Origin of the sequence: Echinicola marina, from assembly GCF_020463795.1 — a bacterium.
Lineage (GTDB): Bacteria > Bacteroidota > Bacteroidia > Cytophagales > Cyclobacteriaceae > Echinicola > Echinicola marina.
Genome location: NZ_CP080025.1, coordinates 468,701 through 930,073, shown reverse-complemented (window position 1 = coordinate 930,073; position 461,373 = coordinate 468,701). Strand labels below are relative to the sequence as shown.

Here is a 461,373-nt window from a genome sequence, read left to right as displayed (position 1 = left end):
TTTTTCCCTCATTGATCAGGCTTTGCAAGAACTGGCTGTGATGGATCACTTCATATTCTCCACCAAGGGCGGGATATTCGTTTTTGATGGTGTTAAAGCAATGGGGACATGCCGTGACCACTTTTTTGACATTGTACCCATTCATCACTTGGATATTGGCTACAGCTTGCATTTGGAAAAGGAATTCATTCCCCGCTCTTCTTGCAGGATCTCCAGTACATGTTTCTTCAGGTCCGAGAACTGCAAAACTCACCCCAACTTTGTTTAGGATTTTTACAAATGCTTGGGTGACGGCTTTGTATCTATCATCAAAAGACCCCGCACAACCTACCCAAAAAAGGATTTCAGGCGATTCACCTGAGGCAGCCATCTCGGCCATGGTGGGAACTTTATAATTTGACATATTTCTGTGTTTTAAAATTCAATTGATAAATTGTGGGAAATGGATGTTCCCTTATTTCATTTCTTCGTCCTTTACACTCTCAGCCCAATTAAATCGATCAGATGGGGGGAATTTCCATGGCGAAAAACTGGTCTCCATATTCTGGAACATCGCATTCCACTGGGCTGGAGAGCCACTCTCTTCCATGGCTACATAGCGGCGCATCTGAAGAATGATGGATAGTGGGTCTATGTTTACCGGGCAGGCTTCCACGCAGGCATTGCAGCTGGTGCAGGCATTGATCTCTTCTTTGCTAATATAGTCACCCAAGAGTGATTTCCCATCTTCCAATCCCTTCCCTCCGGCATCAATGCTTTTTCCTACTTCTTCAGCACGGTCTCTGACATCCATCATGATTTTTCTCGGCGAAAGTTTTTTGCCTGTGATATTGGCAGGGCATTCTGATGTACATCTACCACACTCCGTACAGGAATAGGCATTCATAACATTGATCCAGCTAAGGTCGTTGATGTCTTTGGCACCAAAGCGCGCGATTTCTGTAGGTGCTTCGCTGCCTCCTTCAGTTGGGATACCTAACATCATGTTGACCTCATTGGTGACCTCTGGCATATTGGCGATTTCTCCTTTGGGCTTAAGATTAGAGTACCAAGTATTTGGGAAAGCAAGGAAAATATGCAGGTGCTTCGAGTAGGTGACATAAATGGCAAAGCCTAATATCCCGATGATATGAAACCACCAGGCGAAACGCTCTACAAATGTTAGGGTTCCTTCACCCATGTTCATAAACAATGGTTTGATCAAGCCGCTGAAGAAAAGTGGGCCTAAGGCTATATAATGCTCTGTCCCTCTTTCTGCCAGTAGCTGGTCTGTGGCATTCATGGTCAGTATGGCTGCCATCAAGATGATCTCAATGACCAAGATCAGGTTGGCGTCTAAAGCCGGCCAGCCCTTAAGTTCTGGCATGACCAGTCGAGGGACCTTAGTGATATTTCTTCTGATAAGGAATACTAGGCAAGAAGCCATTACGCCTACTGCCAGTAGTTCGAAGAAATTCATGGCAAAGGTATAAGCTCCTCCGAGCAGGGGAGCAAAAATCCGGTGTTGACCAAAAATTCCATCAATGATAAATTCAGCCACTTCCAAATTGATGACAATAAAACCTACATAAACTAATAGGTGGAGAAAAGCAGGAAGTACTCTTTTGAACATTTTCTGTTGGCCAAATGCCACCAATGCCATGGTCTTCCATCTCTCTGATGATTGGTCATTTCTGGTTTCTGATTTACCTAAAAGAATGTTCCTTTTTAGGAAAGAGATTCTTTTGTAAAGCAGGTATCCTGCAGCAGCAAAAACCAGAATAAAAACTACCTGAGGTAAGATGTTCATATTGAAATGGTTAATGATTTTTGTTTAAAATTCTTTAATTTTTTTGTCTTTAGGGTTTGCATGGAAGATATGTTTGATTACCTTTGCATCACTTTACAACGGTGATGTAGCTCAGTTGGTAGAGCATCGGACTGAAAATCCGTGAGTCGGTGGTTCGAGCCCACTCATCACCACAAGCCTTGAAGCAGTTCAAGGCTTTTTTTATGCCCTTTTCCCAATGTCTTGTTTTTGATATAGTTAGGTGGAGATTCATGTGTTTTTACTGACTTTTTGAATTGGCATGATTGATATGCCACTATACTATTTGGTTTAGGACTATAAAATTAATCTATTTTGACGGAATGGTGGTTATGTTGTCTGGATGAATTTGCTACGGGTTGAAACTGAGATGATTTTGGGCCAAACCGAAAAACTGGGGAAAAACAGCCTGTTTTAGCTTTGATATACGCTATTTATTAAATGCCGTTTATTTATGGATCCAGATTGCAAATCTGGACCAGAAAGGGAATTTATGAACAAAAAAGAGAGCTTAACCCAGCTTTGCCCCAGCTTTACCTCAGCTTTGATACAGCTTTGCCCCAGCTTTGGTATTACTTTGGTATTAGTTTGGGCTAAGGTTGGACGAAGCCGAATAGCCGGGGAAAAACAGTCTATTTCAGCTTTGTTATGCGCTATTTATTAACCACAGATGGATAAAGATGAACATGGATATTTATTGAATACATCTGTTTTTCCTTTTACGCAATTGACTGTCTAGGCAGGTCTGTGACTTGAACTACACTTAATCTGACAAGGGTAGACAAAATTTAAGTTTGAAATTATTCACCCCCAGAAATATCGCTTGACCGATGATTTTTCAAAAGTAATATGGGTAGTAATGATTTTTTGTTTAGTGGACGTTTCAGCAACTTTGTAAAATATTTTTTTAAAACTGTAACATTTGAAAGACAGAATCATTATCTATTTGAATGAAGACATTTTTTGAGGCGTATATATGGTCCTTGCGTGGCAAACTTTACCGCATGGCTTATCTCTGGTTAAAGGACAGAGCTGAGGCAGAGGATGTGGTTCAGGAGGTTTTTGAAAAAGCCTGGGCCAATAGGGCTGCCCTTCAAAAAATGGAAAATTCGGTCGGCTGGATGGTCAGGGTTGTTAAAAACCAAAGCTTACAGCGGCTCAGAGAACGCCAAAAATGGGTGGTTGTAGATGGACAAGAAGAGATGCCGGAGGTTTCCCTTGATAGCTCAGAGGATGTTTCTCCAGCCGTCAAGATGGTGTTTAGGTTTCTTAAAGAACTTCCCGAAAAACAAAGGGAAGTGTTTCAGTTAAGAGAAGTGGAAGGCTTGACCTATGAAGAGATTGCTGAGTATATGGAGATATCTGTAGCGCAAGTAAAGGTGAACCTTTTCAGGGCAAGAAAGAAGTTGCGCTCGTTTATGTTAAACCAAAAGAAATGATGAAAGAGCAATTAGAAAGTTTACTGGATAAATACTATGAAGGGGAAACTTCCTTGGAGGAAGAAGTCCAGTTAAAGGATTTGCTAAAGAGCTCAGAAGGTTTTGAAGAAGAAAAAATGTTTTTCTTCGGACTGAAAGAGCTCAGGTCGGAAGCGCCAAGTAAAAGGCCTGTGCCCAATGAGGGGAGGAACTTGGCCAATTGGCAACGGTATGCGGCAGTTTTTGTGGCAGTACTTTCTATTAGCTGGCTTTTTTATCGGGAATACGAGGAGCAAAAAGAGGAACGGGCCTATCAGCAAGTGTTACATGCATTGTCCATGATTCAGGATAATATGCAAAAAGGTACTTCCTCATTGAAGATAATGGATGATATGAAGCATTTAAATAAGACCAATGAGATATTTAAGATTGAAGAAATAAAGGAGGAGCAGCAATGAAGAAATTGATAAGTGTATTGATCATGGTGCTGGTGTTTGGTGCAGCGCATGCGCAGGATGATGCCATAGTTAAGTTCTTTTCCAAGTATATGGAGGACGATGCCTTTTCTAGGGTGTATATCAGTCCTAAAATGATGCAGATGGCTGGTGGGTTTTTGAAGTCCAATGCCACCGAGGAAGGTGATAAAGACGCCCAAGAAATGGGGGAGCTTATATCAAAAGTAAAAGGAATTCGGATTCTTAGTGCCGAGAAAGTAGATGGAGTGCAGTTATATGAGGAAGCTATGAGTACCCTAAATAAAAATAAATATGAAGATCTGATGGATGTGCAGGACAAAAGCAGCAGCTTGAAATTTATGGTAAGAGAAGAAGATGGGATGGTTGCGGAGTTGCTAATGATTTCTGGTTCAGAGGCCGAATTTACTTTATTGAGCATGTTGGGTAGATTTACCTATGCCGACCTGAATATGCTTGCCGAGAAAACAGATTTACCGGGGATGAATGAATACAGTTCGGGTAAAAAGAATAAATAAGGAACCTAACATTAAAATAATTGAAAATGAAAAAGTTATTCTTGATCCTAGCAATTATGAGTGTGGGGATTTTAGCCCAAGCTCAAAGTAAAAGTGTAGCCTCTTTATATGAAAAATACAAAGGTGGCGAAGAGTTCTTCCATTTGGATTTGGCGGGGAGTTTTTTTGATTTTGCCGATGGATTTAATATTGATTTGGATGATGAAGGAATGGAAGCTATTGCAAAGTCAGTGGAAAGGATGAAATTGTTCAAGCTGCCTGTTTCGGGTGATGAGGCCAAGGCCGACTTTAAAGCACTTCAAAAAGGACTGAAAAAGGAAAGGTATGATGTGCTGATGGAAATGTCCGAAAAGGGCAGTGATATAGTATTTTATTCCAAGGGGGGCAATGTTATCAGTGATTTGGTTTTGTTGATTGGGGGGAGTGGTGATGATAGCCATCTTGTTATTGAGTTGGAAGGAGCTTTTGAAAGTAGAAAATTGGCCAAGGCTTTTCCATAAGCATTATAGCGTATTCATTGGTGAGCTTTAAAACTGAAAGGAGCTACTTCCTTAACGAAGTAGCTCCTTTTGTTCTTTGATTGCGGTTTATCTACCTGTACAACTGTGGGTTTTAATGGGGGCTTAATTATAAACCACCTAATATGCTTGATAAAAGTTCGATAATAGTGGCAAGTAAGTTTGAAATAAGATCCATGTTTTTAATTTTTAAAATTGTTTTTTGTCTACTCTGAAAAATTGGTTTTCGACATCCCCTATAAATTTGTATTTCACTAGTGATTTACATTATGACACTAATATAGCAACATTGAGAGGTGTTTTTTTGTCTATGAAAAATATTGTAAAAACGTAGAATAGTTTAATTTTTAGTTTGAAAATAAGGTAATTGTAGTTCAAACCTGATAGGTTGTCGTTGAATAAAAATGTAAGGTGGGGAAGATTAATTTACAGGGAAATAGATGTAATTTACCTGAATAAAAATGTAATGGAAAATTAAAGGCATACTGTCAAAGATCAAAAGAGTGAACTTGCAGAATTACTAAAGTCGAGGGAGTCCACAAAAAAAAGAGCGATGTAAAATGAATTACTCGCTCTATATTAGTTGTGCTGATATTGTTTCTTATTGCTTGAAGAATTTTAGGTTAATTACCTCTTTTTCAGTCAAGAATCTCCAGGTTCCCCTAGAAAGGTCTTTTTTGGTGAGACCGGCATACATTACCCTGTCCAAGGCAACTACTTCATAGCCAAGGTGGGCAAAGATTCTTCTTACGATTCTGTTTTTACCTACATGTATTTCAATGCCCAAAATTGTCCTGTCCTTTGATAAGACCTGTAAATCGTCTACATGAACCAGACCGTCTTCTAGTGTTAGGTCTTCAAGTATTTCGTCTACATGGGTTTTGGAAATTGGCTTATCTAAGGTCACCTGATAAATCTTTTTGATTTTTTCAGATGGATGGGAAAGTTTGGATGCCAGATCACCGTCATTAGTGAAAAGTAAAAGGCCTGTGGTGTTTCTATCCAGCCTACCTACTGGGAAGATTCTTTCATCACAAGCTGAACTCACCAAATGCATAACCGTTTTACGGTTCATTGGATCGTCTGTGGTTGTGATAAAATCCTTAGGCTTGTTGAGCAATACATATACAGGTTTCTCAGGATTGATCAACTTGCCTTTATAGATTACCTTATCAGTGATTTGAACTCTGTGACCAAGTTCAGTTATTACCTCGCCATTTACCTTGATTTCACCTGCTTCTATTAATTTGTCCGCATCCCTTCTTGAGCAGATTCCTGCATTGGCGATATATTTGTTTAGTCTTAGCTCCCTGTCAGGGGATTTGCCCATTTTTTTCTCCACCTTTTTTAAGTTGTATTCAGGTTGTTCTTCCTGATTAGCTTGGGCGGTTTTGAAAAAGCGATTGTTTTTGAATTTGGAGACTCTTTTTCCTCCTTTTTCTTCAATTTTTTCTGTTCCGAATACAGGTCTTTGGTCTTTGCCTCTGCCTTTATAGACGGTTTTGAATTTGCCTTCTTGCTCTTTTTTAGGAGCTTCCCTGTTAAATTCTCCAGGGTCTTTTCTATATTTTTTTAATGGAGAAAAGCTGCTTTTTTCTTCTTTTTCAGTGTTTTTGCCATGAAGTTTTTGTCCCGGTTTAAAACGGTCTGACCTGCCCTCATTCCTGTTTTTGTTGCCATAAGGCCTTTTTCCTGCTTTGTTATTAGGCCCTGAAAACCCTGATTTTTCTCCTCTTTGCCCTTCTTTGTTATTTCTATTGTGTTTTTTCATAGTGTTGCAACATCTCTGCTGTATATTTAAGTATTAAATCGCTGTTCTAAATTCTTAAAAATGAGCGTGTTGTGTTTTTAAGAATCAGGCTGCAAAGATACGTACTAAATAATAGATTACAGGCATCACAAGAGAAATATTCTTTGATGAGTGATGTCCTTGGCTAGTTTAGCTATTCTTGTTCGTTTCCAATTTGGTTTTCTTCTTGGCTGAAATCTTTAGGCTGAGGCAGGTCCTTTAGACTGTTTATGCCAAAATACTCCATGAATTTCTCACTGGTTCCATATAATAATGGACGGCCAATGCTGTCGGATTTCCCCTTGATGGTGACGAGTTCCTTTTCTAAAAGCTTTTGAACAGAATAATCACAATTTACTCCTCTGATCTGTTCCACTTCTGATTTGGTTACAGGTTGTTTGTAAGCAATGATGGAAAGGGTTTCCATTTGTGCAGTGGAAAGTCTCTTGGTGGATTGTTGTTTTAAAAGTATTGAAATACTGGTTTGGTAAGCTGGTTTTGTCAAGAATTGGTAGCCATTTCCCATTTTTTCCAGGGCAAAGGAAAAATCATCCTGCTGATATTTTTCTTGCAGTGTCCCTATTGCTTCTTCGATATGTTCCTGTGGTACTTCTGTTTCAAACATCTCCGTCAGACATTTTTGGATTTCGACCAAGCCTAACGGAGATGGAGAACAGAATATTAAAGCTTCAATATGTCTGTGTAAAAATTCCAAATTTTACTTTTTTGCAAGTTTGGCTTCAATTGAATGCATGGTATGTGGAACTGCTTTCAATCTTTCTTTAGAGATTAATTTTCCAGTGTCCACGCAAACTCCATAAGTGCCATTTTTAATTCTTATCAAAGCATTTTCCAAGTTGATGATAAATTTTTGCTGTCTCGATGCAAGCTGGCTTAGGCTTTCCCTTTCCAAGGTGTCTGCACCATCCTCTAGCAATTTGGAGGTAGAGGCGGTAAAGTCTGTTCCACTGTCATTTTTCTTGCTAAGTGTCTCTTTCAAAGAATGAAGTTCTGTTTTAGCGACAGCTAACTTGTTGTTGATCAATTCCTCAAACTCCTTAAGTTCTTCTCTGGAATAGGATGTTTTCTCTTCTTGGCTCATAGTTTCGGCGTTTAGTGTTTAGGTGATTTTGATTTTTGATCGTCAAAAAATTTCTCTAAAATAAGTTAGAGTTTTGAGAATCAAAAATATGGTAAGTAATATCTAATCCGCATTTGTTCACCATTTCTATATATTTGTCTTTATTAAGTTAATACGTTAAAACTTTAGCATTTGGTTTAAATTTATTTACTATGGGGTTAAAAGCGAACTATTTATTTGCGGTATTATTTTTGGTCATTCTAGCTTGTTCCGAGCGAAAATATGAAAAATCTGAATTAAGTGAAGAATTTTCTTCAGAGAATGGTCTGCAACCCATTGCACTGGCGATTCATGGTGGAGCCGGAACGATCAAACGTGAAAATATGAGTCCCGAGCGTGAAAAGGCTTATCGAGAAAAGCTTAGAGAATCTTTGAATGCGGGCTATACCGTTTTGGAAGATGGTGGTACTTCTGTCGATGCGGTAATTGCCGCGATTAAGGTGATGGAGGATTCTCCCCTTTTTAATGCGGGAAGGGGAGCTGTTTTTACCCATGATGGTAGAAATGAAATGGATGCAGCAATCATGGATGGCAAAAGTCGAAATGCGGGGGCTGTTGCGGGAATAACCACGGTTAAGAATCCAGTGACTGCTGCTTATGAAGTGATGACTAATTCGCCGCATGTTTTTATGGTGGGAAGGGGCGCGGAACAGTTTGCTGAAGAAAGGGGGCTTGAATTGGTAGATCCAAGTTATTTTAGAACAGAGAAAAGGTATGAGCAATTATTGAAAATAATAGATTCAGAACGCCAACAATTGGATCATGCTTCGATTAGAGAGATGGAGCTTCAAGATCCTTTTTTCAAGGACAGGAAATTTGGGACGGTCGGAGCAGTGGCAGTAGATGCCAAGGGAAATGTGGCTGCAGCTACTTCAACAGGAGGAATGACCAATAAGCGCTATGGAAGAGTGGGGGATGTGCCTGTCATTGGTGCTGGGACTTATGCTGACAATGCGACTTGCGCGGTTTCTGCTACAGGGCATGGTGAATTTTTTATCCGTAATGTGGTAGGACATGAAATTGCCTCTATCATGAGATATGGTCATAAGTCACTGGACGAGGCGGCCAATGAAGTAGTGATGGGTCAATTGGTGAAAATGGAAGGTAGCGGTGGCGTTATTTCAATTGATGCCAAAGGGAATATCAGCATGCCATTTAATTCTGCAGGTATGTACCGAGGTTATATCAAAGAAGAAGGACAGGCAAAAACTTTTATCTATGATGATGAAGAGGAAGGTTTATAGGAGGTGGTTAGGCCTAGCTGATTTTAAGCTGGGCAACTCTTTTTTGAAGGATTTTCTCTTCAATGTTTAGGCGGTATTTTATCCTTAGGAATCGCTGGATTAATTTCAGGTTTTTTTCTGTTCGGATAAAATAGGCCCTAAGGGTAACGTTGATCAAGTCGTCATTCATTGCTGGGAAATTTGCTGGTAACATTAAAATAAGCAAAAATCAGTTTTGATCATAGTTTGGGCGGTATATTCTTGGTTAGAATTTACTTCCTACCACCACTGTTTTTTTTATTTGGATCATGCTGCCATTGAGTTTGAGCATTTCTGCTAAGATGATATAATAGCCTGGCCTGACTTTAATTCCGTTTTGGTTGGTGCCATTCCAAGTATAAAAACCAGAAATTCCCCATATTTCATTTTCACATAGGCTTTTGATCAATGTTCCATTTGTGCCAAAAATTCGAATGGTTCCTACAAATCCAGGTTCTTCCAGCTGATAGGAAATGGTGGTGAAGGGTTGTTCGCCGGTGGCCTCAGGTAAGAAAATTTTGGGATTTACATCTAGTCCAATACCTGATTGGATCTGTTCATAGCTTTGTGAGTTTTTGTAGCCTGGAGTGGCATAGCCATGACTAGCTGCAGCAGAGTGCCAGTTTTCAGGGTTGTTGCTTTCATGTTCGGGGGAAAATCGCTCTAAAGATACCCCTTTGGTGTTTTGTATCATTTCATGATGGAATTTGTCCGAGTAATCAAGTCGCTCGATCAAGCCTTCATCGGGATTTAATAGAATGACGGTTCCTTCTGCGATCGGATAACTGGGCAAGTTGCTTATCTGAATCCACTTTTCTTTTTTTCCTTTAGGATATTCTCGATAGAGCATTTCTATGTCTTCTGTGATTAGCCTGTAGTCGAATGGGGAAATAATGTCAGTTTCCTCCGAAAAGGTTTTTCTATTACTGATGATCTCGTTTTGGAAATTGGCGAGTTTCCATTTGGATAGATCGATAAATTTGCTGGAGTGGTTATAAATTTCTACGAATTTTGGTGTGCCAGACCTTGGGTTGAAAAGGACCTCATTGAGGATTATTTCTCCCTTTTCTGCAATGGAGGGAATTTGGAAGTTTGTTTGGTTGTCGTTGGTGTCAAGGAGATTTCCCGAACAGTCCCTTAATCCTTCTACTTTGACTTGGTAGGCGATTTCTTCTGTCAAGTTTTCTTCAAAGATGATGGAGATCGTGTTTGCGCTATTTTGGTGGAATTCTATGGCTTTGATTTCTAAACTGGGCGTAAATTCCCATTGTGCATGTCCCAAGTCTGGTGAAAGGGCTTCGTCAAATTCCAAAATTAGGTTGTTAGGAGTTTTGACCATGGCTTTGATCAGTTTAGGTTTTATCTGGTCTGGACTTGCGTCAAAAACTGAATTTTCTTTGCCTGGTGTCCCAAGAAGGGGGCTTTCTGATGGTCTCAGCAGGGGTGTTTGGTCACAGGTATAAAAAGGGTTTACTACTTCTAGACTGTAGCCAGCATTGGCTTTGGTGGAGCTCCCGTAGCTTGCGCTGGAGTATGAAAGGCTGTCTAAAGGTCTTCCCTCCGAATCTATTAATATTACTTTGTCTTCACCATTTACAAATCTTGGCCATGTGGCTAAGCCTATGGTATTATTCAGTTGATCAAAAAGTTCCTGTTCGTCTTCATGGACCAATAATACATATTCGTCAGGCGCAAGGCTATACTCAGGTAGTATGGCTTCTCTACTTTTGTTGGCTAGGGTAAATCCTCCCAGTTCCCATGTTTGGTCAGAGGCATTGAACAATTCAATATATTCTGCATAGGGGAGCGGATTGTTGTATTTTGGGGCAGCCATAATTTCATTGATAATGATATCCTTAAAATTGGCTTGGGCATTTTTGTTGGAAGAAAAGTAGTATTTATTGGATTTGATTTTATTTCCCCATTGGTCAATTACATTGTTGATTTCCAGCAAATTCTCATCATTAAGATTGACCGGTAATCCCATTTTTAGCAGTATTTGATGGGGCCTATTGCCCCAGGCCAGAGCTTTCGGTTGTTTGCCATTTAGACGATAGTAGTCTGGGATAATTACAAAAGTCGAATCCATGGGCTTTGAAAAATGAACAATAAATTCGGAGGAGGATTTTTGGCTGATATGTAGGATTTTGGGTGGAATGGTGTCTTTTGCGATATTTTTTTCAATTTTCGAATTGGTTTCATTTGTAGTTTTAGGCCTTTTGATTGGTCCGGTTTTAAGTGTGTTTGTGCTTATTTGAAATTTATGAATCGGTTTATAATCGCTTGAAATAGGGGAGAATTGATGTGCTAAAGCTAAACTTGGGAGATTTGTTTTGTGATTGTGGGATATTTTGAGATTTTCTATGTTGTTAGTGAATGATTTTCCGTAACTTGCGCCTCGAAAAATTAGGGACTGGGGTTGTGCAACTAGCTGCTGCATAACTTCATCTGTGAGGGGGATATTGACCAAATATAGGATAATAAGTATCCAAGTTGATTTGCCCCATGTTTTCAAAAAGTACTTCATGGTCGAAAATATTTACGCGACTGTGCCGAATGAAAAGAAGTAAAATGGTCTTTTGCTTTTACAGTCAGTTAAAAATACATGCTGTTTGATTCCCATCAGCAGTCATAAAAGTGCTTTAGAGACAATGGAAATCAAGTGTTATTCTTGGTTTAGGATAGAAAAATAATATAAAAATCAATTAATAGAAAGTTTTCAACAATGAAATTAGCTGTTGTAGGAGCTACCGGTTTGGTAGGCTCAGAAATTCTTGAAGTGCTAGCTGAGCACAATTTCCCTTTTGATGAATTGCTCTTGGTGGCCAGTGAAAGGTCCGCGGGAAAGAAGATTACTTTCAAGGATAAGGAATACACAGTGATAGGTCTTGCACAAGCAGTGGCAGAAAAGCCAGATGTAGCCATTTTCTCTGCTGGAGGTGATACTTCCAAAGAATGGGCCCCTAAATTTGCTGAAGTAGGTACTATCGTGGTGGACAATTCTTCTGCTTGGAGAATGGATCCTACCAAGAAGCTGGTTGTTCCTGAAATCAACGCTAAGGCATTGAAAATTGATGACAGGATTATTGCAAACCCTAATTGTTCTACCATTCAAATGGTATTGGCCTTGGCACCATTGCGTGAGCGATATGGCATCAAAAGAGTGGTGGTTTCCACTTACCAATCAGTAACTGGTAGTGGCATCAAAGCGGTGAATCAGTTGATGGACGAGCGTGATGGAAAAGAAGGAGAGAAAGCTTATCCTCACAAAATCGATTTGAACGTATTGCCTCATATTGATGTATTCCAAGAAAATGGTTATACCAAAGAGGAAATGAAAATGATCAATGAAACGAAGAAGATTTTCGATGATCAAGATATTCAGGTTACAGCGACCACTGTAAGAATCCCAGTAATGGGCGGTCATTCTGAGTCTGTGAATGTTGAGTTCAAAGAAGATTTTGATTTGGAAGAAGTGAAGCAATTGTTGGCGGCAACTCCCGGGGTAATTGTGGAGGATGATGTGGCTAATAACGTTTATCCTATGCCTATGAATGCCCATAAGCGTGATGAGGTATTTGTGGGTAGATTGAGAAGAGATGAATCCCAACCAAATACTTTGAACATGTGGATTGTAGCAGATAACTTGAGAAAAGGAGCTGCGACCAATGCTGTTCAGATAGCAAAATACTTGGTGGAACATAGCTTGGTGTAAGTTTGGAAGCTTCCAAAATATACACTGATAAATTATTTCAATTTGTGCAGGATCATCTTCATGAAGATCCTGCACAATTGCTTTTAAAGCACCACCAGATTAAAGATCTGGATATTAAAGAGGCTGTTCAGCAGATTTCTGCTCGAAAAAAGGCCAAGGATAAGTTACCTTCCTTGGTAGCTAATCCTCATATTATTTTTCCTTCCTCCATTTCCCTGGAGCAGTGTTCTTCAGAGCAGACAGCCAATTTCAAAGCTCACTTTGTAAAAGGGCAAAGCTTGGTTGATTTGACGGGAGGCTTTGGAGTAGATACTTATTTTCTTGGACAGCAGTTTGAAAAGGTAGTATACTTGGAAAGACAAGGAAAGCTTGCAGAAATAGTTGCACTTAACTTTTCGAAATTGGGTGATAGGCCAGAGAAATTCCAAGTGCTTTCTCAAGATTCCATTGATTTTTTAAAGCGTAGATCCCAAACTTTTGATTGGATATATGTGGATCCCGCTAGGAGGGGAGGGCATAATCAAAAATTATACAAATTGGCCGATTGTGAGCCTGATATAGTAGCGAATTGGGAGATGATGAGACAAAAGGCCGATAATATAATGGTAAAAGCGTCCCCCATGCTTGATATCAAGGAGGCTTTAAAAGAATTGCCTGCTGTCCAGGAGGTTCATGTTATAGCAGTCAAAAATGAGGTCAAGGAAATTCTATTAATCTGGAAGAAGGAGCTTAAGGAGGATGAGCCTCAAATTAAGGCATGGAACTTATCCATGTCAGAAGAGCCAGCTTTTGAATTTACTTATACTGAAGAAGAACACGTACCTGTTTTTTTTAGTCCTGTAGAGAAGTATTTGATCATGCCTTCAGCTGCAATTTTGAAGACAGGTGCGTTTAAGTCATTTGCCCATCAATATGGAATAAAAAAACTCCATTACAATACACATTTATATACAGCTGGAAAATTGCCTGAAAAGATTCAGGGCAGGGCTTTTGAGATTCTTGAAGAGATTAAATTGGACAAAAAGAAGATCAAGCAATTGTTCCCCTCGGGAAAAGTAAATGTCTTGTCCAGAAACCATCCTCTTAAAGCTGAGGCCATCAAAAAGAAGTTTAAATTAAAAGATGGTGGAGAGGAGTTTTTATTGGCTTGCACAACGTCAGATGGCCTGCCCAAAGCTTTTTATTGTAGAAGGGTAGTCTGATCTAGTGTATTGACAAGCAGGCTAAATTATCTTAAATTGATTTTGACAGTAGTTGAATGAAGATGTCAAGAACTTTTAAAGATATCGAACTGATTAACCGGCAAGGTGATATCACCAAACAGCCCGATATAGCTGTAATAGTAAATGCAGCCAATGCACAGTTACGTGCGGGAGGTGGAGTAGCCGGGGCTATCCACAGGGCAGCAGGAGCTGAATTGGAGAGGGAAGCAGTCCCTCATGGTCCCATTTCTCCAGGGGAAGCTGTTATTACCAAAGCTTATAATTTACCCAATCAGTTTGTAATTCATTGTCTCGGCCCTGTATATGGTCGTGATAAGCCAGAAGAAATGTATTTGGCTAACTGCTATAGAAATGCACTAAAATTGGCAGATAAGTATGAGTTGGATTCAATTGCTTTTCCTGCTATTTCTACGGGGATTTTTGGATATCCAGTAAAAGAAGCTGCCAGTGTGGCCTATCAAGCGATTTTGGAAACTTTAGATGACTTAAAAACAGTTAAGAAGGTGTGTTTTGTGCTATTTGGGGAGGATGATTTTAAGGTTCATGAGGAGGTTCTGTCACGACTTAAGCCATAGTTTTTTATCTACACTATAAAAAAAGAAAGGAGTCCATCACATAGTACAAGACAAAAAACAGCAGGGCCAAAGTTCCATATATTTTCAGAACCAAGAGTCTATTGCATCTGTCCATAAACCAAAGGACATAAACAGGGCGAATAAAACCCACCACAATGCTTAATAAAGAAGCATATCCCAATGTCTTTATAAATAATATGATGGCAATCAACATATGGTGTATTTATTGGTAAAGTAAAAGAAAAAGGACAGTTAAAAAACTGTCCTTTCGACTTTAAGCGTGTGTATTTAGTTGAATTATTTCTTCCTCTTAACTTCTCGCATCTCGTATCCTTCAATGGTGTCATCAATTTTGATGTCATTATAGCCTTTGATGGAAATACCGCATTCATATCCAGCTTTCACTTCAGATACATCGTCTTTGAAACGCTTCAACTGATCGATTTCTCCATCATGGATTACAATACCATCCCTGATGATTCTGATCTTGTTCTTTCTGGTTACAAATCCATCAGTTACATAACATCCTGCTACTGTACCCACTTTAGAGATCTTGAAGACTTCTCTTACCTGGATATTACCAGTGATCACCTCTTCAAATTCAGGTTCTAGCATACCTTCGATAGCGTCCTTAATTTGGTTGATGGCATCGTAGATGATAGAGTAATGTCTGATTTCAATTTCTTCCTGCTCGGCAAGTCGCTTCGCACTTGAAGAAGGTCTAACTTGGAATCCTAAGATGATCGCGTCAGAAGCTGATGCCAATAGTACATCAGATTCAGAAATCTGACCTACTCCTTTATGGATGATATTGACACTTACCTCATCTTTAGAAAGTTTCAGTAAGGAATCAGAAAGGGCTTCCACAGAACCGTCCACGTCACCCTTGATGATGATATTAAGTTCCTTGAAGCTGCCGATGGCCAAACGTCTACCGATTTCATCCAAGGTAATGTGCTTCTTGGTACGCATGCTCTGCTCTCTATTGATTTGCTCACGAGAGTTGGCGATTTCTCTAGCCTCACGCTCTGTGTCGTAAACCTTAAGAATATCACCTGCTTGAGGAGCGCCACTAAGCCCCAAGACCTGAACAGGAGTAGAAGGTTCTGCTTCTTTTACTTTTTTACCAGTATGGTCAAACATGGCTTTTACTCTGCCATAGTGCTGGCCGGCAAGCATGATGTCTCCAATTCTCAAGGTACCTGATTGTATCATTACAGTAGAAACATAACCTCTTCCTTTATCCAAGGAAGCTTCTACTACCGTACCCGTAGCATTTCTATCTGGATTGGCTGTCAATTCAAGAATTTCAGCCTCAAGCAATACTTTTTCTAGTAACTCATCCACACCCTGACCTGTTTTTGCAGAGATTTCTTGAGACTGGTATTTACCGCCCCATTCTTCCACTAGCAAATTCATATTGGCCAGTTCTTCTTTGATTTTATGAGGATTGGCATTTGGCTTATCCACCTTGTTGATCGCAAAGATCATCGGAACACCAGCTACTTGCGCGTGGTTGATGGCTTCTTTGGTCTGCGGCATGATGCTATCGTCAGCAGCGATTACAATAATAGCCACATCAGTGATTTTGGCACCACGGGCCCTCATGGCCGTAAAGGCTTCGTGACCTGGAGTATCCAAGAAGGCGATTTTTTCGCCATTGTCCGTTTTTACATCATATGCACCAATGTGCTGGGTGATACCACCTGCTTCACCGCTGGTAACCTTTGCACTCCTAATATAATCTAGTAAGGACGTTTTACCGTGGTCGACGTGTCCCATGATAGTGACGATAGGAGCTCTTGGCTTCAAGTCTTCAGGGCTATCCACTTCTTCCACTTCATCTTCTTCCTCGTCAGTCTTGGTAAATTCTACCTCATATCCAAATTCATCAGCAATGATGGTGATGGCTTCTGCATCTAGTCTTTGGTTGATCGAAACAAACATGCCCAATGACATACATACAGAGATGATTTCGTTTACTGAAACATCCAATAGAGATGCAAGGTCATTTGCAGAAATAAATTCTGTTACTCTTAGGATCTTAGTTTCCTCCTGGCCTTCGACATTGTGGTCTTTGGTCCTTTCAGAACGCTTGTCCCTACGGCTCTTGCTTTTACTACCTCCAGATTTTCCACCGCCTTGTAGACGGGCAAGGGTCTGTTTGATTTGATCTTGAATCTCTTTTTGGGTAGGCTCAACTTTTTGGAATCTGTTTCCTTTTTGTTGGTTGCCTCCTCCAGGTCTTTTGCGATTGCCTTGTTGGTTTCTGTTTCCGCCTTGGCCACCGCCAGGACGATTTCCACCTGGACCACCGCCTGGGCGGTTTCCTCCCTGTCCTCCAGGGCCTCCGCCTTGGCCAGGGGTTCCTGGCTTATCGATACGCTTACGCGGTCTTTTCTTTTTGTCTTTTCCTCTTTCATCTGAGGAGGCCACAGGTTTAGCTTTCTTCTTAGGCTTGTCTTTTGGAAGTTCAATTTTTCCAAGAACAGTAAGGCCCTTAAGTGCGTCAGCTTTAGCAGAAATTACAGCGTCGCCTTTTTCCTTTTCAGGTTGTGCTTCTTCAGGTTTTTTGACTTGTTCTGCTGGTTTTTCAGAAGTAGGAGCTGCGGGCTTCTCAGCTTGCGGCTTTGATGCTGTAGGTTTGTCAGATTTCTGTTCCTTCCCAGGTTCAGAAGTAGTTTTTGGTTTTGCGTCTTCTTTCTCCTGAGGCTTCTCAGCCTTAGTGGTTTCTTGTGGTTTTTGAACTTTTGGTTCTTCTTGTTTTTGAGGTGCTTCAGGAGCTTTTGCTACTGGCTTCTCCTCTATAGGCTTTTCTTGAGGTTTGTTTTCTGCCTTTTTAGGCTCCTCTTTTTTGGCCACTGGTCTATCCTCTTTTTTAGGCTTGTTTTTCTTAGGTTGACCTTGTGCACCAAGGTCGATTTTACCCAATACTTTTATGCCCTGAAGCTTAGGAGCTTCTGGAGACACTTTGTCATCCTCTTCTTTTTTTACTTCTGGTTTGACCTCTGGCTCCTTTTTCTCCTCTTTAGGTGGAGTAGGAGTAGCTTGGGTCGCTTCCTCTTTTTTTACTTCTTCGGGCACGGTTTCTGATTCAGCTTTGATGGTAAAGGTCTCATTGTGACGTTTACCTATGGAAAGGTGGGACGCTTCCTCCTTTTCCTGTGCAGAGGACTTAAACTCCTTAGCCAGCATATTGAATTGATCCTGACTGATCTTGGAGTTAGGGTTGCTCTCTACATCAAAGCCTTTCTTAGCCATAGACTCAACTATCGTGGAAATCCCCACGTTGAGCTTTCTGGCTACCTGGCCTAATCGCATCATTTTTTCTTCTGACATACGCTAAAACCTGTTGCTAATTTTTTTTACTGATGTAAATATGCTTGAGCTGAACATTTCTGATCAGCCCCATTTATTTACTGTTCAAATTCCTGTTTTAAAATTCTGAAGATCTCTTCGATGGTTTCTTCCTCGAGTTCAGTTCTTCTGGTTAGGTCTTCCTTAGTTAATGCCAATACACTCTTGGCAGTATCTAGACCTGTTTTTTTCAACTCCTCTATAATCCAACCTTCAATTTCGTCAGAAAATTCGGTTAGATCGACATCTTCTTCTTCCTCATAATCAGAAAGTTCGCGGAAGACATCAATTTCATAGCCCACCAAACGGCTGGCAAGACGGATATTGTATCCTCCTTTACCAATTGCCAAAGATACTTGATCAGGCTTTAAAAATACAGAAAGTCGCTTTTCTTCTTCGTTTGCTTGGATAGAACTTACCTTGGCCGGGCTAAGTGCACGGGATACATAAAGCTCCAAATTATCGGTATAATTGATTACATCGATATTCTCATTCTGTAATTCACGAACTACTGCATGGATCCTGCTACCTTTCATACCTACACAAGCACCTACTGGATCGATACGGTCATCATAAGATTCCACGGCTACTTTTGCTCTTTCGCCTGGCTCTCTTACTATTTTTTTGATGGTGATTAGACCATCATATACTTCAGGTACTTCATTTTCAAACAATCTCTCCAAGAAAATTGGGGAGGTTCTTGAAAGGATGATTCTAGGATTGCCGTTAACCATTTCCACTTTGTGGACGATGGATCTTACAGCATCTCCTTTGCGGAAGCGGTCCTTAGGGATTTGTTCCCCTTTTGGAAGGATCAGCTCGTTGCCTTCACTGTCCATCAAAAGCATCTCTCTTCCCAAAATCTGGTATACTTCTGCGGTTATGATTTCGCCTACTAGCTCTTCATATTGTTGGAAAAGCAAGTCTTTTTCTAAATCCTTGATCTTTTGGATCAAAGTCTGTCTGGCCATCATTACAGCCCTTCTGCCAAAGTCTTCTAACTCAATTCTTTCATAAGTCTCTTCACCGATCTCAAAATCAGGTTCAATTTTACGGGCCTCGGTAAAGCTGATTTTATCGTGATCCCAGATGTCTTCTGAGTTGTCGTCAACAATCTCACGGATCCTCCAGATCTCCAAGTCACCTTTGTCTGCATTGATGATCACATCAAAATTCTCATCTGTTTCGTACTTTTTACGAATCATTGCTCTAAACACATCTTCTAAGATGCGGATCATGGTAGGGCGATCCACATTTTTTGATCTTGCAAATTCTGCAAACGATTCTATAAGAACTTTAGCATCCATTTTTTTTATTTAAAAGAGACTAATACAATTGATTTCTTAATTTGCTCCAAGGCGATGTTTTGCTCCACCTCAATAGCTTTTTTGCCTTTTTCCTTTTGCTTCACCAGCAGGGTGATTGATGTAGCATCTACTGCTAGAAGCTTACCTTCCACTTTATTGCCTTCTTCTAAGGAGACTTGCAGTTTCCTGCCTATATTTTTTTGGTATTGCCTTTTTCCTGAAAGCGGGTAGTCAAGACCCGGGGAGGATACTTCCAAAACATAAGCACCTTCCAAAAGTTCTTTGGCTTCTATTTCTTCTCCTACAGCTCTGCTGAGCAGGGCACATGTATCTATATTTAAGCCCTGGTCTGCATCAATTAAAATACTTACCTTTTTTTTTGGGCCGTTTTCACTTATGGATACATCCACCACAAAATGCGATTCATCGGGTAAATGCTTGTTGACAATTTCCTCGATGGTCTGCTTTATACTCATACTTCAAACACCTATAATGAAAGAGGGGACTGTGTGTCCCCTCCATTAACGACTAAATACGGTACAAATGTAATAAAATTTTTTTCAGAAAAAAAGGAAGATTCTGTAGGATAAATTTTATTAAGCTGTTTATTCTGGACTCTAGCAGATTTAAATGAGGTGAGGCGAGGTCATTTTGATGAAAAGTTGGCTTTTCTGAAGTTTTCTATTGGATGATTTTTTAAGCTGGATTTCATTTGGGCATGATAAAAAAAGAGTTTTTCAACTACAATATTGTTTTATTCTCGTTTAGAGAGGGGAATTTGGATTTTAAAAGATAGTTTTGTGCCCTAGGCAACTGTAGAAATTCCTTAGGGTTTAATTAAATTTGTTTTATGATTTCAAAAGAACTTAAGATATATAATACGCTTTCCCGAAAAAAAGAACTTTTTGAACCTATAAAGCCTCCATTTGTAGGAATGTATGTGTGTGGTCCTACTGTTTATGGAGATGCACACCTTGGCCATTCTAGACCTGCAGTAACTTTCGATACGGTGTATAGGTATTTAAGCCATTTGGGGTATAAAGTACGCTATGTCCGTAATATTACTGATGTGGGACATTTGCAAGGAGATGCCGATGATGGTGAAGATAAAATTGCAAAAAAAGCAAAGTTGGAACAGTTGGAGCCAATGGAAGTGGCGCAGCATTATACGGATACCTACCATAGAGACATGGATCTGCTGAATACCAACAAACCGAATATTGAACCGAGGGCTACTGGTCATATCCCTGAACAAATTAAGCTGGTACAGGATATTTTAGATGCTGGCTTTGCTTATGAGGTTAATGGTAGTGTGTATTTTGATGTGGTTAAATACAATGCTGAAAAGCCTTATGGTAAACTTTCAGGTAGAGTGGTGGAAGAGTTGATGAGTGGAAGCAGGGAGCTGGACGGTCAGGATGAAAAGCGGAATCCTATAGACTTTGCATTGTGGAAAAACGCCTCTCCTGAGCATTTGATGAAATGGGAATCACCTTGGGGGTTGGGCTTTCCTGGTTGGCATTTGGAGTGTACGGCCATGAGCTCCAAGTACCTTGGAAACCAATTTGACATTCACGGTGGAGGGATGGATTTGATGTTCCCACATCATGAATGCGAGATCGCACAGGGCAATGCCGGACATGGATCAGATCCGGCGAGGTATTGGATGCACAATAATATGATTACCATCAATGGTCAAAAAATGGGCAAGTCTTTGGGGAATTTTATTACCCTTCAGGAGCTGTTCTCTGGTAAGCATGAGTTATTGGAACAGGCTTATAGTCCCATGACCATTAGGTATTTTATATTAACGGCCCATTACAGGTCTACCCTGGATTTCTCCAATGATGCCCTTCAGGCAGCTCAAAAAGGCTATAAGAAGATCATCAATGGGTTGAGAATTGCAAAAAGTTTGGTATATCAAACAGAGGAGGGGGGACAATTAGATGAAAAACAGATCGATCAGGTAAAGAAAAGTATAGAAAATGCTTATAGGGCCATGAATGATGATTTCAATACAGCCCAAGCCATTGGCCACCTGTTTAATTTATTGAAAAAAATCAATAGCCTTTATACTGGGCAATTAAAAGCTGCTAGTTTAGGGAAGGAGGTTTTCAATGAGCTGATCAAAACTTTCACAGTTTTTGTGGTGGATATTTTAGGTTTGGTGGAAGAGAAATCAGATAAGCAACAGGAGTTATTGGAAATACTCTTGAAAGTTTATCAAGAAGCCAAATTGGCCAAGAACTATGATAAGGTGGATGAGATCAGGAATTCCTTAAAGGCAATTGGTGTCGTGGTAAAAGATATGAAAGATAAAGTAGACTGGGCATATGAAGAATAATTGGATTTGGGTTCTCTCTTTAGTATTGACCTTTTCGGCCTGTGGAGATGGAAAAGTGGAGGAAGCCAGCGAATCTCCAACAGTAAGTATGGCAACGAAGGCGGTGCCAGAATTTAATGCAGATTCGGCCTTTCAATATATTCAAAAACAAGTGGATTTTGGTCCTAGGGTTCCCAATACGGAAGAGCATAAAAAAGCGGGGGCTTGGCTTGAGAAGAAAATGGCTTCTTTTGGTTTGGATGTCAATACACAAGAATTTACCGCAGAAGCCTATGATGGCAAAAAGCTGGAGTTGACCAATATTATTGCCTCTTTTCGGCCGGAAGCTAAAAAGCGGGTTTTATTGGCGGCACATTGGGATACCAGAAGGGTGGCTGATAAGGACACCGAAAGAATAAATGAACCTATAGACGGCGCCAATGATGGTGGTAGTGGAGTAGGCGTTTTATTGGAAATTGCGCGTGTAATTTCTTCTGATAGCCTTAAGCCTCATGTGGGGATTGATTTTATCCTCTTTGATGGTGAGGATGATGGGAAGCCAGAGTCGGCCAAAGGAGGTACAGATGATGCTAGATGGTGGTGTTTGGGCTCACAGCATTGGGCAAGAAATCCTCATGAAAGGGGGTATTCTGCTTATTATGGTATATTAGTGGACATGGTAGGCGCCAAAGGAGCTAGATTTTATAAAGAAGGTGTTTCTTTGCAGTATGCCAAAGGGATCGTAGATAAGGTCTGGTCCTACGCGCACCAGATAGGCCACAGCGACTTTTTCCAGATGAGAGGGTCTCATGCGATTACCGATGATCATATTCCTGTAAACGAGGTGGCCAAGATTCCAATGATTGATATCATTGATTATTCACCTGATTTTGGTTTTGGTAGGTATCACCATAAGCATTCAGATAATATGGATGTGATAGACAAGCGGACGTTGAAGGCTGTGGGCGAAACAGTATTATTTACCATTTATCAAGAATAGAAACTTCCTCTGGGACTAAAAGGATAGGTCTTGTCTAACAAAAAATGTATATTCATTTTTTGACTAAGCAATTAAATCATGAAAAAGGGACAAGTTACCATTAGGGACATAGCCTTAAAGCTTAAAATCAGTATTTCCACGGTTTCTCGAGCATTGCGCAATTCACCAGAAATAAAACTGGAAACCCGGCAAAAGGTCATGGCCATGGCTGAAGAGCTCAATTATACCCCTAATGTGGTAGCGCAGAGCCTTAGGGTAAACCGGACAAAGACTTTAGGGATTGTGGTGCCGCAGTTAGCCTCCCATTTTTTTGCCTCCAATATCAGTGGTATTCAGGATACCGCTTACAAAAGAGGCTATAATGTAATGATCTGTCAGTCGAATGAAAATTTCGAGCAGGAAAAGTCCGATATCAGAACTTTGATTTCCACAAGAGTAGATGGTCTTTTGATCTCTCTATCTAGGGAGACAGAAAGTTATGAGCACCTTCAAAATCTAATCGACAGAGAAATTCCCTTTGTACTTTTTGATAGGATTACAGAAGGTTTTCCGGTGTCTACTGTAACAGTGGATGATACTTTAGGAGCTTATAAAGTCACCAAGCATTTATTGGAACAGGGTTGTCAGCGCATAGCATTTATTTCTGGTCCTGAAGGTATGTATATCTGTAAAAAGCGGATGGCAGGCTATGTGCAGGCTTTGACAGAGAGTGGTAAAAGCATAGAGAAGGATTTGATCGTTTACAGTGATCTTACAGAAGAAACGAATAAGCGGCTTACAGGACAATTATTGAATCTGAAGGAAAGACCAGACGCCATTTTTGCCATCAATGATCCAGTGGCCATAGATGTGATGAAGTACCTGAAAAGCAAAAATATTAATATCCCCCAGGATATTGCACTGGTTGGTTTTACCAATATGCCGATTTCTGATGCTTTGGAGCCTTCTTTAAGTACAGTAGACCAGCCCGCTTATGAGATGGGGAAGATTGCTGCTACTAATTTGTTGGATCAGTTGACGGATCCAGCATCATTTGAGCCAATGGATCTTGTCTTAGACACAGAGTTAGTTGTTAGAAGCTCTTCTCAAAAGTAAATATGTCTTGAGAACGTTTTCGGAAACGTTTTCTTACAAAATATCCCTGACAAAGCCTGTATAACATTTTTTTATCCATTAATTTGGTGTGAAAATTCAAATTGATGTCAAACCAACCCGGGATAACCAACTATTTAACTTCCTATGAATTCAATTAAAACAGAAAAGACCTTGTTTGGTCAAACTTCCTCAGGTAAAGAAATATGGTTATTTACCCTGAGCAACAAAAATGGAATGAAAGCAAGTATCACCAATTATGGGGTGACACTTACCCATCTAATCGTTCCAGATCGTAATGGTAAGGATACGGATGTTGTTTTGGGCTTTGATACATTTGAAGGATATCAAAGCGAAGGGTATATGAAGGCCTATTCTTATATGGGAGCTACAGTAGGGAGAGTTTGTAACAGGATAGATGGAGGGAAGTTTAAGTTGAGGGGGGAAAACTACGAGGTGGATAACTCTAAGGGAGGCCATCACCTGCATGGGGGAAAGGAAGGGTTTGACAAGAAAATTTGGACTGCAGAGGAAATTCCAAGTGGTGTAAAGTTCTCTTATTTGAGTCCTGATGGAGAAGAAAATTATCCCGGTAATTTAAAGGTAGAGGTGACTTTTACCTTAGGTGATGATAACAGACTTCTGATCAGTTATGCCGCTGAAACGGATAAAGCTACAGTCGTTAATCTTACCAATCACAGTTATTTTAATTTGTCTGGGGATTTTTCAAAGACCATATTGGAGCATGATCTGAAAGTCAATGCGCCTTTTTATGTTTCAGTCAGGGAAGGCAGTATTCCAACGGGAGAGATTTTGTCTGTAAAAAATACTCCATTTGATTTTCTCAAAACAAGAAAAGTAAAAGAAGGAGTGTTTTCAGATCATCCACAAACACTTATTGGAAATGGGCTGGATCAGACTGTGGTTTTTGATAAAGAACAGCCCAGCTTGGAGCTTTCTGAGCAAGGCTCAGGAATTAAATTGGAACTGGAGAGTTCAGAGCCGGGGATTCAGCTTTATACCGCCAACTATTTTGATGGCACGGTAAAAGGAAAGGGAGTGTATTATCCTCAATATGGGGGGATTGCTCTAGAAACTCAACATTTCCCGGATTCTCCCAATCACGCACACTTTCCAAGTGTGGAATTGCAGCCTGGGGAGAAATTTGCCAGTTACACTTCCCTAAAGTTTTCAGTAATAAAATAATCAATTAAGGATATTAATTTATGAACCCTAAAATCATTGCGTCAAAGTTCACTGAACTTTTTGACAAGGAAGCTATTGTCGTAAAATCTCCGGGAAGGATCAATCTGATCGGAGAACATACAGATTATAACGAGGGATTTGTATTGCCTGCGGCCATCGACAAGGAGATTGTCATTGCAGTGGCGAAGAACGATTCCAGAGAGTGCCATTTGTTTTCTTATGATTTCCAGGAGTCATTGAGCTTCGATTTGGATGATTTTGAACGAATGCAAGGTGGCTGGGGCAACTATGTGATGGGTGTTGTGGCCCAGTTACAACAAGCTGGATATGAACTGGAGGGTTTTGACTTGGTGTTTGGTGGGGATGTTCCGGTAGGTGCCGGTCTGTCTTCATCTGCAGCAGTAGAAAATGGTGTCTGCCTTGCCCTTTCAGAACTATTTGGTTTGAACCTGGAACGCATGGACATGTTGAAGTTTGCCCAGAAGGCAGAGCATGAATTTGCTGGTGTTCAATGTGGTATAATGGATCAGTTTGCTTCTATGATGGGCAAGGATAACCATGCTATCCGCTTGGATTGTAGGTCATTAGAGTACAGTTATTTTCCAATCGACTTAGGCGATTATCAAATCATCCTTTGCGATACCCAAGTAAAACATTCGCTAGCAGATTCAGCCTATAATGATCGTAGAAGAGAATGTCAGGAAGGTGTTGAGGCTGTGCAAAAGCACCATGCAGAGGTGAATAGCTTGCGAGATGTGAGTTTGGATATGCTTGATGAAGCCAAGGAAGATATGAGTGAGCTGGTATATACGCGCAGTAAATATGTTATTGAGGAGAATGAGCGCTTGCTGAAAGGTTGCGAGCTGTTGGAGAAGGGGGATATCAAAGGTTTTGGCCAGCAAATGTATGGTTCCCATGATGGACTTTCCAAAATGTATGAGGTAAGCTGTAAGGAATTAGATTTTCTGGCAGGCTTTTCAAAATCAAGTAAAAGTGTGGCTGGTGCCAGAATGATGGGAGGTGGTTTTGGAGGCTGTACCATTAATTTGGTAGAGAAGTCTGAGAAGGAGGTTTTTGAGAAAGAGATAGCTACAGCTTATCAGGAGGCTTTTGGCAAAGAATTGAAAATCTACGAGGTCAATGTTACTGATGGAACCCGTGTAGTGGCTAATGCCTAATGTTTGGCATATAAAGTTTTACATTAATTGCTAAAGAAAAACTATCAAACCTATTAATACCTAAAACAAATTATGTCTGATTTTAATTTTGAAGACCACAGTCACAGAAGATATAATCCATTTACTGGAGATTGGCTACAGGTTTCACCACACCGAGGAAAACGCCCTTGGCAGGGGCAGGAGGAGAGTACCGCTGAAGACCAGAAATTAAGTTATGATGAGAGCTGTTACCTTTGTCCTACCAATACCAGGGTGAATGGAGAACAAAACCCTAACTATAAGGGTAGCTTTGTTTTTCAGAATGATTTTGGTGCTTTGACGGCTGATATACCTGAGGGAGAAATGTCCGAAGGAGAGTTCTTTAAGGCCAAAAGTGAGAAAGGGATTTGTAAAGTAATTTGTTTTTCCCCTCGCCATGACTTGACCATTCCTGAATTGGATGTGGATGCCATTACCAAAGTGGTAGAACTTTGGAAAAAGGAGTATGAGGAGCTAGGAGAAAAGGACTTTATCAATTATGTGCAGATTTTTGAAAATAAAGGTTCTGTGATGGGCTGCTCCAATCCTCACCCACATGGTCAGATTTGGGCTCAGGAATCAATACCAGTCGAACCATCTAAAAAGCAGCATAAATTTGCCGAGTATTATGGGAAATACGGCAAGAGTATGGTCGTAGATTATATTCAGGAAGAACTGAAAAAGGGTGAACGTATTCTTTTTGAAAATGAATATTTTGTGGGAATGGTGCCATTCTGGGCGGTTTGGCCCTTTGAAGCGATGATTGCACCAAAATCCCATATTGCCTCTTTGGCAGAGATGAATGCTTCCCAAAGAGAAGCGTTGGCAGATGCTTATAGGCAATTGACCATCATGTATGATAATGTATTTAAGGTGTCTTTCCCTTATTCTGCTGGAATCCATCAAGCACCAACCGATGGTAAAGAGCATCCAGAATGGGATTTACATATGGTTTTCTATCCACCTTTATTGCGTTCAGCGACCGTAAAGAAATTTATGGTGGGCTATGAAATGCTGGCTAATCCTCAGAGAGATATCACGGCAGAATCAGCAGTGAAAATCTTGAAGAGCCAGCCTAAGGAGCATTATAAGTTAAGTTAATTATAATTATTGAACCCGCATTCTGCATTAGCCTATCTATTACGACCTGAAACTACTTTAAAATCAGCCGCTTCGCTGCTGTTTTCGATTTCACCATAGCGATGCTATGATTCAATCTCCAAACAGCCTGATTTTCTTGTAGTTTCAGTTCTCATAACGATTCCAAATGCATAAAGCGGGTTGAACCTATTTTACCAAGAAAAATCCAGTGGATTGCCCACTGGATTTTTTTATATATAATATAAGTACTCTAAAACAATCGGTAGTTTTTGACTTGGTCTATAAAATGCACAGCACTGCTGGGGGATAGAATGAGGATAAAGGCAATACCAAACAAGGCCCCATAAAGGTGGGCATCATGGTTAATGCTGTCATTATCCTGTTTGCTTTTAATATAAGAATAGGCCAAGAATATACCGCCTAGGATAAAGCCTGGTAAGCATAAGATGCCAAAAATGCAAATGTCTGACATGGGCACAAGCACGATACTGGCAAAAACTGCCGCTGCAGTTCCGCCCGAAGCGCCTAAAGCTTGATAATGGGGATTGTTTTTCTGTTTCAGGTAGGTAGGAATATCAGCTATAGCAATGGCAGCCAAGTAGAATAACGCAAAAATCATGATACCAGTCATAAGGCCAAATCTATAAGTCAGGTATTGTTCCACCAGACCTCCAAAATAAAAGAAGGTGATCATATTGAATAATAGGTGGATGCCATCTTTATGGATAAATCCTGAGAAAAGGAAACGGTCAAATTGCTTACTTTGACTTATTAGGTAAGGATTGAACATGCTTCTACTAAGAAAAGCAGGTTTTTTCCATGCGTAATAAGAAATCAAGACAGTTATTATGATGATGAATATAGTGGCAGACAATTCCATTATAATATGATTAAGGACAAAAATAAGATCGGGATTTATTGTTCCCGATCTATAAGGTCTTGGGTAAGGCCTTTTAAGGCCGCCAACATTTCCTTATTTGAAATATTAAGATCATCTAATTGGGCGAAGCCTAGGTCAAAATAGGAGGTCATTTTAGTCTCGGCTATAGCTTTGATTCCCAATTTGTCATAGAGTGCAGTTACTTCTTTTACCTTTTGTTCTTTTTCAAAAACTGTTTTAGAAAGCCATTCGTCCAGCCGCTTTTTATCGTCTCCCTGAGCCAATTCTTTGGCTTTGATCAAAAGGAAGGTTTTCTTATTGGCAATGATATCTCCTCCCACTTGCTTACCAAATTTAGCTTTGTCCGCATAGACGTCCAGCAAGTCGTCCTTGAGTTGGAATCCAATGCCAATATTCACACCAAAATCATAGAGGTGCTGGCCGTCTTCTTTGGACGCACCGGCCAGTATGGCTCCAAATTGTAAAGCAAAGCCCAAAAGTACCGCGGTTTTTTGACGGATCATTTCAAGGTATGCTGCTTCGGCCACTTCATCCATGGTTTCAAAGTTCATGTCTCGCTGCTGACCTTCACAAACTTCTCTAGCGGTTTTGTTGAACAGCCTAAGACATTCTCCCAACTTATCTGCAGGTACATCCGCTAAGATTTCATAGGCTTTTACCAGCATGACATCACCTGAAAGAATGGCGGTATTGGTGTTCCATTTTTCATGAACAGTGGTCTTGCCTCTTCTAATAGGGGCTTCGTCCATGATGTCATCGTGCATTAAGGTGAAGTTGTGAAATACTTCCACCGCCATGGCAGGAGTTAAGGCATTTTCATAGTCTTCTTTATATAGGGAATAAGCAAGTAAAGCCAATAAAGGTCTGATACGTTTTCCCCCTAAGCCCATAATATAGGTGATAGGTTCATAAAGCTCTTTAGGGGAGGCTCCATAGGAAAAAGCCTGTAAATGTTCTTCCAGTTTTACCAGTATCTCTTTAGTCAAATCGGTTTTAATCGTTGTCATCTGCAAATTCCAAATCTATGGTTCTTCTATCAATATCCGTGTTGGTGACACGGACCTTCACTTGGTCTCCCAAAGTGATCATTTTTTTGTTTTTTGAGCCGATAAGACGCATGTTCTTCTCATCAAATTCATAATAATCATCACGCAAATCTTGCAGACGAATCATGCCCTCACACTTGGTCTCGGTAATTTCCACAAAGATACCCCATTCTGTGACTCCTGAAATAATTCCCCCATAAGCTTTGTCTTCGGCCAGGGACATAAACTCTACTTGCTTGTATTTAATAGAGGCCCTTTCGGCATCTGAAGCCCTTTTTTCCCTTTCAGAGGAATGGATACATTTGTTTTCCCATTCTTCATGGTCTGGTGACTTTCCACCATCCAGATAGTGCTGTAATAAGCGATGTACCATCATGTCAGGATATCTCCTGATAGGGGAGGTGAAATGGGTATAATGCATAAAGGCCAATCCAAAGTGGCCTTTGGGTTCAGTAGTGTACCTGGCTTTTGCCATGCTTCTGATGGCCAATTGCTCTAAAAGGTTTTGTTCAGGCTTTCCTTCGATTTCCTTCATCAGCTTGTTCAATGTCGAAGAAACATTGCTTTCATCTCCAATGGTAAGTTGATGACCAAATTTTTTGGCAAAATTGGCGAAGGTCTCCAAACGCTCCAGATCAGGGTGGTCGTGAGTACGGTAAACGAAGGTGTCTTTGCCTTTGTTCTTTTTGAAAATAAATTCTGCTACTGCCTTATTGGCCAGGAGCATGTATTCCTCGATCATCTTGTGGATGTCCTTTCGTTCTTTGATGATAAGTCCCAGAGGAGTTCCTTTCTCATCCAGGTTGAATTTTACTTCTACTGTCTCAAAGTTTATAGCGCCATGGGTAAAACGCCTTTTTCTAACCTTTTTGGCAATATTGTTCAAAAGGGTGAGCTCTTCAAAGAAATCTCCGGACTGTTTGTCAATGTTTTCCTGGGCTTCTTCATAGGCGAATCTCCTATCAGAATGAATAATGGTTCTTCCAATCCATTGATCAAGAATATCACCGTTTTGGTTGATTTCAAAAACACAGGAAAAGGTCAGTTTATCTTCATTTGGTCTAAGGGAACAAAGTCCATTGCTCAGTCTTTCAGGTAGCATGGGGATGGTCCTGTCTACCAAGTAAACAGAAGTGGCCCTGTCATAAGCTTCTTTTTCCAAAAGTGTCTTTGGTTTTACATAGTGAGTGACGTCTGCTATGTGCACTCCCAGCTCAATGTTTCCATTTTCCAAAGGCCTGTAGGAGATGGCATCATCAAAATCTTTGGCATCCACTGGGTCAATGGTAAAGGTGGTTACCTCCCTAAAGTCCTTTCTAAGCTTGATCTCAGATTTGGAGATGTTTTCAGGGATGGCTTCTGCTGCAGCTTCCACTTCCTCGGGGTATTCAAATGGAAGACCAAACTCAGCCATAATGGAGTGGATTTCCACTTCATGGTCCCCCGCTTTTCCCAGTACTTGTGTGACAATACCTGTTGGGTTTTTGTCTTCTTCCCTCCATTCAGTCATTTTTACCACTACCTTTTGGTTGTGCTCAGCACCGTTGAGGTCACTTTTCTTGATGAAGATATCATGGTGCATCTTCTTGAAATCGGGCACTACAAAAGCAAATCTTGGAGAGATTTCCACTTTTCCCACAAACTCTTCACGCGCCCTTTTTACGATTTCCAGTACTTTGCCCTCACGTTTTTGGCCATGGCGTTTATTCGGGTAAACCATTACCCTCACCTTATCATCATCCAAGGCATTTTTCATGTCTCCGGCTTTCACTAAGATGTCCTCTTCGTGCTCCCCTTTATTGTCAGGAACGATGAAAGCAAAACGGGGATTGACATAATCCACGGTACCTTCAATAAAATCGGGTTCCTTTGTGGAGGAGTAGTGATTCCTTGGGTTCTTAGAAACAGAACCTCCTGCAACTAATTTATTCAACACGGGCTCTACGCCACCTTTGGTGACGGCATCCCTGATGGCTAGTTTCTTAATGATCTGCTTTGAGGAATATTCTTCTCCATAATGGTTGTCCAAAAAGTTCAGGATACGTTCTGCCAATTGGGCAGAATTCATTTGCTTGCTTCCTTGCTTTTTTCCTCGTGAATGTTTTTTTGATCTTTTGCTCATAAAAATTTAATGTTTTCTGTTGCAGCCTGCGTGCTGCTGATTTTTTTAAAATGTGTGGGTTTTGGGTGATTGGTTTTCATGCTTTTGTCAGGCTAGCCGCAGTTTCTTTAATAATACTATTAAAAAACTGAAAGGGTTTACAAAGTAACTCAAAACTTATCAATTGATTTTCTGATTTTCATCCAAGTTGATGATTTTTATATCCATTTGACTTGGTAAGCCTTGGTATGCTAAATATATTCTTGCGGTAACCTCTACATCTTTTAAGCAATATTTTCTGATACTTGACAGGTCGTCATGGTGATAATAATACATATTGACTTCAGCTCCATTGATATCGTCTTTAGAGCTTGGTATGTCAAATAGCGTAGCTAATAGTTCTAAGCGGGTGTAGTGTTTGTAATCTCCGAATTTCCAAAGTTCCAAGGTGTCCAGGTGATGTATCTCCCAAGGCTTTTTACCGGCCATTTGAAGAACATCAGGAAGGGGGATTCGGTTCACCAGCATTCTCCTGCAAAGGTAAGGAAAGTCAAACTCCTTGCCATTGTGAGCGCATAAGGTCCACTGCTTTTTTTCCAGGATTTCCCTAAAGTTCAGTAGTGTATCATGCTCAAGCTCCTCCGCAATGGACTTGGTTCTGAATTGAAGTTGTTCTTGTTCAGGATCATACAGGAAATAGCCCATGCCTATACAGGCAACTTTACCAAATTCTGCATAAATCCCTGCTTTTTCGAAGTAGCATTTTTCAGAAGTCATATCTTCCTTTGTTTCCAGAAAAGAAGATTTTTTCAGCCATTCTTCTTTTAGTCTGTCTGGAAGTTCCTGTAAGGAAGCTGTTCCGGACACGGTTTCTATGTCCAAAAAAAGGATGTCTCTAATATCACTCAAAAAATCTGCCATAGGCCGTCAAGGATGTAAAACGCCCTCGAGATCCAGGTCAGGAATGTATTGAATATTGTTTTTGTCCATGCTGCCCTCTACGAAGACGAATTTTTTGTCAAATATCTGATCTAAGATATAATAACTTACCCAGAATTCATTGTTGAGGGAGAACAAATTTGGGTCGATGGGTTCAACTTTTGCGATACTTTGGGGGCCAAGTTCCTCGATCATATGTCTCAATGTAGAGGTTTTTTTTTCTTCTCCACCGATCGTGCCATAACCTTTGGAAGTAATCATCAGGTTTTTTAATTCGATCATGTTCAGATTGATGATATATACGCCCCATTCCGTTTGGCCATTTACTTCCTCTTTGGCTATTGCGAGCTTCACTCCCGTTACTGGGTGAAATTTGATGTCTTTTTTCATTTTATGTTCTCTTAATCCTCATTTAAAAGGCTCGGGCTATCAATTTTCCCATTCCATTTCAAAAAGTTCTGCAATGTGATTTTTTACTTTTTCCTTCACCTCGGCTTCATCCACGGCTTTTCCCAGTTCCAGGTGCATGGAAGTTACGGCCTTGTCAGAGATGCCGCATGGGACAATATTGTTAAAGTAGGACAGATCTGCATTTACATTAAAGGCAAAACCATGCATGGTAACCCAGCGGCTGGATTTTACGCCCAAAGCACATATTTTTCTTGGGTTTTCCTGTCTTTCATGATCGAGCCATACACCGGTTAAACCTTCTATCCTTCCAGCGGAGATGCCATAATCGGCAAGGGTCAAAATAATGGCTTCTTCTAAATATCGAAGGTATTTATGAATATCTGTAAAGAAATTGTCCAAATCTAGTAGAGGGTAACCCACCAACTGTCCAGGGCCGTGATAAGTGATGTCTCCCCCCCTGTTGATTTTGTAAAAGGTAGCCTTTTTATCAGCCAGTGCCTGTTCATCCAATAGCAAATGAGAAAGCTCACCGCTTTTCCCTAAGGTGTACACATGAGGGTGCTCTACAAATAGGAGGTAGTTGGGAGTGACCTGCTGCTGTCCAGGGCCATTTTTACGGTTTTGGATTTTTAAGGCCACTGTATCCGCAAAAAGTTCCTCCTGATAATCCCAGGTTTCTTTATAATCTTTTTGGCCCAGGTCTATAAATTTTACTTTTTTATTGATAATTTGATTCACTGTCAATCTTTTAGGTGTTGGTCCTAGGTAACACCGATGATGGTGTTTGGGTTCTTTTTTGATGGTGAGGTGCTCTTTTCCATCATTATTTCACCGAGGAGGAAAATTTTTGTCAAAATTAATAAATTATTTGGTCATGGCACAGCATAATGACACAGGTAGGGAAGCTGAAAAGTTGGCGGCTGATTTTTTGGTATCCAAAGGCTATACGGTCAAAGAACGTAATTACCGGCACAAGTACGCTGAAATAGATTTAATCATGGAATATGGGGGCTTACTTATTTTTGTAGAGGTGAAATTCCGAAGTGGCACTGGCTATGGTTATGCAGAGGAATTTGTGGATTATCGTAAGCGGCAATTGATCTTAAGGGCGGCAGATCATTATATCTATGAAATTGATTGGAAGCAGGACATCCGTTTTGACATTGTAGGGGTGTACCGAGATAAGGAGGGTGTTTTTCGATATAAGCTGTTTGAGGATGCATTTTATTGACCGTTAAGCCTAATTGCTACAGACTTCTTGGGTTTTTGAAAATTAGAGATCCATTTTGGTCCCATTCAGATTTAATGAAAGGTTTAAAACCTTTGGTAAAAGGTTCTTCTTGGTATTGGATTTCCCTTTTGCGGATGGTTTTGCCTCCTTGTGTATTCCAGAATTCTGTCCAAAGTCCTACTTTTTCACCATAGTGGTATTCTCCCTTTACGGCTAATTGTCCATTTTCATAGAAATGAAAGAAGTTACCTTCTTTCAGCTCATACTCGATGGGGATGACTTTTTCCAGCTTCTGTTCTTGTTGGTTATAGTAGCTTACCCTGGAGTCTTTTGGCCAGCCTTCATAATAATGGGATTTATTGGTGAGGATGTTCTTGGTGTTAAAGCTCATCCATCGGCCATGTTTCGTGCCAAAATAATACATGCCTTTTTCTACCACTTGGTCATCAATTCGTTTTTCATAGGGGCCGTGCAGTAAGTATCCCCTGTTTGGGTCAAAACCTGAAGTCCGGATGACTTTATCATCTGTGTCCAACCAATATACATCTCTGATATATGGATCTACTTCCTTGTTGCGGAGGGTATAATTAAATAATTGATATTGTGTTTGTCCTTTGATCTCCGTTCTCAAGAAAGATTTTCTGGTTTTTTCACCAAAGTACACGTTTTTATTTCTTTTCTTTTTCTCTTCCTTCCTTTCTTCTTTTCTTTTGGTATCATCAAAAAGCAAGATAGGGGCATTTGTAGGTAATAGCTCATTTACCACCACTCCTGAAGTGTCCTTTGGAGTAATGGTAGTAAGTGAATCAAAGCTTTGCGCCTTGGTGATTCCTGCAAAGGCTAAAAACCCTATGGCCAATATTATCTTTTTCATAGCTTAATCAGGACAAACTAATGAAGATTTTCTGTCAAAACGAATTTATCTCAAGAATATGTGCTCTAAATAATCGAAAGGTTTAGAATTAACAAGCATAATCCTTAATTTTGCCCAGTTATTGTTGAAGACGCGCTCCAAATGTGATGTTGGAATGGCCAAGAGGCGTTTGTTGGGTGTTTTCGATTTAAATCTGTGACCATAGAATAAACAATTATAAAGCAATGAGCAGTATCTTATCAGACCGTATTAACAATATGGAAGAGTCAGCTACGCTGGCAATGGCCAAAAAAGCCCGTGAGCTTAAAGGTCAAGGAATTGACATCATCAGTTTGAGCTTGGGAGAGCCTGATTTTAAAACGCCACAGCATGTTCAGGATGCTGCTAAGGCCGCTATCGATGAGGGGAAATACTTTTCATATCCTCCCGTAGCAGGGTATCAGGACTTAAGGGAAGCTATTGCCAAAAAGCTGCAAGTTGAGAATAAAATCACAGAAGCGAAGGCAGAGAATATTGTGCTTTCAACTGGTGCCAAGCATTCCATTGCCAATATATTTATGTGTTTGTTGAATGAAGGTGATGAGGTCGTGATTTTCTCTCCATACTGGGTAAGTTATGCTGAAATCATCAAGTTGGCCGGGGGTGTGCCTGTGCTGATTGAAGGTACGCTAGAAAATAACTTCAAAGCTACTGCAGCACAGTTGGAGGAAGCTATTACAGATAAAACGAAAGCAGTTATCTATTCTTCTCCTTGTAATCCTACAGGTTCTGTATTCAGTAAGGAAGAATTGGAGGCCATTGCAGAGGTAGTGAAGAAGCATGATGATGTTTATGTGATTGCTGATGAAATTTACGAATTGATTAACTTCACTGGTCAGCATGCCAGTATGGCAGCCCTTGATGGTATGTATGATAGAACCATTACTGTAAACGGATTCTCTAAAGGTTATGCGATGACCGGATGGAGAGTAGGGTATATCTGTGCTCCTCTTTTCATTGCCAAGGCATGTGAGAAAATCCAAGGTCAGTTTACTTCAGGTGGTACTGGTATCGCTCAGCGAGCTGCTTTGGCGGCAATCACGGGTGATCAGACACCATCTAAGGAAATGGAAAAGGCATATCATGACAGAAGAGCCCTTGTATTGGAATTGTTAAGAGATATACCGGGAATCAAGACGCATGTGCCTGAAGGTGCATTCTATTTCTTCCCTGATGTCACTGCTTTCTTCGGAAAATCAGTGGGGGATCAAAAGATTGAAAATGCAGATGATTTCTGCTTGTACATCCTGAATGAAGCCCACGTATCTTTGGTTACTGGTGCTGCTTTTGGAGCGCCAAATTGTGTGAGACTTTCTTATGCTGCCTCTGAGGCCGAATTGAAGGAGGCTTTGAAGCGGATCAAAGAAGCTGTAGCTAAATTAAGCTAATTCATTAATAGATAAGAAAGGAGCTTGTTTGGGGATCTGTATCCCTGGCAAGCTCTTTTTTCTTTAATTCAACAGAAATATGGCTCAAGTACTTGTTATCACTCCTGTCAAAAACTCCATTGAAACTACGCTGGAAACGGCCAAGGCCATTCAGTCTTCAACGGTTACTGTGGAATATAAGATTTTTAATGATTTCAGTACTGCTGAAACCAAGGCCGAGCTGGATAAATATGCTCCTGAAATGGGGTATAAGGTATTGCATTTGGAGGAGGTGACTGACACGCCATCGCCCAATTACAAGCTGGTACTTCAATTGGCCCAAAAAGAGGCCATAGAGAAAGGTTTGCCCCTGTTGGTAGTAGAGTCTGATGTTACTGTGGAACAGGATACAATAGCCAAAATGTTGGATTTTTACCAACAAAATAAAGCCATTGGACTTATTGGAGCAATTACCGTTGGTAATGATAAAAAGGTAAATTTTCCTTATTTAAAATTCAAAGATGTCAAGGATGAGGTGATAGCTACCAAAAGGAGTTTGAGTTTTTGCTGTACTTTGTTTACAAAAGAGTTTTTGGCCGCATATGATTTTATGGAGTTGGATGATACCAAAGATTGGTACGATACTTTTATTTCCAAAAAGGCGATAGAGCTGGGCTTTAAAAACTATGTTTTGATGACTGCTCCTGTATTACATCAACCACATGGAAGCCGACCTTGGAAGCAGCTCAAATACAAAAATCCCCTGAAATATTATTTCCTGAAATTCTGGAAGGGGCTGGATAAGATTTAATTTTTGTTAAAGAATTTGTCAAATTTCCCTAATGGTTCTTTTAGGGCTAAAGTATCTCTACCAAAGTTTTGGGTTTTATAGCCGTTTTGATGTAATAGGTCGAAGCAGAAATTTAAATCATTTTCTGGCAGATTTTCGTTTTCAAAAATAATTGCATTTGGTTTTGTTTTAGAAATATCAAAAATTTTAATTACTTCAAGATCGAACCCTTCAGCGTCAATTTGTAGGAGGTCAATTTTTGATATATCATACTTTCGAATAAGTGTCTCAGGAGAAATTACAGAAACTTTTTCTGCTACAATTTGCTTATCAGGATCTTCAGGGATTTCAATTCCCAGCTTATTACACCTTTTTTCAACGACTCCTTCAGTGAATTTTTCTCTCACATTTTCATAATTGAAAGAGGCCAATCCTGTTGCCCATCTCATGTTGCAAAATCCAATTTTATATAAGTTCTGCTCACCATCTTCATACCCAATAGCAGCACAAAGTGGGTGTATTTTGGCGTCTTTTTGATATATTTTTGTTAAAAAATCTCTGTAAACATCCGGTTGAGGTTCTAATAAAACACCTGCCCAACGGTCTCTTTTAATGAATTTATGAATTGGGTCATGGGTAATGCCATCATTTGCACCTATTTGTATGACAAAAAAATCGTTGATTTTTGATCTGGAATACAAATCAAGAAAATCAGATAAACTACCGTTTTTGGGGTTGTAAAAATATTTATAGAACCCAATAAATAAAGGGTTGTTTGAAGAACTAAGATAAAATCGAAATGATTTCCAATATTTTTTAAATAAAGGCTTAATTTTGGATTTAAACATCTTTGGGGTTAGTGTGTTAAATGGGCTGCTTCCTATATTATATAACTTCCAAAACTAAATAAATTATTGAGACTATATTGAGTGAGAAATTATTTTTTGTTAAAAATTTAAATTAGTCTTCTATTTGTCGATTTGGAGAATTGTATGAGTAAAAAATTATTGTATACAGTCGTAACAAATAATTATGATAATCTTAAGCCTGTAAAAAAATACAAAGGTTTTGATTTTTGGGTATATACCGATGATGCGAATTTGAATGTTGAAGGATGGGAGACCAAGCTGTTGCCGGTATCCAATGATCCAATTAAGCAGCAGAGGTTGATTAAAATTAATAGTTTTAAGTATTCGGAAGGATATGATTTGTCTATTTATGTAGATGCCAATATTGAGCTTGTTCAAGATCCAAATAATTTTGTCAATGAGCAATTTGAAAAAGGAATGCTTACGAGTATTCATCCTAAAAGGTCTTCGGTAAGAGAAGAGAGCAAGGAGATTTTAAAGAAGCATAAGGATACTTTTGAAAGTGTTCAAGAGACCATAGAATTTGCGAAAAATTTAGGCTTTGATGATCGCATTGGACTTTTTGAAACGATGATCATAATAAGGGATAAATCGGATCAAGTTCAAGTTTTAGAAAAGAAGTGGGCAGAAATTCTAGCTGCATATTCTCATAGGGATCAAATTTCTTTGCCTATAGCGTGCTTTTTAACTGGTGTGAAAATCCACTCCATTCCAAGAAAAACAACTTTTAAGTATATGAAGAGGAATAGGGGGCATAATGTCTCTTTGAAGTTCAAGGATGGGGGAGTAAGGTATATTACAGTTTTTTCGAATTTCAAGAATAGTTTAAAAAAGAAAGTCAAGTTTTTTTTTGGTAAACATTAAGGCGTCAAGGACCGAATTGACTGTTGGTTTTGGTGAATTCCTTGGTGCTAAAAGGGGATGACTATGCTTACTTTTTGATTTAAATTCCTCCATAAAGATTACCAGTGACTGCGGTTTTATTGGTGATAAATATGGAAAGGTCTAAATTAAAGATGGGCTGAGAAAGCATTTTAATCGTTAATTTTTTCTTGCAAAGGAGGAGGTTTTTAAACTGCTCCATCGAAATGTTTACAGATTATTTTAAAATTATTTATTCGCGGTTTCATAAGGGTATAATTGGTTGAATTGGCTTTTTATTGGCAAAAAGTATTGGTTTCTATGTTTAATTGTTAATATTCCGTTAATAAATCAAATAATTCCATGATAATAAGCTTGCTTTATCTGAAAAAATAATTGTACATTTGTTTTGGGTGATTAAGCAACTTTTTCTACTTATGACTTTTAGTGTGTGTAATTGAGTTGGAGGTAATTTTATGGATTACTTTTTATTAGCCTCCGTAATATGAAACTATGGTTTAAAAACAAATACCATCTTGGGGGTTCAGGATGGTATTTATCTTTGGTGGCCAAATTATTCTCTATATGGTTTTTTTAGGATCAACCAATATTTCTGGGGGGATGTGGTTTCAAACTTAAATTTTGTCTACCCTTGTCAGATCAAGCGTAGTTTAAGTAATCAACCTGCCTAGACAGTCAATCGCGTTAAAGGGTAAACAAAGATGTATTAAAAATAAGCATATCCGTGTTCATCTTTATCCATCTGTGGTTATAAATAGCGCAAATCAAAGCTAAAATAGACTGTTTTCTCCCAGCTTTTCGGCTTGGTCCTTTTTTTACAGTTGCATAGTGTAGGTGTATTATAAGTCAAAATGAAAATTATTCATTGCTTGTTTGCTCTTACTTCTTTGTTAACAATAAGTTAATTTTGAGCTTAGCGGAAATGTTTTCGAATTGGTTAAATTGTATTTTGATTTAAAATACGAAGTATCAATGCTCCAATTTATAGCTAGTGGAATCTTTATCTTTTTGATTTATATGCTGGGAATAATGTCTTTTTTCGATTATTCCCAAAAGATGAAAATGATTATGGTCAAAGCATATGTGTGGTCTGGAACCTTGGCCTTAGTAATTACTTTTTTGTACATGCATTTTTTTATACAGTAAGTAAATTGTTTATTCACGGGCAATAAGCTTTCTTTCAAGTAATTTCTGTAGATATCTATGCCCAAATTGTTTTCGTTCAGAAAAGAGGCCTTGTGCTTATTGATTTTTATTATTGCTTTTCAGATTAAGGGAAAGGAAGTATTTGGGCAATCAAAAATTGTGCATGATTCAAACGGTTATGTTATGAAATTTCCAGGATTAATTACTGGAAGGCTTTATACTTCAAGGAAATTTACGGGAGTTAAAATATATGATAAATTAGGGCAGGTTCCTTTTCTACATTATTCACCCAATACCACCCTAAATTTGGGTGTTGGGGCGAGTTATGATGGATTGAATTTGAATTTGGCTTATGGTTTTGGCTTTTTGAATCCAGATATTGGAGAAGGAGAGACTAAGTATTTAGACGCTCAATTACATATGAATCCCAAGGGTTGGGTGGTAGATGGCTACCTTCAGTTTTACAAGGGTTTCCACTTGAGGCCAGAAGGGACCTTTGCTGGAGATGGTCAGGTTTTTTATTATAGGCCAGATATGAAAGTACGGGAAATAGGTGCTTCAGTACAATATTTACTGAATAAAGAAAAGTTTTCGTATAAAGCAGCTTTTTATCAAACGGAGTGGCAACAGAAATCTGCAGGCAGTCCACTTTTGGGTTTGGAAATGTACGGAGGGACCGTGCGAGGGGATAGTTCGTTGATACCTCATCCAGAACTGCTTGATGCAGAAAGGGATTTTTCCAGGGTGAACTTCTTTGAATTTGGACCGAATGTAGGCTATGCTTATACCTTGGTGATCGTCAAACACTTTTTTATCATGGGCTATGCTTCAGCCAGTCCTAGTTTTGGCTTTACACAAATGAAAGGGGATGGAAGGACCATGGCTTGGAGTTTGAATCCCAATTATCTTTTAAAAGGGAGCATAGGATATAATACAAAAAGATGGGCTGTCAATGCTAATTTCATCTATGAGAATGTTAAGTTGGCCAAAGCTAAGGGGTTTAGTACAGAGGTGTTTACAGGTAATGTTAGGGCCAACTTTATTTATCGATTTATTCCTGGGCCAAAAACCAAATCCCTATTAAAGTCTATTCAGCCTGTGTGGTGAATAGTTAGCAAAAAACATTTTTTAGCCGCTGTGCAAATGATTTAAATTTTCTCAACCACTGAAAACTGTCATTTGCCTTCCATGTTTTATTTGCAGCTAGTAAATATATTATTGATTTACTTTGTTAAGTAAGCATAGAGGTGGGCTAAAGGATAGTTGACCTAGATTAGAAGGATTTTCTATAAACTACTAATGAAAAAGCAGACAAAAATCGTTTTGATTTTGGCCATAGGCCTGGTGATTGCCATTATATTTTTATATCCAAGGATGAATTGGGACAATAGCGCACGTGTACCCTCCAGCATTGAGGCAAAAGCAAATGGGACCTCCTTAGGAGATCTCTTGCCTGTGGATGTTATGGAGATTAAGACAGCGCGCTTAGAGAATAATTTGAAAGTTACCGGAAATGTCCTTCCAAATGAGTCTGTGGAATTGAGACCTGAAATCAGTGGATTGGTCGAGTCGATTAATTTTGATGAGGGACAGTTCGTAAAGAAAGGTACTCCGCTTGTTTATTTAAATGATGATGAGTTGAGTGCTCAATTGGATAAATTGGAGTTTACCAAGAAGCTTTATGAAGGGCAAGAAAACCGTCAGAAGCAGCTGTTAGAGCGAGAAGCCATCAGTCAGGAAGAGTATGATGTGATTTTGAACCAATATAATACCACATTGGCGGATATCCGTCTTGTCAAGGCCCAACTGGACAAAATGGTAATTCGGGCGCCATTTGATGGGGTTTTAGGTTTGAGGAGGATTTCGGTAGGGTCTGTCATTGGTAGTGCAGATGTCATTGCTAATATTGTCAATATTGACCCCATAAAGATTGAATTTTCTATTCCGGAACGGTATGCTAACCAAGTAACAATTGGTTCTACCATTCAGTTTTCGAATAATGAATCCCAAGGAATGGAAAGTGGAAAGGTATATGCTTATGAGCCGATTATTGATGCCAATACCAGGACCTTAAAGTTAAGGGCGATAAGTCCCAATAAGGAACGAAAGTTTTTGCCCGGGATGTTTGTGGGAATTCAGTTTAACTTAGATGTAGAAGAAGAAGCTATTTTGGTGCCTTCCGAGGCTTTGATTCCAGAATTGGAAGGGTATAAGCTCTATTTGGCCAACAAGGACGGGGTTGTAATGGAGCGCAAGGTCTCCATAGGCATGAGGACAGAAAGAAATGTACAGATCACTGAAGGCCTTGAGCCCGGTGAATTGGTATTGACTACTGGAGTTTTGCAGGTAAAAGATGGTATGAAGGTGAAGATGAATAAAATAAACTGAAATGTCTAGTTTATCTACAGTTAGTATCAGGAGGCCAGTTTTGGCCATTGTGTTTTCCCTGACGATTCTTCTTTTCGGAATTATCGGCATGAGTTTTTTGGGGGTGAGGGAATACCCCAGTGTGGATCCGCCAGTGATCAGTGTAAGGACGACTTATGTAGGCGCGAATGCGGATGTCATAGAAGCCCAGATTACAGAGCCTTTAGAGGAGTCTATTAATGGTATATCAGGTATTAAATCCCTGACTTCCACCAGTAATGACGGTACGAGTAATATCACTGTTGAATTTGAGGTAGGTGCAGATATGGAGGCCGCAGCCAATGATGTAAGGGATAAGGTGGCCAGGGCCCAAAGAAACCTTCCTCCAGATGCAGAGCCTCCTGTAGTTTCAAAGGCTGATGCTGATTCGAGTCCAATTGTGTTTTTAAATGTTCAGAGCAATGAAAAAAGCTTGCTAGAGCTTTCGGAGATTGCAGACAATGTTTTTAAGGAGCGATTACAGACCATTCCAGGAGTAAGTGAAGTGCGGATTTGGGGGGAAAAGGAATATGCCATGCGTTTGAGGATGGACCCTATCCGAATGGCATCCTATGGGGTAACTCCTTTGGATGTACTCAATAAAGTACAGAGTGAAAATGTGGAATTGCCTTCAGGAAGAATAGAAGGTTCCACTATCGAATTATCCGTAAGGACGAAGAGTAGACTCACTACGCCGGATGAGTTCAACATGTTGATCATCAAAGAGGATAATAACAATATTGTACGGTTTCAGGATGTGGGAGTGGCGGAACTGGCCCCTCTAAATGAAAGGACTGTATTGAAAAGAGATGGTGTTCCCATGGTGGGCGTGGTATTGGTGCCATTGCCGGGTTCCAATAGTATAGAGATTGCAGATGAGTTCTACAAAAGGCTAGAGTTCATCAAAAAAGACCTGCCGGATGATGTGATGCTCGGGATTGGTTTTGATACTACCAAGTATATCCGTAGCTCGATCAGTGAGGTGCAAGAAACCATAGTGTTGGCCTTCTTGTTGGTGGTAGGCATTATATTTTTGTTTTTGCGGGACTGGCGGACTACTTTTATTCCGGTCCTTACCATTCCTATTTCACTGATAGGTGTCTTTTTTATCATGTACCTGATGGACTTCTCTATCAATGTATTGACCTTATTGGGGATAGTGCTGTCCATCGGTTTAGTAGTGGATGATGCGATTGTAGTACTGGAGAATATCTATTCCAAAATCGAGAAGGGGCAAAATCCGGATACCGCTGCAGAGCAGGGAGCTGAGGAGATTTTCTTTGCAGTAATTGCCACCACCATAGCTTTGGCGGCAGTATTCTTACCCGTAATATTTTTGTCCGGTACGACGGGGAGGTTATTCCGGGAGTTCGGAATTGTGGTAGCTGGAGCTGTTATAATTTCCTCTTTTGTTGCCTTGACCATGACTCCTATGCTGAGTGCCAAATTGCTCAAGAAGAGGGAAAGTCATAATTGGTTTTATAATGTGACGGAGCCCATTTTTGTTTGGTTGACAGAAAAGTATGAGATTGTCTTGCGGGCATTTATGAAATTCAGGTGGACTTCATTTTTGATCATTGCCGCTATGGGTTTTGGGATTTACTTTTTGTTTATCTCTATTCCATCTGAATTGGCGCCTATGGAGGATAGGGGCGAGTTTAGGATCAATATGAGTGGCCCTGAGGGTGCTACTTTTGATTATATGGACAGGGTCATAGATGAGTTGTTGGTAGAGATCATGGAGGTAGTTCCAGAGGAGTATAGGAGCAGCTTGATTTCAGTGACTTCACCTGGTTTTGGTACGGCCAGTACCAATTCCGGTATGGTCATCGCCAGATTGGTAGATGCTGGGGAGCGAGACCAAAGTCAACAGCAAATATTTGAGACCGTTTCTGAAGTGATCAAAAACAAAACTGAGGTGAGGGCCTTTGCCTCCCAGCCGCAATCCATAGGTGATCGCAGGGGAGGTTTGCCTATCCAGTACGTTTTGCAGGCACCGAGTATTGATAAACTGAAGGAGGTAATCCCAACTTTTATGGACCGGGTAAACCAAAGTGATATTTTCGCCTTTTCTGATATCAACTTGAAGTTTACCAAGCCGGAAATTGAGGTAGAAATTGACCGTGATAAAGCGAGGAATATTGGTGTTTCCGTGCAGGAAATAGCCAGGACCTTGCAGCTTTCCTATTCTGGACAGCGTTTCGATTATTTTATCATGAAAGGAAAGCAATATCAGGTGGTAGGAGAGATGCAGCTGGAGGACAGAAATGAACCTATTAACCTGAGGATGCTGTATGTAAGGGCGGAGAATGGCCAATTGGTACAGTTGGATAATTTGGTGACCATTAAGGAAAAGAGCACACCACCACAGCTCTATCGGTATAATCGTTTTGTCAGTGCAACTGTATCGGCGGGTTTGGCAGGGAAATATACCATTGGGGATGGATTGGATGAGATGGATAGGATAGCCGATGAAGTACTGGATGATAGTTATACTACTGATGTGGCCGGGGTTTCCAAAGAATACCGACAAAGTTCCAATAGTTTGGTGTTTGCTTTCTTGTTTGCCCTGATTCTTATTTATTTGGTCTTGTCTGCACAGTTTGAAAGCTTCAAGGATCCTTTGACCATTATGTTTACCGTGCCTCTTGCATTATGTGGTGCCTTGCTATCACTTTGGCTGTTTGATTTTACCCTGAATATCTTCAGCCAGATCGGTATCATTATGTTGATAGGTTTGGTGACTAAAAACGGTATTTTGATAGTGGAATTTGCCAATCAAAGAAAGGCGCATGGCCATGATATTGATGATGCGATTATCGGTGCAGCCTCAGCAAGGTTTAGACCTATATTGATGACCAGTTTGTCTACCATTTTGGGGATCCTCCCGATTGCATTGGCTTTGGGAGCAGGAGCAGAAAGTAGGATGCCAATGGGGGTAGCTGTCATTGGCGGGCTGGTATTCTCCACGATTTTGACCCTATTTGTGATCCCTGCCATATACACTTATTTGACATCTAAATCCGGAAGATTAGCGAGAGTATGATGAAGTATTGTTTAATTGTTTTAATGGCTGTAACTGTCTCCAGCCAGGTATTTGCACAAGAAGAACTTTCCTTTGAGAAAGCGGTGATGATGGGTTTGGAGAATAACTATGATGTCAAAATAGCCCTTAAGGAAAAGGAAGTTACCGAGATAGACAAGAAGATAGGTTTGGGTGCATTGCTTCCCAGTCTGGACGCCAGCTATGGCCGGACAAAGAGTGTGGAGGATGTGGAGCAGCAATTTGTCAGTGAAAATGAGCCTAGGCTTATTGATGGCGCTAATTCTACGGGTGAAAACTTTAATTTGGATGCTATTTATGGCTTTAGGTATGATGCCGTAGTGGCTATGAAGAGGCTGGGGAAATTGAATGAAATCGGAGAGCTTCAGGCTAAAGTTGTCATAGAAAATACCGTAGCCGCGATCTCTACTGGTTATTACCGTTTAGTGTTGGAGCTTGAGCGTAATGATCTGCTAAAGGAAACCCTTGAGTTATCCAAGCAGCGACTTGATATTGTAAAGGCACAGTATGAATTAGGCGGAACTTCAAAACGGGAATATTTGGCTGCTCAGGTGGATTATAATACTGACATGTCCCAATTGATTTCCCAAGAGCAGGTGATCAGAAATGCAAGGATCAATTTAAATGAGCTTCTGGCGATAGATTCAGATACTGAATTTGTCATTAATGATTCTATTCAGATTAAAGAGGATCTTAAACTTGGGCCATTATTGGACAAGGCCTTAGATGATAATAAAATGCTTTTGGTGAATAGGAGAGAGCAAAATGTGGCTTATTTGGAGATGAGGGAACTTCAGGCACAAAGGTTACCCACCTTGAGCCTGAGTGGCAATTATCGCGAATCTGTATCCAAGTCAGATGCAGGGTTTTTGATCCAAAATAAGCGTAACGGTTTTAACCTTGGAGCGACTTTGGGGATCAATCTTTTTAATGGCTTTATCCTGAACAGGCAGGTGCAAAGGGCTAAAATCAGACAGGAAACCCAAGCCTATGTGCTTGAGCAATATGAAACCCAGCTGAATGCTGATATTTATAGGGCATTTAACGTTTATGAAAACAGTAAACGCAGGCTGGAAATTGAAAAGGATAATTTTTTGGTGGTGGGTGAAAATACCGATATCGCATTTGACCGATTCAAGTCAGGTCTGACCAGCTTCTTAGAATTTCGTGATGCACAGGTAAACAGACTTGAAGCTGAGACCAGGTTGATAGAGGCTGTTTACTCTATCAAAGTGGCTGAAGTGGAGTTGTTGAGGTTAGCTGGGGCCATTTATTATGACAGTAACTCCAGCCCTATTTTGAATTAATTTACCTTTATATAGGGAGCAATGGTAATATATCCTTGCTCCCAACTTAATGTTTAGTGCATTTTTCAATTTATTTCCTGATATTAAAGGTCTAATTTATATGGCTTTATGAAGGTGGGTAAATTGATAAAATACTTTTTGGTGTTAAATGTAAATTTAGCGTTCGGCTACATATGTATGCTGTTTTTTTCTTTTGCGCCCTTTTTTGCTTTAATCGCTGCAGATGATTTTACTCAGGATAATCGTTCTGATTCCAGTTTTGTAGATAAGGCTGGGGCGATTGAAAATGCAATTCAACTTTCCCGAAAGATCCATCAAGAAAGTCATGATGATGAATTGGAATATGCAGAAGCCGAGAAAGCTTTGAACTTATCCCTGGAATTGGGAGATAGCCTTTTATATGCTAAATCCTTGGATAATATGGGGCTACTGTACCGGTATCATCAGCGTTATTCGGAAGCGACTGCCTTGCATGCCAAGGCGTATGAATTGATAGCAGAAGTGGATTCCGCTTTTTTGTCCAAAATGATTTTTGCGAACAATGCGGGTGTTTCCAGTCGATATGGAGAGGATTTTGACAATGCTGTATTTTACTATTTGGAGGCGCTAAAAATAGCCGAAGCCCAAGAGGATCTCCGGAATATAGCTATTTCCTGCAATGGTCTGGGCAATACTTTATTGCATATTCCTGGCAGGGAGGAAGATGCCTTGAGGTATTTTGAGCGCTCTTTGGATGCTGAAAGGGAGAGAGGAAATACATTGGGGATTGCCATGAATTACTTATCCATTGGGGATTATTTCACGGAAAAGGGAGATTATAAAAGAGGCCGTACTTATCTGGACAAATTGCTTGAGATCAATCAAAAAAGAAATGATGACTATGGTTTGGGCATTACTTATGAATATTTTGGGCATAATTATATAAAAGAGGGTCTTGCCTTGGGACAGGCAGCGGATTATTATAAAAAATCATTGGCTATATTTTCTAGGCTAAATGATACGCATAAGCAAGCAGATCTATTGAAGGCATTGGCAGATGTGTATCGGTTGAATAATCAATATGATCTGGCCATAGATTATTATCATAGGACTTGGAATTTGGCCATAAATATTCCCAATAAAAGTCTGATTCAGGCATCTGCCGCCCAATTGTCCTCCATTTATGAATTGCAAGCAAAGCCAAGTTTGGCATTGAAGTATTATAAAATTTCCGATCAATATAAGGATAGCGTCAATCTGATCAATCAGGAGACGGAAATTGCTGCGATTGAAAAGCGCTATGCATTGGAGAAAAAGGAATCACAGATAGCCTTATTAGAAAAGGACAAGTCACTGCAACAAGTGCAGTTGGACAGTCATGTGGAGGCCCTTAAGAGCCAGCGGATCATTTTGGTGCTTTTATTGATGTTTTTAGTGGCTATAGCAGTCATTGCACTTATGCAATTCAAAAATATCAAGTCCAAGAAAATGGCCAATTTGATGCTAATGAGACAAAATAGGCAGATAAGTGAGCAGAAAAACCAAATTGAAAGCGTCAATGAACAATTGGAGGCGACTTTTAAGGAATTGATGACGGAGCAGAAAAATAATGAAGAGAAACGGGTAAAACTGTTGGAGAGTAAGTTTGAGAACCGTATCCAAAACTTGGCATTGCAGTCACTGGAGTCTCAAATGAATCCACATTTTTTGTTTAACGGCATGAATGCTGTGCGATGGTTGGTCATGAAGAATAAAAATGCTGAGGCCAAAGAATACATAGATACTTTTGCACAGCTTTTAAGACTTAGTTTGACGAATAATCGAAAGAATTCTATTTGCTTGGCAGAAGAATTAAAAGCAACGGAGCTTTACTTGAAAATTGAGAAGTTAAGGTTTGATGGTGGTTTTAATTTTGAAATTGCTATTTCACCAGAGGTGAATCCCCATCATGTAAAAGTACCTCCAAAGATACTTCAGCCTTTAGTTGAAAATGCGATCAAACATGGGCTTTTGCCCAGTAGGAAAAGGGAGAAGGTTTTGGATATAAAGGTATTTGAGCAAAATGAAGTTTTGGTCATTGAGGTTTTGGATAATGGTGTAGGCTATAAGCAGCCATCGAATAAAAAAGAAGCAAGTAATATATATGGGACACATTTGGGTTTGAAACTGATTGAAGAGCGCTTGGCAATTTATAATCAGCAAAGCCATAATAGGGTGGATTTTGATATTCAGGCTAGGCAAGATAGCGATAAAGGGATCATAGGAACCAAGGCAAAAATCAGTATTATGATGGAAGAAGCTATTGATTCTGTGGGATAATTAGTTTTTGAAGTCGTTTAGGAAATAATTCTGGCCCAGCAATTTGTTTGTTTTCTGTATGGACATAGCTATTTGTTCCACTTAATTTTGCCGTGATAAATAGTTCTTCATCAATTCTTATACGAATTTTTATGGCCTTGGGGTCCGTTGCATTTCCTATGCAAAAATAAGAAGTATTATAGTCCAATAATTGGTAATTTGATTCGCCATTTACAAAAACTTGATATCCGCTTGTTTTGATAGTGTGACTAATTATTGTTTTTATCTTGAACACTTGTTCCTTTTTGTCTGGGGTTAAAAGTACTTTGCCAATTGTGACTTCATCCTGATGTTCTGGCTGGTGTTCGTTATTTGTCGTAACGATAAGATTGTAGGTGATTTGGTTTTCAGAGTATTGAGTTTTACTTAATGGATTATTGCAACCTACTAATAGGATGAAAAAGCAACAGATATTTAATTGACAGTAAGGTCTCATTGTTCCAAAATTTTATCTAAACTTGGATGAAAATTGGAAGGTATTTTCCTTTATTTTTCCAAGTAGCTCACCAATAGAGGGAAGCATTGATCAATGTTCTAAAAATAGACTTAAAAGTCAGTTTGAATTTTGAATTAAGATAGATAATAATTTGATCTGATTCCAGAGCAAAATAGCAAGTTTACTTTTTAGATGAGCGTGTTGATATTTTTAATTATTATTTGTATCTGTCTGAATTTAGGATGGTTGTGAGTTTTTGTTTTGGCATATAAGGATGTTTGTTATCTTTAATATTAGTTTGGTTGCGATAAATGGAAGGGATATGAAAGTAGGCATTATAGACGATGAACTTCATTGCATCGAAAGTTTAAGTTATGAATTGGAAGAATTGGATTTACCTATCGAAATCGTTTTCCAGTCTTCTAGGGTGGATGAAGTAATAGAGGTTCTTAAAGTGCATGAAATAGATTTATTGTTTTTGGATGTGGAAATGCCCCGAATCAATGGATTTGAACTGCTCGATTTGTTGGGAGACTTTGATTTTGAAGTGGTATTTACCACAGCATATAGCCAGTATGCAGTTAGGGCTTTTCAATATAAGGCCTTTCACTATTTGCTCAAGCCTGTTGGCAAGGATGATTTAAAGGAAGTGATAGAGAAGTTCTCCCAAAGGAAAGGAGTGGGCGGCCACAATTCCGGCAGTGAGGTTTCAGCATTGATAGACCTGCTCAAGAAAGAAAATATTATCAAATCAAAGATTGCTGTTCCTGTAAGCGATGGTCTTGAGTTTATAAAGGTGGATGATATACTTTATGGACAAAGCCAAAACAATTATACCTTATTATACTTGTCAGATAATACTAAATTACTTTTTAGTAAAACGCTCAAAGAAGTGGAAAAGGCGCTGAAAAAGTATTTTTTTCTGAGGATCCACCAGTCATATCTGATCAATCCCAATTATATGAAGAAGTATCTAAGAAATGACGGAGGCAGTGTACTCATGGAAAATGGAGAACAATTGCCCATCAGTCAAAGGAAGAAGGAAGAGGTGGTCACTTTATTTGAAGCGATAGTAAAAAGTAAATCTATGTAAATGAAAATATAGGGCAGAAATCGGAGGTCCAGTGGCATTTTTGGTTTCAGTTGGACAATTGGTATAATTATACTAATATTGACCGGAACCATTGCGCATTTGCGTACTAATAGCCCATGAAGGGAAGAAATTTCATTTTAATCCTTATTAGTTTTTGTTTCTTGGCAATTTCTTGCAATCAAGGAACCGAGCGCAGAGAAAAGCAGGAGCCATTCTGGCAAAACCCGGTTCAGTTTGATTTGAGAGCAATTAAAAAAAGAGGCTTTATCAGGGCAGTGGTTGATAATTCTTCGACCAGTTATTATATCTACCGGGGGAGACGAATGGGCTATGAATATGAGCTACTGCGGAACCTGGCTAGGAGGCTGGATGTGCAACTCAGGTTGATTGTAGATGCTGATATCATGAGGGCATATAAAATGCTGAATAGTGGAGAGGCAGATATTATAGCGATTAATCTTTTTAATAATGAGGAGAGGGAGAAATATGGAGCATTTACAGCACCGTTGAATTCTTTTTCGTCCGTGTTGGTACAGCGTGATGATGGGCCTATCATAAAGGATCATTCGGAATTGGATGGAAAATCCATATACGTCCGCAAGTCTACTGTTTACAGTGCCCAGTTAGAGGCCATTCGGGATAGTCTTGGCATTAAGATGGAGATCGTTGAACGAGACAGAAACTCAGATGCTCTGGTGGAAGATGTTGTTCGGGAGGAAATCGATTATACTGTAGTCGACAAAGATGTGGCCTTGGTCAATTCTACCTATTATGATAATCTTGACATAGATCTGGAGATAGGGCCAGCAGCAGATGTGGCTTGGGCAGTAAGGAAGAATGCACCTAATTTAAAAAAGGAAATAAATGATTGGATCAGTAGGGGCAAAAGGTCCACGTATTTTGCGATCTTATATGGCAAATATTTTTTGAATAAGAAGAACAGTTATTTTAGAAATAAGAGTCCTTTTTCCTCTATTTCTGGAGACCGGATTTCTGTATATGATGATATTATCAAAAGAGGATCCACACTGATTGGTTGGGATTGGCGTTTGTTGGCTTCATTGGTTTATAAGGAGTCCCGGTTTGACACTGTAGCAACAAGTTATGCCGGTGCGAAGGGATTATTACAGTTAATGCCGGTTACCTTGGAGCGGTTTGGTGTTGAGAACCCTAATGACCCCTCGGAAAGTTTGATAGGAGGTGTGAAGTATTTGAAATACCTTGATAAGTTTTGGCTTGAGCGGGTACCAGAAGTCAATGAAAGGATTAAGTTTATTTTGGCCTCTTATAATGTAGGCCATGGCCATGTGAATGATGCATGGAGGTTGGCCCTTAAATTTGGTATGGATACCCAAAATTGGGATAGTGTCGCCTATTATTTGGAGCGGAAATCGCAACCAGAGATTTACCGTGACCCAGTAGTGAAGAGTGGCTATGCAAAGGGGCATTTGGCAGTGGCCTATGTTGAGGATATTTTGAGTATTTATGAATCATACCGGATTTTAGTATCTCCGTAGATGTTGTTTGTTTATGTAAAATAGTATTTTAAATACTAAATAAAGTCGTACGTGTTGTTTTCATGGTTTTTATCTTATATATTTGATAAAAAACATTTTAAACATTATGAAACAACTATTTATGAGTATGCCCCACTTCAAGGAATTAGGGGTGTTGATGATTGCACTGCTTTTTTCCTGCAATCAAATAGAAACTTTTGAAATACAACAGGAATCAGATGAAGTTTTTTCCGTGATGGCCGGGGACAATTTAGGGAACTGCGAATCGGATTGCATTGATTTATCGGCGGAAGATGTCCGGTATTATCCCATTTCAGGAACACAAAGCCAAAGTACTGGCAATGGTGGAGGAAACCCCAATAAGGCAAGTGCCAATGAGAATGGCAATACAAATACCAAAGAAGTAAGCTTTTCTGCATATAATACCGAAAATGAATTTATTGTTGCGGTGACCTATAATATTACTGAAGGTAACTCCAAGGCTAAGGCTACCATTACTATTAATATAGCAGGTGATGAAGTGGAGTTAGATGAGGTTGCTTCAGGAAGTACGGTTATGCATAGTATTGCTCTGCCTGATGGATGGGAAGCCTGTGATGTTATTGATTTTTCTATTATCCAAGAAGGGCTGGGATCGATAATTACCTTTAATGAATCCTATAATTTGATAGGAGTATGTCCTGATGAATGTGAAATCAGAACAGCCTCCGCCTATGCAGGAAATAAAGAGGGTGAGAATAATGGAGAACCTTCAAAGGGTTTTAATAACGCATGGTGGTACGTTTTTGATATTGAAGCTGGTACCCAAGATGTATTTGCCAACCAGGATGAGGTTATTGGTACGGTAAGCTATGATGAGTTGGAAGGAACGATCACCATTGATCTAGGCGACTGGAGCTTGCAGGAAGGTGAAGAAAGTGTGAAATGGTATAGCTATGCGGAAGGTGAGCTTCCTGATGCAGGAAGGCCTATCCCTGGACAGGCTCCTAACAAATCCAATTCATTGGTAATTGATACAGTAGAGGGGGGCAGGTATTATGCCATTCACTTGGATGTAGAGATTTGTGAATGATAAAAAATGACCATAAAAAAGAGCGTCCAGAAAATTTTCTGGACGCTCTTTTTTTACAGCAGATTTTATGAATTAAATCTGCTCAAATATATTTTTAAAGCTTGTTGCCTCGGCAAGTTTGCCATGAAGCTCATCGATATGTACACGTTCCTGCTCAGTGGTGTCCCTATGGCGAATCGTAACGGTATTGTCCTCCAAAGTTTGATGGTCCACAGCAATACAGAAAGGCGTTCCAATCAAATCCTGACGGGTATAACGCTTTCCAATGGATGCCGCTTCCTCATATATGATGTTAAAATCATATTTTAATTTATCGACGATTTCCTTACCCTTGTCCGGTAAACCGTCTTTTTTGGTCAAAGGAAGGATAGCCGCTTTGACTGGTGCAATGGCCGGATGGAATTTCAGGTAAGTTCTGGTTTTGCCTTCTTTTTCCTCTTCAGTGTAGGCATTGCAAAGTGTCATTAGGAACAATCTATCCGCTCCGATGGAGGTTTCGATCACATAAGGGATATAATTCTGGTTGATCTCAGGATCAAAGTACTGCTGTTTCTTCTTAGAGAATTCCTGATGGCTTTTCAGGTCAAAGTCAGTTCTGGAGTGAATCCCCTCTACTTCTTTGAAACCAAATGGGAAGTCAAATTCAATATCCATGGCTGCATTGGCGTAGTGGGCCAATTTATCATGGTCATGGGTTCTTAGTTTTTCCTGTGGAACACCTAAGGCTTTGTGCCATTTTAGTCTGGTTTCAGCCCAAGTTTTGTACCAGTCCAACTCAGATCCAGGACGAACGAAATATTGCATTTCCATTTGTTCAAATTCCCTCATTCGGAAAATGAACTGTCGGGCTACAATTTCGTTTCTGAAAGCTTTACCAATTTGGGCAATACCAAATGGGACTTTCATCCTGGCCGTTTTTTGCACATTAAGGAAGTTGACAAAAATTCCTTGGGCAGTTTCCGGTCTAAGGTAGATTGTAGAAGCATCTTCTGCCACAGAGCCCACTTGAGTAGAGAACATCAGGTTAAACTGTCTTACATCGGTCCAGTTGCTCGTGCCGCTAACAGGACAAGTGATTTCCTCATTGATGATAAGGTCTCTTACTCCATCAAGGTCTTCTGCCTCCAGTAATTTTCCCATTGCTGCCAAAAGGCTTTTAGCCTCTTCAAGCTTGCCCTCTTTTTCCAAAACAGCTGCTTTCTCTTCAATAAGCACATCAGCACGGTAGCGTTTTTTGCTGTCCTTATTGTCAATCATTGGGTCGTTAAAGCTGTCTACGTGACCTGAAGCTTTCCAAGTGGTAGGATGCATGAAGATAGCTGCATCAATGCCCACGATATTGTCATTTAATCGGGTCATTGATTCCCACCAAAGTCGCTTAAGGTTGTTTTTAAGCTCTACTCCATAAGCACCATAATCATATACTGCCTGTAGTCCATCATATATTTCTGAGGAAGGATATACAAAACCATACTCTTTGGCATGTGAGATGATATCTTTCAGTTGTGCGTTTTCAGTTACTTGTTCTGTCTTTGCCATAGCCGCAAAAATAGGGAAATCTATTTAAATTTGAGAATGAAAAAATGGTTTAGTTTTCATGGTCAGCCCATTATCTGCAGACAAGTATGGAAGTGTTTGTAATGATAAGCGCGGATGTTTTAATTATGAATTCAAGACTTGGATTTTATTCTGAACAAAAGAAAGCCTAAAATGGCTGTGCTGAGAAAGAAAATCAGTGTGGTCCACTCGTAAGTCCTTTTGCTATTGGCTTCTGCCACTATTTCTTCGTCTTTTTGTTTAAGGGCACGCTTGAGCTTGTTGATGTCCTGCTCCTGTTTTTGGGCGATAAATTTGTAATCATCCTTTTCGTATTTGATTTCAGTGGTTTCGATGTTTTTCAACATCTCCAATTCATCCATGATGAGGTTGTCCTTGAGGATGATCCTTTCCATCCAATCATTGGTGGCGATCATGTCTTTTTTTGTTCTATTGCCAAAGATGCCAGACTTTTTGGATTCAGAAGCTTTCCAACGACGGTGGAGGTCCTGTCTTTCATCGACTAGCTTTTCTAATTTCTCCTGAGAAAAGGCATTTGAAGCTAGGGAAAACAGAAAAGCAATGAGTAAAATGTTTTTCATGATTTTTGGTTTTGTCCAAAAAGCTCAAATAATGTGCCGTTTAAACAAATGCTTATAATTTGTACTTTTTTTCTTTGCGCCGCTTAAATTGGCCTTTCCTCCGCTTATTATTGGTATAAAAATTATAGAGGAAATTAACGGCCAATGCCGTAATGGTCAAGGGGACAAATAAGCCAGGAAGCATTCGTTTGATTCCCAAAAGGATGAGGAAAGTAGCAATCATACCAATTTTGAAGCTGGTGTGGCTTTCTGGATAGCTTTTGCCAATTAAAATCAAACTGAAAATCTCTATGATCACCAGAAAAAGTATAAGGTAGGTCATTAGTTTCTGGCTGCTTAGGTCTCCGGAAAAAACAGCCCATGCGGCCATGCCTCCTACAGCAATTAGACTTAAAGAATGTAAGGATGTGTTTAGTCTTTCTTTCATGGAAATTTTGGGTTGAGTACTGAACAATATAACTGCTTTTGCCTTAAAAATCAATGTGTGACTTGATGACAAAATAAAAGGCCTTGGGAAAAAAACACTATTCTCTCCCAAGGCCTCTCAAAATTATCTTATGAACTTATTTCTTACAGTTTTCTTTTGATAAAATCAGTCATCAGGTTATAAAGGTGCCAAGTGGTATTGCCACCGTAAATACCGTGGTTTCTATTTGGATAATAGAAAGTTTCGAATTGCTTGTCTGCGCTGATCAAAGCATTGACCAAATCTACTGAATTTTGGAAATGGACATTATCATCACCTGTTCCATGGATCAATAAGTAGTTACCTTCCAATTTGCTCACATGGCTGATTGGACTGAAATCATCATAACCGCTAGCGTTTTGCTGTGGCGTTTGTAAATACCTTTCAGTATAAATAGTGTCATAGTATCTCCAGGTAGTCACTGGAGCTACTGCAATGGCCGTTTTGAATACATCATGGCCTAACATTAAAGAAAGTGAAGACATATAACCACCATATGACCAGCCCCAAATGCCGATTCTGCTGGCGTCCACATATGGGAGACCTCCTAAATATTTTGCTCCGGCGATTTGATCCTGCGTTTCAAGATTGCCTAATTGTGCATAAGTGGCATGTTTGAAGTCACGCCCTCTGGCGCCAGTTCCTCTGTTGTCTACACAAACAATGATATATCCTTCAGCAGCCAACTGATGGTGCCAGAAATCGCGGGTTCCACCCCATGAGTTTTTAACGTTTTGGGAACCTGGGCCACCATATACGTACATTAAAACAGGGTATTGTTTACTTTGGTCAAAATCAGCCGGCTTAATCATATAAGCATTTAACGGAGTACCATCTACAGTTGGGAATTCGAAGAACTCTTTTTCGCTTAATGCATACTCACCTAATCTTTCTACCAATTCACTATTGTCTTCCAATACTTTGATGGTTTTGCCTTTTGAAGTATTCAAGGTAATGTGTAGGGGGCTGTTCGCAGTAGAGAAATAATCAATATAGTATTTGAAATCTGGGCTCATATTGATGGCGTGGGTGCCTTGGGTGGGTGTGAGCTCGGATTTGCCTTTACCATTCAATTTGATAGCATACAGATTTCTTTCTAATGGTGACTTCTCGGTAGAGATATAGTAGATCTTTTTTGACTTTTCGTCTACGCCCACCATTTCAGTTACTTCCCAATTTCCCTCAGTAATTTGTTGGATCAATTTACCGTTCATATCATGGTGGTAAATATGTTTATGACCATCTTGTTCGGAAGTTCTAATAAATCCTTTACCATCGGATAGGTACAATAGGTTGTCATTATAGTCCATATCCACATAGGTTTCCGAGGTCTCAGTCAAAATAATCTTGCTTTTACCGGTGGTGGCATCAGCATGGAACAAATCCAGCTGGTTTTGAAGTCTATTTAGCCTGATAAAGGCCAGTGTATTATTTTCACCACCAGTCCAGTAAATACGAGGGAGATAGATATCTTTTTCTTGTCCTGATTCGATAGTTACAGTTTCTTCTTGGTCCAAGTCATATACATGAATACTTACCTCAGAATTTTTCTCACCTGCTTTCGGATATTTGAACTTATAATCCTTAGGATAAAGCGGTCCCCAAAGCTGCATATTGTATTCAGGTACTTCTGATTCATCAAATCGGATAAAGGCGATCTTCTTTCCGTCAGGAGACCATTTAAACGCTTGCGCCATGGAGAATTCTTCTTCATAGACCCAGTCAGCTGAGCCATTGATAATATGGTTCCACTTTCCATCACGGGTGATCTGGTGTACAGTATTGTCCTCTAGACTGATATAGTAAAGGTTATTGTCCTTTACAAAGGCGACCTTGCTATTGTCAGGAGAGAGTGTGGCATAAGAAATTTTTTCTCCATTCATCAATTTTTGGCTAGCACCTGTAGCTAGGTCAATTACATAAAAAATGCCTTTGGTAGATCTTCTATAGATACTTTCTACTTCAGTGGCTACTAGTGCTTTGGTTTCATCATTATTGAAGGAATAGCTGGTGAAGTTGATGCCCAGTTTTTCACCGTTGATCAATACGGCTTCTTCTTCTCCGGTGGAAACGTTGATTTTTACCACTTGAGGGGCTCCATGTTCTCTTTTGAGGGAGCTATAATATTGACCATCTTTCATCCAGTTGATTCCACCAACTGATTTTTGTGCAAAAACACCTTCTTTGAAAATGGATTCTAGGGAGACCTTTTTTTGTTGTGCAAGGCCTTGATAGCACATACCCATCACTATAGCCATAATGGCAAATAATTTTACTTGGTTCATAATTATATTCAGGATTTTTATTCTGCGGGCTAAATATAATGAAAAAGGCATGAAGAATAAGTTTGGGCTGGATAATTGGCTGTATTCAAAAATGTTAGCCTCTGAATGAATCATGGAAAAAATTGGAATATACGGAATATTCTTTTTAACAAGAGCAGCCATTAGTTATACCATTTTTCAAAACTTACATTTAACTTTACTGTTATGATGAAGAAGAAAATTGCATTGGTAACTGGTGGGTTTACCGGTGAAGCAGTGGTTTCTCTGAAAAGTGCCGCTGTAGTTGAAAAAAATATTGATTTGGATAAATATGATGTCTACAAGATCATCATTGAAAAGGGGCGCTGGTACCATGAGGGAGAGACTGGAGGTCGAGTTCCTGTGGATTTAAATGATTTTTCCATTAGCCCTAATGGTGAGAAAATCACGTTCGATGGGATTTTTAATATTCTTCATGGTTCACCCGGAGAAGATGGTAAATTGGCAGGTTATTTTGATATGCTAGGGTTGCCCTATACCACCTGTGATGCGATTACTTCATCCATTACCATGAACAAGGGATATACCAAGGCTATCGTTCAGGATATAGAAGATTTGAACGTGGCCAAGTCTTTACAATTGTTTAAAAATAGTCCAAAGAATACCCAAAGAGTAATAGAGGAACTGAGGCTACCATATTTTGTGAAACCCAACAGTGGAGGAAGTAGCATAGGCATGAGCAAGGTGAAAAAGCTGGATGAGGTTCAGGAAGCTTTGGATAAAGCTTTTGCAGAAGACAGCCAAGTGTTGGTGGAGGAATTTGTGTCTGGGAGGGAGTTTTCTATAGGAATCTATATGGTGGATGGGAAGGTGATAGTATTACCTGCAACGGAGATCGTGAGTTCCAAGGAGTTTTTTGATTTTGAGGCAAAGTACACTGCAGGGGTGACTGAAGAAATTACGCCTGGAAGAATGAGTGAAGAAGAAGTGGAACGGGTGAAAAAGGTGGCGGAAAAAGTATACCTCAAGCTGAACTGTAAAGGTGCGGTGAGGATGGATTATTTCATAGAGCATGAAACTGGAAAGATATTCTTTATCGAAATCAATACCGTTCCCGGGCAAACAGAGACCAGCTTGATTTCCCAACAGGTAAGGGCAATCGGAAAATCCGTGAAGGAGTTTTATACGGAGATCATTGAGGAGATGTTCAAGGAATGATGGGCTGTGCTATCTATAAAGGTATAGGCTAAAAAAAATCCAGATTTATGGAATTGGGGATAAAAAAAGCGGCCCTCGAGCCGCTTTTTAAAATTATAACTTAAATGCTTTTTTGATCGTATCTACAAAATCCAATTTCTCCCAAGTGAAGAGTTCCACGTCCAATGTGATGGAAGTCCCATCAGGAGACACAAAGGTCTTTCTCACTACTTCATTGGTTCTGCCCATATGGCCGTATGCGGCAGTTTCTTCATAGATGGGGTTTCTTAGTCTCAGCCTTTGCTCAATGGCATAAGGTCTCATGTCAAATATTTGCTCAATAAGCTTGGCAATTTCTCCATCTGTCATATCGACTTTGGCTGTGCCATAAGTATTGATATAGATGCCCATTGGTTCAGCGACACCGATAGCATATGAAACTTGCACCAATACCTCGTCAGCTATGCCTGCAGCGACCATGTTTTTGGCAATATGTCTGGTAGCATAAGCCGCAGAGCGGTCTACTTTGGAAGGGTCTTTTCCTGAGAATGCTCCACCACCGTGAGCACCTTTACCTCCATAAGTGTCCACAATGATCTTTCTTCCTGTCAGCCCAGCATCACCATGAGGTCCACCAATCACAAATTTCCCCGTTGGATTAATGTGGTAGGTGATGTCATCGGTAAACAAAGTCTGTATTTCAGGAATCAGTTGTGCTTTTACCCTAGGTACCAAAATATTGATCAAGTCTTCCTTGATTTTGGCAAGCATGGTTGGCTCATCGGCGAAATCGTCATGTTGGGTAGAAATAACAATGGCCTTGATTTTTTGGGGAACATTGTCATCACTGTATTCTATGGTTACCTGAGCTTTGGCATCTGGCCTCAGGTATTTGATTTCTTGGTTTTCTCTTCTGAGTTTGGCCAGCTCCTTCAACAGCCTGTGGGATAGGTCCAATGCCAAAGGCATATAGTTCTCGGTCTCATTGGTGGCATAGCCAAACATCATTCCTTGATCACCTGCACCTTGCTCTTCAGGACTGGTCCTGTCCACGCCTTGGTTGATGTCTGGAGACTGTTCATGAATAGCGGAAAGCACTCCACAGGAATTACCGTCAAACATGTACTCTCCTTTGGTGTAGCCGATTCTATTGATCACATCCCTGGCAATTTTTTGAACATCCAGGTAGGTGTCAGACTTAACTTCACCTGCCAATACTACCTGCCCGGTAGTGACCAATGTTTCACAGGCAACCTTGGACTTTGGATCAAAAGCTAAAAAGTTATCAATGAGCGCATCAGAAATCTGGTCAGATATTTTATCAGGATGTCCTTCTGATACAGACTCCGAAGTGAATAGATATGGCATATATTGATGTATTTAATAATTACTAAGTATAAATGGCGTGTAAAATTACAGGATAAGCAGGAAATAAAAAACTTTGGATTGTGATAAAATACAAGTCATCATTACACTGGCTCCTAGAGGGTTTACAAGGGGGCTGTTTTATTCCGAAGTCCTAGAAATTAGTGTCCAGAACAAATACTGTTGGAATTTTGTGCAAGTCCAATTTGGTCTTTCTCCATTCAGCAATGGTCTTGGTGACGATCAATTCATCTTTTCCGCTGATGTTCTTGGCTACGCACAGCTTGGTATTGGGGTTTAAGTGTTGTTTGAGGTCATCCATCAGATGGTTGTTTCTGAAAGGGGTTTCCATGAAAATTTGCGTTCTTCTAAACTTGCCGGAATCAGCTTCCAATTGTTTGATGGCATCTATTCGTGCTTTTTTGTCGATGGGGATATAGCCCACAAAAGCGAAAGATTGCCCATTGAATCCAGATCCCATCAAAGCCATAAACATGGAGGATGGACCGGATAAAGGTATGACCTGTATGCCCTTTTGATGCGCATAGGCTACAGCCACTGCTCCTGGATCAGCAATGCCAGGACAACCTGCCTCAGAGATTACCCCCATATCATGTCCTTCAAAAATTGGTTTGAGGAGTTGTGCCACCTTGGTGTCCTTGGTCTTTTTGTCCAAGATTTCAAACTGTAATTCCTCGATGGTAAGTCCTAATCTCAAACTAGAAATATACCTACGAGCGGTACGAAGATTCTCGGCCAAGTAATGTTTTGTGTGTTTGATCACATCCTTTACCTGCGGGCTGATGATTTCCTGGGCGGTTCCTTCTGCCAAGACATTGGGGATAAGGTATAGTTTTCCTTTTTTCATATGGTCAATCTGAATAATTGCTTTCCTAGCCTAAAAATGCCTTGATGGTTTCAATTACGGCTGAAGGTTGTTCTGCATGGAGCCAGTGTCCGGCATTTTTAATGCTGATCAACTTGTACTCAGGGAAGAATTTTTCCAGGTCTTCCTTGTCGCTGTCTTGAATATATTTTGAATTGGCACCGCGCATAAAGAGGGTAGGGCCTTCAAATGATTTATTGCCAGAGAGTGCCTCTCCCACATTGTCGATTTTTTCTGTGATCACGGGCAAGTTTACCTTCCATATAAATTTCCTTTCCTCATTTCTTCCGAGGCTCTTCAAAAGGAATTGGCGAATACCCATTTCATCGATGTACTTTGCCAAGGTATCATCTGCTTCCTTTCGTGACTTTAGTTCCTCCATATTGATGGCGTTCAGGCCTTGAAGGATTTGCTGATGGTGAGGAGGGTAATACCTCGGAGCAATATCAGCAATGATCAATTTATTGACCTTACTGGGGTATTTGAGTGCAAAGTTCATGGCTGTCTTTCCTCCCATGGAGTGTCCCATGATATCTGCAGATTCCAAACCTTGAGCGCTCATAAAAGCTGCCAGATCATCTACCATGGCCTTGTAGTCCCAGTCATCACTCTTAGGAGAATCTCCGTGGTTCCGTTGGTCTACCAGGTACATGGTATAGTGATGTTCAAGTTCCTTGGCAATGCTCAGCCAGTTGTCCGCAGATCCAAAAAGCCCATGTAATATGATCAATGGTTTTCCTTCTCCGACTTTCTTAAAATTCAATTTCATCCTAAGGTATTGATAACTGTAATAGATTTTGATGGATATGGGGTCAATCTTCCTCTAGTTGTCTTCTGTACATTTGGATGGTGTTTTCCAGTCCAAAATAGAGGGCATCGCAGATAAGTGCATGTCCGATGGATACCTCATCCAAGAAAGGAATACTTTGTTTGAGGAATTTCAGGTTGTCCAAATCAAGGTCATGGCCGGCGTTTAGTCCCAAGCCTAAGTCTTTGGCCAATTTTGCTACTTCTACATAAGGTTTGACCGCAGTATGTTTGTTTTTATGATAATTGGTTGCGTAAGGTTCAGTGTAGAGTTCCACCCTGTCAGTTCCAGTCAGCTTTGCCGGTTCGAAGTATTTTGGTTCGGGGTTGATGAAGATGGAAGTCCGGGTGCCATATTCATGCAGCTCAGCGATAATGTCCTTGAGTTCTTCCTGGTGGGCAATGGTATCCCAGCCTGTATTGGAAGTCAGCACATTTGGGGGGTCAGGCACCAAGGTCGCCTGGGCTGGCTTGGCGATTCGGATGATTTCCATGAACCGTTTGTCAGGATAGCCTTCTATATTGAATTCTGTGGTCACCACATCCTTGAGTTTCATGACGTCATCATAAGTAATATGTCGCTCATCAGGCCTTGGGTGAACAGTGATGCCTTGTGATCCGAATTTTTCTGCATCCATTGCCACCTTTACGACATCTGGATTATTGCCTCCCCTGGCATTCCTCAAGGTAGCAATCTTGTTAATATTTACGCTGAGTTTGGTCATTTTAATAAATTATACTCTTAATTTTGTTCAAAATTACACCTTAATTAACATAAACATAAAGATAATGAGTTTAAAGCAAAGTATAGAAAGCGAAATTAAAAAGGCCATGTTGGCCAAGGATAAGGATAGGCTGAGAGCTTTGCGGTCAATTAAGTCACTGATTATGTTGGAGGAGACTAAGGGTGGTGAAAAAGATATGACAGAAGAGGATGAGCTTAAACTCTTGACCAAAGCAGCCAAACAAAGAAAGGATTCTGTGGAGATTTACCAGCAGCAAAACCGTGAGGACCTCGCAGCCACTGAATTGGCAGAATTGGAGATCATCAATGAGTTTTTGCCTAAGCAGCTTAGTGAAGAGGAATTGGAAGCTGTTTTGCAGGAGATTATTGCTGAACTTGGGGCTGAAGGACCTAAGGATATGGGCAAGGTGATGGGCGTAGCCACGAAGAAGTTAGCTGGAAAGGCTGATGGGAAGATGATTTCCCAAAGAGTTAAAGGACTATTGGCATAAGGATTTTTGGGCGCGATAGATATTGTCATACTGATATTACTGGGTATAGGTGCTTATAGCGGCTATAAACAGGGCCTGTTTATTGGTATTTTATCTATCGTGGCCTTTATATTCGGAATTGTTTTTGCTTTCAAGTTTATGCACTGGGGGGCAGAGATGTTGGCAGAAAGGGTAGAAAGTTTGACTTTTATGTTGCCTTTTGTGTCATTTTTAATCATTTTTTTCATCGTGACATTGACGATTAGATTATTGGCCTATTTGGTTAAAAAGACCCTTGACCTTACTCTCTTGGGTACATTTGACAATTTTGCCGGAGCTGTCTTAGGGATATTGAAATGGGCCTTTATGATCAGTTTGTTGATATGGGCGGCCAATTCATTTGGAATTGAGTTTCCTGAGGAGGACCTGAAAGCATCGAGATTTTATAATATACTGGAGCCCTTTGCACCTTTTGTGATCAATATCATTGGCAGTATCACCCCAATCATAAAGGAAGCCGTAGATAGGATCAATGAACTGGTAAATAGGAGTCAGGATGTTATTGTTAATTGATAATTTCGATTCTTTCTCCCATATACTGGCTGACTATTTTCTTCAGACCAATATGGAATTGAAGATAGTGAGAAATGATACTCCTCTTGCCTTACTTAAGGAAGACAAGTATGAGGCAGTGGTGCTTTCACCTGGTCCTGAAACTCCAGACAAGGCGGGCAATCTAAAGGAAATACTGGCTTACTATTATGATAAATTGCCGGTTTTGGGCGTTTGTCTGGGACATCAATGTATTGGTGAATTTTTTGGTGCAAAACTGGTGAAGGGAGAAAAGCCAGTACACGGAAAAGTGTATAAGATAAATAAGGTGGCAGATCATCCCGTTTTGAAAGGACTTCCTGACAGCTTTATGGTTACCCGTTACCATTCATTGGAGCTTAAGAATTTGCCCAAAGACTTGGAGGTAGTATTGGAAACTGACAAGGGAGAAATCATGGCGATGGCCCACAGGGATCTGCCTATTTTTGGTATACAGTTTCATCCAGAAGCTTATTTGACGGAGTTTGGCCTGGAACTTATCCAACAATGGGTGGATTTTTATTGTAGGCGAACAAACCTTGAAAGAGACAAAGCTTAAAGGTGATTTTTTTATTAATGCCCGGATTCAATGATATAATTTCAAAAGGCAAACTTGTTTATAGAAGGATTCGTTTTAAATATTACCTACAATTTAATATCTTTAAAACATGCAGGCGTACGAATTTATCAATAATATGATCCCACCTTTGAAATTGACAGACAAGGTCAAGATGGCACTGTCATGGATGGAGGAAATTCGTACAGATGTTTTGCCGGTGGTGGAGCAGGGAATGTTCAAAGGCTTTGTGACCGATGAGATGATTTATAATTTCAACAGGGAAGATATTTTGATTGCTGATTTGCCATTGGAAGCTGAAGGCTGTTTTGTTTCAAAGGAAAAGCATATTTATGATGTGTTGAGAGTAGCTTCAGAATACCAGACCAATATGGTGGCAGTGGTGGACAAGGAAAATATATATCATGGGGTGGTGACTTTGGAAGATGCCATTGCTGCTTTTGCGGATTCCATGGCTATACAGGCTCAAGGAGGTGTTTTGGTTTTGTCCATGTTTATGACGGATTATAGCCTGTTCGAAATTGCCCGGGTAATTGAATCCGAAAACGCTAAGATACTGAGTAGCTTTCTCACCAGTGATCCTTTGGATGACAGCAAAATAAAAGTCATCCTTAAGATTGATAAAACAGAATTGAGGCATGTCAAGGCCACCTTGGAAAGGTTTGGCTATAAGGTTATCGACCATTATCAAGAAGAAATGACCCAAAGTGGGGAGCAAGACCGACTGGATAACCTGCTTAGATTTTTGAATATTTAAATGGACCCCTTTCAATGAATATAACCATTCATGGGATCAAATTTCAGCGGGAATTTGTCCCATATATTGAACAGCTTATCAATGCGCTTCATCAGCATAACGCCAATATTTTCCTTACAGCCGCTTTTCAGAAAAACTTGAAAAAATCCGGGGCCAAGGCTACCGGATTCACTTTATTGCCCAACAGGGAAAAACTGGAAGAAATGGATTTTGTGATTTCAGTGGGAGGAGATGGAACCCTCTTGGATACGGTGTCCATGGTAGGGGAGTATGAAGTGCCTATTCTGGGAATCAATACCGGAAGGATGGGCTTTCTGGCGACTATCGCCAAGGAAGATGTAGAAAAAGCGGTGGAAGTACTTTATGATGGGAAGTTTACTATACAGGACAGGGCGTTGATCAATCTGGAGGCTGATCAGCCATTATTTAATGGTGTTCCTTATGGTTTGAATGAATTTACCATTCATAAACGGGATACTTCTTCCATGATTACGGTGCATACTTATATTGATGGAGAGTACCTGAACAGTTACTGGGCTGATGGCCTTATTATCGCCACGCCTACCGGATCCACAGGGTATTCCCTGAGCTGCGGAGGTCCTTTGATCTCTCCATTGGCCAAGAATTTTGTGATCACTCCGGTAAGTCCGCACAATCTCAATGTAAGGCCCATGATTGTTTCGGATGAAAGCGAGATTACTTTTACTATTGAGGGAAGAAGTGAGAAGTTTTTGATTTCGTTGGATTCCAGATCAACGGCCGTGGATGCCTCCGTGAAATTGACCGTGAAAAAGGAAAAATTTGTCGCAAAGTTGGTTAAGTTCCACGATTACAGTTTCTTTGATACTTTAAGGAAAAAGCTGAATTGGGGCTTTGATATGAGGAATTAGTTTTAACATAAATTAACCCTGAGAATACCTTAGAGGGTTTTTTATTCGTTAGGTACTTTATAAATTGCAGCGTCTTGAAAAAAGTCAAATTTGAAAAATTGTGCTTGATCTTAGTCCTTGGGCTCTTCTTGAGTATTCCCATTGTACCATTGCAAGCGCAGCAAAACGAATATGGCTTGGGCCTGGGAGTAGCCACCTATTCTGGTGATATCATCAGGAGATTGGACCCGGAACAAATTGGCCTTCAAGGAACGTTTTTTGGCAGACGAAATTTTGACAATGTTTGGAGCCTTCGCTTTGGATTTTCCATTGCAGGTTTAAATGCGGCAGATAGTGTGCGTCCATTGGATGCGATGGCCCAGTCCCGGAATGCTTATTTTAAAGGATTGCTGGTAGAGGGACATGCATTGATGGAATACCACTTTCTGGATTATCTGGCACCACATTCTACCTTCAGGTTCTCTCCTTATGGTTTCTTTGGATTTGGCTATAGCTTTTTCTCTGGAAAAGGCCAGGCCTATCAGGGAGAAATTCCTCCTGATGATGAAGGGAAGTATTCCCTTTCCACACCGGTCATCCCTTTTGGTTTAGGCGTAAAGTACAAACTAAAAGAAAGACTGTTTCTGGCTGTGGAGTTTGGTTTCCGGCCAACGGTGACGGATTTTCTGGATAAGATAGAATATAACGAAAATTATATATCGCGGTTCCCTGACCCTGATTATGTTCCCGATCCCAACGATCCCAATGATATCCCACCAGTTTATGGACTCAACTATGGGAATAAGTCTGATAAAGACTGGTACTATTTTTTAGGTGTAACCCTTAGTTATTCATTTCACCAAGTAGAATGCTTTAATTATTAATTAATTGGAGCTTGGGATAGATTATTAAAAAAGAAATAGCATTTTTGTACCTCCAAAAAATTAAGTTCGGATAATACTGGAATGAAGGAAGTGATTCACAAGGAGAACATACCCACGCATATAGCCATTATTATGGATGGAAATGGTCGATGGGCGCAGGGCAAGGGGGCCAAACGAGTTTTTGGACACAGGAATGCCATTACTGCGGTGAGAGAGACGCTCACTGGAGCAAATGATTTGGGCGTGAAATACCTTACGCTGTACACCTTTTCTACAGAAAACTGGTCTAGACCGAAGTTTGAGGTCAATGCAATCATGGAACTTCTCATGAACACCATGACCAGTCAGCTCCCCGAATTGATGAAAAACAATGTGAAATTGACCTATGTGGGAGATTTCGAGAGTCTTTCGGAGCGTTTTCAGAAAAAGCTTAACGATGTAATGGAAGCCACTGCGGCAAACACAGGGATGACCTTGATTCTGGCCTTAAGTTATAGCGGAAGGTGGGAACTGACCAAGGCGGTGAAAAATATTGCCAAAAAAGTAGCTGACAAAGAAATTGATTTGGAAGCAGTGACAGAAGAGTACATCTCTTCAGCTTTGCTGACCAAAGATATACCTGATCCGGAATTGCTGATCAGGACAAGTGGAGAATTACGGATAAGTAATTTTCTGCTTTGGCAACTGGCCTATACCGAACTGTATTTTACAGATGTGTTATGGCCAGACTTTAGAAAAGAGCACTTGCATGAAGCCATAGTTGATTACCAGAACAGGGAAAGACGATTTGGGAAAACAGGTGCACAGATTAAATCATGAGATTAATGAGAAAAAGCTTACTAATAATTTGTTTACTTCTTTTTGCCGGTATCAGCCAAGCGCAAATTAGGCTAGGCCAAAGCAGGTACTCGGTCCAAAAACCAGTGGACATTCTTGAGCTGAATTACGTTCAGCCAAAGAATTTTAAAATTGCCGAAATCAAGGCGGTTGGATTGTCGACCTTGGATGAAACGGCCATTATTTCTTTGTCTGGGCTTAAGGTTGGGGATGAGATAAGCGTGCCTGGTGATGCGATTTCAAATGCCCTGAAGAAGCTATGGGGCCAGGGGATTATAGGGGATGTGAAGATATTGGTGACCAAGATCGAAGGGGATGAAATTTACCTTTTATTGGACCTAACAGAAAGACCAAGGTTCAGTGTGGTCGAATTTAGCGGAGTGACCAGGACACAAGAAAGTGAGCTAAAAGATAAAGTACAAATCAGAGGAAGGGTGGTACGTGATGATGTGCTGAATACTTCCAAAAGAAATATCACACAGTATTTTGTTGAAAAGGGATACCTTAATACAGATGTGAAAATCATCCAAGAAAGGGATACCACTTTTCCCAATAGCGTAAAGCTAAGATTTGATGTGGACAAGAAGTCCAAAATCAAAATCAATGAGATCGCCATTTCAGGAAATGATAATATCTCCGATGGTAAGATCAAAAAGAAAATGAAAAAGACCAACGAGCATGCCCGTGTTCGTATTTTTAAGGATGTTTTCCAAAGATTGAAAAATGCCAATGGGGAGAATATCAGCAATGCCATTAAATATAGGAATCCTGTTTCTGATGAAGAGGTAAAGACTTATATCAATAAAAACTTCAAGCTAAACTTCTTCGCTTCTTCAAAATTCAATAAGAAAGAATATAGGAACGATAAGGATAATGTGATCAGCTTTTACCAAAACAAAGGATACAGGGATGTGGAAATCATCCGTGATTCCATTTATAATTTTGATGAAAGAACGATTAATATAGAACTCGATCTAGTAGAAGGCAAACAGTATTACTATAGGAATATCACTTTTACGGGGAATTATATCCATGATGATGAAGAGCTATTGCAAAAGCTTGGAATCCAAAAAGGGGATATCTATAATAAGGAAAGACTGGACAAAAGGTTAAATTATGATCCTTCTCGAGGGGACGACATAAGTTCTTTGTACCAAGATGATGGTTATCTTTTCTTTAATATAGATCCGGTAGAGGTCAATGTGGTGGGGGATTCGATCGATATGGAAATGAGAATACTTGAGGGGCCCCAGGTGACCGTAAATTCAGTGTCCATTGAAGGGAATGAAAGAACTTCCGATCATGTGGTGATGCGTGAGATCAGGATATTGCCTGGTCAGAAGTTCAACAGGGCTTTGTTGGTAAGGACCATCAGGGAACTTTCCCAGATCGGATATTTTGATCCTGAAACCATTAATCCTGATCTAAGGCCAAATTTTGAAGATGCGACAGTAGATATCGTTTTCCAACTGGAAGAGCGGCCAAATGACCAGATAGAATTGTCTGGGGGTTGGGGTGGATTCTATGGATTCGTAGGTACCGTCGGACTGGTGTTTAATAACTTTTCGGTAAAAAATATTGGTGATTTCTCTAAGTGGAGACCGCTTCCTGTGGGTGATGGTCAGAAATTATCTCTAAGGGTGCAGGCCAATGGTAAAAGCTTCCAGAACTATAGTTTCTCTTTTACGGAACCATGGTTTGGAGGGAAAAAACCAAATGCATTGAGTGTGAGCTTTAACCATTCTGTCCAAAGACAGATTGATATTTATAACCAAAACAATTTCGGTGAGGAGCTGGGCTTCTTTAAAATTACCGGTGTGACTTTGGGCTTGGCCAAAAGGGTTACCTGGCCGGATGATTATTTCAGTATAAGTAATTCTCTTCAATTCCAGATTTATGAATTTGATGAATATGGTAGAAGCTTCGGTTTGAGTTACGCTACAGGTAAATCAAATAGTTTGACTTATAATATTACGGTAAGTAGGTCCAATGTCGATCAGCAGATCTATCCTAGGGTAGGTTCGAATATTTCCTTAAGTGCCAACTTTACTCCTCCCTATTCGGCTTTGAATAAATCAATCACTGCTGAAACGCCTGATGAGGAAAAGTATAAATGGTTAGAATATCATAAATGGATGTTTGATGCAAAATTCTATACGCCTATATTTGGCTCCAGTAAATTTGTGATCAACGCCAGGACGCACCTTGGATTCTTGGGCTCTTATGGAAGTAAGATAGGGATTATTCCTCTTGAGCGATTTGTGATGGGTGGTGATGGTATGACCTTTAATAACTTCTCATTGGGACAGGATATCATTGGTCTAAGAGGCTATGAAAACCAAGTAATTACTCCTGGAAGATTAACTAGAGGACAGGAAGGTGCCGATCCATTCGGTGGTGTGGTTTATAATAAACAAGTGATGGAACTGAGGTTTTTGGTTTCTCCAAACCCTTCTGCAACCATTTATCTGCTTGGATTTGCTGAGGCAGGAAACAACTGGGGAAGCTATGCGGAGTTCAACCCATATGACTTGAAGAAATCTGCAGGTTTTGGTGCTAGGATTTTTATGCCAGCTTTTGGCTTGCTAGGTATAGACTGGGGTTATGGCTTTGATCCAGCTCCAGGTGCAATAGAGCCAAGTGGTGGAATGTTCCACTTCACAATTGGTCAACAATTCAGGTAATACATGAAAAAGTGTCTGAAATTAGTACTTTTACTATTTTTGTTCAGTCCCGCCGTCATGGCGCAGAAGATAGGCTATGTGGATTCTGAATACGTGCTGAATAAGCATCCTGATTATAAGGTGGTTCAGAAGGAATTGAAGAGTTTAGGAGATACTTGGAAAAAAGAGGCACAGAATTTGGAGAATGAGATCAAGGAAATGTACAGTGCGCTCAAAGCGGAAGAAGTCCTGCTGACAGAGGAAATGTACCAAGAGCGGCTCGATGAAATCAAAGGAAAGGAAAAAAATGCCACAGCATTTAATACCCGGGTTTTTGGACCCAATGGGCAATTTTTCCAGAAACAGTCCGAATTGATGCAGCCCTTGCAATCCAAGATATTTGATGCCATTGATAAGGTAGCTAAACGTAATGGCATAGCCATCATGTTTGATAAAGCGGCTGATTTATCGATGATTTATACAGATCCGGTACATGATTATTCGGATTTTGTGATAGAAGAATTAGGAATAGAAGAAAACAAATAACTTAATTAAACTAAAATTATGAAAGTAAGAATTATCCTTTCAGCCATTGCAATGTTCGGTTTATGCCTTGTAGCACAAGCCCAAGATGTCAAAATTGGCTATACCAATGTAGAGGTGTTGATGAGCTTGATGCCGGAAATGCAGCAGATCGATGCTGATATGAAGGATTATGGTACACAGTTACAAACAAGTGCCCAGACCAAAGAGCAAAATTTACAAAGAGAATTTCAATCATATCAGCAAGCTGCCCAGACGATGACAGATGAAGCTAGAGCAGCTAAGCAACAGGAATTGCAAAAACTTCAAGAAGAATTTCAAAAATATCAACAAGATGCCCAGGTTTCTTATCAAAGGAAATTAGGCGAATTGTTGGAGCCTGTTCAGACCAAGGTTTTCAATGCCATTAATTCAGTAGCCGCTGAGCATAATTATACGCATATCTTCTCTGAAACTGCGGGCCAATCTCCAGTATTGCTTTACACTAAGGAAGCAGACAAGTTTACTGAATTAGTAGCTGCCAAACTAGGAATTGAGCTTCCTGAGCAAATGCCAGAGAATGCTGAATTGCCTCAGTAATTATTGAATAAGATCATTTGAAGCCCGGCCATCAGCCGGGCTTTTTGTTTTATATATATGTTTGATTATCCTAAATCATTTCAATATGGCTAAGAAAAAGATCAAGGACATTATCAGGCAGTCCAATGAGGCGGTGTTGGTAGATTTTTATGCAGATTGGTGCGGGCCATGCCAGACCATGGATCCTGTTCTAGAAGAAGTGATAGATGAGCTTTCAGGAAAAGTCAAGCTATTAAAAGTTAATATCGATAAGAACAATCAGCTGGCCCTAAATTTTGCCGTCAGGTCAATCCCCCATTATATCTTGTTTAAAAAAGGAAAGATCCTGTGGCGCAAAGGCGGTATAATCACCAAAAGAGACTTGCTCAAACAACTTAAGGGAGTAGTCTAAAGCATATTGTTTATTTTTTCATGTTTATAGATTAAACTATCTATAATTGGCTTTATCTCATAGGATTTTGTGCAAAACCATAACTAAATGAATTCTTTTATGGTAAAAACCTGAATAATTTGTAACTTAAAAAAATAACGATTACTAAATTAATAGACCTTTTATGAAAAAAATTAATCTATTATCTATAGCTTCTGTATTCGCTTTTCTGTTCTTTGCTTTACAAGGAACTGCTTTTGCTCAAGGAGCGACTAAAGACAATAATTTTACCGATGAGGACTATGAGAAGTTTGTAGATATCAATGTAGCTATTATTCCAGTTCAACAAGAAATGCAGGGCAAAATGGTAAAAGCCATAGAAGATGAAGGCCTAGAAATTAATAGATTTCAGGAATTGGCCAGGGCGCAGCAATCCGGTAATATCCAGGATGCATCAGATGACCCCGCTGAATTGGCCAAATTCAACCAAGCTGGACAAAAAGTAATGGAAATGCAAAAGGATGTTCAGGTCAAAGTGCAGGAAATGATCGAAGAGGAAGCGCTTAGTGTGCAGAAATTTCAACAAATATCCATGGCTTATAATCAAGATCAAAAAGTGAAAGAAAAAATAGATGCCTTAATGCAGGAAAAAATGAACAAAGAATGACTTGCTTAAAATGTAGGTTGAATAAAGCGGGCTGAGAGGTCCGCTTTTTATTTTGTAATGAATTTGAAATATCAGTCTTTTTATTTGATGGGAAAGATTGATCCAATAGTGCTGATTTGGACGTACTTTTATTGTTTCATAGTTTTTGTCAATCTTCAGTTGATTTAATCACTTAGCAATTTATAACAATAGGTTGTAATTTTGGTTCTCTTTAAAAGCAATGCGATTTATGAATAATAAGGCGAAAATTGGAGTGCTGTTGGTGAATTTGGGAACTCCAGACAGTACTGCAGTAGCAGATGTAAGGAAGTACCTGAGAGAATTTTTGATGGATGAGCGGGTAATAGACATTCCCTTTATGTCCAGGTGGTTTCTGGTGAATGGTATTATTGCACCTTTTAGGGCACCTAAGTCTGCTGTAGAATATAAAAAATTATGGACGGAAAGAGGTTCTCCATTGTTATTTCATACCGAAGACTTGAAGGCCAAGCTTGTCCAACAGTTGGATGCAAAGAAATATCATGTGGAAATGGCCATGCGGTATCAAAGTCCCAGTATAGAAGAAGGACTTAGGGCCTTGCAAGAGGCTAAGGTCCAAAAGATCATTGTACTGCCTTTATTTCCCCAATATGCTTCTGCTACCAATGGTTCAGTAATCCATAAGGTCATGGAGGTCGTAAAAGATTGGCAAGTGGTCCCCGCCATCAATTATGTAGCAAGATTTTTGGACCATCCATTATTTTTAGAAGCTTGGAAGGAAATTGCTGATGAAAAGATGCAGGGACAGGAATACGATGCTTATTTGTTTTCCTATCACGGGCTACCGGAGAGACAGATTAAGAAAGCTTCTTGTAATGGTTTCTGTCAGCTGAATGATAAATGCTGTGCTGTACAGACTCCTTCGAATCAGTATTGTTACAGGGCACAGTGTTTTTATACTACCCGACTATTGGCGGAGAAATTGGGATTGCCCAAGGATAAGGTGCATACAGCTTTTCAGTCCAGATTAGGGAAGGACCCATGGGTACAGCCTTATACGGAAGATAAGATCAATGAATTGGCCGGGGATGGGGCAAAGAAGGTTTTGGCGTTTTCTCCAGCCTTTGTGGCAGATTGTTTGGAAACCACTGTTGAGGTGGGAGAGGAGTATAAGGAAGTATTTGAAGCAGCGGGTGGTGAACATTGGGACTTGGTGCCCAGTTTAAATTCAAATGATACCTGGGTGGATTGTGTAAAAGACATAGTACTTCAAAATTCCTGAGGCTCCGTAAGGGCTGCCAAGAAAAGTTTGAGATGGGCTGTATGCATTAAATAGATGTTGTTCTTTTTAATTTTAGATAGCAGATATTGTAGAGGAAATGCATAAGCAGGAAACTACCAACCTATACATATGAATAGTCAAGAAGACAAAATGGCCAAATGGTTTTTGGTGTTGGGAATAGTATTGGTGTCATTTTGTCTAAGACCTTCTTTGACTTCTATTGGGCCGTTGATACCTATGATCAGGGAGGATTTAGGCTTGTCCAATGGTTGGTCTGGATTTTTGACCACACTTCCCTTATTGATATTTGCAGTATTTTCCTTGTTTGCCAGTAGGATTGGGGCTTATTTGGGCAATATAAGGGCGATTCTGTATGCACTGGTGATACTGGCTTTGGGGATTTTTATTAGGGTGCAGAGTGGGGTTTTTATACTGTATTTTGGGACTGCTTTAACGGGAGTGGGGATAATACTATGTAATGTTCTATTGATTCCCTTGATCAAGCTGAAGTTGCCCGGTAAAATGGGGATTATGACGAGTGTATATACCACAGGAATGTCGCTTTTTGCAGCGATAGGATCAGGTCTTAGTGTTCCATTTGCGATTGGGATGGATTTGGGATGGAGAGGAGCCTTATTGGTTTGGTTGCTGCTGATTGTATTGGCCATTATGGTTTGGATTCCTCAGGTAAAGAAACATAAGGTCCAAGCTCCTGATGAAAGTGCCTCATTTGGAAATAATGTCTGGAAGTCCAGGTTGGCCTGGGAAGTCAGTATTTATATGGGCTTGCAGTCATTAATGTTTTTTACCCTGGTGGCATGGCTTCCTGATTTGTTGATCAGTAAAGGTTTTTCTGTAGGTAAAGCAGGGTTTGTGCTGAGTTTGATGCAGGTGATTGGATTGATAGGTTCATTTTTGGCGCCTTTAATAGCTGTGAAATACAAATCGCAAATAGGGATATCGGTTTTGATAGGCTTGGTATTTTTCTTGGGCTACAGCTTTTTCTTTGCCAAAAGTTTGGCCTTGCTTTATATTGGTTTGACGATTGTTGGACTTTGTTTGGGGGCCAGCATTAGTTTGATTTATACTTTGATTGGTTTGAGGACGGAGGGAGAAACTACGGGCAAGCTTTCCGGTATGGCCCAGTCTGTGGGATATTTTTTAGCTGCTTTAGGACCACTTCTAGTAGGTCTTTTATTAGATTTGTTTCAGAACTGGAACATGTTTATTGGCATATTATTGGTATGTTCAGTTGTTCTGGCTTATTTGGGGAGTAGGATAGGTAGGGATGTGAAAGTATAAGACTATAGGCATAATAAAAAGGTTTTACCATGCAGGATTTCTTTAATACATTGGGCTTTGATGACAATTTATTTACCTATGTCATCATGCCGATTTTGATATTCTTCGCTAGGGTGGGGGATGTTACCATTAATACCCTCCGAATTATGTTTGTGCTAAATGGCAAGAAGAATATAGCGCCCATTTTGGGGTTTTTTGAGGCCTTGATCTGGTTGCTGGCCATTGGGCAGATATTCCAAAATATTGACAATCCCCTGTCTTATATCGCTTATGCGGGAGGCTTTGCTGCCGGCACCTATATGGGGATGGTGGTGGAAGAGAAATTGGCCTTAGGAAGGGTGTTGGTTAGGGTGATTACCAAAGAGCCCATGCCGGAGTTGATAGAATTTATGAAGGAAAAAGATTATCGGTTTACAAGTGTCGGAGCTGAAGGGAGGTATGGCAAAGTGAATTTACTTTTTACGGTCATGAAAAGGGATGCCCTAAAGGAATTTGTGGATAAGGTGAAGCGATGCAATGATAAGGCATTTTATACCATAGAGAGTGTTAAGAAGATCAGTGAAGATGATTTTAATGTAATGGAAGATCGTCCGAGGTTTACCACTAGACTTTTTAATAGGGAAAGAAAATAATAGTAGGTGATCACATTATAGCGTTTCACCAAAAGACTGTCAAATAGTGTTTTGTCTTTGATTAGTCGTTGGCCGTTATTTGGGTTTTGGTAATTTTTTGATTCGGTTTATCGACTCCCACAAGCATAGGTCAAGTGAGCTCAAGTTCCCAAGTTAGGGAGACAATAACAGATTGTTTTGTTACGGCTTCTTTATAGTTTTATGTATATCCGCTTTTGTTCTGGTCGTCAAATAGTAATGCATCTATTAAAGCCCAATGCTGCAATTTGACCATGTGAGGATAGAGGCCTAAGAGTTTGTAGAAATCTGGTACAAGAAAGAAAATCATATCTGAACTATCCTATCCCCTATGCATTCTAAAAATCAAATTAGCCACTCAGCTCCTTTACACAATAGTAGAGGAAATGTTGGCTTATCGAGATGAAAGAAAGCAGGGTTCTTAAGCTTCTTATAGTAAGGATATTTAAAGGTATGTCCCCATATACCTCTAGAGTTTAAGGTGGGGGCAAGTCCAAGATGTCTCTAAGATATCCCTGGGACAAGCCTAAGTTTCTGATAAAAGAAACACGGCTAAAACACGGGGTAAACACGGCTTAACTAGGGGTTAAACATGGGTTAAAGCAAGGACGTTAAAAATGTTAAATTCATTAATATAGGATCATTTTTACTTCAGTTATCTGATTTCCCAAAGCCTGCCCAGCCAGTGTCGGGGATTTTCTAGTTCTTGCTGGTGATGGGCTAGTTCAATCAATTATTTCTGGGGGATCAATGCTGTCTTTGAGAGCGTGTTTTGAAGCGTAAAATATACTGGTGCCAAAGTGGATATGTGGAATAGTCTTTTGTTTTTTTTAGCAAGGCTAGATAAAACCGATGGTTAATTTATCAGTCCTCAGGAAATATAGATGGCCCATTAAATTTCAAATATCAGGTCATTAATGTTCTAAACTTAGAATGAAATTTAACCATGGATTTGTGGTGGGTATTTTTGAAACAGCCTATTCTGGGCGTAATAGAGCGCATGCCTAGGCCGTATACAGAGAGCGTCAGATAGGTGTGGGTGCAAGTACTTTGCTTGGCCTGCTTGTGCAGGGCGGTCTTGGCGTGCCTAAAGAGATTCGTTGTGCCGTTGGTTGAATCCTTCTATACCTTGTAGCCCGCCAGAATGGATAAGCATGATCTTACTGCCAGAAGGGAAATAGCCTTTTTGAATCAAGTCAAATACCCCATAGAATAGTTTTCCAGTGTAAATGGGATCAAGAGGGATTTGATATTGGTTGTTGAAGGCTTTAATAAAGTTAAGGAGCTCAGGTTTATGTTTGGCATAACCACCAAAATGGTATTCGGTAAATATTTCATAAGCACATTTTGGCTGAACCCCATACTTTGCCAAAAGGTGGTCGATTTCATTGAGAATAAAGTGGCCTTTTAGAGAGGAGAAGCCCAGGACTTTTTGTCTTTCAGAAGCTGCTCCCAATAAACCAGTAATAGTTCCCCCAGTGCCTATGCTAGCGCAGATAAAGTCCATTTGTCGGTCTTTTTCATTGATGATTTCCTTGCAGCCTTTTATGGCCAGTTCATTGGTGCCGCCTTCTGGAATAAGGAAGAATTTGCCAAACTGCTGATGAAGGGCTTCGATAGTCTCTTTAAGGTCTTTTTTACGGTAGCTTTCCCTGTCCATATAGGAGAGCAGCATACCGTTTTCTTCCGCGGTTGCCAAAGTAGGGTTGAGTATTTTTTGTTTTTCTCCCCTGATGATTCCTATGGCTTTTAGCTGGGCAGCTTTGGCAGCTGCGGCACTTGCCTGTATGTGGTTGGAATAAGCTCCTCCAAAAGTTAGCAGGGTGTCATGCCCTCTGTGGACTGCCTCTATTAAGTTGTATTTAAGTTTAAAGAATTTGTTTCCACTTATCAGGGGATGGATCAGGTCCAGTCTTTTTACAATAATTTCCAGATTTTGGGAGTGGCTTTCTGGGCTAATGATCTTTTGATGAGGGTATGGATAAGGACTTATCAAGGGCGGGTATTTTTTATTTCATTCAAAATTATCAAAAACTTTATGATTAGTCCTGTATTTTTGCATTATGAGAGAAGAATTGGAAGACGAAATTTTTGAAAATGATGAGGCAGGTCTTTTTGAACACTTGAGGATAGAAGTGGATAAAGGGCAAACAGCCATACGTATTGATAAATTTTTAACCGATAAGGTGGCAAATGCTACCCGAAACAAGGTACAACAATCTATAGATGATGGTTTTGTCAAGGTGAATGACAAAACCTGTAAATCCAATTATAAGATAAAACCTGGAGATGTCATCACTTTGAGTTTGGCTGCTGAGTCGAAGGAAACGGAGGTCATACCAGAAAAGATTGACTTGGACATCGTCTATGAAGATGATCATCTCTTGGTAGTGAATAAACCGGCAGGAATGGTGGTTCACCCTGCTCACGGTAATTGGACGGGGACCTTGGTGAATGGCTTGGTTTACTATTTTAACCAACTGCCGGAGTTGCCAGGTAATACAGGACGTCCTGGCTTGGTACATAGGATAGACAAAGATACCAGCGGACTTCTTGTGATCGCCAAATCAGAAAAAGTGATGACGGATCTGGCCAAACAGTTTTTTGACCACAGCATTGAGCGGACTTATATTGCTTTGGTATGGGGTGAGCCCGAAGCTGAGGAAGGAACCATCAATGCGCATGTTGGAAGGAGTACGAAGGATCGCAAGGTCATGAGTACTTATCCCGAGGGAGAATCGGGTAAGCATGCCATTACACATTGGAAGGTCTTAAAACGTCTTCGGTACGTTTCTTTGCTGCAATGTAATTTGGAAACTGGCCGTACACACCAGATACGAGCGCATATGAAATTTATGGGGAACCCTTTGTTCAATGATCAGATGTACGGAGGGGATAAGATCAGGAAGGGAACCCAGTTCTCTAAGTACAAGACCTTTATCCAGAATTGTTTTAAGGAGTTGCCAAGACAAGCTTTACATGCAAAATCTTTGGGCTTTGTTCATCCTATCAGTAGGGAGTTAATGCAGTTTTCTACCGATTTGCCAAAGGACATGCAAGTGGTGGTGGAGAGATGGGAGAATTATGTGAAATTTGATATTTAAGAGGTTTATTTGAAAAATCTGTAATACTTAAACTTTATTGTTGATTATACGTTAGTTTTCTAAGAGTAGATTGAAAAATTGGATATTGGAAACTCAAAATTGATTATTGAGTTTTCAACAAACAGCTTAAATTAAGGCTTGTAAAGGCTTGAATGATAATGCTTAGCCTTGTTTGTTGAAAAAAATGTAAAAATATGTTAAAACTTTTATAAAATTTTAGGTTTAAGAAATCTTAGCGTATCTTTGTAGAATATTAAAGGAGAGGAAAAGCTTCTCTACATATTATAAATTGTAAGGTGAAAAAATCACGAAAGGAGGTACATAAGTACTTGAAAGGTTCGAATCCTTTTCTTACAACAGGTTATTTTGGGTTTATTGTTAATTGACTAAAGCTATGAGATTCTATTTCATAGCTTTTTTTGTTGTAGTATGGTAATGAAAGGTTTGGTTTTGGATCAGTCCTAAAAGTTGGGGGACAAGTAATATTTCTGGGGGTGAATAATTTCACACTTAAATTTTGTTTTCCCTTATTAGATTAAGCCTAGTTTAAGTCACAGACCCGCCGAGACAGTCAATTGCGTAAAAGGATGAACACAGATGTATTATAAATAAATATTCGTGTTCATCTTTGTCCATTTATGGTTAATAAATAGCGCATATCAAAGCCAAAATAGACTGTTTTTCCCCGGCTTTTCGGCTTGGTCCTTGGTTTTCTGCTGAAGTGAATAGACATGGCTTGGTTATCAGTTTTTACCATAATTACATCCTGAAATTTTGATAGCTCGATTAACTTGTATTGGATGCATGATCGACTACTATTGGTTTATTCTTAATCTCGCAAGCTTACCTGTAATATTAATTAATGAATAGTTAGTTATCGAGTGGTTTTGTTGAAAAATATGCAATAATAAATAATTTTTGTTGTAGTATTTGTATTTTATTGTACGGTGTGTTACCTTTGTATCATAAGGAAGAGATAAAAGGTCTTTTCATCTATACTGTAGGGTGTTGAAATTGGCAGACAAGCCCTCCTGTCTCGGGGGTGGAGAAGCTGGGATAAAGCAAATAGCGAGCTCGTATTTTGCCTAACTACTCCGTGGAGGTTCGAGTCCTTCTCCTACAGCAGGTTATTTTGGGTTTATTGTTAATTGACTAAAGCTATGGAATGCTATTTCATAGTTTTTTTTATGTCATAAGTTTTTTGTTTTTCATATGGCTCTTTCCAAATAAAAATATTTGTGTTGGTTTAAGCTGGCTTTTTGGTTTGGCAAATTTGCAAATTATAGCTATAAAACCTGCTTCGTTATTAAAATGATAAAATTTTAGTTTAAAACACATGTTTGATTAAGTAAATGTTAATTTGAGTCGGTGATTAGTGGTAAATGTGTAAATATTGATATAATAAATTGTTTATATTTTAAAATTTAAAGGACTTTATTACCTTTGAGGCATCAAATAAGTCAAACGCGGCTTTTATACTGTAGGGTGTTGAAATTGGCAGACAAGCCCTCCTGTCTCGGGGGTGGAGATTCTGGGATAAAGCACACATAGAGCTCTTGTGTTGCCTAACTTCTCCGTGGAGGTTCGAGTCCTTCTCCTACAGCCAAGTGTTAAATTAATTAAAAGAGAATGCTTTTATGACAAGGAGAATGGGAGACCATCATGCATAGAAGCCTTCTCTTTTTTGTTTTTATCAGATGGGTAATTTTATCATTTGCGGCTTCTTTTTGAGATGAATTAATTATAATTTGCTATCTATACGGTAGTATATGGCAGAAAAGAAAAAAGATAAGAAAAAGCTGAAACGGTCTCATAAGCGAATTATTCGCATTTTTTCCATTACGCTTTTTGTACTAAGCATGCTTCATGTGGTGGTGTATTTTGGATCAGACCTCCTGCTAAGAAATTATGTTCAGCATAAGGTGGAAGAAGTCTCAGGGGGACTTTATGAGATCAGTTTTGACCGCTTTCATCTCTCGATATTTGAAAGAGGTTTTTACTTTTCAGGCTTTGTACTTTCCCCTACCGATGTGGCAATGGATTCAATGGGCAAAAAACCTATTTATAAGATCCAGGCCCCAGAAATTGCGGTGAAGTCCATAGGTTATGATTTTTCCAAGAAGGTATTGGGTATTGGAGAAATCCATTTTGTAGCACCATCCGTCCAATCCAAGCAAGATTTGGAGTTTATTGATGAGCTTTCTACAGAGTCAAGATTGGAACAATTACTGGTTGAAATCAAGCGCTCTGTTGAAAATGTAAGGTTAACGGAAATCATTATTGAGCACCTATATGTGGAAAAGGCGGATTTGCTGATTGAAAATTTTGTGAGTCAAAAGTCGATCAAAGCTGAGAATACCAATATCCACATTAAGGATATATTAATGCTTACCCCAAGATCAAAGCCTACACCTTTTAATGCGGCTGGCTTCAATTTTACCCTGGAGAATTTTGAGATGTTGCTGGCAGATAGTGTTCATAACCTCCAGGCTAGTGAAATACAGGTCTCTTCGCTAGATAATTATATCCAAGCCAAAAGCGTCATCCTAAGTCCTGACCTGAGCAAGGAAAGGGAGGTCTATTACAGTATGGTACTGGATAACCTGGAGTTGACCGATGCCGATATCAATCAGGTATTTTATACTACAGATGTTAAGGTGGGAAAAATGACCTTGAGAAACCCCAGTTTTTTAATGTACTCTGAGCTTTCTCCGCAGTCTGATAAGGTCCTACAAGATTATAGTTTGTATCCTCTGATCAAGGATATTTTGGCTTCTATCAGTATTGATGATTTGACCATCAAGGACGGTGTGTATCTCCAAAGGGGTGTGAACGATGAATATAAGAACCGAATTGAGGCTGATAGAATAGATTTTCAGATGAAGAACGTCTATATAGGGCAGGAAGAGGAGACCGATCACGAAAAGTTTTTTTATGCAGATGATGCAGCCTTGGAATTGTCCAGTGTTAAGGTAGTGTTGGCAGATGGTGTTCACTGGATTACCGGTGATAAGGTTAGAATTTCTTCTTTTGAGGATAGGGTGGATGTTGAGGGGGCGAAAGTGGAGCCTTTCCGGGATGCGGGAAAAGATGTTACTTTATTTGAGGTGGACATCCCTCATTTCAGCTTGGAGGAAGCCAATTTAAAAAAGGTGTACAATGAAAGTGTTTTGGATATAGAACAACTTTTGATCAGCCAGCCTTTTGTGAAGTTTGTCAATATCCAAAAGAAAGAAGATAAATTCCAAGCAAATACCATTAAGGAGCTGAGTAAGGATTACCTCAGGGCCATCTATATTCAGAAACTGGAGCTACAGGATGGAGAAATGGTCCTGGATAATAAAATGGATATCAACAAGGACAGCATTTCTTTTAGAAAGGTCAGTTTTGTGATGGAAAACTTTGCCGTGGATGAAAGCACAGAAAAGGACAGTACGACCAGGTTTTTTATGGCGGAGGCTTTGCAATTGGAATTGGATGATTACGCCATGAAACTCACGGATGATATTCACCTCTTCAAAGCGGATAAGATTTTCATTGATACCAAAGCCCAAAGTTTGCATGTAAAGGGACTTGGCTTTGAACCATTGCATCCAGAAAATGTCCAAGAAAACCTCAGAAGGGTCAACAAAAAGTCTGTGTTGGACCTCGCTATTCCAGATATTTACCTTCATGGAGTGGATATAAGAAAGGCCTATTTTGATGAGAAATTAGAGGTGGAGCAAATCGAGGTTAACAATCCCAATATCAAGCTGAGCCGCTTTTTGGCAAGACAGGAAGAAAATGAGAAAGAGAGGATTTATGATATTTATGATTTAGCTACTAGTTATTTCTCTCATATCATTGTGGACTCAGTCAGCTTGATCAACGGATCCATTGCTTATGATAATTATGTAAGGGACCGGATTAAGACCTTCGCTGAGAACGATGTATTTATCCATATCAAGAATTTCCATTTGGATAAGGATGTGTCGCCTAGGATGGCCGGATCATTGTTTGCAGAGGAACTGGATATAAGCTTAAATAATTATGTTTTTAATGTGGCCAATGGCAAATACAGCATGAGTGCTGACAGAATTAGCTATAATTCTTCAAAGGATGAATTGGTAACGGCCAATGTCAGGCTGAGCCCAAACCGAAATTTGGGTATGAAGCTGGCACTTAGCGCAAATATCCCCAGTCTAAGCTTTAAGGGGGTGGACATGGAGGCCTTTCTCTTTGAAAATTCCTTGTCCCTGTCCAAAGTGAAAATGGCTGATGCCCAAGTCAATTTATTTATTGATAAACAGGCGGAACTGGACAGTGCTAAGACGAGAGATCCAGGCGTGAAGAGCAGGAAGTTGCCCAAAAAGATTGATTTAATAAGCATAGATACCGTGGAAGCTTCTAATGCCCATTTCAATGCTTTCTACAGCAGTGAAGGAGGGGAAAGGGAGCTGATCAATACCGGGGTAAACCTGTCTTTTCATGGATTGCTGCTGGATTCTGCTAAATTACAGGAGGGAGATATTGTGAGTTTCTTTGAGAATATGTCCATGGAAATTGATGATTTTTCCTTGACCCTGAAGGATAGTGTGCATACCATTAATTTCAGCAGTGTGGGATTGGATACTAAAAGTGATGAGATTACCTTTCAGGATTTTAGGGTAAATCCCTTGGAACTGAATGGCGGTTTTAAGGGGCCTATAGTGGATGCTTATATTCCGAGGGTAAGAATAAAAACATCCTCACTGACGAGTTTTCAGGAAACGGGACGGCTTGATATTGACGACCTGGAATTGGACCAGCCTGATATCCATTTGTACTTGGACAAAAAATCAACTCGGGACAAAGAAAACAAAAAAGCAGAAAAAGCCATCCAGGATGTGATCAAACAGTTGGAGATTGATGATTTTAGGCTTAATGGAGGTGTGTTAAGCATCAGGGAAAAGGATACGACCGGGAAGGTGCAGAATTATTCCGGTATCAATATGGTCCTGAGCGATCTTTCCTTTGATCTTAGTAATAGCAAGGGGTTTGATAAAAATATGGTGTTGAACAAAGACTTTTTGATTGAATTGCCAAATTATATCCTGAAACTCCCGGATTCTTTGAATGTCTTGGAAGTGGGACTGGTACTGCTTTCAAATGAGCGGATGGTATTGAAGGATGTGGAGCTGAAGCCTCGCTATGGAGATTACGAGTATTTGGATAAGGTAAAGTACCAGACAGATGTGATCCATGCCAAATTGCCAGAAGTGGTTTTTGACAGTGTTGATGTAAAAGGGATCCTTGAATCCAAGGATATCAGTGCAGTAAGTATGACGATCAATAGACCTGTGATCAATGTCTTTAGGGATAAGAGAATGCCTTTTGATTCCACGCTCGTACGACCGATGCCGCAAGAACTGATGAAATCATCCGGCATAAAGATGGAGTTGGATACCATTAAGGTGTTGAATGGCAAAGTTGTTTATAAGGAATTTCCTGAAAAAGGAATGGTGCCTGGAAGTATTGCCTTTGATTCTTTAACGGTGACCATCAGTCCCTTTTATTTAAATAGGGCCCTAGAAGATCCTTATCCAGTATCCTTAAGTGAATTGAAAGCTTTTGCATTGATAAATGGTGTGGGAGCTGTCAATATGAATGCAAAATTGCATTTCGATGATCCATATCGGATGGATGTAGCGGTGAATTTGGGTGAGTTTCAGCTAAATACCATCAATTCTATTTTGGCTCCCAATGCTTTTGTAAGGGTGCTTGAAGGTGTAGTAAGACCTTCTGATTGGACTTTCCAAGCCAATAAACATGAGGCATTTGGAACCATGAATTTCAGGTATAATCAGCTAAAGGTAATGTTGCTCAATGAGCGGACTTTGAAAAAAGCCAGGGGAAGAACGGGCATGCTGAACTTTGTGCTCAATGCATTTGCGCTCAGGGGCAATAATCCTAGAAAGTTTTTTAACAATATGGTGCAGGCACCTATTTATTTGGAAAGGGATGTCAGCCGCTTTATTTTCAATTATTGGTGGAAGCTGAGCCTTTCAGGATTAAAGGGCAGTATGGGCTTGGGGGCAGCAAAAAAAGAAGATGAAGAGGAGTAATTTGGATACTTACCCCATTCAGACAAAAGCAATCGGATATTTATGTGCACATTAATTGATAATATTTTAGATTTGCATTCCTAAAACAGAAAGTATTTATGCATCAGGATAAAATCGAAGCATTAAAAATAGAAATTGCGCAAGCAGATGCTAAAAATCCAGAGGAGCTGGAGGCATACAGAATGCGTTATATCAGTAAAAAGAGTGTGGTTGGTGAGCTTTTTGCCGCAATGAAGGACATTCCCAATGAGGAAAAGAAAGCTTATGGGCAACTGGTCAATGGGGTGAAAGTAGCTGCAGAAGATAAGTTTAAGGAGCTTATCGATAAAGTGAATTCAAATAGTGGTTCATCCAAAGCCTCGGATATTGATCTTACTTTGCCTGCTACCAATATCCCTGTGGGCGGGATTCATCCCTTGACATCCACCAAGCAACGCATCATAGAGATATTTGAAAGGATTGGTTTTAACCTTTCTGAGGGTCCAGAGATTGAGGATGACTGGCACAATTTTACTGCCCTTAATTTTCCTGAAAACCACCCAGCCAGGGAGATGCAGGATACCTTCTTTATCGAAAAGAATCCGGATATTGCTTTGAGAACGCATACTTCATCTGTGCAGGTGAGGGTGATGGAAAATGAAAAACCACCTATCAGGACTTTGTCCCCGGGTAGGGTTTTTAGGAATGAAGCCATTTCCGCTAGGGCACACTGTATCTTTCATCAGGTGGAAGGTTTATATGTGGATGAAAATGTAGGTTTTGCTGACCTGAAACAAACACTTTATCACTTCGCCAAGGAAATGTTTGGCAAAGAAACCAAAGTAAGGTTTAGGCCTTCTTATTTTCCGTTTACCGAGCCAAGCGCAGAAATTGACATCTCTTGTTTACTGTGTGGAGGGGATGGCTGTAATGTATGTAAAGGTACGGGCTGGGTAGAAATCGGTGGCTCGGGAATGGTCGACCCCAATGTCTTGGAGAATTGTGGAATTGATTCGGAAAAATATACCGGCTTTGCCTTTGGGATGGGCATTGAGAGGATCGCGATGTTGAAGTACCAGATCAAAGATCTAAGGTTGTTTACAGAAAATGATATCAGGTTCTTAAAACAGTTTAAACCCTTGTTATAGGAAGTCTTTTGTTCATTTTGAAAGCAATAAAAAAGGGAAGTTGACCATATCAACTTCCCTTTTTTATTGACCAGCATTAGTTGGTTAGTCTTCTTCTTTAAGGGCATTGCAGCGGTCATAGGCTGGATCAATGTCTATAAAGACTTCTTCTTTGGCAATTTTGAACCATTTTTCCAGAGCCTCGGCTTCTTTCTGTTTTTTGGTGGCCGCTTTTAGCTTTTCATAATCATCCTCTAAATTGGCCCTGTGGGCGGGGTATTTTTCTTTAAAATAAAGGAGTCTTACGGCTTTTTCCGCATCGCCGGTTCTTTGGTTTTGTTCTTCATAGCGTAATGGCTCGCTCAAGGTGCCAACTTTCATGGTGTCAATGGTAAAATAGAGGATGGGGTCTTCAAGTGTTCTTAGCGTAAGTCTGTTGGCTCCTGTGCTAGGGTCTGAGAAGAAACCGCCATTATCTGAGGTGCTTCTGTCGTCAGAGAATTCCTTGGCTGCTTTAGCAAAGCTCATCGTGTCTAGTTGGATGAGATTTCTCAAACTATCCAATTCCCTTTCTGCTGCTTCAATGTCCTTTTCTGAAGGTTTGGGCTTGATGAGTATATGACGGGTATTAAAAGAATCACTTCTTTTTTCTAGCAATTGAATCAGGTGAAAACCGAACTGTGATTCCACTGGCTCCCCAATCTCGCCTTGTCTAAGACTCAGTGCCATCGCCTCATATTCTGGAGCCAATTCCCCCCTTCCGAAGAAGCCTAAATCGCCTCCTTGGACTTTCGATCCGGGGTCTTCGGAGTACTTCCTAGCCATACTGGCAAAGTCTACTTCACCATCCATGATTTTTTGTTTGATATCTTTTAGCTGCTGAATGACTTTGTCCTTTTCTTTTCTTCCTGGCTCAGGTTTTTTGACGATTTGTCCCACTGATACCTCAGCGGAGAAAAATGGTAGGGAATCACTTGGGATCTGGTTATAGAACTTTCTCACCTCGGCAGGTGAAACCTGTAGGTCCTGCACAATATTTGCCCTCATTTTTCCAATGATCTTTTGCTCTTTAATCATATCGTGAATTTCAGACTTTAGCTGCTCAGATGTCTTTCCGTAGGCTTTAACAAGTGTTTCTTCGTCTCCACCAAATTGCTGCATCACCATGTTGAACCTTTGATCTGTCTCCAAAATTACTTCGGCATCCGTTACAATAATGGAGTCAATAGCTGCCTTGGCCACCATCAATTTGTTGATCAGTAATGACTCAAAAATATCACATCTGGAAGGTGCTTCAAAGCCCTCCTGCGATTGGGAGACAGCCTCGAGATAGGCTTTTTGAAGATCAGATTCAAGAATAATATTATTGTCGACTTTAGCGATGATTTTGTCCAAGATCTGCCCGGAAGGCTTGGCTTTGGTACTGTCCGCATCTTGGGCTTGTAAGTGAAATGAAATCACTGTCATTAGGCCTGCAGCCAGCATTTTTGTAAACTTACTCATATATCTTAAACTCATTGTTTTCTTGTGCTCGTTTATAAACGTTGTTTTGTAATGTTTCCGCAAGGTTTACTTTCCTTTTATTGACAATAATCCTGGAAATTTCATCTTTTACAAATTCAACAGGGGGGATTTGATCCTGAAGTTTATATTCCAGAATGTTAAAATAGTAGTTAAATTCCTCATCTTCTACTTTGATCAAATTATTTGACCTGTTGAGCAATTGAACTTTATTATTGTGGTTGCTCAAAGGTGTGTTGAGGATGATGTCTTCAAATTTAATCCATGTGGAATCTTCCAAGAAATAGTTGCTGGCAGATTTTATGGCCAATTCCCTTAAGGTTTCTTTGTCTTCAGGCTTATTCTGTTTAAGGAGCTTTTCCACTTTTGAATTCTGGGAGAGGTTCTTTTCCATTTTGATGAAATTGGTCCTGACGATGATTTCTTTTAAGATAAAATTGTCTTGGTTTTCATCATAATACTGCTGGATCTCCTCATCAGTAACCTCTTTGCTCAGGTGTTCTTCTATATATTGTTTCTCGTATTCGTAAACGATCAGGGCGTACCGATAATCCAATAATTTTTTGTCAAGTTCTGCTTGGCTCAAGGTAATGTTCTTGCCAGCTTCTTTGATCATGAGCTGTTTTTTTACCCACGATTGTACGTATCTGGTAGCGAGACTGCTACTGTCTTCCTTAGTGGAGGTCTCCTTGGTGATAAAGGCCAAGTCCGCTTTCCGAAGAAAGTTATTGTCCACAGCGGCCACCACCGGATTATCTTTTTCTTCCTCTTCTGTGTTTTTTATCTTAAACAGATCGCAGCTGCCTAAAAGCAAACAGAATAGGGAAATGACAAAGCGGTTAATTATGTGCAACGACGATATTTGCAATTTTCTTTTTCTCATCCTCATTTATCTGGATGATATAGTTATTTCTTAATAAACTAATTAAATCAGTGTTCAGTGATTCTTGATAGTCCTGTATGACCTTTCCTTTGGTTTCATTGAAGGTTTTGGGCATTTCAGGGTAGGTTTTTCCTATGATTACCAAGTGTGTTTTGCCTTCATATTTCAGCTTTTGTAGGTTTTTGTCCTGAATGTTTACATCCTTCAGTACGGGGTGATGCTCATATTCGAAAGTTCCTTGCTGTAGCTTATAGGATATAGGAGATGCATCTATGAATCTGGCTGTAATGTATTCATTCAAGTCCTCACTATAAGGTTTGCTTTTTAGCAACTTTTCGGCAGGACTGATCAATTCACTTTGGTTGAGCCTTAGTATCAATGCATCAGCGCGTTTGGCCCATCTATATTCTTCCTGATGTTTTTTAAAATAAGCTTCTTGACCAATAGTATCAAGCAATGCTTTTTGCCATACCATTTGGTTCATCAGGTCAAAGAGCAGAATGCCATCCCTATATTCTTTGATCAGTAACCTGTATTCTTCATTATTGGCTATCAGGTCATCTTCTTCAGTAGATGTTAGGGAAGTTTCTATATACTTGTTTAACCAAGGTTGAAAGAAGTTTCTGGGCTTAATATTGACCACTTCACCACTGCTTTCCATGAAGCTGATCAGGTCACTGACTTTTCTAGGTTCAGATTGTATGATAAACAATGTGCTGTCCATCATTCCTTTGTCTTCAAGTAAACTTTTGATGGTATTGATCTCATAAACCTGATCACTTAATAAGGTCTTGGTTTTACTGATGTTCTCTGTGTTTTCTTGGTAATGGTATTTGGATTTTTGTATGGCTTGGGCTTGGGATTTGATCAGTGTTGATCTGCTGTCTCTAAGGATTTTTGATTTTAAGCTTTCTTCCATCTCCTCATAGGAAGGAATGGGCTTGGTATCGATCAGCTTTATGATATGATAGCCATAGGCCGTGCTGATCGGTCTGGAGATTTCTCCGATTTCATTTAAGGAAAATGCAGCTTGCTCAAAATCCTTTATAAATGAACCAATACCGAACCAAGGTAGCTCTCCTTCCTTATTTTTAGTATCCTTGTCCTCGGAATAAGCTTGGCAGACTTCTGCCCAAGTACTCCCTTCTTTTTGGAGTTCGGTATAGATATCTGCAATTTTTCTTCTAGATCTGTCCGCAGACAGTGGGTCCTCAGCATCAGTTCTCACTAAGATATGGGCGACCTTTATTTGGCCGGGGTTGGGCTTTCTGTCTACCAGTTTGATGATATGATAGCCGAAATTGGTCAGTACAGGATCTGATATGGTGCCTTCTTGCAGGTTATATACGGCGTCCTCAAAGGCATAGACCATTTGTAATGAAGTGAAATAGCCCAAGTCTCCTTTATTAGTGCTTACGGATGGATCTTGGGAATACGCTATCGCCAGCTCTTCAAAATTTTCTCCGGTTTCTGCTTTTTCTTTGATCTTTTGGGCCATACGGAACACGGCTATAGAATCTTCTTTGCTGGCATTGCGGGGAAACCTCAAAAGGATATGTTTGGCATGTACTACTTCTTGCATTCGGGCATAAGCTTTTCTAAGCTCTCCCTCCTGAAGGCTGTTTTCAAGTAGGTATGGTTTTTTTAGGTCTTCTTTGAAAGCATTGAACTCTCTCTTGAATTCTTCTGATTCATGCAGGCCCAAAGCTTCAGCTTCTTTGACCTTTAATTTATAATTAATGAATAATTCCAGGTTTTCCTCAAATTCTTCCGGACTAAGTTTGTCCTCCGGTGATTCGAAGTCGCGGTTTTTTGATAGCATGTATAAAAATTCGGCAGACTGAATCGGCTCATTACCTACTTTAAGTAAGTATGGGCTTTCTTCACTGCTCGGAGTATTTTGACTCAATTGGCCAGAAGGAGTACAAGCTATGATAGTGCCCAATGCGAAAAGGCACAGATATGTATATTTCATCGTCGTTTGCATGCCAAAAACAATAGTGCAATGTTACAAATTTTAATGAAGAATGTGTGGTTTCCTCCTTGATAAGTAGCAATAATTAACAATTATTTGGAATTCAATTGTTTGATCAGGCGGCAGATATTATGGGAGTTTTTGCTTTCAATTTCTATGGTATCCATGATCGTCTTTACCAATTTGATGCCAAGTCCACCTTTTCTTTTGTCCTTTATGACATCTTTTAGGCGGGGTTCTTCATAGGTCAACATGTCAAAAGCCTCTCCTGAGTCAATGATTTCAAAAATTATACGTTGATGAAGTTTCTTTACTTTGATACGGAGATGATTGGAGGGGTTGCAGCCATGGGAATGGATGATGCGATTGGCACAGACCTCTTCCACTGCCAAAATCAATTCGTTTTTGACCACATCAGTTAAACCGGAAGTGCTAAGCTCCTTATCAAGAAAAGTCCTCAGCTCGGCTAATTTGTTCTTTTCGCAGTATAGGGTTAGCTCATGCTTCATGGATAGTCTGCAATGCCTCTTCTTTGTTTGCCTTAATGGTAATGAGCTGGTCCAAGCCAAGAATATGGAATACATTGATCACTTTCTCGGAAAGACCATAAATTAGAAATTGGACTCCTTGTTCTTCAAAATCCTCCAAATAGGACATGAAAACACCAAGTCCGGCTGACGAAATGTATTCTAGTCTGCTTCCATCTACTAAGATCTTTTTATGGTTCTTATTTAGTAATTCACCAATTGCTTCATCAAGCTCAACCGAGTTACTCGCATCGACCTGCCCCCTTAATATTAAGATTGTCTGATCTTTTTCGGTTTGTTTGTTGATTTCTAACATATGTGATTATACGCTTAGATTTATCTAATGTTTACTTGTCAAATTTAACTACCAATAAGGAGTAATCGTCGTCAGTTAGGCATGATGCTCCAACGAAACTATACACCTCATCGATGATTTTTTCTTTTATCTCATTGGGCGTCTTTTTATGGGAAATGTCCAGTATTTGCCTTAATCTATCATAACCAAATTCTTCCCCGTCTTGGTTTTTTGCCTCAATAATGCCATCGGTATACATGACCAATACATCACCTTTTTGATAGTTGATGGTTTTTTCTTTCAGATATTTTCCAAATTTTTCACTCCTTACGATTCCCAGTCCAAGGCCTTCTACTTTTAGGTAGGTAGATTTTCCTTGTTCAGACTTATAATATAATGTAGGACAGTGACCAGCCCTGGAAAAGGTGATTTCATGCTTGTCAGTGTCCAATATATAGTAGGTAGTGGTGATAAAATGGTTCTTGGCAAGGCATTTACTCAGGGCACTATTGGCGCGTGTCAGAAATTCTTTAGGACTAAGGTCTAGTTGGGCTAGGCTATGAAAGATGCCTTTCATTTGGGCCATGTTAAAGGCAGCGGAAGTTCCCTTTCCTGAAACATCTCCAATAATCAGTGCAAAGCGATGCTGGTTGAACTGATAAGTTTCGTAATAATCTCCTCCGACTTCGTCAGCAGCCTCTGAAAAACCCACGATATTGAAACTTTCATTATGGTGAAGCTCAGATGGGAGAAGGCTGCGCTGTACCCTCTGGGCAATTTTAAGTTCTTCTTTGTACCGTTCGTTCCTGATAGCTTCGTTCAGCAATCTGTGGTTTTCCACGGAAATGCTGGCCTGGCCGACAAATGTTGAAATGATATTCAACATTTCTTTGTTGAAGCCATTTTTGACCTCTTTCAACAGAAAAATATTGCCTAATAGTTCCTTATTGGCACGGATGGGGATGATAAGGACTGAATTGAATATCTCATGGTCCAAAGGGCCATGGATATGTTCCAGATCGATCTGTTGATTGTCCTTTAGATAATCAGAAAAAGGCTTGTTCTTTTCAAGCATTTCTTTGATATCCTTCCGGTCTTTATTGGTAATGAACCTTTGGTGTAGCGTTTGGAAATGATTGTTTTCATCCTTTACTTCCAACCAAGCAGCATCCACATAGGCTGCACTCATACAGCTGTCCATCAAGATATCCAGTACCTGGCTTTCACTTTGCCCAGGTTGAATGGATTGGCTGAGCTTTTGGAAGTTGATGGCCTCAGTGAGTTTTTGTTCAAAAACCGAAGATGTAGGAAGGTTAAAGAGTGTTACCAAGAAGCTGAATAGCGCGTAAATAAATACAAATCCAAACAGTCCTAGCAAGAAAAGGTTGTCGGTCAGGTTGACCAAAATAAATCCTTTCTCACTATAAGAAAGCATTTGGAGAAATAAGCCAAGACAGCTGATGATAATGATGGCAAAGAACAAAATGGATTTCCACTTGTCCTTAAAAGTTAGGTAGGGGATCCATTTTAGGTTTACCGAAATGATGATACTGAATATCAATAAGAAGAGCAAACCAAAAAGAAAAGTGAAGTCAAAGCTGTTTTGGTTAAAATAAATGAAAAACATGCTGACTGTGAGCATGACTTCATATATTTGCCACTGTTGGACCACATTTTTGTTTTTCTGGTATAAAATGAGGTGTTTCCATAATAAAGTACAAGAAATCAGAAATATGGTGGTCATGCCAAAATTGACATGATAGAAGAAATTGGCCAATAAAGGGTCTCTTGACAGCCTGGTGTTATTTAGGGAATAATAGAAAAGTTGGATCAATAAACCTGTGCCCAAGGCCATTAAGCCGGTGGAGGCCCCCCTCCAAATCAATTGAATGAAATTGTTGTTTTCATTTTGGGCCAAGGACCGGCTGATGAAAATATATATCAAGATGAAAAACATGATTTCCAAAGACCAAGTGATTTCAGGGGCAATGCCCAGATTCATTTGGTTAATGGTTCCGAAAAGCCTTAAAAGGTCCACAAAAAGCATCCCTAACCAAGTGAGTATGGTCACGAGGAGAGTGATCTTTCCGATATTTATATTGGGGAGTTTAAACATTGATCAAAAAACATTACAATAATACATAATGTCATTCAATTATCAAGATGCATTTATAAAGCATATCATATAACCTTTAGTTTAGAAATGAGAATTATTAGTAAAATTTTTGGAGTCTTGTCCACTTTTATCTTGATCAGCTGTACAGCTTCTGAGGTAAATAAGTTTATCCAAGGTGCCAGTGAGGCTACTTTATCTGAAGCAGATGTAAGTGCTGGACTGAAAGAAGCCTTGGTGCAGGGCATTTCGGAAGGCGTGGAAAGTGCTTCATCTACAGATGGTTTCTTGGCCAATGATTTGATTCGCATCGCCTTGCCGGAAGATGTCCAAAAAGTAGAGTCCACACTCAGGAGGTTTGGTTTGGGAAATGAGGTAGATAAGGTGATCACGACCATTAACCGTGGAGCAGAAAATGCAGCCAAAGAGGCAAAGCCTATTTTTATCAGTGCCATTAAGCAATTGACGATTCAGGATGCTTGGGACATTCTCAAGGGAGGGGATGATGCTGCTACGCAATATCTGAAAAGGGCCACTTCTGATCAACTGACCCAGCTCTTCAAACCTCATGTCCAGGAATCATTGGATCAGGTGGGCGCGACAAAGCATTACAGTGAATTGGTCAACGCATATAATAGGGTGCCGACCACACAAAATAAATTGGATCCGGACTTGAACAGTTATGTTACCAATATGGCAATTGAAGGGCTTTTTAAATTGGTAGCTGAGGAAGAAAAAGCGATTAGGGAAGATCCTTTGGAGAGAAGTAGCGTGTTGTTGAAGCGGGTGTTTGCAGTGCAGGATTAAATAAAAGAGGTAGGGGATATCACAAAAAAGTAATGTCCTCTATCGCTCCCTTGCCAAATTTGTCTTCTATGATCTGAAGGACCTTAGATTTGTTCATCATCAATTCTTTTTTGATGGGGCCAGAACTTAGTTTGACAAAAAGCTTTTTGTCCTTGGCATAAACACTGGTTGTTCTGCTCGCAATGGATTTGCCCATAAGCTCTCCCCAAGATCCAGCAATTTTCTTTTCATTGAATCTGTCTTTAAGTCTATAGGCCTGTAATAGTTCTTCAAAGGCCTCTTTGAGTGGTGTGATTTCTTTTTTGCGTGGATTGTAATCCTGATACTTCTTCATGGTCATAAAGGTACTAAGTATTGCTCACAGAAATAACTTTCCGGCGATATAGTCTGCCAAAAGTTTTCCCTCTTTGGTCAAAACCAAATATTGATCTTTGAGTGTAATTAATCCGTCTTCTTGGAAATCATGAATGGCTGATTTTTGTAGGTCCAATAGAGATACATCAAATTGATTTTCCAGTTTTTGAAGGTCTGTTCCCCAAATAGTTCTTAAGGAAGTCAATATGTATTCATTGATCAGGTCTTCTCTAGAAAGCAGGTCTTTTTCGAAATTGATCGATCCGTTTTCCAATGATTTGATGTATTGGGCATTGTTGGCAATATTATGCTGTCTGTTTTTGCCGTCAAATGAATGGGCGCTTGGCCCAATCCCCAAATAGGGGATACCCTTCCAGTAATTGGTATTATGAACAGCAAAAGCATGGGCTTTGCCAAAATTAGAGATTTCATACTGAATGTATCCGGCTCGTTCCAAGTACGCTTGCATGATTTCAAATTGGTCGGCGCTAAAGTCTTCGGAGGCAGGGAGGAATTTACCCTTTTGTGTCCAGTTGCCCAAGGCGGTTCCTGGTTCTATGGTAAGGCAATAACTGCTAATATGTCCGGGGTCAAGGGTGATGGCTGTTTGAAGGTCTTTTTTCCAAAGCTCGTGGTTGGCCTGAGGAAAGCCATACATCAGGTCTATGGACAGCTTTTCAAAACCGGCCTTTCGCGCATTTTCGATTACCTTAAGGGATTCTTTGGCATCATGGCTTCTGTTGTAGAACTGAAGTACCTCGTCGTGGAAACTTTGGATACCGATGCTCAGGCGGTCGAATTGGAGCGATTTAAGCTCTTGTAGTTTGGCAGGGGAAAGGTTATCAGGATTGGCTTCGATGGTCAATTCTTCAAGGTCTAAATTATAGTGAAGGCTTATGGTCTGGAGAATGGCCGAAATTTCCTCCTTGTTCAATAGCGATGGTGTCCCGCCGCCAAAATAGATCGTTTTGATCCTGCAATCTTTGCCCAGATAGTCTTTTTGGAGTACCAATTCCTTACAGATCATCTCCACCATTTTTGATTTTAGATCAGTCTGTGTGCTGAAGTGAAAATCACAATAGTGACATGCCTGCTTACAAAAGGGGATATGAATGTATATTCCTGCCAAAATCATTACTTTTATACACACAAAGGTAAGTAATTTCAACGTCTGGCTATTTGAAAAAGGGAATCATTACATTATTAATATTGCTGGGGGCTGTTTTTCGAGTGACTTTTGGTCAGGACAGCCTCTCTCTTAAAATGATCGTCAGGGGGGGGATTAATCATACTGAGTTGAAGGGTTTTTCTACAGAAGCAGCCCAAGCGTTTTTTTTGAAACAATATCTGGTTTCATTGGGAAATAATGGCTTTTTGATGGCTGATACAGTGTCTGTGACGAAGAGGGGAAATGTTAAAGAGGTACTGGTTGAAACAGGTCAGCGATATGAGTGGCTTTACCTTTCAGAAGGCAATATTCCCTTATCAATTCTAAGCAGACTGGGCTTCAACAGCAAGAATTTTGATCATCGCCCTGTCAATTTTGAAGCGTTACGGGTATTGATCGATAAAATTATTGGACATTATGAAAACCACGGCTATCCCTTTGCCACGGTAAGGTTAGATAGCATTGCTCAGGAAGGAAAGTCATTTTCGGCAAATCTTCATCTGAGTCAGGGCCCTCTGATCAGTTTTGATAGTTTGAGAGTGGTGGGCAGTTCCGACGTGAATGAAGCCTACTTGGGCAGGTATTTGGGGATTGGCCCAGGAAAAGTATATGTACAAAATAAGGTGGATGAAGTGGTTCGGCGTTTGAAACTCCAGAAGGCATTTATGATTTCTGACAATCCCCAAGTAAGTTTTCAAAATAGTGAGGCTACGGTCTATATCCCTCTGAAGGATAGGAAAGTAAATACTATTGATGGGATCATAGGTCTATTGCCCAACGAGACAGAAAAAAGCAAGATGCTTGTTACAGGTCAGTTTGACCTAGAGCTTTTCAATGTGAGTGGCAGAGGGAGAAATTATGGACTTCACTGGCAAAGGCTCAGTCAATATTCCCAAAATCTGCGAATCAATGCAGAAGAGCCTATGATTTTAGGATCGGGCATAGATGTAAAAGCTTCTTTTTACTTATTGAAGGAGGACACTACTTTTATCAATAGGAATTTCAGAATTGATCTTGGCCATCAATTAAGTTCTTCATTTTATATCAATTTTTTTTCCATGCGGCAATCTGGGGATTTGTTGTCAGTCTCAGTGGAGCAGGATGAAAGCAGTACTTTACCGGAAGTTTTGGACTTTAGGTTCAATAGCTATGGTGCCCAATTGAGCTTTTTTGCTTTGGATAATATTTATAATCCCAGACGGGGCTGGCAGGCCAGCTTTGAGTCTGCGGTTGGAAACAAGAAAATACTGATGAATACAGCGATTCCTGAGAGCCTTTATGAGGGGATTGATTTAGCTGCTTTACAATATTATGGGGAGTTTTCGGTTGAGAATTATTGGAGATGGACTTCGATGTTAACGGCTATGATCAGGTTGAGGGCAGGAAAGATTGCAGGAAATAATGTTTTGAAGAATGACATGTTCCGGTTGGGAGGTTTAAGAAGTATAAGAGGTTTTAATGAGAATTTCTTTTTCGCAAATCAGTATGTTTATGCTAATTTTGAGCCAAGGTTTTACTTCGAGAATGGGTCCTACTTTATGGGCTTTGTGGATGTAGCGGTGTTGGTGGAGGATGGATTGATAGGAGAGCGGAGCATAGATAGGCCGATTTCATTTGGAGGTGGTTTAAGTTTGGATACAGGTCAAGGGGCATTTCAGTTTATTCTTGGAGTGGGAAGATCAAATGAGCAGCAGTTAGGCATGAACTATGCGAAAGTACATTTTGGATATACAGGGAGGTTTTAAGTAATGATGATAAAAACAGTGGTAAGGATAGTTTTAGGGGCATTTTTGTTTTTGTTTTTTCTCAAAACTAATGCACAGGTGTTGGAGAATTACAATCCCCATATCACTACTGTAAAAAAGCATGAGTTTTCATTAAGCCCCATCATGGCTTCGGTTTCCATTGATGTAGAGGGGTATCCGAAATCTACTTTTGAGATGAAATTTCCCACCTCTTCTGCGGTATTTGTAGCTAATCAATTGTGGTTTTATACCAAAAGTGATACTTCTTTTTTGCTGCCCTTGCCAGCCTTCAAAAGGCAATTTCCTGAATTATCGGGGAAAGTAGATATAGAAGTTTACCGGTCGGGTATCCGGGAGGAAGATATTTCGATTAAAAAAGGAGTTTTTAGGACAGGAATTGAGATAGATGGGGGCGAGGGTGCAACTGGGCCGAAATATAGGATCAAGGACTATGTCAGGGATTTTTTGATTTTGGCATTGGTGATCATTTTGGCTTTAATAGCCTTGTTCAAAGTGACCTATCCCCTGATGTTTAAAACCGCCTTGCGTCCCGTTTCTATTTTTTCCGAAGATTTTTCCGAACCTGGGACAGGAGGGAAAGTTTTTTCATCGGATATGATATTTAATATTTTGGTTTTTAGTATGCTAGTGACTTTGTTCATCATGTCTGGTATACATTTTACCGAAGTGCCTTTTTTGGAAAAATACTTGAAGGGGGATATTAATTTTTTGTTTCTTGTCTGGCTGTCAGGTACAGCGGTGTTTATGATATTGTCTGTCTTTAAATATTTGTGGATCAAGCTTTTTGCTTCTGTTTATCAGATTGAACGTTGGGATTTTAGGCAGTTTTTTTATTTGATGCGGGGATTAGTTATCCTCATGTTATTATGTTTTGTGGTGATTATTGTCTTCTATATTCAGGGGTTCACGGAAATGGATTTGGTGTTGAATTATGCCGTGTCTTTATTTTTTTTAGTGTATTTATTGGGCATATTTCGACTTTTTTACATCATGTTAAAAAAAGTCCCATTTAAAAGTTACCATTTATTTTCTTACATTTGCAGCTCTGAATTGGTTCCCTTCTTGGTGATGGCCAAGATAGTCTTGGGCTGATTCCTGGAAAAAAAGATTAGAGAAAACAAAAGTAGAAAACAGACAAAATGACTAAATCTACAAAAGACAGATTTCGGCCGGTTAAGAGTATTTTGGTTTCTCAACCTAAACCTTCGGACACAAAGTCTCCTTATTTCCAGCTCGCTGAGAAATACAATCTAAAGATTGATTTCAGACCTTTTATTCAAGTCGAGCCCGTTGGTATCAGAGACTTTAGAAAGCAAAAGATTGATATTTTGAAGCATACTGCCGTAATTTTTACAAGCAGAAATGCTATTGATCACTTTTTTAAGATCTGCCAGGAACTGAAGATTGAAATGCCTGCGGACATGAAGTATTTCTGTATTTCTGAGCAAACTGCCCATTATTTGCAGAAATATATTGTCATCAGGAAGAGAAAGCTTTTCGTGGGGGTAAGAACAGCTGCTGATCTTTTTGATTATTTCAAAAAACACAAGGGAGAGAAATACCTGTTCCCATGTTCCGATATCAGAAAGAACGATATTCCGGATTTTCTTGAGAAAAACAATATCGAGTTTACCGAGGCTATCATTTACCACACAGTGGCTGCAGATCTTTCAGATTTAAAAGATATCAAATACGATATTTTGGCTTTTTACAGTCCATCAGGTATCAAGTCATTGATCCAGAATTTTCCGGATTTTGAACAAGGGTTTACCAGAATTGCAGCTTTTGGTCCTACAACTTCCAAGAGTGTGAGGGACCAAGACTTGATCTTGGACATTGAAGCACCTATGCCAAATGCGCCTAGCATGACCGGTGCCTTGGAGCTTTATATTAAAAAGGTGAACAATGTCTAAAAAAAGTTAACATTTATAGGGTAAATTCGATTATAATTGTGTAGACTAGTTATATTAAGCATAATGTACTTTTGATGCACATGAAAAATAGAATTTACCTTTATTTTGTTATTTTTTCCAGCTTAAGCATAATACTGTTTAGTGGACAAACTGCACATGCACAGCAGGATGCTCAATTTTCCCAGTATATGTATAACCGACTATTTTATAACCCCGCATTTTCAGGTTTGCAGGGAGGTTATCAATTTTCAGCTCTCCACAGGAGTCAGTGGTTAGGCTATACTACTTCTACGGGGCAAGGTGGCGCGCCCACTACCCAATTGCTGACGGCGACAGGAAGGTTTTCCAATAAACCCTTTGGTTGGGGATTGTCATTTGTCAATGACGATATAGGTCCTACCACCAGTCAAGATGTGAACATTTCTTTGGCTTATCATAAAAATATCAGAAAGGGAACTTTGAGTTTGGGGCTGTTTGGTGGCGTGTTCTCCAATACCATCAAATATGGAGAGTTGGATTTGGTGAACCCAGATCCCAATGTGCCGGTATCTGGTGATGAAAGTCAGATGAGCTTTAATTTTGGAGCAGGTATACTGTATAAAACAGCCAATTATTATCTGAGTTTAAGTAGTAGGAATATCAATGAGCCTAGTTTTGATTTTGGAGATGGTACCTTTGACAATACGTTGAAAAACCACAGTTACTTAATGGCCGGCTACGAATTTAAAACCTTTGCGCAAATACGATTTAAGCCAAGTTTATTAGTTAAAACTGTTGGCTTGAATAATTTTTCTTATGATATTAGCGTTATAGCCACACATAATGATAAAGTTAGCGGTGGTTTGGCCTATAGAGGAGAAGAATCCGTATCCGTGCTTTTAGGTTATCAATTATTGAAAGATAAATCCCTTCGATTAGGGTATGCATTTGATTTGGTAGTTGGTGGGAACGAAGCAAAATCACCTAGTTCCCATGAACTTATGTTGTCGTATAATTTGCCAACTATAACACGGAATTTACAGAAAGCCATACAAAGAACACCTAGATTTAGATTTTAATAAATCATTTATTTTCGTGCTTTCGTTGCGTTTTTTTGGTATTTTCTGTTAAATTTCGATCTTGGTAAATAGACGTGTGTCTAGAAAATTGGGAATTGTCAACTAAAGTGTCTTATATGTACAGAAAAAAAAACTCACGATTTTTGACAGGAGTCGTGATGCTGATAGCTTCAGTACTTCTGCAGAGTTGCGGTCTTTTTGGCAGTAAAGGCTCAGCAAGTGAAAAAGCTAACAGGTCTGGTGAGGTAACGGGTGTGCCGAACCGATCTGGGTGGCAGCAGGTTTTGCCCCATGAGATGGTGCCCGTAAAAGCAGGTACTTTTTGGATGGGCCAAGCAGATGAGGATATTGCTGTCAGTAAATCCTCTCTGAACAGGCAGGTGACGATATCGGAGTTTTATATGGATAAGTATGAGGTATCCAATAATAAATATCGTCAATTTTTAGAAGCGGTAAAAATGGGCGAGTTGGCCTTATCTACCCCTACAACTTTGAAGGACCCTCCTCAATTTAATATTGATGAGCTGGTTCCGGATACTACCGTGTGGTCTCAAAGTTTCACCCACCATTATGGAGACCCATTGATGGAATATTATTTTGAGCACCCTGCATTTGACGATTATCCAGTGGTAGGAATCAGTTGGGAGCAAGCAAGGAAATTTTGTGAGTGGAAAACTTATCATATGAATGCCAATGACAAGTCGGAATATGATATGCCTCGCTTTAGATTGCCTTCTGAAGCTGAATGGGAATATGCTGCCAAGGGAGGTAAAGAAATAGCCAAATACCCTTGGGGAGGTCCATATTTGAAAAACAGAAGAGGCTGTTTAATGGCCAATTTCAAACCTGGTAGAGGTAATTATATAGATGACGGATTTGCATATACGGCACCAGTTGACACTTATGCCCCTAACGATTTCGGAATTTATAATATGTCAGGAAATGTGGCAGAATGGGTAATAGATGCATATAATCCTGCAGGCAGTGCTTTGAGTTGGGATTTGGATCCGAGATATGAAGATGAAAATGAATCTAGAAAAGTAGTCAGAGGTGGCTCTTGGAAAGATATTGCCCACTATTTGGAAACTAGTACCAGAACCTACGAGTATCAAGACGTAAAAACAGCACATATTGGCTTTAGAACGGTCATGACTTTTATAGGAAGATCAGGTTCTATGGACGTAAGGGCATCTAAAAGAAGAAGACGTTAATTACTCATATTATTAAACTACACACACACACTATTAAAAAACCATACTTTTAAAATCTATGTCAACAAATAACGGAAATTCATTTGCTCATAAGTTTTATGGCTCAGTTATGCCAAAAATTTATGGGATTGGTGCCTCAGTAGTAATTTTAGGGGCAATGTTTAAAATCTTGGATTGGACAGGTGCTTCACTAATGATCGGTGTGGGGCTTTCAACTGAGGCCATTATTTTCTTTCTATCTGCTTTTGAACCCAAAGCAAAAGAGCTTGATTGGAGCAAAGTCTACCCTGAATTGGAAGATGAAAGTGCTCCAGCACAGGGACGTAAAAGTAGAGTTGTGGCCAGTACAGGCGATGGTGTTTCACAACAATTGGATAAAATGCTGTCTGATGCTAAAGTGGGGCCTGAGTTAATCGAAAGCTTAGGGAAAGGATTGGATAAGTTGGCCAAGTCTACAGAGAAGATGGGTGAGGTATCTGATGCGGCTGTAGCCACTTCTGAATACGCAGAGAATGTGAAAGCTGCATCAAAAACTTTAGTTGATATCAACCAATCATACAGTAAAACAGCAGCAGCTTTGTCTGAAATGTCTTCCGCATCCCAGGATGCAAAAGAGTATCATGGACAGGTCGTAGCTGTAACCAAAAATCTATCTGCATTGAATGCAGTTTATGAATTGGAATTGCAGGATGCTAACAGTCATGTTAAAGTTCTTAATAAATTCTATTCTAACGTTACCGCAGCTATGGAAGGCTTGAATGAGGCAGGTAAAGAAACTGAAGCATTCAAAGCTGAACTGGCTAAATTGAACAAGAATGTTAGCTCTCTCAACAATGTATATGGTGGTATGTTGACTGCCATGAAGGGTTGAGGTTAAATTTTTCTTAGAACTTTAATTTAACTGGATATATGGCCGGTGGAAAAGAAACGCCACGGCAGAAGATGATCGGGATGATGTATCTCGTTCTGACTGCTCTTTTGGCATTGCAAGTAAGTAATCAAATATTACAAAAATTCATTTTGTTGAATGATGGATTGGAGAGAACTTCCAAGAACTATATTCAAAAGAATGAATTTACAGTAAGTTCAATACAAAGTACGGTGGAACAGCAAGGCAATAATGCTAAAGATGTTCCTAAGGTAGCAGCAGCTCAAGAAGTAAGGGAAAAGACGGCAGAGGTCTTTGCTTACTTGGAAAGCTTAAAGCAGGAACTTATCACCAGCTCCAATGCGCTGAATGATGAAGGACAGTTTCAGAATAGTGCCCTAAAGAATACTGATATTCCAGGTAATATCTTTAATAACAATAAGAAGGGCTATGAAATGCAGGAAAGGCTCAATGCATATCCTGAAGAGGTTTCAGCTATATTAAGTGGTTTGGATATTCCCTTGACCTTTGATAAGATTGCTAAGGATGCCAATGAGATCGATTTGTTCAAAAATGATCCCGATGTTAGTTATAAGGATTTCGTGAACTTGAATTTCGTAAAATCTCCAGTAGGGGCGGTACTAGCGATTATCAGTCAATATCAAAATGAGGTTTTGAATATTGAATCTGAGGCACTTTCAGCAATAACTAGCTCTTTGGGTTCGTTTTATTTCAAGTCGGATGTATTTGAGCCAATGGTTTCAGCTAATTCAAATATTGTAGCTGCAGGTACTAAGTTCGAAGGGAGTTTGTTTATCGCTTCTTCATCCTCTTCTGTACAGCCAAAAATGACGGCAAATGGAGCTGAAATTCCTGTAGAAAATGGCTTTGGTCAAATTAGTTTTCCTGTAACTCCTGCTGGTAGCTATGATGACAGAGGATTGGCCAAAAAGACATTTACTGGTGAGGTGGTGATCAATATCAATGGTACGGATAGTGTAATGCCATATTCCTATGATTATTATGTGGCTAATCCAACTATTGAAGTTACTGCAGAAGCCATTCAGCAGTTGTATGCAGAATGTGCGAATGAATTGAGTATTAAGGTACCTGCTTTGGGTAATAATTATGCTCCTGAATTTGCCATCAGTAATGGACAGGCAATCAAAGGGAGCAAACCAGGTGATGTAACTATCATTCCTGGAAGTTCTGGAAAGGTAAATATTGGAGTAAGCAGTGGTGGAGTGAAAATAGGTACTAAGACCTATGATATTAGGCCAGTTCCTGCGCCGACAATTAGACCTTTTGATGCTAGGGGCGAAATTGATTTAAGTACTCCATACCCTGCTCCGGGTCCTTCGACTTTGATGATCAAAGCTATTCCAGAACCAACCTTTGGAAGAACGATGCCTAAAGACGCCAAATTTGAAGTGACTGGTGGAGTTGTCAAATTGTTAAGAAATGAAGTGCCAAGGGATCAGGTGAATATCACTGGTGAAAATGTTTCTATCAGAAATCTGCTAGCAGCGGCTAGAACAGGAGATAGATTGGTGATTCAGGTGACTGAGGTGACTAGAACGAATTTTAGAGGTAATAAAATTAGGAGTACTCAGAATGAAATTATGAGCATTGCTATTAAGTAATTCAGAGCTGAGACGCTTAAGTTTGAAGAGCAAAAAATATTGTTATGAAACTATTTAATAAAATCTTTGGATCGCTGCTGGTTCTACTTGTTATGGCAAGTGGGGCCGAAGTCCTTGGCCAAGGAGCGGGTGCAACCAGTGTTGACCCTTCCAGCTATGGAGATAGGCAGTTTGAGATAGATACGGTCTTTTCTGCCCACCCAATCAGGGAGGATGACAAAATGTATCAGATAGGTGTTTGGAGAAGGATTGATCTGAGAGAAAAATATAACCATCCTCTTTATGGTACTGGAGATACCAAGAGAAATGGTATCATCAACAATATTTTTAAGGCTGTGGTAGAGGAAAATGCTATTGAGGTGTTTGCAGATGAGAAATTTACAGAACCTCTTTCTATAGCTGATTTCCAGAATAATTTCTGGATTGCTGCCAATGGCGATAGTATTTTCGTGAAAAACCTTTATTATTTGGATCTGAAAGAGGATTTTCTTTTTGATAAGCATCATTCCCAAGTGAAATTTGATGTGAAATATATCCACTTGGTGATGCCTTCAGAGACCAATTCCAATGCAGGACAGAAAACCATTGCTTATATCAGGTATAAAGATTTCTATGAATATTTTAAGGACCATCCTGAGGCGAGATGGATAAATTTTAAGAATACTTCTAAAGATTTGTCCTATAGCCAAGCATTTGATTTGAGATTGTTTAAATCTGTGGTAAGGAAATTCTCTAATGCTGATGATGCCTTGATAGCGGATTTGGTAGATCCTACACATCCAAATCCGGAATTACAGGCCTATCTCAATGGCTTGAAGTTTGAGTATGATCTGTTGGAATTTGAAAATAGCCTTTGGGAATGGTAATTCTTAAGGTAGATGATAAAAAAATAGAGGCTGTAAATATTTACAGCCTCTATTTTTTTATAAATGCTATTATTTTATTTCCCTTGTCTTTACCAATTAATTCAATGATTTCTTCTTCCTTGGCTTCTTTGATATTTTTGATAGACTTGAAATGTTTGAGCAGTTTATTGCTGGTCTGAGGGCCTATGCCATCGATTTCATCTAGTGCTGTTTTAAAGGCATCCTTACTTCTAATATCCCTGTGGAAAGTAATCGCAAATCTGTGGGCTTCATCTCTTATTCTTTGGATCAAGCGAAGGGACTCAGATTTTTTATCGATATGCAAAGGATAAGAGTCCTCAGGGAAATAAATTTCCTCAAGTCTTTTGGCAATTCCTACAACAGGGACCTGTCCGTAGATGCCAATAGCTTTCATGGCTTCCACAGCAGCTGATAGCTGGCCTTTACCGCCATCAATTACTATCAGGTTAGGCAATGACCTGTTTTCATTTAAGAAGCGCTTATAACGTCTTCCGACTATTTCTGTCATACTTGCAAAATCGTCCGGACCTACCACTGTTTTAACATGGAAATGTCTATATTCTTTTTTGGCAGGTTGGCCATTGATAAAGCATACCATGCTGGCAACGGGATAGGCTCCTTGGATATTGGAGTTGTCAAAACATTCGATGTGCTCGGGAATGTCTTTGAGAGACAGGTCCTTCTGGAGTTGGATGAGGACACGGTTCTTTTTTTCTTTGGCCTTGCCACTTAGTAATGCCTTTTCCTTTTTGTAATACATGGCATTTTTAAGGGAAAGCTCAATTAATTTACGTTTATCGCCAATTTTTGGAACGACTAAGTGCAGTCCCTCAATTGGTTCTTCAAGGGGGATATTACTGATGATTTCTTTGGAGTCGCTTTGGAATTGGTCTCTTAATCGGAAGAGTGCTGTTAATAATAGCTCCAGATCAGTTTCATCCAGTTTCTTTTTGAGTTCTACGGTTTTGGTTATATGAATTGCGCCATTTTTAATTTTGAGGTAATTTACAAAGGCGAACTTCTCATCCGAAACAACAGTGAAAACATCCAAACTGGTGATTTGGGGATTAGCTACAAGGGATTTGGCCTGGTATTTTTCCAGCAATTCCAATTTGTCCTTAAATCGCTGCGCCCTTTCAAATTGTAGGTTTTCCGCGGCCTCTTGCATTTTTGCTTTAAAGAAGGCCCTTGGAATCCCTAAGTTTCCTTTGAGGATGTTCTTGGCATGGTCTATATCCTTCATATAGTCCTTTTCACTCTGAAGGGCCTCACAGGGGCCTAGACAGTTGCCAATATGGTACTCCAGGCATACCTTGTAATTTTGTTCGGCGATCTTGTAAGGGTTGAGGTCAAGTTTGCAAGTTCTTATTGTAAACAGGCTTCTAATTAATTCCAAGACATTGTTCATGGCTTTTACACTTGCAAAAGGGCCATAGTAGGTGCCTTTGGATGGGATTATTTTTCTAGTTGGGTAGATTTGGGGGAAGTGTTCATTGGTTAATAGCAGGTATGGATATGTCTTGTCATCCTTAAGTAGGATATTGTATTTGGGTTGGGATTTTTTTATCAAGTTGTTTTCCAAAAGAAGTGCATCAAATTCGGAGTTCACCATGGTGAACTCTATTTTATTGATTTCCCTGACCATTCTTTTGGTTTTGAGGTTGAGACCAGCACTTTTTACGAAATAGCTGCTTACTCTTTTCTTTAAGCTTTTGGCCTTGCCCACATAGATAAGCGTCCCCTCATCATTAAAATATTTATAAACTCCGGGTGAATCGGGAAGTTTCAGATATTCATCACGATTGTATGATGGTGTTTGCATAATAACAAATATAAAAAAGCAGCTCACCGACGCGAGCTGTTTTTAACTTTTTTAAAGTGTCAATTATAGAATAGCTTGCTTAAAAATCATTGCTGCTTCTATCGTAATCAAAGTCTGAATAGTCATCTGTTTTAAGATTGTATTCGTTACAGTTCAGCTCAACACTTAACGGTCTTTCAGGTTTTTGGAATGGACCTTTGGTGATTCCTAAGCTGGGGTCGTTATAAACCTTTGTCATGTATTTGACCCAGATAGGGCGGGCTGTTCTGGCCCCTTGACCACTAATCCAACTTCTAAAGTGTACAGCACGATCATCACCTCCAACCCAAACACCACTAACCAGGTCTTTGCTGAGTCCAATATACCAGCCATCTGATGCATTTTGTGTAGTCCCCGTCTTTCCTCCTAATTCATTGTCTGTTCTTAGACTCATCGGAATGCCTTGGCTAGTACCACCTGTTTCCTCAAAGCCTCCCATAAGCATATGTAGCATCAGATAGGCATGCTCTTCGCTCATAGCTGGTTTTTTCCTAGCTGGGAATTGGTGTAAAACATTGCCATTCTTGTCTTCAATCCTGTCGATATAATAGGGCCTAATGTGTTCTCCTTTATTGGCAAAAGTACCCATGGCTCCTACCATCTCTAATATAGAAACATCACTGGTTCCTAGCGCCAATGCCGGTACAGGATCCAGTTCACTGGTGACACCCAATCGATGTGCTGTTTCTACTACTACCTCAGGACTTATTTGTTTCATCATATAAGCAGTGATGGAGTTGATAGACCTTGCCATGGCCTGCCTAATAGTCATTTTTTCATAAGAGAATTTTCCATCCGCATTGCTAGGTATCCAAGCTGGTTGGCCGGGGATATTGATTTCTACAGGCTGATCGACTACGGTATAGCAAGGGCTATAGCCGTTTTCAATGGCTGCAGCATAAACAAAAGGCTTAAAGGTGGAGCCAGGCTGTCTTTTTCCTTCTCTAACATGATCATATTTAAAGTACTTGTGATTTAAACCACCCACCCAAGCTTTGATGTGTCCAGTGTGGGGGTCCATGGAGACAAAACCAGTTTGAAGAAAGGTCTTGTAATATCTTAGGGAATCCATGGAGCTCATAAGGGTATCGATTTCACCTTTCTCCCATGAAAAGACTTTCATTTTTTTCTTTTCATTGAGCTTTATGTCAATTGAATCGGAACCTGCCCCATATTTATTGGCTAATACCCGATATGCTTCGGTCCTTTTGATCATGGTTTCTAGGAAGTTAGGGATCACCTTGCCATTACTGTCAATCCATGGTTCTCTTCCTCTAAGTTCTTGCTTAAATTTGGCCTGAAGTTCCCTCATATGCTCATCCACTGATTCTTCTGCATATTTTTGCATACGGCTATCAATGGTAGTGTAAATCCTTAATCCATCTCCATACAGGTCGTATGGTTTACCGTCTACCTTTAAGTTTTCATTAGTCCATTTGATCAGGTCGGCTTTAACAATTTCTCTGAAATAAGTGGCCAGACCACGGTTGTGACTTTCTACATTATAGTCCAGTTCAAGAGGTAAGGAAGAAATAGAATCATATTCTGCATTACTGATGTAATCATATTTTCTCATTTGGTTGAGCACCGTGTTTCTTCTCCTAAGAGAGTTGTCAGGATTATAAACCGGGCTATAATAAGTAGGGGCCTTGAAGAGTCCTACCAAAACCGCGGATTCTTGAACAGCAAGATCTTTTGGAGCTTTGTTAAAGAAAGTCTTGGCTGCAGTTTTGATGCCAAAGGCATTACTTCCAAACTCTGAAGTGTTCAGGTACATAGTAATGATTTCATCCTTAGTGTAAGCTTTTTCCAGTTGGGTCGCTACTATCCATTCTTTGGTTTTTATAATGAGCATGCGGAGACCGGGTATGCTGCTGAGTGACCCTTGAGATTCTGCTCCCCTGGTTTTGAATAGGTTTTTGGCTGTTTGCTGGCTGAGTGTACTTCCTCCACCTGCGCTACTTTGTCCAAGTAAGATGGTCTTGAAAAATACCCTGGCCAATCCTTTTAAATCAATACCTGAGTGATCTTCAAAACGAATGTCTTCCGTAGCCATCAATGCTTGGATCAAATTGGGCGAAAGCTCATTGTATTTTACAGGAGAGCGATTTTCTCTGTAGTACTTCCCTAGCAATACTCCATCTGCTGAATATAACTCGGATGCTAGTTCGCTATCGGGATTTTCTAGTGTTTTAAAATCAGGAAGGTCCCCATATAATCCCAAAAAATTAACACTTACTGACCATATAAATATTACAAGACTCAAGAGTCCTACAAAAAAAATAATCCAAAGTGACTTCACTATCTTACCTGCAAAACTGCTACTTTTCGTGGTTTGTTTCTTTTTACTCATGACTTTATTGATAAGAAGCTTTGTAAAAAGCTTCATATTCCGCGATGTCTTTCCTTTTGTTTAACTGTTGAAAGTTTTCTAATGAAATTACAAAACTACTCTTTTTTATTTCCTCTGATAAAGCTTGTGAATTAAATTCTGCTAAGAACTTATTTCTATAATCCAATGCCTTGGCTGCGTTGGAAAAAGGACTTACCAAAACAATAGCATATTCCCTTGTAAATGCTAAACTGCCCGTCCTCAATCTTGAATTGGGGTAGTTCTTGTTATGAAAATTTTCCATTTCGGCAGTTAGATTTTTTGATTTATCGATTTGCTCTGGAGCTACTGCCAAGATAAATATATGCGTTTGGTCAGGGTTTAGTTTATAAATAGTTTCTTTTTTGAGACTATCTGTATTCGTTGTTGCTTCTGGTTTTGGATCTTGATTGGCTAGTGAATCTGTAGTGGCCAATTTGTCTTTGTTGGCTGTCTGTTCAGTTTCTGTTTCGCCTGTCAAGGCTATAAGCATATTCCTTGCCATTTTTTCCAAATCATCACTTTTGGTAGTGCTTATGTATTGCTCTAATCTTTTTTGGTAGATTTCCCGATCATCCATTTTTCCTGTGACCATGATGTCAAGCAGTAATAGTTTGTCTGTTACCGGGGTTAGAGGATAATTGTCCAGGGTGCTGCGGATAATTTGCCTCGACTGCATATAGTCACTTGATAGATAGAGATCATAAGCTTTGCTATAATTTGCTGAAGCATTTTTGTTGGCAATGGTGCCTGAAGACTTATCCACAGGGTTGTTGACAGACTTGGTAAAAGGAGATGATGGAAATTCCTTGTTTAATTTATTGGCATAGTAATCTGCATTGCCCCCCGTCTCTTGCTCTATTAAGTATAAAGTGTAATATGCTTCTGGCATCTTATCCGAATCTGGATATTTTTGAATAAGGTCATGCAAGTATTCCCTTGCCATATCCGGCCTTGACAAATCGAAAAACAATACTTTTCCTAGTTCAAAATAGGCATTTTCCAATTCATCATTAAGTAGCGCAATGGCATTTTCGTCTTTTGGAATATTGGCCAGTAGGCTTTCTTTGGATGGGAGTGAAGAACTGATTTGGGCACTTATGTCTTTGGTCTCCACAGTATCAGTGCTTGTTTCGGTATTGCCGATTCCAGCGCCAGCCTGATAACCACTGGACTTTCTTCTCCAGTCATCAGCAAGGGCTCTATTTCCCCAGCTTCTGAAAAACTCAATTTCCCCTTGCTGTATTGCGGTAGGATTGTCAAAATAAAACGAAGCTACAGATGTATTTCCTCCGAAAGCCAAGAGATTATTGAAAATACTTGCACTTTTTTTGTCGGCTTTTTTCTCAGCTTCAGCCAAAAGCCTGGCTTCTTCTCTTTCGAGGTATTTGTCTGCGATTTGTTCTTGCTGTGCAGGGCTTAAGCGACTTAAGGCAATTAAGCTGTCGTTTTTTTGGATGATTTCATAGTTGAAGGTGAAATTATCCAGGACTTCTTTTTTGTTTAGCAGGGCATTATAGCTGTTGTCTGTCGGTTTGAAATATTGTAAAGCACTGTCTAGATAGTATTTGGAGGATTGGTAATCTTCTTTTTGATCGAAATATACTTCAGCTAATTTCTGATAGATATAGCCTTTTTGTTTATTGTTTTTTCCCTGTTCTTGTGCTGCTTTGTGTAGGAGCCGGATAGCTTCAGCTGTTTGATTTTGCTTTAGCTCAAACAGGGCTTTTTCATAAAGCACTACATCTCTTAGGTCAATGTTTTTTCTGTTTTTGTACAGTTCATCATAATAGGCACGTACTTTTTTGAAATCCTTACTTTTTTCTAATTCCGCAACTTGCTGAGAGTACAATTGGGCGAAAAATGCCCTTTCATAGGGTGGATTGCCATCCTTGGCATTTTGATAATAGGAATAAGCTTGTGCATCGAAGCCTGCTCTTTGGTATAACTGTGCCAAAGTGAAATACAGTCTAGAGGATTCTTTGGAATCCGAGGTGTGTTCCAATGTCTTTTCCAAGGCAGCGATCAAGCCGTCCTTTTCGTTTCTTACCTCATAATAATAGGCCAAGGTTTTGTAAAGGAGCCTTTTGTTCTCTTTACTAATTTCTTCTTCCTTGGAAAGGAAATCAATGACATATGCTGCATTATCAAATTTTCGTTGATCTATAAAGATTCTCAACAACTGAACGAGGGCCCTATGTCTGACTTCATTGTTTTTGCTCTCTACGTTAAGGTATTTGAAGGTATTTATGGCATCGTCGGTTTGGGCCTCGTAATAATCTATCAATCCAATGAGATAATAGCTGTCATCCACCCAGTTACTGATCCGGTGCCAATCGATAGCCTTGGCGGCCAATTCACGGGCCTCTTCTAAAGTTTCTTCATTTTGATCCACTGTAGTACTATCAATGGGCAAGAATACAGGCAGTACTTGGCTATAATCTTCTTGGTAAGCTTCGGTGAATTTTTTTTCAGCTTCATTAATTTTTTCCTTTGCAAGAAAATAGGCGTTGAAATGAGCCGTTACGTTATGGTATAAGCGATTGGTAAAAGTGTCTTTTTGAGAGGAGCACCCAATGGCGATGATCATTAAAAAGATGAATAAATAGGAATGATTTCTCACTTTCGCATTTTCATTATTGTTATAAAATCCCAAATTAGTGCTTTTGAATCAATAATGTAAACGCTACGGTTTAATATTATATTTTTGTAACTTAATATATTGGGAAAATAACAAACACTTGAGCCTACAACAGAAGATTAGAAAATGGATTGATAATAAGTACCTCTTCGTAATCAGAAGGGAAGAGGACTTTTCGGTGATCACTTCTTTAAGTATCAATAAGATTAAACTCGGTTTTATCCTAGTTTTTACCTTATTGTGTTTTTTCTTGATTTCCTTGATCATGTCCAAAACGATTTTAGCGAGTTGGTTTGATCCAGCATATCAAGAATCGGAAAATATGAAAAGGATTTTTGCACTTTCACAGACTGTTGATTCATTGATGGTGGAGGCTGAAGCAAAAGACAAGTATATAAAAAATATTCAGCAGATTATAGCAGGTGAAAATATAGCAGATTCATCTATCGTTGCAGTGGATGATTCAATAAATCAAAATAGTACGGCTTTCAGCGCCCCAAAGGAGGAAGAGTTGTTTAAAAAGGGCGAAGCTTCCCAAAAGGTGATTGACGAATTTGAGACCATGCCTCCAGGAGAGGGGAGCTTTGAGCGAATTTCAAGCAGCTCTTTTACGGAGACTTATTTTTTTTCACCGCTTACAGGAGTGGTGACCAGTAGCTTTGATCTGGCCAAGGACCACTTTGGAGTGGATTTGGTGTCAGAAGAAAACGAGCCAGTTAAATCTGTTGCAGACGGAACGGTGATCATTGCTAGTTGGACTTTGGAGACTGGTTATGTTATCGGGATACAGCATTCGAACGAATTGATTTCGATATATAAGCATAATTCGGTATTATTGAAGTCAGTAGGAGAGCCAGTAAGCGGCGGGGAGGTCATTTCTGTAGTGGGGAATACAGGTGAACAAACTACAGGACAGCATTTGCATTTTGAACTATGGTATAAGGGGAATCCTTTAAATCCACAAGAATTTATAACCTTCGATTAAAAATGTTTACTAAAGCAGAAGAAAAAAAATCAGTAGCGGAGATGGTAAACTCCAGTAATGTAATTGCCAAAGAAACCACGATAAAGGGGGATATTATTACTTCCGGTAATATTAGAATTGAGGGCACGGTAGAAGGGACGCTGAATTCCAAAACTAAAATTGTTATTGGTGAATCGGCACTTCTGGAAGGAAATATAGAGACCAAAGAAGCGGAGATCGCAGGCCGAATAATTGGTACCGTAAAATGTAATGAAATCTTGTTTTTGAAGAAAACAGCTGTGATTGATGGTGATATATACACCAAAAAGCTGATCATAGAAAACGGAGCGGTCTTCAATGGACTTTGTAAGATGAATGAAATGGAAGCCGGAGATCCTGTAAGTGGGGGATTAAAGAATGGTGTCGTCAAAGAGGAAAAAGTAGGGACAAGAAAAGGGAAAGAAGTTGTCGCAGGATAATTACCCTGGATATGTAAAGTATATTGGCCTTGCCTTTCAGATGTGCGCCATCATTGGATTGGGAACCTGGGTAGGTCTAAAGGTGCAAGAGCGAAGCCAAATGAAATTCCCTGTTTGGCTTCTTCTTTTTTGTTTTGTGTCCATCTCCATTGCTTTTTACAGTTTATTTAAATCCATGAAACAGGATTAGAGCGGAAACCCAAAATATTGTTTTATTTTTGCGGCCAATAAAAATTAATAGAAATGAGGTTTATTAAGTCGCATATAGGATCATTGGTGGTGCTGACCCTATTTATTGTAGTTTTGACCTTAATGCTACAATATTTCTTGCCCAGCCTGATTCATCCCCGGGTTTGGCAGATTATTATTTTTTATTTTGTGCTGATGTTGTTGAGTGGGCAGTTGATTCAATTCTTGCTAAAACAATCAGAAGAAAATTCTGTAGCGATAACCCTGGGGGCTACTATTCTGAGGTTTTTGGCCAGTTTAATTTTTATTGCTATTGTGCTTTTTACCAAGTTAGATGCTAAGATTTTGTTTTTTGCTGACTTCTTTGTGATCTATTTGTTGTATTTGTTGTTTGATATATACAGCTTAATAACTAACTTGCGCCCTCATTCTAAGTAGGTCTATAATAAATTAGTTGATGTTTCGTAAGTTTCTGTGCATAAGCACCTTGTTATCAGTGTTTTTACTGGTAGTTTCAACTGCGACTTTTGCCTCTTCTGAGGAAGGCGGAGAAAATAAGACAGGTTTCATCATGCACCATATTAAGGATTCGCATGAATGGCATTTTGCTACAATGGGCCATACCCATGTGACTTTGCCTTTGCCTGTGATTATTTATTCAGCTGATCGTGGGCTTGAGTTTTATTCCTCTTCGGATTTTCAAGATCACGAAACGCATAAGTTCGGGGTTGAACACAATGGTTATTATATCAATGAACACGATAAGCTACATGCTGTAGATGAAAATAGATCTTATATTGATCTATCGATTACTAAGAACGTGGCGATGCTAATAATAGTTCTTGTAGTTGTGTTTTTCTTGGTGTTTTCTGCGGTTAGTAACTACAAAAAGAATCCAAACGGAGCGCCAAAGGGAGTTGCTTCCTTTATTGAGCCTTTGGTTTTATTTGTAAGAGATGAAGTGGCCAAGCCAAACATCGGGCCGAAATACAAGAAATTTACTCCTTATTTATTGACCATATTTTTCTTTATCTGGATAGGTAATTTGCTTGGTTTGGTGCCTGGAGCAGCTAACCTGACAGGTAATATTGCGGTGACAATGACCTTAGCGGTATTCACCTTTTTTGCTACCAACCTTAATGGAAACAAAGATTACTGGAAGCACGTAGTGGCCACACCTGGGGTGCCTTTGCCGCTTCTTATAGTAATTGTCCCAGTAGAAATTATCGGTTTGTTTACTAAGCCGTTTGCCTTGATGGTCCGACTTTTTGTTGCGATCACTGCGGGTCATATTGTAATCCTTAGTTTCATCGGTTTGATCTTCGTTTTTGAATCTTATGCAGTAGGTGTAGCGAGTACTGTGATGGTAGTGTTCATCAATTTGATCGAATTGTTGGTGGCCACTATTCAGGCCTATGTATTTACTTTGTTCTCTGCGATGTACATTGGTTCAGCGGTAGCAGAACATCATGATCATTAAATTTCTTTGTTCAATTTATAAATAATAACACGTATGTTAACTTCATTATTATTGACTGCTGGCATCGCCCTTTTGGGTGCTGGTATCGGTGCTGGAATTGTAGCGATAGGCGCAGGTCTTGGTATCGGTAGAATCGGTGGTCAGGCTATGGAAGGTATTGCAAGACAACCTGAAGCAGCTGGTAAAATCCAAACTGCCATGTTGATTATTGCAGCCCTTATTGAAGTGGTTTCCCTATTTGCGGTAGTAGTTTGTCTACTTATTGCTCTTAACGAGAACATCACATTCTAAGAAGTACAAAGATTGGGGGCAAATGTTAGGTTTGTCCCCTCCTTTTAAAATTTGGACAAAACAAATTAAAATTTAATAGAGATGGATCTTATAATTCCTGGTTCTGGATTAATCATTTGGCAAATTATTGGTTTTGGGATTTTGTTAATTATCCTAGGTAAATTTGCTTGGAAACCAATTCTTTCTGCTCTGGAAGAGCGTGAAAGTGCCATCGAGGGAGCGCTTAAGGCAGCTGAGAATGCTAGAAATGAAATGGCTAACCTTAAAGCTGAAAATGAAAAGTTGCTTCAGGAAGCAAGACTTGAGAGAGATCAGATTTTGAAATCTGCCAATGAGACTTCTGCCAAACTTATCGAGCAGGCAAAAGAAGAGGCTTCAGCTGCGGGTGCAAAGATGATTGAAGATGCGAAAGCGGTAATTGAAACAGAGAAAAAAGCGGCTTTGTCTGAAGTGAAAAACCAAGTGGCTTCATTGGCTTTGGACGTAACCGAGAAATTGTTGCGTAAAAATCTAGATACTGAAAAAGAACAGAAGGAGTTGGTAGAAGAGTTTGTAAAAGATCTTAAGTTAAATTAACCAAAGCAAATGTCAGCAAAAAGAGTCGCTTCTCGATATGCTAAGTCTTTGATAGAATTGGCAGTAGAAAAGGGAGTACTGGAAGAAGTACACCAAGACATGCAAGAGTTCCTTTCTTTGGTTGCGTCTAGCAGGGAATTTGGGCTTTTGTTGAAAAGTCCAATTCATAAATCAGAAACAAAGCTTAAAGTGATTAAGGAATTGTTTTCTAAATCATCCCAAGAGCTTACCTTGTCTTTTTATACTATCTTGTCTAAGAAGAACCGAGAAAATATATTGCCAGAGATAGCAAGCGAATTCCATGAACAATATAATAATCATATGGATATTCAAGTAGCAGATCTGACAACCACTTTCAAAATAGATGATGCTATGAGAAAGAAATTCGAAGAAGCTGTCAAAGAAATTTCCGGAAGAAGCAAGGTGGAATTGGTAGAAAAGATCGATAAAGATATTATTGGGGGATTTGTGTTGAAAGTCAATGATCGTCAATTAGATGAAACCATGGCCAGTAAGCTTAAAGCCCTTCGTTTAGAGTTTTCGAATAATCATTTCGAAAAACAATTTTAAAATAACATAGCAGAAACTATATAACTATATTCAAGAATGGCAGAAGTAAGACCTGATGAAGTTTCGGCGATATTGAGAGAACAACTCTCTGGCGCTAAAACTGAAGCTGAACTGGAAGAAGTAGGTACCGTCCTACAAGTTGGTGATGGTGTAGCCAGAATTTACGGACTATCAAAAGCCCAATCTGGTGAGTTGCTTGAGTTTGATAATGGACTTAAAGCAATGGTACTTAACCTAGAAGAAGACAATGTTGGTGCAGTACTTTTCGGCGACTCAAAAGGAGTTAAAGAAGGTGATACTGTAAAGAGAACCAAACAAATTGCCTCTATCAAAGTAGGTGAAGGCATGTTGGGTAGAGTAGTAGATACCCTTGGTCAGCCAATCGATGGTAAAGGACCTTTAGAAGGAGATCTATACGATATGCCATTGGAACGTAAAGCTCCTGGTGTAATCTATCGTCAGCCGGTAAATGAGCCTCTTCAGACAGGTATCAAGTCTATCGATGCCATGATTCCAATTGGACGTGGACAGAGGGAATTGATTATCGGTGACCGTCAGACAGGTAAAACTGCTGTGGCTATCGATACCATTCTTAACCAAAAAGAATTTTATGATAAGGGAGAGCCTGTTTTCTGTATTTATGTAGCCATCGGTCAGAAGGCTTCTACAGTAGCAGGTGTGGTGGCAGCTTTGGAAAAAGGAGGAGCCCTTCCATATACAGTAGTAGTTTCTGCTTCTGCGGCTGATCCAGCTCCTATGCAGTTCTTTGCGCCATTTACTGGTGCTGCTATAGGTGAGTTCTTCAGAGATACTGGACGCCCTGCTTTGGTGGTTTATGATGACCTTTCTAAGCAAGCCGTAGCTTACCGTGAAGTATCTCTACTTCTTAGAAGACCTCCAGGACGTGAAGCATATCCTGGTGATGTATTCTACCTTCACTCAAGATTGTTGGAGAGAGCAGCAAAAGTGAACTCTTCTGATGCAATTGCTAGAGAAATGAATGATCTTCCTGAGTCTATCAAACCATTGGTAAAAGGCGGAGGATCTTTGACTGCCCTTCCAATTATTGAAACTCAAGCAGGTGATGTTTCTGCTTATATCCCTACCAATGTGATTTCAATTACTGATGGTCAGATTTTCTTGGAAACTAACTTGTTTAATGCTGGTATCCGTCCTGCTATTAACGTTGGTATTTCCGTATCAAGGGTAGGAGGTAATGCTCAGATCAAGTCAATGAAGAAAGTTTCTGGTACGCTTAAGCTTGACCAGGCCCAGTTCCGTGAACTGGAAGCATTTGCTAAGTTTGGCTCTGACCTTGATGCTACTACCAAGAGAACTATTGAAAGAGGTCGTAGAAACCAGGAGATCTTGAAGCAAAATCAGTACTCTCCAGTAAGGGTTGAACTTCAAGCTGCCATTATCTATGCTTCTACAAAAGGTTTGATGGATGCGGTTCCAGTTGAAAGAGCTAGAGAATTTGAAAAAGAATTCTATAACCTATTGACAAGCCAGTATCAAGATTCATTGACAGCTTTGAAAAAGGGTGATTTGGATACCGCTGGTAAGTTGTTGGAAAAAGCAGCAAAAGAACTTACACCTAAGTACGCAAAATAATTTATATATCCACTTCCCTATTTAGTTAGGGGAGTGGAATCCTATATTCTCTATTAGTAAATATGGCTAACTTAAAGGAAGTAAAAGAAAGGATCAACTCCGTAGTTTCTACTCAGCAAATCACCAAAGCTATGAAAATGGTGGCTGCAGCAAAGCTTAGGAGAGCTCAGGATAAAATTACCCAAATGCGTCCTTATTCTCAGAAATTAACTGCCATTCTAAATAATGTTTCTTCTGGAAATGAGGGTAGTAGCGATTTAGTATATGCTGAAAAGCGCGAGGTAAATAATGTACTTATCGTTCCTGTAACTTCTGATAAAGGCCTTTGTGGTGCTTTCAATACTAATATCATCAAAGCCAGTATGGCTGCCATCAATACTGAGTTTGCAGGAAAAAATATCACAGTGCTTCCTTTAGGGAAAAAGGCGTTGGATATTTTCAAAAAGCAGGATTATCAATTGGTAGATGATTATGCCAATGTATTTGCTGATGTTTCTTTTGATGCGGTGAGAGAGGCTGCTGAGCATGCAATGGAAGGATTTACAGCTGGAACCTATGATAAGGTGGTTTTGGTTTATAATGAATTCAAAAATGTGGCTACCCAAGTGGTTAGAAACGAACAGTTCCTTCCTATGGAGCAAGAAGCTTCTGAAGAAACTTCTACCACTAATGTGGATTATATCATGGAACCATCCAGAGAGTATATTATTCAGGACTTGGTTCCAACTTCATTGAAGATACAATTCTATAAAGCTGTTTTGGAAAGCAACGCTTCTGAACACGGCGCTAGAATGACGGCAATGGATAAAGCAACAGAAAATGCAGGTGAATTGCTGAAGGAGTTAAAATTGATGTACAATAGAACTCGTCAAGCAGCTATTACAAATGAAATACTTGAAATTGTTGCTGGTGCTGAAGCATTGGGAGGCAATTAATAAAATAGAAAGTAAAGCATAAAAAAACTCTCCATGAAAATGGAGAGTTTTTTGTTTTATACATTAACGTGTCTTTCTGCATGGTAGGATGACCTTACCAAAGGTCCAGATTCCACATATTTGAGGCCTCTTTTAAGTCCTTCTTCGCGGTAATGATCAAACAGGTCAGGATGAATAAATTCAGCAACTTCGATGTGCATTTTAGTTGGCTGAAGATATTGACCCAAGGTGAGGATGTCACAGCCGTGTTCAGCAAGGTCATCCATGGCTTTGTAAACTTCTTCTTTAGTTTCTCCTAATCCCAACATGATACCTGTTTTGGTTCTCTTGCCATATTCTTTGGTAAGTTTTATTTGTTCAAGGGATCTGTAATATTTTGCCTGAGGTCTTACCCTACGGTAAAGGCTTTCCACAGTCTCCATATTATGAGAAACTACTTCCTGTCCGCCGTCGATCATCCTGTACAAAGCATCCCAGTTGGATTTGACATCAGGGATTAAGGTTTCAATGGTAGTTTCTGGGGAAAGCTTTTTAGTTTCTACTACCGTTTGATACCATATTTCAGCACCTCGGTCTTTTAGTTCATCACGGTTTACTGAGGTAATGACAGCATGCTTTACCTTCATCAAATGAATGGCTTCAGCAACCCTTCTAGGTTCATCTTGATCATATTCAGGTGGACGTCCTGTTGCTACAGCGCAGAAAGAACAAGATCTAGTACATACATTGCCCAGGATCATAAAGGTAGCTGTACCGGCTCCCCAACATTCACCCATATTGGGACAATTACCACTTTCACAGATAGTATGTAATTTATGTTCATCTACGAGTTTTCTAACACTCGCATATTCCTTACCGACAGGCAACTTAACTCTTAACCAATCTGGCTTTTTGCGTTTTTTGGACTCTTCTGAAATTACGGGTAGTTCAATCATCTCTCTATCTTAACTTAACGCGAAATTAAGGTTTTACACATTCAAAACCAATTTGTACTCTATTTCCTGAAACCATAGAACAAAGTAAAATATACTGATTGGAAAACCTGGCGGTTCTCTACAGTGGGCATGAGTTCTATTTCTTTAGTAAAACCTTCTAATTGATAGCCTAGTTCCACACCAGTGACATTTGATTTAAATACACCAAATTCAAATGATAAAGCCGCTTTTGCATTGGCACCGATGGCTAATTCCGACTCTCCTATGCCTTCAAATAATCTTCCTGGTCCCAAGAAGTAATTTAGTGTTTGGTGAATTTCAGGATCGTATTGGGCCCTGGATACTTCTGTCCTTACGGTAGAATATTCTATATAGTAAGGGGCAATGATTCCAAGAGTAGGCCCTATAGCAGATAGAACGGATATTTGAACGCCTTTTTGGGGTGCTTTTTTGAAGAGTATCAATTCCCTGCCGTATTGTGGTCTTATGCTGTAGAGGTAGTTTGATTTTCCATATATAAAACTATTTCCTAGACCTGTGGTGTATCTGCTCTCCCTGGGATTTTTGACGTTGGCCAACTCTAAAGAAAAAAACTGAAAGTTTTCTTCATTTATTCTGGAGCCAATTTTGAGGTAAAGACCGCCAATAAGGCCCCCGTTAGTGTTTTTATTGACCCCAAATAATATTTCTTTATCATAGTCATAATCACCCGCTTCCCGGCTTTGAGCCATTAAGAAAAGGGGACAGGCCCATAATAGTAATGTTAAAAGATATTTTGTTTCTTTTGCCATATTTCCTAAGAAATTTAACGCTAATTTTGGTGTTTAAGTTAACAAACTATAAATAAAAATAAAGGTTTATGGCTACTATTAAAAGCACCTATCTCGGAAATATCCGGACGGAGGCAGAACATGTACGGTCAGGGAAGCATATTATTACAGATGCTCCTGTCGATAATAATGGTAAAGGGGAGTTTTTTTCTCCAACGGATCTAGTGGCTGCTGCACTTGGAAGCTGTATGGTTACGATTATGGGAATTGTGGCAAATAGGGAGAAGGTGAGCCTTGATGGGTTAAGTTGGGAAGTGACAAAGATCATGAATGATCAACCTAGAAAAATAAAAGAAATCATCATAGATTTTCATTGGGAACAGCCTAATGGAGATAACAAAATTTTACAAAAGCTGAAAAATGCTGCAAGGACCTGTCCGGTGGCCCTTAGTTTATCAGAGGATGTAAAGCAAACAGTGAATTTTAATTTCTAACAAATACATTTTTTTTGTTATTGGATGTAGCATTTTTTTTTGTCTCTCCGTCTTATTAGTAAGCATAGCATAAAAAGCCATTCATTTGGATCAACAATTAATTGAGGAAGCCAAACTGGGTAGACCCAAAGCTTTGGAAACGCTCTATAAGCATTTCTATGGCTATGCTATGAGTATAGGTTTGAGGTATTCGAATTCCAGGGAGGAGGCTTGTGAAATTGTCAATGATAGTTTTATGAAGGCTTTTGACCGGTTGGACCAATATTCTGATACCAGTTCATTCAAAGCTTGGTTTAGAAGAATCGTCATTAATACGGCCATAGATAGTTACCGGAAAAATCTGAAGCATTATGCTGCAATGGACATTGAAAAGGCCAGTGCAGAAAGCTACGATCCCAATATCATCGATGAATTGTCGAGGGAGGACATATTAATGGCATTACGGGAATTACCCGAAGTGATGAGGGTGATATTTAATATGTACGAAATAGAGGGCTATTCCCATAATGAGATTGGTGATACGCTTGATATTCCGGCGAGTACAAGTAGGACCTATTTGGCTAGGGCAAAACAAAGATTGAGAAATAAGATAATTGAGTTAAATAAAATAAAAGATGAAGGAGCAATTCGATAAGCGACTTGTGGAGAAGATAAGGAACTCCTTCCAAGATGATGAGGAGGCCTTTGACCCACGAGAGTGGGAAAAATTTTCTCATGCCTACTTTAATAATCCTAAGAAAGGCAGACGAATAGCTTATTGGCCTTTTTGGGTGTCAGGAATTGCAGCTTCTTTGTTGTTGCTTTTCTTCTTCTTGCCTTTTCAGAAGGAAATCGATGAAGGTATGACAGCGTTAAGGGAGGAACCTGCTATTGTGCAGGGCTTAGCCCCAAGAAATATAGATGAAGTTCCTACTGAGATGGATGATGAATCGGTTTTAGATATAGAGTCTAAGCAGCCTTCTTTATCATCAACTAAGCCATCAAGTTCTGAAAGTAAGCTTTCGGAATCGGTTTCTAGCAATGCAGATAGAACAATCTATCAAGAAGTGCAGAATGTTAGCAAAAATAATAGGGATAACATCATTTCTTCTGACTTATTCTCTGACAAATTTGATTTTCCAAAAAATGGCCTGACTCCTGGATATGCTGTTTCGGATGCCAATGCGATGTTGGCAATAACCAGTACCGCTCCTTCAGACGAGATGGAGGAGGAAAAGGCACAGGCTTGGGTAGAGCAATGGAAAAATGGAGAGGAAGAGGAGAAGTCTAATGCTGAGACAATAATTAAACAGGATAAGGATCAAAATCTATTTAGATTGGGGGTTATAGGAGGACCACAATCGGCTTCCAACCAAATATCAGGTATGCAGTTTGGTGGGGGAATTATTTCTGAATTTTCCTTAAATGATAAGCTCAAAATTGATGTCGGGGTGACTTATGCTCGTCAAAGTATAGAGGCCAATAGCAGTGCTGAGCTTCCTGAAGCTATGACGATGAGAGCCTCTATGGCTGCAGATGCCAATTCTTTTACCAATAACTATATAGGGTCAGAATATACACTGAGCTATTCAGGTTTGGATATTCCCATTAATTTGAAGTATAAGGTATTGGACAAAAAGAATACTAATATGTACCTCATCACCGGGCTTTCCAGTATGGTATATCTGGACCAGAAAGGGCGAGAGACATTTTCAGTTGACTCCAAATTCACCAGCAATGCCGTTGGCGATCTTCAGTTTGCCAGTACGGTGCAAGAGTACACGGAAAATTACAGTCCAATCTCTGGTGATTCAAATGTGGATTTGGGCAAAATGCTTAATCTGTCCTTTGGGTATGAATATAATTTAACGAATGGTACCTTTCTTTCTATTGAACCGTTCTATAAACTTCCATTGGGAAGTTTGACTTTCACCAATCAGCAGTTTTCCATAGGTGGAGTGAACCTGAGAATGAATTTTCAATTCAAAAAATAAATTAAACTAACCAACAATGAAAAGATTTTTAACTACTGCTTCAGTTCTCGTGATGAGTGCAATGATGTTTTCTTGCTTGCAAGAGAAAGAGACAGAATTTGAAAAAAATAAGAAGAGAGACGATCTAATTCTTTCAGAATACATTGCTGCGAATGGTATTGAGGCTACAGAGACCACAGCAGGCTATTACTATAAAAAAGATGTGGAGAACGAGGATGGTGCTAGGCTCAACGATGGAGATATTATAGGTATCTATTATGAAATGGAAAGCTTGGATGGTTCTTTTATAGGGGCACATACAGAGGAAGATGGAGATCCTATTCTTTTTCAATATGATATCGAAAGACAAACATTGGCACCGCTTGCCATTAATTTGGCAGTAGGCTTGTCCAATGTTGGGGAAACCTTGACTCTTTATGTGCCATCCTATAATGCTTTTGGGGACTTTGGTTATGGTCAATTATTCCAAGCCCATACCAATATGGTCATTAAGGTTACTTTCGTTAAAATTTATCCTAAGCAAGAAGTAGATGCAATGGAGGATGATATGATCAATGCTTATATTGCTGAAAATGAACTAGAGGGTTTTGCAATGAAAGAGAGTGGTGTTTACGTAAAGGTGGTAGAGGAAGGTGATGTTTCCACGGATAAAAGCAAGAATGGAAATGATGTTTCATTTACCTATGAACTTTTTCAATTGGGCGAAGAGGATCCCTTCTCAAAAGTGGAAAGCAATCCAATAAGCACAACTTTAGGGCACACTGATAATATGGGCTTCTTAAATATCGGACTCAATGATTTACATAAGGATGCAGAAGTAGAGGTTATTGCGCCGTCAAGTCAAGCATATGAAGGCACAGCTCAAGTTATTCCATTGGAAATTAGAGATGAATACTTTGAGCTAGGCTATTTGACTAGTATAGTTAAACCATTTGAACCGGTATTATTTAAGGCGAAAGTGACTGCAATCAATTAAACTATTATTCAGTATAGTTGTCAAAGCCTTTTGGGATCATTCCAAAAGGCTTTTTTTATTATCGTATAAAGGTCTGACTTGTTTGTTTTATGCGCTTCAATTACCAAATTTGTTCTAAATATAAACCCGAGTAGAATGAGTTATTTATTTGAGAATTTTAAAGGATGGAAGGTCTATTGTGAAGATAGAAAACAGAAGTTGTTTGAGCCGGTCTTAGAGTACGAAATGGACCAAGGTGATAAGTCAGAGGAAGAAATTTGGTCTGGTTTACAGAATGCATTTTCGGTAATGAAGGAGGCTGTCAATACTGGGTTAAAAGATGAAATGAAATCCAGGTCAGGGATGATCAATGATGGTGCGAAGAAAGTATATAATCACCCTTTGGCAGTATTGTCCCCTGAGTTTCAAAAGTTGGTCTCAAGGGCCCTTGCGGCTAAAGAAGTCAATAGTTGTATGGGCAGGGTGGTAGCAGCGCCTACTGCCGGGGCTTCAGGCATATTGCCAGGAACTTTATATACGCTTCAGGAAATCCATCAGCTGGAGGATAAGAAAATTTTGGAGGGGCTTCTGGTAGGTGCTGGAATTGCCTTAGTGATAGAACAAAATGCTAGTCTTGCTGGAGCTGTTGGAGGTTGTCAAGCTGAAACAGGTTCAGCCGCAGCTATGGCTTCAGGAGCAATGGTTTATTGTTTAGGTGGTGATATTGATCAGGTGTTTAACGCAGTAGCGATTACCATTCAATGTACCTTGGGTCTGGTTTGTGATCCTGTAGCAGGTTTGGTGGAAGTACCATGCGTAGTAAGGAATGCCAGTGCGGCAGCGATCGCCAATAGCTCTGCTCAAATTGCTTTGGCGAATGTGAGTGGGGTTATCCCTGTAGATGAATGTGTAGAGGCAATGGGTGAAGTGGGAGCTAGCATGGAAAATAAATATAAAGAAACGGCTTTGGGAGGCTTGGCCGCAACCCTTACAGGTAAAAGTGTGGCCAAGAAGGTGCTGATCAATGATATTGAAATATTACCTGATGATGAATCATCCGATTAAATTATTTAAAAACGGAATGGCCATAAGTCGATTAATGGTCAAGCCAAAGAATAAGGACCAACAAATGGCACTGACGAGCATATAAGAAAAGATCCTTCTCCTCTTTACACCAAAGGATGTCATAACTATAGTACCGCCAATTGGAGTGAGAATTAGTGGGGTGATTGCAGCAACGCCCCACGCTCCAAATTTCTGCCAAATTTGAATGATTTTCCGATTTTTGGAGGAAAATTTCTTGCTTTTTTTTTGAGACTTAGTTGCCCATTTTTCCTTGATCCATTCTCCCAAAAATGTAAATACCAATACACTGGTCATCATTCCTGAGACAGTTACAAATACAATTTCCAGTACGGTGTAATTGGCGGCGGTACCTAGTACCGGTCCGCCTATAAACTTAAACAGGCAGACAATATATATGGCCAAAAACTGTAAAATGTACTCAATCATTATAGTAGAAATATTAAATAGACAGCATAAGCTCCCAGTAACAAGACACCTTCTCCTCGACTTATTTTATATCCTGATCGCATCAAAGGAAAAAGCAGAAGGGTGAATCCTATCATCCAAAGGAAATCACTTTTTAGAAAAAGCTCACTTACTTCAATGGGCTTTATAATAGAAGTAACACCTATTATGGATAGAATGTTCTGCAAATTACTGCCTAAAATATTACCAAGTGCTATATCTGTTTCTTTTTTTATGGCTGCCAAAACTGAAGTCGCAAGTTCCGGTAGGCTTGTGCCAATTGCAATGATGGTTACTCCAATTATCCGTTCGCTGATTCCGTATTCCTTTGCTAAGGTAATGGAATTATTGACCAGTAATTCAGAGCCATAATATAAGCCTACAATACCTGCTAGAACCCAAATAACGGCTTTGAATAGGGGTTCTTTTTTAATTTCTTCAGCATCGTCATTACCAAATTCCTCTAAATCATGATCTACCTTTTTGAAGAGAAACCAATTGACAAGAATTAATAAACCAAAAAGAATAATTCCCTCAATAGTGCTGACGATATTATTGAGTGAGAGTAGATAGAAAAGTATGGCGGAGATTAAAGTAAAACTAAAATCCCATTTTAGTGTATTGGATTTTAATAAAATAGGATATATGATCGCGGTGGTTCCGAGTACCAATGTGATATTAGAAATATTGGAACCAACCACATTTCCAATAGCAATATCATTGGTGCCTTTTAAAGCAGCTGTAATACTTACTAAGAGCTCAGGAGCAGAGGTGCCAAAGGCCACTATGGTCATGCCGATGAGGCTTGGGCTAAGCCCTAGTTTGGCAGCAATGGCCGAAGCTCCGTTTACTAGTATTTGTCCTCCTGTCAATAATATGACAAATCCGATAATCAATAAAAAGTAGATCACTATTATACTATAATTTAGGTCCGAAACTGAGGTCACCAGCGTCACCAAGTCCCGGGACGATATAAGCTTTGTCATTGAGCTTTTCATCCAAAGCTCCTATCCAAAGTTCAAAGGGCTGATTGAGGTTTTTATTGATGTATTCTATACCTTCTGGAGCTGCAATGGCTGCTGCAATATGGAATTTTTTAGGTTTTCCATGTCTTTGCAAATGATTAATTGTAGTGATTAAGGATTTCCCAGTGGCTAACATAGGATCGATTATGATTACCTCTTTTTCCTCTAAAGATGGTACGGCGAGATAGTTAAATTCAATGCTCACCTCATCTCCAGCATCTTCTCTTCTATATGCGCCAATAAAGCCACTGTCAGCCTCATCAAAATAGTTAAGGAAACCATTATAAAAAGGCATGGCGGCTCTAAGGATAGAAATCAGTACAGGTTGGGATTGCAGCTTTTTACTTATGGTTTCAGCCAAAGGCGTCCTAATGGTGTGTTGCTCATAGTTTAAACTCTTGGAAATCTCATAAGCTAATATTTGGCCAAGTCTCTCAAGATTGCTACGGAATTTTAGTCTATCCTTTTGGACAGTTATATCTCTAAGTCCCTCTAAAAATTGATGCGCTATGGAATCGTAATTGTTCAGTATAAACATGGTAGGACAAAGTTAAGCAAAAAAAAACCGACCTGTAAAGGTCGGTTTTTAAATTTATGTGTTTTGAAGCTTATTGAACTTCGAATGAAGCTCTTCTAGCCAACTGACGAGCATCTTTAGATTGCTTGTCTACGCTAGTATCTTCACCGTATCCTTTGTAAGAAATTCTAGAAGCGTCGATACCGGCAGCGATTAATAGATCGTAAACGGCTTTAGCTCTTCTTTCAGACAATTTGATGTTGTAATCTTCTGGTCCAATTTCATCAGCATAACCTTTAACTTCTACGTTAACGCCAGGGTTTCTCTTCAAGAAATTAGCTACATAGTTAACTGAAGATGAAGAATAACCAAGTGGTTTAGCACTATCGAAAGCATAGTAAACATTTACATAACCTTCGTTGATAGCTTTCTTGAAGAAGTCTTCTTCTTCAACATCTTCTACAGGGCAACCGTTGTTAGATGCAGGACCAGGAACGAAAGCACATTCGTCAGAATGATCAGGAATACCGTCACCATCAGAGTCTAAAGTTCTACCGTGAGAATCAACTCTTGCTCCAGCAGGAGTGTTAGGCTCTTTGTCTAGGTAATCAGGTACACCATCACCGTCAGAGTCTTTCAACATGTCTTTGATCTCTCCGATTTGGCTTTCCAATTCGTCTTTGGTAGCATACTTGTCATCTCTGATGTACCAGTCAGCATGAGTGCTGTGACCACCAAGGTAGAAAGAAAGACCAAGTGTACCAGTCCAAGAAACTGCATTGGCACCATAGTAACCATTCTCAGTTCCGGCATTGATAGAAGAAGCTCCATCAAAAGCTACATCTTGACGACCAGCAATAACGGTACTGATGTCACCATTAAGTGCTACTCTGTTACCAAGTTTTACTTGTGCTGTCAATCCTGTGATAAAGTTATAAACATTATCCTCAAAATCGGCCCAAGTATTAGATTGAGGAGTCACTCTTCCGAAACCAGCTCCAAAATGACCCAATAAACCAATGCTTCTTGAGAAAGTCTCAAAGTTCATGATTCTACCAAGGTTAGCAACACCTTGAAGGTTCACTCTGTAGTAATTGGTCTCAAATTCGGGAGTCCCGTCAGCTTCTTGATACTTACCAAATCCGTAATCAAGTTTAGCACCAAATTTCTCATTGAACATGTATCTAACGCCAAGGTCAGCATGTCCAAGATTCAAAGATGGAGAATAATAACCTGGCGTAATTGGAGCCATTGGTTTATTAAACCCACCATTAACGTCGATTGACCACTTGTTGAAGTCATTCTGTGCATTAGCTCCAACTGCTAAGGCACCAGCCATTAATGTTGATAGTAATAATTTTTTCATGATTAAAAAAAAATTTTTTCCAAAATTAAGTGTTTAATTAATTTAAATCCAAACTTAGTAACTATTAACTGTAATGCAAATGTATATTTTTTATTCAATAACTATAAACTTTTGACTATTTGTTTTTAGCTATTAAGTCTGAAATTTGCAAAATAATTTACTCATAAACTATGCCAACATTGGATATTTTACTCGAAATCCTCCAAAAAAGAGGTGTGTCAGGAGACGAATATGAGCTTTCTGCATTTATTGTTGATTATGTACTTGAACGAAAAGCTGAGTGGAAAGTTCAGCCAGAAGTCTATCATGGTGGAATATTTCAAGATAATATTATACTCAAGTTTGGATCGCCTAGGACAGCCGTATTTGCGCATATTGATACCATTGGTTTTACATCAAGGTATGATAATCAGTTGGTTGCGATAGGTGGACCAGATGTAAATGATGGTGATGAATTGGTGGGTGAGGATGCTTTAGGCCCAATAGAATGCAAGGTAAAAATTGTTGATGACTTTTTGATACATGACTTTAAACGTGGGATTATTCCAGGTACCAATTTGTCTTTTAAACAAAATGTTGTTTTAAATGAAGAATTTATTCAAGCAGCATATTTGGATAATAGGCTCGGGGTGTACAATGCACTCAAAATTTGTGAGGATCTGGAAAATGGCGTGATTGTTTTTTCCACTTATGAAGAACATGGAGGGGGGAGTGTTCCCTTTTTGATCAAATATATTTATGAAAAGTGGGAGGTACGACAAGCGTTGATATCCGATATAACTTGGGTGACCGAGGGTGTAAAGCATCATGAGGGCGTTGCGATTTCGTTAAGGGATAAATTTATTCCAAGGAAGGTCTTTACAGACAAGATCGTTGCACTGGCGCAGAGAAGTGGCGTTCCCTTTCAAATAGAGGTGGAAGGGGCCGGGGGAAGTGATGGAAGGGAAATTCAAATGAGTCCGTATCCTGTAGACTGGTGTTTTATAGGGGCTCCTGAGGATAATGTTCATACCCCATATGAAAAGGTGTCTCTTAAAGATTTGGCAGCAATGATAGATCTCTACAAATACCTAATGACTCACCTTTAAGTCTTTGGCTTCCAAATTAGGAAGGTGAGGCTAAAATTTTCTATATTTGTATCGCCCTAGTTTTAGGGCTTTTTTATTATTAATGATGAAGGTAAAGGATAAAGAATTCACCCCGTTTATCTCTGCTGAAGAGTTGGATGAAAGGATTAATTGTATAGCCAAAGACATATCCAAGGATTACAGGGGGAGAAACCCATTGGTGTTGGGGGTGTTGAATGGGGCTTTTATGTTTGTCTCGGATTTGATGAAGAAGGTGGATATCCCACTACAAATGTCCTTTATTAAAATTTCATCATATCAGGCCATGAATTCCACTGGGAAGGTAAGGGAATTGATAGGGGTGTCTGAGGAGATTAAAGGCAGGGAAGTGATTGTGGTGGAGGATATCGTAGATACGGGAGTTAGTATGACGCATTTGTTAGAAACGATTTCCGAAAAAGGGCCTGCAAGTATTTCAGTTGTGAGTTTGCTCTTTAAGCCAGCTGCTTTGAAAAAGCCAGTCATGCTTGATTATGTAGGGTTTGAGATCCCTGACAAATTTGTGGTAGGTTATGGGTTGGATTATGATGGTTTCGGTAGGAATTTAAAAGAAATATATCAACTTAAGTGACCCAAATAGCATGGGGATCACAGCACAAACAATATTCATATTATGCTAAATATAGTTTTATTTGGACCTCCTGGTGCAGGCAAAGGGACACAAAGTGAAAAGTTAATCTCCAAGTACAACCTTGTTCATATTTCTACTGGAGATTTGTTTAGAAAGCACCTTGGTGAAGGTACCGAGTTGGGTAAGCTCGCTCAGAAATATATGGACGAAGGAAGATTGGTTCCTGATGAAGTAGTGATTGGGATGGTGGATGATAAGTTCAAAACTACTGAAAATGCAAATGGGTTTATCTTGGATGGTTTTCCGAGGACTGTAGCCCAGGCAGAGGCATTGGACAAATTATTGGAAGATAAAGGAGAGGCTATTTCTGGAATGATCGCCTTGGATGTTCCTGAGGAAGAGCTGAAAGAAAGAATTCGACATAGAGGTAAAACTTCAGGTCGTGTGGACGATCAGGATGAGGAAAAGATCAATACCAGGATCAAGGTGTACAAAGATGAAACCCTTCCTGTGGCGGATTATTATGAAAAGCAGGGTAAACTATCCACTATTCATGGAGTGGGAGGGATAGAAGTCATCTTCGAGAAAATTTGTGCAGAAATAGATAAGTATTAATCTAGGAAATAAATAGTATCTTTGCAGAAGATTTAATGGTTGGCTAAGAATTTTTCTTAGCCAATTTTGTTTAGGGATGAAATAATAAATATAGCCGTGGCAGATTCTAATTTTATTGATTATGTGAAGTTTTGTTCCCGTTCGGGTGCAGGAGGGGCTGGTTCTGCCCATTTTAGGCGTGAGAAACATGTGCCCAAAGGAGGTCCTGATGGAGGTGATGGAGGTAGAGGTGGGCACATAATTTTGAGGGGGAATGCCCAGTTATGGACTCTTTTACACCTTAAATATAAGAAGCACGTGATTGCCCAAAATGGTAAAGGAGGTGAAGGAGGAAGAAGGAAAGGGAAAGACGGCGGTGATATTATTCTGGAAGTTCCACTGGGTACTGTTGCCAAAGATGCTGAAACCAAAGAAGTTCGCTTTGAGATCACAGAGGATGGTCAAGAGGTGATATTGACCAAGGGTGGACGAGGTGGCTTAGGAAATGATCATTTTAAGACTTCCACTAATCAGGCTCCCCACTATGCCCAGCCTGGAGAAGAAGGGATAGAAGAATGGATTATCCTTGAGCTAAAGCTATTGGCAGATGTTGGTCTTGTTGGTTTTCCCAATGCTGGTAAATCCACATTACTGTCAAGTATCTCAGCTGCTAAGCCCGAAATAGGCGATTATCCGTTTACTACCTTGGTCCCCAATCTTGGAGTGGTAAGCTATAGAGATGACAGGTCTTTTGTGATGGCGGATATCCCGGGGATAATAGAAGGCGCGGCTGAAGGAAGGGGGTTGGGACTGCGGTTTTTAAGACATATTGAACGAAACTCCATCCTTCTGTTTTTGATTCCTTCGGATGCAGATAGTATCAAGGAACAGTATCATGTGTTGTTGAATGAATTAAAGGAATATAATCCTGAATTACTGGACAAAAGGAGAATTTTGGCTATTTCTAAATCTGATATGTTGGATGAGGAGTTGATGGAGGAGATGAAATCAGATGTGCCGGAAGATGTGCCATATTTGTTTATTTCGTCTGTAAGCCAGCATAATCTAGAAAAACTCAAAGACCTAATTTACAGTGCAATAATTGCTTAATGCCAGTTTGTCAGGAAAACCATTGTGGCAAACTAATTGTTGTTGCAGACTAGAGTGAATTAATTTTGTATTTCATTTAGGATAATAGAAAATATAGTTAAATAAGGTATGAATAAGGATAAAGCAGCGACCGAAGAGCCAGTGGAATCAGAAGATCAAGCACTAAAGCAAGAAAATGGTGCTGAAAGCCAAGAGGAGAAAGTATCTGACGAGAAAGCAGCTACTGAAGAATTGTCAGAAGAAGATAAGTTGAAAGCAGAGAATCAAGAATTAAAAGATAAATACCTGAGGTTATACTCAGAATTTGAAAACTACAGAAGAAGGACTTCTAAAGAGAGGTTGGATTTGATCAAAACAGCCTCAGAGGACGTTTTGAAGGATTTGATTACTGTGGTGGATGATTTTGAAAGAGCCATCAAAGCCGAAGAGAGCGAGACTGGGAATCAAAAAGTTCTGGAAGGAAGTTTATTGATCTATCATAAGTTGACCAAAGTACTTGAGGCGAAGGGCTTGACTCAAATGGAAGATGTAATCGGTAAAGACTTTGATGCGGATAAGCAGGAAGCCATTACCCAAATACCGGCTCCATCTGAGGATCTTAAGGGTAAAGTAATCGATGTGGTGGAAAAAGGCTATATGCTTGGCGAAAAAGTAGTTAGGTATGCCAAGGTAGTCATTGGATCTTAATTAGTTATGGCAAAAAGAGACTATTACGAAGTATTAGGAATTTCAAAAGATGCAAGTGAGGGTGAAATAAAGAAGGCTTACAGGAAAATGGCCATCAAGTATCACCCTGACAAGAATCCGGATGATCATACTGCTGAGGAAAAGTTTAAGGAAGCAGCGGAGGCCTATGAGGTATTAAGTAATCCAGAGAAGAAGGATCGATATGACCGCTTTGGCCACCAAGGTGTCAGCGGTAATGGCGGTTTTGGTGGAGGAGGTATGAACATGGATGATATCTTCTCTCAATTTGGCGACATCTTCGGAGGTGGAGGTGGATTCGATTCCTTTTTCGGTGGCGGAAGTAGAGGTGGCCGAAGGGTAAGAAAAGGGACCAACTTGCGTGTAAAGCTTAAGGTTAACCTGAAAGAGGTGGCCCACGGAGTAGAAAAGAAAATCAAAGTCAAACGCCATGTTGTTGCTGACGGGGTAAGTTTCAAAACTTGCTCAACATGTCAAGGATCCGGACAGGTAAAGAAAGTAGTGAATACCATGCTGGGCCAAATGGTTTCAGCAAGTGCTTGTCCAAGCTGCGGAGGGAGTGGACAGATTATTGATAAAAAGCCTGAGAATGCGGATGCCAATGGTTTATTACTTAAAGAAGAAGTTATTCCTATCAATATTCCAGGTGGCGTAGCTGATGGTATGCAGTTGAGCCTTTCTGGAAAAGGGAATGAAATACCTGGAGGTGTAGCGGGGGATTTGCTTATTGTTATTGAAGAGATCGAAGATGAAATTCTCCAAAGAGATGGTAATAATGTGGTTTTTGATCTTTATGCCAGCTTTATTGATGCGGCTTTGGGAGCGCAGATTGAAGTGCCGACCATTGATGGTAAGGTGAAAATCAAGTTGGAGCCAGGTACTCAAAGCGGTAAGATATTGAGGTTAAAAGGAAAAGGTGTAAAAGACCTCAATGGCTATGGCCGTGGGGATCAGTTAATCCATGTTAATGTTTGGACGCCGAAACAATTGACCAAGGAAGAGCGTGAAAAATTAGAATCACTAAGGGCTTCTGAGAACTTTATTCCTGATCCAGGAAAGTCTGAAAAGACCTTTTTTGACAAAATGAAGGAATTCTTTTAGTCAGACAGTCAGATAGATATTTGAAAAGCCGGGGATTTTTCCGGCTTTTTTCGTGATTAATAGAACCTTTTAGATAGTGAACCGTAATTTATTCGTATGTTGAATAAATTGTGCTTACTCCTGTTCCTCTCTTCCTGCTATTGTTGGGCTGTTAAAGCCCAAATAATAAAGGAATTTAATGTGGAAGAACAGCCTGGGGTAGATTTAGTACGTTTGGATTTTTCTTCATATAAAGGTGTATCCCAGATAAAGCGGATGTATTCTTCCGATCCGATTTTGATTCATACCCATTTAGCAAAGGTGAATATTCTTCCTGAATTTAATTATGAATTGGAGAACAGGGTTTTGCATGCCAGTTTGAGCCATCATAATGTTGAAAATGATGGTTTTGGTAAAGACTTGTCCTCAAAACTTTTTGCCAATAGTGCAGGTGATTTTGATCATACTTGGGAGGTGGGGCTGAGTGAGGATTATACTTATGATATGGATTTTCACTTTGGGATAGGGAAGGCCAACTTGGACCTTTCAGGCTTGAGGGTAAAGAAATGCAAGGTGAAGACAGCCACGGCAGATGTGGATTTGAACTATGTTAAGGATGCCAGTAATGGTGTTGAGATGGATACCCTGATGGTAAAGGTCAATATGGGGACTGTGAAAGGTGTAAATATAGCTTGCGCCAAAGCAGATCAAATGATCTTTGATGTTAATTATGGTAAGATAGACCTGAATTTTAAGGATGATTTTGACATTCTTAAGCCATGTAATGTTTCTGCAACAGTTGGAGCAGGGTCAGTATATATAATACTTCCTGCAAGCCGCTACCCGTACATTGTCAAGATAAACTCTACTGCCATGTGCAGGACAAGTGTGCCGAGCCATTTGTCGAGTATTGATAGTGAGACTTTTGCAAGTAAAGGCTATCATGAAGATGCTGATAATATTATGACTTTTGAGATAGACGTTTCTGTTGGTTCACTTACACTTAAATAAGTAATTGTTTTAAGAATAAATCTAATGTTGTATTTTCTCTTATTATTACCAAGGATAAAAATTTTCTGTTTTGGGTATTCTTAAAATTGAAGGGCTTTATAAAAGCTATGGATCACAAGCCGCTCTTACCAATATCGATTTGGAAATTCCCGAAGGGAAGGTGTTTGGTTTATTAGGACCAAATGGAGCGGGAAAAACTTCCTTGATACGGATTGTAAATCAAATCATAGAAGCAGATAAGGGCGAAGTATTGGTGAAGGGTGAAAGCTTAGCACCAAAACACATCAAACATATAGGTTATCTTCCAGAAGAGAGGGGCCTGTACAAGCGAATGAAAGTAGCTGAACAGCTGTTGTATTTTGCACAGCTGAAAGGACTTTCTTCCTTTGATGCTAAGAAGAAAGTGGGCCATTGGTTGGAAAAACTGGATATTGCGGCTTGGAAGGACAAGAAAATCGAAGATCTCTCAAAGGGCATGGCCCAAAAGGTGCAGTTTGTGGCCACCGTTATTCATGAGCCAGAAATATTGATATTAGATGAACCCTTTTCGGGTTTTGATCCTGTGAATGCGGAGATTATCAAAAATGAAATCATAGAGATGAAAGACAGTGGTACCACTGTTATGCTGTCGACACACAGAATGGAATCGGTGGAGCTACTGTGTGATCACCTCGCTATGATCAATAAGTCACATAAGGTGCTGGATGGCGCTGTTCAGGCAGTGAAAAACCATGCAAGGTCCAATACTTTTTCTGTGATGCTCGGAAAGGTAAACGGAAGCTTGCCTGATGGTATATGGGATTTTAAGTTGACTGATGAGGGACATCATGAATTTAAGATAAAGATGAAGGATGATGATCATAATATTTTTGTTTCCGAGTTGATGAGTTATGGTGAGTTGTTGAGTTTTTCGGAAGTAATTCCTACCATAGAAGAGATTTTTATTCAAAAGGTAAAAGAAAACGAGCATGAATAAGGTTTTTTTGGTTATCAAGAGGGAGTATCTGGCAAGGGTTAGGAAAAAATCTTTTTTGTTAGCTACACTGATTACGCCATTGGTGTTTCCTGCGATATTGGGAGTCTTTCTTTGGATTTCCTTGAGCGAGGAGAGCGAGGAAGCCCTTAAAATCATAGAGGTTGTAGATGAAGGGGGGCAGTTTTTTATGGAAAGTAGCGGGCAATATGCCTTTTCCTACTCGGGTTTGCCTATAGAGGAAGCCAAGGCTATGGTGCAAGACGGGAGGAGGTATGGCTTTTTATATATACCAAAGCTAGATATAAAAGATCCAAAAGGGATTGTGTTTTATTCTGAAAGCAATACGAGTGTGGGTTTCGTGGATCATTTAGAGCGGGAGTTAAAAAGAAAAATTGAAGATATTCGACTTTATGATTCTGGCATTGATCCAGGATTTATAAAGTCTATAAAGACCGATGTTACGATCAGCGCCATTACGCTTGGGGAAAAGGGTGAAGAGAAAGTGGCTGATGCGGGTGTTAATTATGCCTTAGGCTTTGTGCTGGGGATATTGATTTACACTTTTATATTTGTATATGGGACCCAGATTATGCAGGGGGTGATAGAGGAAAAATCGAGTAGAATTATTGAAATTTTAGTGTCTTCCATCAAGCCTTTTCAGTTGATGCTGGGAAAGATCATTGGTATAGGGGCTGTTGGGTTGACACAGTTTTTGATTTGGATAGTGTTGATCAGTGTGGTTTCCACTGTGGTAATGGGCTATTTTGGGATGCAAATGCCCCAGCAGCAAATGATGGAAATGACGAATCCGGAAATGGCCCAAGCCATGAGCCAATCGAGTGAAATGAGTAAAATAATCCAAGTATTGCAAGGAATAGATTTTCTTCAATTGGTATTTACCTTCTTGTTTTATTTTTTAGGGGGCTATCTGCTTTATGGGGCCTTTTTTGCCGCTATTGGTGCAGCGGTAGATTCCCCTTCGGATGCGCAGCAATTTATGTTTCCAGTGACCATTCCCTTGATGGCCAGTTATTTTGGTCTGTTTGTGTTTATTTTGGATGATCCGTCCAGTAATATTTCCTTTTGGCTTTCTGTAATTCCATTTACCTCGCCCATTGCGATGGTGGGCAGGGCTAGTTTTGGGATTCCAGCCATGGAATTGATTCTTTCAATGTTGTTTTTGATCGGAGGCTTTTTCTTCACGACTTGGATTGCAGGAAAAATCTATAGAATTGGGATATTGGTGCACGGAACCAAGGTGAATTATAGGACCCTTTGGAAGTGGATCATACAAAATAACTAGTGGGAAAAAATAGTTGTAAAATACAAAAACAAAAGAGGCTGATCAATCTGACCAGCCTCTTTTGTTTTTATCTTAAGTATGCCGAAAGCATCCAAATAACTTTTTCTTTCGAGGTAATATAATCGCTCATTAGGGCTACTGTACCTTCATCTCCTTGGGATGAGGCAGTTTCCAATGCTTCTCTTTCTAAGGTCAATAGTGTATTGAGATTGTCCCTTACGGTTTGCACCATTTGTTTAGGAGAAGTGATTTCTAGGGCCTCTGTAATACTAGAATGCTTGATATATTCAGAGAATGCGCTCAATGGACGTTCGCCTAAGGTTAAGATTCTCTCGGCAGTTTCGTCTATTGCCTCATTGGCCTCATTGTATAATTCTTCAAATTTTGCATGCAATTCAAAGAAGTTAGGTCCAGAAACATTCCAGTGGAAATTTCTTAAATTTTGATAGTAAATTTCATAATTGGCCAATAATTTATTCAATTGTTCTACCAGTGCTTTACTATCTGTTACTTTTAATCCTATCTCGTTAGTTGCCATGTTTTTTTGTTTTGTTTATTTAAAAATATATTCGAATTTACAGGATTGTTAGGTTTAAGGCAAACACTTAATTTCTATGATTGATAGGAAATATCTATGATAAATATCAGTTGTATTAAATAAGTGTTTGGTTTCGAAGGATGGATTTAAAGTAAATAATGAAGCATAAATTCCAGGATCTGGCCATGCTGGACCTATATCATAATAGAGGAAAAGTCAAATGGCTTATTTTTATAGCCTCATTGATTATAAGTGTAGGGTCTATTTATTACACCAATACACTGGTCAGTGAATTAAAGGAAAGGGAGAAAAAGCAGATCACCCTCTATGCCAGCGCCATGGAGTATGTCGCCAATAATTCTGATAATCTCACTTTTATTCATCAGGGTATTATTCAGGAGAATCATAATATCCCAGTTATTGTGGCGGATGCTTTTGGGAATCCTATTGATGGGCAATACCGGAATATCAATTTCAAAAATAATGTTACCGAAGAGGAGATTGACAAAAAATTAAGGGCAGAGGTGCAAAGGATGAAGATGGATTATGAACCCATTCAGATTGTTGAGAATCAATACCTTTATTATACCAATTCAGAATTGCTGACCAGGTTAAAGTTTTACCCCTATGTTCAGTTGTCCGTTATTTTGGTTTTTGGGATTTTGGCTTTTGCAGTCTTCAATCAGTCCAAAATTGCTGAGCAAAATAGGGTATGGGCAGGTTTGACGAAGGAAACAGCACATCAGCTGGGTACCCCAATAGCTTCTTTGATGGCCTGGATCGACTATTTGAAGAATTCCCCGGTTTGGGAAGAGAATAAGGAGGTCATTGTGGAATTGGACAAGGATGTATCGAAGCTGAGGATGGTGACCGAGCGTTTTTCCAATATTGGGAGTTCTCCTGTCATAAAAGAAGAGAATGTTTATCAAGTTATCGATGAGGCGGTAAATTATCTCAGACCAAGGATTTCCAGTAAAGTAAGCATCAGTCTTAATACCCACGCGGAAGATGTGGAGGCGATGATGAACAAATCGCTTTTTGAATGGGTGGTGGAAAATATATGTAAGAATGCGGTGGATGCAATGAAGGGCGAGGGAAAGATTGCTATCAATATTGTCAAGGACAGCGAAAAGTTTGTTCATATTGATATCACTGACACCGGGAAGGGGATTGACAAAAGCATGTTTAAAAAAGTGTTCAATCCTGGATTTACCACCCGAAAGAGGGGCTGGGGCTTAGGACTTACTTTGGCTAAAAGGATCATTGAAGGATATCACCAAGGAAGGGTTTTTGTTTACCAGTCAGAGATTGGGAAAGGAACTACTTTTAGGATTGTGTTACGGGGCAATAAGGAAAATACTTCTGAATTCAATGTGGAGGATCCTTTTATGAGTTGATGGCGTTTTAGTATTGGGTGATTTGTTTGGTTGTTGCGGATAACTTTCAATCTTTCATGCAAAAAGCCTACCTTTGCATCTTGCAAATAAAGGAGCCCTAGAAAGATGAGTTTGACCAAGGAAATTCAAAAAAGAAGAACTTTCGGGATTATTTCCCACCCCGATGCCGGAAAGACGACCCTCACAGAAAAATTACTGTTGTTCGGGGGAGCAATTAAGACGGCAGGTGCTGTAAAATCCAATAAAATAGATACCCATGCCAAGTCGGATTGGATGGAGATCGAAAAACAGAGGGGGATTTCTGTGGCGACCTCTGTAATGGGCTTTGAATACCGGGATGTTAAGATTAATCTTCTGGATACTCCAGGTCACCAGGACTTTGCTGAGGATACCTATAGGACCCTTACGGCCGTGGATAGTGTGATCATGGTGATTGACTGTGTGAAAGGCGTGGAGATACAGACAGAGAAGTTGATGGAAGTGTGCAGAATGAGAAATACGCCTGTGATCTGTTTTATCAATAAACTTGATAGGGAAGGCAGGGATCCTTATGATTTATTGGATGAGGTAGAAGAAAAGTTAAATATCAAGGTGCGTCCCTTGTCTTGGCCGATCTCCATGGGTAAGACCTTTAGAGGAGTGTATAACCTATATAATAAGTCTCTTAATTTATTTACCCCGTCTCAAAGGAAGATTTCCGATGAGATTGTGGCCATTGAGGATCTTGAGGATAGCAAGCTGAATGATTTGGTGGGAGATGGGAATGCGGCCCAATTGAGAGAAGATGTGGAGTTGATTGAAGGGGTTTATCCTGAATTTAGTAAGGAGGACTATTTATCTGGAAAGGTGGCGCCAGTGTTTTTCGGGTCAGCAGTGAATAATTTTGGAGTGCAAGAGATGTTGGATACATTTATTGATATCGCTCCAAAACCAAAAAGTAGGGTGACAGAAGAAAGGGAGGTATTGCCGGAGGAAGACAAGTTCAGTGGTTTTGTGTTTAAAATTCACGCCAACATGGATCCGAATCACCGAAATAGGATTGCCTTTTTAAGGATCTGTTCTGGGAAATTTCAGAGAAATAAACCCTATAACCATGTGAGGGGAACCAAACCTTTGCGATTTTCCAATGTGACCTCTTTTATGGCACAGGACAAGGAAATTATCGATGAAGCTTATCCTGGGGATATTGTGGGACTTTATGATACTGGTAATCTAAAGATCGGAGATTCTTTGACTGATGGGGAGAGCCTTACGTTTAAAGGGATACCAAGTTTCTCACCTGAAATTTTCAGGGAAGTAATCAATAAGGATGCTATGAAGACCAAGCAATTGGAGAAAGGGCTTAAGCAGTTGATGGAAGAGGGGGTAGCCCAGTTATTTACTTTTGATATTGGTGCCAGGAAAGTGGTGGGGACCGTTGGGCAGCTTCAGTTTGAAGTGATTCAATTCCGTCTAAAAAATGAATATAACGCCACCGTGGAATTTGCTCCGATGAACTTATATAAGGCTTGTTGGATAAGTAGTTCGGACAAAAAGCAATTGGATGAATTTGTTCGTTCGAAGAATAGGCACATTGCTCATGATAAAGACGGTAAACTCGTGTTTATGGCTGAATCAAGGGCTTGGCTACAGATGGTTCAGGATAATTATCCGGATATAGAATTCCATTTTACTTCGGAATTTTAAAAAAATAAGGTGGTCTTTGATCACCTTATTTTTTTAAGCAACAGCACCTATGGCTTTCTGTAAATTTTCTTTTACTAACTTTGCAAAGATAAAATTGATTTTGATATGTCACAACGGCCATTTACGGTAGTATATGAAGATAATCACCTGTTGGTGGTGAATAAAAGAGCGGGTGTTTTGGTGCAAGGGGACCGCACGGGAGATAAGACCCTGACGGATTATTGTAAAGATTATATCGCCAAGAAATATGATAAGCCTGGAGCGGTGTTTTTGCATCCCGTACACAGGTTGGATAGGCCTGTAAGTGGTTTAGTGGTGTTTGCAAGGACCTCAAAGGCTTTGGAGAGGATGATGGTGCTTTTTAAGAAAAGGGATATACATAAAGTGTATTGGGCCATCGTGAAGAAAAGGCCAAAAGAGGAAATGGCTAAGCTGACTCATTATTTGGTGAAGGATGAAAAACGTAATGTGACCGAGGCTTTTGACCATCAAGTGGAGGGCAGCAAAAAAGCTGAGTTAAGTTATAAGCGTCTAGGTAAGTTAAATGATCATTGGTTGTTGGAAGTTAGGCCTGTTACTGGTAGACCCCATCAAATCAGGGTTCAACTGGCTTCTATAGGTTGTCCTATTCGTGGGGATTTGAGGTATGGTTTTTCCAAAGCCAATCCGGATGCCAGTATCAATCTGCATGCTTTTCATTTGGTTTTTGTCCACCCTGTGAAAAAAGAAAAACTGTATCTAAGGGCTGGTCTGCCGGAAGAGCCTTTCTGGGAGCAGTTCCTGGATTTTGAATCAGTAAAGGCAAAGGATCAGCACATTGATAACTCCTTTAGTGGTTGATATAAGAAGTGTTTATAAACTAAAAAAGGCCGTCAATTGACGGCCTTTTTGATTGTGTTTTATTAGTTTCTCCAAGGTTTTTGGTTTTTTCCTTTTGGACCAGTAGGTCTGTCGATTGGTTTGAGGTCTTGGGAGATTTCAACCAAGCTGGTGCTTAATTCTCCTGGTCTTTGATTTTTGTAGGCAGGCCCTGTAATTGACTCTTTGTCAAAATTCACCACTATAGTTCCTTTTCTGGCTTTTTCCTTCCAAGGTTTATAATTTTTTGCTTTTGGACCTTTCAGCTCACGGTGTTTCTTGTCTTCTGTTTCCAATGTTTCAGCTCCAAAGAAACCTGCTGCTACCATTAATGCTACCTTTACCATTCTAGTATCGTTTTGTTGTTTAAGTCTTTTACAGAATATATACGGTTTTCCTGTAAAAGGTTGTGAGATTTTTAGGTTATTATGTTGCTTATGTGTTGAAATGTAAAATATTGTATTGCGGAGGTCTTATTTTTAGCTTTTGGTGAAAACTAGGTTTAGCTTTAATTTTGTAAAAATCAATGAGAAAGGGTGGTGAAGAGGGGTAGTTTCAGGTTAGTGGCTGAAAAAAAAGAAAACCACGCCTTTTTTCAAAGCACGTGGTTTTTTGCAAAAAATTTCAGTTTGTCAGTAAAAAAATTAGAATGAGAATACGGCTGCTAGTAAGAATGATGACAAACTTTTGCTTGCTGCTAGGTCATGGTTGAAGAAGAAATCATCTTCTGACATTGAATCCAGTCTTACTTCAGGAATCAAAGTTAAGTTATCAGTGATTTTCGCATTGCCTGAAAGGGTTACTGCAAATACGTTTCCGTCACCTTCGTCAAGACCAACTACTCCATCAAGACCAGAGTTGAAGACATTAAAATATTCACCTCTAAGTCCTAAAGAGAATTTCTCTGAAGTAGCTGCTTGCACATATCCTGCTACACCATAGAAGCCTGCTCCATCGCCATCTACGTCAGAAATGCTTGTTCCATCATAAGTTTCACCTGCTGCAGTGGTGTTGTAAGTTGCGTTTAGTCCAAGATAAACTATTTCAGAAACGTCATATCCTGTAGTTAAATCGATTTGGAACGTGCTTCCTAAAGATGACATTCCTGCAGGCATAACATTGTCTCCGTCCAATTTTCCGTCCTGGTCACCGTAAAGCAGGTTTAACCAAGTTCCGCCATTGTCATTTTCATATCCTAATTGCAATCCTGCGGTGTAGGTCCCTGCTAGGTTGAATTCAGTCATATCAGTTGGGTTCATTACCGCTGCCATCAAAGACCAGTTGTCAGAAAGTGCTATATCTGCTTTCAGTCCTGTATGAGAGAAAGGGCCATAAGAGAACATGTAAGAAGTCGAGTAGTTGAAGTTTCCTGTTGGAGAGATTACTTCGTAACCTAGATAGGTGTTGAAGTTCCCCATGGTAAGCGTAACAGCATCGCTTACGTTCCAGTACATATAAAGTTGGTTCACTATTTGGGAAGATCCTGCAAAACCTCCACTATAAAGAGGAGAGCCAAAAACAGCATCTTCACCTCTTGGGCCAAATACAAGATCTGCTACAAATCCTACTTTTTCGCCTTCATAAGCTGCGATGATATTGGCCATGCCAAGAGAAAAGCCTGGAAGGTTAGCAAAAGAGGTTGCTGGGGCTTGGATGCCCATGGATTCTCCTTCCGCATCGGTCATGTCTTTATTAGGGGCAGAAAGGTTGGCACGATAGTAAGCGTCTACTGATCCAGATAGGGAGAATTTTGATTCTTCTTGGGCATTAACTACAGTTAATGAACCCAAAAATAACAGTACAATTAGTAGTTGAAGTTTTTTCATTTTACTTTTAATTATTAGTTGATTTGTTAGGATTGGCTGATAATTTGACCCTGCCCAAACTGAAGAGATTGGCGTTTTTTCGAATGGGCAGGGTCTTTTTGGTTGTATAGTGGTTGTGGTTTTTTTATTCGTCGTATACGATGGTGTAACCTCTGATTCCGTGTTCGTGGGAATCCAATCCGGTTTTTTCGTGTTCTTCGGAAACCCTGATGCCGACAGTTACTTTTAGAAGGTAGAAGATGGTGAATGCGCAAACAAAGGCGGTGATTCCACAAATTACTACCCCAGTAAGCTGGGTAATGAATGAATGATCAGGGTTGGTAGAGAAAATACCTACTGCTAGTGTTCCCCAGATTCCGCAAGTCAAGTGTACGGATACTGCACCTACTACATCGTCTAATTTTAGGCTGTCTAGAAGTACAGCTGAAAGTACAACAAGAATACCTGCAATAAAGCCAACAATTAAAGCTGGTCCGGGGTTGATGACATCAGCACCGGCAGTAATGCCTACCAATCCGGCAAGTATACCGTTCAGTACCATGCCGAGGTCAAGTCTTTTGAATACAAAGTAACCTGCCAAGAAGCCTCCAAGTCCACCGGCACATGCAGCTAGTGAAGTGGTTACTAGTACAAAGGATACTAAGCCTGGGTCAGCAGAAAGTACAGATCCACCGTTGAAACCAAACCATCCTAACCATAGCAAGAATACACCGATTACTGCCAAAGGAACACTGGCGCCTGGTTTGTCAACGGTTTTGCCATTAACGTATTTACCGATACGTGGTCCTACAAGGATAACGCCTGCAAGTGCTCCCCATCCACCTACGGAATGAACAAGTGTAGAGCCGGCAAAGTCATAGAATCCCCAATCGTCAAGGACTCCACCGCCCCATTTCCAGCTTCCGATGATAGGATATACTATGCCTACATAGATAATGGTAAATAATAGGTAGGCCCATAATTTAACCCTTTCGGCAATGGCTCCTGAAACGATGGTCGCGGCAGTTGCGGCAAACATGGCTTGGAACAAGAAGTCAGTCCAGTAGGTGTAGCCTCCATCTGCATAGCCGGCAGATACGTCAGCGTCTCCCGGGGCAAACCAGAACATGCTCCATCCTGCACCGTCAAATCCGAACCATCCCGGTACGTCAAAACCAGGGTACATCAAGAAAAATCCACAGATAGCATAGGTTACAATTCCTATGATTGGTGTTACTGTGTTTTTGAAAAGAATGTTTACTGTGTTTTTGGCTTGGCCAAACCCAGCTTCTACTCCGGCAAAGCCTAAGTGCATGATGAATACTAGGGCTGTGGAAAGCATCATCCACACGTTGTTTGTTGTTAGTAAGTTTTGGGTAATGTCGGCAGATAGATCTGCTCCCTGTGCAAGGGCTTCGCTACTTACTTGAGCGAGCTCGTTAAAACTCCAGTTCATACAGTTGAATGTTTAGATAGACTTATTTTTCGAAATTTTTTATGGGTTAGCGTTTAAATGTTGTGTTAAAGGTAGATATTTTTTGTGTAAAAAAACAAGCCTATAATTAAGAAAAATTCATAAAAATTGTATTTCAATGGTTAAAAATGAATCATAAAACCTTAAGATCTTGTTAAAAATGAAATTTTAGGTGTTTTTTTAAACCGATATGTTTTTTAATATTTTCTGCTAAAAAATCATTAGTGGCAGGTTTTGTGATATAGAAAAGTGTTATGTGCTTATGAAAAATTCTATTTTTTATTCTTTTACCAATATTTATGGTTTGTTAATGAAAATGTTCTGTAGGTTTGATCTTTTACCTTAGATTGTTTTGGTTTGTTCCGTTGGGATGGGGAGGCTGGTGTAATGACCCCTGTTTTTTGTTTTTTGCAGGAAAAAGTGAAAAGTACAGGGTGTTTTTGATGTATGGGTATAAAAAAAGCCGGTCAAATTGTCTGATCGGCTTTCGTTTGGAAGGTGCGAGTGCTTATTTTTGCAGTAAAGCAAATTCTTTGGCGAAATAACTTAAGATAATACTGGCTCCAGCTCTTTTTATGCTTAACAGTGACTCCATCATGATTCTTTCACTGTCCAGCCATCCTCTTTCTCCCGCTGCTTTTATCATGGAGTATTCTCCACTTACATTATAAGCAGCAATGGGGAGGCGGCTATTTTGTTTGAGCAGTCTGATGACATCAAGATAGGCCAGTGCAGGTTTGACCATCATAAAGTCAGCTCCCTCTGCTTCGTCCAGTTCTGCTTCAATAAGTGCTTCGTGGAGATTTGCTGGGTCCATTTGGTAGGTCTTTTTATCTCCTGCCTTTGGGGCGGAATCTAGGGCGTCTCTAAAGGGGTTGTAAAAGCCACTTGCGTATTTGGCTGTGTATGACATAATGGAGACGTCTTTGTGTCCATGTGTATCCAGTTCATTTCTTAAGAACGCTACCCGGCCGTCCATCATATCAGAAGGGCCTATGATGTCGGCTCCGGCTTGTGCTTGTGCAACGGCCATCTTTCCTAGAATATCCAAAGTCTCGTCATTCAGGATTTTGCCATCCTCTACTATACCGTCATGTCCATCGGAGCTATAAGGGTCCATTGCTACATCTGTCATGATACATGCTTCAGGGAAGGTGGATTTGATTTTGTGGATGGCCTGTAAATAAAATGTTTCAGGATTGTGTCCTTCGGTGGCGTATTTGTCCTTTTTGTCTTCAGGGTAGGCAGGGAAAATATCGAAGGCCTTGATGCCAAGATTCATGCATTCTTCAATCTCCTTTAGTAATAGGTCTGTGGAGTGTCTGTAAATTCCAGGCATAGAAGCAACTTCTTCTTTTTTGTTGGTTCCATCAATTACGAATATAGGGAAGATGAAATCCTTGACAGAAAGTCGGGTCTCTTCCACCATTTCTCGAATGACGGCTGACTTTCTGTTTCTTCTTGGTCTTTTATTCATTGAAAACATATCTGCATATTTTGTCTTCGCAAAGGTAAGAAAAAGCTGTGGCTAAATGGCTTGTTTTAAAGTTATCATTAGGAGGATGAAAAATACTTGTAAGCTGGTTAAAAACAGCAGGGTCCTTTTCTTTATGGTAGGACCCTGCTGTTTTTTTACTGTTGAAATTCCGAAAGGGATTTTTCTATGATGTCGCAACATTCATGGATTTGCTCTTCTGTAATGACCAAAGGAGGGGCAAATCTAATGATATTTCCATGGGTTGGCTTGGCTAGTAGTCCATTTTCCTTCAGCGCTAGACAAATGTTCCAAGCGGTATCGCTGTCTTCGCTGTCGTTGACTACGATGGCGTTTAGCAGTCCCTTTCCTCTGACCAAGTTGATCCAACTTGATTTGTCAATAAGCTTCTGCATTCTGTTTCTGAATATTTCGCCCATTTTTTCAGCGTTTTCGGCGAGTTTTTCTTCAGTGATGATGTCGAGAGCAGTCATGGCGACTCTTGCTCCCAAGGGGTTTCCACCAAAAGTAGAGCCATGTTGTCCGGGTTGTATTACTTCCATGATGGGATCATTGGCCAATACTGCAGATACAGGGTAGAAACCACCTGAAATGGCTTTTCCTAATATAAGCATGTCTGGTTTTACATTTTCATGATCGCAGGCAAGTAGCTTTCCTGTTCGGCCAATACCGGTTTGAATTTCATCTGCAATAAACAATGTATTATGCTTCTTGCAGAGTTCGGCAGCTTCTTTTAAATAGCCGTCTTTTGGGACATAGACGCCGGCTTCTCCTTGGATGGGTTCTACTAGGAAGCCTATTATATTCTTATTGGATTCCAGTGCGTCCTTCAGGGCTTGGGTGTCATCGTAAGGGATGGAGATAAAGCCGGGGGTGTAGGGGCCAAAGTTTTTTCTTGCGGTTTCATCATTGGAGAATGAAACAATGGTGGTGGTCCGGCCGTGAAAATTGTTTTCGGCTACTATGATGGTTCCTTGGTTTTCGGGAATGCCTTTTTTCTCATAGCCCCATTTTCTGGCAATTTTTATGGCGGTTTCTACGCCTTCTGCTCCAGTGTTCATAGGTAATACCTTGTCATAGCCAAAATATTCACATACAAATTTTTCGAAAGTTCCCAGCACGTCATTGTGAAAAGCCCTTGAGGTCAAGGTAAGGGTTCCTGCCTGCTCTATCATTGTGTCCTTGATTCTAGGGTGGCAGTGGCCTTGGTTGACAGCAGAATAGGAAGAAAGAAAATCATAATATTTTTTCCCTTCTACATCCCACATAAAAACGCCGTCTCCCTTTGAAAGCACTACGGGTAGGGGGTGGTAGTTGTGTGCTCCGTACTTGTCTTCTAATTGAATGGCTTGTTTACTTGATGTGATTGGTTCCAACATAAGAATTTGATTTTTTTATTTGTATATTTGGGTCCTGTAGTTAAACAAATATAAGAAATGCGCTATGCATATAATAGGTAGTGCAAAAAAGTTGCCATAAAGCCAACTGGATAGATTTTCTTGAAGGAGAATTGCTAAGCCGGATGAATTACAATCATTTAGCTAATTATTTTTGGTTGCTCTTTTGGTTATTCACGAAAACTTCCGATATTTGCAAACTCAATTAGAAAAACGTCTTAAAAATTACGATCATATATCATGGCAAAAGTTTGTGACATCACCGGTAAAAGACCTCGAGTAGGTAATAATGTATCGCACGCGAACAACAAGACCAAGCGTAAGTTTTATCCTAACTTGCATAAGAAAAGTTTCTATGTGCCAGAAGAGGATGCTTGGATCACGTTGAAAGTTTCTACAAAAGCATTGAGAACTATCAATAAAAAAGGTATCAGTGCCGTTTTGAAAGAAGCTCAGGCTGAAGGACACATTATCATTAAATAATCATTTCCAAATCGATAAATAGATAGAGCGATGGCTAAGAAAGGAAACAGAGTTCAAGTGATTTTGGAATGTACAGAGCACAAAAACAGTGGTGTTCCAGGCACTTCAAGATATATCACGACGAAAAACCGTAAAAATACTACAGAGAGATTGGAGCTTAAGAAGTATAACCCAATCCTTAAGAAAGTAACGGTTCATAAAGAAATTAAATAATTTTAAGGAGATGATAGCTCGGGAGAGGTGTCAATAAAACCTAAAAGATATGGCTAAGAAAGTAGTAGCAACCCTGAAAAAAGAAGGTGGTGTAACGTTCGCAAAGGTGATCAAAGCAGTTAAATCTGAGAAAACCGGTGCATACACTTTCAGAGAAGAGATGGTACCTACCACAGAGGTAAAGGATACCCTTGCAAAATAATTGCCTTGCTTTAATCGTAATGCAAATAGGATAATCCCTCTCGATTGAATTCGGGAGGGATTTTATGATTATATTCAGGTCAAAATTATTAAAGTGACTATGGGAATTTTTGGATTTTTTTCTAAGGATAAAAAGGAAAGTCTTGATAAAGGACTTCAAAAATCCAGTGAAAACTTGTTTTCTAAGCTTGGCAAGGCCGTAATAGGCAAGTCCAAGGTGGATGATGAGGTCTTGGATGAATTGGAAGAAGTATTGATTACATCTGACGTAGGGGTAGATACTACTATTAAAGTCATCCAAAGAATCGAAGAACGTGTGGCCAAAGACAAATATGTCAATACCGCCGAATTGGATAAAATCCTTAGAGAAGAAATAGTTGGTCTCCTTGAAGAGAGCAATATGGAAGACCTGAGCAATTTTGAATTGCCAAAGGACAAGAAACCTTATGTCATTATGGTAGTGGGGGTGAACGGAGTCGGTAAAACCACGACCATTGGTAAGCTGGCACATCAGTTTAAGTCGGCAGGAAAGTCGGTGGTGCTGGGGGCAGCAGATACTTTTAGGGCAGCAGCAGTGGACCAGTTGATTCTATGGGGTGAGCGAGTAGGTGTGCCAGTGATTTCTCATGGCATGAATGCGGATCCTGCTTCTGTGGCATTTGATACGGTAAAAAAAGCCGTGGATATGGATGCGGATGTGGTGATAGTGGATACTGCAGGAAGGCTGCATACCAAAGTGAACCTGATGAATGAGCTGAGCAAAATCAAGCGGGTGATGCAAAAGTTCATTGACGATGCTCCGCATGAAATCTTATTGGTCTTGGATGGTTCTACTGGGCAGAATGCCTTTATACAGGCCAAGGAGTTTACCAAAGCCACGGAGATCAATGCCCTTGCTATTACGAAATTGGACGGGACTGCAAAAGGTGGAGTGGTAATCGGTATTTCAGATCAATTTAAAATTCCAGTGAAATACATAGGTGTGGGAGAGAAAATGACCGATTTGCAGGTGTTCAACAGAACAGAATTTGTGGATTCCCTGTTCAAACAGCGGTTAAAAGACTAAGGACTGACAGAGGTCGGTTTTCATGATATTTTGTCCCCGAAGTTTAACTTTGGGGATTTTTTTTGCTCTTTTTTTCTTTGTTAATTTTCTTGCTTTTTATAGCTTAGGTGAATTACTAATTGTTTCGTTGATGGTTTATAGGTTTTTTCTCTTTGTATTAGGGCTGTGGAGTTTTTGCTCCTGTAATGAAAATACTTCCTCACATTCTAATCCTGAAGTGTTCTGTGTTTCCATAGAAATATTGGATTCTTTGGTGTTGGATTATATGGGACAGGTGTATCTTCAGGATATTTCGCCTGATGGTAGCAGGTTCTTGGGGTATGATCTACCTATGAAAAGATTCATCGTTTTCGATGATAAGGGAGACTTGATCAGTGAATTGACATTGAATGGTGAAGGGCCTGGTAAATATGGGGATTATCATATCGGTAAACCTGTATTTCTCGATGAGGAAAGTTTTTTGGTGCTCTCGGACAAAGGACACTTCATGTACGATCTGGAAGGTAGGCTGATAAAGCATTATGGGCCGGATTTTCATGGTGGAAGCCGTTTTATTGTTTCTTCAGGTAGAAATACGGTAAAGATTGGGGGAGATAAGGTAGTTTCTTGGTTGCAAGGGCGGTCTAATGACCTTGGTTTTTCCATTGAGCGACAAATAAAGTCAAGGCAGTTGGAAATGCTGAATTTAGTTACTGGAGAATATGAACCTATTGTTCCTTTTCCCAAGGAAAGTATATTTTCCAGTAATGCTTATCTTTTTCATGATGTACATACTCGTCCTATTTTAGCGAGTTCAAAGGAAGAGCTCTATGTTTCATTTAGTAGTGAACCTAAGGTGTTTACCTATTCAGGAGTTGCTTTTAGGGAGCCTAAAAGCATCGTCTCTCTTCCTTTTGAGGTATTTCATCAAGCAAAAGGAGTAGAGCAGGAGATGGGAGATGGAGCATTTGATATTACTGATTTTTATTACGGGCAGATTAGGAGTTTGGACTATATTGCTGACAATCGTTTTTTGATAGGTTACGCAGAGGGTGTTCCGCTTGATGAAGTAAAAAGTTTACATGAGCAATATAAAGATGATATGAGGAAGTTTTTTGAAGCGATAGGAAAAATGAATAAAGTACATTTAAGGGTTTGGGATGGGGAGCAGCTGAGCAAAGACCTGGAAGTGCCGCAGTATTTTGGTCAATTGGCGAAGGTTGAGGGAGAGGAGCTTTGGTATGATGTGGACTTTCAAAAAAGGGAGAATGACTATACTGTTTTTTACAAGGTTAAATTAATACACGAATGAAGATGTTCTTTATGAATTTGATCTTTAGGTGGATTGCAATTTTATTAATGCACATGGAGATGTGCAAATGCTGTTCTGTTATAAAACAGGAACTTGGCTGAAAACTTCCTGTCATTGTCGGATCGGTCCCAAAAGTTGGGGGCAAGCAATATTTCTGAGGGGGAATAATCTCAAACTTAAATTTTGTCTATCCTTGTCGGATTAAGCGTAGTTTAAGTCACAGGCCAGCCTAGACAGTCACTTGCGTAAAAGTATGAACTCAGATGTATTATAAATAAATATCGGTGTTCATCTTTATCCATCTGTGGTTAATAAATAGCGCATATCAAAGCAGAAATAGACGGTTTTTCCCCGGCTTTTTGGCTTGATCCAACCTTGCCCCAAACTAATACCAAAGTAATACCAAAGCTGGGGCAAAGCTGTATCAAAGTTGGGGTAAAGCTGGGGTAAAGCTGGGTTTAGCCCTCTTTTTTGTTCATAAACTCCCTTTCTGATCCAGATTTGCTATCTGGATCCATAATAAACGGCATTTGCAATGCCGTTAACCTCAAACAATTCTCCAATTCCCCCTTAAACATGGATCATTCCCAAAAGTTGGGGGGCAAGCAATATTTTGGGGTGAATAATCCAAACTTATATTTTGTCTACCCTTGTCAGATTAAGCGTAGATTAAGTCACAAACCTGTTTAGACAGTTAATGGTGTAAAAGGATGAACACTGGATGTATTATGAATAAGCATATCGGTGTTCGTCTTGATCCATCTGTGGTTAATAAATAGTGCATAGCAAAGCAAAATAGACTGTTTTTTTTCAGCTTTTCGGCTTGGTCCTCATTGTCCCACGATCATTAAAATACAGCAAATAAAAAGGCACTGATTTGCACCAGCGCCTCTTTTGAAAAAGTAAAGCAAGGAGTTGAAAAAATTTCGTTTGCTGTACGAGTACCAAAAGTAGTTATTTATTTAGCTTTCCTTAAGTATGTATCGTTATGAATAGTTTAAATCAAGATCATACAATTAATATTTAATTAATATAAAAAGGAGCCCAAAAGGGCTCCTGAAGTTACTATAAAGGCTTTGGATTTAGTTGTATCCAGTGTTTTGCTTGAGCATTGGTGTTCCGTCTTTTACGCTCAGGTCGATTTGACGCTGAGGTATGGGATAATAATTATTTTTTGGAGCACTGAATTTACCGTCTTTTACATCTTGGGTAATGTCACCCTGGTAATCAAAATAGGCATTTAGCTCCTGTTCAGCAATTCCCCATCTCACCAGGTCAAAGAAACGATGGCCTTCCATTGCAAGTTCAAGCTTCCTTTCAAAATATATAGCTTTTAAGGCAGCATCAGGACTGGAGAATTGTGCAGCAGTATAGCGCCCGATGGTGTAATTGGCAGCTGGAGTATTGGTAAAACCTTCCATAGGGGAACTTTCATCGATATAGGTTTTTAGAAAACCATCAGGATTCATGGCTCTTGACCTGATTTGGTTGACCAAGTTCATAGCCTCAATGAGGTTGCCAAGTTGCGCTTCGGTTTCTGCGCACATCAAAATCACATCAGCATAGCGGATGACATGGACATTGATGGCTGTGCCAGGAGCCCAAGAACTTTGGTCTGCATAAAGATCTTGGGTAGCCTGCCAATAAATGGTTTTCTTAGGAGCATATGGACCGCCGTAAGATTGATCTCTGACCCATTGTTGTCCCGGGTGGTGTCCCCAGTCATGATAGGGAATGCCCCTTCTGCCTACTGTCCAATCTAGTCTCGGATCAAGTGAACCAGTGTAGGGTTCAAAGGATTGTGAGGAAGTGATCCCCATATCGGACTTGACAGGATTTTGATTGTAGTTGTCCAAGTCCGGAAGTCCTGAAAGAGGATCGGTTTTGAAAGAATTGACCAATTCCTGGGTAGGTTGGTAAAAGCCACAACACCTAAAAGGACTGTTGTAGGGGAAGTTGAGCATGTTTCCAGAGTTGGAATTGGATATAGTTCCTGTGCCTGAGTTGGCCACCATTTGAATATCAAAGACTGTTTCTGAATTATTCTCTTTGGCAGCGTCAAAGTTATCCGAAAATTGGTCAAGCAGAGCATATTTGGTACCGGCAGGATTAACGCCAGAGGAGATAACTTCTTTAAAGATGGTGTTTGCTTCTTGGTACTTTTTCTGGTAGAGATAAGTTTTTCCCAGATAGGCCGCTGCTGCCCATTTATTGGCACGGGCAAACTCCGCTTGTGTGGGAGGAAGATTATCATAAGCAAACTGAAAGTCTGCTTCTATCATCGGCCAAATATCCTGGTCATTTGGCTGGTTTGGATCCTCTGTGGTTTCATCAATCCATGGCACCATATTGAACATCTTTTTTAGCTCAAAATAGAAGTGACCTCTTAGAAATCTTGCTTGACCAATGATGTTCTGCCTTTCACTGTCGCTTAATTCTTCTACATTAGGAGCCAGTCTTAAGACATTATTGGTCCTTTTTATACCTTCATAAGTAGCTTTCCATTTGGTATTGAAAAAGCCGTTAGATGGACTTGAATAGAAATTGACAATCGGGTCAATGGCAGGTTGGTCACCTGCAAAGCTGCCTTTTGAGGCTTCCCCGCCTGCGACAGTGCCATAGATCCAGTTTTCGGGTGCTGCTTCCCAGCCATTTCCACCACCAAGGGCATCTGTACCTCCTTCTCCTTGGCCATCAAGTGAGGCGTAAGCTCCGATAAGGAGTTTATTGATGCCATCGCGAGTGGCAAGCACATCATCTCCCAAGGCACCTAGTGCTGGCTGATCCAGATATTCTTCCGAGCATGATGAGAGGGTAGTGACCAGTAAGATGCCCAGTATAAAATATTTGATTGTTGCGTATTTCATAACTGTTATCATTTCAAGTTTAGAAAGTTAAGTTGAGACCAAAGATGAATTGGCGTTGATTGGGATATTGTCCCTCATCAATTCCAAAGTTGGTTGTACCACCAGAAATCTCAGGATCTAATCCAGAATAGTCGGTGATTGTGAAAAGATTGGCTGCCTGTGCGTAGAGTCTCAGGCCACCAATATGGTAGCGGTCCAGCAGGTCTTTGCTAAAGGTGTAGCCGATTTGCGTTTGTCGCGCCCTTAAATAACTGCCATTTTCAACAAAATAGGAATTGGGTACCCCTGCAGTACTGAATGAACCAGTTGTTTCCTGGATTGGGGCAGTGGCATCCATATTGTCAGGAGTCCAGGAGTCATAGAGGGCTGTATGACTTTTGGCTCCTTGGAAGGAGCTGTAGAAGTCTGTCCACCATTTTACATTATTCCAAATGTCATTTCCACTGACGCCGTACAAGAACATACTGAAGTCCCAGTTGCGGTATTCAAGTCCTAAGTTGATGCCGTAGGTGAATTTTGGGTTGGGATTTCCCAGGGCAGTTCGGTCATCCGGTGTGATAATACCATCCCCGTTAGTGTCCTGGTATTTGAACCGTCCTACTCCTATTCCGTCCTGGTATAGCGCATCTGGGTTTTCAGTGATCTCAGCTGCATTTGCATTGGCATTGTCTACTTCTTCTTGGGAGTTCCAAAAACCAACTACTTGATAGCCAAAGAACTCGCTGACAGGGTGTCCTACTTGGTTTCGAATGATATTACTACCGTTGAAGCGTCTTCCTTCTTGGTCAAAATAAGGTACACCATCTGCGATTTTTACGATTTCATTATTGTAAGTAGTAAATGACAGGGTGGTATTAAATGTCAAATCTGGAGCTAAATTGAAGTAAGTACTAGCATCCATATCAAAACCTTTATTGGTCATTTTGGCGATATTGATATAAGGGGGCTCTGCAGCGCCTTCTGTCGCGATGACCTCGGGGTTGTAAAGTAGGTCGTCCACAGTTTTGCTATAGTAGTCCAGGGTCAATTGTACTTTTCCTTGCCATAAACTTGCGTCTATACCGACGTTGGAGTTGATGTTACGTTCCCATTTGGCATCTGGATTACCGATTCTTTTCTCCTGAAAGCCTTCCTGGATATTGGCATTGCTGCCATCTATAGGATAATAGGCGGAATTCCTGTTTCCTTCATAGGTGGAAAATGCATTGTCAGGAGCTACATTGAGTTGGTTACCCATTACACCGTATCCCCCACGGATTTTCAAGTCGTCTATCCAGTTGTTTTCTGGCATGAAGCTTTCTTCGGTAATTCTCCAGCCGGCACTGACCGCTGGAAATACGCCATACTGTTCATTTAGGAACCGTGAGGAACCATCTCTTCTGACTGTAGCGCTGAGGATATACTTGTCATTATACGTGTAGTCTACTCTGCCAAATAGCGAAAATAAGGCGTCCTTATAGACTGAGCTGGAGTGTTGTTGGGTACCTGAACCATTGGTCAGGGTGACATAGTCGGGGTCAAAGGAGAAATATCCTTGGGTAAATGCTTCCATGTCCCTTCCGTTGTTCCGGTAAGCTTCAGATCCTAGCAAAACTGTAAGGTCGTGGCGTTCATTGAATTCCTTTTTGTAGGTAAGGGTATTGGTCCAAGTGTAGTTGAAGTTGAAGTTTGAACCTTCTGTATACTGGTTGACATTAAGGTTTTCAGAGTTTTCATATTCAGGGAATTGAAAACGGTTGTAGGAATTGGTGTAATATTGACCTCCAAAGCTTGTTCTGGCAGTAAAGTGATTTAGAAAGTCCACTTCGGCAAAAACATTTCCAAATAGTCTGGAGGCAACACCGCGGTTGTTTTTGGTCCTTTCTTGGATGGCTACAGGGTTCTTTGCATTTCCAAGACCCGATCCGAATGAGCCTGCAAAGTTCCCCATGATGTCATAAACAGGTATGATCGGCTGTTGTCTAAAGGCCATTCCGATTGCGCTTCCTTCAGTAAGGTTGTCTATTCTAGGGTTTTCCGAAATGGAATAGGTCAGGTTTTCTCCGATTCGGATATTGTCCGTAATATTGAACGAGGTATTTGATCTTAATGTATACCGTTTTAAATAGGTATTGGTCAGTGTGCCTTGCTGGTCAAAATAGCTCATGGAGAAGAAGTAATTCCCTTTGTCATTTCCTCCATTTACAGAAAGATTATGGTTTTGTATCCTCGCAGGGTTAAATATTTCTTGAAACCAGTTAGTGCCGGTTTTATTGGCTTCTACTATTCTATAGAAATTGTCTAGCTCTTGTGGGTCAGTGTAATATGGATTGAGGTTATATAGAGATTCATCGACGGTTTGTGCGCCTACCGGAGCGATGTAGTTAGGTAGCACTGGATTTTCACCACTACCATATTGGTCATCATTGATCGTTCCTCCTGGATTAGTATTCCTCAGTGCCATGAATTTTAAGTCAGCCATTTCTTGGGAAGAAAGGATGTTCCAGGGGTTTCCTCCTTGAACCTGCTGAGAGCCGATGTACATGTTGTAGTTGACTTTGACATCTCCACGGCCTTTTTTGGTGGTGACGATGATGACACCATTAGCGGCGCGAGAACCGTAGATGGATGCAGCACCTGCATCTTTGAGCACTTGCATGGTCTCGACATCATTAGGGTTGATGTCATTGATGTTTGGAGTAGGTACACCATCTACGATGAAAAGTGGTGTGTTATTGCCAAAAGTGTTTACCCCACGGATTTTGATTTGGGGGGCTTGTCCAGGTTGTCCAGAGCCTGTGATGGTTACTCCAGATACACGCCCTTGGAGCTGACTGGTAAGTTGAGGGCTGGGCTGTTGTGTCATTTCTTCCATTTTTACAACAGATACTGCTCCGGTGAGGTCTTGCTTCTTTTGGGTGCCATAGCCCACAACAACTACTTCTTCCAGTCCTGTGATGTCTGTTTTCAAAGAGATATCAATTGTTGATTGACCATTTACGGGGATTTCTTCTGTTGCGTATCCGATAAAGGAGAATACCAGTATAGCGTCCTCGCTTACTTCAAGGGAGTAATTCCCATCCAAATCGGTTATGGTGCCTTTTGTGGTGCCTTTCTGTGAAATGCTCACTCCTGGGATAGATTCTCCATTGTCTGCGTCAATAACCTTTCCGCTTACTTGCGTTGATTGCCCGAAGGCAAGGGATAAGGGGGTGCTAGCACTTATGAAAAAGCATAGGAGTGCCACCCCCAATTGAAAATTGGATAATAATTTAAACATAGGTTTAGTGTTAATTATGAATAAATAAGACTATTGTAAAAGAAAAAGTCAGTTAGCTTGAATCGATACAGCTGTACATAAAATTAAGTTTTGCATAGGATTTTTAGGTTTATTTTAAAAACAAGCAAAATGAGAACGTTTGCATTTTTATGCATACGTTACCAACCTGTCCAAGCAGGTAGCTTCAATGTCAACTTAAGTGAGGTTTGTTTTTAGAATTAGGCCATAAATCAATGGCTCAAAGAATGACGTTTTTCCAAATAAAAGTGACAACTGAGAAAGCTCAGCAAATGGTAGAGTAAAAGTTGCGGTAATTTTTTTCGGTTATTTAGCGGTTGCATTGGTTTAATTTTAGGTTAAAATCGTATCAAGTTTTGGTAAAATATATAATATTATTCATAAAGTAAAATTTCTTATTAAAGTATTTGTCCAGCGATGATTTTTTATCTTAAGTAAAGGGTGGTGAATTATCTAAAGAAAAGGGAGATAATCTAATGGATTTATAGTGCTTGGGAAATAAAAATGCTTTATTTTAGGCTGGTAATTCGATTAAGCAACTAACCCAACAGTTTTATAACCAATGGAAGAATCAAAAAAAACAACAACCAGTAACTCACGCAGAGACTTTATCAAGAATGCGGCTTTGGCCTCTTCTGTGCTTATTGTTCCTAGACATGTATTGGGCGGAGTAGGCTATACTGCACCAAGTGATCAGCTGAACATAGCAGCGATAGGCGCTGGAGGTAAGGGTATCAGTGATATCAAAAACGCTTCTGTTAATGGCCGTGAGCGCGTAGTGGCACTTTGTGATGTGGATTTTTCAGGATCAGCTTCACAATCGGTCAAGAATTTCCCTAATGCCAAATTATATGCGGATTACAGGGAAATGCTGGATAATGAAAAGGATATTGATGCGGTGACCATTTCTACTCCTGATCATGTGCATGGTCCAGCGGCCAAGTATGCTATGGAGAGAGGTGTACATTGTTATGTACAAAAGCCCATGACCCATAATATCCGCGAGGCCAGGATGCTTACCCAAATGGCCAGGGATGAAAAAATCGTTACCCAAATGGGGAACCAAGGTGGTTCTAATCCTTATTTACAGATCGTACAAGATTGGATAGATTCAGGAAAGATAGGTTCAGTATCCAAGGTGCAAATATGGACTAACCGTCCAGTATGGCCACAAGGTAATGCTTTTCCTGAACCTGCACCTAGTAAAAAACCAGATGACTTATCTTGGGATCTTTGGTTAGGCCCCTCTAAGAAGATACCTTATACACCTAATATCCATCCGTTCAACTGGAGAGGTTGGTGGGAATACGGAACAGGTGCCCTTGGGGATGTAGGATGTCACTTGGTGGATATTCCTTTCCGTACCTTGGGATTACATTATCCAAAAGACGCTGAGTGTAGTGTGGGGGCGGTTTACAGCCAAATGTGGACGCCGGATTATCATCCTGAAGGTTGTCCTGCTTCGTCTTTCATTACTCTTCACTTTGATGCTACAGAAAAGAGTAAGTCGCCAATAGAGATGACTTGGAGTGATGGCGGTATCCGTCCAGCTCACCCTGATATTATCCCGGCTGATCATGATATCGGAGGGGCTGAAAGTGCAAACGGCGTTCTGATCATAGGAGACAAAGGAATTATTTCTACGAATATCAATGACAGCTCTCCATTAATGCCGAAGCTGTATTATAACGATGGTACTACAGAGTTTGGTCCACAGACTGAGGACTTCCCAGAACCGGAATATGGTCATCAGCGCAAGTGGGTGGATGCCTGTAAAGCAGGTTTTGGAAGTAAGGAGCACAGAGAACTTACCTCATCATTTGATTATGCCGGCCCAATGACGGAGACGGTATTGATGGGTAACTTGGCTATCCGTAGCTATATGCTGAGAAAAGAAAATGCTAAAGGCAGAACGGAATATTATGGAAGGAAGAAGTTGCTTTGGGATGGTGAAAAAATGAGAATCACCAATCTCGAAGAAGCCAACCAGTTTGTAGGTAGGGAATATCGTCAAGGCTGGGAGGTTTAATTAACCCTAGTACAAAAACTATACATATTTAGGTCATGGCTTATTAGTCATGACCTAATTTTTTTTAAGTACTTTATGGGATAAGCATTTTTGAAATAGCGGCTTCGCATTACTTAAATGGTCAGACATCATGTCTATTGTTTAAGTTTTTGTACTTTTGCAGCAAAGCAGAAAAGATTTGAAGGCGAGAACATTAAAAAAAGATAAGGTGAATATCATCACCATGGGATGCTCCAAAAACTTGGTGGATTCAGAAGTGATGCTTACACAGTTGAAGGGGAATGGGATAGAGGTATCTCATGAGTCTCAGCAAGAAGATAATAATATTGTTATCATCAATACCTGCGGCTTTATAGATAATGCCAAGCAGGAATCTGTAGACACCATATTGCAATATGTGGATGCCAAGGAAAAAGGCTTGGTTGAAAAGGTTTATGTTACGGGCTGTCTTTCCCAAAGATATAAGGATGATCTGGAGAAGGAAATTCCTCAGGTAGATGCTTTCTTTGGTACCAGAGATCTTCCTGCACTATTGAAGAAGTTTAAGGCAGATTATAAACATGAGTTAGTCGGAGAGCGGTTGTTGACGCATCCTTCGCATTATGCCTATATGAAAATCTCTGAGGGCTGTGACAGGCCATGTTCATTCTGTGCCATTCCTCTGATGCGTGGAGGACATGTTTCCAAACCAATTGAGGAGTTGGTCAAAGAAGCGGAGCATAAGGCGGCAAATGGTACCAGGGAATTACTGTTGATTGCACAAGACTCCACTTATTATGGTCTTGATCTTTATAAAAAACGACGATTAGCTGATCTGATGACGTCCTTAGCTGATGTCAATGGAATTGATTGGGTAAGGTTACATTATGCTTATCCTACGGGCTTTCCTATGGATGTCATAGATGTAATGGCTGAGCATCCCAATATTTGTAATTACTTGGATATCCCACTTCAACATGGTTCAAGCGATGTGTTAAAGGTGATGAGGAGAGGTACCAGTCGCGAGAAGCAGGAAGATTTGATACATGCCATCAGGGAGAAGATTCCTGGAATAGCGATCAGGACTACATTGATTGCTGGGCATCCAGGTGAAGGAGAAAAGGAATACCAGGAGATGGTGGACTTTGTGCAAAGAATGAAATTTGAAAGATTGGGCGTGTTTACTTATTCCCATGAAGAAGATACCCATGCTTTTTCCATGGAGGATAATATTCCACAAGAAGAAAAGCAGGCCAGGGCCAACAATTTGATGGAGGTTCAGGAGCAGATTTCCTTTGATCTTAATCAAGAAAAAGTAGGAAAGACCTTTAAGGTATTAGTGGACAAAAAGGAAAATGGGTATTTTGTAGGAAGAACGGAATTTGACTCTGTGGAGGTAGACAATGAGGTGCTTATAGACGCTTCGAAGCATTATTGTAGAATTGGGGACTTTGTAGATGTTAAGGTCAATGATGCTGCTGAATTTGATCTTTATGGAGATGTAGTTTCCTGATCTGAATCCAAAGTATATAGAAATTTATAAAGGGCTGTCCATTGGGCAGCCCTTTAGTTTTTTAAGCTAAAGCCCACTTTTAACCCGGATTATGCATTAGCAATCGTAGTGAGGGCTGAAAATGCAAGAAAATCAGACTGTTTGGAGACTGAGGCATAGCACCGCTATGGTGAAGTCGAAAACAGCAGCAAAGCGACTGATTTTAAAGTATTTTCAGTCCGTAATAGATAAGCTAATGCATATTTCGGGTTTAAGCATCTTTTTGCCTATATTATATGAGAATAGTGCTTCTAGCGATGTGAAATACATTGGATTGGTTGGAAAAGAGGCCTTTTTGAACCCAAAATAGTTTTCTCAATTACCTGGGAAATAGTAAAGCCCAAAGCAATGAAGAAGCTAATAACCTATCATATTGTGACACTTTTGCCCATGATGTTAGTGATGCAGCTATATGTATTTGGGTATATCAGTTTTGTGAATTTTTTGGAATGCTTTGTTATCTATTTTGTGGTTTATCGCCCAATCATTGATTATAGAAGGTTAAAGTCCAAAGGGCTGGTAGATAGAAAAGAGTTTTTGAAAAGTTGGGGGTTTGTTAGATTGAAGTATTATCAGGAATTGATGTTTAAGAAATAATTGCTTTCAGCGGAAGCTTGTCAAAGAGCTTCTTTTTCTTTCCCTTCAAACTCCCTATTTTTAGCCTTTCAAAAAACAGGGAGAAAGATGAACATACTGGAGGTCACCAGTGCCAAAGATGCAAGAGAATTTCTGGACATGGCCGTGCGCCTATATAAAAACGAAGAAAATTGGATTCGTCCATTGGATGATGATATTGAAGGTTTGTTTCATCCGGAGACCAATAAGCTGTTCAGGAAGGGGGCGAAAGCCAAAAGGTGGTTGCTGAAAAACGACCAAGGAGAGACAATCGGACGTATTGCGGCCTTTACCAATCCCAAGTGGAAGGACAAGCAACCTACTGGTGGAGCGGGTTTTTTTGAGTGTGTGAATGATCAAAAAGCAGCTTTCCTATTGTTTGATACGGCCAAGGCTTGGTTGGAAGAACAGGGCATGGAAGCCATGGATGGTCCGGTCAATTTTGGAGAGAGAGATAAGTGGTGGGGATTATTGGTGGATGGCTTTAGTCCAGCCAATTATAATATGCCATGGAATTTTGCTTATTATCGGGATTTTTTTGAAGCTTATGGCTTCCAGATATACTTCAAACAGTATACCTATATGCGTCAGGTTCAAGGCGTGGACTTTGATCCTAAGTTTCACAAGAGAGCAGCTATTACCATAGATGATCCAGATTATGACTATCGCTACCTGAAAGGAAAAGAGTTGACCGAAAAGTTTCCAGAGTACTTTATTACCGTTTATAATAAGGCATGGGCGAGGCATATGGGCAAAACCATGAATATTAAGGAAGCCCAGATGATGCTTAAGAAATTGAAGCCAGTGTTGGACGAGAAATTGATATTTTTTGGTTTTTATAAAAACGAGCCTGTCAGTTTTTTTATCTCCATTCCAGAACTGAATATGATTTTCAAACATGTCAATGGGAAATTGGATTGGATGGGGAAATTGAAGTTTTTGTATCATAAAGTTTTCAATCCGCCCAATAAGATGCTGGGCTTGGTCTTTGGTGTAGTTCCTGATCATCAGGGCAAGGGAGTAGAAAGTGCCATGGTTAAGAAATACAATGATATGAGCGACCAGCGATCTTTTCCTTATAAAACTATTGAAATGAACTGGATTGGGGATTTTAGTCCTAAAATGATGCGAGTATGTGAGCAGTTAAATGCCAAAATCTATAAAACGCATCACACCTATAGGTATCTATTTGATAGGGAAAAGCCATTTGAAAGACATAAGATTTTTGAATAAATAAACTTAAAGGGCCCTCTAGGCCAGATATAATGAAAAAGAAATATGATGTAGTGGGTATGGGAAATGCCCTGGTCGATATGGAATTTAAGGTAAGTGATCAATTTCTTGCCGAAAACGGAGTAGAGAAGGGGTTCATGACCTTAGTGGATGAAGAACGCCAAAACGAACTGATGGGCGTGATCAATACTGCTGAGGCCAAAAAGCAATGTGGTGGATCTGCCGCCAATTCTGTGATCGCAGTAAGTCAGTTTGGAGGGAATTCTTATTATAACTGTCGAGTGGCCAATGATAATTTGGGAAGGTTTTTTGTGGAGGATCTCAAGGCGGCCGGTGTAGATCATAATCTCAATGTTGATCATTTGGAGGATGGAATTACGGGGAAGTGTTTGGTGATGGTTACAGATGATGCTGAAAGGACCATGAATACTTTTTTAGGGATTACCCAGGATTTTTCTATTGCTGATATCAATGAATCCATTATCAATGATGGAGAGTTTCTATATATAGAAGGTTATTTGATTACTTCTCCCAATGGGAAGGCTGCCATGAAAGCCGCCAAGAAACTAGCCGAACAGAGCGGCACCAAAGTAGCTTTGACTTTTTCGGACCCTGCGATGGTGAAGTATTTTAAAGAGGGGTTTGTAGAGGTGATCGGAGCCAGTGTGGACTTGCTTTTCTGCAATGAGGAAGAAGCTATGCTTTATACAGGCAAGGAGAATTTGAAGGATGCTCGTGAAGAGTTGAAAAAGGTGGCCAAGCATTTTGTGATCACGCAAGGGAAAAACGGGGCGATGATTTTTGATGGAGATACTTTTATTGATATTGAGCCTTATCCTACCCAGGCTGTTGATAGCAACGGTGCTGGGGATATGTTTGCTGGGGCGTTTCTCTATGGCATCACCAATGGACACAGTTATGCATCGAGTGGTAAGCTGGCCAGTTTGGCATCTTCCAAAATTGTAAGCCAGTTTGGACCAAGACTGGAATGGCATGAAGCCAAGGAGATTTTGGAAAGATTAAATCCAGAATTATAATTTGAATGGCCGGTTATTCCAGTGGGATAATCGGCCTAATATTTAAAGCCTAGTTCAAAGGCCATTTTGACCAATTCACTGGTTTTATTGCACTGTAGCTTTTTGTAGATATTTTGTTTGTGCTTTTTTACAGTTTCCTCAGATATAAAAAGCTCTTGGGCGATTTCATTGGTTTTTTTACTCTCTGATATCAACAAAAATATTTCCATTTCCCTTTTGGTAAGTGTCTCTAATAATAACATTGGGGCTGTTTGTATGGGCTGATGTTCTTCTTGGGGAACTAAAAGGGAAATGGCATTGAGGGGCTTGCCATCCGCTGATCGGGTGACAGTTTTGGTGGTGCCTATTAGTATGTCCCATTGGCCAGAGGCATTCTTCAATTTGTAAGTTAGGTCCAAAAACTCCTCCTGATCCTCATTGAAGAAAGTGAGTGATTTGAAGAGGGTGGGATAATAGCTCGGGTGAATGGTTTTGATATAATAAATATAGTCCATCCCCCGCAGGAAATTATTTTTGAAGCCATAGAATTTCTTGCAAGCGTCATTGATATGGATGGGGCGGTAATTGGCGATATCATGTAGGGTGAGCATTTCCGGAACTCCCCGGGTCAGCTCATCGTAAGTTTTAAGGTTGATTTTATCCTTATGAATGATGTTTTTTTCTTTCAGTTCTTCAACTAAAAGTTCAAGTTTTTCACGAATCATAGTGGTTAAATATGGTCAAAAATACTTTAAAGTGGGAGGAAATGCTAAAAATCACATTTCTATTTTAGCCAAAGAACAAGGGGGATTTTGGATGGCCATAGGTCAGTAGCTATAAAAGCATTGTATGTTTAAACATATCGCTTAGAGTTTGTATATTTGTATGAAGGGAATTCTCACCAAGGGAACAGTTAGGATAAAGATAGTGAAGGGGACGGCAAGTAATTCGCTTGTTTGATGCTTTGGATGCTTGTTATTTGGCAGAAAAGAACTTCTTTCAACAAGATGGGGATTAGTCTTTTTATGGCTATATTTTAATTCTGTTGTTCGTTATATTGAAGCTTGTTTTTATGTGTTTATCTGTTAAGTAGAATGCATTGATTATAGATTTATTTTAAGAAGCCTTATGAAGGTCAATTGCAGGGCCATGTTTGTACTTGCAAATTGTAGGGGCTAAACAAAAGTTGAAATATGGATTTTAAATTGGATCATGACAGTCCTGTGCCTTTCCATGCACAGATAGAAAAATACCTTAGAGATTTGATTCAGCGGGAAGAATATATCAATGGGGATCAATTTTTACCTAAGGAAACCGCGATGTCCAAGAGTTTAGGCGTATCCAGAAATACCATTAGGCAGGCCATCAATAAACTGGTCCATGAGGGGATTATTGAGCGGAAAAAAGGAGTAGGATCCAAGGTTGTACAAAAGAAAATTTCTACCCGGCTGGACAATTGGATCAGTTTCACCAAAGAGATGAAGAATAAAGGCATAGAGGTGGTGGATTATTTGATGAAAGTGTCCTTAGAAAAAGCAGATCAAGAAGTGAGCAAGGCGCTTGGTGTGGAAGAGGGCAAGGAAGTCTGGGTACTGGAAAAGGTGAGAGGAGATAAGGAGGCCAAATATCTATATTCAGTTTCTTATTTTCATCCTCGGGTGGGCATTACAGGAAAAGAAAATTTCAAAAGGTTACTTTATGAACTTTTAGAGGAAGAGCATGATGTGGTGGTGGCTGTCTCCAAGGAAAAGCTAAAGGCAATTCTTCCCGACGAGAAGATTGTGAAATTGTTGGATTTAGAAGACAATTTTCCTGTCCTAAAAAGGGAGCGTTTGGTATGTGATTTGGGTGATAGGCCAGTTGAGTACAATATGGTTTATTACCATACAGGTTATTTCTCCTATGATATTGACATTAAGAGAGATCTTTAGCTTTAAAAGTGTTTGCCATAGTTTTTTTTAAGATTAGGGGAAAATGTTGTATGATTTGATGGTAAAATCATGTTAAATGGTCAATAAAATTGGGAGGTTTGGCTTTTGTGAAATATGTTTTTGGTTATTATTTAGGACTTTTTTATAGAATTCCTTAATGATAATGTGTTTTGGTTATGAAAATTTAATATTAACTACTTGACTGTATAAAATTCTTTCCATAGGTTTGCGATCTGATGGTAAAGTTTTTTGTAAGAATTCTTTTATCCCTATGTGTAGTCCTGTCCAGTGGATACAGTCAACTGTATGCCCATAAGCATCAGGAGGTAAACACATACACCCCATCTAGCATTGTGGATCTATGCGGTCAAATTAAATCTGGGGTTAAGAATTCCCATGACTTTTTCGTAAAGTCATTGTCATCAGTAGCAGAAAGAGATGGTTTTAAGTTTGACTCTTCTGATTTTGAAGAAGAGGATGACAATATCAGATCATTTAAGAAGTATATGGATAGCAGCAAATATTTTGCTGCTTTATTTTTTGCTAGGGTTTTAAGAGACCTGTTCCGCTATATCAATCCTGATCCAGGCTTACGTTATAGTAAGTCTTTTGCTCATACCGAATCATATAGATTGCATCTTATGATCGAGGTATTCAGGATATGATATTTTTTTGAAAGTAGGCGGTTCAGTCTGTCCTGCTTTATTATTATTTAATTCATCACCTGTTCTTCAAGCGCCTTGAAGGAATAAAGTGAACGTGTATTTTATCTACACACTTCTAAAATCATCATTATTTCCATCCAAAAAAAAGAAATCATCATGAAGAGAATTCTCATGCTTATGAGTTTGGGTGCCCTATTGTGGCATACAAGCTGTACCACCCACGGTGAAGAAAAACACGAGGAGGAAGTTGAGTTCCTAGTTACCAGTCCTGCGAGATTGGACACCACTATCACCGAAGAGTATGTTTGCCAAATCCATTCCATTAATCATATTGAGCTCCGTGCCCAGGAAAGAGGTTACTTGGAAAAAATTTATGTGGATGAGGGACAATTTGTAAAAAAGGGACAACTCTTGTTCCAGATTATGCCTAAGCTGTATGAGGCAGAGCTCCAAAGAGCCAAAGCAGAAGTGAATTTTGCTGAAATAGAATATCAAAATACCAAATCCCTTGCGGATCGGGATGTAGTGGCACCCAATGAGCTGGCCATGGCCAAAGCGAAGTTGGATAAGGCCAAGGCAGAAGAAGCCTTAGCGGAAGTGCACTTGCAGTTTACCGAAATCAGAGCTCCTTTTGATGGGATTATTGATCGTTTCCATGTGAGGTTGGGGAGTCTTGTTGAGGAAGGCGAATTACTTTCCAATCTGTCCGATAACAGTAAAATGTGGGTGTATTATAATGTCCCTGAGGCAGAGTATCTGGATTATAAATCCAATGTGCAAAAGGATAGCTTGATGAAGGTAGGTCTCTTGATGGCCAATAATAAAATGTTTGAATTCCCAGGGGTGGTGGAGACCATCGAGGCTGATTTCAATCATGAGACTGGCAATATCCCTTTCAGGGCCACATTTCCTAATCCCAAGGGATTGCTGCGGCATGGTGAAACGGGTAATATCATTATGGGAGTGCCATTGGATAATGCCCTTATTATCCCTCAAAAAGCCACTTTTGAGGTGCTTGATAAAAAATACGTGTATGTACTGGGAGAGGACAATGTATTGAAGTCAAAACCAATTACCATAGCGGCTGAATTGCCCCATATCTATGCGGTACAGGATGGTATTGATGTAAATGACAAAATCCTACTTGAAGGTTTGCGCTTGGTCAGAGAGAATGAAGAGATCAAAAGCAAGTTTGTAAGCCCGGAGACAGCCCTGTCCGAGCTGGATTTGTATGCTGAATAATTGAGTGTCCTAAAAAGCAAAAACAATGTTTCAAAAATTTATACACAGGCCCGTATTTGCGATAGTCATCTCGGTCCTAATCGTTTTTGTGGGATCCTTGTCGATCAAGCAGCTGCCTATATCCCAGTTCCCACAAATTGCGCCGACATCGGTCAATATCTTTATAGCCTATCCAGGTTCCAGTGCCGATGTTTTGGTGAAGTCTACTTTGATTACCCTTGAAAACTCCATTAATGGTGTTCAGGGGATGCGTTATATGGCCACCGATGCCACCAGTGCAGGAGAGGCCACATTAAGGGTGATATTTGAGCCTGGTACCGATCCCAACCAGGCTGTGATCAGGGTGAAAACCCGGGTGGACCAGGTCATGCCATTGTTGCCAGAACTGGTGCAAAGGGAAGGTGTGGTGATCACGCCTATCCAGCCCAGTATGTTGATGTATGTCAACCTCTATGCCAAGGATAAAAGCTTGGATGAGAAATTCCTGTACAACTATGCCAATGTGAAAATGATCCCGGAGATCAACAGGATCAAAGGGGTTGCCAAGGCTCAGATTTTGGGGAGTCGTAGGTATGCCATGCGTGTTTGGTTAAACCCAGACCGTATGCGGGCTTATGATATTTCTGTTGATGAAGTGATGGAAGCTTTGCAGGAGCAAAGTATCGTTGGGCGGCCAGGTAGGCTAGGTAGAAGTTCTGGTATGAAAGCCCAGTCCTTGGAGTATGTATTGACTTATAAGGGCAGGTATAATGAGCCCGAGCAATATGAAAATGTCATCATTAGGGCCAATGCAGAAGGAGAGAGCATTCACCTGAAGGATATTGGCAAGGTGGAGCTTGGAAGTGAATTCTTTGATATTTATTCCAATTTGGATGGTAAACCCTCTGCTGCCATCGTGCTAAAACAAAATTATGGTAGTAATGCGAGTGATGTAATAGAAGAAGTGAAAAATAAAGTGGAGGAAATGAAAGCTTCTTTCCCTCCCGGAATGGATTATAATATCAGTTATGATGTGTCCAAATTCCTGGATGCTTCTATTGAACAGGTGATTCATACCTTGCGGGATGCGTTTATTCTGGTTGCATTGGTCGTGTTTATTTTCTTGGGAGACTGGCGATCGACCTTAATTCCGATTCTTGCCGTACCTGTTTCTTTGATAGGTGCATTCTTTGTGATTCAGTTTTTTGGGCTTTCGATCAACTTGGTGACCCTCTTTGCCCTTGTATTGGCGATAGGTATCGTGGTCGATGATGCCATAGTGGTCGTGGAGGCTGTCCATGCCAAGATGGAGGAAATACCTCATTTGACCCCATATCAAGCTGTGAAAAGAGTACTTGGAGAGATTTCTGGAGCTATCATCGCGATCACGATGGTGATGGTTTCAGTGTTCCTGCCTATTTCATTTATGTCAGGGCCTGTGGGTACATTCTATAGGCAATTTTCCATTACAATGGCCAGTTCCATTGTGATTTCAGCCTTGATTGCCTTGACGCTTACTCCTGTGCTATGTGCCATGTTGCTTAAAAACCACCATGGAAAAGAGAAGAAGAGCAACTTGCTTACCAGGGCCTTGGATAGTTTTAACAGCGGATTTGACCGATTGACAGGAAGGTATGTGGGGCTGCTCAAAAGTATTGTCAGCCGAAGATGGTTAACCTTTGCTATTCTTTTGGCTTTTGGAGTTGGTATCGTATGGGAAAACCATATTCTGCCATCTGGATTTATTCCGAGTGAAGACCAGGGAACCATCTACGCCATCATCCAGACGCCTCCAGGGGCCACTTTGGAAAGGACGAATAAGGTGGCTCACAAACTGATGGAGATCTGTGAAGAAATAGATGGTGTGGAGTCAGTATCTTCATTAGCCGGTTATGAGATCATGACAGAAGGTCGTGGATCCAATGCAGGTACCTGTTTGATCAACCTTAAACCTTGGTCTGAAAGAGAACATTCTGTGAAGGAGATCATGGAAGAACTGGAGGAAGAATCCAAAGGACTTGGGGCCATCGTGGAATTCTTTGAGCCGCCTGCCATTCCAGGTTTTGGTTCTTCTGGTGGTTTTTCCATGCGTTTGCTGGACCAGACTACCGAAACTGATTATCAGGAATTTGATAAGATCAATAAACAGTTTATGGATGATTTGGGTAAGCGTCCTGAATTGACCGGTTTGTTTACCTTCTTTGCTGCGAACTATCCTCAGTATGAACTGGAAATTGACAATGAGCTGGCCATGCAAAAGGGCGTTTCCATTGGTGATGCTATGGAAAACCTGAACATCCTAATTGGAAGTACCTATGAGCAGGGCTTTATTAAATTTGGCCGATTCTTCAAGGTTTATGTGCAGTCTGATCCAAAGTTCAGAAGGTTACCATCGGATGTACTTAACCTATATGTCAAAAACGATCATGGTGAAATGGTGCCTTACTCTGCCTTTATGAAGCTGAAGAAAACGCAAGGGCCTAATGAGGTTACCCGTTTCAATATGTATAATTCAGCGGCCATAAGAGGACTTCCTGCTCCTGGTTATACCACAGCAGATGCCATTCAGGCCATTCGGGAAGTGGCAGAGCAAACCTTACCCAAGGATTATGACATTGCTTGGGAAGGGCTTTCCTATGATGAGTCCAACAGGGGCAATGAGGCCTTGTATGTGTTTCTTGTGGTACTGGTCTTTGTCTATTTTGTATTGGCGGCGCAGTATGAGAGTTTCATCATTCCGCTGGCGGTGGTTACCTCCTTGCCCGTTGGGGTATTTGGTTCCTTCCTATTGCTGAAGCTGATGGGGCTGGACAATGATATTTATGCCCAGATTGGTTTGATCATGTTGATTGGACTTTTGGGCAAAAATGCCGTACTGATCGTAGAATTTGCTGTGCAGAAAAGGCAGGAAGGCGCTACTATCCTTAATGCTGCCATTGAAGGAGCCAAGGTCCGTTTCCGTCCGATTTTAATGACTTCTTTCGCGTTTATTGCAGGGTTGATCCCATTGGTTATTGCTACCGGAGCAGGAGCCATAGGTAACCGCACCATTGGTGCTTCAGCCATGGGGGGAATGTTGTTTGGGACCGTTTTTGGGGTAATCATTGTCCCAGGCCTATACTATATTTTCGCAAAGCTTGCGGATGGCAAACAGCTGATCCAAGATGAAGATGAAGTTCCTTTAACAGAAGAATATGACCATGAAAATGCTTGATAAAATCATAAAAATAAGCCTGGGAGTGGTTTGTTTGGTGCTGAGCGTCTCAGCATGTAAGACCCCTTCTCTTGTCGAAAGAAAAGTAAATAAAAATATTCCTGCGAGTTTTAATGGCTCGCAGGATACTACCAATACTGCTGAAATAAGCTGGGAGGATTATTTTACAGATCCTTATTTGAATGCCCTAATAGATACTGCCCTGAAAAACAATCAGGAGTTAAATATCACTTTACAAGAGATAGAGGTGGCCAGGAATGAAGTTAGGGCCAGAAAAGGGGAGTATTTACCTTTTGTGGACATCAAGGCAGGGGCCGGTACTGAAAAAGTAGGAAGATATACCAGCCAAGGTGCCAATGATGCCAATACTGATATTAAGCCTGGCAAGGAAATGCCAGAACCCTTATCTGATTATTTGATTGGTGCCTTTGCCACCTGGGAAGTGGATATTTGGCATAAGTTGAGGAATGCTAAAAAGTCCGCTCTATCGAGGTATCTGGCTACGGTGGAAGGGAAAAATTTTATGGTGACCAACTTAATTGCTGAATTGGCCAATTCCTATTATGAATTATTGGCCTTGGACAAGCAGTTGGAAATTGTCAATCAGAATATAGAGATCCAAAGCAATGCCTTGGAGATCGTAAGGTTGCAAAAAACAGCGGCAAAGGTTACTGAATTGGCTGTTCGTAAGTTTGAGGCAGAAGTTTACCATACCAAGAGTCTACAATTTGATATTCAGCAAGAGATTATTGAAACGGAGAATGAAATCAATTTCTTGGTAGGCAGGTATCCACAGCCAGTAAAAAGGAGCAGTATAGAATTGGGGACCTTGATGCCAGAAGATGTCTATGCAGGCGTACCTGCTCAGCTCTTGGAAAATCGTCCTGACATTAAACAAGCGGAACTGGAATTGGCCGCGGCCGATTTGGATGTAAAAGTGGCCAAGGCGAGATTTTATCCTTCTTTGGGGATTTCTGCAGGGGTAGGTTTTCAGGCCTTTAATCCTTCCCATTTGCTCACTACTCCAGAGTCACTTATTTATTCGATTGCAGGGGATTTATCTGCTCCTTTGATCAATAGAAACGCCATCAAAGCGGATTATAGGAGTGCCAATGCCGAACAGATTCAAGCGGTGTATAACTATGAACAAACTGTTTTGAAGGCCTATATAGAAGTAGCGAATCAGTTGTCCAAAATAGGGAACTTGGAAAAGAGCTATGGATTGAAAGCCCAAGAAGTCGCGGCTTTGACTAAATCCATTGATATTTCCAATGACCTTTTCAAATCGGCAAGAGCTGATTATATGGAGGTATTGCTTACGCAAAGAGATGCCTTGGAATCCAGGTTTGATCTGGTGGAAACCCAAATGCAACAGTTGAATGCATTTGTGAAAATGTACCAAGCCTTGGGTGGTGGTTGGAAATGATCACAGGGAATCCTGAAAATAAAAGAGAAATGTAAAAGGTTAATAATTATAGACTTACTAAATAGGGTGAAATCCTCATGGCCTTTGGCTTTGAGGATTTTTTTGTTACTCTTGGTTGCTGCTATGTAATCAAGCAATTTTTAAGAAGCAGTGCAATAGTATCTGCTATGATCCTTCCTTTGATATTACTATACTTAACTATGAGTAGTACAATCTGAATTGTTTTTTTAACCATTAGAGAATTAAGGTTTGAAAGGGAAATTCTTTGTTACTTTTTTAAGTGTCAGGGTGAATCATTATTAAGAAATAAGCAGCTCGATCAAGAATATTAGCGGTCAGTTTCGTGCAGGTTTATATTTCTAAAAAGCATGTATGGAGGTGCAAAGACTTAAATAAAGCAAAAAAGGAATTGGGTAGAGAAAGAAAATTATGCTTTTATAAAATGCAATAAAATCCCGTTGTGTGAAGCTAAATAAAATTTGGACTTCTATCTTAGCGATTCTAAACCCATTTATCAGAAAATTTAATATTTAGAGATTAGATGATGCGTATTGTCAATAGTTTGTTGTTTAAGGTCTTTATGGCCATTGTGCTAGGTATTGTTTTTGGCTTGTATATGCCAGAGTGGTTCAATAGGGTTTTTGCGACCTTCAATGCCTTTTTTGGTCAGTTTTTGAGCTTTTCAATTCCCTTGATAATTATGGGGCTGATCATGCCTGCAATTTCCGACCTAGGTAAAGAGGCTGGCAAAATGCTCTTGATCACTGCCGCTATTGCCTATGGCTCCACCTTGTTTTCGGGCTTTATGAGCTTTTTTACTTCCTCTACGATTTTTCCCTCCTTACTGGAAGAGCATGTCAACTCCGCTTCAAGCATGGCAGAAAGTGCCAAGGAGTTGATTCCTTACTTTTCAATAGAAATACCGCCTGTTATTGAAGTGATGTCTGCCTTGGTCTTGGCTTTTGTGATTGGCTTGGGACTTTCTTACCAGGAAAAGTCAACCTTGAAGCTGGCAGTAAAGGATTTTGAGACCATCATTATGCAGGTGATTGAGCGAGTGATCGTGCCGCTTTTGCCAATATTTATTTTGGGTATTTTTGCCAATATGGCCTATAGTGGTCAAGTTTACCAGATCCTTTCGGTATTTATGAATATCATCGGGGTGATCTTTGCCATGCATATCTTTTTGTTGATTCTTCAATATGTGATCGTAGGGTCCATCGTCAAAAAGAATCCAGTTAAGTTACTGTCAGCCATGCTCCCCGCTTATTTTACTGCCTTGGGTACGCAGTCCTCGGCGGCCACCATTCCCGTGACACTTGGACAAGCGGAGAAAAATGGTGTGTCAGAAAAAGTGGCAGGTTTTGTAGTTCCCCTCTGCGCTACTATTCACCTGTCAGGAAGTATCATGAAGATCACTGCTTGTGCCATCGCCTTGATGATCCTAAATGGGATGCCGATAAATTTCCCGGTTTTTGCCGGTTTTATTTTCATGTTGGGTATAGCAATGGTAGCTGCTCCAGGGGTGCCTGGTGGGGCGATTATGGCGGCCATAGGAGTGCTTCAGGCCATGCTGGGCTTTAACGAAGAAATGATCGGTTTAATGATTGCGCTCTATATTGCCATGGATAGCTTCGGCACTGCCTGCAATGTCACTGGCGATGGAGCCATCGCCTTGGTAGTCGACAAGATCGTGAATAAGGAGGTTCCTAAGCATGAGGTAGCGTAAAAGGAAATGTGTTTTTCCTATGCACTAGCTCTGGTAAAGGTAGATGCCTTTCCTTTTTGATTTTCAGATGCATTAAGCTTCCTATTTCTAATAGGCCTAAAACTTGGGACAGTTCTGCCTTTTTGAAAATGTTTCAAGCCTTGGAAGGTGGCAAAGATTAAAAGCAGGAAATTTTACTTGAAGAATGAACTTATGTAAAAGATTACTAAATAGGGTAAAATCCTCATGGCGCTTGGCTTTGAGGATTTTTTTGTGTTATTCTTAGTTAATTGTCGATATGGGATCAAAGATTTTTTAGGGGCAGAGGAAGTACCCATAGTCCTTTCCTTGATATCACTATGCTTAACGAAGAGTAAAACCTAACTCTCTTATGGTAAAAGCATGGCTAATACACGGGGTAAACACGGCTTAACTAGGGGTTAAATACAGGTTAAACTATGCCGTTAAAAATGTTACATTTTAATATGATCATCTAGTTTTTACATACAAATTATGTAACCACTAAGGCATTAAGGTCATGAGGGGGATATGTTTCAAGGTGTATATAGCTCAGTGCTACTTCTTTGAATTTGCTGAAGGACAAGTAGTATTTTAACCATTAAGGCATTAAGTTCATGAAGGGTTGATTAAAGGTTTACAAGCAGAAGGGATGGAATCTGGTATGGATGATTGGTTCAAGTCAGGTGGTTTGAACTATAATTAGGGCTTTGCAGTGCATTTGACTCGCAAAGTTATAACGGAGTCATACACTCAAGTTTAGTCATCCCTCAGCTTAGCTGTCGGGACAGCGGAGAATTATTATCTCCCTTTTAGCAATTGATTGGATGTGAAAGCAATTTATTGTGTAGAATTCAATTTTGATACAAGGAGCTTGCTTAAATCATTGATTAATTGTTACGGTATAAACATGGGAGCTTGCCAAATAATATATCGAATTGATGGTTTTCTTATAAGCTAGGTTAAGGTTTTGCTAAATCTTTTTAGGGCATAATTAAGCTTGTGTTTTTTTTGAAATTTAATTTGAAATCATTTTCTTTAAAATTGCAATATCCCAGAATAATATCATGATAGTCAAAAGTTATAAGGTAGAGTATGTTGAAGATAGTGCTGTAGGGGGACCAAAAGAAGGGGAGCTTACTGATATTGACTTGTGGAAAGCTTTTAAAAAGGGAAGCAATGCTGCCTTTTTGAAAATTTATGAAAATTACTTTGATAGCTTGTATCGGTTTGGGACCAGAATAACTCCCAACGAAGAATTGGTGAAGGATGCTATTCATGATGTATTTTTAGACTTAAGAAAGTACGGCGAAACGATTGGGGATACCCATCACATCAAGTTTTATTTATTTAAATGTTTAAAAAGAAGGATCATTAAGGAATTAGACAAATGGGTAGGCCGTCAATCCGATTTGGATGAGCATACTCCATTTGAAGTAACTATTTCACATGAACAGGTTTTGATCAGTTCCCAGTTGGATCAAGAGCAATTTAGAAATATTCAATCTGCTTTGGATGATTTATCCCCAAGAAAGCGGGAGGCTATCTACTATTTGTTCTATGAAGGGATGGGGTATGAGGAAATCAGTGAAATGATGGCTTTGTCCAATCCCAAATCAGCCCGTGATTTGGTCTATAAAGCTTTGCGTTCCCTAAGGAATTCCCTTGGTTTTATTCCATTATTTTTTCAATTAGCTAATGTCTGAATTTAATATGGCTTATCCTTATACTAGGTTTTAGAAATTTGACTTCAGTCAGTTACTTAACAGTTTGTAGGAGCGTGATGATCCATTTTTGATTTTTTTTCTAAAAAAATCAAAAATGTAAGACGTTGTTTGGGCTTTGTGCTGCTATACCTCATAGAAAAGCAGCAATAAATCCCAAAAACATGCCGCAAATTAAAGATCTTTTAGAAGATGTAGAATTTATCCGATGGGTAAAGCAGCCAGATGCTGACCTCAACCGGTATTGGCAGCACTGGTTGGAGGCCAATCCTGATAGGTTGGCTGATGCCAAGTTTGCCAAGGAAATACTTTTAAACCTTGAGTTTCCATCTAAGCCGTCCACGGAGGATGCAAAAAGAGAAGTGCTTAACCGCTTGCTTTCCAATAGAACGATTTCAACATCTCCGAATACTGAAGGTATAGCACCTTATACACATAGAACTATTTTGTGGAACCGAATGAGCCAATGGGCGAAGGTTGCAGCTATACTTGTTTTTTCTGTTTTGATTACCTTTTTGACCACAAGGTTTTTAAATACTGATGCAGAGGAAGATCAAATGATAGGCATAGAGTGGATTACGAAATCTACAGCTATGGGAGAGAAGTTAAGTTTTAGGCTTTCAGATGGTTCAGTGGTTTGGCTTAATGCGGGTAGCAGTCTACAGTATCCTGTTAGTTTTGATTCAACAGTACGCTTGGTAAAACTGTCCGGAGAGGGCTTTTTTGAAGTGGCCAAGGATAGTATTAAGCCGTTTAAGGTACTTTCCGGCAATCTAACGACTACTGCATTGGGAACCTCCTTTAATATTCACAGCCATGCATCAAAAGACGTTAAGGTTTCTCTAGTTACAGGCAAAGTAGTGATTGATGAAGCTTTTTCCGGTAAAGCATATTTTTTAAGTCCTGGGCAGGAATTGGGTTTTGATCTTGGGAAGGGGCAAATAGATATTCACCCATTTGATGATGAATTGGTTCAAAGCTGGCGGAATGGCGTTTTGATCTTTAAGAAAGCACAGTTTGAGCAGGTAAAAGAAAAGCTGGAAAGCTGGTATGGGGTTTCCATTGAAGTGAAAGGAGTGATTCCAAAGACATGGCGCTTTTCTGGAAAATTTGAGCAACAAATGTTGGAAACGATTCTTAACAGTATGTCCAATATTGAAAACTTCGACTATAAAATCAAGGGAAAGAAAGTTAATATATCATTTAAACAATAACCCAAAAAACATGAAAACAAAGCGCTATAACAGTTCATGAAAAAAGCCAACCGACGGTTAGTCAGTTGGCTCCTTAAGGGTGGTTTCAGGAAAATCTAAAACATTGGGGAATGTGGATACTCCTGAGAACCAGGTCTAATGAATAAATCAAAAAACCAATCAAAATTATGAAATTAAAACTACAAAAGACAATTTATATGTTGTCCAAGTACTTCCTATACGGGTTTGTAGTACAAATGTTGGTATTCAACTTTGTATTGGCCACTAATGTCAATGGGCAGTATAAGTCCATTGATGAGGTTCAAGTCAGAATTAATAAGAAATCCAGTAGCTTAATTGATTTTTTTAGACAAATAGAAGCTCAAACTTCATTTAATTTTTTATATGATCACGATGAACTTGATGAACTTGCTCAAATTCAGTTCAGCGAAAGAGTGGGAAGTGTGGAAAGCTTTCTAAGAGATGTTTCTTTACAGACAGACCTTAGTTTTAGACAGGTCAATAATGGGATTGATGTGAAGAAAAGGGAAATTGTCAAATTGACAAATACCATAATTCAAGATAGAAATATCAGTGGACTTGTTGTTGACAAGTCTGGGGAAAGCCTGCCGGGAGTTAATATTATTATAAAAGGGAGTACCAAAGGGACTATTACGGACCTGGATGGTAAATTCAGTATCGAGGCTTCCAATGATGATATACTTGTATTTTCCTTTTTGGGATTTACCTCAAAAGAGGTTAGCGTAGGTAATCAGGATTTTCTAAATGTCACTTTGGAAGAGGATCTTTCTGATCTGGACGAAGTGGTAGTGGTAGGATATGGTACCGTAAAGAAAAGTGACCTTACGGGTGCGGTGGCTTCTGTCAAGCCTGAAGAGCTGAATTTGGGCTCACTTCAAAATATTGACCAGATGCTGACTGGTAGGATGCCTGGTGTGCAGATCAATCAGAACAGCGCCGAGCCGGGAGGTTCTGTGAATGTAAGGATTAGAGGGGTAGGTTCTATCAATGCAGGTAATGAACCGCTCTATGTGATCGATGGAATGCCTATTGATAATAGTCCTTCTATATCAGGATCAGGTTCTGGGATCAGCGATAACCGAAATCCGAAAAATCCACTCAACTTGATCAACCCTAATGATATTGCTTCCATTGAGGTGTTAAAAGATGCTTCCGCAACCGCAATCTATGGTTCCAGGGGAGCTAACGGTGTCATCATGATCACGACCAAAAGAGGAAGCAATAAGGGTACTCAGGTAACCTATGATTTTTCAGGGAGTCTTCAGCAAATGGCCAATAAGGTGGACCTGCTGAGCTCTACAGAATTTGCACAAGTGGTCAATGATATTCAAGAAGACAGTGGCTTGGATCCATTGTATGATATGTCGCAAGTTACTGAGCAGTCTGATTGGCTGGATGAGATTACCAGAACAGGGTATATACAAAATCATAATTTGGCTGTAAGCGGAGGGAATGACAAGAGTTCTTTTTATTCTTCAGTAAGCTATTATGACCAAGAAGGCATCGTGATAAGTTCTGGTATGGAGCGCATATCAGCTAGGTTAAATGCCGAATTTAAAGCCAGTGATAAGTTTCGCTATGGTGTTAACTTGACCAACTCCTATGTAAAGAATGATAATGTGCCTTTTGGAACGGGCTTCAATGCCAGTGCAGGGGTGGTCAATTCAGCCATGGAAATCGATCCAACTATAGACAAGTTCAACCCTGACGGCACCCCGTATCAGGATTTTAGTATCGATATGGACAACCCTTTGATCATTGCGGATGTCTTTACCGAAGAGGAGAATACCAGACTTCTGGGAAATGTCTTTGGTGAGTATACCATTATCCCAGACCTGAATGCCAAGCTGACCTTGGGATTTGACAGGCTGAATGCTAGAAAAGACACTTACGTGCAGTCTACCACCAAGACAGGGATTGCCAATGGTAGTGGTATCGGCACGATCATCACGGGTGATAAATCCAATAAAATGTTGGAGGCTACAGTAAACTATAAGAAGAGTTGGTCGACTCATAACTTTAACTTCTTGGCTGGTTATACTTATCAGGATTTTATCAACAAAGGTTTTAGTGGTACGATTGATGGCTTTCCTTCCGATGCACTGTTGACCAATAATTTTGGATTGGGAAATACAGAAAGAGATGAAGTAAACAGCTATAAAAACTCCAATAAGCTGATCTCTTATCTTTCTAGGGTCAATTATGACTATAAAAGTAAATACTATGTTACTTTTTCCATGAGAGCTGATGGTTCATCCAAGTTTGGGGAAAATAATAAGTTTGGTTACTTCCCAAGTATGGCACTGTCATGGAGGGTTTCACAAGAATCTTTTCTTTCCAATTCAGAAGTGGTTACCAACCTGAAATTAAGAACCAGCTGGGGGAAAACAGGTAACCAAAGTATCGGGAATTTCATGTCCCTTTCCACTTTAGGAGCAGGGGGATTGGCTTTGATCAATGGACTACAGCAACAAGGAATTACGGCAACTAGGATTCCTAACCCGAATTTGAAATGGGAAACGACCACACAGTTTGATATAGGAGTGGACTTGGAACTTTGGGCAGGACGTTTAAATTTCGTTGCAGATTATTTTATCCGAAATACGGATGATTTATTGCTCAATCTTCCCCTTCCAAAATCTTCCGGTTTTAATTCCATCTTGGACAATGTGGGCTCTGTGGAAAACAAAGGATTTGAGTTGGCCATTGAATCTTATAATATAGACAGACAAAAGTTTGCATGGACAACAAGCTTTAACCTTACCAAAGTGAAGAATACAGTGACTGATTTGGCCGGAAGTGACCAGATTCTTCAAGGAGGTCTGCCATTTACTTCTGACATTACGATAGTAACCGAAGGCCAGCCGTTGAATAGTTACTATGGGCATATTGTGGATGGAATATGGCAAGAAGGTGAGGATATCGCCAATTCAGCACAGCCAAATGCCCAGCCAGGTTATCCGAAATTTAGGGATATCAGTGGTCCTGAAGGAGTGCCTGATGGTGCCATTAGTGATGCGGATAAAACAGTTATTGGAAGTCCTTTTCCTGACTTTTCTTTGGGCTTAAGAAATAATTTCCAATATGGAAGATTGAATTTGGATGTGTTCTTTGCCGGAGATTTTGGCCAAAGTCTGCTTAACCAAAATCTGTTGAATTCCCTTTATCCAATTGATCCGGGTAGAAACCGTATGGCAGAGCCCTTGTTGAATAGGTGGACACCTCAAAATCCAAGCAATAAATGGCCATCTGGTGTGAACCCAACCTCTTATGGAGGAAGTACCGTGAACAGTCTTTCTGTGGAAGATGCTACTTTCATTCGCTTGAGGAACTTGAGGCTGAGCTATGACTTCAATGTGGCCAATCATAAATTCCTAAGAGGGGTGAACTTTTACCTTCAGGGAAGCAACTTGTTGTTGATCACTGACTATATGGGCTTTGATCCCGAAGTCAATTCCCTTAACAATGGAGCGAATTCAGCTAGGGCTGACTATAACGCCTATCCCAATGCAAGGACTTATAGCGTGGGATGTAGACTTTCCTTCTAAGTTTCTCTGTGAATTAAAATTGAAAACAAATGAAAAAATATAGATTATATATCATTGGACTGTTGCTGTTGACCACCATGAATGCTTGTGAAGAGCAGTTGGTTGAAGAGCCTTATGACCAACTTAGCCCCAGCAATATCCTGAATAATGAGGTGGGATTGGAATCTTTGTTAACTTCTGCGTATGGGTTTATGCAAGTCCATCGATTTGGACTTATCCAATGGCATTATTTAGAAGAAGGCCCTTCTGATCTGTTTTTCGAATCGGGAGGAGGGCAAGCACGGGATGCGGCTTTTATACAGGATTTTACTTTTAATTCTGAGCATCCTTGGATAGGTGGCGTTTATAATGGAAGATGGAATGCCATTAGGGATGTCAACTTGTTTTTAGACAATGTGGACCCGGTGAATTATTCCCTAGCAGATAAAAGCGAGCGGATCGCAGAAGCGAGGTTTATTCGCGCTTTCAGTTATTACCTTTTGACCAAGTGGTTTGGAGAAGTACCATTGACACTGAGCAGTACTCCTGAGCTTTACCCTGCAAAGACCCCTGCCAATGAGATGAACCAATTTATAGAGTCTGAACTACGTGCAGCTGCAGATGAATTGCCGACTTTACAAGTGGAAGCTAATAGGGTCACAAAGGGAGCTGCTTTGGCCATATTGACGAAGTTTTATCTCAATACCAAACAATGGCAGAAATGTACAGAGACTGCAGATGAAATCATTGAATTGGATGTATATGATTTATATCCAGATTATGAAGCGATGTTTGCCCCGGAAAATGAGGTTAATTCAGAGTTTATCTTTGTGATGCCGCAAACACGCGATGCCAGTGGTATGGGTACAGAGTGGCTTTCCCTTTCCCTACCTCCTGCATATCCCATAGAGGGACCAAATTTTGCAGCCCAATTCAGGTATTATGATGCCTTTGTCAATTCTTTTGCGCCTGAGGACAATAGAAAGAACCTGATACTTACCAGTTATGTGAGAAACGATGGACAGTCGGTGCAATTATTGGGTAATGACAATTCCAGAAGTTTCAAGTTTTTAGATCTTAACCGTATAGGGGCTGACCAGGAAAATGATTTTCCTATGGTGCGATATGCGGATATTTTGTTGTCAAAAGCTGAGGCTATGAATGAGCTTCAAGGGCCTAATCAGGAAAGCATAGATTTGATCAACCTTGTCCGGGCAAGGGCTGGTGAGAATATGGAAATGCTACAACTGACCAACTTTGATCAAAGTAGTTTAAGAGATCACATTCTGCAGGAGAGAGCTTGGGAATTTTACTCTGAGACCAAAAGAAGAAGTGATCTCTTGCGTCATGGAAAATTCATTGAAAAGGCCTTGGAAAGAGGAAAGAATGCGAAGCCGTACAATGTATTGTATCCTATTCCACAGGGGGAAATTAATGCCAATGAAAATCTCGTTCAAAACGATGGATATTGAGGGTTAAGGTCAGTCAGTTAATGCTTCTTATTTCGTTTGGGATAGGGGCATTGACTGATCTTTTTGTTTTATTTTATCGATATTATAGACAAGAACAGGACAAAAGATCATGACTATTTATATATAGTATAGCATAGTGAAATTACTAGGAAAGGTCTCATATGTTATTGATATATGAGACCTTTATTTTCTAAAGATTGAATATCCCAAAAAATGAATAGAATTTTTAGCTTATTGTTGTTTACCCTATTGGCATCATGTGCCAGCAAGGAGAGTAAAAATGCTGTCAAAAAACCGAATATTATTGTCATTTAAACTGATGATATGGGGATAGGTGATTTATCCTGTTATAACAGCGGATGGGTCAATACTCCTAATATAGATAAACTGGCTGCCAGCGGATTGAAGTTTAATCATTATTATACAGCTTCTCCCGTTTGATCACCATCTCGGGTGTCTATTACGACAGGGATGTTTCCCACAGAGTGGGGCATCAATACTTTTTTGCATGATCGAAAAGGAAATGCTCGCTGTGAACAATTAGACTATCTTGATGTTTCTGTGCCATCCATCGCTAGGATCCTAAAGCAAGTGGGGTACAAAACGAGTCATGTAGGGAAATGGCATATGGGAGGAGGGAGAGACGTTGATGATGCCCCCCAAATTACTGAATATGGTTTTGATGAATATACAACAACTTATGAAGGTCCTGATCCTGATAAGTTGATTACTGCTTCTAACTGGATTTGGAGTGAACAAGACAGTATTGAAAGGTGGGAAAGGACTGGGTACTTTGTGGACAGAACCTTAGACTTTTTATCAAGAAATCAGGGAGAGCCCTGTTTTGTTAACTTGTGGCCGGATGATATGCATGACCCTTGGGTTCCTAGTGAGGAGTTTTATGATAAAAGGGAAACTTGGCCTAGTAAACCAAATTTCATCCCTGTTTTGGAAGAGTATGATCGTCAGATTGGGAGGTTAATGACTGGACTTGAAGAAATGGGTATTATTGAGAATACCATGATCATCTTTACCAGTGATAACGGAGCTTATCCAACTTATGAACAGATCAGAACCAACAGTCAGCGTGGTGCTAAGAATAGCCTATATGAAGGAGGGATTCGTATGCCTTTCATTGTGAGTTGGCCTGAGGTGATTAGCCCAGGAAAGACAGATAATGAAAGTGTGATTAGCTCTGTGGATCTTTTGCCGACTTTAAGTGCCACAACCGGGGCAAAGCTTCCAGAAGGTTTTGATTTGGCTGGAGAGGATATGAGTGATGCCCTTTTGGGGCAAAAAATTCATCAAAGACTTAAAGATATTATGTGGGACTTTGGCCGGAACCAGTATTTTGGAAGACCACGTCAAACTTATCATCAAAGTCCTCATTTAGCGATTAGAAGAGGTGATTGGAAATTACTGGTTAATTCGGACAGTAGTAGGTTGGAGCTGTATGATATAAAAAAAGATCCAAACGAAACTACCAATATAGCGGATCAGCATAAGGATGTGGCCGGGGAATTAAGTCATGAAGTAATCAACTGGTACATCACAAAAAGGGTAGTTAGGCAGGAGTAAATTTCGGAAAGTAATTATTCTTTTAATAAAATACGGGTAGGGCTGTATTGGGCAGGTTTTCAATTTTATTAATTACTTTGGAAGCTTGTTAAAATGGACAAGATATTAAAACGAAATAGATTACATGAAAACTTATTGCCTGCTTTCACTGCTGATTATTTTTTTTGCCTGTTTTAGTTGCAAAGAAAAAAAGCAAGACTTGAAATCCCCTAACATCCTATTCGTAATCAGCGATGACCAGTCCTTTTCCCATACCAGTTTTGCAGGCAGTAGTTTTGTCCATACACCTGCCTTTGATAGGGTGGCCAGGGAAGGGGTCTATTTTGCCAATTGCATTGCGGGATCTCCTGGTTGTGCTCCTTCAAGAAGCTCCATAGTTACCGGGCGGTACCCTTGGCAAAATGAACAATCTGGCCAACATGCTTCGTCTTGGCTGAAAAAGTATGTGCCTTTTATTGATGTCTTGGGAGAGAACGGTTATGCTACTGGACGAACAGGAAAAGGGGTGGCGCCATTTCAATATGCCAAAAAGCCAGCAGATTCCCTTTGGAGAACTACAGATGCAGGAGGGATTGCCCATTCCAATATTCACTATGGGGATAATAAAGAGGAGCTTGAAGGGTATGCAAAGGGTGTCAGTGGACTGGATTATTTTGAGAATTTTAAATCTTTTATGGAAAATAAAGAAAAGGAGCAGCCCTTCTTTTTTTGGTTTGGTGCATCAGAACCCCATAGAGCCTATGAAAAAGGTTCCTGGAAAAGAATGGGAAAGCAACTAGAGGATGTGGAGGTACCGGACTTTCTTCCTGATAATGACGAGGTACGGGGTGATTTATTGGATTATGCCGTCGAGATAGAGTGGTTTGACAGGCATCTGGGAAAAATGTTAAAGTACTTGGAGGACATCGGAGAACTGGAAAACACCATAGTGATTGTCACTTCTGATAATGGAAAGCCCTTCCCTCGGGCCAAGGCCAATGCTTACGAATATGGTATTCATGTGCCCTTGGCTGTGCGATATCCCAAAGCATTCCCAGGAGGGAGGATCAATGATGCACCATTGTCCTTCGTGGATATTGCTCCCACGATTTTGGAGATAGCCGGAGTATCTGCTGAAGGAATGATGCCTATTACCGGGCAGAGTTTTTTAAATATCCTTACTTCCGAAGACCATAAGGTAAAAGGGCGAGCGATGGACTATGCCCTTTCAGGACGAGAACGCCATTCTTCTTCAAGGTATCAAAACTGGGGTTATCCGCAGCGGGCGATCCGTAGCAAGGATTACCTATATATTTGGAATATGAAACCCGAAAGATGGCCTGCCGGAGCTCCTCAAAAGCATGATCCTAAAGATGATACAAGGCTATTGCCGATGAATGGCATAGGTTCAGATGGAAACTATATTCCTCAAAGTGCTTATACAGATATCGATGATTGCCCTACTAAGACCTATCTGTTAGAGCATAATCAGGATAGCGATATCCAGTTTTATTTTGATTTGGCGGTAGCAAAAAGACCTGAATTTGAATTGTACGATATCCAAAATGATCCCGCTTGTCTGGATAATTTGGTGGGCAAAACGGGATATGCTGAGGTAGAGAAAAGGTTAAATGAGACCTTGGTAATGGAACTCATAAGAACCAAAGACCCTAGAGTGGTAGGTCCGGATAAGGATGTTTTTGATACATATAAGCGATATTCTCCTATCAGAAGTTTTCCTCAACCCTAATTGATATAGTGTGCCTTCTGCTACCTACAGATACGGATTGGGGGTGAATATTTGTTTTGGTATTTTTTTAAGGTGTAAATTGTACTTTTCCTGAAGACCATTGGCTTAAGGCTGGGCTAAACCCAGCTTTACCCCAGCTTTGCCCCAACTTTGATACAGCTTTGCCCCAGCTTTATATATATGAGTCTATCTATTGCGGCCTTATCCGTGACAGATAAAATAAGTCACTATGCTTTAATTTTCGAATTTACCTGGCAGTAGGCACATTCACTTATGCGGTGCTACGCTTAGGTCACTAAACTAATTGTTTTTTTGGCTCCTCAGACCTTCACAGGTAGTGGTTGGGAAAGGCTCTAATGTTTTTCGTGGATAATTCCGGTTAACTCCTTATTTATTCTCGACGATATTGTTGTAATTGTTTGTTTTTCAATTGTTTATTGTTGTATTGTGCATGGGTTTAAATTGGTTTTAAACATCGTTCCACATTTTTTGTACATAAGTGCTACATCCTTCATTCTTCAAAAAGTAGATTTATCACTGGCTAAAACCATTTAGACACTTTTGGATTCATTGTTTAAGAAAGTTTTAAGCCTAAAGTTGATAAATCTATAACCTTTAATAAGCTACTGCAATGACTTAGAAAAACACCGATCGATTCTGTTTTATCGGGTTTATCCAGCTCGTAAAATGTAAGGAAGGTATGCTAATCCATATCATTCCAATTAAAATTAACCCAATCTAAACCTATTTAAAATGAAAAAAACATTACCAGAATCAGTAATTTTTTTTACTGTTAAAAAGTTGTTTTTGCTTCTGTTCTTATTGTTCTTTTTAGGGCCTCCCATAGCCTACAGGGCAATTGGGGCCAGCAATTTTTTTGGAAGCAATCATTTAGCTGTCCCAGGTGATTATCCCAAAATGAGTGATCTGAAAAGTGCCATGGAGCAGACGATCAAAGGAAGAGTCCTTGAAAAAGAAACGGGAGAGCCATTGCCTGGAGTTGCGATTATGTTGAAAGGGACTTCTGTAGGCACCATCACCGATTTGGATGGGAACTATAGTTTAACCATTCCGGAAGGTCAAGAAAATCCCGTACTTGTGTTCCGGTCATTGGGATATTTACCCATAGAGATGGCGGTTAGCGGCAAATCTCAAATAGACGTGGAAATGGCTTCGAGTATGGAAAATCTCGATGAAGTAGTCGTGGTCGGCTATGGGGTACAGGAAAAGGAAAGTTCATTGGCATCTATTTCACAGGTTACGGGTGAGGATCTGCAGAAAAATGGTGCGGTCTCCCTGTCCAATGCCCTTACGGGTAGGGCTCCTGGCGTTTTTACTGTACAAACTTCCGGAGAACCCGGAGCAGATGCTGCCCGGTTACTGATTAGAGGTAAGTCTTCGTGGGTTGATAATAGCCCCCTTGTGCTGGTGGATGGTGTAGAGAGGAATTATAATGATATAGATCCCAATGAGGTTGAAACTATTTCTATTCTGAAAGATGCATCCGCTACGGCCGTATTTGGTGTGAAGGGAGCAAACGGTGTAATTTTGATCACCACCAAACGAGGCAGGGAAGGAGCCATTAAACTCAACTATTCCTCAGAGCTAAGTTTAAAAGACCCCTTGCTTAGGAGAAATATGGCGGGGAGCTATGAGACTGCTTTGGTCATGAATGAAGCCTATAAAAATGATGGCAGTTGGAATTCCCTTATTCCAGAGTCAATTTTGGAGCATTACCGAGTTCAGGATATGCCCTATATTTATCCCAATACGGATTGGGAGGAAATAACGATCAGGGATTATGGTTATGCCCAAAAGCACAATTTGAATTTTTCGGGAGGAACTAAATTTGCAAAAATATTCACCTCCCTGAGTTATCTGTATGATGGAGATATTTATAAGACCATAGAGAATCCATTATATGATCCTGAATTCAAATACAACAGGTATAATTACAGGACGAATATTGATATTGATATTACCTCTTCCACCAAGTTGTCGTTGGATGCCGGAGGATATGTAGGGGTCAAAAACTCACCAAATGAAACAGCAGGAATTAGGATAAACCGGCCAATTTTTATGCTGGGACCAATGGAAATCCCTCCATTTTATCCAGCCTCAGTACTCGATCAATATCCGGATCATGTTTTTCCTGATGAAACCGGCTTAAGGTACTCTACCACTGGAATCATGAATGCCAATAACCCATACAATGCATTGAATAATAGTGGTTTTAGGCAGGTGAAGACAACCGAGCTCAATACCACTTTGAAATTGCGCCAAAAGCTTGATTTTATTACTGAAGGTCTGGCGGTACAAGGCAGGTTAGCCTATAACCATGTGGAAGGATACCAGAAAAACTATAATGTGGATGAGGTGGCCTATAAGCTGCTTCCGGATGGTACCTGGGAAAGGTATAAGGGAAGGGATAACCAAGATAACCACGGTCCCAAACTGCCAATTTCTCCTGGCGATGAATTTATCAATAGAGGGCCTTTTAGGAGCACCTATTATGAGGCGTCTATAAACTATGCCAGAAAATTCAACAGACATGATGTAACTGCATTGTTTTTGGGAAATAGAAGGACTTGGCAAAATGATGTTGATTTCCCACATTATGAAGAAGGAATTGTGGGAAGGGTGACCTATAACTATCATAAAAAATACTTGGTGGAAGTAAATATGGGATTGAATGGATCCGAACAGTTTGCTCCCAAGCACCGCTATGGATTTTTCCCTTCCTATGCTGTGGGCTGGAACCTGCACAATGAAGACTTTGTGAAATCATTATTTCCATTTTTGACCAAGGCAAAAGCCAGGTATTCTTATGGCGAGGTGGGATATGATGGTGCCGGTGGGCAAAGGTGGCTGTACACTTCCACTTATGTCAATGGGGGCACCAATCCAGAAAATTATTTACCAGGCACAAAATCTAATTCAGGCTATAATATCACCCCGATCTTGGAAGGACAGGTGGCCAATATCAATGCTACATGGGAAAGGGCCATCAAGCAGGATCTGGGATTTGAATTTGGCTTTCTCGAAAACAGCATGTTAAGTTTTAGCATGGACTTTTATCAAGAGAAAAGGGATCAGATTCTTTTGAATAGGTTGTCCTTGCCTTCTTGGTTTGGTGTGGATGCCAAGCAACAGAACCTTGGCGCCACTGAAACACGAGGTTATGAATTTGAGCTTAATTATACCAACCATATCAATAATAAACTTTGGTATTGGATCAAGGCCGCATACAGTCGTACAGATAACAGAATTGTGGAGCGTGATGAGCCCTTGTTAAAACCTGAATATCAGAAAATGGCCGGTAAGCGCATAGATGAACGGTTTGGTTATACTTCAGTAGGTTATATTCAGGACGTAGATGACCGAATGGCGGCACCAAGATATGGAAATGGGATTTTTGGACTTGGTGATGTGATGTATGTTGATTTCAATGGTGATGGAAATATTGACCAGATGGACATGGTGCCTATGGCTTTTCCGGGCAATTACCCTTTGAATACGTTTAATTTTGGAGGAGGATTGAGCTATAAGGGCTTTGATCTGGACTTTAACTTCCAAGGAGCCACACAGATGTCCAGAAACTTTGTAGATGCTTATTTGTGGCCTTTGCATCGTTTGGGCAACCAGATTTTTGACTACCAGTTTGATTATTGGACGCCAGATAACACGGATGCAAGATATCCTGCCTTGCATATGGATGCCAATAGGACCCATAATAATATAAAAGATGGAGATAATACCACTACCAGTGTAAGGGACGCCTCTTACTTGCGTTTAAAATCGGCACAAATCGGCTATGTTTTACCAGAAAGGCTGCTTAAGCCATTAAAGATCGACAATCTCCGCTTTTTTCTTAGGGGAACCAACCTGCTTTCCTGGTCTCCAGATTTGCCCATGGGCGATCCGGAAGGGGCCGATGGAGGGAACGGAGCCATCACCTTTGGCTACTACCCGATCATCAGAAGATTCACTTTAGGCTTGGAGCTGTCATTTTAAAAGGAGAAATAATGAAAAATATATTAATATTCGGCATTTTGATTTTGTCCCTGATATCCTGTGAAAGTGATTTCTTGGACAAACAACCCGAGTCAGATGGTTATACATTTGAAAGTGTTTTTGGGGATTCTGTCAATTACAGGAGTTTTGTAGAAGACCTCGTGGCAAGGCCAGCCCTAAAAAGGCATACTGCCAATAATAGCCCACAGGGAGATTTTGATGATATATCTGACAATTCCATCTCCGGGGCCACATTTACAGGCGTACCTTCGGTACAAGCAGCTGTGGGAGACTTTTATGCCCTGCGCACAAACGGAGAAGCTACCCAAGCCAAAAATGGAACTTTTGAAAATTTATGGAGCAAGATCAGGAAGGCCAATGTAGGTCTGTCCAATATAGACTATTATCCCGGAAGTGAACAGACTAAAAATAGGCTTATAGGTATCTGTTATTTCTACAGAGCGGAGAGCTATTTTGAGTTGATTCGTCGATGGGGTGGGATGCCTTATCTTTATCAGCCCTTAAATGCGGATGATGATATGGACCTTCCACGTCTGGGCTATCAGGAGACCATGAAAAGGGCAGCAATGGACTTTGACTCTGCTTCCATGTATTTGCCTGTCAAATTCCCAGACAGCGAATGGGGATTTCCTACGAAAGTTGCTGCTATGGGTATGAAAGCAAGGGCATTATTATATGCTGCCAGCGAATTTGCCATGCAGGATGAGGGGGCAGAAGATCTTTGGGAAGAAGCGGCATTAGCAGCAGACGCAGCCATAAGAGCTTCTGAAGAGGCAGGCTATGGGCTGGTCGAGATGGAAGATTATTATTACTTGTTCAAGGAGCAGATCGAGAGTGTCTATATGAAGGAAGTCATATATGGACGGCGTTACCGACATAATTGGGGATCGAATTCCTATAGAAACCGCTATAGACCACCTGGACAACTCAGTGGTAACTATGGCACCCAACCCAATCAATTATTAGTGGACTGCTTTGAAATGCAGGCTACAGGCTTACCTATCGATGATCCAGAATCCGGCTATAATCCACAAGATCCCTACATTGGCCGTGATCCAAGATTTGAGGAATCCATCATTCATAATGGCCAAAGGATTATGAACAGGAACATGCAGATCTGGAACGTGGATAATACCCAAAGCCCTTCAACCTATGGCTCACCTAGCCTAAAATACCAGGGAGGAGATGTGATAATGGGATATACCCAAACGGGCTATTACAATAATAAATGGATGGGGAAGACATTTGGGTCACATCTGGATATGGTATGGCCTGACCTGAGAATGTCAGAATTGTACCTCAATTTTGCAGAGGCTGCAAATGAAGCCTGGAGCTCACCTGCCATAAAAGATGGTAGGTGCCTGTATTCTGCCGAGGAAGCACTCAATTTGGTTCGTAACCGTGCAAAGATGCCCAATATTAATTCCAAGTTTTTGGACAAAGCAGGATTTAGGGAAAGGACCAGAAATGAAAGAAGGATTGAGCTGTGTTTTGAGGACCATCGATTGTTTGATATCCGTCGCTGGAAGATTGCCCACCTTCCTGAATACAGGGATATCTGGAGAATGTTTATTTCCAAGGTTCCTACATCAGAGGAATATCCCACTGGTTTTAAATATACCAAGGAACTGCTCAAGACCAGGGTGTTCGAAGAAAAACACTACCTGTTTGTTATTAAACTGGACGATGCGAATATCGGGGCCAACTTTAATCAAAATCCAGGCTGGTAGGAAAGAATTTTATTATTCAAATGGTAATAAAGATGAAACTAAAAAAAATCATATATATTTTTTTCGCATTCCTTATCATTCCCTGTTTGACAGTGGAAGCACAAAAAGGAAATGGAAAAAAAACAATTCGTACAGTAGCCGCTCAGGTTGTTGATAGTGAAGGAGAGGCACTGAGTGCACAGGTATATTCTTCTGAGAAAAGGAGAGTAGTTGGTACCAATGCAGAGGGACATTTTACTTTTAAAGTGCCAGAAGGCGATATTTTGGTGATAAGATCAGAGGGATATCATGCCAAAACCTTAGAGATATCCAATGATGAAGTAATTTCCGGTAAAATTGTCTTGACCAAGGCACCCGCATTTTCGGGTGAAAACCATATTCTTTATACCCCCTTTGATAGTACATCGGAGAGGAGAAGTGTGGGGTCTTATTCGGTTGTAAAAGGAGAAGAGCTGGAAAGTAATCCTACTTTAAGTTTGGAAAATGCTTTGGGGGGTCGTTTGACTGGATTATGGCAGTGGCAAGGTAATATGGTTCCTGGATGGACCAGTCAGAATTTGTCAGCTGTTTCTCCCGCATGGGGTGGTTATGTAGTGATCGTAGATGGGGTGGAAAGACCTTTGGATTTTCTAGAACCTGAGATCATAGAAAGTGTACAATTGTTAAAAGACGCCACTTTCAAGTCCATGTACGGAGGTACGCAGGCTAATGGCATTTTGTTGGTAAAGACCAAGCGTGGAAAGGTAAATAGAAACGGAATTAGGCTCAATTTTCAACGGGGCGTACATATTCCGACAAGGTTGCCGAAATACCTAAATTCTTATGACTATGCAAGGTATTATAATCAGGCCCTGGCCAATGACGGTTTTGCTCCATTGTATACAGAAGCAGATTTATCGGCTTATAGGACTGGAAATAGTCCCTATCTCTATCCTGATGTAGACTATTACGATGAGTTTCTGAATAAATCCATGGACATCACCAGGATGAGCACTCAGATGACGGGAGGTAATAAGGACGCCAGGTATTTTGCCCATTTGGGTTATCAATCTAATGGAGGTTTGGAAAAATATACCGAGTATCCACATAGCGAAGATATCGTTACTTTACGGACCAATGTCGATCTTAATCTTAAGGATTTTATTACCCTGAATGCAGGCTTCAATGGCGCCCTGCAAATGAGAAAAACACCGAATGTCAGTGCTGCTGATATTATTCAATCTTTGTCAACGCTTAGGCCAAATGAGTTTCCTATACGCATTCCGGCCGAGCTGGCAGGAGTGGTCAATCGCGAATTTGTATTGGGCGGTACCGCAGAAAAGCAGAATAATCCCTATGGACTGTTGACTGGCCGTGGTTATAGTGAGCGGAAAGCCAGTTATATCCAATCAGATTTGGGACTGAATGTAGACCTTGGCCAATGGGTAAAAGGCCTAAGCATTCGACCTTTTGTAACTTTTGACATCTATAATGTAGAAACCGCCACCAAAGCCCAGACCTTTGCGGTATATGAGCCTTATATGGGAGAAGATGATACCATCAATTTCCAACAGTGGGGAGAATATAGTAGACAAACTGGTCAGAGCAGAAGTCTGGCCGAAGTGACCAGAAGGTTTGCGGTGAACTTTAAGTCCAGTTACCTGAGAACATTTGGCGAACATTCCATTAAGGCCTATTTGAATGTATTCCAGTCACAACTTGAAGTGCGGAATGTTCACCAAAATCCACGTAGGCAGAACTTTGGTACCCACTTGAATTATATGTACAAAAACAGGTATATCGCTGAAATAGATGTGAATACCGTAGGGGTCAATACCTTTTCTCCCGAAAACCGTTATGGTACCTTCCCCGCTTTTGGCTTGGGCTGGATTCTTTCGGAAGAAAGTTTTATGAAGGAGGTATCCTTTCTTGATTACCTCAAGCTCAGGGGATCATATGGCATTTTAGGTTCAACGGGGCAATATGCCAATGGCGGCTTCTTTGCAGATCTTTACCAAGATAGATGGGTTTCTAATGGGACTTATAATGGTATTGGTGGCGATAATTATCGGCTTACCTTGGACCATACAGGAAATCCAGACCTTAGCTTCCAAAAATCCTATGAGTTGAATGCAGGGTTTGATGCATTGCTCTTCAAAGAGTCTACCTTGCTGTCGTTTGGTTATTTTAACCATAAGCATACAGGCTTGTTTTCAACATTGGACAATATGATTCCAGGTGTGATCGGGCGAAATGAAGCCCTGCCTTATGTCAACCACAATGAGGTAAAGGTATTTGGTCTGGAAGGTCAAATTGAACATTCCAGAAGGATCGGTAAGCTGAAAGTGAGTGTAGGTGGTAATGTGACTTATTCGGTGGCAAGAAATGTAAAACCAAACGAGGCTAATTTCCCCGCAGAAACCCATGCTGGATTGATCAGAAAAGGCACCGAGATTGGTAGCATATTCGGTTATCAGTCGGTGGGAACCTTTACAGATCAGGAGGATATAGACAATTCTCCTTTGCAACTCACCGGAAATGTGCGCCCTGGAGACCTTAAGTACGAGGATACCAATGGGGACGGAGTGGTAGATCAGCGTGACCAGGTGGTCATTGGAAACTCCACTCCAAAATTATTCTATGGAGTGTTTTTGAAATTAAGCTACAAAGGTTTTAACCTAGATGCTTACGGTATGGGAAATGGTATGTACAAACGGCTTTTTGATAATTCTTATTACCAGATTTATGGCAATAGAAAGTATTCTGCTGCAGTGTTGACTGGCTTGCCCAATGGGAATCCCCATCCTCAACTGTCTACGATTTTGGCAGATAATAATTTTGTGAATTCATCCTATTGGATAGGGGACGGTAGTTATTTCAAATTGAGAAATGTGGAGTTGGGGTACACCTTTTCTCCTGATAGGATTAGCTTTTTGGGACTGGGAGGTTTGAAAGTTTTTGCCAGGGGATTTAACCTGCTCACGCTTTCCAAGGTCAAGGATATGGACCCTGAAAATATCGGAGCGGGAATCTTTAATTTTCCTTTGGCCACGACTATAACCGGAGGAGCCTCTATATCCTTCTAAATCTGTTTTGAATTCAAAAAAGAAAAAAATGAGAAAGATAAAGCATTTTATAGTAGTACTGTTGGCATGGAGTGGGATGACAGGGTGTACTGAATTCCTGGACCCAATGATCGATGGTACCATCACCGAGGAAGAGGCTTTTGCCAACCATGCCTACTTCAGTGGCTTGCTTAACGAGGTATATTTTAATCTTCCCAACCTGTATGATATTGGAATGGACTGCGCTACTGATAATGCGGTTTTCAACGATTATAGTGCGAATTACCTGAAGGCCAGTACAGGCATGCTTTCCCCGATGTTTAATCCTTTTGATAACTGGGTAGGGAGTTACAGAAATATTCGGCGGTTAAATCAGTTTTTGGATAAAATGGTGCTTGATCCATCCAAACCTTATCTTACACCTGTACGATTTACCAAGCTGGGAACTCCTGCTGATAGCTTGGACAATATCAACACATTCTATAGGCTGTTGGGGGAGGCCTACTTCCTGAGAGCGTATAATGAGTTTCAATTACTTCAAGCCTATGGAGGAGAGGGAGCGAATGGTGAGTTGCTGGGATTTCCTATTGTAACCGAAGTCTTGGAGGTGGATGAAGACCTGGATCTTCCACGTGATAGCTATGACGATTGCGTAAAGCAAATTATTGCTGATTGCGACATGGCGATTAAACATTTACCCATCCAATACAAAGGCAATAATGCGGTGCTGGGTGAGTCCATGAATGGTAGGGCCAGTGGAATTTCAGCCATGGCCTTAAAGGCAAGGACTTTATTGTATGCGGCCAGTCCGGCTTTTAACAGCGGTAATGACCGTTCAAAATGGGAAGAAGCAGCAAGGGCAGCTGGTAAAGCCATAGTAGAACTAGGAGGACTGACCAATCTGGCGGGTGTCAATGAGTTTTATTTTACCCGATTGAATGATAAGCGTTTTGATATTAAGGATCAGTTCCTGAGAGGGGCTGTTTTGAATAATAACAACGCCTATGAAAATGACCATTATCCACCATCTATGTATGGTAATGGCCGGGTAAATCCTTCTCAAAACTATGTGGATGCTTTTCCTGATCATGAAGGTTATCCCATCAGCGCAAGTGCATCTTACGATCCTGCTGATCCATACTTAAAAAGAGATCCACGTTTAAAGCAGTTTGTGGCAGTTAATGGATCTTCTCTGGGACCAAATAATTACCATACGGTGGAAACTTTTGTGGGAGGGGCTGATGCTTTTAATCCATCCAGGAATACCACTAGATCCGGATATTACCTGAAAAAATTATTAAGGTCAGGTAATGTGAGGCTCATTCCGGGTAACCAAAGTTCCACCTCTAGGGCTACGGTGCTTCTTGGACTTCCTGAGCTTTATTTGAATTATGCAGAAGCAGCCTCAGAGGCTTGGGGGGCGACAATGGATCCCGAAGGCTATGGCTTCACCGCTGCCCAGACCATCTCCAAAATCCACCAACGTTATGGTGCAAGTGATATTTATATGAATAAGGAGGCCATAATGGACCCTATGAAATTTAGGGAACTGGTGAGGAATGAAAGAAGGCTAGAACTAAGTTTTGAAGGACACTATTACTGGGATTTGCGTCGCTGGCTCCAGAACGGAGAAGATTTATCCTCTATAAATAAGGACGTGTATGGAGTCAAAATCACTCAGGAGAATGATGGTGCATTGACCTATGATAAGTTTTTGCTTGAGAAGAAGACGTTTGCTTCACCCTTTACACCAATCCCTTATAATTTGCTGTATAGCTCTTCAAGGCTTGTGCAAAACAAAGGATGGAATTAATAATTAACCATGAAACCAATGAAAAAGATACTAATAATAATGTTGGCCCTGCTGAGCAGCTGTGGCTTTGAGGATTATGATATACAATATGGCGTAACTTCTGTATATTTTTATAATCAGGAATATAACAGAAACATTGTTGTGGGTGAAGGGTTAAACCTGAAGGTTGGCTCCATGCTTACAGGTGTGTTGGAAAATGATACCGACCGATTGGTGGAATTTGTCATTAACGGGGAACTGGTGACCGGTTCCAATAAAACATTATTGCCGGGGAGTTTATATACATTGGACAATGCAAGTTCCTTTACTATTCCAAAAGGGGAATTTATTGGCTTTTTAGGGGTGAAGTTGGATTCGGCAGAATTTGTCAATGACCCCAAAGCGGTAACAGGTGAATATGTTTTACCTGTCCAAATCACCAATTGTAATGAGGTGGATTCGGTCAATGCCGTAAAGAATACCATTCTAGTGTCGGTCAGCTATTGGGCAAAGCAACATGGGAACTATTACTATTCAGGTAGGACCATCAGGAAAGAAGCGGGCAGTACTGTGGACACCTTGACCTATAAGAATAACACCACCAATGCAGAAAGTATCAGGCAGCTCATTACAGTAAACGCAAACACATTGGAACTGCGTGCAGATGAAACAGGGGTGAGCAATGATCCTGGAAAGGGCGCTTTTAGCCTTAATATAACCGTTCCTACATATGGAGGAGGTAAAGCGGAAATTAGCCCTTCCCCAAATTCAGCTATTACGGTGGAAGCAGATGGAGAGTCTTCTTACATCGAGGATTCAAAGACATTTTACCTCAATTATAAGTGGAATGATGGAACCTATGATTGCTATTCGACCGACACATTGGTGTTTAGAAATAGGGTCCGAGATGTGCAGGCCGACGGCCAGGGTGTAAACGAATGGAGAGGGTTTTGAAATTATAAATTGAGTTAAAATATAGTAAAAAATGGAATGATAGCGTACTTAACTTTTCATTCCATTTTTTTATGATTAGACTATGCTCAAGCATGGTACAGTTCCAGCTATCACGATGATGTTTTAAGAAATATATGGCTCTAAGCCAAATGGAGATAGCTTTTACATAATCACAGGGCTTTTGGACATCAGTGCTAATAATTAAAGTAAAGAAGCAGTAGCTTTATTTTCATAAAATCCATAATAAATCAAACGTTCTGTGGGAAGTAGGATTATACAACAGCCTATGAACATCTCGTTCAGAACGATGGATATTGAGGGTTAAGGTCAGTCAGTTGATGTTTTGTCCCCACAGGGGAGGAAGCATCGGCTGATCTTTTACCATTTTGGTAGAGGATAATTTATGGCCGTAAAATATATAAACAATTAAGAAAATCAACAATTAATGAAAACTGCGTATTGTACTACAGGATTTATAATCGCCTGTATAACCTTTTTTGCTTTGGTTCCTGCTTATAGTCAGGAAAAGGATGGTGGGCTCCTGTCCTATGAAATGAAAACACCATGGACGGACCAAGTCGATGCCAAAAATGTATGGTCAGGCTATCCCAGACCACAGCTTCAACGAGAGGAGTGGACCAACCTGAACGGCACTTGGGAGTATGCCATAAGTGCAAACAAATCCACTCTGCCGAGCAAATATCAGGGAGAGATATTGGTGCCTTTTCCAGTAGAATCAGCCCTAAGTGGGGTAAAGAAAGTTGTGGGCAGTGAAAATTACCTATGGTACCGAAGAAATTTTCAGATTGATGCATCTAAAACAGAAGAGCGGACACTTTTGCATTTTGGTGCGGTGGATTGGGAGACGGTGCTCTTTATCAATGGCAAGCAGGTGGGAACGCATAAAGGCGGTTATGATGCTTTTACCTTTGATATTTCCCAATATGTAAAAAAAGGGAATAATGAATTGGTGCTACGGGTATGGGATCCTACAGATGAGGGCATGCAAGCCAGGGGCAAACAAGTATCCGATCCCAAAGGAATTTGGTATACGCCGGTAACCGGTATTTGGCAAACCGTTTGGCTGGAATCAGTACCTGTTGATTATATTGAGAATCTTCGTCTTAGTCCTGATATTGATGAAAGAGCCCTAAATGTGTCAGTGGAATATCCTGAATTATCAGGGGATTATATGCTTGAAATCAATGCTATTTCCAATGGTGAAAATATAGCAGGGACTAAAATTTCGGTAAGCGAAAAGTCCAATCATTCCACTGCAAGATTGACGATAAAGGATATGGTCCTTTGGTCACCTGATAATCCCCACCTTTATGACCTGGAAGTAAAACTTTATAATGAGAAGGGAGAATTGGTAGATAAGGTGGATAGTTATTTTGGAATGAGGAAGATCTCTTTGGGAAAAGACGGCAATGGCTATACAAGGATCATGTTAAATAATGAGCCATTGTTTCAATTTGGACTTTTGGACCAAGGATGGTGGCCTGATGGGCTGTACACCGCTCCTACCGAGGAAGCGATGGTATATGATATCAAGAAAACACAGGAAATGGGCTTTAATATGCTGAGAAAGCATGTGAAGGTAGAACCGGCCAGGTTTTACTACCATTGTGACAAGATGGGGATGTTGGTTTGGCAGGATATGCCATCAGGTTTCATTACTGCTGAAAAATCTGTTCAGCATGTAAAGCATGATGCGCTTTTGGACTGGGAAAGACCATTGGCTTCTGCCCAGCAATTTGTGGGTGAGCTCAAGGCCATGATTGATAATTTGTACAATTTCCCATCCATTGTGGTCTGGGTGCCTTTGAACGAAGGCTGGGGACAATATGAAACAGAGAAGTTGGCTACATGGACCAAACAATATGATCCAAGCAGATTGGTAGATGCTCCAAGCGGTTGGGCGGACAGAAAAGTCGGTGATATGATTGATGTTCACCTGTATCCTGGCCCAGGTATGGAGCTTTCAGAAGCGAACAGGGCGTCTGTTCTGGGGGAATTTGGTGGATTGGGACTCCCTGTAAAAGATCATTTATGGTGGGACAAAAGAAACTGGGGCTATTTGACCTATCAGGATCAGGCCGTTTACGAAAATGAGTTCCAGTCCATTATTAAAAATCTGGAGGGATTGATCAGCTGGGGGCTTTCAGCGGCCATCTATACCCAGACTACGGATGTGGAAGGAGAGGTGAATGGAATGATTACCTATGATCGTGAGGTAGTGAAAATTTATCCTGGGAAAGTGAAAAAGTGGATCATGCCCCTTTATGAGCCAAGATGGAAAAAGCATGATTTAGTGACCGATTCGGAGCATTCTCCAGAAATATGGAAAGTCAATTTTGGTACGGTGGACAAGGATTGGGCTGCTCAGGACTATGATGATGCGGGATGGGAGGAGCAGGCCGCGCCATTTAGCGGTGGTGTTAATCCGTTTTTACCCCCTTCGAGTCCTTGGGAAGGAGAAGAACTGCATTTGAGAAAAACATTTACATTACAGGCTGTTCCTGATAATATTTATATCAAATATTATGCACCTCGTTCCGAAGCGAAGGTATTTATCAATGGTCATTTGGTGAAAACCTTAAATGATGGTGGAGGAAGAAAAAGGCATTATACGCATATCCTTTTGGAAGGAGCAGAGGAGTATTTGCAAGAAGGGGAGAATATGGTGTCAGTTGAGGTGAAAACCAAAAACAATGAAGGTGCCTTTGATATGGGATTGTATGCTTCTGAAACCTTAAATGGAGCAAAGACCATAGACTGATCCGATTGATCAGTAAGTAGAGGAGACTGTCTTAAAATTTATTGTTTCCACTGTAGGGAGAAATTCTTGCTTGGTGATGTTATTTGACAAGCAGTAAATAGCGATCTTTCTGGGTAGGAACGGGTACAAGTTTAAAACTTTACCTATCCAGGTGGACCTTTGAGATAGCCTCTTTTTTAAGACATAGATATTAGATGATGTAAATTTATGTTAAACTCGAATTCCAAGATTTGGAATTCGAGTTTAACAATAGCCAAGCCTAAATAACCATTTTTGTAATGAAAAATATCAATAAGACCCTTATTGCCAAATTGTTTGTTGGCATGAGCATTCTTTCTTCCTGCAATCCCAAGGAAACAGTCAAGCAACCCAATGTCATGATCATTTTAGCAGATGATATGGGATTCTCGGATATTGGCAGTTATGGAGGGGAAGTAAAGACGCCCAACTTGGATAAATTGGCCAAAGGTGGCATCAGGTACACACAGTTTTATAACAATGCCCGATGTTGTCCTACGAGGGCATCGCTGATGACAGGGCTTTATCCTCACCAAGCAGGAATGGGATGGATGACCGCTGCAGATCTTGGCACCCCGCAATATCAAGGAGAGCTGAACCAGCAGTGTGTGACCATAGCCGAAGTGCTTCATCAAACCGGTTATAAGACTTATATGTCAGGAAAGTGGCATTTGAGTAGGGTAAGAAATATTCAAGGAGAGGTCAAGGATAATTGGCCCATTCAGCGTGGATTTGATGAGTTTTTTGGTATTGTGGATGGGGCATCCAATTATTTTATCCCGAATGTATATAGTGATAATGAAAAATATCCGATCAAGGAGGAAGGTTTTTATTTTACCCATGCCGTAAGTGATTCTACTGTTAATTTCATAGACCAGCATTTTAAAGAAAACAAGGAGGATCCATTTTTTATGTACCTGGCCTACACTGCACCGCATTGGCCATTACATGCCCTCGAGAAGGATATAGAAAAATATAAGACCATTTATATGGCCGGTTGGGATAGCTTGCGGGCAGAACGATTGGTGAGACAAAAGACACTTGGCATTTTTGATGGGGAGGTGGAATTGAGCAGTAGAAATGAAAAGGTGCCTGCTTGGAACAGTTTGTCCCAAGAAGAAAAAGAAGCCTTTGCCATGAGAATGGCTATATATGCTGCCCAGATTGATGCCATGGATCAGGGGATAGGCAGGGTTATCAAAAAATTGGAAGATGAGGGCCAGCTTGACAATACAATAATATTTTTCTTATCAGATAATGGGGCCTGTGCTGAATTTATCAGTAATGGCAAAAGCAAGGAATTAAATGGTCAAGCAGATACTTGGGAAAGTTATAGAATTAACTGGGCCAATATGAGCAGTACACCCTATAAGGAGTTTAAACATTGGATCCATGAGGGGGGAATAGCGACGCCTATGATTGTTCATTGGCCCAATGGCATCGATAAAGACTTGGAGGATTCTTTTGTAAGAGAACCAGGACATTTGACGGATCTCATGGCTACCATCGTGGATATTACGGGAGCCCAATATCCCGAAGCATTCAAAGGCAATAAAATCATTCCTATGCAGGGGCAGAGTATTGCGGATCAGTTTGAAGGAAATCCCATACAGCGAAAAGCCATTTTTTGGGAGCATGAAGCGAATATAGGGGTTCGGGAAGGCAAGTGGAAACTGGTAGCCAAGACAGCAGAAAATGCTGATTTTGATCCCAGTACCCTAGAACTTTATAATATGGAAGAAGATCCTGCTGAGTTAAATGATCTCTCTAAGGATTATGCTGAAAAGAAAATGGCCCTTTACGAAAAATGGAAAGATTGGGCTGCAGAAGTACAGGTTTATCCCCTGGATACCCGTGATTATGGTAAACGATCCAGAGATTATCAAAAGCAAATTAACGGACAATTCCAATCAGGATTTGGCGGCTGGCAGCGCTCAAATAATAAAGGTATCCGCTATGAACTGATTAAAGAAGAGAGCAACAATAAAGCTTCTATCACATTTTCAAAAGAAGTCAAAGAGGCTACAGAAATATTGGCTTGGCCGTTTTGGGCAGATAAGGGTGAAGTATTCAACGTAGCAATGGTTTTGGAAGGAGAAAAAGGAAAAGAGTTTAACCTTATGGTGGAGACAGTGGGCAAAAAACCAGTGGTAGTTGCCCAAAGTAAGGTGAAATTGACTGATAGCCAATTGAAATATCAAGTCAATGAGGTGATTATCCCAAAAAATGACAGGTATCAATTGTCTCTTTATAGTGTCAGTGCTGATCAAGGAGATCATATTATTGTACACCAGGCAAGCCTTCAGTCAAAGGATTAAATAGAAAACAAACCTATGATTAAAAATATTAGCGCATTGAAAAGAGAAAGAGGCTTATTTAAAGCTTTGGTTATCAGTTTTTTGTTTTTGATAGTGATTTCTTCAGGACTTTTTGCCCAAGGGAAACAGGATAAGAACAAGCAGTGGAATATAGTGCTGTTTATAGCAGATGATCTAAGTGTAAATGATATTGGCCCTTATGGAAATAAAGTGGTGAGAACTCCCTATCTGGATGAGTTTGATCAAAAATCGATGAGGTTTTCCCAGGCTTTTGCAGGATCTCCTACCTGTGGTCCATCCAGGAGCAGCATTTTGACGGGCCTTCTGCCTTTTAGACATGGGGGGCATAGTAATCATTCCGGTGTGAGGCCAGGTACATATTCTATCATCCAGCACTTGAAGCCTTTGGGCTATAAGGTTGCCATAGCGGGGAAATTGCATGTGGGACCGGCGGAAGTTTTTCCGTTTGAGAAGATTGCCCATACAAATGTCCCAGAACCTGGATTTGAAAATAGACCTGGACTCCACCATGACCTGAACTTAGGGCCAGTTGATAAGTGGCTTTCAGGACAAAAGAAAAGTAATGAGCCATTTATGTTAGTAGTAGCCGACCATAGTCCTCATGTAATCTGGCCAGAAGATGCAAGCTATGAACCAGACGAAATGGACGTGCCTTCCAAACATATCGATACCAAGGATACACGGTTTTCCAGGGCGCGCTATTATACAGATATTACAAAAATGGATAAGAACTTTGGGCATCTTCTTCAGTCCATCAAGGAAAATGGCTTGGAAGAGAATACCATTATCATTTTTACCTCAGATCAAGGTCCCCAATGGCCTTTTGCAAAATGGACATTATATGACGAGGGCATTCAGGTACCTTTGATGGTGCACTGGCCTGGGAAAACCAACCAATCTATGCACACCAATGCTTTGGTATCACATGTGGATCTCTTTCCGACATTTATGGACATTCTGGGAGGAGATGTTCCCAAAGATTTAGATGGAAGTAGTTTTATGCCAGTGTTGGCTGGTGAAAAGTTTTCCCACCGGGAATATGTCTATGCTTCCCATACCGGGGATGGAAAAATGAACCGCTCTCCATCCAGGATGATCAGGACGGACAGGTATAAATATATCCTCAATTTGGCACCAGAAATTCTATATACCACACATATGGACAAATCCAAGAACCATGATGGTGGGAAGCAATATTGGAACTCATGGGTTGATGCTTCCTATAAGGATGAACATGCCGCCAATGTCTTATGGAGGTACCATAATCATCCACGCGAAGAACTTTATGATATACAAAGGGATCCTCAAGAAACGGTCAACTTAGCAGAAGATCCCGCATACCAAGCTTTGATGGACTCATTTAGGAAAAATATGGAGACGTGGAGAAAGGGCCAGGGGGACTTTGAAACCGGCCCTGAAGCGCTTGACAATAAGCAGCCAGGTGGCAAACCAGTGGCACCCTATGTTTTTTAGCAGAAAGTAAATTTCTTTATATGATAGGAATAAGCAGATGATGATGAAAATTATAGGATGCAATATGGTGAGATTTTTTACCAAAAGGACATTGATGGGGCTTATCGGCCTTATCTTCTGTTTTTTTGAGGGGCAAGTTTTCGGTCAAGCTAAAGAGCGGCCGAATGTCATCATGATATTTATAGATGATATGGGCTATGGGGACTTGAGCGCCTATGGAAATTGCGATATCCAAACACCCAATATGGACAGAATTGGTGCAGAGGGTGTGACGCTCAACAGGTTTTATGTTGGCTCTCCTATCTGTTCTCCCTCTAGGGTCACCTTGATGACTGGACAGTATCCGTCCAAGTTTAAAATCACCTCTTTTTTGGCCAATAGGGCGAGAAATGAAAAAAGAGGGATGGCCAATTATTTAGATGCAAGTGTCACTACCATGGCCAAGGTGTTTAAAAATGCCGGTTATTCTACTGCGCATTTTGGGAAATGGCATATGGGAGGTGGTCGGGATGTAGGAGAAGCTCCCTTGCCAGTGGCATATGGTTTTGATGAATCTTTGGTGTCTTTTGAAGGTTTGGGTGATCGATTATTGGATAAAGGTCATGGATTGGCAGAAGAAAGTGCAAAATTGGGAAAGGGAAAGGTTACTTGGGTAGAAAAGCATGAAAAGACACCGATCTATGTGGACAGGACCCTTGAATTCATTAAGGAGCAGCGAGCTAAGCCCTTTTATATAGACCTTTGGCCCAATGATGTGCATGATCCTTTTCATCCTAAAGAAGAGCATGTGACCATATTTTCTGAGTATGCCAACAACCATTATTATCAAAAATACCTGGCAGTCATTCACCAGTTGGATAAAGAAATAGGGCGGCTTTTGGATGGTTTGGAGGAAATGGACCTTCTGGAAAATACCCTTATTATTCTTAGTAGTGATAATGGCCCGACTGATTGGGGATATTATTATAAGGAGAATTATGATCCCCCGGGAGATGCGGGACCTTTTCGAGGTAGAAAATGGAGCCTTTATGAGGGAGGCATCAGGGTGCCATTTATGGCGAGGTGGCCAGGGCATTTCCAGCCGGGTACTGTCATGGAGTCCATTGTTCATGCTACGGACATTTTGCCTACGCTGATTGCTTTGCTGGGACTTGAATCAAGCGAAACGGAATTTGACGGGGAGGATCGTAGCCAAGTATTATTGGGCAATGTAGCAGAAAGACGTAAGCCCTTATTTTGGGAATATGGAGGGGAATTTGATATATCACCAGGAAATCCCAGGTACAGGAGCCCCCAGTTGGCAATAATGGAAGGAGAATACAAATTATTGATGAATAAGGATCGTAGCCAAATAGAATTGTACCATATTACTTCGGATATTGCAGAGACAAGGAATCTTGCCGATAGTCAGCCGCAAATAGTCTCCCGATTAGGAAAACTGCTGCTGAACTGGAAAAGCAAGTTACCCTGATCTTACTTGTACTTGATTTTTCGGTCAGAAAGCTTAGTAATAAGAGGTAAAGACCGTTAGTTATTAACCCAGAATGCCATGAAAAGAATTTTACTCAGCCTGTGTATGCTTGTTGGACTGTCGGTGGAATTGATTGGAGGAGTGAAACCTGTGTTCCATAAACTGACCACACAAGATGGGCTTTCGCACAGCACTGTCTACAGTATGGTCCAAGACCATAAAGGTTATATTTGGATAGGTACCAGGGAAGGGCTGAACAGGTATAATAGCTATGATCTAAAAACTTATTATAGCGAGGAAAAAGGAGGCAAAGGCTTAAGCGCTGATGAGGTTCTTTGCGTGGAAGCCGTGAATGATGAGCGACTTTTTATAGGCACCTCTGTTGGTTTAGACCGGTATGATTACAATACAGACAGGATAGAAAATATCCATTACGGAGGAAAGCCTTTGGGCTATATCAAATACCTTTTTGAATCCAGTGATGGGCTTTTGTATGTCTGCTCTACGGATGGGCTTTTTCTTGTAAATCAAAAGAATGAGGTAAGCAAACTGAGACAAGAAGTCATCTTGGCCATTGCAGAGTACAAAAAGGACGTGTTTTGGTTGATGACCGTAGAGGGGGTATATCTGGTAAACAAGCAAGGGGAAACGATTAAGGAATATTCTGATTTCAGGCCGAATAGATTGACCAGAAATAATTTTTATTCCATGTATAAAGATAGCGAAGGTACGATGTGGCTGGGCGCAAGGGAAGGGGTTTTCCGTTATTCTCCCAAAAGGGATACTTTTCAAAAAATCAGCACCTCAGCTGCCGGTCAGGATATTTCCTTGGTCAGGGCCATCAGCGAAGATGATCAAAACAGATTATGGTTAGGTACTGAAAATGGACTTTATATTTATGACAAAAAGCAGGGTGACTTTGAGCATTATTCCCAATCATTTGATCAGTCTCCCTATGCCTTAAGTGATCAATCGGTGTATTGTATCTATAAAAGTAGGGAAAGTATCATGTGGATGGGAACCTATTTTGGGGGTGTTAATTTTGTGAAATTAAACGATACTGGTTTTGTCAAACTAAATGCTGATGGAGGGAAGTTTGCTTTGGGAGGCAAAGCGGTCAGTCAAATCATGGAAGACCAGAAGGGGAATTTGTGGATTGGCTCAGAAGATGTAGGGGTGACTGTTTGGGACAGTAAGCGAGAAAAGTTCAGTTATTTAAAGCATGAGAAAAATAATGCCAGTATCAGTGGTAATAATGTCCACTCTATAGTAGAAGATGATGCAGGGGATATCTGGATGGGAACTTTTCTTGAAGGAATTAACCGATATGATCCATCAAGTGGGAGTTTTAAGGTTTACAAACATAAGCCACGCCAGCCCGGTTCGATATCCCATAATAATGTGTTCTCCTTAATGAAGGATTCAAAAGGCAAGATATGGGCCGGAACCTGGGGAGGTGTCAATATTTATGATAAAGAAAGCGATAGTTTCCATTTGTTTAAACCCCATCAAATAGGTCATAAATTCATCTATGATATGATCGAAGATGACCAAGGGATATTTTGGATTTGTACTCGCAATCATGGGATTTATAGATATGATTCCAATTGGGATAGTCTGACTTGGTTTAATAAGGATTTACCCAATAATCATGGATTGACGGCCAATAAAGTGATCAGTGCATTTCAGGACTCCAAAGAAAGAATTTGGTTTGGGACTTTAAATGGGGGACTCTTAAGATGGGATGATGCAGCACAAAAGTTTATCACCTATACAAAGGATGATGGCCTGCCCAATAATAATGTTTATGGGATTTTGGAAGATAGGAGTGGAGCCCTTTGGATGAGTACAAATAAGGGACTTACGGTATTAAGGCCTGAAACTGGTGAGTTTGTCACTTACGATAAATCAAAGGGCTTGCAGGATGCGCAATTTAACTTTAAGTCCAGTTATCAGGACAAAGAAGGCAGGATGTATTTTGGTACGGTAAATGGCCTCTATCATTTTCATCCAGATAGTATTAGGGCTGTGAATATTCCTCCCAGCGTGCATTTTACAGATATGAAGCTGTTCAATAAACCTTTGCAGGTAGGAGGAAGTGAGGGGATACTGGAAGCGCAGATCGATGAGACGGAAAATTTAGAACTCAATTATAGCCAAAATGTGATCACATTTGATTTTGTGGCAACCAATTATTTTTCACCAGGGAAGAATGCCTATTCCTACTACTTAGAGGGCTTTGAAAAGACTTGGAATAAGCCTGCCGAGAAAAATTCAGCGACCTATACCAATCTTTCGCCAGGGGACTATGTCTTTCATGTAAAGGCAGCCAATCCTAATGGAATATGGTCTCAGGAAAGGGCAATTCAATTGAATGTCAAACCGCCGTTTTGGTGGACCAATTGGGCTAAGTTATGCTATTTATTTATGGTGATCCTAGTGGTATATGCCTATAAAATATACATCAATAGGAGAAGTAAAGAAAGGATGGTTTACCAGTTGGAGAAGGTTGAAAAGGATAAGATGGAGGAATTGCACCAACATAAGCTCAATTTCTTTACCTATATCTCCCATGAATTCAAAACACCCTTGACTTTGATCATTGCGGCTATCGATAAGTTTTTGGAAAACAGTCAGAAAAGTAGTCTGGAGAACCAGGACTTTAAGTTGATCAAAAGGAATGCTGGAAGGTTACATTTTTTGATTGAGCAATTGATGGAATTCAGGAAGGCTGAATCTGACCATACCTGTTTGAAGCCTAGGCAAGGAGATATTATTTTGTTTCTAAAGGACACTTTTGATGCATTTATTCCTTTGTACAATAAGAAAAACATTTTCTTTAATTTTCAGGCAGACAGGGAGAAAAAAGAAATCCTGTTTGATGCGGATAAGGTAGAGAAGATCATCACTAACCTGGTCTCCAATGCCGTAAAAAACACCCCGGAATTTGGTGAGATCAATATGACGGTAGGTATGATTTCATCAAAAGATGGACAAGAGGAATCCATAGAAATACGGTTGGAAGATAATGGAAAAGGCTTGTCCTCAGAGGATAAGGATAAGATATTTCTGCCATTCTATCAGGCCAAGGATAATAAGCTGGGAAGTTCAGGTTCAGGAATTGGGTTGGCATTGGTCAGCAGCCTTACCAAGTATTTGGGAGGAAGCATTGAGGCCGAAAGCATGGAAGATGAAGGTACGCGTTTTACCATTTTATTACCCATTAATATCAAGGCCAAGGATCGGGAAAATTATCAGAAGGTGGTAGGAAATAAGTCCTTGCTGATCGATGAGGATCTCTATGAAATCGATGAGCATGAAAGCGGGGAATCGGTACTGGAAGAGGAGGATCAAGTGGTGTTTGATTTGATGATCGTGGAAGACAATGAAGAGATGCGAAAGTTTCTTGTTGATTATTTTTCCCAATATTACAAGGTTACTTCTGCGAAAGATGGTGTGTCTGCGTTGGATAAAATTAGGAAAAATGTTCCTGACGTGATTATCTCAGATGTGGTGATGCCACACATGGGAGGAGTGGAACTGTGCAAGGTCATCAAGAGCAATATAGATACCAGTCATGTTCCATTTATTCTGCTTACGGCCAAATCGACCTTTGAGAACAAGATGGAAGGTCTGGGAATTGGTGCAGATGCTTACCTGCCCAAGCCTTTTAACCTGCAGGAATTAAGGTTGATCGTCAAGAATATACTGGAGTCCAGAAATAGTCTGAAGCAGCATTTCCTAAAGTTTGGAAGTATCGATAATTATGAGAAACCGGTAAATAACAAAGACCATGAGTTTTTGAAAAAGCTCATAGAGATTGTTAACCAAAATTTGGAAGACCCTTCTTTTAATATTACGGGCTTCAGCAAGGAAGCAGGGGTAAGCAGGACCTTGCTTCATATGAAGCTGAAAAAACTGGTGAACCTAAGTGCAACGGAATTTGTAAAGGCCATTCGTTTGAAGAAATCTACGGTGTTACTGTTGGAGGGAAGGAATGTGTCTGAAGTAGCATATGCGGTTGGTTTCAGTGATCCCAATTATTTCAGCAGGACTTTCAAGGATAAATATGGGGTACCTCCCTCTGGCTACAAGGAAGGGCATAAACCAATTGATAATAATATGAATGATTTTCATGCATTTGTGCAGCACTAAACCCTGAACCAGAAAAAAATATTTCCATACCAAACTGAATTTTAATGAAATCAAGGCATAAAATAATCCGAAAGTTAGTCAACATCCTGTTCGTACCGGCCTCATTTCTAATGATGGTATTCCTTCCGGGTATTGGCTATGGTCAAGCGCGTCCCAATATTATCCTTATACTGGCAGATGATTTAGGATATGGAGATGTGGGCTTTAATGGTAGTGAAATTCCCACACCCCGAATCGATGAATTGGCTTCCAAGGGAATGATAATGGAGAGGTATTATGTGGCGCCCGTATGTTCACCTACCCGTGCAGGTCTAATGACAGGAAGGTATCCTGACCGTTATGGGTTGAGAGAAACGGTGATTCCTCCTTGGCGCGACTTCGGAGTGGATACGGCTGAGGTCTTTTTGCCAGAGATCCTGGAAAAGGCAGGCTATAAGCACCGAGCAATGATTGGGAAATGGCATTTGGGGCATTCAAAGTTAGCTTATCACCCGCTTAATAGGGGCTTTACTCATTTTTATGGCCATTATAATGGAGCCATTGATTATTTTACCCATGAAAGGGAAGGAGAGCTTGACTGGCATGATGACTTTGCCCCTTCTTATGACAAAGGCTATGCTACCGATTTATTGGCAGATGAAGCCGTTGACTGTATCAAAGAATACAAGGGCGAATCCCCATTTTTTATGTATGTAGCCTTCAATGCACCTCATGGGCCATTGCAGGCGAAAGAAGAGGATTTGGTAGCAAGTGGTTTTGATAAAAGTTTGCCCCGGTTTTCTACGAATAAAGGTTATGGAGAAGAGGGCCGAGGAAATACCAAAAAACAGACCTATGAGGCGATGGTAAGGGCATTGGATAGGGGCATAGGGCAAATTATGGATGCCCTGACTGAAGAAGGAATGCTGGAAAATACCATTGTGATCTTTCATAGTGACAATGGGCCAGCTCCAGGCGAAGGGGGCACTGCTGGTAATCTCAGGGGTCACAAGTTCCAAGAGTGGGAAGGAGGAGTGCGCGTGCCTGCTGTGATATATTGGAAGGAGAAATTTGATGGAGGCAAAAAAATCGATCAGGTGATGGGCTTTGTGGATATGTTTCCCACATTAGCAGAACTGGCAGGGTATCAGGGCGAAATGAACAGGGCTTTGGACGGGCTGAGCATGGTGGCTGTGTTAGAGGGTAAGGAGGAACATATTGAGCGGAATTTTTATCTGGGCTGTGGGGCAATGGTTAACCAGAACTGGAAACTAGTGATGGAAAATGGGGGCAATTCCAGCATGAAGCTAAAAGAAAATATACTTTTCAACCTACAAAATGATCCCTACGAAACCAAAAATGTGAAAAAAGCCAACGAAGACGGTTTTTTGAAAATGAAATCATGGATCCAGAAGTATGAGGATATCCAGTCTGATCAAAATGTCCCGGCCTATCATGTGGGCCGAAAGGGATTTAAAGCACCAAAAGAATGGACGATTCAGTAGAAGGCTGCAAAAAATGAATACACCATATTTTTGAACCTATTTTATTTGAAAATATATGATTATCCATTTTGACATCAGGAACCTTATTTCTCACGGATTCCACAGATTTACCTGGCGGAAGACAGGTTTAATTCTTCATTTCGGTTAGACATGGGCTACTTTTGAGAACCTATTTTGAATGGTAATCCTTACTGGTGCAATTACGGATATACAGATAAAAATAAAAGGAGATTCAATATACAGCCCCTGATATATACAGTTAATCCAACTTATCACTTATCAACAGCATACCTATGTGCAGACATAAATTAGTATTATCAATTACCTTATGCTTTTTCTATATCGGTTATTCCTATTGTCTTGGAAAAGACCATCAGGCCAATAAGCCCAATAAAAAGCCTGTAAATATTATTCTCATTATGGCGGACGATTTAGGATGGGGTGAGCTTGGCTGTTATGGCAACTCCTTCAATGAAACCCCTAATTTGGACAAAATGGCCCAAAATGGTTTGTTATTTAGTCATGCTTATGCTGCCGCACCAGTATGTTCTCCTACCCGTGCCAGCTTGATGACCGGACAATATCCCGCCAGGGTGGGCATAACCGATTTTCTTGCGCCAAAGTCAGAACGGTTTTTGGATCCACAGCAATATGTTACGATGAATGAGGCATTGAATGAGGAAGGCTACCAAACTGGAATAATCGGAAAATGGCATTTGGAGACCAATTTTATAAATGGACTCGGAGGACCTCAGAACCATGGATTTGATGAAATCATCGCTACAGAGACCAAATATATTGCTGATGGGGATTACTTTGCTCCATATGATAAAATAGCCAGCCTAGCAGGAGAGGAAGGGGAATTTTTGGCAGACAGACTAGCATTGGAAGCTGAAAAGTTTATCGAACGGAACAAGGAGGCACCTTTCTTTTTGTACTTGTCCCATTATAGCGTACACACCACTTTGGCAGCACCAGAAACGACTGTAAACAAATACAAGCGAAAATTTGATGAGAAATATGGAGTGGGGATGGCTGATAAGCTGTTTGAAAATCAACGCGGGAATCGGCATCGCTCCAAGCATAAGGATAACCCTTATCTCGCGGCAATGCTTGAACATGTGGACCAAGGCCTGGGGAGAATTTTAGAAAAACTGGAAGCTTGTGGTATTGCAGAAAATACCTTGGTAATTTTCTTTTCGGATAATGGTGGAGCAGGCAATGTGGCCAATAATGGTGGCTTAAGGGCCAATAAGACATGGTTATATGAAGGAGGAATTAGGGAGCCCCTTTTGATGACTTGGCCTGGAAATATCCAACCAGGTACAGTTTGTGATGTGCCAGTTTCAAGCATTGATTTTTACCCTACATTTTTGAGTTTGGCTAATGGAAAAAAGAAATATAAGGCAAATTTAGATGGGATTGATTTATCGGACCTGATCACAGATGGCAAAAAGCCAAGTAAAAGGCCTTTGTTTTGGCATTATCCAAGTGAAACAGGAAATTGGGAAAATAGGATGGCAAGTGCCGTGCAATATGAGGGGTTTAAATTGTTAGAATTTTATGAGGATGGTAGGTTGGAACTTTATCATTTGGAAGAAGATGAAGCTGAAACAGAGAATTTGGTCAAGTCCATGCCCCAAAAGGTTGAAGCACTCCAAGGCCTGCTTGAAAAATGGAAAACAGAAGTGAAGGCCGAAATCCCAGTTATTCAAGAAAAGTAAATTACCTTTATCAGTATGAAAAATCAATGTATCTATAATTTCTCCCATCAGCTCAGGATTTTGATATTGGGTGTTCTGGGCTTTTTGAAACTATCTTCACTATGGGCACAGGAAGATCAAACTGAAGTTCTAAAGATGGCCGACCCAAGCATTTTTTATCATGAAGGCAGATATTATTTGTATGGTACAGGTAGAGCGGATGAAGGATTTCAAGTCTATACTTCCAAGGATGCCAAACATTGGTCAGGCCCTGCAGGGAAGCTGGAAGAGGGTTTTTGTCTCCATGAAAAGGATGTTTTTGGGGATCGTGGATTTTGGGCACCACAGGTGTTTGGGGAAAATGGAAAGTTTTATATGGCCTATACAGCCAATGAACATATTGCTTTGGCAGAAAGTGATAGCCCTTTAGGACCTTTTCGCCAGACAGTAAAGCAGGCCATAGAAGGTGGTGGTAAGATGATAGACCCCTTCTTTTATAGGGATCAAAACGGGAAAGCCTATTTGTATTTCGTTAAGGTGGCCGATGGAGGAAACAGAATTTATGTAGCGGAAATGAAAGAAGACCTGAGTGGGATAAAAACAGAGAGCAGCCAACTTTGTATCGAAGCTAGCGAGGCTTGGGAGAATGCAGAGCAGGCAAATTGGACAGTAACTGAAGGTCCGTCTGTTTTATTCCATCAAGGTTATTATTATCTGATTTACAGTGCAAATGATTTTAGAAGCAAGCATTATGCAGTGGGGGTGGCTGTCAGCGAGCATCCTTTAGGTCCTTGGGAAAAAATGGATGGTCAACCTGCTCTTAGCCAAGAATTATTGGGAGTGCCAGGTACTGGGCATGGGGATTTCTTTTCGGTGAAGGATGATTTGTACTATGTGTTTCATACGCACCAATCAGGGGAAAGGGTAGGTCCAAGGAAGACGGCTTTGATTAAAGTCCAATTTAATGATTCTGCTGCTGGACTTGCCACTTTGGACTTTTTACCCAAGAGCTGGAAATATCTATTTGGAGAAGACATGCCCGAATAATGATAGACAGGGTGAATTAATCATTTCTGTTAGATCTGCGCTGTTTTTGACGTTTTGAGGCTAAAAACCTTCTGTTACAACGGCGGACAGACAGATTCGAAAAGCAAAAGCAATGTTTGAATTAACTATTAGTCTATGGCAATAAGAGCGAGGAATAGATGAACAAAATGTAAACATAATTAGGAAAGCATTTGTATCAAATTTTCGAAAATTCTACTTTTGAAAGGTTAATGCTAAGTGTGGATCTCAAGGCTAGCGTCATTTTGATTCATGATCCATTCAATACCAAGGATGTAGCACTGCCTGGCGAAACGGTCCAATAAACATTTACAAATATTTCGTCTATTTACCGTATGGCGTATATGAAATGTAAAGTTCTTGGTATTATTGAAAAATCAGCCAAGTTCAATTAAATGGATATCGCAGGGGTAAAGTTCGGCTTTTGAGGGATTGGAGCAATTAGCAGAAAAAAGGGTGTTTATGGATAGAACAACTTTGACCCCGGGATTGATATTGGTGGATGATATAACGAAATGATTAACTGGTTTTTCAAATTAGGGTACTTGCTTGGTAAATGATGTGCATTTGTCCAGTGCCCCTTTAGGAGTTTGATATATAAATATTCCCGATGCTTGTATTTACTAAAATTCACCTGATAATTTCCTTGATTTTTGGTTTAAGTATCTTGCAGTCTTCCTTTACAGGGGGACTTAAATTCCATGGAAACGAAGAAGCTATTGATCAACGGACTTCTTACAATATTTTTGGAGAGCATGAGGTGGAATTTTCTGATCATTTTGACATCGCATTTAGCTTATCTCTGAGTCCTGTAGATGAAATAGGGTATATCCTCAGGGTTAAAACAGGGGTAAATAGGAGGATTTTCAATTTATTCTACGATAGTCAAGGAGATCAAATTGTGTTTAAATTTAATGAGGAGGGAAAAAGCAATCTTATCGTCGCTAATCTGGATAAGGATCAGCTCTATAATCGTCAATGGTTTGATATGAAGATCTCTTTTGATCTGATTGGCGATTCCATTACACTTTTAATTGATAATAAAAGATTTTCGACCAGGAACCAAGATTTGGCGGATACCTATCAGCCAGAGATCCTTTTCGGGAAAAGTGATCACATTATCGATGTGCCTCCTTTTGCGATCAAGAACTTGTCCATTGCAGGAAAAGAAACGTATGACTTTCCTTTGTACGAAAATGAAGGCAATATTGTCCATGATAAGGAAGGCCATGCTTACGGTAAAGTCATCAATCCGGATTGGTTGAAGAATTATGCCTACTATTGGGAGCATGAGGCGACATTTAGCTCTGCATCTGTAGCGGGTGCCAACTACCATTCCCAAAAAAAGGAAATCTATTACTATAACAGAGATTCCTTATGGAGATATAATGTACAGACAGGTGAAAGCCAAATCACTGTGTTTGAGGATAAAAGTCCAGTGGAGCTTATTTTGGGTACCAATTTTATCGATACGGTGAAAAATAGCTTATATACTTATGAGGTATATTATGAAGGCTCTTATGAAGGTCCCACAGTAGCCAGTCTCGATCTGGACAGTTTTCGATGGACTGAAGAAAGCCATGATCAAGTTCCCAGTCAGCTTCATCATCATGGAGGATATCTGGATCAGAATGCTAATGAATATACGATTTTCGGTGGTTTTGGCAGTATGAAGTATAGCAAGAATTTCTTCACCTTTGGTTTGCAGCAAAAAAAATGGGAAATGACTGAAGGCTTTTCCGGTGATGTGATTACTCCGCGTTATTTTTCATCGGTAGCTTATCTTCCCGAAAACAACAGTGTATATGTTTTTGGCGGGATGGGGAATGAGTCTGGAGAGCAGTCAGTTGGTAGGAAATACTACTATGATCTCTATCAGGTTGATATGGGCACCAAACACATTACTAAGCTTTGGGAAATTCCATGGGAAGATGAGAATGTTGTACCAGTGCGAGGGATGGTATTATTGAACGATTCTACTTTATATACACTTTGCTATCCGGAGCATTTTTCAGAATCTTATCTTCATTTGTATCGCTTTTCCCTAAAGGATGGCAGCTATGAAATATTGGGGGATTCCATTCCGATTCGCTCGGATAAAATCACGACCAATGCTAATCTCTATTATGATAAGGGACTCAATAAATTGTATGCTGTGGTACAAGAGTTTGAGGATGATATTTCTTCTGAACTGAAAATTTATTCTTTGGCATTTCCCGCTATAAGCAGAGCTGAATTGTTCGATTTTCCAAGAAAACAAAATAGCAATGCTAGCCTCATCGCACTGCTAATAGGTGTAGGTGCGATAGGTATGGGAATGGGATTCTTTTTGTACAGACGGTTTAAGCCCAAACCATTAAAAGCAGAGAAAGGTATTGAACAGGAGGAGGTGGATAACTATATGCCGGTTTCTAAGAAGGAGCAGACGGTGCGGCCCAATGCCATCTATCTCTTTGGTAATTTTATGGTCCGTGACTCAAAATCCAGGGACATTACTTATATGTTCAGTGCACAGTTGAAACAGGTTTTTTGCCTCATCTTACATTATAGTATCTCGGAAGATGGAATTACCTCACAGCATCTCAGTAATTTGCTTTGGCCAGACAAGCCTGCTGATAAAGTTAAAAATTCACGAGGTGTTACCATTAACAACCTACGAAAGACCTTGAGTGAACTACAGGGGATTGAATTGGTCCACGAGAAGGGCCACTATAAAATTATCCTACATGAGGAAGCGTATTGTGATTATGTGCGGTGTTTGCAGCTTATTGAGGGACAGGAAATGGATAAAAACAGGGAAGAGTTTGCTGGGATAGTTTCCCGCGGGAAGTTCCTTTATCTATCCGATGATCCCTTATTCGATCTGTTCAAGGAAGAGGAAGAAACCCGGCTCGAACCTATTTTGATATTAGAAGTAGAAAAAAGCTATGATAGCGAATCCTACCCGACGACAATAGCCTTGGCAGAAGCTCTGTTCAATATCGATCCCCTAAGTGAAGTGGCCTTGGTGCACCAGGTCAAAGCCATGCTAAAACTTAATATGATAGAGGAATCCAAGATAGCCTACAGGACTTTTTCGATCGAATATAAAAGGATCACCGGAAAGGATTTTCATCGTACTTATTCTAGTATCAATGCTTAAGTATTGTAGGAGTATGTAGCTGTCATAAAATCAAAATCATAAGAAAAAGTCAAAGGCATGATTTGAAGTCATGCCTTTGACTAAGTAGCTGGTTTTTCGAGATAAAAGAGCAAGTAATGTAGCTATAAGCTTACCAGGACAGTTTTATATGAATTCCCTCCGGATTGTTTTCAAAGCTTAAGAAGCAAGTTTTACTGCCTTCATCCCAGGAGCTTGTGGAGGCTAAGGTAGTTCCAGAACTATTTGTGATCGCTATGCTGTCAGGTTTTCCGGGCAAGAGGATCCTCATCACGTTGGTGGTGTTCAATGGGCTTTTGGCGACCAAGGTATATTCATTCTTGGCCACTTTTTCATCGTAGATCCTTGCGGCTGTAGCCAGGACTTGTGGTGTATTTGGATTGCTAACGCTTTCGATATTGTATAGGAAGGCTTGCTCTCCAGGCTGCACCTGTTTTTTGTCCAAGACAGGAATTTCAGGATCAAATAGATCAATGAACTTGCCTTTGGCGATAAAGGGAGCTGTGTCCTCATTTTCATTGACCACTGAAATGATCTCATATGGACCTCTGGTCAAGGAGAAATGATTTTTGAATTCAAGTTTGCCGGATTTGGCCTCATACAGCTCCTGAATGGTTTGGATATATTCTTCGTCATTGTTTTCTTCCAGGATAAATTCTTTGGGATCCTTACGCATGATGACCACCTTGCCTTTGCCATAGGTGAATTCACCCGCTTCAAAAGGAGCTTTTAGGCCTAACTTTTGGAACAAATCTTCAGAAGGTGCTTTAAACGAGTGAGCGTCACTGTTCCACCATTCTTGAACGCTTTGGAAGACATCTTCATCTCTGCCACAGTAGACCAAGGTACCACCGTTCTTGACCCAGTCAGCAATATGTCCATGTGCTTTTTCTTGCATGGGTTTCATATTGGAGTAGGACATGACCAAGATGTTCAGGTTATCCCAGGTACGGGGGAATGACACATTCTCAATATGGACGGTTTTGACTGGTACACCGCGCTTAAGCAGGGGCAAGGCTTGACCATAAAAATTGGATAATTGCGGATCATCATAGCCTTGGTGGGTAGGGAAACGCTGGAACATTAGGGAATTGGACATCAGTACAGCTATTCCCTGCGAGCCACTTACCTTATTGTCGGAGATAGGCATGTCATTGAGGGTATTGATCATGACCTGCATTTGGGTAGAGTAAAAGCGAGGGATTTTTGCTTTTTCTTCACTATCAGCACTGGTTCTGTAAAGACCTTCATAGATACGGTCAGGCCAAGGCATCACTTCATAGTTGGCTACCATTGGATAAAGCAGCTGTGCGGCAAAAGTGGCCTGATAGTTTTTCTTATAATCAGCCCAGTCCCTTGGCCAATCTTCTATCGGGTCAGTAAGGAAATACATTTTCCTTCCAGTGGGGGCCGTCATAGATTCCATCGAACCATATTCCAGAAAGGCAGTTTCAAACACCCGCTCCTTGGCCTGACCATTATAATAATTCGGCTCGCGTGAAGTGCCTGTCCACACTTGGGCAATATAACCATCCACACTTGGCAGAGAGGCCAGGCTAGCCTCAGGACTGACGATCATCCATTGGGAGTAATTTACGAGTGAATGTGTAGGAACATAGCAGCGTACATCCATCCCTTTGGTTTTGCCATACTCTTTGGCATAGGAAAAGCACTCTTCTACTGCCCGGTAATAGAGGTGGTATTTTAGCTTATTGGATAAATAGGTGTTTTCGGCAGATTCATGTTGGGGCCTCCAGTCAAAACCATAATATTCTTTCCACTCTCTTTTGAAGGCCTCGCTGTAGCCTGATTTGGCCCAGAATTCCGGTTCTTCCAAGTAAATGGCATCAATCCCCGCATCAATGACCCGCTTGATTACTTTTTCTTTCATGTATTGGATGAAATTCATGGAAGGCACTATATAAGGGACCATATGTCCATGCCAAAGGGTATCACCTTTCTGGGTGACTTGTCCTTCGTCCAAGTGCCATTCTCCATCCCATTCACCTGTGAAATAGTCCTGGTATTCTCCCCAGGCGATTCCGCTCATAAAGTGGGTGGTATAGCCTTTTTCTCTCCACGTTTGGACCCGCTCTTCGAAAGTCATATTGGCTTTTCCATGGTGGTCTTTTACACTATAGACAATGGCTACATCTGCCCTTACATCCGTGACGGGTTTCCAAGGGTTGGAAGTTTGAAAAGCCGTTTTTTCACTTTTGGGGCTTTCTGTGTGGTCTTCTTGTTGGCCAGGTTGGGAGCAGGCCTGGGTAAGGAGAATTGGGATAAGGTATAATAAAGCAGTTTTTCGCATATGTTTAAAAATTCATTAAAAATGGTATATAGTGATGTTTTCCATCTGAAATTCAAATAAAAAGCCACCTCGTGAGGAGATGGCTTTTCGTATTTGTCCAATTAATAAACCAGTACTTGACGTGGTTCATTATAGTTCCAGCGTCTGGTACCACTACCTCTCGGTGTGTCAAAATTAATCCTGGCAGCAGCGCGTACAAAAACCATTCTGCCCTCAGGGATGGTTCCATTGGATTCAATGGTGATGGTCTCGCCCAGCATGTCGTTAAAGGAAGATCCTGAGAACTCCAACTGACTGGACCAGCGCTCATCCCTAGCGCGGTAGCCCACAGTGGAAGAATAGCTAACGAACAGTTGTATATCCGTAATATTCTGGAAGCTGTCACTATAACCACCCATAGGCTCTATTTTAGAACGGAATTCTTCTTTGGAAACGCCGCGGGTTACGCGGATTTGGGCCCTTACCTTTCCGTTGATTACTTCTGGGTCTTTTACCCATTCGACCTTTAGAAAAGGCTGTACTTCAAAAGTGACTTCGCTCACTCCTTTGATGTCCACTGTCTGAGTTTCGTCTGCAAGAGGTACTCCACGGTCATCTTCGCGGATTAGGGGAATGAAAGGCCCGTCGATGCGAACATTATAAGTTCCTGCAAAGAGCTTTGTATTTTGGAAGGTACCATCAGGCATACAAAAGAAGTCAGGGTTTGGAGAGACATTGTCGCCCCAGCTCAACTCTGTCAAGCGCACTCGTATGCCTTCACTTCCTTGGTCGGTAAGTATGGGTTCACCGGTCTCCTTGTCCACGACCGTTCCCTTGAGCGTTTCCGCAGGCAGGTCGTAATTGTCCAGTTCAAATAAGTTACAAGAACTGAGCGCTATCAATGTAGATAAAACGAGGTATGTTATATTCTTCATTTTCATAATTTCTAGGTTATTGATCTTGCCTTATCGATTGGGTTGTTGATCGATTACTGGGCTTTTGGATACTTCCCCGCCAGGAATGGCAAAATAGTAATCAATGATATTGTATTCGAAAGTTTTCAAGCTTACCCACTGAAAACGGGCGTCGAAGAAATACTGGCCACTTTCTGTGGACAAGAAAGGATACAGTCCTCTGAAACGATAACGTGAGTTCATGCTAAAGTCTTCTTTTTCTCTTGTTTCACCCCAGAATCCATCTCTTGCTTCATAGTGCTGCACTCTCCATCTACGCAGGTCCCACTTGGACTTGTGTTCAAGTGCCAGCTCTTTTCTACGCTCTTTGCGGACAATATTACGGCTAGAGATATCTCCGGTCAGCATTCCTGAAAGTAAAGTTGCTCCGGCACGTTCGCGGATATCATTGATACCTGAAGTGGCCACCTGAAGCATGTCAGATCCGTCAGGAGAAGATTCTCCTGCAAGTGATAATTCAATGGCAGCCTCTGCTGCATTGAGCAGTACATCGGCATATCTCATCAAAACAAAATGCTGGTCAGACTTGCCTTCACCTGCCTCAAAAGATGGGTCTGGATTTAACCATTTACGGGTGTAAAGTCCGGTAAGGGTGCTTTCTGCATTATTATAGAATGGGCCATTGGCACCGGCTGCAGTGATCTGTCCACCTTGGAAAGCGACTAATTCTTGGCTTCCACCTTCTCTGGCACTAAGAAACAGTTCTTTAGGAGATTGGGTGTAGATTGGCAATTGTTGGTAGCGGGTTTCTGCAGTTGCGTATGAATAATCGCTGAACAAAGGCTGAATAGGTTCGGCACCGGTATATACTCCGGCACGAACTTCGATTTCCTGGCCTTTAAAAATATCCCCAGGGAATATTATATAAGCACGAAGACGCGGTTCGGCATCTTTGAAGAAGTCCATTGGCGTATCATACATCAGGTAATCGCCCTCAGTATTGTTGGAGCCTGTTGTTACTTTGATAGTTCCGTTAGGGTACCTATCAAAACCTTCAAATAGCTCCATGAAATCCAAGGTTGGGCAGGTGCCAGAAGCCAATGGTGCCTTGAAAATAAATGGGGCACTGTAGGCATCATATCCATGAGTAGATACCGGGAAGTCATATTCCTTTACATAAATATTTTCAGGACTGGTAGGGTCACTGAACATGTCCACCATATTCTGATACTGGGCTTCGGGGTTATCTGCTGCCCATTTTTTCGTGTATAGGGCATATTGTCCACTTTCTATTACTTCATTGGCAGCAGTGTAGGCTTCTCTGAAATACTTTTTAGAGGCAGCCTGCGCAGATTCTTCGGCAAAGCCGATCACTCTCACACCTGTCTTCAGCCCAGTTCCTGTAAGTCTTCCTGGAACCGTTTCGTTGTATTTTGCAACGCTACCTGCATATAGCATGTCTTGGGATTTGAAAGAAAGTGCTACGTACTTATTGGAGTACCCTGGCTTAGGGCTGGTAGGTTGGAGTAACTCAATGGCACGATCATAGTCAGCCAATACCTGATCCCAAGTTTCCTCTTCAGTGGAACGGGGGATCTCCAAGGTACTATCTTCAGATGGATAACTTAGTACGCTGGTTACCAATGGTATTCCGCCAAAACGCTTTGCCATGGCAGAAAATACAAAGGCACGAACGAAATAAGCTTCTCCCAAATAATGGTTATAAGTCACTTCAGGGAATGCATCTGCATGTTCAGGCAGGTTTTCCAAGAGGTAATTAGCTTCTCTCAATAAGCGAAAGGCCATTCCCCAATAAGGGGTTCTTTCTCCTGTAAATGCTGAGGTGATTCCATCCCTGTTCACTGCTTCTCCGGTGCCCTCGATTCCTAGGGAACCAAGCCAAGAATTGTATTCCACACCCCACTGGGCCATATATTTAAAGTCCTCAAAGGGCATCTTGCTGTACATGCCAGCAATATAGACGTCCATGCCTGATTCACTGGTCATGAGTGTCTCGTCACCGATTACATTGGGTGGAGGCACATCCAGGTTTGTACAACTGGAAATGTACACTAAGCTGAATATCAATAATATGATTCTCGTTTTCATAGTTTCATTCAATTTAATTTACCAAGGTCTCTCTAGCTTCCATTAAAATGACGCAGTAACCCCTAGGGTGTAAGTTTTTGTCAACGGATACATTCTTCCCAGTTCATCACCAGGATGTTCTGGGTCCACAAATTTCACTCCTGTAAAAGTCAAGAGGTTATAGGCGTTGGCAAAGAACCTGATGTTGGTAGAAGGGCTATTTCTTGGTTTCAGACTATAACCTACTTCAATACTTTTCAGACGCAGATAATCCGTACTAACTCGGTTGAAATCAGAGTTGCCGAATGGGTAATGGCCAGTATAACCGTAATAGCCACTGATCCATTCTGTCTCAGGATCATAGGGATCTGCCACAGGGTCCACAGGGTGCCAACGGTCAAGGTATTGTTCCAGGGCACCACCACCATTGCTACCCCAGATAGAGTATAGCGGCTCTTGGTATTGCATGGAGCCTAATGCGGAACCTTGGAGCAAGATGCTTGCATCAAAATTTCTGTATTCGGCATCGAGAGCCATGCTGAAGTTCAACCATGGTGTTTGGTCATAGGCAAATGGATGCTGGTCAAGTCCATTGATCTCACCGTCACCATTCCAGTCTTCATATTTATAATCCCCCGGTAATATGCCTCTGTCTTTATAGATGTCATAAGACCAGATATCTTCCCAATCGGTATATCTTCCAGCTGCCACATAGCCAAATTGTACGCCTTGGTATCTATCAGTCAGGTTGTCATTTCTCCAACGGTCATATGAATTACCATAAGGGCCTTTCTCTGCGGCAATAAGGTGTTTTCTTCGGGTGATGGTGGCAATACCTTTCACGCCATAAGACACCTCGCCGATTTTGTTACGGTGGGAGAGTTCAAGATCAATTCCGAACTGTCGGTCACTGTTGGTGTTTTCTCTAGGAGCACCTGTTCCCACTACGGTAGGTACATCTCCAGACCGGGTGGAGAACAATCCTTCTCTGCGTCGGTCAAAATAATCCAAGGAGAAGCCAAACTTACCCATCCAAGCTTCGAAGTCAATCCCTACATTGAATGTTTTTGCAGTCCACCAAGAAAGGTTTTCATTAGGAACGACCACTGAAGCGCCATAAACAAATTGGCCGTTGAGCATATATCCTGGAGCATACTGATTGTAATAACCATTCTGGGCATTGCCACTGGTAGCAGGATAAATATAGCCAGGGTACCAATCGTAAGCCAGGGAGCCATCATCCGCAGTCATACCATAACTGGCCCTGAATTTAAGTTGGTCCACAAAATTGAGTGCTGAAACTGATTGGAAAAAAGGTTCTTCAGATAGTCGCCAGCCGATGGATCCTGAAGGGAACCAGCCCCAGCGGTTTGTTTTGACAAATTTGGAGGATCCATCGTAACGGAACTGTACTTCTGCAATGTATCGCTCACCGTAAGCATAATTTACCCTTCCAAACATGGCGGAGTTAGCAATTTCATAAAGGTCTCCTGAGCCACCTTGCATGCCACCTTGTTGATCCTCATTCATGCCGCCCACTAGGTATTCCATGGCAAAGGCCAGGTTTCGCTGGGCATAGAAATTATCTCCTTTGCGGTTTTGGGTTTCAAAGCCCAAAAGCCCGGAAACATCATGATTGTCGCCAAAGGTACGTTTATAATTGATCAGAAACTGTCCCAAAAACTGTTGTTTGTTGAAGAGTTCCCGTCTGATTTGGTTAGGCGAGCTGTTATTGTACAGTTTAGATAGATAGGCATCCGTTACAGGGTCATACATGTACTGATAGTATTCTCTTCTGTAAATGTCATTATCATCCCCTCTAAAGTCGTAGCTGACCAAGCCCTTTACGGATAATCCTTCTAATGCCTCAGAGACTGTTCCCAGGTCATAGTCCAATGATGCTGAAGACTGAAAATATTTTTGTTTGTATTTTCTGTGTCCAGAGACATCAGCGCTCATCATGGCTATCGTGTTTTGCTCCAGGTCCAAGCCTTCATAGTTGAGCATGGTGTTTTCAGGATCGGCATAAGCAGGGAACAGTACCCCTTGTCTCCAGTAATTTCGGATGATTTCTACGGCGCTGGAATAAGGAGAATTTCTCTGGTCTGCTACCCCACTTAGGTTGAGGTTAAACTTCAAGCCTTTGGTTATTTCAGTAGTGATGTTGGATCTCAGGTTGATTTTGCTGTAGTTCATATCTCCAGATTTGAACATCCCTTCCTGATACATGTATCCTCCAGCGATATAATATTGGGTTTTTTCTGTTCCCCCAGTAATACTGATATCATGCTGGCTTTGTGGAGCGTAATCACTGATCAGTAATGAATTCCAATCTGTGGTACGTCTACGGCCCGTTCGGAAAGCTTCAAAATCATCTTCCTGGTAAATCAGGCTCCCTCCGTTGATATTGTTCATGGCTCTTTCGTTATAGAGCGTCATGGTTTCATAGGGGTCTGCCAATTGAGGAAAACCAGAGGGGCTTTGTAGGGTATAGGAGCCGTTATACGTAACGACGGCCTTGCCATCTTCAGTCCCTCTTTTGGTCGTGATCAATACGACGCCATTGGCGGCACGCGCACCGTAGATGGCTGCGGAAGCATCCTTTAGGACGGACAATTCTTCGATATCCGTTGGATTTAAGCGCTGAAAATCAGCCATGGTTCGCTGTATCCCATCTATTACGATCAAAGGAGAACCCAAACCGCGGATATCAAATGCTGCATTGAATGTGCCTGGCTCTGCACTTTTTTGCCAAACACGAACCCCTGCAACTCTACCAGTAAGCATGTTCTGTGGGTTTTCATTCTTGGTTCTGAGCATTTCATCTCCTTTGATATTGGCTACAGAACCTGTCATGGTTACTTTTTCCTGCATACCGTAACCTACGACCACTACTTCCCCAAGCTGTTGGGTGTCAGGGACCATGGCAACTTCGATCACCGATTGTGATCCTACTTCTATGTTTTGGGTCTTATACCCGATAAAGGAAAATGTCAGGATGGTATTGTCATCCGGAACGGTCAATTTATATTTTCCGTCAATATCAGTGGTAGTACCTGTTAGGGTTCCTTTTAGCAAAACATTTACTCCGGGCATTGGGGTGCCATCTTCTGATAATACGGTACCTGTAACGGTTTTGTCATCTTGCTGTGCTGCATGCCTTTCTACTAAAGAAAAGTTGGGGGATAATGATGAAGCATGCGCAGGAGCAATAGCAAAGCACGGTAAAATTATTCCGAACAGGGAATATTTTACCAGTCCTCTGGAAAACTGCTTATATATCTTTTGCATATTTTTTGGCTATTTTGTTTTTATTATTGTCTTGTAAGGCATTTCCTGCCTTTAAAAATTAGCATTCCCATACATCAGGGAATGCTAAAAACATATCATTTGGTCAGCTCATATCGAGATAAGACTGCATATTCTGCTGCAAATGCGAAATTGAACATGCCTTCGGTTCTGTTGTTATTGTCCGTGAGGCTCCAGCCTACCAAGAGGTTAGTGGGGAGGAATCCTTCGTAAAGGAAATTCTCATATCCATAGTCCAGGTTTTTCTGGAATGTGTTTATATAATCAGCTGCAGATCCATAAGCTGGATGTACATCCACATATCCACGCATCAATACCCCGTTGAACCAGTTGTTGAAACCACTGATGTCATATGAGTAATAGCCATCATGCGTTTGGTTGAGTTTGGCGAAATACTCAAAGCTGTCATCTGAAAGGTCCTTGGCATCCTGTAGGTATGTGTTTTCATTGGTAGCCCTGTACAAGTCGGCGGCTCCTGATAGCATGGTTCCAGAGTTATAGGAAATAGCGGGTCCTACTCGGTCCTGACAGCTGATGCCCTTGCGGTACACTGTTCCGTCGATGGTTTCGGTTTGTGGATTTCCAGGGGAGCAGCCTCCTCTCATATCGTCATAAACGCCGTCAGAACGTAACAATTGATCCTTTTGCCAGTCATAAACTTTTTTGGCAAAATCAGCATAGTATTCGCTTTTGCTCATTTGCATGGTCTTTCTGGTCTGTTTGTCTTCTGCATCGATATAACGGTAAGTGATTTCATCTGACTTATCCTTATAGATTTCATGCAGCCAAACCAATGGGCTCACCATCGGTCCATTACTACAGGCATGTTTGGTGACATAACCAGGTCCCCAAGTTATACCGCCACGTTCTGTGCCATCTGGGTTTCTAGTGGTGTCCCATCCATCCAAAACATAAGCAGTCAGGTATTCGGCTTTTTCCAAATAGGCTGTTTCTCCTGTGATTTTGTAGGATTCAAGCAATTCACGTACGAGCCACATTTGGTCGTCATACACATTTTCGATGCCTTCTACTTTGGCTGTTCCCTTGGCATTGCCTCGATTTACCCCATATACCGACCATTCTTTGGTTTGGGTATAGGACACCAGTTCAAAAGTGCCTTGGTAATAATCCAAATTGTCATACAGCTGGGCAAGAAGTTCAGTATACTTATCAAAGTTTTCATCGTAAAGCTTTGCATTACCATGTTCCTTTTGGGCTTGTAGGCCATGTAGGACTGCGTTGACAGCTTCTATGGCCGCAGTATACATCCATACACTGCCAGTCTCATTGGATCGGACTTCAGTGTAGGGGTTATAATACCTGGCCATGGCCATTCCTGCCCCTGTAAAATGGGCAGAAACAGCACTATCGGTCAGTTCCATTGCTCTGAGGAGGTTCTGTTCCGAAAGACTTATCTCGACTGGCGGGTTTTTAGGGTCGGTGTCAGGTGAGTTTTCAGTACATGCTGTTGTAAGCAGCAGGAAGAGGCTCCAAATTGTGATCATCATTCTAATTTGTATCATGTTAAGTTTATTGTATTATTTCAGATCAATGCCGTGGATTACCAACTTGTTTTCGCCTGAATTGGCTTCAACATTGTATACCCCCAAGGCCAGTGTGACGTTTTTGCCATTAAACTGAGATAGGTCATATACAAAAGAGGCATAACCTTCAGGATTGCCGGCACCTCCATCACCGTGTTTGAATTTCCAACAGCCGTCGGCAGCTGCACTGGCTTCGTCTGCAGTATTGGATTGGGGAGCCAAGTGCGTTACGGTGCCATTGTCTTCTATCGCGGTAAGTTTGAAATAGGTGAAATTGTCTCCAAAATTACGGGTGCTTAGTGTCAATTGATTACTGCCCGCATTGATGGCGAATTTTGAGTAAAGATAGGCTTCAGGGACCTGAGTGTTCACATCAGGAGTGTTACGGGTTTTGATCAAATAACCTTCGGATGGAAATACTTCAGGATCTTTTTTAAGTGGAGCAAAGAACCAGTTTGCTGCAATATGGTCCGCATCTCTCCAGGCACGATAAGCATCCACATAGTTGTCACGGTTTCCGCTTATAGGGCTTATTCCTGTAAAGGAGGTTTTGGTGTGTGGCATGGTGGAACGAACGGTTTCTTGGGTCAGTTTCCAGCCTTCGATTACTTCGGTGCCTGGCAGCCAATCCCAATTCTCTACTTTGCGATCTGCGAATCGAATAGCTCGAAGAACCAATTGTTTCCAATAGTCACCAGTGGATTGTCTATAGATCCCTACGGCAATGATTACTTCTTTGCCTACATAGTCACTTAGGTCGAACGTTACATCTCCATAATTTCCGGAGGCATAAGTCCTGTTTTCGCCAATTTTTACGGCAGTAGGCTGAGCTTCCGAGAGGTCTACTACCTGGACACCAAAATAAGCAGGGTTAGCTTCATCTGCATTGTGTGTACTGACTCTTAAGGATAAAATCTTATTGTCTTCGGTGATCATTTTACTTCCGTAGACATAAGAGTCAAAAACATTGAGATCAGCAGGATTGTTTCTGTCGGTATCATTGTTTCTGATCTGAAGGGTTGATCCTTCATTTTGCTCTTGCCAAGCACCACGGAAATCCAGTGCAGACATATAGTTACATGCCCAGTCCCAATGAGGATAAGCATCTGCATTTCGTCCACCACGGTATTCGTTATAATACCATTTTTCTGCGGTCAAAAGGTCAGCATAGGTCAGGCCACGAAGAATTTCACTGCTGCCCATGGTGATGTCCATGGTGACAATTCCGTCCACAAAGTCAGCTTCTGTTACAGTTTTGGTAATGGGTTCATAATTGGCTTTGCTGAAGGTGACAGTGTATTCGTCCACAATCAGGTTTTCCAAGGTGAAAATACCGTCACTATTAGTAGTGGTGGTACCAGCTACCCCAACACTGACATTAACTCCTTCTAGAGGTGCATTACCGTTTCTTCCATCTTTGATAGTTCCAGTAATCTTTGCGGAAGCAAAGATCAATGAAATGTCTGCCGTAGCTACATTTTCACTATTGTATTTTTCAGGATTTACGGTTAGGCTGACTGCGAGCCAGCCCGTCTTGGAAAACTTTACAGCATGTGTCTTTAAAGAGACATCCTCAAAAATATACTTGCCATCACTTCCTGTAGTGACAGCAACTTCTTCTTCCCCTACTCCGGATAGGGAGACATTTACATCAGCAATGGGCTGGCCTTCTCCATCAGTGACCGTACCGGTGATGGTTCCCCGGGGATTTGCCATGGGTTCATCTTCATTGATACAGGAGGAGGTTGCGGATACTAGAGCTGTACCCAGCAATGCGATGTAAACGATCGCTCGTAGTTTTTTTATCATTTGATAGGTTTTTATGGGTTATAATTTAATTAACCAGTTTTAGTTGGCTGAAGAAAAGCATAATCGATTCAGCAACTTTAACAAGATCGAAAATAGCGTAGATATGGTTAATTTTTCGGTTAAATTTGGGTTAATAACCCAGGTTAATTTGCTAATCTGGTGGTGAAATCTTGAAAAGTGAGATTTTGATGATTCCTCTATATGGTTTGGTTTTAGCATGTGTGACTACTAATACTAAGTAGTAGTAAAAAGGAGACATAGAGGGAACATCGAGGAGATATTATGTTTCTGACTGTTTTTTGTAAAGAAATTGACGAATGTTTAATCGGTATATTTGCAGAAATGCAAATATGGAAATCTATATTTGTAGTTTAAGTGATTTTTGCAAATATGGGGTTTTGTATTTGTGGTTGGGACGTAAAAGAGAAGGTTATGTGTTAAATAACCTGATGTATTCCCCAAAGGCATAGATGCGGTTACGTTTGTATCCAGTAAGTTCTTCCAAAATCCCCATTTCCATTAGGTCCTTAATTAGGCGATTTGCAGTAGATGCGTGAACACTTAATATTTCAGCGACTTTGGCTCCATCAATGATCGGGTTTTTATAAAGCTCACTCATTAGTATTTTCGCATCCTGTTGCCGCTTACCTAACTGAATCAACTGTGTAAGTTCGACCCGATCACGTAACTTAACGATATTTTGAAAAGTTTGAATACTGGATTCTGTCGTTTCGATAACACCTACAAGGAAATATTCGATCCAGGTTTTTAGGTCACTTTTTTCTCTGACCCGCATCAGGTTGTCATAATAGTCCCTTCTGTTTCTTTCAAAGAAATCGGACAGGTAGAGTGTCGGTTTTCTTAATAGGCCTTTATCCAATAGATACAAGGTGATCAATAGCCTTCCAATTCGACCGTTTCCGTCCAGAAATGGATGGATGGTTTCAAACTGGTAGTGGATCAGCGCGATTTTAATAAGGTGCGGTACAAATGTGGGGATGTCTGCATTGTCAGCATGAATAAACTCTTCCAGATCGCTCATTAATTCTGGTATTTCCTGATGAGTCGGTGGAACAAAGATGGCATGTTTGAGACTTGGCCCTATCCAGTTTTGACTAGTTCTGAATTCTCCAGGTAACTTTTCTTTTCCACGAACACCTTGAAGAAGGGTGGCATGTGTTTGTTTGATTAATCGGGTAGAAATCGGCAATCTTTCCATTTCCTGAATGGCTTGGTTCATAGCCTCAATATAGCAGTGTACTTCTTTCCAATCATCCCTTTTTTCCGGATCCAAATCTTGCTCTTTGATAAGTGCTTCCTGAAAAGAGGTCTGAGTTCCTTCTATTTTACTGGATACAGTAGCTTCCTTAGTGATATGCATCATGATGAAAAAGTCAATATCTGGTATTAAATCAGAAAAAGCATCCAGCTTGCCAAGACTACGGTCGGCTTGACTTAATAGGGAGGATAATTGAGGGTCTGTTGATATCCACTGATGATTGATCAGTTCAGGGCTGAAGCTTCTATATTCCATTCGCTTGATCCAGTTACCAGATTGAAAACTATTGATATCTCTTACTTCCATATAGAACTTGCAATTAAGTTGTGTTTTATTTGCGTATTTTATCGTTATTGCAAATATAAATAATTGTATTTGCGTTTTGTTAATTTAATGCAAATATAAAATGTTTTATATGCAGGAATTAAGTAAGTAGAAAGTAGATTTAAAGTGGAGATATTGGGGGAGTACCAAGAGACGTCATGAGAACTATCAGGAAAGGTCCAGTTTTATTTGGTGGTTTTGGAAGGAGAATCACTTCTTAAAACGAGAGGGGCTGCCCTGCAGGCTAGCCACTCGCTAAAAGCAGTCACAGACTGTTTTCTTTACGTTCCTCCCCCTATGGATGCTCCCATGCCTAGTATACTCCTAGTATAGGATACGTTTACTTTTGGCTAAATTCTTAGAAAACGTGGTACTTTTTGGAGAGGGTTTAGGTGGGCAGTGTATTCCTGATAGGGTGTGTTTTTTTATCGAGACTCCTTCTTATATTTTTATCAATGATCATCCATGTGCCATTTCGGTACATGATAAGGGACTGTAATGTAAAATGACCAAGGAAAGAAATAGAGGAAAGCTTATGCCTATAACAATATGACAGGGTGTTCTCCATGCCTGACAGGATTATATGCATTTCTCAAAGCATGAACTAATTCTTGATTCGCGAATCAAGAATTTTTTAATAAAGGAAATGAATATCCCTCACTTCTGATATCAGTGTGATAATATCTGATCCCTCATTTTTAAATTAATAAAAGAATTATTTCACCCTACTATGGTCTAGCTGGTGAAATTATCTCGATTAGTAATCGTACCATTTGTTTTGCTCATATTCAAACCAATTTTATCTATGGACTTAAAATTTGAAGACCTCCCAACTGCTATTGCCCAACTATTAGCACAAAACAAATTGATTTTAGAAGCTATACAGGAGATAGCGCTGAGCGAGCAGCCCAGTGGTCAGGTACTTACATTAAACAAGATCTGTGATTTATTCGAATTAAAAAGGCAGACCATTTACAGTTATGTTTCCAAGGGGATTATTCCCCATTATAAGAAAGCCGGAAAACTTTACTTTATCAAAGATGAAATCCTGGACTGGATTACTTCAAAATTGAGCAATCCCAAAATAAGAGGAGTGAGAATTCATGAGAATCGACTTTTTCGGGACAGAGGATTCAACAAAATTTAAAAATATTTTACGGCCCCTTTTTGTGTTCAAATCGTATGCAAATAAAAAAACCACTTACAATTTTTCATTGTAAGTGGTTGATTTTCAGCCCCTTCTATTGGGATCGAACCAAGGACCCTCTGATTAACAGTTATATTTTGGGTTAGTATTATATTTTTAAGATTATACATAAAGAGTTGGTTTTAAGTTGTTTGTAGGATTTTACATTTTTCTACTATAACTTTATTTATAAGTTTTTAGATCGATTTGTGTGCAAATCGTGTGCAAATCCAAACTAGTAAAAAATGGCATCAACGAAGTTTGTACGATCAGGAAGTGAGTTTGAAATGACACTTTACCTAGATTTGAGAAGACCCAAGGAAGACGGATATTATCCCTTGAAGATTAAAGTCTATACACCAAGGCCCAAGCGGAGGAAATACTACCCCATAGGAATGGATATGACAACGGAGATGTATGAAAAGGTTTTTGAAAGTGCTAGGCCCAGAAAAGAAGCAAAAGAGCTAAAGGTTAAATTGGAGCAGGTGCTTTATAATTTCATCGAGGTAGCCAATAAATTGGATACCTTTACATTTGAAGCTTTTGAAAAGGAAATATTCAGACCAGAAGGAGACAGTAAGGACATTTTTCATCAATTTCAGAAAAAGATAGATGTTTTGGACAAAGAAGGTAGGGTGGGAAGTAAAATTGCCTATCAGACAAGTTTAGGAGCTCTTCAAAGATTCATGAAAGATAAAAAGAAGAGGAACCCAAGTGTTCTTTATTTTGGTGATGTTACCCCTAAATGGCTGAAGGATTTTGAGAGCTGGATGATTGAAAAAGGAAATACAAGAACCTCCGTGGGCATCTACCTGAGACCTTTAAGACACATTTTTAATTTGGTGAAAACAGATAATTACCCTTTTGGTAAAGGAAAATATGTTATCCCCAAAGGAAGTAATAAGAAGAAAGCATTGGATAAACATCAACTGAAGGTATTGTTTGAAGGTGATGTAGAAAACGAGTATCAACGAAAGGCCAAGGATTTTTGGTTCTTCTCTTACCTGTGCAAGGGGATGAACATGAAGGATATATTATATCTGAAATGGAAGAATGTAAAAGAGGAACACATTGAATTTGTGAGGGAAAAGACGAAAGATACTGTAGAGGAGCAAGTGGTTATTCGGGTTCCATTGATGGAGCATTCGAAAAAGGTAATCAAATTTTATGGTGGTAAAAGGAGGAGAAGTGAGGATTATGTCTTTCAAATTATTCATGAAGAGATGACCGAAATAGAAAAGCTAAAAGCAAAGCAGAATTTTACTAGATTGGTTAATCAGCACATGAAAAGATATGCAAAAAAAATCGGTATTTCTGAAAATGTAAGTACTTATACTGCCAGACATAGCTTTGCCACTATGGCCATACGGAATAATGCTTCAATTGAATATGTTGGAGAATCTTTGGGGCATGCAGATATCAAAACTACTAGGGCTTATATAAAAAGCATTTTGGATGATGAAAGTGATAAGGAGATGATGGGGAAATTGATGGAGTTTGATTGAACACTTTGGTTCATTTAAAAGTTACTGAATCAATTAAATTTTTTGATGTAACTGGACCAATTTTATTTCATGTGAAATCTGTTCCCAGTGTCATTTTTTTTGTTTAAAGATATATTTTAAACATGGGATCATTTTCAATCTTAGCCATCCAGCTAAAAAGGTACTGTGTTGTGGAGCTGATAAGAGCAAATTTGAACCGTTTAGGGGAGGATCAGTTTGGATATCAATACGGAAACCTAATTATTTAGTGGAAATTTCCCTTCCCTGGGGCTAGCCCCAGGGAAGGGAAAGGACAGAGTTTAGCTAACACTCCCGTAGTTTTAGGTTGATTTAGGACTAATTTAAAATAGATGTACCGTTGAATTTGTACCAGTTTGTTCGAGTGATTTCATAGTTTCAAACTCTAAGCTAAATCTAATTCATAAGAAAGTATTTCACGAGATCCATTCATTGTTATACTATCAATTGGTCTCAATTTCTTAATTGAGACTGATCAGTTTTGCCTTGTTTTTCATTAATTGGCTGTAATAACCAATAGCTTTTAAAAATACCGCTACAAAGAAAAGCCAAATGCCATAAACGGCAATTAAAGGAAATCCATGGTTTTCCAATGGGCTATCTGTAAGGTAAGATGCCGGTGTGATCACCATCGCCCATATGGAAAATCCTTCTAATGGTAGGGTCAGCATAGCTGCCAAATGTAAGGTGAAAGTACTGAAAAGATAGATGAACAAACTGTGATTGCCATATTCCATCAGTAGATCAGTGATGTTGGAGGTTCTGACTTCCAAAAAAGCAATTAACAGGAATAGGCCTCCCATGGTAAATGTTATAAGGCATAGGGAAGCGGGGTATTTGTTAAGGTCAAAGAACGATATTAAGCTAACAGAAAAAGTATTGGTACCCATATTCCAATCAGAAGTCTCTCCATACCAACCTGTGCTCCTCAACAATACAAATACTAGGATCAAAAATAGTCCCAAGGCTTTAAGCTGTCTTTTTCTTATTACAGCGGGGAAATCCTGCTCGAACCACCAGCCCAATGCATACCCAGCCCATAAAAGTGGGGCCCATGGAAGGATCGTATAATTGATAATGAACAGGCATCTCTTGGTTTCAATGAATTTTTGATGGTGAAGTAAAGCCCCTAAGATTTGTAAGGAAGATTGTCCTCCATAATTGATGCCATCAAGGAAGTGGTGCCCCAAAATACCCATAAGGGAAAGGGGAAATAAAATTCTGGGAGGAAGGTAGATCAATAAAGCCAGCAAAAGCAGAGAAATTCCCAGGATGGCTAAAATAAATATCCCCATGGTTCTATAATAAAGATCAAAAGTGTATAGAAAATTATTTATAGCAAATTCCAGCAGGATCAAGGCAACTCCTTTTTTGGCAAGGGTTACCGACATTTTTCTTTTGTGGACGTTTTTACCATAAAAATGACATTGTACCCCGCTGAGAAAAAACACCGAAGGGGCAAAGAAGTGTGAGACAGTCCGGGTAAAGAAAAGAGGCAATGTAGTGGTTTCCATGTCAGTTGGAGATGTATTCCAGTAATGAAAAAAAATCCTGGTATGATCAAGGATGGCCAATAACATGACTGCTCCCAAAGTGACTTTTAATGTCGGTGTTAAAGGAGATCTGGTATTAAAGTCAATCATATAAAGTCCCCGGAATCAAGTGTCCCGGGGATGGAGGTTAGTGGTAATTAATTAAAACTTGAAGGTAAAGCTGGTCAGAAAATGTGCTGGTTTCTGGGGTCTTACATAATACCCATCACTGATCCAATAATGTTCATCGGTCAGGTTGTTGGCTTTAAAGCTTATGCGGTATTTGGGTTGGTTATAGAAAACTGTAGCATCCAGTACAGTATAGGATGGTAGGGTAAATGTATTGGTGTCGTTATAGAATACATCGGATACATAAATGGCTCCAGCTCCAAAGCCCAATCCTTTCAGGTTACCGTTGATAAGGGAATAGCTTAACCATGCATTGGCCACGTGCTCAGGGGTTCCCAAGGCTCTTTTCCCAATTAAATTTTCAGCAGCTTTGATGTATTCATTGTCATTGTAACCGTAACCTGTGACAAAGTTGAAACCAGGAAAGGGATTGCCAATAACCTCTACTTCAATGCCGCGGCTTTGCTGTGTACCATCCTGAACAGTATAGGTCATGCCATCTTCGCGTGTTTCTGCCCGGGTAGAATTGGAGACCTGAATGTCATAATAACTAACGGTCGCATTTAGTTTATTATCAAGCAGGTCCAGTTTGATGCCTCCTTCAAGTTGATTGGCCTGTTGGGGTTTGAAAACACTGATAGTCCCATCGGGCTGCGCAGCATTGCCCACATTTTTGAAGCCATTCATATAGTTGGCAAATAGGCTGACCTTTTCTTTAATAGGCTGGTAAACCAATCCCAGTTTTGGGGAAAAAGCTGTTTGATAATAGCTTCCCGTAGTTTGCTGGGTAAGTGGATAATAGGTTCCTTTATTGGCAAAGCGGTCTGCCCTAAGGCTGATCATGGCGATCAATCTGTCAGAAAGATTGAGCACATCGGAAAAATAGGCTCCATAACTTCGTTGTTTGCTAAGCCTTGCCGGAGTGGCCATTTCACCTAAAGTGTTTTCCAAACTTTGAAGCCTAATATCAGGAGTGGCTTCCATGACATTGACTGTGTCCAGCCAAACATAAGAATACTTCATGTTACGGAATTGGTCGATATAGTCCAAACCTATTACCAACCTATTACGGACAGAACCGATTTTGAAATCTCCTGTAAAGTTTTGTTGGAATTGTTTTCTCCCTGTTTTGTCTGGTGAGAAGACACCCATCGCCCGTCTGACTTCAGTGTTGCTGATCCAGTATTGGTTATTATATAGGAGGTCATTGTATTCTCCATTGGCATAGGCATAATTGGTGGTGGAAGTCCAGTTTTCAGAAAGCTTGTATTCGGCCTGAAGGAATACATTGCTGGATGATTGCTTTCCTACAAATGAATCGTCAATCAAAGAACGCTCATAAGCTATTGGTAACTCATCGTAGGAACTCAAAGTGACTCCACTGTTTACTGCCCAAGCTGTATTGGCCGTGCCTTTGTACTGCTGCACATCGGCATCCAATCTAAGTGTCAGGCGATCATTTACCTGATAGGATAGGCTTGGTGCAGCTACCAAGGTAGTGCCGTGTCCCTGATCCTGGAAATTGTTCTCTTTTTGGAAAGCGGTGTTAAAACGGAACAACAGGTTATTTTCCTTGTCCAGTGGTGTATTGATATCAGCAGTCAATCTGCTGAGGTCCCAGCTGCCCTGAAGATAGGAGACTTCTCCGCCAAAAGCTTGATATGGCTTTTTGGTGACATAGTTGACCAAACCCCCAAAGGATACCATGGAAGAGCCAAAGAGGGTAGAGGAGGGGCCTTTGATGGTTTCCACTCTTTCTACCATTACCAGATCAATTCCGGTCTTCAAGGAAGTGGCCAGACCGTTTCTCAAATTGTCAGAGGTCTGGAACCCACGGGAAAAGAAGGCTGGCATACCCGCTCCAGTCTTGGCAGGGGCAGCACCAGGTACATTTCGGAAGGATTCTTCAAGAGTTAGGGCCATTTGCTCGTTGATCAGCTCAATGTCAACCACGCTGTATACCTGAGGGTTTTCAAGGTTTTTGATCGGCAACCTGGCCACATAAGGGCTTTCCTTTCTGGAAGTGACTGAATATTTGTCCCCGACGACCATAAATTCATTTAAGGTGTTGGAGCTTGCAGGCAGCTCGAAATTAATGGTAATTTTGTCCCCATCTTTTAGATGGACGGTTTTCTTCTTGGATTCCAGGCCTACAAAACTTACCTCAATGGTGTATTCTCCTACAGACAAGCCTTGGAAAGAAAATTTACCGTTATGGTCTACAAGTGTAAACCGATCACCGTTGAGGTTAACTGTGGAGAATTCAGCAGGTTCACCATCACTTGTTGTTACTTTTCCGTTGATATTTCCTGTTTGGGCATAAGAGTAGGAGGTAAGCAGAAAAATTAGCAAAGTCAATGGTGAAAGTTTACTTTTTTTAAGGATAAAGGGTAGAATTGAGTATTTGGTTATAATGTGTTTCATTTTTACTGATTTTAAATAATTGCTTCAAGAAGGAAGCTTGATTTTGTTTAAAAAGAATATTCTGGTTGACTCTGAAAAAGAAGGGTATTAACTATCTAAAAACTAGGGTGGTAAAATAAGCACCCATTAAAAAAGAGGCTGTCTCATAACTATTATTTGAACTGAAGAAATAACTTGAATCACTGTAATTAAAGTGCTTCGTATTCTTTAGTGCTATGAATGATGCAAAAAACTGTTGATGAGACAGCCTCAATAACTACTTAGTAATCCAACTTATAAATAAGTGGTACAGTGGCGCCTTCTACCACAGCTCCAGCTTCTGCTTCACCGGTGGCTAGGTCTATGGCATAGATTCTTGTCTCGGTTTCGGTGGTAAAGCTATGATAAACCACTCCATCTTCAATAAACAATTGTCTTGTCCATTCACCGCCGTGGTCAGGCAAATTGGTAATTGGTGTGATTTCCTTACTTTTCAAGTCTACTATGGCCATTTTGAAGTGTACTTTTGCATCATTTAAAGCACCCCAAATCTCTTGATCATTGTCCAACTCCTTAGGCATATATCGGATAATAGCCCGGTTTCCACCGATATAGCTTCCAAACACCAATCGACCTTGGAGTTCACTGTTTTCGATATCAAAGAAATAATCCTCATCGAATTCATCTTCACCAGATTTTATTCTTAAAATACCAGAAGGTTTGTCCACTTTGGTATAACCGGCAGAGGGGACCTTGTTGTTTCCGGAGGATTTTAGGAAATACGGGTCTGACGTAGCAGTGCGTAAAGCTTTACAACGGCTGAAAGAAAGCGGTGCGGTCAGATCCATGGCTCAGGGAATATATGTACGTCCCAAAATTAATCCGCTCATTGGGGAAGTCTTCCCCACCGCTGATGAGGTAGCCCGTGCAATAGCGAAAAGGGATAAAATCAGGATTGTCCCAACGGGAACGTACGCATTAAACGCATTGGGGCTGAGTGCCCAGGTTCCCATGAAGTTGGTTTTTCTTACAGATGGAGCCCCTAGGGAAATAAAGGTGGGAAAAAGGAGCATCAAACTAAAGAAGTCCGCGCCAAGGAACCTTGCGGCCAAAGGACCGACAAGCGCTTTGGTTATTCAGGGACTCAAGGAAATAGGGAAGGACCGGCTTCATGCCGGGGAGAAGCAACGGATTATCGAATTGCTTAAGAAAGAGAACCCCAAACATCTAAAACATGATATGGATCTGGCACCCGCCTGGATCCGACAAATAATGGAACAAGCATTAAAATAAATTATAATGACTTTTTATGAGCTTAAAGCAGCGGACAAGCTTGATGTCTGCCAAGGCGTGGAAAACGATAGAGGGATTCCTGCTTTTGCCGTTGAGAAAGACTGGTGGGTAGTTCAAACTCTGGAAATCATTTTCGGAATGGACGTTGCTTCCCATCTTGTATTCAAAGGAGGAACTTCACTCAGTAAAGCCTGGAAATTAATTGACCGCTTCTCCGAGGACATCAACCTGGCTATTGACCGTGATTTTCTAGGTTTCAAAGGGGATTTGGGCAAAAACCAAAGGACAAAACTAAGAAAGACAACCAGTAGCTACATAGAGGATGTGTTTTTTCCTGAACTACGGGGCCGGTTTATGGAGAGGGGCATGGAAGATATTGAATTCAGGTTGATAGCGTCAAGCTCAAGTGATCAGGATCCACGGATCATTGAAATTTTCTATCCGAATGCCACCAAATCCCCAGGTTACATTTTGCCAAGAGTTCAGGTGGAAATCGGTTGCCGGTCCTTGAGGGAACCTTTTGAAAATAAAACAATAGCCTCATTTATCAGTGAGCAGTATCCAAAGGCGGATTTTGCAAAAGAGCCTGTTTCAATCCCGTCGGTTTTGCCGGAAAGGACATTTTTGGAAAAGTTGTTTTTGCTCCATGAGGAGTTTCAACGACCGACAGGGAAAATAAGGGTTGAACGATTGAGTAGGCATCTGTACGATATCCATCAATTGTCCAGGTCCCCACATGCGGATAGGGCAATCCATGATCATGACCTGTATGAAGCCATCGTAGACCATAGGCATACATTTACAAGGATGCGGGGTATCGATTATAATTTACACCAGCCTCAAACCATCCAACCATTGCCGATTCCTGATTTAGAAGGTGCATGGATGAAGGATTATAAAACCATGCGGGAGCAGATGATTTATGGTGATTCCCCATCATATCAGGAAATGATATCAGGTATTCAGAAATTCTTAAGTAAGTTAAATAACATGGAATGGACTATGAAGAGCGAATTTCCACGGTTATGAAATGCAACATGACTATGGGTGTTCCACAAAGCCATGTGTCCAAAACCAGCCATGTATTTCGTTTCACTTAAGCCATGAAGGGCAAGCTGCCCAACTCTCTTTTCGGTGTAGTGGGGGCGGATCAGGAAAAGTCTCTGCAAATTGGAGATAATGCCATTATCGAAGGGCTGATCATCCAGAAGGACTGAAGGTTATTTTGGACCGTGGGAATACTTGGTGGTGGGACTTGCTTCAAAAGGATCCAGTTCCACAATTTTCCCATCTTTATATACCACAAGCGGGCTGTTTTTTTGCTTTTTGAATTCGACCATTTTTTTATAGGTCTCTTCCAGCCCCTTTATAATCTTTTCCGTAGTATTGTCAGCTTTGTTCATCATAGTTTTGTTTTAGTGATTTCCATATCCCTTTATCATTAACGTTAAGCTCACCATCCGAGTTTTTGGCAATGATTTCATATGGTTCACCTGAATTGTTGATCAGGATCCATTGGTCAACAATAGGCAAATATAAGTTGAAAAAATTCTTTAATCCATTTACATATCTTCTGTGGATAACATTTTCCGGAATATGGTGTCCTCCTTCCTGAACCCTGACCCTGACCCGTTGGACGGCCAAATCGGATGACCGAAGCCAAAAGAAAAGAAGATAAACTTCAAAGCCCACCTCTTTCGCTTCTTTAATGAGGTTGGTGTAACTTCTGGTAGAAAGGGTAGTTTCAAAGGCAAAGTTTTGGCCGGTTCTGATCAAGTCCTTAATACGCCTAAGCATCAATTTTCCAGCTTGGATATTTGCTTTTTCCGGCTGAAAGGGGGAAAGTCCTTTGGCGATTTCATCCGCATTGACATACTCTTTACAATCCAGTATTTCAGGAAGTATGGTATAGGAAGCAGTTGTTTTTCCTGCACCGTTACAACCCGCTACGATATATAACTTTTTCATGGAATGTAAATATAATTGTTCAAGATAAAAAAGCGGCTACTTTTCATTTCTTATTCAATTACCCCGCAAAGTTAGGCCGGCAGGTCCCATACAGGCCAAGGAACTTCGGCATAAAGCCGTCCCGCGCGGGCCCGCGCCTGTTTATTCCGATCCTCCTTGCCTTTAATCTGCCCTGCGGCCTGGATATACTTTATTATTAAAAGATTCACCAAATCGAGGTTGTAATATTTTCTGATCGCTTCATTGAAAAGAACATTGAACTATCAATTGAAACATTTAGTTTACAAAATATGGTAATTGATACCAGTTATAAATTATATTATTGAATTTTAAACTGTTTAATATATTAATTTTTGTTGTGTTAGTAAATATTAATCAGATGTTAGACTCAAGTGAAATAGGTTTATACTTTTTACCTGTCTCATGGTTTTTATTGTTGTTTTTCTTTCCATGGCCTTTGGGTCGTCGTCTTGCCCCAACAGAAAATAACCTGAAAAAAATCAGGGGTAATAAATTATTATTTGTGCCGATCTATGGAAGATGGGAGTTAAAAAAAAATACTCCTCACTTTTTGGATATAAAACGGATTTTATGGAAAGCAATTGATACTTGGGGGAAAAGTCCTAAAACTACTGTGGTTTTAGCACAAATGTGGAAGGAAATTGAGGATGATCAAATAGCTTTCTATATGGATGATTTAATCAGGGTATTAATTGCTGGAGGAGTAGAAAGGGAGAGGATAAAAGTGATGGAAGGTATGAAAACTCAGAAGGAAATTATCCGAATACTTTCTATAAAGTACCCTGGAACCGAAGTCATATTATTGCACGGGGTAAATGGAGCGAGACGATTGTATTTTAATTTTAAGCAAAAATTCAAGCGGGTTGGTGTAGTTTTACGACTTGACCTATATGGGCTGGGAACATGGGTTTATTTCACTTCAGGTTTATTGAAACTTAAATATTGGAGTAATATAGGGGAGTTGCTTAAGAAAAATGAACCTTGTTGTAGCTTTAAAGAGGAGACAATTTTTATTGCAAGTGACCTTACATCTCCATTAGCTTCATCAATTTCATCTGTCGACACGCTAGGCCAAACTTCGTTAACTTCTAGTCAAAGAAGAATTTTGAAATCTGTAAGGGATGAAGTCCTTTTGGTTAAGGAAATGTTGGAGGATTATGCCTTTTCAAGCAGAGAGGATTATTTGGAAAATGGAAATGATTACAAAGAAATAAGCGTTAAGGGTATTTTGGAAAATGTTGAGAGAAGGATTTTGCCTTCCTCCAAAAAGAAGCAGGTTGGTTTAACCACTATAACTCATGGGATTGAAAACCTCATGGTTTTGACTGATAGGAAAAGGTTAATAAATTCTCTTTTGACTCTTGTTCATTATTCATTGATCTATACCAAACTTGGCTATGTGAAACTTAGGTGTGTGGCAGAAGAGAATGGAAGTCAGGACAAGGAGTGGGTAATGGTGAGGTTTGAAATTGAAGATTCAGGCACACAATTTCCCTACTCCGCCTTGGAACTTTTCGATAGAAGATTGAACAGAGAAAGGGTTTTGGAACCTGATTTGTTGGGACTTCGTACCGCTATCAATAATATTGAGCATTTGGGAGGCGAGTATGGTGTTATAAGTCCATTGAATTCCCTAAATTTTACCCATCCAGGAAATTTGATTTATTTTTCCATTCCTTTAAAAGTCAGTTTGTGCAGTGTAAACAATGGTAATCCGAATAACTTCAAATTTCATTTTTGTTATGGACTTAAGACCGTTTTGATAGGTGAGTCGACACATCAACGAAAAAGACTGAAGTGGCTTTTGGAAAAGGAGGGCTTATATGTACATGAAGTGAATACAGTGAATGGCTGTATTTCATTATTGGAAAAATCGAAGTATAACTTAGTGATGATTGATTTGGATGAACTGTCCGGTTCAATTTCTGATGTTTTACATTTGATTAGGGAGCAAAAGAACCGCAACATGTTCTTTATAATAATTGATTCGATCAATGATACTTGGAACGATTTATCATTGAATGAAAATGGTATTAGTTATGTGATCAAAAGGCCTTTTGATGTGATGGAAATACAGAAGGCTTTGGCTCAAGTTAGCTATGAAAACACCAAAGCCTAGTTAATAAAAAAATAAATTAAGGTTAAATAATTTATTTTAAGAGATATAGTACATTTTAATGGAATTTTTTTCTAAAAACTACCTTTTATTTACATAATGAGGCGTTTTATCATCAATATGGATTTTACCTCTTAACTTTAATGAAAATGAGTAGGTTTATAATTTACGTGGGTGACAGGAGTATTTTGTTACCGATGCTCTTCACCTGATCATCTTTCTGGGTGAAGACCAAATAAAGGGCACAGTTAGTAGCTGTGTCTTTTTTGTGTTCATATCGATCTTAAATGAGGAAAGTTAGTTTAATGGTAAAAAGTAAAGGTGTTTAAATTTGAAATAGATTATTTATGAATTCAAAAAGTAAAGATTTTGCCATTTTATTTGATATTCAGCGAATTTGTCAGTCTGATATCCTGATCAACCAAAAAATTAGTAATACAGTTAAAATTATGGGGGAAGGCCTTGGCTTTTCCGGGGTGTTTTTTTTGAAAGCCAATGGGGAAAAAGTAGCGGGAAATTGGGAAGGACCTCTTTGGTTATGGAAAAAATCAGATGAGGTGGATGGAATTATTGAAAGTATCCGACTGCTGCCATGGGAAGAAAAATGTGAAGGTAAGGCGGTTGGTGAAATCAATACTTCTATTCAATTGAAGGTTTTTGAAACAAACAGCACAAAAAAAAGTATAGACGATCATTTAAAGGATTGGAGAGTAACTGTATCCCCTTTATTGATAGGCGATAAGTTTGAAGGAGGGCTGTTTTTATGTGAGAAGACTCCTTACGGTAACAGGCGTTCCAACAAATCGGAAATCATTCATTTAATTATTAATGAAATTTTTTTTTGGATGAAAATGCTCTTTCAAAAACCCGAAAGCAGTAGGGAAAATCCCCTTTGTGATTTTTTGATACACAGTTTGGAAGGTGGCTATATCAAAACAGACCAAAAGGGAACTATAAAAGAAGTAAATGATAATTTGATAAAAATAACCGGCTATTCAAGCGATTATTTCTTGGGCCAAAAGGTTTGGGACTGTTTTATTGAGGCACCTTTTTTTAAAGATTATCCGAATAATCTGCCTGAATGGGTGCCGGGTGAAGATGGAGAAAGCAAAGCCAGTATGAGACAAAAGAACAACCCAAACGGAATAGATGTTATTTGTAATTTCCAATGGATGGGTTGGGCGAATGAACAAAGAGAGGTTTTTATATACATCACTTTACCTTCCCGAGCAGTAACGGATAAAGGTGTAGGCTTGTGGGCAGACCAGTCACTTTCATCAGATGAATTTGAATTCTTCGTGAAAGGTTGCAGCGATTTATTTTACCAATACGACTTTAAAGAAAATGTAGGGGTCTTTTATGGGAATGATATGGTAAAAATGGGCTTGAGGACCAATGTCCCTATTTCCGGAACTACCATTTGGACAGAAAATATTTATGCCGAGGACCGGGAAAACCTTAAAAAGAGGTTAAATAAACTATTTTCCTCTCTCGATAGGGATGGGCTAAGTGTTGATCATAGAGTGGTGACGATTGACGGAAGTACGCTCTGGGTCAATAATAAGGTACGGCTAAAAAGAGATGCTGAAGGGGCTCCGGAAAAGTTGTATGGTAGATTTGCCGATATCAGTAAAAGGATTAAGCAGAAAAGTAAACTAAAAGCATACAACCTTGTATTAAAATCAATAGGTGAGGCGCAGGAGGGATTGTTTATGGAGAATATTTCTCCTACTGTTTATAAGGCGATCCTTAAAAGAATCACCAGGATAACGGGAAGTAAATTGGGTATTGTAGGAGAAATAGTATACAAGGGGAAAAATAAGGTGTCCTTGGATGTACATGCATCTATAGGTCTTATGGAGCAGATTAGAATCGACCAGGAAGAAAATCTTGATCAAACCGTCGGGCTATCGGAAGTTTTACAACCCGTATTAGAAGGGACATTGGAAATCCAGAACAATGCATCGGATATCAATTTGCTGATTGGCGGGGGACAAAATTCCGTAAACAAGTGGATGGGAATCCCTCTAACCTATCATGGGCATGTATATGGTTTTCTTTTTTTTGCCAATAAGGAAAACCCATATTCGGAGAAGGACTTTAACAGACTCAAACCGATTTTGGAGAGTTATGTGAACTTAATCAGGTCATCTCATTTTATTAAAGAATTAAAGAAAACAGTCAAAGATCTTTATCAGTCAGTGGAATTATATTCCACTTTGGCAAGAAATGTCCAGGATGTTATTTGTCTTCATGGAAAAGACAATAAAATCAGGTACATCTCCCCTTCGGTAAAAGATATGTTAGGCTTAGAGTCCAGTGAGCTGGTCGGAGAACCGATAATGAGAATGTTAGGTGATCATGTTGATTTTAAAGATCTTGCTTTGGGACAGGAGGGAAGGTTTATTGTTTCCACCAATCACCATAAAACCAGAAAATCAGTTTATTTGGAAGTTCTGTTGAAAGCATCCAAGTTTCAGACTGAACGTGTTTTCTTATCAAGTATCAGAGAAATTTCCGAAAAAGTTAAAACTGAAAGAAAACTGCGCAAACTGGTGTCCCAGGAAAAGGAATTGAATCAGTTAAAATCTAAAGTCTTTTCCATGGCCTCTCACGAACTGAGGTCTCCCCTTGCCATTATTATGATGTGTACTGAACTGGCGGCAGACTCAGTGGAGGGTATTCAGGACAAGGCCCTTAAAGCCGAATTTGAAGAGCAGATTCTTAATATCAACAGTCAGGTGAACAGGCTTAAGGACGTGCTGGATGATATGATTGTACTGGATGGCAATAAGGAAGAAACTAAGGAAACCTCAATGTTCTCCTTCAAAGAGTTTTTTCAGGAATTGATTTCTAATAATTTCACAAAGAAAAAGGTCCCCTTAGTGGATTTGTTCGTGGATGAAGATTTAGTTGTTCAATCAGATAAGATATGGATGACGCATATTTTTAAAAACCTTATTGAGAATGCAATTAAGTTTTCCCCTGCAAACGCCAATAAACCGTTTGTTAAGTTGCTTGTAGAAAATAACTGGATAAATATTGAAGTAAAGGATTATGGCTTTGGGATTAGACCAGAGGAAGTAGAATCTGTATTTAATCCGTTTTTTAGAGGAGGGAATTCCCGTGGAATTAGTGGCAGTGGTCTTGGCTTAAGTATAGTTAGGGAATATGTCGATAGAATGGAAGGAAGCGTGGACTTCAAGAGCAAAGTGGGCGAAGGAAGCAGTTTTATGATAAAACTCCCCCTTTCCCTGAAAGTATGATAGAGACTTTCAGGGAAAGGGGCCTAAGCTTTGCCTATTAAATTAATAAAGCTATTCTGGTATTTCAAAGGTAAGGGGAATTCTGATTATAATTCCTGCATGATCTCAACTGCTTCCAATGGACTTGATTCGTCATAATCCAATATGCCTAATATGGAATATTGGCCTGAGGGGAGGTTTTCGGGTATAATAAAATGGACTTCTCTGTTATAATATGGAAATACGGGTGATTCTATAATAGGTAGTTTGGTTTTTTCGCCAGTAGATAATTCAACCAGCTCTAAATGGGATTTACATTGGAGCATTGTTGGCCCGGTGTTTTTAAATTGCAACCTTATTTCCCGGTCCACTTTTTCCATGGAAACTATTTGAGCTGATTTTTTCAAAAGTGTGGGTGGAGTCTGGTACAGGTGAATCCCAAAGCGAAAAATTTCCCGGATCTGGGCACTGAGCTGCCCCTCCGTCCCACTATCCTGATCGGCCTTTGGTTCAATTCCACTTACAAACAACATGCTCCATAACATTTTATCCGAGACCTGGGCCGAGTCCGGAAGGGTTACAGTTATGCTGATTTCTCCTAATGCCCCTGGTTCGATGCTTTCAAATGATTTGTCCAATTTGATATAAGGCCCTAAACTTGTATGTAAACTGTCAGAGGTTAGATATTGATGACTACCATCAATTTTTCTATACCAGTCTCCTATTTCGGTTTCTACAAATACTTCTTTATCCGATACGTTGGTCACCGTAATAGTTTGTGTGCTGCTGTTTCCTTTTGCTACGGAAAAACTTAAGCCTGTAGGGTATACACTGATATTTTGTGCGATTGATTTTCCAGCACCAAAAAAAACAAGTAAACCAATCAAAAAAATAAGGTGCATTAGGTTGAATTTTCTTTTGTTGTTGTAGTATATGTCCATTTTATTTATGTTTTTAAACACTTTGTTTATTTAGGCGATTATCAGGACTATATTAGTTATTTAAAAGGATATTTTCCAAATTTGTCCGCGCGTTTCCATGGAGGGTAGCAAAAAGATTAGTATATGATTCAATATTTGAAAAGACTGTTTACTTCCGCCGGGATAATGATATGGTGTGGGGCAAGTATAGCCCAAGGAAACAGTGAACAGATATTTTATATTAATGTTGTAGAAAACAACCCGGTGGATTACCATATGACAGACATAGCGGATTTTGACCGGGTGTTGGTGTTTGAAAATGCCTTTACTGTGCGGGCCTGGTTGAGAAATATGGATTATTTGGTTAGCGCCAGGTTGGAGCAACCGCCCTCCGGACAAATGATTCCTGATGGTCTTTTTTCGGTCAGATTGTCTGATACCAACAGTGGTGTCACTACAAATCTTCAGATTCCCTTACGGGAGAATACCGATGTGGTGCTATTTCAACAATCCGATATGGGGAACAGAGATTATAACTACACTTATGATTTTTTAATTGGCCCAATAAGTCGTAATATGCCTCCAGGTGAATATGGTGCAACAGTAATTGTTACATTAACTTTAGATTAGATGCTTCCAAAAGTATTCATGTGCTTTCTTATCCTGGTAATTTCCTCCTTCAAGCTTCAAGCACAGCAAAATCGATATTCCGGAGCAATGTATCCGAAAATTACTGTTCACGAGCTTTTTTATTTGAGAATTGAAGGAGGGGATCCTTCTCCTGTAGTGTTCAATACTGCCGGAAGTTTGGAAAATGGAATTGAAAGAACTCCCTTTACGGTTTTGAAAATAGTTTCCAACTCTCCTTGGAGCCTTCAGGTCCAACTAGAAAATTTTGGTACTGCTAATGGTAGGTTACCTTTGGTCGAGGTACGAACCTATTATGTGGATAGCTATGTAGAGCTAGGAGCTATTAGCCAGGTTATTGCACAGGGACTATCCTCGGGCGGAGGTATACCGGATCAAATTGATGTGGATTTACGGATTACTCCAGGATATATCGAGCCTGGGATTTATCAAGGGACCTTGATCTATACTCTGAGCCCTTTATGAAACATATGGGGTAGTAGTATAAGCCTTGCTCTTTTAATTTAAGCATCTTTTTTTAAGTTCTGACTAACGGCAGAAATTCCCCAGTTTATTCTTTAAGCTACAACGCCGTTAACGTACGAAGTCAGCTTTTTTAAAGTAGGTGGAATTCTGACTAACGTTTAGGAAAATTCTATTTATTTCTTTTTAAAATTTCAATTTTTCAAAACTATTTCTACGTTTATGGCCTCTTCCGACCATTAGCCCCAAAAGTAAATGCTAGTAACATATGAGGGATTCTGGCTAACGTTTTTTTGATATAAATGAATTAATTGCCACAATTCGTCATCCCACTTACAACCGTACTCAGTTTCATTTCCCCGTTAGCTCTGATAGTAAATGTGTTTCATATATGGTGGGTTTGTAAATTGTTCTTAGGTGCTGTTTTACCATAATGGAAACAGTAAGCAAATGATCTGAGGTAGAAAGGGTTTAGGACTCGCCGGATGTCTTGTGGACAGGTGCGGCCACTGTTAAATGGCCAGTCAATTTCGCATGATTCTTAATTTTGATGTCATTGGAAATAAAATCCAGAATGATACTGTGTGAGAATCTATTATAACTTATTTGGCGTGAAAATCTTGACTGTGATTTTTAATGGGTTAATTATCAGTTTTTTAATGTAAACATACTGATTTGTTATGATTTTTGAGCTCATTTATTTTTTATTTAAGCTACCTTTTGTGTATATTAATTGTAGTTAAAAAGAGGGTAATCGGCTGTTAAAATGTTTGGTCATGAAAAAGTTAGGTTTATTTCTTTTAATTTTCTTGGCGTTTAGTTCTGGCCCAGAAGTATGGGGCCAAACTAACCAAACTGCCACAAGCAAGGTTATGATTGTGATACATGACATTATGAAGCTTAATGTTCAAAGCAATGTGGGGCCAAGTGCTGTGTTTAATATCACCTCTACAGATCAGATGGATGGAGGCAGTAAAATTGATAACGCTTCCACCATTAGTGTTCTGTCCAATAAACCATGGAAGATTTCCGTGAGGGCGGGGGCTGAAAACTTTAGATCCACAAACTCTAATTCAGAAATTCCTGCGAGTGTACTCAGGGTTCGGGTGAATGGTGGGGATTATATCCCTACAACAATGGAAAATAACCTCCTAAAGGGAGGCGAACAGGGAGATGAGAATAAATTGGGCAATCGATTTGATGTCGATTATCTTACCAGTTTCAACGGTATATATGCAGATCCAGGGACTTATGAAATTGATTTGATCTATACCCTAAGTCAGGATTAAGGAAGGGTGTGCAGGGGTCAAATAGGGGATGGATTGAAGTTAGTTGGAATTGGCAATCTACATTATTGAATGTAGGGTTGCCAATTCCTTTTTTTGATCACTGAAATTCTTCTGTTGTCATAAATTCTTTTAAAGGGGCCTTTATGTAACTTGTCGATGCTCTTCGCCAAGGTGGCTATTCTCTTTTTAGGGTTTATGTTTTTTAAGATAACAATTGGTTTTTTTGTTTACAAAAATATGCTTTTTAAATACGTGTTTTGTTTATTTTGATTAAGTTTGCAGCCTTTAATTCCTAAGTTTAAAGATGAGCTGATTAATGGAGATGATTGCACAAAATTTTGGGAAACATATGATCTGCTTATGGCTGCTGTGCTTTTCATGTTTGGGTAGTGTGTTTGGTCAAAATGAGGCATCACAACAACTGTTTGTTCAGGTACTTGGCGTGTCCGAATTGGAATTTACCCCTTCAGGGAGCGATGTGTATGTTTTTGATAATGCTGTCAAACTTGAAAGTGGAATAGAAAGAATGGCAGGTGAAATTGCTGTTAAATCCAATAAGGATTGGAGGGTAAGTGCATCAATAGACCTCCGGGGGTTTTATTACTTCAGCGATAATGTGGTCCCCAACGATTTTTTTCAAGTGGCGGTAATGAAGAGTTTGGGTAATCCCATATTTCAGACTATCGGTTCCTCAGCTTCTAATATCATTCAGGGTGGTCCTGGAGGTGTTTCGTCAAATTCATATAAGGTGTATTACCGTATCCTTCCAGGCTATAAAATTGCTCCATCTAACTACAAGATGACAATTTTGTTTACCCTTAGCCAAAATTAAGGTCGAAGAAGTGGTGTTGAGCCTTTCCTATAGAGTTTTTACAAATGACCTTTGGTTTTATAAGGTATGTCCAAAGGTTCTGTTTACCCTGCTGGCTTGGTGCGTATCGTTTATAGCCGATGCTCAAGAGCTGGAAGTGAATTTTGATGTTCCCGAGGTGAAAATGGACCAGAACGGATTTGGTTTTAACCGCATATTTATAAAGAACTCATCACAGAAGAAAATCGATTTCAGGATTAAGTCCCCCAAAATTAGCGGATTTCAGCTAATTTCTTCATTCGATAATGCGACAGTTTCTGTAGCACCAGGAAGTGAGAAGATCCTTCCGGTACGCTTTTCCATAAGCCCGAGTACTTTCAGACCGGAAGGCAGAGTGATGTTCCTTTTTATTCCTGATAATGGTGCTGTTCAAATAAACGCAGGTTTTAAAATTTCTGTTCCTGAAATAAGGAGTTGGATGGCTGAGTTTGAAAGTGAGAATATCAGTTTTGTTCAGGGGAATGAGCTGGATATTGGACTGAGGATCTATAATAGGGGGAACGTTGTGGAACTATTTAGGATAAGCTCGGAGAGTAGGCAGTTTCCGTCTCTGGAGGGAGTCATTGAGCTTCTTGTCCCTGCCAAATCGGATAGTACTGTTTATTTTCATCTTGCTCCTGGCCAAACTAGAGGCAATAAATATAACCGTGGAGAGTTAAAGGTGGATGTTGCGGATGAGAGGGGAGCAAATATGACCCTGATCGCCAACATACAGAAAACTGGCAGTGAAATTTTTCAACATCATACAAAATGGTATTCTCTCCCCCTGGAACTAGGTTTTCAATATGTCGGCGCTGGAAGAAGGGGGGGGAGTTATTATTTCAACGCTGTGGGCAGTACGCCCATAACTAAAGATGAAAGCCTTAGTGTAACTGTGAGAAATCAGCTTTTCGGTACAGGAAACAATAAAAACAATATCTATAACCTGGGTTATCAATATAAAAATTGGTCGGTCATGGCCGGATCAATAATTAAATTTTCCGATTTTTTGGTTAACGGAACTGGAATTCAAATATCAAACTTGGGCATGAATCAACAGTACCACAAAGTTTCCTTAAGTAAGTCAAAACATGCTGGTCATTGGCAGCTTGATTATGAAGGAAGGCTGGCTGTCAGCGATAAACTGTTTGCTGAAACCCGCTTGTTTTCCAATATGGGAGGGAAGGATGTCTCCAATAATGTGTTACTTAATCACTCAATAGGGTACCAAGCCAATGAAAAATGGAGTATTCAAGGTAAACTGGGCGTTTCTAAAAATTTTCCGGAATTTGACTTAGGTTATTTGTATGGGTATAATTTTAGGTTTAACAGTGACAAATACCTCTTGGAGAGTGAGATGTCCAATTATTCCGCAAATTACATTGGAATAAATGGAGGTCATCTGAGTCACAGGCATAGGATTCAGGCCCATTGGTCTGATATTCTATTTGGAGCTTTTTATAATCAAATGGCCAGGTATCAGCAGAACTTGGATTCTTTAAATGGGATTAGCCAACAGTCCGTTATGTTTTCTGAATTTGGATTTAGAATTCAGGGTTTGGAGTGGGGCAGGTATAGATTTTCCAGCTCACTGGTTAGGGAAAGGCAACAGTTTGGAGGCTCGGAAAGCCAGCCTGTTGTTTCTGATGTTTGGACTGGAACGGTTGCTTATTCAAATGAGAGCAGGGCTATTAGAATGGGAATGGACCAAAGACTTTTTTATAGCTTCTTTCCGGGCGGGTTTGAACAAAAAGTATTTAGTTATAGCAATCAATTCAATTCAACTTTCCGCAATTTTGGCTTTAATGGCAGCTTTTCTTTTGGGCCCAGATTTTATAACGAAATGGTGTATGGCCTGGAGCAGGGTATCGAACAGAAACGATACCGTTTGGCCCCACATTATCAATGGCAAGGGAAAAAGGGCAAAGTGGTTTATAACAGTACCCATTTGGAGTTTTTTCATGAAGAATCCAATTTCGATCGAACCATGCTGTTGTTTAGGAATTCAATGAAAATGAATTTGGAAAGGTTGAAATTGAGTTTTTCCCTTTCGGTGTCCGTGGATTTGTTGGAAGTTGAAAATAGGTTCGTCAACCTGAAATTGAATAGGCCTCTGCTTCTTAAATCTTATGGTATATCTAAATACCACCAACTGAAACTCATCCTGTTTAAGGATGAGAATGGAAATGGGGTAAAGGACATTGGGGAAGAGGGGGTTAGAGATGGCTTTGTGTTGATCAATGACAGGTTAGGCCTAACCGACAATAATGGAGAATTGACTTACAGAAATGTCGAAAAAGGTGCTTTTGAAATCGACCTCAAACACCTAAATAGCTTACAGGGGTGGCGATCAGCAAAAGGGTATCGAATGGATTTGTTCTTGTCACAAAATGAAACGGTGTATGTGCCCTTTGAAAAGAGTCGCTTTATAATTGGGAAAGTAAATGTGGTGTCTGATGAAACATCATCAGGTTTGTTCAATCCTTATGGCCTAAGGGTCAAGGCAACAAGCAAGAGTGGTGAGGTTCGCCAAACTGTGGTGGATAAAGATGGGGAATTTGGCTTCAATCTTACAAAGGGAGAGTATATTATTTCCTTGGAAGTTGCTGCTATTCCAGCAGAGGGGTATAGTTTGGAGAAAATGAATATTGCAGTGGACCTGGTTAGGAATGAGAAGGCCATGGTTGATTTTGTGATTAGAAAGGCAGAAAGAGAGATTAGGATTCGGAAATTAAATTAATCGCCATGAAAAGCAATGAACTGATTTTATATAGGCGCGTTTAGACGGGATGTGCTTTTGTTTATCGTTTTATGTTTTTGCTTGTTTCTGTTCGTGGCTGTCGCTTTATTGCTTCGGTATGTATCCCAGGTAAAGTTTCAGGTTCTGTACTGGTCTTTCCACTGGGCGGTTTTCCCTTTTGACCTGATGGATGATGATGGTCGGTTATAAGGTAAGTGGTTAAACTTTTGGAAGTAAGGTTGCTTAGTCCGATCCCCTTTTTTTGTTGGTTAGTTTTTTATCAAAGCAGCCAGTCGGCTGCTTTTTTTTGATTAATGTATTTTGCTTTTTACATACCTCTAAGAGCTGTTTGTTTTGTTCGGTGGAATTGGTTTTATATTTTAACCAATGTTGACTTCGTCAAATTAATATTTTGTTTATTGGTATAATTATGTTTTAATATTCTTTTTAATGTTTGATTGATTGTTTTTTGTTTCTTCCTTGTTAATGGGCTCAAAGTGCTGTTTGTTTACTGAAAAATACAATAAATTGCACTATATATCTATTATAAGTACTTTTGTATTGTTAATTAAGCGTTAGGTAATGCTAATCATAAACTAAAACTATTTAATAATGAAAAAGGTAAGCGTAATAGCAGCGGTATTCGGTTTTTTTGTATTTTTGTCAGCTAATGTAAACGCCCAGCAGTCACATGATGTGCAGATTAATATCCAGCAACTTGCCGATTTGGATTTTAGTCTTCAGAACAATCAGGAAGTATTTGATTTTACAACACCGGAACAATTGTCCGACGGGATCGGTAGGTATGTTGGTGATTACCAGGTGAAGAGTAACCGTAACTGGAGAATCAAGGTAAAAGCCCAAGGTTTGCAGAACGTACAAGGTAATGTTCCCAATAACTTCTTTCAAGTAGGCTTGGGAGAAAACCCCGAAAATATCAGCAATTTCATATCTTTGACCAATAGCGACCAGGACCTGGTGCAGGGTAACAAAGGTGCCGGCCAGCCCAATAGTGGCAAGATCAGCTATAAAGTTAATCCCGGTTTTGAGGTGGAGCCCCAATCCTATAACCTACAAGTGGTTTACACGCTTTCACAGGATTAATCCAGTCCTTTCATGATATATATTTGTACCTAAGTGTGGTTGGTTATATATTACTCAAAAAAACCGCTCCAATTATTGGGCGGTTTTTTTTGTTCAACGTCCGAGGCAGTCTTCGCTCCCTCTCAACTTTAAGGTCCTTTCCATATGACGGCATGGGCTTTGCCCATGGAATTCAAAACCGTGCCAGGAGGGGCGCAGGGCTTCGGTTTGCTGGCCGGAAAGCATGCTCTGGAAATTACCGGTCTACTAAAAATGACATATTGGTTACTTTGGAGCCCTATCGTAGGAAGCCCTGTTTAAAAGCATCTCTGTATCTGAAGGTGTGATCTTTTTCAATACTTCCCAAAACTGAATCCGTAATTTTTTTCATTGCTGAACGGAGTACCTGTGATTTTTTTCGGTTTTGCCCCGCTCTTCTTCAAGAACAGCCTGTTTTGGGTACCGGTTGTTTAAACAAAATATGGGGCTGACGACTTTGGAAGTCAGGATAAAAAATATTCTGTACTGGTCTTTCCACTGGGCGGTTTTCCGTTTTGACCTGATGGATGATGATAGTCGGTTATAAGGTAAGTGGTTAAACTTTTGGAAGTAAGGTTGCTTAGTCCGATCCCCTTTTTTTGTTGGTTAGTTTTTTATCAAAGCAGCCAGTCGACTGCTTTTTTTTGATTAATGTATTTTGCTTTTTACATGCTGTTTAGAGTTTTTCGTTATTATTGAGGCTGTTTGTTTTTATATTTTAACTAATATTATCTGATAGAAATTAATTTTTGATAATCTTTATTCTTTTAGTTTATTGTTTTAAAAACGGATATAACAATAGTGTTTTGTTTGGTTATTTTGTTTGATCTTTATCTGCTTTTGAATGCGGTTTATTTACTGAAAAATGCAATAAATTGCGTTAAATACGTAGTTTATCTAGTTTTGTAATAGTCACTCAGATTTCTGAAACAAATAAAACCTTAATCTACTAATAATGAAAAAAGTAAGCGTAATAGCGGCAGTGTTCGGTCTTGTGGTATTTTTGTCAGCTAATGTAAACGCCCAGCAGTCACATGATGTGCAGATTAATATCCAGCAACTTGCCGATTTGGATTTTAGTCTTCAGAACAATCAGGAAGTATTTGATTTTACAACACCGGAACAATTGTCCGACGGGATCGGTAGGTATGTTGGTGATTACCAGGTGAAGAGTAACCGTAACTGGAGAATCAAGGTAAAAGCCCAAGGTTTGCAGAACGTACAAGGTAATGTTCCCAATAACTTCTTTCAAGTAGGCTTGGGAGAAAACCCCGAAAATATCAGCAATTTCATATCTTTGACCAATAGCGACCAGGATCTGGTGCAGGGTAACAAAGGTGCCGGCCAGCCCAATAGTGGCAAGATCAGCTATAAAGTTAATCCCGGTTTTGAGGTGGAGCCCCAATCCTATAACCTACAAGTGGTTTACACGCTTTCACAGGATTAAGACAATACCCCTCAATATATGTTTTTCAATATAGTGGTTGCTGTAGTGCTGTTCAATGAAAAAACTGCTCCAAGTACTGGGCAGTTTTTCTTACAAGATGTTCTCTGGTTTTGTATTATGTTCCAAAAATTAAAATATTGGACTGCTCCAGCATTTGTATGATGTTTTTCGGTCTGACACATTAAGATCTTAGTGTTTTAAATATTTCAAGAGAAATAATATCATTTTTCATGAAATCAAAAGTTTAGCTCTTTGTTGCCCCCATATTGGAATAGCATTTTATTTACAAAAAAACGTCCAATATTTATCACCTATAAACTGTCTGCGGTTTTTTATGGACATTTATTATGTTTTAAAATTGCTTAGGATTGCTGTTTTTTATTTTGAATTTTAATTTTCCATTTACAGAAATGGTATGGTGTCATTGAAAATTTAGAGATATGATATATGTACTTATCAAGCTCAGTGGATTACATTTAAAACTAAATGGTTTCCTTATTATGTATTTACTGGATTATTAAAATGAATCGACATGACAGCTAAAAAAGTGTTTATTTTGGAAGATGAGGAGTCTATTGCCAGAGACTTACCGATCTTGCTCAGAAACAGGGGCTATGAGGTGGCACCTGTAAAAAGAACGATCCAAGAGGCTATCGATTATTTTAATACTAATGACCCTGTAGATATAGCTTTGTTGGATATTAAGGTGGATGGGGAGGGAAATGGAATTGAATTGGCTCGAAGGATCAGGGAAGACTGGGACCTACCCATTATTTTTACCACAGCACACTCCGGCAAGGAATATCTTGATGAAGCATTGAAGGTGGTTCCCGAGGCTTATTTGGTCAAGCCCTTTTCCATGACCTCACTTGATGTGGCCATACAATTGGCTATCCAAAAGCATCACGATGAAAAGGCTGCCAAAAATAAAGGAGAAGAAAAAGCTACCTTTCAAATTCGTGATAAGGGCTATCTGGTAATGTTAGGGGTAGATGAAATTATCATGGCCCAGGCCGATGGGCTTTACACCAAGGTCATTACCCAAAGCAAAAATTATATTACCAGGGACATTCTTAAGGAAGTTGAGAAAAGATTACCGGACACGCTATTTGTTAGGGTTCACAAGTCTTTTTTAGTCAATATCAGTTATATAGAGTCATTCAATTCCAAGGAAATAATTATAAATGGTACAAATATCCCTATCAGAAGAGGATTCTATAAAGTATTAAAAGAGAAATTGACCTAAGGATGTCTATGGCCATTAAGGTTTACGTTTTGCCTGTAGTTCATTTACCTAATAATTCACTTTATTGGTTTTGTGAGGCGTCCTAAAGATATTTACGGGCTAAACGGAACGTCTATAAGATCAGGTTTGGGGCTTCTTTTTGTTTTCAAAGTCATGGGTTTATATAGTTGTAATAATAGTGTTATCCCTTTTGGTATTTTAGGTGTGTTGATCAGGTTAAAAGATTGTTTTGGTTTTTATTTTCCAGAGAGCGCTACTTCCTAAAATGGGTAAGGCAGTTCATAAAATAGGTGGGCTAGTCAGGAATACACCACAACGTTCATGCGTCATTTGGCTACCATCTGAATTTGGATCTTTGGATGTGGGGTGGTGGAAGTTATCCCCCTTTCCTTATTTGAGAAAATTAATTGAATATATATGATAGTTTCCGAACAGATTCCGAGTGTTATTGAAAGTAATAATGTCGATCTAAGATTTGTAGCAAAGGATTTGACCAATGGGTTGAAGTTGTATCATGAGAATCAGGCTTACATCATTGGTGAGTTAGCCCTGAGTGAAGGCATTTCGCCCCATAAGAATATCAACAGCTCGCCCCAGGAAACGGATTATAATCTCTTGTTAAAGTCAGCTTTGTTGTTGAGCAATCAAAAACTTGGAAATCCTGTTACAGTAACCACCGGTTTCCCTTTTTCCACTTTCCAATTGTATAAACAGGAAGCAATGGAAAAATTGGAGAAGGATCATATTATCGAATATGAAACGGGAACTTTTTCCAATGGTGGGAGGAAAAAATTGGTCATTGAAGTGGATAATGCTTTTATCATGCCCGAAGTTGTTGGGTGTTCTACTGCTGTCAGGAATTCCCTGGGCGAAGAAGATAATTTTTTCATGGTCAGTATTGGTTACGGTACTTTCGAAGCCATATTGAGTACCAGAGGAGGATTAGTCCAGCGTTCTTCTGTGTCCACTTATGGTATACGGTATGCTGTTAAATTGATGGAAGCCGAGTTATTGAAATCCTATTATCTTGACCTTAAAAATGAACATCAGTTGGACCAGGCTTTTAGCAAGGGATTTATTTTTCTTAACAGGAGAAGAATAGATTTAGGAGAGCTTAGAAAAATAGTGATTAAACAATATTATGAAGATGTTGTTTCCCCTGCATTACGTAAAGCATTTGATGATAGCGATTTTGCCAAAACGAGTAAAATCTACCTTGCTGGAGGTGGAGCAGGATATCCTGATTTATTAAATGCTTTCAAACAGGAGTTCGACGGTATTCTTGACCTGTTTGTGCCTGAAAATGCATCTGTACTTGCGGCTACAGGGTACCTGTATAATAGCCTGGAGGCTACTGGAGGTGACAAGGGACGTGCAGTAGGAATCGATATCGGCAATGCAACCACTGTAATCAGTAATTTTCAAAAAGATAACGGGTTGATGAATGGGTAGAAGTAAAGAGAAAATAAATGCGGTCACTATACTGGAAAAATCCTTGAAAATCATTGGAGATATCGTTTCCAAAACGACATCAGACTGGAAGGAAAAATAGATGGGAATATCTATACCGAAGGCCGGTTGATACTTGCCCAAGGTGCCTTTGCTTCTGGAAAGCTCACCGGCAAGTTTGTAGAAATTTATGGCGAAGTCGACGGGGATGTCGTAGGCGTGGAGGAGTTAGTTCTTAATGCGACTGCAGTGGTAAAGGGAAATTTATTTACCAATCAGGTGACCATTGAGAAAGGAGCGGATTTTAGTGGAAGACTGCACTCTTCGAAAGCACATAGCCTCTCCGTTGATGGATTGTCGGAAAACCAAATGCAATTCGACCTCCAAATTAAAGAAATATTAAATAATAAGCATTTGCAGGACTCCCAGCCCTATAATAAAGGGCTGCAGCAGGATAAGAAAGCCAGGGCTGGGACTGAACCGAAAAAGGAAGTTAAATCAAAAGATCAATCCGAAGTGGTAAATGGAAAAGTGGAACCTAAAAGAAATGACGGTATTAAAGTCAATAGGTGGTAAAGAATAAAACGTACAGATTGCGGGACCTTAATTAAAGGGAGGAGGAAATAGGGTTGGGATGTAATACCTTGCCTATTTTATGTAGCAAAAGATGAATTTCCCTGGGCTTTTTGAAGGAATAATCAAACTGGTAGGGAAAGTCTAGCTCCTTCTTCTGTTCATGGCCGCTACTATAGCTGAAAACTGGTAGATCTTCTAGACCTTTGCTGCTTCTAATGGCTTGTAACAATGAAAAGCCATCCATCTGAGGCATACAAATATCCGTGACAACTAAATCTATCGATGGATACAGCCTCAAAAGTTGTAATGCATCAGTACCATTTTCAGCTGTTAATATGCGGTAATCGGCTTTTTTTAAAAAGTGCTTTAATAGTAACAAATTGACTTCTTCGTCATCCGCAATCAAAATCGTTTTCATATATATATTCCTTTTAATGCATTTGAAGGTAGTAAAACTGTAATTAGAATATAAATTATTGTAAACCAATGGGGTAATGTTGTAAATGAAAGACTGAAAGCAATAGGCAGTCTTCGGTAAAAATTTCAAACTTATCCAGTTCAATCGGTCAACTATTATTATGAAATCAATCACTACCTGTCCGCTTCAATTAGTGAAGCGTGGGATGATGGGACTATTAATGGTCACATTATTCAGCTCCTGTATTTCCAATAAAAAAATCACTTATCTACAGAACCTGGAAGATCTTCCCCAAGTGCCAGAGGACGAACTTGTTAATTATGAATTTCCAGAGTACAGGTTGCAGTTCAATGACATCCTGGATGTCAAAATCCTTACTCCTGAGGATTTTATCGAAAATGGGTTCAACATGCAGTCTGACCAGGCAACCCAGAGAATGCAAATGGCCCAAGGAGGAAGTGATATTTATTATATGACCGGGTATTCTGTTGATAAAGAAGGATTTATTGACCTGCCAGTTATAGGGAAGGTAAAGGTCATGGGGCTTACCCTTGATGAAACAAAGACCACTTTGGAACAGCACCTGCACCGGTATGTGTCTTCAGATATATTTGTAAGGGTGAAACTCGGAGGGATTCGTTTTTCTACACTTGGAGAATTTAAGCGTCCCGGAAAATACACCATCTTACAGGATCGAATGACCATTTTTGAAGCCTTGGCAGCATCGGGTGATTTGACTAATGTGGCCAAAAGAGACGAAATATTATTGATCCGTCAATATCCCGAAGGAAGTAAACTCCATCGACTTAACCTCAATGACCGGAATATCATTACCTCTCCCTATTATTTTATCCAGCCCAATGACCAAATCTATGCCCAGCCGATGAAGGTAAGGGAGATCGGCGCAGGTGAGAATGCTTCACAGTCTCTGTCGCTTCTGGTTTCTTCCATATCTGCTGTGGTTCTAGTTCTCAATCTAGTTTTAAACTGATTTTTATCCATGAAAAAGCACACCTCACAAATGCCCATGCCCCCTGTATTCCAATTTGATCAGGGTAGCCAGCGTTTTGATATTAAAAAGATCGCTTTCTCCTATCTCCAATATTGGCCTTATATTTCAGGATCCGTTGCTCTGGCCTTGGTATTAGCTTTTTTGGTCAATAGATACAGTGAGCCTATCTATCGTATCGAGTCCTCCATTTTGGTCAAGGATGATGAACAGTCCTCTGGCTTGGACATATTCGAAAGTGCGGGTATAGGAATGATGGGAAAATCCAATATTGAAAATGAAATTGGCATCCTAAAATCGTTCTCATTGGCCGAAGAAACCATTCTTGAACTGGGCCTTGATACAGAGTTTTACAAGGAAGGTGTGGTCAGCAGGACCCAAGTGTATGGCCGGGTGCCCATAGCCGTCGAAATCGATTGGGAGCATCCCCAGCCTACCGGGGGGATGTTCCGGATTGAAGTGATAGATGATCAGCATTTTCAGCTAAAAGTGGAAGAGAATGAATTCTCCATTTTCAACCCCTTGGACCCTATGTATAAAACGGGATTGACCGAGCCGCTGGCACTTTCTTCCAAACGGTATCGCTTTGGTGAAGAACTAAAAGGGGATCATTTTAAATTTACGCTGTATAACACCGGTGCCGCCACTGCGGGAGAAAGACTTTTTTTCTCCATTCGGGACACCCCTTCACTGGCGCTAAGATACAAGGATAAGGTCAATGTGACTCCTGTAAATAAAGAGGCTTCTATCCTTAGTCTGAGTCTTGAATCTCCGGTAAGAAGATTAGGGGAGACTTATCTGAATACCTTGATGGAGGTCTACCTAAAAAGGGAACTGCAGGAAAAAAACAGGGCCTCTGAAAATACCATAGTGTTTATCGATCAGCAGCTAGATGGTATTTCAGACTCGCTCAATTATTTTGAAAACAGGCTTGAAAAATTCAGGGCGGATAATAAAATCTTCAACTTGAGCTCAGAAGGGGAAAAGGTGTTTGAAAGACTACAGGAACTCGAGGTAAAGAAATCGGAAGCGGATATTAGGATGAAATATTTCCATACTTTGCTGGATTATATAGACCAGGGTCAGTATAATGAACTGGTGGCTCCTTCGGTGATAGGGGAAACAGATCCTTTGATGCATTCCCTTGTATTGAACCTCTCCGAACTTCAGGCCGAACGCGTAAGGCTAATGGCCAACTATTCCATAGAGACCCCGGCTGTACGCCAGGTCAATACCCAGATCAAAAATGTGCAGAAAACCCTAGAAGAGAATGTGAGGTCTGCCATGAATAACCTCAGCAGTACGATTGAAGAGATTACAAATAATATAAAACAGGTAGAAGGGGAGGTCAACCTTTTGCCGGAAACCGAAAGAAAACTTCTGGGAATCCAACGGAAGTTTTCTATCAATGAGGATATTTATGTCTATCTCTTGGAAAAAAGAGCCGAATCGGCAATAAAAAAGGCGTCCAATATTCCCAAAAACTCAATCTTGGACTATGCCAGGTCAGGCGTTGTTCCGGTAGCTCCTAAAACCAAGGTCAACTACCTCATCGGGTTATTATTGGGCTTATTGATGCCCATCGGTGTAATCTATGTCAAAAACCTGCTGAATACTAAAATCACTGACCCGAAAGAATTGGAAGAGGACTTAAAAGCTCCCTTGATAGGCTTGATAAGCAGGGAATCTGATAATGAGAAGGTAGCGGTTTTGCAAAACCCTAAGTCCGGAGTCACAGAGGCTTTCAGAAGTTTGAGGGCTGATATGACTTACCTTGTGGCCCAAAAGGAGAAAATGAGCATATTGTTCACATCAAGTATCTCAGGAGAAGGGAAGACCTTTTGTGCAGTCAACACCGCAGCAGTGTTTTCTTTAATTGGAAAGAAAACACTGTTAATGGGACTGGACCTTAGAAAACCCAAAATAGCCCAGTACTTTGACCTTTCCAATGACACGGGAATAAGCACCTACCTCAGCAGGGGCGGTGACTGGAGAAAAACAGTCAAATCCTCCGGCTATCAGAATTTCGATGTTTTATTGTCCGGTCCAGTGCCTCCCAATCCCGCTGAACTCCTTCTTCGGGAGGAGTTCAAAACCATGATGCGGGAAATCAAAGAGGAGTATGAAGTGGTCATTATGGATTGTCCCCCAGTAGGACTGGTGTCCGAAGCTAAAGAACTGCTCCCTTTTTCCGATGTAAGCTTCTTTGTCTTCCGTCAAAATTTCTCCGAAAAGGCCAGCACAGAATCACTGAATGCCCTGGTCGAAAAGGGCGGGGTAAAAAACATCTATGCCTTGCTCAATGATGTCCACATTAAAATGGGCAATGGATATGGCTATGGCTACGGTTACGGCTATGGTTATGGATACAGTTATGGTAACTATGGGGATTAACGGTGACTGAACCACTAATGCCTTACTTTTTGTGTTAAAGTGATTTTTTGAATGATTATGCGCAATGCTCTAGGCTTTGCGCATTTTTTTTACCACTTCGATTTCAATTGCTAAGCTGCCAGCCATACCAAATAACCAATGCCCCCATCTGTATATTAGTTATTGGGCGAAAACGAAGGTCTTCCGTTATACGGCCCTATCAGCTCCATATCCCATCCCTTTTGGAGAGCACGTATTAACTTCATGTTTTAGTGGCTATTTCGGTCTGACCATGCCAGTGATTTCGGTCAAACCGTGCCACTAAGAAAGATCATTTAAAGAAGGTCATTTTTTATTCATTTTTCAAGATTCCCTTTCTCAAAGATTCTCCCTTGAGGTCTATTCTATGGGAAGAGTTTACCAGCCTGTCCAGTATGGCGTCTGCGATGGTTCCTTCCCCTATGATATCGTACCATGTGGATACCGGCAACTGGGAGGATGCAAGGGTTGATTTTTCGGTAAACCGGTCATCAATGATGTCCAATATTATCTCCCTTGCCATTGCATCAAAGGCCTGCAGCCCAAAGTCGTCAAGAATGAGCACATCAGTGTTCTGGAGCTTCCTCAGTTCCCTGAGGTATGTTCCGTCGGCTTTGGAGAGCTTGAGTTTTGACAGCAGCCTTGAGGTGTTGCTGTAAGCCGTCCTGTACCCCATCAGGCACGCCTGGTTTCCCAGGGCCTGTACCAGATAGCTTTTCCCGACCCCCGAAGGTCCGGTAATGATAATGTTTTCTTTTTTGTCCACGAAGCCAAGCCCTGCAAGCCTGGAGAACATATTCCTGTCAAGGTTCCTGTTATGGCTGTAATCGATGTCGGCAACGGATGCTTTCTGTTTGAAGGCGGCCTTTTTGATCAGTCTTGTCATTTTCTTGTGCTGTCGGTCTTCCCATTCGTGGTCTGCCAACAGGGCGATGTATTCATCGGCGGTAAAGTCGGCGAACCTATTGCTGCCGATGTGCTGGTGGTGGAGATCGGCCATGGCGCTGAGCCTCATCTGTCTGAGTTTTTCTACTGTCTGGTTACTGTTCATTATTATTCTGTTTATTGGTAAGTGGATGCACCCCGGATGTTTTCATGGTCGGGAATATGGGACTCTTTTTTGTCCATCTCTTCCGGGGTGACCCTGTCAAGGTTGTTTTCGAGTATGTTTTTGATCCTGCGGTAGGATATTGCCCTGGCGTATATGGCCCTTCCACATGCGGAGTCCAGCCTTTCCCTGCCATAAAGCTTGGCAAGCTTTATGATGCCCTGTGTCCTTTTGTAGGCCGTTTCCGGGTAATCCGATTCGATAAAAAGTTCACTGATACATGCGGCCACATTGGAGCCCAGGGGAGCTGCCAGCTTCCTGAAGTAGTCAGGGCTCCAGTCGAGGTATTTTTTGTGTGTACTGCTGAGGTGTTCCCTGTTGGTATTGTAGCAGCCCTTTGACGGGTTCCTTTTGTGCAGGGAGATCCTTTCATGGTAGTGGTAAACTTCCACGATGTCCCTTGTATAATGGATCTGGGTGGACTTTCCGATATACCTGTAAGGGACGCTGTAATAACTTTTGTCCGGGGAGAAGTAAACGTATCCTATTTTCTGGACCTTTGCCCTTGTATAGTCCTTGAGCTGGTATATACCTGTGGGAAGGGTTTTGAGGCATTCCCTTTCCATGGACTGGAAAAGCTCCCTTCTGCTGGCTTCCTTTCTCTGGAAAAGCATGTTGTTGTAGTTTTCCAACAGCCTTCTTATCTCGCTGTTCAGGTCATCGATCGAAAAAAAGGTCATCTCCCGAAGGGGATAGTATATACGCTGATAACTGAGCTGTACAGCATTCTCCACCAGAGCCTTGTCCTGTGGGCTGTATGCCCTGGTGGGATTGATGACACAGTCATAGTGCCTGGCAAAATCCTTAAGGGAGCGGATGATCTCGGGTTCATATTTACTGGCCCTGGTAATCGCCGATTTTAGGTTGTCAGAGACCACGGCCTTGGGAACGCCCCCATAAAACCACATCATGTTGTTCATGCAGTGGACAAGGTCTTCACGTTTCTGGCTCCAACATGCCTCTACATAGGTGTACAGGCTGAAGGGAAGCACGGCCACAAAGACTTCTGCCTTTTTGACTTCACCTGTATCACGGTCCACGACCTCCATCCTTGTACCCGCAAAATCGATGAACACCTCATGGCCGGGAAGGTGTTCAAGTTTCATGGAGCCCCCTGCATTGGGATATTTTCTATGGTAATGCTCCATGAACTGCGTATAGCTGTAGGGACTGTCCACAAGCTGCCTGTACTCCTGATAATGGTGCAGAAAGGTAAATCCCGGATGGTTTCTTGCTGCTTTTCCCCGTTCAAAATAACGCATCAGGGCATCAAACCTGTCATTCTTTATGGTGGTGCGGGAAGGGAACAGCTCCCTTAATTTAGTGTTGGTAAGGGACAGGACCTCATCAACTTCATAGTCCGAGGCTGCAAGCCAGGAGATGTACTGGTTGACCGTATTGCGGGAAATCCCCAGCACGCCTCCTATCTTCCGGTTGCTGAGCCCGTCCCTGTGTAAACTGAAATCCTGCTTTATATCCATGGGATCAAGTACGTTGGCCATATCGCTCTTTTTTTAGGCGATATAGCAGGTTAAACTTGATCTTTCAAAAGTGGCACGGTTCGAACCGAAATCCGAACTGGAAATGGCACGGTTTAAACCGAAAGGCCTGGCACAGTTTGACCGAAAAGGGTGGCACAATTCAAACCGTTATATCCATTTAGCAAATTTTAATCCGGTGGATATGCTGCCAGGCATGGCTATATAAGCCAATTTTTTTTACATGCATGATATTTTTCACTTCGGGCTTTAGTTGTGAGGAGGATGATCAGTATAGGTATATTTTGCCAGATTCTTATTTAACAAATGGTGTCTAATTAGTAATTAAAAGTATTGTCGTTTTGTAAATGTTCACTTGGTTTACCTAAAACATGCAGTTAGTTTTTTGATGTAGGTTGGAGGCCTTCCATTTAGTAATTTCGTTTTGCCTGAAATGAATGAACCGCATATTTTCATGCATAATATTAATGATAATGCATTTAAAATTGGTTTTTGATGGGATTTATGCTAAGGGATGATTGGATTTTTGGAAATACATTTTCCACGGTTGTAATAGAGGGAATTCCTTGAACTCACTTCATATTGGAGAGATGCTACTATGGAAATACTGGAGATGTATGCAGTGATTCCATACAAAAAGTGATCAGGTAAAAAATACAATAAAAAAGCTTTTATTGCTCGCTGATGTGAGTGACGAGGCGAAGCTGTATCCGGCCCGAATCATCTTATATAAATAGGACAATGAAAATTTTCAATCTAATACTTTCCGGTGGTGTAGGTTCCAGGTTGTGGCCCCTATCCAGAGTGAGCTACCCCAAGCAATATCTTTCCCTTTTTGGAGGGGAGAGCTTGTTCCAGAAAACGGTACAAAGGAATAAAGAGCTGGTGGATGGTTTGCTGGTTGTGGGTAACAGGATGAACTATGAACTGTCCAGAAATGATCTTCGGCAACTTGGTGTATCAGGATACCTGGAATTGGTAGAAGCAGTACCTCGCAATACCGCTGCAGCCATTGCTTTTGCGGCTTTTAGCATGGATCCTGACGACATCCTTTTTGTTACCCCTTCCGACCACCTTATTACCGGTCAAGAGGCTTATAAAAAGGCTGTATATGAAGCTTTTGAAATGGCCAAAGATGGAGCTTTGGTCACATTTGGCGTAAAGCCGGACAGGCCCGAAACTGGGTATGGATATATAGAAGCCATGGGGAGCAAGGTGCTTTCTTTTAGGGAAAAGCCCAATGAAAGTACTGCCAAGCAGTTTATAAAACAGGGGAACTTCTATTGGAATTCTGGGATGTTCTGCTTCCAGGCCAGTGTATTTTTGAAAGCACTCTTTCAACATGAACCGGAAATATTTGAACGGTCCTTAAAGACTTATAATGAAAAGGAGGGCATCTTTATGAATAGGGAATTGTCCGAAATGATTCCTGCCAAATCAGTCGACTATGCGGTGATGGAAAAGGATGAACATATCAAAGTGGTTCACGCTGGATTTCAATGGTCTGATATGGGGTCTTTTGAAGCAGTATATGATTATTTGAAAACACAGGGACATCCGGTGGATGAAAATGGAAATATGGTCATCGGCAGTGACCTGCACACCGAATTTGCCGGATTTCAAAATTCTATTTTAGTTGTGACGGATCAGGCCATGCTAGTACTTCAAAAAGAGTTGAGCCAACAGGTGAAAGATATTTTTGAAAAACTGGCCCATAAGGCCCCGGTTCTGGTACAGTGATGGTTTACCATGTATCCAAATAATTTAAAGTACAAGATAAGTAATGGATAAAACAAGAAGAATATATGTGGCCGGCCATAAGGGCATGGTAGGCTCAGCCATTTGGAGAGCTTTGGAAGCCCAAGGGTACCATAACCTGATCGGAATGACCAGCAGTGAACTGGACCTCCAGAATCAGGCTGCCGTAAGGTATTTCTTCGAAACGCAAAAACCGGAAGTGGTGATCGATGCCGCCGCTCGGGTAGGCGGGATCATGGCCAATAATAATTATCCTTACCAGTTCCTGATGGAGAATATGCTGATCCAGAATAATTTGATCCACTGCGCTCATTGGCATGGCGTCAATAAACTGATCTTTTTAGGCTCCTCCTGTATCTACCCCAAAATGGCACCGCAACCCCTCAAGGAAGAATACCTGCTTACCGCACCGCTCGAGCCTACCAATGAATGGTATGCACTGGCCAAGATCACAGGCGTGAAGGCCTGCGAAGCGATCAAAAAACAGTTTGGAAGAGATTATATCTCCTTGATGCCCACTAATTTGTATGGTCCTTTCGACAATTTTGACCTGGATACCTCCCATGTGCTTCCGGCCATGATTCGGAAGTTCCATGAAGCAAAGGAAGCAGGGAATACCCCTGTCCAACTGTGGGGCTCGGGTAAGCCCAAAAGGGAATTTTTACATGTCAATGATATGGCTGATGCCGTGCTCTTCGCTTTGGATAATGAACTGCCGGGCCAACTTTATAATGTGGGTACTGGAACAGACTTGAGCATCAGGGAACTGGCCGAACTAGTTCAGCACATTGTGGGCCATAAAGGAGATATTCAGTGGGACAGCTCCAAGCCTGATGGTACGCCCAGAAAATTGATGGATGTATCCAAAATGCGGAATGCGGGATGGGAAGCTGCTATCAGATTGGAGGAAGGGATCAGGGAAACCTATCAATGGTTCCTAGCAAACATTGACGCTTTCAAGCAGGTAAAACTGTAGTTTGATGGTTAAAGGTCAAGAGTTAAAGTAGCAATATCCCCTTTGGTAAGGCTGACTAATCTCCGGTGAAGGTGAAAACAATATTCCCAGAAGCCCAAGTTTCTGGTATTATGGCATAGGGCTGACCAAAATGTCAGGATGGTAGGATGAATCCCATACCCTTCTTTACCACTTCCCTCCTTTAGGTGGACTTTTGAACCGCCAACGGGACAATAAGTAATCCACCAAGCCTTATTCAAAATTCATGAAAACGCTTTGTAAATAAATACCTGCTCTAAGTGCTCTGTGAAATAGAAAATAAGAAATACATGGAAAACGGATATCAAAAAAACGCCCTGATCACCGGCATTACCGGCCAGGATGGGGCCTATCTGGCAGAACTCCTTTTGGAAAAGGGCTATAAGGTCCATGGGATCAAACGGAGGTCTTCACTCTTCAATACTGACCGTATTGACCACCTATATGAGGATCCCCATGTAATGGATCCCCAATTGGTGCTGCATTATGGTGACATGACCGATTCGATGAACCTTACCCGTATCATTCAGGAGATCAAGCCGGATGAAATATATAATCTGGCCGCCATGTCGCATGTTAAGGTCTCTTTTGATACACCCGAATATACAGCCAATGCGGATGGAATCGGTACGCTGAGGATATTGGAAGCCATCCGTTTTTTGGGGTTGGAGAAAAAGACCAGGGTGTACCAGGCTTCTACTTCGGAGCTTTATGGGCTGGTACAGGCGGTTCCTCAGAGCGAAAGTACTCCCTTTTATCCCCGGTCTCCTTACGCAGTGGCCAAAATGTACGCTTACTGGATTACGGTAAACTACAGGGAAGCTTATAATATATTTGCCTGCAACGGAATACTGTTCAACCATGAGTCTCCCTTAAGGGGAGAAACCTTTGTGACCCGTAAGATTACCAGGGCGGCAGCAAAGATTGCTTTGGGCTTGCAGGAAAATCTGTTCTTGGGCAATCTGGATTCTAAGCGGGACTGGGGGCATGCCAAAGATTATGTACGTATGATGTGGATGATCCTACAGGCAGAGCAGCCGGAAGACTGGGTGATCGCCACAGGAGTGACCACCACAGTAAGGGATTTTGTGAAAATGGCCTTTGCCTATGTGGGGCTGAACCTGCGCTTTGAAGGCGAAGGAGTGGACGAAAAAGGAATTCTAGTCTCAATTGATAATGAAAAATATGAAGCTGTAACCGGCAACCAGGTTTACAGTTCTACAATTCAACAGTCCATCGGTAAAACCATCGTAAAAGTAGATCCAAAATATTTCCGTCCTACCGAAGTAGACTTGCTGATCGGTGATCCCTCCAAAGCCAAAGAAAAACTGGGTTGGGTACCGGAATATGACCTAGAGGGCTTAGTGGATGATATGATGCAGGCAGATGTGGCCTTGTTCCAAAGAGACCTGTACCTGAAAGAAGGCGGGCATAAGATTTTGACCCAAGCGGAGTAGAGAATGGAGTAAGGGTTAAAGGAGTTAAGGATTAATTGTTTGGTTCCATTAACCAATAGCAATCATATACTATAGTCAGGATTGCTGATCTGAAGCAATACTGTTGCAATTAATCAGTTCAACGATCCATCAATTCAACAAAAAAGATCATGAAAATCACTGTTATAGGTACCGGATATGTAGGCCTGGTATCTGGGGCCTGTTTTGCAGATGTAGGGATAGAGGTCGTATGTGTGGATATCGACCAAAATAAAATCGATCAACTCAAGCTGGGTTTCATGCCTATCTATGAACCTGGTCTGGAGGAAATCGTAATGCGTAACTATAAAAGCGGGCGTCTATCCTTTACCAGCAGTCTAGCTGATGCGATAAAGGGTTCAGAGGTGGCTTTTATTGCCGTGGGGACTCCTCCCGGGGAGGATGGCTCTGCAGATTTAAAGTATGTACTGGCCGTAGCCGATGAGATAGGACGCCACATGGACGATTATATCGTGGTGGCCACCAAGAGTACTGTGCCCGTAACAACCGGTACTAAGGTGAAGGCTGCCATCCAGGCAGCCCTTGACAGGCGGGGGAGGGGAAGTGACTTGCCATTTTCGGTAGCCTCCAATCCGGAATTCCTGAAAGAAGGTGCTGCGGTGGAGGATTTTCTGAAACCGGACAGGATAGTGATTGGAGTGGAGGACGCAAAAGCGGAGGAAATAATGAAGCGGCTCTACAAGCCTTTCCAACTAAGTGGGGACAGGATTATCTATATGGATATCCCTTCAGCCGAAATGACCAAATATGCGGCCAATGCCATGCTGGCCACCAAGATCTCCTTTATGAACGACATCGCCAATCTATGCGAACGGGTAGGAGCAGATGTAAACCAGGTAAGGGCCGGGATAGGCTCGGATCCCCGCATAGGAAAGCATTTTATCTACCCTGGTGTAGGCTATGGAGGGTCCTGCTTCCCCAAGGATGTCAAGGCCATTATCCGTACGGCCAAGGAATATGACTATGACCTTCGGGTGCTGCAGGCCGTAGAAGCGGTAAACGAGGACCAAAAGCAGCTATTGGTCAAGAAGATCAAGCAGCACTTTGGGGAGGACCTGAGTGGACTGACCTTTGCCCTTTGGGGTTTGAGCTTTAAGCCCAATACCGATGATATGCGGGAAGCCCCGGCCATTGTCATTGTCCAAGAACTGCTGGCGGCAGGGGCCAAAGTAAGGGCCTATGACCCCATCGCCATGGATGAGGCCAGGGAGCATTACCTTGGAGATACCATTACTTACTGCCAGGATGCCTATGATGCCTGTCTGGGAGCCGATGCTCTATTGCTGGTGACCGAGTGGTCCGAGTTCCGGCTGCCCAGTTGGAAAGCCCTTGGCCGCCTGCTCAATCAGCCCCTGGTCTTTGATGGAAGAAATATTTATGAGCAAAAGTACCTGGAGGAGCAAGGGTTTGGATATTACGGAGTGGGGTTAAAGGGAGCCATTAAACGAATAGATGTTTAATGATTTATAGGAATTTCTTGAAGTTGCTTATTTATTATATTTGATTTTTCAAAGCAGGTAATGATTAGTATATCAACAATTAAAGAAAAGGCTTTAGAAAGTGATTTTTTAAAAGATTCTTTTTGGGCACTTTTGGGTAATGTTTTATCCAAAGGAATGAGCTTATTGGGAGCTGTTTTAGTTGCAAGATTTTTAGGTAAGGATGTTTACGGTGAATATGGAACGATTAAATCAACCTTAATGAATATTGCCATATTCTCGACTTTTGGTTTAGGGTATACGGCTACCAAGTATGTTGCTGAGTACAGAAACAAGGACCCCAGAGTTTTAAAAACAGTATCTGATTATTCCATGAAAACCTCATTATTGGTTAGTGGAACAATGGCTGTTTTATTGTTTTTTTTTTCTAATTATGTGTCCGTTCACCTCTTAAAAGCAGAACATCTTAACATACCTCTAAAAATTGTAGCCATTTGGATTGTGTTCAATTCTTTAACAACTACACAAGTAGGCATTCTCTCTGGTTTTAAAGCATTTAAACAAATGGCTCGAATTAATGGGGTGGTTGGGGGATTTGCTTTTGTGAGCAGTGCGGTATTTACATATTTCTGGGGCTTGATAGGAGCATTAATTGCATTGTTATTGACACAGGTTTTAAATTGGTTTTTAAATTATAAGGAGGTTTTAAAACTATTGCCAAAAGTAAAAGCGTTAAAAAGTAAAACCTTATTAAAAGAATTATTGAATTTTTCATTGCCGGTGGCTCTTCAGGAGGCTTTATATTCATTGACATCATGGTTATTAATCTATTTACTTATTACAATGGCGGACTATGGGGAAGTGGGAATTTACTCAGCTGCTATGCAATGGTCAGCAATAATTCTATTTATTCCGGGTATATTAAGGAATGTTGTTTTGTCACATTTTTCTGCTGTGTTAAATGATGAAAAGTCTCACAATTCAATTCTAAAATATACATTATGTTTAAATTTTATATTCACTCTTTTACCATTCTTAATTGTTTATTATTTAAAATCAATAGTTGTTCAATTTTATGGGAAAACTTATGGTGTTGGGTTAGAGGAAGTACTTAGTGTCTCGTTATTGTCAGTTATCTTTATGAGTTTATCTAATGTTTATAGTCAAGCATATTTGAGTAGAGGTGAGAGTTGGAGCATGTTTATTATAAGGTTTTTGAGAGATGCGGGAGTGTTGGTTGTGAGTGGCTGTTTTCTATATTTTCAGTGGCTTAATGGTGGAATAGCAGTGGTTACTGCTAATTTGATAATTCAAGCTTTGTTTTTATTCATTTTAGCAATAGTTTATCATTTAAAAATTGATAGGCAACATGCATAATACAATACTGCAAGATTATACTGTTAATTCAAAAGCCAAGAATTGGCTTATTATACCAATATCTTGTACTTTGTTGTCCCAAATTCCTCAAATACTTGAATCAGGATTTAGTAGTGTCCTCCAATTAGCATGGATTATTCCGGTGTTATTACTCATTCATAAAAGGTGTTTTCAATATAATGAAGTTTTTCTATTCCCTATTAGAGTATTTATTTTTTTAACACTTTACTCTTTACTGCTTTATTCAATTACTGGGGGTAATTATTTGGACTCACCTCATTTAAAAAATTTAGTTAAATCATTTTTTGTATTTATTATTGCTTACAACTGTAGTTTTCTATTTAATATTAGAGATTTTCAAGAGACTTTGGCTAAGGTATGCATGATTGGAGCTGTTGTTCTATCTGCTACAGTATTTTTGAATTCGTTTATAACTTATGATTTAACTTCTAGAGTATATGCATATGAAGAAAAAAATTCTGTTTCCCAGATAATTTTTTCGTGTATTGTTATATCTCTTTTCTTTTCAGGTAAAAGACATGTGATTCAAAAAATTATTGGTGTTGGATTCTATGGTTTTATGGTAGTAGTACTCTTGTTACTTAAATCAAGAGCAACTCTTTTAGCATTTATTATTTTGATTGCTGTAATTTTCTACCAAAGAAGTAAGCCCGATCTTCGTAAAGCTATTTCAGTGTTACTTTTAGGCATTTTTGTTACTCTGTTAATTAATAATCAATTACTTGATTTATTAGTAAACAGTATTTTGCTAGCAGGCAGAGATGCAAATGATCTTAATGATGCTTCTTCTGGAAGATTAAATTTTATTTTAGCGTTTCCTCAACTATTTTCTGAAGCACCTTTTTTTGGAAACGGTTATATTTTTAGTGAAAGCTTTCCACTTTCTGTATTGCTAGACTATGGTACGTTCGGGGCATTTCCAGTTTTTATTTTAGTTCTTTGGCCTTTAGTTTTTATCTTAAAGAATGGAAACAGGTATGATCCCTTGGATATAGTTATTGTGATACTTTTGCTGTCTTATTTGTTCAATAGCATTTTTGAAGAGCAAGCACCCATAGGGCCAGGATCAAAAAACTTTTTACTTTGGGCTTTATTAGGGGTTAAGTTGTCTTTTTATCAAAAGTCATGGTTTTTTTTAAATTATTTACAACCGATTTAGTATTGAAATTTTAATAATAATATCTCGGATATCCTCATTATATGAAGTGATTTCAGAAGAGCTCATGGGGCAAGTGTTATTAAAGAGGAAATATTAATAGTTCTTGGCTGTTTTCCGGTTCTTTTGAGTTCTGTATTTTATGATGGTAGTTTTTTCAATACAGTTTTGCACGGCCGTTATTTGGTTTTCTTATTGGGAGATTAGTTTGGTTTAAAATGCTCACTAATGTGAAAATATTACAGTAATATTTATGAAACAGAAGGAGTCAGGAATTTGTTTACTTTACAATTTTGCTCAGCATTATAGATTAGGAGTGTTCAAGAGAATGGAGGAAATTCTAAATTGTGATTTTTACTTTGGAAATTATTCAAATGATATCAAAAGAATTGATTATAACGAGTTGAAGAACTTTAAGGCAGAGTTAAAGAATATCAGGCTTATTAGGCCTTTTTATTTTCAGAAAGGAATCTACAAAATTTTTAATAAGTATGATAAATTTATTGTATTAGGGGAATATTATTGCTTGAGCACGTGGATTTTAGCTTTGTACTGTCGTCTCACTGATAAAAAAATATATTTTTGGACACATGGGTGGTACGGAAATGAAGGTTTAGCGAAAAGAATTATTAAAAAGTGGTTTTTTAACATTAGTAATGGGGTATTTCTGTATGGTGGTTATGCAAAATCATTAATGGTAAAACAAGGTTTTGACGAATCTAAACTTCATGTAATATATAACTCTTTAGATTATGATAGTCAGCTTAGAATCAGATATAACCTGAAATCTGTGGATCTATATAAAAATCATTTTGGAAACAGTCATAAAGTCTTGATTTTCATAGGTAGATTGACAAAAGTTAAGAAATTAGATCAATTGTTAAGAGCGGTACTTCACGCACAATATCAATATGGGCGTTATTACAATATTGTTTTTGTAGGAACTGGTCAGGAACAGGAAAACTTAAAGAGCATTACCAAAATGTTGAAATTAGAAGATAGGGTTTGGTTTTATGGAGAGACATATGACGAACATGAAATTTCTCAATTAATCTATGAGGCAGATATTTGTGTATCCCCGGGGAATGTAGGGTTAACCGCTATGCATTCTTTAGTCTATGGTACTCCTGTATTAACACATAGTGATTTTAAAACCCAAATGCCTGAATTTGAGGCAATAATTAAGGGGGAGACAGGTGATTTTTTTGAAAAAAACAATATAGTAGATTTAGCTAGTAAAATTTTAAGTTGGACAAAAAATAATCATAATAAAAGTATAGTTATGGATAATTGTTTTCGAGTAATCGATAGCTATTATAATCCAAATTATCAAGTTAAAAAGATAAAATCTATTCTTCTAAATGAAGCAGTTAGTGAGAAAAACATATAGAAATATTAGGATGTACACATTACGTAAAATGAAGGGCTTGAATAATGTAGACAAAACATTCTATATGGGAAAAAATGTAAAAGTCTCTAAGGACTTGGTGGCTGGTAAGTATTCATATATCGGAGTAAACTCAATTATTTATCCAAATGTGCATCTTGGAGATTATACTATATTAGCCAATAATGTTAGCATTATCGGAGGTGATCATAAATATACTACACCTGGTTGTCCTATAATTTTCTCAGGGAGAAGTGAAAGAAAAGAAACTAAAATTGGAAAGGATGTTTGGATTGGAGCCCATGTCAAAATTCTAACAGGAGTGTCTATAGGTGATGGTTCAATAATTGCAATGGGATCTGTTGTAACTAAAGATGTTGAGCCATTTTCTGTATATGGAGGAGTGCCAGCAAAAAAGATTAAAGACAGATTTAAAATTGATGAAGATCTTGTAATACATAAAAAAATGCTACAGGAATCTAAATCATTAAAATATGGATTTAAGGATTTGTGTAGGTGATTAGAAATATATTTTAGATTAGTTTAATGCCCATACTTATAATAATTCCTTATAGAAATGTGCTGCAAGTTAATATGTTTTAAGGGAATTTATATTCTAATTTTGTTTCAGACAATAAATATCTTTCTTATCCTATTTATATAATACCTATTGCGATTAATGTATCTGAATAGCGATTGAAATGCCTAAATCATAATTGTGAACCAAGAACACTTTTTTATTTATGAAATATTCACCCCATAAATAGAAATAGGGATATAGACTAAGTGCTGTTTTCGTTTATAGAGGTGCAAATAATGTTGACTAAAGGGAATTCTGGATCACTATGTCAAAGGTCTTGATGAATTGATAGCGTAAAAATGCATCAGTAAGGAAATTAAAACCATTGGATCTCAATTTGGTGAGGATAAGATCAAGACCTACCATCGGGCAGACCTGTTTGTATTGCCTACCTATTCTGAAAATTTTGGGATCTTGTTGGCTGAAGCACTGGCCTGTGGGGTGCCAGTCATTACGACCAAAGGTACTCCTTGGGAGGACTTGTCAATATATGGAGCAGGCTGGTGAATTAACATAGGAAAAGGCGCACTGTCTGATTGTCTTAAGGAGGTATTGGATTATGACCAAGACACTTTAAAACAAATGGGTCTCAATGGACGAGAACTTATAGAAAAAAATTTAGTATTGAATCTGTCGCTTATCAAATGGTAGAATTGTATTCTTGGATACTTTCTGGAGGTCCCAAACCTAATTTTGTACAAGTGTAAAAGTATAGTTTACTGACGCTATAAGAATAGGTGAACTTTTAGAACCCCTAAAAAATCAATATGGATATAAAAAATGTTATAGAAGGAGATTATTGTGTTGGATGTGGTGCTTGTGCTTACAAGTCAGGTGGTAGTATGCGGTTAAATAAGTATGGAGAATATTTTCCTGATTTGGCGGATGATTCCTTTAATGATAAGAATTTGGATAAAATTTGTCCGTTTCTGAAGCCTGAATTAAATGAGGATGTTTTAGCAAATCAATTTCTTGATGGAAGGGATGGGTATCTAAAAGGATTAGGATTTTACAACGCTTTATTTGCCGGGTATGTAAATGAAGGTAATTATCGGAGCAATGGTACTTCAGGAGGAATGGGAACATGGATAGGTGCCGAATTACTTAAGAATAATTTAATTGATGGCATTATCCATGTTAAGAAATTTAACCGATCAAATCAATCTGACCCTTACTATGCTTATGCCATTAGCAGGACGGTTCAAGAAAATCTTGAAGGAGCGAAGACAAAATATCATGTAGTAGAAATTTCTAATATATTAAATGAAGTTAGAAAGTACCCCGGCCGCTATTTATTTATTGGAGTTCCCTGTTTAGTAAAAGCCATTCGTAGAATTCAAACTACTGATGGTGTAATTAAAGAAAGAATAGCTTTTACAATATCATTGGTTTGCGGACACTTTAAGAGCGTAAACTGGACGAAATCCCTAGCTTGGGGAGCGGGTGTAAACCCTCAGGAGTTGAATACCTTTCAATACAGGACTAAAGAAGAGGGTATAGCAGCCAGGAAATATGTGTTTAGGGCCTTTAAGAAGAATAGTTATGTTCAGAAGGATGCTGCCCAAGTGGTAGGAGGCAAGTTTAACCAAGGGGCGATGATGCTAAATGCTTGTAACTTCTGTGATGATGTAGTGGGAGAGACTGCGGATATGACCATTGGCGATGCTTGGTTGCCTCGTTTTGAATCAGATGATAACGGAACGAATTTGATAATTATCAGAAATCAAGAATTAAGGAGAATTATAACCAAAGCCATAAATGAGGAGCGGCTGAAACTTATCGCTATTTCTGAAAAGGAAGCTTACCAATCACAATCTGGAGGTTTTCGTCAAAGAGGTGAGGGGTTATCATATAGGTTAGCAAAGAAACAAAATGCAGGAGAATGGGCTCCCGAAAAACGGGTTAGCCCAGGCGAATTTAAGGTTCCTCTTATTAGGCAAATGGTGTACTCTAAAAGAATGGAGATATCTTCGATTACTAAAAAATCATTTGTAAAGGCTTTGGAGAAAGATGATTTTTCAGTCTATGCGGATACAGTGGAAAGAAAATTAAGGAATCTGAGAAAGATTGAGATAGCCAGCACATTTTTTAGGTCAGTAATTACACATGCAAAAGTGAAAGTATTAAAGAGGTTTAAGTAATAAGATAAGATATGAAAGTAGGCATAATAACCATTTTGAATGTTAATAATTATGGGGCAGAATTGCAGGCCTTTGCTTTGCAAAAAAAGATGATTTCATGGGGACATCATGCCGAAATAATCAATTATCTATATTATAAAAATCCCCGACATATCAGAACAGCAAGGTCTAAACCCTTTGTTAGGCTCTCCGCAGTACAAAAGTTCAAAGAAAAACTTTTTCCGGTAGTGGCAAATTTAAAGGCCATACCTTATTGGAATTCAAAAAAATCAAGGGATCGTAAATTTTCGGCTTTTCATCATGAAAACACCCGTATGTCCATGGAATATCAGAGCATGGATGATTTGTATAGAAATAAAACATGGGACTACGATGTCTTTGTGACAGGAAGTGATCAAGTATGGAATCCGAATTCCGGATCCAATATTGAGCCTTACTTTTTGACTTTCGCTCCTAAAAAGGCAAAAAAAATCGCTTATGCCTCCAGTTTTGGAGTGGACAGTATACCGTCTGAATATCACGGGGTATACAAGGACTATTTAAATGAATTTGATAAACTGGCCGTAAGGGAAGAGTCTGGTGTGGAATTGATCAAAAAGATAGCCAGTAGGGATGTCAACTGGGTACTTGATCCTACTTTCCTACTAAATAAAACGGAATGGGCAAAGTTGGCCGCAAACCCAAATATAGAGGGCAGCTATTTATTGATATATGCCCTCACTGATTCGGATTATATTAAGGAGCTAGCCAAAAATATCGCCACGAAACGTGGCATGAAGATAGTTAGATTATGTAAAAATGCTTCAAAAGAAGATAATGACCCATCCATTATTAATATAATAGATGCAGGCCCCAAAGAGTTTTTGGGATTATTCCTCAATGCATCTTTTGTGTTGACCACCTCATTTCATGGAGTATGCTTTTCCCTTAATTTCAATATTCCTTTTTATTCTATTTTGAAAAAAGAAAAGACCAATAATAGTAGGCAATTGAATTTGCTCGCTTACTTAGGGTTAAGTAACAGGGTTTTGTTTGTCAATGATGATGTACCGGAAGAGGTGGAGACAGGCATAAATTTCAATGTGGTAAATGAAAAATTAAAAGAGAAAATCGAGTCGTCAGAGAATTACCTAAGCCAATCCTTAGCAGATGTCGGATTATCAGAAGTATCAAAATAGATTAAGTACAAGAAATAAAGTAGGGAGATTATTGTGGAATATGGTCTGGATGCTCCTTTTTAGACCTTTTAGTCTTCCTGTTTTCAATTCATATAGAATTTTTTTGTTGCGTTTGTTTGGAGCGCAAATAGGCAAAGGATGTAAAATCAATGCCAGGGTCAAGTTTTGGGCTCCATGGAATTTGAAAATGGGAGATTTGGTGGCCATTGGTTTTGATGCGTTCATTTATAATCCCGGGAAAATATCCCTAGGGTCAAAGATTACCATTTCCCAAAGAGCACATCTTTGTAGTGCCTCCCATGACATATCCAAATCCGCAAATCCGTTGATAACTAAACCAATTCAAGTTCATGACAGGGCCTGGGTAGCTGCGGATGCATTTATAGGGCCTGGAGTAACTGTCGGTGAAGGTGCTGTCGTTGGGGCCAGGGCTGCGGTATTTAAGGATGTAGCACCTTGGACGGTAGCTGGGGGTAATCCTGCGCAATTTATCAAGAAAAGAGAGTTAAGGGATTAAGTTTGTTTTTTTTGAACAATTGAGGTAATATAATATCTTTTTGAAATTTAAATGAAGTCAAGATTAATTATTGGATTTATTGTTATTCTAGTTGGGGTAGAATTACTGTTAAGATATGGTTTAGGTTTTTGTGACACAGTGTTGATGCAGCCTGATCCAGAATTTGAATATATTGCTAAGCCAAATCAAGATAGGAATCGATTTAGAAAACATATAGTTTACAATTCATTTTCCCAGAGAGGTGCAGAACCAGATTCCTCAAGTGTAAAGTTTATAGGGTTTGGGGATTCGGTATTGAATGGAGGTGTTTTGACTGATGAGGATGAGTTGGGGTCAAATATTCTTTCTGAAAAATTGACAGCTTATTTTAAGCAACCTGTTCAATTTTTAAATGTTAGCGCAGGTAGTTGGGGGCCGGATAATTGTTATGCGTATTTGGAAAAGTTTGGTGATTTCGGGGCTGATGTGTTTATCCTATTCGTAAGTTCTCATGATGCATTTGATAATATGAATCATAAGCCCATTGTCGACAAACATCCAAGTTTTCCGAGTCAACAGTATTCTTTGGCTGTTGTTGAACTATTAGATAGATATCTTATCCCTGAAATAGAAAATTATTTTAGCCCAAAGGAAAAGGATGAAAGAACTGAAAGTCTAGGTATCAATAAAAAGAATGAAGAAAGCTATTTTAATATTGGATTTAAACAGTTTAATAGCTATTGTAAGGATAAAGAGATATCATTAATTATATATCTACATGCTGAAAAGAGTGAATTAATAAATGGAGAGTATAATGAACAAGGTCAATTAATTATTGATTTTGCTTCGAAAAATAAACTACCTCTAATTAAGGATTTGGAAAATGGACTGACCCTAGAGGATTTTAGAGATGACATACATATTAATGCTGATGGTCAAAAGAAAATGGCCGAAATAGTATTTAGTTATTTAATAAAGAATCAATATCATAAAGTTGGATTGACACTTATTGATCAAGAGGATGAGAATTAAGCTTTAACTATTAGTATTTTCCCCATCAAAGACGAGGGAAGGCTTAGGAATTTTAAGTGATGGGTATGCTTAATATATTATCCTTACTTAGTAAAAATGAATCTGAACTTTTATAATTGTTTTAAAAGCTTTTTCCTAGGCGGGGTAACTCCTCGATATGACAAGATTAGGATAGGACTTTATCCATAATCAGCTGACGGTGTGTTTGAATAAGCCTAATTTAACCGTTATCCAATTTTAGGAGATGTCAGTAACTGTCGGTGAAGGTGCAGTCGTCGGAGCCAGGGCTGCGGTATTTAAGGATGTAGCACCTTGGACGGTAGTGGGGGGCAATCCTGCCAAGTTTTTAAAGATAAGGGAGTTAAAAGAGTAAAGGGAATTATCTGCGCCATTAATGAAGCCTAGTATTACCACCATCATCCTGACCTATAATGAAGCTGCGCATATCGAGCGTTGTATTGCTAATGTATGGGCGGTTTCAGCCAAAGTGATTGTTGTGGACAGCCATTCCACGGACGGTACCGTGGCCATTGCGGAGCAATCCGGAGCACAGGTGGTACAACATGTTTGGCCGGGAAACCAGGCCGCCCAATTCAACTGGGCACTGGATAATCTTCCTATTCAAACCCAATGGGTACTTCGGTTGGATGCGGATGAGTACCTTCTTCCGGAACTACGGCAAGAAATCGGCTCCCTATTGCCCGGGATAGATGCTTCAGTAAATGGCATCATTTTTAAAAGACGTCATATTTTCCTTGGAAAATGGGTCAAAAAAGGCACCTATCCGGTCAACCTTTTGCGCCTGTTCCGCTATGGAAAAGCCGTCTGTGAGCAGCGCTGGATGGATGAACATATACAGCTACTCGAAGGAAAAACGATCACCGCCCAGCATGATTTTGTAGATCATAATCTACACAGTATAGGCTGGTGGACCAGCAAACATAATGGCTATGCCATCCGGGAGGCCGTCGAGCTTTTGGATGTTGAATTCCATTTGCTCGAGCAGTCCAAGGTACCCGGACAGCTCGGAGAGCAAGCAGTGGCCAAGCGGAAGCGGAAATTGCAGTACGTCAAGCAGCCGCTGTTTTGGAGATCCTTTGCCTATTTTATCTATCGCTATCTCCTGAAAGGAGGGTTTACCGAGGGAAAAGAAGGTTTTCTGTGGCATTTCCTGCAGGGCTGGTGGTACCGTACCCTGGTGGACGCCAAGATCTATGAGATCAAAAAAGCCTGCGGAAGGGACAAGGAGAAGATCATGGATTATATCTATCAGGCATACGGCATAGACCTCCGTCCAGCCAAAGTAGAAGAAAAGTTGGAGCAGGACTCCGGCACCTCCAAGAAATTGATCAAAGGAAAGGCCATGAAGTATTAGCCAGCGTTGATTGAAATACGCTTAAACATACCCTCCGGCGCCATTTTGAAAAATAACCTTTTCAAAATATATGAGCGCTGAATAATGGGTGTCTAGCAGCAATTTTTGGTCAAGATGAGGAGGTGTAAAAGGATTAAGGATTGAACAAAAGACTGGCCATCTTCTTTTGATATGTAGATAATGACCTGGTTTTGGTGGACAAAAATATTTACGGCCATGCTGAGCCCATTGCTGTGGTCAATAGCTATTTTAACAGTAGGACTGAGGGTCCGGAAAAAGTCCACATGGCCAATAGTCTTGGCAGGACTGATCTTATGCGTTTTTAGCAACCCTTGGCTTTTCATACAGGTCGAAAGCCATTGGTCAGCCAAGTTGGATACATCGGAATGGGGCATGCCGGCCACCCAGGGAAAGCCCATTGTGCTGTTGGGAGGAATGACGGCCATTGATCCAGACGGAAATTTGGTGTTCCAAAGATCTTCAGACAGATTATGGCAGGCACTGGAGGGATATGATCCGGAGGAGGGGCCGGTATTGCTCATCAGTGGTGGTGCGGCGGATGGCCCTGGGGAAGCGGGCCTCATCCGAGACTACCTGACCAGACGGGGATGGGAGGGCAATTGCCTCTTTACTGAAACCACCTCCACGACTACTTATGAAAATGCACTCTTCAGCAGAGCACTTTTTGAAGTGCAGGGTTGGTCCAAAGATATTGTATTGCTCAGCTCGGGCTTTCACCTGCCCAGGGCAATACGTTGTTTCGAAAAGCAGGGCTTTCAAGTGACTCCCATTGCGACAGACCCCCTGTATTTTAAGGGAAGCCGCCCAATGGTAATGAAATGGCTTCCTGATGCGGAGGTGGTTATGGGTTGGCATGCCTTATTAAAGGAATGGGCGGGGCTGGCTATATACCAAGTCAGGGGATATCTCTAATTCTTTCTTCTTGAGGAAAAATTGCATCTCAATGTTTTAATAGCTGTTTCCTAATTGGCTTAGAGCCTTGATAAATCAAGTTTTCGATAGAATTTAAGCCATCACCAGTTGAGGGGGGCTTTGCTGATCAAGGCCGATTAAACAGTTTTCCGGATAGCCCTGTCTCTGACCTGTTATAGTAGTTAAACAGGCAGCAGGAAAAATCTTCACTTTTTTACTTCATGGAGATCATTAAGCTTATATGAGGACATGGCGATGATAGAGATGATCTTGCAGCAGAAGAAGACTTAAGCACCTATTATTTAAATACACATCCACAGTTTTTTACCATTTAATAACCCGAAGGATTATGAAAGTATCTATCATTACCGCCTGTTACAATGCAGGGAGTACGCTAGGGAACACCATTGAAAGTGTGGCCGCGCAGGATTATCCTGATATTGAATATATCATCGTGGACGGTGGCTCCCAAGACAATAGTTTGGACATTATCAAGTCCCACGAGGATAAGATTGATCACTGGATTTCCGAACCGGATGAAGGCCTCTATGATGCGATGAACAAGGGAATCAAGATGGCGACCGGTGATGTGGTAGGAATTATCAATGCGGATGATTTTTATCACCGTACGGATGCCGTCAGCAAGATTGTAGAGGGCTTTTCCTCCACTGATGTGCAGGCCGTTTTTGCGGATATCCGGTTTGTAAGTCCAGAAAATCTGGAAAAGACCGTACGGTACTATTCTTCCAAGGACTTTCAGGTAAGCTCCTTTAAAAGAGGCATCATGCCGGCACACCCGACTTTCTTTACTTTCAGGGAAAATTTCGAGAAATACGGGTATTATATGAAAGACTTCCGTATTGCGGCTGATTTTGAGTTGTTGCTTCGGTTTCTGTATAGGCATCAACTGTCTTTTAAATATATCCCTATTGATTTGATGAAAATGAGGACAGGAGGATTGAGCACCCAATACCTGAGGAACAATATTCGAATAAACCGAGAGGATATGAGGGCATGTAGAATGAATGGCTTAAGTACCAATTACATTAATTTATACTCCAGGTATTTTAAGAAAGTATGGGAATTTTTGCCCTCAATATGGTGATGGGTTTTGATTTACCAGCCCTAGGCCTTTATTGAAATAAAAAGGCGTTTATTGTAAATAAACGGTTATAATTACCGGATAATTATACCGTATTTTGTTATGTGACTAAGCTGCTTGAGTAGACTTAATAGACGAATAGTGAAAAATGCTTTGGTTGATTACAGCAATATTTTGTACAAGCCCAAATAACCGATTTTATTCTTATTAAAAAGAATCACTTCAATAATTAATCTTTATCATTATGAAAAAAATTACACCGACTTTTCCGTTTCCTGTCATCAGGTACCTAGGAATGGTAATGGCTATTTTTATGTTGGCCAATTGTGGTACCAAGGATTTGGAGTTCATGGAACCCTATGAATTTGTCAATGACGACTTTGATGAAGTGGAGGATTTGGATCCGGTAGAAGACCCCGATCCGGAAATAGAAGAGCCTGAAACCGGCCAAGTTAACAATTCCGACCAAACGGAGGAGATTCTTACTAATATTTTGAATGCTGAGAAAGAGGAAGATATCCAGCCCGAAACCCAAGAGGCACTGACCACGATCAATACGGTATCTTCTACTGCCCCAGCATCGGTAAAAGAAAAAGCTGCTGCTATAGATGAAGCAACAGTGGACAAGATTTTGGACGTGGAGACTGAGTTGGATGAGGACCTCGAGGAAGTATCCGGTCAATTGGACCAATTATCTGATGAAATTAAAGCTCTTTTACCGGTTATTGATTTTTCGGTTGATACTGAGTCCAATCCAGACGACCGGATTTTGCAAGGGCTTAAGCAGGTGGACATGGATTTGGAAGCATCCATGCGTACAATGGCGGTAGTAGGTCCATGTGCAGAAGCAGCAGAATCCGCGTATAATGAGTTGATGAGCTCCCTTACCGCACAGCGAGAGGATAATCTGGAAACCATTGAGGCTAATTATCAACGGAGGCTAGCGGAGGCGGATACAAGGTATAATAGTAGGCTGACTGCCCAGGTGGATAAATACCAGGAGAACCTTGCGCAGATAAGATCGGTGACGACTAGTTTGATTCAAGCTGCTGTCCAACTGGACTTGCTGGGCTTGTCATCACTGGCTGAAGAAACCCGGTTTTTGGCCTTGTATTATGCGCTGTATGCACGTTTTGAATTGGAAAGGTGGAATAATCAGGCTTTAAATCTATTGGCCAGTAGAAGGGATGTGGAAAAGGCAACAGCACTTGACATCAAGGAAAGCAGGGAAGCAGAGGTAAACAACGCATTCACTGACCGCGCGGAATCAGCTTCGGGCATATACGAAGGAGCTGTTAACAATTGTCACAACCAAGGATCAGGAAATTAAAAGCAAACCACCCATGAAAAATATAAAATTAAAATTTTTATCGGCCTTTGCACTTATGCTACTCGTGATGACAGTGGCAGAGGCCCAAGTAAAGTTCAATAGTATCCAGGCAGGCATGTCCTTGTGGCAAAGAAGCTACGCTGGAGCAGACGAAAGAGCCTTGTTAAGAAATTATCCCGGTGAGGGGGATTTTACTATAGGTAAGGTAATGCCCACCTTGGGAGCAGAGATAGGCTTGTCGGACCATTTTGCGGTGGATGGACGAATTGGGTTATGGAACGGTAAATTTATAGGGGAAGATAATCTTGTCAGTGGATTGGTAATTAGGGAAGAAATAGAACAAACGGTTATTCCATTGTCCTTAGGGCTGAATTATTATTATAATGATCTGGTTATGGACAAACTAAATGCTTTTGCGGGCGTAGGGGTCAACCGGTATTTTATTCAAAACAAAGTCAATCGCTATGTTTCTGAAGGAGACGGTACCGTTCTTCCGGAAAAATATAGCGGTAATAATTATGGGATACACTTCAAATTGGGTGTAGAATATCTGTTGGATGCCAAATTGGGTATTGGACTTGAAGGACGTTATAATACGGGGGCTTACAGCCAGTCCTATACACCTGAAGTGGGTGGAGCTGGCATAAAACAGGATATAAGTCTTCGTGGCATGGAAATAGGTTTGACCCTTAGGTATAAATTTGGTACTTCAAATGGTGCTATTAAATCAGATAAAGGTTCGGAAGGGACTTCTGATGAACAATAATGATTGGTAAGATAAATCCACTATCAATTCTGCTGGCTTTTCTGATGGTAGTTTCCTGTCAAACAATTACCACAGTTCCGGTTTATGCCCAGATGAATTTTCTGGGTAAGCCAGGGTTAATGACAATTCCCTCGGCGGAATGGATTATAGAAAGGCCTTTAGGCCTTTCTTTTTCATATATACCCAAAGAGTATTCAAAATCCATTAATCCCGGTGCCAATACAGCAAGGGGTGACAATACATTGAATTTTTATAGTGTTCGTGCTGGACTTACTGATTTTTTAGAAGTCAATTTTAGTTTGACTTACAGACCCCGGATCAAAGAAGATATCGGTATAGGAGACCGTCAGGTCGACTTTAGGTTTAAGTTGCTCCAAGAAAGCAAGTGGCGGCCCCAAATTGTATTGGGAGTTACCCCACCCGGTTCTGTGGCACCATTTATGGCGCAGGATTACCTCGTGATGACCAAGAATCTACGTAGTAAACATGATCTTTCCTACCAGGTGATTTTAGGCTATGGTTCTCCTTTCTATATTAAAAAAAATCGTCAAAAAGAGGGTTTTTTAAATCAGTTGGAATTGGCAAGGAAACGGGATTTCTACAATGCCCAATACCTGACCGGTTTTTTTTACGGGGGAAGAGTTGCCTATAAAAATTGGGGAGGTGCAATGGTAGAGTACAATACCAATACCTGGAATTTTGGAGGCTATGTAAATATTGGGAATACCTGGCATTTTCAAGTTTATTCATTTGAAGGGAATCACTTGGCATTTGGAGCTGCGGCAGCATTTAAATTGGATGGTAAGCCAAAAGAATTGAGGGCCTATGATTAATTGGATGAAAATTGGGCTACTTGGTCTGTTCCTACTGGTCGTGACGGGTACAGTAAGTGGACAGGAGGAAATAAAACCGCTAAGAAATAAGGGCTTTGAAGTCGTTGATATATTGCAATCAAAAGATACTACCTTAATAGCCTTTGAACACCGTTATTTTCGAAATCCTGCACATAGCATTGAATATGCCAAACGTATTTTGGAGAGGATCCATCCGGTAAAAGGAAATATCCAGTGGGTTCTTTTGCATAGAAACAGGGTGATGGGGGTTTATGACCATTTGACCTATAGTAAAAGCAAAGGGACCAACTTGGTTTCGAAAATAAAGTTTAGCCAAAGTGATTTGGCTACAGCCTATCAGTTTCAGTTTAGGCTCCACCCCACAGTAGAAGCTAGGTTTGGCAGGTATGATAGGCCTCTGGAGACTAAACTGGGCCTGATATTGGATACAAGGGTATTTCTCTTGCGTGGTTTGAGCGTACAGTCAGGGATATGGTTTCCGGTTCAAAATTCATTGGATACCCAAGAGCAAGAAATCAGAATGGCACCTAGCCAATTGAACTATTTTTGGTCAAAGGAAAGCGAGCACTTTGTCGACATCACCTTGGGGACTTTTTATGGTGAACGATATGGTTTGGACCTAGAATATCGGTGGGCCCCCTTAAACCAGGCATTATCCTTTGGTTTTCAGGGTGCATTTACCGGATATTATAATTTGTACGCACATTCTTTTTATTCCACTTCATTGGACGATTTATTGTTGCTCGGTGATATTGAATATTTTACTCCCATTGAGAATGTCAGTCTAAAAATAACCGCTGGACAATTTCTATTTGAATCCAAAGGGGCAAGGTTGGATGTAATTCGACAGTTTGGGATGGTCGATATCGGGCTGTTTGGAGCCCATTCCAATAGAGGGCAAACTTTTGGATTTCAGTTGGCCTGTTCCCTGTTCCCGGGTAAAATCTTAAGTGGAAAAAAATGGGCAGTGCGCAGTTCAGAATCATTTAGATGGCAATATTCCTATAATAATGTTGATCCGGTAGCACTAAACTTCAGAAAAGGACATGAGCGTTTGGCAGATGTGGTCAGGCAATATCGAGGTAGATTTATGGAAAACCAAAGCCATTAGGAGGTTGGTGTGAAGGATCGTTTGTCAATGCTTTTCTCAGCGGCACTCTTTTAGGATTGATCAGCAAACGGGATCCCTAAGTAAATGGCAGAGATGTCGAGGAAGACCCTGGGTGCTTCTTGTGTGTACAGCAATGTCACCAGATGGATCCAGGGTCTTTTTTTGCTGGGTTTCCGTAGTACCTGTTTTTGCTGAATACTGCTTTTAGTACGTTTTATATACTGTTTATGACACTTAATTTTTATTAAGAGGAAATATGTTTTTAGGTAACTAACTTTACAATATCCAAAGGTACTATCATACTAAATCAACTATTTTTATGAAGGATTATAATTTCATCCTGTTTTTTTTGACATTGGTCATTCCATATATAATAGGACTTTTGTCATTTCCTCCTTTGATAAAAATGATCATCAATAAAAATTTGGTGGATGCCCCCGGAGGGAGGAAAGTTCACCAAAACGTTACACCTTCCATGGGAGGGATTGGCATTTTGCTGGGCTTTATGACCGTGCTTGGCTTCTGTTTTTTTCTCTCCGATTGGGAACATATCTTCTTAATTGTCATCGGCACCTTGATGATGGGTTTGTTGGGCTTTTTCGATGATTGGAAGAATATCAGTGCCCTAAAAAAATTAATAGGGCAGCTTGTTATCATTGTGACCTTGATTTGGGCCACCGATATTAGGTTTCAAGGCTTATATGGTTTTTTTGGCATCCATGACCTGCCGTTAGGTTGGAGTTATTTTATTACAGTATTTGTGATTGTGGGCCTGACAAATGCTTTTAATCTGATCGATGGTTTGGACGGATTGGCCGGATCGCTCAGTTTGATATCTTTCTTTCTATTGGGAGTTTGGTTTTATTTATCAGGACATGAGGCTTATACATTGCTTTGTCTTTCCATGGTAGGGGCTACCTCTGCCTTTTTATGGTTCAATTGGCATCCGGCAAAAATTTTCATGGGGGATACCGGGTCATTGTCTGTAGGCTTCCTTTTATCTGTGTTTACCGTTTTGTTTATTGATCTCAATGGTTATGAAATGAACGACCACAATCCCTTCAGATTTAACGCGCCCATAGCAGCGGGATTGACGCTCATGATTATTCCATGTTGTGATACCATGAGGGTGTTTGTCAGGAGGATCAGGAGAGGCAAGTCCCCATTTACCGCGGATAAGTCGCACATCCATCATTTTTTGCTCAGAATGGGATATGGTCACGATAAAGTTACACTCATTTTGTGCACAGTTAAGATTCTTTTAATTGGGTTGGCAACTATCGGCTATCGTCTGTCTGACAATTTTCTCATCCCCCTTTTGGTTTTTACTGTGATCGGTTTGGGTACCTATTTGGATAGGGTAACCCTTAGAAGGATCAAAAGGAAATTCTATGACCAAAATCCTGTCGAAAATCAAGATGAGCAAAAAGCCCTGTCTACATAAGAGTATAGCATTGCATTTTAGTCATCTGAGCAGTTACAGGTAAATATTTTAATCTGAATTTGGTATACTTTAAAATTGAATGAATTTTCAGGATTTATACAGTATTATTATTTTATCTATTCTTATTTATAATTCACTTTGGCTTATTTTTAAAAAAAGTGAAAGATATGCCAACAACCCTTTGTTGGGGATATCCCTTTTTATATTTGGCTTATTTCTTATCATTTATTTTTTGTGGTACCGAACGGGGATAATTCTCAAGTACCCCCATCTAATGCGGGCAATGAGCCCGCTCATGTACCTTTCAGGACCGCTGTTTTATTTTTATATCCGAAACTCTGTGAGGAAAGCCAGAGGAGTGAAAAAGTGGGATTATCTTCATTTTTTCCCGGCAATTATTCATTTATTGGATCTTTTACCCTTTTATGGGATGGGGTATGAGGAAAAGCAGAAAATAGCACAGGCCATTTTTGAACATAACAAGTTATTGTTTTTTATTGGGGGCGGGATAATTCCGATTTCTCTTCATTATGTTTTTAGACTTATTATTTATTTCGTCTATTATGTGCTGGCTTTTAGGTTAATTAAATACTACAACAAAAAAAGTGGACTGCCCCTTAAGAAAAATTGGTTGTTTGTGTCCTTTTTGCTTACAGGCTGCGTCTTGGTCGGATATACTATATTTACCTATGGTCAAATGCTAAATTTGGCTTTTGAAAAAGATTACATTCTTTTTGCCGGAGCTGGAATTTGCCTGTTGGGCGTATTGACCTTGTGCGTATATGTTAATTTTTATATGGAGACAGTTTTTGGTATTCCCTTTAGCTCTTCCCAAAATACTTCCAAGAGTTCCCATTTAAAATTTAAGGGTACACAGACTAACTATGAATGGGAGGAAGAAAAAGTTGATAAGGTGCTGGTCGCTTTGCAAACGGAAATGAAAGCGGAAATCTATCTTGACAATGGATTGTCATTGCAGCGTTTTGCGAAGAAACTTAGCGTTTCAGAAAGATTGTTGAGTTATACCATTAATCATACTTATGGTGAAGGGTTCGTTGAATTTATCAACAAACAACGAATAGAGTTTGCTAAGAAAAAGATCGAGGAAGGTGTTTTAGAAAATCAAACAATTGAGCAGTTAGCAAATTTATGTGGTTTTAATTCAAGAATTACTTTTTTCAAAGCTTTTAAGAAATTTACAGGTACAAGTCCTACTCAGTTCCATGAGCAGAATGATCATGTTTAATCCTGAATTGCATTTTAAAATTAAATGCCTTAAAGTAACTTAATAATTCTGCCACAAGATCAACGTAGCGGTCAACTTCAACGATCATGTTTCGGTGCTGATAAAAGAATTATCACCAATCTAATATTTGAAGTTGATTTTCAACCTTCCGGTTACAATAGCTGGAATCCATGGTCTCTTTCTATTTTTTGTTTTGCTGTGGATCTCAGTTTTGCTAATCATGAGCTATTGAATCGTAGGTTCTGATGAAAATAAGTCTACTTGCCCGCATACAAATCACAGAAACATTGGAATAGTAGAGGCCCCCAGATATTGTATGCTCACCATTTCATTAATTTCTTCCTGTTTTATGACTTATTGCGTATTAACAAATTAATACTTAGTTCTCCCAAATTTGGAAAAAATTACAACCCTGAGATAAAGCTTTGAGCAATTTTAATTTAGAAGGTTATAATTTTTTGGTAAATGTATGGATTGTGCAGAATTCTTTTAATGGTGTGTTTCATTTACATTATAATGTTAAACATGTTTCTATTTATGCTTTTGAAACATGTGTTTTTTGGATATTCTGTTTCTGAATAACAATTTTGGATAATGTTTTTTAAAAAAAGATTGAGAATAATTATGTTTTTAAAGTTTCATTTTACATTGTTTTTGTTGATGATATTTTCCATTTATTCAAAAGGAATGGAAACCGACAATTCAGAAGGAAAGAATGTTTGGAAGAGGCAACTGACCAATACTAAAAAGTTAGAAGTGTCTGATGAACATTTTTTTTTCTCCCCGCCAGTAAGCGAAGGGAAACTAAACAATCCGTATCTCTATCGGATAGAATTTCCCCAAACTTATAGTTTAACTGTAGTTACTAAACCGGATTGGCTGCAGTTGTCTGAGGAATTGCCTAATAAAGCGGAAAAATGGGTTGAATTCCCGATTGGGGTTTCAATAGGAGCTGCTGTGGAGTGTAAGACTGGGAATTGGCTTGTTATTACAATCGATGGAACCACTATTTACAAAGTCAGCAAAGAGGGCGAGATTTCAGTATTCAGGGAAAATCTGGATGAAGGGTTTGTAAATGATGTGGCCGTAATTGATGACTACCTTTACATTCCCAAAGGTAGTCCTGCCAATAAACTTGTCGAAATATCATTAGAAGATGAATCAATAGGGGAAAAAATACTATGGGAATTTCCTGGAGAAATAGTTTCAATTACAAACAAAGAGGATAAGTTATACCTTGCTGATTTTGCCAGATCTTCTATATGGGAATTAAATCCTGGTCAAGTACCAGATGAGTTTCTTAAAAACCTGGGTTTTTCACCTAACGGGATTGAATTCGATTCCAAGGGAGGTTTGTATATCGTAGATTCAGAAAACAGCAGATTAATTAAATATACAATCAATGAGGGTTTTAAAACAATTTTGTCAGAATTTGTTAATCGCCCAACTTCAATAGGTATTGATCCTAAAGATATTCCATTTCTTTCTTTTGAAAATGGGGGGGTTGAAAGATATGATCCAGGGTTTTTAGGAGGGCAATCCATATCATTTGGTTCTGGCCAAAATGTATTTGGTATGTCTTTTTCCATATCCGGTAGTTTAGTGTATCAAAGTTTGGGAGGAAAAGCATTATATAAATATCATCAAGGACCATCATTGAAAGGTATTCCGGGTCAAGAAAATGTTGGTGCTGATAATAGAGTGGTGTTGGAATTCAGCCAGGAAAATGGTGATACTTATCGGCAAGAGTTTAATATAGATGTAAAAGATTTTGAGAAACCTGAGCCAGCCAAGTTCTTTCCTGAGCCTAATGCAGTAAATGTTGCTATTGATACACAGCTTAAAATCACTTTCAATGAACGGGTGGTTTTAGGAGAAACAGGAGAATTCACCATTCATGTCCAAGGGAATGAAAGCAAGTCCCAGGTTTTGGATTTAAATATACCTGAAGACAGAGACTATGTGTCATTAAGTACTGACGGGAAATCCATGGTTATTCAACCAAAAAATATTCTTCCCTACCAAAGTGACCTATTTATTGAAATCTCTGAAGGTTTTGTAAGCGATTTATCGGGAAATGATTTTTCAGGACTGGCAAATGAGGGGGGAGTGTGGAAATTCGAAACGATTGATTTAGTAGAGCAAACGGTCGATTTTCCGCAAATTACTGAAAAGATTTTTGGAGATGAACCATTCGAATTGGGAGCTCAAGTCAGTTCTGAGAATTTAGCCATCACGTATATTTCCAGCAATACGGATGTTTTAACAATTGAGGGAAATTTGGCTACAATCCAAAGTGCTGGTACCGTTGAGATTACTGCGCTTCAAGAAGGAAAAGAGGGGGTAAAACCAATTGAGTTAAAAAGAGAACTTACTGTAAAAAAAAGACCCGTAGTGGCATTTGTAAGCAGTGGTTTTGAAAAACGTTATGGAGATGTACTGCCTGAGAATTTAATTCAATACGAAGGATTAATAAATGGAGACTTGCAGCCTCAAGTTCCAAGTTATTATGTAACTGGTGCTTCAGCTCGAACGGCAGCCCCAGGAAATTATCTGGTTACGATTTTAAGTGGAAGCGATCCCAATTATGAAATAGAAACAAGAGTAGGCTTTATTCGGGTCGTAAAGGCGCCTTTAAAGATTAGTGTGCAGACTATTGAAAAAAATTATGGTCAAGAAGATCCAGAACCCACGGTTACTTATGAGGGCTTCGTCCTGGATGAAGACGCAGGTGTGCTTTCGGGCAGCATTTCCTATGGCCGGGTTCCGGGCGAGGATGTTGGAGAGTATGCCGTTACCGCAAGCGGCCTTTCCAGCGGGAACTATACGTTGGAGTACCTGCCAGGCCGGTTGGATATCACCCCCGCGCCGTTGCGGGTGAAGGTGTCCGATACGGAAAAGGTCTACGGTTCGGATGATCCCTCCTTTACGGCCACCTATGAGGGCTTCGTCCTGGATGAAGACGCAGGTGTGCTTTCGGGCAGCATTTCCTATGGCCGGGTTCCGGGCGAGGATGTTGGAGAGTATGCCGTTACCGCAAGCGGCCTTTCCAGCGGGAACTATACGTTGGAGTACCTGCCAGGCCGGTTGGATATCACCCCCGCGCCGTTGCGGGTGAAGGTGTCCGATGCGGAAAAGGTCTACGGTTCGGATGATCCCTCCTTTACGGCCACCTATGAGGGCTTCGTCCTGGATGAAGACGCAGGTGTGCTTTCGGGCAGCGTATCCTATGACCGTGCTCCGGGCGAGGATGTTGGAGAGTATTCCGTTACCGCAAGCGGCCTTTCCAGCGGGAACTATACGTTGGAGTACCTGCCAGGCCGGTTGGATATCACCCCCGCGCCGTTGCGGGTGAAGGTGTCCGATGCGGAAAAGGTCTACGGTTCGGATGATCCCTCCTTTACGGCCACCTATGAGGGTTTTGTCCTGGATGAAGACGCAGGTGTGCTTTCGGGCAGCGTATCCTATGACCGTGCTCCGGGCGAGGATGTTGGAGAGTATTCCGTTACCGCAAGCGGCCTTACCAGCGGGAACTATACGTTGGAGTACCTGCCAGGCCGGTTGGATATCACCCCCGCGCCGTTGCGGGTGAAGGTGTCCGATACGGAAAAGGTCTACGGTTCGGATGATCCCTCCTTTACGGCCACCTATGAGGGCTTCGTCCTGGATGAAGACGCAGGTGTGCTTTCGGGCAGCGTGTCCTATGGCCGGGTTCCGGGCGAGGATGTTGGAGAGTATGCCGTTACCGCAGGCGGCCTTACCAGCGGGAACTATACGTTGGAGTACCTGCCAGGCCGGTTGGATATCACCCCCGCGCCGTTGCGGGTGAAGGTGTCCGATGCGGAAAAGGTCTACGGTTCGGATGATCCCTCCTTTACGGCCACCTATGAGGGCTTCGTCCTGGATGAAGACGCAGGTGTGCTTTCGGGCAGCGTATCCTATGGCCGTGCTCCGGGCGAGGATGTTGGAGAGTATTCCGTTACCGCAAGCGGCCTTACCAGCGGGAACTATACGTTGGAGTACCTGCCAGGCCGGTTGGATATCACCCCCGCGCCGTTGCGGGTGAAGGTGTCCGATGCGGAAAAGGTCTACGGTTCGGATGATCCCTCCTTTACGGCCACCTATGAGGGTTTTGTCCTGGATGAAGACGCAGGTGTGCTTTCGGGCAGCGTATCCTATGACCGTGCTCCGGGCGAGGATGTTGGAGAGTATTCCGTTACCGCAAGCGGCCTTTCCAGCGGGAACTATACGTTGGAGTACCTGCCAGGCCGGTTGGATATCACCCCCGCGCCGTTGCGGGTGAAGGTGTCCGATGCGGAAAAGGTCTACGGTTCGGATGATCCCTCCTTTACGGCCACCTATGAGGGTTTTGTCCTGGATGAAGACGCAGGTGTGCTTTCGGGCAGCGTATCCTATGACCGTGCTCCGGGCGAGGATGTTGGAGAGTATTCCGTTACCGCAAGCGGCCTTTCCAGCGGGAACTATACGTTGGAGTACCTGCCAGGCCGGTTGGATATCACCCCCGCGCCGTTGCGGGTGAAGGTGTCCGATGCGGAAAAGGTCTACGGTTCGGATGATCCCTCCTTTACGGCCACCTATGAGGGTTTTGTCCTGGATGAAGACGCAGGTGTGCTTTCGGGCAGCGTATCCTATGACCGTGCTCCGGGCGAGGATGTTGGAGAGTATGCCGTTACAGCAGGCGGCCTTTCCAGTGGGAACTATACGTTGGAGTACCTGCCAGGCCGGTTGGATATCACCCCCGCGCCGTTGCGGGTGCAGGTGTCCGATGCGGAAAAGGTCTACGGTTCGGATGATCCCTCCTTTACGGCCACCTATGAGGGCTTCGTCCTGGATGAAGACGCAGGTGTGCTTTCGGGCAGCGTATCCTATGACCGTGCTCCGGGCGAGGATGTTGGAGAGTATGCCGTTACCGCAGGCGGCCTTTCCAGTGGGAACTATACGTTGGATTATTTGACCGGGAAACTCAGTATTACTCCGGCAAAACTGCTGGTGCAAGGAAATGACTTTAGAAAAACATATGGGCAACCTGACCCTTCATTCACTGTGCAGGTAAAAGGGTGGAAAAATCAGGATTCAATGGAGGATTTGAAGGGTGATTTGGAATGGGATAGGGAAGAAGGGGAAAATGTGGGCGACTATGAGGTGAGTTTTTCCGGATTGAATTCATTGAATTATGCCATTGAGTACGTTTCAGGTATTTTATCTATTGAGCCTGCTATCTTGGAGATCACCATAATGAATGCCACCAAACGGTATGGGGCTTCATTACCTGAATTCTCCTTCACGTCTAAGGGGTTACTGGAAACGGATGAATCTATCTTGGACAACTTACAGCTTGTAACGGATGGGGAGGTCAATTCGCCTGTAGGAGAATATCCTATTTCAGTGATGATGGATGAGTTAGACAACTATAAATTGGTTATCAATGATGGAGTTTTAGAGGTTGTTCCGGAAGTCCCTGTATTGGTTTGGGAAGATTTATCCTTTTTTGTAGGTGATAGTGGGGTCGAAATACCTGTTCCAACCAATAACTATAATTTAGAGTTTACCTATCAAATAGAAGATACGGAGATAGCAGAGATTGTTGGAAATGAAATAAGGATTTATAAAGCTGGAAAAACAACCATTACAGCTACTAATACGGATAATCCTAATTTTCATTCGGTGTCCATTAGTAACGGTTTGGAAATTAAACCGGATCCTCTCAATGAGGTGGGTATTTTGCAAAAAATAAGACAATATATCCTCTCCAATGGAGTGTCTGAAATTCCCCTTTTAAAGGAGTATGTCTTTTTGAAAATTATAGGAATAGATCAGTCAAACGTATCTGTTTTAAATGAATTGCTTTTGGCCTTACAGCCAAATATTCAATCTGAAGCGGACATTCAGGAAATATTAAATATGATTTTGGATAATCTGGATACTGATGGTGATGGCGTACCCGATTATCAGGAAATCATTGATGGCACTGATCCAAATGACCCATTGGATTATCAAGATGCTGATGGGGACGGGGTTCCTGATTTCATTGAAGATAAGGAGGGTACAGATTCAGAGGACAGCGGAGATTACACGGATGAGAATGGAGATGGAATCCCAGATTATATTTACAACAGATCAATTGTCGAATTATTGGAGAGTCCATACATAGAATTGGAGTGGGGGGAAACCCTATTGATGGATGACCTGCCTGGATCAATTTTGGTAATGTCAGGTGCCGGTGAACTTATCAATTTACCGGTTTATTGGAAGGTGGATGAACTGGAACCTAATGGCCCCTGGGAAATAGAAATCCAAGGACAGTTTAGAGATTTATCCGGATTTTTTAATCCTTTTGGTCTATACCCAGTCAGCCAGGTCAAAATGAATGGGAAAGAAGCACCACAGGATATTGTTTTGGATCATGATTCATTCGATGTAAAAGGAGAAGCGATGACAGTCCCAATTGGTCAATTTGAAGTGTTGGATGCCCAGGACGATACACATCAGTTGTCATTGGTTTCTGGGATAGCTGATAATGATCTGTTTTCGATTACGGAGGGTATGCTGTACTGGGATTCTTCTGAAATTAAACCAGGACAAAACACTTTTACAATTGAGGTTCAAGCGGTAGATGTAGAAGGAAATAGCTTGAAAAAAAGATTTGAGATAATCAGAAATCGACTAGAGATAGGGAGTATTCAGGTATACAATGCATTTTCTCCAGATGGAGATGGGGTAAATGATTTTTGGAGTATCCCGGAATTGATCTATTACAATGGGGTGGATATCCAGGTTTTTGATAGAGTAGGAAATAGGGTTTTTACTTCGAATGATCCTAGAATGAAATGGGATGGAACCTATAAAGGTAAAGAACTGGCTACGGGAACTTACTTCTATGTGGTTCGCATCGAAGAGGTAGATGAGAATATGAAAGGGTTTTTAATCTTGGTCAAATAATTTAGAAGTTTTTAGAAAAATTTATGAAACGCAGTTTAATAAAAATCACAATACTTGGGGTATTCCTTTTATTGGTAATATTCACAACAAAAGGCCAAAACAGGAAATATCATAGTCAGTTTAATGCGGTTAGAGGTTATACTAATCCAGCTTTAGTAGGTTTGGAGGGAAGTTTAATTAGAGGGGTGGCCAGAAATCAATGGGTAGGCTTTAATGGTGCGCCTACCAGCTACCTGTTCCTGACAGAAATTGATTTACCCGAATTTTTCGGAAAACCGGATTCATTGCCAAACACCAAGAATGCTATTGGCATTAGCATACTTCATGATAAAATTGGAGCGTTCAATGATACTGAAATCAATGCTTCCTATGCGGTCGGTATTAACCTGAGCCAAGAATTAATTCTAAGGCTTGGGGCCACTTTCCAATATAATACTGTCAATTTGGATGGAAATAAACTTAACACCCAGCAGGTGGGTGATCCTAAAATCAACCAATACGTGGGAAGTTTTGCAAGCATGCAGATTTATGATTTTAATCTTGGGGCAGGGTTGGTTCACCCCAATTTCTATTTGGGTTACAGTATTCATCACCTTAATAAAGGGCGGTTCAATGCGGGAGATGTCTTTGTTACCTCTATTCCTTTTTCCCACTTTGTTCAGTCAGGATTTCGGTTTGACTTAAATGATGATATGAAAATAGGAGGAGATTTTCTATTGCAAGAGCAGGTTGATTTGCCAGTAGGGGTCGAATTTAATATTAAAACTTTGTTTAAAGATAAAATTTGGGTAGGAATGGGACACCGAATTGATTACTCAAATAATTTTCAACTGGGGGTATTGCTTTCGGATATTAATTTTAGTTATACCTATGAAATTCCTAGAAATAGGACTTTCCGACTTCCCAATACTACCCATGAATTTGTGGCAAGCTTTAGGCTTTTTTCAAATTCAATCAGAAAGTATCCTGTTTTTAGCTGGTAGCGGTTATTGAATACCCATACTATATACCTATAAATGAAACCAACAATACGATCTTTGCTTAGACTGTTTGAAAGATCCTGAAACTTTCGCTTTTGTTTCTTATTCAATTATCCCGCAAAGTTAGGTCGGCAGGTCCCATACAGGCCAAGGAACTTCGGCATAAAGCCGTCCCGCCCGGGCCCGCGCCTGTTTATTCCGATCCTCCTTGCCTTTAATCTGCCCTGCGGCCTGGGGCAGCTTCATAATTAAATCATTCACCATAAAACGATGTGATTATGAAGCGACAAAGAGAAAAATCCAGCAAAGATGTTTACCAGATCGTCAACGAGAGGATCATGGCCAGTCTGGAAAAGGGCATTATTCCATGGAAACAACCTTGGGGAAGCAGAGGACTGCCGAGGAATTATTGCACCGGTACCGTTTACCGGGGAATCAACCTGTGGCTGTTGATCTCCATGCGGCACAGCCGTCCCTATTTTAGTTTACACACTTTTTGGGATAGTGTCATTTATTAACCTGTGTAACAAAATGTGGAAATCAATTTACATGTAGCAGATCTTTAAAGGCTATAGGACATACCTTACCGTCTCATTTTATCAGGATAAGTAGAAGTAAAATTATTAATACTGATTTTATCCGATCTTTAGATTTAAAAAAGAGCATAGTGATATTGGACGATTTTTCAACGCACAAAGTGGCGTATAGTAGGTTAAAGGACTTAAAATTGTTTTTGGAGCAGGGAGTGATTTAGATCGACTAGAGAATATTAACTAAACTCCTTTGCCCTTTCCAGATAAACTTATTATATAGTTGGATGAACAGTGTTTCCAGTCTTTTCTGGTAGTTTACGACCAGTCCTGCCTGATTTATTGATTTTGGTTTGCTCTCGCTGACGTTTGCGGTTTGATGCCAGTGACATGAAACAGATCCAATTGCAGGGGAAAGGAAGAGGATACTTAATTAGGTTAACGAAGTGAAAAACCATATTCACGGAATAATTCCCTTTATTCACGAGGATGATTGGGTAGTTTCCCTTCAATACTCACTTTTTGCATATATTGTTCGAGAACATTCTTTAACCTAAAACAAAAATTCATATGAAAAATCAAAAGAAAAATGTAATTCCTAGAGTGGTGATGGCTGCTAGCATGATGACTGTGGGGTCTGGTTTGTTCAATTGTTTTGAAGCACAAGCTTCTCCATACGGCTGTGATGGTGGGACAACCTACGCATGTGGTTTTTATGATGTTCTGGAGGTCTATGAAGATTTGGCAAATAATTGTTGCGCTGGCAGCTACCTTTCAGTAACAGATGTGTGTGAAGGAGGCACATACGATTTTTACAGTGATTATGATGGAGTTAATGCCACTTGCAATTAAGAGGATAATTTTATGAAATTAATCTTATTCATAACATTGGCACTTTTTTCCTGTTCTTCGCAGAACGAAAAGAAAGAAGTGTCAATGACTTTTTTGCGCAATGATATAGAAGTAGACCTTAGTTCAGTTACTATAAGTCCTATGTTTGCTTCTTTTACGGTTGTAAATGTGGATGATAAGCTCTATCATTTGTTTATCTATAATGAACGTCAGTTGATCATTACGGATCTGAACAACTTTCGATTAGAAAAAATTATTCCTCTCAAAAGAGGAGAAGGCCCTGATGAAATCAATACAATACCAAGGAAGGCTTATATGATTAGTGAAGATCGATATCTTATTGAATCATTCCGTTTTTGTTATGTTGTGGATGGCAAGGGCTACGTTAAACATCGTGTTTCACTAGACGATCTTCTAAAAGATGAACTTAAAAAAGGAAAAGTCGAATTTATAGATAATCTGCGTGTAGGAGGGACCAAAGGTTCTTCTGTACAAGTAGGGAATGGTGAATACTTGATGACTGTGTTGAGGAAGAATTATTTCATAGGAGAGGATTACCCCTATTTCCCCATGTTCGCGACATTATCTTTAAGTGAAAGTGAAGAGATTAATATAAAAGTTTTACCTGTTACTTTCCCTGAGGATTTGATTTATGATAAGGGGCTATCTTACGGAGCGAGTGAAGTCCCGAACTATACAGTAAGCGGTGACTGGCTTGTCTACAATTTCTACTTTTCATCAAACATTTATTTGTACAACTTAATGACAGGAGAAAAAAGGAAAATTAAAGCAGAAGTGGAAGACGGTAACAATCATCAACTTCCAATAGCTGACAAAACCATACCAATAAGACGATATCTTTCCATATTTTCGAATGTTTTGTATGATAGTCAAAACGAAATTGTTTATCGGAACCACATTACTATAAATGAGGAAGACCCTGCTTTAAGCAGAAATTATATGACGGCTTATACTTTGCAAGGGGAAAAATTGTGTGAGTATTATTTGGGAACAAACAAAGAAGTTAACTATTTAAGAAATCCCTTTTATCACGATGGTAGTATCTTTATGAATCCTTTCTATCCTTCTTCTGATGAGAAGTTGGATTTGGTGAGACTTACTTTAGTCGATGAAAAATAGAAGGGTAATAAAAAAAATCTTTTTCGCCTAACGCTATATTTTCAGTAACGGGACAAGATAGAGCTCATTATAACCAAATCATTGCAAGGAAAAAATGAACAATAATCCTTTAGTATCTGTGATTATGCCATGCTATAATGCGGGTCAATATATTAGTAAGGCAATCAAAAGTATCCTAACCCAAAGCTTGGGCGATTTTGAGTTATTGGTCATTGATGATGGCTCAACAGATCACACAGAAAATCTAGTTAGAAATATCTCTGATATTCGGATTCGTTATCATCGATTTGAAGAAAACAGAGGGAACTACGTGGCCAGGAATTATGGTCTTGACTTAGCCAAGGGGAAATATATCGCCATGGCTGACGCAGATGATGTATCTTTGCCAAAGCGCCTTCAGACCCAATCTGATTATTTGGAAGCTAATTCTGAGGTGATGAGTGTTGGTACTCTAACCGAAGTGATCAATCGGCGTGGGGAAATAATTGGAAAGCTTGACAGACCTCTAAGGTATGAAGAGATAAAAACCGCTTTATTGAGAGATTGTTATCTTTCTCAACCTACCATCATGTACCGTAAATCTTTAATAGATGATGGGTATAGATATGACGAAAATTTTCTCTATGCAGGAGACTATGATTTTGCCTACAGGGTTGCGAAAAAACATCCTGTGGCCAATATAGGAGAATACCTTGTGCAATATAGATTGTGGCCAGGTCATATATCCGTTGTCAGAAAGAAGGAACAGACACTGCTGGCAAATCAATTAAGGGAGCGGCAGTTACAAGAATTAGGAATGTTGTTTTCTGAAGAGGAGTTTTCGCTTCATCTGAAACTTTTGGTCGGAGCCTATCTAGAGGATCATGAATTGCCACTCGCTGAAAAATGGCTAAACCGACTATTAGTATGCAATTCAGAAACAGGAATCTATGATATGAAATACCTTCAAGGTTTTTGCCAGAAATTGGCTGAAATAATGATCAAGAAGAATGCACTAGGTGGTTGGTCGATTGAAAAAACGATGCTTAAGTACCTAATTAATGAATTCTCTTCTGTTAAAGCAGTACTTGAATTTGGTTCGGGAACTGGCACAGAAGCATTGTTGAAATATTTTCAAGTAATAAGTTTGGAAAATAATCCACATTATTTGATAAAACGAGGTAGTAATCATACCCTTCAGTTTGCTCCCATAGAAAACGGCTGGTACAAAAGAACGGTAGTTATTGAGGCTATCACAAGCCAGGATTATGGGTTTATTTTAGTGGATGGACCAGAAAGACATCTCAGGGAGGGGATATTAAACCATATTTCAGCTTTCTCACAGGTCAGATGTCCAATTATTTTTGATGATATCAACAGAAAAAAAGATTTATATATCATGCAACAATTTTGTAGAAAGTTGGAACGAAAATACAAAATCATAGATGGAGAAAAGAAGTCCTTTGCCATATGTGTGCTGTGACTATTTCAATAGTTAGCTATCTGAATAATATATTTTAAAACTAAAATTTCCTATATAGGATTGTCTTTGATTGGTGAAAAGAGTTGAAAATATTTATATAGATTCTTACATTCCCTTCAAATAAATTTTCTTTTTACTCTGATCAAGTCTGAAGAATTTAATCACGTCAAAAAAAAAATCTAGCATTGCAGTTCAGCAATAGCAAGATGTAGTTTTGTATACAAAGCCCTCTTTTCAGCCTCCGAAGTCGGGGGAAAGGTGCTCGGGACTCGCAGCCTTTTGATGGATGGAAATCTAGGCCATAATGGTTGAAATGTGTTGTTGCCGATCCTTGTAAATAGTCAACTTTAACAGTTAAACTAGGATAGGAGAAACGGGGATCATCTGCTGTTTTTAATAACTGTTGCATCGGTATCCACTTCCCCTTTCTGCAAAGATATTCCGGTCAGGAAAACGGTCAAGGGCGAGATGAATGCTTCCTGCTGTCAGCACCCTTGACCTTTATTCCTTCCCGTTATTAGCTGGCATCCAAGAGGAGTGAATGGGGAGGTATGGTCTTGACGGTCATCAAAAAGCAAAAGAGAGCTATTGCAAAGAGAAATTATCAAGGTTTTGAAGGAGTTATTGGGTGTCGTTCTGGACACCAGCAAGATGTAGGATTGTCTGACGCCATTCCCATCTTGGATTCCTAGTGTACTAGGGGAGCAAAATCCTTCGAAGGCGGATTTTTTGTTTTTGAGATAAAGGACAATAAGTGAAGTCCTGTTTTGTGAAATATAGATATTTTTAGAAATAGATTATTTGTCTTTTAATCAGGTAGGGAGGCGCTTCAATCATTACATGTGTTGCTTTATGGAAGCTGATTGATCAACTTGGTGATAGTGGCTGAGGAAGTATTGAATATAAAAGCCAGGTCTTTTTTGGAGAGAAAGGCCCTCTCTTCTTTGTATTGTTCCCAGAAAAAAGGGAAGCCCTCATCGATGGGAAGCTGAAAGGATTTTAGGTATTTGTAGGTCTCTTCCAATAATTCCCTGTTGATCAAGGTACTTAAGCGGCTGATTTCGGGCATTTCATTTAGAAGTGCGATTTCTGCTTCTTTTTTCAATGAAAAGCAAGAAACGTAACTCAGTGCCCTTAGGTAGAAAGGAGAATCGGATTGGTCAAAATAGGCATTTAGATCAGCGGCCACAGTACCTTCCATGAAAATCTTTACTCGGTAGTCGCGTCCTTTCTTGGCTGGAAAAAGCAGGGCAGCTGTACCGGTATAAATAAAATGAGCGGATTGTTCTGGTTCATTCAGCTCACGAATGATTTCTCCTTTTTGAAAGGTGCTGACCTGAAGATAGGGCCTCAGGTTTCTGTATATCTCAGGACGTAATTTTATCAAATGGTCAAAAGCTTCTTTCAGCAATTCGGTCTTCAATACCTTCCCCATAATGCAAACAATTAGGTGAAACAATCATCATCTTTCTGTTGGATTAAAACAGTAAATCATATTCAAAATACTAAGGGAGAGGTTTCCCTTCAAATATTCAAATACAAATTAGGGATGGTTTACCCTCTAAACAAGAAAATAGATTTATGTGGTAATTGATTGTAAATCAATGGTGTAATTTTTTTTTAGGATCGGTTTTAGGTTTTACCTTCAAAAATACAAAGTCAATTGGATGGCCACGTTTAGGAATGATTTCCTTAGACTTTATGGGCAATAAATCGAATAAGAAGATGCATAAAGGATGGATGGTGTTTTGATGGTAACTAATAAGAAGATCAATATAAACTGGTTGGTGTTTCAGGCGGCAGTGATTGCATTTGTTGTTTTATGGACAATGACAGGATTGGAAAAGCTGATAGGTTTTGGAGAATTTCAAGATGCCATACAGAACCAGACCCTTCCGGTCGGGATTTCCAGGAAGCTGGCTCCTTTGATAGTTTTCCTCGAACTATTATTTGTTCCTTTCTTACTGTTCAGGAAAACGCAAAAGTGGGGATTGTTGCTATCCATACTGCTGATGACGGTCTTTTCAACTTATATAGGACTTGTGTGGATGGGAGCATTTCCTAGGGTGCCCTGCTCTTGTGCAGGATTTATTGAATCCATGAGTTGGTCTCAGCATTTATTGTTCAACTTGGCTTTTATCCTACTCGGAACGTTAGGATTGATGATGAATACGGAGGTTGAGAGTTAGATGATCTGATCTCTGGATTTAGCAGGACAACTGATGGAACTACTGAGCAGGAGTATTGAATAGCATATTACTATTAAATAACTAATAAACACAACTCAACGAAAATACTGCCCAATCTCTCGGGAGAAGGTGTTAGGTGAGATTTACTTTTTCTCTGGCAGTAAAAGGAGGAAGCCAAAAATCCTATAAAGAGTAGGCAAAAAGCAACCTATAACCCGAAATATGCATTAGCATATCTGTTGCAGTTTGAAATTGCTTTAAAATCAGTCGCTACGCTTTAGTTTTCGACTCTACCGTAGCGGAGCTACGCTTGCGTCTCCAAACTAACTGATTTTCTTGCACTATCAAACATCACTACGATTCCCAATGCATAAATCGGGTTTAAACGTTAGGGGATTTTGATAGTTAAAAATCCCATTTTCAATAATGAAAAAGTTAATTAATAACATACCGTTGTTGGCATTTGTGCTGACAGCCATGACCGCGTTGACAATCAACCTCTCAGCAGAGGATGTGCAGGGAACCAAAGAGGCCCTGAACCCGAATACCCATACCTGGGAGGATATCACCAATCAGGAATTGGGGGTAGATTACAATTGTGATACGGAGGTCGATACGGACTGTACCCGTGAAATGGATGAGTTGGGACAAGAGGTTCCTGACTCGAGAGTGGAAGGCGAATTCAAGCCCATCTAAATTTAAAAACTATTTCAATTAGAAAAGCCAGAGGCCATGCCCCTGGCTTTTTTCTATCTTGGATTTTGTTTCATATCATTCAGCTGCAATTCATCCATGGGTATGGGATAGGCATATTTTGGACTTCCTGGTTCTAAAGTGTAGATTTCCCCATCCAAGTCCCTCGTGACTGTCTTTTCATATTGACTACCTGACAGTCTCCTCAAATCCTCCCAACGCAATCCACGAAACACCAATTCTTTTCTTCGTTCTTCCAATATCCGCTCCAATAAAACCTCCCCTGAAATCCCTGCTATAGGTTCAAACTTTCCAGCCTCAAACCGGTGTTCCAATAGATAGTTCAGATTCTCCAAAGCCTGCTCATTATTGCCCAGTCTTACAGCCGCTTCCGCCCTGTTTAGCAAAAGTTCATCCGTGGCCACTCCATCAAACAAATAAAGATTACCCATATAGGTTCCCCTGAATTTGACATGGCCATCCTGATTAGGTTGGGTAAAGAACAGTGACTTTCTTAGGTCACCGGCTGCATAACTTTTATAGATTTCCGAAAGGATAAAAGTATCAGAAGAATAACCAATGGAGCCTGATGAAAAATAACTGCAATAGACCACTTCCTCATTAAGCCTCTTGAAACCAAAAGTATTGCCCTGTTCCAAACTGGTATAATCCATCAGTTCATTTCCCAGTTCAAGTGCAAGTGAAGTGTAATCAAACACTTTTTGATAATCCCCCATAGAAAGATAAACCCTTGCCAATAGCCCATAAACCGCTTGCTTGGAAGGTCTGGTGGCAATGGTCGCCCTTGAAGGCAATAAGTCCAATGCCGCTTCCAAATCTCCAATTACCTGGGCATAGCTATCTTCGATGGAAGACCTTTTTACCAGTTTATTAACATCAGCACTTAATTTTAAAGGGATACCCAATTCAGGATTTACCAGATGATAGGGCATGGTAAAAATCCTAAGGAGATTGTAAAAGGCACTTGAACGATAAAATAAAGCAGATCCCCTCAAACGGTCCCAGTCCACTTGCTCATTCGAATCTGGCACAATATCGTCGAGTTGTTCCAGGGCTACATTGGCATAAAAAACCTGTTCATAAAGGGCGTTCCAAGAAACAAACCTGCCTGTTGGAGAGATAATATCCGCCCAAACATGGGCATTACGGGTAATCTCATTCCAGCTTTCCCATTCTTGCTTGCTGATAAAATAATCATCTGAGGCTACCTCGCCCATATCGGAATTTCTGTTCATGATATATTCATTGTCCAATAGGGCTTGAATATCTTCGAGGTTATCAGGAACCACCAAATCGGTACTGGGCTTTTCATCTAGAAAATCCTGACAGGAAGACAATAAATGAATGATGCTGATGATCATAATGGTGAGTATGGGGTTAGTTATGTTTTTCATTTTGGTTAGATTTTATGTTAGATATTAGACGCCAGACGCAAGACAAAAGACTTGTTTACGGATTCTAGGCCGTATCATACCCGTCATTGCTGTTATGGTTTCCATGTCAATTAATTACCCCCTAAATCCCCCTTGAAGGGGACTTCTTGATATCGTAACCAAAATCGGTTCTTCCCCCTTCAGGGGGAGGTTAGGAGGGGGTAAATTCTTTCTTATTTACTCTTTTATCCATCTTGCTACTATCATCTTGCTACTTTCTTCTAAAAAGAGTCCCGGTTTCCCGTCTGGAAACATTTCCCGCTGTATACAAGATGATGTATGATCACATATGAAGAAATTGCGCGGTAAGGGACTCTGTGATAGTAGCTAGTATTTAGTACATAGTAGCAAGACTTGTTCACGTGAGCGAGATCAAACCTTTTCCGTCATTGCGAAGGACCTGCCCTGTCTGACGCCGTCAGACGTGGCGGAGACTGTGGCAATCTCCTATTCCAAAAACGGGACTGCCACTCCGCTTGTGCGGATCGCAGTGACGGAGAAATAGATGTTCTCGCCTCCGAACTCAATCTTTCCTCTTTTTTCTTTATACTGTCTTACTACTATCATCTTGCTACTTTTTACTTAAAGTAAGCCCCGCCCACCAAGATTTGCCTTTAATAATCAATCTGGTTTAAAATAAACATAGATTAGGGCGGACGGAGCTATATCTTTAGTGCTTTAGAAATCTATTTTCACTCCCAGAGCAATGCTCTTAAGTGGCTTTGCTGTTCTGAAATCGGGATCCAAAGGGTCATCTTTTGCCGCTTTCCAAATGATCCCCAGGTTATTGGCATAGGCATATAGGCCCATTCTTTGGAAGGGCAGTTTGGGCGATGTCCTTTGGTCAAAGGTATAGCCCAAGCGGATGTCCTGTAGCCTAATATGATCCCCTTTCTCTACCAGCACCGAAGAAAAACTATAGAAATTATCCCTATTGGCATTCAACCTGCCCGGCATGGAAGGAACATGGGTACAGGTTTCATCCCCCGGGTTTTGCCAACGCAGGGCAAAATCCCCATGTCCCCCTTGGGCATTGAGTACGGTGGAATATCGCACGCTGTTCCTCCTGTAATAATAGCCCAAGCGGTAACTGATATTAAAGGACAGGTTCCAGCCTTGCCAACTGAAATCATTTCTAAGAGCACCAAAATGGCTTGGCCTCGATGGCCCATGGTAAATCAGGCTTTCGGGCGTGGCTCCCGTAATAATGCTTCTATAGTCATCGGAGGGTTCGCCGTCCAGATAGCCCAAGGGATCTCCGGTATCGGGGTCCAATCCTGCCCAAGCATAGCTATAAATAGCATAGAGCGGTTTTCCACTGAGGGGAATGGGCAAATCATGATCTCCACCCATTCCCAATGAAAGGTATTGGTTCACAGGGCCCACCAACTCATAATCACCGACCCTTTCCTTGATCCAAGAATGGAAATGATTGATGCGCCACTGGAAAGCGCCTCTGATCACTGATGCACTGATATTAAAATCCAGGCCATGTGTTTGTGTGCTGGCAGTGTTTCCCCTAAACTCCGTAATGCCGGAACTTGGGGCATAAGGTATATCCCCAATCAGGTCCAGCCCGTTCTTGATATAGTATTCCAAGGTTCCCGAAAACCTATCATCCTTGGTGGCCCAGTCCAGCCCCAGGTTGACGATCTTAATGCGCTCCCAACTCAATGATGGATTAGGCGGGTTGAGGATGATTCCTTTGGGCAGCCCTGTAATATTGCTGTTGCCGTTCCTTATGGCCGTGGTATAGGCAGAGACCCGCTTGTCTATATTGCCATTATAGCCATAGGTAAATCTCAGTTTGGCATAGGGCAACCAATCTTTCATGGGATAGAAATCTTCCTCACTCAATATCCATGCAGCACCCAGAGACCAAAGGGGCACGCCCTTTTGATTGGCATCCACCCCAAAGAGGTTGGAGGTATCCTTCCTGCCACTGACCGAAAGGGTATATTTCCCCTGATGGGTATAGGCAGAATTGAGGTAATAGCTAAGGTAGCGGTCTACTGTCCCACCTACATGGTCCCCATTGGGAATGCGTAAGGAGGCAGAGGGAAAATAATACACTGGATAGGGATTGACATAGTCCATCTGGGCAATATTGCCTACCCGATCATTATAGCCATAAAAGCGGGTCCCAAGACTGGAACTTTCGAAGCTTTTCACTTCTGCCCCAGCTATGGACACCCAGTCCCCTTGCTCCCAGTCCGTTTTATAATTCAGCTGCGCCCGTCCGTTATGGGAAAAGCTTGAATATTGGGAACGGCCCAAAATACCTCCCTCTGGAATGATGCGGGTAATGTTTCCCTCTTCATCCACCTGTGTGTACTGGTTGACCCAGTCACGGGCATAATAACTTTTTGCGCCATAGTGCTGCCTCACTTGCTGCTCATTGGTCCAGTACTGGTAGGATACTTGGGCATTCAGGCCTTTGATGATTTTATAATCCAATCCAAGGTTCATACGGATATCCCTGCCCTCCAAAATATCGGATTGCTCATGGATATCCTGCAAGGGATTATAGCGCCAGTCCAGCAGACCTTCAGCCTCTGCACCATCCAAAAATCCACCCCGGTAGTCCTTGGTGATGGCCATAGGATTTCCATTTTCATCCCTGAACTGCACATAAGGGGCCAGCACATCATTGCTGGATTGCTTGAGTTCACCATAGGCCAGTCCGTTGCGGTCTTGATGGGTTTTGGTGAAGTAGATGCCCGTGCTTAGCTTTAGCCGATCTTTCAGTAGCTTGATCTCCTGCTTGCCTCCCAGTGTAAAGCGTTCCATGCCCCTGTACTTGACTGTCTCCAGGTTCTTATCCCAACCTGCTGTCAGGAAATAACTTTGCCTTTCGCTGCCACCGGAGATATTCAGGGCGTATTGCTGGTTGATACTTTTTCGGTAGAAATCCCGCAAAAAAGCCTCCCGCAGATCCTGCTTTCTATAAGCAGCTATGCGGGCATCTGCTGTTGACTGGTCGATCTCCCCATTCCTTGCAGCGATCAAGGTTTCTACCACAGGACTGAGCGCTGTCTTTCTGGGCGTGTTTTCTTTGGAATTATAAAATCCCCTCTCAAAAAGCATCAGCTCGGTATCGATAAAATCATTTACCGACATCTGGGGCTGGTAATAAGGATCAAAGACCTCCCCAACCGTCACATTGCTGTTTAGGGATACTTGGGGCTTACTTCCTATCTGCCCACTTTTGGTGCTGATCACGATCACGCCATTGCCGGCCTTTACTCCCCAGATAGAAGCGGCAGCTGCATCCCTGAGTACATTAATGCTTTCCACATCATTGGGGTTGATATTTTCTATGGGACCATCATAGGGAAAGCCATCCACTATGATCAATGGGCTGCTATTGGCAAATAAGGTACTCCTTCCACGGATGGAAAGTGCATCCGAAGCGGGGCCATTTCGGTTAAATATCAGTCCCGGTGTCACATCCCCAAGCCGCTCAAGAATACCCGTGCTAACCGGACGGTCAATCAGGCTGCTGTCCAGATGGACAAAGGAGCCCGTTGCCCGCTCCTTGGAAATTTGCTGGTAACCCGTGGAGACCACTTCCACGCCTTCCAGACCCATTGCTTCTTTTTCCAGTTTCACGATCAGCTCCTCCTCCAGGGGAAGGCTAATGTCCCTGCTTTGACTTTGGTAGCCCAAATAGCTGAATACTATACGGAGCTCAGCTTTGGCTACCTGAAGTGAAAAAACTCCGTATTCATCCGTCACCGTTCCCTTTCCACTATCCGCTATCTGTATGGTAGCACCAATCAACGGCACATCCCGATGGTCCAAGACCTTCCCCTTGAGGATATAGGTCTCCTGTGCCATGGCCATTCCAGACCATAGCAAACAAATCATCCATGGTAAAATCTTTTTCATATTTGATATTATTAGGGTTAAAAATTAATTTATTATTGCCCTTGGACCCGATCCCTGATGACAAGCATCTTGATGGGCATGACCTTTTTTACCAGGTCCAATCCGTATGGGACAAGGGTCTTCCTGATGCTTTCCAGATTATTCATCTTGCCCTCCAACTTAATATCCACCTTATAATCAATCCCCGTATCATCCACAATGGGAATCCTCATGAGCTGAAGATGGAAACGCCAGTGATAGGGGAGCAGACCTATTCTCTCATTGTTCAGCTCGAGTCCAAAAGCGTCCATTTCTATCTTTCTTTCTCCACCATCTGTTCTCAGGTCGATGGTTGTATCCGTCCGCACCAAGGCCAATACCTCGGTATCCCTTATCTCCACAGCTGCCCGGTATTCTGGGAACATCCTATCCAGGTCGGTTTTCATGATATCATATTCCTGCCCAGGGTATTGGGGCGAAACGATAAGCTCATAGCAGAAACGATGGTCCAGTTTCCATTCATCATAATTGTTTAGATCGGCATTGTATTTTAGCAAGTCGGGTTCCTCTACTTCCAAAATCCTTCGATTGCGGTTGAAGTCCACCTTCCCCGCACCATAGGCAAGCCCGAAATAGGTGGGCAGGTCGGAATTGGTCAGGAAGATGCGCATCCAGCTTTTATCGGATTCCCCCGTGACCTTGTACATCGCCGGCATGCCCTCGATATAGGGCATAAAAACCGACTGCAGTAGAATCCGCTTGTCCTCATCAAATCCCCTGTTTCCGAAAAACAGCAGTTCATTCCTTTTAAAAAGGGCCTTGGGAGCTGATTTGCTTTCCAATTCTTTTACTCCCTCCAAAACTTGTCTGATACTGTCCCGAACAACAGATTCCTTAGAGGTAAAGGCCATTACCTTACCCTTAGGATCTATCCATACATAGTGGGGCAAGGTCCTGTGCGGAAATAGCTGCCGTAAGGTATTATCTGAAACGGCCATGGGCATTTTGATATCCTTCAGCACCTTCAGTCGTGAAAAGAGCTTGTCCACTTCCTCCTGATCTTGATAGGTTACTGACAGGATTTCCAGCTTCCCCTCAAACTCACTCCGTAAGCTATCCATCTTCGGAAAGCCCTTCACACATGGCGCACACCAGGTGGCCCAGAAGTCCAGGATCAGCAGCTTGCCACGATAATTGGATAGCTGGATTTCCCCTTCAGGATGGTTGATGACATTTTTTACCAATAGGTCAGGCATCTGCTCACCCACCTTAAGTTCCTTCACCTGCAGGGAGACGGTATCGCCTACCGCCCCCGCAGGGTGGGTGCCTGCAACTTCCAATTGATTTCCATATAAGTTGCTTCCGAAAAGGCATAGGTATGCCAGGAAGCATGTGAACGTTGTTTTTTTCATGCTTAATATGCGGTTGTGTAGAAAGTGTACGGTGCTTCGACAAGCTCAGCAACCGAAGAGATAGGAGACGCTAGACGCTAGATAAAAGACTGGATTTCGGAGGCGAGAGCTCTCTCAAACCCGTCATTGCGATGACCAGAGGGAAGAAGCAATCTCGCCTTCTGAATTGTCATGCTGACGAAAGAGCCTGTCCCGATACTTTCGGGAAAGCATCTCTTCCAGTAACATCCTCCCCTAGCCCGCTTTGACGAAGGACAGTTCGACCTCACAAACGAAATCAAGTCTCAATACTCACGACTCAATACTAGCTACTCCTTTTCCTTCTACATTTATAAGAAATTGATTAAATCCCAGCGCTTATAAAGCCCCAGGCCAGACTGCCCTACCAGACGCGAGGGGCGTCCCCCAGGCGAATGCAGCCTCCGAATCGTCGAAAAGTACGGGGTATAAGGTACCCGGTACGATGTATACAACTTAAAATAGGTTTGATGGTATTATATGATTAGTACTCAGTAGCAAGTAATTAGTATAGCTTCCGTGAACAAAAGCTCCAGACTCCCTACTCAATACTAAGTACTAATTTTATATTGGGTTTTTCGGTTTGCGTATAAATAGTATATCAAACTGCGTACAGCTGTTTTGGCTAGTCAGACAATTTGGATTAAAAATATAGGCAGCCGAACCTTCTCTTCTAAAAGAATACCATAATGGATCATGATATGTAAATGATGTGCTACCCATAATCTCTTTTATAATTATGAGCCTCTATGCGATGAAACAAAGGGCAGACAACCCCTATCATAGTCTAAAGTTGCTAGGCCCTGACAAAGCCTACGTTTCATTAAGAAATGCTCCCGAACATTAGACATAAGGAGCGCCCACCCTTATATTTGCAAATATAAGAAAGTGGGGCAACTCACTTACGCTCACTCGGGAATAAACTGTCAGGTTTAGCAGTGAGGCTCGTTAAATCACCCTATCTCAAATTACTTGGTATTTTAAATGTCTTGTTTGCAATATATGAAAAATAAATGTGTTACGCTATACCGTAACACATTTTATTGCAGATTTTTTTGATTCCCACATGGAAAAAAAGGATTTAGATCTTATCAAGGTAAAATTATGCCTTATTGTTTATGAATGTTTATACCAAAACAAATTGCACTATAGAAAGAATAGTAATCTTAATGTGTACAATGAGAGTTCTTTAGCAAGTGAGTTGGGAGTTAGAAAGGCAACTGTTACTGATATTTTATATTGTAAATCTCTTCCAAGCACTAAAACAATCTTTTTGATAATGGAAGCCTTTAAATTGAGTTTTTCAGAATTTGCATCCAAGTTTGAGGCTATTTCTGAGAAAGAAGCATTAAGTCATGCCAAAAATATTTTAAAAAAGATGGATGAACTTAAAAGTTTATGAAATACCTTAGATGAGGTGTCTATTATGTGAGTATTCCGAGCCATAGTATACCAATGTTTCAAGGTATAATACATCAGAATTCTGAAATAATGCAATTTATGTGGATGTGGATGGATATAAACATTATGCGTTTATGCCTTTAACAGTTAGCGGATGATGGCAGTGCAAAAGTAAAATCTTTAGCGTTTTATTTGAAAAAGCTTGCTGGCTAAGGCTTTGGAAGTAGATATGAACACTATATTTATAGACTGATTTAAATAACATTTATCAGAATAAAATGACGGATTTTTTTAATAAACTTGAAAATTTTCTATTTGATGTTTTAGGTCTAATTCTTCCAGGTCTAATTCTTATCATTATTGTAGCTACTCCTTTATTAATGTTTGATTTTAAACATATAACTAGTGAGCAAATTGATCATTCCACACTTTTGTCTACATTTAAATTTTTTTCAAGCCAATTATCAAAACTAACGTTGCTTGATTCAACATATACAATCAGCCTAATTATATTATTTAGTTATATTCTGGGGCATCTAATCAAAGTGTTTTCCATTATATTTTACGACTTTGGCCGATTAATCTTTGATAATTCTATTGTGAAACTTTTTGATCTCATAGCAGGATATATATTTGAAGAAACCAAATACGGTAAAAAACTTAGCTCGATTAAGTATTTAAAAGATTTTGTTTCGCCTATAAATAATACGATTAGAAAAATTCTAACTTTTCAATCATCATCTTATTTTCCAGAAAATGAACCTCTTGTTGAAGAGTGCGTGAAAATTATAAATAAAAGGCTTAACACTAGTTATCCAAATAAGTGGTACTCGATTTATAAATTTTCAGTAGTAATAAACAGTCAAGAAAAGTTAAAATCATTATCAGGCTTTTTTTTGGCAAAATATAACCTTTACAGATCACTTTCTTTTTTATTCGTAGTGACTTTTTTGTACTTTATGTTGTTCTATAATGCAACTGAGTTGGTTCTAGCCGAGGAAGTAAAAAATATAAAAACTCTAATTGTTATTACATCGTTTTTATTATGGTTTACATTTCATGTAAAATTTAAAAGATACTGGACGTTGTGTGGAAATGAAACTTTAGTTTCATTATTTTATTTCTTAAATAGGGGCTTACTTTCGAAAATAGAAACAGATAATAGTGATGCAGGATAAAATTCTTTTCATTGATACGGAAACAGGAGGGCTTAACCCTTTACAACATCCTTTACTTTCAATTGGACTGGTTGTTTGGGAGGACTTTGAGTTGACAAGCTCTAAGGAGATATTAATATTTGAAGAGGGATTAACACCAGATAATAGAGCGCTAGATATTAACAAAATTGATATTAATGATCATAGAAAAAAAGCATTATCCCCTAAAGAAGCCATCAATGAAATAAAAACATTTCTAAGAAAAAACTTTGAATTAGATAATAAAGTTACTTTGGCCGGTCATAATATAAATTTTGATGTTAACTTTTTACGTTTCTTTCTAGATAGAAACAACGATGATTTTGGCAGGTACTTTTCTCATAGATTTATAGATACATCTTCAATTTTATATTTTTTATATCTATCAGGAAAGCTAAAAGAAAAAGCAGTGTCCTCTGACCGAGCGTTTGATTTATTCGGAATTAACTTTAATCAAGAAAATAGACATACAGCTTTAGCCGATGCTATTGCTACTGCCCAGCTATTCAATAATTTATTGAAAACAGTTGCAAAAAAAATAAATCTGCAGGCAAAAGAAACTGGTCAGATAGATTTGTTTACAAATCTTTTATAAACTGAGAGACTTAAATTTTCACCCCCGAATGGGTGGAGTAAGCCATCACTAGGTGTGAGTCTGTGGGTACACCTTCCCATCCTATGAATTTGTAATTTCTGTACCGATAAACAATATCCATGAAAACCTCATCAAAGCCTAGGCTTTATTGTTTTTAGGGGATTGGCAAAATACTCTAAATTGGGGTATTTGTTGGGAATGGTGAGCTAGTTAGATTTAATGGTTGCTAAAATAAAAGTGATTAAAAAAACAGATTTATCAGAGTATATTGGTAGGGTGTGTTTGGGGAAACTTTATGCATATACGTTATGTGCAATTGATTTAGCAAAATGAATTGGAAAGAGTATCAAAATCAAGTTGCTTCTATATTTAACTCAATTGGAGCTTCCACTACCATCGAAAAAAAGGTAGAGGGAGTCAGGGGAATTCATGAAGTTGATGTGTTTGTTGAATTAGAAAAATTTGGAATCAAAATGATTTGGATTTGCGAATGCAAATACTGGAATTCTGCAGTACCAAAAGAGAAGGTACTGGCACTTTATGAAATATCTAAAGATGTTGGCGCAGACAAAGCATTCCTTTTTTCTGAAAGTGGATTTCAATCAGGCGCTGTAAGAGCAGTTAATAACACAAATATAGTTCTTGCAAGTACTGATGAGATAAATGAAATTATAAAAAATAATTTATTTGAACATCAACTTTTGTTTTACTTAAAAGACTTTGAAAGAATCAAATCAATAATAAAAACATCTTGGATTGATGACAATTTCAATTTCAACCCTCTCTCCAACTTAGACTTTGATAAATCAGTTCTAATTGATGGAAATCTGATGTATCTTACCTTAGATATACAAAAAGTACTTAATGGTCAATTACCAATAATACTAAGAGGGGTTAATTCAGAAAGTAAAAAATGTGATACTATGCATGAAGTAATTTCAACTCTCTCAGATTTTCATAGTGAAGCCAAAATAGTTGTGCAAGAATTATTAGTTTCTATCGAAAAGGAAAAAGAAAATATTAAGAAATTAAGAAATAATTTTTGTGAGAATTCCCATTCATTAATTGGAAGTGTTGAGCGTCAAATCCTAGATAATATTGATAATTTTGATACTCAAGTTTGGGAAACGTTAAAATACTTAAAACTAGTTGGTTCAAATGCCGATAATCTTAACCAGATATCTAGAGGAACCCTTAAAATACAGTTTAGGAAAACTATGCAATCCCTAATTGACAACGTTTATCCTTATCTGACAGAAAATAAGGTTTGTCAAAAGGAATGGGAGTTGAAAAAGGATTTAGTCAAAAAAGAGATTAAAGATTTAGAAAACATAGGCGAATATTAAAAGCACATAATCAAGTAAAAGGCAGTGAGCCAAAGATCCAAAGTTAGCCTTTCATACTTTACTTTAGAGGCTTCCAAAAAGTTTTCAGGACAGGAAATATCTGGATGATCATCAAATCAGGTCTTTACTTTGTGAAGTAGCATAACTTAATTGCTTGAAGCCTTTTGTTTATTTGGATTGGTAAAAATACCCTAGTTGGGGTATTTTTTTTGTTTTACGACTTATTTAGTTTTGAGATTAAGATTATTTACTAACGAGAACTAATCATAAAATCTTAACATAAACCATAAATAATATGAGTGGATCAAGTGGCGGTGGGTATGCCCCACCACAAAGAGCGAAATTTGATTGTGACACTGGCATAATTAATTCCACCGTTTCTTCAGTAGATTTGGAAGTACTTTCTAACCATATTGTAGGGGATATTTTAGATGTAATAATAGGAAACAATGGAGCTCTGGTATTAGAAGATGGTAATGGAGAAATTCTTGGGGCTATTCTTCATAGAAATACTACTGATATAATAAACTGTATCAACGAAGGGGCTCAATATGAAGCAGAAATTTTAAATATTAATTCTCCTTCTTGTCTAGTTCAAATCAGCAGGAAATAATTATGATAACAGTAGTAGGAGGAACTTACCGAGAAATTGATTACGACGATATTTCATTGGATATTTTTGGGTCTGGTTTCAGAGGAGCTAAATTTTTACTGGAAAATAATTGCCCTGTTCATCTTTATTCCACTGGTAATGCTGAAACTTTAAACTTTCTTAAAGAGAATCAAAAAGTATACAGTGATTTTACTTTCGAATACACGAATTATGATGACCTAATTACATTCAAATATAGTTTTTCATTGGATCAACCAACTATTTTTCCCAACCTTTTGAACATACCTAAATCAGAAGATATTAAAGTTGATTCTGGGAATATTATAGCTTTTGGGATGCTTGAATCAGATTTCCAATTGACCGGAAATAAAGTAGTCTATGACCCTCAAACATCCTTAAAACCAAAAAGCTTTAGTCAAATTGGTAAGGCGGAAGAATTAGTTTACGTGTTGAATTTAAGTGAAGCGCAATCTATCGCTTCCAGTAAAAATATAAATGACATTAAAGACTACTTTTATAGAAGAGAAAAAGTCAAAGCACTTATCATAAAAAATGGACCTTTTGGTGCCACTCTTTATTCTGATAATAAGGAGTTTCATATACCTTCTTTTGTTACTAATAATGTAAATAAAATTGGTTCTGGGGATATTTTCACCTCAAGTTTCGGTTATTATTGGATGGAAAAACAACTCTCGTTAGAGGAGTCTGCACTAAATGCTTCTAAATCGACCGCTTACTTTTGTGATAAAAAAGTATATGTAGATAGCAGTAATATTGAAGGATTTGAATATCAGGAATTTAAAAAAAGAGAGCTTTCAGGAAAACAAGTGTATTTGGCAGCTCCATTTTTTTCGATATCTGAATTGATTTTAATTGATAAAATACGCACAGCATTTCTAGCTTTTGGGGTGAAAGTTTTTTCTCCTTTTCATGATGTTGGATTAGGTGATGATGTAACTCTTGCTAAGAAGGATATTGAAGGAATTGAAAATTCAGACATTATCTTTTGTGTCTTTGATAATATAGATTCTGGTACTTTGGTAGAATCAGGCTATTCATTAGCGAAAAGGAAAAAGATAATTGGATATCACCGTACCTGTAATGAGGGTGAGCTATTAATGCTAAAACCTGGAGATATAAAAACTTTTAATCATTTAACAACTGCCATATACCAAACAATATGGAACATATAAAAAAGGTCGTTCTGTTATCTGGAGGAATTGATTCAATCTGTTTGACCTATGGCATTAGGCCAGATATTGCATATACAATTGATTATGGACAAACAGTTGCAGAAAGGGAAATATATGTATCTAAATTCATATGTGGGGAATTGGGTATCGAACATAAGGTTATAAATGTTGATTGTAGAAATTTAGGCACAGGGACCTTAGCAAACTCTGAAAATTTGAGTCTGTCTCCATCTGAGGAATGGTGGCCTTATAGAAATCAATTATTGGTGACCCTTGCTTGCATGCAAGGTATAAAGGATAGTGTAAACGAAATGTATTTAGCATCGGTTAAATCTGACAATTTCCATCGTGACGGTACAAAAGAATTTTATAATCATATGGATAAACTTGTATCCTATCAGGAAGGAGAAATTAGTATTAATTGCCCGACTTTAGACTTATATAGCCACGAACTAGCGCATAGATACAATGTTCCATTAGAATTACTTTCCATAGCCCATTCTTGTCATTTATCAAATTTAGCCTGTGGAAAGTGTTCCGGTTGTATTAAGCAGTTAAAAGTGAGATATGAACTAGGTATAGATTGAAATGTAAAGTTATATCGTGGTGCCATCCCTACCTACTACGACTGGGAGAGCTGTTTATTTGCTTTAGGCTTTCTTTAGTTTTAGAGATAGAATAAATAGTTAATGTTTACAAATATTAGTAATCGCTTGTTGATAGATAACTAGCAGTATATTTCCTTGTTGGATGTAATTTGAAAAACTAAATAGTGAATAGAAAAAGAACAATTGATAGGATTTCGGAGCTTATTTCTAGGTTCATAGCTGAAGTAGAGACACTTAATAGTCTAAACTTGTATGACATAAATATTCATGCCGAAAACGTAATTATCCCAATCCTAAATAATACTTATGGGCTAAATTTAAAGAATGCTAATCTTGATGAGAAAAATTATTCAGCAATTGACTTAATTGATAAAGAAAATCGAGTTGCAATTCAGGTCACTTCAACTGCAAATTCAGAAAAAATAAAGCATACTCTTAATCAATATTTAAAGCATAAAGCACGAGATGAGTTTGATACTGTATTAGTTTATATAATAACTAAAAAGCAGAGCTCATACAGCGATGAAAAATTTGAAGAATTGATAAATGGTAGTTTTGAGTTTTCATCATCAGAGAATATACTTGACTTTAAAAACATACTTAATGAAATCAATTCATGGATTTCTCTTCCTAAAATTCAGACTATTCTTGATTTACTTGAACTTGAGTTTACTGACTCAAAACTTGAATTAAGGAAACACAATTTAGAGAATAAGGATAAACTAAGTACTGAAATTTTATATCCTAACCTATTAGAATTAAAGCTGCCTGAAAAAATTTATATTGGTACCATAGGTATCAATAGAGATGAGATTATAACAAGATCTTGGGAGACAAAATACAAGTTAAAAAAAAGTTCAACAGAAAGAAGCGTTGTAAATAGGGCTTTCGAATACCTCGAAATTCCATATTGTAGAGATTGGCACATATTTGAAAAAAAAATAATTTCTTTTAAACCATTAGATGAAACTTCAGAACCACTTAGCAATTTGGTTGAGATAGGTTCTGTGGAAGAGTTTTCATTAGATGAGTTTGCTGAAATTGGATATAAATATGAACTCGCGCTGTCAAAACTTATTGATAATTCAATCCAAGAATTAAACAATAAAAAAGATATTCAATGGCTACGCAAAGAAAGGATGTTTAGGTTTCGTCCACCAAAGTCACTTAAATCAAGAAAAATTCAATGGAAAAACAAAAAAACTGCAACGAGGTCGGTTGTGAAAGAGGTTTGGAATAGGGATGAAACTCAAATCACTCACTTTCAACAATTATCATTCAAAATTCAATCATTCTTGTCAGAAAGAAAATGGTATATTTCTATTACACCAACTTGGAGTTACACCTATAATGGCTACCAAAGTCATAAAAATGAAAGCCAATTAATTACTCAAAAAAAGAAGCTTGAAACAAACAACGCAGTATATCAACATTTTATGTTTATCTCATATTGTTTAAAATACAAACTAAGTGAGGATGAGGAAGAATATAATCTCATTAATTTTAGTGATCCTTTTAGACTTAATTTAACCTACAAAAATTAGTATGGAAGTTAGTTTACTTGAAGAGCCTTTATTGCAATTTAATGATGGGGAACATATATGTCCAAGAACTGGAATGTTCAAATATGGTGTTGCAGATTTTGAAAATGTAAGACCCGACAAAATAGTTTTAGGTTTTGTTGGGAATAGCGATAGTATTGGAAGTTTAATTAGTTGGATAAAATCTTGTCAAAGTCATATTGAGGCTAAAAAAAGCAACCAGCCTAATTTATTTATGAATTTCCCTGGTTTTAGCAATAAAGTTGCTTTTAAAAGCGAAATCTCCTACGACGAAAGTTACGTTCGTAAAATAAACAATTCTGTATGTATATTCCGATGATCTTGACCACCAATCCGGTCATCCTGACCACCCTTTCAATTAGGGTTTTCAGTTACCGTTTGGAGGCTGTTAAAGTTATTGTTTTTTTCTCATTGATTCTCCTTTTAGCTCGATTCTGTGTGCGGTGTGCACCAGTCTGTCGAGAATAGCGTCGGCTATGGTACTGTCACCTATGGTTTCGAACCATTTTGTAACCGGAAGTTGTGATACCACTATTGTTGAAGCCCTTCCATGGCGGTCTTCTATGATTTCAAGCAGGGCCATTCTTGCCATTTCATCCAGTTGCTGAATGCCGAAGTCATCCAGGATCAATAAATCCTGTTTTTCTATTCTCGCTATCTCTTTGATATATGAGCCGTCAGCTTTCAGCATTTTGAGTTTCGGGAACAGCTTGGTGGTATTATAATATTGGGTTCTGACCCCTTGCATACAGGCTTGGTTTCCCAGGGCCGAAGCAATGTAGCTTTTGCCGGCCCCTGTTGCTCCTGTGATCAGTATGTTTTCTTTTCGTTTAATAAAGGACATATCAGCAAGTCTGAGGACCTGCATTTTATCCAGCCCCCGGTTTGGAGAGAACTCAAGCTCTTCAACAGTGGCACTGTACCTGAACTTTGCCGTTTTGTACAGTCTGTTGATTTTCCTGTTCTCTCTTTCTTCCCATTCTGCCTGCAAGAGATGGTTTATAAGCTCTTCGGGATTGAGATCATGATGTTTGTTGCTGTCCAGAATGGTTTTGTATGCTTCCATCATTCCGTGAAACTTCATTTTGGACATCTGGTTCAATGCGATGCTCTGTGTCATAATTGTGTGATCGGTTATATGTTTGATAATTACCTGAAGCTTTCCGCTCCCCTTATGTTTTCGTGGTCAACTGATTTATCGGACTTGTTTTCAGTATCTAAAGGGATTGAATCCATCCCGCTGTTGAGTATTCTGGTGATGACCGAATAATTATAAGTGTTGTAGTGTTTGGCACGTATTACTGCGTTTATGAGCCTTTCCCTGCCTGCCTTTTTATCATATCCCAAAATCCCCAGACAGCTTTTATAGGCCTGTTCCGGATACGGGTAACTGTCGAGGATAACCTGTAAATAATGCCGGACTTCAGGATGTATCCCTTTTGCCCAGTTCAGGAAGAATTCAGGGTTCCAGTCACTTACAAACCTGTGGGCTGAAGGCATATGGTCCTGGACCGTAGTGTATCCGCGCTCCTTAAGGCTTCTTTTATGAAAAGCGATCCTTTCCCCATCGTAGAAAACAGAAACGTAACTGGCTGAGTACACAACCTTGACTTTTTTGCCGATATACCTGTAGGGAATAGAATAATAATGGTTTTCAGGGTTCAGGGATATGTGGGAGGTTTTAGTGACGGTGGCATACTTGAACTGTTTGAGTTCATATCTTTCGGCAGGCAGGGGGGCCAGGGTTCCCTTTTCTTCCCTGTCGAAAAGCTCCTTCCTTGTTTCCGGTCTTTTCTGGAAAGGGGTATTGTTATGGATATTGAGGTAGTGCCGTATATCCGCATTCAGTGTATTGATGTCATGGTAAACTTTGTTTCTGAGCGGGGCGTATATCCTGCTGTAGACAATGCTGACGGTCTTTTCCACCAAGGCCTTGTCCTGCGGCTTCCTGCTCCTTGCCGGAAAGACCACACAGCCGTAATGGTTGGCAAAGTCCAGGAAATCGGGGTTGATGGCCGGTTCATACTTGTCGGCTTTGGTGACCGCGCTTTTGAGGTTGTCGGGCACCAGGGCCCTGGGAACACCGCCCAGGTAATGTAAAGCATTTTCAGTGGCTGCTATGAAGTCTTCTTTTCTTTGGGAGGGAATGGCTTCTACATAGCTGTATTGACTGGCTCCGAGTGTGGCAACATACACTTCCAGATCAGTGAGTTCACCTGTTACAGGATCTACTATGGACAGCCTATCACCCGTAAAGTCTATATAGAATTTATCTCCCGGAACATGTTCAATTCTCATACTGGCAGATAGACCGGTACGCCACTGCCTGAAGCTTTCACAGAACTGTGAGTAACTGTATCCGTCAGGATGTTTTTGTCTGTATTCTCCCCACAGGACCCAACGGTTCACACCGGTCCGTTTAAGCTCCGGTTCCATATAGGGAAAAAAAGATATAAGCTCCTGGTACCGCTCCCCTGAAACATGGTCCGGATCAGAAAGTAGGGCATCAAGCTCTTCGTCATTCATGGACAAAAGCTCTCCGTAAGAAAAACCTTTGGAATCAATCAGCTGAAGGTACTTCTTGACCGTGTTCCGGGCAATTCCCAAGGTTTTGGAGATGGTCTGCAGTGCCATTCCGTTGTCACGGTGGCGAATTATCTGTTTGAGATTACTCATGGTTATCGTTTTTCCTGCCATGCTTTACGGTTGGTTTTAAATCAACCGTAAAGGAAACGATAACTGAAAAATTAAAGGTGGTCAATAATGTCATTCTGGCCATTCTGACCACTTAAAGTGGTGGTCAACATGGCCGGATTGACAGTGGTCAATATCACCGGAATTTTACCCTTCGACAAAAGTTGATACCCAGAAGGGGGGTGGTCAACATCATCGGAAAAAAGTGGTCAGCATCACTGGAACAGGTGGTCAACATGAATCGGAATATACACTGTATTTGAAAAGGTGAAAAAGTCGTCAGAAGATATTGATGATTTAATTATAAAAGGAGTTGATTTATTTCTTACTGAGATAAAATTTTTGGCAAAAAATAAAAAGCCTGACGTAATCCTATGTGTTTTAGATGAGAAGTTCACAAATATGGTTTATGGAACCAAAACTGTTGAAATAGATGAGGAGGAAGATGAAGAAAGTTCTCTTTCAATTGAAATAAATTTTAGGCGCTTGCTTAAGGCCAAGTCAATGGAATACAATATTCCTATACAAATTGTAAGAGACAGAATTGTGAAGCCTTCCAAAGAAATGCAGGACGAAGCTACAATAGCTTGGAATTTTTTCACTGCATTGTACTATAAAGCTTCAGGTACACCTTGGGCTCTAAAAAAAGCATCCACTAACAATACTTGTTTCGCAGGAATTAGCTTTTATAAAAGCAGAGATAAATCAACTACGCAAACAAGTGTAACCCAAATATTCAATGAACAAGGAAATGGAGTAATTCTTAGAGGAACTCCAGTAAAAGAAAGTAAAAAAGATAAGCAACCTCACTTGACAGAGAAACAGGCATTTGATTTACTCTATAGTTCTTTAAAGGAGTATTATGAAGCAGTAAAAATTTATCCACAAAGGTTAGTTATCCATAAAAGTTCAAATTATTCAGAAGAAGAAGTTCAGGGTTTTCAAAGAGTTGCAGATAAGATGAATATAAATTCGCTGGACTTGGTCACAATAATGCCAACTAATTTAAGACTTTATCGTGAAGGGGGCTATCCCCCATTTAGAGGAACCATGCTTAGTCTTGATAAGCAAAGACATTTTTTGTACACAAGAGGCTATGTAGACTTTTATGAAACGTATCCTGGTAAATATATTCCAAGTCCCATAGAAATACGGCTTTTTTCGTATGACGAATCACCAGAACAAATTTGCAATGAAATTCTTTCTCTAACCAAAATGAATTGGAATAACACCCAGTTTGACAGGAAATTTCCTATAACAATAGATTGCAGCAGAAATGTAGGAGAAATATTGAAGTACTTAGATAAAGACCAAAAGCCCCAAATTAAGTATAGCTTTTACATGTAAAAAAATAGTGCAAGTACACCAAATTGGTAATGTATGCCACTTTATCTTAATATCGTGTGAATTTGTATTCCATTTAACTAATAACCTCAGTTAGACGGATTGGTGAGTAAAAATAAATAGAATTTTAAATTTGAACCACTTTAAAATAAATGCATTCTTTTGATGAACTAATATATGATGGTACCACCCATACACTGAAATCATTACAAGAGACTAGTATGGGTATATTTTCTCAATTACAACATAGTGGTAGAACATCTCTGGTCAAAGGCCTTCAAATGATAAACCTGCAAAAGGCGGTTTTGGCGACAGGTATGTTTTCAATTTTTGAAGCAGATTTGCAAAGGGAATTGGATTGTGATCATGGATTCAAAGAGGTAAAGAAAGTGCTCCTAAACAATGGAGAAATTGAGCTGGAGGATCGATTTAACAAGTTCATTTTGGCTATTAATGTTTTAAAGCATGGAAAAGGAAAGAGCTATGATCTTTTGGTGGAAAAATCAGAATCTCTACCATTCAGAATTAAATTACCTGAAGAGTATTTCTTTTTTTGAGGGGGATGTTTCAGAAGTGGCGACACTTATTGAAGTGGATGATCAGTTTGTTTTAAACTGTGCAGAATTAATTACTGATATTTCTAAAGTGATTAATTCATACAAATACTCATAACAGCAAACTTAATTTTTCTTCGAAGTCATTATAATCTTAAAGGTTTTTTTTGATAAGAGAATTAAATATTAGGATTTGATGTAAACCTGATGGAATAATATATTATGTGTATCCGTTTTACTGCACGTATGGGTAAGTGCCCGCAATAACGAGCCTTTCAAAGAGTCCTTTGCCAAAATATCTTCGGTTCAATCTGTAAACAAACTCATTTAAATAGTTCTGTAAATATTTATAAGTTATCATGTGATATACCCCCAACAGGGTTCTTTTAAGATTACTGATTGCTTTGTGTACCCATTTTAAGGTGTCGTTTACGGACTCCTTTCCCGATGGAACGGCCAAATGGGTGGCCACCACTTCCTCTATTTTCGAGTAGGCCGTGTTCTTGTCTGTAAACAGTACCACATCCCCTACGGTATTGGCCCGGATAAAGGCATTGACACTCTCGCAGTCCACTTTGTCCATGACCCTCATTTTGAAATAGCCACAGCGCTTTGTTTTCTGCCCGGAATCCAGGTCTTCCAAGGGTACCGATTCGGCCGCCACCGCTACTGCGGTCTGTTTCTGGCTGCCTTTTCCACGTTTAAGCTGACCCAAGATCTGGTTCTCCTGTACGGTTTCCATATAACACTCGTCATATTCAATCATGTCACTGAGGATATAAAGCTCATCTCGTTGTCCCATGGCTGACCGTATCCTGTGCATCAGACGGAAAGTGGTCTCATATCGGCTAAGCCCCAGTTGCCGCTGGAGCTCAAGGCAGGAAAACCCTTTCTTGGTCGCCGACATAAACAGCATGGCCAATAGCCAGATACGGAGCGGAAGCTTGCTGTTTTCCATTACCGTCCCTGATTTAAGAGAAGAACGTCTCCGACAACTGCTGCATTCGAAAAACCTGCCGTTGGCAAACCAATAGTGTCGGGTTATCTTCTCACAGTTTTTGCACCGTATACCGCTTTTCTCACGGTATTTCTTGATGTATTGTTCACAACTTTCCTCATCTGGGAAATGGCCCGTAAATTCTATAAGGTTCATAGCTTTTCTTGTTTTTATGCAAGAAAACAACTATCCTGATACCTTGAAATTTAATGACACGTATTGTCATATTTTATTACGTGCACTCTTACGGATACACATATAATATATATGAAGAATACACCTATTATTCAAACTATTCAACATAATTGGCTGAATGAATTAAAAAATGAGCTTCGGGATACAAATTGTGTTCGTATAGTGTCTCCATTTGTCACAGAGAATATCGTTCGTCACTTATTAGATAATTTTAGAGGGACTGAAATTCAATTGATAACCCGCTATAATTTGAATGATTTTTATTCTGGAGTTTCAAGTATACCTGCCTTAGAAAAATTGTTGACCGAAAATGCCAAAATCAAAGGGATAAAGGACTTACATAGTAAATTGTATTTATTCGATCAGAAAAGTGCCATCATCACTTCTGCCAATTTTACTAACGGAGGATTCTTTAGAAATAAAGAATTTGGAATCAAAACTTATGCAGCAGAAACGATTAGTGAATCCATCTCATATTTTAACGAACTTTGGGAAATAGATAAAAGTAATCTAAGTCTAGTTGAAATAGAAGAATGGAAAAAAAAGGTTCAAGATATAAGAAATACAACCATTTTCCACAATCCTCTTCCGGATTATGGAAAATCTTACCAACAAAAACTGATAGGATCTAACAAGCGGTATTTTATTAAGTTTTTTGGGAAAAATGAAACTAGAGTTGATCTTACGCATCATTCCAGGAAAGAAATAGAACAAAGTTGTTGTCATTATGCTCTTTCCTTTTCGAGGAAAAGTAATGATAAAAGACCTAGGAAATATAGAAATGGAGATGTAGTGTTTATGGCGAAAATGATTCATGGTAATGACTACGCCATATTTGGCAAGGGATATACTTTAGCTCATGATGACAATCGAGATATAGCTGGTATTGATGATCAACAACATGTTTCTTGGATATTTGATTGGCCAATTTTAGTAAGAGTTTATGATGTTCTGTTTTTAGATACAACGATGTCTAATTGTCCTAAGATGAGTGAATTGATCAGTGATCTTGATTATTCTAGTTTTAAGCGTACAATGGAAAGACATCAAAGGGGCTATGAAAATATTAAGCCCTGGAATTCATTAAGGCAACAAGCAGACATTTGGTTAAGTGATACCGGTGCAATGTGGCTAGAGAAAAAATTCAACCGAGCTTTGGCTCAAAATGGTCAGGTTCCAGATAGCTTTATTAATCAGTTTTATAGAGGAATACCCTTAGATTAGAAATAAAATATCCTCTTTCTTATTAATTAAAGTTTGAGACTGGTCAAAATAGCTATTTAATGAATTGATTATAATTGAATATTTTCAAGAATTAATTTACCTGAAGGCAACGTATCCCCAAGACATCCCCTAGGTATCTATAAGGGAAGTACTAAGTAGGAGTAAAGAGGAGACATAGAGGGAATACCGAGGAGACGTCGTGGGGACGTCTAGGGAACGTCCAAATTTTATTTGGTGGCTTTAGAGGGGGATTGGGAGTTTAATCGGTTAATTGTTGAACTGTCGAATCGAGGGATTGGGAAATTGTGAATTGGGAGGGGAGTTCGGTAAGGGGGTAAAGTGTGTTGATTATAGAGATGAGGATGTAATGGTTTGTAATTCTCAGGGTAGGATAATGGGTTTGATCGGAGTCTGGAGACTCCTACTATATTAAGTTCCAAGTCACCGCTTTGCTAAAGACTTGGAACAGTGGATTGTTTGGGGTTTTTAAATGGTGGATATAACGGTTTGATTGTGCCACCTTTTTCGGTTAAATAGGACAGTCATTAGGGTATCACTGAGTCGAAAATAAAAAGCATGGCCCCCTCTACTTTCTCCCTGAAACCAATCTTGTAAAATGTCAAGTATTTTGCGCAATATACTTGACAAATGCTTGTGCTTTTTTATCTTTACTTTCACTAATCAATAGCCTATCGGCCAATGAAGGTAACAGAGAAAATAGAAAGGAAGATCAATAGGATGCAGGAAGGAACCACCTTCAAGTATCAGCAGCTGGGTATTGCTACATCTGAATACAGTGCTGCCGCCAAAGCCATAGAACGGTTAATCAAAAAGGGGATAGTCAAAAGAGTGTCTACTGGAGTGTTCTACAAACCAAAACAATCAGCGTTCGGTGAGCTGCGACCAAGGGAAGAAGAACTACTTAAACCCTACCTCTTCCAAGATGGTAAACGGATTGCATATATTACCGGAGGATCATTATACAATCGTATGGGCTTAACCACACAGGTCCCAAAAAACATCAAGGTAGCCAGCAAAGTAAAGCGGGTAACCGCCAAAATTGGAAATATACAAGTCAAGCCTGTAAAAAGCTATATAGATGTAACCAATGAAAATTACTACCTACTGGAAATTTTGGACGCACTGAAAGACTTGAAGACCATTCCAGACCTGGACAAGAAGTCATCCATTAAATTACTGGAAAGCAAGATCTGTAAACTATCCGAAAATGATCGATCAAAAATGATCCGATACGTTTTGAAATACCCGCCACGAGCAAAAGCATTATTAGGGGCAATTCTGGAGTTATCAAAGAATAACGGTTTGGAAATCCTAAGAGAAAAACTGAATCCGTTGACTACCTATAAGCTTGGAATTAAAGAAGAAACATTGCCAACGGCACCAAAATGGAATATTAACTGATATGAATTTACACGACGACAAAGAGCTGCTACAGGATGCGATTCTTGCAACAGCGGAGTATCTTGGCATGAGGGATATTTATGTAGAAAAGGATTATTGGGTTACCGTTGCGTTGTATGAAATATTCCATTCAGATATCGCCAGCCAGGCTGTTTTCAAGGGAGGCACCGCACTTTCCAAATGCCATAAACTGATAGAACGATTTTCGGAAGATATTGATATGGTTGTACTCCGAAATGAAGGGGAGAACGATAATCAGTTGAAAAAGAAGATCAGGACAATCGGTAAAGTGGTGGAAAAGGTAATTCCGGAAATAGAAGTTGAAGGGCTAACCAATAAAATGGGCAATATTCGGAAGACAGTTCATGAGTATGACAAGATATTTAAGGGAGGTTTTGGTCAGGTAAGAGAACACGTAGTGGTTGAAGCAACCTGGTTAGGCAATTTTGAACCATTCTCAGAAATGCAGGTCAGTTCTTATATCTATGAAATGATGAAGGGAAAAGGCCAGGAGAAATTGATCGAAAAGTATAAGATGGCTCCATTTAACATTAGGGTATTGAGTAAGCTAAGAACATTTTGTGAGAAGATCATGAGCTTGGTAAGGTTTTCCAGGTCAGAAGACCCCATAGCTGACCTAAGGAACAAAATTCGCCACGTGTATGACATCCACCAAATGCTAAAAGACGAAGAAATTCAGCGGTTCTTTGAAAGTAGTGATTTTGATAAAATGCTTATAAAAGTGGGTAATGACGACATGATCGGCTATAAGAACAATAATGACTGGATTCCTGAGCATCCTTCCAAGGCACTTATATTTGACAAACCTAAGGAAACATGGGAACATCTCAGTACAGCACATAATGGTAACTTCAAAGATCTGGTAACAGGTGAGTTACCTCTTGAAAAAGCACTCATTCAAAACATTAGTACAGTAGCTGACAGACTCAGGGAAATTATTTGGGAAATAAAGTAATGTTTGCCAATGGCGTAGACGCCCCCGTCTGTGAGAAGTATGTCATTTCACGCTACTAAGCTTAGTATTTATAATCCCCATTTCCGGATTTTTTAGCTGTCGCTAGGGTGTTACGGTATATAATATTTCCAAGAAATAATTTACATGAAGGCAACGTATCCCCAAGACATACCCTAGGTATCTACAAGGGAAGTACTAAGTAGGAGTAAAGAGGAGATGTCTAGGGAACACCGAGGAGACGTAGTGGGAACGTCTAGGGAACGTCCAAATTTTATTTGGTGGTATAAAAGGGTAGGGTCTGCCCTGCAAGCTGGCTGCTCGCTAACAACTGGCACTGACTGTTTTCTTTACGTTCGTCCCCCTATGGATGCTCCCATGCCTAGTATACCCCTAGTATACTATACGTTTACTTTTGGCTAAATTCTAAGAAAGTGTGGTACTTTTTGGAGTGGGTTTTGATGGGCAGTATATTCCTGATAAGGTGTGTTTTTTATCGAGACTCCTTCTTATATTTTTATCAATGATCATCCATGCGCCATTTCGGTACATGGTAAGGGGCTGTAATGAAAAATGACCAAGGAAAGAAATAAAGGAAAGCTTATGTCTATAACAATATGACAGGGTTGTTCTCCATGCCTGACAGGATTATATGCATTTCTCAAAGCATGAACTAATTCTTGATTCGCGAATCAAGAATTTTTTAATTAAAGAAGTGAGTATCCCTCACTTCTGATATCAGTGTGATAATATCTGATCCCTCATTTTTAAATTAATAAAAGAATTATTTCACCATACTATGGTCTAGCTGGTGAAATTATCTCGATTAGTAATCGTACCATTTGTTTTGCTCATATTCAAACCGATTTTATCTATGGACTTAAAATTTGAAGACCTCCCAACTGCTATTGCCCAACTATTAGCACAAAATAAATTGATTTTAGAAGCTATACAGGAGATAGCGCTGAGCGAACGGCCCAATGGTCAGGTCCTTACATTAAACAAGATCTGTGAGTTGTTGGAATTAAAAAGGCAGACCATTTACAGTTATGTTTCCAAGGGACTGATTCCCCATTATAAGAAAGCCGGAAAACTTTACTTTATCAAAGATGAAATCCTGGACTGGATTACTTCAAAATCGAGCAATCCCAAAATAAGAGGAGTGAGAATCCATGAAAATCGGCTTTTTAGGGACCGGGGATTCAAGAAAATTTAAAAATATTTTATAGCCCTATTTTGTGTGCAAATTGTGTGCAAATAAAAAAGCCACTTACAATTTTTGATCGTAAGTGGCTGATTTTCAGCTCCTCCTCTTGGGCTCGAACCAAGGACCCTCTGATTAACAGTCAGATGCTCTAACCAACTGAGCTAAGGAGGAATTTTTGTTGTTTTCGCTAACCCGTTTGTTTAACGTGATGCAAACATAGCAGGTTGTTTATTTTTTTCCAAATCCCCAATAAAAAAAAGTTGGTGTAATTTTATTTCTAGCTCGATTTCAGGAGATTAATTTTCGTCTTTTTTCTCATTGTCTCCAGAAGGCTTATTGTTTCTAGATGGTGATTGCCATGCTTGAGGAATGGATTTGATATAAAGGTCTCTTTGTGGGAAGGGGATTTCAATGTTTTCTTCTGCAAAGGCCTTGTATATTTCTTTCATGACCTCAGCTCTCATGTCTACCCATACGTCGAAATCGTGTACCCAGAAAAGTAATCTGTATTCAACAGCACTGTCTGCGAAAGTTTGGAGGTATACATTGGGAGATGGGGTTTTCATGATTCCCTCCCGGTCGAGGATGTTGCGCAAAATGGATTCCACCTTGTCTGAGTCTGATCCATAAGCCACACCTATGATCAGCTCGATTCTTCGTTGTTTGTTGGAGAGGGTCCAGTTAATCAGGTGTTGGGAAAGTAAATCTCCATTGGGGAGGATGATTTCAGATCCATCGTAAGCTTGTATTTTACTGGCCCTGATCCCTACGTCTTTGACTACCCCTGATCTTCCGCCCACTTCAATGGCGTCGCCGATTTGAATGGGGCGCTCAAAGGCCAGTATGATTCCGGAAACAAGGTTGTTGATGATGGTTTGGAGACCAAATCCAATACCTACAGATAGTGCTCCTAATACTATGGCGATATTGTCCAAGGGAATCCCGGCAGCCGTAACAGCAAAAAGGAAACCCACGGTAAACACGGCGAGTTTGATAAGGAGAACTGATGAGCCTAGTCTTTGTTTTCTGTTGGTGGCGACTTTTTGGTCTTTGGCCTCAAAATAATAAGTAAGGTACCTGGCAATAATGGATGAAAACCATATGACCAATAGGAAAATTAAGATACTTCCAAAGGTGAAATTGGTATTGCCTATTGTTCTTTCAATGGAAAGGAATTCTGAAATGATGTTGTACAGGTAGTTATATATGATCAGGTTTTTGGTCAAATAGAAAAGCCAAATAGCTGTGGCAAAGAAGATGAAAATCTTCTGGATTTTATTCTGAATTTCTTGAAAGTCAAAATAAGCAGTGTACTCTTTGGAGCTTTTTTTGCCCACTTCTATTTGCAGGTATATGGCCTCCATGATCACTAATACAAATACATACAGGCCAAGTGCCTGTAGTAAGCTAGTGGTCGCTGCTATGCCCAATATCTTTGCTAAGCTATACCTTCCAAATATGTTGCTGATCAAAGAGGCTCCCTGTATGATTAAAAACACGCGGATTAGAAAGATGATTTGATTGGGATGGGTGAAGTTGGAGCCTTTGATATTCTTGATGATATTATAGGCGAGAGAGATGCTCACAATGCTTAAGGCCAATAATGCCCACCTCTCTTCATATGCTTTTTCAGAATATAGGTTACTGACACTGTAAATAAGGAAAATGAATGAAAAGATCATCCAATAGGTATAGGCTTTCTTATTTACAATTGGGGTGATCAATACTGTGGTGGCCAATATCATTAATATCAATAGAATGACATTTAGGACAATTGGCGGGGAGTGGTACAGAAAAGGGGTTATGGGCAATATGATCAAAAGCGTTGAAAAAATCGGATTGCTGGGGACAAACTTCGTCCTCTTAAGGATGAGATCGGCAAATTCCTTTTCATCTTTAATTCGTCTGATGAGGTATTTGAGCCAGACGAAGGTAAGTATGGCGATCAACGTGGTAAGGAGAAAGGTGGGTATATTTGCGGCCATATACCCTTGGAATATGATTTTGTTGATGGTGTAGGACCGGCGGATGATATGCGGAAGGTCCTTCTCTTTGCTGTAGGAGGTAGGATCCCAGATATAATTGACCTCTTTGTCAAAAAGTTTAGCTTCAATAGATCCTTCCAGTTGGTTGATTTCATCTCTGAAGTCGTCGATATCTATTTGTGCTTTAGATATCCTGCTTTGGAAATCTGCCAGGTTCAGTTGCTTGCTGTAGTATAAGCTGTCTACTTTCTGTATTCGGTCCTGGAGTCCTTGAAGTTGGACATTGATAGCTGGTAGCAGGATACTGTCATAGGCTTCAGGATAGATCACGGGGTCGTTTTGTATCTTGATCAGGCTATCGTAAATGAACTGGATTTCGTGGTTTCTATTATCAACGACTTCTTTCCAGTTTGAAATATTCTCCACTTCATTTTTAATGAAATTTTTGAGTGCTGACAAGTACCTGAGATTAATGTCTGCTCCTTGGTTTTCGAGCCTGTCCCGGATAATTGTGATTCTTCGTTCGATCAAAGGGAGTGAACTGGCTATCAAAGTGGTGTCAATGTCTCTTTCTAGTACCTTGCTGAAGTGGTTTGTGGCAATGGCGTAATTTTCAAGGGTGCCGATGACAGAAGTGACGGATTGGTGGTGATTGGTATCTGTTTCGGTTTTTGTGCTGTCATCGCCCGTGTTCAACAGGGAATCTCCAATATTCAAAAGGTCTGCGGAGGATTGAAAGCCAAATGATGGAGCTGATGTTATGCAAAAGGCGATAAGGGTAAAAATAAAAAGGAGTGGCCTTGCAGGTCTCATATTTGAACTTTAAGTGTTGATTTGATTAAAAGTAATAACTATTCTTATTTTTTTACCATATTTTTTTGATTTTGAAACCGTGGGCATGATAATATAGAGCCTTTGTTAGGTTAAAATTTTACACATTTAATAGTGATTGTGGTAAAAAATAAGTTTTTAATAATGGGTTATATGATATTTTAATTTTACTAAATTTGAGATACAAATGATGATGGTGAAAAAAATGAGAGTTAAATGCAGGGTTTAAAAAAGATAGTTGGATTAGTTTTTTGTGTTGTTATCTTGGCCGGAAAGGTTTTTGGTCAAGATGAGGAAGCATCAAAAATGGAATGGTTTGGTGAAGCCAAGCTAGGGATTTTTTTGCACTGGGGGATTTATTCTGTGAATGGGATAGATGAGTCCTGGTCCTTTTTCAATGATTATATTTCGTATGATGATTATATGAAGCAGTTGGACGGTTTTACAGCGGCTAATTATGATCCAGAAAAATGGGCAAAACTGATCAAGTCTTCAGGAGCAAAATATGCTGTGCTTACGGCCAAGCATCATGATGGTGTTGCTCTTTGGGATAGTAAGGTGAGTGATTTGACAGTCGTGAAGAAGACTCCCGCAGGAAGGGATTTAGTAGGGCCGTTTATGAAGGCCTTAGAAAAGGAAGGAATAAAAAAGGGGATATATTATTCTGTTTTGGATTGGTCGCATCCAGATTATGATCGTAAGACAAGGACGGAGTACCGGTATAAGGATGATCCTGAGCGTTTTCAGAAATTCGTGGATTTTAATTTTAAGCAGTTAGAAGAGCTTTCGTTGAATTGCCAGCCTGATTTGTATTGGTTTGATGGAGACTGGGAGCACAAGGCTGAAGAGTGGAAAAGCAAACAGCTGAAAGAGCAGTTGTTAGCTTGGAATCCTAATTTGATTATTAATTCCAGGATTGGTGGTGGATTGGGAGATTATGATACACCAGAGCAAGGAGTTCCGGTTACTCGTCCTCACAGTAAATACTGGGAGCTTTGCCTAACGATGAACAATAGCTGGGGTTATCAGCATAATGACCATGCTTACAAAAGTCCGGGTGAGCTGTTGAGGGTTTTTGTAGATTGTCTTCATATGGGTGGAAATCTGTTGTTGGATATGGGGCCTAAGCCTGATGGTTCTATTCCTGAGGAGGCAGTGGATATTTTGAAGGAATTTGGCCGGTGGACATCTAAGCATGCCTCTGCTGTTTATGAAACACAGGCGGGAATTCCAGCGGGGCATGTTTTTGCTCCGACTACTTTGTCAAAGGATAAAAAGATTCTTTATATCTACCTTGATTATAAAGTGAATGAGTCTTTGGTGATCAAGGGACTTAAGAATATGATTAATAGAATTTGGGTAGTGGGAAATGGCACTAAGCTGAAGCATAGAGAAGTTGGGAAAATGTATTGGAGCCAGGTGCCAGGTTTGAAGTATATCGATATACCTGATAATGTTTATGATAAGGATATTACTGTTTTGGCTGTTCTGCTGGATGGGGAAATAGATTTATATAGGGAAAAAGGACAGGTGATCGAAAGTAATTGATGTGATGTTTTCTGTGGGAAAAAGGAGCTCAGTAGGGCTCCTTTTTTTATGTTTAAAGAAATGGAGGTGTTTATTTATTTTGGGATTATTGTTTAAAGCGCAGACATAATGTCTGTTTTTCGTTTGGTCCCTGGTGTTTTTAAGACATAATGGCGTGTTTTTTTACTGTTTTGGCTGTTGGTATGAAAATTACTGTAAAGTGATTTAGAATTTAAAAGCAAGAAAAACAATAAAACATACTAATTATGAAACTTGTAAGATATAACAATTTCGAGCCAAATTATCCTACTTCCTTTAGTGGTTTGTTGGATAGAGTCTTCAATGAGTCAGTGAATGCTGAAGCTAATAGGTTCACTCCCTCGGTAGATATTTCGGAGGATGAGAATAGCTATGAGCTAGAATTGGCTATTCCCGGAGTGAAGAAGGAAGATTTTAAAATAGATCTAGTAGACGGTAAATTGACCATTTCAGGAGAGAGGAAGCATAAGGAGAAAAAAGAAGGAAAAAATTATCATTCTGTGCAGAGTCAGTATGGTAGTTTCAGTAAGTCTTTCTTTTTGCCTGATGATGTTTCTTTCGATGAAATAGCAGCAAAGTATGAGGATGGAGTGCTTCATGTCCTTATTCCTAAGAAGGAGAAAAAGGTAGTGAAATCCACCATAGAAGTGAAATAATTTAATAAGTGGGGAAACCCACTTATTTTTTTGAGTTTAATATATTATACAAGTCCCTTTACTAAATTGCAGTAGAAGATACAATAAGATAGCTTTGTTTTGGCTTCTTGTTAAAAGGTGTTAAAAAAGGTGTTTCAGATAGGGAATTGTAAAATATTTGGAAACTAAGTTCATTATATACCGTGTATTTGATACATAAAACAAATTAAAAAAAAGGAGATTAACATGAATAGAAAGCAATTCTTCCTCAGTATTATTTTGGCCTCTGTAATCGGTGGCCTGATAGCAATAGCTGGAGTAAACTTGCTGTCTCCTACCGCTAAGGTGGCTAATTTTGAGGAGAAGCAAAATACCAGTTTTGTGAACTGGCTAAAAGATGATAAATTCAGTATTCCTGACGGGATCAATTTTGTGGCATCTGCTTCTCAGGTTACCCCTGCAGTAGTGCATATCAAGAGTACAGTGACGATGGAGAGTTCGAGAAGAGGCGGGAATCCGCTGGAAGAGTTTTTTGAGTTTAGGTATCCTGACAATGGGCGCCAAGGTCCTCCCAGAGAGGGGCGCAGCTCGGGTTCTGGGGTGATCATTTCAGAAGATGGCTATGTGGTGACGAATAATCACGTCATCGAAAATGCCAAGGATATTAGTATCACCTTGCATGATAATACCAATTATGAGGCTAAGGTGATTGGGACGGATCCAACCACGGATTTGGCTTTGTTGAAAATAGAAGCTAATAATTTACCTTTTGTCCCTTTTGGGAATTCTGATCAGACTCAAGTCGGCGAATGGGTTTTGGCTGTGGGGAATCCTTTTGACTTGACTTCCACTGTTACGGCAGGTATTGTTAGTGCCAAGGCAAGGAATATTGGGATATTAAGAAGTGAAAGTAATAATAACCTTCAGATAGAGTCTTTTATCCAGACCGATGCAGTGGTGAATAGAGGAAATTCAGGAGGGGCTTTGGTTAATCTTTCTGGGGAATTGATAGGTATTAATACCGCGATCGCCAGTCAGACAGGTGTTTTCAGTGGATATGCTTTTGCGGTGCCGAGTGCCATAGTGAAGAAAGTGATGGATGACTTATTGGAGTATGGTGCCGTTCAGAGAGGTCTGTTAGGGGTGTCCATTCAAGATGTAAGTCCTGAATTTGAAGAGTATTTGGGCAAGGATCTAGGTGTTTCACAAGGGGTTTATGTAGCAAGTGTGAATGAAGGAAGCGGAGGTGCAGAGGCTGGATTGCAGGAAGGTGATATTATAGTGGGGATTGATGGTGTTGAGACCAATACTGTTTCTAAACTTCAGGAGATGGTTGCAAGAAAGCGTCCTGGTGATGAAGTGGAAGTGAAATTCCTCAGAAATGGAGAGGAAAATGAGGTGACAGCGACCTTGAAAAATATTTCAGGGACTACGAAGATCGTGAAAAAGGAAGAGCCTAAGGTTGTTGGTTTTGAATCGGTAACTTTCAAGGATTTGGATTTGACATTGCAAGATAGGCTGGACGTCGATGGTGGAGCCGTAATTGATGAGATTGATAATGATAAATGGGAAGAGGCGGGTGCGCGTGAAGGGTTTATTGTTACCCATATTGGTAGGACCAGGATTCAGAATGCCGAAGATTTAAAAAGAGAGCTAGGGAGAAATAAAGGTGAGCAGGTGATGATTTTGGGTATTTATCCCAATGGCCAGAAGTCTTATTTTGAAATCGAGCTTGATAGATGAAATTAGTGTTTAGTTGGTTTATGTATGTGTTTAAAGGTCATCCGCTTTGGCGGATGGCTTTTTTTTTTGTTAGATTTGATCAAATTGAATTAATAAGCCTATGGAAACAATGTTTGATATAAAGGCTCTCTTGGAAGAATTGGGAGTGAAGGAAATAAATAAAGGGACTTGGACGGGTGTGGAGTATGTGGATTTGAAAGGAGAGTGGTTGTCAAGTTATTCCCCTGTGGATGGTAAGGAGATTGGTAAGGTGCAAGAGACTTCAAGGGAGGCTTATGAGCGGGTGATAGACAGGGCTGAGAAAGCATTTAAATCATGGCGAAAAGTTCCGGCTCCACAGCGTGGTGAAGTGGTGAGGCAGATCGGCAATGCATTGCGGGAGTATAAGTCTCATTTGGGGAAATTGGTCTCTTATGAAATGGGGAAGTCGTACCAGGAGGGGCTGGGGGAAGTCCAAGAGATGATTGATATCTGTGATTTTGCCGTGGGGCTTTCCAGGCAGCTTTATGGTTTGAGCATGCACTCCGAGCGTCCGGGGCACAGAATGTATGAGCAGTGGCATCCGCTAGGGGTGGTGGGGATTATTTCCGCTTTTAATTTTCCCGTGGCGGTATGGTCCTGGAATACGATGATCGCTTGGGTTTGTGGAGATGTTTGTGTGTGGAAGCCATCAGAGAAAACTCCGTTGACTTCACTGGCCTGTCAGCATATTGCTGCCAAGGTATTTCATAAAAATGATTATCCAGAAGGTGTGAGTTCGCTTCTCATGGGGAAAGCAAATGTGGGGGTGTTTTTGGCTGAAGATCCTAGGGTGGCCTTGGTGTCTGCTACGGGCTCCACTCGAATGGGAAAGGCAGTGGGGGAAGCTGTAGGGGCACGACTAGGTAGGGTCCTGTTGGAGTTGGGAGGTAATAATGCCATTATCATAACGGAAAATGGAGATTTGGATGTGGCTATTCGCGGGGCATTGTTTGGGGCCGTGGGTACTGCTGGGCAGCGATGTACCAGTACCAGGAGGTTGGTTATTCATCAATCTGTTTATGAGGAAGTAAAGGATAGGTTGAAAGCTGCTTATACGAAGTTGGTAATAGGAGATCCATTGGATGAGAAAAACCATGTAGGGCCGTTGATTGATAAGGAAGCTGTGGGGAATTATCTTTCAGCGATAGAACGTGTCAGGGCTGAGGGTGGAGTTGAGTTGGTGCCTGGTGGGGTATTGGAGGGTGAAGGTTATGAGTCAGGTTGTTATGTGAGGCCGTGCGTTTATGAGGTGGAGAATCATTTTCAGGTGGTGCAGCAGGAAACCTTTGCGCCAATTTTGTATTTGATGAAGTATGGTGATTTGGAGGAAGCGGTTTCTCTTCAGAATGATGTGCCTCAAGGCTTATCTTCAGCTATAATGACAACTAATATGCGAGAGGCAGAATATTTCCTTTCTGTGGCAGGGTCGGACTGTGGTATTGCCAATGTGAATATCGGGACTTCAGGTGCTGAGATTGGAGGGGCTTTTGGTGGTGAAAAAGAGACCGGTGGAGGGCGCGAATCAGGTTCTGATGCTTGGAAGGCCTATATGAGAAGGCAGACCAATACTATTAATTATGGTACTGAGCTACCCTTAGCACAAGGGATCAAATTTGATATTTGATTTAAAAGATATTTGTAATAGGGAAGGGGCTTTAAAGGGTCCTTTTTTTTATTTGTTAGGATCAAGAGCTGGCGAGCCAAGTATGTCCTGGTGTTTGTTTTTGTAGTTCGATTTTTATTGACCATAGATAAAGAGGATGAACATAGATTTATAAGGAACGGATAACCTTACCTTTATCCATCTGTGGTTAATAAATAGCGCATATCAAAGCTAAAATAGGCTGTTTTCCCTCCGTTTTTTGGCTTGGCCAAATTGTTCCTGATATACTATTTTCCAGTCGTTGAATTTTCCGGTAAAGCCTTTGTGGTTCGAATTGTGTTTTTTTACCCTTTCTTCAATAGTGGATTCAGTATGTCTAATATAGAATTTATTAGCTGAATGAGAGAAGATTATGTATACGAAAGCCATGTTTGAAAAAAAATGAGCTGGAGATAAAAGTAAACAACTTCGTGAAAACAAAAAAAGCTAACCCTCGCTGGATTAGCTTTTAAGAAGTGGGAATTGAGGGATTCGAACCCCCGACCCTCCCGGCAGTACTGTCGGGATGCTCTGAAGTCACAGGTCTAAAATCCGATGTTTTTGATTGAGTGTATTTTTTAAAAGTGTTATTGCTTGATGAGTTGTATTATTTTCTTTCTGCTTTTCCAGTTTTTGATTTCTCTTTCCCTGCGGAAAGCCTCCTTTTTGTTATTGAATTGTTCCTGATATACTATTTTCCAGTCGTTGAATTTTCCGGTAAAGCCTTTGTGGTTCGAATTGTGTTTTTTTACCCTTTGTTCAATAGTTGATTCGGTATGTCCAATATAGAATTTATTAGCGGAATGAGAGAAGATTATGTATACGAAAGCCATGTTTGAAAAAAAAATGAGCTGGAGATAAAAGTAAGCAACTTCGTGAAAACAAAAAAAAAGCTAACCCTCGCTGGATTAGCTTTTAAGAAGTGGGAATTGAGGGATTCGAACCCCCGACCCTCTGCTTGTAAGGCAGATGCTCTGAACCAACTGAGCTAAATTCCCAAGAAATTTTTAAACCACTGAAGTTTTTGAACTGCTTTCAAAAAACTTTGTGGGAATTGAGGGATTCGAACCCCCGACCCTCTGCTTGTAAGGCAGATGCTCTGAACCAACTGAGCTAAATTCCCTTGTTTCGCGATCTTTTATCGTGTAATTGGATTGCAAAGGTAGTTGTAAAATTGATAGGTGCAAACATTATAATTAAAAAAATGTGAAGGTGTGTTTTAAGTGGTTGATAATGAATTATAAAAAATGAGTGGTAGAGTTTGTGGTTAAAAGTACGCCATGGTGTGAGCTGTTAAAGAATGTGAAAAAAACTGTAAGATTTTACCATTAAAATAAAAGGATTTCCACTTCATCAATCTTTATGTAAATTTGCCAAAATCATATTAAATACACGATTTATGAAATATACTTTAGAGAAATTTTTAATGCTGTTTCTTGCCCTCTTTTTAGTGCAGGGACTCCACGCTCAAGAAGTGGAAGAGAATAACCAAGGGGATTTTAATGATTTTATGTACCGTAAGGGGAATATTTATCGCTCAGCCTCTGGGAAGCCTGGACCTAATTACTGGCAAAACAAAGCGGATTACAAGATCAATGTTAGCCTAGATGATGAGGCGCACACCATTACTGGTTCTATTAGTATCCGTTACACCAATAATAGTCCTGAGTCCTTGGATTTTGTTTGGTTACAATTGGAGCAAAATAGATTTACAGAGGATTCAAGAGGTACATTGACTACCCCTATTCAAGGAAACCGTTATAACGGCGACGTAGATGGAGGTTATGACCTATCGAATGTGAAGGCTACTGTTGGTAAAAGAGGAGAGGCTTCTGATAAGTATTTGGTAAATGATACCCGCATGCAGGTGTTTTTTGCTGAGCCAATTCCGGCCAAAGGTGGTGAAGCTACCATTTCTATGGACTTTAGCTATAAGATTCCCGTAAAAGGAATGGATAGAATGGGGAGATTGGATGTAGAGGATGGCACCATTTACGCCCTTGCTCAATGGTATCCTAGACTTTCTGTATTTGATGATGTGAAAGGATGGAATGTGGAGCCATATTTGGGTGCAGGAGAGTTTTATTTGGAATATGGTGATATAGAATATGCGGTTACTGCACCGGCTGACCATATTGTGGTAGGTTCAGGAAAGTTATTGAATCCTTCTGAGGTGATGTCCAAAGAGATGCTGAAGAGAATGGATCAAGCCATGAAAAGTGATACTTCAGTGTACATTTTACGTCCTGAAGAGGTGACTGATGTCAGTACTCGCTTAAAGCAAGAAGGGACTTTGACTTGGAAATTCAAGATTGAGAATACCAGAGATGCAGCCTTTGCTTCATCTAAAGCATTTATCTGGGATGCTGCCAAAATAGATCTTCCTAGTGGCAAAAGGATTGTAGCCCAGTCTGTATATCCTAAGGAAAGCGATGGGCAAGCAGCTTGGACAAGGTCTACCGAATACAGTAAAGCATCTATAGAACATTATTCTAATATGTGGTTTGAATTCCCTTATGAATCTGCTACCAATGTAGCGGCCGATATTGGGGGAATGGAATATCCAGGTTTGAATTTCTGTAGTTTTGAAAGCAAAGGAGAGGGGCTTTGGGGAGTGACTGACCATGAATTTGGCCATAACTGGTTCCCAATGATTGTGGGGTCCAATGAACGTCTTTATCCATGGATGGATGAAGGGTTTAATACTTTCATTAATCATTACAGCTCTTTGGCATTTAATGATGGGGAATATGGGTCTGATTTGGATCAAACCAGAAAGTACATTACTTGGTTTAACCGCGAGACAAGAGAAGGTATAGATACTTATCCTGATGTGGTAAATACTAGCAATTTGGGAATGACAGCCTATATGAAGCCAGGGATTGGTTTGATCATGCTGAGGGAGTATATCCTTGGGCATGAGAGGTTTGATAATGCCTTCAGGTCTTATATCAAAACTTGGGCTTTTAAGCATCCGCAGCCTGCTGATTTCTTTAATCATATGGAAAATGTGGCTGGAGAAAACCTAAACTGGTTTTGGAAGAGCTGGTTCTATGGTAATGCGAATGTTGATTTGTCTTTGGATGGTGTTTATCCATATTCTGGTAATTATGTGATCGCCCTTTCCAATAGAGGTGGAGTTCCATTGCCAGTAGTGATTGAAGTGACCTTTAAGGATGGTTCAAGCGAGAGGTTTATGCTTCCGGTTGAAATCTGGCAACGTGGAGATAAGTGGAATCACCTGTATAAGTCTGAAAAAGAGGTAGAGAGCATGGAGATTGACCCAGATAAGGTTTTACCTGATGTGAATATCTCCAATGACAAATGGCCTGCCAATATCTACGAAGAGTAATGGATATATTATAATTAATTGACTTTTACCATTATGAAAGGGAGTAGACAGTAATTCTACTCCCTTTTTTTGAAAACTACTTTTTATTTGAAGCCATAGGGATTTGTTTTTTTATCAGTAGTGAAACTAAAAATAGGGGGATACTCTTTTCTCCCTGCTAGTGAATTCCCTCTCTTCATGCAGATTTTTAGAAAATTGCGACTGGGACCATTCGTTTTTTTGTGATTAACGAATATTTATATATTCCTCTGTTTGGCTTGATATGTAGGTGTTTTTTCATTGATTTAATTTGGTATTGTTAATCAGATACACTTTTTGTTTTTAAAATATTACTGACGGTAGACATCAGTAAATTATTAATAGTGTAAAAATTACATTTAAAATTTGCATTGATATTCTTTTTTACTTTATATTCGAACTTATAATAGGTGTAGAAAATACACTTTTATGAAAAAGGTAGTTTTGGCCAGGCTACTTTTGAGATCAAATTTGATCAATGTGATTGGTACCTGTTTAGAGCAGGTGGGTGATTTTATTCATTCAATAGTAATTATCAATAAACCCCCTTAGTATGAAATTTGAACATTTACACAGAAAATTCACTGTGTTTGTTTTGATGGGCTTGTTATCTGCCCATCAATTTCCAAACCTACAAGCGACGCCCGTCGCTGATCCCCATTTAAAATCAGTAATAACTATTTCTCAAAATGACCAAGTATCTGTTACAGGTACAGTGGTGGGTGAGGATGGAGAGCCAATCCCAGGTGTTTCGGTGATTGTAAAAGGAACAGCTATCGGTGTGGCTACAGATTTAGATGGAAAGTTTAATCTGGAAGTTCCTTCCAGTGAAAGTATCCTGGTGTTTTCCTATCTAGGATATACTCCCCAAGAAGTAACGGTGGGTAACCAAACCAATATGAACATTACCTTAATTCAGAGCTTAAGTGATTTGGGCGAGGTGATAGTAGTGGGTTACGGTGTGCAGAAAAAGGGCACGATTACTGGTGCAGTAGGGGAAGTGAAATCAGAGGATTTGATCAAAACGCCTTCAGTCACTACTTCGGAAGCTTTGGTAGGTAAAATTCAAGGTGTGACGGCCCGACAAGGCGATGCCCGTCCTGGGGCCAGTGCCAATATTCAGATCAGGAATATGGGACAACCTCTTTTTGTAATTGACGGAATTCCATCTGATGCAGGTCAGTTCAATAACCTAGGACAAAATGATATTGAAAGTATTACAGTGTTGAAGGATGCTTCTGCGGCCATTTATGGGATGCGGGCAGCCAATGGTGTGGTGCTGGTAACTACCAAAAAGGGTAAAGCCAATCAACCAGCAGAAATCAGCCTTTCAGGTTATTATGGTCTGCAGAATTTTACCAGGTATCCAAAGCCAGCCAATGCCTATCAGTTTTTGAGGGCGGATGCAGAATCTGAAGTGAATTTGGGTGGCTCGCCAACAATCAGCCAAGAAGAGCTTCAAAAGTGGCAACAAGGAACTGAAAAGGGATACAGGAGTTTTGATTATTATGATTTCATCATGAAGCCAAATGTTCCTCAGTATTCATTAAATGGTAGTGCTGTGGGTGGTTCTGAGAATACCAAGTATTACTTTTCTCTTGGTCACTTGAATCAAGATGCATTGATTGATGATTATTTGTTCCAGAGAACCAATTTTCAGTCCAATATCGATATGACTTTGGCTGAAGGGCTGACCGTAGGTACCCAGCTGAGTGGTAGGATAGAGAATAGGGAGCAAGTAGGTGTGCCAGGATTGGATGATTATTTCAATCCATTCTTGAGTATTTTCACCATGTGGCCGACTGAGCGTCCTTATGCCAATGATAATCCCAATTATGTCAATGGTGAAGTGCATAATATCAATGTCAACCCAGCCACTTATACCAAGGAGGTGACCGGTTATGTGGATGAGATATGGAGATCCATCAAAGGTAATTTTTATGCGCAATATGAATTCGATTTTGGACTTTCCATGAAAGGGACCTATTCCTATAACTATACTACCTTGGACTTTGATGGCTTTGAGTATACCTATGATGGTTACGGCTATGATGAGGACACTGATACCTATTATACAGATCCTTCTATGGGGAACCAAAACCCCTGGAGAGAGCGTAGAAAGAGAAATACTGTGGACCGGGTAGGTCAGTTTCAGATCAATTATGCAAAGAATTTTGGAGATCATAATGTGTCCGCTATAGCAGGTTATGAACGCTGGGACCAACAATCCCACTATATGGTAGTTCATACCGTACCACCAAATAATTATATTCCTTTGATGCTGTTTGCAGATCAGGATTTATTGATCGATGAAATTTACCAAGAGGCAAGGGAAGGTTATTTGGCAAAGATCAACTATAACTTCAAGGAGAAATACTTACTAGAGCTTTTGGCACGCTATGATGGCTCTTTCTTATTCCCGCCAGATGATCGATTTGGTTTTTTTCCAGGTGTTTCGGCAGGTTGGAAAGTGACTGATGAGGCTTTTATGGATAATATCAAAGGAAATGTGCTAAATGATTTGAAATTTAGGGTTTCCTATGGACAGACCGGTAATGATAGGTTTATTGGTAGCAATGCTTTTATTGTAGATCCTTTTAGCTATTACGCAGGATATAATTTTATCGCAGGAGCAGGAGGCAGCTCGGTGCTAGATGGCAATTTCATTCCAGGAGTAGACCCAAGAGGATTGCCAGTAACCAATCTTTCCTGGATCACCAATACCAACTTTAATATTGGTTTAGACGCTTATTTGTTCAATAACAAATTATTCGTTCAAGGAGATGTATTCCAAAGGAAAAGAACTGGTTTGCCCGCAGGTAGATACGATGTATTATTGCCAAATGAAGTAGGTTATGGTTTGCCTTCTGAAAACTTGGAGGCAGATGCCCATAGAGGTGTGGAAGGTATTGTAACTTATACGGGCAAAGCCGGAGGAGTGGACTTCTCCTTAAGCGCCAATGGAACTATTTCAAGATTGAAAATCACCGAACGTTATAAGCCAAGATTTGGTAATTCTTGGAATGAGTATAGAAATGATTTGGAAGGAAGATGGGCCAATATCAACTGGGGCTATCAGGTGATAGGCAGGTTTGAGAATGAAGAGCAAATCGAAAACTATCCTGTGGATATTGATGGTTTTGGCAACAGGAAAGTACTCCCAGGAGATTTTATCTATAAAGATGTCAATAATGATGGTCTGATCAATGGAATGGACCAAAGACCTATAGGTTATGCTGAAGGAGCTACTCCATATATGAGCTTTGGCCTGAATGGGTCGGCTAGCTATAAAGGTTTTGAGTTGTACTTCAGCTTTGCCGGTGCCTCTATGCAGACCTTCACCCGTAACTGGGAATTGAGGTATCCTTTCCAAAACAATGGTACTTCTCCGGATTTTATGTTTGAGGACAGGTGGCATAGGGCAGATCTTTATAATGCAGACAGCGAGTGGATTCCAGGAACCTATCCTGCTATCAGGAGATTTGATGCGGGACACTTGTATAATCATAACGACTTCTGGTTGACCAATGTGAAGTATGTTAGACTGCGTAATCTTGAAATAGGCTACAGAGTGCCATCTTCTTTTCTGGAGAAATATGGTCTGAGTGCTCTGAGGTTGTATGCTAATGGAACCAATCTGTTCTCTATCGATAATGTCAAGGACTTTGGCATTGATCCGGAAATTGGCTCTGCCAATGGTTTGGTGTACCCTCAGCAGCGACTGTTCAATTTTGGATTTAGTCTAACCTTTTAAACCCCGAAATAATGAAACTCTTGAAATTTAATATAATGTTGGCTGTGCTGTTGAGTATGGTCTTCACCTCATGCGAATCTGATTGGTTAGAAAGGGATCCGCCAAATATCCTTTTGGATGAACAGGTTTGGAATGATCCCAAGCTCATCACAGGTGTGCTGTCCAATTACTATGATAGATTGCCTACGCACACAAGTATTACGGGCGGCTGGGTAGACTTTGCCGCTTATGATGAAGCCATGTGGTCAGGTTATTCAGGTAACGATTGGTTAAACAATCTACCTACATATGATTTTGGTCGTTGGGGACTGTGGGATTATGGATTTATCCGAGATATCAATCTGGCTATCGACAAACTTCAGAATCTTTCTGAACTCTCTGAGGATGTCAAAACTCAGTTTATCAGTGAGCTTAGATTTATCAGGGCCTATGTGTACTTTGAGCATGTGAAGCGTATGGGAGGGGTGCCGATTATTACAGAGCAGTTGATTTATGATTTTAATGGTGATCCTTCCTATTTGCAATATCCTAGGAATAAAGAGGAAGAGGTTTATGATTTTGTGATCAGTGAAATGGAAGCCATCTTGCCGACCATAGGGAATAATGGGAGTCAAACAAGGGCAAACAGGTTTACGGCCTTGGCCATTGTTTCGAGGGCTGCCCTTTATGCCGGTTCTTTGGCCAAGTACAATGGGCAAATGGCTTCTCCGATTACACTTCCAGGTGGGGAAGTAGGGATTAGTCCAAGTCGTGCGGATGCTTATTTTACTAAATCCCTAGAGGCATCCAGGGAAATCCTGCAAGAGGGAGGATACAGTTTATATAGGAATAATGCTGATTTGGGTGAAAATTTCTATGAGGCAGTTATTAACAAAGGAGGCAATTCTGAGGTGCTTTGGGCCCAGGATTTTCTTTCTTCTGCTGACAAGAGACATGGTTTTACCTATGACAATATAGCAAGGTCTGTAAGAGAGGATAATTTAGGTTCTTCTGCAATTACACCATCCTTAAACCTGGTGGAGGATTATGAATACCTGGATGGAAGTTCAGGGGAGTTGAAGATCAGGACTGCTGATGATTCAGACTATATTTATTATGATAATGTGGAAGATGTGTTTGCCAATAAAGATGCAAGGCTTTATGGTACAATCATCTACCCAGGTGCTCCTTTTAGAGGCCAAGAGGTATTTATGCAAGCAGGAGTAGCTGTATGGAATGGCAGTGCTTACGATTTTGTAGAATCCAATGGTCTAGGTACAAGCTATGATGATGGAGGAATATTGACTGCCGCTGCTGGTCCTCACCGCTCCATTCAAGAGGTATCCAATACAGGATTCTATTTGAGAAAATATATTGATAATGCTGTTGGGGCGAGTACCCGAGGAATCAGGAGTGAAGTATGGTGGGTAAGGATAAGGTTAGCTGAAATTTACCTCAATGCGGCGGAAGCAGCTTATGAATTGGGGGAAGCGGCTGAAGCCTTAGGCTATGTCAATATTTTGAGAGAAAGAGCCGGTTTTGGCGAGAATAGCCTATCAACAATTGACATGGAGGAAATCAGACATGAGAGAAGGGTTGAATTGGCTTTTGAGGACCATGTAGTATGGGATTATAAGCGTTGGAGAGTGGCTCATGAAAAATGGTCTGGTAGTGATTCGAATCCTGAGAGCATGATTTACAGCTTGTACCCATACCGAGTGGTAAGGCCGGGGCATGTCAATGATGGAAAATACATCTTTGTCAAATCCGTGGCACCGCGTTTTAGGGCGCCAAGGTTCTTCCAGATGGGAAATTACTATTCCTTGATCGGTCAGAATCTAATCGATGCCAATCCTAAGTTAGTAAGAAACCCATTCCATTAAATGCGAGAAATTATGAAATTGAATATAATAAAATCATGCCTTCTATTGATTTTGGGCCTTGCGGCAGCAAGTTGCGAGTATGATAATTTCGAAGAGCCCAAATCAACTTTGACAGGAAGGATTGTTTATGAAGGAGAAGCCTTGGGGCTTAGAAGTCAAGGTGTGCAGTTGGAGCTGTGGCAGCACGGCTATGATCTGTTCCAAAAAATACCCGTATATGTGGCGCAGGATGGTACATTTTCAGCAGTATTGTTTGACGGCGATTATAAATTGACCCTGATAAGAGGAAATGGCCCTTGGATGGACAATACCGATTCGCTGGATGTGCAGCTGAAAGGAAACCAAATGATCGATGTGGAAGTAGAACCATTTTATACACTTTCAGAACCTAGTTATGCGGTCAGTGGTAACACAATGACGGTCAATTTCACTGTAAATGGTGTCAATACAGATAGGGATCTTGAATTTGCCAGGATTTATTTTGGACGTACTTCACTCACTGATGCGATCAGAAATGAAGGTTCTTTCTCAGTGAATGGGGCAGATATCACTTTGGGTGCTCCCATGAGTGTGGAGGTAGAGATACCTTCCGGATTAGTAGGAAGAAGTGATGTCTTCGTACGTGTGGGAGTGAAGACTGTAGGTTTGCAGGAGCAGCTTTATTCTCAGGTAGAAAATATAGTGCTGTAGATGGCTAATGCCGAATATTAGCTATTAATCTTTTTAGATCCGACCATCCTCCTTTGTTGGATGGTCGGATTTCTTATTAAAAAAGTTGAGATGATAAAGCAATATATTTTAGGATTGATAGGCTGTGTATGGGGATTGTTGAGTGTCCATGCACAAACGATTTCTGTACATGATCCTGTGATGATACAGGAAGATGGAACGTACTATCTCTTTTGCACAGGAAGGGGAATTACAGTTTGGTCCTCAAAAGATATGGAAAACTGGGAGCGTGAATCCTCCGTTTTTTCTGAAGCTCCCCTTTGGGCCAAAGAAGTGGTGCCTGATTTTAGGAATCATATTTGGGCACCCGATATCTCCTTTCATAATGGACAATATTATCTCTATTATTCAGTTTCATCCTTTGCCAAAAATACTTCAGCGATAGGCGTGACTACTAATAAAACCTTGGATTCCAATTCCCCGGATTTTGAATGGGTGGACCAAGGGATTGTCATTGAAAGTGTTCCTGGCAGGGATATGTGGAATGCTATTGACCCTAATATCATTACTGATGAAAATGGGGATAACTGGATGGCATTTGGCTCATTCTGGTCTGGTCTGAAATTGGTGAAATTAAGTGAGGACCTTTTGTCTGTCGAAAATGGGCCTGATGATTGGCATACCATTGCCAGACGGGAAAGAAGCTTTGGATTGGATGAACGGGATCCAGGAGATGCTGCACTAGAAGCTCCATTTATCTTCAAAAAGGATAATTTTTATTATCTTTTTGTGTCCTATGATTTGTGCTGTAGAGGGGAGAATTCTACCTATAAAATGGTTGTAGGGAGATCAGAAAAGTTACAAGGCCCCTATTTGGACAGGGATGGAAAAAGTATGTATGAGGGAGGAGGAACCTTGGTACTGGAAGGCAATGAAGATTGGTACGGAGTAGGGCATAATGCTTCCTATACTTTTGATAATAAGGATTATTTGATTTTTCATGGATATGATGCTCAGCAAGATGGTAGACCGATGTTATTTGTTCGTAAGATAAGCTGGGATAAAGAAAGCTGGCCAAGTGTTAGTATAGACTAAATATACAAGGCACTGAAGTGTCAATGACTCTTGTATCATCATCATCTATTCTGGATTAAGTTATGAAGGCACCGCTATGTGGGGCAAAAAAAGATAAATATTAATATCAGATGAATCATAAAATAACCTGTGTCACTTTGATGACAATATTGCTTTTGGGGAACAGGCCCTCCATGGCTCAAGACACCACAAAATCAGTAGAACTGTTTGAATTAGGGCAAGTTTCATTGCTGCCAAGTCCATTTTTAAGTGCCCAAGAGGTGGACAAGGCCTATATGCTGGAGATGGATGTAGATCGTTTATTGGCTCCTTATATGTTGGAGGCAGGGATAGAATGGTCTGCACAGCGCTACGGCAACTGGGAAAACACTGGTTTGGATGGACATATTGGAGGACATTATTTATCGGCTTTGGCCATGATGTATGCCAGTACTGGAGATGCGGAAATCCAAGATAGAATGGATTATATGGTAGAGCAGTTGGCCTTGGCTCAAGAAAAAAATGGTAATGGTTATCTAGGTGGAATTCCTGGTGGTAAGGCCATGTGGGAAGAAATAAGAAAGGGAAATATAGACGCTGGCGGCTTTTCGCTTAACCAAAAATGGGTGCCGCTCTACAATATCCATAAGATTTATGCTGGGCTAAGGGATGCTTATTGGATAGGAGATAATCAGCAAGCAAAGGGGATGTTGATCGAATTAAGTGATTGGTTCTATGATTTGACCAAGGATCTCACTGAGGAACAATTCCAGCAAATGTTGGTCAGTGAGCATGGAGGAATGAATGAGGTGTTTGCAGATGTGTTTGCCATAACTGGTGATGAGAAATATTTGGAATTGGCCAAAAAGATGTCCCATCAGATTTTATTTGATCCACTTGAGGAGAAAAGGGATGAACTGACCGGGATGCATGCCAATACGCAGATTCCAAAAGTGATCGGTTTTCAACGTATCGCCCAAGAGGCTGGTTTGGCTGAATGGCAGGAGGCTGCTGATTTCTTTTGGCATACAGTGGTGGAAAATAGGTCGGTAGCCATAGGGGGAAATAGTGTTAGGGAGCATTTTCATCCTATAAATGATTTTTCTCCTATGGTTTCTTCAGAACAGGGGCCAGAAACCTGTAATACCTATAATATGTTGCGGTTGAGTGAGCAATTGTACTTGTCCAATCCATCAGTAGAATATGTTGACTTTTATGAACGCGGATTATACAATCATATTCTCTCCAGTCAGCATCCGATCAAGGGAGGCTTTGTTTATTTCACCCCAATGAGACCCGGGCATTATAGGGTGTATTCCCAGCCCCATGAAGGTTTTTGGTGCTGTGTGGGTTCTGGACTGGAAAATCACGCTAAATACGGTGAGTTTATCTATGCCCATGCGGAGGATGAACTGTATATCAATCTGTTTATTTCTTCACAACTTAAGTGGAAAGAGCAAGGGATGGAACTAGTACAGTCCACAGATTTTCCAGCTTCGTCAAGCAGTCAATTCTCATTAAAACTTAAAAGACCCAAAAGAATGAAAATCATGCTTCGCTATCCCTCTTGGGTAAGTGCTGGCTCAATGAAGGTACAGGTTAATGGTAGGCCTGTTCAGGTGAATTCAGGACCGGGTACTTATGTGGCACTGGAGAGGAAATGGAAAAACGGAGATGAGATCAAGGTGGAATTCCCAATGGAAATGCAATGGGAGACTTTGCCGGATGATTCTAATTGGGGAGCATTTGTTTATGGGCCAATTGTTTTGGCAGCAGAAGAAGGGAATGACCAAATGCCCGGGCTATTTGCAAACGATAGCCGAATGGGCCATGTGGCATCGGGAAAAATGATTCCTTTGGCTGAAACGCCTTTGTTGATCAGTGAAAGTGACGATCTTACCAATCAAATTGAACCTATCTCGGAAGCAGGATTAACATTTAAACTAAAGGGCGATATTGCTCCTCAGCAAAAGGAAGCGCTTATCCTGAAACCCTTTTATACCATTCATGAGTCCAGGTACCAAATCTATTGGCCAACTGCTAAAAGGGAAGAAGTAGAAGAAGTGAAGGCTGCGATCAATAAAAAGGATGGTATGATGTTGGCCCTGGAGAGACAAACGGTGGATCAGGTGGCCACTGGAGAACAGCAGCCTGAATCAGACCATTTTTTTAAAGGTCAGCAAACACTTTCGGGAAATGTGGATGGCTATTTTTGGAGGAGTACGACTGCTTGGTTTAGCTATGAATTAAATAATAAAGATCAAAAAGCTAAGAAACTGAGAATCACTTATCCCGCTGAGGTGAAGGGGCAAGCCTTTGCCATTTATATCAATGACCAACTCCTTAAAAAAGAATTGTTACAAGATACATCAGGGACTAGCCAATCATTGGACTACACCTTGTCAGAAGATTTGCAAAGGGAAGAAAAGCTGGTAATCAAATTTCAAGCCTTGGATGGAAAGGAAAGTGAAAGTATCTATTATATCAGGTTGTTAAAGTGATCATAAACCCTAACTAAATACATATATAAATGATAAATAACAGAATATTATGGGCGGTGTTGGTTGGCTTCATTTTTTTAGGCTGTCAGCAATCCGAGGATCCAAGATTTACTTCTCCGGATGGGACATTGGAACTGGATTTTAAAATTGAAGATGGTAAAGCCTATTACCATTTGGGCAAAAATGGTGAGGAGGTTCTGGAGTGGTCCCAATTAGGTATCCTGATGGATAAAGCGGACTATTTCAATACTCTTGAATTAAAGTCTATTTCTGATCTCAAACCGATCAATGATCAGTATACATTGGCCCATGGTAAGAAAAAGAATATTGAATATTTGGCCAATGAGCGTATTTATTCCTTAGAAAATACAGACGGGGAAGTAATGAAAATAGCTTTTAGGCTTTCCAATGATGGTATGGCCTTGCAATATCAGTTTGATGGGACAGGGGAGGAAGTTTTCGTAATAGAAGAGGAGAAGACAAGTTATAATTTTCCTGTTTCTGCCACAGCTTGGCTTCAGCATATTGCTGAAGTAAACACTGGCTGGGAGTCCAGTAATCCATCCTATGAGGAAGAATACCAAATGGAAGTACCGGTAGGAACCCCTGCTCCAATTCCAACTGGCTGGGTGTATCCAGCCTTGTTCCATAGTAATGATCACTGGGTTTTGATTTCTGAAGCTGGGCTTGGAGATGATTATTGCGGGAGTAGGTTGGCTCCTGAATCTCCCGAAGGAGAATATGCTCTTGTATTTCCTGGTCCAGAGGAAGTTTTTCCAGGAGGGCCAGCCAAACCAAGCAGTACTTTGCCTTGGAAATCTCCGTGGAGGATTTTGGCAGTAGGAAGCTTGGGGACTGTAGTGGAATCTACCCTTGGGACAGATCTTGCTAAGCCAGTTATTGATATGTCGATGGATTTTGTTGCTCCAGGCCAAGCAGCTTGGAGCTGGGCTTTGGGAAAGGATCAGTCCATCACTTATGATATTCAGAAGGAGCATATAGACTTTGCTGCGGATATGCAATATGAACATTGTCTAATAGATGTAAACTGGGATACCACAATTGGTTATATTAAGATCAAAGAATTGGTTGATTATGCAGAGGAAAAAGGAGTGAAAATTCACCTTTGGTACAATTCAGCTGGTTCTTGGAATACCACTCCTTATCATCCAAGAAATATGTTGCTGACCGATGAAGGCAGACTGGAAGAATTTCAACGCATCAAAAATATGGGTGTGGCAGGGGTGAAAATTGATTTTTTTGGAGGCGATGGACAATCCATGATCAATTATTACCATGATATTTTGACAGATGCTGGCAAAGTAGGTCTTTTGGTGAATTTCCATGGAACCACTTTACCACGAGGATGGCACAGGACGTATCCCCACCTGATGACAATGGAGTCTGTAAAGGGATTTGAGATGATAACTTTTGAACAGGCTTTTGCTGATAGAGTGGCGGCGCATTGTTTGATGTTGCCATTTACCAGGAATGTTTTTGATCCGATGGATTTCACGCCAATGTCCTTGGATGAAATTCCCAATATAGATCGCAAAACGAGTAAAGGCTTTGAATTGGCCCTTTCTGTGATTTATGAATCGGGAATTCAGCATTTGGCAGAATCCCCAGAGGGTATGGCCAAACAGCCAGATGAAATCAAGGAGTTCCTGAGAAAGCTTCCGGGCACTTGGGAGGATATTAAGTTTATAGAGGGGTATCCTGGAGAATATGTGGTGTTGGCGAGGATGTTCGAAGGGAAATGGTATCTGGCAGGGATAAATGCTACCAATAAAAGTAAAGAAATCAAACTTGATTTGACTCAATTTGACAATGAAAACATTTGGCAACTGATTCAAGATAGTGAAGATAATTCAGGTTTTGAAATCAGTCAAGTCAAAGAAAAAGAAGAGATTATAATTAATTTACCCGCATCTGGTGGATTTGTGCTTTTACATTTAAAATAAAAAATGTAATTTAGACACTTAATAATTAATAAACCTCAGAATATCATGAAAAAATCATTTCTTGGTGGGCTGCTAGTAGCTGTGATAATGCTATCAGGCTTCAATGTGCAGGCTCAAAACAAGTTGGTCATCAATGCTGACCAAGGTAAGACCCAAATTAGCCGACATATTTATGGGCATTTCAGTGAACACCTTGGACGTTGTATCTATGGTGGCATATGGGTAGGCCCTGATTCAGATATAGAAAATATCAATGGTTATAGAACCGATGTTTTTCAAGCATTAAAAAATCTTGACATTCCTAATTTAAGGTGGCCAGGTGGCTGTTTTGCTGACGAATATCATTGGACAGATGGCATTGGTCCAAGAAGTGAAAGACCTAAGATGATCAATACCCATTGGGGAGGTGTTACAGAGGACAATTCCTTTGGTACACATGAGTTTTTTGGCTTTGTGGAGCTGTTAGAAACTGAGCCCTATATCACAGGTAATGTGGGCAGTGGTTCTGTAGAGGAGATGTCAAAATGGGTAGAATACATCAATTTTGATGGTGTGAGCCCAATGGCTGATTTGAGAAAGAAAAATGGAAGAGAGGAGCCTTGGCAAATCAAGTATTGGGGTGTAGGTAATGAAAGCTGGGGTTGTGGTGGAAATATGACGCCAGAATATTATGCCAATGAATATAGGAGGTATGCTACTTTTGCTAGGGATTATCCCGGGGCAAAACTTTACAAGATTGCTGGTGGTGCCAATTCTACAGATTATAATTGGACAGAAGTGCTGATGCAGAAGATTCCTTTGCATATGATGGATGCGATGTCCTTGCACTATTATACGATTCCAGGTAACTGGGGAGATAAAGGCTCTTCAACAGATTTCTCCAATGAAGAATACTTGGTGACTTTGCAAAAAGCAGCATTTATGGACGAATTGCTAAATAGGCATGAGACCATTATGGATAAATATGATCCGAGAAAGCGTGTGAAGTTGATTGTGGACGAGTGGGGAACCTGGTATGATGTAGAACCAAATACCAATCCTGGTTTCCTATACCAACAAAATACCCTTAGAGATGCCTTCGTTGCGGCGATTACACTGAATACCTTCAATAAGCATGCTGATAGGGTGCATATGGCCAATTTGGCGCAAACAGTCAATGTATTACAGGCATTGATTTTGACAGAAGAGGATAAGATGTTGCTGACGCCTACTTATCACGTATTTGATTTATATAAACCACATATGGATGCCACGCTTTTGCCAAGCTATGTACAGTCTGATATGGTAGAAGCAGGAAGTACCAAAATGGAAGCATTGAATGTTTCCTCTTCACTGTCAGAAGATGGTACCGTGAATATCAGTATTGCCAATATTGACCCTGAAAAAGCGATTGACTTAGAAGTGTTCTTGCATGGTACTGATGCAAAGGATGTAAGCGGGAGGTATTTGACTGCCGAAAATTTAAATTCTCATAATTCGTTTGAGGATACAGATGTAGTAAGTATCCAGGAATTTGATGATTTCAAATGGGCTAAGGATGTGTTGAATGTGAAAGTTCCGGCCAAGTCTGTAGTAGTACTTAGAGTGAAATAAGTCAATAATTGGAACCTTGGATTTAGTGGTAGATTAACAATAACAAATCAAAAGTAAAATGAAGGATAACTTTGTCATCGGCCTAGATTATGGCTCGGATTCGGTTAGGGCAGTAATCGTCAATACAGCAAACGGGGAGGTAAAAGCGAGTCATGTGTTCTGGTATCCTCGGTGGAAAGAAGGGAAATACTGCAAGCCAACTGAAAATCAATTCAGACAGCATCCGTTGGATCATCTGGAAGGGTTGGAAGTAACCATAAAGGAAGTGGTGAAGGAGTCCGGGGTTCCCAAAGATCAGATTATAGGGATTTGTGTCGATACCACCGGTTCATCGCCCATGGCAGTTGACCAGAAAGGAAAGCCATTGGCTTTGTCAGCAGAATTTGCAGAAAATCCCAATGCCATGATGGTATTATGGAAGGACCATACCGCTATCAAAGAAGCCGATGAGATCAATGAATTGTCCAGAACTTGGGGCGGTGAAGACTTTACCAAATACGAAGGAGGAATTTACTCATCCGAATGGTTTTGGGCGAAAATATTGCACGTGATCCGTGAAGATGAAGCGGTGGCTGAGGCGGCCTATTCATGGATGGAGCATTGTGATGTAATTACCGCCGAATTGATAGGGGCGGAAGATCCGCTATCTTTCAAAAGAAGCAGATGTGCAGCTGGTCATAAAGCCCTTTGGCATGAAAGCTGGAACGGATTGCCACCCAAGGAATTCTTGGGCAAATTGGATCCTCGTTTGGCGGATTTAAGGGATCGCTTATATACAGACACCTTTACCTCGGACTTGCCAGCAGGTAATTTAAGTGCAGCATGGGCAGAGAAACTAGGACTGAACCCTGAGACAGTAGTGGCTGTAGGTACCTTTGATGCACATGCAGGAGCCGTAGGTGGTGAAGTTACTGAGAATACTTTGGTAAAAGTCATGGGAACCTCTACCTGTGATATTATGGTGGCATCCTATGAGGCTATTGGCGATAATTTGGTAAAAGGAATCTGCGGACAGGTAGATGGATCAGTTGTTCCAGGAACTGTTGGTTTGGAGGCAGGACAGTCCGGTTTTGGGGATGTCTTGGCATGGTTCAAGAATTTAATTACCAAACCAACCATAGATTTAATCCAAGCAAGCAAAGCGATCAAGGAAGAGGAGAAAGGAGCCTTGATTGCTGAAATTGATAGCCAATTATTGATAAAACTTTCTGAGCAGGCTTTACAAATTCCTTTGTCTGCAACTGCTCCTGTCGCCCTTGACTGGGTGAATGGCCGTAGGACACCTGATGCTAACCAAGGGCTCAAAGGAGCTTTGATGGGGCTTAGCATGGGCACAGATGCAGCGAGAGTATTTAAGGCTTTGGTAGAATCCATTTGTTTTGGTTCCAAAAAGATAGTGGATCGCTTCAGAGAAGAAGGTGTCCAAATCGATACGGTAATCGGTATGGGTGGAGTAGCCAAAAAGTCTAAATTGGTCATGCAGACCATGGCGGATGTTTTGGATATGCCTATCAAAATCGCTACTTCTGACCAAGCGCCTGCATTGGGTGCAGCCATGTATGCATCAGTGGCTGCTGGAATACATCCAAATACAGAAGCAGCTATTGCCGCGATGTCCAATGGTTTCGATGCTGTTTACGAGCCGATACCTGAAAATGTAAAAGTGTACGAAAAATTATATAGGGAATATACTGAGTTTGGAGCCTTTGTTGAAGGTGAGAAATCAGTTGCTTTAGCTGATTAATAGAAATAAAAATCCCATCGATTTTGATGGGATTTTTATTTTAACTTTAGATTGAAGTATAATATTATCTTCTTCCGCCGCCATTCTTTTTGCGGTTAGCAAAGAATTCCTGTTTGCGCCTCTGTTTTTCTTTGTTGAATTCTTTTTTCTGCTGTGCAGTCATGGGCTTATCCGTTTGGGGGAAAGGGTGATTGTTCACCACACTGACCTGCTTGTTGGCCAATTTCTCAATGTCCTTGAGGTAAGCATTTTCCTCTGGTTCACAAAGCGAAAGTGCGATACCTGCTTCACCAGCTCGTCCCGATCGGCCAATACGGTGGATGTAAGTTTCTGCAGCTTCTGGAATATCAAAATTGATCACATATTTCAGTTTGTCTATATCGATTCCTCTTGCTGCAATATCAGTAGCCACCAATACCCTTATCTTTCCGCCTTTGAAGTCCTTAAGCACCTTCTGTCTTTGGTTTTGTGCCTTGTCCCCATGAATGGCAGCAGCATGGATATTCTTCTTTTTGAGGTCTCTTACAATTCTATCTGCACCATGTTTGGTCCTAGAGAACAATAGTACCTGATCAATCTTTTCATCCTCCAAAATATGCAGCAGCAAGGATTTTTTGCTACTTTTATTGGTATAATAAACATATTGTTGGATGGTCTCAGCCGTAGAGGAAACCGGAGTGACTTCCACTTTTTGAGGGTGATGTAATATTTGCTTTGAAAGGCTGAGAATATTGTCCGGCATGGTGGCCGAGAAGAAGAGGGACTGTCTTTTTGTAGGAAGTATCTTTAACAATTTCTTGATGTCATTGATAAATCCCATGTCCAACATCCTGTCCGCTTCATCCAGGACAAATAGGTCTACAGATTTGAGGCTGATATGTCCTTGGTCAATCAGGTCCAAAAGCCTTCCAGGAGTGGCCACAAGAATATGTACACCTTTTTTTAGTTTTTCTACCTGTTGTCCTTGCTTTACCCCACCAAAAATCACAGAGTGTTTAATTTTGGTGTATTTGGCGTATTGATTGATATTCTCGCCGATTTGAATGGCCAGTTCCCTAGTAGGAGTGACGATCAAAGATCGGATTTTTGGCCAAGGGTCATTGGCATAAGGGGCTTGGTGGATATGTTGAATGATAGGGATGGAAAAAGCTGCGGTTTTTCCGGTACCTGTTTGAGCACAGCCAAGGACATCATTTCCTTGAAGTATAAGAGGGATGGCCTGCTCTTGAATAGAGGTAGGCTCAGCATAATTTTTGTCCTTTAAGGCTTTTAGTATGGGAGGAATGATCCTCAGATCGTCAAATTTCATGTTTTGTGTCATTAGGAACACCTAATGGATGGTCCAATTGATAATTGATTATTTGTGGAGGCTACTTGCACAGCTGCTTTTCAAATCAGCAAAATCCCCAGAATTCGGGAGGTGAATGTTTCTGTGGGAGAAAAGAATACTTTGATTTTAGAAGTTCTCGACAGGCAAAGGTATCAAAAAAAGAGCAGATTAGATGTCGTTCAATACCAATATACTGTGGGACTATAGCCAATTCCTTTTCTCTATTATTTAATGATAGCTGCAAATGGCCCTTTTTGAAATCACAAAGAGACTTATTTACTTAGCAATTGCTCCAAAATATCTCCTACATAATAAGCGACAATGGCTGCTACAGTACCTAGGAAAAGGGTTTCCAAGGCTCCTTTCCACATCTTGGTCTCATTGACATAGGTTTTGAGTATGCCAATTAAAATAAAGCCTGCTCCGGTGAGGACGGAGGTGATGAGAAAAATATCTTGTTTTATGGGCTCGAAATAATCCCATACATATACCATCAGCGGAACTAGACCGACTGAAATAAATGATATATAGGTGAAAAAGCCTATAAAAAAAGGAGACTTTTTATCTTTAATCATTTCCAGCTCCTCTTTCATCATGACATCCACCCAGCGGTCCCTGTCACTGGTGATGGTGTCGACTACTTGTTCCAGAAGTTCCCCTTCAAAACCCTTGTCTTTGTAAATGGCCCTGATCTCTTCCCTTTCATCTTCAGGCATATGCCTGATTTCCCAATATTCTCTATTTCTGTGCTTATGGTAATTGTCTCTTTCTGATTTTGTAGACAAATATGCGCCAATGGACATAGAGAAACCATCTGCCAAGAGGTTGGCAAAGCCCAAGATGATAATAATAGCACTGTCCAGACCTGCCCCAACTGATCCTGCTACCACAGCAAAGGTAGTTACGCATCCGTCAATGCCTCCGTAAACAAATTCTGCCAGGTATTTTTCAAATTGGGAAGGGGCCGCATTTTCCTGTAGTAGGTGTCCTTTTGAGAAATTGCCTTCTTCTAAAGCCATATTTTATATTTGGAAAGATAAAATGTTTCCTCTCAATATAATAAAATTGTGGATAAGGTTTGTCTTGGCACTAGGAGGGGAGACCAAAATATAATACAAAGGCATTATTTTTATGCCTTCATGTTAAATGAGATTTTTACTCTTTCAGCAATTAATAAAGATTTTTGCTGCAAAAGCTCAGACAAAAGTTTTTTGAGAGGATTCTCTCATGTGTAATTCAGTATTGAGGATAATTTTTTTCTGAATAGGGCGACCTTCTCCTATTTGTTCCAAAATTAATTTGGCAGCATTTCTCCCAATTTCATGGGTTGGGTGTGCCACTGAAGTCAGGTTAGGCTCCACTACTGTTGCATGAAACTCATCTGAAAAGCCTGCCAATAGAATATCATTGGGGATGGACAGTCCCCTGCTTTTTATTTCCTTCATCGTGGCAAATATCACCGTATCATTTACACCTAAAATGGCATCTGGAGGGCTTGCTAGGTTGAGCAGTATTTGAGTAGCCTTGGTGGCGTTTTCTGGAGAAAGGTCTGTGTGGATTAAATATTGAGGGTCAAATTCCAGACCGACTTCATTCAGTCCCTTTAAATAACCCTCGCTTCTCTCCTGAACAATATTGAGATGTTTTGGCCCCGTAATATGGGCAATTCTCCGAGCGCCATTTTGATGAAAATGGGTGGTTATACCCTTGGCCATGGATACATTATCCACGACTACTGTCGAGACCTTTTTTTCCAGACAGACCCGGTCAAAGAAAACTAAAGGAACATCGTGATCCAATACTTTTTTGAAGTGTTCGGTATTTTTACTGTCTTGTGCCAAGCAAACGATCAAACCGTCTATTCTTAAGTTAAGTAGGTTATTGACAGATTCAATTTCTTTTTCCATAGATTCCTTGGAGGAAGAAATAACAATATAATATCCGGCCTGTTGCAGTTCTTCCTCAATACCCGATATAATGGAAGAAAAGAAATAAGTGACCAAATCAGGGACAATGACACCTATCACCCGGGTTTGTTGGCGGAGTAAGCCCATGGCCAAAGGGTTGGGGATATAATTCCATTTTTGTGCCAAAGCCTTGATCTTTTTTGTTAGAGTTTTGTCTATATCAGGATGGTCCTTCAGGGCACGTGAAACGGTAGAAATTGACACATTGAGTTCCTGTGCAATGTCCTTTAGCGTGATCCTCTTTTTCTTCATGCCCCAAATTAATTGAAAAAATAATTCACCTGCAAAGCTTTGTGCAAAGCTTTGCAGGTGAATATGGCTGATAGACTGGTTTTTGAAGTGTTTTTATGAGCAAATAATTATTTATATTTCGAATCGTTTTCCCAGGATAACAGATTTACAAATGACATTAAAACCCTTAGGTAATACCGGTATTCAGGTACCAACCATCGTTTTTGGAACCAGTGCATTGGGCAATTTATTCACCGCCCTGAGTCCAGAAGTGAAAGAAGAAATAGTTAAAGAAAGTATAAAATATACCCAACCCCAGACATTTTTTGATTCAGCTGGAAAGTATGGTGCCGGCCTTGCGCTGGAGTCATTGGGCAATGCCTTAAATGCCCTGGAAATCCCCAAAGACCAAGTGGTAGTCAGCAATAAGCTGGGCTGGGTAAGGAGCCCGCTTCTTACACCAGAACCTACTTTTGAAAAAGGGGTTTGGAGAGACCTTAAGCATGATGCAGTTCAAAAGATCAGTTATAATGGTATTTTGGAATGTTTTGAAGAAGGGAATGAATTGCTACAGGGATATTCCACACAGTTGGCTTCCGTGCATGATCCAGATGAATACCTCGCCAAGGCCAGTAATGCAGCAGAAGAAGCAACTTTGTTTGAGGATATTCTGGAAGCTTACAGGGCATTGGAAGATTTGAAGAAAAAGGGATTGGTTAAGGGAATAGGCGTAGGAGCGAAGGACTGGAAGGTGATTCCTCGGATTTATAAGCATGTAAAGTTAGATTGGGTCATGTTTGCTAACAGTATGACCATCATTTCCCATCCGCTGGAGCTGATGACTTTCATGCAGCAATTGGCAGATGATGGTGTGGGGATTCTAAATTCAGCAGTATTCCAATCGGGATTTTTGGTAGGCGGAGATTATTACGACTATCAGTTGATCATGCCAGACACGCTAGAAAATAAACAAAAGTTTGATTGGCGGGAAAGGTTCTTTGCGGCCTGTAAGGATTTTGGAGTTACACCAGCCCATGCTTGTGTGCAGTTTGGACTTTCTGCTCCTGGAGTTACCAGCGTAGCCTTGAGTACCACAGAACCTGAAAAAGTAAAAAGAAATGTGGATTCCACGGTCAATAAGTTGCCTGATGAGTTTTGGGCAGAACTGAAAAACAGGGGATTGTTGCATGAATATAGTCCAGTTTAAGTATTATTATAAATTATCAATATACCCTCATATAAAATGAATAACCAAACTAAATCCAGGCTGGTGTCCAAGGAGACATTATTGCCCTTTATTTTGCTGACTAGTCTTTTCCTGCTTTGGGGACTGGCCAATAATATGACTGATACCTTGCTGGCGGCTTTCAAGAAAATCCTGAGCATGACTGATACGCAGACTTCCTGGATTCAGATGGCCTTTTATGGGGCTTATTTCTGCTTAGCCTTACCCGCAGCGATTTATATTAAAAAGTACACCTATAAATCAGGGGTTTTATTGGGCTTGGGACTTTTTGCTGTTGGGGGATTGTTATTTTATCCAGCCAGTATATTGATGTCCTATGGCTTTTTCCTTTTTGCGCTTTATGTATTGGCTGGAGGACTTTCCATATTAGAAACTTCTGCGAACCCTTATATCATGGTAATGGGACCAGCGTCTTCTGCAACCAGAAGATTGAACCTTGCTCAGTCCTTTAATCCAGTAGGGTCCATTATTGGTGTGTTACTTAGTAAGCTGTTTATCTTATCCCAACTAAATGTTGCTGAAGCAGATGAGAGAAGTCAGATGACAGCTGAGCAGTTAACTCAGGTTCGTCAGGCGGAATTGGATGCAGTGATGAGCACGTATGTCGGTGTAGCGCTTTTCTTGGTATTGGTTTGGATCTTGATCAAGTTTACCAAAATGCCCTCTGCATCTGAAGATGTACAGCAGGATTCCTTGTCCAATGGCTTTAAGCGACTCTTTGCCAATAAAAACTATACCTTTGGTGTGCTGACCCAGTTCTTTTATGTAGGTGCTCAAATTGGTGTTTGGTCTTATACCATTAGGTATATCATGTTGGAATTAGATCTGAACGAGAGTGATGCATCAGATTATTATATGGCTGCAATCATTTTATTTACTGTCAGCAGATTCTTGTTTACCGCTTTGATGAAGTTTATCCGGCCAAGTTTGCTGATGGCCATTTCCGCGATTATTGCTATTGGACTTACTGCTGTGGTGATCCTGAGTAGTGGTATGGTAGGTGCTATTGCATTGGTACTGATATCAGGCTGTATGTCATTGATGTTCCCCACTATTTATGGTTTGGCGGCAGAAGGCTTGGGACAAGATACCAAATTAGGTGGTTCCGGTTTGATCATGGCGATATTAGGTGGAGCGGTCTTCCCTGTAATCCAAGGAATGGTTTCTGATTATTTCCAAAGTATCCATATTTCGTTCTTGGTACCAGCAGCTTGTTACCTGATGGTGGTAGGGTATGGTTTCTACCATTATAGGCACAAAAAAGAAATCCCTGCCATGGCCGGTAATGCCTAATCTGGATTATAATTTTTGAATTTAACTCTGCTGCCTTTTTAAAAGATGGCAGAGAAAAATGGATTGGAAAATGAAAATATTGACTTGCAATAAACCGGGGGAATTTGAGTATGGGGAGGGTGAAAATCCACGAATAGAACCTGGTAAGGCGATTATCAAGGTCAAAAGAATCGGGATTTGTGGTACCGACCTTCATGCCTATGAAGGTACCCAGCCCTATTTTAATTATCCGAGAATTTTGGGACATGAGCTTTCGGGAGAATTGGTTGAGGTAGGTGGGGCTGAAGGTTTTTCCAAGGGGGATTGGGTGAGTATTATACCTTATTTTAGTTGTGGTGAATGTGTGGCCTGTAAGGCTGGCAAGCCAAATTGTTGTGCTAACATAAGTGTTTTTGGCGTTCATGAGGATGGAGGAATGAGAGAATATATCTCTGTTCCAAGTGCTGCCTTGGTCAAAAAGGACGGATTGAGCTTGGAGGAATTGGCTTTGGCTGAACCCTTGGCTATCGGAGCTCATGGAGTGAGAAGGGCAGGAGTGAATCCTGGTGAGTTTGTCATTGTGATGGGGGCCGGTCCCATAGGGCTTGGGGTAATGGAGTTTGCCAGGATAGCAGGTGGAAAAGTGATAGCCATGGATATCAATGAAGATCGCTTGGCATTTTGTCGGGAGGTTTTGGGAATAGAGCATACCGTAAATGCGAAAGGTGACTATAAAGCTGAAATTGAGAAAATCACTGATGGTGGATTTGCTGAATCAGTAATCGATGCTACCGGAAGTACTGTAGCTATTCATAATGGATTTGAGCTGATGGCGCATGGTGGCAGGTATGTGTTAGTGGGGTTGCAAAAAGGTGAAATAGCCTTTAGTCACCCAGATTTTCATAAAAGAGAGTCCACCCTGATGAGCAGCAGAAATGCCACGAGGGAGGACTTTGATACTGTACTCACGGCGCTTAAGGATAAAAAGGTACAGGCGGCTTCTTATATCACGCATGAAGTAGCATTTGATCAGGTAAAGGAAAAATTTTCTTCATGGCTGGATCCTGCCAATAAGGTGATCAAAGCAATGGTTAAAATGTAGAGGAAAGTGGGCTGAACAGTCCATTTTTTTTGTTTATTGATATAATGGGTGTTTCAGTAAATTGTAATTTAAGAATGAAGGTGTATATGATGAAAAGTAAATGGCTCTTGGTCTTTCTCGCATTATTGGTTTTTAGGCCCGGATATGGACAAGTAGATGTGAAAATAATTGAAGCAGGGTTTATTTTTGAGGAGGCCCCTTTTGAGGAATGTCATGCCTCTACCTTGGTAGAGCTTAATAATGGAGATATCATGGCTTCATGGTTTGGAGGGGAATACGAGCGGCATCCCAATGTAGCGATTTGGACCGCGGTGAAATCAGAAAAAGATTGGTCAGTTCCTAAAAAGGTGGTGGATGGAAAGGTAGATGAGCATTTAAGTTATCCCACCTGGAACCCGGTGCTGTTCAAAGTCTCTGATGAAAAATTGTTGCTTTTCTATAAGGAAGGTCCTTCTCCCCAGGAATGGTGGGGCATGTATTTGGTCAGTGAGGATGATGGGAAAACATGGTCCGAAAGCCAAAGGTTACCAGAAGGGTTTTTGGGGCCGATAAAGAACAAACCAATTATGCTGGAAAATGGAACTATTTTGGCTCCTTCCAGTGTGGAGGACGATAAAGGTTGGAGGGCGCATATAGAGATTTCTAAGGACCAAGGCAAAAGCTGGAAAAAGGTGAATATTGATCATGAGGGAGACTTTGATGTCATTCAGCCCAGCATTTTACAACATGCAGATGGGAGATTACAAGTCCTTTGCCGGAGCAAACAAAATAATGTCATTAGCGCTTGGTCTGAGGATGGAGGAATGAGCTGGTCCAAATTGGAGAAAACGGAATTGATCAACCCGAATAGTGGAACTGATGCAGTGACTTTAGCGAACGGCCAGCATTTGATCGTATATAATCCTATGGCCAAAGGTGAAGATTGGTCTGACGGAAGGAATAAATTGAACTTGGCCATTTCAGACGATGGGATTCATTGGAAGGATATCCTTATCTTGGAAAATGAAGAGGAAGGAGAATTCAGTTATCCGGCTATTATTCAGTCAAAAGATGGAAGGATTCATATTTCTTATACTTGGAAAAGAAAGCGGGTAAAATATTTGAAATTGGTTTTAAAATGATTTAAGACCTTGCCACAGAAAATGGGATTTTGGTCGATTTTCTGTGGCTTTTTTAACTGTACAAGAGTTTAATTACCTCAGAGGTGTTTTTGCAGCCTGTTTTGGCCAAGATATTATTCCGGTGTTTGGCGGCCGTGGTTGGGCTAATGAAGAGCTGTTCGGCTATTTCCGTACTTGTTTTTCCTTCAGCAATTAATAGGATGATTTCCCTTTCCCTTTGGGTCAGCTGTTGGAACACCTGGTTTTTTTCCAGGTTTTTACTCGACTTGTTAAAGTTGGCAAATGCCAGGTCAATGGCAATCTGTACGCTTCTTTCATTATAGGGCTTGGTCAAAAATGAACTCGGGGAAGTTTCAATAGCCCTATTTACCGTGATGGGATCCGAAAAGGCTGAGATATAGATGACAGGGACTTCTTTGTATTCTTGAATGGCTTTGACGGTTTCTATACCATCCATTGACCCGTTAATATTGATATCACAAAGGAGCAGATCTACCTTGTTTTTTTTGAATAATTCCAAAGCCCGCTCGCCGGAATTGGCAATTCCTGAATTTTCGTAGCCCATATCCTCCAAAAGGTAGGCAAGGTCCTTGGCAATTAATATCTCATCTTCTACGATCAATACTCTTTTTGTGCTGCTCATTTATTTGCTGCGTTAAAATACAATGTTGATTTTTGTGTTCATACCTTCGGAAATATCCAGTTTTCCGTTAAGCTGCTCTACCAAAGACCTGATCATGCTCAGGCCAAAGGATTTTGATTCTAGAATCAATGATTCTGTGAGTCCTTGTCCATTGTCGGAAAATGAAAAATGAATCAAGCCTTTCTTTTTACTTAGTTTTAAGTAGATAATAATTTTATCCTCTTGGACATGTTTAAATGAGTTGGTAATGAGTTCATTTAAAATAAGCCCCAAGGGGATGGCTTTGTCCAGTCCCAATGAAAAGTCATCTGCCTCGAACTCATACTCAAAAGATTTATAATTGCTTTTGAAGGCCATTTCTATTTGGTCGAATAAGTCCTTGATATAATTTTTACAATTCACTTGGGAATCGATATCCGTTACATATAACTTCTGGTGTAAAAGAGAAAGTGCCTGCATGCGCATACGGCCATCGGTAAGGGCTTCTTTGGCATTGAGGTCCTTTACACTCCTGCTTTGTAGGTTGAGGATGCTGGAGACGAGTTGCAAATTGTTTTTTACACGGTGGTTGAGCTCTCTTAGGAGGTTTTCGATCTTTTGGTTTTTTTGCTGTAAAATAAGGTGTTGTGCTTCTATCTTATCTTTCTGAAGCTGTATTTCAGAAACCCTTTCTGCGACAATAAGCTGAAGTTTTTCTCTTTTTTTGTTTAGGCTAATGAATTGGTGTAAAACGATGCCGAGGAAGGACAGTGTAAATAAAGTCTTGAACCACCATGTCCTGTGCCATGGAGGAAGGATAGATACCTCGAGGGATGCTTTTTGACTGGCCCAGTGCCCATCATTATTGCAGGCCATTACCTGGAAGGTATAGCTGCCCGGTTCCAAGTTGGTATAGGTGGTAGAACGGTCATCTGTTACTGGCCTCCAGTCTTTATCATATCCTAATAATCGATATTGGAACTTGTTTTTGTGGCCATTGATATGGTTAATGGCTGTAAAGTGGAAAGAAATAACCGATTGTTCATGGTTGAAGGTGACAGCCCTCGTTTGTGCGGCTGCTTGTTGCAGGATTTCGCTGGAATCACCCGGACTTATGGGTTCGTTAAACAAGTCAATCCTGGTGATTATTACTTTTGGCTCGAGTTTGTTTTCGGGTATTTGCTGAGGATCGAAATATTCAAGCCCTGTTGAATGGCCAAAGAAAATTTGGCCTTTGTCATCCTTATAGGCAGCGCGAAAGATAAAGTAGTTATCTATTATGCCGTCCTGGTCATTATAATTTCTGAAATTCCCTTCCGGAGTTTTTTGGGAAATCCCCTCCGCCGTGGCTATCCAAAGGTTCCCTTTGGCGTCTTCTATGGTTGAACTAATGACATTTGAAGGCAAACCATCCACGGTATAAAAATTAGTGAATGTACTGTCCTGGATGTTGAACCTGCTCAGTCCAAGCTCGGTACTGATCCATAAGTTGCCCATATGATCTTCAGATATATGGTTGATTTTATTGTTACATAAACTGCTGAAATCACCTTCTATATGTTGGAATTTTTGGAATGTTTGACTCTCCTCATCCAAGAGATTAAGTCCTCCTTGACTCCCTACCCAGATATTGTTTTTACTGTCTTCAAATATATAAGAGATGAATTCGTCATGATTTCCCTGATTGACGAGTTGGTTATTGATCGGAAAGGGGTCGGCTTGTTGGGTCTCTTTGTTCCAGATAAATAAGCCTCTTTCTGAATTTCCTATCCAGATTCTTTTTTTGCTGTCGCATAAGATGGGAAGGTTGAATTCGGGAAGGAACTGTCCCTTCGGGGTTTTGTGGGGAAGTGGTTTTAGGCTTCTTGTTCGATGGTTCCATTCATAAATAAAGCTGCTCCAAGTGCTTATCCAATAGATGTTATCTGAAACCTTGGTGATCATGGCCAGTCGGTTTACACTGTTAGGGTCACCTTTTTCAATTTGGTATTTTTCAGTTTTACCAGTTTTGAAGTTTTTGACAAAAAGTCCAGAATAAGTGGTGAAAATATATTCATCCTCATCGTGTTGGATCATGCTTGAAACCCTGGAGTAATATTTGTCAGAGGCATCTGTAACCAGCTTCAAGGAATTGAACTTGTTATAATGAGGGTGGTACTGGAATAGTCCCTCATTGTAAACAGCTACCCAAAGGCTCCCATCTCTGCCGGGACTGACTTTGTAGATATTGTCTCCTTTGAGCTTATTGGGTTTGGTCTTGTCAGACCAAATGCGTTGGACTTGGTCAGTTTTGAGGTCCAAGATGTTTAGGCCGTTGAGTGTGCCCACAAATAGTTTATCTGGATGATTCTGGTGCTTATTGATAGAGAAGATAACATCATGACTAAGGCTGTTTGGGTCTTGATTAGACCTGTAATGTGTGATGGTATGGCTTTTCAAATCCAGTTTATCCAGACCCGCTCCAGTACCTAGCCAAAGTGTGCCTTTGGGATATTCTAAGAGATCATAAAGGTAAAAGTGACTGAGGCTGTTGTCTACATTTTCCTGATGGGTTATGGCGGAGAACTTTCTGGTTTTCAGGTCCAGGATGTTTAAACCATTCCCCGTGGCAATAAAGAGCCGTTGCTGGTCTTGGGATAATTTGATCTGCCGGACAGTGGTGCTCAACAGACCGTCCTCGGTATTGTACCTGATAAATTTTCCAGTTTCGGGGTCCAGCATGGAAAGCCCATTGTCCGTGCCCAGCCAAATATTACCGCTTGGGTCTTCTGCTATTCCCCTTACCCTATTGTCACTGATCGAATAGGGGTCATCCTTATCAAAGGAAAAGTTGGTGAAATTATCTGTTTTGGAATTGTAACGACTGACTCCTCCACCATAGGTGCCTGCCCAGATATTATTTTTGCTGTCTTCAAAGATCACCCAAACAAAATCATAGGCCAATGAGCTGCTGTCCTCAACATCATGTTTGTACGACAAGAAGGAATTACCGTCATATTTCCAAAGCCCATTTTCTCCAGCTACCCATACATAGCCACTTTGGCTATGAAGTACGTCATAGGGAAACGGTTGGTTAATTCCGTCTGTTATATCGTATGCCCTAAAATTCTCGAAAAGTCCTTTTGCATAGAAGGGGCTAGATACTGATGACAGCAATAAAAAGATACAAAAAGATATAAATCTAAGCATACGCAAAAATTGTCAATGGCCTTGGTTAAAGCAATACCTAATTTAATGTATTTATGCACTAATTAATAATAGATGGTGATTTTCGTGTAGGAGAGATGGATGTGCGGTTACGCTGACTTAGAAAGTCGATCTTTGAAATAATAAGTGTAATAAATACAGATATTATTTTTAACTTGTGCTGAAGAATTTATTTACCTTAATACCAAAGAAATTATAAGATAAAACCAATAGACCAATGAGTAAATATTTGGAGTTAAAGAGAGAGTGTTATGAAGCCAATATGCAGTTGCCCAAGCTGGATTTGGTAGTATATACTTTCGGCAATGTAAGTGCCGTGGATAGAAGGGAAGGGGTTTTTGCGATTAAGCCCAGTGGCGTGGCTTATGAAAAACTGCGACCAGAGGATATTGTGATCATGGATTTTGAGAGTAAAGTAGTAGAGGGAGAAATGCGTCCTTCTTCTGATACCAAGACCCATGCCTACCTTTACAAGGAGTGGAGTCAAATAGGAGGGATAGTGCATACACATTCCTTGTACGGGGTTTCTTGGGCGCAAGCACAGATGGACATTCCTATTTTTGGGACTACCCATGCGGATCATTTGACCAAGGATATTCCCTGTGCACCGCCCATGGCCGATGAATTGATCCAGGGGAATTATGAGCATATGACCGGTAAGCAGATTTTGGATTGTTTTCAAGATAAAGACTTGGATTATCAGGAAGTTGAGATGGTTTTGATAGGTAATCATGGTCCCTTTACTTGGGGAAAAAGTGCTGAAAAGGCAGTTTACAATAGCAAAGTTTTGGAGGAAGTTGCAAAAATGGCTTATCTTACGCTCCAAATTAACCCTAATGCACCTCGCCTTAAAGATGCTTTGATCAAAAAACACTATGATCGCAAGCACGGCAAGGATGCCTATTATGGGCAAGGTTGCTAATTTATAACTAAAAATAAACTCTATGAACCTATTGAAATCGAATCTTTTGGGGCTGTCAGTTATGGCTTTGGCCTTATCTTTTTATGCTTGTTCTCCCAAGTCATCAGAAAAATCCGAAACTACGGAAGAAGTTCAGGATCAGGACAAGGGCTTGGAGGTGACAGTGGCAAATGCTACTGTGGAAGGCAAGGAAGCCCAGATCTATACCCTTAAAAATGCCAATGGAATTGAGGTGGATGTTTCCAATTACGGTGGGGTAATCCCAAGAATGGTTGTTCCTGACAGGGACGGGAATTTGGAGAATATAGTCCTGCATTATGAGGATTTAGAGGGATATAGTACCAGCACCAATTATTTTGGTTCTACAGTGGGCCGTTATGCCAATAGGATTGCAAAGGGAAAATTTTCTTTGGATGGAGAAGAATATACATTAGCTACCAATGATGACACCAATCACCTTCACGGAGGTGACAAAGGATTTAACAAAGTTTTCTGGGAAGCCAAGATTGAAGAAAATGAGGATATTGCTGGTCTTACTTTGACCTATGTGAGCCCCGATGGAGAAGAAGGTTATCCAGGAGAGCTGACCACCAATGTGACCTTTGAATTGAATAATGATAATGAATTTCTTATTTCATTTGAAGCAGCTACTAGTAAATCAACAGTGGTAAACCTTACCCATCATGGTTATTTCAATCTTAGTGGCTTGAAGGAAACCATCTTGGATCATGAATTGACCATTTTTGCGGATCATTATACACCTGTGGATGCTACTTTGATCCCGACTGGTGAAGTGGCTCCTGTGGAAGGAACCCCTTTTGATTTTACCAGTTCTCATAAGATTGGTGAGAGAATTGCCCAAGTGGAGGGAGGATATGATCACAACTATGTAGTGAAGAAGGAGCATGACGGTAAAATGGCTAAAATGGTGGAGTTATACCATGAAGGAAGCGGAAGGGTATTGGAAGTTTATGCTGATTCTCCTGCCGTACAGTTTTACAGTGGTAATTTTTTGGACGGCACCATTACGGTGGATGGCGTTACTTATGATCAATACTATGGTTTGTGCTTGGAACCACAAACTTTCCCGAATTCGCCTAATGAAGAAAGTTTTCCTTCTGCAAGGTTGAATCCAGGAGAAACTTATACGCACAATATCAAGTATCACTTTGGGGTGAAGTAATTTCCCCAAATTGAATTTCATTATTAAACCACAGTAAGACTTAGAAATGTCTTGCTGTGGTTTTTCTTTTTATATCCACTAGTTTTGACCATCTTAAGTTAGCAAAAGTGCATATGAAGTCCATATATCCAGAGCCTACGGTAGGTGCAATTATTTTTAATCCCAAAGATGAAATATTACTGTGTAAGTCTTCAAAATGGAATGATCAGTATGTCATACCAGGCGGGCATATTGAAAAAGGCGAAAAAATGGAAGACGCCTTAAAGCGTGAAGTGCTGGAAGAGACAGGCTTAGAAGTTTATGATGTAGAACTGGTAAGTATCCAGGAAAGTGTCAATTCGGATAAATTTGAAGAGGAGCGTCATTTTATATTTATAGACTTCTGCTGCAGGACGGACAGTGTAGAAGTGGTACTCAATGATGAGGCGGATGAATATGCTTGGGTAAGGCCAGAAGAGATCCTTAGCTATAATCTAGGAGGTTTTTGTCGGCAATTTTTTGAAGAGTGGCTGAAAGGGGAAGATTCAGTGTTTAAGAAAGGTGTGTATTATGGTTATGTAGAAAAATTAGGTGGTATATAATAATCTTTGTAGTTATACTGATAAAGAAGACTTTGGTTGTGCCGAGGGCTTTGCCCCGGCACTAATAAAGTTGAGCCCGGCAGAGAAGGATAGGCCTCAGGCTTAATATTAATGGTTCTGTTGCTTAGCTGCTGGAACAACAGAAAGAACTTTAGGTCAAGTTTATAGCCATTCCGACGAAAGGAGGAATCTCATTAGTAATTTATTATTGGAAGAGATTCCTCGATACCTTTGAATGACAATAGTATTAGAATATAATTTTACTCAGCCGGATCTACTCCTTCTGAGGTCATTATGACGCGCTTCATGGTGCCGTCGGGATTATAATAGAGGTAATCCACGCATACCGACCTTCTGAAGCTGCCGCCATCGGTAGGGATACTACCGTTGTGGTAGATGAAATAGTCTTTTCCTTTGTATTCTATGATGGATTGGTGATTGGTATTGCTGTTACCTGCCACTTCATTAAGGATACCTTTGTATTCCCAAGGGCCAGTTATACTCTTGCTCATGGCATAGGCGGTTTTTTCAGGGAATTTATACGCATAGGAAAGGTAATAGTAGTCCCCTTTTTTGTGGACATACGGTGCTTCCGTAAAATGGGGAAGGTCAATGTACTGGATCTCGCTGTCCAGTTCGAGCATATTGTCCTTTAATTTGGCATAATAGCAAATCGTATTGCCCCAAAACAAGTGAGCAGAGCCGTCATCATCGATATAGATCGTTGGGTCAATATCATCCCAACTGATTTTGGCATCGGTGGTCATGTCATTGGTGATCAGGGCATGGCCCAAGGCATCCTTCCAAGGCCCCACCGGGCTGTCCGCTACGGCAATCCCAATGGCCTTGCCATGTATGTCTTTATGGCTTACTGTGACAAACCAGTAGAACTTCCCGTCTTTTTCGATCACCTCCGAAGCCCAGGCATCATCTGCGGCCCATGAAAAGGTTTCCTTGACATTGACAGCAGCCCTTTCTTCCCAACTGACCATATCGGTGGAAGAATAGATCAGCCATTCGTGCATTTCGTAGCCATGATGGGGCGGTTCTTTCTGGTCATGGCCAACATAAAGGAAGACGGTATCCTTATGAACAATGGCTGCAGGGTCAGCGGTATATTTTTCGGTGATTACCGGATTGCCTGGGGCTTCAGGAATGATGGTTTTATTGCCACTTTGTGCAAAGCTGCTGCAAGTAATGCCCGCTATCAAGCTGGTGAATAGAAAATGTTTGATTTTCATATCGGGGGTTATTTTTGGTTTTAATGTTTTTATTGATGCTATACCTTTCAAAAATAGTACAGCTTTTCCTGATAAAAAATAATAAGTGTAAAAAATACATTATAAATTTATTTAGCCTAGATCAGCTTTTTTTACTATTAACTAATTTCCTTAGTTTTAATAGAAGGAAAAAACTAGTTCTTCCCATCTTCAATTAAGCAGCAAACTTCCCCATGAAACTCCAAAACAAGCAAAAATGGCAGATCATTAGACAGTATATTGTTGGTTGGAGTTTGGCATTGGTGTTTTTTAGTGTGGTAAGGGGAGAAGGAACACAGGAATTGGGTTCTGTGCAGTTTGAGGTTTGGAAATCCATTTTGATCTCCTTGGTGGGAGGAGTGATTTTTGGAGCAATTTCTGGATATGCCCAAATTTTGACAGAGGAGCATGGGTATCAGAAAATGTCCCTTAGGGGTTTATTGGTGCTAAGGATTATCTATGTGCTGCTGTTTTTGATCACCATGGTGTCCTTGGCCTACCTGATTTTTGGAGAGGAAATCACTTATCTTGAATTTGCTTTTGAACCGGGAAGTTTTGCGATCTATTTGTATATCGTCTCGGTGGATATTTTTATGTTTGGCCTAAGGCAGGTCAAGCTCTATTTTGGTGGCAATAACCTTTGGCAACTATTTAGTGGAAGATTTTATACCCCACGTGAGGAGGAACGCATTTTTATGTTTTTGGACCTGCAGTCTTCCACTGCCCATGCCGAAAGACTGGGGCATATCCAATACAGTAAATTGATTCAGGACTGTTTCAATGATTTGGGAATCGTAGCGGAAAATGAAGCAGATATCTACCAATATGTTGGCGATGAAGCCATCCTGACCTGGAAGCTGAAAGCGGGATTAAAAAGCCAAAACTGCCTGAGGGCCTTTTTCAATTTTAAGCAGCAGTTGCTGAAAAGAAAGGACTATTACACCCAAAACTATAATTGCTTACCCCATTTCAAAGGAGGGCTCCATGTGGGAATAGTTACGGTGACCGAGGTAGGCAAATACAAAAAAGAGATTGCCTATCATGGAGACACCATTAACACTGCCGCCAGGATTCAGGGCCAATGCAATGCCCTGCAACAAGAATTACTGATATCCGAGTCTTTAAAGGGATTATTGGAAGACAATGGTTTTACTTTTAAGCAAATGGGAAATATTGCGCTTAAAGGAAAAGAGCGGTCCATTGTCCTTTATGGTGTGAAAGTTGGTTAGATTAAGTTTGGGTAAGTAGGGTTGTTTCATAAGACCCTGTCATTTAGAGAAGTCAATATTTTTTCAAGTATAAAGGGGCTGAATAGGGTAAGCTCTTTGTCATTCCGAAAATAAGTGGGATCTCTTCAGTAATTTGTTGTTGGAAGAGATCTCTCAATACCTCGGGATAGCATAATTCACCTCAATGGTAGCGAAGACGAAGTCATCTCATCATTCGAAGATAAGAAGGCTTAGTTGTTTCTCATACCGATGACGGAATTAATTATGGTGTGATAGCCTCGTTTTATGCGATTTGCCTGATCATTACATAATTACTTCCCCATCACAAAAAATCCATTTCCCCGTCAAAACCAAAAAGCCAGCAAATCTTGCTGGCTTTTTAGAATGCTCTGTCCTTCTTAAAGGAACCATTTATTAAACTCTCTCCAATAAAATAGGATAGGTCTTTTCAGAGGCCCACTGGGGAACAAATATATTTTCATCCTGGTCGATGCAGACATCATGTGGATTCATAAATGTCTGTCCAATATGACTGCTCGATTGGAGTTTTCCGTCTACATAAGTTGGCTTGGAGCCTCCTGGAGAAGAAATGGCCTTATTGTTTTTGTCTAGTATCAAGACATGGCCGTCATATTCTTTCCAGCTTTTAGTGACAATTACTGCAAAGTATAAATTTTTTCCTTTAATCACAGGACGACAAATCCAGCAACCGGGAGTTTGGATAGTTTCCAGGTGCTTTCCGTCCAAGCTAAAACGTTTGAATTCCTGTGCAGCCCTAGAGGTAACTAAAAGTTCTGGCTTGCCTTTTTTTCTAGTGTCCAAGCATACGCCATGGGCTTGTTTCAATTGATCATTGGCATCGCCCTTACCTCCGAAGTGGCGGATATATTCACCTTTGGCAGAGTATTGGATCACGAAACTTTTTCCGTATCCATCCGCAACATAGATATCACCATTTGGACCAATGGCTGTTTCTGTAGGCTTGTACTGGTCAGCACTTTCATACATGCCTGTTTCCTTTGGATAATCCAAGGTCAAGAGGATCTTACCATCCAAGGTGGTTTTATATACTTGGTGACGGTTGTGGTCAGTGATATAAAGGAATTCTTCACCACCTTCTTCATGGAGCGTCAGACCGTGTGCGCCGGGGAAATCATGGCCCCAGGTTTTTAGGATCTTTCCTGATCTGTCATAGAACATGACATTGTTTTTGGTTTCATTGGTCAAAAGGATCAGTCTACCTTTTTTGTCCTGAACCATTTCATGACAGTCCTTTACAGGATATTTGGCCGGGTCTTGGTTGCCCCATTCTTTCTTTACTTTATATTTGAAATCACCATGTCCGATGATTTCATCATCAGGGTTCGTACCCTTTCCAAAATTGATATTGGGCATAAGAAAACTGGAAGTGACTAGCGCTGAGCTATATTTTACAAATTTTCTTCGGTCAAATTGGCTGTCTTTTTTCATGTTGAAAATTGTTGGCGGGGATGGCTTGGTTCCCCAGATATTGAAACTCTTATTAATTTTTGTTTATGTTAATATGGGCAAACACTCCTTTGTTCTGTTCCTACGTTAGGAAACGGATGTTTCTCTCTAGATAAATTACATCCATTTATCGAAATATTTGTCCTGTATCCCCAGTTATTTGGCAGCAATAGCCGTACTGTCCTCTGTATTGGTTTTTGCTTCAAAGTTTTTGGGCAGTCCCTCCGCGATGATCAACAATTCTGGATGCGTTTTTTGCAGACTTTCTCTACCGTTTTCACTGACTTGGGTTTCCCATAAATATATTTTTCTGAGCCTTTTTAGGCCTTTCAGCTGTTCTATACTTTTATCACTTATCTCTGTTTGGTAGAGATTGAGGTATTCTAGCCATTCCATTTTAGTTAGGTATTTTATATCAGCATCTTTAACGGCCGTTTTTTCTAAGTGTAGCTTGGTAAGGTGCTTAAAGTCTTGCAAGAAACTGAAGTTCTGGCCATCTTCAAGGACAGTCTTACCCAAATTAAGCCAGGCAGTCTGCTCAGCCACTTTTCCAAGGGTTTTGATTTTTTCATCATCCAAGGCTACACCAGAAATCAAATGGCTGACTTGGATAAAAGGACTTTGGGCAGCAATTGGGGATATTGAGAATCCGAGATCCTGTAATTTTTCTATTTCCTTCTCTGATGGAGGATTGATGTCTTTGGCATATACCGGGCTCAGGTTAGCCTTTTTGGGATTGACCAGTTCATCTAATATTTCTTTGATATCGGATGGAACGTCTACTTCTGCTACTTTTTTATCAAATGAAGCTTCATTGGTCACCCACCATTCCAAAAGTGCAATTTCCTCCTTGCTTAAAGGTTTTTTGCCTTCAGGAGGCATGACATCCTCATGGTCTTTGGATAATTTCACCCGCTTGATCAGTTCACTATGGGCAGGTTGGCCAGGTACTAGGGATGGTCCATTTTCTCCTCCTTTGAGGTACCCTTCTTTGATGTCTAACCTTAGATCTCCCTTTGTTTTTTCTGCATTATGGCAGCTTTCACAGTTATTGTCCATAATAGGTTTGATCAAGTCATCGAAGACAATGGCTTCTTCCAGATTGGTGATCTGCTTGGTCGTTTTTACAGGTTTTGGAGGCATGCCGGCCATAGCACGAAGGCTGTTGGGCATATATCTTAAAAGGTAATCCGAGCCATGGGTAAGGTTACCGCCAAGGTGGCCGGTAAAGGTCAGACAGATAACACTTGCGGATAAAAAAGCAAAATAAGCAGTACGCACTTGTTTTAATTTGAGTACCAATGCAATTATTGCAAATGCTAAGGTGGAGAGTCCTAACCAAAGATGCCAGTCAAGGGTACTGCCTTGGTATTCTCCACTTAGGGATAATAGATAGCCAAATACAGCGGCACCGACTGAGGTCAATATACCCAGAAATAAAACAAAGGATACACTTTGTTCCAGATGGCGGAATTTGGGCATTTTGGCCATCAATTCCATCAGGAAAGCCAAGAGGATAAAACCAATGGGCAAGTGGACAATCAATGGATGAAAACGTCCTATGAACAACCAAAGGTCGGAGGGCTCTTCAGTAGCATCCAGGCCCTGTGCATATAAAAAAGGGGTACTGATTATTTGTAGAAATAGTATTAAATAAATGTTCTTTCTCATATTGATTTGGGCATATCGTTATTGACCAGATAAAGATAAAGTTTATCGTAAATTATCGACCGTTTCACTTAAGCAATGATTTTTTTGACCACTTCACCATGTACATCCGTTAATCTAAAATCCCTGCCTTGGAAGTGATAGGTGAGTTTTTCATGGTTCAATCCCAACTGGTGAAGAATGGTAGCCTGTAGATCATGCACATGGACACGGTCCTTGATACCATAGTAGCCTATCTCATCGGTTTCACCATAGGTCATGCCTGGTTTGATCCCACCGCCAGCCATCCAGGTAGTAAAGGCTTCCAGGTGATGGTCTCTACCCACGAACTTCATTTCTTTTCCACCCCTGTTTTCTCGCATTGGAGTTCTGCCGAACTCACCGCCCCAGACTACCAAAGTATCATCCAATAATCCCCTTTGTTTCAAGTCTTTCAATAAGGCTGCTATAGGTTGGTCCACCTCTTGACAACGGTTTTTGAAGCCATGGTTGATGGCTTCGCTTTTTGCTGCACCATGGGCATCCCAGCCCCAGTGGTAAAGCTGTATAAAGCGTACGCCCTTTTCTGCCAGTCTTCTGGCTAAAAGGCAGTTATTGGCGAAAGAGGACTGTCCAGGTTCTGTACCGTACATTTTATGGATATATTCCGGCTCATCCTTGATATCCATGGTTTCCGGTACTGAGGTTTGCATTTTGAAGGCCATCTCGTATTGAGAAATCCTGGTCATGATTTCGGGGTCACCGATTTCTTCAAATTGCCTTTTGTTCAAATCATTGATGGCATTGATGGATTGTTCCCTGAGGGCTTTGCTCATCCCTTTAGGATCAGAAAGGTATAATACTGGATCTCCCTTTGACCGGCATTGTACACCTTGGTAGACAGTGGGCAAAAATCCACTTCCCCAGATACTTTTACCGGCACTTGGGGTTTTTCCACCCGATACCAATACCATAAAGCCTGGGAGATTTTGGTTTTCAGAGCCCAGTCCATAAGTAACCCAAGACCCCATACTAGGTTTGCCCAATCGTGCACTGCCTGTTTGTAAAAGCAACTGTGCAGGAGCATGGTTAAACTCATCCGTATGCATGGCTTTTAAGAATGTCATGTCATCTACACAATCAGACAGGTAAGGTAATCTGTCAGACATCCAAGCCCCAGACTGCCCATATTGCTTGAAGTTAAACTGTGGACCAAGCATTTTGGGAGTCCCCTTGATAAAGGCAAATCTTTTTCCTTCCAAAAGAGAAGGAGGGCAATCCAATCCATCCAGCTTTTGAAGATCAGGTTTATAGTCGAAGAGTTCCAATTGGGATGGTGCTCCCGCCATGTGCAAGTAGATCACGCGTTTGGCTTTGGGAACAAAATGGGAAGGTAATGCTGCCATGGGATTGGCGCTGTCCCTGAGCATTCCTAGTCCATCGGAACTTCTTCCGCAGCTGGAAAGGGTGCTGCCCATTAAAGAGCCAAGGGCAATTCCCCCCATTCCAGATATACATTTTCTTAAAAATTGTCTACGTGTATTTAGTTCAGCCTGTCGGTATTGTTCTTCCTCAAATATGTTCATCTTATCTTGCTTTAAGGGGCTTAATTTCTAGTGATAAAATTGTCCAGGTTCATGATGGCATTGGCCACTACGGTGAGGGCATTCAGCTCTGGATCAGTTATTGTTTTATCCATGTTTTCCAATCCTTCTCCTGTTTGATCAAAATGGGATTTGGCATTGGTATACAAATTCATTAAAATCTCCATATCTTTTTCTGAAGGAGACAGGAGAAGGGCTTTTTCGTAGCCTTTGGTGATTTGCTCCTGGGCAGTGCTCCCTGCTGTTTTCATCTTTTTGGCCAAGGCTTGTGCCGCTTCTACATATACTGCATCGTTCAGGGTAACCAAGGCCTGAAGCGGTGTATTGGTGTCTATTCTTCTGTTAACACAGAATTCCCGTGTAGGTCCATCAAAAGCTATCATGGAAGGGTAGGGACTTGTTCTTCTTAGGTAAGTATAAACGGCTCTTCTGTGCTGGTCTTCACCTTCGCTGAGGTCCCAGGAGCTGCCATTATAGACCGCTTGCCAAATGCCTTCAGGTTGATAAGGCATGACCGAAGGACCATACATTTTATCACTCAATAGTCCACTTACGGCCAGTGCTTGGTCACGTACCTGTTCGGCAGATAATCTTACCCTAGGTGCTCTGGATAGATAGTCATTGGCAGCGTCTATCTCAAGGGCTTTTGGACTTACTTCAGAGGATTGTCTATAAGTGGCTGTCATTACGATTCTCTTGATCAAAGCTTTCAAATGCCACTGGTCCTTTTCCATCCACTCGATGGCTAGCCAGTCCAATAACTCAGGGTGGGTAGGCGCAGCACCTTGGGAGCCAAAATCCTCCTGGGTTTCCACGATTCCTTTACCAAACAATCGCCCCCAAATTCTGTTGACCGTAACTCTGGCAGTCAAGGGGTTCTCTCCGCTGACAAGCCATTTGGCCATACCAAGGCGGTTGGCTGGAACACCCTCTGGTAGGTTTGGCAGTGAACCAGGTACTCCAGGATAGACCTGTTTTCCATGCGTCGTCCAATTGCCTCTTTCAAAAACAAAGGTGGATCTTTGCTCTTCTTCAGGGAGCTCTTGCATAATAGGAAGCCGGTATTGTCTGATTTTCTCCAACTCGTTTTCCTTTTCTTCGATCATGGAGGCCAATCGATATGGACTTGAATGATTTTTTACCGAATCTATCCAATGGGTCAAAGCGGCTTTCTTGGCCAAGTCTATTTCAGTGTAAACGGGGAGGATGGGGCTATCGCTAGGGTGATCCTTGTCAGCAGTATTGTTCAAAAATGCATAAAACTCAAAATATTCCTCATGCTTAATGGGTTCGTAGGGATGGCTGTGACATTGCACACAGGCAAAGGTGATGCCCTGCCAAACTTCCCAAGTAGTATTTACCCTATCCAGCACTGCGGCAACACGAAATTCCTCGTCATCGGTACCCCCTTCGTCATTGGTCATGGTGTTCCTGTGGAAACCAGAGGCGATCAACTGATCTTTGCTAGGCTCGGGGAGCAAGTCTCCTGCCAGTTGTTCAATGGTGAACTGGTCAAAAGGCATGTCTTGGTTAAAGGCCTTGATTACCCAGTCCCTGTATTTCCACATGTCACGGTGGGCATCTTTTTCATAACCTTTAGAGTCCGCATATCTGGCCAGGTCCAGCCACATGCTGGTCCATTTCTCGCCATATTGAGGGGAGCCCAATAGTTCATCCACGATTCTTTCATAATTTTTCAAAGAAGGATCGGATTCCAAGCTTTGTATCATCTCCTCACTTGGTGGTAGGCCTATGATGTCCAGACTTAACCTACGGGCTAAAGTAGGAGCATCAGCTTGCGGTGAAGGGGAGAGACCCTTCTCTTCCATCTTCTTAAGTATAAAATGGTCAATTGGATTATTGTTCCAGGCTTCCTTGTCCACTTCTGGTACATCTGGCTTTTCTGGTGCTACAAAAGACCAATGGTCTTCCCATTCAGCTCCCTGATTGATCCATCTTTTCAAAATATCTACCTCTTCTTTACTGAGAGCAGGTCCTTCGGGAGGCATTCTTTGCTCAGGGTCTTGTGCCAATATTCTTTTGATCATTTCACTGCCTTCCGCATCTCCAGGGATGATGGCTGGATGGCCTGATTTGGTGGGGGACAAGGCTTCCTCTTGAAACAATAAACTGAATTCTCCCGATTGTTTTACCCCGCCATGGCAGGTAATACATTTGCTGTTGATAATGGGACGGACTTCAGCATTAAAATCGATTTTTTCTTCGCCGGGGCTGCAAGAAGCAATACCCAATATGCCTGCATAAAATAAGCCTAAAAATCCAAGTAAATATTTTCTCATAACATTTTTAGTAAAATGCTTTTGCTAATAAATTATATCTTTCTTAGTCAGATAGGATAAGTATTTAGAAAAGACCAGAGACAACCCAAACATCCAATGTAGACATGAGCTAATGGCTTTCCAGATTCACTTTACCCAAACACAAATATGTTCAAAATTCAAATGTTTCTCTTTTCTGATCGTCCCAAATCAGTTGTTTATTTGTTCCAAACGGCCTTTTATGGTAGTTCTGGGTGAGTTTTCAGGCTGTTGCTGTTTTTTGTTTTATGAAAAGTCAAAAAGTCAGATGGCGTTTTTCCATACTTAGATTGGAAAGATTTACTAAAGTGGGAGGCAGATTTGAATCCTGATAATTGGTGTACTTCTGCTATGGAAAGGTCACCTTTTGAGAGTAGCTGTCTAGCTCGGTCAAGTTTTATTTCCCTAATATAAGACGAAACTGTTTCTCCATTATATTCCTTGAATTTCCGGTACAATTGGGTACGGCTGGTGCCTATTTCTTTACAGAGCATGTTCACATCAAAGGCCTCATTTTGGAGATTGGAAAGTACGATGTCTTTTATTTTTTCTAGAAAGTCCTCAGTCTCTTCAGTGTCCTTTGTTTCAGCTTGAGGGGGTAAAGTGATTGTGTCATCTGTTTTGGATGGAGTGGAGGTATGCTGGGCTTTCGTCCATTTGTTCTTCCGGATGAAAAAGACCACTCCAGCACCTATTAAGATCAAAGCAGTAAGTCCTAATGGGGATCCTAAATTAAATCCATTATGCTGGACCTCAATTTTGATGGTTTTGCCCTTTTGGTTCCAGAGACCGTCATTATTACTGCCTTTTACTTTAAAAGTGTAAATTCCCGGAGGTAGGTCCACATAGCTTGCTTTGCTGTCATGGCCATAAATCCAATCTTTATCATATCCTTCGAGTCTATAGGCAAACTGATTCTTCTCAGGTTTTATATAATTGAGGCTGGCAAAAGAAATACTAAAATCATTGCTGCCCTGAGGCAAGGTGATTTTATCTGTTTGATTGATTTCTTTCTCTAGGATATCTTTAGTTCCTTGGTCGATTTTTTTGTTGTCTATATATAAATCTGTAAAGGCGATTGGAGGAATATGGGGGTTGGAAAGGAGGCTGTCCGGATGGAAAGTACTAAGTCCTCCAAGGCTTCCAAGTAGATAATTGCCGTTTTGGCTTTGAGCAATGGCTCCTTTGGAGAAAATATTTCCTGGCAGGCCATCAGCTGATGTGTAGGTTTTTTGTATTGCGATGGAATCACCTTTGAGATGGGCCTTATATAGGTTTTTATCTGCCGTCATCCATAAATCATCATTTCTGAAAAAGAAGTTGCTGATGAGTTGACTTTCTAATAGGGGAGCATTTATTTTTCTAAATGCTCCGTTATACAGTTTCCATATTCCCGTCTCTTTGGTAGTTAGCCATATATTTCCCTTGGTATCCTCAGCCATACTGATAATTGGGCTTTTAATGTTTTGGTTTTTAGTATTGGGGAATGGATAAAACTGCTGTTGATTCAGCTCATTGCCATTGATTTGATAAATACCCTTTTGGCATGCCGCCCAAATATGACCTTTTTGATCAAGGATCAAACTGGAAAAGGAATCTTGACTTTCTTCTTTTAAATTGATGATTTCTTCGGGAACAGCATTGATATCATTTAGCTTAAGCAGCCGGTAAGAAGTGGTGAACCAAATGGCATTTTTGTCATCCACAAGCACTGAAGAGATCTCGAGGTTTTGCTCGCTAATAGGAAGATTTATGGGGGTGAATTCCTGATTTTTAATATCAAAAACCACTAATCCGTTCATTTGGGTGTTAAGTAGGAGTTGATTAGAGCCTTTTATCATAGCAATAGATAAAATGGTATTGTCCATCAAAGCCCCCTTTTTATTACTTTTTAGAAAGTGCTTAAATGTTTCCCTTTCTGGGGAAAACTCATTCAGACCTCCGCCATTGGTGCCGATCCAAATTCTTCCATTTTCATCAGAAAGTACTGCGGTAATATGGTCTATGCTTAGGCTATTCTCGTTTTTTTGGTCTTGCCTGAAAGTGGAGAAATTACTTGGATGATTGTCATAAATATTGACACCTCCGTTACTGGTTGCAATTAATATTTGGTTGTCTTTGGTGATAAAATCCGTAAGGACACTGGCTGTATTTCCTTTAAGGTTGATTTGTCCCTTTGTGTTATAGCGAACGAAAGTATCTGTTTTACGATTATAGATACTCATTCCACCCTGCATGCCGCCGATGACCAAGTTTCTGTCCATGTTCTCGGTAATAGAATAGACGGAATTGGTAGCAAGACTTCCCCTATGTGCGCCTTGGGTGTAGTGTTTAAAGGTGTTGGTGTTTTCATCAAATCTGTTTAATCCATTTTTGATGGTACCTATCCATAAATTCTTATAACTATCCTCAAATAATGAAATAATGGTATTTCCACTTAAGCTATTAGGATCATTTGGATCATGTTTGAAATTCGAAAAAGTACCTTCTTCAGGCTTGAAAAGGCTCACACCAGAGTAGTTGGTGCCTATCCAAAGCCTTCCTTTGGAATCTTCAATGATTTGATTTACGCTATTTCCACTTAGGCTGTTGGGATCATCTTCCTTATGGTAGTAATTTTTGAATTGGTCCAATTCTGGGTCATATTTGGAAAGCCCATTATTGCTGCCTACCCATAGGTTCCCTTTGCTATCGAGAAATAATACTTTGATGTTTTTACCTGGGATAGAATTAGAATTAGTGGATTCAGGCATGTATCTCTTAAAAGTGCGGGTATTCCTGTCCAATCTATTCAGGCCATATTTGGAGCCTACCCAAAGTTGGTTTTGCTTATCCTCAAGAATTGTGTTTATCTGGTTGCTTGAAATACTGTTTTCACGGGTATCCTCATGAGTAAAAGGAATGTATTCCTTGCCATCAAAACGGTTAAGCCCATTAGCGGTGCCAAACCAAAGGAAGCCATAATGATCCTGGTAAATGGAAGTGACTTCTACATCACTCAAGCCCTCAAGAGGAAGTTGATAGAGATTTAAAGGTTTTTGGGCAAGTGAGTGGCTAATGAAAAATGGAGCAAGTAAAATCAATGCACAAACACCCAAAAAGCACAGCGACTTTTTTAAGCAGGGAATTCTGGATATTTGTTCGGTTAACTTCATTTATCATTAAGCTTAATAAAGGAACTGCGAGCCTTCATTAATTAAAACTATATCTGGTTAAAGTACTTATTTGATGATAATAGTCAGTATAATCAGCAATTTAATAAATATTAATTATTTGTAAGAATTTAGTCCCACAGTCAATTGAAAATAGGGCTAATTTCTTTTGAATACTTATTAAAATAGAATCCCCTGCTTTGATTCGTTTCATTAATGAACCAAAGCAGGGGATAGGAATATTTGCTTTTTTATGGTTTTATGCAATGATTTTTTCCACGATATTTCCGTGGACATCGGTCAATCTAAAATCCCTGCCTTGGAATTGATAGGTGAGTTTTTCATGGTCCATACCCAACAAGTGTAGTATAGTGGCCTGAAGGTCATGAACATGAACACGATCTTTAATTCCATAATAACCTATTTCATCGGTTTCCCCAATAGAATAACCTGATTTTACTCCTCCACCGGCCATCCACATGGTAAAGGCTTCCAAGTGGTGATCTCTGCCCAGGAATTTCATTTCTTTTCCACCACGATTTTCACGCATAGGAGTTCTGCCGAATTCTCCGCCCCAAACAACTAGCGTATCGTCCAGCAGCCCCCTTTGCTTTAAGTCATTCAATAGCGCAGAAATTGGCTTGTCCACTTCTTGACAGCGCTCATTGAATCCATGATTTAGTGCTTCCTTATAGTTGGACCCATGCGAATCCCAGCCATAGTGGTACAGCTGTATAAAACGGACACCTTTTTCAGCCAGTCTTCTGGCCAATAGACAGTTATTGGCAAAGGAGGATTTGCCTGGTTCTGTTCCGTACATTTCATGGATGTATTCAGGCTCATCTGAAATATCCATGGTCTCGGGAACTGACATTTGCATCTTGAAAGCCATTTCATATTGGGAGATCCTGGTCATGATCTCGGGATCGCCCACTTCTTGGAATTGCTTTTTATTGATATCATTGATGATATTAATGGTCTTTTCTCTCAGGTCCCTGCTGACTCCTTTTGGGTCGGAAAGGTAAAGCACCGGGTCTCCTTTGGATCGGCATTGTACACCTTGGTAAACAGTCGGCAAGAAACCGCTGCCCCAGATGCTTTTTCCAGCACTTGGAGTAGTACCGCCAGAAACGAAAACTACAAAGCCCGGTAGGTTTTGGTTTTCCGATCCCAATCCATAAGTCACCCAAGAGCCGATGCTTGGTTTGCCCAGTCTGGCACTACCCGTGTGCATCAAGAGTTGGGCAGGAGCATGGTTAAACTCATCGGTATGCATGGCTTTCAAGAAGCATACATCATCCACATTATTGGCAAAATGGGGCATTCTGTCGGTCACCCAAGCTCCCGATTGGCCGTGTTGCTTGAAATCAAACTGGGGGCCGAGCATTTGTGGCGTTCCCTCAATGAAGGCAAAGCGCTTTCCTTCCAAAAGTGAAGGGGGACAGTCGAGCCCATTGAGTTTTTGGAGTTCAGGTTTATAATCAAACAATTCCAGCTGTGATGGTGCTCCCGCCATATGAAGGTAAATTACCCTTTTTGCTTTTGGGATAAAATGCGATGGCAAGGCCCTCATCGGGTTGCTGAGGTCTACCCCCGTTGCAAGGTCACTTTTGCCACAGCCGCTAAGGCTGCCGCCCAGAAAGGATCCTAGTGTTAAGGCCCCCATGCCAGAAAGACATTTTTTCAAAAAGTGCCTTCTGGTATTGAGTTCTGCATTTTTAAAAATAGCTTCTTCAAACAGGTTCATGATTGGGTATTTAATTGCTTCTGATTAATCTTTTGTAATAAAACCATCCAGGTTCAATATAGCATTGGCCACCATGGTCAGGGCATTCAGTTCAGGGTCCATCTCTGTAGCCCCCAGATTTTCCAGGCCTTCTCCACTTTCTTCAAAGTGCTGGTAGGCGGTTTGGTATAGGTCCTCCAATGATGCCAACACTTTTTGGTCCGGTTGATGGAACAAGGCCATTTCATAACCTTTACTAAGCTGTTCCTCAATCGCGTCTCCCTCCGATTTCATTCTCTTGGCCAAGGCCTGTGCTGCTTCGACATAAACGGGGTCATTCATGGTCACCAATGCCTGTAAAGGGGTATTGGTTCTGATTCTTCTGTTGACGCAGAATTCTCGGCTTGGGCTGTCAAAGCTCACCATGGAAGGGTATGGGCTTGTACGTCTCCAATAGGTATATAAACCCCTTCTGTGTTGGTCTTCTCCTTTGCTGAGTATCCATTTCTCAGGATTGTTAATGACCTGCCAAACTCCATCGGGTTGGGGGGGCATCACTGAAGGCCCAAACATCTTTTTGCTGAGCAAGCCACTGACAGCCAATGCTTGGTCCCTGACCTGCTCGGCTGTCAGTCTCACTCTAGGGCCCCTGCTCAACCAATAGTTGGCGGCATCTTTTTCAAGGGCTTTTTTGCTTACCTCAGAGGATTGCCTGTAGGTGGCTGACATCACCATCATTTTCAGTAGAGGCTTGAATTGCCAGTTTTGCTCATGCATCCAGTTGGTGGCCATCCAATCCAAAAGCTCAGGATGGGTAGGGGCAAATCCTTGGGAACCAAAGTCCTCCTGCGTCTCCACTATGCCCTTTCCGAAGAGTTGGGCCCATATCCTGTTTACGGTGACTCTGGCGGTCAGAGGGTTTTCTTTATTTACTAACCATTTTGCCAATCCCAACCTGTTTTTTTGATAAGAAGCAGGGAAGTCAGGCATAGATCTAGGAACTCCTGCTTGTACTTCTTCCCCATGCTCCATCCAGTTGCCCCGTTCAAAAACAAAAGTTTTACGTCTTTCTCCTTCTGGCAATTCACTCATTACCGGTAATGGATCCGGTTTTATTTTTTCAAGCTCAGTTTCTTTTTCTTCGACCTGGTGGGCAAACTGATATTTTGCCTGTGGAGCCAAAGTGTTTACTGAATCTATCCAATTAAGAATGGATTGTCTTTCTTTCTCTTCAATTTTAGTATAAACCGGTAAGGTCGGACTGTCTGTCCAAGTATCTGCATCTTTGGTATTATTGAAGAAGGCATAGAATTCATAGAACTCCTCGTGCTTGATGGGATCATAAGGGTGGCTGTGACATTGTACGCAGGCAAAGGTGATGCCTTGCCAAACTTCCCAGGTAGTATTTACCCGGTCCAATACGGCCGCTACCCTAAACTCTTCATCATCTGTGCCACTCTCATCATTGGTCATCGTGTTCCGGTGGAAGCCCGTAGCGATCAGCTGATCCTTGCTAGGATTGGGAAGGAGATCCCCAGCAATTTGCTCAATAGTAAACTGGTCAAAGGGCATGTCCTGATTGAATGCATCAATGACCCAGTCCCTGAATTTCCACATGGGGCGGTGGCGGTCTTTTTGGTAGCCTTTGGTATCCGCATAGCGGGCAAGGTCCATCCACATGGCAGCCCACCTTTCACCATACTGTGGAGAGGCTAGGAGTTCATCTACTATTTTTTCATAAGTATCCAGATCTGGATTGTCCTTTAGCCGCTGAACAAGCTCCTCAGTCGGAGGTAAGCCCGTCAGGTCCAAGCTGACTCGTCTGGCTAGGGTCGCGGGATCCGCTTCGGGTGAAGGGGATAGCCTCTTTTTCTCCATCTTTTCTAATACAAAGGCATCAATTGGATTTTTGGACCAATCACTTTCACTTGTTTCTGGCACTTCTGGTTGTTGGGGAGGGATAAAGGACCAATGGTCTTCCCATTTGGCACCTTGATTGATCCATTTTTTTAGGACATCCACTTCCTCCTGACTAAGCGGAGGACCTTCAGGCGGCATGCGAACCTCAGGGTCTTCATGTAGGATTCTCTTGATCATCTCGCTTTCTTCAGCATGGCCGGGAATGATAGCGGGTTCGCCAGATTTGGTGGCTGAAAGGGCTTCTGATTCAAATAACAGGCTGAATTCTCCAGACTGTTTTACCCCTCCATGACAGGAAATACATTTATTATTGATGATAGGCCTGATCTCAGCATTGAAGTCTATCTTTTCTTCGGCTTTGTCATTGCAGGACAGGGTACTGGCTAAAATGGCCATAGCCCCTGTCAGGCCTAAGGGGATGATTTTTTTCAATGACTTTATGGTTGCCACGGTTATGATGGGTTGCTGTTAATTAATATTATACTCTTTCAAGTTGTACTGGAAAGGTTTGTTCTGAATTCCACTGGGGAACATATATATTTTCATCATTGTCCACACAGACATCATGAGGGTTCATAAAAGTATGGCCATCATATACTATGGTTTGTAGTTTTCCATCTATATACTCTGGCGAAGTACCTCCCGGTGCAGACACCACTTTATTGTTTTTGTCCAGTATTACGGTGAGGCCATCATACTCTTTACGACTTACGGTTCTAAGCACCGAAAAATAGAGGTTGTCTCCCTTGATGACCGGTCTGTTGATCCAACAACCCGTTACTGGGACTGTCTCTAGGTGGTTTCCTTCCAGATCAAATCTTTTGAATTCATGGGCCAGTCTGGAAGTGACGATGAGTTCAGGTTGAGCTGGGTTTCGGGTATCCAGACAGACGCCATGGGCTTGTTGTAAATTGGCATCATTTTCACCCTTGCCTCCAAAATGCCTGATCAATTCTCCCTTTGGAGAGTATTGGACAATATAGCTTTTACCATATCCGTCAGCTACATAAATATCTCCAGTGGGACCGATGGCTACTTCCGTTGGCCGGTATTGTTCAGGTTTTTGGTAAACACCAGTCTCTTTTGGATAATCAATGGTCAAGAGGATTGTCCCATCCAAGGTGGTTTTATAAATCTGATGTCTGTCATGGTCGGTAATGTATAGGAATTCTTCTCCACCTTCATCATGTAGGGTCAGTCCATGGGCGCCGGGGAATTCATTGCCCCAAGTTTTTAATACCTTTCCAGAACGATCATAAAAGATAATATTGTTTTTGGTTTCATTGGTCAAAAGAATCAATCTCCCTTTTTTGTCCTGGACCATTTCATGGCAGTCTTTGACAGGGGTAACAAATTGATTTTGTTTACTCCAATCTTTTTTTACCTTGTATTTGAAGTCTCCATGTCCAATTATTTCCTTTAAAGGGTCAGTGGACTTTCCGAAATTGATATTGGGGAACAGTAATCCAGAAGCCATCAAGAGGGAACTGGATTTTAAAAAGTTTCTTCTATTGTTATAATCTTTTGACATAATTGGTCTTGCTAAATAATTCTTTAGGTCTTTAGCCCTCAATTTACTTTTTATATCATGAAAAGCCAATTAGAGATGCTAATTAGGAAAAGCTAATTATCAATGCTCATAAATGGCAAAGCCTCAATTGGCCGAAAATTGAATTCAGCCAATTGAGGGAATTTTGATTTATGGTTTTTTAATCAATGGGTTCGATAGAGGTTAAAACGGGTACATTGTTTTCAAAACCTGCATAGCCCTTGTTTTGATTGATCTGCCCCTTGGTGTTCGAGTTGATTGCATCTGCTGGTATTGGCCAAAGTACATGATACGGGCTCATAGTGTAAGTGTCCCCATGTTTTGTATAGACGCCTTTGTTATAGTAATCTGTTTTTTCCATAATCCTATCATAGAAGAAATTGTTTTCGGAGAAGCTCTCTTCATTATAGCTTTTACCATTATAGGCTACTTTTCCTGTTTTAGCGAAGAGATAGGAAATTCTGGTCAAAACTGTTTTTCTATGTTCTTCATAATAAAGCTCTCTAGCTCTTTCATCCAAAATAGTTCCGATATTAATGTCAGCAGCTATATAAGGATCGCATTTTGCTCTTGTTCTTACGGCATTAACGTCTTCAGCAGCTTTGGTTAAGTCATCTTTCCAGTAATAAGCTTCTGCTCTTAATAGGTAAGTTTCAGCAAGTCTATAGATATACCAGTCGCTATGTCCTCCCTGTGGTTGGGTCCTTTGTGGGTCAGGGATATATACCTTGTAATGTGGCCAAGAGAACCAACTTCTGATCGTATCAGATACTAATACTACTCCCTCAGAATTTCTAAATTCAAGATTTTTATTGTAATAATCATCACTTCCGTTAATTCCAGGATTGTTATATACCAAGTCTTCCATGTCCATCCAGTTTCCAGGAGCGTGTCTAAGGTCTTTCTCGTCATCCCAAATCATGCTTTGGTGGTACCAAGTCCCCCTAAGGCGACCTATTCCTCTTCCATATTCAGTTACTTGATCGATATCAATCGCATTTTTATCAGAAGTACCCTTATTGCCATTGGGAGTATTGATATTATTGCCCCAAAATGGAACTGCTTGTCGCATACTGGTCATACCTCCTGAGTTACCATCGGTATCTATTCTGTCCATAACCAATAGTATAGCTTCTTTGTTGGCATTGGTGGATTTATTTTCTGGTCGGTGCAAGTCCCAAATGACATTCCTTTCGGGATCATTTGCTGTAGCTCCAAATCGCTCTGTCATCAGGGAATAAACTCCACCGTCGATAAGTCTGGAAGCAGAAGCTATTGCATCGTCAAATTCGCCCAAGGCCAAGTTTACTTTGGTCAAAAGATGCTGAACGGCTCCTTTAGGAACACGTCCTCTATCCACTCCGTCAGGGACCCATTCTTCTGCCCATTCAAGATCTTCTTTTATCTTTCGAAGTATAACTTCCCTATCGGTACTGTAAAAATCTAGTTTAGGCTGGGTGATTTCTTCTAAAATCAATGGAACATCTCCGAACTGCTGGGTAAGGCGATAGTAACGTAATGCCCTGTGGAAATAAGCCGTCCCAAGGATGTGGTTTCTTTCTGCTTCGGACTCATAGTCTTGCGGATCATCAATTCTAGAAACAACCACATTAGCATATTTAATTCCTTTAAATCCCTCATACCAATACCATCCTATACGGTTGGTATTCACGCTATTAAGGTTAGCGTCTGGGGTGATAAGCAGATTAAGGTCTTGCGCGGGTCCAGATTTATCGGTGGTTCCCTCAATGGCAACTTCCGAGAAGATATGCTCTGTCAAAATAGGCGGTCCATCACCGGTAAGTTCATGTCTCATGTTTCGTTCACAGGCAACCATGGCTCCCCAAAGACCACTGGCTTCGTTATAGGTGTTTTCAGGGGCAAAGAATGATAAAGGTTTTGGTTCCAGCCAATCTTCACTACACCCACTTCCTATTAGTAGGCCAGTAGCTAAGGCTAATGTCTTATATATTGATGCTTGAATATTAAATTTCATAGGTTATTTCATTTTTGGATCAACACTAATTACAAAGTAAGGTCAAGACCAAGCGTTACATATCTAGGAGTAGGTCCACTGTTTTCAGGATCAAACCAGTTCCATTGAGGGGCGTAATGTCCCACATTTCTGACATTGAAATAAAATCTTAAATTTTCAATTTTGGCTTTCTCAAGCATTTTTTTCGGAAGTGTATATGCCACTGAAATGTTCTCAAACCTGATAAAGGACCTTTTTCTGTACAGTGAAAAACTAGCACTTCCGTCACTGGAATAAAGCCTTGCCCACTCGTTATTGGGATTGTCCTCAGTGTAGTAGGGGGTGATAAAGGAATTGGTTCTATCCAAAAATCCTTGTCTATTTTTTAATTGATTAAAGGTGCCATCATGTCCCCAATATGAGTATAGCATAAATGAAATATCAAAGTTTTTGTAAAGCTTGAATTCATTTCTTAAGCTCCATCTGAATCTAGGTTCTGTATAACCCAGAAATTGCTTGTCTTCAATTGTATATAAACCGTCTTGGTTGACATCTACAAGTCTGAAGTCTCCAGGGTATTTTCCATACTCTGCGGCTTCGTCTTTATCACTTTCCTGATAAATTCCATCTGCCTTGGTGTCCCAGATTCTATCAATGGCTTCTCCGATAAACCATTGATTTTCTATATCGTCCAATTCATTGCCTTCTTCGTCCGTATCCCCATACAAACTGATGATTTCGTTTCGGTTTAACTGAAAGTTCATTCCTGTTCTCCATGTGAAATTAGGCCTTTGTATGTTTGTTGAGTTTAGAGAAAGTTCAAAGCCTTTGTTATCGACTTGGCCAAGATTATCATAAACAAAATTGAATCCTAGGATGTCAGGCAAACTCCTTTCTACAAGTAGGTCTCTGGTTGACATTTTGTATGTCTCTAAGGTACCGTCCAGCACGCCTTTGAATAAAGAGAAGTCCAAACCAATATTGAAAGAATTGGTTCTTTCCCATTTCAGGTTTGGGTTGCTCATGGTGTTTACATAAAGTTGGTTAACAAAATACAGCTCTCCATTTGGTCTCTGATAGAAATATTTACCTGTATTTAAGTCAGAAAGGGCCGCATATCTACCTATGTCCCTGTTGCCATTACTTCCCCAAGAAATCCTGAGTTTACCAAAGTCCAACCAATCTAAATCAATAAATGATTCGTCTGAAAACAACCAAGCACCAGCTATAGAGTAGAAGGTGGCCCTTGGGTTACTTTGACCAAAAGCAGAATAACCGTCTCTACGAACTGAGATGGTAGTGGAATATTTATCCTTGAAAGTATAGAGTAATCTTCCCATAAGGGCATCACCAGTAGAGTATTGGTCGTTGCTTGAGATAATTGGGTTGATTCCTCCTCCAATATTATGGTAGCCAAGTCTGTCATGAGGCTCAAAGCCGTTATTGCTCATGGTGTTATCCCAACTCTGAAATTTTTCTGCATTGGCCAATAAGGTCATGTTGAAATCATGGATATTATTGAAGTTCTTTTTCCAGGTCAGGATATTGTCGATTTGCCAATAGTAGGTTCTGCTGTTTTGTCTTGATGCATTTCCACCTCTCTGTGACCATTCAAAGTGGCTGGCTGATTCATGATTGAACCTTTCATAAAAGGTGAATCTAGGAGTAAAATTAGTCCTGAAATTAAAGCCAAAAGGTAGGTCCACAGATGCAAAGATGGTAGAGTTCAAAGTGAACTCTTTTTGTTGTCTGTCGATATAACTTCTGTCGTATTGCGGGTGGTTACCTCCACTGACCTCATCATTTGGTCTGTACTTCAAGGTCCCGTCTTCATTGAATTCAGAGCCCCAGGGAGATAGTCGCTGCAGATTATTCCAATCTACTGTCACATTGCCTTCGTCTCTATTCGCAAACTGGGTATTCATTCCTACGGTGAGGAACTTGTTGATTTTACCTTGGATATTGAATCTACTACGAATAGTTTCGAATTCATCTCCAATGATGATACCCTCATTGTTTAAATAACCAAGGGACCAATAATATTGAACATCATCTGTTTTTCCTGATAGACTGACAGTATGGTCTTGCCTTAAACCATTTTGAAAAATCCTGTCATACCAATCTACAAATTTACCGGCTTTATAATTTTTGATTTCTTCAGGTTGCATATTTAAGCGTTGTAGCCATACCGTTACAGGGTCTCCTTCTGAACCATCATATGCTAACCATTCATCCAATGAGATGTCTGAAGGTAAAGTCCTTGGGTCAGAAAACTCATAAGGTTCATATCCGCCTGCATTGATACTTTTGAAAACGTCTTCCCGCCAAGAGATAAATTCATGAGGGCCATAGACATCTTCCATAGCAGCTACAGAGGCTACCCCTACATTTGAATTAATGGAAATACGTGGCCTTCCCTTTTTACCTTTTTTTGTATTGATCATGATTACACCATTGGCAGCTTTGGCACCGAACACTGCTGCGGAACTGGCGTCCTTGAGGACTTCTACAGTCTCAATATCATTGGGGTTGATATCAGAAAGTTGACCATAGTAAATGGCCCCATCCAATACCAATAATGGGCTGGTGCCAGCATTTAGGGAAGTTCTTCCACGAACTTCGAGGCTTCCACCTCCCTTAGCGGATGTGCTCATGCCCACATTCAGTCCAGCTACGTTTCCTCTAAGGACATCTTGAATGGAGTTGGGGTTTTCGTTTTCCAATTTTGAGGCCGTTACTGAAGAAACAGCTCCGGTAATATCTCTTTTAGTCGCTGTACCATAGCCAATTACTACGACTTCCTCCAAATCAGAAATGTCAGAAACTAAAGTTACATTAATGGTAGATTGATTGGCAATAGCTATTTCCTTAGTCTCATAGCCGATAAATGAGAATACAAGAATACCTTCTTTGGGAACATCTATGGCATATTTCCCGTCGATATCTGCTGAAGTACCTGTCGTACTTCCTTTTAAAAGGACTGTAGCTCCGGGGATGGGATCCCCATTTTCTTCACTTATTTGGCCCGATATCCTTATGGTTTGGGCCCAAGTATTCCATTGAAATGCCAACAGGAGCAGGCCTGTTGCCATAAGTAGTTTTTTCATCATAATTATGTGGGTTATTGTTAAAGAATTAAATCAGGTTAATTTGATGAATTGATATGTGATTTTGTTAAATCCAGTTTTGTATATATTAATGATTGATTTTTATGTTTAAGTCATTTTATTATTGTGAATAAGTGTTAAAATCAAGAATTAAATAACTTAAATCAAGAAGATAGGGTTAAATACTTACGGAATCGATTTCGTAAACCCATTAAAAAACCATGTGTAACTATTTTTTTTAGTAATAAGAAAGATTAAAAAGAAATATTTAGTTAAATGAAAGCAAAGGTGTGTGAAATGAAAGATGTTTGAAGTTAAAAAAAGTCTTCACCTTTTAATCAGGGAAGACTTTTTATTGTAAATAATTTTTGGATAATTGAGGCTTAAAATGAGGCTTTTAGCTTTTCAAATTCCTCACGGCTAATGGTAAAAGCTGTTCCATGTCTCGTTCCCTCAGGAAAGTTGATTTGATCAGAGATGTCTTCCCAATTTTCAAAGTCAGCACTGGCAATAGCACCCATTTTATGATTGGTGTATTTGTCAAAATATACAATGCAGCGGCCATCTATCACCAAAGGTGTAGGTCCCTCTGCCCAGTAGTTTCCAGTAATTGGTTTTCCCGCAACAGGGTAACCCTTACTCAGTTTTTTGCTTTTTGTGATTCGGATATTCTTGGCTGGTGGCGTTCTGGTTTCATCTTTGACAAACATGATATATTCTTCATCATGTTTGATGATGGTACCGTCTATAACGTTAAAACCAGGTTCATAAAATAGTTTCGTTTTTGAGAACTTCTTGAAATCTTTTGTGGTGGTATAATACATCCTATGGTTATAGGCATTTTCCAAGCTGTCCTGTGTTTCTGGATATAGTCCAGCGATCGTTGTAGACCAAAAAATCATGTATTGGTCTTTTTTATCATCATAAATTATTTCAGGAGCCCAAGTATTCCGTGCCCCTTCCTCATGTTCCATTACTGGGATAAACTGCTGCTCTGACCAATGGATCAGGTCCTCAGAACTGGCATATCCTAAACCTTTCTCGTTCCAGCTTACTGTCCAAACCATATGGAACTTGCCATCACCCCCGCGGATGATACATGGGTCCCGCATTAACTTGTCTCCACCGGCTGTCGGGGTGAGTAGGCTTTTATTGCCATTCAGGGCTTTCCAGTTTAATCCATCCTCACTGTAGGCCAAATGGAGGCCATCTTCACCATTGCCCATAAAATAGGAAAATAGATAGATATCGTCTGTTTGGGCGATGACCTGTATTATGCTGATAAATAATGCTGAGAATATTAGGGAGATTTTTTTCATGTTTACTGTTAATAATTGCTGGACTAAAATACCTAGCATCAAAAGATAAAACAAAGAAATATTTATTAAAGTGTTTAAATGACAGTTATTTTAAAGGAAAGTCTTATATTGCTTGGACGTTTTAGATATATTGTGCTGAAAATGGAAACCCAGAAATAAAATAACCATGAAAAAATTCTTCAATAAAGGAAGCGTCATTACCGCTTTTGGATTTGGCTTTATTTTTTTGATGATGGCTTGCGGAAGTGCTAATAATAGGGGAACAGCAACTCATTCTGGTGTTCAGGATTCACTTGATTTTAAGGCTTACCTAATGGTCTATTTCAAAGATGATGATCACAGTTTACACATGGCCTTGAGTCAGGATGGTTATAGCTTTACAGATATCAATGAAGGCGAGGCAGTGATCGCTGGTGACAGTATCGCGGAGCAAAAAGGGATCAGAGATCCTCATATTTTCCGTGGTCCTGATGGGGCCTTTTATTTGGCCATGACTGATTTGCACATTTTTGCCAAAAGAGATGGTCTTCGCGAAACAGAATGGCAGCGCCCAGGAGAACAATATGGTTGGGGAAACAACCGCGGCTTCGTATTAATGAAATCCAAGGACCTGATCAACTGGTCAAAAGCCAATGTCTTACTCCATGAGCAATTTGAAGGTTATGATACGATTGGCTGCGCATGGGCACCTGAAACCACCTTTGATGAAGAGGAGGGTAAGCTGATGCTTTATTATACCATGCGATGGAAGAATGGCTTGAATAAAATGTATTATTCCTATGTCAATGATGATTTTGACCAGTTGCTATCCGAGCCTAAATTGATCTTTCAATATCCAAAGGAAATCAATTATATCGATGCAGATATCACAAAGGTAGGGGATCAGTATCATATGTTTTATACGCCCCATGATGGCATGCCAGGAATAAAACAAGCTGTTTCCCAAAAAATCAATGAAAGTTACCAGTACGATTCGGCTTGGTATGATACCGAGCCTGAAGCCAGTGAAGCTCCCAATGTTTGGAAAAGAATAGGTGAAGAAAAGTGGGTACTGATGTACGATATCTATGGGATACAGCCGCATAATTTTGGCTTTCGGGAGACCAGTGATTTTAAGCATTTTAAAGATCTAGGCCACTTTAATGAGGGCGTGATGAAGGCGACCAATTTTTCTTCACCCAAGCATGGTGCTGTGGTGCATTTGACAGCTGGGGAAGCCCAAAAGCTTGCGAATAAATGGGGCTTGGACATGCGTTTTGACTGAATGGCTTATGATATTAAGAAGAGATATGAAAAATATATGGGGAATATGGCTATTGGGACTTTCAAGTTTATTGTTTTCCTGTTCGAGCTCGGTTGAAAAATATGATGGGTACCTATTTGCCTATTTTGAAGGAACTGGTGATGGTGATAAACAAGAGCAAATTCGCTTTGCTGTCAGTGAAGATGCTGTTAACTGGAAGGCATTGAACCGTAATGAACCTATCTTATCCTCGGCTGAAATATCCCAAACAGGGGGAGTGCGTGATCCCCATATTTTGCGGGGATCGGATGATAAAAGCTATTATATGGTTGCCACAGATATGTATACCAAGAGAGACGGTTGGGACCATAACCCCGGTGTGGTGCTGCTGAAATCAGCAGATCTGATAGAATGGGACCACGCATGGATAGACCTAGAGGCCAGCTATCCGAAGGAATTTAAAGATGTAAAATGGGTATGGGCACCTCAGGTTATTTATGATAAGGAGAAGGGAAAGTACTTGGTGTATTTTACCGTAAGGTTTTATTATGATGATCGGCTGGATTTTTACAGTGCCTATGCCAATGCTGATTTTACTGGTTTTGAAGCTGTGCCTAAGCTGATGTTCAAAACCAAGTATGGGGCGATCGATGGTGATATTATAGAAAAGGATGGTGTCTATCATTTGTTCTATAAGGGGCATACTAGAAATAAAGAAGGAGAGGAATTTGAAAACGGAATCCAACAGGCTATCAGTAAATCTTTAGAGGGGCCTTGGAAGGAAGACTTTAAATATTTGGATATATATGCGGGTAAGCCTACGGTAGTAGAGGGATCTTCTGTTTTTAAGCTAAATGGAAAGGAAGAATATTTCCTGATGTATGACCTTTATGCGGATCATCGTTATGAGTTCCAGCGAAGCACTGACCTTGTCCACTTTACAGATACTACAGGAACATTTACCAAAGATTTCAATCCCCGTCATGGGAGTGTAATCAGCATTACCAAGGAAGAAGCCAAAAGGCTAGAAGAAAAATGGGGAGGGGTGCCGGAAGGATTGTTGGAATAGGGAGTATAAAGTAAAGAGTAAAGAGTATTTAGTATTTAGTCTTGAGTCTTTAGATTTTAGAGTCTAAGAAAACGGTTTTTTGCTGATGGCCAAATCAGGGCTCTGTTGTGCTAAATGTTGTGTCTTTGAACCGTTGAATTGGAGTTTCTGATTCCGTTAATTGTATGAAGTCCAGGTCTTAATAGACCTGTTTAACGTTTGAAAAACAATGCGCAAATCGGGATGAAGACATTTGAAAAGGCACCGAAGTTGTACCGAGGGCTGCGCCCCGGTACAAGATAAGGTTGAGCTTTCAGCTCAAGTAATTGAACCACAGGCTCAATTTTCAGGATGCCAGGAGATAGCCCTCCTCATAACTAAGTCGGAGGGAAGTAGAAATAAACAAACTAATTAAAACAATGAAACAAGCTATTATTAGCCGATTTACTACCCTAATACTATTACTACTGTTTTGCAGTACACTACAGGCGCAAAGCCAGGATTCGCTTTTTCGTTTTACGTCCAAAGGTAACCCTATTATTACCCATAAATTTACTGCTGATCCAGCGGCGATAGTAGAGGGGGATACATTGTGGCTCTATACCGGCCATGATTTTGAAGGTGGCCAAAAAGGCTATAAGATGAAAGATTGGCTTGTTTTTTCCACCACAGACATGAAGAACTGGACCGAGCATGCAGTGCCTTTAAAGATTGAAGATTTTACTTGGGCCAAGAGTGGCGATGCTTATGCGGGACATGTACAAGAAAGAAATGGGAAATATTATTGGTATATCAGCACCAATTGGACAGGGATAGGGGTGGCCGTAGCAGATAACCCAAAAGGACCTTTCAAAGATGCCTTAGGCAAGCCGCTTTTGACCAATAAAGACTGTTTTGCTTCTGATCATTCTTGGGCCTGTATAGATCCCGCTACCTTTATTGATGATGACGGACAGCCTTGGATATTTTGGGGTAATGGAGAGTGTTATTATGCCAAATTGAAGGATAATATGGTTGAAATAGCAGGTGAAATTAAGCAAATCAAATTCGATGGCTTTGATTTTACGGAGGCTCCTTGGATTCATAAGAAAAACGGAAAATATTACTTGACTTATGCTACTGGATTTCCTGAAAAAATAGCTTATGCCACTTCATCAAGTATTGAAGGTCCATGGGAATACCAGGGGATCTTAAATGAAATCGCAGGGAACAGTAATACCAATCACCAGAGCATAGTGGAGTTTAAAGGCAAAGACTATTTTATCTATCATAATGGAGGCTTACAAAATGGGGGAAGTAGCTATAGTCGCTCGGTATGTATTGATTTACTGGAATATAATTTTGATGGTACACTTAAGAAGGTGCAAATGACCAGTGAGGCAATGGGCTTGGTAAGATGAAATAGTGGGTGTAATAGCCGGGGTTTCAATTGTTTTATTGGTATTAGAAAATAACATGAACACGCAAAAAAGATATTGGACTGTTTTGATAATGAGTTTGGTGCTACTAAGTGGATGGGTGCCCAAGGTAATTGGACAAAGACAAATTCGACATGATATACCTTTGGACGCTATCCGTTTGAGTGATCCCGCAATTTTGGCCGATTCCAGTAGTCATATGTATTATATGACCGGTACGGGGGGAAGACTTTGGAAGAGTAAGGACCTGAAAAAATGGACTGGTCCCTTTAGTGTGGTGGATATTGATAGCAGTTTATGGATGGGAGAGCGGCCGGCCATTTGGGCTGCAGAATTGCATCAGTACAAAGGAAAGTATTATTATTTTGCCACCTTCACCAATAACGATGTCATTATAGATACCGTAGCGGGAACTGAGGTGCCCAGGAGGGCAAGTTATGTGTTAAGGAGTGATCATCCCGATGGTCCGTACCGCGCTTTTGGGGATGAGGATTATCTACCAGCCGATTGGGCCACTTTGGATGGGACATTTTGGGAGAGTAAAGAAGGAACTCCCTATATGGTTTTCTGTCATGAATGGTTGCAAACAGGTGATGGGACGATGGAAAAAATCCAGCTGAAAGATGACCTAAGTGGAAGTATTGGAGAAAGTAAATTATTGTTTCTCGCCAGTGATTCACCATGGAGCAAGAGAAAAAAGGAAGGCAAGGTCATTCCCAACCAAGTCACGGATGGCCCCTATTTATTTAGGACTGCAACAGGGCGGCTAGGAATGATATGGACCAGCTGGATTTATGATGTATATACCCAAGGAGTGGCTTATTCCGCATCCGGAACCCTGGAGGGGCCTTGGCTTCAGAAGGAGCGGCCGATTACTCCTCCCAATTTTGGTCATGGAATGCTGTTTCAGACTTTTGAGGGAAAATGGTTGATGGCTGCACATAGCCATAGGGAAGAAAATGGAAAGTATATACGAATTCCCCATCTTTTTGAAGTGGATTTGAGTGGGGATGAGCTGAAAATCATTGGCCCATACATTCCATAATATTTATTTGAAGATCATTCTTCCTCCAATACATCCCATAGGAGCAATTCCAGTTCCATGCTGGTTCTTTCTTTTCCTTTCACCAAAAAGATGGCGGTGAAGTATTTTGAGTTATTCAGTAGTTTTCCAAAATTAGATTTTAGCCAGTTAACATCTGCAAACTTCTCTGTGGTAGCTTTTACACCAATATCATGGTCTGAGAAGAAAACAAATTGTTCGGTGTCATTGGGACCTTTATATCGAGAGACCACGGCATGTTCATAGACAGATCCGTCTCCAACACTTAGGTTAATAAGGGTATCGATTTTATTTTCATCGTCTTTAAAGGAAAGCATACCTCTGTTAATGGAGATATTAGGGTTGGCATCATTGAAAAAATCAACAAAAAGATTTCCGTTTTTAATAGCGCCAATATATATGGAGTTATTATCAGTTATATCCTTTATAGAGGTTTGCGAGCTGAATCGAATGGTGAAATCCTTGTTTTGACGATGGAACAGCCTAGAAATATTCATGGTTCCAGTAGCTGCCATGCCTGTGACATAAGGATAGTTTGCAGGACTTATTGTATTTTTTTTGTCAGGATGTGTTTCGATGAATCGGTAATAGTCTTCCAAGTTATTGATATTATAATCCCTATTCCAACCATGACTTCCTGTGGCTGTGGTGCCCATTATACCGAAAAAATCGCCGATAAATAATGTAGTCTCTTTACTGTTGTGAAAATAGTCTTGCCATAATGGAATATGTTGATGTCTGTTTGCTATCCAAAATACTAGCCCTAAAGACACAACAGTTATTCCCGCATAAAGAACATATTTGTTTGTTTTGTTTTGTGGAGTATTTTCCTTGGCATTAATAAAGTTAACAGCGTATTGTCCTTTTTCAATGACCACTTTCCAACCGTCTTTGGAACCTTCTTTCTGATAATATTTTTCCAGTTTTTTCCTTAGATGATACACATTTACCCGAATATGAGCGGCACTCTTTTCATCCTCATAGGATTTGCCATAGAGCTCCATGCCTATGGTGGTTTCTTTGAGATCTCTGCCAGCTAGGGTTGCTTCAGTTAAAAAGCGAAGTAGCACACAACTCGATTGTGATCTTTTAAAGGTGTCGCTGTTGGTGATTCGATCTATTAACTCCAGTTTATCTAGATTGTCCATTATTCAGTTATATGGGGTTTATCTATATTAAGTGTCAAAAAGCCCTTTAATGTGTTTTATTGATTGTTTTTAACGGTTAAGAATACCGTTAAACAAGTGTTAAACTTACATTTTTTATTGTAAATAACCATATTTCAACATTCAAATCATAAGAGGATGGCGGTTATGTCCTTATATCCTTTTGAGGTTTAGTAGGCGGATAGTGGGGTGATTTGATCCCTAATATCTGGTAAACATTAATCAATTAACCCAAAAAAACATGCTCATGAACGTATCTGTTCTTAAAGGAATTCGACCAGGTGGTTGGGTTTTTTCAATACCGAAAACACTAGAATATTTTTTAGTTCAATTATTCAATAACCTTTAATACTTATTTATGAAAACACTTGTACAGCTCAAGTTGTGTTGTCTAATACTGTGTTTCTGTATGGGGATATTAAATTTCTCAACAGTAAATGCACAAGACAATAACATCAAAGTGACAGGGACTATCAAGGACCCTACAGGAGAAACAATCATTGGAGCCAATGTTATTGTTAAGGGGACAGATAGAGGGACCGTAACGGACATTGACGGTAAATACGAAGTAATGGCTCCCAGCAATGGGACATTGGTCTTTAGCTTTATTGGTTTTCAGAAAGTGGAGGTGCAGATTGAGGGGCGTCCAGAAATTAATTTGACACTTAAAGAAGATTTACAGTCTTTGGATGAGGCGGTCGTTGTGGGCTATGGTATGCAAAAGAAAGCCAGCTTAGTAAGTTCTATTACGGCAGTTAATCCAAAAGAACTAAAAGGTCCTACCAGTAACCTCACGACTATGCTGGCCGGTAGGGTCTCAGGGATGATTGCTTTCCAAAGAAGTGGCGAGCCAGGGCTGGATAACTCTCAGTTTTTTATTAGAGGCTTGGGATCATTTGGAGCGGGTAAGGTAAACCCATTGATTCTAATTGATGGGATCGAATCCACGACTACAGACATGGCCCGACTTCAACCAGATGATATCGAATCTTTTTCTGTATTGAAGGATGCAACTGCAGCGGCAGTTTATGGAGCTAGGGGAGCCAATGGCGTAGTATTGATTAATACCAAAACAGGTGTTAGGGGCGAAACCAAGTTTCATTTTCGGGCAGAAAATAGAATTTCAACTAATACGAGGAATTTCCAATTTGCGGATAATATTACCTATATGAATCTGGCCAATGAGGCAGCCTTAACCAGAGACCCCAATGCGGTTTTGCCTTATTCCCAAACCAAAATCATCAATACTGAAGCTGGTACAGATCCATTACTTTATCCAAGCAATAATTGGATTGATCAGTTGATCAAGGATTATACCCTGAATCAAGGTTATAACCTCAGTGCAAGCGGAGGAGGTGAAAAGGCGCGTTTCTATATTGCTGGAACTTATAATGTCGATAATGGGGTGTTGAAAGTAGATCCGATCAATAACTTCAACAGTAATATCAAGCTGAGAAATTATTCTCTGAGAACAAATGTGGATGTGACCTTGACGCCTACTACAGAACTGAATGTAAAAATGTACGGTCAGTTTGACGATTATAACGGTCCCATTGGTGGAGGCGCCGGGACTTTTAACCGCGCCATCTGGTCTAATCCTGTGATGTTCCCAGCGGTATATCCAAGTGAGATGTTGCCATATGTGGAACATCCTTTGTTTGGAGGGGCGATTACTGGGAGGGGGAGCACTACGCTTTTGCTTAACCCCTACGCAGAAATGGTAAGAGGATATCAAACTTATAAGACTTCTATGATCCAACCTCAAATGCAAATTCAACAAGATTTGGGTATGATCACGGAAGGCTTGAGTTTTCGAACGATGGGCTATTTAAAACGTTCGGCTCGATTTGATGTATCGAGATCTTACAATCCATTTTATTACAGTTCCCGTCTAAATCCCGTCACTGGTGAGATAGATCTAACAGTATTGAATGATGGAGGGCCCAGCTCTGTAGGTCAAACTGGTTCCGAATATTTGAGTTTTGATCCAGGAGAAAGAATTGTAACCCTTAGAAGTTATATGGAATCGGCGGTAAACTATAACCGCACATTTAATGATAAACACGCGGTTTCAGGGATGTTGATAGCTATTTTCAATAGTTATGAGGATGGAAGTAAGTATACAGTTCAGGAATCACTTCCTTTTAGAAATACAGGAGTATCTGGCCGTTTTACTTATGGTTACGATGACAGGTATTTGGCAGAATTCAACTTCGGCTATAATGGGTCAGAAAGGTTTGCTCCTAACTACCGCTTTGGATTTTTCCCTTCTATCGGGCTGGCGTATAGGATTTCCAATGAGCAATTCTTTGAGCCACTTAAAGGATTTATTGATCATCTGAAATTACGAGGTACACTAGGATGGATCGGTAATGATGCGATAGGTAGCGATAGTGATCGATTTTTCTATCTGTCAGAAGTAAATCTAAATAATGGAGGTTATGGAGCGATTTTCGGAGAGGAGTTTGGGTACGGACGGCCAGGGGTTTCTATTTCTCGCTACCCTAATAGCAATATTACTTGGGAAAGGTCACGTCAGATCAACTTGGGCTTTGATATGACTTTGATGAATGCTTTGGATATTACATTTGACGCATTCCAACAAAACCGCTATAATATTTTACAGACAAGGTCATATATTGGCTCTACAATGGGTCTCATGGCTATCCCCTCAGCCAATACCGGTGAGGCCATGAGTAAAGGGATAGACCTGACCTTGACTTATAATACCTCCTTAGGACAAAACACATGGGTGAATTTAAGGGGGAATTTCACCTATGCGACAAGCGAAATCCTGAAGGTGGATGAAAATACCTATCCTGATGAATTATCCTATTTATCGAAAGTTGGGGACAGAATAGGCCAACCTTATGGTTATATCGCCGAGCGTTTATTTGTTGATGACCAAGAGGTGGCCAATTCTCCTGCACAATTTGGAGAATATCGGGGAGGGGATATCAAGTATCATGATATGAATGATGATGGAGTGATATCCAATCTCGATAGGGTGCCGATTGGCCATCCAACCACACCTGAAATTATCTACGGATTTGGAGGGACTTTTGGTTTTAAAAACTGGGATATCAGTGCTTTCTTCCAAGGCGCGGCCCGGACTTCTTTGTTTATTAATTCTCAAAATATCTCCCCCTTTGTGATCAACGGAGGAGCACAGAATGGGTTACTTAACGTAATTGCAGAAAGCCACTGGTCAGAAGAAAACAGGGATCTGTATGCATTTTGGCCTCGTCTAAGTGATTATTTTGTGGAAAACAACAACCAAGGTTCTACTTGGTGGATGCGTAATGGGGCATTTTTAAGACTAAAGAACGTAGAGGTAGGTTATACCATGCCAGAGCGTATTCTCAGTAAATTTAAGTTGGAGCACCTAAGAGTGTATGCCAATGGTTCCAACTTGGGAGTATGGAGTAAGTTTGACCTTTGGGATCCAGAAATGGGCGGAAACGGTTTGGGCTATCCTGTTCAGTCTGTGTATAACCTTGGTGTAGTGGTAGATTTCTAAAGCAGTAGCAAAAATGAATAGACTAAAATATAAAATAGCTGTAGGTGCTTTTGGCCTTATGGGCCTGTTTGGAGGGACCTCCTGCGAAAGTTTTGTGGATGTAGTACCAGACAATGTGGCGACTATAGACCATGCCTTTAAGTTGAGAAATGAAGCAGAAAAATACTTGTTTACCTGCTATTCTTATATGCCATATAATGGGGCAACTAATGGTAATATAGGTTTCTTGGCAGGGGATGAAATGTGGATCCCTTACCGTACAAGTATAGAAAGTGCGTCTTTTGAAATTGCCCGAGGAAATCAGAGAAGGGCCAATCCTTTTGTGGACGTTTGGAATGGAGGCATTTATGTGGGAATCAGACATTGTAATATCTTCATTGAACAGTTGGAAAATGGCGCAGTTCCTGACTTGGGTGAGATTGAAAGGAGGAGATGGATTGGAGAGGCAGAGTTTTTAAAAGCCTATTTCCATTTCTATCTGCTGAGAATGTATGGACCTATTCCGATCATCGACGAAAACCTTCCAATTGATGCTCCAGAGGAGGAAGTGAATGTGAAGAGGCGCCCGGTAGACGAGGTAGTGACTTATATAGCAGAATTGCTAGACCAATCTGCAGAGAAATTGCCCGAGTCTATTTCTGATAGGAATACAGAAATGGGTAGGGTAACCCAACCGGTTGCCAAGGGTTTGAAAGCAAAGTTACTTTTGATGGCTGCAAGTCCCTTGTTTAATGGCAATCAGGATATGGCTTCCCTTAGAAATAAAGATGGAGAGCAGCTTTTTAACTTAACTTATGATGAAAATAAGTGGAGAATTGCGGCGGATGCAGCAGAAGAAGCCATTAGCATAGCGGAAGCAGCGGGTCATCGCCTATATGAATTCAACGAGGTGGGCTTAGCGATTACCGACACCACTCGTACTGAATTGAGTATCCGTCAGGCTATTTGTGAAAGGTGGAATGCAGAACATGTCTGGGGCAATTCTAACGGGATTGCTGGATTGGATTTGCAACGTAATGCCATGGCTCCTTTGGCTACAGATCATAATCACAATAATGCCAGGAAAATCCTTTCCGCACCACTGAAAATAGCCAAGCAGTTTTATTCTAAAAATGGGGTGCCAATAGATGAGGATAAAACCTTGGATTTTAGTGAGGTTGATGAACTCAGAACTGCTACCCATGATGAAAGGTTCTATATCGCGGAAGGTTTCGAAACGGCTAGGATTAATTTTGACAGAGAACCGCGATTCTATGCTTCCTTGAGCTTCGATGGGGGAAAATGGTATAAATACGACAGTCCGACCAATTCTGATGAGGGGACTTATACCGTGAGGTCGAAGTTTGTGGATTATGCAGGTAGTAACCATGCCTTTCATACAAATGTGACAGGTTATTTCATTAAAAAGCTGGTTGATTGGAATCAGTCTATGAGTAGTTCTGGAGCTACCTATAGGTCATATGATTGGCCGGAAATCCGATTATCCGACTTATATCTGATGTATGCAGAGGCACTTAATGAAGCAGAAGGTCCTTCAGCTACAGTTTTTGAGTACTTGGATAAAATCAGAGTGCGAGCTGGACTTGCTGGTGTTCAGGAATCATGGCAGAATTTTTCTTTAGAGCCAGATAAATTCTCCACCAAAGATGGATTACGAGAAATTATCCATCAGGAGAGATTGATAGAACTGGCATTTGAAGGACATCGACTTTGGGATTTGAAAAGATGGAAAAAAGCCAATGAAATGCTTAATCAGCCTATTCAAGGTTGGAATATGAAGGGAGAAACCACCAATACCTACTATCAGGTCAATACGGTTTATTCCCAGCGTTTTGTTTCACCTAGAGATTATTTTTGGCCAATTAATGAAGGATCTTTGATCCAGAATCCAAATTTGGTTCAGAATGTCGGGTGGTAATGTGAAATCCAAAATTGTCATACAATGAAAATATTCAAAAAATATAAATACCTAATAGCCCTATTCCTTTTCGTAGGGATTTGGGCCTGCGAAGTGGAAGAGGATCATACTCCATATTCTGATGCTGATGCTGTCCCTTCCCCTGTATTTGAAACGTCCGTTGAGAATTTGCCAGGTAAAGCAAAGATCACTTATTCACTTCCTAGTAATAATGATTTACTTTATGTTAAGGCTGTTTATAATCGTACTAATGGTAAAGAAGCAGAGGTAAAGGCCTCCTATTTTAATAATTCATTAATGGTGGAGGGTTTTGCGGATACATTAGAACATGAGGTGAAACTATATGCTGTAAACCGAGCAGAAATGGAATCAGCACCTGTTACAGTGGTGATAAAGCCAAAGAAAGCCCCTGTTTGGGATGTATATGAATCCATGGATGTAAAGGCTGCTTTTGGAGGAATTCAGATAGATGCGCTAAACCCCAACAGGGAAGATGTGGCCATTTTGATTATGGAAAAGAATGAATACGGGGAGTGGGTAGCTGACCCAAACAGTATCTATACCTCAACCGATACCATTAATTATTCTCTAAGAGGGATGGATACATTAAAGCATGAATTTGCTTTTACAGTTAGGGACAGGTGGTTGAATTACACAGATACTGTTTATTCAGAAATCTATCCACTTTTTGAAACTGCTTTGCCCAAATCCAATTATAAGGGAATGAATTTGCCAGGGGACGCTCCTCACCATCCATCCACCTCTATGGCAGGAATGTGGGATGGAGAGATCATGAACTGGCCTGCAATCTATATGACCCAATCAGTGATTTCTGGTCCACATACCATCACTTTTGATACTGGAAAAGAAGCCAAGATGAGTCGGATAGTGATTTGGGATTACCCAGAGTATTATAATGGGAGAACCTATTATTATTTAGGAAATCTAAAGGAATTTGAAGTTTGGGGATCTAATGATCCACCAGCTGACGGGAGTTATGATAATTGGGTGAAACTCGGTACTTATACTGCTACTAAGCCTTCTGGATTGCCTTTTGGACAGCAAAGTGATGAAGATTATAGGGTAGCAGTAGAAGGACATAACTGGGAGTTTGACATTGATGTGCCCAAGGTTCGGTATTTGAGAATTCGGTCCACCAAAAACTGGGGAGGGAGTTCATATATGGCCATAGGTGAAGTTCAGGTTTATGGAGACCCTAGATGATTTGTTCCATCAAAAAGAGAAATAAAATGAATAAGAATATAAATAAATATATCCTTGGTTTATCCTTTTTGTCCATGACTTGGTGGTCATGTACAGAGATGGATGCCTATAAAGACTTTATCCCTGACGGTGAAAAAACCTATAGTGGAAAGATAGATTCCTTGACCATTATCGGAGGGGATCATAGGGTGATGGTTTGGGGACTGTTTAAAGCAGATCCTAAGATTGAGCAGGCACGAATAAGCTGGAATGCCGGAGCAGAGTCTATTACCGTTCCTATTAATAGAACTTCAGGAGTCGATACATTAAAGCATATTGTAGAAGACTTAGAAGAAAACAATTTCACATTCGAAGTAGTCACTATCGACAATGAAGGTAATGAGTCGGTACCAGTATATGCTACTGGATCTGCTTATGGAGAGCGGTATAGAACAGCATTAAATCATAGACCTATTGCTACTTCTAATCTAACGGTTTGGGATTCCAACACCAAATTGGTATTTGGTGAAATCGATGATACATCGGGAGCCCTTTACTCCGAAGTAGCGTATATTGATGCTGCGGGTGCAGAACATATTGTTAAGGTGCCACTGGATACTGAAGAAGTAGTTTTGGAAAACTATTCAGTTGGTGAGGCTTTCAAAGTAAGAACCTTTTATCGTCCAGAGGCCTATAGTATGGATACTTTTAGTACAGTTTATAGTACTAATATACCTAAGGTGACTTATATGAGGAATATGCAGGTACCGTTTGAAGCTGAGGCAAGAAGTGGAAGGTGGGGCAATCTTGCTCACTGGACAACAAATGATAATGCCAAAATTCATGGTGGATATGGTGGCTGGGATGAATGGAACAACAACATTTTTAACTTGGAATCTGGTTGGGGAGCTCCTGCAGTAAATAATGGTAAGATATATCAGACTTTTGATGTTCCTGTAGGGAGTTTTACTTTTAAAATAAAGGACCTTAGGGATACCAATTTAACTGAAAATGATGACGCTTATCTGGTAGTGGTTCTAGGTGATGAACTTCCTGATGTAGAAAACTTGGATTCGGCGATTGGCTACACTCAAATAATTGCTGGGAAAGCTTTAGGAGAGTTAAAGGTTGATTTTGAAATTGAAGAAGGCCCTGTCCAAATTTCGGTTGGATACCTTACTACCCAGCCTGACGGTTCTCCTGGAAGATATTGCAATATCCGGGCATTTGATTTTACACAACATTAGATATTAAGGGGTGGCAGTTTCCTGCTAAATCTAGGTTTGCGGGGAACTGCTTTTTATTTAAAAAACAGCAAAGCTATTAGTGTAATAATTCAATCGAGATTAAACAATTAATTGTATTTTCGAGATTATCTGAAATTTATTACGCTAGAATAATAAGAATATGTTAAAACTAAGACATGCTGCATTCCTTGCTTTGATCCTCTGTGTAAGTTGTAATACCGGTAGTTCAAAGAACAAAGATCAAGAACAGCCCCAAGAAGAATGGCAAACACTCTTCAATGGCAAGGACCTGAATGGCTGGATACCTAAAATCCACCACCATGAATCAGGAGAAAATTACAGGGAAACATTTAGGGTGCAGGATGGAGCTATCTTAGTAAAATATGATGGCTATGATGAAGGTTTTGACGAGCGGTATGGTCACCTTTTTTATAAAGAACCATTTTCCTCCTTTCACTTGAAGTGGAAATACCGTTTTACGGATGAATGGCTGGAAGATGCTCCTAGCTATACCTATAGAAACAGTGGTGTAATGTTCCATTCCCAGTCTCCCGAAAGTCAATTGAAAGAGCAGGATTGGCCTATCTCTGTAGAATATCAAATGTTGGCCGAAGCTAAAGAAGGAGTGCCCAGGCCCACAGGAAATATGTGTTCTCCAGGAACAGAGGTTTATTTTGAGGGAGAAATGGATCCCCGTCATTGTATCAATTCCACCTCTCAGACCTACCAATGGGATGAATGGGTCCAAGCGGATTTGATAGTTTATGAGGATTCCTTGGTCATCCATATGGTGAATGGAGATACCGTTTTACAATACACCAAGCCACAAATTGGTGGAGGAGTGGCCAACCGCTTTGATCCTGAATTAAAGGTGGATGGGAAGATGTTGACAGCAGGTTATATCGGTTTGCAGTCTGAAGGACAAGGTGTAATGTTCAAGGATATTCAAATTATGGATTTGGCCAAAAAAGATAAATAGGAATATGATTAATAGGAATCGCTTAGCCCAGTTGCTGTGCTGCCCATTGGTGATAAGTTTAGGCGCTTGTTCAAATGGTGAAAGCAAAGAAAGTTCAGAGGCTGATAATTCGGGATATCCCGGTTATGAATTGGTCTGGCAGGAGGAGTTTGATGAGGATGGCAAGCCCAATGAGGCTTATTGGTCTTATGAAAAGGGATTGGTAAGAAACCATGAATTACAGTATTATCGAGAAGAAAATGCCAATGTGGGCAATGGCTTTTTGGTCATTGAAGGAAAAAGAGAAGAGGTCAAGAATGAACGTTATGAGGCAGGTAGCGATGATTGGAGAAAGAACCAGGAATATGCGCATTACAGTTCTGCCAGTATCAATACCCGAGGAAAAAAGGAGTTCAAATTTGGCCTGATAGAGGTTCGGGCGAAGATTGATACTGCCCTGGGAATGTGGCCAGCTATCTGGACCTTGGGGATTTCCAAAGGCTGGCCGGCCAATGGCGAAGTGGATATCATGGAATACTACCGTGTCAATGGTCAGGCAACCATTTTGGCTAACGCTGCCTGGAAGAAGGCCGGTGGGCGATATGCTGCAGAATGGGATGAACAGAAAATTCCTTTCAGCCAGTTTTTAGAGAAGGATCCCGAATGGCCAAACAAATTTCATGTTTGGAAAATGGACTGGAGCGAGGATCATATCAAGTTATTCCTTGATGATGAACTATTAAATGAAATAGACTTAAAAAACACCCTCAACCCTGATGGTTATAACCCATTTCATCAGCCCCATTATATCTTGCTTAATCTGGCAATTGGTGGGAATGGGGGTGATCCCTCCCAAACTGATTTTCCAAAGGAATATTGGGTAGACTATGTCAGGGTTTATCAAAAATCAAGTAGGCATTAGGCCTGGTGACCTTGATCTCTTGAAATGAAGTGTATATTTGAGGGAATTTAATTCCATAAAAAATAAAAAATAATGAAGTACAATTATTGCACAATCAAGTCACTGGCCTTTTTTCTATTGCTTGGAATGTTCTCTACTGTAGTTATGGCAAATCCCAAAGCTTCAGAAGGGGAGAAATCCAGAGAATACTATATCGAGGTTTTGACCAAGATTGCAGATCCTGTTTTGGTTAATTTGAGTGAGAATACATTGAAAACCAATATGCCTGTGGAGGTGACACCAGATGCTTATGGTGGAAGGGACCAAGTCACTTACTTGGAGGCTTTTGGTCGTTTGATTTCTGGAATGGCTCCTTGGCTGGAACTTGGTCCGGATGATACAGAGGAAGGAAAGTTGAGGGAAAAGTATATTCAATTGACCTTAAAATCTATTCATAATGCCACTGACCCGGATGCTCCTGATTTTATGAACTTTAATAAGGGAAGTCAGCCAGTGGTGGATGCGGCATTTTTTGCGCAAGGACTATTAAGAGCCCCAACGCAACTTTGGGAGCGTTTGAGTCCAGAAACCCAACAAAATGTAATTGCTGCCCTTAAATCATCCAGGGAGATCAATCCATTTTATAATAATTGGTTGTTATTCTCTGCCACTGTTGAAGCGGCTTTGCTGAAATTTGAAGGGGAAGCTGACGAGATGAGAATGTCATATGCCATTAATAAACACAAAGAATGGTATGTGGGAGATGGGGTGTATGGAGATGGTGCTGATTTCCATTTTGATTATTATAACAGTTTTGTGATCCAGCCAATGCTACTTGATATCACCAAGGTATTGCAAGAGAAGAAGCATGGTATGGGGAAAAATATGGAAGTATTCCTGAAGCGAGCCCAGCGATATGCTGCTATTCAGGAACGCTTAATATCTCCAGAGGGAACCTATCCAGTAGTGGGCAGGTCTATGGCCTACCGTTTTGGTGCATTCCAAAGTTTGTCCCAGATCGCCCTTTGGCAAGAACTTCCAGAAAAGGTAAAGCCATCACAAGTAAGAGCAGCTTTTCATGCCATTATTGCCAGACATATGGAAGCCAAGGATATGTTTGATAAAGATGGCTGGTTGACTTTAGGATTTTATGGACATCAGCCAGAGGTGGCCGAGCCTTATATTTCAACAGGAAGCTTGTACCTGTGCTCCGAGGTCTTTTTAGTATTGGGATTAGATAAGGATGCGCCATTTTGGGCTGATCCAAATGAGCCTTGGACCCAAAAACGTATTTGGAGTGGGGGAGATGCTACTCGAGATCATGCATTATACTAAAGTTTAATTTACAAAGCTCAAGATTTGGACCTGGGTAGATGGTATCTAGGTCCAAATCCCATAATGATATAGAATAGTAAGGAATTGATGAGAATAACTAAATGTATTTTTGCCTTAGGGCTAATGATGGGGCTTTTGTCAGCCTGCTCTGGAACCAAGCCTTTAGGCTCAAAGATAGAACAAACTGAAGTAGGAGAGGGCTGGGCCAATAATTCCATCAATGCAGTTATTTTTCGTCGAAATTCTATCACGACTTATAAGCAAACCCAGTTTATTGCTTACTACGATCCCGACAGTCACTTAGTGCTGGGCAAGAGAAACTTGGGCAGCGATGAATGGGAAATAAACAAAACAGCCTATACCGGTAATACTGCAGATGCCCATAATACCATCAGCATTGCAGTGGATGGGGAAGGTTTTCTCCATGTAAGCTGGGACCATCATAATAACCCCTTGCGCTATGCCAGAAGCAAGTATCCTTTGAGCTTGGAATTAGGGGAAATGGAATCAATGACTGGAGAATCTGAAAAAGATGTAACCTATCCCGAATTTCATAATCTGCCTAACGGAGACCTATTATTTTTTTACCGTTCAGGAGAATCAGGCAGGGGTAACCTGGTGATGAACCGATATGATGTACAATCCAAAAAGTGGAGACAGCTCCACGATAATTTGATTGATGGGGAGGATGCGAGAAATGCATATTGGCAAGCTTATGTGGATACCAATGGCACCATTCACCTGTCTTGGGTATGGAGAGAAACATGGGATGTGTCCACCAATCATGATTTGGCCTATGCCAAATCTGTAGATGGCGGGATGACCTGGCAGAAGTCAACTGGTGAACAATATGACTTGCCTATCAACTTGGAAAAGGCAGAGTATGCCTGGAAAATCCCGCAAAATAGTAGCTTGATCAATCAAACAGCGATATATGCCGATGATAATGGCTCGCCATTTATTGCTTCCTATTGGAATGAAAACGGGAAAACACAGTACCAGATAATTTTCAAACAAGGGCAAGATTGGGAAAGAATCAGTCCTGACTTTAGGGCTTCTACCTTTCAGTTGGGAGGGGGAGGAACCAAGCGTATTCCTATTTCCCGCCCTCAGGTTTTGGTGGATAATAAGGGAAGTAGCAGCCGTCTTTACTTGCTTTTCAGAGATGAGGAAAGAGGAAATAAAGTGTCCATGGCTTTGACAGAATCATTGGAAGATATCAAATGGGAAATAGTGGATTTGACTAAAGACAGTGTTGGTCAATGGGAGCCTTCCTATGATATTGAATTGTGGAAAGAAAAGCAGCAACTTCATCTTTTTGTCCAGAAAGTAGAACAAAAGGATGGTGAAGGTTTGGCGGAAGGAATTACCAGTCCTGTGAAAATATTGGAAGTAAAGTGATAAGAATTAATCAAATTAAGATAACCAAAATGAAGAAGGGTTTTTATGGTCTAATGCTATCAGCAGGAATGCTGTTGGGAGCCTGTGGACAGAGTAATAATGGTAATGAGAAGGAAATGACTTCCTCAACGGATAAGGAGGTATTGAATGCTCAAATCAGTAAAAGTTTAAGCAGGGCAAATGAGCAATATAAACACATGATGGACTTGCTTCCAGAAGGTAAATTCCCGAAAACTTACCATGCTAAGTCGGACAAGTTCGAAGGGAGTGGATCAGGTTGGTGGTGCAGTGGATTTTATCCAGGAACCCTTTTGTACTTGGATGAATACGAAAAAGATGAAGTACTGAAAAATGAGGCCATTAGATCCTTGGGCTTATTGGAAAAGGAGCAATTCAATACCAGTACCCATGATCTTGGATTTATGATGTATTGTAGCTTTGGAAATGCTTATAGATTGGATCCTAAACCAGCATACAAGGAGATCATGATCCAAAGTGCCCAATCCCTTGCCAGCAGGTTCAGTGAAAAGGTGGGCGCCATCAAAAGCTGGGATTCCAAAGAAGGAGACTTTTTGGTGATCATTGATAATATGATGAACCTTGAGTTATTGTTTTGGGCTACTGAAGCTACAGGGGATTCTACCTATTATGATATCGCGGTAAAACATGCGGACACGACCATCAAAAATCATTTTAGAGAGGATTATAGCTCTTATCATGTGATCAATTATGATCCCGAGACGGGAGAGGTAAACAGGAAACGAACTGCTCAAGGATATGCGGATGAATCAGCTTGGGCTAGAGGTCAAGCATGGGGATTGTATGGTTATGCCGTGATGTACAGGGCAACTAAAGAACAGAAATACCTGGATCAGGCCAAGGCAATAGCCAAGTTTATATTAGACCACCCTAATATGCCAGCGGATAAAGTTCCTTACTGGGATTTTGATGCCCCAAAGATTCCAGATGAGTTAAGGGATTCTTCAGCAGGAGCAATTATGGCGGCTGCTTTATTGGAACTGTCAGATTATGTAGATGGAGAATTGGCTGAAAAATATAATGACAATGCCCAGCAAATGCTGACAACACTGACCACTGATGAGTATATAGCAGCTAAAGGAACCAATGGCGGCTTCTTATTGAAACATGGTGTGGGACATATTCCGGAAAATTCAGAGATCGATGTGCCATTGACCTATGGTGATTATTATTTGGTAGAGGCCATGCTGAGGTATCTTAATAAATAATCCTACTTTAACCCGAAATATGCATTAGCTTATCTATTACGGACTGAAAATGCTTTAAAATCAGACGCTTTGCTGCTGTTTTCGACTTCACCATAGCGGTGCTATGCCTCAGTCTCCAAACAGCCTGATTTTCTTGCATTTTCAGCCCTCACTACGATTACTAAGGCATAATCCGGGTTTAATCGTTAGACTAAAATATATGCATAATATAAATGAACAAGGATTCACTGGCCTTAGGATATATTTTTGCATATATTTAAGTGTTAAAAAAACAATTAAATATATCGACGTCAATTAGCGTTTTCCATAGTATGAAAAACCTGTTTAACCTATCTGGCTTGCTAGCGATGGTGTCACTATTGCTCATAAGCTGCAAGCCCCAAAGCCAAGCCCCCGAGGCTTATCTATTTGCGTATTTTACTGGTAATGGACCGGGAGAGGAATCCGTGCATTATGCCATTAGTAAGGATGGATTTAATTATAGGGCGCTAAACAATAATCAGCCTATAATCAGTGCAGATAGTATTAGCCTCAGAGGAGGAGTTAGAGACCCTCATATCCTTAGGGGCGAGGATGGAATGTTTTATATGGTTTTGACAGACCTGTACGTTCCTGAAGATGGATGGACCAATCAGGGTATGGTATTCTTAAAGTCCAAGGACTTGGTGAATTGGACCCATAACACTGTTCATATTCCTGATTTGTTTCCAGAAGAATTTGGAGATGTTAAGCGGGTATGGGCTCCTCAAACTATTTATGACCCAACCGTGGGTAAATACATGGTTTATTTTTCTATGTTACAGGAAGGCGGGGCCGATATCATTTATTATGCATACGCCAATGAAGATTTTACTGGATTGGAATCAGTACCTAAACAATTGTTTTTTCATCCAGAAGAAAAGTCTTGTATAGATGGTGACATCATCCATCATAATGGCAAATACCATTTGTTCTTTAAAACTGAAGGTCATGGGAATGGGATTAAGAAAGCGGTTTCCGATCAATTGACAGAAGGGTATGTGATGCAAGATAAATACTTGCAGCAAACCAATGAAGCTGTGGAAGGTTCCGGGATTTTTAAGTTGAATGACAGCGAAAAGTATATCCTGATGTACGATGTTTATATGAAGGGGGCCTATCAATTTACCGAAAGCACCGACTTGGAGAACTTCAGTATTATTGATGATCAAGTGAGCATGAATTTCCATCCTAGACATGGAACAGTGTTGCCCATCACACAGGATGAAGTGACACGTTTGGTAGACGCTTTTGGTATTGATGAACAAAATTGGATTATCAGTACCAATAAGGAACAAATTGATGGAAACAATGTCATGCTCGATCAGGACATTGGCAGTATTTATTTGCCGGTCAAGTATGATGTGGCACTGGAAAAGGTAAATCCACAGTTTGAGCTTTTTGCTGGTTTTCAGATCAGCCCTGAAGGTCCTCAGGATTTTAGCAGTGGACCAGTGGATTATATTTTGACACTTCCTGATGGTACCGAGAAAGTATTTCAAGTAACAGCAAGAAAAGACCACAACCCTGTGCTTAAGGGATATTATGCTGATCCTGAGATTATCTACTCTGAGAAAACCGGTAAATTCCATCTTTATCCCACCAGTGATGGATTTACAGGTTGGTCGGGTACATATTTTAAATCATTTTCCTCTGAAGATCTAGTGAACTGGAAGGATGATGGAGTGATTTTGGATTTGAAAAAAGATGTGGATTGGACGAGTAGAAATGCTTGGGCACCCTGTGCCATTGAGAAGAAGATCAATGGAGCGTATAAATATTTCTATTATTTCACCGCTGGCCAAAAGGTGGGCGTAGCGGTTGCAGATGATCCTGCAGGGCCATTTGTGGATTCAGGCAAGCCATTGGTAGACTTTAGACCTGAGGGCGTACGCGGTGGACAGGAAATCGATCCGGATGTGTTTACTGACCCTCAGACAGGGAAGGATTATCTTTATTGGGGTAATGGCTATTTGGCCGCCGTTCCTTTAAATGATGATATGGTCAGCTTTGACAAAAGTAAATTGAAGCTCTTGACCCCTAAAGACGGTACTTTCCGAGAAGGTACAGAGGTGTTTTTTAGAGAAGGGAAGTATTATTTCCTTTGGTCAGAAAATGACACCCGGGATGAGGATTATCGTGTGCGGTATGCTTTTGCTGATTCACCGATGGGGCCACTGACCATTCCTGAAGACAATATGGTTATAGCTAAGGAACCTGAAAAAGGGATTTATGGAACAGGTCATAATTCCGTAATTCAAATACCTGGCAAGGACGAATGGTATATCGTATACCATCGATTTACCCGGCCTCATGGAATTAAAATGGGTAGGGCCGCCGGATACCATAGAGAGGTATGCATCGATAAGCTGACTTTTGATAAGGATGGTAAGATAATACGAGTGGAGCCGACAGTAGAAGGTATTAAAGGTACCATGGAATGAGGCGAAAGTATCAATATGAAAGTAGATGGATAAAAGAATAATGGCTATGACATAGATATGCTCTTTAGCCGTCTTATGTCTTTTTAGTCTATATCTTAAGCCCTTGCTTTTTTTATCATAAATTCAGTACTAGAATTCAAGAATAATACAATTCAACAGAACATAAATTAAACATGCAATTAGCAAAACACTTGATAATGGGGCTGATGATGGTGGCATATTGTGCGCCTCTTTTTGCCCAATCAGGCCAGAATGAATGGGAGAATCCAGGTGTTCTGGATCGCAACAAAGAGGCCGCCAGGACTTTTTTTATTACCTACCTAACCGAGGAAAAGGCCGTTGAGGGAAATAAGGAAACCAATGAGACTTATGAAAGCTTGGATGGCCTTTGGAAATTTTCCTTGGTGAAGCGCCCCCAAGATCGCCCAACAGACTTTTATGAGCTTGATTTCAATGATCAACATTGGGATCAGATCAAGGTGCCTTCCAATTGGGAATTGGAAGGATATGATATTCCTATCTATACCAATGTAACCTATCCTTTTCCTGCAAATCCACCCTATGTGGACAACGAATATAACCCTGTAGGAACTTACAGGCGCAGCTTTACCATTCCTACGAACTGGGATGGAAAAGAGGTGATCCTGAACTTCGGATCTATATCTGGTTATGCCAAGGTCTATCTGAATGGGAAGGAAGTGGGCATGACCAAAGCGGCCAAAACCCCAGCTGAGTTCATTATTACCGACTACCTTCAAGCGGGTGAAAATACCTTGGCGGTACAGGTATTCAGGTGGCATGATGGCAGTTATTTGGAGGACCAGGATTTCTGGAGATTGAGTGGGATAGAACGAACGGTATTCCTTCAGGCAGTTCCTAAGTTGACCATCTGGGATTATTTTGTAAAAAGTGGCCTAGACGAAAGATATAGACATGGTAAATTAGATGCTGCGGTTAATCTGAGGGCATTTGAGGACAATGATATTTCTTCAGCTAAGCTCAAGTTTGAGCTGATGGATGCTAATGGTAAGGTAGTGTTTGAAGAGGAAAAATCAATTAATGATTTTGCACAGGAAGTGAATTTTTCCAGTACGATCAGGAATGTAAAGCAATGGAGTGCAGAGCATCCTAACTTGTACAGGTATATGATTAAGCTGACAGATAGTCAAGGGAAAACCCTAGCTGCTATTAGCCAAAAAACAGGTTTCCGTACCGTAGAAATCAAAGATGCCCAGTTGATGGTCAATGGCAAATCAGTCTTGGTCAAAGGAGTCAACAGGCATGAACATCACGAGACCAAAGGTCATGTTCCTGATCGTGAAATCATGCTGAAAGATATTCAGCTGATGAAGCAGAATAACTTTAATGCTGTGCGAATGAGCCACTATCCACATGCTTCCGAATGGTATGCCTTATGTGATGAATATGGGCTATATGTAGTGGATGAAGCGAATATCGAAACGCATGGAATGGGGGCTGAGTGGCAAGGATGGTTTAATAAAGAGCGACACCCTGCATACCGAGAAGAGTGGGCTCCGGCACATATGGACAGGATTCATAGATTAGTGGAAAGAGACAAAAACCACCCTTCTGTGATCATTTGGTCCATGGGGAATGAGTGTGGCAATGGACCGGTGTTTTATGAGGCCTATAATTGGATGAAAGAGCGTGACGAATCGAGGCTGGTTCAGTTTGAGCAAGCAGGTGAAAATGAAAACACGGATATCGTAGCGCCAATGTATCCCAGCATCAACAATATGAAGCGTTATGCAGAGGCAACGGACAAAACAAGACCTTATATCATGTGTGAATATGCCCATGCCATGGGCAACAGTACCGGTAATTTTCAGGAGTACTGGGATATTATCATGAGCAGCAAGCAGATGCAAGGTGGATTTATATGGGATTGGGTAGATCAGGGAATCCTGACAGAAGATGATAATGGCAACGAATTCTGGGCCTATGGAGGTGATTTGGGTGGTTATTTCTTGGTAAATCAGGAAAACTTCTGTGCCAATGGCTTGGTGACAGCAGATAGAAGACCACATCCAGGCTTGAATGAAGTGAAGAAAGTTTATCAGAACATCCTTTTTGAAAGAACAGAGGATGGACAGATTGAAATTGAAAATTTATTTGATTTTACCAATTTGGAGGAATATGCCTTCAAATGGGAATGGCTGGAAAATGGTGAAGTGGTAGAAACAGGTGAATTCGAGGTGGAGTTGGCCCCTCATGGCAAAAAGACGGTTCAGTTGGATTTACCTGAGTTGGGTGAAGTAGAAACTTTCTTGAATGTATATGCTTATACCAAAAAATCCAGTCCTTTGATTCCAAGCGGACACGAAGTAGCCAGGGAGCAATTTGCCTTTAATGAAGATTTCTATTTTGATCATATTACATCTCCTTCCGGAGACCTTAAATGGGAAAAAGATGGAGAAATCTTGAAATTCTCTACCAACAAAGTGCTAGGGGAATTTGACCTTAAAAGAGGTAGGTTCAGAAAATATACCTTGAAGGATGGTGAACCTTGGCTGATCAGGGATTTTCCAAGTCCTTATTTTTGGAGAGCTCCCACAGACAATGACTTTGGTAACCATATGCCTTCCAGATTGGGTGTTTGGCGATCTGCCCATATAGGTCAAAAAGTGGAGAAAGTGCTTTTGGGTGAGGAGGCTTCAGCAGGCTTACCAATAACGGTGAAATATAATCTGACCAATATTGCTGCGCCTTATACCGTGGAGTACCTTATCCAAAAAGATGGATCCGTAAAGGTAACAGCTGCTTTGGATTTGGAAGGCAGGGAATTGCCGGAATTGCCAAGGTATGGTATGCGCATGCAATTGCCGGGTAGAAATGACAACTTCTCCTACTATGGCCGTGGCCCATGGGAAAATTATAGTGATAGAAAGCATTCCTCTTTTGTGGGGCATTATGAAGATAAAGTGGCCAACCAGTTCCATTGGGAGTATATCAGGCCACAAGAGTCAGGAAATAAAACCGATGTGAGATGGTTGGAATTAAGAAATGATCAAGGTCAGGGTGTGCAGATCCAGGGTTTACAGCCATTGAGTGTAAGTGCTTTGGATGTGAATGCGGAGGATTTGGATCCAGGCTTGAATAAAAAACAACAACATCCTACAGATATCAAAACGCATAATTCAGTTTTCTTACATATCGACTGGAAACAACGTGGATTGGGCGGAGACAATAGCTGGGGACAATATCCTCATAGAGAATACCTCTTGACTGATAAGCAATTTGAATACAGTTATGTGATCAGGTTGGTGGATTGAGGATGGACATGAGACCTGAGACATGAGATTGGAGACAAAATTCAATTGTAGTTCACTTAAATAAATAAAAAAGCCAAGTTTGAATCATATATTGATTTGGGCTTGGCTTTTTTCAGTAATCTATAATTCCCCACTTTTAACTGGTTCCAGATCGGCTAGCTCTTCTTCAGTGAGCATTCGGCTGCGGATCATAAATCTTTTGCCATAGGGGATTTCTAGGGAGAAACTGGCCCCTCGGCCATCGGTGACATCCAAGGTCAGATGGGTGTGTTTCCAGTATTCAAACTGGTCCTTGGACATGAAGAAATCACAACCATGCACATTGCCCATCCAGACATCTGAAGCTCCTGTCTTGAATTCTCCCTTGGCATAGCACATGGGGCTGGAACCATCACAGCAACCCCCGCTTTGATGAAACATCAAGGGGCCATGGTCAGTTTTTAGTTGGTCTATTAATGATTTTGCTGCATCGCTAATTCCTAGTCTTTGATAAGCCATAATTGCTTGTTTTGATGAAAACAAAGGGAGCTGCATCCACTCAGCTCCCTTATTACCCAAACAATACTCCTAGAAGAATCCTAGTTTATTTTTATCATAAGAGATCAGCATATTCTTGTTCTGGCGATAATGGTTAAGCATCATCAGGTGCGTTTCCCTACCGAAACCAGATTTTTTATAGCCCCCAAAAGGTGCATGTGCTGGATAGGCATGATAGCAGTTGACCCAAACTCTACCTGCTTTGATAGCTCGAGGAACCTGATAGGCTTCATGGGCATTTCTGGTCCATACACCCGCTCCCAAGCCATACAAGGTGTCATTGGAAATTTCAATGGCATCTTCCACATTCTTAAAGGTGGTGACGGAACTTACCGGTCCGAATATTTCTTCCTGGAAAACCCGCATTTTATTATGCCCTCCCAAAAGGGTAGGTTGGATATAATAGCCATTTTCCAAACCGCTATTTAAGCTGGCCGCTTTACCTCCGGTCAGGACCTCGGCACCTTCCTGCTTGCCTATATCAATATAGCTAAGGATCTTTTCAAACTGGTCTTTGGAAGCTTGGGCACCCATCATGGTGTTTTTGTCCAAAGGATGGCCCATTTGAATAGCCTCGGCTCTAGCGATGACCTTCTCCATAAAGGCATCGTAAATTTTTTCATGGACGAGAATACGGCTAGGGCAGGTGCAAACTTCTCCTTGGTTGAGGGCAAACATCACGGCACCTTCTATACATTTGTCTAAAAATTCATCATCTTCATCCATCACGGATGGGAAGAAGACATTGGGGGATTTGCCGCCCAACTCCATGGTGACCGGATTGAGGTTCTCGGAGGCATATTGCATGATTAATCTCCCTGTGGTAGTTTCACCGGTAAAGGCCACCTTGGCCACCCTTGGTGATTGCGCCAATGGCTTTCCGGCTTCCGGGCCAAAACCGTTGACGATATTCACCACCCCGTCAGGGATCAAGTCGCCGATCAATTCCATGAGGACCATAATGGAGGCCGGGGTTTGCTCGGCAGGTTTAACGACGGTGCAGCAGCCTGCTGCCATGGCCGGAGCAATTTTCCAAGTCGCCATCAATAGGGGAAAATTCCATGGAATGATCTGGCCGACGACTCCCAAGGGTTCTTTAATATTCATGGATACCGTGAAGGCGTCCAATTCCGCCACTGAACCTTCTTCCGCCCTGATCACACCTGCAAAGTACCTAAAATGATCGACCACCAACGCCAGGTCAGCATTGATGGTCTCTCTCACTGGTTTACCATTATCAATGGTTTCTACGGCTGCTAGATATTCCAGTTTATTTTCTATTCTATCAGCAATCTTGAGCATGACATTGCTCCTTTCTGTTGCTGAGGATGTGCTCCATTTTGGGAAAGCTTTATGGGCTGCATCCAAGGCCAATTCAATATCGGCAGCCTTGCTCCTTGCCACTTTGGTGAATGCTTTCCCATCTACGGGGCTGATGACTTCAAAATATTCTCCTCCCACCGGGGCCACAAATTTGCCGCCGATGAAATTGTCATAGTGGGGTTTAAATTCTGGTCGCGCCAACTGGCTAGCTGGCCTTTCTTGTGCGATAGTGGTCATATCATTTTGGGTTTTTGTACAGCAGCTAATTTGTGAAAGAATCAATGAAAAGTTTTTCAGGATAGTTTCATTGACTAGCACAATAATCTCATTTTGCGCAAAGCTTTGGATGATCGTCCCTTTTTGACTAATTTAATTGAGCAAAAACCATAAGCTCAAAAGAAGTTTAAATGCTGGATGCCATCAATTTAAAGGAGAAATACAAGATCTTCAGCACCCCAAAATCTGAAGTGGAGCACAGGACTGCCCATCAGGCAGATCATGCCGTGCTAAATGTCTATGAAACCAGCAGATTGGCCCATAGTTTTGATCTCCAATTTGATAATCCTGTTATCGTAAGTATGATTCAGGGCAAGAAAATCATGCACCTGAAATCCCAGGATGGCTTTGAATTTTTGCCCGGCCAATCCATCGTCATGCCTGCTTCGGAACTGATGTATATCGATTTTCCTGAGGCCAGCTATAATGATCCCACCCAATGTTTGGCACTGGAAATCAGTGAGGGATTCGTGCAGGAAACCATGGCTTGGCTCAATGAACATTTTCCCAAAGTCGATGAGGAAAAGTGGTCTTGGAGTAAGGATAATTTTTTGTTGATGAACAACCAGCTGGTTCAGGAAAACCTCAATAGCCTGATCAGGGTGATGGTGGACAATGGCTTTGGAAAGCAAATGAAGGCCTCCAATACCACTCGGGAGTTGATCGCCAGTTTGATGCAGACACAGGCTAGGCATTATTTATTGCAAAATGTCAATAAGCTCAGCACCAGAAATAGGTTGGCCCATGTGGTCCGATTTATCCGTCAAAACTTACAGCAAAACCTGGATGTTGATGGCTTGGCCAGTCAGGCCTGTCTTTCCAGGGCCCAGTTTTTTAGGGCTTTCCAAAGGGAATTGGGAGAAACTCCCGTAAGGTTTGTCAATAGGGAAAGGCTGGAGCTGGCCAAGAAGCAAATTCTCTGGAAGGGCAGCAATATCACCGAAGCCTGTTTTGAAAGTGGCTTTAGCAGCGTGAACTATTTTTCCAGGGTCTTCAAGCAATTTGAAGGCATGTCCCCCACAGAATGGAAGGAAAGGGAGTTAGTAAGGAAAAGGGCTTAGAGGGGGATAAAATACGTCAGGCTATGTTATCGATTAGGTTTGTATCAAACGGAGGTGGTGGAGCATGGCTCCGATTTGCCCATTCTTGACTCTTCCTAAACGGGGAATTGCAAATTCCATGGATAGGAAGGTGTAGTCTCAGACTACACCTATGTTGTGGGAATTACCCCGACCATGGATTGACTATAGGCTGTTTTGTATGCAATGCCTGCTCAACTGTTAATTTAAAACATTAACAGTTGAGCAGCTCCCTTTAACATATTAAATACCCTCTCCCTATTGATTGAGGTTTATTGAAATCTTTTCATTTAATGAATTACTTTTTGATACCAATTGATGGTCAACCCAAATACAGAGTTTACTTTGACTCCCTTCAATATCAGGACTCCAATCCTCTTTCCATACAATATCAATATCGTGTCCATGGTACCTGATATTGCCCAAATAAAAGTAATCCCATTGGTCATTTGGTAGAAGCGTTTGCAGCGAAAATTCATCTTTGTGCGTGGCTTTAAAGCCCAGTAAATCTTCAATCAACATATCGGGAAATGTGGAATGGAAGTAATCCTTGACTCCACCAAATTGTTCCCCATTGCTAGGGATGTACCATTCTCCTATATTTCGCTCTTCTCCATGCATATCCACCAGCTTTTTTATCAGGTCATAAAGTTGCTCTTTGTCGGATTCCGTGATTTCTTTTTTATAATTTTTCAGGTAGTTGGCATAGGCTTTATTGACCACGGAATTTTGAAAAGGCCAGCCTCTTCCGTTCCAGGCATAGGCTTCTTCATTGTACAATGGATGCTGTATTTCGGCAGTGGTCATGCCCTTTTCATTGTAAAATCCATTTTGGGAAAAGAGCATTTCCCAAGCAGCATCGTATTTTTTATCATCTTTGGGAACCATATTAAAATACCATGGCGTATAGCCTACAGACTCTCTTACCCTTGATCGTTTGTCCTTGACCCCGTAAGCATTATCGGCAGCGGTATATGAATAGAAAAACTGTTCCTCCTCATCCCAAAGTACCGAAAGTGCTTTCTGCTGCAATGAGTCTGCCCTTTTTAGGTAATTTTCGCTTTTTAAAAGATCTGATTCTTGACCGGATTCATCGGCTTTTAAACCATAAAGATGGCTCAAAGAGCGCAAGTTTGCATAATAATAGCTGTTGATGGATGGGCGAACCAAGTATAATAAAGGGTAGCCATGGGCAAAAGCCTTGGGATAAGCTTTTGTGTGTTCAGACCCTTGGAGGTTTCCAATGGTATTCCAGCCGAGGTAATACTTCTTCCAATCTTGTTCCGTGTAAATCGCATAGGGACCATCACTTTCTATAAGGGGCATGGTTGCTGAAATAGTAAACTCCATGCCGTCATATAGATCAAGAATCTTATATAAACCATTTGTTTTTGCACCTTCTTTGTGGACCATGAATTTTTCATCCCATACTTGTTGGTGTTTTTCCATATAAGGAAGCAAAGCATCGCGCCAGGCATTATCAGGATGAACTTTTAGAAATGCTTCTGTACCATCTATCATCCAACTAGAAAAATGATGGCTTTCTGGCCTTTTAATGTAGCTATGGAAATTGGTCCCTTCACGTTGGTCATGTTTCGAGGCATATCCCTTCATATAAAAATCGATATAGGATTTCATATATTGTGGGTCTCTTAGCCAACGTAGGTCATAAAACTGATGCCCTGCCGGACAAGATATCGCTCCGCTAACACTGCCATGGGCGGGCCATCCAAAGAATTCTGTGAAAACCCAATAGTCCTTGTTTTCCTCAGGGTCTTTCCATGAGCGTAAGTGTTTAGAAATCATCCACCAACGGTAATTGTAGACTTCAGTAAAGTCTTTGTCAGAAGATATAAATAAGGGGATATTGTCCTGCAGAAAAGTACTGTTGTTGCTGCTATTATAAGGCCCGTCAGATGCAGGCCGGTCTTTGTAAGCGTTAAACTCCACGATATCATTCAATAATGAATCTTTAGCTTCACGCTTAAGGCGATTTAGTTCGGCGGTATAATCCGGTTCTGCTTGATTACAGCTAATGATGGCGCATATTATAAGTAATAGCAACAGCACAGGGTAATGGTTGTTTTTGGGTTTTGTTAAATGATATGTCATAATTAGGTCATATTATAATTCCACCATCTTCCCTGTCTTCACAGATTCATCACAGGCAAAGGCTACTTTTAAGCTATTGACCGCGTCCTCCAGATGTGAAGACAGGTCGATGTCCTCTTGGATGGCTTTAAGGAAATAGGTCTGCTCCCGGTCGCAAAGCTCCTGATGGCCGGGTTCATCCTTCATTTCTACCCATTCATCCTTTTTCACAAATTCATTATTGGCATTAATGGCAGCATGGTGGATGCGGATGGATTCTGTTTTGGTATGGTCATCCACAGAATCTGATTTGCCTGCCCCACTGGCCTCCTTGGCCACGATAGAGGCCGATCCCTTTGGTCCAAAAACATCCTTCACAAAAAAGGCCGTTTCGCTGACCATTGGTCCCCAGCCAGCTTCATACCAGCCTACCGAGCCGTTTTCAAAGGTGATTTGTAATTGTCCATAATTATAATTGTCCTCTGGAATATCATCGGTCAGTCTTGCCCCGATGGCAGATACCCTCACTGGCTTGGAGCCGGTCATCTGGCACATCACATCTATATAATGTACGCCGCAGTCCACGATGGGGCTAAGGCTTTTCATCAGGTTTCTATGCACATCCCACATCCTGCCATGGCTTTGCTGGTTGAGGTTCATGCGCATCACCAGTGGCTGTCCCAGTCCCTGGGCGATCTCCGTAAACTTCATCCAGGAAGGGTGATGCCTAAGGATATAGCCTACCACCACTTTTTTATGGGCTTCTTTGGCTGCTGCGACTATCCTCTCAGAACCGGCAACGGTATCTGCTAAAGGCTTTTCTATAAAAATATGGCAGCCTGCTTCCAAGGCCTTCAAAGCATATTCCTCATGGGTGTCAGGATAAGTGGCAATACAAACGGCATCAGGCTTTGTGCTGTCCAAGGCCTCAAAATAATCCGAGTATAATGGGTAGTCTGTGCCCATTTTCTCATTGAGTTCCTGATTACTTTTTCCTCTTGCCACTAGGCCACAAATCTCAAATCCGTCCAATTGGTGGTATGCTTGGGCATGGGAGGCGCCCATATTTCCACAACCTACCACCAAAATTCTTAAAGGATGATGCATAATTATAAATTGGTTTATTCTTTGTCTCTAAAATTTCAAATATAGTAAATCCGGGAGATTTAGTTGAATAATTAAGGCTTGGTCAAATTCATTATCGATATTGTTTCAGATTTCCAATTTGATTTGAATAGTTGCCTCAGGCTAAAAATGATCCCGGTCGACCGGGATTGTCAACTTTGCGAGCTAACTCATTTTTTAACGCCCTTATCAACTGTCTCAAAACCGAATGCTCCAAAGGACGGGTTTATGATTTTGGTTTGACTTGGTCTTGAGTCAGGAATATAGGTGTTTGATGCCCCAAGGGCCACTTTTAAGGATTTTGAATTAAATAAGATTTCAGGAAGTCTTTATTAATCAAAAAATCAAGACACAGCTAAAGCTTCTACCCTCAAGGCCACCGCTGGCCTCCGCCACGGCGGATCAACCTCCCCGCAAATATTCTTTTGAGTAGCCAGTTTTTAAATAGCACAAGGGGTTAAATAAACTCTCATAGTAGATCCGCCTTGCAGGTATTGGGCGTTAAGAAATTAAAGAAGTGGGTAAGCAAAAAGGCAGGCCTGTTTGACGAAATGATGCACTTTAAGGTGAATGGGAGCTTAACAAGAGGAGTTTGCCTGCATGAGGGATGGCTTTAATTTTAGCCCAATAGATGCACAGCGGCGGGGTTTTTTGGTTACTTTTTTGACCTGAAGCAAAAAAGTAACAAAGGAAGGATTGATCTATAATAGGGGGATTAATCTAACAAAAAAATCAGTACCCATTAATAAGTCATAAAGGACCAAAGTATCAAAAACCTTTTGCTAAACTGATTTTAGGACTAGCGCTTACTTCATTTTTTTATAATGTTTTGACACTTAATGGCACTATTTGTTGAGGACTTATAAAGTTTTTAGGCTGAATTTTGTCAAATGTGTAAGAAGAGAAATCTTAACCTGAAAACTATTTCTTTCTTATTATATTTCTAGAATATTTATATAAATTAAATCATGATAATTTTGTTAATGGGGGTTTCCGGAAGCGGAAAGACTACAGTTGGGAAAATGCTAAGTGAGGCCTTAAAACTTCCCTTTTATGATGCCGATGATTTTCATCCTGAAGAGAATATTCAAAAGATGCGAGCGGGAATTCCCCTCAATGATCTGGACAGGAAACCTTGGTTGGAGACACTTTCTGTAAAGTTGTCAGACTGGGAAAAAGAAGGCGGGGCGATCCTGGCCTGTTCAGCCCTTAAGGAAGCTTACAGAAGCATTTTGGTACAATATGGCACCTTGGTAGATTGGTTTTTTCTAAGGGGCCAAGCCAGCTTAATCGAGGAGCGAATGGAAAGCCGTCAAGGTCATTATATGCCTACTGGCCTGCTAGCGTCCCAACTGGAAACCTTGGAAATTCCCCGCTATGCCCAATCAATTGACATTTCACAAACACCTGAAAAAATAGTTAAAGACATTATGAGCAATTTAGAGAATAAGAAGGCAGTATCCTCCTTTGGTATTATTGGTATGGGGGTAATGGGCAGCAGCCTTGCCCTTAACCTGGCCGAGCAAAAGGTCAAGGTCTCTGTCTACAACCGGACCTTGGAAGGAGTGGAGGAGGATGTGGCCAAGAAATTGGTGGATGCGCATCCAGAGGTTTCGGGCATCCTGCCTTTTGACAAATTGGATGAGTTTGTGGAGTCCCTGGCCCAACCGCGAAAGATCTTGATGATGATTCCTGCCGGGCAGATCATCGATCAGCAGATAGCCCGATTGCTGAGGGTAGTGGACAAGGGAGATGTCATTATAGATGGGGGCAATTCTTTCTTTGAGGATAGTAATAAAAGGGTGAGTTATTTGGCGAGCCAAGGCATACACTATGTGGCGATGGGCATTTCCGGAGGACAGGAAGGAGCCAGAAAAGGCCCTGCCCTTATGCCGGGAGGATCAAAAGAGGGGTACGAATTGATAAAGCCTTTTATGGAGAAGATCGCTGCAAAAGACAAGGATGGCAAGCCATGCATGCATTATGTGGGCCCTGATGGAGCAGGACATTTTGTGAAAATGGTCCATAATAGCATTGAATATGGCGAGATGCAGGCTTTGTCAGAGTTATATGCATTTATGAGAAATGGTTTAGCAATGGCCCCTGAAGAGATCATTAAGAGCTGGAAGGCTTGGACCAAGTCCGGCTCGGGCAGTTATTTGCTGGATATCAGTATGGATATATTGGCCTATAAAGAAGAAGGTGAATTACTCTTGGATAAAATACTGGACCAAGCGGAGCAAAAGGGAACCGGTGGCTGGTCAGTAGGCACGGCTTCTAAATATGGCGTGCCTTATGCTCCTCTTACTGCAGCCGTAACCACCAGGGTGATCTCCTCACTAAAGGAAAAAAGGATGGCACTTGCCCAGAGGTTTCCAAGGGAATATACTGCTATAGACAAGGAGAAAGTACTTAACACCCTAAAAGGTGCTTATGATATGACCAGGTTGATTACCCATGAAATTGGCTTTAGCCTGATCAAGAAGGTGGGAGAAAAGGAAAAATGGGATTTTGACTTTAGTGAAATTGCAAGGAACTGGACCCAAGGCTGTATCATCAGGTCTACTTTGATGGAAGAATTGGTGGAAGTCTTTAAGCAAACAGACAGTTTATTGACCGCTCCTGAATTGGAAAAGTCCTTTAAAAAAGGAAGTGCAGATTTGGCAGAGCTGGTAGGGGAAGCCCTAAAAGCCGGCATAGCTATGCCTGTCATGTCTGCTTCCATTAATTATTTCTTTGCCTTGACCACTGCCAATTCATCGGCCAATTTGATTCAGGCCCAAAGGGATTATTTCGGTGCTCATAAATACCGAAAGGTGGGTGAGCCTGAAGACCTGCATTTTCATACGGACTGGAAGTCAAATGCCTAATTGTTTGTAGTTTGGATTGAAAAGAAGATTAACCATAAGCCCAAAGATATATGAATTTAGCTGCGATAGATATAGGTACCAATTCCATTCATTTGGTCATAGCGGAAGTTACTGCCAGGCAGAACATCAAGGTGCTGATTGATGAGAAAGAAATGGTCAAGTTGGGTGTTGGGGTATTTGCTACCAACCAGCTTTCCCAAGATGCGTTTGACCGGGGCTTGGAGGTGATCAAAAGGTATGTGCAATTGGCGGATCAGTTTGGGGTAGAAGAGATCATCACCGCTGCGACCAGTGCTACCCGGGAGGCCAAGAATGGCGGGGAGTTTTTGGATAGGTTGTCCAAGGAGACAGGGATAGTTCCACGAGTGATTTCCGGCAAGGAAGAGGCGAGGCTGATATTTTTGGCCGTGAGAAGGGCCATAGCCTTTGGGGAGGAGAAGGTGTTGGTATTGGATATTGGTGGAGGAAGTACTGAAGCCACCGTAGGGAATCAGGAGGATATTTTCTTTAAAAAGAGTATTAAACTCGGCGTACTGCGCTTATTGGACATGGCTGGGGGTAAAGATACCCTTGATGCGCAGGGACTGATCGACTTGGAGAAACATATACAGTTGGCAGCGGAGGATATTATGAAGGAGGTAGTACAGGAAGGGTTTACAAGGGTAATAGGTACCTCTGGTACAATCAGGACCTTGGGGGAAGCCGCACACTTGGCCTCCAAAGGCAGTTCCATCAGTACGGTCAATGCCGAAGTGGTCAGCACCAAGGAACTGGAGAAGCTATCTAAGAAGCTGCTAAAAATGGGCCCCGATAAAAGAGAAAAAGTTCCCGGCATCAGTAGTAATCGGGTAGATGCCATTCATTTGGGAAGCTTGCTATTGGTTCGCTTGCTTCAAATGGCCAAGGCGGAATCCATAACCCTTTGTGATGCCTCACTCCGGGAAGGATTGATTTTGGATTATTTGGATAGTAATGTAAGTAAGAAGAAGCATTTGCTTTATCCTGAGGGGGATTTACGGCATAGGAGTGTTTCCCATTTGGCCTTGCGGTATAAAAGTGATGTAGAACAAAAAAAGCATGTAGCCCATTTGGCATTGCAGTTATTTGACCAGCTTCAGGAGCAACATGGTTTGGATGAAACACAGCGTGAAATTCTTGAGTTTGCCTGTATGATATTTGAAGTAGGTCATTTTATCGGTTATCCCAAATACCATAAACATTCCCAATATATCATTGCCCATTCCCGATTGCGGGGATTTACCAATGAGGAAATCATGTTATTGGGGCTATTGGCCAGGTACCACCGCAAGAAAGGTCCCAAGAAAAAGCAAAAGCAATTTAAGCGCCTTTCCAAAATCCAAAAACGCATGATCCGGTTTTTGGCTGGAATCATGAGGATAGCCATAGGCTTGGACAAAACCAAAAACCAATGGGTAGAAAAACTGGTTTGCGAGCTTCAAGAGGAACGACTGAGAATTCTCCTTCAGGGGGAAGAAAACCCAGATTTGGAAATTTGGGAATCCATGAGACACCGAAATGTACTGGAAAAGGCCCTGCGCAGAAAGATAGAGATTACGGCTGATAATCCTGTTCCACTGTAGGAATATTGATTTCCTCCAAAAAACATCCCTTTTCATCAAGTTTTATTCCTGTAAGGCAAAAGCCCCTGTAAGCCCCCGTGTCAATATTCCAGGAGTTTGATGCCCCGGTGTACCTGGCTTTTCCCTCTTGGAGTGGGGTGTGGCCGATGACCTGGGTCTTTTCCATATCCTTTAATGGGCTGCGATTCCAAAGTATGCCTTCCCTATGATGAACATCCAAAGGAACGGAAGTATGGGAAAAGCCCGCATGAGAAGCCAGAATATGGTCGTTTTCCCATATTAGGGGACGGCTCTTTATCCAGGCCAAAGTTGCTTCCAAATCCTTTTTTCGCTCATCGAATTGCTTTAATGTTTGGCTGCCTCCATTATACATCCAGCTGTTGCCTGTGGGCTTATTATCCAAATAATCAATCATCATTTGCTCGTGATTCCCACGAAGGGAAATGATTTTTTGGGGATGCTCGATTTCTAATTGTTGGAACAAATCAAGGACTTCTGGAGAATAGTTTCCCCGGTCAATAAGGTCGCCCACTTGAATAAGCATTTCTTTTTCTGGCAGCCAGTTTTCTAGCATTTTCAAAAATGTATGGTAGCAACCGTGGATATCGCCAATAAAAAATAATTGCATAATCTGTCAGATTTTAATGATTTGTTGTGAGTCAATTTTATTTAGAAAGACTTATGATCATGTTACAATTTAAGCATTTCTCTAAAGTACTGCGCATAGCACTTCAGTTGAGGAGGCTTTCTTCAGATCGATTTTAATGGTGATAGCTATCATCAGATTGTCAGAGCAATCTCATTTTTTTTCTTTTGGCCCAATGGTAACTTAAAATAAGTTGAAGAAGGAAGTTTATTAAAAAAGGAAAGGCTGGAGCTTTGGTGGAGGCCTGTGGGGGCTTAAAAAAATGGATGAGCTGAGCATAATTTGACTTCAAAATAAGTTTAATCATGAAAAAGATATTAATACCAACTGATTTTTCAGACTGCGCCAAAGCAGCTGAAAAGGCTGGACTGACAATTGCTGAAAGGGCCCAAGCGGAAATTCATTTTATGCATATTTTGTCAACCGGAATTGATTGGGTGAGGCTTCCAATGGAAAAAGAAGATCTTTATCCAGAGACCAAGGCCCAGATAGCCCATGCCAAGACAGCGTTGGGCGCACTAAAAGGCAAGGCGGAGAAATTAGGTTTGAAATCGGATACAGTATTGTTGTTCGATAAAGGAAGAACTGAAATAGACCGGCAGATCGCCGAACATGAATATGATTTTGTAGTAATGGGCTCCCACGGGACCTCTGGGATAAACAATCTTATTGGCACTTATACCCAAAAGGTCGTTCGCCATTCCCAATCCCCTGTTTTAGTGGTCAAAGAGCATGTGCAGAATTTTAAGGTAGATAGCCTGATTTTTGCGGCCAGTTTTGAAGAAGACATCAAGGCACCATTTCAGAAAATAGTTGAATTTGCCAGGTTAATGGGGGCCCGTATCCATTTATTATACATAAATACCCCCTTTGGATTTAAAGAAACCGATGTGGTAAAGGCCCTCATGGAAGCCTTTAAAGCGGAATGCCATCATCTAGAATGTACCTTAAATATTTTTGATGCGTTTAATGAAGAAAGAGGGATTCAAAAGTTTGCGGAATCCATGTCCACCGATGTAATCGCCTTGGTAACCCATGGCAAATCAGGTTTTATGAAGATGATTTCACCTGGTATTACCGAGCACTTGGTAAATCATTCAGGTATCCCCGTTTTGAGTGTTAATATAAATAGCTGAAATTTAATGAAACGCCTACAGGAGCTTACCAAAGAAATCAATGAACTTACCTTAAAGATAGAGCAAGAGTATCCAGAACTTTATCAGTATTTGGATGAAACGCCCATTACCATTTCGGCGGAGATGAATGCCAAAATGGATACCAAGAACTTCTCTGATTACCTCAACAGTTTAAAGCAACTTCTAAAGCACCATATAGCGGAACATCCACATAAGAAATGAATGGGTAGTGCTTGGAGGAAAGAGGAAATTAATAGTCTATAAATATAAGTGTCCCCAAAATTTTTGGGGACACTTATAATATATGGGTGTTTAATACAACTTTGTAAACAGTAAGCTGTTTCTACTAGACTCTAAACGTGTTGTTGGATGATTTGCTGAAGTTGAGGCCCTGGCACTACACCTGATTGTCTCCACAGCATTTTGCCATTCTTGAAAAGCAAGAGTGTAGGAACACCGCGTACTTGGAATTTTTGTGCTGCAGCGGGATTTTTATCCACATCAACTTTGATGATTTTTACCATGCTCCCAAAATGCTTAGCAGTATCCTCAAGAATCGGATGCAAGGCTTTGCAAGGTCCACACCAAGTGGCATAGAAATCTACCAATACGGGTTGGTCTCCAGCAATCAGGGTGTCAAAGGATTTTTTTTCAGCCATAACTTTTAAGGTTTCAAGCAGCCAGCATTCTTCATACTTTACTGCTTTTATTTGCTTTAAATTATATTGTTTTATTCTACATCATAAGGCCATCTGCCTATGCCTCCAACCAGGTTGTAGACCTTAGTGAAACCTTGCTTATCCATTACACTGGCAGCACTTCCACTTCTGTTTCCACTGCGACAATAGAGATAATACTCCTTGTCTTTGGGGAGGTGTTTGATTTGCTCCATAAAGTCCGCAGACATTAAGTTGATGTTGTGGGCCCCTTTGATTTTTCCAGAGCTAAACTCTCCAGAGGACCTGACGTCGATGATGACAGCATCTTTTTGCTGTATGCCGTTTTTGAAGTTTTCGGCATTTAGATCCTTATAGTTTTTTTCCTGTTTTTTAAAGATATCGAATAGCATATTTATTTCAATTTTTGATACAAAACTACCATGTGCCCGACCGCTTTTCAGTAATTAATGTCACATAGGGAATAAATAGCTTATATCATTATCTGTAAAACCATTTTGACCGGGGATAGGTTTCTCTTATTCTATCTCAATAGTGCCGATTTTTTGATTAGGTTTTTTTATTGAACTATAAAATTGTTCTGGTTCAAATTTATCAGGCCAATTGTTGAATCACAAGCCATCAGGATGCCGTGGGGCTTCAAAAGGTACATGGAGGAAATTGTGAGGTGGTTCAATACCCGGGAGAACATTTAACAGGTTTCCATCATCAACTGCAAAGCAAAGGATTTAGAGGTTGGTATGTGGAGCGGATAAATAGCTTTGTGGCTGAAATTTAGCCATCAATAAATATCTATTGCTCCAATATTGTCATCAGTTTATGGGATAGGTCGCCAATATTACTGGTCAATTTCCCTAAAGCAGATATATTGGACAAAACGATAATGCCATTTTTAGTACGGGTATTAATGATCATCGAAGAAGTGTATCCTCCAGTTCCTCCATTATGCCAAATCCACTCTTCACCAGATGCCACTTTTATCAGTCCCCAGCCCAGACCAATGGAATAGTTGTCTTCGATGTTGAAATGGGCCTGTCTGGTCAAATTCAATTCCTTATTATTATTGTCAAATTGGGCGAGCGCAAATTTTGAAAGGTCCTCAACGGTGGATAAAATCCCTCCTGCTCCCATATGCACGGCCATATCCCAGTTGGGAACTTCTTGGCCATTATCATTGAGTCCCTTTACCAAAATATGTTGGACGTCATCGCGGTTTGTAGTGGAGTTGGTCATGTGATATTTGGAGAAGATTTGGCTTTGAAGTAAATCTTCATAGCTGCTGTTTTCGATCAGGCCTTCCAGATAGCCTAAGAGCCCATAGCCCAAATTGGAATAGGAAGACTTTTCTCCAGGAGCAGCATTCAGTTTTAATTTTTCTGTGAGGTAAATTTCTAATTTGTTTTCATCATAGTCTTTGTACGGGTTTTCCAAATTCAATGTAGGAGAACTTAAACTGATGGGCACTCTGGGCAATCCTGAAGTGTGTGTGGCCAATTGCTCGAATGTAATCTTAATATTGTCCTTTAATTGATAGTCGAGATAATCGTTGATATTATCATCCAGTTTTACCTTGTTTTCCAGGACTTGTTTGGCAAGCAGGGTAGCGGTGAAGACTTTAGTGATGGATCCTATTTCAAAAACTTTTTGGGCATTGTCGATGGGTGTAAGTGAATCATCCTCTTTTTTAACACCATAAAAATTTACCTCTCCATCTTTGATGATAGCTATCGACAGCTGTGCTTGATCAGGGAGTTTTTGGGCACATATTGAAATTAGCTGAAATTGTCCATCTGTAGGGATGGATAATGAATCCACTTGCTGGCCATAAGCAATATTGAAAATCAGTAAAAAGGATAATGCGAATGCGTGTGTTTTCATTATTAAGTAGATAAAAGTTGAACAGATCGAAAAGTAACTGGCTTATTTTCAGCTTCAAATTAATAAATATGATTATCCGTTTTCACACCAGTCACCTTATTTCTCACGGATTCCACAGATTTACACTGATTTAATTCTTCATTTCGGTTAGATATGGGCTGTTTTTGAGAACATATTTTGGACGGTGAACCTTACTGGTGCAATTGCGGACATACAGATTAATAAAAAATAAAATATGTATCTGCAATGTAGCAGGTAACCCTGGGAAATAGCTTTTAACCCGTTTTATGCATTAGGAATCCTTATGAGAACTGAAACTACAAGAAAATCAGGCTGTTTGGAGATTGAATCATAGCATCGCTATGGTGAAATCGAAAACAGCAGCGAAGCGACTGATTTTAAAGTTGTTTCAGGTCGCAATAGATAGGCTAATGCATAATGCGGATTTAAGGTATCAGTGCAAAGATGACAGCCTGGGCTGACTCGAAGGCTAGCCGTAGGACCTCGACTTAAGTTTATCCTGAGCTAAGTCGAAGGGCTTGGTCTGAGCCCTTCTTACCCATTAGATCACAATATTGGCCTAAAGGTGAATTCCCTGGCAGGTAACCAAATTCAATGCTTCTTTTCCTTTATGGATCTTTCTACATTTTATTCAGGTAATGTTTTGTTCTTGATGACCTGAGCTTCAAATCAGTGTCACTCGATGCGGGGAGTGGATCTCTTTAGCTATTTTTTCTGGAAGAGATGCTTCCCCGGTAACGACCTTCGGGTACGTTTTGACTTATGATATAGCCCTATTAAATCTTTGCGTATTCGACACCATATTTTATAAATGTCCTCACTATGTGTTCAAGTTAGGTTAGGGAAAATCAAAATATTCTTCGGATTACTCAGGGATCACTCTCGGATCACCTTCGGATCAAGCTCGGTAATATCCGAGTGAAATCCGAATATAATTTGGGATTGTTCCTTGGTTGATCCAGAGGTAAGTAAAAGCATATATATGATTGATAGAAGGTAATTACCTAACTTGTAGGGGATTGTTATTAGCCAAGTATTACTTTTGAACCTTTTTGATGATGGTAAAAGCAGATGGAATACACAGCAAGATTAAGGGAAAAATAGGGGGGCGTTTTCTATGAAATAAACGGGGAAACCTATGCACGCCAGCATAACGAGCATTCCAAAATAGATGAACCATTCTCCCTTCAGCAACTTTATCAAAATAGATTTGGGATGGCCTAGTGATTCCTCCAACCCTTGAAATACCTATTGAATTTGGTTAACCTAAGAGTTGAAATCAATATAAATCACATTATAGTGTGAAAATTGATTGTAAGTCATTTCATATTGGTGGCTAGGTTAGTATTTTTCATAGTATAATGTGAAAAATATGGTGTGTTTTGATAATTGTCGATTGATACATTCAATTAAGAAAGGGGTATTTCTACTTATCCGCACTGCTCACATAAATCAAATTTAAAGTGATTCTCCCAAAGCAATTTTAATATGGGCAAGGTGATGGTCTACATGCCATGCTGACATCGCTATGGCTTGTGCTTGATTGATGGTGAATTTCCGTACCGGATGATAGTATTGGATCTTCAATGTCGCATCATCTAATGACCTAAGAAGAAACACATATCTTTTATTTATTCCTTCAAACATCATCAATGAATCTTCAACAGGCGCTTTGGTTCCATCAGCGGTTCCGGCCCAGCCATCCATATCAATAAGCGTCACTTCCTTGTAATTTGGCTCTGTCAATGCTTTTTTCATCCTCAAAAAATGAAGCAATTGGATATCCGCTACATGATGGATTAATTGCTGGATAGTCCAACTCCCTTCACGGTAAGTTTTGTTCAGGTCTTCAGGTTTCAGACTTTCGACTATTTTTCTGTACTTGGCGGGTGCAGATTCATTGATGATGATAAGTTTGTTCAATTCATCACTTGAATAAGATTCTTTTTTCTCAAAATGGCCAATAGGGAATTTTAATCGGTTTAAGTCACTTACATTTTCCATGCTTAAAATTAAAAAATACTGTCAGAATATCTTGGTCAATTAAAAGAAAATGGATCGGTTCTTTTTTAGAGTAATGATTAAAAAACAACTCGAGTTCATGGGGTACATTCCCAAGATGCGGGTTTAAGTAAGTGATTTGAAGAGAATGGTGAACTGTCAGGTTTTATGGTTAAATGAGTAGTTGAGGGAGTTTAATCGATTTTGATAGGTTTGTAAATAGATTTTTTTTGCTTCTTCACTCATAAAACTTCTGGAAATTAAATCTTTAACCTCTTTGTGTTCAGTTTTGAAATCCCCTAAAATCTTCAGTGCCCTTGTCTTTAGAATTCCTAACCTTATTCCAAATTCAAGGAAATCATCGTACGCATAAAACCCATTGGCGTTATAGCTTTCGGTCTCATAATCGTTTTTGAAAAGCCCATCTTTTAAAGCGAGTTCTGGGTCTTTTACATGGAGTCGGGAATTTGTAAGGTCATAGGCAGGACTCAATTGGTAATCTCCTGCAGGGGTTTCCAAAAGGCTGAAGTTTTTCAGGTGGGCATCTCCATTGGAAAACAGGAAATTGAACAGTACCAATTTGTAGAAGTTTTCCAAAGCGATGGGAGCAGCAGCGGCATATTGTTTGATAAGGTCTGCAATACCCTCATAACTGTAATTGTATTTGAATTCATCACCATCGGTTTCCTTTGTTTTACCCGCTAGTGTGGCAAAATCCTCGATCCCTAATTTTCTTCCGTTTTTTAATACATCAAACCTTTTGGTGAGATAAGCGGGTTCTCCATTTTGAAAGAATATCAAGGCATTTTCAGCGGTTGTCAATCCATACACTTGCTTGGCTATCTGCATGGTCAGGTGCTCATTTGCGGGAACCTGGTCCACCCTTTCCAAATCCCTAGGGATTGGTTTAAGGATATAAGTGCCCTGTTCACCTGCTTTGGTCAAGCGGATAACTCCTTTATCCCAAATAACAGATAGTTTTTCCTGGACTCCGGAAATGGAAATCCGTTTCCGATTATCCATCAAGGCTGCCATTTCCTCATCATTGCTGGGCTGATGACTCTGGTAAGGGAGAAAATGGCTTGTTTTTCTTCCCTCAAACATATGCCTGATGCATCGGGTACTATAAGTCTCGTGATCGGGTGCTAGTGTGCCAGGGCAGTTTGTAATCTTAATCATGGTTCATTTATGGGGTGGACAGTGATGGGGCCAATGGTTTCTTTGTCAGCGGTGCGCAGTAAAAGTCCAAAATAATCGGATTCATCAAGCTGGTATTGACGGGCTTGGAGCTTTAAGTTTACGCCTTCAGAAAGCATATTGAAAAAGACAGGAAATAGGTGTTCTGATCGATAATCTTTTTGGCTTTTGGGCAAAGTAAGGCTAAGCGCAGGTTTTTGGGGATCATCAAACCAGGTTTGGTCATATGAAAAGGTGTACTTTTCAGGGCCTTCTTTGGTTAGCCAGCCTACCAATTCTCCGTTTCTTAATACCTTGGCCCTTTTCATCGATCAGTTACTTTTTTGACAGCGATTGAAATTTCCAGTCCCAGGATATTGGCAATTTTGTTCAAGACCCTTACCGAAGGGTTTGCCTCACCTCTTTCGATTTTGTAGAGGGTGTTGATGCTGATTTGGGCCATTTCCGCTAGATCTGGTTGGGTGATGTCCAACATTTTGCGACGCTCCCGAATGCTATTCCCTATCTCATTAATTGTCATTATAATGTGATTTTTGATAAAAATAGCAAAATGTTGATTGTAAATCAATACAAATCACATTATAGTGTGAAAATTGATGTGTATCCTATTAATTTGATGGGATAGGTTAGTGTTTTTCATAGTATAATGTGAAAAATAATTTGTGTTTTAATAATTGTCGATTGATACATTCAATTAAGAAAGGGGGTATTTCTACTTATCCTCACTTCTCACATAAATCAAATGACAAGCATCCAAAACCAGGTGAAATACCATGTCATAAAAATAATGGTCACCTTTGAGTTCATAAGAAGGCTTTAAGTCTCCTATTGTGCAAAGACTCCATTCATTCAATACAGTGAGCAGTTTTTTAGGTTTGGGGTCGATAAAAAGCATCTTTAGGTTAAGGAGTGGATCCAAGGAATCTTTAGGGTCGGTGGAATAGGGTAAATAGGGCAGGATATGTGAAAGTTTTCTGCTCTTTTTTAAAACTGCTTTGGGGACCAGATTGGATTTCGAGATGGTTTTTACCTTTAACTGTGGGTGGTTTTCCTGTGAAATCAGAAAGGCCGCTTCAATCAGCTTGGCGAAATCCTGCTTAAAATTAAAAGCATGGCTTACGGACTCCCAATAAGTAACCAGCCCCCCATGGATTATTTTGATGGATAAGGCTCCCAAAGCTGCCCTAGCTTCAGGTAAGGCATATTTTTGGTTAAAAAAATGTGTAAAGAAGGCCGGTAAATCTTCTTTCTCGGATTGGGAGAGGAGCGAGGGGATATAAGTCTCCTCATCTGTGGAAAAGACCTGATCGGCAATAAGGGGCCGACTATTATTCCCAGTATTGAAATTATTGATCACTAGCATAGCTTAAAAGTTTAGATGAAACATGGGGAGAAGTTCATCTTTAATCAGTAGCTAGAAAATTCTCTAAGAGGATAATTTATTTGACCACTACGATCACTTTAGATTCTTTCTTTTACATGTCAGTATATTTTTTGTTATGCCATGTAAAATCGGGTCTGATTTTCGGATTAAGTATTCTGTAGGAGGATATTTTAAAAACATTTAATTTTTCACCTTTTCAAATGAATTAATAGTTTGAAAGAAATTCTTATTTTTTTTAATAGGATTTTTAAGAAACTCATCAAGATGTTTATCCAACAATGTTGTTGCAAACTGAAACTCATTAAATATTTTAATCTGCTCTTGCTCAAACTTACTGTTTAGGTAGTAATAAATGAAGATTCTTTCATATTTCCCCATTCCTGATTCCAGAGTTTCAAAGTATTCTTCTTTCTTGTACTTTAAGCAAAAGTTTAAGATAACTTTCAGTATCCTCCCATATTTCCCCATATGTTCTTCATTGTTAGAAACATCAATAAGATAGGATATGATTTGGAAGTTTATCTCTTCAACCTTCCAAGGTTCTGGACGAGGTATAATTTCTTCTCCATGCTCCTTCATGAAGTTATTGCCTTTATCCGTCCCAGGCTTGGTCTCTGGCCATTCCTTTTCAGCCCAAGAAACCATTCTTGAAAGTCGTGATTTAAAGGCTTTCTCACCTTTGTCGTTTTCTGATTCCCAGTATGATACACTTAAAGCTGCATTCTGATATTCTTTTAACAATTGAAAGAACCAATTATCTACCTTTTGTTCACTATGGATTTCACTTTGCTGAATGAATGTCAAATAGATATAAAGGAAACCAGCCAATGCAGCAAATGGACCTGCAACGCCTCCTACAAATGTCCCATATTCGTAAAAATCATATGAAAATTCTGGATCATATAATTTTCTAAAAATAGGGCATAACATTATAAATGGTACTACCCAAGCACAGGCTTTTGCAAAAAAAAACAATAAGACTATTTTTGTTCAAAACAAAATTTATTGTTGATCCTCAAAATTATTTATTTTTAATCATATCCTTTAACATCTCAATCTGCTCATCTTTCAACCGGATGATCTCCTCATTCAACCTTTTGATTTCTTCTAATGCCTCTAGCCATTTCTCTGCTGTATTGATAGTTGGGTTGATCTGAAATAGTTGCCCCGTGGCATTGTCATTAACAGTGGTTACAGTATTTGCAATAATATTCACTGCCTGCTCCTCATCAAAATTCTGGATGGCCTCAACTGGGATATGAAGGATTTCAGCCACCTGTTTTAGAATATTTTCCTCGATGCTCTCTTTTTGCTCTAGTAGGCTGATTTTCTTTTGGGACCAATCTTCTCCCAGTTCATGGGCCAAGGCATCCTGCTTGATGCCCAGCATTTCCCTAAAGCGTTTGATATTTCGTCCCTGATGGATATTTCGTGCAGCTGAATTGGTCATAACTCTTGGCTATTAAAAAACTAAAAGACAAGTTAAGGAAATTGGTGGAATTTGGGAAATGGTTTTTATAAATGGTTGGAAAAGCTGTTTTCTTATGATTTATAGGATTTTCTGAAATTGATTTATTGGTATAATTTCACCCTAATAAGCTGTTCATACTTTGTTACTTTTTTGCTGCAGGTCAAAAAAGTAACCCAAAAACCCCGCCGCTATGCATCTATTGAGCTAAAATTAAAGCCAGCCCACATGCAGGCAAACTCCTCCTGATATATAGCCTACCACCATTTTGATCTCCATTGCGTCAAACATGCCTGCCTTTTGCTTACCCTCTTCTTTAATTTCTTAACGCTCAATATATGCAAGGCGGATCATCTATCTATACATTTGAGTAATTCCCTTCAGATTTTAGCAAGGTGATTTTCTAATTCATTTAGAGCCAAAAAGGAATTAAGGAATAAGATATTCCTGTAGGAATAGTTTAGAAATAGCATGTTGAAGAAATTGTATTTGTAGCAATGATCCTTTCTAAACACAACAGGTATGAATGATCCAAGTCAATTTAAAGAAGCGCTCCTCGATAATCAGTCGATAGGACATAATATGATGACCTTTAGAAAACTGAGAGGGCATAAGGCCATGGAGCTCGCTTTCCATTTAGGAATTAGTGAGGCTGCTTATACTAAATATGAACGTGGAGAAACGAAAATCACCGTGGACCTGATTAAAAGATATGCCGATTATGTGCAGGTTGATCCCATTCATATTTTGACCATTAAGCCAGGGCAACTGATCGAGTATTTTGATGAACTCGAAAAAAGGAAAATTCAAATGGATAGCAAGCAGTTTTATACCTTACTCGAAATACTCCGAGAGCTCAAAGACAGCAATGATACCTTAAAAAGCCTGATAAAAGAGGCTATTGTTTAAACTTAACAAGAACATTATGATCAATATTCAAAAAGACGAGCTTATCATCAAATTGATCCATCAAGATCTTAAGCATAACCAGTTGGTTCAGGGATTGAATAATTTGGACTTGGATGCCGGCCATCGCCATCATTTGGGGATTATGGATTTGGTCAAGCGGCTGATGGAAGTGCCAGAACATTTGGAGAATGATTTTTTAGATACTTATATGAGCTATATGGGTAGGTGCATTGATTATCCTATTTCCAGTTTAGGTGAAGAGCTGAGGGGGGGGCGGAGGAGTGTTATGATAACCTTTAGGTTGGGATTAATTGTGGTTTTTAGTAAAGTAAAATGCTATAATTATTAAGCCAAAACTTTGAATTTATCTGTCTATTTTGTTGTTTTACAATCTAAACGCTTTTATTCATCTGAAGGCTTACGTTGTACGTAGGAGGTATGTAGGATGAGTTGGAGCGTTTTATTTTATGTTCTTACTGGATGGAATATAATTATGTTCACTTGGTGTGAAAAGCCAGTGTCTATAGGGATGAAAAAATTTGTTTAAGGGATCTCCATCTACGCTAGTAGATACTCCGATATTAAAGTTAGGTCGAATATCTCTGATCTTAGAATTTATAAACCGATAAACCTTTTCTTTTGCAACGGTTCTTTTTCCTCTTCTGTATTGACCTTCTGGTTTGTCTTTATGATGATTATTTAGCCTAAATCCCATAGATCCAAGAATAACATCGCTACATTGAAGAATAATATGTTTTTTTGAATCAACTTCGTAAATGGATTCCTTTTTAATTTGAAGATTTGCTCCCTCCAATTCAGGTAAGTATTGAAGTCCATGAATAAATCCTTTGAATTTTTTATTCTTTTCCTTTTTATCAGGGAGTGTGTCAAAATAAAGCTCTAAATCAATTAAAACATCAGAATTTATGTGTGAAAAGCCAAAGGAATGTTTTATAAATTGATAATATAGTAGGTGATATTCATTTTGTTTGTGGGTGGCTGTTAAGTTTCTTGGGATAAATCTATTGTCGGTGAACATAAGTCTAAATTTAATGATGTTCTGAGCTATGATATTAAAATAAAGTTCCATCATTTCGCAATATGCATCTACTCTATATGCGTTAATATTACTCCACTTAAGTTCTGAATCTTCCATTCCGATATCTTGTTTCTTGCTAACCAAAAGATTGTTTATTTTTTCGTAATCTTCTTTAGCAATCATAGAGCCTCCATAAAAGTTTGAGTAGTATCGATCAGATTTAACTGATTCATCACAAAAAATAAAAAAGCCTTTTTTCATTTTCGATGGTGTTTCTGGGGTTTTCTAGGCTTAAAGATATTAATTATCTTGATATTGGAAGGGGGGATGTCTCTCTGGTAGAGAAAGTTGCTTTTAAATATGATCTTGGTTTTACTGAGAGCTCGTGTGATATCAATATTTTTTTTCTTAGTGACTCTGCACTAGCATATAGCTTTTTTGAACACTTATTTGATGGCTATTAAATTATATGTGTATCCGTAAGAGTGCACGTAATAAAATATGACAATACGTGTCATTAAATTTCAAGGTATCAGGATAGTTGTTTTCTTGCATAAAAACAAGAAAAGCTATGAACCTTATAGAATTTACGGGCCATTTCCCAGATGAGGAAAGTTGTGAACAATACATCAAGAAATACCGTGAGAAAAGCGGTATACGGTGCAAAAACAGTGAGAAGATAACCCGACACTATTGGTTTGCCAACGGCAGGTTTTTCGAATGCAGCAGTTGTCGGAGACGTTCTTCTCTTAAATCAGGGACGGTAATGGAAAACAGCAAGCTTCCGCTCCGTATCTGGCTATTGGCCATGCTGTTTATGTCGGCGACCAAGAAAGGGTTTTCCTGCCTTGAGCTCCAGCGGCAACTGGGGCTTAGCCGATATGAGACCACTTTCCGTCTGATGCACAGGATACGGTCAGCCATGGGACAACGAGATGAGCTTTATATCCTCAGTGACATGATTGAATATGACGAGTGTTATATGGAAACCGTACAGGAGAACCAGATCTTGGGTCAGCTTAAACGTGGAAAAGGCAGCCAGAAACAGACCGCAGTAGCGGTGGCGGCCGAATCGGTACCCTTGGAAGACCTGGATTCCGGGCAGAAAACAAAGCGCTGTGGCTATTTCAAAATGAGGGTCATGGACAAAGTGGACTGCGAGAGTGTCAATGCCTTTATCCGGGCCAATACCGTAGGGGATGTGGTACTGTTTACAGACAAGAACACGGCCTACTCGAAAATAGAGGAAGTGGTGGCCACCCATTTGGCCGTTCCATCGGGAAAGGAGTCCGTAAACGACACCTTAAAATGGGTACACAAAGCAATCAGTAATCTTAAAAGAACCCTGTTGGGGGTATATCACATGATAACTTATAAATATTTACAGAACTATTTAAATGAGTTTGTTTACAGATTGAACCGAAGATATTTTGGCAAAGGACTCTTTGAAAGGCTCGTTATTGCGGGCACTTACCCATACGTGCAGTAAAACGGATACACATATTAAATTAAAATGATTTTACCACTTATGTATTTTTAAGTCATTCGAAATGATTGTTTTCTGTCCATAGCCTAAGAGCAAACACAAACACATTTAAATGTGTTTGAATCAATGGTTTAAGGATTTTTTGGGTGCTTATTTTTTTTAACGTTAGAAATCAATCGAAATATGCGGGTAGAACTTTGTTTGAATCATTACTTCCTGTTTTCTGCTCTTTGGTGTTTCTGTACAGTTGAGTCCAGGTTAATGATGGAAGTAAATGTTGTTTATTGAGTTTTAGCGATATTTTTTTTGATCAATTCTAAACCTCATGAGTTCAAAAATTAACTTTAAGTTTTTTTGACCCTGAAAAAAGCTCATGGCTTTTCAGTGCAGAGGAGGGATTGACTTCGTCGATCCCGTTATGAGGATTTGCAAAAGAAAGCCTATTCGCTTCGTTCATTCCGCTTTTTACATTTCACTATTTCGACGAAAAATTTTCTTAGCAGAGGAGGAGAGGACCGAGTGTTAAGAAACAGTCCGGTGGACTGTTTTAGCGAGGGGCCAGCTTGCAGGGCAGCCCCGACGACTCCAAACGAAAAAACTAGACTTTATGCCTAGCTTTTAAGTGCAGAGGAGGAGGAAAATGAACCTACTATTTAGTGTTTTGCACTAATTGATGTAAGTTGCATTAAATCAGTTGTTTGTGTATGTTTGGTGTGAATATTTGACAAGCTGTGATAGTCTGAATTTGGCCTTCGGGACCCTGAAAAGGACCCTGAAAAAGACCCTGACTTTTGGACTAACTCCTTGATATAAAAAACTATACTAAATGGAAGCATCATTAAGATTTACGCTGCGGAAGGACTTGATCAACAAAAGAGGGGAAATGCCGATTTCCCTTATAATTACATTGAATGGCCAGAAAAGAAAGATATCTACTGGTATATCAATTCTTCCTGAATTGTGGTCTGAGTCAAGTAGAAATATACTGGCTCTGACATTAAAGCAAAGGACCCAATTAGAAAAGATTCATGGAGATTTAGTCCCTCCGAAAGCAGTACTTATCAAGTACGAGTCCGAACTAAACGAGCTTAAATTCAAGATTCAAAAAATTGAGGAAGAATTTAGATTCTCAGGGATTTCATATAGTGCATCAAAAATAGTAGATAGCTACAAGGAGTCCAACGAAGAAAAAGTGGAGAAGCCCGAACCGGAGGGCTTGGTTTATGATTTTATTGACCAATATATTCAAGATAATGAATTGATCAGGGCTAAAGGCAGTTTGGTGGTGTATAAATCCCTGCGAAAGCACCTAAAAAACTTCCAGAAGAAATCCAGAAAGAAAATCCGGTTCGAGAACATGGATTATATTTTCATGCAAGCCTTTCAAAATTACTTGGTAGGATGGAAAGAAGTGAATAAGAAAACGGGAAGGGTGACCACTCTTAACAATGTTTCCATTGGTAAACAACTAAGTACCCTAAAGACCTTTTTAAGTTATGCCAGGAGAAGGGGTATCAAAGTACATGATGGCTACAAAGAGTTTACCATTAAGAAAGAAAGGCTTGAAGTAATTGCCCTTAACCAAAGGGAGTTTGATTCACTGTACAATTTGGATTTGAGAGAGAATAGAAGACTACAACAGGTTAAGGACATTTTCATTTTTAGCTGTGCTACGGGTTATCGGTATTCAGATTTGAGGCAATTGAGAAGAGAGCATATCAAGGGAGATGAGATACGCCTGACCATCACCAAAACCAAAGAGCCTTCAGTAGTGCCATTGAATAGGTATTCCCGGGAAATCTTAGCTAAGTATGAGGAACGCGTAGAGCCGTTACCCATCATATCCAATCAGAAATTCAATAATTATGTAAAGGAGCTATGTAAGCTCGCTGGCATTGATGAGCCTATAGAAATCATCAGGTACCGGGGAGCAAAAAGAGATGCGAAGGTATTCCCCAAGCACGAATTGATAAGTGCCCATACCGGGCGAAAAACTTTTGTAACATTGTCTTTGGCCAAAGGGATTCCGGCCGAAGTTGTGATGAAAATTACCGGGCATTCTGATTATAAGAGTTTTAAACGTTATATTGAAGTGGATGAACAGCGCAAAAGAGATGAAATGACGAAAGCTTGGAGCTAACTAATGTTTTTGATATGAATAATTTTAATAAAGGGATTGGGCTTAAAAGATACATTTTTGGAGAGTTATTTTTACATTATGATGGCCGACCCGGGGTGGAAAGAATTTGGATTTACAGATTTGGGTTTGATATCTTCCAAAAAGAGGATGTTCTACGATCCTGGTACCCAAAGTTGTGTGGATTTAGGCTGGTTTTTTTACCACTGCTTATTTTTTCCTTGCTTATAGGGGCTTTTGGATTGGTGTTTTATGCGTTGGCTCAATTGGATATACCAGCATGGTCCTATCTTTTTGTGTTCCTTGGTGTATTCATATGTCCGGTAGCATTTTTAATGGTTTTAATGTTTGGAAAGTCTGCAAAGAATTTGGTAGAGACGGTCTCGTTTTTCAAGTATCTAAGAGCTGGAAATAACCTAAGTAGATTCTTGTTACTGGATTTAGACGATATGGAAGGATTTGAGGAATTCTATGGTGAATTTTTGAGCCCCGTTTATTGGGGCGATTTCAAGAGGGATAAAGCAAATGAGAATACGCTTAGACAGAAATTAGTATACCTTCATTTGTTGACCTATGAATTCAATAATCTTCATGGTTTGGTTCAATATGTAGCAGACCACAGTGAGAATAAATGGGGTACCGAAAAAATATATCGAGTGTTGCAGGAGATACTGGGTGCCAATAAGGACAATATTAGAAAGGCCCAAGGAAGGATCCATCAGCACCTTGATGACTTTGGTGAGGGCGTTTTTAACAAAGATGGAGAGAAAACTAAAGAGTGCCTGGAAATTGCCAAAACCTTCTTCTCATGCACGGATAAAAATTATGCTAATGGTGTTAACATGCCTCTGATAATTGAAAGGATTGACGATGTGCTGGAAAAATATGGAAATGAGTTATGAGTGAATATCTTATGCTGGGAAAGAATAGTTTAGAACTGTGTATTGGCCGAAAATCACGTTCTAAATTTTTCTTAAACATTACCTAAACAATTAAATGGAAAAGCAAATAGAAATTTATCAAGGCAGTGACGGGAAAACTGAGATTAAAGTAAAGTTTGAAGAAGATACTGTATGGCTAAATAGAAACCAATTGACTTCTTTATTTGGTCGGGATATTAAAACCATTGGTAAACACATCAATAACATCTTTAATGAAGGGGAACTGGAAAAAGAAGCAGTTGTCGCAAATTTTGCGACAACTGCTTCGGATGGGAAATCCTACCAAGTAGATCATTATAATCTAGATGTTATTATTTCTGTCGGCTATAGAGTGAAATCCATTCAAGGTACACAATTTCGGCAATGGGCTACCTCCAGATTGAAGGACTATCTAATTAAAGGGTATGCCATTAATGAAAAAAGACTAGCACAAAAGCAACAAGAGGTTCAGACCTTGAAAAATGGGATTCGGATATTAAGCAGGGCAATTGAAGAAAAAATAGATGATACAAACTACCGTTGGCTAGGCCAGTTTGCGAAAGGATTGGAGTTATTGGATGATTATGACCATGAGAATCTTGATCAAAAGGGGGTAAGCAATGTTCAAGCTATTTATCCAACAATGTCCGAGTACCAAGAGGTTATTGAAATGATGAAAGCAGATTTTGATTCATCCATTTTTGGAAAGGAAAAGGATGCTTCTTTCCAAAGTGCCGTTGCCCAGATTGCAAAAGGATTTGGAGATGAAGACTTCTATCCGACGCTAGAGGAAAAGGCTTCCACATTGTTATACTTGATTGTTAAAAATCATGGGTTTGTTGATGGGAATAAGAGAATTGCAGCAGCGTGTTTTTTACTGTTCTTGGAGAAAAATGGACTTCTGCAAAACGAACAAGAACATTTAATCATCAGTAATGAAGCGTTGGCCAGTTTGACCTTATTTATTGCGTCCAGTAAGCCAGAAGAGGTTGATGTAGTGAAAAGGCTTGTGGTGAGCGTGTTAAATAGAAGTAGGTAGGGATGCGGCGTACTTAATTATAAAATTTAATGATTTAAACCTCCTTTTGGTTGATTGATGATTTGACGATTGAGCTTTTACTCGAAAATGCCAGTAAACAAGTTTTTCTGGCAAAAATGAGTGTTTTTAAAAAATGCCATTATATTTGCTTTATTGGCAAAATTGAGTAAATCAAAAAAATGCCAATAAATTTAAATACTGACAAATCTGAGCTATGTCTAAAATCATTGACCGTCAAATATTGAAGCAATTTAAAAGTAAAGGAAGTTTCGACCGAGATACCCTCAGTTCCTTTTTGACTGATTTGGATCCGGAAATCACCGAAAGTGCTTTAACCTGGAGAATACATGATTTGGTAAAACGAAAAGTAATTAATCAAGTGAAATTGGGGGTTTATGTCATTTCCGACAAAGAAATCTACAGACCATTTGTATCTGATAAACTGGCTAGTCTATCCAAGATTGTAGCCAAGGAGTTTGATGATCTGGATTATTGCCTTTGGAGTACCGAGTGGCTCAATGATTTTACCAGACACCAATTGGGAACCTTCTTTTACATACTGGAGGTGGAGAAGGATTTTGTAGAGGAAGTATTCAATGCCTATTCAGAATCTAGGCAGTACAGAGTGTACTTGGATCCCAAAGAGGACATCATGGAACGCTATGTGGAAAGTGAAGTTTCCATCGTTATAAAGCCGCTTATAAGTCGTTCACCAAAGCAGAGAGTTGCTGTAAAGGAGAAGTCAAAGGATAAAATCTATGTACCCACCTTGGAGAAGATATTGATTGACGTGTATAGCGATGCAGTAACCTTTTATGCTATACAAGGAAGTGAAATGGACACGCTGTTTGAAACTGCTTTAAAACACTATCAGATAAACTTTACCAAGTTAATTACCTACGCTGGAAGAAGAAATAAAGAGAAACAAATTAAAAGCTACTTAGAGAACAACTTTAGTGACTTTGTAAAGGACATTTTAGAATGATAAAAGCACATTGTTTTACAAAAGAATGGATCAACAGCTTTAAGCAGCAAAAGCATTTAAAGCGAATCAATCCTCCGATAATGGAGAAAATGATACAAGCCCTTTCTTTGTTGCAGCAACTCAAAGCCCATGGTCTAGAGTTCACATTTAAAGGTGGTACAAGCCTTGTTTTGTTACTTGCCAAATCAAGACGGTTTTCGGTGGATATTGACATCATTACCACCCAAAGTCGTGAAGAAGTAGAAGCTATCCTGGACAAAGTGGTAGCAAACTCACATTTCAATAGTTGGGACTTACAGGATAGAAGGAGCTATAAAGAAGGTGTTCCCAAAGCTCATTACAAATTTGATTATGAATCCAGTCTCAACCAAAGTGCTCATTTTGTGTTGTTGGATATTTTGTTTGAGAAAATCGATTACCCAAAGCTGTTATCGGTTCCTATTCAGTCGGAATGGATAGAATCAGAGGAAGTATTGGAAGTGGCTGTGCCTTCCATTGAATCCATTTTAGGAGATAAACTAACGGCATTTGCACCGAATACGGTCGGGATATTGTACGGCAAGGATAAAGAGCAGGAAATCATCAAACAGCTTTTTGATATAGGTTGTCTGTTTGATGAAGCAGAAAACGTAGATGAAATAGCTTTGAGCTTTGAGAAAATTGGAACCAAGGAGATCAACTACCGTGAACTTGAAATTGGTTTAACGGATATTCTGGATGATATTTTTACCACTTCCTTACTCATCGCCAAGCGAACTAAAAATACCGTAGAACTAGACAAAACCCGATTTACTGAACTCACCACAGGTATACGGAGGTTTGAAGGCTTTTTGATAGCTGAAAACTTTAAAATTGAAGATGCCATACTAGCTGCAGGTAAAACAGCTTACCTAGCTAAACAATTAAAGAACAAAGACTATTCTGCCTTTGAAAAATTTAACGGTCAGGACATCAGTAAACTAGAAATCACCGGCGAGCTGAACTTCCTGAATAAGCTTAAAAAGTCGAGAGATAAGGCAGCATTTTTCTATTGGTACAAGGCGTTGAATTAAAATGAAAACCGGATTAAAAAATACTATCCTAGTTTGATTAATGGAAGGATGACCATATTGGTATTGTCCACAATCAAGCATTAGAAAACAGTTAGGGGCGAAAATTAAAATGAGCGATAGACCATGAGACCTTTTAACCAATGTTTGGGTAGCATGCTTTGTTGTCTGGATTACAAAAAATTCTATCTCTGGCCCAAGATTTTGCAATAAGAACGAAATGAGTATTTTTGACTTAAAATTGGAGCGTTTTAACATAGCTCTTTTAGGTGGTGAAATTATAAATGACTGGATTTTTGAATATAAAAGTACTTTTTTATGCTATTATCATGTAAAAACTTATACCCTCTCATGCTACTTTTGTGTGTTCCAATCTATGGGGAGGCAGGGGCACAGGAAACGGACGAATTGCAATATAACCAAATAACCTTGTCCGATACTTCCAATACTGTTGATTCATACAAGTCGGAAATTTCAGATCGTATTGACAGCCTACAGAGCTATTATACAAAGGAGCATCCTCGGTACGATAGTTTGCTTTTTTCTATTTATGATGGGTATAAACAGCAATACGTTGACCTGGAATACCAAAATGATACAAAGAAGGCTCTCCAAATAGCACTGGCATGTGAAGCCATTTTTATTGGAGAGCTAGAGGATAAGGAACAGGCCGATCTTATTTACAATATTGCACACATTTACGATAAGGATGAACAATACCTGAAAGCCCTAAATTATTACCGTCGCTCCATTGAACGCTATGAAGCCCTACATGATGTCGAACGGCTGGACTTACGTAATGATTTGGCACTGGCTTATAACAATATCGGTGTGATACATGCCCATACGGGCTTTTTTACCAAGCGAAAGGAATGCTACTTAAAGGCCAAAGCGCTTTGGGAGTCCATGGACGAGGTGGACAAAAGTAACCTGATTTCGTTATATGGCAACTTGTTGGGGTTATATGCCAAATATGGGGATCGAGAGGCTTCCGAGGAGCTGATAACGATGATAAATGACAAATTTGACCAATGGATGGCTGAAGATTCATTTGGCAAGGGAAGGAAGGAGTTGCAGGCTGAACACCCTCCGCAGATTTATCAGGTACAAAAACACAGGTTAAATCTTCAATATTTGGGGTTTACAAACGATAGAACCAGTGGATTGGCGCATTGGGACAGCCTTAGGACGTATTTCAATAGCATGACCCTAAAAGACCAGCAACGTTATTCCGAGTACCTCTTAAATGGCGTTTATCGTGTTGCCACCTTGATGGTAGATCAGGATAATGTCAGCGAGAGAGCGGAGGAAAGGAAGTTTATTGATCTTGGAATGAAGGAAAGCAATAGATTGGGAGATCGGTATTATGAAATGATATTCCATACCCGGCTGGTGACCTTTTATGAATATGCTACTGAGGATTTCGCCAATGCACTCATCCATCTAGATAGCGCACTACAGATCGGAAAGGAAATGGATATCCGCGAGTTCAATTTGCTCAATATTTATCTCAAGAGAGGAGATATACTACAAAAATTGGGACGTTTTGAAGAAGCGGAGGAAATGGCCTATCATGGTTTTTCCCTGTTGTTGGGGGAGCCTGTGAGTGATTTGTTTACAATACAACGAGAAGATTTTGCCCAACGCAATGATATATATTACGTCGATGCACTTCGGGAGGTGGCCAAAATTTACAAAAACCAGTTTCGTAAAGGCGGAAATACTGCACATGCCCAATTGGCCTATCACTTTTACACCATAGCCGCAGACCTTTTTCATGTTTATTACCAAAAGGGTGTTTACAATCCTTGGCTGGACATGACCAATAAGGATATCACCGAAGGGGTGTTGTCCATGCATCTCGCACTTGGGATCACCGATCATGACAAGCTGGTAAATACCTTGGAAAGAAACATGTCCCAACATCTATGGAAGGAGTTTGAGGCCAAATACCAGCAATTCTTATCCGTGCCTGACAGTTTGCTTATAAAACACAATATGCTTAAGGCCAGTCTGGCCAGGGCAAAAAATGATACGATTGTTTTGGCCGAGGAACTAGAAAGGTTGGATAGGGAGCTCTTGGCAAATGAAGCTGCCATCTCATCCTATGATAAGAAATATTTTTCCTTCTTTTCCGGACAATTGGATATTAATGAATTACGGACGCGTCTCTCCGGGGAGCAGGCGATCATTAGGTATATTGCAACGGATAAAAAGCTTTTTGCTATTGTGGTGAACTCTTCAAATGTCAGTGTAGTGGAAATTGGGGAAAAGAAGCCTGTTTTTGAGTTGGTCGAAAGCTATCATGATCAAGTACAATCCATACGGGATCAGGCTGTAGGATTGTCAAGAGAATTGTATGATCGGTTGATAAGGCCGTTAGGTCTGAACGAACAGACTATTAGGCACTTGGTCATTGTTCCGCAAAGTAATCTTAATTTACTGGCTTTTGAGAGTTTGGAGAATTCCAAAACTGGTCGTTTGATGGTGGAGGATTATGAACTAAGTTATGCGTATTCATTAAAGCTTTGGGAATTGCAACAAAATGCGGGAGCATATTCTTCCCATAAAAATAGTATCGCAGCTTTTGTGCCTGAATACCCCAAGTCCTATCTGGCCGCTATGGAAGAGGACCATGTAACCCGTGGCCGGTTGACGTATTTGGAAGGGGCTTTATCGGAAGCCCAATATATTGTAGATAAACTGGGAGGAGATGTTTTCCATAAAGATGCTGCCAATAAAAATCGTTTTATAGCTTCCATAGGTCATTACCAAATTTACCATTTTGCTACCCACGCCATGGTAGATCATACCAATTATGAAAAATCGGGTATTTATTTTCAGGATGGAGAGACCCTTTCCTATTCCGAATTATATCAAATGCGTTTCCCGGCTGAAATGGTGGTACTAAGTGCCTGCAACACGGGAATAGGTGAACTCCATGAAGGGGAAGGCTTGATGAGTCTTTCCCGTGCACTTACTTATGCCGGGGTAAGAACTTCTGTATATAGCTTATGGCAGGTTCCTGATGAAGAAACTTCCATATTGATGAAGTCTTTCTATAAGTATTTGGTAGAAGGATACGGTAAAGAAGAAGCTCTTGCTATGGCCAAAAGGACTTTTTTGGATGATTTTCCCATGAAACGGCATCCGTTTTATTGGGCGGGATTCGTTCTGAACGGGAATTTGGAAGCCCTATCACTTGAGGACCGTTCGGGAAAATTCTGGAAGTGGGGCGGTTATCTGATCATTTTGCTGCTTCTATTGGGGGTAATAGTTTATACTTATCGCAAGAAGAAAGGAACAAGGACAGGAAACTAAGCCTACCGGAGACTTTTCAAGAGCTGGGCAGCTGGGTTGGCCAAGGGGTGACTGGTTTGTTCGACTTTTTGCAAATAGATTTTTGCCTTTGGTATTTGTTGATTGTCCAGGAAGGCGAGGGCCAAGTACCAATGGGCTACTTCGGTATAGCGCCCCTCTAGGGTCCAGTCTTGCTGTTCCAACAATGGAATGGCTTCTTGGGTCCTGTCGGAAGCCATCAGGGAAACGGCTTGGTACAAAAGTGCATATTCTTTACCGCCATCCCGATACAACTGCTCAAATACAGGAACTGCTTTTTCGTATCGACCTTGGTCATATAGGTGAAATGCGTGTGATTTTAAGTCATTCTCTACATTGTCATCTCCACGGACTACAGGGGCCACCACATTAGGATAAGGCTCAAAATAGGTCGTATAAAGTTGGTTTGGTTGGGAATTGATCATAGTACTGGCCAACCAGGTCAGACCAATCAATAATACCACCCCTGCAGCAACATACCACCAACGGAGACTGTAAGTCTTTGTGGGATTGTCCAGTGACTGTAAATCTGCCTTCAAATTGGCCCTTTCTTCACGGATAATGGCAGCTTTTAGCTGTTTTTGGAATTCAACCTCTGATGAAAACTCCTTGTCGATAGCCATCAGTTCCTCAAATTCGTGCAGTTGATGGGGGCTGAGACTGTTTTCAAAATATTTTTCGATCAATTTGTTTCTACTGCTTTTCATAAGCTCCCACAATCTCTTTTAATTGTTTTAAACACCTTGATTTTTGACTTTTTACCGTATCCTTTGAATCATAGCGGAGGGTCTGTTGGATTTCATCCAGTTTTTTGCCCTCGTAATAGAATAGGCGTAAAACCTCTCTGCACTTCTGGCCAAGTTTTCGATATGCTGTTTGAAGTAGGATTGCCTTTTCATCCTCCAAGTCCATTCCATACGGATCAATTTCCTCAAATAGGTTGATTTCCTCTATTGGAATGTTTACGTGAGGAGCCTTCCCCTTTTTTCTCGAATATTCCATGAGTTTATGCTTCCCAATAGCGAAAAGGTAGGTTTTGAGACTGCTTTGCAATGTTGCCAATTTTCCACTTAGGATATTTTCGTACAGTATTATGACACTGTCCTGGTAAATGTCCAGGATCATATCCTCTTCCTTAGTGTACTTTTTGGCAAAATCAACAAATTGGGGCTTGTGTATTGTATAAACCTTCCCCAGGTCCTTTTTATTACCGTTACGTATACGTTGAATGAGTCGCTCCTCTTTATTCATTTATGGTAAAATCAGGTAAAAAGTAAACACTTGGTGGCCAAAACTACAATTTTTTTTCATGTACATGTTTACTTTTTCCAACATTTCACATGAAGTATATAAAGGTTCATGTCGCAATCCCTTGAGCTTTAAAAATGTTTGAAGAGAATCAAGCATGGGCCGATCAATCAAGTTCTTTTTAAAGTAAATCACTTTTGTTATGAAAAAATTAATGATCATTTGCGTGTTTTTGAGCGCCTTTACCTTTAACGCCAATGCCCAAAAGGGAGACCTGGGCCTAAATACAGCGGCTATGACAGGTTTGCCCACTGGTGATTTTGGCGATGCTTATGGTATGGGCTGGGGGGTATCCCTTAAAGGGCTGTACCGTTTGAATTCAGTCGGTCAAGTAACCCTTTCCACCGGCTATTCCCAGTTTGGGCTGAAAGATACCTACGACGAAAACCTAAAAGGATCTTTGGGTATTATACCCGTATTTGCAGGGTATCGCCATCAGCTGGGGGAACTGTACCTCGAGCCCCAATTGGGACTTTCTGTAAACCGCAGTAACCTGAAAGCAGACTTTGGAGATGCCGGAAACTTGTCGGGAAGCGCTTCGGATACTTCTTTCGGCTATGCCGCCTCCATTGGTTATCTATTGGGTGACGTGGATCTTTCACTGAGCTATCAGGGCTTTTCCCTTTCCAGTCAAGGGCTTGGATTCATTGGGTTCCGAGTCGGGTATCAATTTAAACTTAACTAAACCGTATTATGATGAAAATGAAGTATTTATCGGAGGCAAAAATTATTTGCGCCCTTGTGATGGGTTTGTTTTTAGTCCTGACCGCTTGTAGTGACAGCGAGGATGAACAACCTCAGGAGGAAATTCTACCCCCCATTGTGCTGGCCTGTGATTATTTTAATGAAGACCGGGTCTTGGAAAATGATCCTCGAAGACCAGTTGATTATGTCATTGAATGCTGGGCTAACGTTCAGGGAGCCCTTAGAATTAACCCAGGGGTAGTGGTTGCTTTTGAAAAGGACGCAGGGCTATATGTAAACCTTGACAATAATTTGTTCGAAGTAGTGGGGAGACAGGAAGAGCCGGTGGTTTTCACGGGCACGGTCCAACAGAAGGGGCATTGGAGAGGCCTGTTTTTTACCGAAGCCCACAATCTTAACAATACCATAGAGCACACCGTGATCGAATACGCTGGATCACAAAATCTCACGTCCTCTTCTCCGGTTTACGAAGGTTCCCTGGCCTTAAGGGGCGTTTCAGGCACCCCTCCGCAAGCCCTTTCCTTAAGCCATGTAGAAATCCGCAACGGGGGAAGCGTTGGTTTGGACTTTCACGGTGTCAAGACAAATGCGACTGTTTCAGCTTCCAATCTTGTCATTACTGGAAATGAGGGCGTACCCGTGAAGGTGTCCGCAGAGATGGCGCATATATTTGATAATACGTCGTCCTATGCAGGAAATGCATCAGACTTTCTGAACATTACCTCATCCAATTACGAGATTGAAGAAAAGACGGTCACTTGGCAACAATTGGATGTGCCGTACTTGGTGGACAGTAGGGTACAAATTACTACCAATGGCCACTTGACCATAGAGGCAGGAACGGAAATGCAGTTTAGAAGTGAGGCATACCTACAGGTTTCATCTGGCTGGGCAACCGACGCCCCTAGCCTGAAAATCCAGGGTACGGCTAGCGATCCTGTTCATTTGAAGGCCCATAATGGTACCGACTGGGGAGGGATTTACTATGGCTTTACCGAGGAGGACAATGTAATCGAACATGCCGTTATCGAACATGCCAAAGGAGACTTCCCTGTGGGCAATATCCAGAATACTGGAGCGGTCTATATGCATGCCGATCCCATGCTTACCGTTACCAATACCACATTTCAGGACTTGCCCAACTATGCTTTTTTTGCTTATACGGGAGCAAGTTCCTCGCAACCGGAGCTTCCTAACCTTAACAGATCCAGTAACACTTATATCAACGTGGCCAAAGGAGAAGCTGGTTTAGGTTACTTGGGCTGGAACAATAAACCATAATAATTCCAGAAAAAAAGACAAGATTTCTGCCCAATACGATATCTCAAGTATTGGGCAGATCTCTGGTTGCCAGGGATGAAAATATATTCTTCCATATTGATTTAAATAATTATGAAGTTCATGAAACAAAATTATGTAAAAGCAATTTTCCTGCTTGGATTGGGGTTGGCAATGGCCTGTTCAAATGATGATGTCGAGCCTGAAAAGCAAAATGCTTTGGAGGTGGGTGGTTCGATCAGTGGAGTGGTAAATGGAAAAGAGGTGAATTATCCTGAGGTAAAAGTGGTGCTCTATGGTGGCTCCAACACAGTAGGAATCATTGGGAGCGATCAGGTTCACGAAGATACTACCAATCAGGTACGGGTGGTTGTGCCCTTGGAGCCAACTACAGGAACATTTGACCACAGTGATAATGGATTTGATGTGAATTATGAAGTGATCACATTCAATAATGAAAACGGGTATGGATTTAACAGGGAGAAGACCTCCCAAATAAGGGTCACCGATTATAAAGAAATAGGGACCAAACTGGATACCACTTTTTATAGGGTAAAAGGCACTTTTGAGCGTTATGGCATGCGCAATATGAACAGCGAAACCATCAATATCCAAAATGGTGAATTTGACTTCGTCTATGGAATTTGGTTTTAATGTCTCATTTAAAATTGTACGGAAAGAACTTGTTAACCATAACAAAAATGATAAAAACGAAACAACTCATAATATGTCTGATGCTATTGGCCCTTTCCCCGCTGCACTTACTTGCTTGTGGTTATAGTAAGGAGCGGAACAAAACCGATAGCTTGGATACAGAGGAAGCGGTTGAAGAAATGATGGAGGGTTTATCGAGGATGGAGGATTTTGAACCCTCGAAAATTACCGATATCGAAACCGAAGCACTGGCGCAGGGTATCGATATTGGCATTAAGTCCATTACGATACCCGAGTACCCACGTGGCGATTATATTCCCTTCTCCAATTGCCCACAAGATCAGGTTACGAAATTTGAATTTCGTGTGGAAAACAGGGGGGCAGATTTCGACAAAAAAGGCAAGGGCATCTTCGGAGCCGTCCAGGTCAAAAGACTGGAGGATGGAGCGGTTTTGCTCCAAGAAGAAGCAGTACTTGAATTCAGGGCTTTCACCCCCGGTTGGGTACGTTTTCGCTTTGACCCGATAGACCTGTCCCAAGCAGGACTGTATGAAGTCACCGTCGAGTCTTACCTCATTGATCTGTCAGCTTATATCAAAGACAAGTCTTTGAAACCATTGGACACGGACGTGTCGGATAATAAAGTGGTGTACCTGAGCAAGGTCATTGCCCCCGCATCATTGTCGGAAAATTCCTTGCAGGTGTTTGATTTTGAAGGGGCGCAAAGCGAGGTGGATTTGGCAGCACAGGGCTGGAACTACAGCTATTTGCCTGATTCACTGCTAATTTCAAACAAAGGCCTCGGAGGTTCCAAAGCAATTGAAATGTATCTACATCAAGGCGACAAAAACAAGCGAAAACTATTTACGCCCTCGATGGCGATGCCCGAAGCTGCGTACCTGGACTTTCAGTTTAAGCTACTGGATGCCCGGTCAGGGAAAAACGTGACTGAAGAATTAATGTCCTCGGAAGCCTTTCAGGCGGAGATTTCACTCCAGAAAATCTGTGCAACAGGAGTAGAGGTGACCGTTAAACACAAGGTCTCCGATGCCCTAGCCACCGCAGACGGCTTTTTTAAATTCCCCAAAGTGCCTGTTCATCGGGACCCGGGAAATTACAGGGAGCAAATAGCCTTCACGAACCTATCCGATTATCCGGAAATTCTATTGGTCATCGACGAGGTGCGCGTACAGCAATGAAAATAAAATGTAGGGATCATGCCTTGTACTTCCCTAAGTAGAAACAAAAACAAAGGATAGAAAATCGAGATTCTCTACAGACTTTAAAAAAACAATTTATAAACACATGAAAAAGACAATGATTCAAACCCTAATTGGCATGATGGCTCTATGCCTGATGTCCGCCTGCTCGGGCAATGATGAGGACGGTGTCGACCCCATCAATAGCAATGGCGCGCACACTTATGACATTACCTTGGAAGGCGGGGGCAAATTCTCCGGAGAAGTACCCAAGGAAGTGATGGGGACTTATAATCCGGTGATGTTTGTCGAATTCAACGAGGAGGCCAATGGAGAG

Annotated in this window: 351 protein-coding genes, 5 tRNA genes and 3 pseudogenes (2 of these 359 only partly in view); 240 read left to right on the top strand and 119 right to left on the bottom strand. The window is 40.4% G+C overall.

The features are described 5' to 3' along the window. Positions 1 to 403, bottom strand: the 5' portion of a protein-coding gene (locus KZP23_RS03900; RefSeq protein WP_226334821.1) for a (Fe-S)-binding protein. Its footprint begins 392 nt before the window's first position; the window shows 403 of its 795 coding nt (coding positions 1–403); the start codon lies at positions 401 to 403; its stop codon lies off the left edge, out of view. 51 nt (positions 404 to 454) lie between these two features. Then, on the bottom strand, positions 455 to 1,789 hold the full coding sequence (locus KZP23_RS03895; protein ID WP_226334820.1) for a 4Fe-4S dicluster domain-containing protein: 1,335 nt from the start codon (positions 1,787 to 1,789) through the stop codon (positions 455 to 457). 100 nt (positions 1,790 to 1,889) lie between these two features. Here KZP23_RS03895 and KZP23_RS03890 point away from each other — a divergent pair. From KZP23_RS03890 to KZP23_RS03870, 5 genes are all read left to right on the top strand, one after another. Beyond that, positions 1,890 to 1,962: transfer RNA gene (locus KZP23_RS03890), tRNA-Phe, on the top strand. 795 nt (positions 1,963 to 2,757) lie between these two features. Next, on the top strand, positions 2,758 to 3,246 hold the full coding sequence (locus tag KZP23_RS03885) for an RNA polymerase sigma factor (protein ID WP_226334819.1): 489 nt from the start codon (positions 2,758 to 2,760) through the stop codon (positions 3,244 to 3,246). Next, entirely contained in the window at positions 3,243 to 3,683 is a 441-nt protein-coding gene (locus KZP23_RS03880; RefSeq protein WP_226334818.1) for a hypothetical protein, read from the top strand. Before KZP23_RS03885 ends, KZP23_RS03880 begins: the two co-directional genes overlap by 4 nt. Further along, positions 3,680 to 4,216, top strand: a complete 537-nt coding sequence (locus tag KZP23_RS03875) for a DUF4252 domain-containing protein (protein ID WP_226334817.1) — start codon at positions 3,680 to 3,682, stop codon at positions 4,214 to 4,216. The genes KZP23_RS03880 and KZP23_RS03875 overlap by 4 nt, the downstream gene beginning before the upstream one ends. Positions 4,217 to 4,242: 26 nt before the next feature. Then, positions 4,243 to 4,716 (top strand): DUF4252 domain-containing protein, encoded by a 474-nt coding sequence (locus KZP23_RS03870; protein WP_226334816.1) that lies wholly within the window; start codon positions 4,243 to 4,245, stop codon positions 4,714 to 4,716. Between the two features lie 619 nt (positions 4,717 to 5,335). On the opposite strand, the gene KZP23_RS03865 is transcribed toward KZP23_RS03870, so the two are convergent. From KZP23_RS03865 to KZP23_RS03855, 3 genes are all read right to left on the bottom strand, one after another. Next, positions 5,336 to 6,505, bottom strand: a complete 1,170-nt coding sequence (locus tag KZP23_RS03865) for a pseudouridine synthase (protein WP_226334815.1) — start codon at positions 6,503 to 6,505, stop codon at positions 5,336 to 5,338. Positions 6,506 to 6,677: 172 nt separating this feature from the next. Beyond that, the gene (scpB, locus tag KZP23_RS03860; RefSeq protein ID WP_226334814.1) at positions 6,678 to 7,238 is read right to left on the bottom strand and encodes an SMC-Scp complex subunit ScpB; all 561 of its coding nucleotides are present in this window, start codon (positions 7,236 to 7,238) and stop codon (positions 6,678 to 6,680) included. Between the two features lie 3 nt (positions 7,239 to 7,241). After that, positions 7,242 to 7,625 (bottom strand): TraR/DksA family transcriptional regulator, encoded by a 384-nt coding sequence (locus tag KZP23_RS03855; protein WP_226334813.1) that lies wholly within the window; start codon positions 7,623 to 7,625, stop codon positions 7,242 to 7,244. Between the two features lie 191 nt (positions 7,626 to 7,816). On the opposite strand from KZP23_RS03855, the gene KZP23_RS03850 reads away from it, so the two are divergent. Continuing rightward, positions 7,817 to 8,908, top strand: coding sequence for an isoaspartyl peptidase/L-asparaginase family protein (locus KZP23_RS03850; protein WP_226334812.1), 1,092 nt, complete (start codon positions 7,817 to 7,819; stop codon positions 8,906 to 8,908). A gap of 244 nt (positions 8,909 to 9,152) precedes the next feature. Here KZP23_RS03850 and KZP23_RS03845 read toward each other — a convergent pair whose 3' ends face one another. Then, positions 9,153 to 11,015 carry a lamin tail domain-containing protein gene (locus tag KZP23_RS03845; protein ID WP_226334811.1) on the bottom strand — a complete coding sequence of 621 codons (1,863 nt, stop codon included), beginning with the start codon at positions 11,013 to 11,015 and terminating at the stop codon, positions 9,153 to 9,155. Positions 11,016 to 11,651: 636 nt separating this feature from the next. On the opposite strand from KZP23_RS03845, the gene KZP23_RS03840 reads away from it, so the two are divergent. Genes KZP23_RS03840 through KZP23_RS03830 form a run of 3 tightly spaced genes read left to right on the top strand, consistent with a single transcriptional unit; the run spans position 11,652 to position 14,439 of the window. Then, positions 11,652 to 12,641: an aspartate-semialdehyde dehydrogenase gene (locus tag KZP23_RS03840; protein ID WP_226334810.1), complete on the top strand. Its 990-nt coding sequence runs from the start codon at positions 11,652 to 11,654 to the stop codon at positions 12,639 to 12,641. 44 nt (positions 12,642 to 12,685) lie between these two features. Next, positions 12,686 to 13,843 (top strand): class I SAM-dependent methyltransferase, encoded by a 1,158-nt coding sequence (locus KZP23_RS03835; RefSeq protein ID WP_226334809.1) that lies wholly within the window; start codon positions 12,686 to 12,688, stop codon positions 13,841 to 13,843. Positions 13,844 to 13,899: 56 nt separating this feature from the next. Continuing rightward, complete coding sequence (locus tag KZP23_RS03830) at positions 13,900 to 14,439, top strand: macro domain-containing protein (protein WP_226334808.1); 540 nt, start codon at positions 13,900 to 13,902, stop codon at positions 14,437 to 14,439. Positions 14,440 to 14,736: 297 nt separating this feature from the next. Here the strand turns inward: KZP23_RS03830 and infB are convergent, their stop codons facing one another. From infB to KZP23_RS03815, 3 genes are all read right to left on the bottom strand, one after another. Further along, the gene (gene infB / locus KZP23_RS03825; protein ID WP_226334807.1) at positions 14,737 to 17,778 is read right to left on the bottom strand and encodes a translation initiation factor IF-2; all 3,042 of its coding nucleotides are present in this window, start codon (positions 17,776 to 17,778) and stop codon (positions 14,737 to 14,739) included. Between the two features lie 77 nt (positions 17,779 to 17,855). Continuing rightward, entirely contained in the window at positions 17,856 to 19,103 is a 1,248-nt protein-coding gene (gene nusA / locus KZP23_RS03820) for a transcription termination factor NusA (RefSeq protein ID WP_186753737.1), read from the bottom strand. A 5-nt stretch (positions 19,104 to 19,108) separates the two neighbouring features. After that, complete coding sequence (locus KZP23_RS03815; RefSeq protein ID WP_226334806.1) at positions 19,109 to 19,579, bottom strand: ribosome maturation factor RimP; 471 nt, start codon at positions 19,577 to 19,579, stop codon at positions 19,109 to 19,111. Between the two features lie 374 nt (positions 19,580 to 19,953). Between KZP23_RS03815 and cysS the strand changes: the two genes are divergently transcribed. From cysS to KZP23_RS03785, 6 genes are all read left to right on the top strand, one after another. After that, entirely contained in the window at positions 19,954 to 21,447 is a 1,494-nt protein-coding gene (gene cysS, locus KZP23_RS03810; RefSeq protein ID WP_226334805.1) for a cysteine--tRNA ligase, read from the top strand. After that, positions 21,437 to 22,426, top strand: a complete 990-nt coding sequence (locus KZP23_RS03805) for a M28 family peptidase (RefSeq protein ID WP_226334804.1) — start codon at positions 21,437 to 21,439, stop codon at positions 22,424 to 22,426. Before cysS ends, KZP23_RS03805 begins: the two co-directional genes overlap by 11 nt. Before the next feature lie 78 nt (positions 22,427 to 22,504). Then, positions 22,505 to 23,521 carry a LacI family DNA-binding transcriptional regulator gene (locus tag KZP23_RS03800; RefSeq protein ID WP_226334803.1) on the top strand — a complete coding sequence of 339 codons (1,017 nt, stop codon included), beginning with the start codon at positions 22,505 to 22,507 and terminating at the stop codon, positions 23,519 to 23,521. Positions 23,522 to 23,665: 144 nt separating this feature from the next. After that, the gene (locus KZP23_RS03795) at positions 23,666 to 24,724 is read left to right on the top strand and encodes an aldose epimerase family protein (RefSeq protein WP_226334802.1); all 1,059 of its coding nucleotides are present in this window, start codon (positions 23,666 to 23,668) and stop codon (positions 24,722 to 24,724) included. Between the two features lie 20 nt (positions 24,725 to 24,744). Then, positions 24,745 to 25,902: a galactokinase gene (locus KZP23_RS03790; protein ID WP_226334801.1), complete on the top strand. Its 1,158-nt coding sequence runs from the start codon at positions 24,745 to 24,747 to the stop codon at positions 25,900 to 25,902. Between the two features lie 72 nt (positions 25,903 to 25,974). Continuing rightward, entirely contained in the window at positions 25,975 to 27,021 is a 1,047-nt protein-coding gene (locus tag KZP23_RS03785) for a UDP-glucose--hexose-1-phosphate uridylyltransferase (protein ID WP_226334800.1), read from the top strand. Between the two features lie 250 nt (positions 27,022 to 27,271). On the opposite strand, the gene KZP23_RS03780 is transcribed toward KZP23_RS03785, so the two are convergent. The 6 genes from KZP23_RS03780 to lipB all read right to left on the bottom strand — a co-directional run bounded on the left by KZP23_RS03780 (position 27,272) and on the right by lipB (position 33,157). Next, positions 27,272 to 27,901, bottom strand: coding sequence for a rhomboid family intramembrane serine protease (locus tag KZP23_RS03780; protein ID WP_226334799.1), 630 nt, complete (start codon positions 27,899 to 27,901; stop codon positions 27,272 to 27,274). A 35-nt stretch (positions 27,902 to 27,936) separates the two neighbouring features. Beyond that, on the bottom strand, positions 27,937 to 28,929 hold the full coding sequence (locus KZP23_RS03775) for a polyprenyl synthetase family protein (protein ID WP_226334798.1): 993 nt from the start codon (positions 28,927 to 28,929) through the stop codon (positions 27,937 to 27,939). Next, the gene (rnr, locus tag KZP23_RS03770) at positions 28,916 to 31,090 is read right to left on the bottom strand and encodes a ribonuclease R (RefSeq protein ID WP_226334797.1); all 2,175 of its coding nucleotides are present in this window, start codon (positions 31,088 to 31,090) and stop codon (positions 28,916 to 28,918) included. Before rnr ends, KZP23_RS03775 begins: the two co-directional genes overlap by 14 nt. A 159-nt stretch (positions 31,091 to 31,249) precedes the next feature. Continuing rightward, positions 31,250 to 31,990 carry a 3'-5' exonuclease gene (locus KZP23_RS03765; protein WP_226334796.1) on the bottom strand — a complete coding sequence of 247 codons (741 nt, stop codon included), beginning with the start codon at positions 31,988 to 31,990 and terminating at the stop codon, positions 31,250 to 31,252. A gap of 6 nt (positions 31,991 to 31,996) precedes the next feature. Further along, positions 31,997 to 32,398: a hypothetical protein gene (locus KZP23_RS03760; protein WP_226334795.1), complete on the bottom strand. Its 402-nt coding sequence runs from the start codon at positions 32,396 to 32,398 to the stop codon at positions 31,997 to 31,999. A gap of 39 nt (positions 32,399 to 32,437) precedes the next feature. Then, positions 32,438 to 33,157: a lipoyl(octanoyl) transferase LipB gene (gene lipB / locus KZP23_RS03755; protein ID WP_226334794.1), complete on the bottom strand. Its 720-nt coding sequence runs from the start codon at positions 33,155 to 33,157 to the stop codon at positions 32,438 to 32,440. Positions 33,158 to 33,293: 136 nt separating this feature from the next. Here lipB and KZP23_RS03750 point away from each other — a divergent pair, with 136 nt between their 5' ends. Beyond that, positions 33,294 to 33,650 carry a YraN family protein gene (locus KZP23_RS03750; protein ID WP_226334793.1) on the top strand — a complete coding sequence of 119 codons (357 nt, stop codon included), beginning with the start codon at positions 33,294 to 33,296 and terminating at the stop codon, positions 33,648 to 33,650. Between the two features lie 16 nt (positions 33,651 to 33,666). On the opposite strand, the gene KZP23_RS03745 is transcribed toward KZP23_RS03750, so the two are convergent. After that, the gene (locus tag KZP23_RS03745; RefSeq protein WP_226334792.1) at positions 33,667 to 34,524 is read right to left on the bottom strand and encodes a toxin-antitoxin system YwqK family antitoxin; all 858 of its coding nucleotides are present in this window, start codon (positions 34,522 to 34,524) and stop codon (positions 33,667 to 33,669) included. Positions 34,525 to 34,748: 224 nt separating this feature from the next. Here KZP23_RS03745 and KZP23_RS03740 point away from each other — a divergent pair, with 224 nt between their 5' ends. Next, entirely contained in the window at positions 34,749 to 35,951 is a 1,203-nt protein-coding gene (locus tag KZP23_RS03740) for a pyridoxal phosphate-dependent aminotransferase (protein WP_226334791.1), read from the top strand. 79 nt (positions 35,952 to 36,030) lie between these two features. Beyond that, entirely contained in the window at positions 36,031 to 36,741 is a 711-nt protein-coding gene (locus KZP23_RS03735; protein ID WP_226334790.1) for a glycosyltransferase family 2 protein, read from the top strand. On the opposite strand, the gene KZP23_RS03730 is transcribed toward KZP23_RS03735, so the two are convergent. Then, positions 36,738 to 37,568 carry an FkbM family methyltransferase gene (locus KZP23_RS03730; RefSeq protein WP_226334789.1) on the bottom strand — a complete coding sequence of 277 codons (831 nt, stop codon included), beginning with the start codon at positions 37,566 to 37,568 and terminating at the stop codon, positions 36,738 to 36,740. The two genes, KZP23_RS03735 and KZP23_RS03730, sit on opposite strands and share 4 nt — an antisense overlap. Before the next feature lie 144 nt (positions 37,569 to 37,712). Between KZP23_RS03730 and KZP23_RS03725 the strand changes: the two genes are divergently transcribed. The 6 genes from KZP23_RS03725 to KZP23_RS03700 all read left to right on the top strand — a co-directional run bounded on the left by KZP23_RS03725 (position 37,713) and on the right by KZP23_RS03700 (position 48,692). Further along, positions 37,713 to 38,453 carry a glycosyltransferase domain-containing protein gene (locus tag KZP23_RS03725; protein WP_226334788.1) on the top strand — a complete coding sequence of 247 codons (741 nt, stop codon included), beginning with the start codon at positions 37,713 to 37,715 and terminating at the stop codon, positions 38,451 to 38,453. Between the two features lie 1,347 nt (positions 38,454 to 39,800). Further along, positions 39,801 to 40,724 carry a DUF4421 domain-containing protein gene (locus KZP23_RS03720; RefSeq protein ID WP_262904781.1) on the top strand — a complete coding sequence of 308 codons (924 nt, stop codon included), beginning with the start codon at positions 39,801 to 39,803 and terminating at the stop codon, positions 40,722 to 40,724. Between the two features lie 192 nt (positions 40,725 to 40,916). Next, positions 40,917 to 42,005: an efflux RND transporter periplasmic adaptor subunit gene (locus KZP23_RS03715; protein WP_226334786.1), complete on the top strand. Its 1,089-nt coding sequence runs from the start codon at positions 40,917 to 40,919 to the stop codon at positions 42,003 to 42,005. A gap of 1 nt (position 42,006) precedes the next feature. Further along, complete coding sequence (locus KZP23_RS03710) at positions 42,007 to 45,069, top strand: efflux RND transporter permease subunit (protein ID WP_226334785.1); 3,063 nt, start codon at positions 42,007 to 42,009, stop codon at positions 45,067 to 45,069. After that, positions 45,066 to 46,394, top strand: coding sequence for a TolC family protein (locus KZP23_RS03705; protein WP_226334784.1), 1,329 nt, complete (start codon positions 45,066 to 45,068; stop codon positions 46,392 to 46,394). Before KZP23_RS03710 ends, KZP23_RS03705 begins: the two co-directional genes overlap by 4 nt. A gap of 177 nt (positions 46,395 to 46,571) precedes the next feature. After that, positions 46,572 to 48,692, top strand: coding sequence for a histidine kinase (locus KZP23_RS03700; RefSeq protein ID WP_226334783.1), 2,121 nt, complete (start codon positions 46,572 to 46,574; stop codon positions 48,690 to 48,692). Here KZP23_RS03700 and KZP23_RS03695 read toward each other — a convergent pair. Next, positions 48,673 to 49,167 carry a hypothetical protein gene (locus KZP23_RS03695; RefSeq protein WP_226334782.1) on the bottom strand — a complete coding sequence of 165 codons (495 nt, stop codon included), beginning with the start codon at positions 49,165 to 49,167 and terminating at the stop codon, positions 48,673 to 48,675. The genes KZP23_RS03700 and KZP23_RS03695 overlap by 20 nt on opposite strands. 322 nt (positions 49,168 to 49,489) lie before the next feature. On the opposite strand from KZP23_RS03695, the gene KZP23_RS03690 reads away from it, so the two are divergent. The 3 genes from KZP23_RS03690 (at position 49,490) to KZP23_RS03680 (ending at position 52,849) form a co-directional block, all read left to right on the top strand. Continuing rightward, positions 49,490 to 50,260: a LytR/AlgR family response regulator transcription factor gene (locus KZP23_RS03690; protein ID WP_226334780.1), complete on the top strand. Its 771-nt coding sequence runs from the start codon at positions 49,490 to 49,492 to the stop codon at positions 50,258 to 50,260. A 239-nt stretch (positions 50,261 to 50,499) separates the two neighbouring features. Continuing rightward, positions 50,500 to 51,777: an MltF family protein gene (locus KZP23_RS03685; RefSeq protein WP_317198041.1), complete on the top strand. Its 1,278-nt coding sequence runs from the start codon at positions 50,500 to 50,502 to the stop codon at positions 51,775 to 51,777. 106 nt (positions 51,778 to 51,883) lie between these two features. Further along, the gene (locus KZP23_RS03680; protein ID WP_226334778.1) at positions 51,884 to 52,849 is read left to right on the top strand and encodes a hypothetical protein; all 966 of its coding nucleotides are present in this window, start codon (positions 51,884 to 51,886) and stop codon (positions 52,847 to 52,849) included. A 72-nt stretch (positions 52,850 to 52,921) separates the two neighbouring features. Here the strand turns inward: KZP23_RS03680 and KZP23_RS03675 are convergent, their stop codons facing one another. From KZP23_RS03675 to KZP23_RS03660, 4 genes are all read right to left on the bottom strand, one after another. Further along, positions 52,922 to 54,388, bottom strand: a complete 1,467-nt coding sequence (locus tag KZP23_RS03675; RefSeq protein WP_226334777.1) for a glycine--tRNA ligase — start codon at positions 54,386 to 54,388, stop codon at positions 52,922 to 52,924. 131 nt (positions 54,389 to 54,519) lie between these two features. Beyond that, a complete protein-coding gene (locus tag KZP23_RS03670) occupies positions 54,520 to 54,987 on the bottom strand; it encodes a Clp protease ClpB (protein WP_226334776.1) in 468 nt (155 codons plus the stop codon). 52 nt (positions 54,988 to 55,039) lie between these two features. Further along, positions 55,040 to 55,414, bottom strand: a complete 375-nt coding sequence (locus KZP23_RS03665; RefSeq protein ID WP_226334775.1) for a hypothetical protein — start codon at positions 55,412 to 55,414, stop codon at positions 55,040 to 55,042. 143 nt (positions 55,415 to 55,557) lie between these two features. Continuing rightward, positions 55,558 to 57,738 carry a S9 family peptidase gene (locus KZP23_RS03660; protein WP_226334774.1) on the bottom strand — a complete coding sequence of 727 codons (2,181 nt, stop codon included), beginning with the start codon at positions 57,736 to 57,738 and terminating at the stop codon, positions 55,558 to 55,560. 207 nt (positions 57,739 to 57,945) lie between these two features. Here KZP23_RS03660 and KZP23_RS03655 point away from each other — a divergent pair, with 207 nt between their 5' ends. Further along, positions 57,946 to 58,935, top strand: coding sequence for a D-alanine--D-alanine ligase (locus KZP23_RS03655; RefSeq protein WP_226336475.1), 990 nt, complete (start codon positions 57,946 to 57,948; stop codon positions 58,933 to 58,935). Positions 58,936 to 59,028: 93 nt separating this feature from the next. Here KZP23_RS03655 and metK read toward each other — a convergent pair whose 3' ends face one another. The 4 genes from metK to KZP23_RS03635 form a co-directional block, all read right to left on the bottom strand. After that, positions 59,029 to 60,282, bottom strand: coding sequence for a methionine adenosyltransferase (gene metK / locus KZP23_RS03650; protein ID WP_226334773.1), 1,254 nt, complete (start codon positions 60,280 to 60,282; stop codon positions 59,029 to 59,031). A gap of 151 nt (positions 60,283 to 60,433) precedes the next feature. Beyond that, positions 60,434 to 61,147 carry an SAM-dependent methyltransferase gene (locus KZP23_RS03645; protein WP_226334772.1) on the bottom strand — a complete coding sequence of 238 codons (714 nt, stop codon included), beginning with the start codon at positions 61,145 to 61,147 and terminating at the stop codon, positions 60,434 to 60,436. Between the two features lie 25 nt (positions 61,148 to 61,172). Then, positions 61,173 to 61,934, bottom strand: a complete 762-nt coding sequence (locus KZP23_RS03640; protein ID WP_226334770.1) for an alpha/beta fold hydrolase — start codon at positions 61,932 to 61,934, stop codon at positions 61,173 to 61,175. A 43-nt stretch (positions 61,935 to 61,977) separates the two neighbouring features. Next, positions 61,978 to 62,697 carry a pyridoxine 5'-phosphate synthase gene (locus KZP23_RS03635; protein WP_226334769.1) on the bottom strand — a complete coding sequence of 240 codons (720 nt, stop codon included), beginning with the start codon at positions 62,695 to 62,697 and terminating at the stop codon, positions 61,978 to 61,980. A 64-nt stretch (positions 62,698 to 62,761) separates the two neighbouring features. Here KZP23_RS03635 and KZP23_RS03630 point away from each other — a divergent pair, with 64 nt between their 5' ends. From KZP23_RS03630 to KZP23_RS03560, 15 genes are all read left to right on the top strand, one after another. Then, positions 62,762 to 63,208, top strand: a complete 447-nt coding sequence (locus KZP23_RS03630) for a GatB/YqeY domain-containing protein (protein WP_226334768.1) — start codon at positions 62,762 to 62,764, stop codon at positions 63,206 to 63,208. A gap of 6 nt (positions 63,209 to 63,214) precedes the next feature. Continuing rightward, complete coding sequence (locus KZP23_RS03625; protein ID WP_226334767.1) at positions 63,215 to 63,760, top strand: CvpA family protein; 546 nt, start codon at positions 63,215 to 63,217, stop codon at positions 63,758 to 63,760. Next, complete coding sequence (locus KZP23_RS03620; RefSeq protein WP_226334766.1) at positions 63,744 to 64,337, top strand: anthranilate synthase component II; 594 nt, start codon at positions 63,744 to 63,746, stop codon at positions 64,335 to 64,337. Before KZP23_RS03625 ends, KZP23_RS03620 begins: the two co-directional genes overlap by 17 nt. Before the next feature lie 109 nt (positions 64,338 to 64,446). Then, positions 64,447 to 65,112 carry a CBS domain-containing protein gene (locus tag KZP23_RS03615; RefSeq protein ID WP_226334765.1) on the top strand — a complete coding sequence of 222 codons (666 nt, stop codon included), beginning with the start codon at positions 64,447 to 64,449 and terminating at the stop codon, positions 65,110 to 65,112. A 14-nt stretch (positions 65,113 to 65,126) separates the two neighbouring features. Beyond that, a complete protein-coding gene (locus tag KZP23_RS03610) occupies positions 65,127 to 66,002 on the top strand; it encodes an NAD kinase (protein ID WP_226334764.1) in 876 nt (291 codons plus the stop codon). A 74-nt stretch (positions 66,003 to 66,076) separates the two neighbouring features. Continuing rightward, entirely contained in the window at positions 66,077 to 66,865 is a 789-nt protein-coding gene (gene porG / locus KZP23_RS03605) for a type IX secretion system protein PorG (protein WP_226334763.1), read from the top strand. 81 nt (positions 66,866 to 66,946) lie between these two features. Beyond that, positions 66,947 to 67,684, top strand: a complete 738-nt coding sequence (locus KZP23_RS03600) for an isoprenyl transferase (protein WP_226334762.1) — start codon at positions 66,947 to 66,949, stop codon at positions 67,682 to 67,684. Between the two features lie 5 nt (positions 67,685 to 67,689). Then, the gene (locus KZP23_RS03595) at positions 67,690 to 70,386 is read left to right on the top strand and encodes a BamA/OMP85 family outer membrane protein (protein ID WP_226334761.1); all 2,697 of its coding nucleotides are present in this window, start codon (positions 67,690 to 67,692) and stop codon (positions 70,384 to 70,386) included. A gap of 3 nt (positions 70,387 to 70,389) precedes the next feature. Beyond that, entirely contained in the window at positions 70,390 to 70,911 is a 522-nt protein-coding gene (locus tag KZP23_RS03590; protein WP_226334760.1) for an OmpH family outer membrane protein, read from the top strand. Between the two features lie 18 nt (positions 70,912 to 70,929). Beyond that, positions 70,930 to 71,487: an OmpH family outer membrane protein gene (locus tag KZP23_RS03585; protein WP_226334759.1), complete on the top strand. Its 558-nt coding sequence runs from the start codon at positions 70,930 to 70,932 to the stop codon at positions 71,485 to 71,487. A gap of 85 nt (positions 71,488 to 71,572) precedes the next feature. Next, entirely contained in the window at positions 71,573 to 71,878 is a 306-nt protein-coding gene (gene trxA, locus KZP23_RS03580) for a thioredoxin (RefSeq protein ID WP_226334758.1), read from the top strand. A gap of 163 nt (positions 71,879 to 72,041) precedes the next feature. After that, positions 72,042 to 72,524 (top strand): DUF4168 domain-containing protein, encoded by a 483-nt coding sequence (locus KZP23_RS03575; RefSeq protein ID WP_226334757.1) that lies wholly within the window; start codon positions 72,042 to 72,044, stop codon positions 72,522 to 72,524. A 229-nt stretch (positions 72,525 to 72,753) separates the two neighbouring features. Beyond that, complete coding sequence (hemH, locus tag KZP23_RS03570) at positions 72,754 to 73,785, top strand: ferrochelatase (RefSeq protein WP_226334756.1); 1,032 nt, start codon at positions 72,754 to 72,756, stop codon at positions 73,783 to 73,785. 129 nt (positions 73,786 to 73,914) lie between these two features. Beyond that, entirely contained in the window at positions 73,915 to 75,087 is a 1,173-nt protein-coding gene (locus tag KZP23_RS03565) for a CynX/NimT family MFS transporter (RefSeq protein WP_226334755.1), read from the top strand. 29 nt (positions 75,088 to 75,116) lie between these two features. Further along, complete coding sequence (locus KZP23_RS03560) at positions 75,117 to 75,719, top strand: DUF2179 domain-containing protein (RefSeq protein ID WP_226334754.1); 603 nt, start codon at positions 75,117 to 75,119, stop codon at positions 75,717 to 75,719. A gap of 1,105 nt (positions 75,720 to 76,824) precedes the next feature. On the opposite strand, the gene KZP23_RS03555 is transcribed toward KZP23_RS03560, so the two are convergent. Continuing rightward, a complete protein-coding gene (locus KZP23_RS03555; RefSeq protein WP_317198039.1) occupies positions 76,825 to 77,733 on the bottom strand; it encodes a 1-aminocyclopropane-1-carboxylate deaminase/D-cysteine desulfhydrase in 909 nt (302 codons plus the stop codon). Positions 77,734 to 77,800: 67 nt separating this feature from the next. On the opposite strand from KZP23_RS03555, the gene KZP23_RS03550 reads away from it, so the two are divergent. The 4 genes from KZP23_RS03550 to KZP23_RS03535 all read left to right on the top strand — a co-directional run bounded on the left by KZP23_RS03550 (position 77,801) and on the right by KZP23_RS03535 (position 86,051). After that, positions 77,801 to 78,841, top strand: coding sequence for an RluA family pseudouridine synthase (locus KZP23_RS03550; RefSeq protein ID WP_226334753.1), 1,041 nt, complete (start codon positions 77,801 to 77,803; stop codon positions 78,839 to 78,841). A gap of 1,479 nt (positions 78,842 to 80,320) precedes the next feature. Further along, positions 80,321 to 80,447, top strand: a tRNA-Asp gene (locus tag KZP23_RS03545). 163 nt (positions 80,448 to 80,610) lie between these two features. Further along, positions 80,611 to 84,924 (top strand): AsmA family protein, encoded by a 4,314-nt coding sequence (locus tag KZP23_RS03540; RefSeq protein ID WP_226334752.1) that lies wholly within the window; start codon positions 80,611 to 80,613, stop codon positions 84,922 to 84,924. Between the two features lie 98 nt (positions 84,925 to 85,022). Beyond that, entirely contained in the window at positions 85,023 to 86,051 is a 1,029-nt protein-coding gene (locus tag KZP23_RS03535) for a phenylalanine--tRNA ligase subunit alpha (RefSeq protein WP_226334751.1), read from the top strand. A gap of 84 nt (positions 86,052 to 86,135) precedes the next feature. Here the strand turns inward: KZP23_RS03535 and KZP23_RS03530 are convergent, their stop codons facing one another. The 6 genes from KZP23_RS03530 to KZP23_RS03505 form a co-directional block, all read right to left on the bottom strand. Beyond that, positions 86,136 to 87,533, bottom strand: coding sequence for a peptidylprolyl isomerase (locus tag KZP23_RS03530; protein WP_226334750.1), 1,398 nt, complete (start codon positions 87,531 to 87,533; stop codon positions 86,136 to 86,138). Beyond that, complete coding sequence (locus tag KZP23_RS03525; protein WP_226334749.1) at positions 87,526 to 88,434, bottom strand: peptidylprolyl isomerase; 909 nt, start codon at positions 88,432 to 88,434, stop codon at positions 87,526 to 87,528. The genes KZP23_RS03530 and KZP23_RS03525 overlap by 8 nt, the downstream gene beginning before the upstream one ends. After that, complete coding sequence (locus tag KZP23_RS03520; RefSeq protein WP_226334748.1) at positions 88,391 to 90,409, bottom strand: peptidylprolyl isomerase; 2,019 nt, start codon at positions 90,407 to 90,409, stop codon at positions 88,391 to 88,393. Before KZP23_RS03520 ends, KZP23_RS03525 begins: the two co-directional genes overlap by 44 nt. 92 nt (positions 90,410 to 90,501) lie before the next feature. After that, on the bottom strand, positions 90,502 to 90,918 hold the full coding sequence (locus KZP23_RS03515; protein ID WP_226334747.1) for an ATP-binding protein: 417 nt from the start codon (positions 90,916 to 90,918) through the stop codon (positions 90,502 to 90,504). Beyond that, positions 90,908 to 91,252 (bottom strand): STAS domain-containing protein, encoded by a 345-nt coding sequence (locus KZP23_RS03510; RefSeq protein ID WP_226334746.1) that lies wholly within the window; start codon positions 91,250 to 91,252, stop codon positions 90,908 to 90,910. Before KZP23_RS03510 ends, KZP23_RS03515 begins: the two co-directional genes overlap by 11 nt. 31 nt (positions 91,253 to 91,283) lie before the next feature. Then, entirely contained in the window at positions 91,284 to 93,347 is a 2,064-nt protein-coding gene (locus KZP23_RS03505) for a GAF domain-containing SpoIIE family protein phosphatase (protein ID WP_226334745.1), read from the bottom strand. Between the two features lie 87 nt (positions 93,348 to 93,434). Here KZP23_RS03505 and KZP23_RS03500 point away from each other — a divergent pair, with 87 nt between their 5' ends. Further along, on the top strand, positions 93,435 to 94,151 hold the full coding sequence (locus KZP23_RS03500) for a DUF4197 domain-containing protein (protein WP_226334744.1): 717 nt from the start codon (positions 93,435 to 93,437) through the stop codon (positions 94,149 to 94,151). A 19-nt stretch (positions 94,152 to 94,170) separates the two neighbouring features. Here KZP23_RS03500 and KZP23_RS03495 read toward each other — a convergent pair whose 3' ends face one another. Both KZP23_RS03495 and hemW read right to left on the bottom strand, forming a co-directional pair. Next, complete coding sequence (locus tag KZP23_RS03495; RefSeq protein ID WP_226334743.1) at positions 94,171 to 94,485, bottom strand: DUF721 domain-containing protein; 315 nt, start codon at positions 94,483 to 94,485, stop codon at positions 94,171 to 94,173. Positions 94,486 to 94,509: 24 nt separating this feature from the next. Further along, positions 94,510 to 95,634 carry a radical SAM family heme chaperone HemW gene (hemW, locus tag KZP23_RS03490; RefSeq protein WP_226334742.1) on the bottom strand — a complete coding sequence of 375 codons (1,125 nt, stop codon included), beginning with the start codon at positions 95,632 to 95,634 and terminating at the stop codon, positions 94,510 to 94,512. A gap of 50 nt (positions 95,635 to 95,684) precedes the next feature. Here hemW and KZP23_RS03485 point away from each other — a divergent pair, with 50 nt between their 5' ends. The 8 genes from KZP23_RS03485 (at position 95,685) to porN (ending at position 104,998) form a co-directional block, all read left to right on the top strand. Next, positions 95,685 to 97,418 (top strand): BamA/TamA family outer membrane protein, encoded by a 1,734-nt coding sequence (locus KZP23_RS03485; RefSeq protein ID WP_226334741.1) that lies wholly within the window; start codon positions 95,685 to 95,687, stop codon positions 97,416 to 97,418. A gap of 3 nt (positions 97,419 to 97,421) precedes the next feature. Continuing rightward, the gene (locus KZP23_RS03480) at positions 97,422 to 98,531 is read left to right on the top strand and encodes a DUF4271 domain-containing protein (protein ID WP_226334740.1); all 1,110 of its coding nucleotides are present in this window, start codon (positions 97,422 to 97,424) and stop codon (positions 98,529 to 98,531) included. Between the two features lie 47 nt (positions 98,532 to 98,578). Beyond that, a complete protein-coding gene (locus tag KZP23_RS03475; RefSeq protein WP_226334739.1) occupies positions 98,579 to 99,352 on the top strand; it encodes a uroporphyrinogen-III synthase in 774 nt (257 codons plus the stop codon). Positions 99,353 to 99,432: 80 nt separating this feature from the next. Then, positions 99,433 to 100,410 (top strand): PorP/SprF family type IX secretion system membrane protein, encoded by a 978-nt coding sequence (locus KZP23_RS03470; RefSeq protein ID WP_226334738.1) that lies wholly within the window; start codon positions 99,433 to 99,435, stop codon positions 100,408 to 100,410. A gap of 116 nt (positions 100,411 to 100,526) precedes the next feature. Continuing rightward, positions 100,527 to 101,621, top strand: coding sequence for a T9SS ring complex lipoprotein PorK/GldK (gene porK, locus KZP23_RS03465; RefSeq protein ID WP_226334737.1), 1,095 nt, complete (start codon positions 100,527 to 100,529; stop codon positions 101,619 to 101,621). A 58-nt stretch (positions 101,622 to 101,679) separates the two neighbouring features. After that, positions 101,680 to 102,492 carry a type IX secretion system motor protein PorL/GldL gene (porL, locus tag KZP23_RS03460; protein ID WP_226334736.1) on the top strand — a complete coding sequence of 271 codons (813 nt, stop codon included), beginning with the start codon at positions 101,680 to 101,682 and terminating at the stop codon, positions 102,490 to 102,492. A gap of 38 nt (positions 102,493 to 102,530) precedes the next feature. Beyond that, complete coding sequence (gene porM / locus KZP23_RS03455) at positions 102,531 to 104,132, top strand: type IX secretion system motor protein PorM/GldM (protein WP_226334735.1); 1,602 nt, start codon at positions 102,531 to 102,533, stop codon at positions 104,130 to 104,132. Between the two features lie 44 nt (positions 104,133 to 104,176). Next, positions 104,177 to 104,998, top strand: a complete 822-nt coding sequence (porN, locus tag KZP23_RS03450; protein WP_226334734.1) for a type IX secretion system ring subunit PorN/GldN — start codon at positions 104,177 to 104,179, stop codon at positions 104,996 to 104,998. Between the two features lie 49 nt (positions 104,999 to 105,047). Here porN and uvrC read toward each other — a convergent pair whose 3' ends face one another. The 3 genes from uvrC to porW form a co-directional block, all read right to left on the bottom strand. Next, positions 105,048 to 106,841, bottom strand: coding sequence for an excinuclease ABC subunit UvrC (uvrC, locus tag KZP23_RS03445; RefSeq protein WP_226334733.1), 1,794 nt, complete (start codon positions 106,839 to 106,841; stop codon positions 105,048 to 105,050). A 79-nt stretch (positions 106,842 to 106,920) separates the two neighbouring features. Then, entirely contained in the window at positions 106,921 to 109,233 is a 2,313-nt protein-coding gene (locus KZP23_RS03440; RefSeq protein ID WP_226334732.1) for a penicillin-binding protein 1A, read from the bottom strand. Between the two features lie 4 nt (positions 109,234 to 109,237). After that, entirely contained in the window at positions 109,238 to 111,841 is a 2,604-nt protein-coding gene (gene porW / locus KZP23_RS03435; protein WP_226334731.1) for a type IX secretion system periplasmic lipoprotein PorW/SprE, read from the bottom strand. Between the two features lie 151 nt (positions 111,842 to 111,992). Here porW and KZP23_RS03430 point away from each other — a divergent pair, with 151 nt between their 5' ends. The 10 genes from KZP23_RS03430 (at position 111,993) to atpG (ending at position 118,990) form a co-directional block, all read left to right on the top strand. Next, on the top strand, positions 111,993 to 112,877 hold the full coding sequence (locus KZP23_RS03430) for a M23 family metallopeptidase (protein WP_226334730.1): 885 nt from the start codon (positions 111,993 to 111,995) through the stop codon (positions 112,875 to 112,877). 2 nt (positions 112,878 to 112,879) lie between these two features. Beyond that, on the top strand, positions 112,880 to 113,335 hold the full coding sequence (locus tag KZP23_RS03425) for a bactofilin family protein (RefSeq protein ID WP_226334729.1): 456 nt from the start codon (positions 112,880 to 112,882) through the stop codon (positions 113,333 to 113,335). Next, the gene (locus KZP23_RS03420) at positions 113,322 to 113,525 is read left to right on the top strand and encodes an AtpZ/AtpI family protein (protein WP_226334728.1); all 204 of its coding nucleotides are present in this window, start codon (positions 113,322 to 113,324) and stop codon (positions 113,523 to 113,525) included. The genes KZP23_RS03425 and KZP23_RS03420 overlap by 14 nt, the downstream gene beginning before the upstream one ends. A gap of 53 nt (positions 113,526 to 113,578) precedes the next feature. Further along, positions 113,579 to 113,962, top strand: a complete 384-nt coding sequence (locus tag KZP23_RS03415) for a hypothetical protein (RefSeq protein ID WP_226334727.1) — start codon at positions 113,579 to 113,581, stop codon at positions 113,960 to 113,962. Between the two features lie 19 nt (positions 113,963 to 113,981). Then, a complete protein-coding gene (atpB, locus tag KZP23_RS03410; protein WP_226334726.1) occupies positions 113,982 to 115,004 on the top strand; it encodes a F0F1 ATP synthase subunit A in 1,023 nt (340 codons plus the stop codon). A 33-nt stretch (positions 115,005 to 115,037) separates the two neighbouring features. Further along, positions 115,038 to 115,295, top strand: coding sequence for an ATP synthase F0 subunit C (atpE, locus tag KZP23_RS03405; RefSeq protein WP_186753890.1), 258 nt, complete (start codon positions 115,038 to 115,040; stop codon positions 115,293 to 115,295). 81 nt (positions 115,296 to 115,376) lie between these two features. After that, complete coding sequence (locus KZP23_RS03400) at positions 115,377 to 115,871, top strand: F0F1 ATP synthase subunit B (protein ID WP_226334725.1); 495 nt, start codon at positions 115,377 to 115,379, stop codon at positions 115,869 to 115,871. Positions 115,872 to 115,880: 9 nt separating this feature from the next. Continuing rightward, complete coding sequence (gene atpH, locus KZP23_RS03395; protein ID WP_226334724.1) at positions 115,881 to 116,441, top strand: ATP synthase F1 subunit delta; 561 nt, start codon at positions 115,881 to 115,883, stop codon at positions 116,439 to 116,441. Between the two features lie 36 nt (positions 116,442 to 116,477). Beyond that, positions 116,478 to 118,055: a F0F1 ATP synthase subunit alpha gene (gene atpA, locus KZP23_RS03390; protein ID WP_226334723.1), complete on the top strand. Its 1,578-nt coding sequence runs from the start codon at positions 116,478 to 116,480 to the stop codon at positions 118,053 to 118,055. A gap of 62 nt (positions 118,056 to 118,117) precedes the next feature. Beyond that, the gene (gene atpG, locus KZP23_RS03385) at positions 118,118 to 118,990 is read left to right on the top strand and encodes an ATP synthase F1 subunit gamma (RefSeq protein ID WP_226334722.1); all 873 of its coding nucleotides are present in this window, start codon (positions 118,118 to 118,120) and stop codon (positions 118,988 to 118,990) included. 56 nt (positions 118,991 to 119,046) lie between these two features. On the opposite strand, the gene lipA is transcribed toward atpG, so the two are convergent. Both lipA and KZP23_RS03375 read right to left on the bottom strand, forming a co-directional pair. Further along, positions 119,047 to 119,925, bottom strand: coding sequence for a lipoyl synthase (lipA, locus tag KZP23_RS03380; protein WP_226334721.1), 879 nt, complete (start codon positions 119,923 to 119,925; stop codon positions 119,047 to 119,049). Positions 119,926 to 119,984: 59 nt separating this feature from the next. Continuing rightward, on the bottom strand, positions 119,985 to 120,716 hold the full coding sequence (locus tag KZP23_RS03375; protein WP_226334720.1) for a hypothetical protein: 732 nt from the start codon (positions 120,714 to 120,716) through the stop codon (positions 119,985 to 119,987). A 68-nt stretch (positions 120,717 to 120,784) separates the two neighbouring features. Here KZP23_RS03375 and KZP23_RS03370 point away from each other — a divergent pair, with 68 nt between their 5' ends. The 5 genes from KZP23_RS03370 (at position 120,785) to sdaAA (ending at position 125,182) form a co-directional block, all read left to right on the top strand. After that, a complete protein-coding gene (locus tag KZP23_RS03370; RefSeq protein ID WP_226334719.1) occupies positions 120,785 to 121,189 on the top strand; it encodes an OsmC family protein in 405 nt (134 codons plus the stop codon). Between the two features lie 85 nt (positions 121,190 to 121,274). Beyond that, on the top strand, positions 121,275 to 121,823 hold the full coding sequence (locus KZP23_RS03365) for an RNA polymerase sigma factor (protein WP_226334718.1): 549 nt from the start codon (positions 121,275 to 121,277) through the stop codon (positions 121,821 to 121,823). Further along, positions 121,804 to 123,162 carry an outer membrane beta-barrel protein gene (locus tag KZP23_RS03360; protein ID WP_226334717.1) on the top strand — a complete coding sequence of 453 codons (1,359 nt, stop codon included), beginning with the start codon at positions 121,804 to 121,806 and terminating at the stop codon, positions 123,160 to 123,162. Before KZP23_RS03365 ends, KZP23_RS03360 begins: the two co-directional genes overlap by 20 nt. A 16-nt stretch (positions 123,163 to 123,178) precedes the next feature. Next, positions 123,179 to 124,138, top strand: coding sequence for an FKBP-type peptidyl-prolyl cis-trans isomerase (locus KZP23_RS03355; RefSeq protein ID WP_226334716.1), 960 nt, complete (start codon positions 123,179 to 123,181; stop codon positions 124,136 to 124,138). A gap of 135 nt (positions 124,139 to 124,273) precedes the next feature. Then, positions 124,274 to 125,182 carry an L-serine ammonia-lyase, iron-sulfur-dependent, subunit alpha gene (sdaAA, locus tag KZP23_RS03350; RefSeq protein WP_226334715.1) on the top strand — a complete coding sequence of 303 codons (909 nt, stop codon included), beginning with the start codon at positions 124,274 to 124,276 and terminating at the stop codon, positions 125,180 to 125,182. On the opposite strand, the gene KZP23_RS03345 is transcribed toward sdaAA, so the two are convergent. The 4 genes from KZP23_RS03345 to KZP23_RS03330 form a co-directional block, all read right to left on the bottom strand. Continuing rightward, entirely contained in the window at positions 125,171 to 125,629 is a 459-nt protein-coding gene (locus KZP23_RS03345) for a hypothetical protein (RefSeq protein ID WP_226334714.1), read from the bottom strand. The genes sdaAA and KZP23_RS03345 overlap by 12 nt on opposite strands. Next, positions 125,629 to 126,558: a calcium/sodium antiporter gene (locus KZP23_RS03340; RefSeq protein WP_226336473.1), complete on the bottom strand. Its 930-nt coding sequence runs from the start codon at positions 126,556 to 126,558 to the stop codon at positions 125,629 to 125,631. The genes KZP23_RS03345 and KZP23_RS03340 overlap by 1 nt, the downstream gene beginning before the upstream one ends. A 7-nt stretch (positions 126,559 to 126,565) precedes the next feature. Continuing rightward, positions 126,566 to 127,210 carry a uracil phosphoribosyltransferase gene (upp, locus tag KZP23_RS03335; protein WP_226334713.1) on the bottom strand — a complete coding sequence of 215 codons (645 nt, stop codon included), beginning with the start codon at positions 127,208 to 127,210 and terminating at the stop codon, positions 126,566 to 126,568. 70 nt (positions 127,211 to 127,280) lie between these two features. Next, a complete protein-coding gene (locus KZP23_RS03330) occupies positions 127,281 to 128,555 on the bottom strand; it encodes an OmpA family protein (RefSeq protein ID WP_226334712.1) in 1,275 nt (424 codons plus the stop codon). Between the two features lie 170 nt (positions 128,556 to 128,725). On the opposite strand from KZP23_RS03330, the gene KZP23_RS03325 reads away from it, so the two are divergent. From KZP23_RS03325 to KZP23_RS03285, 9 genes are all read left to right on the top strand, one after another. Next, positions 128,726 to 129,643: a M20/M25/M40 family metallo-hydrolase gene (locus tag KZP23_RS03325; RefSeq protein ID WP_226334711.1), complete on the top strand. Its 918-nt coding sequence runs from the start codon at positions 128,726 to 128,728 to the stop codon at positions 129,641 to 129,643. An 82-nt stretch (positions 129,644 to 129,725) separates the two neighbouring features. Then, positions 129,726 to 130,253 (top strand): hypoxanthine phosphoribosyltransferase, encoded by a 528-nt coding sequence (gene hpt / locus KZP23_RS03320; protein WP_226334710.1) that lies wholly within the window; start codon positions 129,726 to 129,728, stop codon positions 130,251 to 130,253. Positions 130,254 to 130,295: 42 nt separating this feature from the next. Next, positions 130,296 to 130,868 (top strand): adenylate kinase, encoded by a 573-nt coding sequence (locus KZP23_RS03315; protein WP_226334709.1) that lies wholly within the window; start codon positions 130,296 to 130,298, stop codon positions 130,866 to 130,868. Between the two features lie 96 nt (positions 130,869 to 130,964). Next, complete coding sequence (gene obgE / locus KZP23_RS03310; RefSeq protein ID WP_226334708.1) at positions 130,965 to 131,957, top strand: GTPase ObgE; 993 nt, start codon at positions 130,965 to 130,967, stop codon at positions 131,955 to 131,957. A 108-nt stretch (positions 131,958 to 132,065) separates the two neighbouring features. After that, the gene (locus KZP23_RS03305) at positions 132,066 to 132,644 is read left to right on the top strand and encodes a nucleotide exchange factor GrpE (RefSeq protein ID WP_226334707.1); all 579 of its coding nucleotides are present in this window, start codon (positions 132,066 to 132,068) and stop codon (positions 132,642 to 132,644) included. Positions 132,645 to 132,650: 6 nt separating this feature from the next. Beyond that, the gene (dnaJ, locus tag KZP23_RS03300) at positions 132,651 to 133,763 is read left to right on the top strand and encodes a molecular chaperone DnaJ (RefSeq protein ID WP_226334706.1); all 1,113 of its coding nucleotides are present in this window, start codon (positions 132,651 to 132,653) and stop codon (positions 133,761 to 133,763) included. A 180-nt stretch (positions 133,764 to 133,943) separates the two neighbouring features. Further along, positions 133,944 to 134,753 (top strand): hypothetical protein, encoded by an 810-nt coding sequence (locus KZP23_RS03295; protein WP_226334705.1) that lies wholly within the window; start codon positions 133,944 to 133,946, stop codon positions 134,751 to 134,753. 70 nt (positions 134,754 to 134,823) lie between these two features. Beyond that, positions 134,824 to 135,729 (top strand): ABC transporter ATP-binding protein, encoded by a 906-nt coding sequence (locus tag KZP23_RS03290; RefSeq protein ID WP_226334704.1) that lies wholly within the window; start codon positions 134,824 to 134,826, stop codon positions 135,727 to 135,729. Beyond that, the gene (locus tag KZP23_RS03285) at positions 135,722 to 137,032 is read left to right on the top strand and encodes an ABC transporter permease (protein WP_226334703.1); all 1,311 of its coding nucleotides are present in this window, start codon (positions 135,722 to 135,724) and stop codon (positions 137,030 to 137,032) included. Before KZP23_RS03290 ends, KZP23_RS03285 begins: the two co-directional genes overlap by 8 nt. A 67-nt stretch (positions 137,033 to 137,099) precedes the next feature. Here the strand turns inward: KZP23_RS03285 and KZP23_RS03280 are convergent, their stop codons facing one another. After that, positions 137,100 to 137,570 carry a Dps family protein gene (locus KZP23_RS03280; RefSeq protein WP_226334702.1) on the bottom strand — a complete coding sequence of 157 codons (471 nt, stop codon included), beginning with the start codon at positions 137,568 to 137,570 and terminating at the stop codon, positions 137,100 to 137,102. Positions 137,571 to 137,728: 158 nt separating this feature from the next. On the opposite strand from KZP23_RS03280, the gene KZP23_RS03275 reads away from it, so the two are divergent. From KZP23_RS03275 to KZP23_RS03265, 3 genes are all read left to right on the top strand, one after another. Beyond that, positions 137,729 to 138,967 carry a sensor histidine kinase gene (locus KZP23_RS03275; RefSeq protein WP_226334701.1) on the top strand — a complete coding sequence of 413 codons (1,239 nt, stop codon included), beginning with the start codon at positions 137,729 to 137,731 and terminating at the stop codon, positions 138,965 to 138,967. 105 nt (positions 138,968 to 139,072) lie between these two features. Next, complete coding sequence (locus KZP23_RS03270; RefSeq protein ID WP_226334700.1) at positions 139,073 to 140,653, top strand: peptide chain release factor 3; 1,581 nt, start codon at positions 139,073 to 139,075, stop codon at positions 140,651 to 140,653. Between the two features lie 105 nt (positions 140,654 to 140,758). Beyond that, complete coding sequence (locus KZP23_RS03265) at positions 140,759 to 141,493, top strand: RluA family pseudouridine synthase (RefSeq protein WP_226334699.1); 735 nt, start codon at positions 140,759 to 140,761, stop codon at positions 141,491 to 141,493. 62 nt (positions 141,494 to 141,555) lie between these two features. Here KZP23_RS03265 and KZP23_RS03260 read toward each other — a convergent pair whose 3' ends face one another. The 5 genes from KZP23_RS03260 to rocD form a co-directional block, all read right to left on the bottom strand. Further along, positions 141,556 to 141,858 carry a hypothetical protein gene (locus KZP23_RS03260; RefSeq protein ID WP_226334698.1) on the bottom strand — a complete coding sequence of 101 codons (303 nt, stop codon included), beginning with the start codon at positions 141,856 to 141,858 and terminating at the stop codon, positions 141,556 to 141,558. A gap of 297 nt (positions 141,859 to 142,155) precedes the next feature. Then, complete coding sequence (locus tag KZP23_RS03255) at positions 142,156 to 143,337, bottom strand: porin (RefSeq protein WP_226334697.1); 1,182 nt, start codon at positions 143,335 to 143,337, stop codon at positions 142,156 to 142,158. A 124-nt stretch (positions 143,338 to 143,461) separates the two neighbouring features. Continuing rightward, on the bottom strand, positions 143,462 to 144,772 hold the full coding sequence (locus tag KZP23_RS03250) for an ammonium transporter (RefSeq protein ID WP_226334696.1): 1,311 nt from the start codon (positions 144,770 to 144,772) through the stop codon (positions 143,462 to 143,464). 526 nt (positions 144,773 to 145,298) lie between these two features. Then, complete coding sequence (gene hemB, locus KZP23_RS03245; RefSeq protein ID WP_226336472.1) at positions 145,299 to 146,267, bottom strand: porphobilinogen synthase; 969 nt, start codon at positions 146,265 to 146,267, stop codon at positions 145,299 to 145,301. Positions 146,268 to 146,422: 155 nt separating this feature from the next. Then, on the bottom strand, positions 146,423 to 147,664 hold the full coding sequence (gene rocD / locus KZP23_RS03240; RefSeq protein ID WP_226334695.1) for an ornithine--oxo-acid transaminase: 1,242 nt from the start codon (positions 147,662 to 147,664) through the stop codon (positions 146,423 to 146,425). 258 nt (positions 147,665 to 147,922) lie between these two features. Between rocD and rpmB the strand changes: the two genes are divergently transcribed. The 5 genes from rpmB to KZP23_RS03215 all read left to right on the top strand — a co-directional run bounded on the left by rpmB (position 147,923) and on the right by KZP23_RS03215 (position 150,936). Next, entirely contained in the window at positions 147,923 to 148,165 is a 243-nt protein-coding gene (gene rpmB / locus KZP23_RS03235) for a 50S ribosomal protein L28 (RefSeq protein WP_186753966.1), read from the top strand. Positions 148,166 to 148,195: 30 nt separating this feature from the next. Then, positions 148,196 to 148,378, top strand: coding sequence for a 50S ribosomal protein L33 (gene rpmG, locus KZP23_RS03230; protein WP_141613234.1), 183 nt, complete (start codon positions 148,196 to 148,198; stop codon positions 148,376 to 148,378). A 49-nt stretch (positions 148,379 to 148,427) separates the two neighbouring features. Then, on the top strand, positions 148,428 to 148,580 hold the full coding sequence (locus tag KZP23_RS03225; protein WP_226334694.1) for a DUF4295 domain-containing protein: 153 nt from the start codon (positions 148,428 to 148,430) through the stop codon (positions 148,578 to 148,580). A 99-nt stretch (positions 148,581 to 148,679) separates the two neighbouring features. Then, positions 148,680 to 149,645 carry a signal recognition particle-docking protein FtsY gene (gene ftsY / locus KZP23_RS03220; protein WP_226334693.1) on the top strand — a complete coding sequence of 322 codons (966 nt, stop codon included), beginning with the start codon at positions 148,680 to 148,682 and terminating at the stop codon, positions 149,643 to 149,645. Positions 149,646 to 149,775: 130 nt separating this feature from the next. Then, positions 149,776 to 150,936 (top strand): hypothetical protein, encoded by a 1,161-nt coding sequence (locus KZP23_RS03215; RefSeq protein ID WP_226334692.1) that lies wholly within the window; start codon positions 149,776 to 149,778, stop codon positions 150,934 to 150,936. A gap of 1,082 nt (positions 150,937 to 152,018) precedes the next feature. Here KZP23_RS03215 and KZP23_RS03210 read toward each other — a convergent pair. Together KZP23_RS03210 and KZP23_RS03205 are read right to left on the bottom strand one after the other, a co-directional pair. Further along, the gene (locus KZP23_RS03210) at positions 152,019 to 153,803 is read right to left on the bottom strand and encodes a RagB/SusD family nutrient uptake outer membrane protein (RefSeq protein ID WP_226334691.1); all 1,785 of its coding nucleotides are present in this window, start codon (positions 153,801 to 153,803) and stop codon (positions 152,019 to 152,021) included. A gap of 19 nt (positions 153,804 to 153,822) precedes the next feature. Beyond that, a complete protein-coding gene (locus tag KZP23_RS03205) occupies positions 153,823 to 157,062 on the bottom strand; it encodes a SusC/RagA family TonB-linked outer membrane protein (RefSeq protein ID WP_226334690.1) in 3,240 nt (1,079 codons plus the stop codon). A gap of 580 nt (positions 157,063 to 157,642) precedes the next feature. On the opposite strand from KZP23_RS03205, the gene KZP23_RS03200 reads away from it, so the two are divergent. The 5 genes from KZP23_RS03200 (at position 157,643) to KZP23_RS03180 (ending at position 163,525) form a co-directional block, all read left to right on the top strand. Next, positions 157,643 to 159,109 (top strand): Gfo/Idh/MocA family protein, encoded by a 1,467-nt coding sequence (locus KZP23_RS03200; RefSeq protein ID WP_226334689.1) that lies wholly within the window; start codon positions 157,643 to 157,645, stop codon positions 159,107 to 159,109. Between the two features lie 178 nt (positions 159,110 to 159,287). Then, complete coding sequence (gene rimO, locus KZP23_RS03195) at positions 159,288 to 160,601, top strand: 30S ribosomal protein S12 methylthiotransferase RimO (protein ID WP_226334688.1); 1,314 nt, start codon at positions 159,288 to 159,290, stop codon at positions 160,599 to 160,601. A 387-nt stretch (positions 160,602 to 160,988) separates the two neighbouring features. Continuing rightward, the gene (locus KZP23_RS03190; protein WP_226334687.1) at positions 160,989 to 161,237 is read left to right on the top strand and encodes a hypothetical protein; all 249 of its coding nucleotides are present in this window, start codon (positions 160,989 to 160,991) and stop codon (positions 161,235 to 161,237) included. Between the two features lie 87 nt (positions 161,238 to 161,324). Next, positions 161,325 to 162,488: a hypothetical protein gene (locus KZP23_RS03185; protein WP_226334686.1), complete on the top strand. Its 1,164-nt coding sequence runs from the start codon at positions 161,325 to 161,327 to the stop codon at positions 162,486 to 162,488. Between the two features lie 32 nt (positions 162,489 to 162,520). Next, positions 162,521 to 163,525 (top strand): adenosine kinase, encoded by a 1,005-nt coding sequence (locus tag KZP23_RS03180; protein ID WP_226334685.1) that lies wholly within the window; start codon positions 162,521 to 162,523, stop codon positions 163,523 to 163,525. 35 nt (positions 163,526 to 163,560) lie between these two features. Here KZP23_RS03180 and KZP23_RS03175 read toward each other — a convergent pair whose 3' ends face one another. Beyond that, complete coding sequence (locus KZP23_RS03175) at positions 163,561 to 164,229, bottom strand: response regulator transcription factor (RefSeq protein WP_226334684.1); 669 nt, start codon at positions 164,227 to 164,229, stop codon at positions 163,561 to 163,563. 468 nt (positions 164,230 to 164,697) lie between these two features. Here KZP23_RS03175 and KZP23_RS03170 point away from each other — a divergent pair, with 468 nt between their 5' ends. The 26 genes and pseudogenes from KZP23_RS03170 (at position 164,698) to KZP23_RS03045 (ending at position 216,139) form a co-directional block, all read left to right on the top strand. Continuing rightward, on the top strand, positions 164,698 to 165,435 hold the full coding sequence (locus KZP23_RS03170; protein ID WP_226334683.1) for a GntR family transcriptional regulator: 738 nt from the start codon (positions 164,698 to 164,700) through the stop codon (positions 165,433 to 165,435). 236 nt (positions 165,436 to 165,671) lie between these two features. Further along, positions 165,672 to 166,100: a hypothetical protein gene (locus tag KZP23_RS03165; RefSeq protein WP_226334682.1), complete on the top strand. Its 429-nt coding sequence runs from the start codon at positions 165,672 to 165,674 to the stop codon at positions 166,098 to 166,100. A 156-nt stretch (positions 166,101 to 166,256) separates the two neighbouring features. After that, positions 166,257 to 167,342: an efflux RND transporter periplasmic adaptor subunit gene (locus tag KZP23_RS03160; RefSeq protein WP_226334681.1), complete on the top strand. Its 1,086-nt coding sequence runs from the start codon at positions 166,257 to 166,259 to the stop codon at positions 167,340 to 167,342. A gap of 25 nt (positions 167,343 to 167,367) precedes the next feature. Further along, a complete protein-coding gene (locus KZP23_RS03155) occupies positions 167,368 to 170,535 on the top strand; it encodes an efflux RND transporter permease subunit (RefSeq protein WP_226334680.1) in 3,168 nt (1,055 codons plus the stop codon). Further along, complete coding sequence (locus KZP23_RS03150) at positions 170,528 to 171,961, top strand: TolC family protein (protein WP_226336471.1); 1,434 nt, start codon at positions 170,528 to 170,530, stop codon at positions 171,959 to 171,961. The genes KZP23_RS03155 and KZP23_RS03150 overlap by 8 nt, the downstream gene beginning before the upstream one ends. Positions 171,962 to 172,502: 541 nt before the next feature. Continuing rightward, positions 172,503 to 173,690, top strand: coding sequence for a dicarboxylate/amino acid:cation symporter (locus KZP23_RS03145; protein ID WP_226334679.1), 1,188 nt, complete (start codon positions 172,503 to 172,505; stop codon positions 173,688 to 173,690). A 1,064-nt stretch (positions 173,691 to 174,754) separates the two neighbouring features. Next, positions 174,755 to 175,393, top strand: a complete 639-nt coding sequence (locus KZP23_RS03140; protein ID WP_226334678.1) for an RNA polymerase sigma factor — start codon at positions 174,755 to 174,757, stop codon at positions 175,391 to 175,393. A 182-nt stretch (positions 175,394 to 175,575) separates the two neighbouring features. Further along, positions 175,576 to 176,625, top strand: a complete 1,050-nt coding sequence (locus tag KZP23_RS03135; protein ID WP_226334677.1) for a FecR family protein — start codon at positions 175,576 to 175,578, stop codon at positions 176,623 to 176,625. Positions 176,626 to 176,792: 167 nt separating this feature from the next. After that, entirely contained in the window at positions 176,793 to 180,194 is a 3,402-nt protein-coding gene (locus tag KZP23_RS03130) for a SusC/RagA family TonB-linked outer membrane protein (RefSeq protein WP_226334676.1), read from the top strand. Between the two features lie 29 nt (positions 180,195 to 180,223). Further along, entirely contained in the window at positions 180,224 to 181,645 is a 1,422-nt protein-coding gene (locus KZP23_RS03125) for a RagB/SusD family nutrient uptake outer membrane protein (protein ID WP_226334675.1), read from the top strand. A gap of 324 nt (positions 181,646 to 181,969) precedes the next feature. Then, positions 181,970 to 183,223 (top strand): annotated as a pseudogene (locus KZP23_RS03120) (sulfatase-like hydrolase/transferase). A 199-nt stretch (positions 183,224 to 183,422) separates the two neighbouring features. Then, positions 183,423 to 184,952 (top strand): sulfatase family protein, encoded by a 1,530-nt coding sequence (locus KZP23_RS03115; RefSeq protein WP_226334674.1) that lies wholly within the window; start codon positions 183,423 to 183,425, stop codon positions 184,950 to 184,952. Between the two features lie 753 nt (positions 184,953 to 185,705). After that, entirely contained in the window at positions 185,706 to 188,966 is a 3,261-nt protein-coding gene (locus KZP23_RS03110; RefSeq protein WP_226334673.1) for a SusC/RagA family TonB-linked outer membrane protein, read from the top strand. A gap of 11 nt (positions 188,967 to 188,977) precedes the next feature. Beyond that, a complete protein-coding gene (locus KZP23_RS03105) occupies positions 188,978 to 190,717 on the top strand; it encodes a RagB/SusD family nutrient uptake outer membrane protein (protein ID WP_226334672.1) in 1,740 nt (579 codons plus the stop codon). Between the two features lie 32 nt (positions 190,718 to 190,749). Beyond that, positions 190,750 to 193,782: a SusC/RagA family TonB-linked outer membrane protein gene (locus KZP23_RS03100; RefSeq protein ID WP_226334671.1), complete on the top strand. Its 3,033-nt coding sequence runs from the start codon at positions 190,750 to 190,752 to the stop codon at positions 193,780 to 193,782. Positions 193,783 to 193,810: 28 nt separating this feature from the next. Continuing rightward, positions 193,811 to 195,574 (top strand): RagB/SusD family nutrient uptake outer membrane protein, encoded by a 1,764-nt coding sequence (locus KZP23_RS03095; protein ID WP_226334670.1) that lies wholly within the window; start codon positions 193,811 to 193,813, stop codon positions 195,572 to 195,574. Positions 195,575 to 195,592: 18 nt separating this feature from the next. Continuing rightward, positions 195,593 to 196,507 (top strand): BT_3987 domain-containing protein, encoded by a 915-nt coding sequence (locus tag KZP23_RS03090; protein ID WP_226334669.1) that lies wholly within the window; start codon positions 195,593 to 195,595, stop codon positions 196,505 to 196,507. Between the two features lie 445 nt (positions 196,508 to 196,952). Then, positions 196,953 to 199,289, top strand: a complete 2,337-nt coding sequence (locus KZP23_RS03085) for a glycoside hydrolase family 2 protein (protein WP_226334668.1) — start codon at positions 196,953 to 196,955, stop codon at positions 199,287 to 199,289. Positions 199,290 to 199,567: 278 nt separating this feature from the next. Then, complete coding sequence (locus KZP23_RS03080) at positions 199,568 to 201,625, top strand: arylsulfatase (RefSeq protein WP_226334667.1); 2,058 nt, start codon at positions 199,568 to 199,570, stop codon at positions 201,623 to 201,625. A gap of 15 nt (positions 201,626 to 201,640) precedes the next feature. Continuing rightward, a complete protein-coding gene (locus KZP23_RS03075; protein WP_226334666.1) occupies positions 201,641 to 203,119 on the top strand; it encodes a sulfatase family protein in 1,479 nt (492 codons plus the stop codon). 37 nt (positions 203,120 to 203,156) lie between these two features. Continuing rightward, entirely contained in the window at positions 203,157 to 204,590 is a 1,434-nt protein-coding gene (locus KZP23_RS03070; protein WP_226334665.1) for a sulfatase family protein, read from the top strand. 78 nt (positions 204,591 to 204,668) lie between these two features. Continuing rightward, positions 204,669 to 208,745, top strand: a complete 4,077-nt coding sequence (locus KZP23_RS03065) for a hybrid sensor histidine kinase/response regulator transcription factor (RefSeq protein WP_226334664.1) — start codon at positions 204,669 to 204,671, stop codon at positions 208,743 to 208,745. 44 nt (positions 208,746 to 208,789) lie between these two features. Then, a complete protein-coding gene (locus KZP23_RS03060; RefSeq protein WP_226334663.1) occupies positions 208,790 to 210,229 on the top strand; it encodes an arylsulfatase B in 1,440 nt (479 codons plus the stop codon). Positions 210,230 to 210,522: 293 nt separating this feature from the next. Continuing rightward, on the top strand, positions 210,523 to 211,953 hold the full coding sequence (locus KZP23_RS03055; RefSeq protein WP_226334662.1) for a sulfatase: 1,431 nt from the start codon (positions 210,523 to 210,525) through the stop codon (positions 211,951 to 211,953). A gap of 15 nt (positions 211,954 to 211,968) precedes the next feature. Further along, a complete protein-coding gene (locus KZP23_RS03050) occupies positions 211,969 to 212,979 on the top strand; it encodes a glycoside hydrolase family 43 protein (RefSeq protein ID WP_226334661.1) in 1,011 nt (336 codons plus the stop codon). Between the two features lie 628 nt (positions 212,980 to 213,607). After that, positions 213,608 to 216,139: a Kelch repeat-containing protein gene (locus KZP23_RS03045; RefSeq protein WP_226334660.1), complete on the top strand. Its 2,532-nt coding sequence runs from the start codon at positions 213,608 to 213,610 to the stop codon at positions 216,137 to 216,139. Between the two features lie 130 nt (positions 216,140 to 216,269). Here KZP23_RS03045 and KZP23_RS03040 read toward each other — a convergent pair whose 3' ends face one another. The 7 genes from KZP23_RS03040 to KZP23_RS03010 all read right to left on the bottom strand — a co-directional run bounded on the left by KZP23_RS03040 (position 216,270) and on the right by KZP23_RS03010 (position 229,696). Beyond that, positions 216,270 to 218,468 (bottom strand): hypothetical protein, encoded by a 2,199-nt coding sequence (locus KZP23_RS03040; protein WP_226334659.1) that lies wholly within the window; start codon positions 218,466 to 218,468, stop codon positions 216,270 to 216,272. A 101-nt stretch (positions 218,469 to 218,569) separates the two neighbouring features. Then, positions 218,570 to 219,382 carry a DUF3823 domain-containing protein gene (locus KZP23_RS03035; RefSeq protein WP_226334658.1) on the bottom strand — a complete coding sequence of 271 codons (813 nt, stop codon included), beginning with the start codon at positions 219,380 to 219,382 and terminating at the stop codon, positions 218,570 to 218,572. 30 nt (positions 219,383 to 219,412) lie between these two features. Next, complete coding sequence (locus tag KZP23_RS03030) at positions 219,413 to 221,470, bottom strand: RagB/SusD family nutrient uptake outer membrane protein (protein WP_226334657.1); 2,058 nt, start codon at positions 221,468 to 221,470, stop codon at positions 219,413 to 219,415. Between the two features lie 42 nt (positions 221,471 to 221,512). Then, on the bottom strand, positions 221,513 to 224,740 hold the full coding sequence (locus tag KZP23_RS03025; protein WP_226334656.1) for a SusC/RagA family TonB-linked outer membrane protein: 3,228 nt from the start codon (positions 224,738 to 224,740) through the stop codon (positions 221,513 to 221,515). 95 nt (positions 224,741 to 224,835) lie between these two features. After that, positions 224,836 to 226,281 carry a glycoside hydrolase family 76 protein gene (locus KZP23_RS03020; protein WP_226334655.1) on the bottom strand — a complete coding sequence of 482 codons (1,446 nt, stop codon included), beginning with the start codon at positions 226,279 to 226,281 and terminating at the stop codon, positions 224,836 to 224,838. 15 nt (positions 226,282 to 226,296) lie between these two features. Then, on the bottom strand, positions 226,297 to 228,111 hold the full coding sequence (locus KZP23_RS03015) for a carboxypeptidase-like regulatory domain-containing protein (protein WP_226334654.1): 1,815 nt from the start codon (positions 228,109 to 228,111) through the stop codon (positions 226,297 to 226,299). Between the two features lie 430 nt (positions 228,112 to 228,541). Then, positions 228,542 to 229,696: a Fic family protein gene (locus KZP23_RS03010; protein ID WP_226334653.1), complete on the bottom strand. Its 1,155-nt coding sequence runs from the start codon at positions 229,694 to 229,696 to the stop codon at positions 228,542 to 228,544. A gap of 823 nt (positions 229,697 to 230,519) precedes the next feature. Between KZP23_RS03010 and KZP23_RS03005 the strand changes: the two genes are divergently transcribed. Continuing rightward, on the top strand, positions 230,520 to 230,861 hold the full coding sequence (locus KZP23_RS03005; protein ID WP_226334652.1) for a helix-turn-helix domain-containing protein: 342 nt from the start codon (positions 230,520 to 230,522) through the stop codon (positions 230,859 to 230,861). Positions 230,862 to 231,145: 284 nt separating this feature from the next. Beyond that, the gene (locus tag KZP23_RS03000) at positions 231,146 to 232,405 is read left to right on the top strand and encodes a tyrosine-type recombinase/integrase (RefSeq protein WP_226334651.1); all 1,260 of its coding nucleotides are present in this window, start codon (positions 231,146 to 231,148) and stop codon (positions 232,403 to 232,405) included. A 479-nt stretch (positions 232,406 to 232,884) separates the two neighbouring features. On the opposite strand, the gene KZP23_RS02995 is transcribed toward KZP23_RS03000, so the two are convergent. The 3 genes from KZP23_RS02995 to KZP23_RS02985 form a co-directional block, all read right to left on the bottom strand. Further along, complete coding sequence (locus KZP23_RS02995) at positions 232,885 to 234,066, bottom strand: hypothetical protein (RefSeq protein WP_226334650.1); 1,182 nt, start codon at positions 234,064 to 234,066, stop codon at positions 232,885 to 232,887. Positions 234,067 to 234,117: 51 nt separating this feature from the next. Then, positions 234,118 to 236,508 (bottom strand): TonB-dependent receptor, encoded by a 2,391-nt coding sequence (locus KZP23_RS02990; protein WP_226334649.1) that lies wholly within the window; start codon positions 236,506 to 236,508, stop codon positions 234,118 to 234,120. Between the two features lie 260 nt (positions 236,509 to 236,768). Beyond that, positions 236,769 to 237,335 carry a DUF4374 domain-containing protein gene (locus KZP23_RS02985; RefSeq protein ID WP_226334648.1) on the bottom strand — a complete coding sequence of 189 codons (567 nt, stop codon included), beginning with the start codon at positions 237,333 to 237,335 and terminating at the stop codon, positions 236,769 to 236,771. Between KZP23_RS02985 and KZP23_RS02980 the strand changes: the two genes are divergently transcribed. Then, a complete protein-coding gene (locus KZP23_RS02980) occupies positions 237,286 to 237,780 on the top strand; it encodes a DUF6088 family protein (RefSeq protein WP_262904780.1) in 495 nt (164 codons plus the stop codon). The two genes, KZP23_RS02985 and KZP23_RS02980, sit on opposite strands and share 50 nt — an antisense overlap. Before the next feature lie 6 nt (positions 237,781 to 237,786). After that, the gene (locus KZP23_RS02975; RefSeq protein WP_226334646.1) at positions 237,787 to 238,809 is read left to right on the top strand and encodes a nucleotidyl transferase AbiEii/AbiGii toxin family protein; all 1,023 of its coding nucleotides are present in this window, start codon (positions 237,787 to 237,789) and stop codon (positions 238,807 to 238,809) included. 191 nt (positions 238,810 to 239,000) lie between these two features. Here the strand turns inward: KZP23_RS02975 and KZP23_RS02970 are convergent, their stop codons facing one another. Together KZP23_RS02970 and KZP23_RS02965 are read right to left on the bottom strand one after the other, a co-directional pair. After that, on the bottom strand, positions 239,001 to 239,186 hold the full coding sequence (locus KZP23_RS02970) for a hypothetical protein (RefSeq protein WP_226334645.1): 186 nt from the start codon (positions 239,184 to 239,186) through the stop codon (positions 239,001 to 239,003). Then, positions 239,170 to 239,748 (bottom strand): zeta toxin family protein, encoded by a 579-nt coding sequence (locus KZP23_RS02965; RefSeq protein WP_226334644.1) that lies wholly within the window; start codon positions 239,746 to 239,748, stop codon positions 239,170 to 239,172. Before KZP23_RS02965 ends, KZP23_RS02970 begins: the two co-directional genes overlap by 17 nt. A 379-nt stretch (positions 239,749 to 240,127) precedes the next feature. On the opposite strand from KZP23_RS02965, the gene KZP23_RS02960 reads away from it, so the two are divergent. Together KZP23_RS02960 and KZP23_RS02955 are read left to right on the top strand one after the other, a co-directional pair. Next, a complete protein-coding gene (locus tag KZP23_RS02960) occupies positions 240,128 to 241,888 on the top strand; it encodes a hybrid sensor histidine kinase/response regulator (protein WP_226334643.1) in 1,761 nt (586 codons plus the stop codon). Positions 241,889 to 242,232: 344 nt separating this feature from the next. Further along, entirely contained in the window at positions 242,233 to 245,151 is a 2,919-nt protein-coding gene (locus KZP23_RS02955; protein WP_226334642.1) for an ATP-binding protein, read from the top strand. Between the two features lie 86 nt (positions 245,152 to 245,237). On the opposite strand, the gene KZP23_RS02950 is transcribed toward KZP23_RS02955, so the two are convergent. After that, the gene (locus tag KZP23_RS02950; RefSeq protein ID WP_226334641.1) at positions 245,238 to 246,071 is read right to left on the bottom strand and encodes a DUF916 domain-containing protein; all 834 of its coding nucleotides are present in this window, start codon (positions 246,069 to 246,071) and stop codon (positions 245,238 to 245,240) included. Between the two features lie 123 nt (positions 246,072 to 246,194). Here KZP23_RS02950 and KZP23_RS02945 point away from each other — a divergent pair, with 123 nt between their 5' ends. The 11 genes from KZP23_RS02945 (at position 246,195) to KZP23_RS02895 (ending at position 257,879) form a co-directional block, all read left to right on the top strand. After that, positions 246,195 to 246,680 carry a hypothetical protein gene (locus KZP23_RS02945; RefSeq protein WP_226334640.1) on the top strand — a complete coding sequence of 162 codons (486 nt, stop codon included), beginning with the start codon at positions 246,195 to 246,197 and terminating at the stop codon, positions 246,678 to 246,680. Next, on the top strand, positions 246,681 to 247,163 hold the full coding sequence (locus KZP23_RS02940) for a hypothetical protein (protein WP_226334639.1): 483 nt from the start codon (positions 246,681 to 246,683) through the stop codon (positions 247,161 to 247,163). It abuts the gene before it with no gap. Positions 247,164 to 247,936: 773 nt separating this feature from the next. Next, positions 247,937 to 248,449 (top strand): hypothetical protein, encoded by a 513-nt coding sequence (locus KZP23_RS02935; protein ID WP_226334638.1) that lies wholly within the window; start codon positions 247,937 to 247,939, stop codon positions 248,447 to 248,449. A gap of 316 nt (positions 248,450 to 248,765) precedes the next feature. Then, positions 248,766 to 249,281, top strand: coding sequence for a hypothetical protein (locus KZP23_RS02930; protein WP_226334637.1), 516 nt, complete (start codon positions 248,766 to 248,768; stop codon positions 249,279 to 249,281). 13 nt (positions 249,282 to 249,294) lie between these two features. Then, the gene (locus KZP23_RS02925) at positions 249,295 to 252,039 is read left to right on the top strand and encodes a hypothetical protein (protein ID WP_226334636.1); all 2,745 of its coding nucleotides are present in this window, start codon (positions 249,295 to 249,297) and stop codon (positions 252,037 to 252,039) included. A 612-nt stretch (positions 252,040 to 252,651) separates the two neighbouring features. After that, positions 252,652 to 253,143 carry a hypothetical protein gene (locus KZP23_RS02920; protein ID WP_226334635.1) on the top strand — a complete coding sequence of 164 codons (492 nt, stop codon included), beginning with the start codon at positions 252,652 to 252,654 and terminating at the stop codon, positions 253,141 to 253,143. Between the two features lie 144 nt (positions 253,144 to 253,287). Further along, complete coding sequence (locus KZP23_RS02915; protein WP_226334634.1) at positions 253,288 to 253,443, top strand: hypothetical protein; 156 nt, start codon at positions 253,288 to 253,290, stop codon at positions 253,441 to 253,443. A gap of 673 nt (positions 253,444 to 254,116) precedes the next feature. Beyond that, complete coding sequence (locus KZP23_RS02910; protein WP_226334633.1) at positions 254,117 to 254,608, top strand: hypothetical protein; 492 nt, start codon at positions 254,117 to 254,119, stop codon at positions 254,606 to 254,608. A 532-nt stretch (positions 254,609 to 255,140) separates the two neighbouring features. Then, positions 255,141 to 255,854: a LytR/AlgR family response regulator transcription factor gene (locus KZP23_RS02905; protein WP_226334632.1), complete on the top strand. Its 714-nt coding sequence runs from the start codon at positions 255,141 to 255,143 to the stop codon at positions 255,852 to 255,854. A gap of 417 nt (positions 255,855 to 256,271) precedes the next feature. Then, positions 256,272 to 257,306, top strand: coding sequence for a ParM/StbA family protein (locus KZP23_RS02900; RefSeq protein WP_226334631.1), 1,035 nt, complete (start codon positions 256,272 to 256,274; stop codon positions 257,304 to 257,306). Positions 257,307 to 257,384: 78 nt separating this feature from the next. Further along, a complete protein-coding gene (locus tag KZP23_RS02895) occupies positions 257,385 to 257,879 on the top strand; it encodes a bactofilin family protein (protein ID WP_226336470.1) in 495 nt (164 codons plus the stop codon). 31 nt (positions 257,880 to 257,910) lie between these two features. Here the strand turns inward: KZP23_RS02895 and KZP23_RS02890 are convergent, their stop codons facing one another. After that, positions 257,911 to 258,297, bottom strand: a complete 387-nt coding sequence (locus tag KZP23_RS02890) for a response regulator (RefSeq protein WP_226334630.1) — start codon at positions 258,295 to 258,297, stop codon at positions 257,911 to 257,913. Positions 258,298 to 258,457: 160 nt separating this feature from the next. On the opposite strand from KZP23_RS02890, the gene KZP23_RS02885 reads away from it, so the two are divergent. Together KZP23_RS02885 and KZP23_RS02880 are read left to right on the top strand one after the other, a co-directional pair. Continuing rightward, positions 258,458 to 259,288, top strand: coding sequence for a polysaccharide biosynthesis/export family protein (locus KZP23_RS02885; RefSeq protein ID WP_226334629.1), 831 nt, complete (start codon positions 258,458 to 258,460; stop codon positions 259,286 to 259,288). Positions 259,289 to 259,297: 9 nt separating this feature from the next. Continuing rightward, a complete protein-coding gene (locus tag KZP23_RS02880; RefSeq protein ID WP_226334628.1) occupies positions 259,298 to 261,700 on the top strand; it encodes a GumC family protein in 2,403 nt (800 codons plus the stop codon). A 331-nt stretch (positions 261,701 to 262,031) separates the two neighbouring features. On the opposite strand, the gene istB (KZP23_RS02875) is transcribed toward KZP23_RS02880, so the two are convergent. Further along, positions 262,032 to 262,769 (bottom strand): IS21-like element helper ATPase IstB, encoded by a 738-nt coding sequence (istB, locus tag KZP23_RS02875; protein ID WP_226334627.1) that lies wholly within the window; start codon positions 262,767 to 262,769, stop codon positions 262,032 to 262,034. 11 nt (positions 262,770 to 262,780) lie between these two features. Continuing rightward, positions 262,781 to 264,328, bottom strand: a complete 1,548-nt coding sequence (istA, locus tag KZP23_RS02870; RefSeq protein WP_226334626.1) for an IS21 family transposase — start codon at positions 264,326 to 264,328, stop codon at positions 262,781 to 262,783. A 738-nt stretch (positions 264,329 to 265,066) separates the two neighbouring features. On the opposite strand from istA (KZP23_RS02870), the gene KZP23_RS02865 reads away from it, so the two are divergent. Continuing rightward, entirely contained in the window at positions 265,067 to 266,065 is a 999-nt protein-coding gene (locus KZP23_RS02865) for a mannose-1-phosphate guanylyltransferase (protein ID WP_226334625.1), read from the top strand. 43 nt (positions 266,066 to 266,108) lie between these two features. Then, a complete protein-coding gene (locus KZP23_RS02860; RefSeq protein ID WP_226334624.1) occupies positions 266,109 to 267,059 on the top strand; it encodes a GDP-L-fucose synthase family protein in 951 nt (316 codons plus the stop codon). An 8-nt stretch (positions 267,060 to 267,067) separates the two neighbouring features. On the opposite strand, the gene KZP23_RS02855 is transcribed toward KZP23_RS02860, so the two are convergent. After that, the gene (locus tag KZP23_RS02855) at positions 267,068 to 267,298 is read right to left on the bottom strand and encodes a hypothetical protein (RefSeq protein ID WP_226334623.1); all 231 of its coding nucleotides are present in this window, start codon (positions 267,296 to 267,298) and stop codon (positions 267,068 to 267,070) included. A 69-nt stretch (positions 267,299 to 267,367) separates the two neighbouring features. On the opposite strand from KZP23_RS02855, the gene gmd reads away from it, so the two are divergent. The 28 genes and pseudogenes from gmd (at position 267,368) to KZP23_RS02720 (ending at position 301,465) form a co-directional block, all read left to right on the top strand. Continuing rightward, positions 267,368 to 268,534 (top strand): GDP-mannose 4,6-dehydratase, encoded by a 1,167-nt coding sequence (gene gmd, locus KZP23_RS02850; protein WP_226334622.1) that lies wholly within the window; start codon positions 267,368 to 267,370, stop codon positions 268,532 to 268,534. Between the two features lie 149 nt (positions 268,535 to 268,683). After that, positions 268,684 to 270,033 (top strand): UDP-glucose dehydrogenase family protein, encoded by a 1,350-nt coding sequence (locus KZP23_RS02845; RefSeq protein WP_226334621.1) that lies wholly within the window; start codon positions 268,684 to 268,686, stop codon positions 270,031 to 270,033. Between the two features lie 60 nt (positions 270,034 to 270,093). Then, a complete protein-coding gene (locus tag KZP23_RS02840) occupies positions 270,094 to 271,389 on the top strand; it encodes an oligosaccharide flippase family protein (protein ID WP_226334620.1) in 1,296 nt (431 codons plus the stop codon). Further along, the gene (locus tag KZP23_RS02835) at positions 271,382 to 272,569 is read left to right on the top strand and encodes an O-antigen ligase family protein (protein ID WP_226334619.1); all 1,188 of its coding nucleotides are present in this window, start codon (positions 271,382 to 271,384) and stop codon (positions 272,567 to 272,569) included. The genes KZP23_RS02840 and KZP23_RS02835 overlap by 8 nt, the downstream gene beginning before the upstream one ends. A 250-nt stretch (positions 272,570 to 272,819) precedes the next feature. Further along, positions 272,820 to 273,956: a glycosyltransferase family 4 protein gene (locus KZP23_RS02830; protein WP_226334618.1), complete on the top strand. Its 1,137-nt coding sequence runs from the start codon at positions 272,820 to 272,822 to the stop codon at positions 273,954 to 273,956. Continuing rightward, complete coding sequence (locus KZP23_RS02825) at positions 273,928 to 274,473, top strand: acyltransferase (protein ID WP_226334617.1); 546 nt, start codon at positions 273,928 to 273,930, stop codon at positions 274,471 to 274,473. Before KZP23_RS02830 ends, KZP23_RS02825 begins: the two co-directional genes overlap by 29 nt. A 363-nt stretch (positions 274,474 to 274,836) precedes the next feature. Further along, positions 274,837 to 275,040 (top strand): glycosyltransferase, encoded by a 204-nt coding sequence (locus KZP23_RS02820; protein ID WP_226336469.1) that lies wholly within the window; start codon positions 274,837 to 274,839, stop codon positions 275,038 to 275,040. Between the two features lie 260 nt (positions 275,041 to 275,300). Beyond that, positions 275,301 to 276,674: a Coenzyme F420 hydrogenase/dehydrogenase, beta subunit C-terminal domain gene (locus KZP23_RS02815; RefSeq protein ID WP_226334616.1), complete on the top strand. Its 1,374-nt coding sequence runs from the start codon at positions 275,301 to 275,303 to the stop codon at positions 276,672 to 276,674. An 11-nt stretch (positions 276,675 to 276,685) separates the two neighbouring features. Further along, the gene (locus KZP23_RS02810) at positions 276,686 to 277,852 is read left to right on the top strand and encodes a polysaccharide pyruvyl transferase family protein (RefSeq protein ID WP_226334615.1); all 1,167 of its coding nucleotides are present in this window, start codon (positions 276,686 to 276,688) and stop codon (positions 277,850 to 277,852) included. Beyond that, complete coding sequence (locus KZP23_RS02805; RefSeq protein ID WP_226334614.1) at positions 277,824 to 278,369, top strand: LbetaH domain-containing protein; 546 nt, start codon at positions 277,824 to 277,826, stop codon at positions 278,367 to 278,369. The genes KZP23_RS02810 and KZP23_RS02805 overlap by 29 nt, the downstream gene beginning before the upstream one ends. A 51-nt stretch (positions 278,370 to 278,420) precedes the next feature. After that, positions 278,421 to 279,380: an SGNH/GDSL hydrolase family protein gene (locus tag KZP23_RS02800; RefSeq protein ID WP_226334613.1), complete on the top strand. Its 960-nt coding sequence runs from the start codon at positions 278,421 to 278,423 to the stop codon at positions 279,378 to 279,380. Between the two features lie 250 nt (positions 279,381 to 279,630). Further along, a pseudogene (locus KZP23_RS23020) lies at positions 279,631 to 279,753 on the top strand (putative colanic acid biosynthesis acetyltransferase); the annotation flags it as partial. A 21-nt stretch (positions 279,754 to 279,774) separates the two neighbouring features. Then, complete coding sequence (locus KZP23_RS02795) at positions 279,775 to 280,755, top strand: glycosyltransferase family 2 protein (protein WP_226334612.1); 981 nt, start codon at positions 279,775 to 279,777, stop codon at positions 280,753 to 280,755. A 180-nt stretch (positions 280,756 to 280,935) separates the two neighbouring features. Further along, on the top strand, positions 280,936 to 281,688 hold the full coding sequence (locus KZP23_RS02790) for a YdcF family protein (protein ID WP_226334611.1): 753 nt from the start codon (positions 280,936 to 280,938) through the stop codon (positions 281,686 to 281,688). 349 nt (positions 281,689 to 282,037) lie between these two features. Beyond that, positions 282,038 to 282,793 (top strand): glycosyltransferase family 2 protein, encoded by a 756-nt coding sequence (locus tag KZP23_RS02785; protein ID WP_226334610.1) that lies wholly within the window; start codon positions 282,038 to 282,040, stop codon positions 282,791 to 282,793. Positions 282,794 to 283,034: 241 nt separating this feature from the next. Next, positions 283,035 to 284,120, top strand: coding sequence for a hypothetical protein (locus KZP23_RS02780; protein ID WP_226334609.1), 1,086 nt, complete (start codon positions 283,035 to 283,037; stop codon positions 284,118 to 284,120). A 13-nt stretch (positions 284,121 to 284,133) separates the two neighbouring features. After that, positions 284,134 to 284,886, top strand: a complete 753-nt coding sequence (locus tag KZP23_RS02775) for an outer membrane beta-barrel protein (protein ID WP_226334608.1) — start codon at positions 284,134 to 284,136, stop codon at positions 284,884 to 284,886. Then, positions 284,886 to 285,719: a YjbH domain-containing protein gene (locus tag KZP23_RS02770; protein ID WP_226334607.1), complete on the top strand. Its 834-nt coding sequence runs from the start codon at positions 284,886 to 284,888 to the stop codon at positions 285,717 to 285,719. The genes KZP23_RS02775 and KZP23_RS02770 overlap by 1 nt, the downstream gene beginning before the upstream one ends. Further along, positions 285,712 to 286,851 carry a YjbH domain-containing protein gene (locus tag KZP23_RS02765; protein ID WP_226334606.1) on the top strand — a complete coding sequence of 380 codons (1,140 nt, stop codon included), beginning with the start codon at positions 285,712 to 285,714 and terminating at the stop codon, positions 286,849 to 286,851. The genes KZP23_RS02770 and KZP23_RS02765 overlap by 8 nt, the downstream gene beginning before the upstream one ends. A gap of 319 nt (positions 286,852 to 287,170) precedes the next feature. Next, positions 287,171 to 288,295, top strand: coding sequence for a glycosyltransferase family 4 protein (locus KZP23_RS02760; RefSeq protein ID WP_226334605.1), 1,125 nt, complete (start codon positions 287,171 to 287,173; stop codon positions 288,293 to 288,295). A 340-nt stretch (positions 288,296 to 288,635) separates the two neighbouring features. After that, positions 288,636 to 289,541 carry a helix-turn-helix domain-containing protein gene (locus KZP23_RS02755; RefSeq protein WP_226334604.1) on the top strand — a complete coding sequence of 302 codons (906 nt, stop codon included), beginning with the start codon at positions 288,636 to 288,638 and terminating at the stop codon, positions 289,539 to 289,541. 624 nt (positions 289,542 to 290,165) lie between these two features. After that, positions 290,166 to 296,501 (top strand): MBG domain-containing protein, encoded by a 6,336-nt coding sequence (locus KZP23_RS02750; RefSeq protein ID WP_226334603.1) that lies wholly within the window; start codon positions 290,166 to 290,168, stop codon positions 296,499 to 296,501. A gap of 23 nt (positions 296,502 to 296,524) precedes the next feature. Beyond that, positions 296,525 to 297,484 (top strand): PorP/SprF family type IX secretion system membrane protein, encoded by a 960-nt coding sequence (locus KZP23_RS02745; RefSeq protein WP_226334602.1) that lies wholly within the window; start codon positions 296,525 to 296,527, stop codon positions 297,482 to 297,484. Between the two features lie 275 nt (positions 297,485 to 297,759). After that, the gene (locus KZP23_RS02740) at positions 297,760 to 297,999 is read left to right on the top strand and encodes an ArdC-like ssDNA-binding domain-containing protein (protein ID WP_226334601.1); all 240 of its coding nucleotides are present in this window, start codon (positions 297,760 to 297,762) and stop codon (positions 297,997 to 297,999) included. Between the two features lie 11 nt (positions 298,000 to 298,010). Continuing rightward, positions 298,011 to 298,235, top strand: a pseudogene (locus KZP23_RS23115) (LytTR family DNA-binding domain-containing protein); the annotation flags it as partial. 346 nt (positions 298,236 to 298,581) lie between these two features. Beyond that, on the top strand, positions 298,582 to 298,863 hold the full coding sequence (locus tag KZP23_RS02730) for a hypothetical protein (RefSeq protein ID WP_226334600.1): 282 nt from the start codon (positions 298,582 to 298,584) through the stop codon (positions 298,861 to 298,863). 12 nt (positions 298,864 to 298,875) lie between these two features. Further along, complete coding sequence (locus KZP23_RS02725) at positions 298,876 to 300,003, top strand: DUF4221 domain-containing protein (protein ID WP_226334599.1); 1,128 nt, start codon at positions 298,876 to 298,878, stop codon at positions 300,001 to 300,003. Between the two features lie 94 nt (positions 300,004 to 300,097). Further along, entirely contained in the window at positions 300,098 to 301,465 is a 1,368-nt protein-coding gene (locus KZP23_RS02720) for a glycosyltransferase family 2 protein (protein WP_226334598.1), read from the top strand. Positions 301,466 to 302,315: 850 nt separating this feature from the next. Here the strand turns inward: KZP23_RS02720 and KZP23_RS02715 are convergent. After that, the gene (locus tag KZP23_RS02715; protein WP_137404665.1) at positions 302,316 to 302,900 is read right to left on the bottom strand and encodes a Crp/Fnr family transcriptional regulator; all 585 of its coding nucleotides are present in this window, start codon (positions 302,898 to 302,900) and stop codon (positions 302,316 to 302,318) included. Positions 302,901 to 303,216: 316 nt separating this feature from the next. On the opposite strand from KZP23_RS02715, the gene KZP23_RS02710 reads away from it, so the two are divergent. Both KZP23_RS02710 and KZP23_RS02705 read left to right on the top strand, forming a co-directional pair. Continuing rightward, positions 303,217 to 303,654, top strand: coding sequence for a MauE/DoxX family redox-associated membrane protein (locus tag KZP23_RS02710; protein ID WP_226333979.1), 438 nt, complete (start codon positions 303,217 to 303,219; stop codon positions 303,652 to 303,654). Positions 303,655 to 304,080: 426 nt separating this feature from the next. Further along, positions 304,081 to 304,350: a hypothetical protein gene (locus KZP23_RS02705; protein WP_015268157.1), complete on the top strand. Its 270-nt coding sequence runs from the start codon at positions 304,081 to 304,083 to the stop codon at positions 304,348 to 304,350. A gap of 53 nt (positions 304,351 to 304,403) precedes the next feature. Here the strand turns inward: KZP23_RS02705 and KZP23_RS02700 are convergent, their stop codons facing one another. The 3 genes from KZP23_RS02700 to KZP23_RS02690 all read right to left on the bottom strand — a co-directional run bounded on the left by KZP23_RS02700 (position 304,404) and on the right by KZP23_RS02690 (position 311,083). Next, positions 304,404 to 305,762, bottom strand: coding sequence for a RagB/SusD family nutrient uptake outer membrane protein (locus tag KZP23_RS02700; protein WP_226333978.1), 1,359 nt, complete (start codon positions 305,760 to 305,762; stop codon positions 304,404 to 304,406). Between the two features lie 717 nt (positions 305,763 to 306,479). After that, positions 306,480 to 309,692 (bottom strand): SusC/RagA family TonB-linked outer membrane protein, encoded by a 3,213-nt coding sequence (locus tag KZP23_RS02695; RefSeq protein ID WP_226334597.1) that lies wholly within the window; start codon positions 309,690 to 309,692, stop codon positions 306,480 to 306,482. Between the two features lie 32 nt (positions 309,693 to 309,724). After that, positions 309,725 to 311,083, bottom strand: coding sequence for a TlpA family protein disulfide reductase (locus tag KZP23_RS02690; RefSeq protein ID WP_226334596.1), 1,359 nt, complete (start codon positions 311,081 to 311,083; stop codon positions 309,725 to 309,727). 1,033 nt (positions 311,084 to 312,116) lie between these two features. On the opposite strand from KZP23_RS02690, the gene KZP23_RS02685 reads away from it, so the two are divergent. From KZP23_RS02685 to KZP23_RS02645, 9 genes are all read left to right on the top strand, one after another. Then, entirely contained in the window at positions 312,117 to 312,503 is a 387-nt protein-coding gene (locus KZP23_RS02685; protein ID WP_226334595.1) for a hypothetical protein, read from the top strand. Between the two features lie 277 nt (positions 312,504 to 312,780). Further along, on the top strand, positions 312,781 to 313,680 hold the full coding sequence (locus KZP23_RS02680) for a hypothetical protein (RefSeq protein ID WP_226334594.1): 900 nt from the start codon (positions 312,781 to 312,783) through the stop codon (positions 313,678 to 313,680). Next, positions 313,670 to 314,293, top strand: coding sequence for a 3'-5' exonuclease (locus tag KZP23_RS02675; protein WP_226334593.1), 624 nt, complete (start codon positions 313,670 to 313,672; stop codon positions 314,291 to 314,293). Before KZP23_RS02680 ends, KZP23_RS02675 begins: the two co-directional genes overlap by 11 nt. A gap of 329 nt (positions 314,294 to 314,622) precedes the next feature. After that, positions 314,623 to 315,639 (top strand): restriction endonuclease, encoded by a 1,017-nt coding sequence (locus tag KZP23_RS02670; protein ID WP_226334592.1) that lies wholly within the window; start codon positions 314,623 to 314,625, stop codon positions 315,637 to 315,639. Between the two features lie 295 nt (positions 315,640 to 315,934). Then, positions 315,935 to 316,252: a hypothetical protein gene (locus KZP23_RS02665; RefSeq protein ID WP_226334591.1), complete on the top strand. Its 318-nt coding sequence runs from the start codon at positions 315,935 to 315,937 to the stop codon at positions 316,250 to 316,252. A 2-nt stretch (positions 316,253 to 316,254) separates the two neighbouring features. Next, positions 316,255 to 317,445 (top strand): PfkB family carbohydrate kinase, encoded by a 1,191-nt coding sequence (locus KZP23_RS02660; RefSeq protein WP_226334590.1) that lies wholly within the window; start codon positions 316,255 to 316,257, stop codon positions 317,443 to 317,445. Continuing rightward, positions 317,433 to 318,032: a 7-cyano-7-deazaguanine synthase gene (locus KZP23_RS02655; protein ID WP_226334589.1), complete on the top strand. Its 600-nt coding sequence runs from the start codon at positions 317,433 to 317,435 to the stop codon at positions 318,030 to 318,032. Before KZP23_RS02660 ends, KZP23_RS02655 begins: the two co-directional genes overlap by 13 nt. 185 nt (positions 318,033 to 318,217) lie before the next feature. Then, positions 318,218 to 319,597 carry an SMEK domain-containing protein gene (locus KZP23_RS02650; RefSeq protein WP_226334588.1) on the top strand — a complete coding sequence of 460 codons (1,380 nt, stop codon included), beginning with the start codon at positions 318,218 to 318,220 and terminating at the stop codon, positions 319,595 to 319,597. Between the two features lies 1 nt (position 319,598). Then, a complete protein-coding gene (locus KZP23_RS02645) occupies positions 319,599 to 319,934 on the top strand; it encodes an argonaute/piwi family protein (RefSeq protein ID WP_226334587.1) in 336 nt (111 codons plus the stop codon). 75 nt (positions 319,935 to 320,009) lie between these two features. On the opposite strand, the gene istB (KZP23_RS02640) is transcribed toward KZP23_RS02645, so the two are convergent. Together istB (KZP23_RS02640) and istA (KZP23_RS02635) are read right to left on the bottom strand one after the other, a co-directional pair. After that, a complete protein-coding gene (gene istB, locus KZP23_RS02640; protein WP_226334586.1) occupies positions 320,010 to 320,735 on the bottom strand; it encodes an IS21-like element helper ATPase IstB in 726 nt (241 codons plus the stop codon). Between the two features lie 29 nt (positions 320,736 to 320,764). Further along, positions 320,765 to 322,312, bottom strand: a complete 1,548-nt coding sequence (gene istA, locus KZP23_RS02635) for an IS21 family transposase (RefSeq protein ID WP_226332541.1) — start codon at positions 322,310 to 322,312, stop codon at positions 320,765 to 320,767. A 264-nt stretch (positions 322,313 to 322,576) separates the two neighbouring features. Between istA (KZP23_RS02635) and KZP23_RS02630 the strand changes: the two genes are divergently transcribed. Both KZP23_RS02630 and KZP23_RS02625 read left to right on the top strand, forming a co-directional pair. Further along, positions 322,577 to 323,656: an argonaute/piwi family protein gene (locus tag KZP23_RS02630; RefSeq protein ID WP_226334585.1), complete on the top strand. Its 1,080-nt coding sequence runs from the start codon at positions 322,577 to 322,579 to the stop codon at positions 323,654 to 323,656. Positions 323,657 to 323,805: 149 nt separating this feature from the next. Beyond that, the gene (locus KZP23_RS02625; RefSeq protein ID WP_226334584.1) at positions 323,806 to 324,210 is read left to right on the top strand and encodes a hypothetical protein; all 405 of its coding nucleotides are present in this window, start codon (positions 323,806 to 323,808) and stop codon (positions 324,208 to 324,210) included. 232 nt (positions 324,211 to 324,442) lie between these two features. Here the strand turns inward: KZP23_RS02625 and KZP23_RS02620 are convergent, their stop codons facing one another. Next, the gene (locus tag KZP23_RS02620) at positions 324,443 to 325,360 is read right to left on the bottom strand and encodes an IS1595 family transposase (protein ID WP_226332547.1); all 918 of its coding nucleotides are present in this window, start codon (positions 325,358 to 325,360) and stop codon (positions 324,443 to 324,445) included. 111 nt (positions 325,361 to 325,471) lie between these two features. On the opposite strand from KZP23_RS02620, the gene KZP23_RS02615 reads away from it, so the two are divergent. From KZP23_RS02615 to KZP23_RS02600, 4 genes are all read left to right on the top strand, one after another. Further along, on the top strand, positions 325,472 to 326,623 hold the full coding sequence (locus KZP23_RS02615) for a phospholipase D family protein (protein ID WP_226334583.1): 1,152 nt from the start codon (positions 325,472 to 325,474) through the stop codon (positions 326,621 to 326,623). 699 nt (positions 326,624 to 327,322) lie between these two features. Then, positions 327,323 to 328,045, top strand: coding sequence for a DUF6088 family protein (locus tag KZP23_RS02610; protein ID WP_226334582.1), 723 nt, complete (start codon positions 327,323 to 327,325; stop codon positions 328,043 to 328,045). A gap of 1 nt (position 328,046) precedes the next feature. Beyond that, positions 328,047 to 329,021, top strand: a complete 975-nt coding sequence (locus tag KZP23_RS02605) for a nucleotidyl transferase AbiEii/AbiGii toxin family protein (protein ID WP_226334581.1) — start codon at positions 328,047 to 328,049, stop codon at positions 329,019 to 329,021. A gap of 871 nt (positions 329,022 to 329,892) precedes the next feature. After that, complete coding sequence (locus KZP23_RS02600) at positions 329,893 to 330,234, top strand: helix-turn-helix domain-containing protein (protein ID WP_226334580.1); 342 nt, start codon at positions 329,893 to 329,895, stop codon at positions 330,232 to 330,234. Positions 330,235 to 330,322: 88 nt separating this feature from the next. Here the strand turns inward: KZP23_RS02600 and KZP23_RS02595 are convergent. Beyond that, positions 330,323 to 330,396: transfer RNA gene (locus KZP23_RS02595), tRNA-Asn, on the bottom strand. Positions 330,397 to 330,521: 125 nt separating this feature from the next. Beyond that, complete coding sequence (locus tag KZP23_RS02590) at positions 330,522 to 333,023, bottom strand: mechanosensitive ion channel family protein (protein WP_226334579.1); 2,502 nt, start codon at positions 333,021 to 333,023, stop codon at positions 330,522 to 330,524. A 234-nt stretch (positions 333,024 to 333,257) separates the two neighbouring features. Between KZP23_RS02590 and KZP23_RS02585 the strand changes: the two genes are divergently transcribed. From KZP23_RS02585 to amaB, 4 genes are all read left to right on the top strand, one after another. Further along, positions 333,258 to 334,589, top strand: a complete 1,332-nt coding sequence (locus tag KZP23_RS02585) for an alpha-L-fucosidase (protein ID WP_226334578.1) — start codon at positions 333,258 to 333,260, stop codon at positions 334,587 to 334,589. 245 nt (positions 334,590 to 334,834) lie between these two features. Continuing rightward, positions 334,835 to 335,263 carry an Hsp20/alpha crystallin family protein gene (locus KZP23_RS02580; RefSeq protein ID WP_226334577.1) on the top strand — a complete coding sequence of 143 codons (429 nt, stop codon included), beginning with the start codon at positions 334,835 to 334,837 and terminating at the stop codon, positions 335,261 to 335,263. A 225-nt stretch (positions 335,264 to 335,488) separates the two neighbouring features. Then, positions 335,489 to 336,985, top strand: a complete 1,497-nt coding sequence (locus KZP23_RS02575; protein ID WP_226334576.1) for a Do family serine endopeptidase — start codon at positions 335,489 to 335,491, stop codon at positions 336,983 to 336,985. Positions 336,986 to 337,085: 100 nt separating this feature from the next. Continuing rightward, entirely contained in the window at positions 337,086 to 338,630 is a 1,545-nt protein-coding gene (gene amaB, locus KZP23_RS02570) for an L-piperidine-6-carboxylate dehydrogenase (RefSeq protein ID WP_226334575.1), read from the top strand. 210 nt (positions 338,631 to 338,840) lie between these two features. On the opposite strand, the gene KZP23_RS23110 is transcribed toward amaB, so the two are convergent. From KZP23_RS23110 to KZP23_RS02550, 4 genes are all read right to left on the bottom strand, one after another. Beyond that, the gene (locus KZP23_RS23110) at positions 338,841 to 339,038 is read right to left on the bottom strand and encodes a GIY-YIG nuclease family protein (RefSeq protein ID WP_226334574.1); all 198 of its coding nucleotides are present in this window, start codon (positions 339,036 to 339,038) and stop codon (positions 338,841 to 338,843) included. A 197-nt stretch (positions 339,039 to 339,235) separates the two neighbouring features. Beyond that, positions 339,236 to 339,481: a GIY-YIG nuclease family protein gene (locus KZP23_RS02560; RefSeq protein WP_226334573.1), complete on the bottom strand. Its 246-nt coding sequence runs from the start codon at positions 339,479 to 339,481 to the stop codon at positions 339,236 to 339,238. Positions 339,482 to 339,571: 90 nt separating this feature from the next. Then, positions 339,572 to 339,646, bottom strand: a tRNA-Val gene (locus KZP23_RS02555). Positions 339,647 to 339,696: 50 nt separating this feature from the next. Then, positions 339,697 to 339,771, bottom strand: a tRNA-Val gene (locus KZP23_RS02550). 276 nt (positions 339,772 to 340,047) lie between these two features. Here KZP23_RS02550 and KZP23_RS02545 point away from each other — a divergent pair. From KZP23_RS02545 to KZP23_RS02505, 9 genes are all read left to right on the top strand, one after another. Beyond that, positions 340,048 to 342,000, top strand: a complete 1,953-nt coding sequence (locus tag KZP23_RS02545; protein WP_226334572.1) for a M1 family metallopeptidase — start codon at positions 340,048 to 340,050, stop codon at positions 341,998 to 342,000. Positions 342,001 to 342,571: 571 nt separating this feature from the next. Then, a complete protein-coding gene (locus KZP23_RS02540) occupies positions 342,572 to 345,772 on the top strand; it encodes a SusC/RagA family TonB-linked outer membrane protein (protein ID WP_226334571.1) in 3,201 nt (1,066 codons plus the stop codon). A gap of 11 nt (positions 345,773 to 345,783) precedes the next feature. Beyond that, on the top strand, positions 345,784 to 347,634 hold the full coding sequence (locus KZP23_RS02535; RefSeq protein WP_226334570.1) for a RagB/SusD family nutrient uptake outer membrane protein: 1,851 nt from the start codon (positions 345,784 to 345,786) through the stop codon (positions 347,632 to 347,634). Positions 347,635 to 347,646: 12 nt separating this feature from the next. Beyond that, entirely contained in the window at positions 347,647 to 348,324 is a 678-nt protein-coding gene (locus KZP23_RS02530; protein ID WP_226334569.1) for a DUF3823 domain-containing protein, read from the top strand. Positions 348,325 to 348,414: 90 nt separating this feature from the next. Continuing rightward, complete coding sequence (locus KZP23_RS02525; RefSeq protein WP_226334568.1) at positions 348,415 to 349,398, top strand: arabinan endo-1,5-alpha-L-arabinosidase; 984 nt, start codon at positions 348,415 to 348,417, stop codon at positions 349,396 to 349,398. A 140-nt stretch (positions 349,399 to 349,538) separates the two neighbouring features. Beyond that, complete coding sequence (locus tag KZP23_RS02520; RefSeq protein ID WP_226336467.1) at positions 349,539 to 351,878, top strand: glycoside hydrolase family 127 protein; 2,340 nt, start codon at positions 349,539 to 349,541, stop codon at positions 351,876 to 351,878. Between the two features lie 29 nt (positions 351,879 to 351,907). Then, positions 351,908 to 353,842: a glycoside hydrolase family 97 protein gene (locus KZP23_RS02515; RefSeq protein WP_226334567.1), complete on the top strand. Its 1,935-nt coding sequence runs from the start codon at positions 351,908 to 351,910 to the stop codon at positions 353,840 to 353,842. Positions 353,843 to 353,887: 45 nt separating this feature from the next. After that, the gene (locus KZP23_RS02510) at positions 353,888 to 355,435 is read left to right on the top strand and encodes an alpha-N-arabinofuranosidase (protein WP_317198036.1); all 1,548 of its coding nucleotides are present in this window, start codon (positions 353,888 to 353,890) and stop codon (positions 355,433 to 355,435) included. A 58-nt stretch (positions 355,436 to 355,493) separates the two neighbouring features. Continuing rightward, positions 355,494 to 357,179, top strand: a complete 1,686-nt coding sequence (locus tag KZP23_RS02505; protein WP_226334566.1) for a ribulokinase — start codon at positions 355,494 to 355,496, stop codon at positions 357,177 to 357,179. Between the two features lie 64 nt (positions 357,180 to 357,243). Here the strand turns inward: KZP23_RS02505 and KZP23_RS02500 are convergent, their stop codons facing one another. The 3 genes from KZP23_RS02500 to KZP23_RS02490 form a co-directional block, all read right to left on the bottom strand. Continuing rightward, complete coding sequence (locus tag KZP23_RS02500) at positions 357,244 to 358,488, bottom strand: DEAD/DEAH box helicase (protein ID WP_226334565.1); 1,245 nt, start codon at positions 358,486 to 358,488, stop codon at positions 357,244 to 357,246. Between the two features lie 293 nt (positions 358,489 to 358,781). Continuing rightward, entirely contained in the window at positions 358,782 to 359,528 is a 747-nt protein-coding gene (locus tag KZP23_RS02495) for a VIT1/CCC1 transporter family protein (protein ID WP_226334564.1), read from the bottom strand. A 177-nt stretch (positions 359,529 to 359,705) separates the two neighbouring features. Then, on the bottom strand, positions 359,706 to 360,728 hold the full coding sequence (locus KZP23_RS02490; RefSeq protein ID WP_226334563.1) for a LacI family DNA-binding transcriptional regulator: 1,023 nt from the start codon (positions 360,726 to 360,728) through the stop codon (positions 359,706 to 359,708). 151 nt (positions 360,729 to 360,879) lie between these two features. Between KZP23_RS02490 and KZP23_RS02485 the strand changes: the two genes are divergently transcribed. The 4 genes from KZP23_RS02485 (at position 360,880) to KZP23_RS02470 (ending at position 365,448) form a co-directional block, all read left to right on the top strand. After that, on the top strand, positions 360,880 to 361,914 hold the full coding sequence (locus KZP23_RS02485; protein WP_226334562.1) for an aldo/keto reductase: 1,035 nt from the start codon (positions 360,880 to 360,882) through the stop codon (positions 361,912 to 361,914). A gap of 36 nt (positions 361,915 to 361,950) precedes the next feature. Beyond that, the gene (fucP, locus tag KZP23_RS02480) at positions 361,951 to 363,246 is read left to right on the top strand and encodes an L-fucose:H+ symporter permease (RefSeq protein WP_226334561.1); all 1,296 of its coding nucleotides are present in this window, start codon (positions 361,951 to 361,953) and stop codon (positions 363,244 to 363,246) included. Positions 363,247 to 363,316: 70 nt separating this feature from the next. Then, the gene (locus KZP23_RS02475; protein WP_226334560.1) at positions 363,317 to 364,327 is read left to right on the top strand and encodes a zinc-binding alcohol dehydrogenase family protein; all 1,011 of its coding nucleotides are present in this window, start codon (positions 363,317 to 363,319) and stop codon (positions 364,325 to 364,327) included. Positions 364,328 to 364,413: 86 nt separating this feature from the next. Beyond that, positions 364,414 to 365,448, top strand: a complete 1,035-nt coding sequence (locus tag KZP23_RS02470; RefSeq protein WP_226334559.1) for a sialidase family protein — start codon at positions 364,414 to 364,416, stop codon at positions 365,446 to 365,448. Between the two features lie 52 nt (positions 365,449 to 365,500). On the opposite strand, the gene KZP23_RS02465 is transcribed toward KZP23_RS02470, so the two are convergent. Both KZP23_RS02465 and KZP23_RS02460 read right to left on the bottom strand, forming a co-directional pair. Beyond that, on the bottom strand, positions 365,501 to 366,091 hold the full coding sequence (locus tag KZP23_RS02465; RefSeq protein WP_226334558.1) for a response regulator transcription factor: 591 nt from the start codon (positions 366,089 to 366,091) through the stop codon (positions 365,501 to 365,503). A gap of 12 nt (positions 366,092 to 366,103) precedes the next feature. Beyond that, the gene (locus tag KZP23_RS02460; protein WP_226334557.1) at positions 366,104 to 369,259 is read right to left on the bottom strand and encodes a ligand-binding sensor domain-containing protein; all 3,156 of its coding nucleotides are present in this window, start codon (positions 369,257 to 369,259) and stop codon (positions 366,104 to 366,106) included. A gap of 235 nt (positions 369,260 to 369,494) precedes the next feature. Here KZP23_RS02460 and KZP23_RS02455 point away from each other — a divergent pair, with 235 nt between their 5' ends. The 3 genes from KZP23_RS02455 (at position 369,495) to KZP23_RS02445 (ending at position 371,963) form a co-directional block, all read left to right on the top strand. Continuing rightward, positions 369,495 to 370,199, top strand: a complete 705-nt coding sequence (locus KZP23_RS02455; protein ID WP_226334556.1) for an L-ribulose-5-phosphate 4-epimerase — start codon at positions 369,495 to 369,497, stop codon at positions 370,197 to 370,199. Between the two features lie 22 nt (positions 370,200 to 370,221). After that, positions 370,222 to 371,382, top strand: a complete 1,161-nt coding sequence (locus tag KZP23_RS02450) for an aldose epimerase family protein (RefSeq protein WP_226334555.1) — start codon at positions 370,222 to 370,224, stop codon at positions 371,380 to 371,382. 113 nt (positions 371,383 to 371,495) lie between these two features. Next, positions 371,496 to 371,963, top strand: coding sequence for an NUDIX domain-containing protein (locus KZP23_RS02445; RefSeq protein WP_226334554.1), 468 nt, complete (start codon positions 371,496 to 371,498; stop codon positions 371,961 to 371,963). Between the two features lie 260 nt (positions 371,964 to 372,223). On the opposite strand, the gene KZP23_RS02440 is transcribed toward KZP23_RS02445, so the two are convergent. Next, a complete protein-coding gene (locus KZP23_RS02440; protein ID WP_226334553.1) occupies positions 372,224 to 373,204 on the bottom strand; it encodes a glycoside hydrolase family 43 protein in 981 nt (326 codons plus the stop codon). A gap of 212 nt (positions 373,205 to 373,416) precedes the next feature. On the opposite strand from KZP23_RS02440, the gene KZP23_RS02435 reads away from it, so the two are divergent. Beyond that, complete coding sequence (locus KZP23_RS02435; protein ID WP_226334552.1) at positions 373,417 to 374,451, top strand: adenylate/guanylate cyclase domain-containing protein; 1,035 nt, start codon at positions 373,417 to 373,419, stop codon at positions 374,449 to 374,451. Between the two features lie 414 nt (positions 374,452 to 374,865). On the opposite strand, the gene KZP23_RS02430 is transcribed toward KZP23_RS02435, so the two are convergent. The 11 genes from KZP23_RS02430 to KZP23_RS02380 all read right to left on the bottom strand — a co-directional run bounded on the left by KZP23_RS02430 (position 374,866) and on the right by KZP23_RS02380 (position 396,256). Then, the gene (locus KZP23_RS02430) at positions 374,866 to 375,921 is read right to left on the bottom strand and encodes an NHL repeat-containing protein (protein ID WP_226334551.1); all 1,056 of its coding nucleotides are present in this window, start codon (positions 375,919 to 375,921) and stop codon (positions 374,866 to 374,868) included. 174 nt (positions 375,922 to 376,095) lie between these two features. Then, positions 376,096 to 377,610 (bottom strand): c-type cytochrome domain-containing protein, encoded by a 1,515-nt coding sequence (locus KZP23_RS02425; protein WP_226334550.1) that lies wholly within the window; start codon positions 377,608 to 377,610, stop codon positions 376,096 to 376,098. 68 nt (positions 377,611 to 377,678) lie between these two features. Beyond that, complete coding sequence (locus KZP23_RS02420) at positions 377,679 to 379,172, bottom strand: DUF1501 domain-containing protein (RefSeq protein ID WP_226334549.1); 1,494 nt, start codon at positions 379,170 to 379,172, stop codon at positions 377,679 to 377,681. Positions 379,173 to 379,192: 20 nt separating this feature from the next. Continuing rightward, entirely contained in the window at positions 379,193 to 381,490 is a 2,298-nt protein-coding gene (locus KZP23_RS02415; protein WP_226334548.1) for a PSD1 and planctomycete cytochrome C domain-containing protein, read from the bottom strand. Positions 381,491 to 381,708: 218 nt separating this feature from the next. Next, positions 381,709 to 384,663: a two-component regulator propeller domain-containing protein gene (locus tag KZP23_RS02410; protein WP_226334547.1), complete on the bottom strand. Its 2,955-nt coding sequence runs from the start codon at positions 384,661 to 384,663 to the stop codon at positions 381,709 to 381,711. Between the two features lie 256 nt (positions 384,664 to 384,919). Further along, on the bottom strand, positions 384,920 to 386,407 hold the full coding sequence (locus KZP23_RS02405) for a DUF1501 domain-containing protein (protein WP_226334546.1): 1,488 nt from the start codon (positions 386,405 to 386,407) through the stop codon (positions 384,920 to 384,922). Between the two features lie 24 nt (positions 386,408 to 386,431). Then, positions 386,432 to 388,756 carry a PSD1 and planctomycete cytochrome C domain-containing protein gene (locus KZP23_RS02400; RefSeq protein ID WP_226334545.1) on the bottom strand — a complete coding sequence of 775 codons (2,325 nt, stop codon included), beginning with the start codon at positions 388,754 to 388,756 and terminating at the stop codon, positions 386,432 to 386,434. Positions 388,757 to 388,784: 28 nt separating this feature from the next. Beyond that, on the bottom strand, positions 388,785 to 389,837 hold the full coding sequence (locus tag KZP23_RS02395; RefSeq protein ID WP_226334544.1) for an NHL repeat-containing protein: 1,053 nt from the start codon (positions 389,835 to 389,837) through the stop codon (positions 388,785 to 388,787). A gap of 178 nt (positions 389,838 to 390,015) precedes the next feature. After that, positions 390,016 to 391,851, bottom strand: coding sequence for a RagB/SusD family nutrient uptake outer membrane protein (locus tag KZP23_RS02390; RefSeq protein WP_226334543.1), 1,836 nt, complete (start codon positions 391,849 to 391,851; stop codon positions 390,016 to 390,018). A 29-nt stretch (positions 391,852 to 391,880) separates the two neighbouring features. Next, positions 391,881 to 394,940 (bottom strand): SusC/RagA family TonB-linked outer membrane protein, encoded by a 3,060-nt coding sequence (locus KZP23_RS02385; protein ID WP_226334542.1) that lies wholly within the window; start codon positions 394,938 to 394,940, stop codon positions 391,881 to 391,883. Between the two features lie 380 nt (positions 394,941 to 395,320). Continuing rightward, positions 395,321 to 396,256, bottom strand: coding sequence for a glycoside hydrolase family 43 protein (locus KZP23_RS02380; protein ID WP_226334541.1), 936 nt, complete (start codon positions 396,254 to 396,256; stop codon positions 395,321 to 395,323). Positions 396,257 to 396,422: 166 nt separating this feature from the next. On the opposite strand from KZP23_RS02380, the gene KZP23_RS02375 reads away from it, so the two are divergent. The 4 genes from KZP23_RS02375 (at position 396,423) to KZP23_RS02360 (ending at position 401,010) form a co-directional block, all read left to right on the top strand. Further along, entirely contained in the window at positions 396,423 to 397,520 is a 1,098-nt protein-coding gene (locus tag KZP23_RS02375) for a glycoside hydrolase family 43 protein (RefSeq protein ID WP_226334540.1), read from the top strand. A gap of 7 nt (positions 397,521 to 397,527) precedes the next feature. After that, a complete protein-coding gene (locus tag KZP23_RS02370; protein WP_226334539.1) occupies positions 397,528 to 398,568 on the top strand; it encodes a glycoside hydrolase family 43 protein in 1,041 nt (346 codons plus the stop codon). A 398-nt stretch (positions 398,569 to 398,966) separates the two neighbouring features. After that, positions 398,967 to 399,947 carry a glycoside hydrolase family 43 protein gene (locus tag KZP23_RS02365; RefSeq protein ID WP_226334538.1) on the top strand — a complete coding sequence of 327 codons (981 nt, stop codon included), beginning with the start codon at positions 398,967 to 398,969 and terminating at the stop codon, positions 399,945 to 399,947. A gap of 55 nt (positions 399,948 to 400,002) precedes the next feature. After that, complete coding sequence (locus KZP23_RS02360; protein WP_226334537.1) at positions 400,003 to 401,010, top strand: glycoside hydrolase family 43 protein; 1,008 nt, start codon at positions 400,003 to 400,005, stop codon at positions 401,008 to 401,010. Positions 401,011 to 401,024: 14 nt separating this feature from the next. Here KZP23_RS02360 and KZP23_RS02355 read toward each other — a convergent pair whose 3' ends face one another. Then, on the bottom strand, positions 401,025 to 402,176 hold the full coding sequence (locus tag KZP23_RS02355) for a helix-turn-helix domain-containing protein (RefSeq protein ID WP_226334536.1): 1,152 nt from the start codon (positions 402,174 to 402,176) through the stop codon (positions 401,025 to 401,027). A 427-nt stretch (positions 402,177 to 402,603) separates the two neighbouring features. Here KZP23_RS02355 and KZP23_RS02350 point away from each other — a divergent pair, with 427 nt between their 5' ends. From KZP23_RS02350 to KZP23_RS02300, 11 genes are all read left to right on the top strand, one after another. After that, positions 402,604 to 405,714, top strand: a complete 3,111-nt coding sequence (locus KZP23_RS02350; protein WP_226334535.1) for a SusC/RagA family TonB-linked outer membrane protein — start codon at positions 402,604 to 402,606, stop codon at positions 405,712 to 405,714. A 13-nt stretch (positions 405,715 to 405,727) separates the two neighbouring features. Continuing rightward, positions 405,728 to 407,632, top strand: coding sequence for a RagB/SusD family nutrient uptake outer membrane protein (locus KZP23_RS02345; RefSeq protein ID WP_226334534.1), 1,905 nt, complete (start codon positions 405,728 to 405,730; stop codon positions 407,630 to 407,632). Positions 407,633 to 407,656: 24 nt separating this feature from the next. Then, positions 407,657 to 408,856, top strand: a complete 1,200-nt coding sequence (locus tag KZP23_RS02340) for a DUF5000 domain-containing lipoprotein (RefSeq protein WP_226334533.1) — start codon at positions 407,657 to 407,659, stop codon at positions 408,854 to 408,856. Positions 408,857 to 408,882: 26 nt separating this feature from the next. Beyond that, complete coding sequence (locus tag KZP23_RS02335) at positions 408,883 to 410,082, top strand: DUF4998 domain-containing protein (protein WP_226334532.1); 1,200 nt, start codon at positions 408,883 to 408,885, stop codon at positions 410,080 to 410,082. Positions 410,083 to 410,242: 160 nt separating this feature from the next. Further along, entirely contained in the window at positions 410,243 to 411,061 is an 819-nt protein-coding gene (locus tag KZP23_RS02330; RefSeq protein ID WP_226334531.1) for a 3-keto-disaccharide hydrolase, read from the top strand. 4 nt (positions 411,062 to 411,065) lie between these two features. After that, the gene (locus KZP23_RS02325) at positions 411,066 to 411,962 is read left to right on the top strand and encodes a glycoside hydrolase family 16 protein (protein ID WP_226334530.1); all 897 of its coding nucleotides are present in this window, start codon (positions 411,066 to 411,068) and stop codon (positions 411,960 to 411,962) included. A gap of 72 nt (positions 411,963 to 412,034) precedes the next feature. Next, positions 412,035 to 413,276, top strand: coding sequence for a DUF2264 domain-containing protein (locus KZP23_RS02320; protein WP_226334529.1), 1,242 nt, complete (start codon positions 412,035 to 412,037; stop codon positions 413,274 to 413,276). A gap of 87 nt (positions 413,277 to 413,363) precedes the next feature. Then, on the top strand, positions 413,364 to 414,677 hold the full coding sequence (locus tag KZP23_RS02315) for a BNR repeat-containing protein (RefSeq protein WP_226334528.1): 1,314 nt from the start codon (positions 413,364 to 413,366) through the stop codon (positions 414,675 to 414,677). Between the two features lie 29 nt (positions 414,678 to 414,706). Then, complete coding sequence (locus KZP23_RS02310) at positions 414,707 to 415,924, top strand: glycoside hydrolase family 88 protein (RefSeq protein WP_226334527.1); 1,218 nt, start codon at positions 414,707 to 414,709, stop codon at positions 415,922 to 415,924. A gap of 311 nt (positions 415,925 to 416,235) precedes the next feature. Then, positions 416,236 to 418,386 (top strand): family 43 glycosylhydrolase, encoded by a 2,151-nt coding sequence (locus tag KZP23_RS02305; RefSeq protein WP_226334526.1) that lies wholly within the window; start codon positions 416,236 to 416,238, stop codon positions 418,384 to 418,386. A gap of 173 nt (positions 418,387 to 418,559) precedes the next feature. Continuing rightward, positions 418,560 to 421,679: a glycoside hydrolase family 2 TIM barrel-domain containing protein gene (locus tag KZP23_RS02300; RefSeq protein ID WP_226334525.1), complete on the top strand. Its 3,120-nt coding sequence runs from the start codon at positions 418,560 to 418,562 to the stop codon at positions 421,677 to 421,679. A 120-nt stretch (positions 421,680 to 421,799) separates the two neighbouring features. Here the strand turns inward: KZP23_RS02300 and KZP23_RS02295 are convergent, their stop codons facing one another. After that, positions 421,800 to 422,177, bottom strand: coding sequence for a DUF779 domain-containing protein (locus KZP23_RS02295; protein WP_226334524.1), 378 nt, complete (start codon positions 422,175 to 422,177; stop codon positions 421,800 to 421,802). Positions 422,178 to 422,246: 69 nt separating this feature from the next. Next, positions 422,247 to 423,776 (bottom strand): aldehyde dehydrogenase family protein, encoded by a 1,530-nt coding sequence (locus tag KZP23_RS02290; RefSeq protein WP_226334523.1) that lies wholly within the window; start codon positions 423,774 to 423,776, stop codon positions 422,247 to 422,249. A 170-nt stretch (positions 423,777 to 423,946) separates the two neighbouring features. Here KZP23_RS02290 and KZP23_RS02285 point away from each other — a divergent pair, with 170 nt between their 5' ends. After that, a complete protein-coding gene (locus tag KZP23_RS02285; protein WP_226334522.1) occupies positions 423,947 to 424,876 on the top strand; it encodes a helix-turn-helix domain-containing protein in 930 nt (309 codons plus the stop codon). A 276-nt stretch (positions 424,877 to 425,152) separates the two neighbouring features. On the opposite strand, the gene KZP23_RS02280 is transcribed toward KZP23_RS02285, so the two are convergent. Together KZP23_RS02280 and KZP23_RS02275 are read right to left on the bottom strand one after the other, a co-directional pair. Further along, positions 425,153 to 427,006 carry an MGH1-like glycoside hydrolase domain-containing protein gene (locus KZP23_RS02280; protein ID WP_226334521.1) on the bottom strand — a complete coding sequence of 618 codons (1,854 nt, stop codon included), beginning with the start codon at positions 427,004 to 427,006 and terminating at the stop codon, positions 425,153 to 425,155. A gap of 12 nt (positions 427,007 to 427,018) precedes the next feature. Then, entirely contained in the window at positions 427,019 to 428,092 is a 1,074-nt protein-coding gene (locus KZP23_RS02275) for a Gfo/Idh/MocA family protein (RefSeq protein ID WP_226334520.1), read from the bottom strand. Between the two features lie 986 nt (positions 428,093 to 429,078). Here KZP23_RS02275 and gndA point away from each other — a divergent pair. Both gndA and KZP23_RS02265 read left to right on the top strand, forming a co-directional pair. Further along, on the top strand, positions 429,079 to 430,980 hold the full coding sequence (gene gndA / locus KZP23_RS02270) for an NADP-dependent phosphogluconate dehydrogenase (protein ID WP_226334519.1): 1,902 nt from the start codon (positions 429,079 to 429,081) through the stop codon (positions 430,978 to 430,980). 50 nt (positions 430,981 to 431,030) lie between these two features. Continuing rightward, entirely contained in the window at positions 431,031 to 432,581 is a 1,551-nt protein-coding gene (locus KZP23_RS02265; protein ID WP_226334518.1) for a Ppx/GppA phosphatase family protein, read from the top strand. On the opposite strand, the gene KZP23_RS02260 is transcribed toward KZP23_RS02265, so the two are convergent. Further along, on the bottom strand, positions 432,553 to 433,209 hold the full coding sequence (locus tag KZP23_RS02260; protein WP_226334517.1) for a metallophosphoesterase family protein: 657 nt from the start codon (positions 433,207 to 433,209) through the stop codon (positions 432,553 to 432,555). The two genes, KZP23_RS02265 and KZP23_RS02260, sit on opposite strands and share 29 nt — an antisense overlap. Before the next feature lie 323 nt (positions 433,210 to 433,532). On the opposite strand from KZP23_RS02260, the gene KZP23_RS02255 reads away from it, so the two are divergent. Together KZP23_RS02255 and KZP23_RS02250 are read left to right on the top strand one after the other, a co-directional pair. After that, a complete protein-coding gene (locus KZP23_RS02255; RefSeq protein ID WP_226334516.1) occupies positions 433,533 to 434,363 on the top strand; it encodes a universal stress protein in 831 nt (276 codons plus the stop codon). A gap of 6 nt (positions 434,364 to 434,369) precedes the next feature. Next, positions 434,370 to 434,585, top strand: a complete 216-nt coding sequence (locus KZP23_RS02250) for a hypothetical protein (RefSeq protein ID WP_226334515.1) — start codon at positions 434,370 to 434,372, stop codon at positions 434,583 to 434,585. 131 nt (positions 434,586 to 434,716) lie between these two features. On the opposite strand, the gene trxA (KZP23_RS02245) is transcribed toward KZP23_RS02250, so the two are convergent. The 10 genes from trxA (KZP23_RS02245) to KZP23_RS02200 form a co-directional block, all read right to left on the bottom strand. Then, positions 434,717 to 435,022 carry a thioredoxin gene (gene trxA / locus KZP23_RS02245; protein WP_186754233.1) on the bottom strand — a complete coding sequence of 102 codons (306 nt, stop codon included), beginning with the start codon at positions 435,020 to 435,022 and terminating at the stop codon, positions 434,717 to 434,719. Positions 435,023 to 435,093: 71 nt separating this feature from the next. Further along, a complete protein-coding gene (locus KZP23_RS02240; protein ID WP_226334514.1) occupies positions 435,094 to 435,432 on the bottom strand; it encodes a rhodanese-like domain-containing protein in 339 nt (112 codons plus the stop codon). Between the two features lie 400 nt (positions 435,433 to 435,832). Continuing rightward, entirely contained in the window at positions 435,833 to 436,918 is a 1,086-nt protein-coding gene (locus KZP23_RS02235) for a serine hydrolase domain-containing protein (RefSeq protein ID WP_226334513.1), read from the bottom strand. Positions 436,919 to 438,397: 1,479 nt separating this feature from the next. Beyond that, positions 438,398 to 438,943 (bottom strand): YfiT family bacillithiol transferase, encoded by a 546-nt coding sequence (locus tag KZP23_RS02230; RefSeq protein ID WP_226334512.1) that lies wholly within the window; start codon positions 438,941 to 438,943, stop codon positions 438,398 to 438,400. A gap of 156 nt (positions 438,944 to 439,099) precedes the next feature. Next, positions 439,100 to 440,119 carry a type II toxin-antitoxin system HipA family toxin gene (locus KZP23_RS02225; protein WP_226334511.1) on the bottom strand — a complete coding sequence of 340 codons (1,020 nt, stop codon included), beginning with the start codon at positions 440,117 to 440,119 and terminating at the stop codon, positions 439,100 to 439,102. Next, on the bottom strand, positions 440,116 to 440,445 hold the full coding sequence (locus tag KZP23_RS02220; protein WP_226334510.1) for a HipA N-terminal domain-containing protein: 330 nt from the start codon (positions 440,443 to 440,445) through the stop codon (positions 440,116 to 440,118). The genes KZP23_RS02225 and KZP23_RS02220 overlap by 4 nt, the downstream gene beginning before the upstream one ends. Further along, positions 440,442 to 440,657: a helix-turn-helix domain-containing protein gene (locus KZP23_RS02215; protein ID WP_222439110.1), complete on the bottom strand. Its 216-nt coding sequence runs from the start codon at positions 440,655 to 440,657 to the stop codon at positions 440,442 to 440,444. The genes KZP23_RS02220 and KZP23_RS02215 overlap by 4 nt, the downstream gene beginning before the upstream one ends. 192 nt (positions 440,658 to 440,849) lie before the next feature. After that, complete coding sequence (locus KZP23_RS02210) at positions 440,850 to 441,500, bottom strand: hypothetical protein (protein ID WP_226334509.1); 651 nt, start codon at positions 441,498 to 441,500, stop codon at positions 440,850 to 440,852. Between the two features lie 201 nt (positions 441,501 to 441,701). Beyond that, the gene (locus KZP23_RS02205) at positions 441,702 to 442,496 is read right to left on the bottom strand and encodes a hypothetical protein (protein WP_226334508.1); all 795 of its coding nucleotides are present in this window, start codon (positions 442,494 to 442,496) and stop codon (positions 441,702 to 441,704) included. Positions 442,497 to 442,542: 46 nt separating this feature from the next. After that, on the bottom strand, positions 442,543 to 442,971 hold the full coding sequence (locus tag KZP23_RS02200; RefSeq protein WP_226334507.1) for a helix-turn-helix transcriptional regulator: 429 nt from the start codon (positions 442,969 to 442,971) through the stop codon (positions 442,543 to 442,545). A 540-nt stretch (positions 442,972 to 443,511) separates the two neighbouring features. Here KZP23_RS02200 and KZP23_RS02195 point away from each other — a divergent pair. Continuing rightward, complete coding sequence (locus tag KZP23_RS02195; RefSeq protein ID WP_226334506.1) at positions 443,512 to 443,898, top strand: helix-turn-helix domain-containing protein; 387 nt, start codon at positions 443,512 to 443,514, stop codon at positions 443,896 to 443,898. Between the two features lie 16 nt (positions 443,899 to 443,914). Then, on the top strand, positions 443,915 to 444,247 hold the full coding sequence (locus KZP23_RS02190; RefSeq protein ID WP_226334505.1) for a hypothetical protein: 333 nt from the start codon (positions 443,915 to 443,917) through the stop codon (positions 444,245 to 444,247). Positions 444,248 to 444,358: 111 nt separating this feature from the next. Here the strand turns inward: KZP23_RS02190 and KZP23_RS02185 are convergent, their stop codons facing one another. After that, the gene (locus tag KZP23_RS02185; RefSeq protein WP_226334504.1) at positions 444,359 to 445,198 is read right to left on the bottom strand and encodes a DUF3800 domain-containing protein; all 840 of its coding nucleotides are present in this window, start codon (positions 445,196 to 445,198) and stop codon (positions 444,359 to 444,361) included. 310 nt (positions 445,199 to 445,508) lie between these two features. On the opposite strand from KZP23_RS02185, the gene KZP23_RS02180 reads away from it, so the two are divergent. The 7 genes from KZP23_RS02180 (at position 445,509) to KZP23_RS02150 (ending at position 455,874) form a co-directional block, all read left to right on the top strand. Beyond that, a complete protein-coding gene (locus KZP23_RS02180) occupies positions 445,509 to 446,426 on the top strand; it encodes an IS1595 family transposase (RefSeq protein WP_226332760.1) in 918 nt (305 codons plus the stop codon). Positions 446,427 to 447,249: 823 nt separating this feature from the next. Continuing rightward, positions 447,250 to 448,563, top strand: a complete 1,314-nt coding sequence (locus KZP23_RS02175; protein WP_226334503.1) for a site-specific integrase — start codon at positions 447,250 to 447,252, stop codon at positions 448,561 to 448,563. A gap of 14 nt (positions 448,564 to 448,577) precedes the next feature. Further along, positions 448,578 to 449,462 (top strand): hypothetical protein, encoded by an 885-nt coding sequence (locus tag KZP23_RS02170; RefSeq protein ID WP_226334502.1) that lies wholly within the window; start codon positions 448,578 to 448,580, stop codon positions 449,460 to 449,462. A 94-nt stretch (positions 449,463 to 449,556) separates the two neighbouring features. Beyond that, positions 449,557 to 450,519: a RhuM family protein gene (gene rhuM / locus KZP23_RS02165; RefSeq protein WP_112783567.1), complete on the top strand. Its 963-nt coding sequence runs from the start codon at positions 449,557 to 449,559 to the stop codon at positions 450,517 to 450,519. A 214-nt stretch (positions 450,520 to 450,733) separates the two neighbouring features. Next, positions 450,734 to 451,504: a DUF6577 family protein gene (locus KZP23_RS02160; RefSeq protein ID WP_226334501.1), complete on the top strand. Its 771-nt coding sequence runs from the start codon at positions 450,734 to 450,736 to the stop codon at positions 451,502 to 451,504. A gap of 80 nt (positions 451,505 to 451,584) precedes the next feature. Further along, entirely contained in the window at positions 451,585 to 452,556 is a 972-nt protein-coding gene (locus KZP23_RS02155) for a nucleotidyl transferase AbiEii/AbiGii toxin family protein (RefSeq protein ID WP_226334500.1), read from the top strand. A 348-nt stretch (positions 452,557 to 452,904) separates the two neighbouring features. Continuing rightward, the gene (locus tag KZP23_RS02150) at positions 452,905 to 455,874 is read left to right on the top strand and encodes a CHAT domain-containing protein (protein WP_226334499.1); all 2,970 of its coding nucleotides are present in this window, start codon (positions 452,905 to 452,907) and stop codon (positions 455,872 to 455,874) included. Positions 455,875 to 455,876: 2 nt separating this feature from the next. On the opposite strand, the gene KZP23_RS02145 is transcribed toward KZP23_RS02150, so the two are convergent. Then, the gene (locus KZP23_RS02145) at positions 455,877 to 456,599 is read right to left on the bottom strand and encodes a tetratricopeptide repeat protein (protein ID WP_226334498.1); all 723 of its coding nucleotides are present in this window, start codon (positions 456,597 to 456,599) and stop codon (positions 455,877 to 455,879) included. Next, entirely contained in the window at positions 456,586 to 457,143 is a 558-nt protein-coding gene (locus tag KZP23_RS02140; protein ID WP_015264306.1) for an RNA polymerase sigma factor, read from the bottom strand. Before KZP23_RS02140 ends, KZP23_RS02145 begins: the two co-directional genes overlap by 14 nt. 199 nt (positions 457,144 to 457,342) lie before the next feature. Here KZP23_RS02140 and KZP23_RS02135 point away from each other — a divergent pair, with 199 nt between their 5' ends. The 5 genes from KZP23_RS02135 to KZP23_RS02115 all read left to right on the top strand — a co-directional run. After that, positions 457,343 to 457,885, top strand: a complete 543-nt coding sequence (locus KZP23_RS02135) for a porin family protein (RefSeq protein WP_226334497.1) — start codon at positions 457,343 to 457,345, stop codon at positions 457,883 to 457,885. Positions 457,886 to 457,893: 8 nt separating this feature from the next. Then, positions 457,894 to 459,186, top strand: a complete 1,293-nt coding sequence (locus tag KZP23_RS02130; RefSeq protein WP_226334496.1) for a hypothetical protein — start codon at positions 457,894 to 457,896, stop codon at positions 459,184 to 459,186. Positions 459,187 to 459,306: 120 nt separating this feature from the next. Continuing rightward, positions 459,307 to 459,837: a hypothetical protein gene (locus tag KZP23_RS02125; protein WP_015264303.1), complete on the top strand. Its 531-nt coding sequence runs from the start codon at positions 459,307 to 459,309 to the stop codon at positions 459,835 to 459,837. A gap of 47 nt (positions 459,838 to 459,884) precedes the next feature. Then, a complete protein-coding gene (locus tag KZP23_RS02120) occupies positions 459,885 to 461,036 on the top strand; it encodes a hypothetical protein (protein ID WP_226334495.1) in 1,152 nt (383 codons plus the stop codon). A 106-nt stretch (positions 461,037 to 461,142) separates the two neighbouring features. Beyond that, on the top strand, positions 461,143 to 461,373 hold the 5' end (the start) of the coding sequence (locus KZP23_RS02115) for a hypothetical protein (RefSeq protein WP_226334494.1). Its footprint extends 315 nt past the window's final position; the window shows 231 of its 546 coding nt (coding positions 1–231); it begins with the start codon at positions 461,143 to 461,145; its stop codon lies off the right edge, out of view.

Bases quoted from the DNA above. Each gene is read 5' to 3' on its own strand.
- KZP23_RS02230 (WP_226334512.1), bottom strand. From the start codon at position 438,943: ATGGAAAATGTAAGTGACTTAAACCGATTAAAATTCCCTATTGGCCAT.
- KZP23_RS02860 (WP_226334624.1), top strand. From the start codon at position 266,109: ATGGATAAAACAAGAAGAATATATGTGGCCGGCCATAAGGGCATGGTA.
- KZP23_RS02905 (WP_226334632.1), top strand. From the start codon at position 255,141: ATGACAGCTAAAAAAGTGTTTATTTTGGAAGATGAGGAGTCTATTGCC.
- KZP23_RS03045 (WP_226334660.1), top strand. From the start codon at position 213,608: ATGCTTGTATTTACTAAAATTCACCTGATAATTTCCTTGATTTTTGGT.
- KZP23_RS03610 (WP_226334764.1), top strand. From the start codon at position 65,127: ATGAATATAACCATTCATGGGATCAAATTTCAGCGGGAATTTGTCCCA.
- KZP23_RS03060 (WP_226334663.1), top strand. From the start codon at position 208,790: ATGAAATCAAGGCATAAAATAATCCGAAAGTTAGTCAACATCCTGTTC.
- hemB (WP_226336472.1), bottom strand. From the start codon at position 146,267: ATGAATAAAAGACCAAGAAGAAACAGAAAGTCAGCCGTCATTCGAGAA.
- KZP23_RS02670 (WP_226334592.1), top strand. From the start codon at position 314,623: ATGAATTGGAAAGAGTATCAAAATCAAGTTGCTTCTATATTTAACTCA.
- KZP23_RS03250 (WP_226334696.1), bottom strand. From the start codon at position 144,772: ATGAACTGGAGTTTTAACGAGCTCGCTCAAGTAAGTAGCGAAGCCCTT.
- KZP23_RS03655 (WP_226336475.1), top strand. From the start codon at position 57,946: ATGAAGAAGAAAATTGCATTGGTAACTGGTGGGTTTACCGGTGAAGCA.
- KZP23_RS03155 (WP_226334680.1), top strand. From the start codon at position 167,368: ATGTTTCAAAAATTTATACACAGGCCCGTATTTGCGATAGTCATCTCG.
- KZP23_RS02900 (WP_226334631.1), top strand. From the start codon at position 256,272: ATGATAGTTTCCGAACAGATTCCGAGTGTTATTGAAAGTAATAATGTC.
- KZP23_RS02710 (WP_226333979.1), top strand. From the start codon at position 303,217: ATGGTAACTAATAAGAAGATCAATATAAACTGGTTGGTGTTTCAGGCG.
- KZP23_RS03140 (WP_226334678.1), top strand. From the start codon at position 174,755: ATGATAGTCAAAAGTTATAAGGTAGAGTATGTTGAAGATAGTGCTGTA.
- KZP23_RS03865 (WP_226334815.1), bottom strand. From the start codon at position 6,505: ATGAAAAAACACAATAGAAATAACAAAGAAGGGCAAAGAGGAGAAAAA.
- KZP23_RS03020 (WP_226334655.1), bottom strand. From the start codon at position 226,281: ATGATACAAATTAGAATGATGATCACAATTTGGAGCCTCTTCCTGCTG.
- KZP23_RS02500 (WP_226334565.1), bottom strand. From the start codon at position 358,488: ATGAAATTTGACGATCTGAGGATCATTCCTCCCATACTAAAAGCCTTA.
- porL (WP_226334736.1), top strand. From the start codon at position 101,680: ATGTCAACAAATAACGGAAATTCATTTGCTCATAAGTTTTATGGCTCA.
- KZP23_RS02615 (WP_226334583.1), top strand. From the start codon at position 325,472: ATGAAGAATACACCTATTATTCAAACTATTCAACATAATTGGCTGAAT.
- dnaJ (WP_226334706.1), top strand. From the start codon at position 132,651: ATGGCAAAAAGAGACTATTACGAAGTATTAGGAATTTCAAAAGATGCA.
- trxA (WP_186754233.1), bottom strand. From the start codon at position 435,022: ATGGCTGAAAAAAAATCCTTTGACACCCTGATTGCTGGAGACCAACCC.
- KZP23_RS02315 (WP_226334528.1), top strand. From the start codon at position 413,364: ATGAGAATAACTAAATGTATTTTTGCCTTAGGGCTAATGATGGGGCTT.
- KZP23_RS03425 (WP_226334729.1), top strand. From the start codon at position 112,880: ATGTTTACTAAAGCAGAAGAAAAAAAATCAGTAGCGGAGATGGTAAAC.
- KZP23_RS03470 (WP_226334738.1), top strand. From the start codon at position 99,433: ATGAAAAATAGAATTTACCTTTATTTTGTTATTTTTTCCAGCTTAAGC.
- KZP23_RS02490 (WP_226334563.1), bottom strand. From the start codon at position 360,728: ATGAAGAAAAAGAGGATCACGCTAAAGGACATTGCACAGGAACTCAAT.
- KZP23_RS02920 (WP_226334635.1), top strand. From the start codon at position 252,652: ATGAAAAAGGTAAGCGTAATAGCAGCGGTATTCGGTTTTTTTGTATTT.
- porW (WP_226334731.1), bottom strand. From the start codon at position 111,841: ATGATCATCGCCATTGGGTGCTCCTCTCAAAAAGACACTTTTACCAAT.
- nusA (WP_186753737.1), bottom strand. From the start codon at position 19,103: ATGGATGCTAAAGTTCTTATAGAATCGTTTGCAGAATTTGCAAGATCA.
- KZP23_RS03475 (WP_226334739.1), top strand. From the start codon at position 98,579: ATGACTAAATCTACAAAAGACAGATTTCGGCCGGTTAAGAGTATTTTG.
- KZP23_RS03275 (WP_226334701.1), top strand. From the start codon at position 137,729: ATGAAGCATAAATTCCAGGATCTGGCCATGCTGGACCTATATCATAAT.
- KZP23_RS03690 (WP_226334780.1), top strand. From the start codon at position 49,490: ATGAAAGTAGGCATTATAGACGATGAACTTCATTGCATCGAAAGTTTA.
- KZP23_RS02765 (WP_226334606.1), top strand. From the start codon at position 285,712: ATGATTAATTGGATGAAAATTGGGCTACTTGGTCTGTTCCTACTGGTC.
- KZP23_RS02715 (WP_137404665.1), bottom strand. From the start codon at position 302,900: ATGGGGAAGGTATTGAAGACCGAATTGCTGAAAGAAGCTTTTGACCAT.
- KZP23_RS02300 (WP_226334525.1), top strand. From the start codon at position 418,560: ATGCAATTAGCAAAACACTTGATAATGGGGCTGATGATGGTGGCATAT.
- sdaAA (WP_226334715.1), top strand. From the start codon at position 124,274: ATGAGTTATTTATTTGAGAATTTTAAAGGATGGAAGGTCTATTGTGAA.
- KZP23_RS02140 (WP_015264306.1), bottom strand. From the start codon at position 457,143: ATGAATAAAGAGGAGCGACTCATTCAACGTATACGTAACGGTAATAAA.
- KZP23_RS03090 (WP_226334669.1), top strand. From the start codon at position 195,593: ATGAAAAAGATACTAATAATAATGTTGGCCCTGCTGAGCAGCTGTGGC.
- KZP23_RS03590 (WP_226334760.1), top strand. From the start codon at position 70,390: ATGAAAAAGTGTCTGAAATTAGTACTTTTACTATTTTTGTTCAGTCCC.
- KZP23_RS03135 (WP_226334677.1), top strand. From the start codon at position 175,576: ATGCCGCAAATTAAAGATCTTTTAGAAGATGTAGAATTTATCCGATGG.
- KZP23_RS02445 (WP_226334554.1), top strand. From the start codon at position 371,496: ATGAAGTCCATATATCCAGAGCCTACGGTAGGTGCAATTATTTTTAAT.
- KZP23_RS02725 (WP_226334599.1), top strand. From the start codon at position 298,876: ATGAAATTAATCTTATTCATAACATTGGCACTTTTTTCCTGTTCTTCG.
- KZP23_RS02470 (WP_226334559.1), top strand. From the start codon at position 364,414: ATGATGAAAAGTAAATGGCTCTTGGTCTTTCTCGCATTATTGGTTTTT.
- KZP23_RS03830 (WP_226334808.1), top strand. From the start codon at position 13,900: ATGAAGATGTCAAGAACTTTTAAAGATATCGAACTGATTAACCGGCAA.
- istB (WP_226334586.1), bottom strand. From the start codon at position 320,735: ATGACACAGAGCATCGCATTGAACCAGATGTCCAAAATGAAGTTTCAC.
- KZP23_RS03050 (WP_226334661.1), top strand. From the start codon at position 211,969: ATGAAAAATCAATGTATCTATAATTTCTCCCATCAGCTCAGGATTTTG.
- atpH (WP_226334724.1), top strand. From the start codon at position 115,881: ATGTCAGCAAAAAGAGTCGCTTCTCGATATGCTAAGTCTTTGATAGAA.
- KZP23_RS02795 (WP_226334612.1), top strand. From the start codon at position 279,775: ATGAAGCCTAGTATTACCACCATCATCCTGACCTATAATGAAGCTGCG.
- atpB (WP_226334726.1), top strand. From the start codon at position 113,982: ATGTTTCGTAAGTTTCTGTGCATAAGCACCTTGTTATCAGTGTTTTTA.
- KZP23_RS23110 (WP_226334574.1), bottom strand. From the start codon at position 339,038: ATGGCTTTCGTATACATAATCTTCTCTCATTCAGCTAATAAATTCTAT.
- KZP23_RS02695 (WP_226334597.1), bottom strand. From the start codon at position 309,692: ATGAAAAAGATTTTACCATGGATGATTTGTTTGCTATGGTCTGGAATG.
- KZP23_RS03765 (WP_226334796.1), bottom strand. From the start codon at position 31,990: ATGGCAGATTTTTTGAGTGATATTAGAGACATCCTTTTTTTGGACATA.
- KZP23_RS03400 (WP_226334725.1), top strand. From the start codon at position 115,377: ATGGATCTTATAATTCCTGGTTCTGGATTAATCATTTGGCAAATTATT.
- rnr (WP_226334797.1), bottom strand. From the start codon at position 31,090: ATGAGCAAAAGATCAAAAAAACATTCACGAGGAAAAAAGCAAGGAAGC.
- KZP23_RS03215 (WP_226334692.1), top strand. From the start codon at position 149,776: ATGGTTTATAGGTTTTTTCTCTTTGTATTAGGGCTGTGGAGTTTTTGC.
- KZP23_RS02265 (WP_226334518.1), top strand. From the start codon at position 431,031: ATGAATTTAGCTGCGATAGATATAGGTACCAATTCCATTCATTTGGTC.
- KZP23_RS02645 (WP_226334587.1), top strand. From the start codon at position 319,599: ATGGAAGTTAGTTTACTTGAAGAGCCTTTATTGCAATTTAATGATGGG.
- KZP23_RS02380 (WP_226334541.1), bottom strand. From the start codon at position 396,256: ATGAAAAAAATCTCCCTAATATTCTCAGCATTATTTATCAGCATAATA.
- KZP23_RS03670 (WP_226334776.1), bottom strand. From the start codon at position 54,987: ATGAAAAACATTTTACTCATTGCTTTTCTGTTTTCCCTAGCTTCAAAT.
- rocD (WP_226334695.1), bottom strand. From the start codon at position 147,664: ATGTTGGAACCAATCACATCAAGTAAACAAGCCATTCAATTAGAAGAC.
- KZP23_RS02885 (WP_226334629.1), top strand. From the start codon at position 258,458: ATGAAATCAATCACTACCTGTCCGCTTCAATTAGTGAAGCGTGGGATG.
- KZP23_RS03130 (WP_226334676.1), top strand. From the start codon at position 176,793: ATGAAATTAAAACTACAAAAGACAATTTATATGTTGTCCAAGTACTTC.
- KZP23_RS02675 (WP_226334593.1), top strand. From the start codon at position 313,670: ATGCAGGATAAAATTCTTTTCATTGATACGGAAACAGGAGGGCTTAAC.
- KZP23_RS02970 (WP_226334645.1), bottom strand. From the start codon at position 239,186: ATGATGAACAAAGCTGACAATACTACGGAAAAGATTATAAAGGGGCTG.
- KZP23_RS03815 (WP_226334806.1), bottom strand. From the start codon at position 19,579: ATGAGTATAAAGCAGACCATCGAGGAAATTGTCAACAAGCATTTACCC.
- KZP23_RS03525 (WP_226334749.1), bottom strand. From the start codon at position 88,434: ATGAGAAAAAGAAAATTGCAAATATCGTCGTTGCACATAATTAACCGC.
- KZP23_RS02665 (WP_226334591.1), top strand. From the start codon at position 315,935: ATGAGTGGATCAAGTGGCGGTGGGTATGCCCCACCACAAAGAGCGAAA.
- KZP23_RS03840 (WP_226334810.1), top strand. From the start codon at position 11,652: ATGAAATTAGCTGTTGTAGGAGCTACCGGTTTGGTAGGCTCAGAAATT.
- KZP23_RS03575 (WP_226334757.1), top strand. From the start codon at position 72,042: ATGAAAAAAATTAATCTATTATCTATAGCTTCTGTATTCGCTTTTCTG.
- KZP23_RS02800 (WP_226334613.1), top strand. From the start codon at position 278,421: ATGAAGTCAAGATTAATTATTGGATTTATTGTTATTCTAGTTGGGGTA.
- KZP23_RS03795 (WP_226334802.1), top strand. From the start codon at position 23,666: ATGAATTCAATTAAAACAGAAAAGACCTTGTTTGGTCAAACTTCCTCA.
- KZP23_RS03015 (WP_226334654.1), bottom strand. From the start codon at position 228,111: ATGATAAAAAAACTACGAGCGATCGTTTACATCGCATTGCTGGGTACA.
- KZP23_RS02330 (WP_226334531.1), top strand. From the start codon at position 410,243: ATGTTAAAACTAAGACATGCTGCATTCCTTGCTTTGATCCTCTGTGTA.
- KZP23_RS03345 (WP_226334714.1), bottom strand. From the start codon at position 125,629: ATGATTGAGTACATTTTACAGTTTTTGGCCATATATATTGTCTGCCTG.
- porK (WP_226334737.1), top strand. From the start codon at position 100,527: ATGTACAGAAAAAAAAACTCACGATTTTTGACAGGAGTCGTGATGCTG.
- KZP23_RS02240 (WP_226334514.1), bottom strand. From the start codon at position 435,432: ATGCTATTCGATATCTTTAAAAAACAGGAAAAAAACTATAAGGATCTA.
- istA (WP_226332541.1), bottom strand. From the start codon at position 322,312: ATGGCAGGAAAAACGATAACCATGAGTAATCTCAAACAGATAATTCGC.
- KZP23_RS02945 (WP_226334640.1), top strand. From the start codon at position 246,195: ATGATTCAATATTTGAAAAGACTGTTTACTTCCGCCGGGATAATGATA.
- KZP23_RS02440 (WP_226334553.1), bottom strand. From the start codon at position 373,204: ATGAAAATCAAACATTTTCTATTCACCAGCTTGATAGCGGGCATTACT.
- KZP23_RS03875 (WP_226334817.1), top strand. From the start codon at position 3,680: ATGAAGAAATTGATAAGTGTATTGATCATGGTGCTGGTGTTTGGTGCA.
- KZP23_RS03085 (WP_226334668.1), top strand. From the start codon at position 196,953: ATGAAAACTGCGTATTGTACTACAGGATTTATAATCGCCTGTATAACC.
- KZP23_RS02355 (WP_226334536.1), bottom strand. From the start codon at position 402,176: ATGGACAATCTAGATAAACTGGAGTTAATAGATCGAATCACCAACAGC.
- KZP23_RS03200 (WP_226334689.1), top strand. From the start codon at position 157,643: ATGGAAGAATCAAAAAAAACAACAACCAGTAACTCACGCAGAGACTTT.
- KZP23_RS03735 (WP_226334790.1), top strand. From the start codon at position 36,031: ATGGCTCAAGTACTTGTTATCACTCCTGTCAAAAACTCCATTGAAACT.
- cysS (WP_226334805.1), top strand. From the start codon at position 19,954: ATGATTTCAAAAGAACTTAAGATATATAATACGCTTTCCCGAAAAAAA.
- KZP23_RS03040 (WP_226334659.1), bottom strand. From the start codon at position 218,468: ATGCGAAAAACTGCTTTATTATACCTTATCCCAATTCTCCTTACCCAG.
- KZP23_RS03480 (WP_226334740.1), top strand. From the start codon at position 97,422: ATGATGATAAAAACAGTGGTAAGGATAGTTTTAGGGGCATTTTTGTTT.
- KZP23_RS02590 (WP_226334579.1), bottom strand. From the start codon at position 333,023: ATGAGACCTGCAAGGCCACTCCTTTTTATTTTTACCCTTATCGCCTTT.
- KZP23_RS03255 (WP_226334697.1), bottom strand. From the start codon at position 143,337: ATGAAAAAACTTCAACTACTAATTGTACTGTTATTTTTGGGTTCATTA.
- KZP23_RS03100 (WP_226334671.1), top strand. From the start codon at position 190,750: ATGAAACTAAAAAAAATCATATATATTTTTTTCGCATTCCTTATCATT.
- KZP23_RS02610 (WP_226334582.1), top strand. From the start codon at position 327,323: ATGAAGGTAACAGAGAAAATAGAAAGGAAGATCAATAGGATGCAGGAA.
- KZP23_RS03715 (WP_226334786.1), top strand. From the start codon at position 40,917: ATGAAAAAGCAGACAAAAATCGTTTTGATTTTGGCCATAGGCCTGGTG.
- KZP23_RS02405 (WP_226334546.1), bottom strand. From the start codon at position 386,407: ATGAACCTGTTTGAAGAAGCTATTTTTAAAAATGCAGAACTCAATACC.
- KZP23_RS03210 (WP_226334691.1), bottom strand. From the start codon at position 153,803: ATGAAATACGCAACAATCAAATATTTTATACTGGGCATCTTACTGGTC.
- KZP23_RS02185 (WP_226334504.1), bottom strand. From the start codon at position 445,198: ATGAAAAAAGGCTTTTTTATTTTTTGTGATGAATCAGTTAAATCTGAT.
- KZP23_RS03675 (WP_226334777.1), bottom strand. From the start codon at position 54,388: ATGGCAAAGACAGAACAAGTAACTGAAAACGCACAACTGAAAGATATC.
- KZP23_RS02190 (WP_226334505.1), top strand. From the start codon at position 443,915: ATGATCAATATTCAAAAAGACGAGCTTATCATCAAATTGATCCATCAA.
- KZP23_RS03180 (WP_226334685.1), top strand. From the start codon at position 162,521: ATGAAAAAGAAATATGATGTAGTGGGTATGGGAAATGCCCTGGTCGAT.
- KZP23_RS03165 (WP_226334682.1), top strand. From the start codon at position 165,672: ATGGTAAAGTTTTTTGTAAGAATTCTTTTATCCCTATGTGTAGTCCTG.
- KZP23_RS02175 (WP_226334503.1), top strand. From the start codon at position 447,250: ATGGAAGCATCATTAAGATTTACGCTGCGGAAGGACTTGATCAACAAA.
- KZP23_RS03845 (WP_226334811.1), bottom strand. From the start codon at position 11,015: ATGGATTCGACTTTTGTAATTATCCCAGACTACTATCGTCTAAATGGC.
- KZP23_RS02455 (WP_226334556.1), top strand. From the start codon at position 369,495: ATGAGTAAATATTTGGAGTTAAAGAGAGAGTGTTATGAAGCCAATATG.
- KZP23_RS02825 (WP_226334617.1), top strand. From the start codon at position 273,928: ATGAAGCAGTTAGTGAGAAAAACATATAGAAATATTAGGATGTACACA.
- KZP23_RS03550 (WP_226334753.1), top strand. From the start codon at position 77,801: ATGAGAGAAGAATTGGAAGACGAAATTTTTGAAAATGATGAGGCAGGT.
- KZP23_RS03125 (WP_226334675.1), top strand. From the start codon at position 180,224: ATGAAAAAATATAGATTATATATCATTGGACTGTTGCTGTTGACCACC.
- fucP (WP_226334561.1), top strand. From the start codon at position 361,951: ATGAATAACCAAACTAAATCCAGGCTGGTGTCCAAGGAGACATTATTG.
- KZP23_RS02475 (WP_226334560.1), top strand. From the start codon at position 363,317: ATGAAAATATTGACTTGCAATAAACCGGGGGAATTTGAGTATGGGGAG.
- KZP23_RS03750 (WP_226334793.1), top strand. From the start codon at position 33,294: ATGGCACAGCATAATGACACAGGTAGGGAAGCTGAAAAGTTGGCGGCT.
- KZP23_RS02460 (WP_226334557.1), bottom strand. From the start codon at position 369,259: ATGCTTAGATTTATATCTTTTTGTATCTTTTTATTGCTGTCATCAGTA.
- KZP23_RS02930 (WP_226334637.1), top strand. From the start codon at position 248,766: ATGGAGATGATTGCACAAAATTTTGGGAAACATATGATCTGCTTATGG.
- KZP23_RS03885 (WP_226334819.1), top strand. From the start codon at position 2,758: ATGAAGACATTTTTTGAGGCGTATATATGGTCCTTGCGTGGCAAACTT.
- KZP23_RS03800 (WP_226334803.1), top strand. From the start codon at position 22,505: ATGAAAAAGGGACAAGTTACCATTAGGGACATAGCCTTAAAGCTTAAA.
- KZP23_RS02535 (WP_226334570.1), top strand. From the start codon at position 345,784: ATGAAACTCTTGAAATTTAATATAATGTTGGCTGTGCTGTTGAGTATG.
- KZP23_RS03075 (WP_226334666.1), top strand. From the start codon at position 201,641: ATGATTAAAAATATTAGCGCATTGAAAAGAGAAAGAGGCTTATTTAAA.
- KZP23_RS03705 (WP_226334784.1), top strand. From the start codon at position 45,066: ATGATGAAGTATTGTTTAATTGTTTTAATGGCTGTAACTGTCTCCAGC.
- KZP23_RS03515 (WP_226334747.1), bottom strand. From the start codon at position 90,918: ATGAAGCATGAGCTAACCCTATACTGCGAAAAGAACAAATTAGCCGAG.
- KZP23_RS02705 (WP_015268157.1), top strand. From the start codon at position 304,081: ATGAAAAAGTTAATTAATAACATACCGTTGTTGGCATTTGTGCTGACA.
- KZP23_RS03620 (WP_226334766.1), top strand. From the start codon at position 63,744: ATGTTATTGTTAATTGATAATTTCGATTCTTTCTCCCATATACTGGCT.
- KZP23_RS02325 (WP_226334530.1), top strand. From the start codon at position 411,066: ATGATTAATAGGAATCGCTTAGCCCAGTTGCTGTGCTGCCCATTGGTG.
- KZP23_RS03095 (WP_226334670.1), top strand. From the start codon at position 193,811: ATGAGAAAGATAAAGCATTTTATAGTAGTACTGTTGGCATGGAGTGGG.
- KZP23_RS03805 (WP_226334804.1), top strand. From the start codon at position 21,437: ATGAAGAATAATTGGATTTGGGTTCTCTCTTTAGTATTGACCTTTTCG.
- KZP23_RS03315 (WP_226334709.1), top strand. From the start codon at position 130,296: ATGCTAAATATAGTTTTATTTGGACCTCCTGGTGCAGGCAAAGGGACA.
- KZP23_RS02845 (WP_226334621.1), top strand. From the start codon at position 268,684: ATGAAAATCACTGTTATAGGTACCGGATATGTAGGCCTGGTATCTGGG.
- KZP23_RS03780 (WP_226334799.1), bottom strand. From the start codon at position 27,901: ATGGAATTGTCTGCCACTATATTCATCATCATAATAACTGTCTTGATT.
- KZP23_RS02965 (WP_226334644.1), bottom strand. From the start codon at position 239,748: ATGAAAAAGTTATATATCGTAGCGGGTTGTAACGGTGCAGGAAAAACA.
- KZP23_RS02285 (WP_226334522.1), top strand. From the start codon at position 423,947: ATGCTGGATGCCATCAATTTAAAGGAGAAATACAAGATCTTCAGCACC.
- KZP23_RS02505 (WP_226334566.1), top strand. From the start codon at position 355,494: ATGAAGGATAACTTTGTCATCGGCCTAGATTATGGCTCGGATTCGGTT.
- KZP23_RS02910 (WP_226334633.1), top strand. From the start codon at position 254,117: ATGAAAAAAGTAAGCGTAATAGCGGCAGTGTTCGGTCTTGTGGTATTT.
- KZP23_RS02335 (WP_226334532.1), top strand. From the start codon at position 408,883: ATGAATAAGAATATAAATAAATATATCCTTGGTTTATCCTTTTTGTCC.
- KZP23_RS03600 (WP_226334762.1), top strand. From the start codon at position 66,947: ATGAAGGAAGTGATTCACAAGGAGAACATACCCACGCATATAGCCATT.
- KZP23_RS03895 (WP_226334820.1), bottom strand. From the start codon at position 1,789: ATGAACATCTTACCTCAGGTAGTTTTTATTCTGGTTTTTGCTGCTGCA.
- KZP23_RS02655 (WP_226334589.1), top strand. From the start codon at position 317,433: ATGGAACATATAAAAAAGGTCGTTCTGTTATCTGGAGGAATTGATTCA.
- KZP23_RS03190 (WP_226334687.1), top strand. From the start codon at position 160,989: ATGAAGAAGCTAATAACCTATCATATTGTGACACTTTTGCCCATGATG.
- KZP23_RS02815 (WP_226334616.1), top strand. From the start codon at position 275,301: ATGGATATAAAAAATGTTATAGAAGGAGATTATTGTGTTGGATGTGGT.
- KZP23_RS02290 (WP_226334523.1), bottom strand. From the start codon at position 423,776: ATGACCACTATCGCACAAGAAAGGCCAGCTAGCCAGTTGGCGCGACCA.
- KZP23_RS03530 (WP_226334750.1), bottom strand. From the start codon at position 87,533: ATGAGTAAGTTTACAAAAATGCTGGCTGCAGGCCTAATGACAGTGATT.
- KZP23_RS02215 (WP_222439110.1), bottom strand. From the start codon at position 440,657: ATGACAATTAATGAGATAGGGAATAGCATTCGGGAGCGTCGCAAAATG.
- KZP23_RS02340 (WP_226334533.1), top strand. From the start codon at position 407,657: ATGAAAATATTCAAAAAATATAAATACCTAATAGCCCTATTCCTTTTC.
- istB (WP_226334627.1), bottom strand. From the start codon at position 262,769: ATGAACAGTAACCAGACAGTAGAAAAACTCAGACAGATGAGGCTCAGC.
- KZP23_RS02360 (WP_226334537.1), top strand. From the start codon at position 400,003: ATGAACACGCAAAAAAGATATTGGACTGTTTTGATAATGAGTTTGGTG.
- upp (WP_226334713.1), bottom strand. From the start codon at position 127,210: ATGTTTATACTGAACAATTACGATTCCATAGCGCATCAATTTTTAGAG.
- KZP23_RS03265 (WP_226334699.1), top strand. From the start codon at position 140,759: ATGTCACAACGGCCATTTACGGTAGTATATGAAGATAATCACCTGTTG.
- KZP23_RS02390 (WP_226334543.1), bottom strand. From the start codon at position 391,851: ATGAAATTTAATATTCAAGCATCAATATATAAGACATTAGCCTTAGCT.
- KZP23_RS02750 (WP_226334603.1), top strand. From the start codon at position 290,166: ATGTTTTTAAAGTTTCATTTTACATTGTTTTTGTTGATGATATTTTCC.
- KZP23_RS03495 (WP_226334743.1), bottom strand. From the start codon at position 94,485: ATGAAGAAGTATCAGGATTACAATCCACGCAAAAAAGAAATCACACCA.
- KZP23_RS02560 (WP_226334573.1), bottom strand. From the start codon at position 339,481: ATGGCTTTCGTATACATAATCTTCTCTCATTCCGCTAATAAATTCTAT.
- KZP23_RS02955 (WP_226334642.1), top strand. From the start codon at position 242,233: ATGAATTCAAAAAGTAAAGATTTTGCCATTTTATTTGATATTCAGCGA.
- porN (WP_226334734.1), top strand. From the start codon at position 104,177: ATGAAACTATTTAATAAAATCTTTGGATCGCTGCTGGTTCTACTTGTT.
- KZP23_RS03595 (WP_226334761.1), top strand. From the start codon at position 67,690: ATGAGAAAAAGCTTACTAATAATTTGTTTACTTCTTTTTGCCGGTATC.
- KZP23_RS02995 (WP_226334650.1), bottom strand. From the start codon at position 234,066: ATGATTGACTTTAATACCAGATCTCCTTTAACACCGACATTAAAAGTC.
- KZP23_RS03355 (WP_226334716.1), top strand. From the start codon at position 123,179: ATGAAAAGATTTTTAACTACTGCTTCAGTTCTCGTGATGAGTGCAATG.
- KZP23_RS03540 (WP_226334752.1), top strand. From the start codon at position 80,611: ATGGCAGAAAAGAAAAAAGATAAGAAAAAGCTGAAACGGTCTCATAAG.
- KZP23_RS02145 (WP_226334498.1), bottom strand. From the start codon at position 456,599: ATGAAAAGCAGTAGAAACAAATTGATCGAAAAATATTTTGAAAACAGT.
- KZP23_RS02620 (WP_226332547.1), bottom strand. From the start codon at position 325,360: ATGAACCTTATAGAATTTACGGGCCATTTCCCAGATGAGGAAAGTTGT.
- KZP23_RS03585 (WP_226334759.1), top strand. From the start codon at position 70,930: ATGAAAGTAAGAATTATCCTTTCAGCCATTGCAATGTTCGGTTTATGC.
- KZP23_RS03880 (WP_226334818.1), top strand. From the start codon at position 3,243: ATGATGAAAGAGCAATTAGAAAGTTTACTGGATAAATACTATGAAGGG.
- KZP23_RS02485 (WP_226334562.1), top strand. From the start codon at position 360,880: ATGACATTAAAACCCTTAGGTAATACCGGTATTCAGGTACCAACCATC.
- KZP23_RS02275 (WP_226334520.1), bottom strand. From the start codon at position 428,092: ATGCATCATCCTTTAAGAATTTTGGTGGTAGGTTGTGGAAATATGGGC.
- KZP23_RS03170 (WP_226334683.1), top strand. From the start codon at position 164,698: ATGGATTTTAAATTGGATCATGACAGTCCTGTGCCTTTCCATGCACAG.
- KZP23_RS03105 (WP_226334672.1), top strand. From the start codon at position 188,978: ATGAAAAATATATTAATATTCGGCATTTTGATTTTGTCCCTGATATCC.
- hemH (WP_226334756.1), top strand. From the start codon at position 72,754: ATGAATAATAAGGCGAAAATTGGAGTGCTGTTGGTGAATTTGGGAACT.
- ftsY (WP_226334693.1), top strand. From the start codon at position 148,680: ATGGGAATTTTTGGATTTTTTTCTAAGGATAAAAAGGAAAGTCTTGAT.
- atpA (WP_226334723.1), top strand. From the start codon at position 116,478: ATGGCAGAAGTAAGACCTGATGAAGTTTCGGCGATATTGAGAGAACAA.
- KZP23_RS02465 (WP_226334558.1), bottom strand. From the start codon at position 366,091: ATGAGCAGCACAAAAAGAGTATTGATCGTAGAAGATGAGATATTAATT.
- KZP23_RS03360 (WP_226334717.1), top strand. From the start codon at position 121,804: ATGAAGGAGCAATTCGATAAGCGACTTGTGGAGAAGATAAGGAACTCC.
- KZP23_RS02350 (WP_226334535.1), top strand. From the start codon at position 402,604: ATGGGGATATTAAATTTCTCAACAGTAAATGCACAAGACAATAACATC.
- KZP23_RS02155 (WP_226334500.1), top strand. From the start codon at position 451,585: ATGGAGAAAATGATACAAGCCCTTTCTTTGTTGCAGCAACTCAAAGCC.
- KZP23_RS03775 (WP_226334798.1), bottom strand. From the start codon at position 28,929: ATGACAACGATTAAAACCGATTTGACTAAAGAGATACTGGTAAAACTG.
- KZP23_RS02960 (WP_226334643.1), top strand. From the start codon at position 240,128: ATGTTAGACTCAAGTGAAATAGGTTTATACTTTTTACCTGTCTCATGG.
- KZP23_RS02180 (WP_226332760.1), top strand. From the start codon at position 445,509: ATGAACCTTATAGAATTTACGGGCCATTTCCCAGATGAGGAAAGTTGT.
- KZP23_RS02305 (WP_226334526.1), top strand. From the start codon at position 416,236: ATGAAAAACCTGTTTAACCTATCTGGCTTGCTAGCGATGGTGTCACTA.
- lipA (WP_226334721.1), bottom strand. From the start codon at position 119,925: ATGATTGAACTACCCGTAATTTCAGAAGAGTCCAAAAAACGCAAAAAG.
- KZP23_RS03665 (WP_226334775.1), bottom strand. From the start codon at position 55,414: ATGAAAGAAAGACTAAACACATCCTTACATTCTTTAAGTCTAATTGCT.
- trxA (WP_226334758.1), top strand. From the start codon at position 71,573: ATGGCTAAGAAAAAGATCAAGGACATTATCAGGCAGTCCAATGAGGCG.
- KZP23_RS03740 (WP_226334791.1), top strand. From the start codon at position 34,749: ATGAGCAGTATCTTATCAGACCGTATTAACAATATGGAAGAGTCAGCT.
- KZP23_RS02785 (WP_226334610.1), top strand. From the start codon at position 282,038: ATGAAAGTATCTATCATTACCGCCTGTTACAATGCAGGGAGTACGCTA.
- KZP23_RS03645 (WP_226334772.1), bottom strand. From the start codon at position 61,147: ATGAAAAAAGGAAAACTATACCTTATCCCCAATGTCTTGGCAGAAGGA.
- KZP23_RS02510 (WP_317198036.1), top strand. From the start codon at position 353,888: ATGAAAAAATCATTTCTTGGTGGGCTGCTAGTAGCTGTGATAATGCTA.
- KZP23_RS02540 (WP_226334571.1), top strand. From the start codon at position 342,572: ATGAAATTTGAACATTTACACAGAAAATTCACTGTGTTTGTTTTGATG.
- KZP23_RS02370 (WP_226334539.1), top strand. From the start codon at position 397,528: ATGATATTAAGAAGAGATATGAAAAATATATGGGGAATATGGCTATTG.
- KZP23_RS03065 (WP_226334664.1), top strand. From the start codon at position 204,669: ATGAAAAGAATTTTACTCAGCCTGTGTATGCTTGTTGGACTGTCGGTG.
- KZP23_RS02120 (WP_226334495.1), top strand. From the start codon at position 459,885: ATGATAAAAACGAAACAACTCATAATATGTCTGATGCTATTGGCCCTT.
- KZP23_RS02425 (WP_226334550.1), bottom strand. From the start codon at position 377,610: ATGAGAAAGAACATTTATTTAATACTATTTCTACAAATAATCAGTACC.
- KZP23_RS02450 (WP_226334555.1), top strand. From the start codon at position 370,222: ATGAACCTATTGAAATCGAATCTTTTGGGGCTGTCAGTTATGGCTTTG.
- KZP23_RS02210 (WP_226334509.1), bottom strand. From the start codon at position 441,500: ATGCTAGTGATCAATAATTTCAATACTGGGAATAATAGTCGGCCCCTT.
- istA (WP_226334626.1), bottom strand. From the start codon at position 264,328: ATGGCCAACGTACTTGATCCCATGGATATAAAGCAGGATTTCAGTTTA.
- KZP23_RS02395 (WP_226334544.1), bottom strand. From the start codon at position 389,837: ATGTCAAAAGATTATAACAATAGAAGAAACTTTTTAAAATCCAGTTCC.
- KZP23_RS03535 (WP_226334751.1), top strand. From the start codon at position 85,023: ATGCATCAGGATAAAATCGAAGCATTAAAAATAGAAATTGCGCAAGCA.
- KZP23_RS03285 (WP_226334703.1), top strand. From the start codon at position 135,722: ATGAATAAGGTTTTTTTGGTTATCAAGAGGGAGTATCTGGCAAGGGTT.
- KZP23_RS02200 (WP_226334507.1), bottom strand. From the start codon at position 442,971: ATGACCAATTCAGCTGCACGAAATATCCATCAGGGACGAAATATCAAA.
- KZP23_RS03375 (WP_226334720.1), bottom strand. From the start codon at position 120,716: ATGGCAAAAGAAACAAAATATCTTTTAACATTACTATTATGGGCCTGT.
- KZP23_RS02320 (WP_226334529.1), top strand. From the start codon at position 412,035: ATGAAGTACAATTATTGCACAATCAAGTCACTGGCCTTTTTTCTATTG.
- KZP23_RS02220 (WP_226334510.1), bottom strand. From the start codon at position 440,445: ATGAAAAGGGCCAAGGTATTAAGAAACGGAGAATTGGTAGGCTGGCTA.
- KZP23_RS03185 (WP_226334686.1), top strand. From the start codon at position 161,325: ATGAACATACTGGAGGTCACCAGTGCCAAAGATGCAAGAGAATTTCTG.
- KZP23_RS02690 (WP_226334596.1), bottom strand. From the start codon at position 311,083: ATGAAAAAAACAACGTTCACATGCTTCCTGGCATACCTATGCCTTTTC.
- KZP23_RS02345 (WP_226334534.1), top strand. From the start codon at position 405,728: ATGAATAGACTAAAATATAAAATAGCTGTAGGTGCTTTTGGCCTTATG.
- KZP23_RS03760 (WP_226334795.1), bottom strand. From the start codon at position 32,398: ATGAAAAAAGACATCAAATTTCACCCAGTAACGGGAGTGAAGCTCGCA.
- KZP23_RS03520 (WP_226334748.1), bottom strand. From the start codon at position 90,409: ATGAAATATACATATCTGTGCCTTTTCGCATTGGGCACTATCATAGCT.
- KZP23_RS03710 (WP_226334785.1), top strand. From the start codon at position 42,007: ATGTCTAGTTTATCTACAGTTAGTATCAGGAGGCCAGTTTTGGCCATT.
- KZP23_RS03510 (WP_226334746.1), bottom strand. From the start codon at position 91,252: ATGTTAGAAATCAACAAACAAACCGAAAAAGATCAGACAATCTTAATA.
- KZP23_RS02295 (WP_226334524.1), bottom strand. From the start codon at position 422,177: ATGGCTTATCAAAGACTAGGAATTAGCGATGCAGCAAAATCATTAATA.
- KZP23_RS03850 (WP_226334812.1), top strand. From the start codon at position 7,817: ATGGGGTTAAAAGCGAACTATTTATTTGCGGTATTATTTTTGGTCATT.
- KZP23_RS03070 (WP_226334665.1), top strand. From the start codon at position 203,157: ATGATGATGAAAATTATAGGATGCAATATGGTGAGATTTTTTACCAAA.
- KZP23_RS02660 (WP_226334590.1), top strand. From the start codon at position 316,255: ATGATAACAGTAGTAGGAGGAACTTACCGAGAAATTGATTACGACGAT.
- KZP23_RS03660 (WP_226334774.1), bottom strand. From the start codon at position 57,738: ATGAACCAAGTAAAATTATTTGCCATTATGGCTATAGTGATGGGTATG.
- KZP23_RS03035 (WP_226334658.1), bottom strand. From the start codon at position 219,382: ATGAAGAATATAACATACCTCGTTTTATCTACATTGATAGCGCTCAGT.
- KZP23_RS03110 (WP_226334673.1), top strand. From the start codon at position 185,706: ATGAAAAAAACATTACCAGAATCAGTAATTTTTTTTACTGTTAAAAAG.
- atpG (WP_226334722.1), top strand. From the start codon at position 118,118: ATGGCTAACTTAAAGGAAGTAAAAGAAAGGATCAACTCCGTAGTTTCT.
- KZP23_RS02700 (WP_226333978.1), bottom strand. From the start codon at position 305,762: ATGAAAAACATAACTAACCCCATACTCACCATTATGATCATCAGCATC.
- KZP23_RS02235 (WP_226334513.1), bottom strand. From the start codon at position 436,918: ATGAAAACACACGCATTCGCATTATCCTTTTTACTGATTTTCAATATT.
- amaB (WP_226334575.1), top strand. From the start codon at position 337,086: ATGGAAACAATGTTTGATATAAAGGCTCTCTTGGAAGAATTGGGAGTG.
- KZP23_RS02250 (WP_226334515.1), top strand. From the start codon at position 434,370: ATGAAACGCCTACAGGAGCTTACCAAAGAAATCAATGAACTTACCTTA.
- KZP23_RS02865 (WP_226334625.1), top strand. From the start codon at position 265,067: ATGAAAATTTTCAATCTAATACTTTCCGGTGGTGTAGGTTCCAGGTTG.
- metK (WP_226334773.1), bottom strand. From the start codon at position 60,282: ATGCCATATCTATTCACTTCGGAGTCTGTATCAGAAGGACATCCTGAT.
- KZP23_RS02515 (WP_226334567.1), top strand. From the start codon at position 351,908: ATGATAAATAACAGAATATTATGGGCGGTGTTGGTTGGCTTCATTTTT.
- KZP23_RS02975 (WP_226334646.1), top strand. From the start codon at position 237,787: ATGACTTTTTATGAGCTTAAAGCAGCGGACAAGCTTGATGTCTGCCAA.
- KZP23_RS02435 (WP_226334552.1), top strand. From the start codon at position 373,417: ATGAAACTCCAAAACAAGCAAAAATGGCAGATCATTAGACAGTATATT.
- KZP23_RS03700 (WP_226334783.1), top strand. From the start codon at position 46,572: ATGCTGTTTTTTTCTTTTGCGCCCTTTTTTGCTTTAATCGCTGCAGAT.
- KZP23_RS02545 (WP_226334572.1), top strand. From the start codon at position 340,048: ATGAAATATACTTTAGAGAAATTTTTAATGCTGTTTCTTGCCCTCTTT.
- KZP23_RS03560 (WP_226334754.1), top strand. From the start codon at position 75,117: ATGCAGGATTTCTTTAATACATTGGGCTTTGATGACAATTTATTTACC.
- KZP23_RS02310 (WP_226334527.1), top strand. From the start codon at position 414,707: ATGAAGAAGGGTTTTTATGGTCTAATGCTATCAGCAGGAATGCTGTTG.
- KZP23_RS03725 (WP_226334788.1), top strand. From the start codon at position 37,713: ATGAGTAAAAAATTATTGTATACAGTCGTAACAAATAATTATGATAAT.
- KZP23_RS03305 (WP_226334707.1), top strand. From the start codon at position 132,066: ATGAATAAGGATAAAGCAGCGACCGAAGAGCCAGTGGAATCAGAAGAT.
- KZP23_RS02805 (WP_226334614.1), top strand. From the start codon at position 277,824: ATGTCGGATTATCAGAAGTATCAAAATAGATTAAGTACAAGAAATAAA.
- infB (WP_226334807.1), bottom strand. From the start codon at position 17,778: ATGTCAGAAGAAAAAATGATGCGATTAGGCCAGGTAGCCAGAAAGCTC.
- porM (WP_226334735.1), top strand. From the start codon at position 102,531: ATGGCCGGTGGAAAAGAAACGCCACGGCAGAAGATGATCGGGATGATG.
- KZP23_RS02420 (WP_226334549.1), bottom strand. From the start codon at position 379,172: ATGAACATATTTGAGGAAGAACAATACCGACAGGCTGAACTAAATACA.
- KZP23_RS02280 (WP_226334521.1), bottom strand. From the start codon at position 427,006: ATGACATATCATTTAACAAAACCCAAAAACAACCATTACCCTGTGCTG.
- KZP23_RS03025 (WP_226334656.1), bottom strand. From the start codon at position 224,740: ATGCAAAAGATATATAAGCAGTTTTCCAGAGGACTGGTAAAATATTCC.
- KZP23_RS03280 (WP_226334702.1), bottom strand. From the start codon at position 137,570: ATGGCAACTAACGAGATAGGATTAAAAGTAACAGATAGTAAAGCACTG.
- KZP23_RS03855 (WP_226334813.1), bottom strand. From the start codon at position 7,625: ATGAGCCAAGAAGAGAAAACATCCTATTCCAGAGAAGAACTTAAGGAG.
- KZP23_RS03790 (WP_226334801.1), top strand. From the start codon at position 24,745: ATGAACCCTAAAATCATTGCGTCAAAGTTCACTGAACTTTTTGACAAG.
- KZP23_RS02745 (WP_226334602.1), top strand. From the start codon at position 296,525: ATGAAACGCAGTTTAATAAAAATCACAATACTTGGGGTATTCCTTTTA.
- KZP23_RS02940 (WP_226334639.1), top strand. From the start codon at position 246,681: ATGCTTCCAAAAGTATTCATGTGCTTTCTTATCCTGGTAATTTCCTCC.
- KZP23_RS03870 (WP_226334816.1), top strand. From the start codon at position 4,243: ATGAAAAAGTTATTCTTGATCCTAGCAATTATGAGTGTGGGGATTTTA.
- hpt (WP_226334710.1), top strand. From the start codon at position 129,726: ATGATGAAGGTAAAGGATAAAGAATTCACCCCGTTTATCTCTGCTGAA.
- KZP23_RS02225 (WP_226334511.1), bottom strand. From the start codon at position 440,119: ATGATTAAGATTACAAACTGCCCTGGCACACTAGCACCCGATCACGAG.
- KZP23_RS02600 (WP_226334580.1), top strand. From the start codon at position 329,893: ATGGACTTAAAATTTGAAGACCTCCCAACTGCTATTGCCCAACTATTA.
- KZP23_RS03440 (WP_226334732.1), bottom strand. From the start codon at position 109,233: ATGAGTAAAAAGAAACAAACCACGAAAAGTAGCAGTTTTGCAGGTAAG.
- KZP23_RS02770 (WP_226334607.1), top strand. From the start codon at position 284,886: ATGATTGGTAAGATAAATCCACTATCAATTCTGCTGGCTTTTCTGATG.
- KZP23_RS03630 (WP_226334768.1), top strand. From the start codon at position 62,762: ATGAGTTTAAAGCAAAGTATAGAAAGCGAAATTAAAAAGGCCATGTTG.
- KZP23_RS03415 (WP_226334727.1), top strand. From the start codon at position 113,579: ATGAGGTTTATTAAGTCGCATATAGGATCATTGGTGGTGCTGACCCTA.
- KZP23_RS02410 (WP_226334547.1), bottom strand. From the start codon at position 384,663: ATGAAGTTAACCGAACAAATATCCAGAATTCCCTGCTTAAAAAAGTCG.
- KZP23_RS02790 (WP_226334611.1), top strand. From the start codon at position 280,936: ATGACCTGGTTTTGGTGGACAAAAATATTTACGGCCATGCTGAGCCCA.
- rpmB (WP_186753966.1), top strand. From the start codon at position 147,923: ATGGCAAAAGTTTGTGACATCACCGGTAAAAGACCTCGAGTAGGTAAT.
- KZP23_RS03785 (WP_226334800.1), top strand. From the start codon at position 25,975: ATGTCTGATTTTAATTTTGAAGACCACAGTCACAGAAGATATAATCCA.
- KZP23_RS02575 (WP_226334576.1), top strand. From the start codon at position 335,489: ATGAATAGAAAGCAATTCTTCCTCAGTATTATTTTGGCCTCTGTAATC.
- KZP23_RS02985 (WP_226334648.1), bottom strand. From the start codon at position 237,335: ATGGATCTGACCGCACCGCTTTCTTTCAGCCGTTGTAAAGCTTTACGC.
- KZP23_RS03680 (WP_226334778.1), top strand. From the start codon at position 51,884: ATGAAACAACTATTTATGAGTATGCCCCACTTCAAGGAATTAGGGGTG.
- KZP23_RS03000 (WP_226334651.1), top strand. From the start codon at position 231,146: ATGGCATCAACGAAGTTTGTACGATCAGGAAGTGAGTTTGAAATGACA.
- KZP23_RS02170 (WP_226334502.1), top strand. From the start codon at position 448,578: ATGAATAATTTTAATAAAGGGATTGGGCTTAAAAGATACATTTTTGGA.
- KZP23_RS02375 (WP_226334540.1), top strand. From the start codon at position 396,423: ATGAAAAAATTCTTCAATAAAGGAAGCGTCATTACCGCTTTTGGATTT.
- KZP23_RS02495 (WP_226334564.1), bottom strand. From the start codon at position 359,528: ATGGCTTTAGAAGAAGGCAATTTCTCAAAAGGACACCTACTACAGGAA.
- KZP23_RS03175 (WP_226334684.1), bottom strand. From the start codon at position 164,229: ATGATTCGTGAAAAACTTGAACTTTTAGTTGAAGAACTGAAAGAAAAA.
- gmd (WP_226334622.1), top strand. From the start codon at position 267,368: ATGGAAAACGGATATCAAAAAAACGCCCTGATCACCGGCATTACCGGC.
- KZP23_RS03500 (WP_226334744.1), top strand. From the start codon at position 93,435: ATGAGAATTATTAGTAAAATTTTTGGAGTCTTGTCCACTTTTATCTTG.
- rhuM (WP_112783567.1), top strand. From the start codon at position 449,557: ATGGAAAAGCAAATAGAAATTTATCAAGGCAGTGACGGGAAAACTGAG.
- KZP23_RS02430 (WP_226334551.1), bottom strand. From the start codon at position 375,921: ATGAAAAAAGACAGCCAATTTGACCGAAGAAAATTTGTAAAATATAGC.
- KZP23_RS03030 (WP_226334657.1), bottom strand. From the start codon at position 221,470: ATGAAAACGAGAATCATATTATTGATATTCAGCTTAGTGTACATTTCC.
- KZP23_RS02835 (WP_226334619.1), top strand. From the start codon at position 271,382: ATGCATAATACAATACTGCAAGATTATACTGTTAATTCAAAAGCCAAG.
- KZP23_RS02840 (WP_226334620.1), top strand. From the start codon at position 270,094: ATGATTAGTATATCAACAATTAAAGAAAAGGCTTTAGAAAGTGATTTT.
- KZP23_RS02530 (WP_226334569.1), top strand. From the start codon at position 347,647: ATGAAATTGAATATAATAAAATCATGCCTTCTATTGATTTTGGGCCTT.
- KZP23_RS02150 (WP_226334499.1), top strand. From the start codon at position 452,905: ATGCTACTTTTGTGTGTTCCAATCTATGGGGAGGCAGGGGCACAGGAA.
- KZP23_RS03205 (WP_226334690.1), bottom strand. From the start codon at position 157,062: ATGTTTAAATTATTATCCAATTTTCAATTGGGGGTGGCACTCCTATGC.
- KZP23_RS03615 (WP_226334765.1), top strand. From the start codon at position 64,447: ATGCAGGCGTACGAATTTATCAATAATATGATCCCACCTTTGAAATTG.
- KZP23_RS03080 (WP_226334667.1), top strand. From the start codon at position 199,568: ATGAAAAATATCAATAAGACCCTTATTGCCAAATTGTTTGTTGGCATG.
- KZP23_RS02740 (WP_226334601.1), top strand. From the start codon at position 297,760: ATGAAGCGACAAAGAGAAAAATCCAGCAAAGATGTTTACCAGATCGTC.
- KZP23_RS02385 (WP_226334542.1), bottom strand. From the start codon at position 394,940: ATGATGAAAAAACTACTTATGGCAACAGGCCTGCTCCTGTTGGCATTT.
- KZP23_RS03010 (WP_226334653.1), bottom strand. From the start codon at position 229,696: ATGGAAGTAAGAGATATCAATAGTTTTCAATCTGGTAACTGGATCAAG.
- KZP23_RS02520 (WP_226336467.1), top strand. From the start codon at position 349,539: ATGACAATATTGCTTTTGGGGAACAGGCCCTCCATGGCTCAAGACACC.
- KZP23_RS02680 (WP_226334594.1), top strand. From the start codon at position 312,781: ATGACGGATTTTTTTAATAAACTTGAAAATTTTCTATTTGATGTTTTA.
- KZP23_RS03745 (WP_226334792.1), bottom strand. From the start codon at position 34,524: ATGAAAAAGATAATATTGGCCATAGGGTTTTTAGCCTTTGCAGGAATC.
- KZP23_RS02830 (WP_226334618.1), top strand. From the start codon at position 272,820: ATGAAACAGAAGGAGTCAGGAATTTGTTTACTTTACAATTTTGCTCAG.
- KZP23_RS02605 (WP_226334581.1), top strand. From the start codon at position 328,047: ATGAATTTACACGACGACAAAGAGCTGCTACAGGATGCGATTCTTGCA.
- KZP23_RS03055 (WP_226334662.1), top strand. From the start codon at position 210,523: ATGTGCAGACATAAATTAGTATTATCAATTACCTTATGCTTTTTCTAT.
- KZP23_RS02160 (WP_226334501.1), top strand. From the start codon at position 450,734: ATGTCTAAAATCATTGACCGTCAAATATTGAAGCAATTTAAAAGTAAA.
- KZP23_RS02935 (WP_226334638.1), top strand. From the start codon at position 247,937: ATGAAAAAGTTAGGTTTATTTCTTTTAATTTTCTTGGCGTTTAGTTCT.
- KZP23_RS03695 (WP_226334782.1), bottom strand. From the start codon at position 49,167: ATGAGACCTTACTGTCAATTAAATATCTGTTGCTTTTTCATCCTATTA.
- KZP23_RS03150 (WP_226336471.1), top strand. From the start codon at position 170,528: ATGCTTGATAAAATCATAAAAATAAGCCTGGGAGTGGTTTGTTTGGTG.
- KZP23_RS03730 (WP_226334789.1), bottom strand. From the start codon at position 37,568: ATGTTTAAATCCAAAATTAAGCCTTTATTTAAAAAATATTGGAAATCA.
- KZP23_RS02890 (WP_226334630.1), bottom strand. From the start codon at position 258,297: ATGAAAACGATTTTGATTGCGGATGACGAAGAAGTCAATTTGTTACTA.
- KZP23_RS02125 (WP_015264303.1), top strand. From the start codon at position 459,307: ATGAAACAAAATTATGTAAAAGCAATTTTCCTGCTTGGATTGGGGTTG.
- KZP23_RS02780 (WP_226334609.1), top strand. From the start codon at position 283,035: ATGAAAAAAATTACACCGACTTTTCCGTTTCCTGTCATCAGGTACCTA.
- KZP23_RS02990 (WP_226334649.1), bottom strand. From the start codon at position 236,508: ATGAAACACATTATAACCAAATACTCAATTCTACCCTTTATCCTTAAA.
- KZP23_RS02365 (WP_226334538.1), top strand. From the start codon at position 398,967: ATGAAACAAGCTATTATTAGCCGATTTACTACCCTAATACTATTACTA.
- KZP23_RS03565 (WP_226334755.1), top strand. From the start codon at position 73,915: ATGAATAGTCAAGAAGACAAAATGGCCAAATGGTTTTTGGTGTTGGGA.
- KZP23_RS03005 (WP_226334652.1), top strand. From the start codon at position 230,520: ATGGACTTAAAATTTGAAGACCTCCCAACTGCTATTGCCCAACTATTA.
- KZP23_RS03160 (WP_226334681.1), top strand. From the start codon at position 166,257: ATGAAGAGAATTCTCATGCTTATGAGTTTGGGTGCCCTATTGTGGCAT.
- KZP23_RS03635 (WP_226334769.1), bottom strand. From the start codon at position 62,697: ATGACCAAACTCAGCGTAAATATTAACAAGATTGCTACCTTGAGGAAT.
- KZP23_RS02730 (WP_226334600.1), top strand. From the start codon at position 298,582: ATGAAAAATCAAAAGAAAAATGTAATTCCTAGAGTGGTGATGGCTGCT.
- KZP23_RS03325 (WP_226334711.1), top strand. From the start codon at position 128,726: ATGCCAACATTGGATATTTTACTCGAAATCCTCCAAAAAAGAGGTGTG.
- KZP23_RS02585 (WP_226334578.1), top strand. From the start codon at position 333,258: ATGCAGGGTTTAAAAAAGATAGTTGGATTAGTTTTTTGTGTTGTTATC.
- KZP23_RS03270 (WP_226334700.1), top strand. From the start codon at position 139,073: ATGAGTTTGACCAAGGAAATTCAAAAAAGAAGAACTTTCGGGATTATT.
- KZP23_RS03370 (WP_226334719.1), top strand. From the start codon at position 120,785: ATGGCTACTATTAAAAGCACCTATCTCGGAAATATCCGGACGGAGGCA.
- KZP23_RS03640 (WP_226334770.1), bottom strand. From the start codon at position 61,934: ATGAAATTGAATTTTAAGAAAGTCGGAGAAGGAAAACCATTGATCATA.
- KZP23_RS03505 (WP_226334745.1), bottom strand. From the start codon at position 93,347: ATGTTTAAACTCCCCAATATAAATATCGGAAAGATCACTCTCCTCGTG.
- KZP23_RS02810 (WP_226334615.1), top strand. From the start codon at position 276,686: ATGAAAGTAGGCATAATAACCATTTTGAATGTTAATAATTATGGGGCA.
- KZP23_RS02950 (WP_226334641.1), bottom strand. From the start codon at position 246,071: ATGGACATATACTACAACAACAAAAGAAAATTCAACCTAATGCACCTT.
- KZP23_RS03330 (WP_226334712.1), bottom strand. From the start codon at position 128,555: ATGAAAAAATTATTACTATCAACATTAATGGCTGGTGCCTTAGCAGTT.
- KZP23_RS02775 (WP_226334608.1), top strand. From the start codon at position 284,134: ATGAAAAATATAAAATTAAAATTTTTATCGGCCTTTGCACTTATGCTA.
- atpE (WP_186753890.1), top strand. From the start codon at position 115,038: ATGTTAACTTCATTATTATTGACTGCTGGCATCGCCCTTTTGGGTGCT.
- KZP23_RS02260 (WP_226334517.1), bottom strand. From the start codon at position 433,209: ATGCAATTATTTTTTATTGGCGATATCCACGGTTGCTACCATACATTT.
- KZP23_RS02195 (WP_226334506.1), top strand. From the start codon at position 443,512: ATGAATGATCCAAGTCAATTTAAAGAAGCGCTCCTCGATAATCAGTCG.
- KZP23_RS02915 (WP_226334634.1), top strand. From the start codon at position 253,288: ATGACGGCATGGGCTTTGCCCATGGAATTCAAAACCGTGCCAGGAGGG.
- KZP23_RS02880 (WP_226334628.1), top strand. From the start codon at position 259,298: ATGAAAAAGCACACCTCACAAATGCCCATGCCCCCTGTATTCCAATTT.
- KZP23_RS02135 (WP_226334497.1), top strand. From the start codon at position 457,343: ATGAAAAAATTAATGATCATTTGCGTGTTTTTGAGCGCCTTTACCTTT.
- KZP23_RS02525 (WP_226334568.1), top strand. From the start codon at position 348,415: ATGATAAAGCAATATATTTTAGGATTGATAGGCTGTGTATGGGGATTG.
- rpmG (WP_141613234.1), top strand. From the start codon at position 148,196: ATGGCTAAGAAAGGAAACAGAGTTCAAGTGATTTTGGAATGTACAGAG.
- KZP23_RS03225 (WP_226334694.1), top strand. From the start codon at position 148,428: ATGGCTAAGAAAGTAGTAGCAACCCTGAAAAAAGAAGGTGGTGTAACG.
- KZP23_RS03260 (WP_226334698.1), bottom strand. From the start codon at position 141,858: ATGGTAAAGGTAGCATTAATGGTAGCAGCAGGTTTCTTTGGAGCTGAA.
- gndA (WP_226334519.1), top strand. From the start codon at position 429,079: ATGATAATTTTGTTAATGGGGGTTTCCGGAAGCGGAAAGACTACAGTT.
- KZP23_RS02255 (WP_226334516.1), top strand. From the start codon at position 433,533: ATGAAAAAGATATTAATACCAACTGATTTTTCAGACTGCGCCAAAGCA.
- KZP23_RS02580 (WP_226334577.1), top strand. From the start codon at position 334,835: ATGAAACTTGTAAGATATAACAATTTCGAGCCAAATTATCCTACTTCC.
- KZP23_RS02720 (WP_226334598.1), top strand. From the start codon at position 300,098: ATGAACAATAATCCTTTAGTATCTGTGATTATGCCATGCTATAATGCG.
- KZP23_RS03720 (WP_262904781.1), top strand. From the start codon at position 39,801: ATGAAATTTCCAGGATTAATTACTGGAAGGCTTTATACTTCAAGGAAA.
- uvrC (WP_226334733.1), bottom strand. From the start codon at position 106,841: ATGCAAACACCATCATACAATCGTGATGAATATCTGAAACTTCCCGAT.
- KZP23_RS02415 (WP_226334548.1), bottom strand. From the start codon at position 381,490: ATGAGAAAATATTTACTTGGATTTTTAGGCTTATTTTATGCAGGCATA.
- KZP23_RS03145 (WP_226334679.1), top strand. From the start codon at position 172,503: ATGATGCGTATTGTCAATAGTTTGTTGTTTAAGGTCTTTATGGCCATT.
- KZP23_RS02760 (WP_226334605.1), top strand. From the start codon at position 287,171: ATGAAGGATTATAATTTCATCCTGTTTTTTTTGACATTGGTCATTCCA.
- KZP23_RS02130 (WP_226334496.1), top strand. From the start codon at position 457,894: ATGATGAAAATGAAGTATTTATCGGAGGCAAAAATTATTTGCGCCCTT.
- KZP23_RS02625 (WP_226334584.1), top strand. From the start codon at position 323,806: ATGCATTCTTTTGATGAACTAATATATGATGGTACCACCCATACACTG.